This is a genomic window from Neobacillus sp. DY30 (genome assembly GCF_030123065.1).
GTDB lineage: Bacteria > Bacillota > Bacilli > Bacillales > Cytobacillaceae > Neobacillus.
In genome coordinates, this window is the sequence record NZ_CP126093.1 from 4,368,657 (window position 1) to 4,830,029 (window position 461,373).

General features: G+C 38.5%; 457 protein-coding genes, 1 tRNA gene, 1 other RNA gene, 4 pseudogenes, 2 riboswitches and 8 other annotated features (2 of these 473 running past the window's edge). Of the genes and pseudogenes, 66 read left to right on the forward strand and 397 right to left on the reverse strand.

Features of this window, described 5'->3' with window-relative positions; genetic code table 11:
• From QNH29_RS21570 to QNH29_RS21615, 10 genes are all read right to left on the reverse strand, one after another.
• Window positions 1-943 carry the 5' portion of a D-alanyl-D-alanine carboxypeptidase family protein gene (locus QNH29_RS21570; RefSeq protein ID WP_283861364.1) on the reverse strand. It extends 227 nt beyond the left edge of the window, so the window shows 943 of its 1,170 coding nt (coding positions 1-943); its start codon is at window positions 941-943; the stop codon falls past the left edge of the window.
• Window positions 944-1,067: 124 nt separating this feature from the next.
• Entirely contained in the window at window positions 1,068-2,372 is a 1,305-nt protein-coding gene (locus QNH29_RS21575; protein ID WP_283861365.1) for a pyrimidine-nucleoside phosphorylase, read from the reverse strand.
• A 32-nt stretch (window positions 2,373-2,404) separates the two neighbouring features.
• Window positions 2,405-3,226 (reverse strand): purine-nucleoside phosphorylase, encoded by an 822-nt coding sequence (locus tag QNH29_RS21580; protein WP_283861366.1) that lies wholly within the window; start codon window positions 3,224-3,226, stop codon window positions 2,405-2,407.
• A 13-nt stretch (window positions 3,227-3,239) separates the two neighbouring features.
• Window positions 3,240-4,424 (reverse strand): phosphopentomutase, encoded by a 1,185-nt coding sequence (deoB, locus tag QNH29_RS21585; protein WP_283861367.1) that lies wholly within the window; start codon window positions 4,422-4,424, stop codon window positions 3,240-3,242.
• 212 nt (window positions 4,425-4,636) lie between these two features.
• Entirely contained in the window at window positions 4,637-5,533 is an 897-nt protein-coding gene (xerD, locus tag QNH29_RS21590) for a site-specific tyrosine recombinase XerD (protein WP_283861368.1), read from the reverse strand.
• A gap of 5 nt (window positions 5,534-5,538) precedes the next feature.
• Entirely contained in the window at window positions 5,539-5,766 is a 228-nt protein-coding gene (locus QNH29_RS21595; protein WP_283861369.1) for a YqzK family protein, read from the reverse strand.
• A 144-nt stretch (window positions 5,767-5,910) separates the two neighbouring features.
• Window positions 5,911-6,375: a ferric iron uptake transcriptional regulator gene (gene fur, locus QNH29_RS21600; protein ID WP_179596540.1), complete on the reverse strand. Its 465-nt coding sequence runs from the start codon at window positions 6,373-6,375 to the stop codon at window positions 5,911-5,913.
• Window positions 6,376-6,485: 110 nt separating this feature from the next.
• On the reverse strand, window positions 6,486-7,130 hold the full coding sequence (spoIIM, locus tag QNH29_RS21605; RefSeq protein ID WP_283861370.1) for a stage II sporulation protein M: 645 nt from the start codon (window positions 7,128-7,130) through the stop codon (window positions 6,486-6,488).
• Between the two features lie 202 nt (window positions 7,131-7,332).
• On the reverse strand, window positions 7,333-8,493 hold the full coding sequence (locus QNH29_RS21610) for an endonuclease Q family protein (protein ID WP_283861371.1): 1,161 nt from the start codon (window positions 8,491-8,493) through the stop codon (window positions 7,333-7,335).
• Window positions 8,490-9,044, reverse strand: coding sequence for an NUDIX hydrolase (locus QNH29_RS21615; RefSeq protein WP_283861372.1), 555 nt, complete (start codon window positions 9,042-9,044; stop codon window positions 8,490-8,492). The genes QNH29_RS21610 and QNH29_RS21615 overlap by 4 nt, the downstream gene beginning before the upstream one ends.
• Window positions 9,045-9,117: 73 nt before the next feature.
• On the opposite strand from QNH29_RS21615, the gene mciZ reads away from it, so the two are divergent.
• Both mciZ and QNH29_RS21625 read left to right on the forward strand, forming a co-directional pair.
• Window positions 9,118-9,249: a Z-ring formation inhibitor MciZ gene (gene mciZ, locus QNH29_RS21620; RefSeq protein ID WP_283861373.1), complete on the forward strand. Its 132-nt coding sequence runs from the start codon at window positions 9,118-9,120 to the stop codon at window positions 9,247-9,249.
• Window positions 9,250-9,310: 61 nt separating this feature from the next.
• Window positions 9,311-10,222, forward strand: coding sequence for an aldo/keto reductase (locus tag QNH29_RS21625; RefSeq protein ID WP_283861374.1), 912 nt, complete (start codon window positions 9,311-9,313; stop codon window positions 10,220-10,222).
• Window positions 10,223-10,243: 21 nt separating this feature from the next.
• On the opposite strand, the gene QNH29_RS21630 is transcribed toward QNH29_RS21625, so the two are convergent.
• The 4 genes from QNH29_RS21630 to QNH29_RS21645 form a co-directional block, all read right to left on the reverse strand.
• Window positions 10,244-10,498 carry a YqkE family protein gene (locus tag QNH29_RS21630; RefSeq protein WP_283861375.1) on the reverse strand — a complete coding sequence of 85 codons (255 nt, stop codon included), beginning with the start codon at window positions 10,496-10,498 and terminating at the stop codon, window positions 10,244-10,246.
• A gap of 95 nt (window positions 10,499-10,593) precedes the next feature.
• The gene (locus tag QNH29_RS21635) at window positions 10,594-11,250 is read right to left on the reverse strand and encodes a 3-oxoacid CoA-transferase subunit B (RefSeq protein WP_283861376.1); all 657 of its coding nucleotides are present in this window, start codon (window positions 11,248-11,250) and stop codon (window positions 10,594-10,596) included.
• Window positions 11,251-11,273: 23 nt separating this feature from the next.
• The gene (locus QNH29_RS21640) at window positions 11,274-11,963 is read right to left on the reverse strand and encodes a CoA transferase subunit A (RefSeq protein ID WP_283861377.1); all 690 of its coding nucleotides are present in this window, start codon (window positions 11,961-11,963) and stop codon (window positions 11,274-11,276) included.
• A gap of 31 nt (window positions 11,964-11,994) precedes the next feature.
• Window positions 11,995-13,182, reverse strand: coding sequence for an acetyl-CoA C-acetyltransferase (locus tag QNH29_RS21645; RefSeq protein ID WP_283861378.1), 1,188 nt, complete (start codon window positions 13,180-13,182; stop codon window positions 11,995-11,997).
• Between the two features lie 218 nt (window positions 13,183-13,400).
• Between QNH29_RS21645 and QNH29_RS21650 the strand changes: the two genes are divergently transcribed.
• The 3 genes from QNH29_RS21650 (at window position 13,401) to QNH29_RS21660 (ending at window position 14,850) form a co-directional block, all read left to right on the forward strand.
• Window positions 13,401-13,541, forward strand: coding sequence for a hypothetical protein (locus QNH29_RS21650; protein WP_283861379.1), 141 nt, complete (start codon window positions 13,401-13,403; stop codon window positions 13,539-13,541).
• A 105-nt stretch (window positions 13,542-13,646) separates the two neighbouring features.
• Window positions 13,647-14,558, forward strand: a complete 912-nt coding sequence (locus QNH29_RS21655; protein ID WP_283861380.1) for an alpha/beta hydrolase — start codon at window positions 13,647-13,649, stop codon at window positions 14,556-14,558.
• Window positions 14,559-14,643: 85 nt separating this feature from the next.
• Entirely contained in the window at window positions 14,644-14,850 is a 207-nt protein-coding gene (locus QNH29_RS21660) for a CDGSH iron-sulfur domain-containing protein (protein WP_283861381.1), read from the forward strand.
• A gap of 58 nt (window positions 14,851-14,908) precedes the next feature.
• Here QNH29_RS21660 and QNH29_RS21665 read toward each other — a convergent pair whose 3' ends face one another.
• Together QNH29_RS21665 and QNH29_RS21670 are read right to left on the reverse strand one after the other, a co-directional pair.
• The gene (locus tag QNH29_RS21665; RefSeq protein WP_283861382.1) at window positions 14,909-15,403 is read right to left on the reverse strand and encodes a DinB family protein; all 495 of its coding nucleotides are present in this window, start codon (window positions 15,401-15,403) and stop codon (window positions 14,909-14,911) included.
• 75 nt (window positions 15,404-15,478) lie between these two features.
• Window positions 15,479-16,672: an FAD-dependent monooxygenase gene (locus tag QNH29_RS21670; RefSeq protein WP_283861383.1), complete on the reverse strand. Its 1,194-nt coding sequence runs from the start codon at window positions 16,670-16,672 to the stop codon at window positions 15,479-15,481.
• 178 nt (window positions 16,673-16,850) lie between these two features.
• Between QNH29_RS21670 and QNH29_RS21675 the strand changes: the two genes are divergently transcribed.
• From QNH29_RS21675 to QNH29_RS21685, 3 genes are all read left to right on the forward strand, one after another.
• Window positions 16,851-17,438, forward strand: coding sequence for an IclR family transcriptional regulator (locus QNH29_RS21675; protein WP_283861384.1), 588 nt, complete (start codon window positions 16,851-16,853; stop codon window positions 17,436-17,438).
• 280 nt (window positions 17,439-17,718) lie between these two features.
• Window positions 17,719-18,669 carry a fumarylacetoacetate hydrolase family protein gene (locus tag QNH29_RS21680; protein WP_283861385.1) on the forward strand — a complete coding sequence of 317 codons (951 nt, stop codon included), beginning with the start codon at window positions 17,719-17,721 and terminating at the stop codon, window positions 18,667-18,669.
• An 81-nt stretch (window positions 18,670-18,750) separates the two neighbouring features.
• Window positions 18,751-19,875, forward strand: coding sequence for a cupin domain-containing protein (locus QNH29_RS21685; RefSeq protein WP_283861386.1), 1,125 nt, complete (start codon window positions 18,751-18,753; stop codon window positions 19,873-19,875).
• Window positions 19,876-19,952: 77 nt separating this feature from the next.
• On the opposite strand, the gene QNH29_RS21690 is transcribed toward QNH29_RS21685, so the two are convergent.
• Together QNH29_RS21690 and QNH29_RS21695 are read right to left on the reverse strand one after the other, a co-directional pair.
• Complete coding sequence (locus QNH29_RS21690; RefSeq protein ID WP_283861387.1) at window positions 19,953-20,282, reverse strand: YolD-like family protein; 330 nt, start codon at window positions 20,280-20,282, stop codon at window positions 19,953-19,955.
• Window positions 20,283-20,309: 27 nt separating this feature from the next.
• Window positions 20,310-21,569: a Y-family DNA polymerase gene (locus tag QNH29_RS21695; protein WP_283865707.1), complete on the reverse strand. Its 1,260-nt coding sequence runs from the start codon at window positions 21,567-21,569 to the stop codon at window positions 20,310-20,312.
• Between the two features lie 290 nt (window positions 21,570-21,859).
• On the opposite strand from QNH29_RS21695, the gene QNH29_RS21700 reads away from it, so the two are divergent.
• On the forward strand, window positions 21,860-22,054 hold the full coding sequence (locus QNH29_RS21700; protein ID WP_283861388.1) for a YqzH family protein: 195 nt from the start codon (window positions 21,860-21,862) through the stop codon (window positions 22,052-22,054).
• A gap of 37 nt (window positions 22,055-22,091) precedes the next feature.
• On the opposite strand, the gene QNH29_RS21705 is transcribed toward QNH29_RS21700, so the two are convergent.
• Window positions 22,092-22,889 carry an SDR family NAD(P)-dependent oxidoreductase gene (locus tag QNH29_RS21705; RefSeq protein WP_283861389.1) on the reverse strand — a complete coding sequence of 266 codons (798 nt, stop codon included), beginning with the start codon at window positions 22,887-22,889 and terminating at the stop codon, window positions 22,092-22,094.
• A 9-nt stretch (window positions 22,890-22,898) separates the two neighbouring features.
• Entirely contained in the window at window positions 22,899-23,861 is a 963-nt protein-coding gene (locus QNH29_RS21710; RefSeq protein WP_283861390.1) for an MBL fold metallo-hydrolase, read from the reverse strand.
• Window positions 23,862-24,057: 196 nt separating this feature from the next.
• Window positions 24,058-24,277, forward strand: a binding site (T-box leader).
• A 48-nt stretch (window positions 24,278-24,325) separates the two neighbouring features.
• Between QNH29_RS21710 and proC the strand changes: the two genes are divergently transcribed.
• Window positions 24,326-25,171: a pyrroline-5-carboxylate reductase gene (gene proC, locus QNH29_RS21715; RefSeq protein WP_283861391.1), complete on the forward strand. Its 846-nt coding sequence runs from the start codon at window positions 24,326-24,328 to the stop codon at window positions 25,169-25,171.
• A gap of 51 nt (window positions 25,172-25,222) precedes the next feature.
• Complete coding sequence (locus tag QNH29_RS21720; protein ID WP_283861392.1) at window positions 25,223-26,362, forward strand: glycosyltransferase family 2 protein; 1,140 nt, start codon at window positions 25,223-25,225, stop codon at window positions 26,360-26,362.
• 93 nt (window positions 26,363-26,455) lie between these two features.
• Here QNH29_RS21720 and rnz read toward each other — a convergent pair whose 3' ends face one another.
• Entirely contained in the window at window positions 26,456-27,379 is a 924-nt protein-coding gene (rnz, locus tag QNH29_RS21725; protein ID WP_283861393.1) for a ribonuclease Z, read from the reverse strand.
• A gap of 194 nt (window positions 27,380-27,573) precedes the next feature.
• On the opposite strand from rnz, the gene zwf reads away from it, so the two are divergent.
• Entirely contained in the window at window positions 27,574-29,043 is a 1,470-nt protein-coding gene (gene zwf / locus QNH29_RS21730) for a glucose-6-phosphate dehydrogenase (RefSeq protein WP_283865708.1), read from the forward strand.
• A 44-nt stretch (window positions 29,044-29,087) separates the two neighbouring features.
• Here the strand turns inward: zwf and QNH29_RS21735 are convergent, their stop codons facing one another.
• The 24 genes from QNH29_RS21735 to mce form a co-directional block, all read right to left on the reverse strand.
• Window positions 29,088-30,365 (reverse strand): DNA polymerase IV, encoded by a 1,278-nt coding sequence (locus QNH29_RS21735; RefSeq protein ID WP_283865709.1) that lies wholly within the window; start codon window positions 30,363-30,365, stop codon window positions 29,088-29,090.
• Window positions 30,366-30,500: 135 nt separating this feature from the next.
• A complete protein-coding gene (locus tag QNH29_RS21740) occupies window positions 30,501-32,045 on the reverse strand; it encodes a response regulator (protein ID WP_283861394.1) in 1,545 nt (514 codons plus the stop codon).
• A gap of 13 nt (window positions 32,046-32,058) precedes the next feature.
• Window positions 32,059-33,807, reverse strand: a complete 1,749-nt coding sequence (locus QNH29_RS21745) for a cache domain-containing sensor histidine kinase (RefSeq protein ID WP_283861395.1) — start codon at window positions 33,805-33,807, stop codon at window positions 32,059-32,061.
• Between the two features lie 59 nt (window positions 33,808-33,866).
• A complete protein-coding gene (locus QNH29_RS21750; protein WP_283861396.1) occupies window positions 33,867-35,210 on the reverse strand; it encodes a NosD domain-containing protein in 1,344 nt (447 codons plus the stop codon).
• Between the two features lie 79 nt (window positions 35,211-35,289).
• Entirely contained in the window at window positions 35,290-36,177 is an 888-nt protein-coding gene (locus QNH29_RS21755) for a carbohydrate ABC transporter permease (RefSeq protein ID WP_257029170.1), read from the reverse strand.
• Window positions 36,178-36,200: 23 nt separating this feature from the next.
• Entirely contained in the window at window positions 36,201-37,088 is an 888-nt protein-coding gene (locus QNH29_RS21760; RefSeq protein WP_283861397.1) for a carbohydrate ABC transporter permease, read from the reverse strand.
• A gap of 93 nt (window positions 37,089-37,181) precedes the next feature.
• Window positions 37,182-38,516 carry an ABC transporter substrate-binding protein gene (locus tag QNH29_RS21765; protein ID WP_283861398.1) on the reverse strand — a complete coding sequence of 445 codons (1,335 nt, stop codon included), beginning with the start codon at window positions 38,514-38,516 and terminating at the stop codon, window positions 37,182-37,184.
• Window positions 38,517-39,456: 940 nt separating this feature from the next.
• Window positions 39,457-39,591, reverse strand: coding sequence for an aspartyl-phosphate phosphatase Spo0E family protein (locus tag QNH29_RS21770; RefSeq protein WP_349654865.1), 135 nt, complete (start codon window positions 39,589-39,591; stop codon window positions 39,457-39,459).
• A gap of 182 nt (window positions 39,592-39,773) precedes the next feature.
• Entirely contained in the window at window positions 39,774-45,179 is a 5,406-nt protein-coding gene (locus tag QNH29_RS21775) for a GH32 C-terminal domain-containing protein (protein ID WP_283861399.1), read from the reverse strand.
• A 60-nt stretch (window positions 45,180-45,239) separates the two neighbouring features.
• Window positions 45,240-45,857 (reverse strand): YesL family protein, encoded by a 618-nt coding sequence (locus QNH29_RS21780; protein ID WP_283861400.1) that lies wholly within the window; start codon window positions 45,855-45,857, stop codon window positions 45,240-45,242.
• A 31-nt stretch (window positions 45,858-45,888) separates the two neighbouring features.
• Window positions 45,889-47,376, reverse strand: a complete 1,488-nt coding sequence (locus tag QNH29_RS21785; protein ID WP_283861401.1) for a glycoside hydrolase family 32 protein — start codon at window positions 47,374-47,376, stop codon at window positions 45,889-45,891.
• A gap of 21 nt (window positions 47,377-47,397) precedes the next feature.
• Complete coding sequence (locus QNH29_RS21790; protein WP_283861402.1) at window positions 47,398-48,384, reverse strand: PfkB family carbohydrate kinase; 987 nt, start codon at window positions 48,382-48,384, stop codon at window positions 47,398-47,400.
• Between the two features lie 68 nt (window positions 48,385-48,452).
• Window positions 48,453-50,090 carry an ABC transporter substrate-binding protein gene (locus QNH29_RS21795; RefSeq protein ID WP_283861403.1) on the reverse strand — a complete coding sequence of 546 codons (1,638 nt, stop codon included), beginning with the start codon at window positions 50,088-50,090 and terminating at the stop codon, window positions 48,453-48,455.
• A 33-nt stretch (window positions 50,091-50,123) separates the two neighbouring features.
• Window positions 50,124-51,038: a carbohydrate ABC transporter permease gene (locus QNH29_RS21800; protein ID WP_179596606.1), complete on the reverse strand. Its 915-nt coding sequence runs from the start codon at window positions 51,036-51,038 to the stop codon at window positions 50,124-50,126.
• A gap of 15 nt (window positions 51,039-51,053) precedes the next feature.
• Window positions 51,054-52,004 carry an ABC transporter permease gene (locus QNH29_RS21805; protein WP_283865711.1) on the reverse strand — a complete coding sequence of 317 codons (951 nt, stop codon included), beginning with the start codon at window positions 52,002-52,004 and terminating at the stop codon, window positions 51,054-51,056.
• 190 nt (window positions 52,005-52,194) lie between these two features.
• On the reverse strand, window positions 52,195-53,169 hold the full coding sequence (locus tag QNH29_RS21810) for a LacI family DNA-binding transcriptional regulator (protein ID WP_283861404.1): 975 nt from the start codon (window positions 53,167-53,169) through the stop codon (window positions 52,195-52,197).
• A 132-nt stretch (window positions 53,170-53,301) separates the two neighbouring features.
• Entirely contained in the window at window positions 53,302-54,114 is an 813-nt protein-coding gene (locus tag QNH29_RS21815) for a Cof-type HAD-IIB family hydrolase (RefSeq protein ID WP_283861405.1), read from the reverse strand.
• A gap of 203 nt (window positions 54,115-54,317) precedes the next feature.
• Complete coding sequence (locus QNH29_RS21820) at window positions 54,318-55,295, reverse strand: ABC transporter permease (protein ID WP_283865712.1); 978 nt, start codon at window positions 55,293-55,295, stop codon at window positions 54,318-54,320.
• Window positions 55,295-56,854, reverse strand: a complete 1,560-nt coding sequence (locus QNH29_RS21825; RefSeq protein WP_283861406.1) for a sugar ABC transporter ATP-binding protein — start codon at window positions 56,852-56,854, stop codon at window positions 55,295-55,297. Before QNH29_RS21825 ends, QNH29_RS21820 begins: the two co-directional genes overlap by 1 nt.
• 102 nt (window positions 56,855-56,956) lie before the next feature.
• The gene (locus QNH29_RS21830) at window positions 56,957-57,925 is read right to left on the reverse strand and encodes an ABC transporter substrate-binding protein (RefSeq protein ID WP_283861407.1); all 969 of its coding nucleotides are present in this window, start codon (window positions 57,923-57,925) and stop codon (window positions 56,957-56,959) included.
• 309 nt (window positions 57,926-58,234) lie between these two features.
• Window positions 58,235-58,996, reverse strand: a complete 762-nt coding sequence (locus QNH29_RS21835) for a DeoR/GlpR family DNA-binding transcription regulator (RefSeq protein WP_283861408.1) — start codon at window positions 58,994-58,996, stop codon at window positions 58,235-58,237.
• A 385-nt stretch (window positions 58,997-59,381) separates the two neighbouring features.
• The gene (locus QNH29_RS21840) at window positions 59,382-60,503 is read right to left on the reverse strand and encodes a tripeptidase T (protein WP_283861409.1); all 1,122 of its coding nucleotides are present in this window, start codon (window positions 60,501-60,503) and stop codon (window positions 59,382-59,384) included.
• Window positions 60,504-60,576: 73 nt separating this feature from the next.
• Entirely contained in the window at window positions 60,577-62,127 is a 1,551-nt protein-coding gene (locus QNH29_RS21845; protein ID WP_283861410.1) for an acyl-CoA carboxylase subunit beta, read from the reverse strand.
• 7 nt (window positions 62,128-62,134) lie between these two features.
• Window positions 62,135-62,539, reverse strand: coding sequence for a methylmalonyl-CoA epimerase (gene mce, locus QNH29_RS21850; protein ID WP_283861411.1), 405 nt, complete (start codon window positions 62,537-62,539; stop codon window positions 62,135-62,137).
• Between the two features lie 162 nt (window positions 62,540-62,701).
• On the opposite strand from mce, the gene prli42 reads away from it, so the two are divergent.
• On the forward strand, window positions 62,702-62,797 hold the full coding sequence (gene prli42 / locus QNH29_RS21855; protein WP_283861412.1) for a stressosome-associated protein Prli42: 96 nt from the start codon (window positions 62,702-62,704) through the stop codon (window positions 62,795-62,797).
• Window positions 62,798-62,846: 49 nt separating this feature from the next.
• Here the strand turns inward: prli42 and QNH29_RS21860 are convergent, their stop codons facing one another.
• The 17 genes from QNH29_RS21860 to QNH29_RS21940 form a co-directional block, all read right to left on the reverse strand.
• Window positions 62,847-63,359: a L,D-transpeptidase gene (locus QNH29_RS21860; protein ID WP_283861413.1), complete on the reverse strand. Its 513-nt coding sequence runs from the start codon at window positions 63,357-63,359 to the stop codon at window positions 62,847-62,849.
• Window positions 63,360-63,382: 23 nt separating this feature from the next.
• Entirely contained in the window at window positions 63,383-64,366 is a 984-nt protein-coding gene (locus QNH29_RS21865) for an aromatic acid exporter family protein (RefSeq protein ID WP_283861414.1), read from the reverse strand.
• Window positions 64,367-64,429: 63 nt separating this feature from the next.
• Window positions 64,430-65,152, reverse strand: coding sequence for an amino acid ABC transporter ATP-binding protein (locus QNH29_RS21870; protein WP_283861415.1), 723 nt, complete (start codon window positions 65,150-65,152; stop codon window positions 64,430-64,432).
• Window positions 65,145-65,804, reverse strand: a complete 660-nt coding sequence (locus tag QNH29_RS21875; RefSeq protein WP_283861416.1) for an amino acid ABC transporter permease — start codon at window positions 65,802-65,804, stop codon at window positions 65,145-65,147. The genes QNH29_RS21870 and QNH29_RS21875 overlap by 8 nt, the downstream gene beginning before the upstream one ends.
• 74 nt (window positions 65,805-65,878) lie before the next feature.
• Complete coding sequence (locus QNH29_RS21880; RefSeq protein ID WP_283861417.1) at window positions 65,879-66,655, reverse strand: transporter substrate-binding domain-containing protein; 777 nt, start codon at window positions 66,653-66,655, stop codon at window positions 65,879-65,881.
• A 209-nt stretch (window positions 66,656-66,864) separates the two neighbouring features.
• Window positions 66,865-67,302 (reverse strand): BrxA/BrxB family bacilliredoxin, encoded by a 438-nt coding sequence (locus QNH29_RS21885; RefSeq protein ID WP_283861418.1) that lies wholly within the window; start codon window positions 67,300-67,302, stop codon window positions 66,865-66,867.
• 71 nt (window positions 67,303-67,373) lie between these two features.
• A complete protein-coding gene (gene meaB / locus QNH29_RS21890; RefSeq protein WP_283861419.1) occupies window positions 67,374-68,498 on the reverse strand; it encodes a methylmalonyl Co-A mutase-associated GTPase MeaB in 1,125 nt (374 codons plus the stop codon).
• The gene (gene scpA / locus QNH29_RS21895) at window positions 68,499-70,697 is read right to left on the reverse strand and encodes a methylmalonyl-CoA mutase (RefSeq protein WP_283861420.1); all 2,199 of its coding nucleotides are present in this window, start codon (window positions 70,695-70,697) and stop codon (window positions 68,499-68,501) included.
• Window positions 70,678-72,564 (reverse strand): methylmalonyl-CoA mutase subunit beta, encoded by a 1,887-nt coding sequence (locus tag QNH29_RS21900; RefSeq protein ID WP_283861421.1) that lies wholly within the window; start codon window positions 72,562-72,564, stop codon window positions 70,678-70,680. Before QNH29_RS21900 ends, scpA begins: the two co-directional genes overlap by 20 nt.
• 310 nt (window positions 72,565-72,874) lie before the next feature.
• Entirely contained in the window at window positions 72,875-74,188 is a 1,314-nt protein-coding gene (locus QNH29_RS21905) for a dihydrolipoamide acetyltransferase family protein (RefSeq protein ID WP_283861422.1), read from the reverse strand.
• 12 nt (window positions 74,189-74,200) lie between these two features.
• Window positions 74,201-75,184: an alpha-ketoacid dehydrogenase subunit beta gene (locus QNH29_RS21910; RefSeq protein ID WP_283861423.1), complete on the reverse strand. Its 984-nt coding sequence runs from the start codon at window positions 75,182-75,184 to the stop codon at window positions 74,201-74,203.
• A 12-nt stretch (window positions 75,185-75,196) separates the two neighbouring features.
• The gene (locus QNH29_RS21915; protein WP_283861424.1) at window positions 75,197-76,192 is read right to left on the reverse strand and encodes a thiamine pyrophosphate-dependent dehydrogenase E1 component subunit alpha; all 996 of its coding nucleotides are present in this window, start codon (window positions 76,190-76,192) and stop codon (window positions 75,197-75,199) included.
• Window positions 76,193-76,229: 37 nt separating this feature from the next.
• Window positions 76,230-77,651: a dihydrolipoyl dehydrogenase gene (gene lpdA / locus QNH29_RS21920; protein ID WP_283861425.1), complete on the reverse strand. Its 1,422-nt coding sequence runs from the start codon at window positions 77,649-77,651 to the stop codon at window positions 76,230-76,232.
• A gap of 21 nt (window positions 77,652-77,672) precedes the next feature.
• Complete coding sequence (gene buk, locus QNH29_RS21925; protein ID WP_481858750.1) at window positions 77,673-78,791, reverse strand: butyrate kinase; 1,119 nt, start codon at window positions 78,789-78,791, stop codon at window positions 77,673-77,675.
• Window positions 78,792-78,864: 73 nt separating this feature from the next.
• Window positions 78,865-79,959 (reverse strand): branched-chain amino acid dehydrogenase, encoded by a 1,095-nt coding sequence (bcd, locus tag QNH29_RS21930; protein ID WP_283861427.1) that lies wholly within the window; start codon window positions 79,957-79,959, stop codon window positions 78,865-78,867.
• Between the two features lie 30 nt (window positions 79,960-79,989).
• Window positions 79,990-80,898 carry a phosphate butyryltransferase gene (gene yqiS, locus QNH29_RS21935; protein ID WP_481858844.1) on the reverse strand — a complete coding sequence of 303 codons (909 nt, stop codon included), beginning with the start codon at window positions 80,896-80,898 and terminating at the stop codon, window positions 79,990-79,992.
• 126 nt (window positions 80,899-81,024) lie between these two features.
• Window positions 81,025-83,100 carry a sigma-54 interaction domain-containing protein gene (locus QNH29_RS21940; protein ID WP_283861429.1) on the reverse strand — a complete coding sequence of 692 codons (2,076 nt, stop codon included), beginning with the start codon at window positions 83,098-83,100 and terminating at the stop codon, window positions 81,025-81,027.
• Window positions 83,101-83,286: 186 nt separating this feature from the next.
• On the opposite strand from QNH29_RS21940, the gene QNH29_RS21945 reads away from it, so the two are divergent.
• A complete protein-coding gene (locus tag QNH29_RS21945; RefSeq protein WP_283861430.1) occupies window positions 83,287-83,529 on the forward strand; it encodes a DUF2627 domain-containing protein in 243 nt (80 codons plus the stop codon).
• A 9-nt stretch (window positions 83,530-83,538) separates the two neighbouring features.
• Here QNH29_RS21945 and QNH29_RS21950 read toward each other — a convergent pair whose 3' ends face one another.
• Window positions 83,539-84,267 (reverse strand): glycerophosphodiester phosphodiesterase, encoded by a 729-nt coding sequence (locus QNH29_RS21950; RefSeq protein WP_283861431.1) that lies wholly within the window; start codon window positions 84,265-84,267, stop codon window positions 83,539-83,541.
• 41 nt (window positions 84,268-84,308) lie between these two features.
• Here QNH29_RS21950 and QNH29_RS21955 point away from each other — a divergent pair, with 41 nt between their 5' ends.
• Complete coding sequence (locus QNH29_RS21955; protein ID WP_283861432.1) at window positions 84,309-84,446, forward strand: YycC family protein; 138 nt, start codon at window positions 84,309-84,311, stop codon at window positions 84,444-84,446.
• A 65-nt stretch (window positions 84,447-84,511) separates the two neighbouring features.
• On the opposite strand, the gene spo0A is transcribed toward QNH29_RS21955, so the two are convergent.
• The 22 genes from spo0A to spoIIIAA form a co-directional block, all read right to left on the reverse strand.
• A complete protein-coding gene (gene spo0A / locus QNH29_RS21960; RefSeq protein WP_283861433.1) occupies window positions 84,512-85,303 on the reverse strand; it encodes a sporulation transcription factor Spo0A in 792 nt (263 codons plus the stop codon).
• A 279-nt stretch (window positions 85,304-85,582) separates the two neighbouring features.
• Window positions 85,583-86,881, reverse strand: a complete 1,299-nt coding sequence (spoIVB, locus tag QNH29_RS21965) for a SpoIVB peptidase (RefSeq protein WP_481858751.1) — start codon at window positions 86,879-86,881, stop codon at window positions 85,583-85,585.
• Window positions 86,882-86,976: 95 nt separating this feature from the next.
• Window positions 86,977-88,677: a DNA repair protein RecN gene (gene recN, locus QNH29_RS21970; protein WP_283861435.1), complete on the reverse strand. Its 1,701-nt coding sequence runs from the start codon at window positions 88,675-88,677 to the stop codon at window positions 86,977-86,979.
• 15 nt (window positions 88,678-88,692) lie between these two features.
• Window positions 88,693-89,142, reverse strand: coding sequence for a transcriptional regulator AhrC/ArgR (gene ahrC / locus QNH29_RS21975; RefSeq protein ID WP_283861436.1), 450 nt, complete (start codon window positions 89,140-89,142; stop codon window positions 88,693-88,695).
• A 149-nt stretch (window positions 89,143-89,291) separates the two neighbouring features.
• Complete coding sequence (locus QNH29_RS21980) at window positions 89,292-90,131, reverse strand: TlyA family RNA methyltransferase (RefSeq protein WP_283861437.1); 840 nt, start codon at window positions 90,129-90,131, stop codon at window positions 89,292-89,294.
• 3 nt (window positions 90,132-90,134) lie between these two features.
• Complete coding sequence (dxs, locus tag QNH29_RS21985) at window positions 90,135-92,027, reverse strand: 1-deoxy-D-xylulose-5-phosphate synthase (protein ID WP_283861438.1); 1,893 nt, start codon at window positions 92,025-92,027, stop codon at window positions 90,135-90,137.
• A gap of 148 nt (window positions 92,028-92,175) precedes the next feature.
• Complete coding sequence (locus QNH29_RS21990) at window positions 92,176-93,069, reverse strand: polyprenyl synthetase family protein (protein WP_283861439.1); 894 nt, start codon at window positions 93,067-93,069, stop codon at window positions 92,176-92,178.
• A 3-nt stretch (window positions 93,070-93,072) separates the two neighbouring features.
• The gene (locus QNH29_RS21995; RefSeq protein WP_283861440.1) at window positions 93,073-93,306 is read right to left on the reverse strand and encodes an exodeoxyribonuclease VII small subunit; all 234 of its coding nucleotides are present in this window, start codon (window positions 93,304-93,306) and stop codon (window positions 93,073-93,075) included.
• On the reverse strand, window positions 93,296-94,654 hold the full coding sequence (gene xseA, locus QNH29_RS22000) for an exodeoxyribonuclease VII large subunit (protein ID WP_283861441.1): 1,359 nt from the start codon (window positions 94,652-94,654) through the stop codon (window positions 93,296-93,298). Before xseA ends, QNH29_RS21995 begins: the two co-directional genes overlap by 11 nt.
• A gap of 13 nt (window positions 94,655-94,667) precedes the next feature.
• Complete coding sequence (gene folD, locus QNH29_RS22005) at window positions 94,668-95,522, reverse strand: bifunctional methylenetetrahydrofolate dehydrogenase/methenyltetrahydrofolate cyclohydrolase FolD (RefSeq protein ID WP_283861442.1); 855 nt, start codon at window positions 95,520-95,522, stop codon at window positions 94,668-94,670.
• Window positions 95,523-95,556: 34 nt separating this feature from the next.
• Window positions 95,557-95,946, reverse strand: a complete 390-nt coding sequence (nusB, locus tag QNH29_RS22010) for a transcription antitermination factor NusB (protein ID WP_283861443.1) — start codon at window positions 95,944-95,946, stop codon at window positions 95,557-95,559.
• A gap of 198 nt (window positions 95,947-96,144) precedes the next feature.
• Window positions 96,145-96,552, reverse strand: coding sequence for an Asp23/Gls24 family envelope stress response protein (locus QNH29_RS22015; RefSeq protein WP_283861444.1), 408 nt, complete (start codon window positions 96,550-96,552; stop codon window positions 96,145-96,147).
• 18 nt (window positions 96,553-96,570) lie between these two features.
• Entirely contained in the window at window positions 96,571-97,926 is a 1,356-nt protein-coding gene (gene accC, locus QNH29_RS22020; RefSeq protein WP_283861445.1) for an acetyl-CoA carboxylase biotin carboxylase subunit, read from the reverse strand.
• Window positions 97,927-97,940: 14 nt separating this feature from the next.
• Entirely contained in the window at window positions 97,941-98,456 is a 516-nt protein-coding gene (accB, locus tag QNH29_RS22025; RefSeq protein WP_283861446.1) for an acetyl-CoA carboxylase biotin carboxyl carrier protein, read from the reverse strand.
• A 133-nt stretch (window positions 98,457-98,589) separates the two neighbouring features.
• Complete coding sequence (locus tag QNH29_RS22030) at window positions 98,590-99,150, reverse strand: SpoIIIAH-like family protein (protein WP_283861447.1); 561 nt, start codon at window positions 99,148-99,150, stop codon at window positions 98,590-98,592.
• Window positions 99,151-99,165: 15 nt separating this feature from the next.
• Window positions 99,166-99,819: a stage III sporulation protein AG gene (gene spoIIIAG, locus QNH29_RS22035; RefSeq protein WP_283861448.1), complete on the reverse strand. Its 654-nt coding sequence runs from the start codon at window positions 99,817-99,819 to the stop codon at window positions 99,166-99,168.
• Window position 99,820: 1 nt separating this feature from the next.
• Window positions 99,821-100,441 (reverse strand): stage III sporulation protein AF, encoded by a 621-nt coding sequence (gene spoIIIAF / locus QNH29_RS22040; RefSeq protein ID WP_283861449.1) that lies wholly within the window; start codon window positions 100,439-100,441, stop codon window positions 99,821-99,823.
• Window positions 100,442-100,452: 11 nt separating this feature from the next.
• The gene (gene spoIIIAE, locus QNH29_RS22045) at window positions 100,453-101,652 is read right to left on the reverse strand and encodes a stage III sporulation protein AE (protein ID WP_283865713.1); all 1,200 of its coding nucleotides are present in this window, start codon (window positions 101,650-101,652) and stop codon (window positions 100,453-100,455) included.
• Window positions 101,653-101,689: 37 nt separating this feature from the next.
• Entirely contained in the window at window positions 101,690-102,079 is a 390-nt protein-coding gene (spoIIIAD, locus tag QNH29_RS22050; protein ID WP_174524393.1) for a stage III sporulation protein AD, read from the reverse strand.
• Between the two features lie 16 nt (window positions 102,080-102,095).
• Entirely contained in the window at window positions 102,096-102,299 is a 204-nt protein-coding gene (gene spoIIIAC, locus QNH29_RS22055) for a stage III sporulation protein AC (protein ID WP_007084610.1), read from the reverse strand.
• 11 nt (window positions 102,300-102,310) lie between these two features.
• Window positions 102,311-102,826 carry a stage III sporulation protein SpoIIIAB gene (gene spoIIIAB, locus QNH29_RS22060; RefSeq protein ID WP_283861450.1) on the reverse strand — a complete coding sequence of 172 codons (516 nt, stop codon included), beginning with the start codon at window positions 102,824-102,826 and terminating at the stop codon, window positions 102,311-102,313.
• Window positions 102,827-103,750, reverse strand: coding sequence for a stage III sporulation protein AA (gene spoIIIAA / locus QNH29_RS22065; RefSeq protein WP_283861451.1), 924 nt, complete (start codon window positions 103,748-103,750; stop codon window positions 102,827-102,829). It lies immediately after the preceding gene.
• A 195-nt stretch (window positions 103,751-103,945) separates the two neighbouring features.
• On the opposite strand from spoIIIAA, the gene QNH29_RS22070 reads away from it, so the two are divergent.
• Entirely contained in the window at window positions 103,946-104,620 is a 675-nt protein-coding gene (locus tag QNH29_RS22070; protein WP_283861452.1) for an SIMPL domain-containing protein, read from the forward strand.
• Window positions 104,621-104,664: 44 nt separating this feature from the next.
• On the opposite strand, the gene QNH29_RS22075 is transcribed toward QNH29_RS22070, so the two are convergent.
• From QNH29_RS22075 to QNH29_RS22150, 16 genes are all read right to left on the reverse strand, one after another.
• A complete protein-coding gene (locus QNH29_RS22075; RefSeq protein ID WP_283861453.1) occupies window positions 104,665-105,174 on the reverse strand; it encodes a TlpA family protein disulfide reductase in 510 nt (169 codons plus the stop codon).
• A 76-nt stretch (window positions 105,175-105,250) separates the two neighbouring features.
• On the reverse strand, window positions 105,251-105,376 hold the full coding sequence (locus QNH29_RS22080) for a CcmD family protein (protein WP_082799345.1): 126 nt from the start codon (window positions 105,374-105,376) through the stop codon (window positions 105,251-105,253).
• Window positions 105,377-105,388: 12 nt separating this feature from the next.
• A complete protein-coding gene (locus tag QNH29_RS22085) occupies window positions 105,389-106,150 on the reverse strand; it encodes a cytochrome c biogenesis protein (RefSeq protein WP_283861454.1) in 762 nt (253 codons plus the stop codon).
• Window positions 106,151-106,153: 3 nt separating this feature from the next.
• Entirely contained in the window at window positions 106,154-106,828 is a 675-nt protein-coding gene (locus QNH29_RS22090; RefSeq protein ID WP_283861455.1) for a heme exporter protein CcmB, read from the reverse strand.
• Window positions 106,828-107,532 (reverse strand): ABC transporter ATP-binding protein, encoded by a 705-nt coding sequence (locus tag QNH29_RS22095; protein WP_283861456.1) that lies wholly within the window; start codon window positions 107,530-107,532, stop codon window positions 106,828-106,830. The genes QNH29_RS22090 and QNH29_RS22095 overlap by 1 nt, the downstream gene beginning before the upstream one ends.
• 24 nt (window positions 107,533-107,556) lie before the next feature.
• A complete protein-coding gene (locus tag QNH29_RS22100; RefSeq protein ID WP_283861457.1) occupies window positions 107,557-108,552 on the reverse strand; it encodes a hypothetical protein in 996 nt (331 codons plus the stop codon).
• Window positions 108,549-108,926, reverse strand: coding sequence for a hypothetical protein (locus tag QNH29_RS22105; RefSeq protein WP_283861458.1), 378 nt, complete (start codon window positions 108,924-108,926; stop codon window positions 108,549-108,551). The genes QNH29_RS22100 and QNH29_RS22105 overlap by 4 nt, the downstream gene beginning before the upstream one ends.
• A gap of 12 nt (window positions 108,927-108,938) precedes the next feature.
• Entirely contained in the window at window positions 108,939-109,442 is a 504-nt protein-coding gene (locus QNH29_RS22110) for a cytochrome c-type biogenesis protein (protein WP_283861459.1), read from the reverse strand.
• Window position 109,443: 1 nt separating this feature from the next.
• Window positions 109,444-111,426, reverse strand: a complete 1,983-nt coding sequence (locus QNH29_RS22115) for a heme lyase CcmF/NrfE family subunit (protein WP_283861460.1) — start codon at window positions 111,424-111,426, stop codon at window positions 109,444-109,446.
• A 12-nt stretch (window positions 111,427-111,438) separates the two neighbouring features.
• Window positions 111,439-111,906, reverse strand: coding sequence for a cytochrome c maturation protein CcmE (locus QNH29_RS22120; RefSeq protein WP_283861461.1), 468 nt, complete (start codon window positions 111,904-111,906; stop codon window positions 111,439-111,441).
• Window positions 111,907-111,919: 13 nt separating this feature from the next.
• Window positions 111,920-112,993, reverse strand: a complete 1,074-nt coding sequence (locus tag QNH29_RS22125; protein WP_283861462.1) for a hypothetical protein — start codon at window positions 112,991-112,993, stop codon at window positions 111,920-111,922.
• Window positions 112,994-113,328: 335 nt separating this feature from the next.
• Window positions 113,329-114,012, reverse strand: a complete 684-nt coding sequence (locus tag QNH29_RS22130) for a c-type cytochrome (RefSeq protein WP_283861463.1) — start codon at window positions 114,010-114,012, stop codon at window positions 113,329-113,331.
• Between the two features lie 10 nt (window positions 114,013-114,022).
• A complete protein-coding gene (locus tag QNH29_RS30350; RefSeq protein ID WP_349654866.1) occupies window positions 114,023-114,472 on the reverse strand; it encodes a PCYCGC motif-containing (lipo)protein in 450 nt (149 codons plus the stop codon).
• Window positions 114,473-114,658: 186 nt separating this feature from the next.
• Complete coding sequence (efp, locus tag QNH29_RS22140) at window positions 114,659-115,216, reverse strand: elongation factor P (RefSeq protein ID WP_283861464.1); 558 nt, start codon at window positions 115,214-115,216, stop codon at window positions 114,659-114,661.
• Between the two features lie 20 nt (window positions 115,217-115,236).
• Entirely contained in the window at window positions 115,237-116,298 is a 1,062-nt protein-coding gene (locus QNH29_RS22145) for a M24 family metallopeptidase (RefSeq protein WP_283861465.1), read from the reverse strand.
• A 106-nt stretch (window positions 116,299-116,404) separates the two neighbouring features.
• Window positions 116,405-116,902 carry a YqhR family membrane protein gene (locus tag QNH29_RS22150; protein WP_283861466.1) on the reverse strand — a complete coding sequence of 166 codons (498 nt, stop codon included), beginning with the start codon at window positions 116,900-116,902 and terminating at the stop codon, window positions 116,405-116,407.
• A gap of 339 nt (window positions 116,903-117,241) precedes the next feature.
• Between QNH29_RS22150 and QNH29_RS22155 the strand changes: the two genes are divergently transcribed.
• Window positions 117,242-117,631, forward strand: coding sequence for an SA1362 family protein (locus QNH29_RS22155; RefSeq protein WP_283861467.1), 390 nt, complete (start codon window positions 117,242-117,244; stop codon window positions 117,629-117,631).
• A 27-nt stretch (window positions 117,632-117,658) separates the two neighbouring features.
• On the opposite strand, the gene QNH29_RS22160 is transcribed toward QNH29_RS22155, so the two are convergent.
• Both QNH29_RS22160 and splB read right to left on the reverse strand, forming a co-directional pair.
• On the reverse strand, window positions 117,659-118,543 hold the full coding sequence (locus tag QNH29_RS22160; RefSeq protein WP_283865715.1) for a patatin-like phospholipase family protein: 885 nt from the start codon (window positions 118,541-118,543) through the stop codon (window positions 117,659-117,661).
• An 86-nt stretch (window positions 118,544-118,629) separates the two neighbouring features.
• Window positions 118,630-119,655, reverse strand: coding sequence for a spore photoproduct lyase (splB, locus tag QNH29_RS22165; protein WP_283861468.1), 1,026 nt, complete (start codon window positions 119,653-119,655; stop codon window positions 118,630-118,632).
• Between the two features lie 194 nt (window positions 119,656-119,849).
• Between splB and QNH29_RS22170 the strand changes: the two genes are divergently transcribed.
• Window positions 119,850-121,640, forward strand: a complete 1,791-nt coding sequence (locus QNH29_RS22170; RefSeq protein WP_283861469.1) for an urease accessory protein UreH domain-containing protein — start codon at window positions 119,850-119,852, stop codon at window positions 121,638-121,640.
• Between the two features lie 50 nt (window positions 121,641-121,690).
• Here QNH29_RS22170 and QNH29_RS22175 read toward each other — a convergent pair whose 3' ends face one another.
• The 6 genes from QNH29_RS22175 to QNH29_RS22200 all read right to left on the reverse strand — a co-directional run bounded on the left by QNH29_RS22175 (window position 121,691) and on the right by QNH29_RS22200 (window position 128,464).
• A complete protein-coding gene (locus QNH29_RS22175; RefSeq protein ID WP_283861470.1) occupies window positions 121,691-123,061 on the reverse strand; it encodes a HAMP domain-containing sensor histidine kinase in 1,371 nt (456 codons plus the stop codon).
• The gene (locus QNH29_RS22180) at window positions 123,062-123,748 is read right to left on the reverse strand and encodes a response regulator transcription factor (RefSeq protein WP_283861471.1); all 687 of its coding nucleotides are present in this window, start codon (window positions 123,746-123,748) and stop codon (window positions 123,062-123,064) included. It abuts the gene before it with no gap.
• 126 nt (window positions 123,749-123,874) lie between these two features.
• On the reverse strand, window positions 123,875-126,289 hold the full coding sequence (locus QNH29_RS22185) for a heavy metal translocating P-type ATPase (RefSeq protein WP_283861472.1): 2,415 nt from the start codon (window positions 126,287-126,289) through the stop codon (window positions 123,875-123,877).
• An 84-nt stretch (window positions 126,290-126,373) separates the two neighbouring features.
• Window positions 126,374-126,580, reverse strand: coding sequence for a copper chaperone CopZ (gene copZ, locus QNH29_RS22190; RefSeq protein WP_283861473.1), 207 nt, complete (start codon window positions 126,578-126,580; stop codon window positions 126,374-126,376).
• 177 nt (window positions 126,581-126,757) lie between these two features.
• Complete coding sequence (locus QNH29_RS22195; RefSeq protein WP_283861474.1) at window positions 126,758-127,492, reverse strand: urease accessory protein UreH domain-containing protein; 735 nt, start codon at window positions 127,490-127,492, stop codon at window positions 126,758-126,760.
• Window positions 127,493-127,645: 153 nt separating this feature from the next.
• Entirely contained in the window at window positions 127,646-128,464 is an 819-nt protein-coding gene (locus tag QNH29_RS22200) for a DUF8832 domain-containing protein (RefSeq protein ID WP_283861475.1), read from the reverse strand.
• A 279-nt stretch (window positions 128,465-128,743) separates the two neighbouring features.
• On the opposite strand from QNH29_RS22200, the gene QNH29_RS22205 reads away from it, so the two are divergent.
• Window positions 128,744-129,928: a chromate transporter gene (locus tag QNH29_RS22205; protein ID WP_283861476.1), complete on the forward strand. Its 1,185-nt coding sequence runs from the start codon at window positions 128,744-128,746 to the stop codon at window positions 129,926-129,928.
• A 49-nt stretch (window positions 129,929-129,977) separates the two neighbouring features.
• On the opposite strand, the gene QNH29_RS22210 is transcribed toward QNH29_RS22205, so the two are convergent.
• Window positions 129,978-132,527, reverse strand: a complete 2,550-nt coding sequence (locus QNH29_RS22210; protein WP_283861477.1) for a vitamin B12-dependent ribonucleotide reductase — start codon at window positions 132,525-132,527, stop codon at window positions 129,978-129,980.
• Between the two features lie 380 nt (window positions 132,528-132,907).
• On the opposite strand from QNH29_RS22210, the gene QNH29_RS22215 reads away from it, so the two are divergent.
• Window positions 132,908-133,387: an SRPBCC family protein gene (locus QNH29_RS22215; RefSeq protein ID WP_283861478.1), complete on the forward strand. Its 480-nt coding sequence runs from the start codon at window positions 132,908-132,910 to the stop codon at window positions 133,385-133,387.
• Between the two features lie 36 nt (window positions 133,388-133,423).
• Here the strand turns inward: QNH29_RS22215 and QNH29_RS22220 are convergent, their stop codons facing one another.
• On the reverse strand, window positions 133,424-134,260 hold the full coding sequence (locus tag QNH29_RS22220; RefSeq protein ID WP_283861479.1) for a lipoate--protein ligase family protein: 837 nt from the start codon (window positions 134,258-134,260) through the stop codon (window positions 133,424-133,426).
• Window positions 134,261-134,440: 180 nt separating this feature from the next.
• On the opposite strand from QNH29_RS22220, the gene QNH29_RS22225 reads away from it, so the two are divergent.
• Window positions 134,441-134,824: a rhodanese-like domain-containing protein gene (locus QNH29_RS22225; protein ID WP_283861480.1), complete on the forward strand. Its 384-nt coding sequence runs from the start codon at window positions 134,441-134,443 to the stop codon at window positions 134,822-134,824.
• On the opposite strand, the gene QNH29_RS22230 is transcribed toward QNH29_RS22225, so the two are convergent.
• From QNH29_RS22230 to gcvT, 4 genes are all read right to left on the reverse strand, one after another.
• Window positions 134,813-135,046, reverse strand: coding sequence for a hypothetical protein (locus QNH29_RS22230; RefSeq protein ID WP_283861481.1), 234 nt, complete (start codon window positions 135,044-135,046; stop codon window positions 134,813-134,815). The two genes, QNH29_RS22225 and QNH29_RS22230, sit on opposite strands and share 12 nt — an antisense overlap.
• A 79-nt stretch (window positions 135,047-135,125) precedes the next feature.
• Complete coding sequence (gene gcvPB / locus QNH29_RS22235; protein ID WP_283861482.1) at window positions 135,126-136,586, reverse strand: aminomethyl-transferring glycine dehydrogenase subunit GcvPB; 1,461 nt, start codon at window positions 136,584-136,586, stop codon at window positions 135,126-135,128.
• A complete protein-coding gene (gene gcvPA / locus QNH29_RS22240) occupies window positions 136,579-137,925 on the reverse strand; it encodes an aminomethyl-transferring glycine dehydrogenase subunit GcvPA (protein ID WP_283861483.1) in 1,347 nt (448 codons plus the stop codon). Before gcvPA ends, gcvPB begins: the two co-directional genes overlap by 8 nt.
• A 21-nt stretch (window positions 137,926-137,946) precedes the next feature.
• The gene (gene gcvT / locus QNH29_RS22245; protein WP_283861484.1) at window positions 137,947-139,050 is read right to left on the reverse strand and encodes a glycine cleavage system aminomethyltransferase GcvT; all 1,104 of its coding nucleotides are present in this window, start codon (window positions 139,048-139,050) and stop codon (window positions 137,947-137,949) included.
• A 195-nt stretch (window positions 139,051-139,245) separates the two neighbouring features.
• Window positions 139,246-139,334, reverse strand: a riboswitch (glycine riboswitch).
• A gap of 156 nt (window positions 139,335-139,490) precedes the next feature.
• On the opposite strand from gcvT, the gene QNH29_RS22250 reads away from it, so the two are divergent.
• Window positions 139,491-141,179, forward strand: coding sequence for a DEAD/DEAH box helicase (locus QNH29_RS22250; protein ID WP_283861485.1), 1,689 nt, complete (start codon window positions 139,491-139,493; stop codon window positions 141,177-141,179).
• The gene (locus QNH29_RS22255) at window positions 141,157-141,948 is read left to right on the forward strand and encodes a YqhG family protein (protein WP_283861486.1); all 792 of its coding nucleotides are present in this window, start codon (window positions 141,157-141,159) and stop codon (window positions 141,946-141,948) included. The genes QNH29_RS22250 and QNH29_RS22255 overlap by 23 nt, the downstream gene beginning before the upstream one ends.
• A gap of 32 nt (window positions 141,949-141,980) precedes the next feature.
• On the opposite strand, the gene QNH29_RS22260 is transcribed toward QNH29_RS22255, so the two are convergent.
• From QNH29_RS22260 to QNH29_RS22295, 8 genes and pseudogenes are all read right to left on the reverse strand, one after another.
• On the reverse strand, window positions 141,981-142,169 hold the full coding sequence (locus QNH29_RS22260) for a YqzE family protein (RefSeq protein WP_283861487.1): 189 nt from the start codon (window positions 142,167-142,169) through the stop codon (window positions 141,981-141,983).
• 68 nt (window positions 142,170-142,237) lie between these two features.
• Entirely contained in the window at window positions 142,238-142,621 is a 384-nt protein-coding gene (gene comGG / locus QNH29_RS22265) for a competence type IV pilus minor pilin ComGG (protein WP_283861488.1), read from the reverse strand.
• Window positions 142,618-143,094 (reverse strand): competence type IV pilus minor pilin ComGF, encoded by a 477-nt coding sequence (gene comGF / locus QNH29_RS22270; protein ID WP_283861489.1) that lies wholly within the window; start codon window positions 143,092-143,094, stop codon window positions 142,618-142,620. The genes comGG and comGF overlap by 4 nt, the downstream gene beginning before the upstream one ends.
• Entirely contained in the window at window positions 143,042-143,380 is a 339-nt protein-coding gene (locus tag QNH29_RS22275; RefSeq protein WP_283861490.1) for a hypothetical protein, read from the reverse strand. Before QNH29_RS22275 ends, comGF begins: the two co-directional genes overlap by 53 nt.
• Window positions 143,364-143,798, reverse strand: coding sequence for a competence type IV pilus minor pilin ComGD (gene comGD / locus QNH29_RS22280; RefSeq protein WP_283861491.1), 435 nt, complete (start codon window positions 143,796-143,798; stop codon window positions 143,364-143,366). Before comGD ends, QNH29_RS22275 begins: the two co-directional genes overlap by 17 nt.
• Window positions 143,799-144,107, reverse strand: coding sequence for a competence type IV pilus major pilin ComGC (gene comGC / locus QNH29_RS22285; RefSeq protein ID WP_283865716.1), 309 nt, complete (start codon window positions 144,105-144,107; stop codon window positions 143,799-143,801).
• Window positions 144,108-144,156: 49 nt separating this feature from the next.
• Entirely contained in the window at window positions 144,157-145,188 is a 1,032-nt protein-coding gene (gene comGB / locus QNH29_RS22290) for a competence type IV pilus assembly protein ComGB (protein WP_283861492.1), read from the reverse strand.
• Window positions 145,175-145,903, reverse strand: a pseudogene (locus QNH29_RS22295) (ATPase, T2SS/T4P/T4SS family); the annotation flags it as partial. The gene comGB and the pseudogene QNH29_RS22295, both read right to left, overlap by 14 nt.
• A 53-nt stretch (window positions 145,904-145,956) precedes the next feature.
• On the opposite strand from QNH29_RS22295, the gene QNH29_RS22300 reads away from it, so the two are divergent.
• Window positions 145,957-147,423: a recombinase family protein gene (locus QNH29_RS22300; protein ID WP_283861493.1), complete on the forward strand. Its 1,467-nt coding sequence runs from the start codon at window positions 145,957-145,959 to the stop codon at window positions 147,421-147,423.
• Between the two features lie 518 nt (window positions 147,424-147,941).
• Here the strand turns inward: QNH29_RS22300 and QNH29_RS22305 are convergent.
• The 6 genes from QNH29_RS22305 to QNH29_RS22330 form a co-directional block, all read right to left on the reverse strand.
• Complete coding sequence (locus QNH29_RS22305) at window positions 147,942-148,130, reverse strand: hypothetical protein (protein ID WP_283861494.1); 189 nt, start codon at window positions 148,128-148,130, stop codon at window positions 147,942-147,944.
• Window positions 148,131-148,149: 19 nt separating this feature from the next.
• Window positions 148,150-148,650 carry a DUF2321 domain-containing protein gene (locus QNH29_RS22310; protein WP_283861495.1) on the reverse strand — a complete coding sequence of 167 codons (501 nt, stop codon included), beginning with the start codon at window positions 148,648-148,650 and terminating at the stop codon, window positions 148,150-148,152.
• Between the two features lie 93 nt (window positions 148,651-148,743).
• The gene (locus QNH29_RS22315) at window positions 148,744-148,938 is read right to left on the reverse strand and encodes a hypothetical protein (RefSeq protein WP_283861496.1); all 195 of its coding nucleotides are present in this window, start codon (window positions 148,936-148,938) and stop codon (window positions 148,744-148,746) included.
• Complete coding sequence (locus tag QNH29_RS22320) at window positions 148,922-149,107, reverse strand: hypothetical protein (RefSeq protein ID WP_283861497.1); 186 nt, start codon at window positions 149,105-149,107, stop codon at window positions 148,922-148,924. Before QNH29_RS22320 ends, QNH29_RS22315 begins: the two co-directional genes overlap by 17 nt.
• A gap of 68 nt (window positions 149,108-149,175) precedes the next feature.
• On the reverse strand, window positions 149,176-149,436 hold the full coding sequence (locus QNH29_RS22325; protein ID WP_283861498.1) for a hypothetical protein: 261 nt from the start codon (window positions 149,434-149,436) through the stop codon (window positions 149,176-149,178).
• A gap of 14 nt (window positions 149,437-149,450) precedes the next feature.
• Window positions 149,451-149,696, reverse strand: coding sequence for a hypothetical protein (locus tag QNH29_RS22330; RefSeq protein WP_283861499.1), 246 nt, complete (start codon window positions 149,694-149,696; stop codon window positions 149,451-149,453).
• A 505-nt stretch (window positions 149,697-150,201) separates the two neighbouring features.
• Between QNH29_RS22330 and QNH29_RS22335 the strand changes: the two genes are divergently transcribed.
• Window positions 150,202-151,074, forward strand: coding sequence for a hypothetical protein (locus tag QNH29_RS22335; protein WP_283861500.1), 873 nt, complete (start codon window positions 150,202-150,204; stop codon window positions 151,072-151,074).
• Window positions 151,075-151,671: 597 nt separating this feature from the next.
• Here the strand turns inward: QNH29_RS22335 and QNH29_RS22340 are convergent.
• A complete protein-coding gene (locus QNH29_RS22340; protein WP_283861501.1) occupies window positions 151,672-152,244 on the reverse strand; it encodes an ATPase, T2SS/T4P/T4SS family in 573 nt (190 codons plus the stop codon).
• Window positions 152,245-152,440: 196 nt separating this feature from the next.
• Between QNH29_RS22340 and QNH29_RS22345 the strand changes: the two genes are divergently transcribed.
• A complete protein-coding gene (locus QNH29_RS22345; protein ID WP_283861502.1) occupies window positions 152,441-153,136 on the forward strand; it encodes a helix-turn-helix transcriptional regulator in 696 nt (231 codons plus the stop codon).
• An 80-nt stretch (window positions 153,137-153,216) separates the two neighbouring features.
• The gene (locus QNH29_RS22350; RefSeq protein WP_283861503.1) at window positions 153,217-153,465 is read left to right on the forward strand and encodes a DUF2626 domain-containing protein; all 249 of its coding nucleotides are present in this window, start codon (window positions 153,217-153,219) and stop codon (window positions 153,463-153,465) included.
• Between the two features lie 46 nt (window positions 153,466-153,511).
• On the opposite strand, the gene QNH29_RS22355 is transcribed toward QNH29_RS22350, so the two are convergent.
• Window positions 153,512-154,603 carry a class I SAM-dependent methyltransferase gene (locus QNH29_RS22355; protein ID WP_283861504.1) on the reverse strand — a complete coding sequence of 364 codons (1,092 nt, stop codon included), beginning with the start codon at window positions 154,601-154,603 and terminating at the stop codon, window positions 153,512-153,514.
• Between the two features lie 208 nt (window positions 154,604-154,811).
• Complete coding sequence (locus QNH29_RS22360) at window positions 154,812-155,447, reverse strand: MBL fold metallo-hydrolase (RefSeq protein ID WP_283861505.1); 636 nt, start codon at window positions 155,445-155,447, stop codon at window positions 154,812-154,814.
• Window positions 155,448-155,642: 195 nt separating this feature from the next.
• Here QNH29_RS22360 and QNH29_RS22365 point away from each other — a divergent pair, with 195 nt between their 5' ends.
• Complete coding sequence (locus QNH29_RS22365; protein ID WP_283861506.1) at window positions 155,643-155,819, forward strand: DUF2759 domain-containing protein; 177 nt, start codon at window positions 155,643-155,645, stop codon at window positions 155,817-155,819.
• Between the two features lie 38 nt (window positions 155,820-155,857).
• On the opposite strand, the gene QNH29_RS22370 is transcribed toward QNH29_RS22365, so the two are convergent.
• The 4 genes from QNH29_RS22370 to QNH29_RS22385 form a co-directional block, all read right to left on the reverse strand.
• Entirely contained in the window at window positions 155,858-157,000 is a 1,143-nt protein-coding gene (locus tag QNH29_RS22370) for a YqgU-like beta propeller domain-containing protein (RefSeq protein WP_283861507.1), read from the reverse strand.
• Between the two features lie 193 nt (window positions 157,001-157,193).
• On the reverse strand, window positions 157,194-158,381 hold the full coding sequence (locus QNH29_RS22375; RefSeq protein ID WP_283861508.1) for a M14 family metallopeptidase: 1,188 nt from the start codon (window positions 158,379-158,381) through the stop codon (window positions 157,194-157,196).
• A gap of 98 nt (window positions 158,382-158,479) precedes the next feature.
• Complete coding sequence (locus QNH29_RS22380) at window positions 158,480-159,454, reverse strand: ROK family glucokinase (protein WP_283861509.1); 975 nt, start codon at window positions 159,452-159,454, stop codon at window positions 158,480-158,482.
• 5 nt (window positions 159,455-159,459) lie between these two features.
• Window positions 159,460-159,672 carry a YqgQ family protein gene (locus QNH29_RS22385; protein ID WP_283861510.1) on the reverse strand — a complete coding sequence of 71 codons (213 nt, stop codon included), beginning with the start codon at window positions 159,670-159,672 and terminating at the stop codon, window positions 159,460-159,462.
• Between the two features lie 190 nt (window positions 159,673-159,862).
• On the opposite strand from QNH29_RS22385, the gene QNH29_RS22390 reads away from it, so the two are divergent.
• Window positions 159,863-160,696 carry a hypothetical protein gene (locus tag QNH29_RS22390; protein ID WP_283861511.1) on the forward strand — a complete coding sequence of 278 codons (834 nt, stop codon included), beginning with the start codon at window positions 159,863-159,865 and terminating at the stop codon, window positions 160,694-160,696.
• Here the strand turns inward: QNH29_RS22390 and QNH29_RS22395 are convergent.
• From QNH29_RS22395 to QNH29_RS22470, 16 genes are all read right to left on the reverse strand, one after another.
• Window positions 160,659-162,227, reverse strand: a complete 1,569-nt coding sequence (locus QNH29_RS22395) for a rhomboid family intramembrane serine protease (RefSeq protein WP_349654867.1) — start codon at window positions 162,225-162,227, stop codon at window positions 160,659-160,661. The two genes, QNH29_RS22390 and QNH29_RS22395, sit on opposite strands and share 38 nt — an antisense overlap.
• A 130-nt stretch (window positions 162,228-162,357) precedes the next feature.
• Window positions 162,358-162,564 (reverse strand): hypothetical protein, encoded by a 207-nt coding sequence (locus tag QNH29_RS22400; RefSeq protein ID WP_283861513.1) that lies wholly within the window; start codon window positions 162,562-162,564, stop codon window positions 162,358-162,360.
• A gap of 57 nt (window positions 162,565-162,621) precedes the next feature.
• A complete protein-coding gene (locus tag QNH29_RS22405; protein ID WP_283865717.1) occupies window positions 162,622-163,572 on the reverse strand; it encodes an L-lactate dehydrogenase in 951 nt (316 codons plus the stop codon).
• Between the two features lie 111 nt (window positions 163,573-163,683).
• On the reverse strand, window positions 163,684-164,475 hold the full coding sequence (locus tag QNH29_RS22410) for a DUF92 domain-containing protein (RefSeq protein WP_283861514.1): 792 nt from the start codon (window positions 164,473-164,475) through the stop codon (window positions 163,684-163,686).
• Complete coding sequence (locus QNH29_RS22415; RefSeq protein ID WP_283861515.1) at window positions 164,472-165,038, reverse strand: 5-formyltetrahydrofolate cyclo-ligase; 567 nt, start codon at window positions 165,036-165,038, stop codon at window positions 164,472-164,474. The genes QNH29_RS22410 and QNH29_RS22415 overlap by 4 nt, the downstream gene beginning before the upstream one ends.
• Before the next feature lie 58 nt (window positions 165,039-165,096).
• Window positions 165,097-165,246, reverse strand: coding sequence for a 50S ribosomal protein L33 (gene rpmG, locus QNH29_RS22420; RefSeq protein WP_015594975.1), 150 nt, complete (start codon window positions 165,244-165,246; stop codon window positions 165,097-165,099).
• Window positions 165,247-165,389: 143 nt separating this feature from the next.
• On the reverse strand, window positions 165,390-166,628 hold the full coding sequence (locus QNH29_RS22425; RefSeq protein ID WP_283861516.1) for a glycosyltransferase family 4 protein: 1,239 nt from the start codon (window positions 166,626-166,628) through the stop codon (window positions 165,390-165,392).
• Window positions 166,621-167,466, reverse strand: coding sequence for a DUF4912 domain-containing protein (locus QNH29_RS22430; RefSeq protein WP_283861517.1), 846 nt, complete (start codon window positions 167,464-167,466; stop codon window positions 166,621-166,623). Before QNH29_RS22430 ends, QNH29_RS22425 begins: the two co-directional genes overlap by 8 nt.
• Window positions 167,467-167,518: 52 nt before the next feature.
• The gene (phoU, locus tag QNH29_RS22435) at window positions 167,519-168,178 is read right to left on the reverse strand and encodes a phosphate signaling complex protein PhoU (protein WP_283861518.1); all 660 of its coding nucleotides are present in this window, start codon (window positions 168,176-168,178) and stop codon (window positions 167,519-167,521) included.
• A 12-nt stretch (window positions 168,179-168,190) separates the two neighbouring features.
• Window positions 168,191-168,991 (reverse strand): phosphate ABC transporter ATP-binding protein PstB, encoded by an 801-nt coding sequence (pstB, locus tag QNH29_RS22440; RefSeq protein WP_283861519.1) that lies wholly within the window; start codon window positions 168,989-168,991, stop codon window positions 168,191-168,193.
• Window positions 168,992-169,014: 23 nt separating this feature from the next.
• Entirely contained in the window at window positions 169,015-169,893 is an 879-nt protein-coding gene (gene pstA, locus QNH29_RS22445) for a phosphate ABC transporter permease PstA (protein ID WP_283861520.1), read from the reverse strand.
• Entirely contained in the window at window positions 169,893-170,858 is a 966-nt protein-coding gene (gene pstC / locus QNH29_RS22450) for a phosphate ABC transporter permease subunit PstC (protein ID WP_481858752.1), read from the reverse strand. Before pstC ends, pstA begins: the two co-directional genes overlap by 1 nt.
• Before the next feature lie 57 nt (window positions 170,859-170,915).
• Entirely contained in the window at window positions 170,916-171,878 is a 963-nt protein-coding gene (locus QNH29_RS22455; protein WP_283861521.1) for a PstS family phosphate ABC transporter substrate-binding protein, read from the reverse strand.
• Window positions 171,879-172,117: 239 nt separating this feature from the next.
• Window positions 172,118-174,208 (reverse strand): peptidoglycan D,D-transpeptidase FtsI family protein, encoded by a 2,091-nt coding sequence (locus QNH29_RS22460; protein WP_283865719.1) that lies wholly within the window; start codon window positions 174,206-174,208, stop codon window positions 172,118-172,120.
• A gap of 209 nt (window positions 174,209-174,417) precedes the next feature.
• Window positions 174,418-175,635 carry an MFS transporter gene (locus QNH29_RS22465; RefSeq protein ID WP_283861522.1) on the reverse strand — a complete coding sequence of 406 codons (1,218 nt, stop codon included), beginning with the start codon at window positions 175,633-175,635 and terminating at the stop codon, window positions 174,418-174,420.
• A gap of 103 nt (window positions 175,636-175,738) precedes the next feature.
• Window positions 175,739-176,347, reverse strand: a complete 609-nt coding sequence (locus tag QNH29_RS22470) for a superoxide dismutase (protein ID WP_283861523.1) — start codon at window positions 176,345-176,347, stop codon at window positions 175,739-175,741.
• Window positions 176,348-176,626: 279 nt separating this feature from the next.
• Between QNH29_RS22470 and QNH29_RS22475 the strand changes: the two genes are divergently transcribed.
• A complete protein-coding gene (locus QNH29_RS22475) occupies window positions 176,627-177,322 on the forward strand; it encodes a Crp/Fnr family transcriptional regulator (RefSeq protein ID WP_283861524.1) in 696 nt (231 codons plus the stop codon).
• A 40-nt stretch (window positions 177,323-177,362) separates the two neighbouring features.
• On the opposite strand, the gene QNH29_RS22480 is transcribed toward QNH29_RS22475, so the two are convergent.
• Complete coding sequence (locus tag QNH29_RS22480; protein ID WP_283861525.1) at window positions 177,363-177,845, reverse strand: DUF456 domain-containing protein; 483 nt, start codon at window positions 177,843-177,845, stop codon at window positions 177,363-177,365.
• 141 nt (window positions 177,846-177,986) lie between these two features.
• Between QNH29_RS22480 and QNH29_RS22485 the strand changes: the two genes are divergently transcribed.
• The 3 genes from QNH29_RS22485 to ispG all read left to right on the forward strand — a co-directional run bounded on the left by QNH29_RS22485 (window position 177,987) and on the right by ispG (window position 180,403).
• Complete coding sequence (locus tag QNH29_RS22485) at window positions 177,987-178,766, forward strand: DUF1189 domain-containing protein (protein ID WP_283861526.1); 780 nt, start codon at window positions 177,987-177,989, stop codon at window positions 178,764-178,766.
• Between the two features lie 87 nt (window positions 178,767-178,853).
• The gene (locus QNH29_RS22490; protein WP_283861527.1) at window positions 178,854-179,183 is read left to right on the forward strand and encodes a hypothetical protein; all 330 of its coding nucleotides are present in this window, start codon (window positions 178,854-178,856) and stop codon (window positions 179,181-179,183) included.
• Window positions 179,184-179,299: 116 nt separating this feature from the next.
• Entirely contained in the window at window positions 179,300-180,403 is a 1,104-nt protein-coding gene (ispG, locus tag QNH29_RS22495; protein ID WP_283865720.1) for a flavodoxin-dependent (E)-4-hydroxy-3-methylbut-2-enyl-diphosphate synthase, read from the forward strand.
• A gap of 64 nt (window positions 180,404-180,467) precedes the next feature.
• On the opposite strand, the gene QNH29_RS22500 is transcribed toward ispG, so the two are convergent.
• Complete coding sequence (locus QNH29_RS22500) at window positions 180,468-180,854, reverse strand: DUF4190 domain-containing protein (RefSeq protein WP_283861528.1); 387 nt, start codon at window positions 180,852-180,854, stop codon at window positions 180,468-180,470.
• A gap of 108 nt (window positions 180,855-180,962) precedes the next feature.
• Between QNH29_RS22500 and QNH29_RS22505 the strand changes: the two genes are divergently transcribed.
• Window positions 180,963-181,526: a 5' nucleotidase, NT5C type gene (locus QNH29_RS22505; protein ID WP_283861529.1), complete on the forward strand. Its 564-nt coding sequence runs from the start codon at window positions 180,963-180,965 to the stop codon at window positions 181,524-181,526.
• A 39-nt stretch (window positions 181,527-181,565) separates the two neighbouring features.
• Here QNH29_RS22505 and zur read toward each other — a convergent pair whose 3' ends face one another.
• From zur to QNH29_RS22520, 3 genes are read right to left on the reverse strand one after another with little or no spacing between them, the layout of a single operon-like run.
• Window positions 181,566-181,976, reverse strand: a complete 411-nt coding sequence (gene zur, locus QNH29_RS22510) for a zinc uptake transcriptional repressor Zur (protein WP_283861530.1) — start codon at window positions 181,974-181,976, stop codon at window positions 181,566-181,568.
• Window positions 181,973-182,836: a metal ABC transporter permease gene (locus tag QNH29_RS22515; protein ID WP_283861531.1), complete on the reverse strand. Its 864-nt coding sequence runs from the start codon at window positions 182,834-182,836 to the stop codon at window positions 181,973-181,975. Before QNH29_RS22515 ends, zur begins: the two co-directional genes overlap by 4 nt.
• On the reverse strand, window positions 182,836-183,612 hold the full coding sequence (locus QNH29_RS22520) for a metal ABC transporter ATP-binding protein (protein WP_283861532.1): 777 nt from the start codon (window positions 183,610-183,612) through the stop codon (window positions 182,836-182,838). Before QNH29_RS22520 ends, QNH29_RS22515 begins: the two co-directional genes overlap by 1 nt.
• Before the next feature lie 169 nt (window positions 183,613-183,781).
• Between QNH29_RS22520 and QNH29_RS22525 the strand changes: the two genes are divergently transcribed.
• Window positions 183,782-184,036, forward strand: coding sequence for a DUF2624 domain-containing protein (locus QNH29_RS22525; protein ID WP_283861533.1), 255 nt, complete (start codon window positions 183,782-183,784; stop codon window positions 184,034-184,036).
• Between the two features lie 29 nt (window positions 184,037-184,065).
• On the opposite strand, the gene QNH29_RS22530 is transcribed toward QNH29_RS22525, so the two are convergent.
• Entirely contained in the window at window positions 184,066-184,959 is an 894-nt protein-coding gene (locus tag QNH29_RS22530; protein ID WP_283861534.1) for a deoxyribonuclease IV, read from the reverse strand.
• Between the two features lie 21 nt (window positions 184,960-184,980).
• The gene (locus QNH29_RS22535; protein ID WP_283861535.1) at window positions 184,981-186,291 is read right to left on the reverse strand and encodes a DEAD/DEAH box helicase; all 1,311 of its coding nucleotides are present in this window, start codon (window positions 186,289-186,291) and stop codon (window positions 184,981-184,983) included.
• A gap of 252 nt (window positions 186,292-186,543) precedes the next feature.
• On the opposite strand from QNH29_RS22535, the gene vrrA reads away from it, so the two are divergent.
• Together vrrA and QNH29_RS22545 are read left to right on the forward strand one after the other, a co-directional pair.
• Window positions 186,544-187,206 (forward strand): VrrA/YqfQ family protein, encoded by a 663-nt coding sequence (vrrA, locus tag QNH29_RS22540; protein ID WP_283861536.1) that lies wholly within the window; start codon window positions 186,544-186,546, stop codon window positions 187,204-187,206.
• A gap of 207 nt (window positions 187,207-187,413) precedes the next feature.
• Window positions 187,414-188,352 carry a 4-hydroxy-3-methylbut-2-enyl diphosphate reductase gene (locus QNH29_RS22545; RefSeq protein WP_283861537.1) on the forward strand — a complete coding sequence of 313 codons (939 nt, stop codon included), beginning with the start codon at window positions 187,414-187,416 and terminating at the stop codon, window positions 188,350-188,352.
• A gap of 36 nt (window positions 188,353-188,388) precedes the next feature.
• Here QNH29_RS22545 and QNH29_RS22550 read toward each other — a convergent pair whose 3' ends face one another.
• The 25 genes from QNH29_RS22550 to rpsU form a co-directional block, all read right to left on the reverse strand.
• Window positions 188,389-189,504 carry a Nif3-like dinuclear metal center hexameric protein gene (locus QNH29_RS22550; RefSeq protein WP_283861538.1) on the reverse strand — a complete coding sequence of 372 codons (1,116 nt, stop codon included), beginning with the start codon at window positions 189,502-189,504 and terminating at the stop codon, window positions 188,389-188,391.
• Window positions 189,482-190,213, reverse strand: a complete 732-nt coding sequence (locus QNH29_RS22555; protein WP_283861539.1) for a tRNA (adenine(22)-N(1))-methyltransferase — start codon at window positions 190,211-190,213, stop codon at window positions 189,482-189,484. Before QNH29_RS22555 ends, QNH29_RS22550 begins: the two co-directional genes overlap by 23 nt.
• A 79-nt stretch (window positions 190,214-190,292) precedes the next feature.
• Entirely contained in the window at window positions 190,293-190,652 is a 360-nt protein-coding gene (cccA, locus tag QNH29_RS22560) for a cytochrome c550 (protein WP_283865721.1), read from the reverse strand.
• A gap of 498 nt (window positions 190,653-191,150) precedes the next feature.
• Window positions 191,151-192,278: an RNA polymerase sigma factor RpoD gene (gene rpoD / locus QNH29_RS22565; protein ID WP_283861540.1), complete on the reverse strand. Its 1,128-nt coding sequence runs from the start codon at window positions 192,276-192,278 to the stop codon at window positions 191,151-191,153.
• Between the two features lie 42 nt (window positions 192,279-192,320).
• On the reverse strand, window positions 192,321-194,132 hold the full coding sequence (gene dnaG / locus QNH29_RS22570) for a DNA primase (RefSeq protein WP_283861541.1): 1,812 nt from the start codon (window positions 194,130-194,132) through the stop codon (window positions 192,321-192,323).
• A gap of 182 nt (window positions 194,133-194,314) precedes the next feature.
• A complete protein-coding gene (locus QNH29_RS30355) occupies window positions 194,315-194,422 on the reverse strand; it encodes a PIN domain-containing protein (protein WP_349654868.1) in 108 nt (35 codons plus the stop codon).
• Window positions 194,419-194,589, reverse strand: a complete 171-nt coding sequence (locus tag QNH29_RS22575; protein ID WP_283861542.1) for a hypothetical protein — start codon at window positions 194,587-194,589, stop codon at window positions 194,419-194,421. Before QNH29_RS22575 ends, QNH29_RS30355 begins: the two co-directional genes overlap by 4 nt.
• Before the next feature lie 285 nt (window positions 194,590-194,874).
• A complete protein-coding gene (locus QNH29_RS22580) occupies window positions 194,875-195,684 on the reverse strand; it encodes a pyruvate, water dikinase regulatory protein (protein WP_283861543.1) in 810 nt (269 codons plus the stop codon).
• Window positions 195,685-195,749: 65 nt separating this feature from the next.
• Window positions 195,750-196,385, reverse strand: a complete 636-nt coding sequence (ccpN, locus tag QNH29_RS22585; protein ID WP_283861544.1) for a transcriptional regulator CcpN — start codon at window positions 196,383-196,385, stop codon at window positions 195,750-195,752.
• A gap of 54 nt (window positions 196,386-196,439) precedes the next feature.
• Window positions 196,440-197,822 carry a glycine--tRNA ligase gene (locus QNH29_RS22590; RefSeq protein ID WP_283861545.1) on the reverse strand — a complete coding sequence of 461 codons (1,383 nt, stop codon included), beginning with the start codon at window positions 197,820-197,822 and terminating at the stop codon, window positions 196,440-196,442.
• Window positions 197,823-198,137: 315 nt separating this feature from the next.
• Window positions 198,138-198,320 (reverse strand) — a binding site (T-box leader).
• Window positions 198,321-198,372: 52 nt separating this feature from the next.
• Entirely contained in the window at window positions 198,373-199,125 is a 753-nt protein-coding gene (gene recO, locus QNH29_RS22595) for a DNA repair protein RecO (RefSeq protein ID WP_283865722.1), read from the reverse strand.
• 31 nt (window positions 199,126-199,156) lie between these two features.
• A complete protein-coding gene (locus QNH29_RS22600) occupies window positions 199,157-199,300 on the reverse strand; it encodes a YqzL family protein (RefSeq protein WP_075686228.1) in 144 nt (47 codons plus the stop codon).
• Window positions 199,301-199,461: 161 nt separating this feature from the next.
• Window positions 199,462-200,382 (reverse strand): GTPase Era, encoded by a 921-nt coding sequence (era, locus tag QNH29_RS22605; protein ID WP_283861546.1) that lies wholly within the window; start codon window positions 200,380-200,382, stop codon window positions 199,462-199,464.
• On the reverse strand, window positions 200,372-200,773 hold the full coding sequence (locus QNH29_RS22610; RefSeq protein WP_283861547.1) for a cytidine deaminase: 402 nt from the start codon (window positions 200,771-200,773) through the stop codon (window positions 200,372-200,374). Before QNH29_RS22610 ends, era begins: the two co-directional genes overlap by 11 nt.
• A gap of 179 nt (window positions 200,774-200,952) precedes the next feature.
• On the reverse strand, window positions 200,953-201,336 hold the full coding sequence (locus tag QNH29_RS22615; protein WP_283861548.1) for a diacylglycerol kinase family protein: 384 nt from the start codon (window positions 201,334-201,336) through the stop codon (window positions 200,953-200,955).
• Complete coding sequence (gene ybeY / locus QNH29_RS22620; protein ID WP_283861549.1) at window positions 201,314-201,787, reverse strand: rRNA maturation RNase YbeY; 474 nt, start codon at window positions 201,785-201,787, stop codon at window positions 201,314-201,316. The genes QNH29_RS22615 and ybeY overlap by 23 nt, the downstream gene beginning before the upstream one ends.
• Window positions 201,784-203,952: an HD family phosphohydrolase gene (locus QNH29_RS22625; protein WP_283861550.1), complete on the reverse strand. Its 2,169-nt coding sequence runs from the start codon at window positions 203,950-203,952 to the stop codon at window positions 201,784-201,786. Before QNH29_RS22625 ends, ybeY begins: the two co-directional genes overlap by 4 nt.
• A 189-nt stretch (window positions 203,953-204,141) precedes the next feature.
• Window positions 204,142-205,110, reverse strand: a complete 969-nt coding sequence (locus tag QNH29_RS22630; protein ID WP_283861551.1) for a PhoH family protein — start codon at window positions 205,108-205,110, stop codon at window positions 204,142-204,144.
• Complete coding sequence (gene yqfD, locus QNH29_RS22635; protein WP_283861552.1) at window positions 205,107-206,300, reverse strand: sporulation protein YqfD; 1,194 nt, start codon at window positions 206,298-206,300, stop codon at window positions 205,107-205,109. Before yqfD ends, QNH29_RS22630 begins: the two co-directional genes overlap by 4 nt.
• A complete protein-coding gene (yqfC, locus tag QNH29_RS22640) occupies window positions 206,297-206,599 on the reverse strand; it encodes a sporulation protein YqfC (RefSeq protein WP_283861553.1) in 303 nt (100 codons plus the stop codon). The genes yqfD and yqfC overlap by 4 nt, the downstream gene beginning before the upstream one ends.
• A gap of 94 nt (window positions 206,600-206,693) precedes the next feature.
• Window positions 206,694-207,113, reverse strand: a complete 420-nt coding sequence (locus QNH29_RS22645; RefSeq protein ID WP_283861554.1) for a YqfB family membrane protein — start codon at window positions 207,111-207,113, stop codon at window positions 206,694-206,696.
• Between the two features lie 36 nt (window positions 207,114-207,149).
• Window positions 207,150-208,115 (reverse strand): flotillin-like protein FloA, encoded by a 966-nt coding sequence (gene floA / locus QNH29_RS22650; RefSeq protein ID WP_283865723.1) that lies wholly within the window; start codon window positions 208,113-208,115, stop codon window positions 207,150-207,152.
• A 53-nt stretch (window positions 208,116-208,168) separates the two neighbouring features.
• Window positions 208,169-208,801 carry an NfeD family protein gene (locus QNH29_RS22655; protein WP_283861555.1) on the reverse strand — a complete coding sequence of 211 codons (633 nt, stop codon included), beginning with the start codon at window positions 208,799-208,801 and terminating at the stop codon, window positions 208,169-208,171.
• Window positions 208,802-208,919: 118 nt separating this feature from the next.
• Window positions 208,920-209,366, reverse strand: a complete 447-nt coding sequence (locus QNH29_RS22660) for a GatB/YqeY domain-containing protein (protein ID WP_283861556.1) — start codon at window positions 209,364-209,366, stop codon at window positions 208,920-208,922.
• Window positions 209,367-209,381: 15 nt separating this feature from the next.
• Entirely contained in the window at window positions 209,382-209,555 is a 174-nt protein-coding gene (gene rpsU, locus QNH29_RS22665; protein ID WP_007087607.1) for a 30S ribosomal protein S21, read from the reverse strand.
• Between the two features lie 212 nt (window positions 209,556-209,767).
• On the opposite strand from rpsU, the gene QNH29_RS22670 reads away from it, so the two are divergent.
• Complete coding sequence (locus QNH29_RS22670) at window positions 209,768-210,703, forward strand: Na/Pi symporter (RefSeq protein WP_283861557.1); 936 nt, start codon at window positions 209,768-209,770, stop codon at window positions 210,701-210,703.
• Between the two features lie 21 nt (window positions 210,704-210,724).
• Here QNH29_RS22670 and deoC read toward each other — a convergent pair whose 3' ends face one another.
• The 13 genes from deoC to gpr form a co-directional block, all read right to left on the reverse strand.
• Entirely contained in the window at window positions 210,725-211,399 is a 675-nt protein-coding gene (deoC, locus tag QNH29_RS22675; protein WP_283861558.1) for a deoxyribose-phosphate aldolase, read from the reverse strand.
• 96 nt (window positions 211,400-211,495) lie between these two features.
• Window positions 211,496-212,851, reverse strand: a complete 1,356-nt coding sequence (gene mtaB / locus QNH29_RS22680) for a tRNA (N(6)-L-threonylcarbamoyladenosine(37)-C(2))-methylthiotransferase MtaB (RefSeq protein ID WP_283861559.1) — start codon at window positions 212,849-212,851, stop codon at window positions 211,496-211,498.
• A gap of 5 nt (window positions 212,852-212,856) precedes the next feature.
• The gene (locus QNH29_RS22685) at window positions 212,857-213,609 is read right to left on the reverse strand and encodes a 16S rRNA (uracil(1498)-N(3))-methyltransferase (RefSeq protein WP_283861560.1); all 753 of its coding nucleotides are present in this window, start codon (window positions 213,607-213,609) and stop codon (window positions 212,857-212,859) included.
• Window positions 213,610-213,712: 103 nt separating this feature from the next.
• On the reverse strand, window positions 213,713-214,654 hold the full coding sequence (gene prmA / locus QNH29_RS22690) for a 50S ribosomal protein L11 methyltransferase (RefSeq protein ID WP_283861561.1): 942 nt from the start codon (window positions 214,652-214,654) through the stop codon (window positions 213,713-213,715).
• Window positions 214,655-214,672: 18 nt separating this feature from the next.
• On the reverse strand, window positions 214,673-215,800 hold the full coding sequence (gene dnaJ / locus QNH29_RS22695; RefSeq protein WP_283861562.1) for a molecular chaperone DnaJ: 1,128 nt from the start codon (window positions 215,798-215,800) through the stop codon (window positions 214,673-214,675).
• Window positions 215,801-215,921: 121 nt separating this feature from the next.
• Window positions 215,922-217,754: a molecular chaperone DnaK gene (gene dnaK / locus QNH29_RS22700; RefSeq protein WP_283861563.1), complete on the reverse strand. Its 1,833-nt coding sequence runs from the start codon at window positions 217,752-217,754 to the stop codon at window positions 215,922-215,924.
• Window positions 217,755-217,785: 31 nt separating this feature from the next.
• Complete coding sequence (gene grpE, locus QNH29_RS22705; RefSeq protein WP_283861564.1) at window positions 217,786-218,367, reverse strand: nucleotide exchange factor GrpE; 582 nt, start codon at window positions 218,365-218,367, stop codon at window positions 217,786-217,788.
• A 119-nt stretch (window positions 218,368-218,486) separates the two neighbouring features.
• Window positions 218,487-219,518: a heat-inducible transcriptional repressor HrcA gene (gene hrcA, locus QNH29_RS22710; RefSeq protein ID WP_283861565.1), complete on the reverse strand. Its 1,032-nt coding sequence runs from the start codon at window positions 219,516-219,518 to the stop codon at window positions 218,487-218,489.
• A 124-nt stretch (window positions 219,519-219,642) separates the two neighbouring features.
• Window positions 219,643-220,785, reverse strand: a complete 1,143-nt coding sequence (hemW, locus tag QNH29_RS22715) for a radical SAM family heme chaperone HemW (protein WP_283861566.1) — start codon at window positions 220,783-220,785, stop codon at window positions 219,643-219,645.
• Window positions 220,786-220,867: 82 nt separating this feature from the next.
• Entirely contained in the window at window positions 220,868-222,703 is a 1,836-nt protein-coding gene (gene lepA, locus QNH29_RS22720) for a translation elongation factor 4 (protein ID WP_283861567.1), read from the reverse strand.
• A 142-nt stretch (window positions 222,704-222,845) separates the two neighbouring features.
• Entirely contained in the window at window positions 222,846-223,172 is a 327-nt protein-coding gene (locus QNH29_RS22725) for a DUF3679 domain-containing protein (RefSeq protein WP_283861568.1), read from the reverse strand.
• 19 nt (window positions 223,173-223,191) lie between these two features.
• Window positions 223,192-224,382 carry a stage II sporulation protein P gene (spoIIP, locus tag QNH29_RS22730; protein WP_283861569.1) on the reverse strand — a complete coding sequence of 397 codons (1,191 nt, stop codon included), beginning with the start codon at window positions 224,380-224,382 and terminating at the stop codon, window positions 223,192-223,194.
• Between the two features lie 94 nt (window positions 224,383-224,476).
• Complete coding sequence (gene gpr, locus QNH29_RS22735) at window positions 224,477-225,613, reverse strand: GPR endopeptidase (RefSeq protein ID WP_283861570.1); 1,137 nt, start codon at window positions 225,611-225,613, stop codon at window positions 224,477-224,479.
• Window positions 225,614-225,825: 212 nt separating this feature from the next.
• Between gpr and rpsT the strand changes: the two genes are divergently transcribed.
• Window positions 225,826-226,086, forward strand: coding sequence for a 30S ribosomal protein S20 (gene rpsT / locus QNH29_RS22740; protein ID WP_283861571.1), 261 nt, complete (start codon window positions 225,826-225,828; stop codon window positions 226,084-226,086).
• A 55-nt stretch (window positions 226,087-226,141) separates the two neighbouring features.
• On the opposite strand, the gene holA is transcribed toward rpsT, so the two are convergent.
• Entirely contained in the window at window positions 226,142-227,158 is a 1,017-nt protein-coding gene (gene holA / locus QNH29_RS22745; protein ID WP_283861572.1) for a DNA polymerase III subunit delta, read from the reverse strand.
• A gap of 308 nt (window positions 227,159-227,466) precedes the next feature.
• On the opposite strand from holA, the gene QNH29_RS22750 reads away from it, so the two are divergent.
• Entirely contained in the window at window positions 227,467-227,601 is a 135-nt protein-coding gene (locus tag QNH29_RS22750; RefSeq protein ID WP_045517769.1) for a YqzM family protein, read from the forward strand.
• A gap of 63 nt (window positions 227,602-227,664) precedes the next feature.
• Here QNH29_RS22750 and QNH29_RS22755 read toward each other — a convergent pair whose 3' ends face one another.
• The 3 genes and pseudogenes from QNH29_RS22755 to QNH29_RS22765 form a co-directional block, all read right to left on the reverse strand.
• Complete coding sequence (locus QNH29_RS22755; protein WP_283861573.1) at window positions 227,665-229,998, reverse strand: DNA internalization-related competence protein ComEC/Rec2; 2,334 nt, start codon at window positions 229,996-229,998, stop codon at window positions 227,665-227,667.
• Between the two features lie 75 nt (window positions 229,999-230,073).
• Window positions 230,074-230,520 (reverse strand): annotated as a pseudogene (locus QNH29_RS22760) (ComE operon protein 2); the annotation flags it as partial.
• Between the two features lie 79 nt (window positions 230,521-230,599).
• Window positions 230,600-231,220: a helix-hairpin-helix domain-containing protein gene (locus tag QNH29_RS22765; RefSeq protein ID WP_283861575.1), complete on the reverse strand. Its 621-nt coding sequence runs from the start codon at window positions 231,218-231,220 to the stop codon at window positions 230,600-230,602.
• 99 nt (window positions 231,221-231,319) lie between these two features.
• On the opposite strand from QNH29_RS22765, the gene comER reads away from it, so the two are divergent.
• Window positions 231,320-232,144 carry a late competence protein ComER gene (comER, locus tag QNH29_RS22770; RefSeq protein ID WP_283861576.1) on the forward strand — a complete coding sequence of 275 codons (825 nt, stop codon included), beginning with the start codon at window positions 231,320-231,322 and terminating at the stop codon, window positions 232,142-232,144.
• A 53-nt stretch (window positions 232,145-232,197) separates the two neighbouring features.
• Here comER and QNH29_RS22775 read toward each other — a convergent pair whose 3' ends face one another.
• The 8 genes from QNH29_RS22775 to QNH29_RS22810 are packed head-to-tail and all read right to left on the reverse strand — an operon-like array spanning window position 232,198 to window position 237,231.
• On the reverse strand, window positions 232,198-232,953 hold the full coding sequence (locus tag QNH29_RS22775) for a class I SAM-dependent DNA methyltransferase (protein ID WP_283861577.1): 756 nt from the start codon (window positions 232,951-232,953) through the stop codon (window positions 232,198-232,200).
• The gene (gene rsfS, locus QNH29_RS22780; protein ID WP_283861578.1) at window positions 232,950-233,306 is read right to left on the reverse strand and encodes a ribosome silencing factor; all 357 of its coding nucleotides are present in this window, start codon (window positions 233,304-233,306) and stop codon (window positions 232,950-232,952) included. The genes QNH29_RS22775 and rsfS overlap by 4 nt, the downstream gene beginning before the upstream one ends.
• Window positions 233,307-233,309: 3 nt before the next feature.
• A complete protein-coding gene (yqeK, locus tag QNH29_RS22785) occupies window positions 233,310-233,876 on the reverse strand; it encodes a bis(5'-nucleosyl)-tetraphosphatase (symmetrical) YqeK (protein ID WP_283861579.1) in 567 nt (188 codons plus the stop codon).
• On the reverse strand, window positions 233,866-234,435 hold the full coding sequence (locus QNH29_RS22790; protein ID WP_283861580.1) for a nicotinate-nucleotide adenylyltransferase: 570 nt from the start codon (window positions 234,433-234,435) through the stop codon (window positions 233,866-233,868). Before QNH29_RS22790 ends, yqeK begins: the two co-directional genes overlap by 11 nt.
• Window positions 234,436-234,451: 16 nt before the next feature.
• A complete protein-coding gene (gene yhbY / locus QNH29_RS22795; RefSeq protein WP_283861581.1) occupies window positions 234,452-234,742 on the reverse strand; it encodes a ribosome assembly RNA-binding protein YhbY in 291 nt (96 codons plus the stop codon).
• Between the two features lies 1 nt (window position 234,743).
• Complete coding sequence (gene aroE / locus QNH29_RS22800) at window positions 234,744-235,574, reverse strand: shikimate dehydrogenase (protein WP_283861582.1); 831 nt, start codon at window positions 235,572-235,574, stop codon at window positions 234,744-234,746.
• A gap of 28 nt (window positions 235,575-235,602) precedes the next feature.
• Window positions 235,603-236,685, reverse strand: coding sequence for a ribosome biogenesis GTPase YqeH (gene yqeH, locus QNH29_RS22805; protein WP_283865724.1), 1,083 nt, complete (start codon window positions 236,683-236,685; stop codon window positions 235,603-235,605).
• Window positions 236,686-236,715: 30 nt separating this feature from the next.
• Window positions 236,716-237,231 carry a YqeG family HAD IIIA-type phosphatase gene (locus QNH29_RS22810; protein WP_283861583.1) on the reverse strand — a complete coding sequence of 172 codons (516 nt, stop codon included), beginning with the start codon at window positions 237,229-237,231 and terminating at the stop codon, window positions 236,716-236,718.
• A gap of 423 nt (window positions 237,232-237,654) precedes the next feature.
• Between QNH29_RS22810 and QNH29_RS22815 the strand changes: the two genes are divergently transcribed.
• Window positions 237,655-237,795 carry a sporulation histidine kinase inhibitor Sda gene (locus QNH29_RS22815; RefSeq protein WP_283861584.1) on the forward strand — a complete coding sequence of 47 codons (141 nt, stop codon included), beginning with the start codon at window positions 237,655-237,657 and terminating at the stop codon, window positions 237,793-237,795.
• A gap of 60 nt (window positions 237,796-237,855) precedes the next feature.
• On the opposite strand, the gene QNH29_RS22820 is transcribed toward QNH29_RS22815, so the two are convergent.
• A complete protein-coding gene (locus tag QNH29_RS22820; protein ID WP_283861585.1) occupies window positions 237,856-238,653 on the reverse strand; it encodes a phosphatidylserine decarboxylase in 798 nt (265 codons plus the stop codon).
• A 129-nt stretch (window positions 238,654-238,782) separates the two neighbouring features.
• Here QNH29_RS22820 and pssA point away from each other — a divergent pair, with 129 nt between their 5' ends.
• The gene (pssA, locus tag QNH29_RS22825) at window positions 238,783-239,322 is read left to right on the forward strand and encodes a CDP-diacylglycerol--serine O-phosphatidyltransferase (RefSeq protein WP_283861586.1); all 540 of its coding nucleotides are present in this window, start codon (window positions 238,783-238,785) and stop codon (window positions 239,320-239,322) included.
• A gap of 38 nt (window positions 239,323-239,360) precedes the next feature.
• On the opposite strand, the gene QNH29_RS22830 is transcribed toward pssA, so the two are convergent.
• The 11 genes from QNH29_RS22830 to QNH29_RS22880 all read right to left on the reverse strand — a co-directional run bounded on the left by QNH29_RS22830 (window position 239,361) and on the right by QNH29_RS22880 (window position 247,526).
• Complete coding sequence (locus QNH29_RS22830) at window positions 239,361-241,160, reverse strand: M3 family oligoendopeptidase (RefSeq protein ID WP_283861587.1); 1,800 nt, start codon at window positions 241,158-241,160, stop codon at window positions 239,361-239,363.
• 114 nt (window positions 241,161-241,274) lie between these two features.
• A complete protein-coding gene (locus tag QNH29_RS22835) occupies window positions 241,275-241,436 on the reverse strand; it encodes a hypothetical protein (protein ID WP_283861588.1) in 162 nt (53 codons plus the stop codon).
• Between the two features lie 111 nt (window positions 241,437-241,547).
• Window positions 241,548-242,264 (reverse strand): RNA polymerase sporulation sigma factor SigK, encoded by a 717-nt coding sequence (sigK, locus tag QNH29_RS22840; RefSeq protein WP_045517798.1) that lies wholly within the window; start codon window positions 242,262-242,264, stop codon window positions 241,548-241,550.
• A gap of 552 nt (window positions 242,265-242,816) precedes the next feature.
• Window positions 242,817-242,960 (reverse strand): YrzI family small protein, encoded by a 144-nt coding sequence (locus QNH29_RS22845; protein WP_283861589.1) that lies wholly within the window; start codon window positions 242,958-242,960, stop codon window positions 242,817-242,819.
• Between the two features lie 25 nt (window positions 242,961-242,985).
• Window positions 242,986-243,126 (reverse strand): YrzI family small protein, encoded by a 141-nt coding sequence (locus tag QNH29_RS22850; protein WP_283861590.1) that lies wholly within the window; start codon window positions 243,124-243,126, stop codon window positions 242,986-242,988.
• Window positions 243,127-243,157: 31 nt separating this feature from the next.
• Window positions 243,158-243,358, reverse strand: coding sequence for a YrzI family small protein (locus QNH29_RS22855; RefSeq protein ID WP_283861591.1), 201 nt, complete (start codon window positions 243,356-243,358; stop codon window positions 243,158-243,160).
• Window positions 243,359-243,716: 358 nt separating this feature from the next.
• Window positions 243,717-243,965: a YrhC family protein gene (locus QNH29_RS22860; protein ID WP_283861592.1), complete on the reverse strand. Its 249-nt coding sequence runs from the start codon at window positions 243,963-243,965 to the stop codon at window positions 243,717-243,719.
• 127 nt (window positions 243,966-244,092) lie between these two features.
• The gene (locus QNH29_RS22865; protein ID WP_283861593.1) at window positions 244,093-245,226 is read right to left on the reverse strand and encodes a bifunctional cystathionine gamma-lyase/homocysteine desulfhydrase; all 1,134 of its coding nucleotides are present in this window, start codon (window positions 245,224-245,226) and stop codon (window positions 244,093-244,095) included.
• Window positions 245,227-246,150, reverse strand: coding sequence for a PLP-dependent cysteine synthase family protein (locus QNH29_RS22870; protein ID WP_283861594.1), 924 nt, complete (start codon window positions 246,148-246,150; stop codon window positions 245,227-245,229). It lies immediately after the preceding gene.
• A gap of 26 nt (window positions 246,151-246,176) precedes the next feature.
• Complete coding sequence (gene mtnN, locus QNH29_RS22875) at window positions 246,177-246,872, reverse strand: 5'-methylthioadenosine/S-adenosylhomocysteine nucleosidase (protein WP_283861595.1); 696 nt, start codon at window positions 246,870-246,872, stop codon at window positions 246,177-246,179.
• 15 nt (window positions 246,873-246,887) lie between these two features.
• Complete coding sequence (locus tag QNH29_RS22880; RefSeq protein WP_283861596.1) at window positions 246,888-247,526, reverse strand: class I SAM-dependent DNA methyltransferase; 639 nt, start codon at window positions 247,524-247,526, stop codon at window positions 246,888-246,890.
• 152 nt (window positions 247,527-247,678) lie between these two features.
• Here QNH29_RS22880 and QNH29_RS22885 point away from each other — a divergent pair, with 152 nt between their 5' ends.
• Window positions 247,679-247,885, forward strand: a complete 207-nt coding sequence (locus QNH29_RS22885; RefSeq protein ID WP_283865725.1) for a DUF2536 family protein — start codon at window positions 247,679-247,681, stop codon at window positions 247,883-247,885.
• A gap of 31 nt (window positions 247,886-247,916) precedes the next feature.
• On the opposite strand, the gene QNH29_RS22890 is transcribed toward QNH29_RS22885, so the two are convergent.
• The 21 genes from QNH29_RS22890 to cymR form a co-directional block, all read right to left on the reverse strand.
• The gene (locus tag QNH29_RS22890; RefSeq protein WP_283861597.1) at window positions 247,917-248,582 is read right to left on the reverse strand and encodes a YrrS family protein; all 666 of its coding nucleotides are present in this window, start codon (window positions 248,580-248,582) and stop codon (window positions 247,917-247,919) included.
• A gap of 104 nt (window positions 248,583-248,686) precedes the next feature.
• Complete coding sequence (locus QNH29_RS22895; protein ID WP_283861598.1) at window positions 248,687-250,453, reverse strand: peptidoglycan D,D-transpeptidase FtsI family protein; 1,767 nt, start codon at window positions 250,451-250,453, stop codon at window positions 248,687-248,689.
• 66 nt (window positions 250,454-250,519) lie between these two features.
• The gene (gene greA / locus QNH29_RS22900; RefSeq protein WP_283861599.1) at window positions 250,520-250,996 is read right to left on the reverse strand and encodes a transcription elongation factor GreA; all 477 of its coding nucleotides are present in this window, start codon (window positions 250,994-250,996) and stop codon (window positions 250,520-250,522) included.
• 161 nt (window positions 250,997-251,157) lie between these two features.
• Window positions 251,158-251,793 (reverse strand): uridine kinase, encoded by a 636-nt coding sequence (gene udk / locus QNH29_RS22905; RefSeq protein ID WP_283861600.1) that lies wholly within the window; start codon window positions 251,791-251,793, stop codon window positions 251,158-251,160.
• A 1-nt stretch (window position 251,794) separates the two neighbouring features.
• Window positions 251,795-253,066 (reverse strand): peptidase U32 family protein, encoded by a 1,272-nt coding sequence (locus QNH29_RS22910; protein ID WP_283861601.1) that lies wholly within the window; start codon window positions 253,064-253,066, stop codon window positions 251,795-251,797.
• 17 nt (window positions 253,067-253,083) lie between these two features.
• A complete protein-coding gene (locus QNH29_RS22915) occupies window positions 253,084-254,013 on the reverse strand; it encodes a peptidase U32 family protein (protein WP_283861602.1) in 930 nt (309 codons plus the stop codon).
• A gap of 6 nt (window positions 254,014-254,019) precedes the next feature.
• Window positions 254,020-254,661, reverse strand: coding sequence for an O-methyltransferase (locus QNH29_RS22920; RefSeq protein WP_283861603.1), 642 nt, complete (start codon window positions 254,659-254,661; stop codon window positions 254,020-254,022).
• 161 nt (window positions 254,662-254,822) lie between these two features.
• Window positions 254,823-255,956: an endolytic transglycosylase MltG gene (gene mltG / locus QNH29_RS22925; RefSeq protein WP_283861604.1), complete on the reverse strand. Its 1,134-nt coding sequence runs from the start codon at window positions 255,954-255,956 to the stop codon at window positions 254,823-254,825.
• A 313-nt stretch (window positions 255,957-256,269) separates the two neighbouring features.
• On the reverse strand, window positions 256,270-256,560 hold the full coding sequence (locus tag QNH29_RS22930) for a DUF1292 domain-containing protein (RefSeq protein ID WP_045517819.1): 291 nt from the start codon (window positions 256,558-256,560) through the stop codon (window positions 256,270-256,272).
• A gap of 12 nt (window positions 256,561-256,572) precedes the next feature.
• Window positions 256,573-256,989, reverse strand: coding sequence for a Holliday junction resolvase RuvX (gene ruvX, locus QNH29_RS22935; protein ID WP_283861605.1), 417 nt, complete (start codon window positions 256,987-256,989; stop codon window positions 256,573-256,575).
• 3 nt (window positions 256,990-256,992) lie between these two features.
• Window positions 256,993-257,259: an IreB family regulatory phosphoprotein gene (locus QNH29_RS22940; RefSeq protein WP_063251385.1), complete on the reverse strand. Its 267-nt coding sequence runs from the start codon at window positions 257,257-257,259 to the stop codon at window positions 256,993-256,995.
• A gap of 84 nt (window positions 257,260-257,343) precedes the next feature.
• The gene (alaS, locus tag QNH29_RS22945) at window positions 257,344-259,977 is read right to left on the reverse strand and encodes an alanine--tRNA ligase (protein WP_283861606.1); all 2,634 of its coding nucleotides are present in this window, start codon (window positions 259,975-259,977) and stop codon (window positions 257,344-257,346) included.
• A gap of 54 nt (window positions 259,978-260,031) precedes the next feature.
• Window positions 260,032-260,249: a binding site (T-box leader), on the reverse strand.
• Between the two features lie 45 nt (window positions 260,250-260,294).
• The gene (locus QNH29_RS22950; RefSeq protein WP_283861607.1) at window positions 260,295-261,380 is read right to left on the reverse strand and encodes an AI-2E family transporter; all 1,086 of its coding nucleotides are present in this window, start codon (window positions 261,378-261,380) and stop codon (window positions 260,295-260,297) included.
• Between the two features lie 93 nt (window positions 261,381-261,473).
• Window positions 261,474-261,608: a YrzQ family protein gene (locus QNH29_RS22955; RefSeq protein ID WP_283861608.1), complete on the reverse strand. Its 135-nt coding sequence runs from the start codon at window positions 261,606-261,608 to the stop codon at window positions 261,474-261,476.
• A 77-nt stretch (window positions 261,609-261,685) separates the two neighbouring features.
• Window positions 261,686-261,877 carry a YrzR-like zinc ribbon domain gene (locus QNH29_RS22960; RefSeq protein ID WP_192649969.1) on the reverse strand — a complete coding sequence of 64 codons (192 nt, stop codon included), beginning with the start codon at window positions 261,875-261,877 and terminating at the stop codon, window positions 261,686-261,688.
• 12 nt (window positions 261,878-261,889) lie between these two features.
• A complete protein-coding gene (locus QNH29_RS22965) occupies window positions 261,890-262,405 on the reverse strand; it encodes a PRC-barrel domain-containing protein (protein ID WP_349654869.1) in 516 nt (171 codons plus the stop codon).
• A complete protein-coding gene (gene recD2 / locus QNH29_RS22970) occupies window positions 262,398-264,809 on the reverse strand; it encodes an SF1B family DNA helicase RecD2 (RefSeq protein WP_283861609.1) in 2,412 nt (803 codons plus the stop codon). Before recD2 ends, QNH29_RS22965 begins: the two co-directional genes overlap by 8 nt.
• A gap of 34 nt (window positions 264,810-264,843) precedes the next feature.
• Entirely contained in the window at window positions 264,844-265,497 is a 654-nt protein-coding gene (locus QNH29_RS22975) for a tetratricopeptide repeat protein (protein WP_283861610.1), read from the reverse strand.
• 286 nt (window positions 265,498-265,783) lie between these two features.
• Window positions 265,784-266,902, reverse strand: a complete 1,119-nt coding sequence (gene mnmA / locus QNH29_RS22980) for a tRNA 2-thiouridine(34) synthase MnmA (protein WP_283861611.1) — start codon at window positions 266,900-266,902, stop codon at window positions 265,784-265,786.
• A 36-nt stretch (window positions 266,903-266,938) separates the two neighbouring features.
• Complete coding sequence (locus QNH29_RS22985; protein WP_283861612.1) at window positions 266,939-268,081, reverse strand: cysteine desulfurase family protein; 1,143 nt, start codon at window positions 268,079-268,081, stop codon at window positions 266,939-266,941.
• Between the two features lie 44 nt (window positions 268,082-268,125).
• Window positions 268,126-268,545, reverse strand: a complete 420-nt coding sequence (cymR, locus tag QNH29_RS22990; RefSeq protein ID WP_283861613.1) for a cysteine metabolism transcriptional regulator CymR — start codon at window positions 268,543-268,545, stop codon at window positions 268,126-268,128.
• Between the two features lie 150 nt (window positions 268,546-268,695).
• Here cymR and QNH29_RS22995 point away from each other — a divergent pair, with 150 nt between their 5' ends.
• Window positions 268,696-269,967 (forward strand): replication-associated recombination protein A, encoded by a 1,272-nt coding sequence (locus tag QNH29_RS22995; RefSeq protein ID WP_283861614.1) that lies wholly within the window; start codon window positions 268,696-268,698, stop codon window positions 269,965-269,967.
• A 28-nt stretch (window positions 269,968-269,995) separates the two neighbouring features.
• Here the strand turns inward: QNH29_RS22995 and QNH29_RS23000 are convergent, their stop codons facing one another.
• The 7 genes from QNH29_RS23000 to QNH29_RS23030 form a co-directional block, all read right to left on the reverse strand.
• Complete coding sequence (locus QNH29_RS23000; protein WP_283861615.1) at window positions 269,996-270,946, reverse strand: ABC transporter permease; 951 nt, start codon at window positions 270,944-270,946, stop codon at window positions 269,996-269,998.
• Window positions 270,939-271,865 carry an ABC transporter ATP-binding protein gene (locus QNH29_RS23005; protein WP_283861616.1) on the reverse strand — a complete coding sequence of 309 codons (927 nt, stop codon included), beginning with the start codon at window positions 271,863-271,865 and terminating at the stop codon, window positions 270,939-270,941. Before QNH29_RS23005 ends, QNH29_RS23000 begins: the two co-directional genes overlap by 8 nt.
• A gap of 100 nt (window positions 271,866-271,965) precedes the next feature.
• Window positions 271,966-272,733 (reverse strand): tRNA threonylcarbamoyladenosine dehydratase, encoded by a 768-nt coding sequence (locus QNH29_RS23010; RefSeq protein WP_283861617.1) that lies wholly within the window; start codon window positions 272,731-272,733, stop codon window positions 271,966-271,968.
• Window positions 272,734-273,111: 378 nt separating this feature from the next.
• A non-coding RNA gene (gene ssrS, locus QNH29_RS23015) (6S RNA) lies at window positions 273,112-273,307 on the reverse strand.
• A gap of 61 nt (window positions 273,308-273,368) precedes the next feature.
• The gene (gene aspS, locus QNH29_RS23020) at window positions 273,369-275,147 is read right to left on the reverse strand and encodes an aspartate--tRNA ligase (protein ID WP_283861618.1); all 1,779 of its coding nucleotides are present in this window, start codon (window positions 275,145-275,147) and stop codon (window positions 273,369-273,371) included.
• Window positions 275,148-275,162: 15 nt separating this feature from the next.
• Window positions 275,163-276,434: a histidine--tRNA ligase gene (gene hisS, locus QNH29_RS23025; RefSeq protein WP_283861619.1), complete on the reverse strand. Its 1,272-nt coding sequence runs from the start codon at window positions 276,432-276,434 to the stop codon at window positions 275,163-275,165.
• A 268-nt stretch (window positions 276,435-276,702) separates the two neighbouring features.
• Window positions 276,703-276,972, reverse strand: a binding site (T-box leader).
• Between the two features lie 58 nt (window positions 276,973-277,030).
• Window positions 277,031-277,210 (reverse strand): hypothetical protein, encoded by a 180-nt coding sequence (locus QNH29_RS23030; RefSeq protein ID WP_283865788.1) that lies wholly within the window; start codon window positions 277,208-277,210, stop codon window positions 277,031-277,033.
• A gap of 160 nt (window positions 277,211-277,370) precedes the next feature.
• Here QNH29_RS23030 and QNH29_RS23035 point away from each other — a divergent pair, with 160 nt between their 5' ends.
• Entirely contained in the window at window positions 277,371-279,110 is a 1,740-nt protein-coding gene (locus QNH29_RS23035) for an N-acetylmuramoyl-L-alanine amidase family protein (RefSeq protein WP_283861620.1), read from the forward strand.
• A 37-nt stretch (window positions 279,111-279,147) separates the two neighbouring features.
• Here the strand turns inward: QNH29_RS23035 and dtd are convergent, their stop codons facing one another.
• From dtd to QNH29_RS23065, 6 genes are all read right to left on the reverse strand, one after another.
• A complete protein-coding gene (gene dtd, locus QNH29_RS23040; RefSeq protein ID WP_283861621.1) occupies window positions 279,148-279,591 on the reverse strand; it encodes a D-aminoacyl-tRNA deacylase in 444 nt (147 codons plus the stop codon).
• Between the two features lie 13 nt (window positions 279,592-279,604).
• Window positions 279,605-281,800, reverse strand: coding sequence for a RelA/SpoT family protein (locus QNH29_RS23045; RefSeq protein ID WP_283861622.1), 2,196 nt, complete (start codon window positions 281,798-281,800; stop codon window positions 279,605-279,607).
• Between the two features lie 233 nt (window positions 281,801-282,033).
• The gene (locus QNH29_RS23050) at window positions 282,034-282,546 is read right to left on the reverse strand and encodes an adenine phosphoribosyltransferase (protein WP_283861623.1); all 513 of its coding nucleotides are present in this window, start codon (window positions 282,544-282,546) and stop codon (window positions 282,034-282,036) included.
• Complete coding sequence (gene recJ / locus QNH29_RS23055; protein ID WP_283861624.1) at window positions 282,546-284,900, reverse strand: single-stranded-DNA-specific exonuclease RecJ; 2,355 nt, start codon at window positions 284,898-284,900, stop codon at window positions 282,546-282,548. Before recJ ends, QNH29_RS23050 begins: the two co-directional genes overlap by 1 nt.
• 104 nt (window positions 284,901-285,004) lie before the next feature.
• Window positions 285,005-287,269: a protein translocase subunit SecDF gene (secDF, locus tag QNH29_RS23060; RefSeq protein WP_283861625.1), complete on the reverse strand. Its 2,265-nt coding sequence runs from the start codon at window positions 287,267-287,269 to the stop codon at window positions 285,005-285,007.
• A gap of 122 nt (window positions 287,270-287,391) precedes the next feature.
• On the reverse strand, window positions 287,392-287,688 hold the full coding sequence (locus QNH29_RS23065; protein ID WP_283861626.1) for a post-transcriptional regulator: 297 nt from the start codon (window positions 287,686-287,688) through the stop codon (window positions 287,392-287,394).
• Window positions 287,689-287,814: 126 nt separating this feature from the next.
• Between QNH29_RS23065 and spoVB the strand changes: the two genes are divergently transcribed.
• Complete coding sequence (gene spoVB / locus QNH29_RS23070) at window positions 287,815-289,365, forward strand: stage V sporulation protein B (RefSeq protein WP_283861627.1); 1,551 nt, start codon at window positions 287,815-287,817, stop codon at window positions 289,363-289,365.
• A 38-nt stretch (window positions 289,366-289,403) separates the two neighbouring features.
• Here the strand turns inward: spoVB and QNH29_RS23075 are convergent, their stop codons facing one another.
• Window positions 289,404-290,066 carry a DUF421 domain-containing protein gene (locus tag QNH29_RS23075; protein WP_283861628.1) on the reverse strand — a complete coding sequence of 221 codons (663 nt, stop codon included), beginning with the start codon at window positions 290,064-290,066 and terminating at the stop codon, window positions 289,404-289,406.
• Window positions 290,067-290,269: 203 nt separating this feature from the next.
• Between QNH29_RS23075 and QNH29_RS23080 the strand changes: the two genes are divergently transcribed.
• Window positions 290,270-290,629, forward strand: coding sequence for a TIGR04086 family membrane protein (locus QNH29_RS23080; protein ID WP_283861629.1), 360 nt, complete (start codon window positions 290,270-290,272; stop codon window positions 290,627-290,629).
• A 35-nt stretch (window positions 290,630-290,664) separates the two neighbouring features.
• Here QNH29_RS23080 and yajC read toward each other — a convergent pair whose 3' ends face one another.
• The 13 genes from yajC to QNH29_RS23145 form a co-directional block, all read right to left on the reverse strand.
• Window positions 290,665-290,964, reverse strand: coding sequence for a preprotein translocase subunit YajC (gene yajC / locus QNH29_RS23085; protein ID WP_283861630.1), 300 nt, complete (start codon window positions 290,962-290,964; stop codon window positions 290,665-290,667).
• A 29-nt stretch (window positions 290,965-290,993) separates the two neighbouring features.
• Window positions 290,994-292,133 carry a tRNA guanosine(34) transglycosylase Tgt gene (gene tgt / locus QNH29_RS23090; protein WP_283861631.1) on the reverse strand — a complete coding sequence of 380 codons (1,140 nt, stop codon included), beginning with the start codon at window positions 292,131-292,133 and terminating at the stop codon, window positions 290,994-290,996.
• A gap of 28 nt (window positions 292,134-292,161) precedes the next feature.
• Window positions 292,162-293,190: a tRNA preQ1(34) S-adenosylmethionine ribosyltransferase-isomerase QueA gene (gene queA / locus QNH29_RS23095; RefSeq protein WP_283861632.1), complete on the reverse strand. Its 1,029-nt coding sequence runs from the start codon at window positions 293,188-293,190 to the stop codon at window positions 292,162-292,164.
• 24 nt (window positions 293,191-293,214) lie between these two features.
• Window positions 293,215-294,216: a Holliday junction branch migration DNA helicase RuvB gene (gene ruvB, locus QNH29_RS23100; protein ID WP_283861633.1), complete on the reverse strand. Its 1,002-nt coding sequence runs from the start codon at window positions 294,214-294,216 to the stop codon at window positions 293,215-293,217.
• An 11-nt stretch (window positions 294,217-294,227) separates the two neighbouring features.
• The gene (gene ruvA / locus QNH29_RS23105; protein ID WP_283861634.1) at window positions 294,228-294,839 is read right to left on the reverse strand and encodes a Holliday junction branch migration protein RuvA; all 612 of its coding nucleotides are present in this window, start codon (window positions 294,837-294,839) and stop codon (window positions 294,228-294,230) included.
• Window positions 294,840-294,972: 133 nt separating this feature from the next.
• Window positions 294,973-295,608, reverse strand: a complete 636-nt coding sequence (locus QNH29_RS23110; RefSeq protein ID WP_283861635.1) for a response regulator — start codon at window positions 295,606-295,608, stop codon at window positions 294,973-294,975.
• Window positions 295,609-295,619: 11 nt separating this feature from the next.
• Entirely contained in the window at window positions 295,620-296,729 is a 1,110-nt protein-coding gene (locus tag QNH29_RS23115; RefSeq protein ID WP_283861636.1) for a GAF domain-containing sensor histidine kinase, read from the reverse strand.
• Window positions 296,730-296,822: 93 nt separating this feature from the next.
• On the reverse strand, window positions 296,823-297,185 hold the full coding sequence (locus QNH29_RS23120) for a VOC family protein (protein WP_283861637.1): 363 nt from the start codon (window positions 297,183-297,185) through the stop codon (window positions 296,823-296,825).
• A 12-nt stretch (window positions 297,186-297,197) separates the two neighbouring features.
• Window positions 297,198-298,229, reverse strand: coding sequence for an S-adenosylmethionine:tRNA ribosyltransferase-isomerase (locus QNH29_RS23125; protein ID WP_283861638.1), 1,032 nt, complete (start codon window positions 298,227-298,229; stop codon window positions 297,198-297,200).
• Window positions 298,226-298,945, reverse strand: a complete 720-nt coding sequence (locus tag QNH29_RS23130; protein ID WP_283861639.1) for an SDR family NAD(P)-dependent oxidoreductase — start codon at window positions 298,943-298,945, stop codon at window positions 298,226-298,228. Before QNH29_RS23130 ends, QNH29_RS23125 begins: the two co-directional genes overlap by 4 nt.
• A 453-nt stretch (window positions 298,946-299,398) precedes the next feature.
• Window positions 299,399-299,950, reverse strand: coding sequence for an intercompartmental signaling factor BofC (locus QNH29_RS23135; protein ID WP_283861640.1), 552 nt, complete (start codon window positions 299,948-299,950; stop codon window positions 299,399-299,401).
• A gap of 128 nt (window positions 299,951-300,078) precedes the next feature.
• Window positions 300,079-300,786, reverse strand: coding sequence for a YhcN/YlaJ family sporulation lipoprotein (locus tag QNH29_RS23140; RefSeq protein WP_283861641.1), 708 nt, complete (start codon window positions 300,784-300,786; stop codon window positions 300,079-300,081).
• 101 nt (window positions 300,787-300,887) lie between these two features.
• Entirely contained in the window at window positions 300,888-301,883 is a 996-nt protein-coding gene (locus tag QNH29_RS23145) for a phosphotransferase (RefSeq protein WP_283861642.1), read from the reverse strand.
• A 1,865-nt stretch (window positions 301,884-303,748) separates the two neighbouring features.
• Between QNH29_RS23145 and QNH29_RS30500 the strand changes: the two are divergent.
• Window positions 303,749-304,030 (forward strand): annotated as a pseudogene (locus QNH29_RS30500) (pentapeptide repeat-containing protein); the annotation flags it as partial.
• Window positions 304,031-304,275: 245 nt separating this feature from the next.
• On the opposite strand, the pseudogene QNH29_RS30505 reads toward QNH29_RS30500, so the two are convergent.
• From QNH29_RS30505 to nadB, 4 genes and pseudogenes are all read right to left on the reverse strand, one after another.
• Window positions 304,276-304,425: pseudogene (locus tag QNH29_RS30505) on the reverse strand (LysM peptidoglycan-binding domain-containing protein); the annotation flags it as partial.
• A gap of 98 nt (window positions 304,426-304,523) precedes the next feature.
• Window positions 304,524-305,621, reverse strand: coding sequence for a quinolinate synthase NadA (gene nadA, locus QNH29_RS23155; protein ID WP_283861644.1), 1,098 nt, complete (start codon window positions 305,619-305,621; stop codon window positions 304,524-304,526).
• The gene (gene nadC / locus QNH29_RS23160) at window positions 305,618-306,472 is read right to left on the reverse strand and encodes a carboxylating nicotinate-nucleotide diphosphorylase (RefSeq protein WP_283861645.1); all 855 of its coding nucleotides are present in this window, start codon (window positions 306,470-306,472) and stop codon (window positions 305,618-305,620) included. Before nadC ends, nadA begins: the two co-directional genes overlap by 4 nt.
• Window positions 306,441-308,018, reverse strand: coding sequence for an L-aspartate oxidase (gene nadB, locus QNH29_RS23165; RefSeq protein WP_283861646.1), 1,578 nt, complete (start codon window positions 308,016-308,018; stop codon window positions 306,441-306,443). The genes nadC and nadB overlap by 32 nt, the downstream gene beginning before the upstream one ends.
• A gap of 252 nt (window positions 308,019-308,270) precedes the next feature.
• On the opposite strand from nadB, the gene QNH29_RS23170 reads away from it, so the two are divergent.
• Together QNH29_RS23170 and QNH29_RS23175 are read left to right on the forward strand one after the other, a co-directional pair.
• Window positions 308,271-309,401: an IscS subfamily cysteine desulfurase gene (locus QNH29_RS23170; protein ID WP_283861647.1), complete on the forward strand. Its 1,131-nt coding sequence runs from the start codon at window positions 308,271-308,273 to the stop codon at window positions 309,399-309,401.
• 39 nt (window positions 309,402-309,440) lie between these two features.
• A complete protein-coding gene (locus QNH29_RS23175; RefSeq protein WP_283861648.1) occupies window positions 309,441-309,980 on the forward strand; it encodes a transcription repressor NadR in 540 nt (179 codons plus the stop codon).
• A 566-nt stretch (window positions 309,981-310,546) separates the two neighbouring features.
• On the opposite strand, the gene pheA is transcribed toward QNH29_RS23175, so the two are convergent.
• The 10 genes from pheA to QNH29_RS23225 form a co-directional block, all read right to left on the reverse strand.
• Window positions 310,547-311,395, reverse strand: a complete 849-nt coding sequence (gene pheA, locus QNH29_RS23180) for a prephenate dehydratase (protein ID WP_283861649.1) — start codon at window positions 311,393-311,395, stop codon at window positions 310,547-310,549.
• Window positions 311,396-311,445: 50 nt separating this feature from the next.
• Window positions 311,446-311,901 carry an ACT domain-containing protein gene (locus QNH29_RS23185; protein ID WP_034674960.1) on the reverse strand — a complete coding sequence of 152 codons (456 nt, stop codon included), beginning with the start codon at window positions 311,899-311,901 and terminating at the stop codon, window positions 311,446-311,448.
• 89 nt (window positions 311,902-311,990) lie between these two features.
• Complete coding sequence (gene obgE / locus QNH29_RS23190) at window positions 311,991-313,280, reverse strand: GTPase ObgE (RefSeq protein ID WP_283861650.1); 1,290 nt, start codon at window positions 313,278-313,280, stop codon at window positions 311,991-311,993.
• Window positions 313,281-313,326: 46 nt separating this feature from the next.
• Complete coding sequence (locus tag QNH29_RS23195; protein ID WP_283861651.1) at window positions 313,327-313,857, reverse strand: sporulation initiation phosphotransferase B; 531 nt, start codon at window positions 313,855-313,857, stop codon at window positions 313,327-313,329.
• A gap of 212 nt (window positions 313,858-314,069) precedes the next feature.
• Window positions 314,070-314,363 carry a 50S ribosomal protein L27 gene (rpmA, locus tag QNH29_RS23200; RefSeq protein WP_034674968.1) on the reverse strand — a complete coding sequence of 98 codons (294 nt, stop codon included), beginning with the start codon at window positions 314,361-314,363 and terminating at the stop codon, window positions 314,070-314,072.
• 12 nt (window positions 314,364-314,375) lie between these two features.
• Window positions 314,376-314,705 carry a ribosomal-processing cysteine protease Prp gene (locus QNH29_RS23205; RefSeq protein ID WP_283861652.1) on the reverse strand — a complete coding sequence of 110 codons (330 nt, stop codon included), beginning with the start codon at window positions 314,703-314,705 and terminating at the stop codon, window positions 314,376-314,378.
• A gap of 15 nt (window positions 314,706-314,720) precedes the next feature.
• The gene (gene rplU, locus QNH29_RS23210) at window positions 314,721-315,029 is read right to left on the reverse strand and encodes a 50S ribosomal protein L21 (RefSeq protein ID WP_283861653.1); all 309 of its coding nucleotides are present in this window, start codon (window positions 315,027-315,029) and stop codon (window positions 314,721-314,723) included.
• A gap of 12 nt (window positions 315,030-315,041) precedes the next feature.
• Window positions 315,042-315,123 (reverse strand) — a sequence feature (ribosomal protein L21 leader region).
• Window positions 315,124-315,171: 48 nt separating this feature from the next.
• The gene (locus QNH29_RS23215) at window positions 315,172-316,632 is read right to left on the reverse strand and encodes an Rne/Rng family ribonuclease (protein ID WP_283861654.1); all 1,461 of its coding nucleotides are present in this window, start codon (window positions 316,630-316,632) and stop codon (window positions 315,172-315,174) included.
• A gap of 43 nt (window positions 316,633-316,675) precedes the next feature.
• Window positions 316,676-317,542 (reverse strand): M50 family metallopeptidase, encoded by an 867-nt coding sequence (locus QNH29_RS23220; RefSeq protein ID WP_283861655.1) that lies wholly within the window; start codon window positions 317,540-317,542, stop codon window positions 316,676-316,678.
• Entirely contained in the window at window positions 317,535-318,320 is a 786-nt protein-coding gene (locus tag QNH29_RS23225) for a M23 family metallopeptidase (RefSeq protein WP_283861656.1), read from the reverse strand. Before QNH29_RS23225 ends, QNH29_RS23220 begins: the two co-directional genes overlap by 8 nt.
• Window positions 318,321-318,678: 358 nt before the next feature.
• Here QNH29_RS23225 and QNH29_RS23230 point away from each other — a divergent pair, with 358 nt between their 5' ends.
• The 4 genes from QNH29_RS23230 to QNH29_RS23245 all read left to right on the forward strand — a co-directional run bounded on the left by QNH29_RS23230 (window position 318,679) and on the right by QNH29_RS23245 (window position 322,678).
• Window positions 318,679-319,644, forward strand: a complete 966-nt coding sequence (locus tag QNH29_RS23230) for an SMP-30/gluconolactonase/LRE family protein (protein WP_283861657.1) — start codon at window positions 318,679-318,681, stop codon at window positions 319,642-319,644.
• 257 nt (window positions 319,645-319,901) lie between these two features.
• Window positions 319,902-321,674 (forward strand): spermine/spermidine synthase domain-containing protein, encoded by a 1,773-nt coding sequence (locus QNH29_RS23235; RefSeq protein ID WP_283861658.1) that lies wholly within the window; start codon window positions 319,902-319,904, stop codon window positions 321,672-321,674.
• A 150-nt stretch (window positions 321,675-321,824) separates the two neighbouring features.
• Window positions 321,825-322,205 carry an adenosylmethionine decarboxylase gene (speD, locus tag QNH29_RS23240; protein WP_283861659.1) on the forward strand — a complete coding sequence of 127 codons (381 nt, stop codon included), beginning with the start codon at window positions 321,825-321,827 and terminating at the stop codon, window positions 322,203-322,205.
• A 29-nt stretch (window positions 322,206-322,234) separates the two neighbouring features.
• Entirely contained in the window at window positions 322,235-322,678 is a 444-nt protein-coding gene (locus QNH29_RS23245) for a hypothetical protein (RefSeq protein ID WP_283861660.1), read from the forward strand.
• A gap of 45 nt (window positions 322,679-322,723) precedes the next feature.
• Here QNH29_RS23245 and minD read toward each other — a convergent pair whose 3' ends face one another.
• The 25 genes from minD to QNH29_RS23370 form a co-directional block, all read right to left on the reverse strand.
• Entirely contained in the window at window positions 322,724-323,527 is an 804-nt protein-coding gene (gene minD / locus QNH29_RS23250) for a septum site-determining protein MinD (RefSeq protein WP_283861661.1), read from the reverse strand.
• A gap of 1 nt (window position 323,528) precedes the next feature.
• Window positions 323,529-324,209 carry a septum site-determining protein MinC gene (minC, locus tag QNH29_RS23255; protein ID WP_283861662.1) on the reverse strand — a complete coding sequence of 227 codons (681 nt, stop codon included), beginning with the start codon at window positions 324,207-324,209 and terminating at the stop codon, window positions 323,529-323,531.
• 138 nt (window positions 324,210-324,347) lie between these two features.
• A complete protein-coding gene (mreD, locus tag QNH29_RS23260; protein WP_283861663.1) occupies window positions 324,348-324,866 on the reverse strand; it encodes a rod shape-determining protein MreD in 519 nt (172 codons plus the stop codon).
• The gene (gene mreC, locus QNH29_RS23265) at window positions 324,863-325,744 is read right to left on the reverse strand and encodes a rod shape-determining protein MreC (protein ID WP_283861664.1); all 882 of its coding nucleotides are present in this window, start codon (window positions 325,742-325,744) and stop codon (window positions 324,863-324,865) included. Before mreC ends, mreD begins: the two co-directional genes overlap by 4 nt.
• A 28-nt stretch (window positions 325,745-325,772) precedes the next feature.
• Window positions 325,773-326,795 (reverse strand): rod shape-determining protein, encoded by a 1,023-nt coding sequence (locus QNH29_RS23270; RefSeq protein ID WP_283861665.1) that lies wholly within the window; start codon window positions 326,793-326,795, stop codon window positions 325,773-325,775.
• A 156-nt stretch (window positions 326,796-326,951) separates the two neighbouring features.
• Window positions 326,952-327,641: a RadC family protein gene (radC, locus tag QNH29_RS23275; protein ID WP_283861666.1), complete on the reverse strand. Its 690-nt coding sequence runs from the start codon at window positions 327,639-327,641 to the stop codon at window positions 326,952-326,954.
• A gap of 44 nt (window positions 327,642-327,685) precedes the next feature.
• On the reverse strand, window positions 327,686-328,255 hold the full coding sequence (locus QNH29_RS23280) for a Maf family protein (RefSeq protein WP_283861667.1): 570 nt from the start codon (window positions 328,253-328,255) through the stop codon (window positions 327,686-327,688).
• Window positions 328,256-328,486: 231 nt separating this feature from the next.
• Window positions 328,487-329,566, reverse strand: coding sequence for an SPOR domain-containing protein (locus QNH29_RS23285; RefSeq protein ID WP_283861668.1), 1,080 nt, complete (start codon window positions 329,564-329,566; stop codon window positions 328,487-328,489).
• A 111-nt stretch (window positions 329,567-329,677) separates the two neighbouring features.
• On the reverse strand, window positions 329,678-330,130 hold the full coding sequence (locus tag QNH29_RS23290; RefSeq protein ID WP_283861669.1) for a type II secretion system protein: 453 nt from the start codon (window positions 330,128-330,130) through the stop codon (window positions 329,678-329,680).
• Between the two features lie 16 nt (window positions 330,131-330,146).
• A complete protein-coding gene (locus QNH29_RS23295) occupies window positions 330,147-330,905 on the reverse strand; it encodes a hypothetical protein (RefSeq protein ID WP_283861670.1) in 759 nt (252 codons plus the stop codon).
• On the reverse strand, window positions 330,902-331,681 hold the full coding sequence (locus QNH29_RS23300; protein ID WP_283861671.1) for a PilN domain-containing protein: 780 nt from the start codon (window positions 331,679-331,681) through the stop codon (window positions 330,902-330,904). The genes QNH29_RS23295 and QNH29_RS23300 overlap by 4 nt, the downstream gene beginning before the upstream one ends.
• A complete protein-coding gene (pilM, locus tag QNH29_RS23305; protein ID WP_283861672.1) occupies window positions 331,681-332,676 on the reverse strand; it encodes a type IV pilus biogenesis protein PilM in 996 nt (331 codons plus the stop codon). Before pilM ends, QNH29_RS23300 begins: the two co-directional genes overlap by 1 nt.
• 16 nt (window positions 332,677-332,692) lie before the next feature.
• Entirely contained in the window at window positions 332,693-333,454 is a 762-nt protein-coding gene (locus QNH29_RS23310) for a prepilin peptidase (RefSeq protein ID WP_283861673.1), read from the reverse strand.
• A gap of 37 nt (window positions 333,455-333,491) precedes the next feature.
• Window positions 333,492-333,998 (reverse strand): type II secretion system protein, encoded by a 507-nt coding sequence (locus tag QNH29_RS23315; protein ID WP_349654870.1) that lies wholly within the window; start codon window positions 333,996-333,998, stop codon window positions 333,492-333,494.
• A gap of 140 nt (window positions 333,999-334,138) precedes the next feature.
• The gene (locus QNH29_RS23320) at window positions 334,139-335,353 is read right to left on the reverse strand and encodes a type II secretion system F family protein (protein ID WP_283861674.1); all 1,215 of its coding nucleotides are present in this window, start codon (window positions 335,351-335,353) and stop codon (window positions 334,139-334,141) included.
• Window positions 335,346-336,395, reverse strand: coding sequence for a type IV pilus twitching motility protein PilT (locus QNH29_RS23325; RefSeq protein WP_283861675.1), 1,050 nt, complete (start codon window positions 336,393-336,395; stop codon window positions 335,346-335,348). Before QNH29_RS23325 ends, QNH29_RS23320 begins: the two co-directional genes overlap by 8 nt.
• A 10-nt stretch (window positions 336,396-336,405) precedes the next feature.
• Entirely contained in the window at window positions 336,406-338,067 is a 1,662-nt protein-coding gene (locus QNH29_RS23330) for a GspE/PulE family protein (protein ID WP_283861676.1), read from the reverse strand.
• Window positions 338,068-338,091: 24 nt separating this feature from the next.
• Complete coding sequence (locus QNH29_RS23335; protein WP_283861677.1) at window positions 338,092-339,390, reverse strand: hypothetical protein; 1,299 nt, start codon at window positions 339,388-339,390, stop codon at window positions 338,092-338,094.
• Window positions 339,391-339,416: 26 nt separating this feature from the next.
• Window positions 339,417-340,379, reverse strand: a complete 963-nt coding sequence (locus tag QNH29_RS23340) for a hypothetical protein (RefSeq protein WP_283861679.1) — start codon at window positions 340,377-340,379, stop codon at window positions 339,417-339,419.
• Window positions 340,380-340,677: 298 nt separating this feature from the next.
• Window positions 340,678-342,069: a DUF7305 domain-containing protein gene (locus QNH29_RS23345; RefSeq protein WP_283861681.1), complete on the reverse strand. Its 1,392-nt coding sequence runs from the start codon at window positions 342,067-342,069 to the stop codon at window positions 340,678-340,680.
• A 12-nt stretch (window positions 342,070-342,081) separates the two neighbouring features.
• On the reverse strand, window positions 342,082-342,492 hold the full coding sequence (locus QNH29_RS23350) for a PilW family protein (protein WP_283861682.1): 411 nt from the start codon (window positions 342,490-342,492) through the stop codon (window positions 342,082-342,084).
• Entirely contained in the window at window positions 342,492-342,950 is a 459-nt protein-coding gene (locus QNH29_RS23355) for a type IV pilus modification PilV family protein (RefSeq protein ID WP_283861683.1), read from the reverse strand. Before QNH29_RS23355 ends, QNH29_RS23350 begins: the two co-directional genes overlap by 1 nt.
• Window positions 342,951-343,138: 188 nt before the next feature.
• Window positions 343,139-344,854 carry a sensor domain-containing diguanylate cyclase gene (locus tag QNH29_RS23360; RefSeq protein ID WP_349654871.1) on the reverse strand — a complete coding sequence of 572 codons (1,716 nt, stop codon included), beginning with the start codon at window positions 344,852-344,854 and terminating at the stop codon, window positions 343,139-343,141.
• 71 nt (window positions 344,855-344,925) lie between these two features.
• A complete protein-coding gene (locus QNH29_RS23365; RefSeq protein WP_283861684.1) occupies window positions 344,926-346,248 on the reverse strand; it encodes a bifunctional folylpolyglutamate synthase/dihydrofolate synthase in 1,323 nt (440 codons plus the stop codon).
• Window positions 346,249-346,322: 74 nt separating this feature from the next.
• Window positions 346,323-348,968 (reverse strand): valine--tRNA ligase, encoded by a 2,646-nt coding sequence (locus QNH29_RS23370; protein WP_283861685.1) that lies wholly within the window; start codon window positions 348,966-348,968, stop codon window positions 346,323-346,325.
• Window positions 348,969-349,037: 69 nt separating this feature from the next.
• Window positions 349,038-349,274, reverse strand: a binding site (T-box leader).
• Between the two features lie 170 nt (window positions 349,275-349,444).
• On the opposite strand from QNH29_RS23370, the gene QNH29_RS23375 reads away from it, so the two are divergent.
• Window positions 349,445-349,642: a hypothetical protein gene (locus QNH29_RS23375; RefSeq protein ID WP_283861686.1), complete on the forward strand. Its 198-nt coding sequence runs from the start codon at window positions 349,445-349,447 to the stop codon at window positions 349,640-349,642.
• A 17-nt stretch (window positions 349,643-349,659) separates the two neighbouring features.
• Here the strand turns inward: QNH29_RS23375 and ysxE are convergent, their stop codons facing one another.
• Both ysxE and spoVID read right to left on the reverse strand, forming a co-directional pair.
• On the reverse strand, window positions 349,660-350,697 hold the full coding sequence (gene ysxE / locus QNH29_RS23380) for a spore coat protein YsxE (RefSeq protein ID WP_283861687.1): 1,038 nt from the start codon (window positions 350,695-350,697) through the stop codon (window positions 349,660-349,662).
• Between the two features lie 85 nt (window positions 350,698-350,782).
• Window positions 350,783-351,883, reverse strand: a complete 1,101-nt coding sequence (spoVID, locus tag QNH29_RS23385; RefSeq protein ID WP_283861688.1) for a stage VI sporulation protein D — start codon at window positions 351,881-351,883, stop codon at window positions 350,783-350,785.
• A 191-nt stretch (window positions 351,884-352,074) separates the two neighbouring features.
• Here spoVID and QNH29_RS23390 point away from each other — a divergent pair.
• Window positions 352,075-353,633, forward strand: a protein-coding gene (locus QNH29_RS23390) for an IS3 family transposase (protein WP_283861689.1) whose coding sequence is annotated in 2 segments (ribosomal slippage) — window positions 352,075-352,717 and window positions 352,717-353,633 — 1,560 coding nt in all. Because the reading frame shifts where the segments join, the coding sequence is not laid out codon by codon here.
• A 67-nt stretch (window positions 353,634-353,700) separates the two neighbouring features.
• On the opposite strand, the gene hemL is transcribed toward QNH29_RS23390, so the two are convergent.
• Genes hemL through hemA form a run of 6 tightly spaced genes read right to left on the reverse strand, consistent with a single transcriptional unit; the run spans window position 353,701 to window position 359,928 of the window.
• The gene (hemL, locus tag QNH29_RS23395) at window positions 353,701-354,987 is read right to left on the reverse strand and encodes a glutamate-1-semialdehyde 2,1-aminomutase (RefSeq protein WP_283861690.1); all 1,287 of its coding nucleotides are present in this window, start codon (window positions 354,985-354,987) and stop codon (window positions 353,701-353,703) included.
• Window positions 354,988-355,013: 26 nt separating this feature from the next.
• A complete protein-coding gene (gene hemB / locus QNH29_RS23400) occupies window positions 355,014-355,994 on the reverse strand; it encodes a porphobilinogen synthase (RefSeq protein WP_283861691.1) in 981 nt (326 codons plus the stop codon).
• Window positions 355,995-356,026: 32 nt separating this feature from the next.
• Entirely contained in the window at window positions 356,027-356,800 is a 774-nt protein-coding gene (locus QNH29_RS23405) for a uroporphyrinogen-III synthase (protein ID WP_283861692.1), read from the reverse strand.
• Window positions 356,794-357,732, reverse strand: coding sequence for a hydroxymethylbilane synthase (hemC, locus tag QNH29_RS23410; RefSeq protein ID WP_283861693.1), 939 nt, complete (start codon window positions 357,730-357,732; stop codon window positions 356,794-356,796). The genes QNH29_RS23405 and hemC overlap by 7 nt, the downstream gene beginning before the upstream one ends.
• Before the next feature lie 9 nt (window positions 357,733-357,741).
• A complete protein-coding gene (locus tag QNH29_RS23415; protein WP_283861694.1) occupies window positions 357,742-358,575 on the reverse strand; it encodes a cytochrome C assembly family protein in 834 nt (277 codons plus the stop codon).
• A 12-nt stretch (window positions 358,576-358,587) separates the two neighbouring features.
• A complete protein-coding gene (gene hemA / locus QNH29_RS23420; protein WP_283861695.1) occupies window positions 358,588-359,928 on the reverse strand; it encodes a glutamyl-tRNA reductase in 1,341 nt (446 codons plus the stop codon).
• Window positions 359,929-360,160: 232 nt separating this feature from the next.
• On the opposite strand from hemA, the gene QNH29_RS23425 reads away from it, so the two are divergent.
• On the forward strand, window positions 360,161-360,649 hold the full coding sequence (locus QNH29_RS23425) for a LiaI-LiaF-like domain-containing protein (RefSeq protein ID WP_283861696.1): 489 nt from the start codon (window positions 360,161-360,163) through the stop codon (window positions 360,647-360,649).
• A gap of 30 nt (window positions 360,650-360,679) precedes the next feature.
• Here QNH29_RS23425 and yihA read toward each other — a convergent pair whose 3' ends face one another.
• The 18 genes from yihA to QNH29_RS23515 form a co-directional block, all read right to left on the reverse strand.
• Entirely contained in the window at window positions 360,680-361,261 is a 582-nt protein-coding gene (yihA, locus tag QNH29_RS23430; RefSeq protein ID WP_283861697.1) for a ribosome biogenesis GTP-binding protein YihA/YsxC, read from the reverse strand.
• Window positions 361,258-363,585 carry an endopeptidase La gene (gene lon / locus QNH29_RS23435; protein WP_283861698.1) on the reverse strand — a complete coding sequence of 776 codons (2,328 nt, stop codon included), beginning with the start codon at window positions 363,583-363,585 and terminating at the stop codon, window positions 361,258-361,260. The genes yihA and lon overlap by 4 nt, the downstream gene beginning before the upstream one ends.
• Window positions 363,586-363,794: 209 nt before the next feature.
• The gene (lonB, locus tag QNH29_RS23440) at window positions 363,795-365,462 is read right to left on the reverse strand and encodes an ATP-dependent protease LonB (protein WP_283861699.1); all 1,668 of its coding nucleotides are present in this window, start codon (window positions 365,460-365,462) and stop codon (window positions 363,795-363,797) included.
• A gap of 158 nt (window positions 365,463-365,620) precedes the next feature.
• Entirely contained in the window at window positions 365,621-366,883 is a 1,263-nt protein-coding gene (gene clpX / locus QNH29_RS23445; RefSeq protein WP_283861700.1) for an ATP-dependent protease ATP-binding subunit ClpX, read from the reverse strand.
• 392 nt (window positions 366,884-367,275) lie between these two features.
• Entirely contained in the window at window positions 367,276-368,553 is a 1,278-nt protein-coding gene (gene tig / locus QNH29_RS23450; RefSeq protein ID WP_283861701.1) for a trigger factor, read from the reverse strand.
• Between the two features lie 150 nt (window positions 368,554-368,703).
• Entirely contained in the window at window positions 368,704-369,729 is a 1,026-nt protein-coding gene (locus tag QNH29_RS23455) for a tetratricopeptide repeat protein (RefSeq protein ID WP_283861702.1), read from the reverse strand.
• A 370-nt stretch (window positions 369,730-370,099) separates the two neighbouring features.
• Window positions 370,100-370,176 (reverse strand) — tRNA-Arg (locus tag QNH29_RS23460).
• Window positions 370,177-370,286: 110 nt separating this feature from the next.
• Window positions 370,287-370,805: a metallophosphoesterase family protein gene (locus QNH29_RS23465; RefSeq protein ID WP_283861703.1), complete on the reverse strand. Its 519-nt coding sequence runs from the start codon at window positions 370,803-370,805 to the stop codon at window positions 370,287-370,289.
• Window positions 370,802-371,413, reverse strand: coding sequence for an XTP/dITP diphosphatase (locus QNH29_RS23470; protein WP_283861704.1), 612 nt, complete (start codon window positions 371,411-371,413; stop codon window positions 370,802-370,804). Before QNH29_RS23470 ends, QNH29_RS23465 begins: the two co-directional genes overlap by 4 nt.
• Before the next feature lie 13 nt (window positions 371,414-371,426).
• Window positions 371,427-372,179: a ribonuclease PH gene (gene rph, locus QNH29_RS23475; RefSeq protein WP_283861705.1), complete on the reverse strand. Its 753-nt coding sequence runs from the start codon at window positions 372,177-372,179 to the stop codon at window positions 371,427-371,429.
• 120 nt (window positions 372,180-372,299) lie between these two features.
• A complete protein-coding gene (locus tag QNH29_RS23480; protein WP_283861706.1) occupies window positions 372,300-373,346 on the reverse strand; it encodes a GerMN domain-containing protein in 1,047 nt (348 codons plus the stop codon).
• 136 nt (window positions 373,347-373,482) lie between these two features.
• Window positions 373,483-374,277: a glutamate racemase gene (gene racE, locus QNH29_RS23485; protein ID WP_283861707.1), complete on the reverse strand. Its 795-nt coding sequence runs from the start codon at window positions 374,275-374,277 to the stop codon at window positions 373,483-373,485.
• 16 nt (window positions 374,278-374,293) lie between these two features.
• On the reverse strand, window positions 374,294-374,743 hold the full coding sequence (locus tag QNH29_RS23490; RefSeq protein ID WP_283861708.1) for a MarR family winged helix-turn-helix transcriptional regulator: 450 nt from the start codon (window positions 374,741-374,743) through the stop codon (window positions 374,294-374,296).
• A 204-nt stretch (window positions 374,744-374,947) separates the two neighbouring features.
• Window positions 374,948-375,172: a spore germination transcription factor GerE gene (gerE, locus tag QNH29_RS23495; RefSeq protein ID WP_009796032.1), complete on the reverse strand. Its 225-nt coding sequence runs from the start codon at window positions 375,170-375,172 to the stop codon at window positions 374,948-374,950.
• Window positions 375,173-375,336: 164 nt separating this feature from the next.
• On the reverse strand, window positions 375,337-375,921 hold the full coding sequence (locus QNH29_RS23500; protein ID WP_283861709.1) for a class D sortase: 585 nt from the start codon (window positions 375,919-375,921) through the stop codon (window positions 375,337-375,339).
• Window positions 375,922-376,055: 134 nt separating this feature from the next.
• Complete coding sequence (gene sdhB / locus QNH29_RS23505; RefSeq protein ID WP_283861710.1) at window positions 376,056-376,817, reverse strand: succinate dehydrogenase iron-sulfur subunit; 762 nt, start codon at window positions 376,815-376,817, stop codon at window positions 376,056-376,058.
• Between the two features lie 6 nt (window positions 376,818-376,823).
• On the reverse strand, window positions 376,824-378,581 hold the full coding sequence (gene sdhA, locus QNH29_RS23510) for a succinate dehydrogenase flavoprotein subunit (protein ID WP_283861711.1): 1,758 nt from the start codon (window positions 378,579-378,581) through the stop codon (window positions 376,824-376,826).
• A 63-nt stretch (window positions 378,582-378,644) separates the two neighbouring features.
• Window positions 378,645-379,253, reverse strand: a complete 609-nt coding sequence (locus QNH29_RS23515; RefSeq protein ID WP_283861712.1) for a succinate dehydrogenase cytochrome b558 subunit — start codon at window positions 379,251-379,253, stop codon at window positions 378,645-378,647.
• A gap of 443 nt (window positions 379,254-379,696) precedes the next feature.
• Here QNH29_RS23515 and QNH29_RS23520 point away from each other — a divergent pair, with 443 nt between their 5' ends.
• Complete coding sequence (locus QNH29_RS23520; RefSeq protein ID WP_283861713.1) at window positions 379,697-380,149, forward strand: YslB family protein; 453 nt, start codon at window positions 379,697-379,699, stop codon at window positions 380,147-380,149.
• A gap of 48 nt (window positions 380,150-380,197) precedes the next feature.
• Here the strand turns inward: QNH29_RS23520 and QNH29_RS23525 are convergent, their stop codons facing one another.
• From QNH29_RS23525 to QNH29_RS23545, 5 genes are all read right to left on the reverse strand, one after another.
• Window positions 380,198-381,421: an aspartate kinase gene (locus QNH29_RS23525; RefSeq protein ID WP_283861714.1), complete on the reverse strand. Its 1,224-nt coding sequence runs from the start codon at window positions 381,419-381,421 to the stop codon at window positions 380,198-380,200.
• A 120-nt stretch (window positions 381,422-381,541) separates the two neighbouring features.
• A riboswitch (Lysine riboswitch) is annotated at window positions 381,542-381,720 on the reverse strand.
• Between the two features lie 69 nt (window positions 381,721-381,789).
• Complete coding sequence (gene uvrC / locus QNH29_RS23530; protein WP_283861715.1) at window positions 381,790-383,562, reverse strand: excinuclease ABC subunit UvrC; 1,773 nt, start codon at window positions 383,560-383,562, stop codon at window positions 381,790-381,792.
• Window positions 383,563-383,706: 144 nt separating this feature from the next.
• Entirely contained in the window at window positions 383,707-386,289 is a 2,583-nt protein-coding gene (locus tag QNH29_RS23535; RefSeq protein WP_283861716.1) for a beta-galactosidase, read from the reverse strand.
• On the reverse strand, window positions 386,270-386,935 hold the full coding sequence (locus tag QNH29_RS23540; RefSeq protein ID WP_283861717.1) for a YesL family protein: 666 nt from the start codon (window positions 386,933-386,935) through the stop codon (window positions 386,270-386,272). Before QNH29_RS23540 ends, QNH29_RS23535 begins: the two co-directional genes overlap by 20 nt.
• 107 nt (window positions 386,936-387,042) lie before the next feature.
• The gene (locus QNH29_RS23545; RefSeq protein ID WP_283861718.1) at window positions 387,043-388,164 is read right to left on the reverse strand and encodes a glycoside hydrolase family 88 protein; all 1,122 of its coding nucleotides are present in this window, start codon (window positions 388,162-388,164) and stop codon (window positions 387,043-387,045) included.
• 392 nt (window positions 388,165-388,556) lie between these two features.
• Between QNH29_RS23545 and QNH29_RS23550 the strand changes: the two genes are divergently transcribed.
• Entirely contained in the window at window positions 388,557-392,054 is a 3,498-nt protein-coding gene (locus QNH29_RS23550; protein WP_283861719.1) for a polysaccharide lyase family 8 super-sandwich domain-containing protein, read from the forward strand.
• 121 nt (window positions 392,055-392,175) lie between these two features.
• Here the strand turns inward: QNH29_RS23550 and QNH29_RS23555 are convergent, their stop codons facing one another.
• The 24 genes from QNH29_RS23555 to zapA form a co-directional block, all read right to left on the reverse strand.
• Window positions 392,176-393,762, reverse strand: a complete 1,587-nt coding sequence (locus QNH29_RS23555) for a response regulator transcription factor (protein ID WP_283861720.1) — start codon at window positions 393,760-393,762, stop codon at window positions 392,176-392,178.
• On the reverse strand, window positions 393,763-395,487 hold the full coding sequence (locus QNH29_RS23560; protein WP_283861721.1) for a sensor histidine kinase: 1,725 nt from the start codon (window positions 395,485-395,487) through the stop codon (window positions 393,763-393,765). It lies immediately after the preceding gene.
• A gap of 161 nt (window positions 395,488-395,648) precedes the next feature.
• On the reverse strand, window positions 395,649-396,989 hold the full coding sequence (locus QNH29_RS23565; RefSeq protein ID WP_283861722.1) for an ABC transporter substrate-binding protein: 1,341 nt from the start codon (window positions 396,987-396,989) through the stop codon (window positions 395,649-395,651).
• Between the two features lie 123 nt (window positions 396,990-397,112).
• Window positions 397,113-397,946, reverse strand: a complete 834-nt coding sequence (locus QNH29_RS23570; RefSeq protein ID WP_283861723.1) for a carbohydrate ABC transporter permease — start codon at window positions 397,944-397,946, stop codon at window positions 397,113-397,115.
• 16 nt (window positions 397,947-397,962) lie between these two features.
• The gene (locus tag QNH29_RS23575; protein WP_283861724.1) at window positions 397,963-398,907 is read right to left on the reverse strand and encodes a carbohydrate ABC transporter permease; all 945 of its coding nucleotides are present in this window, start codon (window positions 398,905-398,907) and stop codon (window positions 397,963-397,965) included.
• Between the two features lie 213 nt (window positions 398,908-399,120).
• The gene (trxA, locus tag QNH29_RS23580) at window positions 399,121-399,435 is read right to left on the reverse strand and encodes a thioredoxin (protein ID WP_283861725.1); all 315 of its coding nucleotides are present in this window, start codon (window positions 399,433-399,435) and stop codon (window positions 399,121-399,123) included.
• A 164-nt stretch (window positions 399,436-399,599) separates the two neighbouring features.
• A complete protein-coding gene (locus QNH29_RS23585; RefSeq protein WP_283861726.1) occupies window positions 399,600-400,577 on the reverse strand; it encodes an electron transfer flavoprotein subunit alpha/FixB family protein in 978 nt (325 codons plus the stop codon).
• Between the two features lie 63 nt (window positions 400,578-400,640).
• Complete coding sequence (locus QNH29_RS23590; RefSeq protein WP_283861727.1) at window positions 400,641-401,414, reverse strand: electron transfer flavoprotein subunit beta/FixA family protein; 774 nt, start codon at window positions 401,412-401,414, stop codon at window positions 400,641-400,643.
• Window positions 401,415-401,512: 98 nt separating this feature from the next.
• Window positions 401,513-402,286, reverse strand: a complete 774-nt coding sequence (locus tag QNH29_RS23595; RefSeq protein WP_283861728.1) for an enoyl-CoA hydratase — start codon at window positions 402,284-402,286, stop codon at window positions 401,513-401,515.
• A 30-nt stretch (window positions 402,287-402,316) separates the two neighbouring features.
• Window positions 402,317-402,901 carry a fatty acid metabolism transcriptional regulator FadR gene (locus tag QNH29_RS23600; RefSeq protein ID WP_283861729.1) on the reverse strand — a complete coding sequence of 195 codons (585 nt, stop codon included), beginning with the start codon at window positions 402,899-402,901 and terminating at the stop codon, window positions 402,317-402,319.
• A gap of 190 nt (window positions 402,902-403,091) precedes the next feature.
• Window positions 403,092-404,795 (reverse strand): long-chain-fatty-acid--CoA ligase, encoded by a 1,704-nt coding sequence (locus QNH29_RS23605; RefSeq protein WP_283861730.1) that lies wholly within the window; start codon window positions 404,793-404,795, stop codon window positions 403,092-403,094.
• Window positions 404,796-404,978: 183 nt separating this feature from the next.
• Window positions 404,979-406,757: an IucA/IucC family protein gene (locus QNH29_RS23610; protein ID WP_283861731.1), complete on the reverse strand. Its 1,779-nt coding sequence runs from the start codon at window positions 406,755-406,757 to the stop codon at window positions 404,979-404,981.
• 11 nt (window positions 406,758-406,768) lie between these two features.
• Entirely contained in the window at window positions 406,769-408,028 is a 1,260-nt protein-coding gene (locus QNH29_RS23615) for a lysine N(6)-hydroxylase/L-ornithine N(5)-oxygenase family protein (protein WP_283865729.1), read from the reverse strand.
• Window positions 408,029-408,065: 37 nt separating this feature from the next.
• The gene (locus tag QNH29_RS23620; RefSeq protein ID WP_283861732.1) at window positions 408,066-408,617 is read right to left on the reverse strand and encodes a GNAT family N-acetyltransferase; all 552 of its coding nucleotides are present in this window, start codon (window positions 408,615-408,617) and stop codon (window positions 408,066-408,068) included.
• The gene (locus QNH29_RS23625; RefSeq protein ID WP_283861733.1) at window positions 408,614-410,395 is read right to left on the reverse strand and encodes an IucA/IucC family protein; all 1,782 of its coding nucleotides are present in this window, start codon (window positions 410,393-410,395) and stop codon (window positions 408,614-408,616) included. The genes QNH29_RS23620 and QNH29_RS23625 overlap by 4 nt, the downstream gene beginning before the upstream one ends.
• Window positions 410,376-411,896, reverse strand: coding sequence for a pyridoxal phosphate-dependent decarboxylase family protein (locus QNH29_RS23630; RefSeq protein ID WP_283861734.1), 1,521 nt, complete (start codon window positions 411,894-411,896; stop codon window positions 410,376-410,378). Before QNH29_RS23630 ends, QNH29_RS23625 begins: the two co-directional genes overlap by 20 nt.
• A 12-nt stretch (window positions 411,897-411,908) precedes the next feature.
• Window positions 411,909-413,261: an aspartate aminotransferase family protein gene (locus QNH29_RS23635; protein ID WP_283861735.1), complete on the reverse strand. Its 1,353-nt coding sequence runs from the start codon at window positions 413,259-413,261 to the stop codon at window positions 411,909-411,911.
• Between the two features lie 6 nt (window positions 413,262-413,267).
• Entirely contained in the window at window positions 413,268-414,266 is a 999-nt protein-coding gene (locus QNH29_RS23640; protein WP_283861736.1) for an alpha/beta hydrolase, read from the reverse strand.
• Window positions 414,244-414,912 (reverse strand): GNAT family N-acetyltransferase, encoded by a 669-nt coding sequence (locus QNH29_RS23645; protein ID WP_283861737.1) that lies wholly within the window; start codon window positions 414,910-414,912, stop codon window positions 414,244-414,246. The genes QNH29_RS23640 and QNH29_RS23645 overlap by 23 nt, the downstream gene beginning before the upstream one ends.
• A 387-nt stretch (window positions 414,913-415,299) precedes the next feature.
• Window positions 415,300-415,707, reverse strand: a complete 408-nt coding sequence (locus QNH29_RS23650) for a DUF350 domain-containing protein (protein ID WP_283861738.1) — start codon at window positions 415,705-415,707, stop codon at window positions 415,300-415,302.
• Window positions 415,708-415,725: 18 nt separating this feature from the next.
• Window positions 415,726-418,083, reverse strand: a complete 2,358-nt coding sequence (locus QNH29_RS23655) for an endonuclease MutS2 (protein WP_283861739.1) — start codon at window positions 418,081-418,083, stop codon at window positions 415,726-415,728.
• A 13-nt stretch (window positions 418,084-418,096) separates the two neighbouring features.
• Window positions 418,097-419,818: a DNA polymerase/3'-5' exonuclease PolX gene (gene polX / locus QNH29_RS23660; protein WP_283865730.1), complete on the reverse strand. Its 1,722-nt coding sequence runs from the start codon at window positions 419,816-419,818 to the stop codon at window positions 418,097-418,099.
• Between the two features lie 81 nt (window positions 419,819-419,899).
• Window positions 419,900-420,454, reverse strand: a complete 555-nt coding sequence (locus QNH29_RS23665) for a CvpA family protein (protein ID WP_283861740.1) — start codon at window positions 420,452-420,454, stop codon at window positions 419,900-419,902.
• A 7-nt stretch (window positions 420,455-420,461) separates the two neighbouring features.
• Window positions 420,462-420,722: a cell division protein ZapA gene (gene zapA, locus QNH29_RS23670; protein ID WP_283861741.1), complete on the reverse strand. Its 261-nt coding sequence runs from the start codon at window positions 420,720-420,722 to the stop codon at window positions 420,462-420,464.
• Window positions 420,723-420,856: 134 nt separating this feature from the next.
• Between zapA and rnhC the strand changes: the two genes are divergently transcribed.
• Window positions 420,857-421,789: a ribonuclease HIII gene (gene rnhC, locus QNH29_RS23675; protein ID WP_283861742.1), complete on the forward strand. Its 933-nt coding sequence runs from the start codon at window positions 420,857-420,859 to the stop codon at window positions 421,787-421,789.
• Window positions 421,790-422,013: 224 nt separating this feature from the next.
• Here the strand turns inward: rnhC and pheT are convergent, their stop codons facing one another.
• The 3 genes from pheT to QNH29_RS23690 form a co-directional block, all read right to left on the reverse strand.
• On the reverse strand, window positions 422,014-424,428 hold the full coding sequence (pheT, locus tag QNH29_RS23680; protein ID WP_283861743.1) for a phenylalanine--tRNA ligase subunit beta: 2,415 nt from the start codon (window positions 424,426-424,428) through the stop codon (window positions 422,014-422,016).
• Between the two features lie 14 nt (window positions 424,429-424,442).
• The gene (gene pheS, locus QNH29_RS23685) at window positions 424,443-425,480 is read right to left on the reverse strand and encodes a phenylalanine--tRNA ligase subunit alpha (RefSeq protein WP_283861744.1); all 1,038 of its coding nucleotides are present in this window, start codon (window positions 425,478-425,480) and stop codon (window positions 424,443-424,445) included.
• A 72-nt stretch (window positions 425,481-425,552) separates the two neighbouring features.
• Window positions 425,553-425,795 (reverse strand) — a binding site (T-box leader).
• A 61-nt stretch (window positions 425,796-425,856) separates the two neighbouring features.
• Window positions 425,857-426,606, reverse strand: coding sequence for a TrmH family RNA methyltransferase (locus QNH29_RS23690; protein ID WP_283861745.1), 750 nt, complete (start codon window positions 426,604-426,606; stop codon window positions 425,857-425,859).
• 110 nt (window positions 426,607-426,716) lie between these two features.
• Between QNH29_RS23690 and sspI the strand changes: the two genes are divergently transcribed.
• Window positions 426,717-426,923 carry a small acid-soluble spore protein SspI gene (gene sspI, locus QNH29_RS23695; RefSeq protein WP_283861746.1) on the forward strand — a complete coding sequence of 69 codons (207 nt, stop codon included), beginning with the start codon at window positions 426,717-426,719 and terminating at the stop codon, window positions 426,921-426,923.
• Window positions 426,924-427,229: 306 nt separating this feature from the next.
• Here the strand turns inward: sspI and QNH29_RS23700 are convergent, their stop codons facing one another.
• Both QNH29_RS23700 and QNH29_RS23705 read right to left on the reverse strand, forming a co-directional pair.
• Window positions 427,230-428,315 (reverse strand): M42 family metallopeptidase, encoded by a 1,086-nt coding sequence (locus tag QNH29_RS23700; RefSeq protein WP_283861747.1) that lies wholly within the window; start codon window positions 428,313-428,315, stop codon window positions 427,230-427,232.
• A 44-nt stretch (window positions 428,316-428,359) separates the two neighbouring features.
• Window positions 428,360-428,851, reverse strand: a complete 492-nt coding sequence (locus QNH29_RS23705) for a dUTP diphosphatase (protein ID WP_283861748.1) — start codon at window positions 428,849-428,851, stop codon at window positions 428,360-428,362.
• A gap of 99 nt (window positions 428,852-428,950) precedes the next feature.
• On the opposite strand from QNH29_RS23705, the gene QNH29_RS23710 reads away from it, so the two are divergent.
• Window positions 428,951-429,331, forward strand: a complete 381-nt coding sequence (locus QNH29_RS23710) for a sigma-w pathway protein ysdB (protein WP_283861749.1) — start codon at window positions 428,951-428,953, stop codon at window positions 429,329-429,331.
• Between the two features lie 4 nt (window positions 429,332-429,335).
• Here QNH29_RS23710 and QNH29_RS23715 read toward each other — a convergent pair whose 3' ends face one another.
• The 13 genes from QNH29_RS23715 to QNH29_RS23775 all read right to left on the reverse strand — a co-directional run bounded on the left by QNH29_RS23715 (window position 429,336) and on the right by QNH29_RS23775 (window position 440,527).
• A complete protein-coding gene (locus QNH29_RS23715; RefSeq protein ID WP_283861750.1) occupies window positions 429,336-429,923 on the reverse strand; it encodes a TVP38/TMEM64 family protein in 588 nt (195 codons plus the stop codon).
• Window positions 429,924-429,990: 67 nt separating this feature from the next.
• Window positions 429,991-430,248: a DUF1294 domain-containing protein gene (locus QNH29_RS23720; protein WP_283861751.1), complete on the reverse strand. Its 258-nt coding sequence runs from the start codon at window positions 430,246-430,248 to the stop codon at window positions 429,991-429,993.
• A gap of 60 nt (window positions 430,249-430,308) precedes the next feature.
• The gene (gene rplT, locus QNH29_RS23725) at window positions 430,309-430,668 is read right to left on the reverse strand and encodes a 50S ribosomal protein L20 (RefSeq protein WP_283861752.1); all 360 of its coding nucleotides are present in this window, start codon (window positions 430,666-430,668) and stop codon (window positions 430,309-430,311) included.
• A 35-nt stretch (window positions 430,669-430,703) separates the two neighbouring features.
• Window positions 430,704-430,904: a 50S ribosomal protein L35 gene (rpmI, locus tag QNH29_RS23730; protein WP_283861753.1), complete on the reverse strand. Its 201-nt coding sequence runs from the start codon at window positions 430,902-430,904 to the stop codon at window positions 430,704-430,706.
• 17 nt (window positions 430,905-430,921) lie between these two features.
• The gene (infC, locus tag QNH29_RS23735) at window positions 430,922-431,425 is read right to left on the reverse strand and encodes a translation initiation factor IF-3 (protein ID WP_283861754.1); all 504 of its coding nucleotides are present in this window, start codon (window positions 431,423-431,425) and stop codon (window positions 430,922-430,924) included.
• 117 nt (window positions 431,426-431,542) lie between these two features.
• Window positions 431,543-431,675: a sequence feature (ribosomal protein L20 leader region), on the reverse strand.
• A 169-nt stretch (window positions 431,676-431,844) separates the two neighbouring features.
• Window positions 431,845-433,782 (reverse strand): threonine--tRNA ligase, encoded by a 1,938-nt coding sequence (gene thrS, locus QNH29_RS23740; protein ID WP_283861755.1) that lies wholly within the window; start codon window positions 433,780-433,782, stop codon window positions 431,845-431,847.
• A gap of 578 nt (window positions 433,783-434,360) precedes the next feature.
• Window positions 434,361-435,233 carry a putative sporulation protein YtxC gene (gene ytxC, locus QNH29_RS23745; protein WP_283861756.1) on the reverse strand — a complete coding sequence of 291 codons (873 nt, stop codon included), beginning with the start codon at window positions 435,231-435,233 and terminating at the stop codon, window positions 434,361-434,363.
• Window positions 435,234-435,383: 150 nt separating this feature from the next.
• Entirely contained in the window at window positions 435,384-436,313 is a 930-nt protein-coding gene (dnaI, locus tag QNH29_RS23750) for a primosomal protein DnaI (protein ID WP_283861757.1), read from the reverse strand.
• A gap of 13 nt (window positions 436,314-436,326) precedes the next feature.
• On the reverse strand, window positions 436,327-437,715 hold the full coding sequence (locus QNH29_RS23755; RefSeq protein WP_283861758.1) for a replication initiation and membrane attachment family protein: 1,389 nt from the start codon (window positions 437,713-437,715) through the stop codon (window positions 436,327-436,329).
• 52 nt (window positions 437,716-437,767) lie between these two features.
• A complete protein-coding gene (gene nrdR, locus QNH29_RS23760; protein ID WP_179601879.1) occupies window positions 437,768-438,229 on the reverse strand; it encodes a transcriptional regulator NrdR in 462 nt (153 codons plus the stop codon).
• 84 nt (window positions 438,230-438,313) lie between these two features.
• Complete coding sequence (locus QNH29_RS23765) at window positions 438,314-438,709, reverse strand: hypothetical protein (protein WP_283861759.1); 396 nt, start codon at window positions 438,707-438,709, stop codon at window positions 438,314-438,316.
• A 105-nt stretch (window positions 438,710-438,814) separates the two neighbouring features.
• On the reverse strand, window positions 438,815-439,189 hold the full coding sequence (gene speD / locus QNH29_RS23770) for an adenosylmethionine decarboxylase (RefSeq protein ID WP_221825921.1): 375 nt from the start codon (window positions 439,187-439,189) through the stop codon (window positions 438,815-438,817).
• A 306-nt stretch (window positions 439,190-439,495) separates the two neighbouring features.
• Window positions 439,496-440,527: a glyceraldehyde-3-phosphate dehydrogenase gene (locus QNH29_RS23775; protein ID WP_283861760.1), complete on the reverse strand. Its 1,032-nt coding sequence runs from the start codon at window positions 440,525-440,527 to the stop codon at window positions 439,496-439,498.
• Between the two features lie 206 nt (window positions 440,528-440,733).
• On the opposite strand from QNH29_RS23775, the gene QNH29_RS23780 reads away from it, so the two are divergent.
• Together QNH29_RS23780 and QNH29_RS23785 are read left to right on the forward strand one after the other, a co-directional pair.
• Window positions 440,734-441,630, forward strand: a complete 897-nt coding sequence (locus tag QNH29_RS23780) for a nuclease-related domain-containing protein (RefSeq protein WP_283861761.1) — start codon at window positions 440,734-440,736, stop codon at window positions 441,628-441,630.
• 118 nt (window positions 441,631-441,748) lie between these two features.
• Window positions 441,749-442,120, forward strand: coding sequence for a hypothetical protein (locus tag QNH29_RS23785; protein ID WP_283861762.1), 372 nt, complete (start codon window positions 441,749-441,751; stop codon window positions 442,118-442,120).
• 33 nt (window positions 442,121-442,153) lie between these two features.
• Here QNH29_RS23785 and coaE read toward each other — a convergent pair whose 3' ends face one another.
• The 11 genes from coaE to QNH29_RS23840 all read right to left on the reverse strand — a co-directional run bounded on the left by coaE (window position 442,154) and on the right by QNH29_RS23840 (window position 454,808).
• The gene (coaE, locus tag QNH29_RS23790) at window positions 442,154-442,756 is read right to left on the reverse strand and encodes a dephospho-CoA kinase (protein ID WP_283861763.1); all 603 of its coding nucleotides are present in this window, start codon (window positions 442,754-442,756) and stop codon (window positions 442,154-442,156) included.
• 24 nt (window positions 442,757-442,780) lie between these two features.
• Window positions 442,781-443,422: a sporulation membrane protein YtaF gene (ytaF, locus tag QNH29_RS23795; protein ID WP_283861764.1), complete on the reverse strand. Its 642-nt coding sequence runs from the start codon at window positions 443,420-443,422 to the stop codon at window positions 442,781-442,783.
• A gap of 89 nt (window positions 443,423-443,511) precedes the next feature.
• Window positions 443,512-444,339 carry a DNA-formamidopyrimidine glycosylase gene (gene mutM, locus QNH29_RS23800; protein WP_283861765.1) on the reverse strand — a complete coding sequence of 276 codons (828 nt, stop codon included), beginning with the start codon at window positions 444,337-444,339 and terminating at the stop codon, window positions 443,512-443,514.
• A 259-nt stretch (window positions 444,340-444,598) separates the two neighbouring features.
• Window positions 444,599-447,232, reverse strand: coding sequence for a DNA polymerase I (gene polA, locus QNH29_RS23805; RefSeq protein ID WP_283861766.1), 2,634 nt, complete (start codon window positions 447,230-447,232; stop codon window positions 444,599-444,601).
• Between the two features lie 18 nt (window positions 447,233-447,250).
• Window positions 447,251-449,014, reverse strand: a complete 1,764-nt coding sequence (gene pnpS / locus QNH29_RS23810; protein ID WP_283861767.1) for a two-component system histidine kinase PnpS — start codon at window positions 449,012-449,014, stop codon at window positions 447,251-447,253.
• The gene (locus QNH29_RS23815; RefSeq protein ID WP_283861768.1) at window positions 449,011-449,727 is read right to left on the reverse strand and encodes a response regulator transcription factor; all 717 of its coding nucleotides are present in this window, start codon (window positions 449,725-449,727) and stop codon (window positions 449,011-449,013) included. The genes pnpS and QNH29_RS23815 overlap by 4 nt, the downstream gene beginning before the upstream one ends.
• A gap of 114 nt (window positions 449,728-449,841) precedes the next feature.
• Window positions 449,842-450,318 carry a MaoC/PaaZ C-terminal domain-containing protein gene (locus tag QNH29_RS23820; RefSeq protein ID WP_283865731.1) on the reverse strand — a complete coding sequence of 159 codons (477 nt, stop codon included), beginning with the start codon at window positions 450,316-450,318 and terminating at the stop codon, window positions 449,842-449,844.
• Between the two features lie 77 nt (window positions 450,319-450,395).
• Window positions 450,396-451,334 (reverse strand): malate dehydrogenase, encoded by a 939-nt coding sequence (mdh, locus tag QNH29_RS23825; RefSeq protein ID WP_283861769.1) that lies wholly within the window; start codon window positions 451,332-451,334, stop codon window positions 450,396-450,398.
• 112 nt (window positions 451,335-451,446) lie between these two features.
• Window positions 451,447-452,715, reverse strand: a complete 1,269-nt coding sequence (gene icd, locus QNH29_RS23830; protein ID WP_283861770.1) for an NADP-dependent isocitrate dehydrogenase — start codon at window positions 452,713-452,715, stop codon at window positions 451,447-451,449.
• Window positions 452,716-452,865: 150 nt separating this feature from the next.
• Window positions 452,866-453,984 carry a citrate synthase gene (gene citZ / locus QNH29_RS23835; protein WP_283861771.1) on the reverse strand — a complete coding sequence of 373 codons (1,119 nt, stop codon included), beginning with the start codon at window positions 453,982-453,984 and terminating at the stop codon, window positions 452,866-452,868.
• 362 nt (window positions 453,985-454,346) lie between these two features.
• Entirely contained in the window at window positions 454,347-454,808 is a 462-nt protein-coding gene (locus tag QNH29_RS23840) for a DUF441 domain-containing protein (RefSeq protein WP_283861772.1), read from the reverse strand.
• Between the two features lie 103 nt (window positions 454,809-454,911).
• Between QNH29_RS23840 and ytvI the strand changes: the two genes are divergently transcribed.
• On the forward strand, window positions 454,912-456,027 hold the full coding sequence (gene ytvI / locus QNH29_RS23845; RefSeq protein ID WP_283861773.1) for a sporulation integral membrane protein YtvI: 1,116 nt from the start codon (window positions 454,912-454,914) through the stop codon (window positions 456,025-456,027).
• Window positions 456,028-456,067: 40 nt separating this feature from the next.
• Here the strand turns inward: ytvI and QNH29_RS23850 are convergent, their stop codons facing one another.
• The 5 genes from QNH29_RS23850 to accD all read right to left on the reverse strand — a co-directional run.
• Window positions 456,068-456,454 (reverse strand): FxsA family protein, encoded by a 387-nt coding sequence (locus tag QNH29_RS23850; protein ID WP_283861774.1) that lies wholly within the window; start codon window positions 456,452-456,454, stop codon window positions 456,068-456,070.
• An 82-nt stretch (window positions 456,455-456,536) separates the two neighbouring features.
• Window positions 456,537-458,297: a pyruvate kinase gene (pyk, locus tag QNH29_RS23855; protein ID WP_283865732.1), complete on the reverse strand. Its 1,761-nt coding sequence runs from the start codon at window positions 458,295-458,297 to the stop codon at window positions 456,537-456,539.
• Between the two features lie 164 nt (window positions 458,298-458,461).
• Window positions 458,462-459,421, reverse strand: a complete 960-nt coding sequence (gene pfkA, locus QNH29_RS23860; protein WP_283861775.1) for a 6-phosphofructokinase — start codon at window positions 459,419-459,421, stop codon at window positions 458,462-458,464.
• 298 nt (window positions 459,422-459,719) lie between these two features.
• Complete coding sequence (accA, locus tag QNH29_RS23865; protein WP_283861776.1) at window positions 459,720-460,694, reverse strand: acetyl-CoA carboxylase carboxyl transferase subunit alpha; 975 nt, start codon at window positions 460,692-460,694, stop codon at window positions 459,720-459,722.
• Window positions 460,688-461,373: the 3' portion of an acetyl-CoA carboxylase, carboxyltransferase subunit beta gene (gene accD, locus QNH29_RS23870; RefSeq protein WP_283861777.1), read on the reverse strand. It continues 190 nt past the right edge of the window; only the last 686 of its 876 coding nucleotides appear in the window; its start codon lies off the right edge, out of view — the gene reads right to left on this strand; it ends in the stop codon at window positions 460,688-460,690. The genes accA and accD overlap by 7 nt, the downstream gene beginning before the upstream one ends.

The following is a 461,373-nucleotide window of genomic DNA, read 5'->3' on the forward strand; positions in this document are numbered from 1 at the left end:
GTAAAGATAGTGGTTCACTTGTTACGGCTTCAACCTTTTTGTCTTTCCCTTTATTGACATGGGCATTGCCAATTACTTGGTTTCGCTTGAACATTGGGTGTGTTTGATACTGGGCGAACGCATAATTAAGCATCTTTGTAACTTGAGCGTTTCTCTCCTTAGAGGTCGGCGCACCAAAGACTACAGCGATGACACGCATACCATCCTTTTGAGCGGTTGCTGTCAGACAGTATTTTGCTTCAGCAGTAAAGCCAGTTTTTAATCCATCTACTCCTGGGTAAAAACGAACTAGTTTATTGGTATTAACCAGCCAGAACTTTTTATCTGTATTTTCACGGAGATATGCTTCGTAAGTTCCCGTAAACTTTGTAATGTCCTCATATTTTAATAATTCCTTGGCCATAATCGCCATATCATGTGCGGAACTATAATGACCGCTTCCTGGAAGACCTGTAGTATTTTTAAAAATTGTATTTTTTAATCCAAGTTCTTTTACTTTGTTATTCATCATGTCAACAAAGGCTTCTTCAGAACCGGCAATTTTTTCTGCCATAGCCACGGAAGCGTCATTCCCTGAACCAATCGCTATGCCTTGGAGCATTTGTTTTACAGTCATTTCTTCTCCTGGTTCAAGGAAAATTTGCGAACCTCCCATTGAAGCAGCATACTCACTGGTTCGAACACTTTCATCCCATTTGAGTTTTCCTTGGTCAATTGCTTCCATAATAAGCAGCATAGTCATAATCTTTGTCATACTCGCAGGTGGAAGCTCTTCATTACTATTTTTCTCATAAAGAATCTGTCCTGTGTCACGCTCAATCAAAATCGCGGATCTTACATTTTCTGTAATATCAGTACTCTGTTTTTCTTCTGCAGATACTGGCGCTATCCATACACTTGCTAATAATAAAGCTATTACCAGTAAAGAGATATATCGTTTCATTCGCATAACCCTCCATTCTTTATATAGATTCCATTTTTACCAAAACCAACAACTTTATACAGTATTTTCCTGTTAGCAAAATAAAAAAGTCCAGGAATTTTTCCTGGACCATGACTTCTAAGTTCTATTCTGTTATTTCTCCGTGAATGAGGATAGGTGCCTCGACTTTTTCAGGAGTTAGAATAATATTTTCATAAAGCTTTTCTTTTACTTCGTTAACATCTTCAAAATTGCTATAAATTGTTACTAATGATTCACCTTTTTTCACTTGGTCGCCGATTTTCTTTCTTAACACAAGCCCTACAGCTAAATCAATCACAGACTCCTTCGTCGCTCTTCCTGCTCCTAAAATCATGGCAGCGGTTCCTACTTCATCCGCAACAATTTCAGAAACATACCCATCTTCTTTCGCTTCTAGCTCAAAAGTAAATTGAGCCTGCGGCAACTTAGAAGGATCGTCCACGATCGATGCATCTCCGCCTTGTGAGCTCAGGAAGACCTTAAACTTTTCAAGCGCCGAACCATCTTTAATGACATTTTCAAGCATCGAACGTGCTTCGGCTAATGAACTAGCCTTTTCTGCTAAATAAACCATGTGACTACCGAGTGTTAAACACAACTCTGTTAAGTCATCTGGACCTTCACCTTTTAAAGTATCAATCGCTTCCTTTACTTCCAGCGCATTTCCAATTGCATACCCAAGCGGCTGACTCATATCCGATATAACGGCCATGGTTCGTCTTCCAACATTGTTTCCGATACTTACCATTGCTTTAGCCAGTTCTTTCGAGTCATCAAGGGTTTTCATGAATGCACCTGCACCCGTTTTTACATCTAGAACAATTGCATCAGCACCAGCAGCTATTTTTTTACTCATGATTGAGCCAGCAATCAGCGGAATACTATTAACCGTTGCTGTTACATCTCTTAAGGCATATAGCTTTTTATCAGCAGGAGTTAAATTACCACTTTGTCCAATGACAGCAATCTTGTTTTTGTTTACCAGTTCGATAAATTCTTCGTTCTCGATTTCAACATGAAATCCTTTTACAGCCTCTAATTTATCAATGGTTCCGCCGGTATGACCTAAACCGCGCCCCGACATTTTAGCTACAGGAACACCCAATGCGGCAACTAACGGACCAAGAACCAGCGTTGTTGTATCTCCTACACCGCCAGTCGAATGCTTATCAACTTTGATTCCTTCGATTTGTGATAAATCGATTTGATCGCCTGATTCAACCATAGCCATTGTCAAATCTGCTCTTTCTTTTTCTGTCATCCCTTGGAAAAAGATTGCCATCGTTAGGGCACTAACCTGATAATCTGGGATGGAACCATCGGTATATCCATTGATAATAAACTTTATTTCTTCAGTAGTCAGTTCTTGCCCATCTCTTTTTGTCTCAATTAAGTCAACCATTCTCATTTTTATCACCACATTTTTAAATTATGTTCAGATTATTTCGCTATGCTTTTTACAATCTCTTTTATATATAATAGAAAATTTGCTTTTACTCTTTCAGTTGTTTCTATTACTTCATCATGTGTTAATGGCTGATCAAGTATTCCTGTTGCCATATTGGAAATACATGAAATACCTAATACCTTCATCCCGCTATGACGTGCAACAATAACTTCAGGAACCGTAGACATACCAACAGCATCACCGCCTAGTGTACGTACCATTCTTACTTCAGCAGGCGTTTCATATACAGGTCCAGGATTTCCAAAATAAACGCCTTCTTTTACATTTAGGTTTATCTGCGAGGCAATTTCTTTCGCAATAGTACGAAGTTCCTTTGAATAGGCTTCTGACATATCAGGGAAGCGAGCTCCAAGTTTAGAATCATTCGGACCAATTAATGGATTAGTGCCCATAAAATTAATATGGTCAGTAATAATCATTAAATCCCCAGCTTCAAAACTTTCATTAACTCCACCTGCTGCATTCGTGACAATAAGCATTCCCACACCTAGTTCCTTCATAACACGGACAGGGAATGTTACCTTATCCATACCGTATCCTTCATAGAAATGGAAACGACCTTGCATTGCTACTACTTCTACTCCATTTAAAACACCAAAAACGAGTTGTCCCGCATGACCTTCAACGGTTGAAATCGGGAAATCAGGTATTTCGTTATATGGAATTTTTACAGGGTTCTCAATTTCATCTGCTAATACTCCAAGTCCGGAACCTAAGATAAGACCGACCTTTGGTGTTGTCGAGTACTTTTCCTTTAAAAAGCCAGCCGCATTTTGGATTTTTTCAATATTCATTTTTTCTCCCCCTTTAATTAAGCTCTTGCAAAAAGCTTTTTCCGAATTTAGGAATTTTTACTTTAAAGTTATCAGCCACGGTTGCCCCAATATCAGCAAATGTTTCTCGAATTGGAAGTTCTTTCCCCACCGCCATTTTTTTGGAATAGACGATAAGCGGAACATATTCGCGTGTGTGGTCTGTTCCCGGAGCCACTGGATCATTTCCGTGGTCAGCTGTGATAATCAATAAATCGTCTTCTTTTAACTTTTCAAGTACTTCCGGAAGGCGGGCATCGTATTCCTGAAGGGCATTCCCATAGCCTTCTGGATCGCGTCGATGGCCGTATAATGCATCAAAATCAACTAAATTTAAGAAACTCATTCCAGTAAAGTCCATATCCAGTGTCTGTACAAGCTTATCCATGCCATCCATATTGGAGACCGTTCTTAGAGATTGAGTAACTCCCTCTCCATCATAAATATCTGAGATTTTTCCGATTGCAATAACGTCTAAGCCAGCGTCTTTCATCTCGTTCATCACCGTTCTATCAAACGGCTTCAGTGCATAGTCATGACGGTTAGCTGTCCGCTTAAAATCTCCCGGTTCACCTAAAAATGGACGAGCAATAACACGGCCCACCATGTATTTTTCATCTAATGTTAACTCACGAGCAATTTTACATATTTTATATTGCTCTTCAATTGGGATAATTTCTTCGTGTGCGGCAATTTGAAGCACTGAATCGGCAGATGTATAGACTATCAATGCTCCTGTTTTCATATGTTCTTCCCCTAATTCATCGAGAATTTCCGTTCCACTAGCAGGTTTATTGCCAATAATTTTTCTGCCTGTGCGTTTTTCTAATTCTGAAAGGAGTTCGTCTGGGAATCCATCAGGGAATACTCGAAAAGGTGTTTGGATATTTAAGCCCATAATCTCCCAGTGACCTGTCATAGTATCCTTACCATTCGATGCTTCCTTCATTTTCGTATAGTAACCCAGCGGTTTTTCCGATTTTTCAATGCCTTTAATTTCACGGATATTGCTTAAACCTAAGTTTCCCATGTTTGGCATGTTTAGACCGTTCATTCTTTCCGCAATATGTCCAAGGGTATCTGCACCTTTATCACCAAACTTTTCGGCGTCTGGTGATTCACCAATTCCAACCGAGTCCATTACGATTAAAAAAACTCGTTTATATGTATTTACTGCCATTCGAGTCTTCCTCCTTCTTCTATTACAAATAAAAATAATAAGTAAAAATAGATTACCCTTATTAAAATAGGATTATTATGCACTTTTAGAAATATAACGTCAGAAGTCTGACCTCTATATTTTACTAAACTATAATAAAATTACAAGAAAAAGCTGCCATAAATTTTGGCAGCTTTTCGACATTTTTAAATTATTATGTATCTAGTATCCTATCAAGCTCTTGGATGGAATTTGGTATAGACATCCTTTAACCTTGTCTTGGTTACCTGGGCATAAATTTGTGTTGTTGAGATATCAGCATGTCCTAGCATTTCTTGGACTGCTTTTAGATCTGCACCGTTTTCCAACAGATGTGTTGCAAACGAATGCCTGAGTGTGTTCGGTGTTAATTCACTCTCAATCCCAGACTCTTGAGCCAGCCTTTTTAAAATCTTCCAAAAACCTTGACGTGTTAATCTTTCTCCATGATGGTTTAAAAATAAGGCACGAGAGTGATTTTCTTTATTAGCAACAAAATTTGTTCTGCCTTTATCAATGTAAGCCTTTAGTGCAGCTGCTGCAGTTTTTCCAATTGGTATAATACGTTCTTTATTACTTTTACCACTGACGGTCACAAAACCCAGCGTTACATTTACATGGTCAACATCGATTTGAATAAGCTCACTGACTCGTATACCGGTAGCATAAAGAAGCTCTAGCATTGCTTTGTCTCTTAAACCAAAATGTCCTTTTCCATTGGGAATATCTAATAGTTTTTCTACTTCCTTTAAACTTAAAACCTTTGGCATTGACCGCTCAGACTTAGGAGGTTCAATAAGAACAGAAGGATCTTGATTAGATACCTGTTCCCGCAACAGAAACTGATGAAAAGCGCGAATAGAAGCAACGTGTCTTGCTAAGGTTTTTGCCGATTTTCCCTTTTCTTTTAAAAAAGAAAGAAAATGGATAATGTGAGCCCGCTGGACCTGATTACATGATTCAATGGCTTCCACGTTTTTTAAGTAATGAAGATAGGTTTTTATATCCCGTTCATACGACAGCAGAGTATTCTTTGCTGCCCTCTTTTCAACGAGCAAAAACTGCATAAATTTTTTTAAATGATCATCCATAAATATTACTCCCCATTTAAGTAAAACAAAATCAACCGATCCAGCCACATAGGGTTCTCATCTTTATTTAATGTTGAAACCTTTAAAGCTGATCCTTGCGGTGAATCATAACGATGATAATTTTGGTATTCCTCATTTACCCACATAATACCATAGTAAAAGAGTATCGTACATCCAGTGAATATGATAAAAACCTTTAAGGTTTGTAGTACTACTTTAATAAAAGAGAGCATTTACCTTCCCCCAAACAGTTTAGCCTAGTAAAAGATATGCCAATTTGTCCAACTTTTATACCTACAGTTACCTTTTTAAAGGAAATAATTTTGTCTATGTTCGCAAAAAGAAAAAAGCCCTTTTCTAAAAAGGACTTTTGGCTATTATTCTGCTGTTTCTTCAGCTTTCACTTTATCTTGGCAGCGATAGCATATACCATGAAACGTCAGACGATGGTCTTTTATCTTGAAATTCCATCTACGTTCAACCACAGCTTCTACATCTTCAAGAAGATCTTCTTGAATTTCATCAACCGCTCCACATTCAATACAAACAAGGTGATGATGAAAATGTGCTGCTCCTTCTTGGCGAAGGTCATAACGTGAGACCCCATCACCAAAGTTAATTTTATCAACAATCTTCAATTCAGTTAGTAATTCAAGGGTACGATATACAGTTGCCAATCCGATTTCAGGCGACTTTTCCTTAACAAGGAGGTATACATCTTCTGCACTTAAATGATCCTCTTCATGCTCTAACAAAACCCGAACGGTTGCTTCACGTTGAGGTGTTAGCTTATAGCTTGATGAATGCAACTGCTTTTTAATTCTCTCAATCCTAGTCTCCATCCCGAAGTCCCTCCCTCGCCGCTGCTATTCTCATTATAACAGATGAGAAAGAGGTGTCAAAATAAAATCATTATAAACAAGAGATTATATTTAATTCTATTTAATAATAATTATAAATTTAGCGACCCCATTACCGATTTCATCAGCCATGGTGATACGTAGGCTTCCACTCCTGAAGCAGCAGAAATAAGAACTACAGCAACAATAAAGATCAGAATATAGTTCTTAAAAAATGGCAAGATTGGCTGTCCATAGGTCTTAAAAAATTGTTTTTTTATCATTCTCAATGAGAAAATAACAGATAATGCAGCCATCAAAATGAAAACGGGAATGATAATCAAATTTTGTGGCAATATGGATACAAATGCAAGCAAAAATCCTTTCAAGCCCAATTGACTAACTAAGAAGCCAACCGTAAAACCCACCACTAAACCTTTTATAAATAGTAGAATTAAGATTACCGGAAGTCCGATGATAGAGATACCTAAAATCCAAATCAGTCCAATGAATTTGCTGTTATGAAGAAAGCTTTGTGCAAATAAATCATTGTTCTCGGCTACTTTCCCGTTTAGTATTTGACCAAAGAATTGTGATAAATAGTAAAAAAGATCTTCTTTCTGGGTGATACTCATGCTGTTCACGACAATGGCTCCAAAAATGACACCCATTAAAAATAAAATGACAATAAATAAAAATATTGAGGAATGCTCACGGAAATAACTGGCGGCATCGTTCTGGTACAATCGTTTCTTCATCTGCAGTCCCTCCTACTTCTCTCGGGTTAAGTTATTACATTTTATGCGGTTCTAGTAATTCTATGACGATAACTTAGTAGATTTAATTTTTAAAAGAGGAAGATGTGGGCCATCGCAGATATATTAATTTTTCGAGTCTATTACGGTTAAAAACCCGGCAGATTTAAGTGACTTTGCCAGGTTTTTAAATAGAAATATGAAATTAATCTGCTATTTTTCCGTATTTTCCACCGCCGCCTGCAGCTAAATTTACTTTTCCTTCTCTAGCTTTCATGATGAGTTCGGCTATTTTCGGTGGAACCACTTCGGTTAATGCTTCAAAAGGTACTTCGTGTAAAATTGCCATTTCCGAACCAAAATGATTGACTAGCTTTTCAAGTAATTTACGTCCTAATCCAGGGATAAATTCAAGCGGGACTTGATGCACATAGATTGGACGACCTTCCGGGCTCTGTTCAGCTGTCTTCAATTCCATGATTCGGTCCGCAACACCTTTAATATTCTTACTGCCGCATTGAATACAGAGTTGATCTTCCCCGCCTGCAGGGTGCAAGCATTTTGCACAGACGGTTTTGTGATATTTTCCAAGGAGCGGATCTAAACCATAATTTGCTATAATCCGCCTGCCATCTTCTTTTTTCAATGCCTTTTCTAATTCTTTAAAAGAAGGTTCCTTCATCAATATAACCTGATATTCACGGGCAATTTTCGCTAAAGAGTGAGCGTCTGAATTGGTGACAAAAGTATAGTTGTGTAATTCTTTTATCTGGTCTGCCATGCTTGTATCAGAACTCAATCCCAGTTCAATCCCATCTATAAGGGTTGGATCTAAAACTTCTGTTAACGATTTATTGACACCTTTTCCATATAGACTTTTAAAAGGTGTAAACACATGGGCTGGAATAAATAATCCGCCTAGTTCTTTTACCTTTCTTTGTAATTCAAGACCCGACGCATAGATTCGCTGCGAACTCAATTGAACATTTTTCAAATGACCAGATAGCCAATTAGAAAACTCTCTCATGATCATGATTGTAGGAAAATAGCACAGGACATGAATCGGTCCGTTGCATTGTTCGTCATAGATTTCTAATTCTGAACCGGGAATAACCGTTAAATCACCGAATGCCAATCCGCCATCTGGATGTTCAAGAACGTCACCGCCAGAAACCAGGCTCTCCATCTCTAGAATTACTTCTGGTGAATGACTATCAATAATTCCAACCATATTCAGACCTTTTTCATGCCGCGCATGCTCAATGATGTTTGTAAACGTTAATGATTTAGCACCTGTTATTTTTACAGGCTTACCTGTCCAGGTTCTTCCGATATGAATATGTAAATCTACATAATAGCGTTTCATTTTTTTGCTAACGCCTCTTGTAATTGCAGATATTGAACAGCATATGCAGTTTTGGCATCATAGATTTTTTGATCCTTAATGTACTGAACTGCTTCATCTAGTGTAATTTCTTCAATATTTACAAACTCATCTTCATCCAGTGCGGCGGCATTTTCTTTCTTTGTTAGTCCTTTAGCAACAAATAGATGAACGATTTCATCCGCAAATCCAGGTGATGTATAAAACGAAACGAGAAGTTCCAGACTTTCGCATTCGTATCCTGTCTCTTCCTCTAATTCTCTGCGGGCACAAAGTACAGGCTCTTCACCTTGTTCCAGCTTTCCTGCTGGGATTTCAACAATCGTTCGATCCAGTGCTTTTCGAAATTGCTCTACCATAACAATTTTATTATTATCAGTAATCGCCAAAATAGCGACTGCACCTGGATGCTTGATGATCTCCCTTTTGGACTGTTTTCCATTTGGAAGTTCAACATCCTGGAGGTGAAGGCTAATTATTCTGCCTGAAAAAATTTCCTCACTATGTATAGTTTTCTCATTAAGGTCACCCATCAATATCAACTCCTGTTCTAATTCACTATGTGCTCTTCATACATTCTACCATACATGATCAGGAGGGGTATGGATGAAGGTATACGTGCATGATAAGGGGATTATTCTTGTTGGGAAGGGATGGGAGATTATTCAAAAGCTAAAAGAATACAATAAAGAATTTTCTACTGTTTCCGAATGGATACAAAATGTTGCATCTAAATAACCTTTCCATTTGTAGTCTGCCCCGTACTTTATTAAAATTATAGAAAAGACGGGGTGATGATTTGAAAAAAAGAAAACTTGGAAACTCGGACTTATGGGTAACAGAGTTAGGCTTAGGCTGTATGTCGATTGGTACTGAGGAAAAAGCTGCCAGGGAGATTATTGAAGCAGCATTGCAAGAAGGAATCAATTATTTTGATACTGCAGATTTGTATGATTTTGGTGAAAATGAAAAAATCGTCGGGGCTGCTTTAAAGGATGTTCGTGACAAGGTCATTATTGCTACAAAAGTAGGAAACCGCTGGTACCCCGATAAAACAGGATGGTCTTGGGATCCGTCCAAGTCGTACATAAAGGAATCAGTCAAACAAAGTTTGAAACGTCTTGGGACAGACTATATCGATTTATACCAGCTTCATGGCGGAACAATTGAAGATAATATTGATGAAACGATAGAAGCTTTTGAGGAATTAAAGACAGAGGGCTATATCCGCTATTATGGAATTTCATCGATTCGCCCAAATGTTATTCGTGAGTATGTAAAGAAATCTCATATTGTTTCTGTCATGATGCAATATAGTATATTAGACCGGCGCCCAGAAGAAGAAGTTTTGCCGAATCTTCATGAGCGTGGAATCAGTATTGTTACCCGCGGTCCTCTAGCGAAAGGGCTGTTAAGTGATAAAATGCTAGAAAAGATTTCTCCAAAGGGATATCCAGACTATAGTCAGGAAGAGCTGCTTGAAGTGTTACCAGTCCTAAAGGACAGACTTGCTGCACAACGCTCTTTTACAGAAATTGCTCTTCAATACAATTTGGCGCACCCTGCCGTGGCTACGGTGGCTGCTGGAGCCAGCAGTCCAGAACAAGTAAGAGACAATGCTAAGGCAGTGAGAAGCCAACACCTGACCCAAGAAGAAATACGATTGATAAAAGAGATTTCAAAAGCCGGGAAATATAAAGAACATCGTTAAAAGGAGAGCCCGTTGGCTCTCCTATTTAAATTCCTTCCAGTTCATGCCGCTTTCATTTAGCAGCTCTTCAAACGATTTATTTTTTTCTTTTAAGCGGCGTTCCTCGCGTTTTCGCTGCTCTTCTTCCGCTCTTTTACGCTCCTCTGCTGCCTTCATCTCTTCCTGCTGTTCTTTTAATTGTTTTATTAGCTCTGGATTAATCATATCTTTCAGCGTTACCGATGCTTCTTCTTTTTTTGGTCTAGATTGAATTTTTTGTTTCGATTTATTTCTCATTCAAAAATCCCCCACAATCATTATTCCATATATATTATAGCATCATTTTTTGATAGAAAAAGCAGGCTGTTATGCTAATCAGCCTGCCATACTTTTTAATAAGCTTCTAGAACCACGTTTTCATCCACTGCCAAGGTCGCTTCTGTTGAGTTTACAACATCTTCGATTGCAAACCCTTTTGCTACTTCAATCAATTTTAGCCCTGTGTCCGTTACATCCATTACAGCACGTTCTGTAATAATTCGGTTAACCACACCTTTACCGGTTAGCGGAAGGGTACATTGTTTTAATATTTTAGATTCACCGCGCTTGTTCACATGCTCCATAATGACAATGATTTTTTGCGCTCCATGGACGAGATCCATCGCTCCGCCCATCCCTTTAATCATTTTCCCTGGAATCATCCAGTTTGCTAGATCTCCTGTTTCAGAAACCTCCATGCCTCCAAGGATGGCAATATTAATATGTCCGCCGCGAATCATCGCAAAAGATTCCGCGCTATCAAAATAGGAGGCGCCGCTAATCGCTGTTACTGTTTCTTTTCCTGCATTGATTAAATCAGGATCAACTTCTTTCTCGGTTGGATAAGGACCGATTCCAAGCAATCCATTTTCTGATTGGAGGACGACCTGCTTATTTTCTGAAATATAGTTAGCGACTAATGTCGGCATCCCAATTCCTAGGTTCACATAAAAACCGTCTTCAATTTCTTTCTCTGCTCTAATTGCTATCCTCTCTCTAACAGAGACCACCGGCGCTCACTCCCTCCACCAATCTACTTTCTAACCGTCATTCTCTCAATCCGTTTTTCCTGCTTACCTTCTATAATCATCTGAACGTAAACGCTTGGAGTATGAATAAAATTCGGATCGAGTTCCCCGATTTCACAGAGTGTCTCCACTTCAGCTATCGTTACTTTACCAGCCGCTGCAATCATAGGGTTAAAGTTTCGTGCGGTTTTGTGGTAGACGAGATTCCCCATCTTGTCACCTTTCCATGCCCTGACAAGACTAAAATCAGCGGTTAATGCTTCTTCTAGCAGATACTCCCGGCCATTAAATACCTTGGTTTCCTTTCCGTCCGCAATAGGTGTTCCCACCCCTGCTGGAGTGTAAAAGGCGGGAATCCCAGCACCACCAGCTCTTATTTTTTCCGCTAAAGTTCCTTGTGGTGTCAATTCTACTTCAAGTTCTCCTGCTAAAACTTGTCTCTCAAACTCTTTATTTTCACCTACATACGAACCTATCATTTTCTTAATCTGTTTATTTTTCAAAAGCGGCCCAAGACCCCAATCATCGATTCCGCAATTATTTGAAATAACGGTTAAATCCTTTACCCCTTTATCAACCAAGGCTGAAATTAGATTTTCAGGAATGCCGCACAAGCCGAAACCGCCGACCATCAACGTCGCTCCGTCTTGAATATCTGCGACAGCCTCTTGAAAGGATGTACTAATTTTCTTCATCGAGATCGTTCTCCCCCTCTTTTGTAAGAGATTATGCTAACTCAACGATCGTTGCTACCCCTTGACCGCCGCCAATACAAAGAGTTGCTAATCCTTTTTTGGCGTTTCTGCGTTTCATTTCATGAATCAGCGTAACGAGAATTCTTGCACCGCTTGCACCGATTGGGTGACCTAGTGCAATCGCCCCGCCATTAACATTTAAGATATCTTTATTAAATTGAAGTTCACGGTCAACGGCTAATGCTTGTGCAGCAAATGCCTCATTTGCTTCAATTAACTCAAGCTCTTCTATAGAAATAGATGTTTTTTCAAGCACTTTCTTTACAGCAGGTACTGGACCAATTCCCATAATGCTTGGATCTACACCGGCACTCGCATTCCCTTTAATCGTGACTATTGGCTTTAATCCTAATTCATCCGCTTTTTTACGGCTCATTACGACTAAAGCTGCTGCACCATCATTGATTCCAGACGCATTACCAGCTGTTACGCTGCCATCTTTTTTGAATGCTGGGCGTAATCCAGAGAGTTTTTCGGCAGTTGTTCCTTTTTTCGGATATTCATCAGTATCAAAAACAATTGGATCTCCTTTACGCTGTGGAATAACGACAGGGACAATTTCATCTTTAAATTTACCTGCTTCAATTGCCTTTACAGCTTTCTCCTGACTCCATGCTGAAAACTGGTCTTGCTCTTCTCTCGTAATCGAATATTTATCAGCTAAGTTTTCAGCTGTATTTCCCATATGATATTGGTTAAAAACACATGTCAGACCATCACTAGTCAAAGTGTCTACTAATTTTTGATCACCCATTTTAAAGCCTTCACGGGCATTTTTTATTAAGTAAGGAGCCTGGCTCATATTCTCCATTCCACCAGCAACAACAATCTCAGCATCTCCTGCTAGAATAGCCTGTGCTGCTAGGTGAACAGCCTTTAATCCTGAGCCGCAAACTTTATTGATTGTCATCGAGGAAACACTTTCAGGAATTCCCGCAGCGATAGCAGCTTGTCTTGCAGGGTTTTGACCAAGACCAGCCTGGAGCACATTTCCTAAAATAACTTCGTCAACTTGTTCCGGTCTCACGCCTGCTTGTTCTAGCGCTCCTTTAATGACCGTCGCTCCTAATACTGGTGCCGATACATTTTTTAAACTCCCGTTAAAATTACCTAATGCGGTACGAACTGCGCTAACAATTACTACTTCTGTTTGACTCATTCTTTTCCTCTCCTTTATGTACTGTTTCAATTTAATAATTCGAGTGCGAGCTCTGAAAGTCCTCTAATTTTGTCAAAATTTCATTTATTCTTCATATTTAGAATACAAATCGTATATTAAATTTATTCCTTCGTCCTAGCTTTCTTTAACATGAATAATCATGCTTCCTTATAAGCACCTTATTAAATGAAACCACTTCGAAGGGAGTCCTGACAGTTATGAGCCAAAAACGTGATAAAGGATACAGCCAAAAAGGTAAAGATTATGCAGAATCTGCCGGTACTGGTAAACGAATTATTGCTGCCGAGGAAATAGAAAAAGCAACTCATCCAACGAAGAGACAAAATGCTGAGCAATAAATTTTTAAGCCGCTAAATGGAGTTAGCGGCTTTTCCTATGTTAAAATAAAGCCACCACCAATTACCAAATAATGACTGCTACTAAAACCTTTTGGAGGTGTAAATGTGAGAAAGGCTTTGCGAGCTCTTTTAATTTCATTCTTGATTACATTTTCTTTAGGTTTTTATTTTACCAATAGGCTTATGTACATGAAAAAGAAGGATGAACAATTTATAGTACAGCGGGAAAAGGAAGCGGGAAGATTTAACCCCGAGCATTTCGAATCACTTCCTAAGCGTGAGGTACTTATTGATTCCCCTTTTGGCTATCCCATTAAAGCGCTGCTGGTAGAACCACATACATCCAATCGCTATGTCATTATTTCACATGGAGTGACGGAAACAAAAATCAATTCGATTAAGTATATGAATCTTTTCTTAGAGCGTGGTTTTAATGCAATGATTTACGACCATCGCCGCCACGGTGAATCTGGTGGAAAAACTACTAGCTTCGGTCATTTTGAAAAATTCGATCTCAAGGCAGTAATTGATTGGTTAAGAAACGAAAAGGGTCCTGCACTTACGCTCGGAATTCATGGAGAATCGATGGGGGCAGCTACCATGCTTCTTTACGCTGGTATGCTAGAGGATGGAGCAGATTTTTATATAGCGGACTGTCCGTTCTCTGACTTAAAAGAACAAGTATCTTACCAGCTAAAAAAAGAACTTAAGAATATTTCAACATTATTAATTCCCATAGCTGATTTTATTTTACGGCTTCGTGAAAAATATTCAATCCGACACGTCTCACCCATATCCGTAATTGAAAATATTCAACATCCTATTTTATTTATTCACAGTGAGAACGATGATTTTATTCTCCCTGCCATGACAAAGGAATTATATGAGAGAAAGCAAGGTCCAAAGATGCTGTATCTTGCCGCAAATGGCCGTCATGCGCAGTCGTTTAATGAGAATCCAGAAGAATATCGCAGAGCCATAGACGAATTTTTAAATAAATACGTTGGGTATGCTTGACCGAGGTTATTTTTGGAGATATACATGATATATCTTCATTAATTTGAATACATCTGTGTAAATTATTTTTAAAAGGGGTGTCAAAATGACAAAGGTACAAATTAAAGTAAATGATAATGGTTCACTGCGGATTACTGGTGAGGTAGAATTGCTTGATGGTGCAGGTAATGTAATGGAAACGAAGCCAGCCTTTTCTCTTTGCCGCTGCGGTCTTTCCAACAACAAACCTTTTTGTGATGGTTCACATAAAGGAAAGTTTGACTCGCAAGTGCGAGTTGCAAAAGAAGAATAATTTCTACAGAAAAAGGACTTCTGATGGAGTCCTTTTTCAAATTAATCTACTTTTTTAATTATCGAATTTTCCCTAAATGACGTACTAGCTGTCCATAATGACCCGTTACATGCTTAACGATTAAATGGTCCACTAAAAATGATAACGGTTTTCCATCAAAATTAGGATTGTAACTTGGAGCTGTTTTTACTAAATCCTCTTCTTTTACTTTTAACAGTGCTCCTTCTACTTTCGGTACTAAATTTTGTAATGCAGTTATAGCATCCTCTTTCTTAATACGTGATACAACAGTTTCATCCACTGCAGCTAAACGACGCACGTGTTCATGATTGCGCCCCCATTTTGCACCGGGAACAACTAGCAGCGCCTCCAAATCTTCAACCCAAAAATTTACCGCCTCTAAAATATGAGAAACAATTTGCATACCGGACCATTCTGGTTCAGAAGGTTTAACATAAAGAGAACCCTCTTCCGTATTTCTCAATACCTCAGCAATATCATCTATACTCTTTTTAAATAATTCCAACTTTTCATTCGGTACTGCCGTTGCCATTGTTACATCCTCCTCCAATTCATTCATACATAAATTTAAAAAATGCGTTAGAGCCAGCTCTAACGCGTTTTTTAATTAACAATTTACACGCTCATAATTTTTCTTGAAATAGCCATATAGGAAATCAACAACATGGTAGTCGGTTGGCTTGTGCTGATCGAAAATATAATTACGGAGTGCAAGTGCTGTTGGATCCTCCGCATGAATAATTTCGCCCCATCTGCGTGCTGATCCTTGTACCATAGCAGAACGAGGAATTCGAATTTCTTGGTATGCATTAAATGCTTCCTCATAGGATTTATGTTCTTTTAATTTCTCACCTAATACAAACGCATCTTCGAGAGCTTGAACGCCGCCTTGTGCTAAATATTGAAGCATTGCATGACCAGAATCTCCTAATAATGTAATGTTGCCATTTGTCCAATTGTCAATTGGTTCACGGTCATACATTTGCCAGCGGAATTGACGGTTAATATAAGTTAAAGCGTTTTCAACCTTTGGATGGCAATTTTCAAAACGACGTGCCATTTCTTCTGGAGTTCCCCAGTCTTCTACAGTCGCGTCATATGATTTAAATACTACTACTTGGTTGTAAAGTTCTCCGCGGCGAACCGGGTATTGAACCATATGCAGGTTTGGTCCAATCCACATAATGACATCATCTAAGTCTAAATTTGCGGCATCAGCCACTTCTTCAATTGGAATCGTTCCACGGTAAGCTACATACGCAGAGTTTACCGGGTTATCATCAACCAACTGCTTCCGCATGTTTGATTTTACCCCATCCGCACCAATAACCGCTTCTGCACTAAATGTTTCACCATTTTGGTTAACAATTGTTACAGTATCACCATTTTGTTCTGCAGTTTGAATACATTGGTTGGTAAAGAATTTAATATTGCAGTTTTTTTGACATGCTTCATAAAGAACTCTGTGTAAGTCGGATCGATGTAATACGATGTATGGCTGGCCAAATTCTTTTTGGAACCCTTCCCCTAAATCAAGGGTTGCTAATTCTTTCGCTGTATAAACATCTTTAAGGACAAGACGTTTTGGTAATACTGCATGCTTTAATATTTCTTCCTTTACACCTAAACGGTCTAATACTTCTAATGCATTGGGTGCTAACTGTATCCCTGCGCCCACTTCTCCAAATTCTGGTGCCTGCTCAAATACGGCTACTGATTTACCTGTTTCTTGGATTGATAGTGCCGCTGCTAAACCACCGATTCCCCCGCCTACTATAATGATGTCGCTTACATTAGTCATTGACATTTCCCCTCCATACGAGTTATTATGTTCCACAAATAGAGAACTTTGTTATCTTATAAGAAAACTTTAAATCATTTTTCATCGATTCGTCAACAAAAACTTTTAAAATTTAGAAATTTCTATTAATCATTTTTTCTACTACAATCCAAAATCAACTGAAAATGGGGTGATCATTATGACAACTGAAACAAAAACAATCGGTATACAATCATTACAACTCGGGTTAAACATATTAGACATTTTAGCAATGGAAAAAAAACCTCTAAAGTTTACTGATATTCAGAACCTAACTGCTATGACGAAAAGTAATTTGTACAAATATTTATCTACACTATCCCAATTTGGATTAATCTATCGTAATCCTCATACAAACGCCTACACGCTTGGACACAAATTAGTACAGTTAGGAAATGTTGCTCTAGGTCAAACTTCTTTAATTGAAGTGGTAATTCCCTATTTCAAAAAAATTACTGAGAAAACCAATCTAACAGCCCTGCTGGCTGTTCCTTCTAAAAAGGGACCACTTGTTTCATATATACTTAGTGCTGATTATGGAATAAATATCGGTGCACAAATAGGAACACACTTACCTGTCTCTTCCTCGACTGGCATTGTTTTTTCTGCATTTGAAAAAGACGTCTTCATGAAAGAATGGGAGGAAGATTTTTATCGAAAATGTTCAATGAGAGTGAACGGCAGCAGTACCAAGCGGAAAAAGAAAAAGCAAGAGGGTTGTTTTTTGCCTCTAAAACCGAACCTCTAATAAAGCATGTTTCTTCTTTTAGTGTCCCTTTATTAAATTTCAACAATGAACTACTTGGTGCGATTACCATCGTAGGTATTACTGAGGAAGTACCAAAATCTGCAGAACATCCGAATGGAAAATACGTTCTCAATGCCGCAAAGGAAATTTCAGCGTATTTTGGTTTCAGAAAATAAATTCTGAAAACAAATAATATTGACAATCCTTTTGAAATATTTTAATATTTTTTTATAAATAGTGAACTAGTTTCATAATTAGTGAAAAAACAAGGAGGCAAATCATGAAACTTATTAATTTTACTGCCGCTGGGCATACACGTGCAGGGGCAATCGTTAATAACCAAGTAATCGACTTAAACTATGCTTACCAAGCACAGTTAAAAGCAGAAGGAAAATACCGATACGAAGCAATTGCAAAAGCCTATGTTCCGGATAATACTGACGAATTATACCAAGGTGGCAAAGAATCACTGATTCTGGCGCAAAATGCAATCGATTTCATTCTCGCCAATCCTGAAAGCTTCGATAAACAAGTGATACACAATCTCGAGGAAGTAAAGGTAGAAGCACCTGTTCAAAACCCAGGTAAAATTATTTGTGTTGGTCACAACTACCGCGAACACATTTTAGAAATGGGTCGTGAAATTCCATCGAACCCAGTTATTTTTGCAAAATTTGCAAATACCATTTTAGGACCTGAGGATGATATTCCACACTACCCAATTTCTGATCAACTTGACTATGAAGCAGAATTTACCTTTGTTGTAGGGAAACAAGCCCGCAATGTTGCAGAAAAAGATGCATTAGACTATGTAGCAGGTTATACCATTACAAATGACGTAACGTATCGTGATATCCAACGACGCACGCTCCAATGGCTTCAAGGAAAATCAGTAGATGGCAGCGCGCCAATGGGACCATATTTGGTAACTTCTGATGAATTACAATATCCATCTGGATTAGATGTTGTTCTAAAAGTAAACGGGGAAGTTCGTCAAAAAACGAATACTGCTAATCTAGTATTCTCTGTTCAAAAATTAGTAGCCTTCCTATCCAATTTAATGACGTTAGAGCCTGGAGATGTTGTATTAACAGGAACTCCTGGAGGCGTTGGAGTTGCGATGAATCCTCCGCAATTCTTAAAAGATGGAGACGTGGTTCGAATTGAAATCGACCAAATCGGTGCACTTGAAAATAAAGTAAAGGCAACGGAAGCGGCAGTTACTGTTTAATAAGACATTGCAAGGGGTCAAGCAGCAATTACGCTGCTCCCCTTTTCTCTATAAAATTAGAAGGGTAAAGGAGAATGTAAAATGGCTGAAGTAAATCCAGAAGTTCAAGAGTTTATGAAAAGTTCACTTGTAACCGATTACACAAGAGATATTCAACAATACAACTTAGGGCCTCTTTGGGAGGCTATTCCTACAATTATGCACAAAACACCAAAGCCTCAAGCCCAAGCTTATCTTTGGAGTGATGAATTGATCAAAAAGAAAATGGCTGAAGCAGCTCAAATCTTTACACCAGAACGGGGCGGCGAACGCCGTGCGATTTATTTCCAAAATCCTGGCCTAACGTATCGTGAACCATGGGGATGGGGATCTACTACTCAAACGATTTATGCAGCTGTACAAATGTTATTGCCAGGTGAAAAAGCTCCATCTCACCGTCACTCACAAAGTGCATTGCGCTTTATTTCTGAAGGTTCCGGTGCATATACGATCGTACAGGGTGAGCGAATCTTTATGGAAGAAGGCGACTTTTTAATTACTCCAAAGGGCTTATGGCACGGGCATGCCCATTTAGGTTCAGAGCCTATGTATTGGATGGATGCTTTAGATATCCCTACTATTTATGCAATCGGAGGTACCTTCTTCGAACCTTATGAAGATGGTTTACAGCAGCCAGATATTCCGGATAATTTTTCAGAGAGACGTTATCGCGGCGGTATGGTTCGCCCTGTTGGTGATGATAAATACACCGTTGCTCCACTTGCAAATTATAAATGGGATCGCACGGTAGAAGGAATTAAGGGATTGATGGAATTCGATCCAGACCCACACCATGGTTTTGCAGTTGAGTACATTAACCCATCTACAGGTAAATCCGCTAACCCGACGCTTGGCACTAGAATGCAGCATTTACCGCATGGTTTCAAAACAAAGGCATTACGCCATACACATTCTACTGTTTACCAAGTACACAAAGGTTCAGGTCACACAATCATTAATGGTATTCGCTTCGATTGGAAAAAAGGCGATTACTTCGTTGTTCCAAACTGGGCTTGGTATGATCACTCTGCTGCAGAAGACTCTTACCTATTCTCAGTAAACGATTTACCAATTATGAATCGATTTGACTTAGAACAACAGCAATTGTTTGAAGAAAATAACGGCCACCAAAAAGTTACTGGTGAATTTAAAGCAGATTTCCGTTAAGGAAAGTTCCAATCACAAATGCATTTCCAACAGAGATTAACATAGAAAAGCGGCCTCTGATGTACGAGGCCGCTTTTCTATGTTAATCGGATATCTGCAATGGCTGTAATCGGTATACGATGTACCTCTTCAAAGTGATCAATAATATGAAGCCTCCCAGTTATCTGTTCCCAACGGTGAATTTTTCCAATGACGATTTCATAATTCCCCTTTCGATAATGGGTAATGGTGACCAATTGGTCAAATTCGATTGCCTCAGATAAGGTCATATTCATAAGTTCGAGCTGCTGCTCATCGATTTCTTTCTGCTCTTCATACTGATCTTCCTTGACCCAGTCTCTAAGCAATTTAATATGCTCAGGAAGCATCATTGAAACCCATTTGATTCTTCCTCGGTCGCGAATCATTTAATTCTCCTCCTTACTCTTATTTCTTTATCCTTTATGTCCCCCAACAAGCGTTGCCCGGTGCTTTGCCGTTCCGGCAGCTGTATAGGAAACAGCCCGCAGCAGGGAACCTGAACCAAAGCGTCTGCGAATAGAATCAACTACATAGCCAAGCTCCCGCCGCTTTACGGCACCCATGTCAAACAGGTCGAGCTGAAACTCATGATCATCGACAATATTTCCGATACTAACTGCAATCTGCCTTACGGTCTTTCCTGTATAATGTTCGTGAAATAATTCGAGACAGACTCGGTAAAGCTCCATCGTTACATTCGTCGGCTGCTTGACAGTTCTTGAGCGATGAAAGCCGCCGCCAAGTTCGTCTTGGCTATAGCCAATGCTAAGACTGATTGTCCTCCCAGCCTTGCGGCGAGATCTCGCTCTCCGGGCTACTTCTTCACATATTTCTAAAATGACATGCTTTATCTCTTCTTCTTCTTTATAATCTCTTAAAAGAATTTGGCTTTTGCCAAAACTGATCTGCCCCTCCACCAGCGGTGCTCCCAACTCTGAAAGGTCTACTCCCCAGGCATGATGATATAGCTGATTGCCCATGATTCCGAATTTCTTTTCCAGTGCTTCTAAATCATATCGAGCCAGCTGACCAACCGTAAAAATGCCCATCCCATTTAAGGTTTTTTCAACACGCCTGCCGATTCCCCACATTTCTCTTAGCGGTGAAACCTTCCAAAGCTTCGTCTTGACGTCCTCATACTTCCATTCGGCAATTCCATGCTTTTTTGCTTCAAGATCGAGGCAAAGCTTCGACAGCAGCATATTAGGACCAATTCCGACTGCACAGGGAAGCTGAAATTCACGTTCAATATCATCCTTTATTTTTGCTGCAATCGTAAAGGCGTCTCCCCACAAATGAAGTGCACCATCCACCTTGATAAAACTTTCATCTACGCTATATGTGTGGATGGCTTCCTTTGGTACATATCGGTTAAACACGCGGGTAATCTCAGTAGAAATGCGCAAATAAGTTGCCATTTTCGGCTCAACCACTTGAATACGCGGATCATCAGGAATTTCAAATAGCCTTGACCCTGTTTTAATTCCAAATTCTTTCTTTAAACGCGGTGATGCCGCAAGCACAACACTTCCCTTCCGTTCTTTGTTACCGGCCACAGCTAGATAGCAAGTCAAGGGATCAAGACCATGCATGACAGCGGAACAGCTGGCATAAAAGCTCTTCATGTCGACGCATAAAATATGATTGTGCGGTAACGTGCTGTAATCCACCATGACTTTTCCTCCAATTCGAAAAGCGTAGGGCGCCCGCTCATCGGCGACAAGCGTAAGACGAGCCGGCATGAAGGTTGCTCTTTAACCTTCTTGACGGATTGGCTTACGCCTCGAGCCGATGGCGCCCGGAGCTAGACATAACAAAGATATCGAACATCTGTTCCTTATATTATATACACATCTTACGCGAATATGCGTTCGTATTCAATGGAAATTTTTTGACACGTTTCATGGTTTTGGTTATTTTTCTGGAAGAAAAAACGGTATAATTACGATTGAGGTGCACACAAATGGAGAAAAAATTGATTATCAAAATGATAAAAAATTGCTTTAAACAATATTATTCCGAGGTGAATTCACTGCCAATGAGCAGTGAAGATTTAGAGGAGCTTGCAGACCGGATTATTCAAATAAAAACAGAACAGCCTGATATAGATTTATACGACGCTGTGAATGATAGCGTCTACGAATTTTTAACAGGGTGAAAGCATTTAATCAAAACAAAAAACCGCTGGCTGCGGTTTACTTTTTGTTAAATGCCTTTTTTCCTAAACGCTCAAAAAGTCTTGGAAAGAGAGCATAAACGACACTACCCATGTTCATCCAACGCGGCAGATTGATTTCTCTCGTTTTTGTCAACATACTGTCAACGACCTTCTGAGCAACATATTCAGGCTGAAGCATAAATTTTTGAACATTTTTAACATAGGTGCCTTTTTCATCGGCAATATTAAAAAAGTTTGTTGCAATCGGTCCTGGATTCACAGACGTTACCAAAACATTATAATCACTAAGCTCCATTCGAAGCGAATTCGTGTAGCCAAGAACGGCATGCTTAGTAGCTGAATACACGCTTGATTTTGGCGTAGCGATTTTTCCCGCCTGGGAGGCAATATTAATAATATGACCGAAACGGCGTTCACGCATTTTTGGAAGCACCATGCTTGTACACGCCATCAATCCGACAACATTGACATTAAACATCCCTTTAATTTCATCCATTGTTGCTGCATGAGCCTCACGGAACACGCCAAATCCGGCGTTATTAACCAGGATATCTATCTCACCAATCTCTGCAAAAATAGCTGTAAAAACTTCCTTCACTTTTTCGGTATCAGAGACATCTAATTGATAAACCTCTACCTTTACGTGATACTTTTGCTGCAATTCCATTTGCAGCTGCTTCAACTTTTCAATGCTTCTTGCAATTAGGACCAGGTTGGCACCACTTTCCGCACAAAGCTTGGCAATTTCAGCACCTATCCCCCCGGATGCACCGGTAATGACTATATTTTTACCCTTAAGTTGCTCCCTAACCATACTCACACCTCATCTAGCTTGATAACGGACTGGCTGATAGTCCTTACTACTACTAATCTCGCCGATTGAGGCTAAATAGTCAAGCTGGCCGACGGTTTCCGATAACGTTAATATCAATTCGCGCTTATAAGCTGCAGGAAAAAGCCGCTTGCAGAGTTCAAATACAGTTAACTGTTCCTCTTTTAGCCAATTATTAACCTTCATCGCCCGTTCGTGTTGATGCGTCAGTCTTTTTTCAATGAGCTCCTTTAATTGGAAAACCTCTTCGCCATGACCGGTGTAAACAAATTGAATTGGATACGATAACAGCTTTTTCATCGAATGATTATGCTGCAGCTGCGGCTTCGGTCTATCGGTTTCACCTGGTGCTGGCATTTCTAAGAGAGGATTCGGTGAGATATGCGCAAGAATCAAATCTCCTCCGATAAGAATTCCATCCCTTTCTCGAAAAAGAGCGATTTGACTCTGGGCATGGCCAGGAGTCTCAATGACTTTCCATTCACTTAGCCCCGGCGGGACCATCCCTTCACCCAGCTCTCCCGTCAATGAACGATTACAGGAATACCTGAATGTTTGTCTTAACTCTAACAGAGCCGTAAAAAATTCTGCAGGGATTCCAAAGTCATCAAATTGTCTAAAGAAAAAAGCCTCTTGTTCTTGAAAAAAAGCCTCCGTCGGTTTAATCCATCGTTCATTCAGCGGGTGCCCATAAACATCCACCTGATCTGATAAAAAATCAAGCATTCCAACATGATCAGCATGATGATGAGTAATCAACACCTGTTCAATATCATCTGGGATTAAGTCTAGTTGAGACAGCTGAGCCTTAAAAGCAATCCATGACTCCTTCGTTTTTACACCGCAATCAACAAGTGTCAGCCGCTCTCCTTTGATTAAGTAAACATTAACGTCCCCGACTGCATAAGGAGTCGGCAAAATTATTTTTGCGATACCGTCTTTCCATTCTGCCATTCAAAAAACTCCTATCGTTATTTTTAAATAGAATGTGAACATTTTTTGACATTTATTATATTGTAAGTGTAACGAATTTCTCTTTCGATTGTCATTATTTTTGCATAATATATTTAAAATAAATAAAAAATTCTGATTTATAACACTTGACAGAAAGGCTGTTATCTTGGATAATCACTAGTAAAATTTCATTCGTACATTCGCGATGATTAAGACTAGTAAATGAAAAAATGGCAAAAGAGAGTGAAGTCCATCGGCTGAAAGTCTTCACAGCCCTCTTTATCATTGAACCTACCTTATGAGCACTTAGGAAAACCTAACGTAATCCGGCGTTATCGGAGTTGAGTGAACCCTGAAATGAATTACTTTGGGTAAATGAAGGTGGTACCACGGAAGCTAGACCTTTCGTCCTTTTCGGATGAGGGGTCTTTTTGTTTTTATAAAGAATTAGAGGGGGCGTATTCATGAAAAAAATAGCATTTATTGGTGCCGGTTCGATGGCTGAAGCCTTTATTTCAGGTATTCTTGAAAATAGTTTGATTGATAGAAAGAATGTATGGGTTACAAATAATTCAAATGAAGAGCGGTTGAAGAAGATAAGTAATACGTATGGCGTCCGTACCACCTATGATTTAAATGAATTGCTTGCAGGAGCCGACATCGTCATTTTATCGATGAAGCCAAAGGACGCCGCAAGCGCCATCCAAAATATTCGTGAATATTTAACCGAAAGCATGCTGGTAGTTTCTGTGTTAGCGGGTGTGTCCATAAGTACGATTGAGACATTGGCGAGATTACCGATTGCCGTTGTTAGGGCAATGCCAAATACATCAGCAGCTGTTGGTAAATCGGCCACTGCTGTTGCTGTAAATGAACGAGTGACCCCTCAGCAAATTGAACTAATGAAAGACCTGTTCGGAACAGTCGGCTTGACTACTTTTGTAGAAGAAGAGCAGCTTGACGCAGTTACAGGACTCTCCGGCAGTGGCCCGGCGTATATCTATTACCTTATAGAAGCAATGGAAAAAAGTGCTGTTGAGGTAGGACTCGATAAGGACATGGCGAGTGAATTAATCGTACAAACGTTAATTGGAGCAGCTGAGATGGTGAAAAACTCCACTAAATCTTCTGAACAGTTACGAAGAGATGTCACAAGCCCAGGCGGTACAACAGAGGCAGGGGTCAAAGTACTCGAGGAACATCAAGTTCAGCAAGCGTTCATTTCTTGTATTAAGGCTGCTACGGCCCAATCGAAAAAAATGGGAGCGGCATTACGTGAACAACTTGAGGTTACTGAACCAACTTCCTAATTTTTGTTTATTGATTTAAACTAGTGTAAAAAAGACTTGGAAGTGTACAAAATGCTAACGGTATTATTTTCAATGGGAATCCTAGTCTGGATTGTTTTTCTTATAGACGTGCTGACAGGTTTACGGAAAATAAACGCTTTAGAAGTTGAGGATTGCTTAGAAAATGGACCTTTGTTATCAGTTATTGTAGCGGCACGCAACGAAGAATATCAAATAAGAGCAAGTATTCTCAGTCAGTTGGCACAAACTTATAGAAACGTTGAATGGATTCTCGTAAATGACCGTTCAACAGATGCCACCGGTCTTGTAATGGAAGAATTTAAAAAAGAGGATCAGCGAATTTCTGTTATACACATAAAAGAGCTGCCTGAGGGATGGCTTGGAAAAAATAACGCCTTATACCAAGGTTTTCTTAAAGCGTCAGGAAAATGGCTATTGTTCACAGATGCGGATGTAAAGTTTGAAAAAGAGACATTTGCAAAGGCGCTTCATTATTTTGAGAAGCATGACCTTGACCATCTAACAGCTGCACCAAACCTGAGCGCGAAAACTTTTTGGTTAAAATCATTTGTTGCTTTTTTCCTATTCGGGTTTTCTTATTTTAAAAGACCTTGGGCAGCCAATAACCCAAAATCAAAAATTGGGACAGGAATTGGCGCCTTTAACCTCGTTTCAAAAGAAGCATATAAAAACTTTGGAACACATGAAATGGTGAAAATGAGGCCAGATGATGATTTGCAGCTTGGAATGAGAATGAAGGAAGCAGGCTATTCTCAGAGAATTGTCACGGCACTTAAGCTGATTGAGGTGGAATGGTACAGAAGTTTGCAGGAAGCATTTATCGGACTCGAAAAAAATACATTTGCCGGGTTACATTACCGGGTAAGTATGGTGTTTTTTGCGATATTCGGCGTTTTTATTACGAATGTCCTGCCCTTCATTACGATATTTTCTTCTAATAAAATAGTCGCTCTATTAAGCTTTGGAATTATATTGTTAAGCGGGATTCATTACGTCTTGGTTATCAAAAAAATGACTGTATTCTCCCCTGCTATGTTTCTAGTATTGCCTGTGACAGCTCTACTGTTTATCTATTCAATCATCCGTGCAAGTTATCTAACCTATAAACGCGGCGGCATTATGTGGAGAGGCACCTTATACAAATTAAGAGAATTAAGAAATAAAGAGTGAATGGTATAGTGACCGAAAGTGAATGTATTAAAAAGTTCGGTCACTATAGGCTCTTTTTGCTTCGATTCTTGACAATCAGTCGCAAAAAATAAATTATTTAGCTGGTAAGTGTATTTCTTTAAAGTCTTCAGCAATATCTGTATCGGCAAAAGTTTCCTGTGCTTCCGCAACTAGTTCAGCCCATTCTTGTCGATCGTAGCGTGAGCTGATGTGGGTCAAACAAAGCTGTTTACTTCCGGATAATTTTGCCACTTCTGCAGCCTGGCGGGTGGTCGAGTGGAAATAGTCATAGGCAAGCTGCTCTTCTCCTTTTGAAAAGGTTGCTTCATGTATTAATAAATCTGCGTCCTTGGCTAAAAGAATGGCGTTGTCACAATATCTTGTATCTCCAAGAATCGTAACAATCCGACCCTTTATATCCGGCCCGAGGAAATCTGCGGGTACAATAATGGTGCCATCATCGAGCGTTACAGTTTCACCATCTTTTATTTTTCGGAAGATCGGTCCTGGCTGTACACCTGCATTGACAAGCTTATCCGCTAATAGAGTCCCTGGCTTATCCTTCTCGATAATTCGATACCCATATGAAGGAATGCCGTGATCTAAAAGTCGAGCTTCGACAGTAAACTGCTTGTCTTCAAAAATAACCCCTTCGTCTATTTCAACGATTTTTAGCGGGTATTTTAAATAGGTTTGGCCGACTGCGAGGCTTATAGTGATATATTCTTTTAGTCCCTTTGGTCCATAAACAATTACTTCAGTCTCTCCGCCTTGAAAAGAACGGCTGGCTAAGAGTCCGGGAATACCATAGATGTGATCTCCATGAAGGTGGGTAATAAATATTTTCTCAATCCTGCGCGGTCTGATCGAAGTATGTAAAATTTGATGCTGGGTCGCTTCACCTGCGTCAAACAGCCAAATCGCTCCTCGTTCTTCGAGTAATTTTAAGGCAATAGAAGTTACGTTCCGAAGCTTAGCTGGAATACCAGCTCCAGTGCCTAAAAACAATATGTCCAATATAAACACGCCTTCCCAATAATAATATAAATAATATAGCATATTGCTTGCACAATTACCCTTTGTGCGTATATTCTCTTTTAAAGAAACAGATTTAAATACATGCTTCAATTGCTTTTTGCGAAATATAAATTGAATACATATAAAGAGAGGTATTTATCGTGGAACAATCTAAGAATATGACTTCATTAATTATGATATTTGGTGCAACTGGAGATTTAGCCGTTCGGAAGCTTTTTCCGTCCCTTTACCGATTGTTTCAAAAAGGGAAATTGGATAAATTTGCCGTTATAGGCGTAGCAAGGCGACCCTTATCTACGGAAGAGTTTCAGAATTCTGTCAAGGACTCGGTAATAACTGCTCTTGGCAATAAGGAAAAAATCGATGAGTTTATCTCTCATTTCTACTATCAGTCACACGATGTAGCTGATTCCAGCTCATACCAAAATCTAAAAAATTTAGCACAGCAAATTGATGATCAATATGATTTAGAAGGTAACCGTATTTTTTATCTTGCTATGGCACCTGAATTTTTTGGCCCAATCGCCCTCCATTTAAAATCTGATGGATTAACGGATGTAAAAGGCTACAAACGTCTTGTAATCGAAAAACCATTCGGACATAACTTAGAATCTGCAAAAGAGTTAAACAGGCAGATTCGTACAGCTTTTTCAGAAGAAGAGGTTTATCGTATCGATCACTATTTAGGGAAAGAAATGGTTAGAAACATTGAAGTTATTCGTTTTGCAAATGCCATTTTTGAACCATTATGGAATAACCGTTATATCTCCAATATCCAAATTACCTCCAGTGAAGTACTTGGAGTAGAGGAACGCGGCCGTTATTATGAAACAAGCGGAGCCCTCCGGGATATGGTTCAAAACCATATGATGCAAATGGTAGCACTGCTTGCAATGGAACCGCCGATAAAGCTGACAACCGATGAGGTTCGTTCTGAAAAGGTACGAGTATTTCGTTCATTAAGAATGATCAAAGGGGAAAATATAAATAAATATTTTGTCCGGGGACAGTATGGTGCCGGTTTAATCGAAGATCAACAGGTACCTGAATATCGCGCAGAACCAATGGTAGACAAAGAGTCTAATACAGAAACTTTTGTAGCCGGAAAAATTATGATTGATAACTTCCGCTGGGCAGGTGTTCCTTTTTATATTCGAACTGGAAAAAGGATGACAACAAAATCAACAAAGATTGTTGTTCAATTTAAAGACATTCCGATGAACCTTTATTATCAGCCGGAAAAACTATTAAACCCGAATCTGCTTGTCATCCATATTCAGCCTGAAGAAGGAATCACCCTTCATCTCAATGCAAAAAAGGCTGGCGGACATCTCGACGCCCAAGAAGTTAAATTAAGTTTTGCTAACACTGGAATACATGCTATGAATACACCTGAAGGGTATGAAAAGCTTCTGTATGATTGCATGCGCGGTGATGCAACCAACTTTACACACTGGGATGAAGTCGCGTATTCTTGGGCCTTTGTTGATAATATTTCTGAAGTATGGGAAAAAACGAAAGCCGAAAACTATCCAAATTATGAATCTGGGTCAATGGGGCCGAAAGAGGCTGATGAGCTGTTAGAAAAAGACGGATTTTTCTGGTGGCCTGTAACCGATTTAGATGTAGATATTTGTAAATAATACAAGAAAGCTCCGCATTTGTTAAGAAAACAACGGCGGAGCTTTTAATCGTCTTCATTCTTTTTTTGTGGAAATGAACGGAGAAAGTCTTTATTAAAGCTCGTTCCGGTACCAACATTATGAGCATTGTTTACTTTACAGGTGCTGGCATTTTCAATGATGTTTTTCCCATATTTATCACGTAAAGTAGACAGTGTTTGCAATAGCGGTTCCTTTTTTGCATCTTTTTCAAATGAGAATAAATCAAGCTGTTTATAGGCTGAATCCTGTTCTACTAAATCATAGCCTGTGATGCCTAATAAACGGACAGGGTCTCCATTCCAAGCTTTAAGAAAAATTTGTTTTGAAAGTGAAGCAATATCTTCTTTGTGCTGAATGGGGTTGGAAAGTTTCTTACTGCGAGTAATGGTTTTTCGATCTTTAAAACGGACGGTAATGCCCAAGGTCGTTGCCATGACATTTTTTCGCTTTAATCTAACTGATACCGTTTCGGCCAATGCTTCTAATACTCGGTACAATTCTTGTTGATTGCTCGTATCCTTTGGCAGCGTGGTGGAATTTCCAATACTTTTAAAATCAGACACTGAATCAGGGTCGACTGGTCGATTATCAAATCCATTTGCACGTTCCTTTATGCGAAGTCCATTAATACCGAGCAGTGATTTAAGCTGTATCTCATTGCCAGCTGCTAAATCACCAATGGTATGAATGCCAATTGTCGTTAACTTTTCAGCTGTTTTTTTACCAACACCATGCATTTCACTCGTGTTTAACGGCCACAAAACGGATGGGATGTCACGCTTCCGAAGTATCGTAATTCCCATTGGTTTTTTCATATCAGAAGCGGTTTTTGCCAAAAACTTATTCGGAGCAATACCAATACTGCAAGGCAAATCAAGCTGTTCAAGGACCCTTTTTTGAATACTTTGTGCGATTTCGATTGGACTGCCAAGTTCAAAGGAATCGGTAATATCCAAATACCCTTCATCAATTGATACTGGTTCCACAAGTTCTGTATAATTCCTAAGAATCTCAAACATGGCGATAGACGCGGTCCGGTAACGTTCAAAATTTGGTTTCCTAATGATTAACTGAGGACAAAGCTTTTTCGCTTCCCACAGCGGCATCGTAGTCTTGACTCCAAACTTTCTAGCTTCATAACTGCAGGTAATAATAATCCCCCTGCGTTCCTCCACGTTTCCGGCAATTGCTACGGGCTTCCCCTTCAATTCTGGTTCATAAGCCATCTCCACGGAGGCGTAAAAACTGTTCATATCTACATGTAGAATAACTCTTCCCTTTTTCGGATACATTTCCTTCACCGTGACACTTCTCCTATAATCAATGGTATCTTTAGTATAGCAAAAAGGAGAACCAGTTGGCTCCCCTCTCACATATCCTTGTTCACTAACAAAATTCACAGGTGGGCTCCCCAACCAATAACACTCGTCCAACACTTACTTAAGTATGTGCTGTGAACGATAGAGACCTGGGGTTGTTCCGATATTTTTCTTGAATACTTGATTAAAGTATTTTTGATTTTCGTAGCCTACCTGTTTGCAAATCTCGAATATCTTTAAATTTGTGGTTCTTAACAGTTTTTTTGCATTATTTAATCTGACCTTTGTAATATATTCAAAGATGGTATTACCGACCGCCTTAGAAAACAAGCTGCAAAGGTAGGCAGGGTTCTTATGGAATAGCCTGCCTAAATCATCTAAAACGATTGGTTCTTTATAATTAGCATGAATGAAACTTTTTATATCAATGATTAATTTTTCATTATATGACACGTGGTTTTCATTTAAAAAAGCAGTTGATTGCTCAATAAATTGTTCAAGCCAAACTCTGATTTCTTCCAAAGACTGAAGTTGATTTAATTCTTGGTAAACTATATATCGTCCGCCGCCGCTTTTCTTTACTTCATATTCACTTTCGATATATTCCAAGAAATGATTAACGATTTTAAAACAGACGAATTTTGATTTTTCCGGGGGCAGGCTGCTCTTTTGGCAATCGAGAAAAACTTTGTCCATGAAAAGATTCATGCCGCTAAGAAGGTCCGGGCCTTTTTCATTAAAAAATGAATCAATTTTTTCAATAATGCGATTATCAAAGGAATGATTGAACACTTCTAATTCTTTATAATAGGTTATTAACTGGTTTGAAAAAATACCATTTTTCAACGCTTCTTTTGCTTCATTATAGGCTTTCTTTATCTCCGGTATCGTTTCATATATATTACTGATTCCAACCATCGGTCTTATTTTCATATCATGATCGATCAACGACAGAAGATCCTGAACCAAGTCATCCCCAAACTCTAAACCAGCGTGTGAAAACATGATGACGATTTCACTATCAATCGTATAGATAAAACTATCTATCTTTCTGTCTTTTAATAGACTTTTTACACGGTCTAAGGAAGCTTGAATTTTTACAGTTGCATTTGAATTTTCCCAAGCAAATCCCTTCAATCCGATGTTAAAAAAAGAAAAACGGTGCAGCTTTTGCTCCTTTTCCGGCGCAACCAATCTTTGGCCTAACATGTAATCAAGAACACGCTTTTCTTCTAAAGCGATTTGATATTCATTAATCCGCTCGGTTGCCTGTTTTTCATTTTTTATTTTTTCTAGTTTTAACATGGCATTTTTAATGGAATGAACAATTTCTTCTACTTCAATAGGTTTGACTAGATAGTCGATTGCCTCGAGTTGAATCGCCCTTTTGGCGTAATCAAATTGTGAATAGCCGCTTATAATGATAAAAACAGTATCTAGATTAAGAGCCTTTGTTTCCTTAATTAAATCCAAACCATTTAATTTAGGCATTCTTATATCTACTAACACAATGTCAGGCTTCTTATTCATAATTTCTTTAAGTGCTTCTTCTCCATCTGTAGCAGATCCTACAATTTCAATCTGATGCTCCTGCCAGTTGACTGCTGATTTTAAGCCTTCAATTACAATTTTTTCATCATCAACAATTAAAAGTTTATACATAATAGAAAACTCCTTAAAAATTGTCATGAGTGATTTCGTCATTCTTTAGGCCAACCTTAAGATAAACAGTAGTTCCCTTTCCTATTTCACTTTCAATCTGTAAACCATATTCTTTTCCATAATAAATCTTCAATCGTTCATTAATATTTTTTAAAGCATAACCATTTTTGTTAATATCTACTACATTCATGTCAAATCCCTTTCCTGTATCACGAATAATGAAAAGTAAACCTTTCTCGACCTTTGTGCCTTCAATCATAATCGTACCGCTTTCCTGATGTTCCAACCCATGGTAAACAGCGTTTTCTACAATGGGCTGTAACAGCAATTTAATGATACTTTCTTCCATGATTTCAGGTTCAATCGTGAATGAGTAGTGGATTTTATGGTCAAAACGAATATTTTGGATATCCAGATAACTTTTAACTTGTTCTATTTCATTCTTTACAGAGGTAATATGATTTCCATCATTTAAGGTAAGTTTAAAGATTTTTGACAAGTTAATCGCAATTTTTGCTATTTGTTTCTCCTTTACTTTCTCTGCCATCCAAAAAATAGTGTTCAGCGTATTATATAAAAAATGCGGATTAATGTGGCTTTGCAAGGCTAATAGTTCTGATTCCTTTTCCTTGATTTGTGATTTATATAACCTTTTTGTTAAATCATTATTCCAATTATAGAGGTGAACAATCTGTTTCCCAATCTCTCCAAGTTCATCCTCATTTTTAAAATCAATACCCACTATTTTCTCTCGTTTTTCCATTTTTTCTGTCACCATGCGCAGCAAACTTAACTGGTTTGTTATTCTCCTCGTTATAAATAAAGCAAAAATTAAGGAGATGATTAACGCAATGACTAATAGTGAAATGGTTACCAATCGAAGCTGGTTAACCTCGCGAACAATATTTTCATAGGGGATCATACTGACGACATCCCAATTTGTTTTCTTGTTTGTATGAACATTAAAGAAATATCGTGTTCCATTGATTACTTTTTTACTTGTTCCACTTTTCTCACGACCTTGAATGATGTCGGATACCTGAGAGGAAGAGAAACGATTGCTGCTTGAAAACAAAATTTTATCATCATCCAATATTAAAATATCGCCTGGAGGATTACTATTTTTAAACATATTTTCAAAATAAGATCGATCCAGATCGATCAGGACAATCCCATTTTGATCCTTCGTTCCAAGATCTCGAATATTTCTTCCATAAAGTAAAGATTGATTACTATCTTTCACAATTTCTAAATTACTGCCATTTAGCCATTCACCCTGCCACTGACTATGGAGTAAACGCGGATAGATATTGGACTTTTTTACCGCTTGATAGATGTCATATTTCATGTTCCGTTCCCCGCGGTTTACTTTCAAAAAACCGTGATTTTCATTCCCAACGTAGATCGCATTGATATAGGGGTTATTTACCACTGTAATATTATTCAAGTTTTCTAGAGATGACGTTTCTAATCTGTATAACTTTGCATCTGTTTTTTTATAGGTTAAATAAGATTGTATTTCATTTGAAAGAAAGATGTCATTCGATAAATTCTCTACATTGCTTGCAAAAGCATCAATATTCCAATCGACAATCGTTAAAAAGTTATCAATCGTGGTAGACACTTTATTTTCTATTACTTTATTAAAATAAATGAACGTTAAAGGACCAATAACAAGTAAAGGGATTAGTGCTGAAAACAGTGCTAATAAGATAATCTTCCGCTTAATGGGAGATTCGATGAGTCTCATTAGATTAGCCATTATGTTTCTCCAGTTTATTAATTTTTGGTAAATTTCCTCTTTTTCAACATTATACCCTATTACTGTCCTGGCGTTGGAGTGGCCCTGAATGCATTTACAGTTTTGTCTATAACAACCTGTGCATCACTTCCCGAATCAAGAATCGTATTTTGTTGCGATTCTTTTTCTACCAATACTGTTGTTACGGTAAGCGGCACTGATGCTTTGGTAGTTAACAAAGCTTCTACTTGAGCAGAGAAACAAGAATCACTGGTCTTGGCATGAACCTCCGTGGCAACAACATGATTATTAGAAATATAATTTCCATTACCCGAAACAATACGTATGATTACAGGTGTTGCACCTTCCGGCTTGATGTGCTGAGTATTAATTACTTCAGAAAAGTGATTAGCCATTACAGAATTATTATTGCCACTGATATAGAGGAGACCATACAAATCATCTAAACCATTGTCTATTCCCAGAAAAGGAGTCCAAGGTTCATGGTCACGTAAAAAGTGATTTGAAGAAACCAAGTTTTCCGAACAATTTTCCCTGAATACCACCATACCTGGATAAAATGAATGAAGTCTATTATTTGTGATACTAGAACGTGTCACACCATCAAAATAGATACTGCTCGCACCCCGTGGAAAAACATTATTCGCTGTAATCAAAAGTCCACCAAAATTTTGAGCGTAAATTGAATATCCTTTAAAACCGGCTCCTATTAAGTTATCGGTTATTTTTGAAGCCTGTCCCCAGCCTCGCAGTTCTATACAGTTCCCACATTCAGCTATGAAATTATCATGTATAGTCAGTGCATCTGCATGATAAATAGTAATTCCATGCTCTAAATACACAAACCCCATGCCTGTAATCCGAAATGAGTCACAAGCACTTGCTACATAAATACCCGTTTTCCCGTTAGTGTATGTGTTTTCCGGATTTGTTTCTCCTGAACCATCTTCAATAAAATGCAAACCATCAATACAAAAGTTAGAAAACTCTACCGAACTTATTCGGGGACTTCCACTTCGTTCAACATAAAATGCGGCTCCTTTATATTCCTCGTCATTTACTTCTAGGGGAATATCTACGAGTATGCGACTTCCTCCCGGCCACAATTCATGCAAATCCGCCCATTCTTTCTCAGAAGTATTAAAACGAATACTCGAAGATGTAAACCCGTGTCCAGAACCCATAATTTTAAGATAACTGATGTCTATAACTACTTGACTGCTAAGATGATAATCTCCCGGAGGAATATAGATAACCGCACCCGGCTTTCCGCCTTTATTTACATCAGTGTCGGTTTGCCTACTTTTAATATCTGCTATCATACTATTGATTACCTCACCAATATCCTCATACGGATTACCGACAGGCCACTCTGTTACGTCGTAATAATTTTTACTAGCCATTAATATATTCTCCTATCAATTTAGTGTGTGTGTTTGTTCATCCGCCATTTGCTTTTTTTCACAGAACAAGATGAAGTCGTTATTCTTTCACTGCTCCTAACGTCATGCCGCTTACAATATAACGCTGTATGAAAAAGGAAAATATCATAACAGGAAGACTAAATGAGATGGCCGCAGCTGTCATTGGACCTAAATCAAGATTATACGCAGTTAAAAATTCTGAAATGCCTACTGTCGCCGTTTTGGCATTCGTACTGGTCATGAGTAACGAGAACAAGAAATCGTTCCAAGCTAACATAAAAGTAAAGATTGCAGTCGTTGCCAGTCCAGGAAGTGACACCGGAAGAATAATTCTGATAAAGGCCCCGATCCAGCTGCATCCATCCACCCTTGCCGCTTCATCAAATTCCTTTGGAACCGAGTCAAAAAAACCGATCATTAACCAAATGGCAAACGGTACATTTAAGCTGGTATACACCAAGATTAGAGCAAAATGGGTATCAATCAAGCCCATACTTTTTATAATCATATACATCGGAATCGCAATACTAATCATTGGTACCATTCTGATCACTAACGTAAATAACAAAAAGTAACTTCCTGTTATGGAAGAAAACCTAGAAATTCCATATGCAGCCATCGCACCAAAGAATACGCTTAAAATGGTGCTTGCGCCGGCCGTAATTAAGCTATTAAAAAAATATTTTCCTATAGGCAAGTAATCTAACATTTTTATATAATTTTCTATCGAAAATCTCGAGGGCCATAAAGTCGGTGGTGCAGTAACTGCCTCGGCGGATGGTTTCAACGATGTTAATAGCAGATAGAGATACGGACCTAAGAATAATAAAGCCAGCAAACAGGTGACCACTAATACCATTAGTGTCCATATTTTATGCTTAAAATGAAAATTAGCAAACCGAACTGGTTTTTCAACGATTGTTTCTTTTATTGGCATGTGGGCCATGATCTATTTCACCTCTCCTATCATTACTCTGTTCTCCTAGGTGACCACATTTTTGTTATGAAGAAGGAACTTAGGACTAATAAAATGATGATAAAGATGACGGCCATGGCACTTGACTGCCCAACTTCTCCATAACGGGTCAATGTCTTATACATATAGGTACTTAGCAGCTCGGAAGAAAAACCTGGTCCTCCTTGCGTTAGCACCCACACAATATCAAATGTTCTTGCAGCATCAATCATACGAATTAATAGGGCTACGGTGGCAACTGGGATAAGAGAAGGAAAAGTAATGTAACGGAACTTATGCCATTTATTGGCCCCATCCATATCAGCAGATTCATATAAACTAATAGGAATTCCTTTAATACCTGCTAATAGAACGAGCATAATGAAAGGAGTTGTTAACCAGATGTCTGCAATAATCGTAGAATAGAGTGCAAAACGTGAGTCTGATAACCAGAGTATTTGATGCGGATCAGATAGTATTCCAAGTTTAAAAAGCCCCCAGTTGATAATGCCGAATTGATCATTAAGCATGAATTTCCAAATTATCCCTGTAACTAAAGGTGCCAGCATAAGCGGGCTTAACAATAGAGTCCGAATAAATTGGCTTCCTTTAAAAGCATTGCTGAGAAGCAAAGCAAGGATAAGCCCTAAGATAAACTCGAAACCCACCGCTACTCCTATATATACCACTGTGTTCCAAAGGGCTTTTAAAAAACGTTCGGAAGTCAACGAGTTTGTATAGTTTGCAAAACCGACAAATTCTCGTAATGAAGGATTAATGATATCAATCTTATAAAAACTGTCTCTAATTAAAAGAAAAATTGGATAGACCAGAAATACCAGCATAAAGATCCCAGCAGGAAAGAAAAAGATCGTCGATAACGCCCCATTTTTGAGTCTCAAGAACACCGCTCCTTTCTATCAAAATGTTATTTTTTAGAACCTTTTCATTGGAAAAAATAGTCCAATGAAAAGGTTCTATTTAAAAATATTATTTTACTGTGGCGGTAATAAATCTTTGATTACATCTGCTGCCCAATCAAGTGCCTCTTGAGGTGTTTTTTCACCTGAAAGTGCATATTGCACGGCTGGAATGAGTGCTTCACTTTCAATTTCTTGCCACTCCTTAATAGCAGGTCGATTTTGTGTTTGTGGTCCGCTTAATGTCGTCATAAGCGGTTTCAAATGTTCATAGCCCTGCTGCGTACTATAACTTTCAAATACAGATTTTCTCGCTGCTACGCCCAATGATTTCATAAATAGTTCATTCTTTTCATATATAAAGTTGAGGTACTCCTTGGCAATCTCCTGTTTTTTGGAAGAACTAGGAATAACCTGATACCATGGGCCTGGGACAGCACCTATTCCTGCTTTGCCGCCAATCATTGGAGCACTTCCAACTTTTCCTGCTACCTTTGATTGTTTAGAGTCATTTGAAGGGACATAAAAGTGACCCCATGCAAGCATCATCGCAGATTTCCCATTCCAAAATAGCTCAGAAGTTTCAGCAGATGCCATTTCAAGTGCACCTGATGGAACCGATTGATCCTTTTTCAAAAGATCAACTAAGAATTGTAAAGAATCAACATACGGTTTCGTATTGACAAGAACTTTACCTTTATCACCAACTACCAATGGTTTCGCACCTGCTTGGGCTGCATGATCAAGCCAGCTGGCTACTGCATCTCCATTGTTCGCACCAAAGACCGTTGTTCCGTACATATCCACTTTTCCATCATTATTGGTATCTTTAGTAAAAAACTTGGCAACATCACTATATTCATCCCATGTTGTTGGCGGATGTAGCTCATATCCATACTTCGCTTGGAAATCAGCTTTGTTCTTTTCATCTTCGAAAAGATCTTTACGGTAGATTAAATTTTTGGCGTTCGTCCATACCGGCATTCCATAAACCTTACTCTGATAACTCCCGCCTTCTACTAATCCTGGGAATAAATCATTTTTAAGGTCATCTGTCATGAGATCTTCTAACGGTAAAAGTCCGCCAGCTAAAGCAGGAAACCAAAGTATATCGATGGTTGCAACATCGAATGCTCCCGCCTGTGAAGCTACCTCAGCCTTAAGTTTGTCATAGACTCCGGTATAGGGAACGGATTCAATTTTAACTGTATAGCCTGTTTCCGCTTTAAATTCCGCAGCGGTTTCTTTTGCTGCCTTAAAGGCCGGGCTTCCTCCTTCAACAAGAACCGTAATCGTTTTGTTATCACCTTTTGCTTCGGAACTTCCTGTTTTTTCTCCCGAACAACCCGATAAAAAGAGAGATGATACTAATAATAATGAAACAATTGATAGGATCCCTTTTTTCTTCACAGCAACAAGCCCCCTTAATTATTAAATAAATGATCTATCCCACAAACCATGTTCAGGCCATCTTCTTGGAAGACGAGATAAGGCTGCTATACATTCATTGATCATTCTCCTCCATTGTTTTTATTCTTTTTAATTATTTGTTAACGGTTACATATTGAAGTAAATATGCTTAAACTTATATTTCTTATTTCCCCCTCTTACGTTTTTGTAAATCTTCTTTACACTTTTATTGTAAGTTCAAATCTATTTTTATAAAATTCTAACTTTTTTAGAAAAGGTTATATATATTTAGAACTTTTTCAAGAGCCCCAGGCTCCCATATCATCTTCTAAAACCGGAAAAAAAGACATATTCTTCTCAAAGGGAAATCAGGCATTCAGACAATAAAACTATAGATCTATTAGTTTTCGTTTGTGATCCAATTGACCGCGATCCAGACTCAGTGGGTGTGTTAAAGTTTGTAAAGAGATTGCAGGAGCAAAATCAAAAAAAGCAATAGAATCCTGTCTCTTGCCTCCCCCTTCGGAATATAAAGTAAAACGCTATCACACGCAGCGTCCTATTTTTATGATTGTTTAGTAGCCTTTTTTTCGCTAACCAGGAGCTGCCAATCACACCTGCACCGATTTTTATTGGAAATAAGGAACGGCCTTTTTATTTATTATAAATATGCTTATTTTGTTTCAAAAACGAAATACTGAGGTTGTCTCTACTCTAGCTAAACTCACCCGTTACTTGATTAAGAAAAGCTATCCTTCGTTTTTGAAGCATCGCCCCAGTTACTTTAAGTGAAAGTTTTCACAATCACTTTTCTTATACTGGGTAAAATCACTATTAAGGCATGCGCGATATATTGTTTAGCTTAAATTTATTTAAATTTGATTATAAAATATTGGGTTTCTCTACGTTTAAATTACGCAGACGTTTTTCTTAGTAATATTCATGTTAAATTTAATAAATTATCAAGCTCTTGACTAAGATTAATGGTTTCTTCAGCAGTAAATCCTTTAGTCATTCCGACTGAAATCATTTTTTTTCTAAGCTTTTCAATGCGTTTAATTAAATCTTTATTCACAAATATACGCCCCTTATCAAAATTAATAAATGATTTTACCAAGTGAAAGCAAATGCAATAAAAAGGTTTTTATTAGAATTTGTCGGCTGCTTGAAATAAAAAGCCTCCAAATATTATTAGTTATTATTTGAAGGCTTTAAAAAATAATAGGTTAATACTGCTTACGTTTTAAAGATTTCTACTTAAGGCTTTTCTTCAATTTGAACTGGAACATTTACATCATCTAAATTAATGTGGCCCCAGCCACCAATATGCTTATCGACTACTTGAATATAGAGGTTTTTACCTTTATATTCTGATGCATCCCAAAAGACACGCCGATAGGCTTCACCATTATGACCAGTGGCTTTCATTAGAATTTCATTTGTTTCTGCATCGACAAGAGCAACATAGAGAAGCTGCTCATCTGCCCCTCCGGAGGTTAAGAAATCAATTTGACCATCCCCCCCAAGCGTAAAGTTTTCAGATTTTAATATACCTGTAGCTGAATCTCCACCCTGATCAGGGTTAAAGCCCCATAGATGGTACCTATTTGGGTCTATCGAAGTTGTTGCCTGCCCGAATGGACCACCCCAGCCCCAATCGATTTTATTTGTAACATGATTATCTGTGAATGTATTTCCTTCCACAATGGTCCAGCCTGACAAATCACCTGTTTGAAAATCATGATTTGTTAATTCACCATGTGGAATTTCTTCCTGTTCGGATTCATCCCCATAATACGCTGGGACAACGTCGTCACTATAAGCTGAGCTCATCTCATTTACTTTCATCGATACAATTTTAGCTGTTCCATTTTGACTCCACAGTTCAATTCCTAAAGCATCCGCTCTCGTTGGATATGCTCTTGTGGTGATGCTTTTTTCGCCATTAGCATAGGCTTCAATCATGGATCTGTCTAGGAAGATATGAAGCTTTAAATTTTCCCCATCTAAAGAAAGGGTTCCGGCACTGCTTGTTTTAGCGATGTCAGGATCTAAACTCATTTTAGAAGCATCTACACCAAATTGTTCGGATGATTCATCAAAATATAAGTTTACTTCTTCTGATGAATCGGACGATTGACGTACTTTAATACCATACTTTTCATCCGAATTCGCTTTAATCTCAAGTGTAATTTCTAGCATATCACCTTTGATTTTCGCTAAACGCTTATTCGCTTTTGATATCGTTGAGTTTTTAATATTAATAATTTTTTCACCACGAAGCGTCTCTAATTCCTTAATCGGTTCAACTCCGAGCTCACCATTATCCAGCAAAGACAATTCTAAAGGTAAACCAGCGTTATGTGCCCATCCGGCATCATAATGCTGCGCATCCGTTCTTCTGTCTTGAGCAATGCTAAAAAGAATAGAACGTCCTTGTTCATCAATCATCCCACTAGGTCCTGTAAAGTGTTCACCATAATCAAATAACTTAGGCTCCTCATGATCCGGGATAAATTTATTGTTTACTTTGTCCCATGAACCAACCCAATGGAATACATATTTTACGTTATGTTCACTATAGCTTTTGAACCAAGGATTGATAAAGAAGGCATACTTCTGTTCGCCATTACCATCTTTGCCAATCGGAAGGAACACCGGCAATTCCCATACATCACCTGTTTTCGGATTCGCCTTGGAATCTCCAGTAAAGAAAGGACCGACATACTCCCAATTTTCCAAGTTCTTTGATTTGTAAAGTAACGCTGTCCCACCAACATTCTCAATACCAGAACCCACTATTTGATACCAAGTATCTCCGTCCTGCCAAACAAACGGATCACGGAATTGACCATACATGACTTTCCCTTCCTCAGCTGGTAAATCAGGCTGTTGGACTGTGACAGGTTTATCTAGCATTTCCCACTTTTTCAGCATTGGATCTGTTACATCAACAGGCTTAGCTAAGCCTGTCATTTGATTCGGAGTCTTGCTATCATCTCCTGCGGTAAAAAATAATGCCGGATCACCATTTTTATCAAAAGTTGCCGAACCTGACCATACACCATCTGGTGAAACACCTGAAGGTGCTAAAGCAACAGGTGCATCTTCCCAATGAACCATGTCATCACTTACGGCGTGACCCCAATGGATCTGGTGCCAATATGGCCCCTGTGGATTATGCTGATAAAAAATATGATATTTTCCATTGAAATAAAATGGAGCATGTGGCTCATTCATCCAATGACCTGGTGAAATAAAATGATATTGTGGTCGATAACGATCTCCATCATACACACTTCGATCGAACGATAAATCTGGACTAGGCAATTGACTATTTTCAAAGCTGTCAATTACTTGAGAATAATTCGTTTTAATTTCTTCATCAGATAATGCTTTATTATAGATTTTTAATTCATCGATCATGCCGTTAAACATATTAGCCGTGAACGCACTTATTACAGCAGCTGTATTGTGTTTTCCGATTAAAAGATCGTTATCAGAAGCGGTAATCGTTGCATTTCGCGGAGTATCCACTTCTCCAGCTAGTTCACCATTTAAAAACAATTTCATCTTTTTCGTGTCTTGATCAAAAGTGGCAGCAATATAAGACCATTGATCTTTTTCAAGGATTTTATCTTCTTTTGCCCACACTTCTTTCCATTCTCCGTTGAGACCTGCTTGAAAGGACCATTTACCATGTCGGCCCATTCCTAAAATAAAGCCTTCCCCGCGTGCTTTGTTATGCTGATTAACAATCGCAGAAAGCTGACCTAAATCTCCCCATTCATAGGAACGCGGTGCCACCCAAGCTTCAATTGTAATGGCCTCACTAGGCTGGGCCGATTTTTTTACAGACTGCTTCATATAGGTAGAATACCCATCAAATAAAAGCGCATTATTGACAACCCCTTTCCTCCAAAGAGGATCGGTAGATGGCTTAAACTTTGCATCATTAAAGACATATTCGACCTTTAAATTTTCATTTTTAACTGTATCAAGAGCGGTATTCCCTTCATTTTCGTCAAATTTCAAATGACTTAGAATTCCACGGCTTTTTACTTGAAAATCATCGAGGTTTAAATGGCCAAATCCTCCAGGATGTTGGTCAACTACTTTAATAAAGACCTGTTCCCCTAAATAGTCTGCAGCATTCCAAGTAACACGATTGTAAGCCTCAGATTCCGGTCCTGTCGCCTTAAATAACTCCTTACCATCCGAGGCACGGACGAGCGCAACATATAAGTCGTATTTTGTTCCGCCATCCATTTCATCACCTCCTCCTAAAAGGAACGAGATTTCTCCATTACCCGATAGAGTAAAGGTGTTGGATGTTAAACTTCCCGTTCTTCTATCTGTTTCTTCAGGGACGGCACCATGAAAGCCCCATAAATGATAATTTCCTTTATGTCCAAACGGAATTTGAGTGTCCCAATAGGTTGATTGATCAGTGACAGTTCCATCAAATGCATTTCCTTCCGCTGACCATCCTGTTAGATCTCCAGTTTCAAATCCTGGGTTTATTAGGTCGTTGGGAACTCTCTCATCTACATTGTAGACATGAAAATCATCGACATTAATATGGCCAAATCCTCCGGAGTGATAGTCGACAACTTTGATATAAAGAGCTTCACCAATAAACTCTGAGGCATCCCAAGTTATTCTGCGATATTTTTCGGTATTTGCCCCCGTTGCCTTCATTAGTTCCTCGCCGGTGGCTGCATGAACAAGGGAAACATACAATGTATTTAGATCTTGTCCTCCTCCGACTAAGAAGTCAATGACTCCGTTCCCCCCAAGGACAAAAGGAGATGACTTCATCATTCCTGTTCGTAAATCAGACTTGTCGTCGCTAGTCGCCCCTCGGAACCCCCACGCATGATAGGTACCTTGGTGCTCAAACGGACCACCCCAAAATTCACTTATATTAGAGACTGGTTCTCTAAACGCGGAGCCTGTAACGGTCCATCCGGATAAATCACCCGTTTCGAAATCAGGATTTTCGATTGTATTCGGAAGGTTATCCACATCTACCTCATCTACATACCTAGTAAAATTTGCTTCTTTCAACGGATAATAGGATAGCGAATTTATCGTTACTTCTCCGTCTTTTGCATATAACTCTATATTTTTACTGAATTCGCTTGGGAAGATTTGATTGGTAAATACGGTTGTACCCTCTTCAGCAAATACCTCGACAGATGAGCGGTCAACGAGAAGTTTCATATTCAAGATCCCATCTTTTACGGACAAGTTCGTCTGCTGGATAGAAGGGAATCCTGGATGAAAATCTGTCTTACCTGACTGTCTTCGGTCTACAGCCAATTTGCCTTCTGCGATATTATAGGAAATCGTCGTAGCTTCATTGTCGCTTTTACGGACATGAAATCCTAATTCTTTTGCTGTTGTTTCATTAAGATTAAATTCCGCCTCAATCTCAAACATTTCAGCTTGAATATCATTTAATAGATTTTCAGAAGTGTATTTTTTATTCTCAATCTTTACTTCATTCGCTGTATCTCGTAAACTCGTTAATTCTTCGATTGGCTGTTGTTTTAAAAGAATCCCTTCCTCTTTCTGAACTAACGATAACGCGCGGGGAATGGTGGCAGAACCACGCCAGGTTGAAGTTGGAATTTGTCCAGCATATTGAGCAGGATTATTCATCCACCCAAGCCATATTCGGCGGCCATCTTCTGGTTGGTTAACGGTATTGCTCCATGTTACAGCCGCGTAAAAATCAGCCCCGAAGTCTGCCCACTTTAATTCGTCTGTGCTTTCATCAGGAGTAAATGTAGTTCCATTGAAATCTCCAACATAGTAGTGCATGCCGGTTCCACCAGTTGGTGTAGGATTGATACTTACCGTTAAAACCCATTTTGAGCCGGTTTGGTTTCCGTTAGCGTCATATACGGGCAGCTCGAATAAATCGGGACATTCCCAAAGACCTTGTTCCGCTGCTTTTGGATCGGAAAATTCACTTACCTTTTTCCAATCTAATAGATTACTAGATGAATAAAAATCAATCCGTTTCCCGCTTGTTATGACAAAGATCCATTGCTTGCTTTGCTCATGCCAAAACACCTTGGGATCACGGAAAACACCTGAACCCCCGCTGCTAGCCTTAAGATCATTAGGCATGGTTAGAACTGGATTTTGAGAAAGTGTTGTCCAAGTTCTGCCATTGTCCACACTATAGGTAGCGCTTACATGTTGGTTATCACCGCCAAGTTCACTAGTATAAAGTGCAACCATTGGTGGATTTTCTTTTGTGCCCAAACCAGAGGTATTTTGATAATCCACTACAGCGCTGCCTGACCAAGCAAAACCATTTTCATCCGGATAAAGGGCAATGGGGTAATGCTCCCAGTTTACTAAATCTTTACTAATGGCATGCCCCCAATACATCGGTCCCCAAACTTTATCAGTGGGATTATGCTGATAAAACAAATGATATTCTCCGTTATAATAGACCATTCCATTTGGGTCATTCATCCAGTTCTTAATGGGTGAGAAATGATAGCCTGGGCGATAGTTTTCGTTATTTTTCACTGGAAGTGCAGCAGCTTTAACACTAGTGAAATACGGTATAAAAGATTGAATCGTCAATATAACAATAATGAACACATGGAGAAGTTTGTTCCCCTTTATGATTTGATACATGCCATCACCTTTTTTTGGAAAATTTTCAATACGTTTTGCTCTTTTCTGATGTGCTGAGTATCACAAATCGCGGTTAAATTTTTTCATGTTAAGGATCTGATTAAACCATATTTGGCAGAGGTAATAAACCGCGTAGGCTGTGAAACTACCGATGAATAAAATCGTAACGGGATAAAGATAGATTAGAGTGAAACACACTCCCACAATGACCAATAAAAGAATGGTTAAGACTGGATTCATAAGGGAGAAGAAAAAGGCATTCCGAATAATGAGTTTCCAGTTTAGTTCAAAATGGACCATAATCGGAAAAAGATAAATGGAAATCGAAAAGAACAACAAAATACCCAAAACTAAGATGATATAAAGAATAAGTTGAATTATTGAGGATTCTGGCTGAATGAGACGATAATCAAATAACAAGAAAATGCCGATCAAAGTCCAAAGGACCGAAAGAATTGAACTTTGTTTGAAATTTTCCTTCAACAGTGCAAAGAAATGTTTAAACATACCGTCCGTCTCGTTTTGTAAAATCCGTTTTCGAACAACACCAAACAAGGCTGCAGTAGCTGGGAAAAAGGTAATTAAGGGAAGCGAAGTAATGAACCATAAGAAATTTAATAGAAATAAGTCTACAACCGTATTCAATGTCTGAAATAATCTGCTATTAAAAATTTTCATTCTTGTATCCCCCAATTACCTTTTCTCTAATTTATCGCCAAATTGATTTTAAAATATATAACTCTAACGAATGCAGCTTAACTTCCCCATTTTTCACAAAGAGTTCCATTTGTTTATCTTCTTCGTTTGGAAAGATGAGGTCGGTGATTACGGACTCTCCGTCGTTTCCAAATAACTCTATCGAAGAACGATCAACAAAGATATGAAATTTTATCATTTTTTGTGATAGTAGAATGCTGGCATGCTTTCCTGCAAAGGAATCGTGGAAAGATGCCTCACCTGATTTTGTTCGATCTACAAAGAAACTATTGTTTTTAACATCATACCCAATAATCGTCTCTTCCCTGCTATTCTTACAAACTTTAAATCCAAATTCTGTTGCAGAGCTCATTCCAAACTCTGCAATGATTTCGAATGTATCACTATTTATATTGGATAAAAGATTTACTCCGGGTACGACTATTTCGTTTTGGAATGAAATAGTTTCAACACGAAGACCTTCTAATTCTCGAATCGGGTTTTGTACAAGACGAACACCTTCTTCGGTTGTCTTTAGTGAAATCACTCTTGGAATCGTCATTGCACTTCGCCATTCTTTTGTGGGGGTGACATTTGCATAGCGCCAGTTACTCATCCAGCCAAGATAAATCCTTCTCCCGTCTTCGGCTGGAACATCAGACCAACTAACCCCCGCATAATTATCACGCCCGTGGTCTATCCATAATACGGTTTCAGGTGATTGTTCATTGACAAAGGATTGACCATCAAATTGACCAATAAAATATTGTGTTCTAGAGCCTTCCTGTAAGCTAGGATCATCACCTATACTGACTAATAACACCCACTTTTGCTGATTATCATCACCATCAACCGGTAGTTGAAATAGGTCGGGACACTCCCATACACCATCATGTGATCCATGTCCTTCACCAAACTCACTGGCAAACTCCCATGAAGTTAAATTTTTTGAAGTATACATTCTAATGGTTTGGCCAGCTGCTAATACCATTACCCAACGATTGGTGTCACGGTGCCAGAACACTTTTGGATCACGAAAGTCTATTATACTTTCCTCTTGAAGAACAGGGTTTCCCACATATTTCGTCCATGTACGTCCATTATCTTTGCTATAGGCAATACTCTGACGTTGTCTTGGACGATTAGAATCTGGATATGTATCCGCATGTGTGAAGATGGCTACTAATCCTGATTTCCCGTCAAAGAAGCCGCTAGTGTCATTCCAATCGACGACAGCACTTCCAGAAAATATCATTCCATGCTCATCCGGTGCCAAACCGATTGGAAGGTGTTCCCAATGAACAAGATCTTTACTTACCGCATGTCCCCAATGCATGGGTCCCCATGTAGTTCCATTTGGATGATATTGATAAAACAGATGATATTCTCCCTTATAGAACACCATCCCATTTGGATCATTCATCCAATTACTCTCAGGTGAGAAATGATATTGCGGGCGATATTTTTCAAGATAATTCTGTTTTTCTATGATATTATTCATATAATTTCGTTCTTCCTTTCATTAATAGTTCTTCCAAAAGGAATAACTATTATTCTCTTTCAAAAAATCAGCCAGTTGTACCCTTGATGGGATACTCGGGATTCCACCTTTCCCTTCTGTTGTAAGTGCTCCCATTGCATTTGCAAACGTAATTATTTCTTCGAAGTCTGCATGATTTAATAAATCTAACGTTTTATTCATTTTAAGTAGTTTATATAATGCACCTCCAACGAAGGCATCTCCTGCTCCCGTTGTATCCACTACATTTGCTTTAAATCCCTCTTTGTTGCCAAAAACAGGCTTGTTTCTATAAAAGCAGCCATTCTGTCCTAAGGTAACAAAGATAACGGATGTACCATACTGTTCCTGTAAAATTTCTGTCCCTTTTATCACATCACGACAACCAGTCAAAAATTCGAGCTCTTCCTCAGACAGTTTCACGATGTCTGCATACTCAAATCCTTTTTTTATTTGCTGCTTAGCCTCTTCAAGAGATCTCCATAACGGTATACGCAAATTAGGGTCATACGAAATCAATACTTTATGTTTTTTTGCAAATTCTAATGCCGTAATAGTTGCTGTCGCTGAGGGCTCATTTGTTAATGATAATGATCCAAAATGAAAAATCCGAGATTGTTTTATCGTCTCCTCATTGATTTCATTTTTATCCAGCAAAATATCCGCTCCAGGATTTCGGTAAAAACTAAAAGATCGGTCACCTTTCTCGTCTAAATGAACAAAGGCTAAGGTTGTATTTACCGTTTCAGAGAATAAGAGATTACTAGTATCAATGTTTTGGTCTCGCAGAACAGCCTTCAAAATGTGACCAAATTGGTCATTGCCCACTTTCCCAATAAACGCCGTTTTCATATTTAATCGGGATAGTGCAACCAATACATTGGCTGGTGCTCCTCCAGGATTTGTTTCAAATAAGATATTTCCCTGATTAGAATGGCCTGTAGGTGTGAAATCAATTAATAATTCTCCTAAAGCCGTAACATCATACATATCAATCATCCTTTTTCTGCTTATTGAAAAGAAAAGCCAGACGGGTAGGAAGTCTGGCTTTATAAGATTTATTGTTTGTTATAACGATCCAAGCCTTTTTGGTAAACATCCATTAATTTTTCAAGTCCCATATCGTTTAATTGCTTAACATACGCATCCCATTCTTTCTCAATTCCACCCTCTATCAACCATTGAGCTTCTTTTTGCTTCACAAAAGTTTTGATTTCTGGCTCAATCGTATTAATAATTTCAAGTTCTTCTGGGCTAAAGAAGATAGATGGATAGTTTTCTTGGACCATATGTGGCTTGTAATACTCATCAAGAATGGCTAACCTCTCTTTTGCTCTTGGCTCCATGTCTACCACACTGCCAAAATGCTCTTTCAAGACTACAAACGGACCGCCTGGGGCAACCTTTTGACGTAATTCACCCATTGCAACACCGGCAGGAAGCTCTTTATTTACTAACATACCATTTGCATCTTCCTCATATATTTCACCGATTGGACCCCAGTTAACTTGGGCAGACATTTTTGGTTCATACAATTCATCCACCCAACGCATTGTTAACTCAGGGTTTTTGTTCGCTGACGTAACAACAAATGCATCTCTGCCATACTCAGAATAATTGGAACGGCCAATGACAATCTTGCCATCTTTACCCTTTAAAGGTGGTAAAACAACGTAATCTTTCACTCGATCTGTTCCCACTACTTCAGTATTTTCCCACCAGATGAAAGAGCCTAACGTTGGATCTTCTGTCTTTCCTTTTGCAAAAATTTGTTCCGTTTTTTGCGTTGCTACTTCAGGGTCAATTAAACCTTCTTTCACCCAGCCATTATAATAATTGATCGCTTCTTTAAATTCTGGCTGTACTGCTGCATAGATTACTTTTCCATCTCTCACGACACGATGATCTGCTTCAAAAGATGAATCTGGCAAGCCAAATAATCCAAGTAGGTCCCCCTCGTTACCGCACCAGCCGTTATACCAGAAAGTTAAACCAATTTCGTCTTGCTTTCCGTTACCGTTCGGATCCTTTTCTTTAAATGCTTTTAACACATCATGGTATTCTTCCAATGTTGTTGGCATGGCAAGACCAAGTTTATCTAACCAAACTTTATTAATAAACATAATGTTAGGCATTCCAACTAAATCCATTTCTTCCGCACGTGGTAAGGAATAAATATGTCCATCTGGTGCGGTTACAACTTTTTTCAAATCCGGTCTTTGCTCAAATAGTTTCTTTAAATTAGGTGCATATTTGTCGATTAAATCTTCTAGCGGTATAATAGTACCATTCTGACCATACTGTATGAGGTCATGATCACTAAATCCTGACGCATAGAACGCATCTGGCAGGTCGCCACTTGCCAGCATTAAATTTTTCTTTTCTTGATATCCATCGCCAGGGATATTATTCCATTTAATCTTAACGTTCGTTGCTTTTTGAAGTCGGTCAAATATGACCATTTCTGAATAATCAGGTGCTAAGGCTGCCTTTGGTGAAACAATGTTTAACGTAACTTGTTTATCAACAATCGGTAAACCTGTTTTATTAAAGGCTACCTTTTCTGCTTTATCTGATCCTGCGGACTCATTGTTCGTACATCCAGTCAAAGCGAGCGATGCCGTTAATCCTAAAACCAAAGCCATTGATACTTTCTTCTTGTTCTTCACCATTCTTTTTTTCATCGATTTAAGCATTTTGTTTCCCCCTCAATTTTATAAGTTTTTTTATTAACCTTTAATTCCGCCAATCATAACACCTTTAACAAAATACTTTTGGACAAAAGGATATACGATTAAGAGCGGAACAGAAGCAACAATAATTACACCATATTTAATCAATTCAGAAACTCTTTGTTTCGCTGCTAACGAATCTAGATCACTAATCATCATGGTTGATGCCTGATTTTGAATTAAGATATTTCGTAATATTAACTGCAGCGGATATAAGTTTTCATTATTCAAGTAGATTAGTGCATCAAAATAGGAATTCCAGTGGCCAACAGCATAGAATAACACCATTACGGCAACAATCGGTTTGGATAGTGGCAGGACAATCTTTGCGAAAAATTTCGCATCGGAGCATCCGTCCATTTTTGCCGCTTCTAATAGTTCATTTGGAATGCTTGTCTCAAAATAGGTTTTGGCTACAATCACATTCCAAACGGCTACTGCCTTTGGTAAGATCAACGCCCACATGGTATTCAGCAAGCCTAAATTTTTTACTACTAAATAAGTAGGAATTAATCCTCCTGAGAAAAACATCGTCATCAGAAATAAGAACATGAACACGTTTCTTCCATATAAATCTTTTCGAGATAAGGCGTAAGCAGCCATTAAAGTGAATGCTACATTTACGAATGTACCAACAACCGTATAGATAATTGAGTTCTTATAACCGAGCCAAATCTTACTGTCTCTGAATATCCGTTCGTATCCTTCGAAAGTGATTTCCTTCGGCAGCAACCATACCTTCCCTTCATAAATCATATTAGGATCACTAAATGAGGCAATGACGATAAAATACAAAGGATACACTACCAATATCAAGATCATCGCTGTTAAGAAAACATTGATGATATCAAAGACCCTGTCTTCCTTCGATCTTCTGGTAATCTTCTTATTCTTCAAAGCTAGTAAACTCATAATCGTTGCACCCCCTTACCATAATCCTGTCCCTGATAATTTTTTCGCGAACTTATTTACCGCTATTAATAAAATTAAGTTTATCACTGCATTAAATAATCCTACTGCAGCAGCGAAGCTATATTGTGCTTGTTGTAACCCCATTTTGTATACATACGTTGGAATGATTTCTGCAGATGGCTGGTTCATAGGTGTTTGTAAAAGGTAGGCCTTCTCAAAGCCGATATTCATAATGCCGCCAACGGACAGGATTAATAAAATAACGGCAGTTGGCATAATGGCTGGTATATCAACATGAAAGATACGCTGCCATTTATTTGCTCCATCCATTACTGCTGCTTCATGTAGTTCGGGGCTGACCCCTGCAAGTGCAGCCAGGTAAATAATCGCGGCCCATCCTGTTTCCTGCCAGACTCCGGATGCTATGTATAATGGTTTAAACCATTCTGGTTTTGCCATAAACGATATCGGATCTCCGCCAAATAACAGAATAATATTATTAATCAAACCGTTATTCGAAAAGAAAACAAAGATCATTCCTGCTAACACTACTACCGAGATAAAATGCGGCGCATATACTACCGTTTGAACAAAACGTTTGTATTTCTCGCTTCTAATTTGATTTAACATAAGCGCAAGGAATATCGGTAGCGGAAAACCAACGATTAATTGGACCACACTAAGTCCGAGTGTATTTTTAATCAGTGTCCAAAATTGAAAGGATTCAAAAAACCTTTCAAAATGTTTAAATCCTACCCACGGACTTCCCATAATCCCTTTTGTGGCTACAAAATCTTTAAATGCAATTAGAATGCCATACATTGGGAGGTAATGAAAAACAATAAAATAAATTAATGCGGGTAATAGAAATAAGTAAAGCTGGTAATTACTAAAGATCTTTTTAAACTTTAATCCTCTTTTTACTTTGGCAGGTGAATCGATAACAGAATTTGCCTTCCTTGCCATTTCCATATCCTTGCCTCACTTTCACGTTTATTTTGTTGTTTCTGCGCCTCTTATCATTTTTGAAACGTTTCCAAATTGATATAAAAAAATTTGGTCTGTAATGTTATTCTCACATTTTATAAAAAGTACTCGCTCAATCTACAATCCTGGCAAATTGAAACGTTTCCATTAAAGACCAAAAAATAAAAACCTACGTCGTTTCTCCTCTTCTATACATGACAGGTATTCGATAAATCTCTTGCTCTAACAATTCACCCTCAATCTTTCTTAAGAGTAGTTTTACAGACATCCTTGCCATTTCTTCGACTGGCTGTCGAATCGTAGATAAAATAGGACGAAACAGCTTATTATCTTGAATACCATCATATCCGATTACCTTAACATCCTCTGGAGTTCGTAATCCATATAGCTTAGCTTTATCAATATATTTAGCAGCAAGTATATCAGTATTAGCAAATATTCCATTTACGTTCTGGTGGTGAGGCAGATTAAAGAAATTTTCAAAGAATGAATCGTCTTCATATACTTCATCATGTTCCTCATAGGTACTAAATTCGATCCCTTGTATCTTTGCCTCATCAATAAAACCTGACTTCCTTAGTACAACTTCACTATAAGCTGAACTGGTTACTCCTAAGTAAGCCACTTTTGTAGCTCCTGCCTTCACCAGCTCCTGTAAAGCAATTCGACCGCCTGTATAGTTATCAGAAGTTACGCAAGTGATTTTTTTTCCAAAATGCCGGTCCAAGCTAATAATGGGAATATCAGTACGGACACTATCTTCTATATCATTATAGGTAATCCCTATAATACCGGCTACTTTATTCTGATTGAGCATATCTAAATAATAAAGCTCCTTGTCAGGCCTGCCGCCACTATTGCAAAGCATCAATTTATAGCCTTCCCGATCCAGCTCATCTTCAATATAAAAGGCAAGTTCCGAGAAAAATGGATGCCATATACTCGGAAGCAATAATGCAACCATTGTTGATTTTTGCATTTTAAAGTTTCTTGCTACTTCGTTTGGAATATAATTTAATTCTTTTATTGCTGCATTTACTTTCTCACGTGTTACGGACTTTACGGCTGGATGGTTGTTAATGACTCGTGAAACAGTGCCAACACCCACACCTGCTAGTTCCGCAACATCTTTTATACTTGGCACTACTATACCTCCATTAATAAAACAATTTTATTTTCTTACTTTGGAAACGTTTCACCATTTCCTTAAACCTATAATATCACCACATTGGAAACGTTTCAACGTTTTTTTCAGAAAAGTTAAATAAAATTCATTTTAGGATAGTAGGTATTTTTTTAAAGCCTCTGCAACACCGTCCTGATCATTAGAAAGTGTGATATCATCCGCAATTTCTTTAACTTGTATTGGTGCATTTCCCATAGCAATGCCAAGTCCAGCGAATTCAATCATATTTGTATCATTAAAGTTGTCGCCTATAGCAATAATCTCGCTTCTTTGGATACCAAATTCTTTGCACAAAAATTCAATGCCAGAAGTCTTAGTTGCGTGTTTGGACATAATTTCCAAATAAGTAGACTTTGAGGGATAAACATTTAAATGAGTAGAAAGATGTTGTTTCAGTTTTGCATCTAATTTTTGTATTCTGTCAAAATCAGCCATGCATAAAATTTTATTTGCTCCCGTATTATTTTGCTCCCAGATTAAAAATAAATTACTAAAATCAGCAATACTCGGAGTAATTTTTGTTATTTCACTCTCTTGTTTGGCCCATTCATCCAATTCTTCTATAAACCACTCATCATCCTTATATAAACTGATATGAATGCCCAATCTTTTAACTATGGTATACACCATCTTTACCTTTGAAACAGGTATTGTAATGCTCAACCGCTGGTCACCATGATTCCAAATAAGAGCACCACTGTAACAAATAATCGGCTGTACAATATTTAGCTTTTTCTGCAAAAACAGAATTCCTTTAGGCATTCTTGCCGAAACTAAGATGACCGGAATTTGTTTTTCATTTACGACTTTACGAATGACTTGTTTTGTGTGCTCCGTAATCTCATGCCTCGAACTCAATAAAGTTCCATCAATATCTAAACATACCATTTTGTAAGTTTTCAAAAGGAAACCTCCTTGATACTAACAGAAAATGTTTAATCGGAATTTAATACCCATGTTTACTAATACTCTATCATTAATCAATATTCTTCAACTCTTTTTCTCATCTCATAAAAACGCCTCTTACATGTGAATCTCTCTCATTTAGTAGAAGTTTTAAGCCAGAAGGATGTCTTCTGGCTATGTGTGTTTGAATTTAATCTAAGTTATGTTCTGCTGCGTAATCTATCAAGTAATACGGCAATAACAATAACTATGCCTTTTACAACTTGTTGCCAGTAAAAATCAACGTTAAGCAAAGTCATTCCATTTGTTAATACGGCAACAATTAAAACCCCAATGATCGTACCTTGTATACGGCCACGGCCACCTACAAAACTAGTGCCCCCTAGAACAACAGCCGCTATCGCGTCCAGCTCAAATGCAATACCTACCATGGGCTGCCCTGAAAACAATCGTCCTGCCATAACAACACCACTTATACCAGCAAGTAAGCCACTAATGGAATAGACATGGATCAATGTGCGCTTAACCTTAATTCCTGTTAGATGCGCTGCTTCCTCATTACCACCAATCGCATAAACATGTCGTCCGAACATTGTGTATTTCAAAACAATAAACATTATGATATAAACAATTAACATGACATAAATAGGGGTAGGTATCCCAAGAATTTTACCTGCTCCAATGAACTTGAATTGCTCTGATGCCAAAACGACAGGATATCCCCCCGTTATAACATAGGCCAAACCTCTCAGGTAGGTCATACTACCGAGTGTCACAATAAAAGATGGCAGTTTGGGGACAGCTGTTAAAAAACCATTTATGGCCCCTGCCACATATCCAACTGCTGCACCTGCTAACATAGCCACAACTGAAGGAATTCCAGCGTTTGAAAGTAATACAGAGATGACACCTGCCAAGGCTAAGGTTGAGCCTACCGACAAATCAATGCCGCCTGTTAATATAACGAGGGTCATCCCAGCTGCTAGAATGGCAGTAATCGAGCTTTGCTTCAAAACGTTCAAGATATTACTTGAATCCATAAAATTTGGTGCAAAAACCATCATAATGAGTATCAATAAAGCAAGAATGATTAACATGCCTAGCTGATTAAAAATCTTTTTTGAACGATCCTTGAACGAAACTACAATTGGTCTAGACGTTTGTATGTTTGTATTCATCATTTAACCTCTCCAGTAGCATAGTACATAATTTTTTCTTGTGTCGCTTCATCACGAGACAATTCAGCTCTAAGTTTCCCCTCATGCATGACTAAAATCCGATCACTTACTCCTAGAACTTCGGGTAATTCAGACGAAATCATTAATACCGCAAGCCCCTGATCGGCTAGTTTACTGATAATTTTATGAATTTCTGTCTTCGCTCCTATGTCTACACCACGTGTCGGTTCGTCGAGGAGCAGCACTCTAGGACCGATAGATAGCCATTTAGCAATGACAACCTTTTGTTGATTTCCACCGCTAAGGCCCATTATGTTTTGTTCCTTTGAGGCGGTTCTTACACCTAATTCTTCAATATATCGATCCGCATCCTGATTCATTTTCTTATACTGCAACAATTTAAATTTCCGATATGTTGGTAATTGTGCCATCAGAATATTTTCTTTTACAGATAAATTCGGTAATAACCCCTGCTCCTTCCTACTCTCAGGAACATGGGCAATGCCAAGTTTCATTGCTTCAATGGGACTTTTTATATGGACCTGCTGGCCATTCATGATGATTTGACCATTTGACAAATCGGATAAGCCAAAGATGGTTCTTATAAGCTCCGTCCTTCCGGCACCGACAAGGCCTGCTAAACCTACAATTTCACCAGGGTATAGTTTCAACGATATATCTTTCACAAACTTTTTGTCAGAGACACCTTTCAACTCAAGCACTGGTTTCCGTTCCTCTGGCCAAACCATACTATTGTTTTTTTCTCTTACAAACAGCTCATTTAACTCTCTTCCTACCATAAGCCTTACTAGGTTCTTGGGATTTGTTTCTGATATCGGACCACTAGTAACCCACTGCCCGTCTCTTAGGACAGTAAAGCGATTGGAAATTTTAAATATTTCATCCATTCGATGTGAAATATATACGATCGCTACGCCTTTTCGCCTTAATTCTTCAATAATACCAAATAGCTTTTCTATTTCTTTATCCGTAAGGGAGGCTGTAGGTTCATCCATAATTAAAATCTCAGAGTTAAGGGATAAGGCACGGGCAATCTCAACCATTTGTTGTTGTGCTACACTTAGGGTAGATACATCCGCTCGAGGATCTAAAGTTGATCCGATTGATTTTAAAACCTGGCCCGCCTTTTCATAGATTTCATTCCAATTGATTAGGCCAAACCTATTTTTCTTAAAGGTTGTACCCATCATAATATTCTCGCCAATGGACAAATTGGGTGATAGGCTTATCTCTTGGTGAATAACACTAATTCCCTTATTTCTAGCCTCCATTGGATTATTCCAATGCACTTCTTGACCTTTATATATAATCATTCCAGCATCAGGCTGATACACACCTGCCATAATCTTCATTAAGGTAGATTTCCCTGCACCATTCTCTCCCATTAGTGCATGAACTTCCCCTTTATAAAGTTCTATATTAACGTTTTGTAACACCTTCACACCGGAAAATTGTTTGTTTACTGCCTTCATACTCATGATAGGTGATCGTGTTTGTGATTGACGATTAGTATGTTCCTGTAATTGAGATACTGCCATTTATTCCACTCCCTAGGTCACTTTTTATGTGTTTTTCTAGGATGTAAATATAGTGCTCTAGAAAGAGCACTATATATTAATACACCACTAAGGGGTATGGATTTACCATCCCTTATAGGAATCAACATTTTCCTGAGTGATAAATTCAGTTGGAATAAGAACCTCTGACTCGACCTTCTCCCCGTCAATGATTTTTAATGCCAAAGCGACACCATCAATCACCATCTGGTTAGGGAATTGTGCGGAAGTACCCGCAAAGCTTCCACCTTTTTTCAAAGCATCCACCGCTGCAGGTGCGCCGTCCACACTTACCACGAAGAATTCATCTTGTCTGTCTGCTTGATCTTGGGCAATTTGTACTCCGGTAGCTTCTTCATCATTGATGGTAAAAACGGCATTGATTTCTTTATTTGCAGTAAGGATACTTTCCATTACCGTTAGTGCCTTTTCACGGTTTCCTTCACCGTTTTGTTTTGCAACAACCTTAATATCCGGATATTTGCTAATCACTTCGTTAAAACCTTTTATTCGGTCTGTTACTGCAGAAACGGGAGGGCCATCAATAATTACAATGTTGCCCTTTCCATCAAGTTGCTTCACAAGGTACTCTGCCGCTAATCTGCCTGCTTGAACGTTATCAGACATAACGACTGTGTCAATGCCACCCTCTGCAAATCCATCAAGAGCCACAACCGGAATGCCTGCTGATTTTGCTTGAGCAACCGCACCTGCGATACCAGCGGAATCAAATGGGCTCAACAAGATTAAATCAACTTTCTTTGTAATGAAATCTTCGATTTGTGCTGTTTGTTTTGCGAGGTCATGATCCGCACTTACCGTGATGACTTCCGCATCATACTTAGAAGCCACTTCTTTAGCACCTTTGGACATCGCTACGAAGAACGGATTACCTAATGTTGGAACAGTTAAACCAATTTTAAGTTTTTTATCAGTATCGTTATTTTTACCTTTATTATCAGAACCAGAAACGTTTTCATTATTGCCACATGCACTTAATAAGAATAAAGTGACAATTACTAGTACAATACTAAAAATTTTCATATTTTTCATAGCGTGCAAACCCCCGAATAATAGTTAGTAAAAGATTTTTAAATAAGTCAATCATTGTAAAAAAATCAATTATGCTCTACTATGAAAATGAGTGCTAAAATTTTATTAATTTTAGCCAAACTCAAGCAAAGGTGTGATTTAGGGCTAAATTCCATTTGGTCGTGGGAGCCTGAATCGCATCTTTTTTTGTGAATTTTTCTCATTATCATACATTATGAAACTATTCCTTTCCTTATCTTTATTGGCCTCACCTCCTAAACTTCAATCAAACCCCTTTAAACCGCTTTCATTTATCTTAGGCCACTATGATTAGACAATATGAACCGTAATACCGGCTTCATTAATGTGATTAACTTCCGTCTTAGGTGCTGCACTATCGGTTATTAAATAATTTATATCATGAATATCCGCAAACTTCGCAAAACTTACCTGGCCTATTTTGGTATGATCGGTGATGAGAATTACCTTTTTCCCGCAAGCGATCATCTTCTTTTTTGTAGCTGCCTCAGTTAAATTTGGGGTGGTTAAACCATTTTCAACATCAACACCATTCGTAGCAATAAAGGTTTTGTCTACACGGATTTGGTCAAAACAAATCTCGGCTAAAGGACCGACTAACGCTAGAGTTTCAGAGCGTAGACTTCCTCCACATAAAACCACTTCTATTCCTGGTACATCCTTTAATTCGTTGGCACAGAGGATTGAATTCGTTACAACACGTAGGCTTGAAAAGTTTCGTAGTTCTTGAGAAAGATAATAAGTAGTGGTACCCGAATCAAGTAAAATGCTTTCTCCGTTTTCAATAAACTTAGCAGCTTCCTTTGCTATAGCCTTTTTCTCTTCCTGAAAAGTCACTTCTTTCTCGTTGTAAGTCGGTTCGAACGTCACACTATGGAAAAGGACAGCACCACCATGTGTTCTTTTTAACAATTGGGCTTCCTCTAGTTCCTTTAAGTCCCTGCGAATGGTTGATTCAGACAAATTAAAGTATTGGCTTAATTCTTGCACATCCACTCTAGAATTTTTGTTAAGTAAATTTAAAATGGCAGATTTTCTTTCTATACCGTACACAAAATCATTTCCCTCCTATTTTTTTAGAATGAATGATTATTTCAGATGATTATTTTGAATGAATTTGATTGATTATGCTCACTTTTGATTATATGTGCATTTTTTCCAAAATACAATATAAATTTGGAAGATTCATAAAAATTCAAAATGTATTTTCACAATTTGAGTGACAATAGATTTTGTAACATGATAATTGAAAAACATCATAGATATAGCTATATTAATTCCGAAGCTGGAGAGCCCTACTAAACGTTGTATTATATATCTATTAAATTTGTATTACCACATAGATTTTGTGTCAAAGATTATAGAATCATGTATAAAAGCAACTGAAAAATCCTCCCCCGAGTAAGGAGAGGATAATGAATTTTGTAAGTGAACATCCTTATTGGTTTGTAACTTCTTCAATAATAGCAATAGTCATTTCTGCCAGCTTATTTAGTTCTTCTATTGGCATACGTTCATTTGTAGTATGAATATCTTCATAACCAACAGCCAGGTTTACGGTTGGAATGTTAAAGCCTGCAATAACGTTGGCATCACTTCCGCCGCCGCTATGCTGCAATTCACAACTGCGGCCAATTTTTGCTGCCGCTTTACGTGCAATCTCAACCACTTGGTCACCTTCGCCAAATTTAAATCCAGGGTACATGATTTGAATATCAACTTCTGCCCTGCCACCCATTTCTGCTGCAACGGTTTCAAAAGCTTCTTTCATTTTGGCCGCTTGTGCTTCCATTTTTTCAGTAATAAGGGAACGGGCTTCTGCAAGAATATCTACACGGTCGCAAACAATATTCGTTTGTGTGCCTCCTTCAAAGCGGCCGATATTTGCAGTTGTTTCTGAGTCAATTCTCCCTAATGGCATTCTCGCAATCGATTTTGCTGCAATGGTGATAGCTGAAACTCCTTTTTCAGGCGCGACACCAGCATGTGCCGTTTTACCATAAATAACGGCTTTAATTTTTGCTTGGGTCGGGGCTGCAACTACGATATTTCCAACTAATCCATCGCTGTCTAATGCATAACCATACTTTGCTTTCAATAATGATGGATCAAGTGCCTTAGCACCTACAAGGCCAGATTCTTCACCGACCGTGATGACAAATTGAATTTGACCATGTGGAATATTTTGTTCTTTTAGGACGCGGATCGTTTCTAGCATGACGGCTAATCCTGTTTTATCATCAGCACCTAAAATCGTAGTTCCATCGGTTACAACATATCCGTCTTTGATAGAGGGTTTAACACCTCTAGCTGGAACGACTGTATCCATATGGGAAGTGAAGTAGATAGGATCAACACCATCCTTAGTCGCAGCAAGTGTACATATTAAATTGCCTGCTCCATGTCCTGTTACAGCAGTTGTATCATCTTCAAACACATCAAGACCTAAATCTGTAAACTTTTGTTTTAAGACTTTTGCAATTTCAGTTTCGTATTTGGTTTCCGAATCGATTTGTACAAGTTCTAAAAATTCATTCAAAAGACGCTCATGATTAATCATCTGAATTACCCTCCGTTTTATGTACTCACTACTCGAGTATACTCCTTCATAATCCTGTCTTCAAATGATTGTATTAAAGCGGGATATTCCCGTGTTTCTTAAACGGTCTTGATTCTTTTTTATTTCGAAGCATCTCTAATGCCTGGACAATTTTTATTCTCGTTTCACGAGGGTCAATAACATCATCAACCATTCCTCTGCTTGCCGCCACATATGGATTGGCAAACTTTTCACGGTATTCTTCGATTTTTTGCTGTCTTACCTGCTCTGGATTATCGCTATTTTGAATTTCCTTTGCAAAAATAATATTGGCAGCCCCCTGCGGCCCCATTACGGCAATTTCCGCATTTGGCCATGCAAAAACTAAATCCGCGCCAATAGATTTACTATTAAGTGCTACGTAAGCGCCTCCATAAGCCTTTCTTAAAATAACAGTCAACTTCGGAACGGTCGCTTCTGAATAGGCATATAGAATCTTTGCACCGTGGCGTATAATACCTCCGTGCTCCTGTTTTACACCTGGAAAAAAGCCTGTTACATCTTCAAATGTGATAATTGGGATATTAAACGAATCACAAGTGCGAATAAACCTTGCCGCTTTATCAGAAGAATCAATGTCAAGCCCGCCTGCCATAACTTTAGGCTGATTACAAACTAGACCTACGGTTTCCCCCTTAACCCGCGCAAAACCAACAACGATGTTTTTTGCAAAGTTTTTTTGAATTTCCATAAAAGTGTCTGCATCGGCTACTTGTTCAATTACTTTACGAACATCATAAGGACGAACAGCGTCGAAGGGAATAACATCCGTTAAGTCTGGACGATAATCATTTTCCTCTACTACCTCAAGTCTAGGAGGCTTTTCTTCGTTGTTTTGAGGCAGATAGCTGAGAAGCTTGCGAACCTGCTCTAAAACTTCCTCCTCACTAGCACCCTCGAAATGCGCATTTCCACTAATACTATTATGAACATGAGCACCACCAAGGTCTTCAGCAGATATCTTCTCACCCGTAACGGTTTCAATTACTTTTGGACCAGTAATAAACATTTGGCTTGTTTTTTCAACCATGAACACGAAATCAGTAATTGCGGGTGAATAGACTGCTCCACCAGCACAAGGTCCCATAATCACCGATATTTGTGGAATTACCCCGGAATAAATCGCATTTCGATAAAAAATATGACCATAACCGTCTAGTGAAACCACGCCTTCTTGAATTCGCGCTCCTCCAGAATCATTCAGGCCGACAAACGGTGTACCGTTTTTAGCAGCTAAATCCATTACATTAGCAATTTTTTTTGCATGCATTTCCCCAAGCGCACCGCCGAATACGGTAAAATCTTGTGAAAATAAGTAGATTGGCCGGCCATTTACTTTTCCGTAACCAGTCACAACACCATCACCAGGACCTTTTTGTTCATCTAAACCGAAATCGTTCGTCCTGTGCTCAATAAATGGACTTAATTCAACGAAGGACCCTTTATCTACCAACAGCTCAATTCGTTCTCTTGCTGTTAATTTCCCCTTCTCATGTTGTTTTTCGATTCTTTCGTCACCGCCGCCAAGCTCGACCTCCCGGCGTTTATCATATAATTCATTTATTTTCTCGTAGATGTCTATCATTTCACCTTCACCCCTTCTTTTCGCATAGCTCGACCAATACACCCGCTGCTGACTTGGGATGCATAAAGGCGATATGTGCTCCTCCGGCACCAGCCCTAGGCACTTCATCAATCATCCGAATCCCATTTTCTTTCATTTCTAGTATTCTTTCTTCAATAGAGTTAACACCCAAGGCGATATGGTGTATCCCCTCACCACGTTTCTTAATAAATTGGGCTATTGTACTTTCCTCTGTTGTTGGTTCTAAGAGCTCCAGTTTCGTTTCCCCTGCATTCAGAAACGCAACTCTAACTTTTTGACTTTCGACATCTTCAATTCCCAATAAAGGAAGCTTGAGGACCTCCGTATAAAAAGGCAGGGCGGTCTCAAGCGATTGAACAGCAATTCCAATATGGTCCACTTTTTTTATCATTTTTACCCCTCTATTTTTCATAATTTAAATAGTTTCGACAAATACCATATTCGCTAAAAAATTCATAATTCCTTCCCAAAATGAGATGTTGTTCCATTGTTCAATTGGGCTTTTCCCTGTAGAATATAAATAAAGCTATTTAATATAAAGGGGGAACCCACTTTGAATAAGAAAAGAACAAGAAAAATAGTCGTATATTTAATGCTATTCGCTATGTTAGCCTCCACTCTCTTAATTGGGATTGCTCAATTTATTTAAATAAGACATAGACAAAGGGACTGTTCCTAGAGACAGTCCCTTTTGATATTTATTGTATAGCTCCATGTTCTTTCGCCAGCTGTTCAAACGATTTAGTCGTTGAAGTGACTAATATTTTTGTACCTAAAGGAATGTAGGGGTACAAGGAAGAAATGACTTCATTCTGTGTGCGAATGCACCCCTGTGAAACATATCTTCCGATGGAGCCAGGCTGATTGGTACCATGAATTCCATAAATTCGTCCATCTGTTTCCTCAGCATTAAAGCCAATCCATCTAGAACCAAGGGGGTTATTTGGATCACCTCCAGGAATATCCTTACGGCGATAGTATGGGTCTTTCGCTTTTACTGTAATCGTAAATAGCCCTTCTGGTGTTAACTCCTTCGTCTTACCAGTACCTACACTTACAACGGTTTGGACTTTATTTTCATCAATCAATGCCAATTCATTTGTTGTTTTATTAACTATAACAAAAGGGTCACCGGGAAGAGGATTGGGCCCAAGCGGCCAAAGCGGGGAAATAAAAAAAGCAAACAGGATTGGCGATAGTATCTTTATCATAAAATCCACCTGCCATTTTTACCTTAGTTTGCTTCTATTTTTCTTAATTTATTCCATCTTGTTGTATAAAAGGTGCTTTTAATAATGAGATATTCATTCATCTCTTTTACTAATTGAAGCAGTGCAGCACGCACCTCAAATTCCTCTCTTGTCTTAGGCAGCTCCATTTCTTCGAATTCCTTTTTCATCTCTTTTAATTTATCAAGATAAATATGCGCCGTATTGCCCGGTTGAATATTTTGTGATAATTCTTGAAGAAATTCAGCAATCCTTTTTCCTTGTGGTAACGTCACAGTAAGTGAAGTTACAATCGGTAAAACCCGTTCTAGTATTTCAAATTGCTTTTCTCTCATTCTGAAGTAATAATAATAATCATTTTCTTCCCTTAACACATGATTTTCTACATCTAGAAATGCAATTGATTTAGCCTCATCCAGCACCAATGCTGTTTCCGTTATTTCTTTACCAGACCAATCACTATCACCAGTTCTAAGAAAATTAACCATTTCACAAAAAATCACTTTAAAATTGCCCTCAATTTTACTTTGATAATCTCTTAACTTTTGATCCACGCTTGGCATATATACATTTATCAAAAGCGCTACACCAATACCAGTGACAATAACACCGAGCTCATTAATAATAAGATCCATTGTAATCTTGTTAGCCAAATAGATATGTAAGATAATGACACTGCTCGTAACCACTCCGTCGGTTGCTTTAAGCATAACCACTGTCGGAATAAAGAATAAAAGCATGACACCAATAACAATCGGATGATAGGCTATTCCTTCAAAAAAGAGGGCAGAAAAAGGCATAACCAATACACAGGCTAGAAATCGGTCCCAAGCTGTTCGTAATGATCTTCTTTTCGTAACTTGTATACAAAGAATCGTTAATATACCTGCAGACGCAAAGTTATCTAAACCAAACTGCTGAGCAATTAGAATGGAAATGGCCGTGCCTGCAGCTGTTTTCAATGTTCTGTAACCAATTCGAAATTTCATAGAAATCTCCCTTAAAATAATAAAAAAAGATGATCCGTATAGACCATCTTTAGATTATCCTTTTTAGAGCATTTTTTGCAAGAAATCTTGTGCACGCTTGCTCTTCGGATTTGTGAAAAATTCTTGCGGGTTTGCGTCTTCTACAAGCACTCCTCCATCAAGAAAGAGCACTCGGTCAGCTACCTCTCGAGCAAAGCCCATTTCATGCGTCACTATAGCCATTGTCATCCCAGTATGTGCAAGGGATTTCATAACCTCTAAAACTTCCTTGACCATTTCCGGATCAAGTGCAGAGGTTGGTTCATCGAAAAGCATAACTTCTGGCTCCATGGCCAGTGCCCTTGCTATTGCGACACGCTGCTTTTGTCCGCCAGATAATCTAGTCGGGTACTCCTTTGCTTTTTCCGCTAATCCGACTCTCTCTAATAGGTTGTAGGCAATCTTCTCTGCTTCTGCTTTTGATAATCCTTTAACCTTGATTGGTGCATAGGTAAGGTTCTCTAAAACAGTTTTATGCGGGAATAGATGAAAATGCTGAAAAACCATCCCAACATTCTGACGCACCTTCATAATATTAGTCTTTTTATCGGTTACATCTTGGTCCCCTACCAAAATCCTTCCGCTTGTTGGGATTTCAAGAAGGTTCATGCAGCGCAGGAAGGTTGACTTCCCCGAACCAGATGGTCCAATAATTGCAACCACTTCTCCAGCATTAATTGTCGTAGTGATGCCTTTTAAAACTTCAAGCTTCCCATAATTTTTATGCAAATTTTCTACCTTAATCACTGCGTCTCATTCTCCTTTCAACCGCTTTTCCTAGGAAGGTTAAGGTAATGACCATTAAGTAATAGATCATTCCGGCAATTAAGAGTGGTTCAAAAAACGAATAATTTTCAGCCCCAACTTGGTAAGAACGACGCATAATATCCATTACTCCAATAGTTGTCACAATGGCAGATTCCTTTGTTAAGGTAATAAATTCGTTCATTAATGCCGGCAGGATATTTTTTAGCGCTTGCGGCAGAATGATATCCCACATCATTTTTGTGTAAGGTACACCAAGGGCCATTGCAGCCTCCTGTTGTCCTTTGTCGATTGCTTGGATCCCTGCTCTAATAATCTCAGATATGTAGGCACCAGAATTTAGAGCAAAAGATAAAATTGCAGCTGTATATGGTTCAATTTGATAACCAATCAATTGTGGTGAGCCATAATAAATCAACATCAACTGTAACACTAATGGAGTACCACGAAAAATCGAGGTATAAGCATCCGCAAACCAACCGAGAAATTTGAATTTGCTAATTTTAAACAATGAAAGAATTATTCCTAAAATAAAGCCTAATACACCTGCCAGTAAGACAATTCTAAGCGTGACGAGTATTCCCTCTAAAATGTATGGCATTGAAGGAATGAATTGTGTGAAATCTAAGTTCATTCAGCTGCCGTCCTCTCTAATTATTGAAATGAGTAAGACGTTCAGAAAACTTTCTGAACGCCTTGGTTGTAAAATTAGTTTTCCCCACCGAACCACTTAACAATCAATTCTTGTAGTTCACCGTTTTCTTTCATTTTTCTAAGCTCTTGGTTAAATTTCTCTGTTAACTCGCTATCCTTTGGAAAAGCGATTGCAGATCCTGCTTCTTCTGGGTCGTCGCTGATTGTGAAGCTAGTTAAATCCGCTTCTTTATCAAGATATCCTTTAGCCACAGTGTCTTCAATAATGATAGCGTCAAAGCGCCCTGCCTTTAATTCTTGAATAAGCTCTGGGATACGATTACGATTTTCTACTGTTATTGCAACAGATTTATTAATTTCATCTGCTTTACCTTCTTGAATGGAACCTAACTGTACACCAACAGTTTTACCCTTCAAATCTTCTACTGTTGAAATTCCATTTTCTTTTTTAGAGATAACCATGTGCTGTGCTGTATAGTAGATATCACTGAAATCTACATTTTTCTTTCTTTTTTCCGTTGGTGTCATTCCCGCTAATACAAAATCTGCTTGTCCAGATTTAAGTGATTGAATCAAACCGCCAAAATCCATATCTTTAATTTCAACTTCATAGCCAAGTTTTCCAGCAATCGCATTAGCTAAATCGACATCAAAGCCAATAATATCGTCACTTTTATCTGATTCAATATATTCAAACGGCGCATAATCTGCTGATGTGGCCATTACAAGTGTCTTTTTGTCACCTGCGTTCTCGTCTTTAGATTCGCCGCAAGCTGCCAGAACACCAACAGCTAAAATCATTATTAAAAATAAACCCATTAACTTTTTCATTTGTTTTCCTCCTATAATTTTCTGAATATTTCTTAATATAACTTTTACTAACTTTATAGAGTTAAACTTTAATATTTATGCAACGTAATGAATTTTAACACGATGGGTAATAATTATGCAAGTATATTTATTAAAATTTATTATTACTTTTTTAATATAAAAAAAAGAGCTAACCTCCTATTAAGGAAATCAGCCCTTTTAACTTCAATCTAAACTTCTTCACAGTTTTCTTCAAATTCTTTTTGCAGTCTTGCTACGACTGCAGCTGGGTCGTGACCTTCTATTTGGTGTCTTTCAACCATTGACACAATTTTTCCATCTTTCAATAAGGCAAAAGATGGTGAGGACGGTGGATAGCCCGTAAAATAGCTGCGCGCTTTCTCTGTTGCTTCTTTGTCCTGTCCTGCAAAAACTGTAACCAGGTGATCTGGACGTTTATCATAATGAAGGGAATGTGCGGCTGCTGGACGTGCAATGCCGCCTGCACAACCACAAACAGAGTTAATCATTACTAAGGTTGTTCCTTTTTGTTCAAGCGCTTCTTCAACCTCTTCAGGTGTTCTTAGTTCTTTATAGCCAGCTGCTGTAATCTCATTACGTGCTTGAGCTACAACATCATTCATGAAAAAATTGAAATCCATGCTCATACTTTTCACTCCTAATTTATGTCGATATAACTACATGATAACAGTTAAAATGTATCTTTTTCAAACAATCGTTACTTTTTATTAGATTGGAATGCGTTAAAAAGGATTTCTACCGCAGTGGCAGCTGTTTTTTCTCCTGCTATTACTTCATTTTCTAATTGAGGAAGTTTGAGCTTCACCTCTGGATGGTGGAAAAAGCTGTAATGGAGGTGATCTGTAATAAGCGAATAAATCCAATCTCGCTGCTGTGCTTTTCGTCTTTCTGCAAACACTCCAGAGGATTTTCCTTTCATCTCAAAATCCTTAATTACATCCCAAACCTCTTTTATACCCTCCCCTGTGACAGAGGAACAGGTATAAGCCTTTGATGCCCATCCCCTAGTAGCCGGCTGCAGAAAATGAAGGATACGGCTATACTCTTTCCTTGTCTGCTCCGCTTTCTCCTTATTGGATCCATCTGCTTTATGAACAAGGACGGCATCGGCAAGTTCCATGATTCCTTTCTTCATCCCTTGCAATTCATCCCCCGCACCTGTTAGGACAAGAAGCATGAAAAAATCAACCATCTCTCTAATAATCACTTCGCTTTGGCCAACTCCGACGGTTTCGATTAAAATCACATCAAAGCCAGCAGCTTCGCAAATTAACATCGCTTCTCTAGTTTTTCGATGTACTCCCCCCAGCTTTCCAGCCGTTGGTGATGGCCGGATAAAAGCCTTTGGATTCCGTGACAGTTTTTCCATTCTGGTTTTATCACCTAGAATGCTCCCACCCGAAAGACTAGAGCTCGGATCGATAGCAAGTACAGCAACTCGAAGACCTAGGTCGCAGAGGTACGTACCAAATGCTTCAATAAACGTACTTTTCCCAGCACCAGGGACACCTGTTATTCCAATTCGGATTGATTTTCCACTATATGAAAGGAGCTTTTGCAGGAGCTCTTGTGCCTTATGGAAATGTTGTTCTGCATTACTTTCAATCAGCGTGATTGCCCTGGCAAGCTGCCCTCTATTACCGGAAAGCACACCATTAATTAACTCTTCAACAGTAGGATCCTTTGATTGACGTTTACGATAAACAATGTTTTTTTCAATTCCTATAGACTGGCCATCCTGCTCTTGTCCTTTTTTGATCATAGTTGAGAATTTCTCAGGTTCATTTAAGTCGCTCCATTCTGGCTTCCTATCCTCAGACATCTATTCTGCCACTTCCTCATAGCCAAGCTGCTTATAGATTTCCTTAATCACCTTTTGGGCCGCAACAGGGATAATGGTTCCTGGACCGAAAATCGCGGCTGCACCATTATCATATAAAAATTGATAGTCCTGTGCTGGGATTACACCGCCGATAATCAATAGTATATCTTCACGGCCGAGCTTTTTTAACTCAGCTGCAAGCTGTGGTAATAACGTCTTGTGACCGGCAGCCAGTGAGCTCATTCCAATGACATGAACATCATTTTCAACCGCCTGCATTGCCGTTTCTTCAGGGGTCTGGAATAATGGACCGATATCAACATCAAACCCTAGGTCCGCAAAGGCGGTAGCAATGACCTTGGCACCGCGGTCATGTCCATCCTGCCCCATTTTTGCAATTAGAATTCTTGGTCTTCTGCCTTCATGCTCGAGGAATTCATCGGTCATCTTTTTCACTTCGCTAATTTCCTCTTCGTTTGAAAATGCTTTGCTGTAAACCCCGCTAATGGAGCGAATCACAGCTTTATGTCTGCTAGAAACCTTTTCAATCGCGTCGGAAATTTCACCCAATGTTGCACGTACTCTTGCAGCTCGAACAGCTAGTTCTAACAGGTTGGTTTCTCCTGATTCAGCCCCCTTTGTTAAAGTTGCTAAAGCTTCCGCAACCTTATTTTCATCACGATGAGCTTTTAAATTTGTTAATTTTTCAATTTGCTTTAATCGAACTGCCGTGTTATCAATATCCAAGATATCAATTGCTTCTTCCTTTTCGAGACGATACTTGTTAACACCGATAATGGTTTCTTTGCCAGAGTCTATTTGTGCTTGTCTTTTAGCAGCTGCTTCTTCGATTCTCATTTTTGGAAGTCCTGTTTCAATGGCTTTTGCCATACCTCCAAGATTTTCGATTTCTTCAATATGTGTCCAAGCTCTTTTTACCAATTCGTCAGTCAGCTTTTCAACGTAATAGGAACCTGCCCAAGGATCTATTACTTTAGTGATACTTGTTTCTTCTTGTAAAAATAATTGTGTATTCCGGGCAATTCGAGCTGAGAAATCTGTTGGCAATGCAATGGCTTCGTCCAAAGCATTAGTATGAAGTGACTGCGTATGCCCCATTGCAGCAGCATGCGCTTCAAGTAAGGTACGAATTACATTATTAAATGGGTCTTGCTCCGTCAAACTCCACCCTGATGTTTGAGAATGAGTTCTGAGTGCCATTGATTTCTCAGATTTCGGTTCAAATGATTTCATCATTTTTGCCCAGATTAAACGAGCAGCCCGCATTTTAGCCACTTCCATAAAATAATTCATCCCGATGGCCCAGAAAAAGGACAATCTTGGTGCAAATTTATCAATGTCGATTCCTGCTTTAAGCCCTGTCCTTACATACTCCAATCCATCTGCCAGGGTGTATGCCAATTCTAAGTCTGCAGGAGCCCCAGCCTCCTGCATATGATAGCCAGAAATACTAATACTATTAAACTTTGGCATGTATTTAGAAGTATACTCAAAGATGTCAGCGATGATTTTCATGGACATCTCAGGTGGATAAATATAAGTGTTACGGACCATATACTCTTTTAAAATATCATTTTGAATCGTTCCGGAAAGCTTATCCTGTGTGACTCCCTGTTCCTCAGCTGTTACAATGAAAAAAGCAAGTATCGGTAAAACTGCACCATTCATCGTCATTGAAACCGACATTTGGTCCAAAGGAATTCCATCAAAAAGTGTCTTCATATCAAGAACCGAATCAATAGCAACCCCTGCTTTACCGACATCTCCAACTACTCGCGGATGGTCAGAATCATAACCGCGGTGTGTGGCTAAGTCAAAGGCAACGGATAAACCTTTTTGACCCATCGCTAGATTACGGCGATAGAATGCGTTGCTCTCCTCAGCCGTGGAAAACCCAGCATATTGTCTAACCGTCCAGGGACGGTTTACATACATGGTTGGGTATGGTCCGCGTGTATACGGCGGGAGTCCGGGCAAATCATCCGAATGGTTTATTCCTTCACGATCTCCTGATGTATAAAGCGGTTTCAGTTGAATTTGTTCATTTGTTTCAAACAGCAAATCTTCTATAGAGGTGTTAAGTTCTTTTTCAACAAGTTCCTTCCATTGCTCTTGTGTGATGAAGTCATGTTCATCAAACAGAGCTATATTTTGAAAATCAGGCTTTTTTGTATTCATTTTGTTCCACCTCCATTTCTGTTAAAATTGTTCTCAAAGTTTCATAACAATTGCTCTTTAGATGAATAAAGTGTTTAACTCCCTCATTTATCCACTGTGACTGATGCTCTTTTTCCGGCAAACCAGCCAGATAAAAAATCCTGTCCGGGAATTCTCTAATTAGGCATTCAAGAATATCGTGACCGGTGGATTCATATTGATTATTGCCTCCACACAAGCAAAAATAAATCGTATCCTGTGATAAAACAAACTGTTTGGCAGATTCTATAGAAGTAATACTACCGCTTTCTACCGCTTCAATACCCCCAGCAACCGCGAATCCCCTCATAAAATCGAATCTTGGTTTATAGTCTTTTAACTCACCTAGGCAAATCATGCCGATTTTTGGTTTTGAACCTGATTTACTTTCAATCACTTCACTAATTTTACGCAGTTCTTCAAATGGTTCAGACAATCTCACATTCTTAATTTTCCTTATGTTGATTGTATTGTTACCATCAATATTTATAAAATTATTACATGGCCGTATTTTAAAGGAATTTGCCACTTCAGCAAGACTAGCATACACATTTGTTCCGACAATACTTTGTTTTCTCGTAAAGACATCCTGCTTTCGTTTTGTCCAAACAAAAGCTACTTCTTCTTGTAACCAACCCGATTTTAATACTTCCAACATACCGCCTTTAGCTTCAATCTGCTGAAAATATTCCCACGCTTTTTCTGCAAGTTCTACTGTCAATGCTTCTACGTACCAGGATCCGCCGGCAGGGTCAACCACTTTCTGCAGATAGGCTTCTTCCTTCAGAATATTTTGTGTGTTTCTTGCAATTCGTTCTGAAAGATGAGAACTGCCAGTTATATCATCAAATGGAGTTATATGAAGATATTGGACTCCTCCCACTACCGCTGCGAACCCCTCATTTCCAGCACGAAGAAGATTAACATACGGGTCATAAACTGTTTTGGTAAACGATGAAGTTTCTGCTGAAATATGCATTCCCCGATCCTTAGCATTTGCCCCATAAACTTGGGTAATTTTATTCCATAGAATACGTGCTGCACGTATCTTGGCTAGCTCCATGAAGAAATTGCTGCCAATCGAGAATTGAAAGATCATTTTTCCTAATACATTTTCCACCTTCATACCACTTTCTAATAGCTTTTGAAGATAGAATGTACCGGACGATGCTGCTATTCCCAGCTCTTGAACCGCATTTGCTCCGCCTTGGTGGTAGGTTGAGGTATTTATTAATATTGTCCGTAATTTTGGTAATTTTTCATTTGCAAGCTTTATATCATCCATCCAGCTCTTGATAAAGTCTTCGTGAATGTATCCTTCCTCCGCAAATAAAGAAAGTGGATCGCTAGCAACATAGCCATTAACTTCATTAGTGCAAGCCTCACCTTCTATTAATGCTGCTAAGAATGCTGATTGCAGGTCTCGCCCATTAATGGCAAAAGGATATTTAGAAGGTAATTCTCCCAATATGTCATTTATCATTTTTTTTGGTTCAAAAAGAGCCTCTGTAACCTCAAACGCTAGAGCGGTTTGTCCTTTTTCAATGCTGCCATGGAGCTTTTCTTTTAATTCGTCAACAGAATGATATACAATCCGCTGTGCTGCCTTCCAATCATTTGTTATGTATCCTAAAGGATGAATACCTCTGCGAAAATCTGAGCCAGCTGGGTAATCTGGTGCTTTCTGAACGTCTAGCTTAGAATAAAGCGGTTTCAAAATTATATTTTCATATGTACTGCTTTTTAACGTGTCAACACTTTTACCCTTCAAAGATTCTTCTGCCTTGGTTTTCCAGTCTTCTAACGTCTTTAAAGGAAATGATTGATTCTTCAGGTTGTCTAAACTCATAATCTCCCCCCTTAAATACTCAATATTCTTTAAATTCTTATTACTATTTATTTTAGGATACTATTGTCTTTCAAGCAATGAAAATAACCGCCGACCATTCCGGCAGCGGTTATTTATATTAATGGATGTGTTAAATTGGCCTGTTGATTTCCACTCCAGGCACTTCGCTTTCCGCGGGCGTGCCGGGGAGCCTCCTCGGCGCTTAAGCGCCTGTGGGGTCTCCCCAGCCCCGTACTCCCGCAGGAGTCTTCGTGCCTTCCGCTCCAATCAACAGGGTGCAAAATCAACAATTAGCTTTAACACAGCCTTATTAATAAATTGAAGTGGTGGATTTTGATGTGTTTTCTAAAATTTCTTTTACCCTTTGCAAGAATCGACCGCAAATTAGGCCGTCTAAAACTCTATGGTCGAGTGACATGCATAGGTTTACCATATCACGAACGGCAATCATATTGTTGTTCATAACGACTGGGCGTTTGACAATGGATTCAACTTGGAGAATTGCAGCTTGCGGGTAGTTGATAATTCCCATAGATTGAACCGAACCAAATGAACCGGTGTTATTGACAGTAAAAGTACCACCCTGCATATCTTCCGAACGAAGTTTTCCTGTCCTGACTTTTATTGCAAGATCAGAGATTTCACGGGCAATTCCCTTAATGGTTTTCTCATCAGCATGCTTAATAACTGGAACATACAATGCATCATCCGTTGCAACAGCAATCGAAATATTGATGTCTTTCTTCTGGATAATTTTATCCCCAGCCCACATGGAATTAATCTGCGGGAATTCCTTTAATGCCTGCGCTACGGCTTTTACGAAAAAGGCAAAGAATGTTAAATTAAAACCTTCTTGTTTCTTAAATTCATCTTTTAAGGAATTACGGTATTCAACAAGATTTGTTGCATCGACTTCAATCATCGTCCAGGCATGCGGCGCTTCATGCTTGCTGCGGAGCATATTTGCAGCAATCGCTTTACGGATTCCTGTTACCGGTATTTCAATATCTCCTGCAGCAACTGGAATACTCGGAGCAGGAACAGATAGCTTTTGAGTTGCAGCCGGCTGAGTTGAAACAGATGGTACTGTTTCTTGCACTGCAGCAGGTTGACCCTCCTCTGTCTTCTTAGATGCTTCAACCTTTACTCCTGCCGTTGGGATATTGCCAGATTCAATTAATTTTAATAAATCTTTTCGCGTAATACGGCCGCCTGCACCGGTGCCTGTCACCTGTGTTAAATCAATTCCATGTTCTTGGGAAATCTTTAGAACAGCCGGTGAGTATCGGGCTTTGTTTCCTTGTTCTGTTTGTTGAGTAACTACAACAGTTTCAGATACATCCGCAGTTTTCTCAGAAACACTTGCTTCTTCTGCATTGCTGCCCTCGATTTCTATTGTACAGATGATTTCTCCGACTGAGAGTGTGTCCCCATCTTCAGCAACTAGCTCTTTAATCGTACCTGTGAAAGAAGATGGAATTTCTGCATTTACCTTATCTGTCATGACTTCAGCTAATGGATCGTATTTATTTACTTTATCTCCTACGGAAACAAGCCATTTTGAGATTGTCCCTTCGGTTACACTCTCCCCTAGCTGAGGCATTTTAATTTGCTCAATAACCAAGAATACAACCTCCTAATATTCAGCAAGCTCACGCATTGCTTTTTCAACTTTGTCTGGATTAATCATAAAGAATTTCTCCATTGTTGGTGCATATGGCATTGCAGGGACATCTGGTCCTGCAAGACGCATAATTGGCGCATCTAACTCAAATAAGCAATTTTCCGCAATAATGGCAGATACTTCACTAATAATACTGCCTTCTTTATTATCTTCTGTGATAAGTAATACCTTGCCAGTTTTGGCTGCTGCTTCAATAATTGCTTCTTTATCAAGTGGATATACGGTTCTTAGATCCAAAATATGTGCGGAGATTCCATCCTTGGCTAATTTTTCAGCTGCCTGAAGGGCAAAATGAACACAAAGCCCATAAGTAATAACCGTGATATCTTCACCTTCGCGTTTCACATCTGCTTTTCCAATTGGTAATGTATAATCTTCGGCTGGCACTTCACCTTTAATTAACCTGTATGCCCGCTTATGCTCGAAGAATAGAACAGGGTCATTGTCACGAATGGCAGCTTTTAATAACCCCTTCACATCATAAGGTGTTGATGGCATTACAATTTTCAAGCCTGGTGTATTCGCAAAAACTGCCTCAACAGATTGAGAATGATAAAGTGCCCCATGAACACCGCCGCCATATGGAGCACGAATAACCATTGGACAGCTCCAGTCATTATTAGAACGATATCGGATTTTTGCTGCTTCAGAAATAATTTGGTTGACTGCAGGCATAATAAAATCAGCGAATTGCATTTCAGCAATCGGTCTCATACCATACATGGCCGCACCGATTCCCACCCCGGCTATAGCAGATTCAGCAAGCGGTGTATCAATTACACGCTCTTCACCGAATTGTTCGTATAAGCCCTGAGTAGCTTTAAAAACCCCGCCTTTTACCCCTACATCTTCACCAAGTACAAAAACTTTTGGATCACGTTCCATTTCTTCTCGAATGGCCATTGTGACCGCATCTATATAAGAAATAACTGCCATGTTACATCCCCCTTACTTATCACCATAAACGTATTTCAACGCGTGTTCAGGTGCTGCATACGGTGCATTTTCAGCATAATCAGTGGCTTCGTTCACTTGCTTCATCACACGATCGTTAATTTCTTTTTCTAACTCATCACTCATTACACCGGTTTCTTTTAAATAGGCGCCAAAAGTAATAATAGGATCCTTCGTTTTCGCTTTAGCCACTTCATCAGGGGCACGGTACGAACGGTCATCGTCATCAGAAGAGTGTGGTGTCAGTCTGTAAGAGACTGTTTCTATTAGTGAAGGCCCCTCGCCACGGCGGCCGCGATCCGCTGCATCCTTGACCACTTTATAAACTTCTAATGGGTCATTTCCATCAACGGTAAATCCAGGCATACCGTATCCAATTGCACGATCAGATACTTTTTCACAACCTAATTGTTTTTCAATTGGAACTGAAATTGCATATTTATTGTTTTCACACATGAATATGACTGGCAGTTTGTGAACTCCTGCAAAGTTAGCTCCTTCGTGGAAATCACCTTGGTTAGAGGAACCTTCACCAAAGGTTACGAAGGTCACAAGATCCTTCCTCTCCATTTTTCCAGCTAATGCCACCCCTACCGCATGTGGAACCTGAGTTGTCACTGGTGAAGATCCGGTCACAATGCGATTTCTCTTTTGCCCGAAATGTCCAGGCATTTGCCGGCCTCCTGAGTTCGGATCCTCCGCTTTAGCAAATCCAGATAGCATTAATTCCTTTGGTGTCATTCCAAACGTCAAAACTACCCCCATATCACGGTAATATGGCAGCACATAATCTTTTTCTTTATCAAGAGCAAATGCAGCACCTACTTGTGCCGCTTCTTGTCCTTGGCATGAAATTACGAAGGGTATTTTACCCGCACGATTCAATAGCCACATCCGTTCATCAATCCGGCGGGCCAGCAGCATAGTTTCATACATTTCCAAAACCTTTTCATCACTTAAACCTAATGCATGATGACGATTTTCAGCCATTTATTTTATACCTCCTTGTTCATACGTACCTTATTACTTAAGAATGAATAGCTCTTCCATCAACTGCTAGAGCAGCTTCCCCAATCGCTTCTGACAACGTTGGATGAGGATGAATCGTATGAGCAATCTCCCACGGTGTGGCGTCCAATACCATTGCCAATCCTGCCTCTGTTATCATATCCGTCACATGGGGACCAATCATATGCACCCCTAAGATATCATTGGTTTCTTCATCAGCGACAATCTTGACAAAACCATCGGATTCTCCAAATACGAGAGCCTTACCTATTGCTCGGAAAGAAAATTTGCCCACTTTTACTTTATGACCTTTTTCTTTTGCCTGCTCCTCGGTAATCCCCACACTGGAAACCTCAGGATTACTATATATACATCTAGAAACTAGATTGTAATTAAGCTCTGAAGGATCTTTTCCAGCAATATGCTCAACTGCAATGATACCCTCATGGGAGGCAACATGTGCCAGCTGCAAGCCGCCAATGACATCACCAATTGCGTAAATATGAGATTCTTTTGTTTGGTAGAATTCATTGGTAACGATAAAACCCTTTTCAACTTGGATGTCTGTATTTTCCAATCCAATTCCTTCGACATTTGCTTGCCGACCTACTGAGACGAGAAGTTTTTCAGCCCTAAATTCCTTCAAGCCACCCTTCACTTCTGCGGATATGGTAACACCATCACCTTTTACGAGTGTTTCAGGAAGGACCTTTGCACTTGTTACAAGTTTTATTCCCTTTTTCTTCATAAGGCGCTGCATTTCTTTAGAAATCTCTTGATCTTCAGTTGGAATAATGCGATCCGCATACTCAATAACGGTGACTTGGACCCCGAAATCCGATAACATAGACGCCCATTCAATTCCAATTACGCCTCCGCCGACAATAATAATAGATGAAGGTAAGCATGTAAGCTCCAGTGCTTCATCTGAGGTGATGACTAAATCTCCATCAATTTCAAGCCCGGGAAGCGTTCTTGGTCTTGAACCTGTTGCAATGACAACATTTTTCGGAATCAACATTTCATTTTCTTCGCCGTTATTCATTTCAACAGAGATCGTTCCAGGCATTGGTGAAAAAATCGATGGCCCTAATATCCTGCCCATCCCTTCATAAACATCAATTTTCCCTTGTTTCATGAGATGTTGTACGCCTTTATGAAGCTGCTCAATGATTTTATTTTTTCTTTCCTGTACTTTTCCAAAGTTATAAGAAACTTCACTTGTTATCACACCGAAATCTTCGCTATGCTTAGCAGTTGCAAAAACCTCAGCACTTCTTAGAAGAGCTTTACTTGGGATACAACCTTTATGAAGACATGTTCCCCCAAGTTTTCCTTTTTCGACTATCGCTGTTTTTAAGCCAAGTTGAGAGGCACGAATGGCAGCCACATAACCGCCGGTACCACCGCCAAGAATGACTAAATCGTATTCTTGTGACACTGTATTTCCTCCCTAAAATCGTTAGATTTTTGCATTTTTAAATGTGCCAGGATATTCTTTTACCTTTTCCTCACCACGTAATACTCTTAGTGCACCTTCAGCTAATGCTTGAAGTTCATTTTCACCTGGATGGACAATGGTATCTGCAATCCAATTAATTCTATCAGTGATAGATTTTACAAAGCCTTTCCCATAAGCAAGACCGCCAGTTAACACAATAGCATCCACTTTACCGGCTAAGACCGCGCTGGCAGCGCCTATCTCTTTTGCCACTTGGTATGCCATCGCTTCATAAATTAGAGAAGCTTGTTCATCACCCGCTTCAATTCTTTTTTCAACTTCCACCGCATCGTTCGTTCCAAGGTAACCAACCAGCCCACCCTGACCGACAAGTTTCTTCATTATTTCATCACGGTAGTACTGCCCCGAATAGCATAGGGCTACTAAATCTCCTGCTGGAACCGTTCCAGCTCGTTCCGGGCTAAACGGACCATCACCATGGAGGCCATTGTTTACGTCAATGACTTTGCCTTGTTTATGTACCCCAACGGTAATCCCGCCTCCCATATGGGTCACAATTAGATTTAAATCGGTATATTTTTTACCTAATTCTTTCGCAACTCTTCTTGCCACAGCTTTCTGATTTAAAGCATGAAAAATACTTACCCTCTCAATTAAGGAAAAACCAGATATTCTAGCAATTGGTTCTAGTTCGTCCACAACCACCGGGTCGACAATAAATGAAGGAATATTTAAACCAGAAGCAATTTCGTAAGCAATAATACCCCCGAGATTTGAAGCATGCTGCCCAGCATACCCAGTGCGTAAATCCTCAAGCATTCTGTTATTGACCGCATAGGTACCACCTTCGATCGGACGGAGCAAACCGCCGCGTCCACAAACAGCACTCAACTTCGATATATTAATCCCTGCTTGATCCAGCGTTTCGAGGATTGTGTTTTTTCTAAATTCATATTGATCAATTATATTATCAAATGAATTTATCATTTCTGAATGATGTCGGATTGTTTTTTCAAAAATGGAAATTTCATTATCGAAGACCCCGATTTTAGTGGATGTGGAACCTGGATTGATGACGAGTATTCGATATCTAGTATCAGGCAACGTATTGACCTCCATTTTTCTACATTGTACATCTAGTAAAGGGAAAAGACGCTGAATTACATATTCAGCGCTCTGCCCTTTCTGCTTTTTAACGACGGCTTAAAATATGATGACCATTTTGGAGAAATTGACTGCGAGAATTACGCATTCTTTCAATTCTTTCCTCTGCCATGCGGTCAGCTGCTAAATAGGTAGGAATGCCATCGCGTTTAGAAATTTCAATGACTTTCTCAATATTTGCATAGATTGTTTCTACTTTCTTTAATGCTCGATCACGGTTATACCCATAAAGCTCATCTGCTACATTGATAACGCCGCCGGCATTAATAACATAGTCAGGAGCATATATAATACCCATTTCATGAATTAAGTCACCATGGCGAGTATCCTTTAACTGATTATTGGCTGCTCCGGCAATTACTTTAGCTTTTAGCTGTGGAATCGTATCGTCATTTACTGTTGCACCAAGAGCACAAGGAGCATAAATATCACACTCCACACCATAAATTTCATTTGGATCTACAGCACGTGCTCCAAATTCTTCAACTGCTCGCTGGACAGCTTCTTTATTAATATCCGTGACGATTAATTGTGCACCCTCTTCGTGAAGATGACGGCAAAGATTATAAGCAACGTTACCAACACCTTGAACAGCTATTACTTTTCCTTCAAGCGAATCAGAACCAAAGGCAGCTTTAGCAGCGGCTTTCATCCCGCGGTAAACACCATATGCTGTAACAGGTGATGGATTACCGGAAGATCCAAATGCTGGTGAAATACCAGTTACATAGTTTGTTTCTTCATGAATCAAATCCATATCTGCTACGGTTGTTCCAACATCTTCTGCTGTAATGTATCTTCCATTTAACCCCTGAATATAGCGGCCAAAAGCACGGAACATTTCTTCATTTTTATCCTTACGAGGGTCACCAATAATAACAGTTTTACCACCGCCAAGATTTAGCCCTGCAGCTGCGTTTTTATAGGTCATCCCTTTTGCTAACCGTAATGCATCTATGATGGCTGCTTCTTCTGATTCATATGTCCACATACGAGTACCGCCTAGAGCCGGACCTAATGTTGTATCATGTATAGCAATTATTGCTTTTAATCCAGACTGTTTATCCTGGCAAAATACAACTTGCTCATAATCGTATTGTTCTAAGTACGTGAATATTTCCATGGTAAAAAAATCCTCCCTTTAGGTAAAAATCTATTTGGTAACAGAGCAGATAGCTAGTGCAAGTGAATATAGCTTACTTTCCGCAGAATCGGCTCTTGAGGTTAATACAATTGGAGCCTTTGCGCCGGCAATAACAGCTCCTACTTTTGCTTTTGCAAAATAAACTAAGGACTTATATAAGACGTTTCCAACTTCAATGGCAGGAACTAATAGAACATCTGCTCTTCCTGCTACTTCACTATGAATTCCTTTGTGTTCAGCAGCTATCGAAGAAATGGCATTATCTAAAGCTAACGGCCCATCTACAATACAGCCTGTGATTTGCCCGCGTTTATTCATAATCGTTAATGCAGCAGCATCAATAGTTGCTTGCATGGCTGGATTTACCACTTCAACCGCAGCAATAGGAGCAACTTTAGGATATTCTATTCCAATGGCCTTTGCTATGGCCGCAGCATTTCTTATCATTTGCGCCTTTTGCTCCAAATCTGGGGCAATATTCATTCCTGCATCAGTGACGATAGTAAATCGATCGTATTCTGGAATTTCAAAGACAGCTACATGTGATAGAATATTTCCCGTTCTTAAACCGTATTCTTTGTTTAAAACCGCTTTTAAAAGGTCGCTCGTAGGAATATTCCCTTTCATTAACACGGTTGCTTCCCCAGAGGATACAGCCCTAACGGCCATTTCTGCAGCCATCTTATTTGAATCTGCATGAACAACAGTTACACTTTTATTACTCTTCTGCTGGTCTTTTTGATTCACATCCAATATCGTCGTAATTTTTTCATTATCACCAAATAATATAAAATTGGCAAGATTTCGGTTTAACGCCTCACTCACTGCTCCTATGACTTCTTCATCTTCTGCCGCTGCAACAGCTACCGTGACATTATTCAGTTGGGTTGCTTTGTCTATTAATGATTCAAGCAACAAGGTGTCATCAACCCTTTCTCTCTTCAACTCCATATATGTAATATGCAAAATCCGTGCCAAGTTAAAAACTCTGAAAACGCTTTATAAATCAGAATATATAGTGCAATTATTTTCACACTATGAAATTTATTGCATGCTATTATTTTCAATTTTATATTTTTCTAATTTATAATAAAGATTTCTCACGGACAAACCCAATGCTTTAGCGGCAGCCGTCTTATTTCCATTAAAACGTTGCAGCGTTTGCTGGATAATTTCGGTTTCATAATCTTCAACCATCGCAGGCAAAGAACGATCCTGCTGGATTGACTCACCATGGTCGGATATTTGGTGCTCTGAACCTGTTTTTTTAGTCCTTAGTTCAGGGAGATGATGGATATTAATGAATGTTTCATTGTAATTCATAAAAATCATTGCCCGGCCAAGAATATTCTCTAGTTCACGTACATTCCCCGGCCAATCATAATTCATTAATTTTAGAAGCGCTGCCTGAGCAACACCCTCCACATTCCTTCCATAATCTTGATTAATTTTTTGGATAAGCCTTTCACACAATACAGGAATCTCTTCTTTTCGTTTCCGGAGTGGCGGAATATGTATAGGCATACGATTTAAACGATAGTATAAGTCTTCCCTAAAAGAACCTTTCGCAATTCCTTTTTCAAGATTCACGTGGGTTGCAGCAATGATTCTCACATTTATCGGAACAGGCTTTGTGCCGCCAACCCGAATGATTTCATTCTCTTGCAAAACCCTTAATAATTTTGCCTGCGTATTAGCTGATAGTTCACCTATTTCATCAAGAAAGATGCTTCCATTATTCGCTTCTTCAAAAAAGCCCCTTTTTCCGCCTCTTTTTGCTCCTGAAAAGGCTCCCTCTTCATAACCAAATAATTCACTCTCTAACAGGGTCTCTGATATAGCCGCACAATTGACACGAATAAATTTGTTATACTTTCGGTCACTTGCATTATGTATGGCATGTGCAAACAATTCCTTTCCGGTACCGGACTCACCACGTAAAAGGACGGTTGCCGGCGTTTTTGCGCCAAGCTTGGCCTGCTCAATCGCAAGCTTCATTTCCTCAGAACTGCCAATAATATCTTCAAAGGTATACTTCGCTTCAAGTGTACGGATGATTTGACGTGCACGGTTTAATTCCCGGTTTAGAGATTTAATCTCAGACATATCATGTATAACTCCAACACTGCCTTTTAGTTTCCCTTTAACAATGATCGGAGCCACATTAACAATGACCTCCCGTTTATTAGCTCCTACCCGCATAGGAACCCCGCGGACTGCTCTTCTTGTCTGGAGAACCTTCATATGCATACTTTCACCTTCTGATATATCTGCTGTTGCCGGGTGTCCAATTACTTGTTCTTGCGTAAGCCCCGTAAGGCGGGAATACGCCGGATTAATGAGAAGCCCCCTTCCGTTTTCATCAACTACTGAGATTGCATCATCACTAGAGTGGATAATTGCTTGAAGCATTGTTTGAATTTCTTTTAAGTCCGTAATTTCCTCAGCAAGATTGACAACCTCTGTAATATCTTTAAAAACAGCAAATGCACCAATTAACGTTCCGTTCTCTTCAATGATTGGAATACGAGTTGTAATTATTTTTCGTCCGTTCCCCAGATTCATTTCTTGATTGGTCTCTGTTCTTCTCGTTTCCAGGATTAATGGAAGTCTGCTTTCAGGAATTACTTCAATAACCTTTTTCCCAATTGCCTGTTCCCGTGTTACGCCCGTCATCTCTTCGGCTCGACGGTTAAATAAAATTATGTTCCCCTTTGAATCTATAACCAGCATTCCATCATTCGCGGCATTAAAAATTAATTCTTGTTGATAAGAGGCATTCTGATGCTTAACAATTAATTCTTCCTTTTCTTCTAGAAGCTTGGCTAGAAGAAATGCAACACTGCCAGGTATTAAAACGGTTTTCTTGTCCTTTGTGCTTCTTAACTCTTGAAAAACATATTCATTTCCTGTTACCTCAATGATGATGTCTATCTGCTCTGTTAAATATGGCTTCCAGTCTGTCCCAGTCTTTATCCCCTCATTTTGTGCCAATACAATTCCTGGTGCATCAAGATTTCTATCAATGACAACCATCACATTCAGAACTTCTGTTTCATTGAGTAATTTAAGGATCGCCGTACCGCCCTTGCCGGCACCAACAATCATAACATTTTGCATTTTTCCGCCCCTTTATTATATTTGAAAAAGAAAACTTTTTCACACCAACATAATCGAAAACATGCAATATTTTTCATTCTCTATTCTATATTTTTTCACTTGTCTTGACAAATTATATCCTTGTACTAATATTTCTTATGAAGGTATAATTCTTTTGACTTATTAAACAATTGGAAGGATTAAATTATGAGGCGGATTATTGCTCTACTAATATTGGTTATTCCAGGATTTTTAGCTGGCTACGGCATTAAATTAATGCGCGATATGACATTTGGGATTCTGCAAGCACCTATTCCCTTCTTATGGCTGCAATTTCTTTTAGGCCTGATTCTTTTTTTAGGTGGATTAGGGTTCGTCGCTGGCTTTATTTTTCATCGTGACAGAAAGAGAAATAAAGTACAAACAAGGTTTTCAAACACAAAAAAATAAAAGAGGCCGTTACGGTCTCTTTTCAAATTGTTTTTTAATTTTTAATGCCGTTACTGGATCATCTGTGATCAATGCTGTGCAGTTAATTTTTATTAGTCTTTTGATGTCAGACTCTTTATTGACAGTATAGGGTCTAACAGCTACTCCATTTACTAACGCATCTTTAATAATATCATCTGTTATTGACACCAGCTTCGGATGAATGCCTTTTGCACGGATAGATTGTGCATAAATCCACGGCATATAAATTCGCTCATTAAACAGTGGAGCTGTCTCTATTTCAGGTGCTGTCCGATAACTTAAAACGATACTGTAATGATTAAAAGATGATATAATAATCCGATTACTCAGGTTATATTTCCGAACAAGCTGAATGACTTTTTCTTCCATTCCTTGATATGGTAATAGATTATTTTTCAACTCTATGTTACACACTAAATGATTAGATTGCATCCATTCAAGAACCTCAATTAAAGAAGGGATGGGTTCTTTTTTTACACCTTTTTTATTAGCATTAAACTTTCGTATTTCCTGAAAGGTAAAATCCTTAACAAAGCCAGAACCAGTTGTTGTCCGGTCAACTTTTTCATCATGGATGACCACCACTTCACCGTCTTTGGTTAATTGGACATCGAGCTCTAAACCGTCTGAACCCGCCCTTTCTGCTTCAATAAATGCCTTCATAGTATTTTCTGCAAAGACGGCTGAATACCCTCGATGAGCAAAAATTTGTGTCATGCTTCCACTCCCTAACTAAAAAATGAAGGTAGGAATCTAATATGAAACCGTTACAATTATCGCCTGAAACTGCTGTTAAACTAGCCGAAAAATTAAATGTTCCGTTAGAACAACTTATGCATATGCCTCAGCATATACTTATTCAAAAATTAATGGAACTAGAAAATGAAAATAAATAAGATTTAAACCATGGAAAAAGCCTTCATTTTGAAAATGAAGGCTTTTTTTACTATTTTTCATCTCTTCAAGAGGCCTTATGCTCTAACCGAAGTTTATCCGCAACCATAGCGATAAACTCTGAGTTCGTCGGTTTCGCCTTAGACATGCTTACAGTGTATCCGAATAAAGAGGAAATGGAATCAATGTTCCCACGGCTCCATGCTACCTCGATTGCATGGCGTATAGCACGTTCCACACGACTGGCTGTCGTATTATATTTCTTTGCAATATCAGGGTATAAAACCTTCGTAATAGATCCCAGTAATTCAATGTCATTATAAACCATTGAAATTGCCTCGCGTAAGTACAAATATCCCTTAATATGCGCAGGGACACCAATTTCGTGTATAATGCTTGTAATACTTGCATCCAGGTTTCTCGGTTTATGTTCCGTTTGCGGACGGTAATTTCCTGCAGGGATTTTACGGCTAACCTGACTGCTTTTACCACTAACTTGACGGATATGGTTTCCTAAGTTCTCCATATCAAACGGCTTTAAGATAAAATAGGAAGCTCCAAGCTCTACAGCCTTCTTTGTAACGTCTTCCTGACCAAACGCCGTCAGCATAATTACATTAGGAATTGCGCCTTTTTTTAACTCTCTCAAGCGCTCTAGAACAGCTAAACCATCAAGATGAGGCATAATAATATCTAAAACAAGGACATCCGTATCCGTTGATTCTAATAGATCTAAACAATCCTGACCATTATGGGCAATACCTGCAATCTCCATATCATCCTGGGACGAAATATAGTCCTCTAATAACCCCACTAACTCCCTGTTGTCGTCGACGACACATACTTTAATCTTTTTCACCTTATATCCTCCTCAAATCCAAATGGTCATATCTCTATTTTCATTTATCTTTTTATTCTCTTAATTCTATTCTAAATTAGAAATTCGACAATGCAACTAAAATTCCTCTAGTTTTTTTAATATTTCTTAAAATAGTGATAAAATCTTATCTTTTCTTTGTTTTTCTTTGAATTTCGACTAAATTCGCACATATGCCTTTTTATTCCTTTTTTTGTCGAATCATCTTATGTAAAACAAAATAGGCAAAAATCGCCTATTTTGTTTGATCACTCATTCATTTTAACTTGCTTTTTCCTGTGGTTTTTCATATATGTTAATTCCTGCTTCATTTAACATCCATTCAATGTGTACTCCGTAACCAGAGGTTGGATCATTGACAAAGACATGTGTTACGGCACCAATCAGCTTCCCATCCTGGATTATAGGGCTTCCGCTCATACCTTGAACGATTCCCCCAGTTTTTTCTAGGAGCCTTGGATCGGTAACTTTTAATACCATGCCTTTCGTTGCTGGAAATTTCTGCGGGATCGTGCTGACAATTTCAATTTCAAATTCTTCAACTTTGTCATCATTTACTACGGTTAAAATCTTGGCCGGCCCTTCTTTTACTTGATGTGAAAGGGCTATTGGCAACGGTTTATCCATAATACCGTTCTTTAGATCTTTATTTAACACTCCAAAAATGCCGAATGGGCTATTTTTTGTGATGTTTCCGACGATTTCACGATCAGAAGAGAAACGTGCAAGCTTTTCACCAGGGTCCCCATTACTTCCTTTTTCAATAGAAGTAACAGTTGACCGAACGATTTGACCATCTTCCACAACTATTGGCTTCTTCGTGTCCATATCAGATATTACATGCCCTAGGGCACCATATTTTTTAGTTTGTGGATGAACAAAGGTCATGGTTCCAATTCCTGCTGCTGAATCACGAATATATAATCCAAGCTTATAGGAGTTTTCTCCCTTATCCTTAAGTGGAGTAAGTTTCGTTGTAAACTTACCACTTTCCCTGCTAATTACCATATCTAATGCTTTGCCGCTTTGGCCAGCATTTTGTACAAATGGAGCAACATCTGTCATTTTTTCAATTTTGTTGCCATTAATTTCGGTAATGATATCACCAATTTTTATTCCTGCAATTTCTCCAGGTGATTTTTTTCCATCTTCGGTATTAACTAAATGGTGACCTACGACCAATACGCCTACCGTGTTTAATTTAACACCAATGGACTGTCCTCCTGGCTGGACTCTAAAATCCTTTAAAACATTTACATCGACCTTTTTGACGGGAATTCCTGCAAATTCCAATAACATTTCATCATGGCCGTTTTCACTAGCTGTTAGGGAAACTTGTTTTTGATTTTGTTCAAGTGTGATTTTCGGATTGTGAGATACTAATGAGGCTGATACCGGTACAGCCTTTTGGAAAGTATAATCTTGTCCCTCAAAGACTATAATGGTCTTTGGTATGTCAAGGTACTGCTGTAATGGCTGAAAAAATAAAACGCTGATTAATGAAACAAGGAGAATTCCACCAATGATCTTTCTAATTATTTCTAACTTCAAAATCTTCACTCTCCTCGCTTCTGTTTCACTATCTAAATGGCTACATCTTTAATTTTGCCTGCATTTGCACCATTTATAACCGGATACAACATAAAAAAGCTCCCCTAATTGGGAAGCTTTTCAATTTTTTTATTTTCCGCAGCTAAAAACAACAATTCTTCGGCATGTTTTTTAGTTAAATCTGTAATTTCAGCACCGGAAATCATACGGCCGATTTCCTTTATTTTCTCTTCAATACTAAGTGGGTTTACAGATGTTTTTGTGCGTCCGCCTTCAGTAATTTTAGAAATAAATAGATGTGTATCAGCCATTGCAGCTACTTGTGGTAAATGAGAAATACATAACACTTGAGAATCCACAGCCACTTTATAAATTTTTTCAGCAATCGACTGAGCCACTCTGCCGCTTACTCCAGTATCCACCTCATCAAATATAATAGAAGTAACTCCCTGGTGTTTTGAAAAAATACTCTTAAGTGCCAGCATAATTCTTGACAATTCGCCGCCAGAGGCAATTTTAGATAAAGGCTTTAACGGTTCGCCAGGATTAGTGGAGATATAGAACTCCACGTGATCGACTCCATTTTTTGAAAAATGAGGCAATATCGATTCAAAACGAATTTCAAACAGCGTTTTTGCCATATACAGCTCTTTTAATTCGTTATGTATTAAGTTAGTCAGCTTATCAGCCCAGCTTTTCCGGAGCTCAGTTAATTGTTTAGCCTCTAGGGCCAGGTCCTTTTTAATGGATGATAATTGCTTCTCTAATTGGCCAATATGTGTTTCTTTATTTTGTAATGTTTCGATTTCCTCTTCAATTTTAGCACCATATTCTAAAATTTCTTCTATCGTTTTTCCATATTTCCGCTTCAATTGATTAATTTCATTTAATCGTTCTTCAATCTCATTTAGACGCTGCGGGTCATATTCTAACTCGTCTAATTCATTTCTTAATGTACGGGAAGCATCTTCCAGCTGATAAAAGCTGTTCATCACGGATTCATATACTTCTTTATAAGAGGTATCCAAAGCTGCTGCATCTTCAAGCTGTCCCATTACCATACTAATCCAGTCCAGCCCCTTTTGTTCTCCAGTTAAGGCATTATAACTCGATTGAACGGCCTCAAATACTCGCTCAAAATTCGCTAGTTTTCTTTTTTCCTCAAAGAGTTCTTCGTCTTCTTTTAACTTTAATTTTGCATTTTGAATTTCATCAAATTGAAATTGAATCAGATCAAGACGATGTGCGGTTTTTTGCTCATTTTCGTTTAACGATTTTAGCTTTTGGGACGTTTGTTCATAACGGTGAAACACTTCTTGGTATTCCGCCAGTGACTGAGAAATTTCTTCAAGCCCGTATTGATCAAGCAATAGTAAATGTCTGCTCTCATCCATTAAATCTTGATGTTCATGCTGACTATGTATATCTACTAGGGTTGATCCCACTTCACGAAGAGTTGATATGGTCACGAGCTTGCCATTTATCCTGCATACACTTTTTCCTGAACGTGAAATATCTCTTCGTAAGACAATCATTCCTTCTTCAATTTCTATCCCAAATTCCAACGCCTTTGAATAACAAGGATGTTGATCTTCAATTTGAAAAAGTCCTTCGATTTCTGCTTTTTCCTCTCCATGTCTGACAAACTCAGCCGAACCTCTGCCACCTACAAGCAGGTGAATAGCATCAATAATAATGGATTTCCCTGCACCTGTCTCCCCTGTTAAAACGGTCAGCCCCTTGTCAAATGAAATGGAAAGGGCCTCAATGATAGCAAAGTTTTTTATTGATAATTCTGATAACAAGGTATATTCCCCCTATTAAAGCATGTCCAGGAACCGGTTAGTGATTGTCTCTGTATCTTCGGGAGTACGACAAATGATTAAAATCGTATCGTCACCACAGATGGTTCCGAGAACTTCATCCCAATCAAGGTTATCTAACAAAGCACCAATGGCCATAGCATTACCAGGCAGACATTTCATTACCAATAAATGACCTGCGGAATCAATGCGTACAAAGGCATCCATTAACGATCTTTTTAATTTTTGCAATGGATTAAACCGTTGATCGGCCGGAAGGCTATATTTGTATCTCCCATCTAACAACGGTACCTTAACCAAATGTAGTTCTTTAATATCTCGAGAAACTGTTGCTTGAGTCACATTAAACCCAGCACTTTTTAATTCATCCACCAGTTCATCTTGTGTTTCAATATCATTAGCAGTGATAATTTCCCTAATCTTTATATGACGTTGACCCTTATTCAACCTACTCACCCCGTAATCATTAAAACATTTACGTATTTTGTTCAAAAATGTCGCTTATACCCATATGTTAGCCCATTTTGGCAAGGAAGTACAATTATTATTTTGCCGAAAAAATGTACATATCAAAAAAAGAAGGAAAAGCATAAGCTTTATCCTTCCATATCTTGCTTAGATTTAAATTCTTCATGAGCTTCTTTTACAATTTTCACAGGCTCGTCAGGCAATTGATTTTGGCCCGCTTCCTGTTCTCCTATCCATTTTAGGTGAAGGAGAAATTCGATATTTCCGTCCCCGCCAGTAATAGGAGAAAAGGATAAATTAACGACATTAAATCCTTGTTCAAGGGCAAAATCAACTATTTTGTTAACAACTTGTAAATGTACTTTCTCATCACGTACAATCCCTTTTTTTCCAACTTGCTCACGTCCTGCTTCAAATTGTGGCTTAACTAGCGCCACAATATTACTGTTAGGTACAAGCAGGGTTTTCAAGACAGGTAATATTAATTTTAAAGAGATAAAAGAAACATCTATTGTGGCAAAATTCGGCATTTCTCCTGCTAAATCAGCCGGTGTGACATATCGAAAGTTGGTCCTTTCCATAACCACTACTCGTTCATCCTGACGCAGCTTCCAAGCGAGCTGATTGTAACCTACATCCAAAGCGTATGACATTTTTGCACCGTTCTGTAAGGCACAATCAGTAAATCCTCCTGTTGAAGCACCAATATCAAGCATAATCTTATCTTTAACGGAAACATCAAAAACCTTTAGTGCTTTTTCCAGTTTAAGACCCCCACGACTGACGTATGGAAGTACATTTCCCTTAATCATCAGCGGGATATCCACTTTTACCTTCTCACCAGGCTTATCTAACCGTTCTTCGTTGGTGTAAACGAGTCCTGCCATAATAGAACGTTTTGCCTTTTCTCTTGTTTCTGCTAATCCTCTTTCAACTAATAACACATCTAATCGTTCTTTGTTTTTCATGCATTATGCCCTTTGTTGTTTTTTTCGTGCAAGTATGGTCATTCTTTTTACAACCTCTGAAGTAGTCATGCCGATTTCCTCTAGAAGTGATTCTACATCACCATGTTCGATAAATTTGTCAGGTATTCCCATACGGTCTATTGCTTGCTGGTAATATCCTTTCTCATGAGCGTATTCAAGAACATAACTTCCAAAACCTCCCTGCAGCACCGCTTCTTCAATTGTTAGGATAGGAATATTATTTAAGAATAATTCATTAAGCATTTTTTCATCTAAAGGCTTAATGAATCGTGCATTAACTACTTTTACAGAAATACCTTGTTTTTCAAGCGTTTCTGCAGCTTCAATCGCCATTGGTATCGTCGTACCAAAAGTTAAGATTGCTGCATCCTCTCCATCCCTTAGGATTTCCCATGTCCCAATTGGAATGGTCTTGTATGATTCATCCATCGGCACACCCAAACCATTCCCTCTTGGAAATCTCATTGCAATCGGACCATCATCATAGGTCATAGCAGTATAAACCATATGTTGTCCTTCATTTTCATCTTTAGGCATCATCAAAACAATATTAGGGACATGTCTTAAGAATGCAATATCAAATACGCCCTGATGAGTTTCGCCATCAGCACCAACTAATCCGGCTCGATCGATCCCAATAAAAACATTTAAATTTTGGCGACAGATATCATGTACAACTTGGTCATAAGCTCGTTGTAAAAAGGTTGAATAAATCGCTAAAAAGGGTTTCATATTTTGGGTTGCCAATCCAGCAGCAACGGTTGCTGCATGCTGTTCTGCTATTCCGACATCAAACATTCTCTCCGGAAATTCACTTGCAAACCCCTCTAGCTTTGAACCCACTGGCATCGCAGGCGTTATCGCGACTATACGCTCATCATCGCGAGCCAACTTACGAACTGTTTCGCTGACTAAACTGCTCCAAGCAGGAGGAGATTTGTCAGACTTAACGAAGTCACCTGTATCCATCTTATACGGTCCTGTACCATGCCATGTACCTTTTTTATCGCTTTCAGCAGGGTGGAATCCTTTTCCTTTTTTTGTAATTACATGAAGCAGAACTGGACCTTCGGTTTTTTTGGCATAGCGGAAATTTTCAAATAAAGCCTCGAAATCATGCCCGTCAACCGGACCTAAATAGGTAAAGCCCATTTCCTCAAAGAACATTCCCGAAACAAATAAATATTTAAGACTGTCTTTAACACGTTCCGCTGTCGCTGCAAGCTTCCCGCCAACTGCAGGAACCTTTTTCAATAACAATTCTAGCTCGTCTTTCACCCATTGATATTTACCAGCAGTTCGTAATTGACCGAGAATATTATGAAGTGCACCAACGTTTGGTGCGATTGACATTTCATTATCATTCAAAATAACAATCATATTCTTTTTTTCATGACCTATATGGTTTAATGCTTCTAACGCCATTCCACCTGTTAAGGCACCATCGCCAATGATTGGTACAACAAAAGAACTCTCTTTTTTCAAGTCTCTTGCTATAACCATCCCCATAGCAGCTGAGAGGGAGGTTGAGCTATGTCCAGTTTCCCACACATCATGCTCGCTCTCAATTCTTTTTGGGAAGCCGCACAGTCCTTTATATTTTCGTAATGTATCAAATTCACATGCTCTGCCTGTTAGAATTTTATGAACATAGGACTGATGTCCTACATCCCAGATAAATTTATCTTTGGGACTGTCAAAACATTTATGTAAGGCAATGGTTAATTCAACTACACCTAAATTCGGTCCAATATGGCCTCCAGTAACAGACAGTTTCTCAATCAAGAATTGTCGTATCTCTTGACTCAAAACCTCCAATTCTTGATTTGACATCCCTTTTAAAAAGGAAGGGTCTTTTATTGATAATAGATCCATGTTTGGACCACTCACTTTCATACTTTTTCTCTCAATTCACCTAGTAAAAAATAGCCGCTAACACAAAAAAGTGGTAACGGCATTGACAACGTTCTCTACATTGACAACAATTATAACATAATTACGTTGTTGTTCAAATACCAGTTATTTAGTGGTCTCTTGATGCGATGAGGTCAGCGATTTCCTTAAGTAATTGTATGTTAAGTCCTGTCTTCTCTAAGTATTGTTTAGAAAGTTCCAATTGCTGTCTTAACGCTTTTTTTGCACCTTCCATGGACAATAGCTGCGGATAGGTGCTTTTTTCATTCGTCGAATCACTTCCAACAGGTTTACCTAGTATCTCCTGATTTCCTTCCAAGTCGAGAATATCATCTTGTATTTGGAAAGCAAGTCCTAGATGATGGGCAAATGATGACAGGTTTTCTAATTGAGTTTGATTTGCTCCACCTAACAATGCTCCTGCTATGACGCTAAATTTTAACAGCTTCCCTGTTTTATGAATGTGGATATACTCCAGCTCTTCAATGGTAAGAGTTTTCCCCTCTCCTTCCATATCTGCGACCTGACCACCCACCATCCCTTCACTGCCAGCAGCTTTAGCCATTTCCATTACTAATTGAAGTTTGGTTTCACTAGTGGCAAATTCGTTTGGAGTCTGTCCAATGACCTGAAAGCTGTATGTTAATAAAGCATCTCCCGCTAAAATGGCGATGGCCTCACCGAACACTTTATGATTCGTGGGCTTTCCTCTTCTTAGGTCGTCATTGTCCATACTCGGCAAATCATCATGGATTAAAGAGTAGGTATGGATCATTTCAATTGCGGCTGCGGCCATTAAACCGATTTTTGGGTCTTTTTCAAAAGCAGCAAGCGTGGCAAATACTAGTAAAGGACGGATTCTCTTTCCGCCTGCCTCAAGAGAATAATGCATGGCTTCTTTAATAATAGAAGGTGCATCCAGCTTTGACACCAAGGTTCGAAGCTCTGATTCAAGCAGTTGTTTATGTTCTTGTGTAAAAGCAGCTAGAACTTTAGTAGTCAAAGCCTAATCCTCCTCTTCAATGGTAAAGTTTTGTTTGCGTCCGTCCTCCGTAATAATCTGTGTTAATTGTTCTTCAACACTTTTTAGCTTATCATGGCAAAGCTTGGACAACTCCATTCCCTCTTTATAAAAGGCAATGGCCGCTTCGAGTGGGACATCCCCTTCTTCGAGCTTATCGACAATTTGCTCAAGCTTATTCATTGCTTCCTCAAAGGAAATCACTTGTTCATTCGTCACGGTTTTCGCTCTCCTTTATGTTCTGTACATTGCAGAGAAGACTGCCATCTGTTAATTGAATTTGGAGTGGTTCGTTTTCTTTAACTTGTTTAACACTTTTTATTAATACATTGTCTTCTGAATAGACAAGACTGAATCCTCGTTCCATTATTTTTAATGGACTTAATGCTTGAAGTGTTGCGAGAATTCTTTCAAAATCTGTTTGTTTCTTCAAGAGGATTTGTCTCATTGCACGTTGAATATCCTTTTTAGAACGCTCAAATCTAACCTCTGATTCTCGTAATGCTACTTTTGGATGGTTACGAACGAGTCGGTTATGTATGGTTTCATGCTTAGATTTTTTTAATTCAGTTAATCTAGCAGCACCACGTACAAGTGATTCTGTTAATTTATCCACCTGTTCAAGCTTTTGTTCGTATAGACGCTGTGGATAACGAAATGCATAGGACTTTTGGGCACGCTCGAACCGTTGTTTTTCATAGCGGTATCTGCTGTTCATGGATTGAAGCATCCGGGTTTTCCGCTGAAGCAATCTTTCCATTAATTCATCAATATGAGGAACAGCAAGCTCGGCAGCTGCAGTTGGTGTTGGCGCACGCATGTCAGCAACAAAATCAGCAATTGTAAAATCTGTCTCATGGCCAACTGCAGAAATAATAGGGATGCCAGATTTATTAATAGCTCTAGCCACTATCTCCTCATTAAACGCCCACAATTCCTCGATTGATCCGCCTCCACGCCCCACAATAAGTACATCTATCTCATTCATGTTGTTAGCTTTTTCAATAGCCCGTGCGATAGAAGGAGCTGCATTCTCACCTTGTACCAGTGCTGGTAAAACATGGATATTCGCAATCGGATAACGCCTCTTAATTGTGGTGATAATATCCCTTATTGCCGCCCCTGTTGGTGAGGTAATGACTCCTACTGTTTTCGGATAACTTGGAATGGACTTTTTTTGATCGATAGAAAATAAACCTTCAGCTTCAAGTCTTTTTCTTAACTGCTCGTACGCTAAGAATAATTCTCCGATTCCATCTGGCTGCATTTCTTTAATATAAATTTGGTATTGTCCACTTGGTTCATAGACCGAAACATCCCCTTTTACAACCACCTTCATTCCGTTTTCCGGCAGAAACTTCATAACACGTGATTGGCTTGAGAACATAACTGCAAGAATACGAGCTTTTTCATCCTTTAACGTAAAATACATATGTCCGCTAGAATGCTGTTTGAAGTTTGAGATTTCGCCTCTTACATGTACATCCTGTAAATGAGGGTCAACGTCAAATTTCCTTTTTATGTATTTTGTTAATGCTAGTACAGATAAATACTTTTTTTCCTGCATAAGGAACTCCTCTTTAGAACCGCAGTGTATTCTTTGCAGACTTAAGCGTGTTATACATAAGCATGGTAATAGTCATTGGGCCTACTCCTTTTGGAACAGGGGTAATATAACCAGCTTTCTCACTCACTTCATCAAATGCCACATCTCCACAAAGCTTACCAGATTCATTCCGATTGATCCCAACATCAATAACGACAGCACCTTCTTTTACATGCTCAGCTTTGATAAAATTAGCTATACCAACAGCAGCAACAATAATATCAGCCTGGGATGTATGATACTGCAAATCCTTTGTTCGTGAATGACAATAAGTAACGGTTGCATGCTGATTAAGAAATAACTGCCCTACTGGCTTTCCGACAATATTACTTCTGCCTACTACGACTACATGTTTACCCTCTACAGATATACCAGTTTCTTCTAATAGAACCATAATTCCATAAGGAGTGCACGGTAAAAATGCATCTTGCCCTGTCATCATTCTTCCAATATTTATCGGATGAAATCCGTCTACATCCTTTAAAGGAGATATAGATTCAATAACCCTTGTTTCATCGATATGCTTTGGCAGAGGAAGCTGAACCAAAATACCATGAATAGCCGGATCTCCGTTAAGTTCCTCTATTTTTGCAAGTAATTCTTCCTGGTCAGTCGTTTCTGGCAATTCAATCAAAACGGAGTGCATTCCTAGGTCTCGACACGTTTTTTCTTTATTCGTTACATACGTTCTTGATGCATGATTATTACCGACAAGGATAACAGCAAGTCCTGGTGTAATCCCCAATTCCTTCAATTTTTGAACCTCAGATGCAATTTCAACCTTCTTTTTTGCTGCTATTTCTTTCCCATCAATAATTGTTGCTGTCATAATATCTCCCCCTGTTCATGATTATACGTCTTCATTATAGTTTTTCTTTAACCTTCGAAAGAACCCCATTAATAAAACGGCTTGATTGTTCATCTCCGTAAATTTTTGCTATTTCTATCGCTTCATCTAAAATTACATTTTCAGGAATTTCATGACGGAAATATAATAACTCGAATATCGCGATCCTTAATAAATTCCTATCAACTGTTGCCAAACGATCCATCGTCCATTTTTCAAGATTTTCTTTAATGAATGGATCAATTTCATTCTTTTGTTCCACAACTCCTAATACAAGCTTTGTTAAGTAGTCATCACCAGCTTCACCTTCTAAAACATGCTGGATGGCAGCGGCTGGTTCTGTGTTACTCACGTCAATTTGAAAAAGAGCTTGCAACGCTTTTTCCCTTGCTGTTCTTCTTTTCATTATACCTTTAACTCCTTTAGAGATAATAATTAATTTTTGTCAAATTTTATACAACCATGTCACGTTATTTTTGTACATAAAAAGATAATAGCACAACTAAAACTGATTCGCACTGTAAGAACTTATTTTTACCTAGATATGAAATACTAATAACCTTAAAAAGAAAAAACCAAAGGATTTTCTCCTTTGGTCTGTTGATTAAATTTCTTCTTCTACTTCTGGTTCTTGTTTTTGGGTTTCGAAGGAGATACCGACAACGTGTATGTTTACTGCCTCCGCCTCTAATGCAGTCATGTTTAGCAAGGCTTGACGAATGTTATCTTGTATTTTTCCCGCTACTGTAGGAATGGATACTCCAAATTTCATTAAGCAGTATACATCGACAGTAATTCCTTCTTCCGAAAGTTCCACTTTAACACCTTTACCGTGGTTTTTTTTGCCTAACCGTTCAACTACACCAGTAGCAAAATTCCCGCGCATTTGCGCTACTCCTTCGACCTCGGAAGCAGCAATACCCGCAATGACTTCAATGACTTCAGGTGCGATTTCTACTTTACCATGCCCGTTGTTTCCTTGATTCATTTCCAGTACATTATACTCGCTCATAAAGTACACCTCCAGATTTTAGCTAGACTTCATCACATCGTGTAATTCAAGAAACTTTGTATTGAATTGTCCCTCTACGAAATCTTCATGCTCAAGTAATTTTAAATGGAACGGAATGGTGGTATGGATACCCTCGATCACAAATTCGCTGAGAGCACGTTTCATTCGTGAAATTGCTTCTTCTCTGCTGTTACCATATGTGATGACTTTTGCAATCATGGAATCATAATAAGGTGGAATCGTATAACCCGGGTAGGCAGCTGAATCAATACGAACACCTAGGCCGCCTGGAGGCAAATACATATTAATTTTCCCCGCTGAAGGCATGAAGTTCTTTTCCGGGTTTTCTGCATTGATTCGACACTCAATCGCCCATCCGGTAAACGTAACATCCTGCTGATTTATTGTTAATTTTTCCCCGGAAGCCACTCGGATTTGCTCCTTAATTAGATCAATACCTGTGACCATTTCGGTAACTGGGTGCTCCACCTGTATTCTTGTATTCATTTCCATAAAATAAAATTTCCGATTGCGGTAGTCATATATAAATTCTACCGTTCCTGCACCTGAATAATCAACTGCTTTTGCGGCTTTTACTGCTGCATTTCCCATTTCAGCACGAATTTCTCCATCTAAAGCCGGTGAAGGTGTTTCTTCAAGGAGCTTTTGAAGTCTGCGTTGAATTGAACAGTCTCTTTCTCCAAGGTGAATGGTGTTTCCATAGGAATCTGCAAGCACTTGTATCTCAACATGACGGAAATCCTCGATATACTTCTCTATGTATACTCCTGGATTACCAAAAGCAGTCAAAGCCTCCTGCTGTGTAATGTTGATTCCCTTAACCAGCTCTTGTTCATTTTTTGCCACGCGGATCCCTTTACCGCCGCCGCCAGCAGTTGCTTTAATAATCACGGGATAATCAATTCTGCTTACAAGCTCAAGCGCTTCATCAATATCGTTAATGATACCAGTAGAACCAGGTACAATAGGTACCCCTGCTTCTCTCATTGTTTCCCTGGCTATATCCTTTGTTCCCATTTTCGTAATCGCTTCAGGACTTGGTCCTACGAAGGTAATATTACATTCACGGCAAAGTTCGGCGAAATCTGCATTTTCTGCTAAAAATCCATAACCAGGATGTATCGCGTCACACGCAGTCAGCTTCGCTACGCTAATCAAATTTGTAACATTTAAATAGCTTTCTTTTGATAATTTCGGTCCTATACAATAGGCTTCATCTGCAAGTTGTACATGTAGAGCTTCACGGTCTGCCTCGGAAAAAACGGCAACTGTTTCAATTCCCATTTCTCGACAAGCACGAATAATTCTGACCGCTATTTCTCCTCTGTTTGCAATTAACAGTTTCTTTATCATCCTGTTATCGCTCCTTATTCTGGCTTTACTAAAAATAATGGTTGTCCATACTCTACTAATTGTCCGTTCTTAACAAGGACTTCTACAATTTCACCATTTACTTCTGCTTCAATTTCATTAAATAATTTCATAGCTTCTACAATACATACGATAGAATCCTTTGTCACAACAGAACCTGCTTTTACATAAGCATCTGCTTCTGGAGTTGGTGAAGCATAAAAAGTCCCAACCATTGGAGAAGTAATTTTGTGTAAATTTGAAGTATCAGCCTGACCTGCAGCATTACTTACTGCTTCTTCCTGTTTTACTTCTTGTACAGGCGCTGTACTTGTAACTGCAGCTGGTGCTGCCGGCTGAGGGGCAGGAACTGTCTGAACAGCAGCTTGTGGGACCTGTACTGCAGTAACAGTCGTTGTTCCAGTATTCTTTTTCATTTTAATTTTTGAGCCTTCATTCTCATATACAAATTCATCAATACTGGATTGGTCAACTAATTTTATTAATTCACGAATTTCTTGTACTTTTAACAAACTAAACACTCCTTGTCCTGCTAAATTAAGACTAACTACTAATACTATACGCTAATACCTTGTTAAAGTTCAATAATCTTGTCAATGAACAATAAAAAAAGGAGAGCCTGCGCCCTCCTTTAGTACAATTTATCTATTTTGCCGGCTGAAATTCAACTGCAACAAAATTCGTTTCTCCAATTTCTTTCTTAACCATTTGAATAATAGCATTGGCTTCTGATTTAGAAGACTCTTTGCTAGACTTTACAATAATTTTAACTGTCGAACCATCTGCTCTAACAAGGGCGTCCTCATAATCCATTGCTTTAATTAAAGTTTCAAGCATTTCCTCTTTTTGAGCAATTTCATTTAATTTTTTCATTTGGTCTACTGCTTCGCTTCTTTCCCCTGCAGGAAGGTCAGTTGTTGCCACGACAGCATTTAATTGTTCCTTTAATTCGCTGCGCTCATCTTGAAGCTTTAACCGAAGCGCTTCAAATTCCTCATCACCGGCAATGGAAGAAATCACAGTGTCGCCTTCTTTTGCTTCAGTTTTGGGTTTCGTTTCTTTTTCCTTTTGGTCTGCTTTCTCCTCTTGCTTCACTGCAGCAAGTTCGTTGCTTTTTTGTTCTGGTGAAGTGATGTAATAAACGGATAATACAACCACCAAACTTAACATAGTTAATAACCAAACTGTTTGTTTTTTCAATAGCATTTTTAAATCCTCCTTTTATTTTTTAGGCATTACCGCAACGCGATGACTTGGGACATCAAGTGATCTTGTTACTGCCTCAATAATTGATTTTTTAACATGAATGTTGTCAGCACCTTTAGCTACTACGAGTACTCCGCGTATATCAGGTTTGATCTCTCCAACAATAATAGGAACTTCTTTCTCTCCATCACGAATGATCACTACTTGCTGATCTGTGGAGGTGTCTTGGACCCTTCTCTCCCCACCCTCGTTGTCCTTTTCTTCTGTTGTCTGTGTTTTTGTTACCGTATTTTTCTCAAGCACCTTCTTATCCGTAGAATCAATATTCACCACTACCGTTACATCGTCTACTCCCAGCATTTCTTCAAGTGCTTTCGTCAGCTCTTTCTCGAATGATTCTTCGTAACTTGCAATAGACTTATTATTTGAATCTTTTTTAAGACCGAATGTCTCCACATCTTCCGGTTGGACTTGGCTGCCATTGACTGCCTGACTTTCAAGCGGAGTCGAATTATCAGATAAGATGACATTGCCCACAATCATGAAAGCTGCACCGATACAAAGAACCAGAAGCATATATTGATATTTCCCTGCCTTTTTATCGGTGGAGTCTCCCTTTGAAACTATGTTTTTAAGCCATGAAAATGGCCCTTTATTATTATTTTCCATTCTATTTATTCATCCCCCCTTCAACCGAGACTTCAATTGCTTTTTCGGTTACATTCCATTTCTGCGAAAGAAATGCGGCGATTTTTTCTGATTCTTCTGTTGGATCCTTAGATGGAAGAGGTGTCTCTGTCGTAATACTTACTGGTTGTATGGCTTCGACTGTCCTAACCGATGTTTCTGGCTGCTTTAATTGCACTGTAACCATTTCAAGGTTTTCAGGGAATGATTCTTGACTATCATTCTTGGTTGTAAGATCTATTTTTGCTATTTCCAATCCAAATTGTTCCATCAACTCCTCCTCTACTCCCTTTTCAAGCTGGACAGCCATTGTTTCTAAAATATATGCATGATTAGAGGCTTGTATTTCTTTTTTCTGCAAATCTATTAAATTTTCCATATTTTTTTCTCCAGAATTCTGAAACTTCGGGATTTGAGCCATTACAGTTTCAAAGTCTTTAGAGATTAATTTAAATATTGGTGTAAGGATGATAGCAATGAGCAGAAGTCCTGTAACCATTTTTGTATATTTTTGCAGACTAGTATTAGGCAGCAGCATATCAATAACAGTGGCTATAAGAATAAATAGGATGATATTCGTAACCCATTCTATTAAAAACTCCATATCGTTCTCCCCTATCTCATCATCATTGTTAAATTCCCTGCTGCGACAATTACCGTAATACTTAAAAAGAACATAAGTGAGACAATACCTAATGCAGCAAAAACATAAATGACACTTTTGCTGATTATGTCTAAACATTTAATAACTGGCCCCCCGCCTAATGGCTGTAATATTGCGGCGGCAAATTTATAGATGAAGGCGATCATTAAAATTTTAAATGCAGGGAAAGCGACGATGATGAGGAGAATGGCCACTCCTGCAATACCAACTGAATTCTTCAATAATCCAGAAGCACTTACTACTGTATCGGCAGCGTCGGTGAATATTCTTCCAATGACAGGAATAAAGTTGCCGGTGACGAATTTCGCTGTTCTGATGGCTACACCATCGGTTATAGCAGTAGATGCACCTTGAACCGAAATGACTCCTAGAAACACCGTCAAAAATAGTCCCATTAAGCCAATACTCCAGTTTCTTAACAGCTGTGCCAGCTGTGTTACCTTATACTGATCTGACATCGTACTAACGATACTTAAAAGTGTAGCTAAAAAAAGCAGCGGGAGAATAACATATTGCATAAACATTCCGCTGATATTCATTAAAAACAAGATAACAGGATGAAAGAAAGCGGCTGAGATTATACCTCCAGAAGAAGCAATTAAGGCTAACAAAAGCGGAATCAAAGCAAGAACGAATGAAATCATGCTTCCAATTGCCTCGTTGGTATATTCTATAACGATATGAAAACTATTCAGGGCAATAATTACCAGGACCATATAGACGATAGAGTAGGCAACTTTACTGATCGTGCTGCTCTCAAATGCATTTTGCATGGATTGTAGAAACATACTGAATATTGTTAGCAGGATTAATGAGCCTAGCAGTTTACCATTTACGACAAATTCATGAAACAAAAATTTAATTATTCCGTGTGTCCATTCCTTGAAGGAGAATTGCTTGTCCCCTTTTACAAAATCGTACAGACTCCCCTTTTGGCTCTCAGGGAGGAAGCCGCCATATTTAGTCTGTATATCCTCCCAGTATTGCTTAAGTTCTGTTAAATCCATGGTTTTAAGCTGTGTGTCTACTAATTCCTGCGGCGATAGAGGTGGACTGTCAACACTCACTTCTTCGTTAGCATGTACACTCGTTGAAGTAAAAAAGAGAAATAATAGAATCATAATGGGAATAATCTGCAGCCTTTGCTTCATCATTTTTCACCTCATGTTATAAAAAGAAAATGCCTTTCTAGCTTGGAATCAGCTTGATTATAGTCTCAATCATGACCGTTAATATTGGAATTGCCATTGCGAGTATCAGCACCTTTCCAGCAAGTTCAATCTTCGAAGCCACTGCCCCTTGACCTGCGTCCTTGGTAATTTGTGAGGCAAACTCAGCAATATAGGCAATTCCAATGATTTTTAGGATAGTCTCTACGTAAATCAGATTTACATTTGCGTTCACAGCAAGCTTTTCAAGCATATGAATAATTTCATAGATTTTATCGACTAGAAACAGAAAAATGCTGCAGCCAACAAATACAATTAAAAGAAAGGCGAAATTAGGTTTTTGCTCTTTTATTATTAACGCCAGGAAGGTTGCAACAAGAGCCACGCCAACTATTTTAATAATTTCAATGGCAAAGCCCTCCTTTCTATTGAAACAAAAAGACAGATTTTATTTTCTGGAAGAGATCATCCACAATTGACGCGACTTGAAACAAAATGTAAATAAAGCCAAAGAGTGTTACCCACTGTGCATATTCCTTTTTCCCAACCTGATCAAGAACAGTATGCAAAAACGCAACTACTATGCCTACACCGGCTATTTTAAAAATAATGTCCACTTCTAAGCCCATTGCTTTTCCCCCTAAATTAATAAGATGATCAGTAATAATCCTGAAAAGAATCCTAAACTCTTTACCATTTTTTCATATTTTGCTTGGCTTTGAATTGCGTCCGCTTCTTCTCTTTCGAGGTGGGAAAGAGTGAGCATAATATGTTTTTGCTGGGAAAAGCGATCATGCCGACCGAGGGTTTCCCCGAATTGTTTCATGATTTCAAATTCACCTTGTTTAAATGCCGTTTGCTTCCAAATCTCCTTTAAGCTGTCCTCCCAGGCGTCTTTAACAGTTGTTTCAGTATCAGTCAATCTTTTGGCAAAGCCTTCAAAAAAAGATGACAATGGCTTCGATAGTTGTGCTGCTAATCTTCGAGCTGCTTCATGCAAGGGTGTGTGCCCATACATTATTTCTGCTTCAAGTGATTGCAGAGCAGATCTTAACTGTCTCAGTTGTTTCGGCCGCTCACTTAAATGTTTGGCAGCTTCAAACCCTGTCCAAGTGGTAGCGAGAATAATAAAAATGGCTCCAATTAATTTAACCATTTACATCACACTCACTTTTTGACTCAATTCTTTACCGCTTCCATCCAATATATGTGTAATAGTTCCAGGACCTTGGGATCTGCTTAATACAATAAAACGTTGAAATATGTTTTGGTCAATAATGGATCTTAATGAAGGTCTATTTTTTACCTCCTCTAAACTTGATCCATGTGTAGTCATAATTAGCTTTATTCCTGCGTGGACCGCTTCCTGAATAGCCTCTGCATCTTCTTTACGCCCAATTTCATCTACAACTAACACATCCGGACTCATGGAACGAATCATCATCATCATCCCCTCTGCTTTCGGACAGGCATCTAGCACATCTAGACGATGACCGAATGACATTTGTGGGATTCCATTTACACATCCAGCAATTTCAGACCGTTCATCCACAATACCAACCTTATTAGCCTGTACCCCCTTTATATGGTCACCGGTTGAGATAATTCTGGCAATATCACGTAAAAGCGTCGTTTTTCCTGTTTGGGGAGGACCAACAATCATTGTATGCATCCAGGACCCTTTGAATATAAAGGGTGTAATCTTTTCTGCTATCCCTACTTTCTCCTTGGCAATCCGGATGTTAAATGAAGCAATATCCCTTATCGCCTTTACCTTTCCTCCTTCAAGGATCACTTTTCCTGCGAGCCCAATTCGATGACCTCCTGAAACGGTTATATACCCTCGCTTCAACTCTTCCTCAAGTGTATAGATAGAGAATTGGCTGATTTTATTCATTAAATGAAAAGCATCTTCTTGCTGAATAATGTACGAAAGAAATCTTGGAGCTCCTTTTAAGGTAATTTCTATTGGCCGTCCGATGCGAATTCTGATTTCTTCCAATTCTGCTTTTTGATTAGGAGGGATTTTACTGATTAGATCGGCAATGTTTTTTGGTAAGAATTTTAGGATCGTTTCCACATTTCTTCCTCCTTGTGTTGCTTGTCTCATTATTTAAAATGTATGCCCTTTGATAAGCAATATGACCTTGAAAATTGTAATTCTTTTAAAATACTCTTATATTCTATTTTTTTGAGAGAGTTACTAGAACTAGGAATACTTGATTTATAAAAACGTATTTTATATATTAAGGAATATTATTAAGGGGGAAAGACCATGTATATTCAGAACCCTGGAAGCCTTACTGCCATGAGCCAACAGAACAATTTAATAAAAGTAAGAGGAGAAGGAGAGGTCACCGTTCAGCCTGATACAGCCTCTGTTAATCTCGGTGTAGTGACTGACAGTAAAGAATTAATTGAGGCACAGCAGCAAAATTCAATGAATGCAAACAAGGTTATTGATTCGCTTATTAGGTCAGGGGTTAATAGAAATCAGATTCAAACCTTTGATTATCGAATTGAACCGGTATATGACTATGATCAAGGATCGCAAATTTTTCGGGGATATAAAATCACACATATTTTACAGGTGAAAATAGAAGATTTAACGATTATTGGAAAAGTCGTTGATACTGCAGTCCAAAACGGAGCCAACTATGCTGCTAACGTTCAATTTACAACGAGATATAAAGAATCTTATTACCAACAAGCACTCTCCATCGCATTAAATAATGCCAGCAGCAAGGCAAAAACCATTTCCAATACCTTAAGAGTGTCCCTCAATCCCACGCCAATACGCGTGATAGAAGGCGTTGACATAGTTCAGCCCTATGAGATTCAGCAATTTGCACTTGCCAAAGGCATCAGCAATACACCCATTCAACCTGGGGAACTGATCATCAAAGCAAATGTATCAGCAGACTATAACTATCATCCAATGGGTGGATAAAAAAAGGACTGATCACTCAAAAGTGATTCAGTCCTCTTTTATTATTATTGATCATACTTCTTTACCATTGTATATAATTGAGCTGCTGTAACTGGACCATTGTAATGCTCCCTTATAACACCTTTTCTATCAATGACAAAGGTTTCCGGCTGTCCTGTAACATTATATTTTTTAGCAATTTTAGAATTGTAGTCAAAGACATAAACAGCAGGTGTATTGTATTTTTCTAGGAATTTTTTAACTCGGTCCTTTGTTTCACCCTTGTTAATCATGATTAATCGGTATTGATCACCGTAATCTTTTGCAAATGCCTCAAGCTCTGGAGCCTCATCCACACAAGGTTTACACCATGAAGCAAAATAATTCAGGATGATGATTTCACCTTTGTAATCGGAAAGCTTCGTATTTGTTCCATCTAAGTTTGGCAGTTCAAAATTATAGGCTTGGTCCCCGACATCAGTGTTATCACCTTTGCTCGCCAAACTATATCCAAAAAAGCCAAACATTCCAATTAAAAGAAACAACACGAGTAGGTTAATGACTCGTCTGCTCATTCTGGTTCCTCCTGACACCGATAAGTAGTTTTGTAGAAATGGCCTGTTCTGTATAAACAGGCCCTTTTTACTTTTTCTACCTATCTAATTGTTTTAAAAACTCGATGTCTTTTTTAAGGCTATTATGACGTTTTCCAATCAAAAGCATATAACCAAAAATAATTACCCAAACAACTGAATAAGCTGCATACATAAATCCCATGATTAATTCCTCCTAGTTTTCCATTCTTTCACGTAATTTCTCTTTGTAGTGACCAACTTTTATTTTCATATTTTCTAGTGATACTCCCTTATGCAGGAGATACGCATATAGGAAGGTAAATGCGGCAATCGCAACTAATAACGCAACAAGCATACTAGGTGCAATTCCCCCTCCTTGTTGAGAAGGACCTTCTCCAAAAACGATTGGATGGAATTTTGATTGCCACCAGCGAATCGCAAAAAATACAATTGGAACATCTGCAAACCCGATAATCCCGAAAACTGCAGCAAGTCTTGCTTTTTTATCCCAAACCCCATCCATTTGGCGGACCATAAGATAAGCCATATAAAGGAAGAAAAGAATCAAAGTTGTAGTCAATCGTGGTTCCCATGCCCACCATGTATTCCAAGAAGATTTCGCCCAAATTGGACCAGTTGTTAGTACGATAGCTGTAAAAACTACCCCTATTTCGGCAGATACATATGCATAGGTGTCGTATATTCTTTTACGTTTTATTAAAAATAAAATACTAAAAACAAATGTCACGAAGAAGGCTAAGAATGCTACCCATGCTGATGGAACATGCATATAAAATATCTTTTGTACGGCACCCATTGTTTTTTCAATCTCGGCATACATGAAAATAAAGTAGAATGCTGCTAACATTGAAACTACCATACTGCCATATAATAATTTGGTAAGCAAAGGGCTTTTTACCGGGGCCAGTTCTGCCATTGGAAGAGGCGCCTTTTCTCTTTCAAGATTCATACTCATATCTTAAACCTCCAGAACATACTCAATTAGTAAAAAACAAAGAACAAAGAAAATTACATCATAGGCTGCGACCAATTGCATCCAAGAGATAGCAGTCGGTAATTTTTCCATATTGGTTAGAATAATTTTTGTTGCTTGTGTAACACCAATCAACACAGGACTTGTCATAGGGAAAAGCAAAAGCGGTAATAACATTTCACTGCTCTTTGAATTGGATGCAAGTGCTGCTAGGAAAGTTCCAATTGCAATAAATCCAAAACTACCGACGAATAAAACAAATATAAAATAGAGAATGCTGCCAGTGATTTTAAAATCAAATAATAGAAAGAGAAAGGGTATGGATACAATTTCTACTATTAATATCATTGAGAAATTTGCCAAGAATTTACCTAAATAAATGCTAGAAGCATCCATTGGCGCCACGAGTAAGCCATGCATCGTATCATTCCGCTGCTCTGATACTAACGAGCGATTTAGCCCCAATATCCCTGAAAAGACTATGATAATCCAGACAGCACCGGGAATAACTGCTTTTGTTGTATTGTTTGCTGGGTCAAAAGCAAAGCTTAATACTAAGATTACTAAACCAGCAAAAATAATCATTGTCCCCAAAACTTGTTTTGTTCTTAATTCTGAATAAATATCTTTTTTTGCTATCGTGAAGGCTGTTCTTAACATCAAGAAACCCCCTCTACCAAAATCTGATATTTTTCAGAAACTAAACTTAGTGATTTATTATTTATTCTAAAGTCATCAGCAATCTTGCCATTTTTTACTATGATAATACGATCACATATTGCCGCGGCCTGTTTGAAGTCATGAGTTACCATTAAGGTGGTGCACCCTTTCTCTTTCATAGAAAGGACTACATTATTTAAAATAGTAATGGCACCTTGATCCAAACCAGTATGTGGTTCATCTAGCAGCATAATTTTCGGTTCATGAATGATGGCTCGAGCAATCGCAATTCTTTGGATCATCCCGCGTGAAAAATTCTTTACAGGCTCATGGATAAAGAATGACAAGCCTACCTCATTTACAAGTTTTCTGGCTCTGCTTTCAACATCCTTTACACCATATAAGCTGCCAAAAAAAACCAAGTTTTCTAACGGCGTGTAATGATCATATAACAAGCTGGAATGCGGCAAGTAACCAAACATTTTTTTTACTTCAATATGATCCTTTTTTAAATCCAAACCGTTAATCTTTACAAGGCCGGATGTAGGCTTAATTAATGTTGCCAGCACTTTTAGAAGTGTGCTTTTTCCAGCACCATTTGGGCCAAGTATAGCCACAGTTTCGCCTTGAGTAATTGATAGGTCAATACCTCTTAGTATTAACTTATTGTCGGCTTGCTTTGTAAGCTTTTTAATTTCAATCATTAGGTATCCCTCACATTCCGACCGCTACTCTACAAATTGGCGTAAATTCATTTTTACTTGTACTAAATGCTGTTTATACGCAGCCAATTTTGCTTGATAATCCTCTTCTGTCATATTTCCCTCACCGTAGATTTCTTCTAATTCGAGGATTTTATCCAAAATAGCTTTTTGCTTTGCCATAAGGTTTTTAAATGCTGATTCTTCCTTATCCGCTCCAAGCCTCTTTTCTTCTGCCATTGCCTTCATTCTAAAATAGGCAAAATAGGACAATGCTGCGATAATAATTGCACTCATTACAATCAAGAAAACATGCGGATCCCAGCTGCGCAATGGTGATTGTGACCACATTCGCAGGTGACCGGGATTATGGAAAGCTGGTGCTGTTTTGGTTACATTCCCGTCTGTTGCACTTACTCCTTGCATGTTAGAAGTTTGTGTTTCACTTGGAGACGGTTGTTTCCCTTTATCGTAGACCATCGTAAAAGATTGTTGTGCTTGAATCCCTTCAACACTGTAACCTTGATAATTTTGATCATCCATTTTGAACAAACCTTGATTCGTTGCTGTAACATTCTTAAATTCAATGCTTCCCATTCCCTCAGGAACAAGAATTTGTATCATTTGAACAGGGTAGTCAAAGGTTAAACTAATTTCTTTGTCTTTGGCCACTCTATAGCTATATGGTAAAACGACAGTCTGATTGGCCGGAATAGGATCTGTAGTAATAAACCCGCTATCAACTTGTTTTTGAGCAATTTTGTTATCTAAGAAGGTAAATCCTATTGCTCCTTTCGGGATAGTGACATTCAAAATTGCTTCACCCGTGCCGTCACCTTTAAATTCTTCAGCGGTTGTATTGGTATAGTTCACCATGTTCATCAGATTGGTGGAACCATCTTCTGCAGGGCTGACGACGAGATAATGCATATCAACTGATATCGCTGAATCTGCGGCTGCCAATCCATGGATAGGGATGAGCAGCAGCAGCCCGAGAAGGAAAACGGTGATTCTCTTAATCACTTTCCTTCCCCCTTTTTATTCTGATAATTCTTCATTGAAGCTTCAATTTCACTTTCTATTTCAGCCATTAAATCTTTGTCGACTGTCTGAGATAGCATTTGTTCTTCTTCATCCTTCATAATGCTGACAACTTGTGCTTCATATTGTTTCTTGAGATTTTTATAATCTGCGTGGGAGATTTTATCCATTTTGTATTCAAACTCTAACTCATTGAGAGTGGATAAAAGCATTTCTTTGTTTGATGCAGAATCTTGCCCCTTGTTCGCGAAACTTAAATATGAATCCCAAGAAAAGAAAGGAGCTAGAACGAGAAATAAACAAATGAGCACTAGAGCAGCGGTGAATATCATTGAAATGATCGAAATTTCTTGCATTATGTTCACATCCTAAAGATACTTTTTGCGTTCTTCTTCAATCATAGATGAGAGGATTTCCTCTTCCACTTCATCCTTATCGCTTTCGTTGTCTGGGGTTTGTTCTCCTGTTCCCTTTTTCTTCACCCATTTACGAATGATGAAGAATATCGCTATCCCTGCAAGTGCTAATACTACAAATGGAAGTACCCAGGCTACTAAACTGAATCCACTTTTTTCTGGGGCGGTCAAAATTTCTTCTCCGTAAATATTAACGTAGTATTCACGAATTTTGTCCTTATCCCAGCCCTTGTTCATCATTTCAACAATGTCTTCCTTAAAGCCAACTGTTAGATTACAAGTTTTAGGGTCACATTCAAAATGATCCTGTCCACAGCCGCATGTACACATAAATTGAGATGCGGCTGCTTCAAATTCCTTAGATTTATAGTCAAACTCTTTCGCTTGTACTTGGAAGATAGAAGCATGGAAAATAAATGCAATCAAAAGGAGTCCTATATAAATTTTACTTTTCATATTAAGACACCTCTTTGCGTACTCCTGTGTATCGTGGAGTAATATTTTGATATTTTCCGTTCCATACTGCAAATAGCGATCCGATAACAATCATGAAAGATCCAATCCAAAGCCATGCAATCATTGGGTTAACTTTTACGATAAAGGTTGCTTTCCCATCATTTTCCCAATCACTTAAGACAACATATAAATCTTCTTTTAAAGATGAGATGAGGCCAACTTCTGATGATGGCTGATCCCAGTTACCGTAAAATACTTTTTCAGGCATAATATTTCCAATTCGTTTGCCATCTTTAAAAACTATCATTTCTGCATAAACGATATCATTAATCCCTTCTCGTTTTTGATCAAGGCGCTCGTAGTTAATTCGATAATCCTTCACTTCGATGGAATCTCCTAGATTCACAGTCTTCATTGTTTGCACATCATAGTTATGTGAACCAATAATACCCATTGCGATAAAAGCGATCCCAATATGAACAATATACCCCCCATAACGTCGACGGTTTTTGGTCATTAAACGATAAAGAGACAGATAAATTTTTTCGTTTGTCATTTTTCTTCTAGCTTTTACTCCGCGGTAAAACTCTAGGAAGTGTGTAATAAATAGCAGTACAATAACACCGAATCCAATTACTGCCCACGCTTTTTGTATTCCTAGTACAATCATCAAAGCCATTGCAACAACCGCAAGGATTGCTGGTATTAAGAAATTTTTCTTTAAATTCTTTAATGATGACCTTTGCCATGCAAGTAATGGACATACAGCCATTACAAACATCATCGATAATAAAATAGGTGCTTGAACGGTATTAAAGAACGGCATACCTACTGTTACTTTTGTACCTCGTACTGCTTCAGATACTAACGGAAAAACTGTGCCCCAGAATACACCAAAGGCTGCTCCCACTAACAATAGGTTATTTATTAAGAAACTGCTTTCTTTTGAAATGTATGAATTGAATTCTCCAGCACTGCGTTTTAGGAGGTTATATCGACTCATTAACACATATAAGGCACCAATTACTGCTACACCCATGAAAATTAAGAAATATAAACCTAGATTTGAATTGGCAAATGCGTGTACGGATGTAAGGACACCGCTTCGAACAAGGAACGTTCCGAATAATGTTAAGGCATAAGAAGTGATGATTAGACTTATATTCCAAATCTTCAACATGTTTTTCCGTTCTTGGATCATAACCGAGTGCAAGAACGCAGTTGCTGTTAGCCAAGGCATAAAGGAAGCATTTTCTACCGGATCCCAAGCCCAGTAACCGCCCCAGCCCAGCTCTACATATGCCCATTGCCCGCCGAAAATGTTTCCAAGACTTAGAAATAACCAAGCGATGATTGTCCAGCGTCTGGTCATCTTGATCCAAAAATCGTCCACGTTTTTCAATAGAAGTGCCGCCATTGCAAATGCAAATGGGATAGCAAGACCCACATACCCAAGGTAAAGTGTAACTGGATGAATAATCATTCCTGGATTTTGCAGCATTGGGTTTAAACCATGACCTTCAATAGGTACCTCATCCAATAGGACGAACGGTTTCGCAACAAACCCAAGGATTAAGAAGAAAAATACGATATTTCCTAAAAGAATAGCGGAAATATACGGAACCATTGGATTCCCTCTCATTTTTCTAGAGAAGGCAACCATTACGGTGTAAAGGACTAAGAAGAATGTCCATAATAACAAGGAACCGGAATTCCCAGCCCATAAAGCTGTTAGCTTGTAAATAATCGGCAGCTCACTGCTCGTATAATCAGTTACGTATTCATATTGAAATTGAGATGTAGCAAGCAAGTAGAATAAGGAAAGCATGGCCATTGAGGCACAGACTAAGATTCCAATGATCCCGCCCTTACCACTGTTAATTAATCTTTGGTTTTTCGTGCTAATCCCCAATGTGATAATGAGGAGTGAATAGATAGCAAGCGCTAAGCCTACATAGATTGTTGCATTAGCAAATAAGTACATATCGTCACCTTCTTATTGTTTTGCCTCATCGGTTTCTGTTGGTGGCTGATCTAATAATTTTTTATGTGCTTCAGGATCATAGTTTTCAATATCTTCACCCTCGTATTTAGAAGGACATCTTGTTTTTACCGTTTCTGCAACAAATGTATCTTTCTTGGTTGGTGAACCCTGTAAAATAACAATTACACCTTCTGAGAAGTTATCAGGTCTTGTGCCATTATGAATGACATGCATTAAATTACCTTCGTTATCCTTTAAATCAAACTTTAATTCAATTTTATCTGGGTTCCATTTAATAGATTCCTCGATTAGCAGGCCTTCAACAGTTACAAAATCATCTTTATGCTTTTCCTGGTTTGCCAAAAGTTCTTTCATGGTTAATTCAATTCCGCTGGATCCAGGTGTAGCTGCCATAAGCAAGAAAACAATTGCCCCCGCAATTATGAAACCACCTAACATAACAATCGTGTTCTTTTTCATCCCATTCACCCCATTAAATTAATTTTTTCATTTCCTCATCGTACGTTTCTTGGTCAATCTTTCCAGTTAAAAGCTTTTTACGTAATTCCTTCTTCTCATCAACGCTTATTGATTTATTTTCTTTTTTGACATGTTGCTTTTTAGGGTGACTGTTTACAGTTTTAGAACTTGAAGCTTTAGGTGCAGACTGTGATCTTCCCTTTAGTCCTAAGTAAACAAACACACCAGCAATGATGATTGCGATACCAATTACGCTGGCACCGCCAATACCAATTAGTGGTCGATTGCCTTCTGATCCGCCTGATCCGCCTGAGCTATTTGATCCCCCGGTAATTTGGTCTGTTGCAGTTCCATTAACACCTGCATGGTTTTCGTCATTAGGAGGTTGTTTCTCATTAATTGCTTCTAAAGTTGATTTGAAACCATCTTTTTGATAGGCAAAAGAATATGTATAGCTTTCTCCTGCTTTCACATCTTTGTATTGATAGTAGAACAACTCTTCACCATACTCACTCTTTGTATTGTTTGGAGCCTTTGGCTCTAGTGTGATTTTTTTGGCTTCCATTGGGGCATAGAAAATGACGTCCAATGTACCAATTTCAGCAGGGTTACGATATTCAAAAGTAAAGCTTCTATTATCCTTTACTTCTACTGAGCTGGTATAGTACTCGACTACGAATCTATATGAATCACCATTCTTGATTGGCTTGGAAGGTTTCCATGACATCGTTCCCTTATCCTTATCCACATCAAATGGACGTTGAACTTCTGGCTTATTGTCCTCAGGGAATTCTGCAACTAAATAAGCTTGGAATCCTTTTTCATTTGCAGGCACTGCAATTTCAATTTTTCCATCAAAATCCTGCCCGCTTTTGTTTGTAAATGTGCCGTATTGTCCTATAAGTAAAGATGGTGTGTCTTTCGGCCAGTTCTCAGGGTAGTCAAACTCAGGCATAACCTGGATTTGCATTTCCGTATACGGGAATTTTTCTGGTTGAAAGGTAGTCTCGGCATATGCATTTGGAACGATAAAACTTACTAAAAATGACGTGATAATAAATAAAGCCATCAATTTTTCTTTAAACATATTGATCCTCCTTGGACTGCTATAAAAAAACTATTTTCACTATAGCCCTCTTTGAAATAAATATAATATTAATCATCTATGTAGAGTTGATTCACTTTTGAACATTTTGTAAAAGGAGAGTAAACGTTGCCTTTTCGTCAATAAATCACCACACAATGTTCACATTTACCTATCTACCATTGATGCCTCCCTGTTTTTTTATATCCCAACTAGCACTATATACCCTTACCTATTTACCCGGATGGCATGAACATGAACATTTTGTTAATTTAGATCCATTAGGGTATTTTTGAGCTGGATTTCAAAAAAAAGAACCTTGAGACCATTCGCTGGTTTCAAGGTTCAAGATAATTATTTTGAATTTTTTCAGGTTGTTTAATGGTTCGGATATAACTAACAATATCAGTTATTTCATCTTCAGTAAGCTGTCTTACTCCGTCAAGACCTTTTAGTGATGGAGCCATCCTTGTACCCTCACGTCCATAAGCAGTAGCAATCCAAATCTGCTTGTCTGCGGTGTATTTCAAGTACTGTGGATTTGATAGGGCTGTCCCCATTTTTAATTTCCCTGCACCAGCTTCACCATGACAGTTAATACAATATACATTATATAGTTTCTCGCCGTTAACAACATCACCGGCAATTGTCTGTGGAACATCAAACTCAATCTCCTCAGACTGCCAATTCCTTATAAAGGCAACAACATTATTTAAATCCTCATTAGACATTCTCTTTTCGTAGCTAGGCATGCCAGTTCCTTCTCTGCCATATTTAACACTATTGAATATATCTTTATTACTTACAGAATTTAAATAGTTTTGATTATTTATTGCTGTACCGGCATTTTTTCCTTCCCCTTTGCCAGTTTCACCATGACAAATCAGGCACTGCTTGTTATAGATCTTTTCACCGGCAGCAATTGATTCCTTATTTTCATCGTTAAAAATATCACTATTTACAATACAGATAAGAATCCCAATAATGATTATCGTGTAAAGGCCATATAATAGTTTTTTCATTGGTTATCCCTTACTTAGGTTCTGGTGTCGGAGTTGGCTCCCCAAAATCTTGATATTTGGTAGTAATTAAGTCATATATTTTCTTAGGGCTTTTACCGTCAAGATGCATCTCTACCGCCTCCCGGGCGATATCTATACAGACGTCTCAGGATATACTCATTGAATCCCAGCCGGTAACGGCCTTATCATCTCCAAATGAATCAATATAACAATCCAAATTACTTTCATGTCCATCTTGTGCATAACAGCCGCAATAGCAAGGTACACCTGCTACAACCTCTGGATAGTTTGATACCATTGCATATGTTTCTTGAATTAAATCAGAAGAATTTAAAACATAATCTGGCAGTGGCAGATGTTTTTTATCTAAAGTTACATTTATCTCTTTAGAACTGCCGCAGGCTGCAACTAATAGACCGATAGCAGTACAGAGAAACAAGAGAGATAGAATTTTTTTCATTTCTGTGTCACCCCTTTTGTTTATATGTTGTAATTCTACTTTATATTAACAAAAACTAATCATATGAATTGAAAGTAAATATTACTATTTAGTGAAGTTTTCGCAATAGGGAAAGAAAAAACTTTTTTTCATGTTTATAAAAAAAACTAAGACCGTAAAAAAACCGGTCTTAGTTTAATGAGTTAATTATGCACGAGAAACATAGGAAGCTTCTGTAGTATTAATAATTAATTTATCTCCTTGGTTAACGAAGAATGGCACTTGAACATTAAGCCCAGTTTCAAGAGTAGCTGACTTAGTGCCGCCTGATGAAGTATCACCTTTAATTCCTGGCTCTGTTTCAGCAACTTCTAGGACAACAGTGTTTGGCAGTTCCACACCAAGTGTTTCATGTCCGAACATCATGATATGAACTTCCATGTTTTCTTTTAAGAACTTTAATTCATATTCAATATTGCTTGCAGGAAGCTCTACTTGTTCATAAGATTCCATATCCATGAACACATGCTGATCACCGCTGGCATATAGATATTGCATTTTACGGTTATCTATTTGCGCTTTTTCAACTTTTTCACCTGCACGGAATGTTTTCTCCTGGATTGCTCCATTACGAAGGTTACGAAGCTTTGAACGAACAAATGCTGCGCCTTTCCCTGGTTTTACGTGCTGGAAATCAAGAACGCGCCAAAGCCCGCCGTCCACTTCAATTGTTAGACCTGTTTTAAAATCATTAACAGAAATCATGTTTTATCCTCCTATGTCGATTACAAAATAATAAGTTCTTTTGTAGAATGAGTAAAAGCTTCGTTGTGGTCCTTCGTAATGAGAGTATCATCTTCAATTCGAACCCCGCCAAGTCCTGGCAGGTAGATACCTGGTTCAACCGTTACAATCATGCCCGGTTCAAGAACAAGATCGGAACGGAAAGAAAGAGCCGGACCTTCATGGACCTCAAGTCCTATACCGTGACCGGTGGAATGCCCAAAATAATCTCCATAACCTTTTTCTGTTATGTAATCTCTTGTTAGTGCATCTGCTTCTTTTCCTGTGATCCCAGGCTTAATACCAGCCATTCCCCTCAATTGGGCTTCTAGAACGATGTCATATATTTCCTTAAGCTTTGCCTCAGGTTCACCTACTGCCACTGTTCTAGTGATATCTGATACATAGCCGTCATAATAAGCACCAAAGTCTAAGGTTACAAAATCTCCTTTTTCAATCACCTTATCACTTGCAACTCCATGTGGGAGCGCAGAGCGATACCCAGAGGCAACAATAATATCAAAGGAAGAAGAAGTTGCGCCTGCCTTTCTCATAAAGAACTCTAATTCATTGGATACTTCAAGCTCCGTTTTTCCTGGTTGAATAAAATCCAATATATGCTTAAACGCAGCATCGGCAATATCTGCAGCTACCTTTAATATCTTAATCTCTGCTTCTGTCTTAATCAAGCGTAATTTTTCTATAACGCCTGAAACAGGAACAAGTTCTGCTTCGAGTTCTTTTTCATAAGCTTTATAAGTGGAAAATGTTAAATGATCTTCTTCAAAACCAAGTTTCTTTATACCCAGGTTTTTTGCTTGTTTCGCTACTTCTTCCACAAGAGTTCCTGCCATCTTGACAACTTCATACCCTTGACATTGGTTTGATGCTTGTTCAACATAGCGGAAGTCAGTAATAAATTGTGCTTTAGAATCACTAATGAGCACAACTCCCGCCGAACCAGTAAAGTTCGTCATATAGCGGCGGTTAAATTGACTTGTTATTAAAAAACCATCAATGCCAAGTGTAGAAAAACTTGCCCTTAATTTATCTATCCTTTCCATCTTCTCCCACTCTCCCATATGTAATTATCTAACAAAAAATAAATTATCTTTTGAAATTATCAAAAATTATTTTATCACAACTCTGACTATAAAGACTAATATGGGATTATGAAGCGGTCTCATTTTCTTCGGTATGATTGATTTCATACTCATAGTTGATGGAATAGCCTATAAATAATCCATAAACCAAATATAAACAAATTGTTGTAATAACCGTATCACGACTTAAGTCTAGAAATGGCTTTATCCCTGGGAAAATCGGATTTAACACCAAGTACACTAGTAAAAAGAGTACAATCCCAAATCCTAAACCCAACCAAATTCCATTAAACCTTTTTAGTGTCAGGGAATAAAGAAAAGCAGCAGCAACAGAAAGAATCCCAAGTAAAATGATCGAAATAACCGTCCCAAGCCATTCATTTTTCCAGTTTCCCAATGCCCAAGGTCCTAAGATCACATTTGGTCTAATTTCTGTGAAATTAAAGTAGTATGCTAAAAAACCCATTGTCCCCCAAAATAGGCCTCCAAATAATCCCGTCCAGAAAACTACGGCTGTAAAAGACATTGGTTTTGGATAATTTGATTTCTTTGACCCATTAGCCATAATAATCTACCCCCTTAAAAACTTTATTTTACTTCAAAATTTAATCCATAAGAATTCCACCATATTATGCCCATTCATTGCCATTCACTTGCATAGAATTAACTTTTTAATTGGAAATATTATGTCATCCTAGAGGTTTTTTCATGGTTGAAGTAGAATAAAATTAAGTACATATTAATTTTCCAAAGTAAGCTAAAAAGTTTCTCCATATCTCCTGTCTTAATCATAAAGAACAAACGGAGAGTGATGATATAATTGCTTAAAATAGAAGAAATGTCTAAAACCTTATTAATTATGTGTTTAAAAAATTAAAAAAATGCTTATGATGCTCTTAGGGAGGTGGCTTTCTTGAAAAATCGGATTTCCGTTCCTTTGGTTGGCAGTGTAATTGTTTTGGGAATAATTGGCATTATAGGGGCTTTTGCAAACGATCCTATCGGTTTTCTTAAGAATATCGTGGTGTTCGCATTGGTCGGTTTAGCCATTTATTTTGTTTTTAGATTAATTCGTAGATCAAATCCTAGGAATAAAGAACAGCAGGCCTTTATTAAAGCGGCTAAGAAGTCCAAAAAACGATTACAAGCTAAAGGTGGAGAACAATCAATAAAAAGTACATCCTTTGGTCCACTTACTTCATTGAAGAAAAGCAAAACAAAAAAGAAATCCCCTGTTCACTTAACAGTCATCGATGGCAAAAAAGGCAAAAAGAAAAATCGAGCGTCATTATAAACGCTCGACTTTTTTATTTGCTTCCATCTAGTAACACCAAGACTTAAAGAACTTCTTAGCAGCCTCTCTGCCTAATTCAAACAATTCCTGTTTCTTTTCATCTGTCAGATGAAACTCTATTGATAAGGCCCCCTCAGAAGGTACAAAAATGATGTTTTGGGCATGTTTTCTAGATACATACCGCGAATCATGCGCATCCTTCATCGTTTCAAACAGTGCTCCAAATAACTGAATGGCATTTTTGATTTTATGTTTTTCATGCTCGTATTCATCTGCGCTTAATTTAATTCCGATTACCGGCCTTACCTTTTGTATATTTTCCCTGTCAAATAACCACATTGGGAAATTGCTTAATACTCCTCCATCAACAATCACATTTACTCCATCCATCGATTTTAATTTAACAGGCTCAAAAAAATAGGGAATACTGCAGCTCATTCTTACAGCTTTTGCGATTGAAAAGGATTCAGGAGGAATACCATATCTAACTAAATCATCCGGCAGGACCATCAGCCTGCCATTTGAGAGGTCGGACGCGATTATTCTTAAGTTCTGCGGCGGCAAATCCGAGAATGTTCTTACACCTTTTGCTGCTAATTTCTCTTCAAGCCACTTTTCCAGCTCGTTCCCTTTATATAAACCCAACTTCCAATAAACAAAAAGCCATTTAGCCAGTGGAAAAGGAATAATCATTTTTCGAGCATCGAGAAACTTAGTTAAATCCAGGTCATCAAGAACTTGTTCAATCTCATGACTTCCATATCCTGCTGCAATTAAAGCGGCAACAATCGACCCAGCACTCGTTCCAGCAACTCGCTCGAATTGAAAACCTCTTTTTTCAATTTCTTGAATTGCACCAATTAGGGCAAATCCTTTAATGCCTCCTCCAGAAAAAACACCGTCTATTTTCATGGCAGTCACTCCTAAAGGTGTACTCATTGTTACATCTTTAAGCGATTACTCATCAAAATAGTACGGTGTACGAGCAAAAAAATTTTTTATGTGAAATATTCGATGATTGCATTTGGAAAATATTCGTCAATGTACCTGCGAATCGTCGTTTCTAATTCATTCGCCTCTTCTGTTGGATAAACATATTTCCCAATTCCATAACGGCCCCATTTATATTTACGTTTTTCCTCATCCATTTCAAGCTTGGTTTTTGGATATCTTTTTGCAATCACGTTTTTTGCAGGCTTTGTAAAGCGGTGTTGGATAAGTTCAAACGTCAAATCCGGTATTTCTAAGCCTGCCAGTTCCTCACTTAATCGTTCAAAAAGCTCACGATATCCTTCCTTCCAATCTTCATGTAAATATATGGGTGCGACAATAAATCCTAAAGGATAGTTTGCCTTTGCGACCTTTCTAGCTGCTGATAATCGATCTTCGAAGGAAGATGTTCCTGGTTCAAAGTTTTTTATTACGTATCGTGAATTAACACTAAAACGGAACCTTGTTTTTCCATTGTGATTAGCATCTAAAAGATGATCTACATGATGGAACTTTGTTACAAATCGTAGTCTCCCAAATTCGGACTGTCCAATGAACTCAATTGTCTTCTTTAGAGAGTGTGTTAAATGATCTAAACCAACAATGTCAGAGGTACATGCCGCTTCAAATCTTGTTATTTCTGGCTTTCGCTCATCCATGTACTTTTGAGCCTGCGCAAAAATATCCTCTAAGTTTACATAAGTGCGTATATAGGGTTTACTGCCAAGCGTGGTTTGTAAGTAACAATAGTGGCAATGCCCCATGCAGCCTGTAGCCAACGGAATAGCATATTCTGCTGAAGGTTTAGATGTATCAAATTTAAGTGTCTTTCTTAGTCCTACTACGAGGGTTGATTTTGCATTTCGGTATTTCTGATTTTCATTCTCTCCTGGTAAATCACGAATCTGGTTATGTGAGGTAGTTTCTCTGATTTCAAGGTTTAATTTTTCAAATTTGTCTTTCAGTTCTCTTCCAAGCGGGTATTCTAAGGCTCTCGGTTCAAAATACACTAATTGAGGCATAAAAGGTTCCAAATTGATTCCTCTTTTCAATCTTTTTTTATAGTATGAGCAATTATATTATTAACATGGTTCATAATTTGTTTATATTTTGTCTACAAATTGTTCACCTTACTACTCTTTTTCTTCATATCATCAACACAATAATTTCCTATACTTAATCTATTAATTAGTTAATGTTGATTAACGGGTAAAGGCAGGGAACTTTTATGAGCATAAAAAGCGAAAGCATAAAGGTGTATGAGATGACTTGTACAACCTGTGAGAAGCGGGTTGAACGGACAGTAAAGAAATTAGAGGGTGTAGTAAATGTTAAAGCAAGCTTTAGTGGTCAATTTGCGGAGATTGAATATGATGATGAACTATGCAGTTTAAATATAGTAAAAGCAGCCATTCAAAGTGTTGGCTATAGCACAGAAAAGTCTAATGACTATAAGTTTATCGGCATTTTCATCGCGGCGGCAGCCGTCGTCCTGCTTGGAGTTAATTCTGGAACTTATGATATGGAATCACAGCTTATTAATGCCTCATATGCGGTATTATTTGTTGCAGGTGTAATCACTTCTATTCATTGCGTTGGAATGTGCGGCGGGATTATGCTCTCACAAAGTATTGGAAAAGAGAGCAAGAATAAATTTGAAGCGATAAAACCAGCACTTTTGTATAACGCTGGCAGAGTGGCTGCATATACCATTCTAGGCGGCGTGATTGGTGCAATTGGTTCTGTTTTTGCTCTATCCATTAACGCCAAAGCAGGACTACAGTTATTTGCCGGTATATTCATGATAATGATGGGGTTTAATATGGCAGGGTTTAAGGCTTTTAGGAAATTCCACATTAAGCTGCCTAATGTTGCCTGTAGAGCAATGAGTAAACCGAGAGCCCCGTTTTTTGTCGGGCTTCTAAATGGGTTAATGCCATGTGGTCCATTACAAACGATGCAAATATTTGCTCTTGGAACTGGGAGTGCCGCAGCTGGTGCGTTATCAATGTTTATGTTTTCAATCGGTACTGTCCCATTAATGCTGACATTTGGAGCTTTGTCAGGATTATTAAGTAAAGGGTATACAAAGAAAATCCTAAAATTCAGCGGTGTTTTAATTATTATGCTTGGTCTTATTATGAGTAATAGAGGGCTTGCTCTCGCCGGTATGAATTTAAGCCCGATGGCTATTATGGCTAATATTGGTGCCTTTGGTGAGACAAGCGCCTCATCAGACCCATCTAATGCGATTAAAGCAACCATTCAAGATGGTGTTCAGGTTTTGAATATGACTGCGAATGTATATGGCTATACTCCCAAAACTCTTTATGTCCAAAAAGGGATGCCGCTTAAATGGGTTGTAGAAGGCGAAGAAATTACTGGCTGTAATAATACCATTGTAGTTCCTGATATGAATATTCAACAGAAGCTGCAAAGCGGCAATAATCTAATTGAATTCACACCTGGGGAAGAAGATTTAAACTTTAGCTGTTGGATGGGAATGAAACGTGGAGTAATTAAGGTGGTAGATGATCTTGAAGCAATTACAGCTTCAAGCAGTGACGGAGAGGGACTTGATTCAGCTGTAACTGCTCCAGCGGCGGTTCCTGTAAAGCCTAGTATCTACGGAAATGATTTTAGTAAGGTAGCAACGGATCGTTTAGTTAAAAAGGCTGAAGTGACTGCAAACGGGCAGACAATTGCCATTAAAGGAACTGGATACGAGTTTGAGCCGCTTATAATAATAGTGAATAAAGAAATAAATACAAAAATGGCATTAGATTTAACTGCCTTTGATAATGCTGAAGGCTACTTTATGATTTTGAATTCATCAACGAAGCAAATAGTAACAGATTTTACGGGAATTAAAGGAATAAATAATATTGAATTCTCAATTAGTGACAGCGGATCATTCGGTATTTTCTTAAATGAACAAGAATTACTTGGAATCATTGAAGTTGTTGAAGATATTAATACTGTGGATGTTGAAAAGGTTAGAGAGAAATTTATTCAGTAAAAAAAGAGCTTTGGAAATCAATTGATTCCCAAAGCTTTTTTTATCATCTTTTAATTTGTTGTATTAAAATAGACTTTTACTTTCGTTCCTATACCTTCCATACTTTCAACCTCAATCATTGCATTATGGAGCTCTAGTATATTTTTAACGATTGTTAAACCGATGCCATTCCCTTCTATTTGATTCCTGCTTTTATCACCTCTATAAAGCCTTTCAAAAATAAACGGTAAATCCTCTTCCTTAATCCCGATGCCGGTATCTATCACTTCAACAACGATGTGATGCTTATCCTTGTATAGTTTAATACCAACCTTTCCATTAGTATCAGTAAATTTAATAGCATTTGATAATAAATTTATCAATACTTGCTTTATCTTATCTTTATCACCAATAATTTTATATTGTTCATCAGCAGCGATTTCATATTCAAAAGTAATATTCTTATAGTCAGCAGCCTTAAAATAATCATTACTTAAATCAGTAAGTAATCTATCAAGGTGAATCGTTTCATAAATTAGTTTGACGCTTTCTAATTCAAACTCTTTTAAAAGGTTTAAGTCATTTATTAATTTACCAAAGCGGATAACTTCCTCGTTTAAATAATGTAAACCCTCCTTTGAAACTGGTACTACTTCATCCATCATAGCCTCAAGATTATTCTGCAGTACATTTAAAGGCGTTCTAATTTCATGTGTAATATCGGAAACCAGCGTTTTTCTGAGTGTGTCCTGATACTTTAACTTACCTGCAAGGATGTTCACACTCTTTCTTAAATCCTCTAACTCTTTAATATTACTTTTAACATTAGATACTGTATCGAAGTTGCCTTGAGATAAGCTTACAGACATTTTTGCTACTTCCCGAATCGGTGTTGAGAATTGTCTTGAAAAATAAAGACTCAAGCTTACAATGACCATCAGAGTGAGAAATCCGCTAATAATAATACTTTTGTTAATTGATGACTTAAAAGTTAAGTCTTCTTCGGATAAAAGCACAGACGAATATTGTCCAATATCAACAAACCCAACTATCGTACCATCCACTCGAATTTCAAATGTTTTGGTAGTATAAACACCACTATCGTGTCCTGACATTTCTCCAATATGAATTTGGGTTATTAAGTCAGCAGGATCCATTCCCCAGACCGCTTGATTGCTGCTATCTAAAAGGGTCAGACAATAATTCCCCATATTAGCCTCGTGCATTAATTCTACTCCTGTATCTGCGGACCATTTCCCTTCCCTTTTATAGGCTTCCTCAAAATAAGAAACAATTCTTTCATATCTTTTGTTTTGAATATCAATCATGTATTCGTTAAATTTATTAGAAACTGTCAAGTTGACAAAAACGGTAACTAACAGGATAGCTGCCACTGCTGATAGCACCAATAACAAACTCAATCTTCTATTGATGGTTTGCACTTACCTCTCACCGCCAAATTTATAGCCAGCTTTCATTACCGTAACAATATATTTAGGGTTCCTTGTGTCTTTTTCTATCTTTTTACGAATATTTTTTATATGAACATCAATCGTCCGATCATAGCCGCAAAAATCAACACCAAAAACTTTGTCAATCAATTGCTCTCTAGATAATACATTTCCTTTAGCGGTAACGAGGGCACAAATAAGATCAAACTCATTAGGTGTAAACGGAATCTCTTGTGACAATATTCTAACAGACCTTTTATCACAATCTATCACCAAATAGCCATCATCAAAAATCACGTTTGAAGATGGAAACTTTGAGCCAATTCTCCTGAATAAAGCATTGACTCTAGCGGTAAGCTCTCTAGGGCTGAAAGGCTTTACCAAGTATTCATCTGCACCAATATTTAATCCATCAATTTTGTCATTTAAGGAGCCTTTGGCTGTAAGCATAAAGATATGGACATCGGATGTTTGACGAATTATTTTACAAACCTCTTCACCGCTAATATCAGGAAGCATTAAATCTAGTATAATTAAGTTAATATCTTCGGTTTTAAATACATCTAGCCCTTTTAATCCGCTTGTAACACTAGCGACTCTATATCCTTCATTTTCTAAATAGCCTTTAACAACAGTTGATACACTTTGCTCGTCTTCAATTAGTAATATTTGATTCATGCTATTTCACCCAACTTATCAAAATGGATTCCTTATAAAATAAGTATAAGAGTTAAAGATAGTGAAAAATGTGAAAAAGGCTGACAATTATGTGTCAGCCTTTTAGTATTATTATGAATTTCCCATCTATAGTTTTACTTTTTGCAAACGTAAAGCATTAAGAACAACGGATACAGAACTAAATGCCATTGCTGCACCTGCCAGCCATGGGGCTAAGAAGCCTAACGCAGCAAATGGTATGCCAAGTGAATTATAGGCAAGTGCCCAGAATAGATTTTGCTTAATATTCGTGATAGTCTTCTTACTCATAAAGATTGCGTCTGCAATGCTATTTAAATCCCCGCGAATAAGTGTGATATCAGCAGCCTCCATCGCTACATCTGTCCCAGTTCCAATAGCCATCCCAATATCAGCAACTGCCAGGGCCGGGGCATCGTTTATCCCATCCCCAACCATCGCGACTTTCTTTCCTTGTGCCTGTAATTTTTTAATTTCATCTGCCTTGCCCTCTGGAAGAACCTCTGCAATCACATGATCAATTCCAGCTTGTTTTGCGATTGCAAGTGCAGTCTGCTGGTTATCACCAGTTATCATAATGACATCAAGTCCCTTAGTTTTAAGGCGGTTAATCGCACTCTTCGAGGTTTCTTTAATGGTATCAGCCACAGCAACAGTACCTGCGTATTGACCGTTGATAGCGGCAAGCATAGCTGTCTTTCCTGCCTTTTCTAATTCATCCATTTTTTCAAAAGCGGCGGAGGCATCCACATTAAACTTATTCATTAGTTTTCTTGTACCAACTAATAATTCTTTATCATCAACCATTGCTTTAATGCCAAAGCCAGGAATTGCTTCAAATTCAGAAATATCTTTAAAGGTAATTCCTTTATCTTTTATCCCTTGGACAATTGCTTGTGCTAACGGATGCTCCGATTGCTTTTCAGCGGATCCAATCAATGCTAAGAATTCTTCCTCGTTAAACATTTTGTCTGTAATTACATCCGTTAACACAGGTGTACCATTTGTTACTGTCCCGGTTTTATCCAATACAACGGTTGTGATTCGGTGGGTCATTTCCAAATGTTCTCCACCTTTAAAGAGAATTCCAAATTCTGCAGCTCTTCCCGATCCTGCCATTATGGATGTTGGTGTTGCTAATCCTAATGCACATGGGCAGGCAATAACAAGTACAGCGATCATTTTTTCTAATGCCTCTCCAAAGTCACCAGGAGTAATCCACACAAACCAGATAATAAACGTTAAAACGGCGATTCCAACTACGATTGGTACAAATAATCCAGATATTTGATCTGCAAGTCTTTGGATTGGTGCCTTTGAACCTTGTGCATCTTCAACCACTTTAATAATTTGCGCTAGTGCTGTGTCTCTGCCGACCTTTTTTGCCTCAACTTTTAAAAATCCATTTTTGTTAAGAGTGGCTCCAATGACACCGTCGCCAATCGACTTATCAACAGGAACACTTTCTCCGGTAAGCATGGATTCATCAATGGCTGAATTCCCCTCAATGATGATTCCGTCTACAGGTATTTTTTCACCTGGCTTGATGAGGAGAATATCTCCAACAGCAACTTCTTCTAGTGGGATTTCTAGTTCTTGCCCGCCTCTTTCAACAGTGGCAGTTTTGGCTTGAAGACCCATTAATTTTTTGATGGCTTCTGATGAACGACCTTTTGCTTTCGCTTCGAAGAGCTTACCTAAGATAATTAAGGTAATTAATACGGAACTTGTTTCATAATAAAGCTCCATACCATGTGCGTCTTCCGTAAGAGACATGATTGATAAATACAAACTGTAAAAATAGGCTGCGGACGTACCCAAAGCAACTAGTACATCCATATTTGCACTCTTGTTTCTGAGCGCCTTATAGGCTCCGATGTAAAACTGGGCACCAATAATAAACTGAACAGGAGTAGCTAATGCAAGCTGTACCCATGGATTCATAAACGCTTCAGGAACCCAAAAAAAGGATGTAAATGAAAAATGTCCTACCATGGCCCATAACAAGGGAAGGGACAGTATGGCAGCAAAAATAAATTTGCCACTTTGCTTTTTAATTTCTTGTTGGCGATGATCGGTTGATTCCTTTACATCTTCTTTTATATGAGCTCCATAACCAAGCTTTTCAACTTTTTTGATTATGTCACTCGGTGTTAACACAGAACCATTGTATTCAACGGTCGCTTTCTCAAGTGCAAGATTTACATTTGCCTTTACGACACCATCCAACTTATTTAATCCTTTTTCTATTCTTGTTGAACATGCTGCACAGGTCATTCCAGTAATATCGAATTCTGCTTTTTCGGTAACCACATCATAACCCAGGTCTCTTATCTTTTTTTCAATATCTTCTACGTTAAGTTTTTGTGGATCGTATTTAATAGCGGATTTTTCCAACGCTAGATTTACGGTTGCGTTTTCTATACCTTCTAATTTATTTAATCCCTTTTCAATCCTTAAGGCACAAGCTGCACAGGTCATGCCAGAAATTTGTAAATTGGTTTCTTTTAAAGCTTGAGACATAAAAGCCACCCCTTTATACCCTGTATGGGTATAATTAATTTGAAAAAGAACGTGCTATTCAGTTAGCACGTGTTTTCTTCTTTATTACTCTACGTCGTAACCTTGATCATCAATGGTTTCTTTGATTTTATCAAGTGTTACCTCTTGATTGTTATATTCTACATCCACAGTTTTAGCTTTTAAATTAACTTTCACAGAGCTGACTCCGTTAAGTTCACCGACACTGCCTTCAACTGCTTTGACACAATGATCGCAAGACATTCCTTGTACGTTTAAAGTTACTTTTTCCATTATATATACATCCTTTCGTTATAAGTAATTTTGTTTACCTAGATATTCAGGTAAGGTTCTTAATTATATTTAACCATACCCCCCTACCCTATGTAAAGTGATTTTTATATTTTTATCTTATTATTTTTCAACTTTCACATTTTGTTCATATAGCCATATTTTTATCCAAGAAAGCTGCTACAAAGACCAATAGGTAAAGGTGTCAAATATCCCTAATAAAATAATAAATATCCCTGAAACCCTTTGTATGGCGGCACCGAAATTTCTTCCCTTTTTCATTAATAGCCCGCCTCCACCGAGGTACCAAATAATGAAAATAAATAAAATTAACGGGAGCGCAGTACCAAAAGCAAATATGGATGGAAGGATAAAACCATAAGAGCTGGACAATACAACCGGCATTAAGGTAACAAAAAACAGAATAAACATCGTTGGGCAAAAAGCAAGTGAAAAACTGAAACCAAGCATAAAGGAACCAAAGGGGGTTTCGCTGTTGTAATCTTTAGCTCCTTTAAATAAATTGATTGTTCCTTGTAGTTTTATGAATCCTAACATGTACAAACCTACAATAATTAGCAGCGGTCCCATAATTTTACGGTTCCATGGGAAATACGATATTAGACTATCTTGAATTTCTCTTCCTACTAGCCATACCAGCCCGCCTAATAATGTGAAGGCAGCTATCTTCCCTAAAGTGAAGAAGATAATATCCTTCCAAACAATTTTTTGTTGAAAAGATCGGTTACCATATAGTGTCAAGGCACTGATGTTTCCAGTAAGCTGACATGGTGCCAAAGCTCCCACTATTCCTAGAAGTAAGGCAAATAAGATTGGCCAAGATTCCAGATTATTGGCGATGATAAAAAACGGTTTGCTTACAAATGAACTGAATTGACTCATAAGATTGTACATGGATTCACCTAATTTTTCCTTTAATGATAAAAAGGACTTTTCCTAAGTTAATACTATAACAATAGTAGTCAGATATTATGAAGAACATATGAAGAGTTTTTGACAATTCTGAGGCGGTTTTTACCATATGAAAGTACCGGTGCTTTCAATGGTCTATTTAATCTCTACTACATATGGAAATACAAATACTTTGCCGTTAAATTTAAACTCTGCCCATATCTTATATATCCCCGGTTCTGAAAATTTTGTAGAGAATACAGGTTTATTTCCTTCTAGAGGATGAACGTGAACGTAATTTTGACCTTTTTGATCAAGGATTACGACATGTCCTAATGCTCCGAGATACTGCTCTGGGGTATCTCCTCCTAAATCAAATGTAAGTTGGATGTCCTCATTTACTTTTAATGCACTTGGAAACAGTTTAACTGTATGGCCACCAGCTTCCTTTGTTAATTCCGAATCAACCGTTAGAGAATCTTCCTTATGTTCTGTATGATGTTCCCCTACCATGAATGATATAGGTGTTACCTTATACTTCTTGCCTTTTGGTTTAATATCAACAAATGCTTTATACTCGCCTGCTGGTAATAAATGAGGTACTTTGAACACTCCAGGCTCGTAGGTTTGAGGATGTAAATGGTGATACTCCTTCAAATCGGAGCTGACAACAATTAAATGCAGCAGTTTTTCGTGATTTACTTCTAAATCTGATACAGGGTTTCCTTTTAAATCATTTATATTAATAATTAAATCATTATTTAAAACTTGTAAATCTGTAATGACTTCACTTTCACTATCGTGGTTATCTCTGTTTTCTTCATGTTCATGACCTTGAGAAGTCTCTGCCTCTTGTTCGTGTGGTACCGTTGTATCATTATGAGAATCTGTTTCGTCTGTAAAAGAAGCATAAACATAATAACCTCCCACGACAACCAACAGATATACTAATGCAGAAAAAGCCCATTTTTTCATTTGATTTCACTCCTTAATACCTATATAGGGTATATTTTTTCTAAAAATATAGCGTGCTAATTTAAAGCACACGTTTTTTAAAGATTGTCTTTGGTTTAAAACTAATCCAACATGAAAACATTGTAAATCAGCTGATATAGAAATTATATTATACCCTGGTACGGTATGTAAAGAGATTGATTTACATTTTCTTAATAATTTAGGAGGTTGTTTTAGGTGAATAATTGGAAAAATACAGATAAACTTATCTTATAAAACTTGAAATTCAAAGGGGGATTTATGAAACAAACTAAACTTACTTTACTAATAGAAATCTTAATTGTTTCTACCAAACTTGGGCTAACCTCATTTGGCGGTCCAATTGCTCATTTAGGATATTTTCATGAGGAATATGTTCGGAAGAGAAAGTGGCTTGATGACCAGCGATATGCTAATTTAGTGGCTCTTTGTCAATTCTTACCCGGTCCAGCTAGTAGTCAGGTTGGAATAGGGATAGGAGTGATGCGCGGCGGTTTGTTAGGAGGTATTTTAGCTTTTGCTGGTTTTACAATCCCATCAGTCGTCATTCTGATCCTTTTTGCCCTTTTCCTAAATGAATTGGATATTGGAAATGCCGGCTGGATTCACGGGTTAAAAATTGTAGCAGTTGCCGTCGTAGCTCACGCTATTTTAGGGATGGCACAAAAGTTAACTCCTGACCTTTCTCGAAAAGCAATTGCTTTACTCGCTTTAATATGTACCCTGTTATGGCAAACAGCATATACACAGGTAAGTGTAATCCTAATCGCGGCAGTCGCAGGTTTTATTATTTTTAAGGGGCAGAATGAGGATTCTACAGCTGCTATACAGGTCCCGCTTTCTCGGAGATTTGCATTCATTTGTTTAGGTTTATTTTTCGGTTTATTGATTGTCCTTCCTATTGTAAGAGAGCTTACTGCTTCTAGTTGGGTGGCGATGTTTGATAGTTTTTATCGTTCAGGCTCTTTGGTCTTTGGAGGAGGGCATGTTGTTTTACCGTTGCTGGAACGTGAATTTGTTCCAGGTGGGTGGCTCAGTAAAGAAGCGTTTTTAGCAGGATATGGCGCAGCACAGGCTGTACCTGGACCTTTGTTTACTTTTGCTGCCTATATTGGTGCTGTAATGGATGGGTGGGCTGGAGGTTTGCTGGCCACCTTTGCAATCTTTCTCCCAGCGTTTTTACTTGTTTTAGGAACGTTGCCTTTTTGGGAAAGTTTAAGCCGTAATCCAAAAATTAAAGGTGCATTAATGGGTGTAAATGCAGCTGTTGTCGGTATTTTAATTTCTGCTTTTTATACTCCAATTTGGACTAGTTCTATTCTAGATCCAATGGATTTCGCTTTTGCTGCCCTATTGTTTAGTATGCTTGCTTATTGGAAACTGCCGCCTTGGGTGATTGTGGTTACAGGAATTATTGGGGGTTACCTGCTTAGTTTGATTGGATAATTATTGTAGAAAAAGAGGATGCCCATGGGACATCCTCTTTTATTATTTTTTATAAACCACATTTAAGCTGTGTACCACAGTTAGAACATGTATTACAGCCGCCGATTTCTTTAACTTTTCCTTTGCGGCAGACAGGACATGTGTTTCCAACTTCAGAGCCAATCGTTACATCTGTTGAACGAAGGTCACTAATGGTATCAACAAGAACCACGTGCTGCTTCGTTTTTTCTGTGAATGTTGGAATCTCGTTTTCTTCTGCTTTTAGGGTAAGAACTTGTGAATCACGTGAACCATCCACATAGACTGTGCCACCCTTAGCTCCGCCTTTGTAAAGACGTTCGTAAACTTTTTCCACTTGTTCCACACTATATCCTTGAGGGGCATTAACAGTTTTACTGATTGAGCTGTCAATCCATCGCTGAATAACACATTGAACATCTGCATGTGCTTCAGGTGCAAGTTCCATCGCTGAAACAAACCAACTTGGAAGATTATCTGGATCTGCTTCCGGGTGTTTATCAAGGTATTCTTGAACGATATCAGCCTTCACTTCGATAAATTTCCCTAAACGTCCGCTTCGGAAATACGAGAATGAGAAATAAGGTTCAAGGCCTGTGGAAACCCCAACCATTGTACCAGTTGATCCTGTAGGAGCAACAGTTAGCAAATGTGAATTTCTTATTCCATTTTCTAATATAGATTGACGGACATCTTCAGGCATTTTTTTCATATACCCTGTTTCGATAAATGCTTGGCGTAAACGGTGCGTTTCTTCGCGTGTTTCACCGTTTAAGAATGGGAAGCTTCCCTTTTCTTTTGCAAGTTCTACTGATGTCTTATATGCAGTAGTTGCAATTACTTCAAAAACTTGATCAACAAGTTTATTACCTTCTTCTGAGCCATAAACCGTTTCACAATAGATTAGCATATCATGCAAGCCCATTACACCAAGACCTACACGGCGCTCGCCAAGAGCCTGTTTTTTATTTTCTTCAAGGAAGTATGGCGTAGCATTAATAACGTTATCCTGCATTCTAACGCCTACTGCTACAGTCTTCTTTAACTTCTCAAAATCAACTGACTTTGTTTCTTTATCAGCCATTTCTGCAAGATTAACCGCTGCAAGGTTACAAACAGAAAATGGTGCGAGAGGCTGCTCTCCACAAGGATTTGTTGCCACGACTTGCTGTCCATATGCTTTTGCATTTGTCATGTCGTTGGCATTATCGATGAAGAATATTCCTGGTTCAGCAGAATAAGTTGCGCAAATGTTAATAAGGTTCCAAAGCTCTTTCGCTTTGATTTTCTTATAAATTCGTACTTTGTAACCAAGTTTTTCCCACTCGCGTACGTCTCCAACTTTATGCCATTCTTCATTGTAAATCTTCATTTCCTCTTTATTGTAGATTTCCACATGTGGGAAACGAAGCTCATACTCACTATCATTTTCAACAGCTTCCATAAATTCTTTTGTCAAACAGATAGAAATATTTGCACCGGTAAGGAATTCTGGATTGTGAACTGTATAGTTACCGCCAGTTTGAAGCTTTTCTTCAGCCTCAGCAATGATATCTTCACCGAAACCACCTAATCCAGGAATTTGTTTGTAGTTAACAATTCCCTGATACATGGCTTTCTCTTGGGCAGTTAACGGAGTTAATTTTAGTTTGTCCTTAGCATGTTTCTTGATTGTTTCATCGTTTGTATTTTCTATTAAGAACCTTAGAATTCTAGGGTTTTGCATTTTTGAAATAATAAATTCAATTACATCTGGGTGCCAGTCCGCAAGCATGATCATCTGAGCACCCCTGCGGGACCCGCCTTGCTCAACTAAGTGTGTTAATTTAGCAATATCATCCAACCACGAAACCGAACCAGATGATTTACCATTTACGCCTCTTGCCAAGGTGTTTCTAGGACGTAGTGTTGACCCATTTGTTCCAACACCGCCGCCGCGGCTCATGATTTCCATTACTTGTTTACGGTGATCTGAGATACCTTCACGTGAGTCTGGAACAAAAGGCATTACATAACAGTTAAAGAACGTTACATCTGTTTCTGCTCCTGCCCCGTAAAGAACACGGCCCGCTGGAATGAAATTCATTGAAACTAGTTCATTGTAGAACTTTTCAAACCACTCAATTCGCTTATCTTCTGTTTCTTCAACAGAAGCAAGACCGGTTGCGTTTCTTTTAGCAATTTGCTCATAAAACAATTCTAGAGGCTTTTCAATCACATCTAATGAGCGCCAAATCAATCCTGTTGATGATTCCTCTGGGTCATCTAGGACACCTCTAAATTCCTCTTCTACTAAAACCTTTGCTTTTTTACTCTCCCAATCAATCTCCATGATGTATCCAAGACCGCGTGCTGGGAATTTTGGATCTTCTTTTATAGTGAGAACAACAAAGTCGCCATTTGTTAGGGTGATTTTTGCAGTATCTTTGAAGGTATAGCGGTCCAACATGACCAGTCGTGAAACACCCTTATGAGTTATTTTCATATCTGGGGTTACCGGGTGCACTTGGGGGAATAAGTGGATATCCTCATTCAACCTTTCAAAATCAATATTCATTTTTTGTCTAAAAACTACAGACATGAGAACAACTCCTTCAAAAATTCTATATCTTGTATGTGATTCTAGTAAGTTTTGCTATATCTAGCTGACTTGATATAAATAAGTTACCATAGGTAGTTATAACAAATCAACATATAGTACCGAAAATATTTTCGACACCACTACATATTGTGTTTAAGGCAAAAATTATAGACTTTGTCAAACTCAAAATAAACTAAAAATAAGAGAATAGCTAAGATATCTATTAATTTTCGGCATAAAACAGGAAAATTTAACAAATTTCGCAGGTTGCGATTTTTTAATGCACAAAAATTCAACGTTAATTAAGGACATTAGTGTTATCGAGAATATAAAAAAAGGTATACTTATTAAAAAAGTTTATTAAGAGGAGGAAAAAATAGATGATAGCACAGATTGACAAAGTTGAAAAGGGCTATGCTGCCACATATGAACGCCATCTTAACTATTCGGTTGAAGAGGTTTGGTCTTATTTAACCGATAACGACAAACTGCCAAAATGGTTTTCAGAGTTACGCGTAGAGGAATTGCGTAAAGGCGGAGTCATTAAATTTGATATGGGGGATGGATCATATGATGAGCTTGCTATCTTAGACTTAAAGGTAAATTCTTTTTTGGAATTCTCCTGGTGGGAAGATACCGTTCGGTTCGAATTGATTGAAGAATCAAATGGGTGTTTATTGCGCCTAATAGAAAAAATACATACAATTACTGACCATACTCCAAGAGACCTTGCCGGCTGGCATGTATGTTTAGATGTCATTGAAGCGTTACTAGATGGCAGAACCATTGAACGTAAAGAAGAATGGAAAGTCTGGTATGAAAGGTATGTTAAGGAAATAGAAAAAGTAACCACTCAATAAAAAAACAGGCGGACCCAAATGGGTGCGCCTGATCATTTATCTTTTGAAGTTCCACTCATCACTTTCATATCGCTCTTTAGCGATTCTATTGACGTATGCAAGTTCTTCTTCGGATAATTGATAGGATTCTAGCTTGATATTCAGTCCCTCTGCAAAGCCTTTATAGAAAGCTTCTTTTGCTTCCTCTAATGTGATTCTTCTTGGACTAATTTCATTAATCGCAACTGCCTTATTTTTAAAAGCAGATCTCATCCTGTCCTTTACTCTTTCACTAGGATATTTAAATAAACTAAATAGCTTATCCTCATCTAAATCTAATAAAATGGAACCATGCTGAAGGATTACTCCCTTTTGCCTTGTTTGTGCACTTCCGGCCACCTTACGGCCTTCTACCACAAGTTCATACCAGCTTGGCGCATCAAAACATACTGCTGAACGAGGGTTCTTAAGTGCACTTCGTTCTTCATCAGTTCTTGGGACGGCAAAGTAAGCTTCTAATCCCAGCTGATGAAAACCTTTTAAGATCCCTTCCGAAATAACACGATAAGCCTCTGTTACGGTTTTAGGCATTTCTGGGTGTTCTTCTGAAACAATAACACTGTATGTAAGCTCATGTTCATGAAGGACGCCGCGGCCGCCTGTGGGTCTTCTAACGAATCCTAATCCATGGGCTTTTACTGCCTCTAGGTCGATTTCCTTCTCAACTTTTTGGAAATATCCAATTGAGAGAGTGGCTGGTTCCCAGCCATAGAAACGGATAACAGGGGGAATTTTCCCTTCACTATGCCAATCAAGTAATGCCTCATCCAACGCCATGTTAAACGATGGAGAACAATTGCCGGAATCTATAAAACGCCAAACCTCTTTTTGCATATAAAAACCTCATCTTTATGTAATTTACTCGCATTTTAGTCTACCAAAATCTGAATTAAATTCAAAACATCAAGTTTCTGGTACAATCAAATGAAATATTTTGTCGTTTATTCTTTATCTTTACTAAATTCACTTATATAATAAAACATAGTGTAACACCCTTGAAAGGAGCAATAGAAATTGAATTCACTTTATGTCCTATTAATCATCATCGTAGCAATTGCAGCGTATTCCGTTTTTACCTACTTTTATCAAAAAAAGATTGTTAAAACGGTAACGGAAGAGGAATTTCGTGCCGGTTATCGGAAAGCACAATTAATCGATGTTCGTGAACCGAACGAATTCGAAGCAGGTCATATTTTAGGAGCCAGAAATATTCCAATTTCACAAATGAGAATGCGAATGAAGGAACTTCGTCCGGATTTACCTGTTTATTTATATGATCAAAACGGATTGCGCAGCGCCAGGGCGGCACAATTTTTGTACCGTAAGGGTTACAAAGATCTCACCCAGCTTCAAGGCGGATTCAAAAAATGGTCTGGTAAAGTTAAATCAAAGAAATAATTCATGAGGGCTTCCTATAATGGGAAGTCTTTTTATATTACCATTATTGGATTGTTCCCTTATTTTCGTCCTGCATGAATTACCGGCACAATAACCTCTTGATTGTTCCCCTATTTCCGTCCCACGTGATTTATCGGCACAATATCCTCTTAATTGTTCCCCTATTTCCACCCCACTTGATTTATCGGCACAATCCCCTCTTAATTGTTCCCCTATTTCCATCCCACCTAATATACCGGCACAATACCCTTCACCACAAACCAAAGGTCAGATTCATCCACCTGAATCTGACCCAGAATTTTTAAGCCTTCTGATATTTTAAAATAGGTTTACGGGCAGCGGTTGCTTCGTCCATACGTCCTACTACAGTTGTATGCGGCGCTTCTTGAACGATTTCTGGATTCTCCTCTGCCTCTTTGGCAATTTGAATCATGATGTCAATGAATGAATCCAATGTCTCTTTAGATTCTGTTTCAGTTGGCTCAATCATGATACATTCTTCCACATTTAATGGGAAGTAGATGGTTGGCGGGTGATAGCCAAAATCAAGCAGGCGTTTTGCAATATCCAACGTACGAACACCTAATTTTTTCTGTCTTCTTCCGCTTAAAACAAATTCATGTTTGCAATGCCTATCAAATGGAAGATCATAATACTCAGCAAGTCTTCTCATCATATAATTTGCATTTAATACAGCATATTCAGTTACCGCTTTTAAGCCATCAGGACCCATTGAACGGATGTAAGTGTAGGCACGAACATTGATTCCAAAGTTTCCATAGTATGGCTTCACGCGGCCGATTGATTGCGGACGGTCATAATCAAATACATACTCTTCTCCGCGTTTCGTAATCACAGGCTTTGGTAAAAACGGAATAAGGTCTGCTTTTACGCCAACAGGGCCTGAACCAGGTCCTCCGCCGCCATGCGGGCCTGTAAAAGTTTTGTGCAGATTCAAGTGAACCACATCAAATCCCATATCTCCAGGTCTAGCTTTTGATAACACTGCATTTAAGTTTGCACCATCATAATAAAGCTTACCGCCGGCTGCGTGGACAATTTCAGCCATTTCCACAATGTTTTCCTCAAAAAGTCCAAGCGTATTTGGGTTGGTTAACATTAAGGCAGCTGTATCTTCCCCAACGACCCTTCTTAAGTCCTCAAGGTCAACTAGACCATTTTCATTTGATTTAACCGTAATTGTTTCAAGACCTGCAACGGTAGCTGAGGCTGGGTTTGTTCCATGTGCTGAATCTGGAACGATAACCTTTGTACGCTTCAGATCCCCATTTGCTTCATGGTAAGCACGAATCATCATTAACCCCGTCCATTCCCCATGAGCACCAGCAGCTGGCTGTAAAGTTACTTCATCCATTCCGGTAATTTCAATTAAGTGCTCCTGCAAATCATACAAAAGTTCAAGAGCACCTTGGACAGAGCTTTCGTCCTGTAATGGATGAACATGCGCAAATCCATTAAAACGAGCTACGTTTTCATTGATTTTTGGATTGTATTTCATGGTACAAGATCCTAATGGATAAAAACCAGAATCAACACCATGATTTCTTCTTGATAAAGCAGTGTAATGACGCATAATATCAAGCTCTGAAACCTCCGGAAGCTCTGGCTCCTCGCTGCGCAGGTATCCTTCAGGCAGAAGGCTGCTAAGGTCTAATTCAGGAACATCCATTTCAGGGAGGCTGTATCCAATTCTTCCTGGTGTACTAGATTCAAAAATGAGTGCCTGGTCTTGGTTATGCATGCAAATCCCCCAATTCTTTCACTAGAGTATCAATTTCTTCCTTCGTTCTTTGCTCTGTTACAGCAACAAGCATATGGTTGGAAAGCTCCGGATAGTCACGTCCTAAATCATAACCGCCGATAATTCCATTTTGTAACAAGGCTTGATTGATTTCTTTTACTGGTTTGTTTAATTTCACAACAAATTCATTGAAGGAGTGTCCATCATAGACAATATCAAAGCCAGCTTCTTTAAATACAGTTTTTGCGTAGTGTGCCTTTTGCAGGTTAGCTGCAGCCATTTCACGTACGCCTTTTTTACCAAGGGCTGTCATGGCAACCGATGCTGCTAAAGCATTTAACGCTTGGTTGGAACAAATATTTGATGTCGCTTTATCACGACGTATGTGTTGTTCACGAGCTTGTAGTGTTAATACAAATCCACGGCGTCCTTGATCATCTTGAGTCTGACCGACAAGACGTCCTGGTACCTTACGCATTAACTTATTGGTTACCGCAAAATAACCGCAGTGTGGTCCGCCAAATGCTGTTGGGATTCCAAACGGCTGTGCATCCCCAATAACTATATCTGCACCGAACTTCCCTGGAGGTGTTAAAACTCCCAGAGATAGCGGATTGCTTGAAACAACGAATAATGACTTATTAGCATGGATAATTTCTTCAAGTTCTTTTAAAGGTTCAATTCTTCCGAAGAAATTTGGGTACTGAACAATTACAGCTGCAATTTCTTCATTTGCCAATTCCTTTAATGCTTCAATATCTGTAATGCCATTATTAACTGGCACTTCAATCACATCAAGATACTGACCTTTTGCATAAGTTTTTAGGACTTCCTTTGACTCTGGGTGAACAGCTCCGGATACAATAATTTTTTTACGTTTCGTATGACCCGCACTCAACATCGCAGCCTCTGCTAATGCGGTGCCTCCGTCATACATGGAGGAGTTTGCTACATCCATTCCAGTTAACTCACAAATCATCGTCTGGAATTCAAAAATGGCTTGCAGTTCACCTTGAGAGATTTCTGGCTGATAAGGTGTATACGCTGTATAAAATTCAGAACGGGAAATCACATGGTCTACGATTACTGGCATGTAGTGGTCATATATACCTGCTCCCAGAAAGGATACATTTGTTTTTAAATCTGCATTACGAGATGCCATTTGAAAGAGTTCTTTCATCAAAGAAGTCTCAGATTTTGCCGCTTTGATTTTGTATTCACCTTTGAATCTAACTTTTTCAGGAATATCGCTGAATAACTCATCAACGGAGTTAACGCCAATTGTTTCGAGCATTGCCTTTTTATCTTCTTCAGTCATAGGTAAATATCGATGTTTCATAAACCTAATCTCCCCTCGTGTTTACTTTTCTCGTTTATAAAAAGGTGTTGGTACGACTTTTGCCTTTAAACGTTTACCGCGAATCTCAACCTCAACTTCTGAATCAAGACCTGCATATTCATTCTTAATTAGGACAAGTCCAATATTCTTCTTTAATGATGGTGACTGCGTTCCGGTTGTCACTTCACCAATAAGTTCGTCACCTTTAAAGACAGGGTAACCATGACGTGGAATACCACGGTCAATCATTTCAATCCCTGCTAATTTTCTCGCTGCACCCTTTTCCTTTTGCTGCTTAAGAGCTTCTTTACCAATAAAATCTGCTTCTTTATTTAACTTTACAGCAAAGCCAATACCCGCTTCTAATGGGGAGATTTCAGGAGACAATTCTTGACCATAAAGAGCTAAAGTTGCCTCAAAGCGAAGTGTATCCCGAGAACCCAGCCCACATGGAGCAACTCCATCCTCTTCTCCAGCAGATAAAATCGCCTTCCACAGTTCAACCGCGTCGGATGCATTGCAATATATTTCAAAGCCATCCTCACCTGTATAGCCCGTTCGTGAGACTAGAGCATTTTTTCCATTAATTTTTACTTCTTGTTGGAACTTGAAGAATCCAATTGTACTTAAATCGGTATCATCTGCAAGCTTTTGAAGTACTTTTTCAGCAAGCGGACCCTGAAGTGCTAATTGCGCCATTTTTTCAGATAAATTATCGATCGATACATTACCATCTAAATGATCTTCTAACCACTTAAAATCCTTCTCAATATTTGAAGCATTCACAACAAGTAAATAATGATTGTCTTCTATTTTATAAACGAGCAGGTCATCAACGGTACCGCCATTTTCATAGCACATTGCATTGTACTGTGCACCGCCGTTTTTAATTTTTGAAATATCATTGGTTAACATCTTTTGCAAGTAGTTTAAGCTGTCAGGTCCCTTTACCTCGACCTCTCCCATATGAGAAACATCAAAAAGTCCCGCCTTTGTACGGACTGCTTCATGTTCCTCCTTGATGCTTGAGAATTGAACAGGAAGCTCCCAGCCTCCAAAATCAATCGTTTTTCCACCATATTCCTTATATACTTCATATAGCGGTGTGCGTTTTAATTCAGTCATCAATAATCCCCCTTCGACATAAGATGTTGTTCATTCGCTGTTTCCAATTTTTGGACTAAGTGCTGTAAAACAAAAAAAGGACAGAGACCTCCCTTTAACAAAAAAGAAGGTCTCTGTCCTTGCACCTGAAAGTTTACCTAATCTCGGCTTTCCCCTTTGGTGGCTGCTCTTTTTAGTCAGCACTCTCCAGAGCTGCGTCAAACAAGAGTTCTTTTGCCTGAGAGATTCACACATTGTGCTTGCTCCTTCGGCGCTACATTTGTAGTCTCTCCCCTTGTCATCATCCGCATTATAATATTTTCACATTCGGGTCATACTAAAATATACATCTGAAAAAAATTTATTTTATTGAAATAGTTAAAACATTCAAATCTATTACCATCCTACCATTAAAGCATAAGGTGAGCAATAAATTTTTGTGCATTAAGGAGCTGAAAAACATGACTGTTGAAATAGAATTTGATTCCTCCTGGCAGGATGAATTTTTACATAGAATTGAGAACGACGGACCATGGGGAAATTGGGATCTTTTCAAACTGGCAGTTGGCGTTGAAAAACACCTGATTATTCCGGAATTTGAAGGCTTACAAGCACCTAACCATTTACCTAATTTAACACCGCTTCCACACCAGCTCGAAACGGCAAAACAAGTAATAGAGAATATGAATGGAAAGGCCATTCTTGCAGATGAAGTGGGGCTTGGAAAAACAATAGAGGCAGGTCTTATTTTAAAAGAATACATGATTCGTGGACTCGTTAAAAAAGTTCTCATTCTTGTCCCAGCTTCTTTAGTAACTCAATGGGCTTATGAATTGAACAGTAAGTTTTTTATACCTGCTGTTTCTCAAAAGAAAAGCTATGTTTGGGAACAATGTGATGTTGTGGTTTCTTCAATCGATACAGCAAAACGGGATCCGCACCGAGATATTATCTATAAACAGGACTACGATTTAATCATTATTGATGAAGCACATAAACTAAAGAATAATAAGACAAAAAACTATGAATTTGTTCAAAATCTAAAGAAGAAGTTCTGTCTGCTTCTAACTGCTACACCGATACAAAATCGAATCGGGGAAATTTTCAACCTCGTATCCTTATTAAAACCTGGACATTTAGGCAGTGAAACAGCATTCTTTGAAAAGTACAAACGAGACTCGCGCTCCTTAAATGATAATGAGCATTTAAAAGAGCTGGTCAATAAGGTAATGATTCGTAACCGGCGTGCAGATACGGGTATTGAATGGACTAAAAGACATGTGGAAACCATTCCAATTGAATTTACACCACAAGAAAAAGAATTGTACCAAGCTATCACTGATTTAAAAAGCGAAGGTGATTGGGTTCAAACCAGTGCATTTTCCGTTATGACCTTACAGAGGGAAGCTTGCAGCAGCAGAGAGGCAGTTTTCTATACCCTTAAAAACATGCTGCAGAAAAAAGAAAACCCAACGAAAGAATTTGAGGAACAGATTCAAAATTTAATCTCAAAAGTGGAAGCCGTTTCAACCAACTCAAAGGCAGAAAAGGCTTTGGAGTTGATTCAGAAAATAAATGATAAGGTGATTATTTTTACTGAATACAGAGCAACACAAATGTATCTGCAGTGGTATTTAAAGCAAAACGGGATATCATCCGTGCCATTCCGCGGGGGCTTTAAACGAGGTAAAAAAGACTGGATGCGTGAGCTCTTTCAAAAGCATGCACAGGTGCTCATCGCGACTGAAGCTGGCGGCGAGGGAATTAACCTTCAATTCTGTAATCATATTATTAATTTCGATTTACCGTGGAATCCTATGAGATTGGAGCAAAGAATTGGGAGGATCCATCGTCTTGGTCAGGAAAAGGACGTTATGATCTATAATTTTGCAATCCAGAACACAGTGGAAGAACATATATTAAAACTTCTATATGAAAAAATTGAACTATTTGAAAAGGTAATAGGTGACTTAGACGATATTTTAACGAAGTTGGACTTTGGAAATATTGAAGATCATTTAATTGATATATTCGGACAATCTTGCTCCGAGGGTGAAATGAGAATTAAGATGGAAAATCTTACATCAATGATTGATTTGGCTAAAGATATGCAGAAGGAGGATTCACATGCAGCAGCTGGAAATTCATAACTTTCTTATACGCTATTTTCAGGCAAATGAATGTGAAATAACAGAAAATGGCCCAGGCTACTTAACTGTTCAATTAACAATTGAGCTTGATAAGGAATTAATGAATCGTCCTTTTTATTGGCATTATTTAGAAAAAACCGGCGGGATAGCTAATCCAATGAAACTTACTTTTATTACCAACCCACAGATCGCACCGGAACATATTAAGGGAGAAACAGTTCATTTTGGTTCTCCTCGTTTGCACCAAATTTTTCAATCAACCAAAAAGCTGGCCAGCTACATCAGGCTTTATGAGAATCACCGTAATGGCCAACAACAAACTCCATTAATGCCTTGGCTTTGTATGAATGTTAAAATTTCGTATCAATGCGACCGTAAGCGGGACATTTATAAATCAATCGGTCTGCAGCTCATTAATGGACAAATGATTGAGGATTTTCATGAAAGACTACAGAATGTTCAATTGACACCGAAAATACCGGATTATTCGTTTACACTTTCACCACTTGTTAAGCCAAAAAGCGGAATGTCCCGTATCGAAAACTATTTGAAAGCTGTGATTAATGAAGATGATCATGCTTGGGCAGAGGATGCCCGGAAACGCTGGGAGCAAGATTTACGTCTTTTGGATCATTTTTATGAGGATGCAGAAGAAGAAAATGAAAGTTATGAAACGGAGAAAAAGGCATTACAAGACCAATATGAACCTAAAATAAACATTTCATTTATTAATGGAGGATTATTTTATTTAACTGATAATGCTGTATAAAAGAGTAAAGAAGCAGGCTTATGCCTGCTCCTTTACTCTTTTCTTCTTCTGTTCTTAATTTCAATATAAAATATATAGGGAAGAATCCCGAACCAACGATACCAAAAGGACGCTCTTGTTTGTTTACGTTCCTCGCGGAGCCGTTTTCGTTCATCTTTCGGCTGGTCCGCATATTTAACAAGAGTTTGAGTCATATATTTTACATAATCATTCGTTTTCATGGACTCACCTGCCTTTATTCTTCACTAAAAGTATGTCCATGTTTTAATTTTTCAAACAACTTTCCTACTTAATAAATTTCAGTCCACTTTATCATTTTATTTGAAGAGATATCGAAAAAGCCGCGTCCTACTATCGTTACACCTGTATGCATTCTCAGAGTGAAGTTGATTTTTTGAATAGTTCCAACTGGAAGTTCCGCTTGAAATTCCATGCTGCCGTTTAAATAAGAAAAAGTACCTTTGGGTGGAATGACACCACCTGATTTCATGATTTCTTCTACTTTTTTAACCGATGAATGAAAATAATACTCCTCTTGCAAAATTAGGTTTGTTTCATAAGCAAGCTTCCTTTCGGTTAACAGTTGTTCTACACGAAAAGAGAAAAGTAAAAGAAATAGGATTAGCACAGCTAATGTTAATGGGTATGTAAATCCCAGTTCATTATTCTTCATCCGTTTGGAAACCATTGAATATAAGGAAACACCATTACAATATATTCTTTTCCCCAGACATCTTTTACCTTAATCTTCACGGAATTATTTATCCTGGTAAAAGTAACGGATAATACATTTTGCAGCAACGTCTCATGCCCCAAGGAATTCACACGCCTTCTTATGTTACTCCCATATTTCTCGTAGGTAATCGTCTCATTATTATTCGTTAACACCAATCTCCCTGATACCACCTCGGCTTTTGAGCTTATTCGAATTTCTTTTTTAATTTGGCTGCAAAATACATCCCACTCCATCTCCTGAAGCCTTACACTCGAATCTTTGTTGTATAAAACGATTTGAAGAATAGGAATCATGAAAAATACAATGGTTATAAAAATTGAAAAGGCAAAAAGCACTTCAATTAGTGTAAAGGCGTTTTCATTCTGGCACTTTACAAATCTCTGTTTTGGGAAGGAAGGACGTTTCAACAACGGTTACACACACCACCTTCCCTCTATAGCCTGACGAATAATTCCAATTAACCTTATATTCAGTTCCATTATGAAATATAGAATAATTCGAATTTGTTCTATCCTCTGTTAAATTTGCTTGGAGTTCTTCAAATAAAAACTGTTCAGCCATTTTATCCCTAATATGCTGTTGAGGTTGTTTGAATAAATCCATTAATAATGGCATAAAAAACATGCCCATCATAAACCATGCAGAAAGTGATAATAAGAGTTCTAGTAAAAAAAATCCATCACTCTTCCGTAACATAAAACCGTCCCTTTCCAATCAAAAGAGTTAATCGGTAATCCTTTTGTTGTGTCCGAATAAATAATGTGCCGAATCTGTCTACATTCCCATTTGGATTGAATTTGAAGATTAATTGAATCGACCCTTGGGTAACACGAATGGTTGAAGAATGATTTCTCTCCACCAACGAAATACTGCTTGTACCAATTTTGTACTTGTGCTCATGTTCATAGAAGACAACTTTCACTTCCATCTGATTGGCAATAGCGTATTGTTGACCATAATATAAATCTGCTTTTAATTGGGATATAAAGGCCTTATCAGAAGTTGAATAGTATTGAGGCTTTATGCTAAAGACTGTTATCGAGGAGATGATTAGAAAGATGGAGAGAACTATCAACGATTCAATTAGTGTAAATCCCCTTTGATTGTAAAGCATTTACGTTGTTGGTACTGCGGTTACTTTTCCTTCTGAGTCAATTTTCACATTCTTCGTTCCATTTGGACAACCCGTATCTTCGGCAAGATATCCATCTGATAGTAGATTTTCCATTGTTGGCACCTTATTTTTTTCCATAATATATGACTGCACTTGTGCTTGTACCATTTTCACAAAAGCCTCACAGCCTTTGTTGTTTATATTGGTATTATGTCTGGCCACGTTTGGAATTGTAACAATTAATAAAACAGAGATCACCAGCATAACAATCATCATTTCTACGAGTGTAAAACCTTTTTCATTTTTCATCATTATTCTTTCCTCCATTTTAGTATATTTTTTTTCGTGTTTTGGCTGTCTATATTCCATCTAATAATTGGAACATAGGAAGTAGTATTGCCAGGTACATAGATACAACGAGAAACCCAATAAAAAGATAGAGAACAGGCTGTATCATCTTTAAACTCTTTTCGATTCTTTCTTCCATGTTCACCACACAATGCTGGCTAAAAAGTAGTAATTCTTGTTCCAATTTTCCATTTTCTTGTCCATGTTTTATGATCATTGGGAATTCTCGTTCAAAGAACGGAAAGGAAGATAAAATAGACTCCAGTTTCTCACCAGTTAACAGCTTCTGCTTAATGTCCGAGCCCAGCCTGCTATAAAATGGCTGACTATTATTCTTTTCAAATAAAAGTAAGGCTTCTAACACGGAGATTCCACCTGCTAGAAGGAAGCTGAGTTGGACTGCAAAATAATGGGTAAACAATAATCGAAGAATTCTTCCTGCTATTGGTATTTTTACGAGCTGTGAGCGCTGCTGCAGGACGGAGGTTTTTCGAAATACAAAAACATAATAAATTGCTCCTAATGCCAGCAATGTAAGAAATACAAGCATTACGAATGGAAAGTATTCATCAAAGGAATAAAGTACTTTCATAAAGAAATTTGCTTCAAGACCCATAGAGGAAAAGATACCTGTAAATTTAGGCAGCAATGATTGTTGCACAAACAAAAACAAAATGCCTGTAATAGAGAAAAGCAATGCCGGGTACTGCAGTAGTTTTAATAACTTATTCCTATCTTTCTCCTTTACTAATGCCAGATTACTTCCTTCCAAGAGAGCTTCTGCAAAGCTGCCATGCTGTTCCGCAAAATATACGTAACCAATTAAGTCTTTGTGAAACCTTAATTTATCTAGAACATCGTGAAAAGACACCCCATTTCTCAAATCAATTAAACATTGATAAAGCTCCTCCTTTCGATTCTTAGGTAAATGCAAAGATAAGCTTTCAATTGCTTCTGCAATTGGATATCCCCGGGCCAATAATTCTCCAATCCGTTTTAATAAGAGAGCCTGCTCATTAATAGACCATTTAGTGCGCTTCATGCTCGTACACCAAGCGTTCATATTCGGACTCTTTAATATACCCAAGTGCAATCCCTTTTTTGATTACTTCCCTTACGGTCGTGTACCGTGAAATAATATTTTCTCCTCTGGCTTCTTTCATTGCAGCATTAAGGTTTCTCCCTGATAGCAGTTCAAAAACACTCGCTCTTTTCCATCTTCCATAGGAATAACAAAAGGGTGAACATTCTCCTTTACAATAGGGACATGTTAACTCTACTAATCGCTGTGCAGTTACGGCAATTAAAGTCTGTTCTACCTCTAACCAATTTACACCAAACTCACGGAGACGATATACAGCCCCCTTTGCGTCCCTGGTATGCATTGTGGAGAGTACTAAATGCCCCGTCAACGCTGCTCGCACTGCAATTTTCGCTGTTTCCGCGTCACGGATCTCCCCCACCATAATAATGTCGGGATCATGACGAAGAATCGCCTTTAAACCTGCCGCGTATGTCACACCCGCTTTTTCATTCACTTGTATTTGTAAAACAGAATCGTAGTTTTTTTCGATGGGGTCTTCAAGTGTAATCACATTTCGATGGAAAAGATGTGCGGTTTCATTTAAAAGGGAGTATAAAGTGGTTGTTTTGCCTGAGCCAGTTGGACCTGAGTTTAGGGATAACTTCGTCTTATAATCAAAACACATTAAATTTCTAATAAGTTTTTTCGTCCACCCGCTTAACATTTGAATTCTTCACAATATAATACGTGGCGTAGGCGGAAATACAAAAGAGGTGTGTTTTTATTATGAGAGAAATCAAGCACGTTGCAATTTACTTACGATTATCACGAGATGAAGAAAACAGAGGCATTGATGAAATGTTGGCAAGTCACAGGCACACATTAACCGAACTTTGCAAACAAAATAAATGGTCGTTTGAAACCTTTGAAGAAATCGCCTCGAGCAAAACGATTGAAAAACGTCAGAAAATGGTCGAATTGCTTGAACGAATTAAAGATTATCATTATGACGCTGTAGTTGTGATGGACATAGACCGTCTATCAAGAAATGAATATGATTCTTCCGATATTAAAAAAGAATTGTTTATGTCTGGCACCTTTATTGTTACGCCTACAAAAACATATGACCCTTCAAAAGATGAAGATTCATTACTGCTGGGGATACAATCACTCGTGGCATCCCAAGAATACAAACAAATTCTTAAACGTATGCAACGAGGCAAACGATATGCCAGTACACTCGGTCATTGGGTGAACGGTATTCCTCCATTGGGATATGATAAAAATCCAAAAACCAAAAAATTAGAACCGAATGATAAGGCGGAGCATGTACGATTCATATTTAATGCAATCGTCAATGGCAAGACCGTTTCAGACGTGTATCACGAACTTAATGGTATGGGTATTAAAACAAGGAGCGGTCGTAAGTTTCATTTCAATGCTATTGAGAGAATTGTAAACAATTACGCCTACAAAGGTACAATCGTTAATAATCGAATAATTGGACACCATGACGGTGAGCGCCCAAAGAATGAATGGATAATTGTTGAAAATGTTCACCCAGCCATCATTGACGAAGAAATTTGGGAAAAAGCAAATACGATTGTAAACACATATCGGTTTTCTGCACCGAGGAGCAAAAACAAAATATACCCTACGACAAAATTGATATTTTGTGGCAACTGCGGAAAAGTTCAAGGGGCACAATATCACCCACATATTGATAAATATTATTTGAAAATCTGTGGCAATTGTAAAAATCGTGCTTTTCTATATGAACCGATACTAAAGCAAATCAAGGAATGGATAGGAGATAAACGACAGGAAATTCTAGATTCGATTGTAGACGTAGGCGAAAACGATAATAGCAAAGAAATAGAATACAAGAAAAAGCAATTGGAAAAAGAAATCCGCAAAGTTACACAGGCGCTCGATAATATCGAAATCTTATTTGAGGAATCGGAAATCTCCCTTCAGCAATATCGTGAACGTAAAGCAAAACGAATGGAACAACTGGAACAATTAAACCTCGAATTAGCAAAGGTTGAATCGGAATCGCCACAAGACAAATTATCCGATTTATCGGAAATACTAAAGCGTGTTGATTATCTGCTCGGGAAATGGGTATGCCTCGATGGCGAAGGATTGACCGATGAGGAGGTAAACCGAAGTTTGCATTATATTATTGACCGAATTACATGGACATACGGAAAACAGGATTCTGAACCGAAATTAGAAATCAAATGGAAATAATCAGCCAAAAGGGTCTTGCGTTTCGTGAGACCCTTTTATTTTTATATTTTCATAGCAACTCTTGACAATCCCATTTATGCAAAAAGTGAATATGGTATTAGAACATAACTGCGTAAAATATAATCTATATGCAGTTATGTAATATTGAGATGTGAAAGGACCAACGTTTCTAAATTACGAAAAATTATCAATCATACATTCTTTTATACATTGTTGATTCTAATGGGTTTTTGATAATTTCCGCATAATATTTCCTGATATTGATTGCATAAAAAATTTACCGTTATTTTTATTAACGGTAAACAGCATACGAACATTCATTCGTTGAATATTAATATTCAAAAATGAAAGTGTAGTGTAACACTGTTATACTGTTCTAATACACTAATCCCCGCCCGTACCGAAGAAAAAACACATGAAGAAAGAGAGGACCATGTAGGCATCTGTTGGCACACATGTCACCTATTGGGATTTTTTGGACAAAATAAAAGCATTCCCAAAAGAATGCCTTTAAATCATTACAATGCGTCTTTAACTATTTTAACTAAATCTTCCAGTTTTAATGTTGACCGATAATCTTTAAGCATTTCATCTGATTTTTTAATATGTACATACACTCCATTTTTTGTATCGGCACCAACATAAACATCTGGTTTAGCAATAATCGCACTGACAATTTGCGCTACAGCCACATCTTTGTTTTCCATGATATTCACCTCTCAATTCTTATTGACCCCATATTGCTTTTTTAACGGATTCGCTTACAACATCAACCAATATATCTTTAAAACCTGTAGCAATCTCAGGACCTGTCTTACTTAATATTCGTTTAAATCGTGATTGTGCTACAACTGTTCTAGGTCCGTCTTTGACTAAATCATCAAGCGACATTTTTAGTTGTTCCTGCTCCTCAGGGGTTAATTCGTCAAGTAATTCTGTCAATTCCTTTGCTGCATTCAATTTTTCCGCAATCCATGGGTGTGGTTTACCACAGTGATGGCAATAACTTGGGGGATTCCATCTGCCAACCACCGTAACACCAGGTGTGTGCAACTTTCCTTGAATATTTCCGCCACAATCCGTACATTTGGAAATAATGTCTAATCCACACACACTACAAAATTTTTGATTCGGTTTTGGATGTCTAATGGAAGTAGAATTGAATACATGACCGTTTAAACAAACCTGAGCAGTATCATACCAACTTTCTCCACTGCTATAACGCATATTTTCACCTCCCACTACCAATATTCGACATATGGGACTAATTTCCTGCCAATAAAAAAAGGATATAAACAAATGTTCATATCCATTAGTCTGCTATTCTTTTTTCTGCCATTCATGAATTGCTTCCGCACGTTTTTCTGCTTTTTCTTTGATATATGGAATCCATTTTTCAATTTCAGGGTCTTTTGGCAAGGCATGATAGAACACCATAACTGGCATTGAAAACAATAGGATTATCGCACATATCCCAAGCAGTATCGTTTTTACACATTCATATAATCGTTTCATGCTTTTTCTTCTCTAGCATTTTCAAATCTTCAAGCAGCTCGGGAGTTTCTTCAAAAATATAAATTTGATACCCTTCCTTTTGCTTGTTCCGTTTAGTGTGCAAGAAATTATGATGTAGTCGTACCAGTTCAACGAAAATACGTTTCTTGTAAATGACTTTTTCTTTCATTCGATTCCCTCCCCGTGTGGCATGATCGGTTGCTCCGCAACCGAACATGCCCTATTTATATTCAAAATTCAATCGAAATCAGTTGTTCCCCATTTTAAATCAGCAATTTCCTCGGCCATTTCTGTCTTCATTAATTCAAAAATTTTCGGTAAAAGTGCATATGCTTCTTCTTCCTCGATGACTTTTAAAACATGGTCTACGTCATTATACAATCCCACATCAAATTGCAGCCGCATTGACTCCATCGCTAACCATTCGTCTTGTTTTTCTGGATTAAAAAACAATTCATTCAAAATCCTAATACCAGTTCTCGTCATATCAGCACTCATGTAATCCACTCCTGTTAAACAAACTCTAACCACAGTTCTAATTGTTTCACTGCTTCTTCATTAATTGTCTTCATCGGTTCAAGCAGTATTTCACCTCGCTGCCGCTTTATCTCCTTTGCTAAAAGCGGAATATCTTCAAGCAAACCAAAATCAATAAGGTTCTTTAATGTGTTCATACGAAAGTATTCATTTTCAATGGTGTTAATCTCGAAGTGCTCAACTAACATTTCAACCATAATATCCAACGGATATTCTTTCATGTAATCATCTCCCATAATTAACTGTTACATCAACATTATCGTTGACTACAAAATTGCTGACAATATATTTCCAACTTCGGAAAATTGCGAGATTAAACGTGTTTAGTATCAATTCTACATAGGGTCTATGTAATCCTATTAAAAATTAAATATCGTTAAATGCTGATATGATTCCTTGGGTTTGGTGATTGAAATTTTTAAAGGTTATATCAATAAAAAACACACAAACAACCGCAACTGAGCGTAGCGAAGTTAAGGGAGCAAGCAAGTTGCTTGCGACCCATGCCTGAGCGAGTGCCGAGCGAAGTGCCTGCCAGGGGCTTGTCCGTTGTTCATATAATCAAAATATATTAATTTCCTTTTTATGCCATTACCTACGTTTCGGATTTTTCACAATACAATAGATATTATCAAACCGATTAGTGCTGAGTGTGATTACCACTTTATTACTATAATCATATAAGTTGAGCAGTTCAGTCAGCACTAAAAACATATGGAGGATAATATGATACAAGAATACATTGCTGTTGAACTATGTGAACAATTGTTTGGTGGCATTAAAGAAGCAACCTTTAGGCGGAACAAGGAATATTATTTAGGCGAACTTGAAAAAGAACATAATGTACGCTTTGGGAAACGTGGCAGACATATCACATACATCCTTGACCCTAAGGAACAAACGGAACAACAAAAAGCAGATACGGAGTTTTTTGAAATCCTTGGGTGTGACATTGGTGGGAAAAATATCGAACTAATGAAATTCATACTTAAATCCATCATTGAGCAGAAAATTGTACCTGTACAGGACGAAATTGCTTTACAAGCAAACCGCCTCGGATTATGGGGAACGGATTCTCGGGGGACTGTGAAAAACTACATGGCATTCTTGAAGGATAACGGAATCATAGTTGAACCAATGGAAATTCCAATATGGATTGAGAATCCGATAATAAATCGTGATGGCAAGGAAATATGGATTAAACGGAAGTGTGACCCTGATACTGGGGAAATCTTGCCAACGTTTCACAAACGGATTGTTAAACATTATTATTTTGATTGTGTGAAAAACGAAGCAGGTAAAGTAATCCGCAGGGAACGTGTATCAGATACAACCGCAAGAGCAATCGAAATGGCATTCAACAACCTGTGGACTGAAGCGGAACAACGGGAATTATTATCACTGTACGCATTAGGATACACTGCCATGGAAATGAAGAAAGAACGTAGCAAAGTACAAGCAAGAATCATTCGTGAGATTGGCAGAGAGTTTGGAATGTGTGATTGCATACGGAAGGAAGAACCGATAATCAATCCAACAATCAAACGACAACTGAATGATTACTTTAATCAACAGGATAACGGTGCTTGGGTTCAGTAGGTGTGCCTTAATTTGGGTACACCTTTTCTATTTTGAATCAACAGTGATACGAGCAAATGGGTTCAGTGATGTGCTATTTTTACCCCCCTAGGTCTATTTTTAAAAAGACCTCTAGTTCGCAGGACCAAGTCAAGGTAGCCTCTCGAAAATCAAAAATCCCCATTATTCAGATTTTTCGGATTGAATAAACGCTTCAAAATATCATCAAAAATATTCGTGTTTTCACACATAGAAATCATAGGCAAACCTCACTGTTAATGGTTTCCTATTCCCGTAATTCCCTAAAAGTCATTTTTCAGCAATATGTAATTGAAGATGGTTTTCAACTGTAAAATGGTGATTTTATTATGTATTACTACGGAATCAATGGTCTGCCATACAGACCCTAAGTGATGGAAATTATTTCATATGATTTATTTTCTCGGTCTGCTTAACAATCGAAATAACCTTAATATAATAACTTTGAGGTGAGGCGAGATGGAGAAAATAGCACAAATAAAGGTCGTTGAAATCAACAAACCAACGATTGAAGCAATAAAAAAATATGCGGAATATATCGTTAAAATTGCGGTTCAGAAATGAATCGCTATTATTTTTTTATTGGTTATCCCTAATTTCCCTACTAGTTGGACCAGTAAAAATAATTAAGCCATGCGCATGTTTTAGGAGAGCAAGTAATTTTCTGGTCATACCAGGAAAAAGTGAGAGTTGATGAAAGGGAATCTGTTCTTGCTGGGGCAAAAGTCTAATCACGAGACTTTCTCGGTTGTTAGAAGGAAGAGTTGAAAGTCTAAGACCCATTAGTTTTCCGTCCACCTCACAAAAAATAGCACCACTTTGAGGTCGTCTCCGCTCTCCGATATCCATATTTGCTGTAAATTTAAAATGTGAAATTAATCTGTCGCATTCATCTTTTGGAAGTGACAACCGGGGAATAAGTTTGTTTGTTAAGCGGATTTGAATGAGTGTGTCTTTTTTCCTGGGAACAATGTGTATATCTGTTGCTTGGTTTCTAGCTGCATCTGTTATAATCCTATTTGCTAGTATTTCGATAGCACTTACAATAAATAACACCACCTTTTCTTTTGTCTCTGTTCTTATTCGACACCTTTCAAGCTTTTCCTCTATAAACCTTCTTTTTTGAAAAATATTTTTGTTATTTTGATACATAAAACTACCGAAAAACAACTCTTGACAAACAACCTGTATAGGTATTGTTTAATCTTTGTATAACACAAGTTATCTAACCATTTGGTAATTGTGAACATTTTCTAAACATATAGTGTTAACATTGTTAACCTCATTCCCATGTTTAAATAGCTGTATTATAATTGGGTTAAATTATGGGGGTTCGAGGTGAACAGAGATGGAACAAACATTAAAGATAACAAATGTTTTATCAGATCCAACCAGGTACTACATCTATCAATACATTACGAAACGTCATCAAGAAGTAACAGTACAAGAGGTTGCAGAGAATTTTAATATCCATCCGAACGTTGCAAGATTACACTTATCTAAGCTTGAGGATGTTAACATGTTAGCATCAGAAACTAAAAAGACCGGTAAAGGCGGCAGACCAAGCAGGTTATACCGTTTATCAGAAGATGTCATTCAATTGCACTTTCCATTTCGAGATTATATGCTGCTTTCCAAAGTAGCTATCTCTACTATGCTGACACTGGGTGAAGCTGGTAAACAAGCTCTATATTTAACTGGGAAACGGTTTGGTACGGAAGTCATTGAACAAGAAATAGCCAAAAGATCTTTTGGGGAAGAAATAGATTTTGATGAAAAGTTAACAATATTAAAAAGTGCGGCAACATTAGCTGGGTTTTATCCGGAATTTGAAGCTAATGGTGATCATACTAAAATCTACTTCCAAATCTACAATTGTCCTTTTAAAGAGGTAGCAGAGGAACATGAAAGTGTTTGTGCTATGCACCATGAATTTCTAAAAGGAATGTTTGAAGCTTTATTTGAATCAGTGCAGTTAATTGAGAAGGAAAATATTATCTCAGGTTGTGAAACTTGCTCTTACCAAGCACTCGTTACAAACTAATTTGAAACTTTATTTACTTTTGAACTCCTTTTCTTTATAATATTGCATGATGGTACCGTAGGGGAAAAGGAGGGATACATATGGATCGCATGTTCAGAGTTTTGGGTTTCTGGACGGGTATTTTTACTGTGATGTTCTATCTAGGAGATATGGATAAAACCGCAATGCTATTCCTAGCCCAAACTGGATTTTTTGTTTTGTTAAGCTATCTTAAACTTTCGGAACGTATGTATATGTATGTTTTCGGAGCGTATTTGACCGTATTCTTCGCAGGCTTCACTTATTGGACGACATTTATGATGCCGCTTGGTGGACTTGGAGGACATTAAGAAGTTAATCAACAAATAAAAAGCACCGGAGTTCTTCCGGTGTTTTTTATTTTTCTTCTGCAAAAAGATTCGTATCCTGCATGCCTTTTTGTTGAATGATCAGATGAAAAAAAGAACTTATTCCAGATGGCATAATTAAACTCCTGATCGCACGGTTTCGTTTGCTGACCTCTGAAAAAGGATTGGGGTCGTAATGATCCTTTAATTCCTTTAAAATTTCTGCTTTTAATAAAAACTCATCCTGCCGCAGCTTTGAATGAAATTCCAACTCAACTTCTTTCCCCTTTTTAATTAGCCAATCAAAATGGATGTGTGTCGTAATATCCATTTCCCCAGGATGCTCCAAGACATCATCAATCATTTGATGCTGATAATAACCTCTTAAACTTCCCTTTGTTCTTGAAGGATGTTTCCATTCTTCATTGGTATACCCATAATCCGCGGTCAGTACAATTCCCTTCTTTAACACCTTGGAGATATCTTGTATCATCTTTTCCATTGACAAAGGCACTTCTATACGCTGTTTCTCTTTAAGATCCAGCATACTTTCTTCTAAGAAGGAGATGATAGATGGATTGGATAATAAAACTTTCTCTTCGTGTAAGGTTTCATTTTTTATGCCTACCATAACCTCGTATAATTTACCGTTCTCTTTCTCAATGACATGGACCGGCAAAGCGTCAAATAATTCATTGGAAAAAACCATCCCATTAAAACTCCCTAGTTCACACAGGTTGTTTACCTGGATTACATTATGGTGAGAAGGAATGACTTCGTTTTGTAATTTCAAATGATAGGGACTGCTTTCTACAATCATGTACTGGATTGGGGTCCCGATTGAACTCTCCCATTCCTTTAAAAAAGCGTAAGCGAAACGTCCATTCCCAGCACCAATCTCACAAAAATTTGGTTCAAGATTATGCTCCTTACAAACACTTGCAAACCATTTAGCGGTAATTCGACCATAAATATCGGAAATATTACTTGTAGTGATAAAATCCCCTTGTCTGCCAATTTTCTGTTTTGCTTTCATATAGTAACCATATTCAGGATGGTAGAGGACTGCTTCTATGTATTCTGCATAAGAAATTAAATTCGCTGGCGAGTTTGAAATTAAACTCTTTAAGTAAGTAATCATAAAAACTCCTTTAACTGTAACTGAATTTACACCATTGACATAGTGAAAACTTTATTATATTGTAAGCTTAGTAGCTTAACGATATCCCCTCCCAGTTTTTTTATAATGAAAAGAACATCCCAGAAAAACCCTCCTCCATACGAGAAGGGTTTTTCTTATGTATACTATAATTTCTAATTCCAGTGCTTAGGGACTCCCGCTTTTGATATTAGAACCCATTTAAGAATGGATTGCTATCCATTTCTTCCCCTATTGTTGTTATTGGTCCATGACCTGATAAAACGGTAGTTTCTTCTGGTAAAAACAAAAGCTTTTCATGAATACTCTTCATTAGGAGTTTATGGTTACCACCTGGCAGGTCTGTTCTGCCAATGCTATTTTTAAATAACGCGTCCCCTGAAACGACAAATCCTTCTTTCTCAAAGTAATACGACACACTGCCAGGAGAATGGCCAGGAGTCTCATAGATAGAAAACGTGAAATTACCAATGGTTACCGATTCCTCTTTTTTGAGGATGTAGTCAGCTTTCTTCATTTTCATTAACTCTTGCATTTGAAAAAACTTTGAACCATTTAAAGCTGGATCTATCAGCCAATCTTCTTCCTCTTCATGAATATAAACCGGAATTTTATAATAGTCTCTTATTTCATCAACAGCGCCGATATGGTCGAAATGTGCATGTGTTAAAAATATTGCTATTGGATTTAATTCTCTCTTTGATAGCCATTTGATCAGCTTTTTCCCTTCACTCCCTGGATCAAAAATTAAACAGGTTTTGTCAGGACTTTCCACGACGTAACAATTTGTTTGTAATACTCCTAACGGGATTTGGGACCATTTCATTTCTTACATACCTCCAACTATTTTTACATTACTATTATTTTACACTATATAAGCTGTATTGCTAACTTTTTAGCCCTCGACAAATGATTAAAAAGAATATAAAATAAGAAACGAATGTATATAATATTCTTACATAACTCTTAGCATTGTGTTGGGCTGGGAACCAAGTATTATCTAATAAAGGGGGCTTTATTAATGGGATTAGTTATAATTTTTGTTTTAGTAGCATTACTTGCCGCTTATGGTGCATTCACTGCCCTAAAAAATAAAAATTTATTAGGAGCATTTTTTGCAATAGGCACATTGGCTGTTTTTGGCTGGTTTGCAATTATGACCGTTATTGAAAGTGGTTTTCCTACTGGTACACACTAAATTGAAAAATTGAAAGACTGCCAACCGGCAGTCTTTTTTTATTTTACTACAAGCTTTCTTAATTCTTTTGTTTTTAAATCAATGATTACTTCGAATCGATTACCATACAGTACAGCGTTACCCGAAGGGGACAACAGTATTGGTTCATTTTTTAGGTTATCCAATATGACTTTACTGTTGCCGTTATTCATATCAAAGCTTACAAGCTCAAACCCTTCCCTGTAAGCATCCGCCTCTGCGCTTTTAAGCGGCTTAAGGGTAATAAATTCTCTCTTCCCTGCATTTAAGTCATTGTATGGAACCAACCATCCAGAAAACATGGATAAATGAGGTATCGAAAACGAATTTAGTTCCTTTTTATTCTTATCATAAAAACTATAAGAAGCTTGCAACTGTTCTTCATCCTTAATGGAAACAGTCATTAAAATGTCATTATAAGTTGCGAATTGAAGGACATTATTAGCTATTTCCTCCTCCGTGTCAGTACTTAAATTTTTTGAAATAAGTGGTGCAACAAGAGAAGGGCTGTCTTCATTCCAGTTTAAATAGGCAACCTCTTCATTTCCTATCCATTTAATAAATGGCTGCGGAAGTGTGAGTTCCGTTGTTCTTCTTTGTTCTATGTCTAAGAGCAGCATTTGAAATGTCCAATCTTCATTAAAGGATGAGATTAGAATTTGAGACTCGTTAAATGGGTTCCATTCGAAGGCTAATTCATAGGATGGAATCGATTGTGTATAGATGACTGAGCCCTCAGAAGATAGGATGGTAACTTGTCCTTCATACGTAGAAGGAGATGATTGAATAAGTATATTCTTTTTTGATGGACTTGCCTGTATACCGACAATAGGAACTTCACTCTTATAAAGTAATTCACTATTGCCTGTTAGAAGATTATAAAGATACACAGACGAAGATTGTTCTAGATTTGTAATATAAAGTAAATGATGGTCAGAATACCAGCCGCCTACTTTGTAAAATTCACCTTCTGGTATTTCAATTGGCAGTTTCCATGTAACTTCAGGTTGAGATGGAGGGTCATTTTGCTTGTCATGATCTTCAGAAGGACCGGGCTTCGCATCTTCTTGATGGGCACAAGCACTAAAAATGGAGGCAACAACGAGCAAACATAAGATTTGAAACATATTTTTTATGATTATATTACATTTATTAAGGCTCATCTTCCCCCTCCCTCCAATTTTCATCCTATTAATTAGTACGTTAATTTTACAGAAATGTTTCAATAATTACAGAACATTCTAGAAATAAGAAAAAAGTCGTGTATCTACGACTTTTTTCTTATTAACAAATACCAGCACAACAATTTATTTTAATGTCATTGTAATCATTTTACAAGATGTGCAGCTTAACTATTTACAAATAAAGTGAGGCAAGAAATATTCCCTCAACCTTTTTGAGAATGTCATGAAATTGTGAAAGAGGCAATGGGTTTATACCTCTCCCCAATTCAATTGTGAAGCCCGGTCGTTTATATTCCTGGATGTACCAATCCTTAAATCCCGCATGACTATCCACATTTTGAATCGCCTTGTATCCACTCACTCTTTCGAATTCTCTTGCTAAGATTTCAGATTCGGGTGGTTCGAAACCTTCATACCCCCAGTAAAACTCCTCTCCTTGAGTATGAAAGGCCAGAATTCGATCAAATTGATTGTTTTTTATCAACTCAACCATTGCTATTGCTTCTGCTTCTGATAAAGAAGACTTGCCCGGATAATCTCTAGGTGCAGGAAACTTTGGTATCTTCCTTTCCTGCTCAATCTCCCAATTTGCTGGAAACTGATTATTTAAGTCTACTCCTCTTATATTTGCTTTCCAATGAACAAATTCCTCGCATCCTTCATTGATCTTCATTACCTCTTGGCGACTGCTTGTTGGCGGTCCATTCAATACGAGATCTACCCCGTCCGGATTTACCATTGGAACAATGGATAATTCAGTTTCATTATATAGATTATTGGTATACATCCCTCTAAGCGGGCTTCGATTTGTTAAAGAAACTAGGTATTGATTAACAAGATTCATTAAAACCATGGTTGTAATCCATTCATTCGCATGAAAAGAAGCGTTCATATGAACTTTCTTCTTTCCCTTTCCTACTCTTATTTCTTGAATTTGATTACCTAGAACACTAGTCCCGATTGTATTTACACTGATAAACGGATAAAACTTTTTTAATATTTTAATTTGCTTCGTTAATATTCCAGAACCATATGGCAGTTTCGAACTAACATGAAGCTGGGTTATACGTTCAGGTAAATATAGGGTGTCCCCGGGTACTAATTGATTGGGATTTTGCATTTGGTTTAGAATCATCATAGCGTCGATGGATAGATTTTTCGCCTTTCCAATTTTCCATAATGTATCTTCCTCTTTTATGGTGTATGGAACGGAAACATAGCCTGGTATCATTATTTTTGTACCAGCTTTCAGATTAGACGGGTTGATGTGCTCGTTAGAATCGATAATAAGTTCAAGTGGAACCATAAATAATCGTTCATAATACGCAAATGAGTCACCCTCTCGGACTCTAACCTCCATATTTCTTCCTCCTTCCATCATATAAATCATATGACGAAAGACTTTGTAAAATGAGTACAACAAAAACCTGCAATTGTCTGCAGGTTTTAGGATACTTCTTATAAGTTTAATTTATGTTTTATCAGCCATGCTGCACCTATGGCTCCAGCATCATTTCCCAGCGTAGCAAGTGAAAGATTTGTAGAATCTTTAGCCGCTGAAAAAGTAAACTTAGCGAAATTTTCTTTTACCGAGTCTAATAAAATATCACCAGCACGAGAAACTCCTCCGCCGAGAACAATCATTTCAGGGTTCAATGTATTGGCGATATTTGCCAGCGCAAAACCTAAATGAAAAGTGACTTCATCGAGAATTTTTTGAGCCAGTTCATCACCATTACGGGCACTATCAAAAACATCCTTTGCTGTTACCTTTCCATTTTCAGTAAGAATCACAGCAAGCTCTCCCTTTGCTTCGGGCTTGGATAGCTCGTTTTCCGCTAAACGCACAATACCCGTTGCAGAAGCTATGGTTTCGAGACAACCAGTTTTTCCACAGTTACAAAGTGGACCGCCAAAAGGTATTGACGTAATATGACCAATTTCCCCAGCAGCACCGTTAATACCTCGTACGATATTACCATTAGCAATGACACCACCGCCTACCCCTGTTCCGAGTGTCACACATACTAAATCTTTTGCTCCCTTACCAGCGCCATTCCACATTTCTCCTAATGCAGCACAGTTAGCGTCGTTTTCAATAGCAACTGGTAAGCCCGTTAGAGAATGCAAACTCTCTTGTAAAGGAAAATTATCCTGCCAACCCAAATTAACTACATTTAAGACAACACCTGACTCATAATTTATCGGTCCAGGTGCCCCCATTCCAATTCCAATTAATATTGTTTTCTCTTCTTTTAGCTCTTCTAGCTTTTGATTAATAGCATTAGTAATATTTGTAGTTATGTTTTGACCTTCGTTTGAGTTATCTGTTGGAATTTCCCATTTATGAAGGATTTCCCCGTTCAAATTAACAAAAGCCAGCTTGGTTGTTGTCCCGCCTAGATCAACTCCAACTATCCATTGCTTTGACATTGTAATCACCTATCTTTTTCTTCTTTTTCTGTTAAAAGTCTTATTTCATGTCTTAAAATTAACATTGCAGTCGAGTATTCTCTGGGTTCGATTAGCTGAGCTTGATACAACTCTTTTAATTCTGTCTCCATTAATTGAAGGTCAGCTATTCGATCACCAATATAAATAATCGTTCCATATTGCTTTAATAATTGTTGAATATCATAGATTGACTTCATTTCATTTAGCCCTCTTACCTAAAAAATAAGAAACATTACATGTAAAGTATACCTTATGCCCCTCCTACCCTCAAGATGTTCTTCATGTAACTATGTTGATACAAAAAATCTAGCATGTCCAACCAGTTGCACCCATAACATTAATATAACTACTATACTAAATTAATAGTAAAAAAGAAGGTGGAATCAGATGAAAAAAATCTATTTGTTACTAGGAATATCAGTTCTCCTCATTCTAGCTTTTGTATTATATCAGCATTCCAATCCGAAGGCACAGGAAAGTATTACGTACTTTCCCATTGACCCAAAAGTGACCTTCAAAACGGCACAAACCACACTTACACTAATGAATCAGCAATCAAGTACAATCCTTTGGAAAGAACATTCTACTCTCGACCGGAAAGCCTACTTAAGACAGGATGCAGCGCTCTTATATGCCAATGGACGCCTATTAGAAGCATTATGGAGTTGGAAACAAAATACGGCAGAGCTCGAGCAGGAGAAAAGAATCAAGCTTGATAAAAGTACACTTTTACAGGCGATTACTTTTCACCATGCCGAGCTTCATGAAAAGGAAGATCAAATTACCAGCTCACAAGCAATGTCATCAGATCAAATTTACTTCATTACAGCTGCCGCAGATGAAGTAAATACCAAGAAACAGCTGGACCAACAAACTGAGAGAATGCTACAGCTAAGCTGGAACAAGGGACTGCGGCAATTTGCAATAAATTTGAAAAACTATCAGGCTTTTCCCCTAAGCGAATTCAATGAGCTGGCAAAGGGTGTATTACCAGGTTTTACAAAACCAGAGACGGATGCAATTGTTGGTAATCTTTGGGAGGGTTTATATAAAAACTATATTCTAGGTATAAAAAAAGCAGACGGTACTAGGGAAAATCCCAAAGGCAGTACCCTTCCGCTTATTTTAATTTCAACGGATAAAAATCATTTACTAGTATTAACAGAAACTGCCTCGGGAGAACCTATTCTCCTGCGTCAGATGATGGGAGCAGTCGATTAAGTTCCTGGACCAATTCAGTGTATTGTTGTTGATTTGGTCTTAATTCTACTGCCTTTTCAGCATTTTCCTTTGCATTCAATATGTCATTTTCCTCTAAATAAATTAATGCAAGATTGTAGTATGCTTCTGGCAAATCCGGATCCAGTTCTATCACTTTAAGGAGATGAGATTTCGCTTCCTTTAGCTCACCAAGTTTAATTTCAATGAAGGATAACGCAAAATATACCTCAGCAGATGGTTTATTGGATTCTGCATATTTCGTTAACACGTCGTATGCTTGTTCATAATTCTCCTGTTTAATATATTCTTGAGCTAACATCATAGTTGAGCTTTCATTTCCCCCTGTCTCGGATTGCCGAAAGCCATAAAATAGCGAGCCATAGATAATTGCTGCAGAAATCAGCAGAAATAACAGCTGTAAGATTGGTCTTTTTTTCTTAGGGAAATGCACAATTCCTGCAGCAAGAAAACCACCGGCTAGCCCGCCTAGATGTCCAGCATTGTCTACAATCGAGACGGTAAAACCAAATATTAAGTTAAAAACAAGAACGGTAATTACACTTGGTCCCATCGTCCGAAAAAAAAGTTTCGGATATATCATGGCAAAATAAAGCAATGCTCCAAAACAGCCAAAGATTGCGCCACTAGCTCCTGCGGAAATATTTGGACTATAGATAAAACTGGCAATAACTCCTGCTATGCCTGCAAATAGGTAGATAACTAAAAATCGTATATTACCAAAGATTCTTTCCACAGCCGGCCCTAAAAAATAGAGTGCCAGAGTATTCATGGCTAGATGTAAAAAGCCTATGTGCAGAAAAATAGGGGTAATGAACCTCCACCATTCTCCTTCATAAATATATGGATTAAATTTTGCACCAAATTTAATAAGAGTAGAAGTATTTGTACTTCCCCCCTGCAGTTCTAACAATAAAAAAACAGCCACTTGGAAGATCATAAAAACGTATGTAAAAAATGGCTTACCATTCGTAAATATCTCTTTTTCTTTCTTTGCCATTTGTTTCGCAAAATCTATTGTTACTTTCTTTTGAGCGTTAACATCCTGCTCGGAATACTCATCTTGAATGTCGAAGGAGACCTCCATATCTAGTCTAGTTGATAAAGAATTAAGCCCTGACTCAAATTGGCCGTCGGATAATAGTACAGAGCTGACACTTGTTTTATTACTTTGCGGAAAGAAAAAAGGATGTTTCAACCGAAATTCGTACTCATCAACAGGTGGAAATTGACTAACATAGATATTCACAATCGAGAGCTCTCTACGGCCAAGCTGTTTTCGAACCTTTTCACCATTTGCGGCGGTAAATTCTATATCTCTTTGCATGGCGTTACTCCAGTCGAAATCCTTCCTCAATAACCGAACAATTGGAGCTTTTTTATTTTCGAGTTTTTCCAGCCATAATTCTTTCTGATTTTCAAACAATTGGATAATACGATAGCCTTGCTCCGATATGAAGAAAAAGGCTAATCGCCAATAGATGTAATCTTCTTTATGGTTCAATACCTCCACTACTTTCTATTAGGACTGTATTTTTGATTGTTTTCATTTTTCACTAGTTAAGTTCATTATAAACGAAAAACAAGCCTAATACTGACTAAACAAGTTGGCATTTTTCAAACAAAAAAACCATCTGTGGTTTTCACCATTCAGATGGTCTTTCAGTTGGTCTTCCAAAAACAGTCTGCATCATTTTGTTTTTTACGCCTGGAAAGCTCATGATTGAGCCTACCGCAAGTCGGCGCATCCAGCCAGATCGTAACATTAAATTAATGATTCGATACCTAAAGCGGAATGCAAAATAGCCAATTGACCCTATCATAAATATGGATGTCAACATACGAGACATTATTCATCCCTCCTACTCATATTGTGTGAGCAGAAGACTATTTTTATCCTACTCTTTTTAGTACTTACTTAAAACAGGATCCATCGTTTCCTTTAATACCTTTACGGAATTTGAGAATTTTTCCTTTTCCTTTTTATTCAAATCAAGTTCAACGACCTCTCTGATTCCACTGCGATTCACCACTGCTGGTACGCCGATATAAACGTCATTATGCCCGTATTCTCCGTCTAAATAGGCAGAGACAGTTAAAACTGAATTTTCATTTCGTAATATCGCTTTTGTTAACCGTACGAGTCCCATCGCAATACCATAATAGGTGGCACCTTTTCGTTCAATAATATGATACGCCGCATCGCGGACATTAATAAATATATTATCAAGGTCCTCTTGATTCGTTTCATGCTTACTCGTCCATTCGGATATTTTCATTCCAGCAATATCTGCATGACTCCATACTGGAAGTTCTGTGTCTCCATGCTCTCCAATGATATATGCATGAACATTACGTGTATCGACATCATAATATTGCCCCAATAAAAAGCGGAATCGTGCAGTATCTAGGATTGTACCAGATCCAATTACACGTTCCTTTGGAAGCCCAGAAAACTTCCATACAGCATATGTTAAAATATCAACAGGATTTGTAGCTACAAGAAAGATGCCATCAAAACCACTTGCCATTATTTGTTCAACGATTCCTTTAAATATGTTTGTGTTCTTCTCTACAAGGTCAAGACGAGTTTCGCCTGGCTTTTGGTTGGCACCAGCCGTAATTACAACTAGGTCAGCTTGATCACAATCTGCATAACTTCCATACCAAATTTTAGTTCGAGATGGCGCAAATGGCAAACCATGATTTAAATCCATCGCGTCCCCTTCGGCTTTGGCTTCATTCAAGTCCACTAATACTAATTCTTCTGTTATTCCCTGATTTAAAAGCGCAAAAGCGTAGCTTGAGCCAACAAAACCTGTCCCAACAAGTACAACTCTATTTACTTTAACCATGATATTTCCTCCTTTGTGTATAGTGCGTATAGTAATAAATTCGTTACTTATATTGTACATTAGTTAACATATATTTATCAGTTAAATAAAACCCCGAAAACGTTGTCATTATAACTATTTTGTTACAAAATAAAGAACAATCATGGCCAACAGAGCCCCGACAGTACCAGACAAAAAATTCACCATATCATTATCCACTATTTGATACCCTTTTATTCTTTTGGCTGCGATTTGGCAATGGACTTTTTTCTCTGTTGTTATTCCGCATTTATTGCAAATGTAAACCTGCTGATAAAAGGCACCAAATAAAGTATCAATGACATTGCCTAAAAAGCCGAACAGAAAAACGATGAAGAAATCGAATAGCTTCAAGTCAAAAAGCCAAGTACCAGCAAAAGCAATTAGCATGGAACCAAATATGGCAGCTATAGTCCCCAATAAACTGACAGCTCCTGAAGTTCCTTTTTCAACCGGTTTAAATGTACGTATGTATATAGGTTTTCTTTTACTTAAGGTACCAATTTCTGAAGCCCAGGTATCTGAATTCGCACCCGCAAGGCAAACTAGAAATCCAATTAACCAAACCGAGTCCTGCTGAAAATAATATATAATGCTTAGCAGCGCTGCAGAACCGCCATTTGCTGCCACTTGGCCCCAATCTCTAGTTGCTCCTTTAGCTAATTTTTCTTCAATAGCTTTTTTTTCTGAGCTTTTATATTTTGACCATAGGCTGGATGTTATAAAGAAAAGTCCCAGAAGTAGAAGTCCTTTTATTCCAAATCCCCAGTATACAGCAGCCCCTGTTATAACTGCAGCAATGGCTCCATTAGTGGTTAACGACCGTTCTAAATAACCAGCAATGCCGCCTAAAATAAGGATGGTTAGAACAATTATAGTTTGAATCATTTTATTTTAATTACCTCATCATTTGTGATGATTTTCGATACTGGAATATCATGCTTTTCAACAGGAAATTGCGGAATAACCTGAATATGAAATGCAAGAGATATTGTTTTCCCTGGATAATTCTCTAAATAGCGATCATAGTACCCTCCGCCAAAACCAAGACGAAATCCCTCTCTTGTATAAGCTAACCCTGGTACAAATAAAAGATCAATATCCTCTGGCTTTACCTCCGTGGTCTCTTCTATTTTAGGTTCAAGTAACCCATAAAAAACGGATTCAAGCTGCGAAAATTCCGTAATTCTCCAAAAGGATAGAGTCTTCACCTTTGGATCGCACTTCGGAACGACAACCACTTTTCCTGCTTCCCATGCTTTTCGGATAATTTGAAATGTATCGACTTCGGGTTCCTTTGAAATTGTGATCCCGATGATGTTCGCAAGCAGCCAATCTTCATCTTTATAGAGAGTGCTAGCAATTTTATATGAATAATGTTCATAAAAAGGTTTAGTAAGGAGCGCCAGGCTCTCTTTCATTTCTTTACGTATTCGTTTTTTTTCGGACATGTAAATCGTAGTCTCCTTATTTTTTTACAACAAAAAAAGCAGCAGGAAGCCCTACTGCTTATTTTGTTTCACGATGTGCTGTTGTACGCTTTTCTCTTGGGCAATATTTCTTAAGCTCAAGACGATCAGGGTTGTTACGTTTATTTTTTGTTGAAATATAGTTACGATCTCCACACTCAGTGCAAGCTAACGTAATATTTACACGCATGTCAATTTCCCTCCAAACGATTAAGCTAGTTCGTTCATACGACTTTTCTATAATATCATTTTTCAAAAGGAAATGCTAGTGTGTTTTTTAAAAGGTCATTTTCTTGCCCGCATTACACATCACTGGATATTTTTATTGCTAGATTATCTTGATTTTTCGCTCATATTGGCCCTTTTATCTAGGAGCGTATCTTCCATCACATTAACTGTTTGAGCAGCGATTCGCTTCCAGCCATATAAACTCTTAACAATTTTCCTTCCTTTTATACCAATCTCTTTTGCTGTTTGGGGATTCTGCAAAAGGAAGTCGATATTGTTAAGCAGACTTTCTACATCACCCGGAACCATTAGCAAGCCAGTTTGCCTATCCATAACAATTCCTTTTAACCCGCCTGTTTCTGAAACAATGGTTGGTTTAGCTAATATCATTGCTTCCAAAGCGACAATTCCAAAGGGCTCATACAGACTTGGAAAAACAGAAATTTCACTATTCGCTAATAATGCCTTTCTTTCCTCATCTGTAACATAGCCAATAAAAGCAACATAATGATCTAATTGTTTTTCTGTAACCATCTTCCGATATCTTTCCAGCATGGGCCCTTTGCCAGCAATAACAAAATAAATCTCTTGTCCCCTGTCCTTTGCCGCCTGTGCCGCTTCAATTAAGGTTTCAAATCCTTTTTCCTTAACGATTCGGCCAACTGAAAAAATATACTTTCTATTGTTAATAAACGGAAAGACTTTATTTGAATCTACTTCACTATCACTTGGTTCGATACCATTTGGAATAATGGTTATTTTTTTGTCTGAGAGATAGAAGTTTCCTAAAATCTCCTCTCTCATATAATTACTGCATGCAATCACTTGATCTGATTCGGTAATTAGTTGAAGTTCTTTTTCATGGATGAACCTCTGCATGTCTGTATGAATACCATTATTTCTACCATGTTCAGTCGCATGAATCGTAGATAGTAATGGTATTGATAGCACCTCTTTTAACGTAATGGCAGAAGCTCCTACTAGCCAGTCATGAGCATGGATAATATCAAACTTTATATCTTCTGATATTATTTCACCTTTATAGCTCATAGCTAGATTCAGACCAGCAATCCAAGAAAGAAAATGATCGTCCTGGTTGTTAAGAGGCGTCACACGATGGACATGAACACCATTCATGATCTCGTATGCCGAGAGACCTCCATTCCCTGCTGTAATAACATGGACCTGGTGACCTTGCTCGGCCAAATGAATAGAAAGACCATAAACATGCCTTGAAAGGCCGCCTACAACGTTCGGCGGGTATTCCCATGTTAAAATTAAAATTTTTAATTGCCAGTCATAGGAATGTTTTTGGGTCATTTCGGTAACTATTTTGTCATCCATTTTTCTGCTCCATATTTTTTGATTCTCCGTAATAACTGTACGTACTTACATGATCAATCCATTTGGGAGAGTACTGATCAATTTGTTGTTCCTGTATTAAATTATTATAAATTTCACTGCCATTTACATTGCCTAATGGCGGGGTTTGAACAGAATTTGAGCGCAGTACTGGAAAAAAATCATGATCCTTAAATTTTACACCTAATTCAGCCACATAACTCCGGTTAGCTGTGAGGCCTTTAATAAACCAATGCCCCTTATGATAGGGAACAGCGATATCATAGTAATGATGTGCATTTTTGCCGGTGAAAATGATATCCGTAACATCATAAAGTCTTATGATGTGGACCATATCCTCAAATTTTCTGTTATAAAATAAAGAAATGACCTTCTCGGGTATCTTCGACGCTTCCCAATAGACGATGACTTTTCTTGGGGTAACTAGTTTGACTTGGAGTTCACCTTTAATCGGATAATAATCGATTGCTGGCTGATTTAAAACATTGTCTTCCTTTTGCTTTTTATCATCAACAGAATAATCTTCTATTTGATTTTCCTGATTTTCCTGGCTATTAACATATTTATTCCATCTATATTGGACTCTTCCAACCGTAGTATTTAAGTGTGAGGCGATTTTTCGGAACGATAAACCATCCTCTCTTAGTTTAATAATTTCTTCAATCATTGTTCTCCTCCATTCTGCAAATACATATATATGCAAAAGTAATCTAAATATTCTTTCATAGATAATATTAATGGTACCATCGGTAAGCAAACTGTACAATAAACGTATTTTGTCGTATTTTGCTTCAGCATAAAGTGACAATTTTCTCAGCATATAAAAAAAGATGAGACAAATTAAGTTGTCTCATCTAAGGTGGATTATTATTTTACTCATTTAGGTTAAACGTTTTACCTGTTACAAGATAAATTACATTCTCAGCAATATTCGTTGAATGATCAGCAATTCTTTCGATAAATCGGCACACGAAAGAAAGCTGGATAATCTGGTTTGTAGCATTAGGATTGTCAGGTACCATGCCGATTAGCTCATGGACAAGATTACCGAACATTTTATCCACTTCATCATCTTTTTCAGCACATTTTTGTGCCAGCATTACATCTTCGTCTATATATGCCTTAACTGACATCGATACCATTTCAAGGGCGAGGTCCATCATTTTAGGAATATCCAAGATTTCCTTAAAATGTTTTTCATTACCGATATGCAAGGTAGATTTTGCAATATTAACCGCCATATCTGCCATTCTTTCTACTTCCGATGAAACCTTTAAAGCAACATTAAGTGTTCTCAAATCTTTGGCGACAGGCGACTCTCTTGCAATCAAAAGCAAGGCTCTATCATGTATTTCATGTTCCAAGGCGTCTATTTTATCATCGCCATCTATGACCCGATTTGCTTTTTCAATATCGTGATTAATAAGGGCACTTAGGGAATCACGAACCGCCGTCTCTGCTAAACTTTCCATTTCTAAAAGCTTTTCTTTTAAATCCGCTAATTTACTATCAAATTTCGATCTCGTACTCATCCTATCACCTCATCATCCAAATCTTCCTGTAATATAGTCCTCAGTTCTCTTATCTTCTGGAGTCGAGAAGATTTTATTAGTATCAGAAAATTCTATCACTTCTCCATTTAAAAAGAAAGCAGTTTTCTTAGATATACGTGCAGCCTGCTGCATGTTATGTGTAACGATAATGATACTAAATTCTTTCTTCAATTCCTGCACGAGTTCTTCTACTTTTAATGTTGATATAGGATCGAGTGCCGAAGTTGGCTCATCCATTAAAATAACATCTGGTTCAATCGCTAGGCAGCGCGCGATACAGAGACGCTGTTGCTGTCCTCCAGACAACCCATAAGCATTCTGATTGAGACGGTCCTTTACTTCATCCCAAATAGCAGCCCCTCGTAAACTCTTTTCAACAATTTGATCTAAGATTTTTTTATCACGAATGCCATGTATTTTAGGTCCATAAGCGACATTTTCATAAATAGATTTTGGAAATGGATTAGGCTTTTGGAATACCATTCCCACTTTTGTTCTCAATTCTTCTACTTGATAGGATTTATCGAGGATATTTTTCCCTCGATAGAGAATCTCACCAGAGGTTCTTACACCGGGTACTAGTTCAATCATCCGGTTTAATGTCTTAATATATGTTGATTTTCCACACCCTGATGGTCCAATAATAGCCGTAACTTCATTTTCCATAATATCTAGGTTTATTTTCTTTAGCGCTTGATTATCACCATACCATAAATCTAAGTCGCTTGTTTTATATACAATTTGTTTTTCTTGTGGATAAACAACTTTTGCAGTAGCTGTTGATGTTTCCATAATGTTTGCCTCCCTAACTAGCCTTAATATCTTTTCTGGAATTTGTTTCGAATTAAAACAGCGATCGAATTCATGATAATTAACATCACAAGTAGTACAATAATACCTGCTGCAGCTAAAGCATGAAACTCTACTTGAGGACGGCCTGTCCAGTTGTAAATTTGTAAAGGTAATACGGTTATACTATCTAAAAATGTTTTTGGTAAAAATGCAAGGAATAAAGGCATACCAAGGACAACAAGCGGTGCTGTTTCTCCGATTGCACGGGAAAGAGCCAAAATTCCGCCAGTAAGTATTCCTGGAATCGCAGCAGGAAGAACAATGCGAACAATCGTCTGCCATTTAGTAGCCCCTAACCCAAATGAAGCCTCTCTTAATTGATTAGGCACAGCACGAATAGCCTCCTGTGAAGCTACAATAATAACAGGCAAAACAAGTAAACTCATGGTTAACCCTGCAGCCAGCACACTTGTCCCAAATGCTAATGCACGCACAAAGACTGTTAAACCAAGTAATCCAAAAACAATAGACGGAACACCTGCAAGATTGGAGATATTCACTTTAATAAAATTAGTAATTGCATTGTCTTTTGCATATTCTTCAAGATAAATGGCAGTACCTACTCCAAGCAATAAAGAAACAGGAGCAACAACCGCCATAAGCCAAATGGTTCCAATTAACGCAGCATATACCCCTGCATTTTCAGGCTTCCTTGAAGGGAGACTTTGTAAAAATTGTAAATCTAAATAGCCAAATCCTTGAGAGAATATCCGATATAATAATACTCCTAATATTAATAGTACAAACATGGTTAATGCAAAAAATATCCATTTTGAAATAGAATTTTTAGATAATCTTGGTTTCATCTTTTTTACAACAGCTTCGTGATTAATTAAATTCATTAATATTCCTCCCTAAAACGACGGGTGATGTATTGTGCTAATAAATTCATCACTAAAGTAAACACAAATAGCGTCATACCAACTGCATAAATGCTATAGTAGATCGTCGTACCATAACCTACATCCCCTTGGCTAACTTGGACAATATATGCAGTCATCGTTTGAATGGAGCCCGTCAAATTCCACTCAAGATTAGGAGTAGAACCACCCGCAACGGCTACAATCATGGTTTCACCGATTGCACGTGAGATTCCTAATACAATAGAAGCAATAATTCCAGAGACAGCTGCTGGCAGGACAACTTTAATGGCTACTTCAAATTTAGTCGCTCCTAGTGCAAGAGCACCTTCACGCATAGCATTTGGGACCGATGTCATCGCATCTTCTGAAAGAGAAGCAATCATCGGTGTTATCATGATTCCAATTACAATACCAGGACTTAGAGCATTAAAAATTTCAAGGGATGGAATGATTTCACGTAATATAGGAGTAACAAAGGTAAGCGCAAAAAATCCATAAACAATTGTCGGGATTCCAGCTAAAACCTCTAATATCGGTTTAATTATCCTGCGTGCTCGATCGGAAGCATACTCACTCAAATAAATGGCTGAAGCCAATCCTATAGGAACCGCAACAATAGCTCCAATAACAGTTACCTTTAACGTTCCCAAAATTAGCGGCAGAATACCAAATGAACCGTTGGTTTCAGAGAAAGGATACCATACTTTAGCTGTAAAAAATTCTTTAATCGATACCGCATCAAAAAATAAAAATGTTTCAAAAATGAGCGTAAGAACAATGCCAATCGTTGTCAAAACAGAGACAGCGGCCGCTAAGAACAAAATATAAGGCATGATTTTTTCTGTAATTCCACCAGCACTTTTCTTTTTCTTCTTCTCTTGAATCATTTTTTGTACCGAGAAGGAATTAGTGTTTTGAGTAGTCAAATTGAAAACCCCTTTCATTCACATGACAAGAAGAGAAGCACATCTTAGTGCTTCTCACCTATATAATTCTAGATCCTACTTAAGAGTTTCTAGTGTTTCAAGCTGTTTTGTATACTCTTCTTCAGGTAATTTTACATATCCAACATCTTCAGATAATGTCGCAGCATTTTCTAAAAGGAACTTCACGAAATCATATACTTCTTCTTGATCTTTAATAGCAGAGTTTTTCACATAAGTGAATAATGGACGTGAAAGTGGTGCATATTCACCAGATTCAATTGTTTCATTAGTCGGCTCAACAGGTCCTTCTCCGCCATCAATTGGAACCACTTTTAAAGCGTCTTTGTTTTCTGCATAGTAAGCATAACCGAAGTATCCAATTGCATTCTTATCGCCTTTTACACCTTGTACAAGAATATTGTCATCTTCAGAAAGAGTTGCTTTTTGAACAATCGGTTGTTCATCAAGAATTACTTCATCGAAGTAATCAAATGTTCCTGAGTCTGCACCCGGAGAGTATAGCTTGATTTCTTCATCTGGCCATTCCGGACGAATATCAGACCATTTTTTTACAGTTCCGTCTTCAATCCAAATTTTCTTTAATTCATCAATTGTTAAGTGGTCAACCCAGTCATTGTCTTTATTTACGACAACTGAAAGACCGTCAAATGCTAGTTTTACTTCTGTAAAATCTATGCCTTTTTCTTTAAGACTTGCTGCTTCTTCATCTTTAATTGGACGAGAAGCATTACTTAATTCAGTTTCACCTGCGATGAAAGCTTTAAAACCGCCACCAGTTCCCGATGATCCGACGGAAACTTTAACACCTTGCTGTGTCATGCCATATTCTTCAACCACTGCTTCCATAATTGGGAAAACTGTAGATGAACCGTCTATTTTAATTTCACCTTGAAGTTGCTTTGTTTCTTCGCCAGCTTGTTCTTTGTTGCCTTCAGTACCTTGTGCGCCACAAGCTGCAGTGATTGCTAGCACACCAGTCATCATAGCTGTTAGTGCTAATTTCTTAAAGCTTTTCATTACTTAATTCCCCCTACGAAATTTGGTTTGTTTTTATCGTGTTCGTTTTTCTTACAAGTTTAATAATAAACTTCTTCTGTAAAGCTTGTTTTAATGAATTGTAAAGGTTTTGTAAATGTGTGTATGACTTTTGTAAATCATAAATAAAAAGAACTATTTATAACATGTTCTATTATTTTAAAAATATAAAAAAACCTGCCTAATTTTTTTAGACAGGTTGTTTACAACTATCGATTGTTTTATTGAGTATCTGTTGTTTCATTTGAACCTTCAGCATTAAGTGCAGCTTCCTGGTTTTCCGTCGCCGGAGTCTGTTTCTTTAGATTAAAATAGGTATCCATAACCCTTTTGCCAATCATATTAGCAGTAGCTGGACCACTGTTACCTTGGTATGCCCATGGAACCATAACTGCCATTGCAACTTCTGGATTATCATACGGGGCAAAGCTTACAAGACTCAGATTCATCACTTTGGGTGCTTCTTTTCCAAATTTCTTTCGCTCTGGTCCATCATAATAAGCTTGGGCAGTTCCTGTTTTACCTGCAGGATTGTATTCTGCCCCCTTAAAGGTACTCACACCGGTACCATCTCCCACTTGCATAACCATTCTAAAGCCTTCCTTTACCCGATCAATCCATTCATCCTTACCATCGATACGATTTAATATAGTAGGTTCAATTTCTTTAACAATGGGACCTAGTTGGTTGCTCTCAAGAACAGGTTCACGAATTTCCTTAACAATATGAGGCTGGACTCGGTATCCGCCGTTAGCAATCGTTGAAACATATTGCGCTAATTGCATGACCGTATAGGTATCATACTGACCTATCACTAAATCAAGGAGCAAACCAGACCGTTTCACTGGTCCAGTATAACCTGTACTCTCATTTGGAAGGTCAATTCCTGTTTTTGTTCCCAGGCCAAATTGGCTAAAGGATTGTCTTACGGTGTCAAAGGCACTTAAGTCAACCGGGAGCGACTTATTCGGTGAATAGTGCCCTCCAGCCATTTCAATCACTGTTTTCCACATATAGACGTTTGAGGATATTTGCAGAGCTCTTAAGTCATTAATATTTCCAAAGTTCTTCCACGATGCCTTTGGTGGTGTACCTTTTATCAATAAAGGTGAATCATAATGAGTTGAACCAGGCTTAATCGCACCTGTATTATAACCAGTTAAGATCGTAGCCCCTTTGACAACAGATCCAACTTCATAAGAGGTCGTTATATTTCCGAGTGCAAAGTCACTCATTTCTTGTTTATTTGTCTCAGCATTTCTTGAAATTTGCTTCCCGGCCATTGTTAGTATTTCACCGGTATGTGGATTCATTAGAACAACAAAAGCACGGTCTAAAAGAGCCGATTTGGAATTTTGCTTTGCATTCCAAAGTTCTTCTTCAATAATTTTCTCAATTTCTAACTGCAGATTCATATCAATTGTTAAGACAAGGTCTTTTCCACGCTGGCCTTCGGAAACGACTTGAGTTGACAGTATTTTCCCCGCTTTGTCCGTAACATTTTTCACTTTCCCTTTTTGCCCATGCAGGACATCCTCATATTGAAGCTCAATATAGCTTTTACCCACCCGGTCATTTCGGCTATAACCACGGGCAAGGTATTCCTCTAGTTTATCTTTTGGTAAACCTTCATCCGATGATGTTACATTTCCAAGTACGGTTTTAAGTGTGTTTCCAAAAGCATAATATCGTTCCCAATCTGTGGTAGTATCAACACCTGGTAAGTCTTCTAAGTTTTCACTGACTACAGCAAACTCTTCAGGCGTGACATTTTCATTTTTTACAATTTGCTGCGTTAGAGCATAGCCGCTATTAAATTCCCTAAATATTGCAAGCGTCTCTAAATCCTGCAGAGTTAAACTTGCTAGGTCTCTTTCATTAATTCGTTTTAATTGCAGATTATAAATGTCTTTATCATCTAATTCATCTTGTTCGTATTTGTCCCATTCTTCCTCAGTAATCTTAGCTTTTGCTTTCTCAGGATTTTTTAATATCCAAAAGTCCTGTTTATCACGTTCACGAACTTTTGATATATCTTTATTAATTAATTGTGCCAAACGCTCAGCAGTTTTCAGCATTTCTTCTAGGCTTGTATCTTGATATTTTGTATACGTGATGGCATTTAATGGCGTGTTATCTACAATCACTTTTCCATTTCGGTCGTACATTTTTCCACGAGGTACCGGGTTGTTAACGGTAATATCTTCTGTTCTTTCAATTTCACGTTTAAAATCCTCACCATAAACGATTTGAACTAGCCCTAAACGTAAAATAAGAACAGAGAAAAGTATAAATATAACAAAGAAAAGCATGTTTAAACGAAATGTGACATGCTGCTTCTTTTTCTTTTTAATAACCAAGTTATTCACTTCCTTGTCAATTCGACATAATAAGCCTTATTTTAGCGGAAAATCGCTATATTTTCTATGAAAAAGACTTACCAATTGACAACATCCAAACAAATCACGCAAAAAGCATGGAAACAAAAAAACACGACGAGTAAATAGAACTACTCATCGCGTTAAGCTGCAGGCAATTGGACTCTCCTTACAAAGAAATAAATTAATGAGTGCCCGGCACCTAAAAATAAAAGCAGGATTGGAATGCTTTGCTGTTCATTAAACCAAGTAACTGCTGCCAAGAAGGACAGTATCGAAACAATTCTTCCTAAATTAATATAAATTTCACGGACCACTATATACTCTATTCTCATTTCTGCCGCTTTCCATGCCGATCCAATAACATCATATGTTGTGGACATATATGGAACAAGCAAAATTGGATAAGCAACGGCAATCATCGCTGCATAAATTAAAAGTTTTACATAATTAACATCCCAAACGATAATCAAAACAGCTATGTAAAGGATAATACCACCAATAAGTATAGCCTTTTTTCGCTTGTTTTTTTTAATCAACCGGGATGCAGCATAATATGCTATAAAAGAGATTCCGGAATTTATCAATCCAAAGGTTCCAAGTGCCAGCTCACTTCCAGTGGAAATATAAACCAGTACCGAGATAATAAATATAAATGTCCCTTCTCTTAGTCCTTGGAAGAAATTCGCATTTGTGATAAGCCGCCAGTTTTCATTTTTCTTTCTTTCTTCTAATATCCTTCTAAAATCATACTTGCCATTTGCAGGACGAGGCTTTAAGGAAAAACTTAAGATAACAGCAAGGGCAAATAAAGCCAGTGATATCCCAAATACGATGGTATACCCTGTGAATTTTTCAAAACGAGTAATAATAATTCCTGCCGCAATTGGTCCAATCATTCCGCCAGTAGAGGATAAGATTCCTAAGAAGCCATTAAAAAAGTCTCTTGTGTCAGGTTCAGTTATTTCAAACGTTAATACATTATAGGCCAGCCAGTAAAAACCATAACCCACACCTAGCAGGCTTCCCAATAATAAAAGATAGGTGGCAGCGTTTTTTCCAGTAATTAATACCATCAAGTAAAAAAGCGCTAAAAAAGTAACCCCAATCCTTAATACTTTAACCCGATCAATCTTTTTTGCCCATCTTCCAGCTAATATGAAGGTTAAGGGCTGTAAAATAACAATCGAAAGGTTATAAAGCGCAAGGTCTGAAAATTCTCCTGTTTGTTTCCATAAATAAATATTCACAAAAGTATTTGATAGTGCAACACTTAAGGAATACAAACCACCAATGATTAACAGCAAGGATAAATCTTTTGTTAATTGTACGTCACCTAAAAACTTAAATTTTTTCGCCATAGTAACTCCCCTTTGTGATAAAGGTTATTCTTTAACAAGGAGTTGTCCTTTATACGAAAAAATAAAAAGACAGCTGAAAATCAGCTGCCATTACACATTATTCTTATTTTGCTGCAGTATAGCGTTTTGAAACTTCATCCCAGTTTACAACGTTCCAGAAAGAAGAGATGTAGTCAGGACGACGGTTTTGATAGTTAAGGTAATAAGCATGCTCCCAAACATCAAGACCAAGGATAGGTGTTTTACCTTCCATTAAAGGTGAGTCTTGGTTTGGTGTACTTGAAACTTCTAATTCACCGTTGTAAACAGACAGCCAAGCCCAGCCAGAACCAAAACGAGTAGTTGCTGCTTTTGCAAACTCTTCTTTAAAACTTTCAAAGCTGCCGAACTTATTGTTGATTGCATCAGCAAGTTCACCAGATGGTGCACCGCCGCCATTTGGAGCAAGAATTTGCCAGAATAATGAGTGGTTAGCGTGACCGCCGCCATTATTTCGCACAGCTGTACGAGCTGCTTCAGGAACTGCGTCTAGGTTAGCAATAACTTCTTCAACAGACTTTGCTAATAACTCTTCATTGCCTTGCAGCGCGTTATTTAAGTTTGTAACATATGTGTTGTGATGTTTTGTGTGGTGAATATTCATTGTTTCTTTGTCAATGTGAGGCTCAAGCGCATCATAAGCGTAAGGTAATTGTGGTAATTCAAATGCCATTGTTATTTCCTCCTATGTATACAAAAGTTTTTTAGCCTTAGAAATATGTCTAAACTCTGAACGATGTTAGAAAATTCCTAAAGCTTTGTAGCTTAAGATTATCAAAGAAAGTGTTTTCTTTCAAATAAAAAGCTCTGCTCCTAACAAATATACAATTTCCTTCCAGAAAAAGATTTATACATATATTCTTTTAGTTTTCGATAAATTGTCACGTTTCAACTGGTGATAGGTTGTAAATACATGATTAAATCAAGATGAAGGGATAAAGGAGTTGGACATATGATAAAAAGCAATTTTTCAATATATCGTTTATTAGAACAATTTTTTCTAAAACCTGACCATATTCTAAAATTAAAAGCCGGAAGTGTTCTCTTTCAGGAGAAGGATTCAGTTGAATATGTATATTTATTACTCAGCGGAACAGTGGCACTTGGTAGAGTCCATATGCGCGGAAAGGATTTTATATTAAAAATATTAGACAACAGCGAAATGATTGTTGAATATCAATTATTTCAGCATAATCCACATTATCAGTTCTATGGAAAGACTCTGTCAGACAGCGAAATTCTCCCTATTAAAAGAGAGCAATTTGAGGAATTTATAATGAATGATCCCAATGCAATGAATGCTTTTATTTCCTGGTTAAGTACCAGCTATCTCAAAGCACAAATGAAATGTCAGGATCTCATCATGAATGGTAAGAAAGGCGGCCTTTATTCCATACTCATTCGCCTATGTAATACCTACGGAGTAATGACAGAGGATGGTATTCTTATTGATTTACCATTGACACATCAGGAACTTGCCAATTTAACCTTTGGAACTAGGGAGGTTATTCAACGTGCATTAAAAGAATTACGGGAAAAAGATGTTATTTCCTATGATCAGCAAAAATTCACAATAAAAAAAATAAAGTATTTAAAAGAAGAAGTGGACTGCCAAAACTGCCCCTTTGAGATTTGCGGGGTAAATTAAAAAAATCCTCCTCGCTTACATGTGAGGAGGATTTCTTCTATTAAAAAACAACTAATAGGAAGTAAACAATCATGAACGTTTGTATTATTGCTTTTGTAATGACACTGCTGACAAATCCTACAACAGATCCAAAACCGATTTTCAAACTATTTTTGAAATCCCGCTTATTTATAAGAAGCTCTGCTCCCACAGCACCAATAAATGGCCCAATGAGAATGCCCAAAAACGGAATAACGAAAGGTCCAACTAAAAGTCCTATTGTACTGCCCCAAATCCCAGCTTTTGAACCACCATATTTTTGTACCCCAATCATATTCGCGATATAATCCGCAGCAAACAAAAGAATAATAAAAAAACCTTGAATCAGCCAAAAGAACCAGCCAAAGTGTTCAAATGAAAAAAAGACACCATATAATAGATATCCTGCTAATAAAAACAAAACGCTTGGGATGATAGGATACACCAGACCGACAAATCCAATGATAAATAAAATTGAAATGATTGACCAATAAACGATCTCCAAGTTATCTCCATCCTTTTGAAAAAAGTTATTCTTTTTACCTTATACGCATTTCCCTCTAAATAGTTTCATCAATCATCATTCTTGTTTATATCTGCTCCTAAAGATACAATAGAATAGTGAATCTTTTTTAGGGTGGTAATTATGAATATTTTCAAGCAATTTTATAAAAGTATTTATTCTCCAAAGGATATAGCTTCCTTCCGTTTTCAGGGAATTGGAAAAACCATTTTATATGTATTTTTTCTTACCTTCATTTCGATTTTACCAGCGATTTATTACTTAAATACAATGCTTAATGAGGGAATTGAGAGTACGAAATCGGTCATTAACGATGAGATTCCCTCCTTTACGATAGAAAAGGGAACACTTACTGCCGAGACGGATGTACCCATAACAATCGATAAAGGTGAGTTCTCGATAATTGTTGATCCTACCGGTGTTATTACAAATGAAGATGTAGAGGACAAAGACAATACCATTGCTTTGCTGAAGAATGAATTTTCTGTCGCGGCTGGCGGAAGAATTGATTCCTATTCGTACTCGATGCTGGAGGGTTTAACACTTACAAAAGAGGACTTTATCGATATCGTAGATACAATTGATGGTATGAAAAACATCATTATTCCTGTCGTATCGACTATTATGTTTCTTGTTTCAAGTGCCGTAGCCTTTATCGAAGTAACCATTCTTGCTTGGTTCGGTTTATTATTAAAAAATCTTGCTGGCAGAACGATTAGTTACCGCCACTTATGGAGAATGGCTGCCTACAGTGTTACTCTGCCAACCGTTTTTTTTACAATTATGAGCGCCATTAATACACCTGTACCAAATAGTTTTTTGATTAATTGGTTTGTTGAAATAATCATCTTATTTTTAGCGATAAAAGAAATACCAAACGAAAAAACTACTATTGAGAGTTAAACGCACCCATTTGGGTGCGTTTTTTGGTTCTATTAGGATGTGGACAAGCATAGGAATGTACAAACATTCCATTTTGGAGGCTTGTCTATGAAAAGAATTGGTGTTTTACTATTAGGACTTCTTACCATTTATATAATATATATTGATTTAACAGCAGGTACCCTGCCAAAGAATGAAAGTCAAAAAACGGAGCAAACAGTTGCGACAATGACCAACATTACCAATTCTGCAGCTTCATTTGAAGCTGAAGTTGAACCCGGTGAAACCCTTATATCAATCGTAGAAAATCATATTAAAAAACCGTTACCTGTATCAATTGATGAACTAATAGAGGATTTTCAAAGTTTAAACCCAGGATTATCTCCAGAAAAGATTCAAATTGGGTCGACTTATGAGTTTCCTGACTACTCTAAATAGGGAAACAAAAGCGTCAGTCTTGTCAAGATGAGCAAAGGGCTGATAAAATAATAGATGCATGTTTAAACTAACTATTATTCGAATCCATTTTGAAGGAGCGAATTTCCTTGAGTGAAATTACACATCGTACTAAAACCCGTCCCGTTAAGGTTGGTAACTTAACAATTGGCGGGAGTAACGAATTATTTATACAAAGTATGACCACTACTAAAACACATGATGTAGAAGCGACCGTCGCTGAAATCAAACGTCTTGAAGAAGCAGGATGCCAGATTGTTCGTGTTGCATGTCCAGACGAAAGAGCTGCAAATGCAATTCCTGAAATAAAAAAGAGAATTAACATTCCTTTAGTAGTAGATATTCATTTCGATTACAAATTAGCGCTTAAAGCCATTGAGGGCGGCGCTGATAAAATTCGGATTAATCCAGGAAATATCGGAAAAAGAGAAAAAGTGGAAGCTGTTGTTAATGCAGCCAAGAAGCGCGGAATTCCAATCCGAATTGGTGTAAATGCCGGCTCACTAGAAAAAAGAATTCTTGAGAAATACGGTTATCCAACTGCCGATGGAATGGTTGAAAGTGCTCTCCATCATATAAAAATTCTTGAAGATCTGGATTTTCATGACATTATTGTTTCCATGAAGGCTTCAGATGTTAACCTTGCCATTGAAGCCTATGAAAAAGCTTCACAGGCATTTGATTATCCTCTGCACTTAGGTATTACGGAATCAGGGACTTTGTTTGCTGGTACTGTAAAAAGTGCTGCGGGACTAGGAGCGATTATTAGCAAAGGGATTGGTAATACACTTCGTATTTCTTTAAGTGCTGACCCAGTTGAAGAAGTAAAAGTGGCCAGAGAGCTATTAAAAGTATTCGGACTATCATCCAATGCGGCAACGTTAATCTCTTGTCCAACCTGCGGCAGAATTGAAATTGATTTAATCAGTATAGCCAATGAGGTCGAAGATTATATTTCTAAAATAAAGGCGCCAATTAAAGTAGCTGTTTTAGGCTGTGCAGTAAACGGCCCTGGTGAAGCGAGAGAAGCTGACATTGGAATTGCTGGTGCACGTGGTGAGGGGCTGCTCTTCCGCAAGGGTGAAATTGTTCGTAAAGTACCAGAAGATCAGTTAGTCGATGAATTAAAAAAAGAAATCGATCAAATTGCTGAGGAATATTTTCAAAAAAAGGCATTAGAGGAAGCAGAAGTAACTAAATAAAATCATTAAGAAACCCAGCAATCTGCCGGGTTTCTTTTTTTGCCCCTATGTTTGCAAGCTGCTGTTAAAAGAACGGTAGGATAAAGATACCGACGATAATTGAAATGGCACCTATCCCAATTGCCCACGCGCCAAGACTTTCTGCTCCTCGGCGTCTAGCAACGAATCCTAACACAATACCTGCTGCACCAAAAAGAATCGGCATAACAAACAGTGATAAAATAGATAACGCTAACGCAGCCCATCCCATTCCTACACCAGCTTTTGCCCCCGTGCCAGTTCCGGAATCATTTTTTGATTTTTCCTGGAAGGTTGGTCGGGTGATAGAAACAGGTGCTGCAATTTCAGCAGCCGTTTCTTCTCTATATTCTGAAGAGTTGTTTGGGTTATTTTGGTTAGATTTTGGACTTGGGAGATACCCAGCCACTTTCGTGTCTTTTTTATCTTCCATCCGAATCCCTCACTTTCAGTAATAGGAGCATTAATTATTGTTTGTAACTTTCATGATTTTAGTATGGTAAAATAAAGTTAAAAACTTGGCATTTGAAGGTGATTACATATGAGGAAAAGATTTGGGATTGATATTGATGGTACAGTAACATGTCCATCAGCTCTTGTACCGTTTATTAATGAAGGATTTGGATTAAATATTACATTAGAAGACGTTAAAGAATATGACTTAAATAAGGTTGTAAACGTACCTAAGGAAAAGTTTTCAAAGTGGTTTATTGAAAACGAGCCTATTATTTATGAGCAATCTCCGCTAGCAGAAGGAGCAGAAACCGTACTTAGCAACTGGAAAAAGGAACATGAATTATTTTTTATAAGCGCAAGGGGCTCACATCTTTTAGAAAATACAAAAAAATGGTTTAGCAGCAAAGGTTTGTCTTACAATCATATTGAGTTAATTGGTTCTCATGATAAAGTGGCAACCGCAAAACAACATCAAGTTGATATTTTCCTCGAAGATAAACATGACAATGCAGTAATGATTCATGAAGAATGTGATATCCCTGTCCTTTTGTTTAATACACCCTATAACCAGGACCCTATTCCAAAAGGTGTAATACGTGTCAATAACTGGTTTGAAGCAAATAATTGGGTTAAAAATTGGCTTCGATAAAATAGAAAGAACCAGCATGGCCGCCGCCATGCTGGTTTTTTAATGACACTCAGGACAACGTCCATAAATTTCAAATTTGTGTCCCGAAATGTCGTATCCTTTTAAATCTTCACTTAAGCTGTTCATTGGACAAGTGTCAATTTCCTTCGTCTTACCGCAATCCATACAAATGAAATGATGGTGGTGCTGGTGGCGTGAACAGGAAAAACGAAAATGCTTTTCACCCGATAACTCTGTCATTTCAAGAATTCCCATTTTTACAAAAAGAGAAAGATTACGATAAATGGTATCAAAGCTTAATCCTGGATAATCTTCCTTTAACTCATCTAAGACATCCTTTGCTGTTAAGTATTTATCACTGTCTGCAAACAATTGAAGCATGTCTTCCCTTTTTCCAGTTTGCTTAAACCCGTTTTCTTTTAGGAATTGAATGGCTTCATTTACATTCATCCTGCTGCACCCCCTTGTGAAAGCTGACTTTTAATCATTATTTTTTTATAAACGATAGTAAAAACTAATATAGCCACAGCAATCATCACAATCGTTCCACCTGGAGCAAGGTCTAAATAATAAGAACTGAATAGACCCCCAAGAACGGCAATTTCTCCAAAAATAATCGATAAAAAGATTGTTTGTTTAAATCCTTTGGCTATACGGATACTTGCCGCAACTGGTAAAGTCATTAAAGAAGAAACAAGCATGATTCCAACAATTCTCATAGAAGCAGCAATCACAAGTGCGACCATGATAATAAAAATAAAGTGAATGCTTTTTGCTGCTATCCCGGAAGCTTTTGCGTGCTCTTCATCAAAAGATAACAAAAATAGCTCTTTATATAACAAGATGATAGTAATCACAACAAAGATACTGATAACAAAAATAACCCATAAATCTAAGCGACTTACTGCAGAAACACTTCCAAATAAATACCCGTACAAATCTGTATTAAATCCATCAGCAAGTGAAATAAAGATTACCCCAAGTCCGATACCACCTGACAAGATAATTGGGATTGCCAGCTCTTGATAATGTTTATAAACTCCTCGTAATTTTTCTATAAACAACGATCCTCCTACAGAAAAGACCATTCCTAAATAAAGTGGATTTAATCCACTAAGAGCAAGAAAATATTTTTCAAGGAGAAGACTGGCTGCAATTCCTGCCAAGGTTACATGACTCAAAGCATCCGCAATTAATGAAAGTCTCCTCACAACAATAAATACACCTAATAATGGTGCAAGAAAACCTATTAATATTCCTGTTAGAAAGGCATTTTGTAAAAATTCATATTGAAATATCCCTTGAATCATTAAAAAACGCCTCCGTGGTCATGGTGATGAGAAAGTAGGTGGACATCCATTCCATAGAATTCAGACATCCCCTCGCTTTGGTGTGTTTCAAATTCACTTGTATCTCCATGAAAGTGTAAATGCTTATTAAGACAAGCTACGTGTGTAACTTTATCTGATATCGTTCCAACATCATGCGTCACTAATAGGAGTGTAATACCCCGGTTTTGGTTCAGGTCTGCAAGCATTTGATAAAATGCATTCACATTTTCAGCATCCACCCCAACTGTGGGTTCATCTAAAATCAATAGCTTAGGCTCACTGACAAGTGCCCGGGCAATAAATACTCTCTGCTGCTGCCCTCCCGAAAGCTCACCAATATTCCGCTGACTAAACTTACTCATTCCTACAGCTTCCAATGCGTCATAGACTTTTTGGGAATCTTCTTTTTTAAAAAAGCGAAATAATCCGAGTTTCTTTGTTAACCCACTGGAAACTACTTCAAACACAGTAGCAGGAAAACCTGTATTAAATGAATTGGCCTTTTGAGAAACATAACCAATTTGGTGCCATTCTTTAAATTTGTTCATTTCCTGATTAAATAAGCGGATTTCTCCTTTTTGCGGCTTTAATAGACCAAGGATTAATTTTAATAATGTCGATTTTCCTGAGCCATTTGGACCTACAATGGCTAGGAAGGAACCATTAGGTATGGTTAAGTTAATATTTTCTAGTACTGTATCCTTTTCATAGCGATAAGAGAGATTTTTTATTTCAATAACAGATTGTGATTTCATACACTCACACCTTAATTTTAAGAATCATTCCGATTTAACTTAAAGTAGTATACAATAGGAACTTATTAATGTAAAGTCTTTACCTTTACATAGCTCACATAATTGCCGTCATTTTCATTTTGTAACACTCTGATTCCGTCTTCATACATTAGATGAAGGGGTGATGAGTGTGAAGATTTTTGAGAACATCATAAATCATAAGATTAATACCATTACTGGTGATGAACTATTCAAGTATGCTCAACAATTTAATATCCGGGTAAATCGGCAGCAAGCATTTAAGGTTGCTCAATACTTAAAAGGGAAAAATGTAAATATTTTTGATGACCGTGAAAGATCTGCATTGATTAAAGAAATTGCAAAAATTGCAGGACCTGAAGTGGCAAGAGAGGTAAATAAGCTTTTTGTTCAATTTACAAAATGACATTAATAAAGCTGTGCAGAAGCACAGCTTTACCCTTGCATAATTCTATCGAGCAGGTTTTCGTTGAATTTTTGTTGACGCAGCATTTCGATTTCGAATGCATAAGGCGGTTTTTTATTATCTTTGTCTTCACCTACGAATGGTGTCTCCAGAATTTTGGGTATATCTGTCAACTGCGGATGGTGTACGATGTAGTTAAGGGCATTAAAGCCAATATGACCAAATCCAATATTTTCATGACGGTCTTTTCTCATCCCTACAGCGTTTTTACTATCATTGATATGAAGAACTTTTAACTTATTTATGCCAATAATTTTATCGAATTCATTTAGCACTCCATCAAAATCTTCGACAATGTTATATCCCGCGTCGTGTGTATGACAAGTATCAAAACATACTGAAAGGCGATCGCTATAGTGGACGCCATCCATGATCATCGCCAATTCCTCAAACGACTTTCCACATTCAGAGCCCTTTCCGGCCATTGTTTCTAAGGCTATTTGGAGTTGCTCTTTCCCCGTTAATACTTCATTTAAGCCTTCAATGATTTTCTTTATACCAGCCTCCGTGCCGGCACCAACATGAGCACCAGGGTGCAGGACGATTTGCATTGCACCAATGGCCTCTGTTCTTTCAATTTCGGTACGTAAGAATCTTACCCCTAATTCAAACGTATCAGGATTTGTAGTATTCCCAATATTGATAATGTATGGAGCATGGACCACAATTTCAGAAATACCATTCGCCTCCATATGCCTTCTGCCTTCTTCAATGTTCAAATCTTCAATTTTTTTCCTTCTAGTGTTTTGAGGAGCACCAGTGTAAATCATAAACGTATTTGCACCATATGATACAGCTTCCGCGCTCGCCGCGAGTAACATCTTTTTACCGCTCATTGAAACATGAGAACCTATTTTCAACAAACCCTCTCTCTCCCTTCACTACTACTTCTTTTTTAATCTTCTTTGACGTTTTTTTATTTTATCCATTTCCCACTGCATTTTCTTTTTGTAGCCTGGTTTAACTTTTTGTGGTTTTTTAACCATAGATTTAGCAGTCTTTTCTGCTTCATCTTCTTTCTTTACACGTGTCTTTCTTTTATTTCGTTCCTCTATTTCCACGAATTCCTCTTTTTTTAGATCGACGTACTTAAACTGAATCCCCATTTTTTCAAGGCGGTTTAATGCGTCCTCATCAGATATGTCATATATTGTGAGTGCCACTCCTGTATTACCCGCTCTGGCAGTCCTTCCTACACGGTGAACGTAAAAGTCTAAATCCGTAGGTAATTCATAGTTGATAACATGACTGATTCCCTCGATATCAATTCCCCTTGAAGCTAGGTCTGTGGCAACAATATATTGGTACTCTAAATCTTGTATTTGCTTCATCATTTTCTTTCTTTCGCGCGGGTTTAAATCACCATGGACACGAGCAACCTTTAGACCTTTATCCGTCAAAAAGTTGGCGACTTCTTCAGCCATTTTTTTTGTATTGGTAAAAACAATTGCTAAATATGGATTGTACTGAATAAGTGCATCGTGAACGAGCTGCTTTTTATTTCGGTGTCTTGAAGGCAGCAGGTAATGAGTTAAATTTTCTGCCGTTTTTCTCTTCGCGTCAATCTGTATGGTTTTTGGATTCTCCATGTACTTTTTAAGAAATGGTTTAAGCTTTTCTGGAATTGTTGCTGAGAATACAAGCATCTGCAATTTCACAGGCATTTTCGCTGCCACTTGATCTAAATCCTCAATAAAGCCCATATCAAGCATCATATCTGCTTCATCCACGACAAGTACTTCTGAAGTATGAACAAAAAGTGCTTGTTCAACCATCAGGTCTTTTATTCTGCCTGGAGTGCCTACTACAATATGAGGCTGAATCTTTAATTTATCAATGGTTCTTTGCTTATCGGTTCCGCCAATATAACATCTAGTCATAATGGCTTTATCTGGACTGCAATGCTCGGTTACCTTTAGGATTTGATGATAAATTTGAGATGCAAGCTCTCGCGTAGGAGCCGTTATGACAGCTTGTACTTCCTGACGCTCCGGATTTATCCGTTCTAGTATCGGCAGCACAAAAGCCAGTGTTTTCCCCGTTCCAGTTTGTGATTGACCAATTGCACTTTCATTTTTTAAAACTAATGGAATCATTCGTTCTTGAATTTCTGTTGGTTCATAAAAACCTTGTTCCTTTATTGCTTCTATGATAAAAGGCTGAAAATTAAAACGCTCAAAACGATTTTGTTTCATGTTATTGCTCCTTATATATTAATATCTGCCGTTTATGGAGTAAGTTTCTTACTGTAACAAGAGCTTCCTCTTTTATGTCCATCATAACATTATAGTAAAGATTCATAAAAATAACCAGTTATTATCATCTTTTACCTTTGAACAACTTTTAATCATAAAAATTTACAGTTTATCCTAGTGTTAAATCCTAAACCAAAATTACTAAATTGCATACCTTAAATTATAAGGCTTTATTTAAAGGAGGGCATACGTATGTACCAGCCTAGACCAAGATTACCACTGCATGGTCATATGGGAGCTAATATGATGGCCCCAGGACCGTTTGGAGGTCAACAACACATGGTGCCTCCATATGGCGGTTACGGGCCAAGGATAGGATACCAGCAGAATTATCGTACCGGTGGAAGACCTATGATGGGTCAAATGGCGGGAAGAGGCCAAGGAAGAAGAAATGGCGGTGGTTTGCTCTCGAAAATACTTGGCGGGAAAAAGCAGGGCAATCAGTTTAGTGGTCCTAGAGGTATGCAGCCGGCAAACCAGGCTGCACAAAAAGGTTCTAGAGGAGTCGGCTCCATTCTTCAAACCCTGAGCAATCCTGATAGTCTCACAGGATTTCTAAATAACACGCAGCAGGTTTTAAAGACAGCCCAATCGTTTGGTCCTATGATTCAGCAATATGGACCAATCGTAAAGAATCTTCCTATGATGTGGAGATTATATAAAGGATTTAAAGATTTGCCAACCGAGGAAAAATCTGAGCCCACTCAAACGGAGAACCCATTAATGGAGGAGCAATCGATCCCGGTAGAAAAAGAACCAAAAAGAATAACGAAAAGGGATAACAATCTGGAAAACGAGCCCATTGCAGCAAGGAAACCGCACAATGGACCATCTATCCCAAAACTGTATATTTGAAATGAAGGGTGCTGAGATAACAGTACCCTTTTATTTTTCAGTTGGTTGTATTATTGTTTCACAACCCGATTTACTCCCGGATAAGCCAAGATTCACCCTATCATAGCGGAATTTACTTTCCAAAAATGTATCTTTGTATTATTTCTATTAGTTTTATATAATAATTACATAGATTCAAAGTCAATGTTCCATAGGAGGACTTTATATATGCAAATCATTAAGATTTCACCGCGCGGATACTGTTATGGTGTGGTTGACGCCATGGTAGTTGCAAGAAATGCGGCATTAGATAAATCATTACCACGCCCTATCTACATTTTAGGGATGATTGTTCATAATAAACACGTAACTGATGCTTTTGCCGAAGAAGGTATCATTACACTTGATGGTAAGAACCGCAAGGATATTCTAGACAAAGTAGATACTGGTACTGTAATTTTTACAGCACACGGTATTTCTCCTGAAGTTAGAGAGCTTGCGAAGAAGAAAGGCCTTATTACGATTGATGCAACATGTCCAGATGTAACAAAGACACATGATTTAATAGAAGAAAAGACAAAACAAGGATTCCAGGTGATCTATATCGGTAAAAAAGGGCACCCGGAGCCTGAAGGTGCTGTTGGGGTCGCTCCAGGTGCTGTCCATCTGGTTGAGACACCAAGTGATGTGGAAGCCTTAAACATTACAAGTGAAAAACTCATCGTTACGAATCAAACAACCATGAGCCAATGGGATGTTGCCGATACAATGAAAAAGGTGCAGGAGAAATATCCTCATGCGGAAGCTCACAATGAAATCTGTATGGCAACTCAAGTTCGTCAAGAAGCAGTGGCCGGTCAAGCTGGTGAAGCAGATGTAACCATTGTTGTCGGTGATCCAATGAGCAATAACTCTAATAGACTGGCACAGGTCTCTGAAGAAATTGCAGGTACAAAGGCATACCGTATTGCCGATATCTCAGAGTTACAAATTGATTGGATAAAGGATGCCAAGAATGTAGCGGTAACATCCGGTGCCTCCACTCCTACACCAATTACCAAAGAAGTCATTTCATTCTTGGAACAATTTGATCCCAATAACGAAGCTACTTGGGAACGTCGTAAAAATGTTCCGCTAAATAAAATATTACCAAAGGTCAAAAAATAAACCGGTCGCATTGACCGGTTTTTTCTTGCGCTATTTTTATATAAATTTAAATGGATCTGTATTGATTTCTGAAGGGAAGATTTCAACTTCATAGCCAGATTCTTTGCACATTTTTGAAAGTATATTTGTAACTCCTTTTTTCATAACTTTTTCGACATTGTGTCCGGGATCTATCATGTTTAATCCCTGCATCATCGCGTCATGGGCAGTATGGTAATAAATATCACCTGTAATGTAAACATCAGCACCCTTAAACTTGGCACTCATAAAATATTTATTGCCATCTCCGCCCAATACAGCAACCTTCTTGACCCGTGATGATAAATCACCAACAACCCTGACTTTATCAACCTCTAAAGCTTGCTTTACGCTCTCAGCAAATTCTCCGAGAGTCATTTCCTTTACGGTCCCCACCCGGCCAAGACCAAGGACCTCACCTTTATTTTCAACCGGGTAAACATCATAGGCAACCTCTTCATATGGATGTGCCTTTATCATAGCTGTAATCGCCCTTTTTAACAGCTGTTCAGGGACTATTGTTTCAATTCTTACTTCATCAACAACCTCAAGTTGTCCTCGCTGTCCGATATACGGACTGGTGTTTTCCCCTGGTAAAAATCGCCCTGAACCATCTGTTGAAAATGAACAATGACTATAATTGCCAATAAAGCCAGCACCAATCCCTCCCAAGACCCTCCTAATCTCCTCTGCATGGCTTATCGGTGTAAAAACAATTAATTTCTTTAGCTTCGTTTCATATGTAGGTACAAGCACTTCTGGGTTCTCTAAACCTAGAGCCTCCGCTAAGAGGTCGTTTACCCCGCCTTTAGCCACATCAAGATTAGTATGGGCAGCATAAACAGCTATATCATGCTTTAAAAGTTTTTCAATCATTCTTCCCTGTACTGTGTCTGTTATAACATTTTTAAGAGGGCGAAAAATTGGCGGATGATGCGCGATGATGAGCTGTACATTTTTTTCAATGGCTTCATCAATCACTTCTTCAAGAACATCAAGAGCAATCATCACTTTATCTATTTTCTTGTTCAAGCGTCCAATTTGTAAACCTATTTTATCATCTTCCATCGCAAGTCCCTTTGGAGAAAACTTTTCAAAAAGTTGAATAATTTCATGACCATTCGCTTTCTTCATTGTCCAATACCCCCTCTACAAGATTAATTTTTTTGGCGACCTCTTGTTTCTTCTCTTCTGTTTCTACAGAAGGTGCGGCACTTTCAAGCTGTGTGTAAATTCGTTTCCAGTTTTTCGTTTCTAAGACCCATTTCTTTTTGAATGTCTTTTCTTTTCTCTGAAGAAGGAACGGTCCAACTAAAATACCTGTTTCGAATGGGACGTCACGATAGGGTTTTAATGGGTCTCCTTTTTCAGCTGCTAATATTTCGTAAATTTTATTATCCTCTTCAAGGATTTCTTCTGCAATTAATTCCCAATCATTTTCAACCAGCCATTGCCGAATGGCGATGGCATTGATATTTGGCTGCAACACAAGACGCTTAACAGAAGTGAGTTTTTCTTTTCCATTTTCTAAAATAGAGGCAATTAGACTTCCGCCCATTCCCGCAATGGAAATACAATCTACTTCGCCAGGCTGAATTACCTCCAGCCCATTACCCATTCTAACTTTAATCACCTCAGAGAGCCCTTCAGCCATTACATTTTTTTCTGCAGATTGGAATGGGCCCAATGCAACTTCTCCTGCTATCCCAAAGGATATACGTCCCTTCTTAGCAAGGTAACTAGGCAGGTAAGCATGATCAGAACCAATATCTGCTAACCTTGAGTCTAGGGGAACATATTTTGCTACGGTTTCTAACCGAATTGATAATTTTTCTGTATTCAAATCATTCACCACTTTTTATGTATTACTACTAGTATAAAAAAAGTCCTTTACAGAAGCAAAGGACCTTTTCTAAAAGAAATTATTTAATATTTGCTAACCAATCAGCCATTGCATCGGCTTCCTCTGGTTTTACCATACCGCCTGGCATGTTACCTCGGCCATTTGTAATGACGTCTTTAATTTCATCTTTGGATAACCTTTCACCAACACCTGTTAGTGCAGGACCCATTCCCCCTTGGTACTGATCACCGTGACAGCCTACACAAGAACCTGTGTAAATGTCCTCAGGCGCTTTTGCAACCTGTTCTGTTTCAGTTCCGCCTTCCTTTTCCTTAGCTAGCTCATCCATATCCCCGAGGCCTTTGAAAGACAATAAGAACATTAGTCCGATTCCAAAAACAAAAATCAGGATATAAGGAATAACCGGATTTCGATTCATCATATAACCTCCCTTATGTACGTAAAACTGTAAATAAATAGTCTACTACAAACAACTACTATTTTACTTTAAAAACTTCAGAAGGAAAAGCCCTAAACTTACTTTGTCACGATAATATTAAGAAAATATGCAAGTAAAAACCAATATTTTAACAAAGTCCGCCCTTTTATACTTCCCCGTTCTACGTTTTATCAACCCATGAATCCCAGCTATAACGGTTAAAATGGATTAAACATAAAAATTATTTTTAGTTATTTTTAAATATCATTTTCTTATTGGCAACATCTACTGCATAAGGATTGTGTGAAAGATGTACCTTTATTACAAAAGCGATTTGTGATTTTAGAGAAAAAGATTACTTTTACCTATTTGCAAACTGTAAAACAATTCAGTAAAATAAATACAAATGCGCCTAGAGAAAGTGCTTTCATTTCCAGTTTTGAATTACAAAAAAATAGTTTACCTCTTATACAGAAGTAAACTATCTTATTAAAGGGTTTATTCTAAGAAATCTTTTAGGCGTTTGCTTCGACTTGGGTGTCTTAGTTTACGTAGTGCCTTTGCTTCTATTTGTCGAATACGTTCACGGGTTACACCAAAGACTTTTCCAACCTCTTCAAGAGTACGAGTGCGCCCATCATCAAGCCCAAATCGTAAGCGCAGGACGTTTTCTTCCCTGTCTGTTAGTGTATCTAGAACATCTTCAAGCTGCTCTTTTAATAATTCATAGGCGGCATGCTCTGAAGGTGATGTAGCATCTTGGTCTTCAATGAAATCACCGAGGTGTGAATCATCTTCTTCACCAATAGGCGTTTCCAGCGAGACAGGCTCTTGAGCAATTTTCAAGATTTCTCTAACTTTATCCGGAGTTAGGTCCATATCTTCGCCAATTTCTTCTGGAGTTGGTTCGCGTCCAAGATCTTGAAGTAATTGTCTCTGTACACGGATAAGTTTATTAATGGTTTCAACCATATGCACAGGAATACGAATGGTTCTAGCTTGGTCAGCAATCGCTCGAGTGATCGCTTGACGAATCCACCAAGTAGCATACGTACTAAACTTAAATCCTTTACGGTAGTCGAATTTTTCAACGGCTTTGATAAGTCCCATATTTCCTTCTTGAATCAAATCAAGAAAGAGCATACCGCGTCCAACATATCGTTTTGCAATACTAACTACAAGCCGAAGGTTAGCTTCTGCCAAGCGTCGTTTTGCTTCTTCGTCGCCTTCTTCAATACGGTTGGCCAATTTTATTTCTTCTTCAGCGGAAAGCAGGTCTACTCGGCCAATTTCTTTTAAGTACATACGAACAGGATCATTTATCTTTACACCAGGAGGAACGCTAAGGTCATTTAGATCAAACTCATCGTCGTCTCCTTTTGCTAATTGCTTAGGGTTTGGATCTTCATCGTCACTTTCTCCTACTAATTCGATGCCTTGATCACCTAGGAATTCATAAAATTCATCCATCTGATCGGACTCTAAATCAAAATTTGCCATTCTTTCCGCAATATCATCGTAGGCAAGGACTCCGGTTTTTTTACCCAGTACCGTTAACTGATCTTTTACTTGTTCAAAGGTCAATTCATTCTCGGCCTCTTTTGAACGGGCTGATTTTTCAGCCATATGTCCCCCTCCTTCCAGAATCAAAGACATTAAAGATGGAATCTATAGCGATTTACGCAATTGACTGATTTCAGTAGCAATTGCTGCTGCTTTACTATAATCACTTTGTCGCTCTGCTTCTTTAAGTTCCACTTCTTTTTCTTTTATCTTTAACAATTTTTGATAATTCAACACCTGTTTGATATAATCAGTTAATTCTTGATTACTTAACTCATCATTAACCGACATCATTTCAATGTCAGCGACTATTCTTCTAAGATTTTCATCTTGAATATAGGTTAAAAAAGCACTAGAATCAGGATTCATATGTTCTTCGTAAAAACCAATTAGATAAGTTATTATTGCCTGATGTTCATCATGATTAAACATGTTACCCTGCAATAAATCCTGAACCTTATAGGCTGTATCCCGATCTTTTAGCATATGGGCAATTAATCGCCTTTCAGCAGTAAAATGTGCAGGCTTTAATTTATTGTCCTGTTTAGCTATTACATTGGGCTTATTAACAGCTGGCTTACCTTGACCACTTAAATTCCTTTTTTCAGTAAAGAAAACCTGCTTTAGCTGTTGTTGTAAAGCATCTAACGAAATCGAAAACTCTGATGCAAGCTGCCGTAAATAATGATCTCTTTCAACAGCTTTTGTCAATTTACTTATTTCCTTAAGTATTGTTTCGATATAAGCAAGCCGTTCTCCTTCAATTTGAAGATTTTTTCCTCTTCGAAAATAAAGAAATTTAAATGCCATCCATGTAAAACTTGCACCTATGACCTCATTACGAAACTTTTCAGGACCATTTTTTTTTATATATTCATCTGGATCGAGTCCATCTGGCATCATAGCAACTTTAATGGTACAACCGGCATCAATCAGCATATTCCCTGCTCTAAAAGCTGCTTCAATTCCTGCTTTGTCTGAATCATAACAAATCGTAATGGACTGGGTATTTTGCCGTATAAGTGTGATGTGCTCTTCTGTCAAGGAAGTACCCATTGTAGCGATACCATTTTCTACACCAGACTTGTCAGCTGCAATTACATCTGCAAATCCTTCAAATAGAACTGCTTGCTGTAATTTCCGTATACTTGGTTTTGCCAAATGAAAATTATATAAAATTTTGCTTTTATTAAAGATTGCTGTTTCGGGACTATTTAAATACTTGGGCTGATCAGCCCCTAATGATCTCCCTGAAAAAGCAATGCCATTTCCATTTCGGTCAAAAATTGGAAACATAATTCGATCTCTGAATCGATCAAAATAAGTTTCATCTCTTTCTCGTTTGATAATCAACCCGGCTTTTTCCATTAATTCCGGAGAAAATTCCCTCTTGGTCAGGAATTTGTATACAAAGTCCCATGAATTTAAGGAATAACCAATTTGAAATTTATCAATCGATTCTCGGGTAAATCCTCTTTCCAGTAAATACTCTAAAGCATGTTGACCGTCTTTTGTATTTACCAATAAATGATGGTAAAATTTAGTTAACAGCTCATGTGCGTCAAGCATTGACTGAAGTTCCGGAGAAACACTCTTCCCCTTCCCATTTACTGAGAAATTTACTTGTAAGTCAATATTAGCCTTATCAGCTAATTTAATGGCGGCTTCTAGAAATGAGATACCTTCCAGCTCCATTAAAAATGAGAAAACATTTCCTCCCGCTCCACACCCGAAGCAATGGTAAATTTGTTTATCAGATGAAACGGAAAATGATGGGGAGTTTTCTCCATGGAAAGGACATAATCCGAAGTAATTTCGCCCTTGTTTTTTTAGTTGAATATATTCACTGATAACTTCAACAATATCAACAGACTGACGAATTTGGTCAATTTTTTCTTCGGCAATCCGTTCTGCCATGAAAACATCTCCATTGTACTTATTCTACAAAGAAATCTAAACTCCTGCATTTTTCGACAAAATTCCACTAAATAATTTTGAACGATCATCAGAATTCAAAGACTTTGTTTTTTTACCCTATACACCCCTTCTTCTTGCTTTAGCATTAGAAAGCGCAAGACAAGAGCAGTTTGTATCCGGACTCATGAATGATCCTTTTGACGATGGTACATGTACTCTCTAAGGAGTAATCTAGAGGCCAGTCCAATATCCTGTTTAACAGTAATATCCCCCTTTGCAGTATGATTCATGATGAATAAGTCCGCAGCTTCTTTTCAGGAATCAACATATTTCGATATTGCTCACCATATGTAGTCTTATTGTTTCCATGATAATCATAAGAAGCGATAAAAAGAACTTTCACGGAAGAGTAGAAGTAATTTTCGACAATTTCTTCTTTAACCGTCATCAATCGCATCTACAAAATAGTTGGAATGCCTTTTGTATAAGTAATAATTCTACACCATTCCGCATATTCCTTCTTTATGATGCTAACTTTTTAGAAGCAGTTGCAAAAAGATTTATGTCGAATTTTTTTCTGTAGGTTCCCTTGACATCTAACAATAAATAGTTTATTCGTATACATGCAAGTCTAAACCTAAAAGATTCATTTTTATCACAATTTTTTATTATAGTACATTCTTTTATACTTTTCCATAGTTTTTTATGGTTAAATGAAAAACACATAATCTAAGATTATGTGTTACGCCCTTCTTTTATGAAAGTAATTTAGAATAACATTCGCTGTTTCTTCAACTGCCTTATTGGTTACATCAATAACAGGACAATTAATTCTATTTACGATCTTTTCAAAGAAGGTTAATTCATCACGAATTCTCTCAATATTTGCGTAGCTGGCCTGATCATTTAGACCTAAAGAGATTAACCGTTCCCGCCTAATATTATTTAGTTTTTGCGGGCTGATTTTAAGTCCAAAGCACTTCTCTGCAGGAACCTTATACAGTTCCTCAGGCGGGTCAACTTCTGGAACAAGCGGTACATTCGCAACTTTTAAACGTTTTAAAGCTAAATATTGTGACAACGGAGTTTTTGACGTTCTAGATACGCCGATTAAAACGATATCAGCTTTTAGTATTCCTCTTGGGTCGCGTCCATCATCATATTTAACAGCAAACTCAATGGCTTCGACTTTTTTAAAGTAATCTTCATCCAGTTTTCTTACGAGTCCTGGTTCACACAGTGGAGTTTTCCCGCTGAAGATTTGAATTTGGTCCATAATCGGACCTATTAAATCAACTGCATATATTCCTGCTTCGTCTGCCTTTTCCTTCATATACGCACGCATATCTGGTTTGACCAACGTAAAAGCGATCATAGCGTGGTCCATCGTTACAAGTGAAACTACTTCATCAATATGTTCCTTATCCTCAACATAGGGGAATCTTTTCAATGTCATTCCTGACCCATTAAATTGGCTGATTGCTGCTTTTGTAACTAATTCAGCTGTTTCCCCTACCGAATCAGATACTACATATATGACAGGACTAATCATTCTTCCTCAACAGCTCCTCTAGAAAAACTAATATTTTTTCATTTAGGTTTTGGGACGTCAAGTTATTATCCATTTCCCAAGGCAACGAATGCTTTCGTAATATTTGTCTTCGTAATTCTCCCTATTACTTCATAGCCCTTTTCTGACGGTCTTACTATAGGTAAAGCATCAATTTGTTTTTCAATTAATAATTTAGCAACATCGATTAAATTGTCATCCATTTCACACATTGTAATATTTGGCATTCTTGTCATAATGATGTTGATTGGTAGTGCTGTAAGTTCTTGTTTGCCAATACTTGCTCTTAGAAGGTCCTTTCTTGATAACACACCAACCAAAAGAGAGTTTTGGTCGACAACAAATAATGTTCCCACATCTTCAAGAAACATTGTACAAATTGCGTCGTACACCGAAACGTTTTCCTTTACTAAGACCGGAATTGAATTATAATCTCTTACACGTATTTTCTGCAGGTTTTCAGTTAAAAGCTGCGTTCCGGATTTTCCAGTATAAAAATATCCTACACGCGGTCTTGCGTCTAAATATCCAGCCATTGTTAAAATGGATAAATCAGGCCTTAACGTTGCTCGTGTTAAATTAAGTTGTTCTGCAATGTTCTCCCCGGTTATCGGTCCATTATCCTTCACAATCTGAATGATAAGTTCTTGGCGTTTAGTCAGTTCTATTTTTCTCACCACCATCTTTAATCCATTATGTGAGGGGCGGTACAAACCGCACCCCCAGACACTCAAAAATTAAAACATAATCTTTTCTTGTATGAAAGTGACTAATTCCGCGATTGGTACACGTGTTTGTTCCATTGTATCGCGGTCACGGATCGTTACCATGTTGTCTTCTTTGGAATCAAAATCATAGGTGATACAGAATGGTGTACCGATTTCGTCATGTCTTCTATAACGTTTTCCAATTGAACCAGCTTCATCATAGTCAACAGAGAAATGCTTGGCTAAAGTTTGAAACACTTCTCTAGCTTCGTCTGATAGTTTTTTCGACAATGGAAGAACTGCTGCTTTAAATGGAGCCAGTGCAGGATGGAAGTGCATAACTGTTCTAGAAGTTCCATCTTCAAGCTGTTCTTCATCATAGGCATCGATTAAAAATGCTAGTGTTACGCGGTCAGCACCTAGCGAAGGTTCAATACAAAATGGAATATATCTTTCATTTGTCTCTGGATCAATATAGTTGAAGTCCTCGCCAGAGAATTGCATATGCTGCTTCAAATCATAATCAGTTCTTGAGGCTACTCCCCAAAGTTCACCCCAGCCGAACGGGAATTTATATTCAAAATCGGTTGTGGCATTACTGTAATGGGATAGTTCATCCTCTGAATGGTCTCGAAGTCTTATGTTTTCTTTTTTTATTCCTAATGAGTGAAGCCATTGCTCAGCAAAGTTCTTCCAATAATCGAACCAGGTTAACTCTTCACCAGGCTTGCAGAAAAATTCAAGCTCCATTTGTTCGAATTCACGGGTACGGAAAGTGAAATTCCCTGGAGTGATTTCATTTCGGAAACTTTTTCCGATTTGCGCAATTCCAAATGGCAATTTCTTTCTCATTGTGCGCTGTACATTTTTAAAATTAACAAAAATCCCTTGTGCTGTTTCAGGGCGAAGAAAAATTTCATTCGTACTAGACTCTGTAACCCCTTGGAAGGTTTTAAACATTAAATTGAATTGGCGAATGCCGGTGAAATCATGACTTCCACAGTCTGGGCACGCGATGTTGTGTTCTTTCACAAGCTCCTCCATCTTCTCAAACGGAAGTCCATCAACAACCATTTCTATACCCTTTTCCTCAAGAGCATTTTCAATTAGCTTATCAGCACGGTGTCTAGCTTTACAGTTTTTACAATCAATCATTGGGTCATTAAAGTTCCCGATATGACCAGATGCTTCCCAAGTTCTTGGGTTCATTAAAATACTGGCGTCTAAACCGACATTGTAAGGAGACTCTTGCACAAACTTTTTCCACCAGGCTTGTTTGATGTTGTTTTTAAATTCTACTCCAAGTGGACCGTAGTCCCATGTATTTGCAAGTCCTCCATAGATTTCAGATCCCGGAAAGATAAATCCTCTGTGTTTTGCATGAGACACGATTTGCTCCATAGATACTTTCATCTTCATTACTCCTCTTCAATAAATGATATAAGGCTGTGTTAACAATGTCTGTTGATTTGCGCTCCTGGCACTTCGCTTTCCGAGGGCGGTCCGGGGAGCCTCCTCGGCGCTTATGCGCCTGCGGGGTCTCCCCTGCCCCGTCCTCCCGCAGGACATTGAATAAGCTTCCTCGAATAAGCACCGCACGAAGAAAATGCGATAGTATTTTCGAGGATTTTCGTGCCTTCCGCTCCAATAAACAGAGTGCCATAATTTAGACTAGAGTAACACAGCCAATAAAAACCAAAAAACTCCCGTCGCTATGCTTAATATAAGCATAGGGACGAGAGTTACCCGCGGTTCCACCCTATTTGCTGCTAAACAGCAGCCTCTTTTATGTGTGTTGTACACATGATATGCTCAAGAACGCCTTCCTTAGGTCCCCATACCCTAGCTCTCACCATCCTAGGTTCGCTTTTACAGAGATTGCTAAGTACTCTTTTCTATCATAGCAACTATTTATTATTAAGACACATAATATCGAAATCTTAAATAAATGTCAATAAGTCAACTATATTTGATTTCGAAATTTTTCCATGGATTGAAGAAATTTCTTTGTTTTTAAATATAGGCCTGAATATTCCTCATAATATGCAGAAATCACCTGTTTCAGCTCATCTTTTGTTTCTTGTTTTACAGAGATGTTCCCTAATCTTGATAGATCAAAATAATAAAAAAGCCGTAATAATTTTACAGATGATGGCGATAATGGATAATGGTACGGATCATTTTCTATACAACGGTGGCATATAAACCCGCCTTCCCGAATGGAAAACGAAAAAATTCCGTCTGTGCTGCCGCAAACGGAACATTGATTTAGAATTGGATGTAAACCCAATACATTCAGCATTTTCATTTCATAGATATTCATAAGAATATCCGGATCATATCCTTCATTCATAAAGTTAAGGGTTTGAAAAAGTAGTTCGAAATGAAATGGGTTTGGTTTTTTATCATCCGTACATTTATCAGTCAATTCAACCATATAACTAGCATAGGCAGTTAGGAAGATATCTTCTCCAATACCGCGAAAGCTGGTAATCATTTCTCCCTGCTGCAGGCTTCCTAACCCAGTTCCTCTTTGAACTAAATAATAACCGTGGGTAAAGAGCTGGGTAATGGAGGAAAGCCGGCTATTAGGCTTTTTTGCTCCTCTTGCCATAACGCCGACCTTTCCCCATTCCCTTGTATACAACGTAATAATTTTATTGGTTTCACCATAATCTGTAGTTCTAATGACAATGCCTTCACACTTTTGGAGCAATTCTGTCACCATCCCGATACATTTGACAAACTTATGAAACGGGAAAATCCATTTGCGCTAGATCTTCATTCTGATTTCCGGGTATTTCTTGGTTTTCCTTCTCGAGCTCTTTAAAGAGAAGATAAGTGTCAATATTGCCTGTCTGGAGGAATACTTTCCACGTAAAATCCATCATCGAAAACCCCACCTTTCATGATATAGACTAGCCTTTTTAAGAATCCCAAACCTTACAATTATCATAGCCTGCCCAAGCAAAAATCATAAGACGAAAAATTTGTTAATGTTGTCCATGCATAATTTATTGTAATTGTTAATATTTTAGTTAGGGTTTAATAATTAGTATTCATCTTCGTTAAAGCCAAAATCGCGAAGCTGGGACATTTTATTGCGCCAGTCTTTTTGCACCTTTACCCATAGCTCTAAGAAAACTTTTGAGCCTAGAAGATTTTCAATATCCACCCTGGCTCGTTTTCCAATTTCTTTTAGCATACTCCCTTGTTTCCCAATAATAATACCTTTTTGAGAGTCTCTTTCTACAATTACAGTTGCCATCACATGGATAATATCCTTTCCTTTTTGCCGTTCCATTTTATCTAAAACAACGGCAAGAGAATGCGGGATTTCTTCACGTGTTAAGTGCAGCGCTTTCTCTCTTATTAGCTCTGTAATTATAAACCTTTCTGGGTGATCGGTTACCTGATCCGCCGGATAGTACTGTGGTCCTTCAGGTAAATAGACTTTAATTTGTTCTAACAGCCGTTCAACATTATTTCCCTCAAGTGCTGAAATTGGAATAATTTCTTTGAAAGAATACTTTTCCTTATAAGATTCAATTAGTGGCAGTAACTCATCTGGGTGTATTTGGTCAATTTTATTTATCACAAGGAAGATTGGTGTGTTAATTGTTTGAAATTTCTCGAGAATGAACTCCTCACCACGGCCAAAACCTTCCTCAGCATTTACCATAAATAGTATTAAATCAACTTCTTTTAATGTGTTTTGTGCAACTTTCATCATGAAGTCGCCGAGTTTATGCTTTGGCTTATGAATCCCTGGTGTGTCAATAAACACCATTTGGGTATCATCTAATGTCAATACACCCTGAATTTTATTACGGGTTGTCTGAGGTTTGTCGCTCATAATGGCAATTTTTTGTCCTATAACCCGGTTTAAGAATGTTGACTTACCTACATTTGGGCGACCAATAATTGATATAAAACCTGATTTATAACCTTTATTATCATTATTACTCAGCATGCAAATCCTCCGGAGAAAAGGCACCTGGAAGTAACTCTGCTACAGTAATTTCTAAGACGTCACCTTTAAGGTTGGTTAAAACGACCTTCATGTCTTGCGGACAAAGTTCTGAAATTACCTGTCGACATGCTCCACACGGCGAGCATGGCCGATCAGTATCAGCAACAACTGCAAGCATTGTAAAATCCCGATCACCTTCAGAATAAGCTTTAAACAATGCAGTGCGTTCAGCGCAATTGCACATGCTATAAGCGGCATTTTCAATGTTGCATCCATGATATACTTTTCCATCTTTTGTTAATAATGCTGCTCCTACCCCGAATTTAGAATATGGAACATAAGCTTTTTCTCTTGCTTTCTTTGATTCTTCGATTAAGTTCTCGATGTTCAAAGTTCATACTTCCCTTCCAGCAATAATCTGCCGCTTCCTTTATTTTACCCTAAAAATGTCACAAAATCATCATTTGTTGCGAAAAAGTAATATAAAAATTTGAATTTTCATAAAAGTCAGCCAACTTACCAATATGGTACAAAGCTGATAAGTTATTGTACCGAATTTGTAAATCCAATTCAAATTAACCAACTAAAAAAATACGGAAAAAAGATAATACTTCCAATTACAACCGCTGTGACTGCATAGATAAAAACTGCTCCGGCCGCTAAGTCTTTAGCCTGTTTAGCAAGTGGATGGTAATCTTCCGTCACTAAATCAACTACACGCTCGATTGCTGTATTCACCAACTCTAATGAGAAAATACCGCCTATGGCTACAATAACAAATAACCATTCTAGTTTGCTAATTGAAAAGAAAATGGAACATCCAATGACGAGCATAGATACACATAAATGAATGCGCATATTTCTTTCAGACCAAAGAGCTGTCTTAATTCCTGTTAAGGCATAGGAAAATGATTTCCATAAATGAACATGTTTATCTCGTGAGTCCATATTCATCTAAAATTTCCTTTTGTCGAGAGAACATTTTTTCTTCCTCTTCCTTTTCCATATGATCATAGCCTAGAAGATGGAGGAAACCATGAACAGATAAGAAACCAAGTTCACGTATGAAAGAGTGTCCATACTCTTTAGCTTGCTCTTCCGCTTTTGGAATGGAAATAATAATATCTCCTAATACACGAGGAAGTTCCTCCCCTTTCAGTACAATTTCCCCCTCACCAAGCTCTTCCATTGCGAATGAAATTACATCCGTAGGAGCATCCTTAGCTCTATATTCACGGTTAATTTCATGAATTCTTTCATTAGAGACAAATGTAACTGAAACCTCACTGCCTTCCTCTACATTTTCTTGTTCAGCGGCAAAATTCAATAGTTTTTCGATGTCTGCTATTTGCTCGTCTGACAGTTGGTCCGTTTCATCTACTAGATCAATTATCAACTTGTTCATGCTTGAACCACCTTCTTTGTCATTTCTGGATATTCGATTCTAGAATGGAAAATTCCCTTTAAAGTTTCACAAAAAGAGTAGGATACTGTTTCTAGTTCTTTTAAGGTTAAATCACATTCATTTAATTGGCCATCCTGGAGCCGTTCTGCAACAATTTTTTTAACGAGTGTTTCGATTGTTTCCGGTGTGGGCTGGTTCAGGGATCTTACCGCTGCTTCTACACTATCGGCAATACCTACAATCGCAGATTCTTTTGTCTTTGGTTTTGGTCCAGGATATCGGTAATCCTCTTCACTTATATCTTCTCCGCTCTGCTTCGCCTTATGGTAAAAGAACTTCAAAAGCGTCGTACCATGATGTTGTTCAGCAATGTGAATGATTTCCTTAGGCATATTGTACTTTTTTAATATGGCAGACCCGTCTGTTACATGTGAAATAATAATATTAGCACTTTTATCGGGCGGCAAACGATCATGAGGATTTTCAAAATTCATTTGGTTTTCTATGAAAAAGTTTGGCCGTTTTGTTTTACCAATATCATGATAATAACATCCTACCCTTGCAAGTAAACCATTAGCTCCAATTGCTTCACAGGCTGCATCGGCTAGGTTGGCAACCATTACACTATGGTGGTAGGTCCCTGGTGCTTCCATTAGTATTTTTCGTAAAAGAGGATGATTTGGATTAGAAAGCTCAATCAACTTCATTGTGGAGAGAATACCAAAGCTAGTTTCAAGGAGCGGTAATAACCCCATTGTTAGCACAGCTGAACCGACTCCTGAAAAAATGGCTGTTAAAATATAGTACCCATATTCTAATCCGGAAAATTGTCCATTTGGTAAAAACATTAGGGCCCAAATGGTGAATAGATTTACGGCTGCCGCAATTGATCCTGCCTGCAAAATTTTTGCGCGCTGATTCTGTCCGCTTAAAAACAGAACACCAGCTAGTGCACTAAACAATATATATATCCCTACAGAGAAATTAAGAGTACCAGAAACACCTTCATTAAATAAAATGCTTCCGAAAATCGAAAAGATAATAGAGGATAGAATCGCTAATTTCTCCTCAATTAAAATCTTCATGAGCATACCACCCATTGCAGCAGGGAATAAATATCCTATTCCTGAGTAGTTAAAAATTTGCAGCATAGAAATAAGTTTTAAAATGAAAAACGTCAGAATAAAAACAATCCCAAACAGAAGTATATTGGTCTGTCTCTTTTCTGGATTTTCCTTCAACTGGTAGAAATAAAAGTAAACAGAGGTCAGGATAATTGATATAAGTATGACTAAACCAATAAACGGTTTATACGATTGTTTATTATCTAATAGACCAACTAATTCTAGCTGACGAAATTCTTCCTGCCGAATTAATTTACCCTCTTCGATAATAATTTGCCCTTGCAAGATCTTAACTGGTTCAATCGATTCCGCCGCTTGCTTACGCAATTCCTCGGTTGCCTCCGGGTCATAAAATTCATTTTGAATAACAGCATACCTGCCTAACTCTATCGCTGCATTTTTTAAGTCAGCATTTAAGGTGGTGAATTTTAATTCTTCTTCAAGACTTTTTTTGGCATTTTCTACATCATCTGCAGAGATGCGTTTGTTCATTACATTATTAATGGCTGTCACCGTTAAATCTTTTGCGATGGATAATTCATCATTGCTGGCTTGTACCAGTGAAGTAAAGACACGCTCTGAAAGATCTTTTATTACACGTTCTGTTAATTTACCCTTGAGCATTGATACTTCTTCTTGAACAGTTGGGTTGATAACATCAATAGGGTCCTCATCAAGAACATTTTGTTTCTTTATTTCGTTCTGAATCTCATCATTTACCTCTGTAGCGGAGTCAAATATTGATGAAATTAAATCTACTTGATTGGCGGAGTATTCCTTTTTCAATGTATAAACATCCTGAACTTGATCTAATGCCTCTTGACGTTTTTTTTCTGTGCTGATTTTATCTTCGACTGTTGCTGGAGAACGAATGGTTTTATCTGCTACTGTTAGAAGACTTATGTCAAGTTTCTCAGGCTTTACATTTCCATACATAGCTGTAAATAGGATTACTCCTAAAAAAACAAAAACTAACACTCTGAAGAAGGTGTAATCTAGAAGCTTTTTTATTTGAATTAAGTATTGCTGTATTTTTTTCAACGAACTCCCTCCAAAACACCTAAATTACCCTAGTCAAGTATGTACATACGCTTTATGTAAAATGATAACAGTTTTTCCCCGAAGTTTCATCCTCTAATAAAAGTTGAGCCCTTTTTACTCCATGGCAATTGTTTTAATACCATACAAAAGGGATAAACCCCAGGCAGGTTTATCCCTCCAATCATTGCTTTAATTTTGCAGCGGTTTTTTTTCATATGCCTCAATGATTCTGCCTACCAGCGGATGACGAACAACGTCACTTTGTTCTAAGAAAACAAAGGAGATTCCATTAACGCCCAACAAGATTTTTTCGGCCGCGATAAGTCCTGACTTTGCCCCTTTTGGTAAATCTATTTGCGTTTGATCACCTGTAATGACCATTTTCGAACCGAAGCCAAGACGTGTTAAAAACATCTTCATTTGGGCATGTGTTGTGTTTTGAGCTTCATCTAAGATGACAAAGGCATCGTCTAATGTCCGCCCCCTCATATAAGCTAATGGAGCAATTTCAATTGTTCCGCGTTCAATTAATCTTTGTGTATGTTCCGCACCAAGAACGTCATTTAACGCGTCATATAAGGGACGTAAATACGGATCAACCTTTTCTTTTAAGTCACCTGGTAAAAACCCAAGGCTTTCTCCTGCCTCTACCGCAGGCCTTGTTAAAATGATTTTATTTACCTGTCCGTTCTTCAACGCATTGACTGCCATTACAACAGCTAGATACGTTTTTCCTGTACCTGCAGGACCAATTCCAAATACAAGGTCATTTTGTCTTATGGCCATGATATATTGCCTTTGTCCAAGGGTCTTGATGCGAATGCTCTTTCCTTTAACATTCTTAGCAATTTCCTCGTCATAGAGATTATCAAAGTAATCTAGTGTACCTTTTTGCGCCATTTGGATAGCTGACAAGATATCTCTCTGGGAGATGGTTACACCTTTTCTAATGACAAAAATAAGTTTATCAAGAATTTGACTGGCAAGGACTACTCGATCCTCATCACCAGATAAACTGACTGACTCGCCACGAGTAACGATGGATACTTGCAGTTCTTCTTCGATTATTTTTAAATTTGAATCAGCGTTGCCTAAGAGAGCTATCGCTTCTGCTGGATTTTCAAGTTGTAGATTTATTGTTTTCAAGTTAACTGTCATTCAGTAGTCTCCTTAGGTATTGGTTGTGCAACCGCTATATTTTCGATTATCTTAAAATGGATATCTAGGATAACTTTACCATCTTTCAACTCTTTGTGTAAAACTTTTTGGTCTTTAATCATAGCTTCTTCATCTAAACCGCTTTTTATTTTATTTTTTGCCAGTTCAAGGGCATTTATTTCGGCTTCTTTTTCCGTGTAAGTACGGATTGTCTCTTCACGCGCTCTTAATGTTTCATTTCCGATGGAGATAGGCAGCTCCCATTTAAGGAAATGGATCTTCTTCACATTCTTGTCCACTTCGTATTCCTGAAATTCCGGTTCGCCAAATCCCCAAATAGGGATTTCTACATTGCCTAAAATTAAAGAAAACTTTTGCTTTTCTTGACCATTGAATACAAAGAATTTTGTTTTTAAAGGCAATTCTACATGGCTTTTATACCATGTTTCCCCCCAAACCTCTCCAACTGCTGCTACTTGCTCGGTTTGGCCTTCTTTCCCAATTACACCTGATACGAGTAATTGCCCAGCTTCTACATGGTCATGTATATCAACCATTTTTTGCCCTGTTTCAATATACATGGAATCAATAACAGCTTTCTTCTTTGCAACCAAATTTCTTGGTGTAAGTTGTTCCGGCTTTCCAGGTTCCTTCTTCTCGACCACCTGAAGATGGTAGGTTGTCCCCTTTAATTCCACACCGACCCAAGTAAGATTTCCAACATTATTTGTCAGTTTTCTTTGAATCCCTTCTACATTATCCACAAAAAATTGGACTTTACCAATTTTTACTCCCATCTTGTCCAATTCTTTGCGAATCTCATACTCTGTGGCAGGCTTTGCTCCTTTTATTTCAATTCCCCAAATGACATTAGATAAAAACATAATAATCAGGAAAAAGAGAAGAGCACCGCCAACAAAGCCGCTATTTTTTAATAATCGTTTAAATAAAAAAGGCATTCCTGCCCTTTTTAAGAATGTAATCGAGCATTCTCTTTCTTTTGCATAACGTCTAATTTTTAATGCATCCTGAAGTCTCATTGTAAAGGTGATGGTTTCAGTCCCGTGTCGTTTTACATTCCATACTATGAGGCCATTTCTGATTAAAACATTCAAGAATCTTTCTATACCTCTTCCTGATACTTTAACGGTTACCTTGCCAAATATGAATTCGGTCCATTGGTTTTTCATTTGGTTCCTCCTGGATTTTCATTTATATAAATGACCTGGTCAATTTTGCCTTCTAGCAAAATTTCTTCAGGCAATATTGTTTTTATCACGAAGGATTTCCCTCTTATTTGTAATTGACCCTGCTTTAGCAACAGCCGCAATTCTTTATCAGTAAAAGTAATCAACCCTCTATGATTCTCGATGTAAATATGAATTTGCCCAATCATTGTGATTCGCGGCAAATCCATCATGACATCTTGAGGAAGATCCATTTTTTGTGCCATCCAGTTCCGGACACGCAGGCCCCATTTTTTTGCCATAAAAAAAGAACCCCCTTTCATCTCATATTTATGAAATGAAAGAAGGTTCTAGCACATCTTTTTCTATTTATACTAAGGGTTTAAAAACATCTATTCAACGCTTTTCCGAAAAGTACGGTTTTTTGGCTCGTGGTTCACCTAATATTTCCGCCCAAATAATCCCATTAATAATAGTTTTTTCATCAAGTTTTTCAAGTGACACATCTGAATCACCTTCAAATAAATTGGATTTCTGCGGCTGCGTTGTTTGTTTAATTGGAATAACAGGTTTCTCCTTAATTTCTCGGTATTTCTCCTCTAAACTGTGCAGAATAGTTTCTTCTCGCACAGGCTGACCTGTAGAAATTTGACCTGGTTTTTTCGGATTATTCTTCTGTTGTTCACCTTGGAGGCGTCTGTCATTTAACCCTTTTACAGTAAATGGTTTTGCTTGTTTTGGATTACTCCTCCCTTTGGCTTTACCAAAGATTGATGAGAGTATACCAGCGATAATCAAAAATAATATGGTTTCCATGCCCCACCCTCCTTCTGATTAAAATCAATTGGCGGTTTAGCGGTCGTCTTTTTTATCACCTGTCATCTTACCGATTGAGCCTCGCATATCCGTATCAGCAGAAATATTTTTATAATTCATATATTCCATAACGCTGATATTACCAGATTTTAGTGCTTCCGACATTGCCAGCGGCACTTTTGCCTCTGCTTCAACAACTTTTGCTCTCATTTCTTCTACTCGCGCCTTCATTTCCTGTTCCGTAGCCACAGCCATTGCCCTGCGCTCTTCTGCTTTTGCCTGTGCTATCTTCTTATCAGCCTCCGCTTGCTCCGTTTGAAGTTCAGCACCGATGTTTCTACCTAAATCAATATCAGCAATATCAATCGATAAAATTTCAAAAGCTGTACCTGCATCTAATCCTTTAGCCAAGACTGTTTGGGAAATAAGTTCAGGGTTCTCAAGTACTTTACTGTGGTCCGCAGAGGAGCCAATTGTGGAAATGACCCCTTCACCAACACGCGCTACAACAGTATCTTCACCTGCACCTCCGACTAGACGGTCAATATTAGCACGAACAGTAATTCTCGCTTTTGCTTTTACTTCAATACCATTCATAGCAACACCCGCAATAAAAGGTGTTTCAATAACTTTAGGATTAACACTCATTTGTACTGCTTCTAATACATCACGGCCGGCCAAGTCGATTGCAGCGCAGCGCTCAAATGTTAACTCAATGTTTGCACGGTGGGCGGCAATCAAAGCATTGACCACTCTATCCACATTCCCGCCTGCTAGGTAATGACTTTCAAGCTGATTCGTTGTTACGTTTAAACCCGCCTTGTGTGCCTTAATCAGTGGATTTACTACTCTGCTCGGTGTAACCCGTCTAAGTCTCATCCCCACCAATGTAAAGATACTGATTCTAACACCGGCCGCAAGTGCAGAAATCCATAGCATTACCGGTACAAATGATAATAATATTCCAAGAAAAATCAGCGCAACCACAATAATACCAATCATAAATAAACTTCCACTCGTTAATTCCACAGTGTTACCTCCTTGTGTGTCATTTATTAAACTTTCCTAACTACGATACGTACTCCTTCAACCTTTACGACAGTGATTTTTGCATTTTGATCAATGAAATCACCCTCACTTACCACATCAAGTCTTTCATTATTAAACACCGCTGTTCCAGATGGTCTTAAGACCGTTAAGGCGATACCTTCTTTACCTAATAAATCTGTGCGATTTACGTTAGACACATAACCATCTTCTTTTCTAGCTGTATCAAACAGAATCATTCGATTAAATAAAATCAACTTTTTGCCTAAGACCTTAATCATAAAGAATAGGACAGAAATTGAAATACAAATAGCAATGAAAACAGAAATTCCCATACGCACTGGATTTTCTCCTGCCAGAAACAGACTTGCAATTAATGCAGCCAATCCAAGTGTGCCTGAGATAGCTCCTGGAAGAAAAAATTCCAAGAAAATTAACATAATGCCTATGGCAAATAACATGATTGTACCAAAACCTGCAAGACCAGCTTGAAAATGTCCATAAAAGAAAAGTAGCAGTGCAAATAGGCCTATAAATCCTGATATCCCAAACTTTGACGAAAACAACTCATAAACAATAGCAGTCCCTGCAATCGTTAACAACAGTGTTACAACGATTGGGTTTATTAGAAACTCAACCATAATTACCCTCCCTTCAAATCACACTATGTATACGTTTTATAACCAAATAAGTTTCAAATTATCCAGAACGATGAAAAAACCGCAAGCTAAACGCTTGCGGCTTTGGTTGTCAGAATAATTATGAAAGGTGTTGTTGTACAAATTTATTTACAAGTGAACCATCTGCTTTACCTTTTACTTTAGGCATAATCGCAGCCATCACTTTTCCCATATCCGCTTTTGATTTTGCACCGACTTCAGAGATTGTTTCTTTAACAATTTCTGACAACTCTTCTTCGGAAAGCTGTTTCGGTAAATACAGTTCGACGATAGCCAACTCTGCACGCAATTTATCAACAAGGTCTTGACGACCTGCTTTATCAAATTCATGGAGGGATTCTTTGCGTTGCTTTACTTCGCGAGAAAGGATCGTTAACTCATCCTCGGGGGATAGCTCTTTTGTACCAAGCTTAATCGCTTCATTTTGCAATGAAGCTTTTACCATCCGAATTGTTGTGAGTTTGTCTTTTTCCTTATTTTTCATCGCTTGTTTCATGTCATTATTTAAACGCTCGAGAAGACTCATAAATTACACCCTCTCTTAGAACTTACGTTTTCTTGCTGCTTCAGACTTTTTCTTACGCTTAACACTTGGCTTTTCGTAGAATTCGCGCTTTCTTGCCTCTTGCAAAGTACCAGTTTTTGATACTGTACGTTTGAAGCGACGAAGAGCATCTTCAAGCGATTCGTTTTTACGAACGACGGTTTTAGACATTCTCTTTCCCTCCCTCCGAAACACAACACACTTACATTCAATCCATGTACCTTGCAATTATAATATATCATAGAAACAAGGTCAACTGTATTTCTAGTGTTGAAACGAGCTTTTAATATTTTTATTCATATATCCACAATTTTTGAACATCCCATCACAATTCTGGCATGTCCTCCTCCCTCAGGCATAGAATGAAGGGAGGGGGAGAAGACATGCTATACATACTATTATTTATATTATTTATCTTATTATTTATCTTTGGAATGACCATTATAAGGATCGGGTTATTTAACCTATCAGGTAATAAACTAAAAGGCTGGTTAACCAAACTTACAAGTACACCATTAAAAGGTATGGTGACAGGGACGTTTGTTACAGCACTTTTACAGAGCAGTTCAGCAGTCATGGTAATTACAATTGGCTTAATTTCAGCAAAGATCATGACTTTTCCTCAATCCATTGGCATTATCTTAGGCACAAATATTGGAACCACATTTAAAACAGAACTGATAACCTTTAATCTTGATAAATTTTTGGTCCCACTTGCGATTATTGGAGCGTTATTTACTTTTTTTAAACCTATTAAAATCAGAAGCATTGGTATGGTCACCTTTGGAATCGCCTCCGTCTTTACAGCAATGAAAGGTTTTGAGCTTTTGGCAGAGCCATTAACTGCTCTTCCATTTATAAATAACTATATCCTCTCTATCAACGATAATATCCTATTGAGTATTATAACAGGGGCAGTGATTACTGCTATTATCCAATCAAGTACAGCAATGACTGGAATTACTATGGGCTTTCTGACTGCCGGACTTCTTCACCTGGATGCAGGTATTGCTATCGTGTTTGGCGCCAACATCGGAACCTGTATAACTGCACTCATTGCTTCTATTGGAGGAGGGAAAGAATCGAGATTGGCTGCCTTTGCGCATGTTTGGCTGAATGTAGCCGGCGTTCTAATTTTCACTCCGTTTATTCCTTTTTTGTCTGAAAATGCTCATTTATTGGCAGATGAAAGGATGATTCAATTAGCACATATCAGCGTCTTATTTAATGTCGTTTCATCCATTATGGTTTTGCCTTTTGCAACGAGATTTGGAGAAATGATTTTGAGGGTACATGGGGGGAAAACAAACAAAAATTAAAGACGGCTATGGCCGTCTTTTTTAGTAGTCAGAAGTAGCAGTTAATCCTTTTAAAATTGCCACTCCCGCACTTGCACCAATTCTTGTTGCTCCGGCTTGGATCATTTTTTCTGTATCCTCTGTGTTTCTTACACCGCCAGACGCCTTTACACCAATATTTGGTCCTACAGTCTCTCTCATCAGCTTTATATCTTCAACTGTTGCACCACCTGTAGAGAAACCTGTTGATGTTTTAACAAAATCTGTACCTGCCTTAACAGCAAGCTGGCAAGCACGAATTTTTTCTTCCCTTGAGAGCAAACTTGTTTCGATAATAACCTTTGTTAATGCCCTGCCCTTTGCAGCTTCAACAACTGCACGAATATCTTTTTCAACTAGCTCATCATTTTTATCCTTTAAAGCACCGATATTGATGACCATATCCACTTCATCTGCCCCATTTTCTATGGCATTCTTTGTCTCAAAAGCCTTTGTTTCCGGGGTTGTGGCACCCAATGGAAATCCAATAACCGTACACACTTTAACGCCGCTGCCGCTAAGTATATCTCGAGCCACGCTTACCCAAGCAGGGTTTACACACACTGAGAAAAATTTATGTTCCATTGCCTCTTGGCAAAGTGTTTCAATTTGCTGTCGGGTTGCGTCCGCTTTTAACAAGGTATGGTCAATCATTCCAGCAATATTTGTTGCAGCCATTTTACTTGCCCCTTTTCTAATCTATAGTGAAAACAAATTTGATACTACCATTAGAATACCCAAAACATAATAAAAAAAAAGGACCAAAGTAGGTCCTTAAATCGCAGCTTCTTCTTTTGTAAATACTTCCGCTCTTTTATGATCTTCGACAACTCGGACAAATTGACCTTCATTGTATGGATAGCCTGCTTTTGTAATTTTTACTTTTACAAGTTTACCAATCATTTCTTCCGTTGCCGGGAAAACCACTTTAAGATAGTTATCTGTGTATCCTACATACATACCTTCGCTGAATTCTTCTTCTGGGATTACTTCTAGTACATCATTTTCAAATTGCGATGCATATTCTTTTGCTAACTGATCGGAGAGTGTAATCAACCGGTGAACGCGCTCATTTTTAATCTCTTCGTCAACTTGGTCTTCCATCCGGGCAGCAGGTGTTCCTGTACGCTTCGAGTAAGGGAAAACATGCAGTTCAGAAAATTTATGTTCATGAATAAAATTATATGTTTCCATAAATTCTTCTTCCGTTTCACCAGGAAAACCAACAATAACATCAGATGTCACCGCAAGCCCAGGAAGTACTTCTTTAAGACGGTCTAATCTTTCACCAAAGAATTCCATTGTATACTTACGACGCATTCTTTTTAAGACCGTATTAGAACCAGACTGAATTGGAATATGCAAATGACGGACAATGATGTTTGAATGTTTGATTACCTCAATTACTTCATCGGTAATTTGACTTGCTTCGATAGAAGAAATTCTTAGTCTTTCAAGTCCTTTAACTTGGGCTTCTAAATCACGAAGCAGCAAGGCTAGATTGTAATCTTTCATATCCTCACCGTAGCCGCCTGTGTGAATCCCGGTTAAAACAATCTCTTTATAACCTGCATCCACAAGCTGCTGTGCTTGGCGAATAACTTCCTTTGGATCTCGTGATCTCATTAAGCCGCGTGCCCAAGGGATAATACAGAAAGTACAGAAATTGTTACAGCCTTCTTGAATTTTCAACGAAGCACGTGTACGATCGGTAAACGCTGGAACATCAAGCTCTTCGTAAACACGATTTTTCATGATATTTCCTACACCATTTATTGGCTGGCGTTCTGTTTTATACTGTTCAATGTATTCAAGCATTTTCACACGGTCCTGAGTTCCAACTACGATATCAACACCAGGTATCGCCATAATTTCAGCAGGTGATGTTTGAGCATAACATCCAGTCACACAAATTACGGCATCTGGATTTTTACGGACGGCACGTCGAATTACTTGGCGGCTTTTTTTATCGCCAGTATTCGTTACCGTACAAGTATTAATAATATAGACATCAGATATGGATTCAAATTCAACTCGATCATAGCCTTCTTGCTTGAACAATTGCCAGATTGCTTCAGTCTCATAATGATTTACCTTACATCCAAGTGTATGAAAAGCGACTGTTGGCATTGTATTCATCTCCTCATTAATTCAAAATGGTAGGAAATCGCCGCTAGAGCATATAAGGGCGCAGTTTCCGTTCTTAAAATACGCGGACCTAAGCCGCATAGGGAAAAATCGTTCTCCTGTAAAATGTGGATTTCTTCTTCTGCCAGCCCGCCTTCAGGGCCGAATACTAACAGCAGTGACTCTCCCGGTTTCATTTTTTGTAATGTTTCTGAAAAAACAGATGTTTCACCGCTTCTGCTCTCTTCCTCGAAAGCAACTAATTTATAATGAAAGTCTTTGCTTTTCTCTATCAAAGCTTTAAAATTTACTGGGCTTAAAATTTCAGGTACCCTGCCGCGATGGGATTGTTCAGCAGCTTCTTTGGCAATCTTTTGCCATCTTTCTACTTTTTTGCCAGCTTTTTTATCATCCCATTTTACGACAGAACGACGTGCTGCAAATGGGATAAATTCATGAGTACCTAGTTCAGTACCTTTTTGAATAATCCACTCAAGCTTGTCTCCTTTTGGCAGTCCGCTTGCTATCGTAATTGCAATAGGAAGCTCTGACTTCTCATCTTTCCATTGTACAACGTCTGCAACGACTTGTTCATCGGTAATTTTTGCAATTTGACAAACTGCACTTTCCCCATCGGGAGCGACACAAATGATCTTATCTCCGATATCCATGCGCATCACCTTAAGAATATGATGACGGTCATCATTATCAATCACAAACTGATTATCGTTTGCTCGTTTTTTAACAAAGTAGCGTTGCACACGATGCACCCCTCTAAAACATTTTTACTCTTTATTTTACTGCAACAAGTGTTTCATTTAAAGCAGGAAAAGAAAAAAGGGGCATTATCCCCTTTTTTTAGCATTATATCCTTTTCGCAATAATCGCAACCCAATCTTCCATTAAGATGGTTTCAGTAATTTCAAAGCCGGAATTAATCAGTCCTTCTTTTACTTCATCTTTTTTCTGCTGAATGATTCCTGACGCAATAAACGTTCCTCCAGGTTTAACTACACGTGCTACATCATCTGTAAATCGTAAAATAACCTCTGCTAGGATATTGGCAACAATAACGTCAGCATCATTCTCTTCTACACCATCTAATAGATTATTTTGCGAGGTGGTTACTTTGTCGCTGACTTTATTAAGCTTTATGTTGAGTCTGGCTGAAGTTACAGCGACTTCATCCAGATCATATGCACGGACATCTTCTGCACCGAGCATCGCTGCTGCAATACTCAATACACCCGAACCAGTTCCAACATCAATTACCCTATCACCAGGTTGAACCGTTCGTTCAAGAGCTTGAATACACATGACTGTGGTCGGATGCGTTCCGGTTCCGAACGCCATTCCAGGATCCAATTCAATGATTAATTCATCACTGCTGACCGGAGTGTAGATCTCCCAAGTAGGAACGATGGTAAATTTTTCTGAAATTTTAACTGGATGATAATATTTCTTCCAGGCAGTTGCCCATTCTTCCTCGTTTACTTCACTAATGGTAACTTTATTTATTCCAATATCAATATTGTGAATAATAAGGTTATTAATAGATTCTTTTATAGCGTCTACCGTTTCACCTAAAAAGCTGTTGACAGGAAGGTATGCTTTAACGATAACTCCTTCTTCAGGGTAATCATCAGGATTGAGTTGGTAGATTTCCCCGAACTGATCTTGCCTCTCCTTCGTTAGTTCAAAAGGATCTTCAATAACTACACCGCTAGCACCGGCCTCATGTAAAATATGCGATATTGGTTCAATCGCCTCGTTTGTAGTGTGAATGCTAAGTTCAGACCATTTCATTTCTACCAACTCCAATCCTTAGTCGCCCTTAAAGGCACGTTTTACTTTTGAGAAGAACCCTTCTTCATGTTCACCTATTGGCGAGTTCCCACTAAGATCTGCAAACTCACGAAGAAGCTGCTTTTGTTTATCAGTTAATTTTGTAGGTGTAATAATACGGACAATTATGTGTTGATCCCCTACACCATACCCACGAACATTTGGTATCCCTTTACCTTTAAGTCGGAATTTAGTTCCAGTTTGCGTTCCAGCAGGGACCTTTAGTTTTACTTTTCCATGTAAGGTTGGTACCTCAACTTCATCACCAAGTGATGCCTGAACAAAAGTGATCGGCATTTCGCAATAAACATCATCGCCATCTCTTTCAAAAAACTCATGTTCTCTAACATGGAAAACAATATATAAATCCCCAGATGGTCCTCCGTTAATTCCGCCCTCACCCTGTCCGGAAATCCTTAACTGCTGGCCATCATCAATTCCTGCAGGAATTTTAACGTGAATCTTCTTACGTTTTTTCACTTTACCAGTTCCGCCACAGGTTGAACACTTATGTTTAATTTCTTTACCCGTACCGTTACAATGATGACATGTACGTCGATTAACCACTCTGCCAAATGGTGTATTTTGCTCAATATTTATTTGACCTGTTCCATGACAGTGTTGACAGGTTTCAGGTTTTGTTCCCTTTTTTGCACCTGAACCGTCACATGTACCACAAGTTTCTTCACGCGGAATTTCAATATCGGTTTCTTTGCCGAAAGCCGCTTCTTCAAAAGAAATGGTCATCGTATATTGCAGGTCTGCGCCTTGTCTAGGGGCATTTGGATCGCGACGGCGTGAACCACCGCCGCCAAAAAAGGTATTAAAAATATCTTCAAAGCCGCCGAAACCACCGCCGAAATCAGCACCACCGCCAAAGCCTTGATTTGGGTCAGTATGACCAAATTGATCATAATGTGCCTTTTTCTGATCATCGCTTAGAACCTCATAAGCTTCAGCGATTTCTTTAAATTTATCCGCCGCATCGGCCTCTTTGTTAATATCTGGATGATATTGTTTGGAGAGTTTCCGATATGCTTTTTTTATTTCATCCTTAGAAGCGCTTTTGCTAACACCAAGCACCTCATAGTAATCTCGTTTACTCATGATTACCACTCCCGAATCTGTCACATAAAGATTATTCTATCATAATAAAAACACAAATTACAAAGAAAAAGTCAAAGCCGATGCTGACTTTGACTTTTTCTTTGGTTAGTAAGTCTAAATTCTATTTTTCTTCCTTAATCTCTTCAAATTCAGCGTCGACTACATTGTCATCTTTAGGGCCTGTTGCTCCGCCTTCTGCACCTTGTGCTCCTTGTGCGGCTTGAGCAGCTTGTTCATATAGCTTAACAGTTAAAGCTTGAACAATTTCTTGTAATGCATCCTTTTTAGCACGGATTTCGGCTAAGTCATTGCTGTCAATTGCTGCTTTTAAAGCATCTTTAGCTTCATTCGCTTGTGCAACCTCACCAGCATCTACTTTTCCTTCAAGATCTTTTAATGTCTTTTCTGTTGTGAAGACTAATTGATCTGCTTCATTACGAAGCTCCACTTCTTCTTTGCGTTGCTTGTCAGCTTCAGCGTTTTCTTCTGCTTCTCTGACCATTTTTTGAATTTCTTCATCGGAAAGACCAGTTGAAGATTTGATTGTAATTTGTTGCTCTTTATTTGTACCAAGGTCTTTTGCTCTTACATTTACAATACCGTTTTTATCGATATCAAAAGTTACTTCGATCTGAGGGATTCCACGTGGTGCTGGTGGAATATCTGATAATTGGAAGCGTCCTAATGTTTTATTTAGGTTCGCCATTGGGCGTTCCCCTTGAAGTACATGGATATCAACAGCAGTTTGATTATCTGCAGCAGTTGAGAATACTTGTGATTTAGATGTTGGAATTGTTGTATTGCGGTCGATTAACTTTGTAAATACGCCGCCCATTGTTTCAATACCAAGTGAAAGTGGTGTTACGTCAAGTAAAACTACATCCTTAACATCACCAGTGATTACGCCGCCTTGAATAGCAGCACCCATTGCTACTACTTCGTCTGGGTTTACTCCGCGGTGCGGCTCTTTACCTGTTGCTTTCTTAATAGCCTCTTGAACAGCAGGAATACGAGTTGATCCACCTACAAGAATAACCTTATCAAGTTGTGAAGCTGAAAGTCCCGCATCACTTAATGCTTGACGAGTTGGTCCCATTGTACGTTCAACAAGATGAGCAGATAACTCATCAAATTTTGCTCTAGTCATTGTTACTTCTAGATGTAGCGGACCAGCAGCTCCAGCTGTGATAAATGGTAAAGAAATTTGCGTTGAAGCTACTCCGGATAAGTCCTTTTTCGCCTTTTCAGCAGCATCCTTTAAACGTTGTAGTGCCATTTTATCTTGTGATAAGTCAATACCATTTTCTTTTTTGAATTGATCTACTAGGTAGTCAATAATAACCTGGTCAAAGTCGTCGCCGCCAAGACGGTTATCACCAGCAGTTGCTTTGACTTCAAATACACCATCCCCTAGTTCAAGGATAGATACGTCGAATGTACCGCCGCCAAGGTCATAAACAAGAATCGTTTGGTCTTCATCTGTTTTATCTAAACCGTACGCAAGCGCTGCAGCAGTTGGCTCGTTGATAATACGCTCAACTTCTAAACCAGCAATTCTTCCTGCATCCTTTGTTGCTTGACGCTCTGCATCATTAAAGTAAGCAGGTACAGTAATAACCGCTTTTGTAACCGGCTCGCCTAAATAATCTTCAGCATAAGATTTTAAATATTGAAGGATAATAGCTGACATTTCTTGTGGAGTATAGTTTTTACCTTCTACTTCCACTTTATAATCTGTTCCCATATGGCGTTTAATCGACATGATGGTATTTGGGTTCGTAACAGCCTGACGCTTAGCCACTTCCCCAATTTGGCGTTCACTGTTTTTAAATGCTACCACAGATGGTGTTGTACGGTTTCCTTCTGGATTTGGAATAACCTTTGGCTCGCCGCCTTCAAGAACGGCAACACATGAGTTAGTTGTACCAAGGTCAATACCGATAATTTTACTCATAACCTTTTCCTCCTAGATAATAATATGTAATCTATTGGTTTACTTTAACCATTGATGGGCGAATCAAACGATCCTTTAACATGTACCCTTTTTGGAATTCATCAGTCACAATATTTGGACCAAAATTCTCATCTTCCCCTTGCATTACGGCTTGATGAAAGTTCGGATCAAATTCTTTACCAACAGCTTCAATAGGTTCGACACCTTCTTTTTTCAGTGCCTCAACTAAACTGCGATATACCATTTCCATGCCTTGAAGCAATGTCTTGGTTTGCTCGTTATCCGCTTCAATTTTTAAACCTCTTTCAAAGTTATCTAAAACCGGAAGCAATTCAGTGACCAATTTTTGAGCTTTATATTTTTCCCCTGCCTCGATATCTAATCGAGTACGGCGGCGAAAGTTATCAAAATCAGCTTGAAGACGCAAGTAACGGTTATCTGCTTCTTCTAATTTACTAGTGAGGGTTTGAATTTCAGCAGCATAGTCTATATCTGTTGCATCTTCTTTGGAATTTCCTGCTTCATCAAAAACTGTTTCCACTTCCTCATCGGTAAGTTCAACTTGTTCATTCGTTTCTTCTTCGTTAAGAGTATTGTTCTTTTTTTCTGTCAACTTACTCACCTCCTTAAAGCAATGTCCCACATTTATTAAAGTCATAAAAGACGGGTGAAAGAGAGTATTTCATCTAGGTGTAATACGAAGTATTACACCCTTACTCAATATTTCCACTGCTAATATTTTTGATACAGGTTCGTTAATACTGAGGTTAAATCCTTACTTAAAAACTGTAGCAAGCTTATAACACGAGAATACTCCATTCTAGTTGGTCCAAGTATCGCAATAGTCCCTAAGCTTTCTGCGCCAACTGAATAAGTCGCTGTAATAAGGCTGCAATTTTCCATTGCACTGTTGTTATTTTCTCTGCCGATTTTTACATTGATACCGGCTGAGTCATTTTTAATTAACGGGTAAATCCACTCTTCGTGATCAATCATCTGTAAGAGAGTACGTATTTTGCTGATATCATGAAATTCCGGCTGGCTTAACATATTTGTTTTTCCACCGAAGAAGAGTTTTTCATTAACCGGCATTTTAAGTGAATCAGCTATGGTGTGCAGCATGATATCATAATTTCGAATATGCTGTCTTAATAGTGTCGCTACTTCTTTATAGATTTTATCATTTAAATCTTCAAGTGCTACCCCAGTCAACCGTTCGTTTAAAATGTTGACTGTCTTTTCCAAATCGCTCGCGTCAACTGTAGGAGGCAAATAAAATGTTCGGTTTTCAACATGTCCCGAGTCAGTAACGAAGATGGCTACTGCAGATTCCTTGTTTAAAGGTATTATTTGTATTCTCTTAAGTTTATTGAAGCTTGCAGCTGGACCTAAAACGATTGAAGTATAATTGGTTAGCTCAGATAAGATCTTTGCTGATTTTTGAATGATTTTCTCAAACTCAAATATCTTTTCTGCAAAAATTGATTGAATAACCGAAATATCCTGCTTGTTTAATGCTTGAGGCGACAGTAAATGGTCTACATAGTACCGATAGCCTTTTTCAGAAGGAACACGGCCTGAAGAAGTATGAGTTTTTTCTATATAGCCAAGTTCTTCAAGGTCTGCCATTTCATTCCGAATGGTTGCTGAACTAAATGAAATTTCTTCTTTTTTCGACAAACTTCTTGAGCCGACAGGTTGTGCAGACCGAATAAAATCATCAACAATAACCTGAAGAATCAATAATTGACGATCTGTTAACACCTTTCATCACCTCTGTTAGCACTCATTGAAGTCGAGTGCTAAATCTAATAATAAATTATCAAAAATAGGGGGATGGTGTCAATCATTTGATACTAAGAAATTGCAAAGTCACATAGCTGACTTTTTAGTTTGTGACCCCTAAAAATGATTGAAAAACCTCATTTCCAAGCAGACGCCCTGTTTTTGTTAAATATATATTATCGTCTTTCATTTCTACCCACTTTTTCGCAATCAAATCTGCTATTTCTTTTTCAAATAATTGCCTTGGGTCTAGTCCAAATTTATCCATAAAATGCGCGATTGAAACACCAGCTGTTTTACGTAACCCTAAGAACATTTCTTCTTCAATTTGTTCTGCTTTTGAAGTTTGGTGTTCTTGAAAGATAGGGAGATTTCCGTCTGCAATTTGTTCCATATATTTTTTCAATGGTCCTGCATTGGAACGTCTCCAGCCATTCACATAGCTGTGAGCTCCTGCACCAAACCCATAATAGTAATCGTTATTCCAGTAGGTTAGATTGTGTTTACTTTCATAACCTGGTTTTGAGAAATTACTTATTTCATACTGGCTATAACCGTGCTGTTCCATTTCCTCCATTAGCAGCATATACATCGCTGCTTCCGTATCTTCTCCCGGTGTAGGAAGTTTTCCTTTTTGCATAAGATTGTAAAAAACGGTCTTAGGTTCAATAATTAACGAGTAGGCCGAATAATGTTGAATGTCTAGTGTAAAAGCTTGTGTCAATGACTCTTTTAAATCAGTAATGGTTTGGGTCGGCAGACTGAAAATTAAATCAATGCTGATGTTTTCGAAGCCAATAGACTTGGCATTGTCTACCGTTTGGTAAACATCCCTAGCCCGATGTACACGGCCAATACTTTTTAATAATTCATCATTGAAGGTTTGAACTCCAAGACTAAGTCGGTTTACACCTGCATCTTTTAATATTTGTAACTTTCCTTTGGTTAAATCACCTGGATTTGCTTCGAAAGTAAATTCAACATTGTTACCCATTGGTAAGTTTCTGGTTATACTTTCGCAAAACCGTTCTAGCTGTTTTTCATTTAAGGAGGTGGGTGTACCGCCGCCAACAAATATAGTATCCAGTTGATTGGTTGGATATTGGTGTAACGTAAGAATCATTTCCTGTTCGAGTGCCTGTAAATATTCATCAACTGGCTGCCCTTTTAGAAAAACTTTATTAAAATCACAGTAATGGCAAATATGTTCACAAAAGGGGATATGGAGATAGGCAGCTTTTATCATACTTTCACCTTCTTTTCATGTAACCAAAAGGAGGCTGGATTTCGCCTTTTGATAGACTCGTCCTAACCTCCCGTTTTGTTTTTTATTTTTTTGTATTGTTGTCATCCATTTTTAGGACAGCCATGAAGGCTTCTTGTGGTACTTCGACAGAACCAACCTGTTTCATCCGCTTCTTACCTTCTTTTTGTTTCTCGAGCAGCTTACGTTTTCGGGAGATATCTCCCCCATAGCATTTAGCCAATACGTTTTTACCCATGGATTTTATTGTTGAACGAGCAATGATTTTTTGACCAATAGCAGCTTGGACAGGAACTTCGAATTGCTGCCTTGGGATTAATTCCTTCAGCTTCTCAACAATGACTTTGCCACGTTCGTAGGCAAAATCCCTATGAACGATAAAGCTTAAGGCATCCACCTTTTCAGCGTTTAACAATATATCCATCTTAACCAATTTAGATGGTTTGTAGCCAATTAATTCATAATCAAATGATGCATAGCCTCGCGTGCTAGATTTAAGTTGATCAAAGAAATCATAAACAATTTCTGCTAACGGAATCTCATAGATGATGCCTACACGGTTTTCACCTTGGTATTGCATATCAATAAAAATACCACGCTTTTGCTGACACAGTTCCATAATCGCACCGACATATTCATTTGGCGCCATCATCGTTGCTTTTACATACGGCTCTTCGACACGGTCAATTTTCTGTGGATCCGGAAGATTAGAAGGGTTATCCACTTTCATTTGAGTGCCATCTGTCATGTGTACCTCATAGATAACACTTGGAGCTGTTGTAATCAAATCAATTTTGAACTCACGCTCAATCCGCTCTTGAATAATCTCCATATGAAGAAGTCCTAAGAACCCACAGCGGAAACCAAAGCCTAGTGCTTGGGAAGTTTCAGGCTCGAATTGAAGCGCAGAATCATTTAACTGCAACTTTTCGAGTGCTTCACGTAAATCATTAAATTTCGCCGTATCGATTGGGTATAAACCGCAATACACCATTGGATTTAATTTACGGTAACCTGGCAGTGGTTCGGTGGCACCATTTTTTGCATTTGTAATCGTATCACCGACACGAGTATCTCCGACATTTTTAATAGATGCTGAAAGGAACCCAACATCCCCAACCGTTAACTCGTCTAGAAGTGTAGCTTTTGGTGTAAATACCCCTACTTCATTCACTTCAAATTCTGCACCGGTCGCCATCATTTTAATTTTATCGCCCACTTTTACGCTGCCTTCAACAACTCGAATATAGGCCACGACGCCACGATAGGCATCGTAAAGGGAATCAAAAATCAATGCTTTTAATGGAGCTTCAGGGTCACCAGTCGGAGCAGGAACACTTTTCACTACCTGTTCGAGAATTTCCTCAATTCCAATACCAGCTTTAGCAGATGCTAATACTGCTTCAGAAGCGTCAAGTCCAATAACCTCTTCAATTTCATTGCGGACTCTTTCTGGCTCAGCACTTGGTAAATCGATTTTATTAATAACCGGCAGTATTTCTAGATTATTATCTAATGCAAGGTAAACGTTGGCCAAAGTTTGCGCTTCAATACCTTGTGCTGCGTCAACGACTAAAACAGCACCTTCACATGCAGCAAGGGAACGAGAAACCTCATAGGTGAAATCGACGTGTCCCGGTGTATCGATAAGATGGAAGGTATACTCTTCCCCATCTTTAGCTTTGTATTTTAATTGTACAGCATTTAACTTAATGGTAATTCCGCGTTCTCTTTCTAAATCCATAGAATCTAATAGCTGATTCTTCATTTCACGGGATGTTAATGCATTCGTTTTTTCTAATATACGGTCAGCTAAGGTTGATTTCCCATGGTCAATATGGGCAATAATCGAGAAATTTCTTATCTTTGATTGTCTTTTTAATTTATCTTCTCTGTTCATGTATTTCACTCCTACTATAACTCGCACAAGTACACTATTTTTGATTATATCAGTACGGGAAATAAGATTCAATGAAAACTAAAAGAGGGTGGTTTTACAATAAAAAATAGCGGTACCCTATATAGGAACCGCCGGCATTTATTCATTGAGTAATAAGATTAATAAGTTTTTCCGAAGCTGTAGAAACACCTTCGGAAATCTTCTTTCCCATCGAAGAAAAAAAATTAAAGGCACTTATTTCCTCCAGCTTCTTTTTCTTTTCATCTATATCATGACTCGAGATGTCATTTCCCAAGAATGTGGCCTTAACATGGTCACCATTATCATTTAAGGCAACTGCATTTTGAAAATTGGGATCATCATAGCCTTTCATTTTATGAATACCGTCATTTGCTAACTGCATACCTGCTAAAACCGATATGAACATAAGCGCAACGATACAAAAAAATTTCAGCATGAACATTTTCATAGGACATGCTCCTTTACTTCTATTGTTTATCTGTGGATTGATCTACATCATAATTTACTTTCTCTGCCTGCCAGAAATATTCACTAAAAACATCTGCAAGTGCTTCAGCTGAACGGTTTAACTCTTCAAATGTATTATCAACTCCGCCAAATTCAATTAACAACGCATTTTCAGAGAGATTTTGATTGTATACACCGTTAGAGCCGGCGTCCTTTTTCATTAGGACTCCCCAACTAATCCCTTTGTATTTTTCTTGTAATAAGTTATGGAGGTCCGTTGCTAATTTTAAATTTTTTTCATAATTAGGGTTTTTTCCGCCAACAACAAAAACTAACTGTGCATAAGCCTGTCCATTAATAATAGGGGTTGTTTTATCCTTACGTCTGGCATCTCGATGGATGTCAATTAAATAATGAATATCTTTATTTGTTGCCATAGCTTCCCGTACCAATTCACCAGATTTCGAATAGGCACCAGCCATTTTTACAGACCCCATTACATCTGATTTATCAATGGATGTCCCTATCCCTCTCGCCTCTAAACCTGCTTTTAATTGATCTCCTATTTTGGTGACATTCAACTGAGAATGATAAGCAAGGTCTGGGTCGGTGACTCCCTGAAGGTATGGGAGATAGGACTCACGATTATGCGTAAAGTAGAGGTGTACGACCTTTTTATTTCCTGTCGTAAGTGACGGTGATGGTTTATCACCACTGCCGCTGCCTTCATTAATGCCCTCTAAATTTTGCAGGGATGCTTCACGTTCCGCCTTCATTATTTCAATTGGGGGAGCAGATTCCATCGGCATATTTGTATAATTGGAACCTTCTCCAGCCACGATGATTTTCCCATCAAACTGATCAAATCCTGGAAGTTCTCTCCCTAAAAGGCTCCTAGGGTCATTTAAATTAATATTGCTTGAAAGCTTAAAAATTAAGTTGGTTAACTTCGGGCTTGCTGTTAAATCATCCTCTATGGATAAGAAATGATGATTCTCCCAAGCCATTAGTTGATAGAGCATTTTTCCATTTACTTCGTTTGTTGCCGTATTAACAGAATTAGACATCGGCCTAAACTGTGGCTTTAAAGATGTTAATAGCCCGCTAATAGAAAAAACCAATAGCATAAACAAAAGGATAAAAGAGGTTACTTTTATTAGATTTGTCCCTTGCACTGTCAAAAACAATCCAGAATTCCTAGCAGATTTCATGGTTCCACCTCTCAATTTAATTCTAGTAAATACTTATGACATTACTAGAATTGCTAGAACCATTTTTCGCAATTGTGAGGTGGCCCCTTACCAGTTATCTTGTATAGTAACCTGCATTATCTTGATCGATGTTACTGTGGAGTGAAGCATTCAATCCGCTTGCAATCAGATTAGCCATATCCTCAATAAATACATCTACTTCCTTTGGTGTTACCATTAGATTGTGACCTAAAGGAGAAAGGACCTCATATATTAATTTTCTTTTTTCTTCCTCTTCTAAAGTCCCAATCATCCCTAGGAAGGTCTGACGGTGTTTCTCTTCTGGAAGGTCCTCTTCAGTGAGCTTTTTTCGTTTTCCAAACGTCATCCCTGCTGGAGCTAAGGCCCTAGAAGGTCGATTTCCTTCCTTGAGTTCCTTTCCAAAATGCTTCAGGATAAAATCTATCGTGTCACTTGTTATAGAAACAGCATCCACAACGGTCGGAACACCAATTGCAATTACGGGAACTCCTAAGGTTTCTTTACTTAATTCTTTTCTTTTGTTTCCTACTCCAGACCCTGGGTGTATGCCTGTATCTGAGACTTGAATGGTAGAATTAACCCTTTCAATCGATCTTGCCGCTAATGCATCGATGGCAATGACAAAATCAGGTTTGGTTTTCTCCACTACGCCAAAGATGATATCGCTCGTTTCAATGCCTGTTAATCCCATTACTCCAGGAACTAAAGAACTAACTGGACGATACCCTTCCTCCACACTCTCTGGCTGTAATTGGAACAGGTGCCTGGTGATTAAGAGGTTTTCACAGACCATCGGGCCCAATGCGTCCGGAGTAACATTCCAATTTCCCAAGCCTACTACGAGGCACGAAGCATCCTTTTTGATACCAGTTCCTTCTAAGAAGTGCGAAAATTCTTTCGCAAAAATTTCCTCTACCTTTTGTTGTAAAGGAGTGTCCTGCTGCCGAATTCCCTGTACCTCCATGGTTAAATAGCGTCCTGCTTTTTTCCCCAGCTGTTGTGCACCGGCGTCTGTAATCTCTACTAATGATATTTTTATATCATCTACATCTTTTTCTTTAATAATGACTCCCTCAATTTGGGAGATGTTCTCACCTTGCTGAACGGAACCTTCCCTGTCAGCAATAACCATTTCTCTCGCTTCAATCGCTAAATCCGTTCGAATTGAGTACTGGCTTAAGTCAATATCAGTGTTCTGGTTCTCCTGCATTATGTATCGCTCCCATCCTTAAGTTCTAACTAGAAACTATTCCCTATTTTCCCCCCTTTTCCGCTAAAACATTCAAGTTTATTGTGATATGTAAATAAATCAGTATTGCAATATAGACTTTGGTTTGATAAAATATCTCTTGTTCTGAATAATTGTGAATGAAGGTAAAGTCGAGTTCATATAGTCTCGATTCTTTGTAGGAGGTGAAAGTAATGCCTAACATTAAATCTGCTATTAAGCGTGTAAAAACAAGCGAAGCTCGTAATGCTCAAAATACAACTGCGAAGTCTGCAATGCGTACGGCTGTTAAGAAAGCAGAAGCTGCTGTTACTCTAAACGATGCTCCTGCAGCTAAAGAAGCATTCTCTGCTGCTGCTAGCAAATTAGACAAGGCTGCTGCTAAAGGACTTATCCATAAAAATGCTGCTGCCCGTAAAAAATCACGTCTTGCTAAAAAAGCTAACTCTCTATAATAAGAGTGCGATGCAGTAAAAAAAAAACGATTCCCTAGTGGAATCGTTTTTTGTTTTATCTTTTTATTTTAAACAGTAACATTTCAATTAATAATGACTTATTCATCCCGCCAGTTTTCATCTGGTGATCGGCATTTGCAAGCATCGCCATAAGCTTGGTTAATTCTTCATCCGTAAATTGATTGGCTTGTCCTGCTGCAAGCTTTACCCGAAAAGGATGAGTTTTCAAAAAGCCTGCTATTTGCTGTTGTCCATACCCTCTGCGTGAGAGCTCTTTTACCTGATATATTAACCTAAACTGCCCTGCCAGCAAGGCTAAAATTTTTATCGGTTCTTCATTTTGTTTTAACAAATCATAATAAATTCTCAGAGCATCTTCTGGTTTCCGCTGGACAACCTTCTCAATTAATGTAAAAATATTTTGTTCAAGTGACCTTGAAACTAACTTTTCCACCATCGCCGCATCAATCCGTTTTTCCTCTGAGGCGTATAAAGCTAATTTATCGACCTCGCTGGAAATCATAAACATATTGGTTCCAACTAAAGCTAGTAACAAATCAAGTGCGTCGGGGTCAAAGACAATGTCATTGAATTTCGCTCTATCCTTCACCCATTTTTTTAGGTCATGTTCATTAAGTTTTTTAGCCTCTACTGAAACGGCTGACCTCTTTAATTCTTTAGTAACTTTCTTTCGTTCATCCAGCTTCTCATATGGTGCTGAAATCACCAAAACAGTATAGGGTGCCGGGTCTTTAAGATATGCTTCAAGCCGATTGAGATTATGGTCAATTTTATCTTTTGTCTTTTCTGCCGTTAAAAATTTAGGATTATGTAGAAAAATCACTTTCTTCTCACCTAAGAAAGGAAATGTCTCAGCATCTTCTAGTGCTGCTTCAATAGGCGTTTCATCTAGATCATAAGCAGTAAAATTAAAATCCTTCTCTTCTTCAACTAAAACCTGATTAAGCAGCAATTGTTTTGTTTCATTGATTAAAAACGCTTCTGTACCATATAATAAATAAATGGGAGCAATTTCCCGCTGTTTAATTTGTTTCCAAATATCTAATACCATTATCCAAGCTCCCCTTCAATTCTCGTTCCATTATCTATCGTAATGAAGCTTGGACAATTTGACAAGTATTAAAAGGGAAATGACGCTTCCCTGAAAGCGCCAATTCCCGATCTATAATGAACGCCTGCAATCAAAGCCCTAGGATCATTTAATTGCTTGGCGGAGTTCCTTGTGTAAATTTAGTGTCACCGTTTTGAATGAAAGTATTTGTGTCAACTCTTGTCAATAAAGGAAGTAGATATTGAAAGCATACTGGATTTTTTGAATAAAAAAGCTTATACTATTATGTGAAATAGGAGGGGTATACTGTGAATGAATTTGAAAAGAATGTGCAAAGTAAACGCAATGACGCAATTGATTCTGGGGTAGGCTTTATCGTTTCTTTTGGTTTTTTTGCTACAATGTTTATTATTGCGACAGTTATAAAAATTATCGGTTCCTAATGTACGGCTACATAAAATGCTTGGAGGCTGCATTTCGCGGTCTCTTTTATGTTTTTTAATGAGTTATTGCTTTATATTATGTAAAAAGACAGAAAAGGTTCCACTCTCTAGGTAAAACCTATAGGTTATTGCTCCATGCAAGTCTGTCCTAAATATAATTGTATTTGACAGGTGTTTTAAAACTTCATTATCCGGGTGACCATAACGGTTTCTTTCACCGACGGAGATCCAAGTAATAGATGGGGAAGTTCTGTTAATAAATTCCTCACTGCTTGAGGTCTTACTGCCGTGGTGACCAGCCTTTAGGACATCAATATCTAACTCGGGGTATTTCCTTATAATCCTTTCTTCACCCTCTTGATCAAGATCACCTCCAAAAAACCACTTAAGTCCTCCTATGTTTGCGATAATTGCGATAGATCCGCTATTTCGCTCGCCTTTATAATTTTTTTCAGGACTTACTACATAAAATAAGCTTTTTTTATTTTGCCATTGGCTTCCTTCAGCGACCTTTACTACTTGAATACCCTTTTTACTCGCCTCCTTGATAATGGTTACTTCAGATTTTGAAGGTTCCGCAACAGATGGCATTAAGATCTGATTAATTTCTATATCTTTCAGAATAGCTAAAGTTCCGCCAATATGGTCACTGTCCCCATGTGTAAGAATCAGTTTATCTAATTTCTTTATTCCCTTGCCTTTCAAAAATGGGACTACCACATCTCTCCCAACTTCAAATGGTTTTACAGCCTTTTTCCATTCTTCCTCCTCAAATTGAACTGTTCCGCCTGTATCAATTAAGTACGTACCCTGACCATATGGAAAGTGGATTAATATACTATCTCCCTGTCCAACATCAATCATAGTAACTTCCCCAGCTGGATTTGCCCAATTCCAAACGTTTTGAAATGTAAATAAGATAAACGCTAAAAGGATGATTACTTGTTTCCTCTTTGTCTGTAACCCTTCTTCCCATAATTGGAAAATAGTAAGGATAATTAGAATGTAAACGATAAAAATTATCCAATCCGGCCTTCCAGTTACAAGCTGAGCAATAGATACGTCTGCAAGCTGTTCAATTAGACTATTTGCTAACGTAATGATTTTCAAAAACACATTTATGAGAAACATTGGAGTCTGTCCAAAGATAATCTGAATAAAAAATAATAGATATAAACCAGGCAGAAAAACAAACGAAAAGAGTGGTATATAGAGAAGATTCGCCGCAATGCTAATAAAGGAGATTTCGAAAAAGTGGTAAAGTAAGATTGGCAGCGCTGCAAGTTGTGCAATGATGGATGTCATAACCATAGCTGATATTATTTGTTGATACCGAGGCAAAATAATTGAGGCTGATAAGATAATAGCAAAACTGACAGAAAAGGAGAGCTGAAATCCTGCGTCTAGAATAATCAACGGATTGAAAAACACATAAATGGTAAGCGTGAGACTAATCGCATCAATCGGTGACAGTTTTATTTGTTTCTTCCACCGTAAAATTAATAAAACAAGGAAGATCATTATCACCGCTCGAATAACGGATGGGGAAGCACCTGTTAAAACGGCGTAAATCGGTAAAATGAGAAGAAGAAAGTTCATCATAAATTGTCTAGTTAACCCGATTCTAATGCCTGCATAAAAAACCATTCCAATTAACAAGGAAACATGCAGACCAGAAATGGCAAGTAAATGAACAATACCCGTCCTTTGATAGTCCATTAAAGTTTCAGGGTCAAACATACTCCTATCTCCAAAAATTAATGCGGCAGAAAGGGCAGCAATTTCAGATGGAAAATTCTCTTCTAGGCTGTGAATCCCCTTGAAACGTATTTCTTTTATTATGGTTAATGGACTTGATTTAATAGCAGAACAATTACTTAATGGGTGATTTTTTAGTTCGAGAATTTTATAAATTTGTTTACTCGCTAAATATTTACGATAGTTAAATGCATTGTGATTTTTAGCAGCAGATGGTTCTTTCAATTCGCCAGTTACTTGACAGAGACGGCCATAAAAATTGGTGCTTTTTAAGGTCTCTTTCTCTTCTTTCGTTTTAATTTTATAGCGAATCAAAATCTTTTCATTAAATTTTTGTTCAGTTGCTGTAACCTGCAGCACATCACCATAAACTTTTGTGTTCTCAGTGTATTGCAGTTGAAAGGTAGATAAGCTATCTGCCAGTTTGGATGTATTATTTGATTCAGTATGCTCACTGGTTACAAAAAAAATAATGATTAGGCAGATGACAAATATAAGCTGGCGGGTGCTGTATCTCTTTTTTTTGTACAATAAAATGAGGTAAGTAATGGTTATTAGAAGGAAGGGAAGAAAAGAGATGAGTGCGGTTAATACACCTAATAGTGCAGCAATTGCGAAATAAAAATATTTACCATTCATAATATTCTCCAATTTTGAGGATAAGATTTAACGCCGGGGAGACCGGCGCTTTTTTGAGGCTTATTGATTTAATTGACGTAAATCAATAACTGATTCTTTTAATTCAACCTTCTCCGTCTTTACGTTAGCTTGCTGAAATAACTCCACTGCGTGAGGGTGATTTTTATAATCTTCTGCGTAATAGACTGTTTTAATCCCAGCCTGAATAATGGCTTTACAACACTGCAGGCATGGAAAATGAGTGACATAAATTTCTGAGTCAGCTGTAGGAACACCAAATTTAGCACATTGCAGTAGAGCATTCATTTCTGCATGAATCGTTCTTACACAATGATTATCGATCACATAACATCCTTTATCGATACAATGGTCTCCACCAGCAATTGAACCATTATACCCCCCTGCAATAATTCGTTTATCTCTGACAATCGTCGCTCCCACTGTAAGCCTTGTACATGTACTTCTTAAGGCCAGTAAATGGCTTTGTGCCATAAAATATTGATCCCATGAAATGCGCTCCACTTTCTCCAACTCCTCCAAATTTCGATTCTTTCTGCCTTAAGTGTAATATTGGAGGCTTTAAAAGGTCAATAAGTTATCCTTATTGCACGGTAATTAAATCTTTTAGTTTATCAAATGTTTTGTCACCAATACCGCTTATATTTTTTAAATCTTCAATACTTTTAAACAGGCCATTTGTATCCCTGTATTCCCTTATCGCAGCTGCCTTTGAAGGACCAATCCCTGGCAAGTTTTGCAATTCCATTTCATCTGCTTTGTTAATATTAATTTTTCCTTGTTTCGTGCCGCCAGTGTCCGAAGGATTACTAGTCATCCCCTCCGGCATAATCCCTTCCTCTCCCTTAGCAGGAATATAAATCACCATCGCATCCTGCACACGCTCGGCAAAATTTACCTTGTTTTCATCAGCGTACTCCGTTACCCCCCCAGCACGCTGAACTACATCTATAACCCTTTCATCCTGACTGGCTGAATAAACACCGGGCATTTTTACCTGCCCCTTTACATCTACTATTAGTCTTTCTGCTGACTTTATTTGGTTCTCTGTTGGCTGGGTAACCTCCTCCACTTCATTTATCACAGCAGGAACAATTTCTTCTACATTGATTTCTGAAGATGTTTTTCTCTCCTCTAACAAATAATAAACAGTTCCAAAAGCTATGATAACAGCAATAATCAGATAAATTTTATGCTCATACATCCAATTCCTCATAATGAATCCATCCTTTCAATTGGTATATTTCACTATCAATTTTCATATTGTTATTAGAGAATCTGCATGCGAAGGAGGGTCAGGATAATGAAAATTGGTATCATAGGTACCGGTAATATGGGGACAATTTTGATTGAGGCTTTAATTGACGGAAAAGCAGTTTCCCCTTCTTCAATGGTTATTACAAATAGAACAAAAACTAAAGCGACGCTGCTAAAAGATAAATATAAGGGTATAAGGGTTGGAGAAGATGCAGCTGCAGTCGCATCTCAAGCCGATTTGGTGTTCATCTGCGTAAAACCCTTGGATGTTTATAAAATTCTTGATGAGATTAATCCCCACTTGAATAATAGGAAATGTATCATTTCGATCACTAGCCCTATCGATACAAGTCAACTTGCTGCGAAAACGACAAGTTCAGTGATTAGGGTTATTCCGAGTATTACAAACCGTGCATTAGCAGGAGTCTCTCTTATAACGTTTGGAGAACAGTGCAGTGATAGTTGGAAAACAAAAGTGGAGAGTCTTTTCGCGAAGATTTCAGTACCGGTAACCATTGATGAGAAGATAACGAGAGTGGCTTCTGATATTGTCAGCTGTGGTCCAGCATTTTTCAGTTATCTGCTGCAACGGTTTATACTCGCTGCAGTAAAAGAAACTGTGATTGATCAGGAAACAGCGACTGTGATGGCTAGTGAAATGATTGTTGGTCTAGGTGAGTTAATTAAACAAGGTCATTATACATTGCCTTCATTACAAGAAAAAGTTTGTGTTAAGGGTGGTATCACAGGCGAGGGTATTAAAGTATTGGAAGAAGAACTTGGAGAGGTCTTTGAACATCTTTTCCAAGCAACACATTCAAAATTTAATGAAGACTTAGAAAAGGTTAATTTGCAATTTTCTAAGTATTAATTCGCTAAAAAATAACAAAATCCTTTATTTTTTTCAAAAAAAACCATCTTTTTTTAAAAAGATGGCTTTTTTGTCGCAATAAAAAATATTCTTTCTGATTGTTCTTGTGGTTCTTGATTCTCGAAATCTGCACTAACTTCCAGCAATTCAAAACCTGCTTCTGCTAACCAGTCCGAATATTGTTGAACAGGGTATGTTCTTTGATAATGGAGTTCATCAAATCGGTCATACTTGCCTGTTTGTTCATCTAAAACGAAAAAGCTTAATTCATGCTCTACGCTGTTAGGTTCATCACCTTCAAAACTGTTCCAAATATAGGATAGGTGTTCCTCTGCCAATGTAAAGCTTTTGTTTATAAAAACCTGAGAAATTTTATAAATAGAATGGACATCAAAAAAGAATATACCGCCATTCTTTAGGTGATTGAAGACACTGGTAAACGTATGTATAACATCCTCATCAGATTGTAAGTAATTTAACGAATCACAAAAAATACCGATAATATCAAATTCATCGTGTCCTTCTAAACTAGCCATGTCCTGTTCAAAAAAAAGAATTTGCAAACCTGATTCCTGTGATTTTGCCTGTGCAACCGCAAGCATATCGGCAGATAAGTCTACACCTGTAACCGAAAAGCCCTCCTTAGCAAAACGAACGGAGAGCTCTCCCGTACCACAGGCCAAATCAAGCAGGTTTTTACCTCCTGCTTGATACTTAGCCAATTTTTCTTTTACAAATCTTACCCATTCATCATATGGAGCATCTTGCATGAGCTCGTCATAAAGATAGGCAAATTGTTCATAGCTCATGTTGTCAGCTCACTGCGAATATCCTCTAATGGCGCATCGCCCCATAAGCGTTCTAATTTGTAGTAACTTCTTTCATCACGATGGAATACATGCGCTACCACATCCCCAAGGTCAATTAGGATCCATGTAGCCTCATCAAAGCCTTCCATTCTACGCACGCTATATCCGTTTTCTTCAGCTTTTTCCTTTATTTCTCTAGCAATCGCCTGAACTTGTTTATCCGAATTTCCGTGACAAATAATAAAATAATCGGCAATTAGTGAGATCCCCTGCATATTAAGTGCTAAAATATCTTCCGCTCTTTTATCATCTGCCGCTTTTACAGCAATTTTTAATAATTCTTGATTAGACATTAATCAATCCTCCTGTCTCATGACGAGATCATTATATGTTAAAAAGCTATCCGGATAAACCGGTTGATTCTTTTTCATTAAGAAAAGTATGGTATTTTTAACCGCTTGTATTAATGCGGTTTCTAAATTTTCTTTGGATAAGACTCTAACCTCATCCACTCCTGGAAAATGCCGGCCTGGTTCAATATAATCTGCTAAATAGATTATTTTTTCAAGCAGCGTCATTCCTGGTCTTCCAGAAGTATGATAGCGAATCGCGTCCAGTACATCCCTATCCTTTATTCCAACTTCCGTTTCCACCAAGTAGGCCCCAGCAGGAGCATGCCATAGCTCTGCGTGATAATCGAGTAAATCTCGAGGAAAGTTTTGGTCCAGAATAATTTGCTTCATTTCATCCTTAGGACGAAACTTAGCATAGTCATGGAAGATTGCAGCTATTTCTGCTTTTTTTTCATCTGCACCATACTTTTGTGCTAATGCAATGGCAGTTTCCATCACACCTAAAGTATGCTGATATCTATGGTCAGTCAACTGTTCTTTAACTATTTTTAATGCCTTTTCACGTTCCATATAGGTGATTCTCCCTAATAAAGTCGATGACCGAGTCGGGTAATAAATAACGAACCGTCATCCCTTGCTGTACTCTATCTCTTATCATACTTGAAGACACATCGAACGCTGGAACATCAACGTATATGATAGGATATTTTGTTGCAATACTATAATCCGGCCTTTCAACACCAACAAATTTCACCAGCTTCATCAATTCATCTACTCTATGCCATTTAGGCAGGTATTCAATCATATCTGCACCTATAATGAAGAAAAATTCATGATTTGGATATTGTTCATTCAATATTTTCATGGTATCGACAGTGAACGATGGACCCGATCTCTCCAATTCAATTTTTTCAATATTAAATGATGGATTCCCTTTTATAGAAAGCTCAAGCATTTGAAGCCGTTCTATATTCTCAACTGACTCCGATTTCTTTTTATGAGGGGGCTCTTGGTTAGGCATAAACCAAATTTCATCAAGATTTAGTTTGGTGAGTACCTCATTAGCAATTAACAAATGTCCGTAATGAGGCGGGTCAAATGTCCCTCCCAATATCCCAACCTTTGTCATGATGAACCCTCCTTTACTATGGGAGTGAAATTTGTTTCTTTTCTACCGATTCTTTGTAGAGTACAATCGTATTTCCAATAATTTGAACAATTTCTGCACCAGTTCCAGCAGCAAGTTCTTCTGCAACAACATCTTTGTCGTCTTCACAATTCTGCAAAACACTTATTTTAAAAAGCTCTCTTGCCTCTAACGCATCTGCTACTTGCTTTATCATGTTTTCATTTACCCCGCCTTTTCCTACTTGAAAAATCGGGTCTAGATGGTGAGCTTTTGAACGTAAAAATCTTTTCTGTTTACCTGTTAACATTTCACGCCTCCAACTGTCTTAATACATTGTCTCTCATTCTTTTTACATCAGGGAAGATTCCTGTCCATTTCTCAAATGCAAGCGCACCTTGATAAACAAACATTTCAACTCCATTTTGAACGGTTGCACCTTTTTGTCGTGCCTCTAACAAGAATTGTGTCTCTAGTGGGTTGTAAACAATATCACAAACCAAGGCCTGGTTATTTAAATTTTTAAGACTAATGGGTGTTTCCGAAACATTTGGGTACATGCCTATCATTGTTGTTTGAATAACTACATCATATTCATTTAGATGAGCTTCTGCATCTTTTAACGATAATGGCTTAGAGTTTGATTCAAACGGGCATGCTTGGATTAATTCTTTTGCTTTCATTAGCGTTCGATTGGTAATATCAATTGCAAGAGGATTCATTTTTGCCATCGTAAAATAGATGGCCCTGGCAGCTCCTCCTGCTCCAATAACTAACACTTTCTTGTTAGAAAAGGACGAGATGTACGGTTCTAAACCTTTTATAAATCCGTATCCATCCGTATTATAGCCGACTAATTTCCCATTATCATTAACCACAGTATTTACTGCACCAATGCGCAGTGCCAATTCATCAATATCATCTAGAAAAGGAATGATAGCACTTTTATGTGGGATTGTTACATTAAAACCCGCTATTCCAATCGCCTTTAACCCTTTAATTGCTATTTCCAAATCCTCTGGACTTACTTTAAAAGGATGATAATGGGCATCGATATTATTATTGGTTAAAACATCATTAAGCATGATTGGTGACATTGAGTGACCAATTGGGTCTCCCAAAACCGCAAAAAGTTTCTTCACCTGTTTCCCCTCATTTCCCTTTACTAAATTAAATTAAGGATTTTCGTGTCAGGGTTTGAACACCCTTTGGCACATATGCTGCTATCTTTACCCCCGGCTGGTTAACAGTGACCCAGCCAAGTCCAGAAAATACAACATCTGTTTTTGCTTCCTTAATCGTAAATTCTTGTCTCACTAGCTCTGGAAATGAATCCAATTCATCCTTTCGAGGCGGAGCCAGCAGTTCCCCAACATGGTTTCGATATAGTTCATCGGCATTATCTGTTTTGGTGCGATGAATGTTAATTTCATTTGAAACATGACAGACAAAAGAATTCCTTTCACCACTTATAAAATCAAATCGAGCTAATCCTCCAAAAAACAAGGTTTGTCCCGCATTTAATTGAAATACCTTTGGTTTTATCTCTTTTTTCGGAGTAATAATTTTTAAATCGCTTTTATCAACATAGTGTGCCATTTGATGATGATTAATAATTCCAGGTGAATCAATCAAGGCCTTGCCATCCTCAAGCGGGATTTTAATGATGTCTAAAGTGGTGCCTGGAAAGTGTGATGTAGTAATAATATCGTCTTCACCGGTAACCTCTTTAATTATTCTATTTATAAAGGTAGATTTCCCTACATTTGTACATCCTACCACATAAACATCTTTTCCATTCCGCATTTCATCTATGGCAGCTGCCGTTTCTTTGATGAACTTACCTTTCTCAGCACTGACTAAATATACCTCTTCAGGTCTTAGTCCCAGCCCTTTTGATTCCTGTTTCATCCAATTAATCAATTTGTTATGTTTCACCGATTTCGGCAATAAGTCCACCTTGTTACCAACCAGGATAATCTTGTTATTACCGACAAATCGGTGTAATCCAGGCAGCCAACTTCCATTAAAGTCAAAAATATCAACAATCATTACAATTAATGCATCTGTCTGACCAATCCCATTTAAAATTTTCAAGAAGTCATCATCGGTTAAACTGACATCCTGAACCTCATTGTAATGTTTTAGACGAAAACATCGCTGGCAAATAATACTATCCTTTTCGAGTGCTGATGACGGTGCATATCCCAGCTCCGCAGGGTTTTCAGTCTGAACCTTTACACCGCACCCCATACACAAATATTGTTCTTGTTCACTCACACTTTAGTCCTCCCATTGAATCATGCCTTTTTTTCTGAACCAATTCATAATTCTTCGTTCAGCAAAGCGGTTAAATCTTGTAAAAAAACCATCTGTTTTCGCAACAGGAACCACAAGTATTGTATGAAAACCGCTTCGATTTCCACCTAATACATCCGTTAATAATTGGTCCCCAATAACAACAGCTTCTTCCTTTTTAATTCCCATTTGAGATACCGCCTTATTAAATGCGCGGACCAATGGTTTACGTGCTTGAAAGATAAAAGGAATCTTTAATGGGTCGGAGAATTCCTTTACTCGCATTTCATTATTATTAGAAACAATTGTTACAAGTATATTGTGTTGTTTTATTTGTTCAAACCATTTTATGAGCTCAGGTGTGGCATTCGGCCGATCCCATTCCACAAGCGTATTATCCAAATCAGTAATGATACCCTTAATCCCTCTTTTTTTCAGGTCTTCCGGTTTAATATCTAATATGCTTTTTACATGCTCATCAGGTAAAAAAATCTTTAGCACTAAGTTTACACCTCATTAATTCATCTGTTTATCTGTACCATCATAACCAATTTTAACCGTAGTATCAAAATAAAACTATTATATCCGTTATGTTTTATTATTTGTCAAAGTCCGACAATTTTTCAGTATTTATGAACGCTTTTTGTTGTAATTACTAAATATAAAAAATATTTTTCGACAAAATCTTAGCATTTCCACTCCTGTGGATAAAGTTATTAACATTATACCCATTGTTTCAGCCACTTTTATATACTTTATAAACAAATTAGTCACAAGTTATCCACTGCAAATTGTGAATAATTGGAAAGGTTGTCCTATAGAAATTAATTTGGTAGATTTAGGGTACAGCAATTGAACCTACCATTTTATGCTTCAATTATACATTTTAGTACCATATATTTTTTTATGGAGGTGCATTCTGGCTTGCGTAAACTGTCAGATGAATTACTGCTTGAATCCTATTATAAAGCTAGAGAATTAAATTTAAGCCCTGAGTTTATACATCTAATTGAGACGGAAATTCATCGTCGATCTCTATTCAACAAAATGAAAATTTCTTCTTAATAAGATAAACCATATGCCCCTTGAGGGCTTTTTCTTTTTTAGAAAAAAGTACGGCACTGATTAAGTGCCGCGATTTTCGTTTACCAGGACTCCAATTCTTTCACCTATTCGAATATCCTTTGGTGTTTGGATAGAGGAATCTATCTGAAAAATTCCTTTTTCGAATAACAAAACGACAGTAGAACCGAAACTAAAATAAGCCATTTCCTCGCCTTTATTAAGAGTCATCCCTTTATGAGTTTTCTCTATGGAATTTACAAACATCGCTCCTACTTTGACGATTGCAATATGCCCGCTTGGTGTATTTACTTCCGTTATCATTCGATAGTTTTTTGCTAACGTTCGGACCCCATACTTTAAACCCATTTTATTGACAGGATAGGATTTTGAGCCAAGTGTCCACTGTTTTACGATTGTCCCATCTACAGGACTATGAATCCGGTGGTAATGACTAGGGCTTAAATAGAGCACCATATATGTACCATTTAAGTATTTTAAGGCTTCCTTATCATTTCCTAACATTTCTTGAATAGAATATGGCTTACCCTTAACCACCATTTCACTTGCTTCATTAATGGAGCCAATATCCTCAATCACTGCATCCACTGGACTTACTACTGAATTTTCATTTTTATCAACCATTCTCACTTCTCTTTTTAGCGTACGGATAAATAAATCGTGAAGTGTTTGATATTCATGCAGTGCTTTTTCCATTTCATCCTGATTTAATTTATAAATCTTTGCGAATGAAGGCACTACTAATCTGCTTAGCCGGGAGCGTGCAAATCGCCGTAAAATGACTGATGTCCATCTCCCATTAGTTAGCTCTATCATTAAACGATATACTTGCTTTAACATTACATGACCCCCAAAAAGTGTAAAAATACTCTTTACGAAATTGCTTAAAAAGCTTAAGATTAAATAAATAGAGTTAGGAAAATAAATAAAGTTCTCTTCCTGCTTGTTGAAAAGGAGTGGTGGAGCTAAATGTTTTTATTAGATGTTTTTGATTCTACAATCAAGAAACTAAAGTCCCAAACTGCGAACGTTATTACATTAACAAATTTATCTTTTGGTGGTTTTGCGATCATTTTTGCGATGGAAGGGAATTTACGATTAAGCCTGCTTTTAATCTTCATTGCTGCCTTAGCTGATCGTTTTGATGGAATGGTTGCAAGAAGATTCAATATCGAGTCAGACTTAGGCAAACAATTGGATTCCATGAGTGATATTATATCATTTGGAGTGGCGCCAGCACTATTACTATATCAAGGAATTTTACATGAATTTGGCGGACCAGGTTCGTTCTTCACCGTTTTTTATATTGGTTGTGGTGCTTTTAGATTGGCACGCTTTAATATCACTGAAAACAATGGGTATTTTACCGGTTTACCGATTACCGCAGCGGGCTGTTTGGCAACTTTAAGCTTTTTAGCCATTCCTTTTTTACCAGCTCAGACCTTTTTATTCATTATCATCATTTTATCATTCCTTATGGTCAGTCCATTTAAACTTAGGAAAATGTAACAACAAAGCCCAGCAGAGAGTCTGCTGGGCTCTATTTTTTATTTATTTTCTGTTAATTGAAGGAATTCGTCTATATCATCAATACAGATTTTGACCGCCTTTTCCCAGAAATCTTTTTGGACTAAATCGACTTGTAAATGCTTTGCAGCAAGATCTTCAACACTCATGGATGCGGTATCTCTTAATAAAGAAATATACTTTTCTTCGTATCCTGTACCTTCCTCTAGCGCCTGTGCGTAAATTCCAAGAGAGAACAAATAGCCAAATGTATACGGGAAATTATAAAACGGTACGCTCGTGATAAAGAAATGAAGCTTGGATGCCCAGAATAATGGATGATATTCATCTAAAGCTTCACAGTAAGCTTCCTTCTGAGCTTCTTCCATTAAATTATTTAACGTGTCAACCGATACCGGGCCACGCGTTCTTTCCTCATAAAAACGAGTTTCAAATAAAAAGCGTGCATGAATGTTCATCAACAGAGCAACGGTTCGTTGGATTTTATCATCCAGCAAAGCAAGTTTTTCTTCTTCGTCCTTAGCATTTTTTACAGCAGCATCTGCAACAATCATTTCCGCAAAAGTCGATGCCGTTTCAGCAACATTCATCGCATACCCGCGATTCAGATAATGTACACCTTTCATAGCATAGGAATGAAATCCATGTCCCAGCTCGTGAGCCAGTGTTGAAACATTGGAAGGAGTACCTGAATAAGTCATAAAAATACGGGATTCTTCACTTTCAGGAAACCCTGTACAGAAACCACCTGGTGCCTTCCCTGGACGATCCTCTGCTTCAATCCATTGATTTTCAAATGCTTTTTTAGCAAAAGCAGCCATTTTTTCACCGAAAAGAGCAAAATTTTGCTCAATAAATTCTGCGCCTTCTTGGTAAGAAACCTTTGATTCCGTTTTTCCATATGGTGCATCTAAGTCAAACCAACTTAACTTTTCAAGTCCTAAAAGTTTCGCTTTACGATTTAAGTATTCAACAAGAGGCTGTTTATTTTCTGAAATCACAGCCCACATCGTTTCTAACGTTTCTTTCTTCATTCGATTAATACTTAATGGTTCTTTTAATACATCTTTCCAGCCACGTTTTTTATAAACATTTAAACGAAAACCTGAAAGATGATTTAATGTTTTTGACAAATAATCAGCTTGTTCGTTCCAAGACTTTTCCCAACTTTTAAACACATCTTTGCGTACTTCCCTGTTTGAACTTGAAAATCTATTTGCTGCCTGCCCGACTGATAGCTGTTTTACCTCACCGTTTTCCTCAACAGGGACTTTTATTTTACTAACAATAAGATCATACAATTGACCCCAGCTATGATAGCCATCCACACCCAGCGCACTTATTAATGATTCTTCCTCAATTGAAAGCTTTTCTTTTGCCCGCTCGCGCCTTTCTGTTAACGAAAACGTCAACTCTTTTAGGTATTCATCCTCTAACACTTGTGCCCATACCTCATCATTGATTGATGATAATAGATTATCAAATGCACTAAGAGCAGATTGAAATACCGCACTAAGCCCTGTTACTGTTGCTTCAAGTGCATACGCCTTTTTATCTTCTGTATTTTGAGCTTGGAGGCAGCCTACAAATGCTGCAGCTTGGCGAAGCTTTTTACCTGCTAGTTCAAAATCTGATAGTAGCTCCTTTAAATAAACCTTATCTTCTGTTTTATTAAGTGGTGTCCAGTTATGTACTTTTGTTTCAAAGTTTTCAATCAATTCCTTTGTTACCTTTAAGTGGGCTGCAAGTTCCGCTGAATCGCTTCCACCTTTAAAAAACACTTCAAGATTCCAAACATCTAAATATGTAACCGCTGTCATGTTATTCCCCCTTCGTCTATGTACCTTTTCATTATAATATATTTTTTGAATAATTCTATTATTAGTGTTTACATAAAAAATAGCTTGTGCTAAAAGTGCACAAGCATCCTTGTCTTAACAGCAGGTTTTATAATACCACCAGCCGCCAAAGATGAGGACTAGTATTAATAATACGATAAATAGTGCGAACCATCCTCCCCCACCCGTTGTATAAGGAACCGGATAGACTGGATAAGGGGCTGAGCAGCAACAAGAATTTGGGTAACCATATGACATATATATACCCCCTTTTCCTTTTATAATAGGTTATGTCCCGTTTTTGTGCCATGTATAGGCATTAGCCGTTTTAACAAGAAAAAAGAGTCGGAATAATCTCCGGCTCTCATTTTAGTTCTTTTTCTTACGCTCTTTTTCAGCACGATAAAATTCATGAAACATCTTCATTAATGCTCTTTTTTCAATCCTCGAAACATAACTTCTTGAAATGCCTAATTCTTTGGCAATTTCTCGCTGTGTCTTTTCTTTTTGAAGGTCCAGACCAAAACGACCGACGATCACTTCCTTCTCCCTATCATCGAGGACATCAATATATTTCCGAATTTTTTCTAGTTCCATGTTTAACTGGATTGTATCGATAACATCTTCTGATTCCGATTTAAGAACATCAATAAGCGAAATTTCATTCCCCTCTTTATCCTGTCCAATCGGATCATGCAAGGAGACATCCTTTTTTGTCTTCTTTAAAGCTCGCAGATGCATAAGAATCTCGTTTTCAATACATCTTGCTGCATACGTAGCCAGCTTTGTTCCTTTGCCTTCTGAATAACTCTCTATTGCTTTAATTAATCCAATCGTACCTATTGAAATTAAATCCTCTGAATCTTCCCCGGTATTTTCAAATTTTTTAACAATATGAGCTACAAGCCGTAAATTATGTTCAATTAACATATTACGAGCATGTGAGTCCCCTTCTGCCATTAACCGTAAATATTTCCTTTCATCTGCAGCAGATAGGGGCTGCGGAAAAGCATTGTTTTTTACATAAGAGACAAGAAATAAAAATTCCTTAATGAGATAACCTAGTGCTGTGAAAATGCCTGCCATGCACATACACCCCCGTGCTTTTTTGGGCTTTGCCTATAACTAATTCCTATGTAAGAAACAGGCAGAATGTGTCTGTCCAAGACATTTTATTTAAAAATAAAGCCTATTAGCATACACATGAAAAAAGCATTGACCTATTAAAAGATCAATGCCTTTTTTGTTATTCTACGCTTAGTTCTGCTGATATTACACAGCTAATCGCCCCAGTTATGACCAAAGCCATTACGACCATGAACATATTCCCACCCCTTTAGATAGACCCTATTATCTACTTCGAATTTATCATATTTTCACAGTGTCTATCTTTAGGGAATGTGAACATTCTGTTAACATTGTTTAGGACAATCATATACATTCTATATGAAATCATTTTCGATTTTTCTTTTTTGTACTTATAAAAAGAAACAATAAAAAATTGTGTACTGGCATTTTCAGCTACCTCCTTAATAGGCTAACTAGGTGGTATCTTTCATACTCCAAAAGCTTGCTCCACGGTTTTGTAATAGATATATCATAGTAAAACCCACCTTTCTGTTTTTTTATTGTTAAGCCTTAATACATAATGCGATGAACGGATAGTTGACGGTCCTTCGTTTCTTCATATATTTTCTCGATTTTTTCTTGGTGTGCTGCTTCCTCTAAACTCATCTCGCGTTTTTTAATGGTAATGGATAAGAATAAAATATTTAAGGTCATGATTTCACCTCCCTTAACGGGTTTATTACATTAAATGATAAGCCGTAAGTTGACGGTCTTTGTGCTGATCATACAGCTTTTCAATCTGTTCATTCCGAATTGCTTCTTGCAGACTTTCTTCATGTTTCTTAACTGTAATGGAGAAAAATAAAATATTTAGAGTCATTTTTTTACACTTCCTTTAAATGAGGGTTAATTTATAGTAAATGATAATTTGTCAATTGACGTTCTTTGTTTTGCTCATAAAGTTTTTCAATCATTTCATTTCTGGCTGCTTCTTGAAGACTTTCCTTATGTTTTTTAAAAGTTATCGAGATAAAAAATATATTTAGGGTCATTACAATCACCTCACTTTCTTTTATAACCAAATTTGTTAATAATATCCATTTTACAGACACAAAAAGGCCGCAAGAAATTACTCCCTTGCGGCCATTTTTTAGGCACAAAAATACCGCAGGGCAGCATTCTCCCTGCGGCATGGATATGTATAGTAACTAAAATAATTAGTTAAGCAATCCATTCCTGTCGGTCGAATGCAATTTATTTACATATGCAGTTGTCACCCAAATAGCGTTAACAGTGATAGCAGCCTTTAACTTCATCATCATTTTCTTCGACCTCCTTCGGAATTTTTTACTAACTACGGTAATTATATCCACCAATATATCCTTTGTAAACCACTTTTTTGAAATTTTTCAAAAAATAATTAAATTGCCTGGTTTGATGCAAAAAAAATAAACGTCCGAAAGGGAACGTTTATTTTTGGTTGCCGCCTTCCATATCATTAAGTTTTAGCTGGCACTGTTTCGATTGAATAAATAGTAAAATCGACACTGCTAAAAATGACATTGAAGCAATCATCATTATATTTACATCCATCTCACTCTTTGAGTCGGACGGAATAATTACACCTAAAAAGAAAAATACACCGACAGCGAGTAATACGACGGCAAATTGTTTAAAATCAACCATTTTTTCATAAATCTTCTTTGTTTGTTTGTCCACTGTTGGTCACCTGCTTTTCTTAAAATCTACTAAACTACTGTAACACACAAAATAGATTAAAGGTGAATGTAAATTTTAGAAAAACAGAACAAAAATAATCCGGCGTATGAGCCGGATAGGTTTTTTATTATTCTAGTGCCTGGTTTAGATCGTCTATCAAATCATCTACATCTTCAAGTCCTACAGAAATTCTAACTAATCCCTCGGTTATCCCCAATTCTGCTCGTCGTTCTATAGGAATGGAAGCATGAGTCATTCTAGCTGGTACAGAAATCAGACTTTCAACGGCACCTAGACTTTCAGCCAAAGTAAAATAATGAATTTTACTTAAAAGTTTATCTGCATTTTCTGCACTTCCCACATCAAATGAAACCATCCCTCCAAAACCTCTTACCTGTTTTTTTGCAACTATATGATTTGGGTGTGTTTCCAACCCAGGGTAAAATATTTTCATGACTTTAGAGTGTCCTTGTAGGAAATCTACTATAGCAGCCGTATTCTTTTCCGTTTCTTCCATACGAATACCTAATGTCTTAATCCCTCGGATTAGCAGCCAGGAATCTTGTGGCCCGAGTACGCCTCCAGTGGAGTTCTGGACAAAATGAAGCTCTTCCGCAAGCTGCTTACTATTAACTACCGCTAAACCTGCTACGACATCACTATGTCCGCCTAAATACTTCGTAGCACTATGAAGTACAATATCAGCACCAAACTCTATCGGGTTTTGCCAATAAGGTGTTGAGAACGTATTATCAACAATCGTTAACAATCCATGCTCTTTTGCAAGTTTCGCTACTTCTTCAATATCCGTAATCTTTAAAAGTGGATTTGTCGGTGTCTCCAAATGTATTGCCTTGGTATTTGGTTTTATCGCACTACCAATAGCGTCTAGGTTACTGGTATCAACGAAAGTTGAATCAATCCCTAGACGGTTTAATACCTTTGTCATAACACGAAAAGATCCGCCATAGACATCATCTGTTAAAATCACATGGTCTCCACTGTTAAAAAGCATCATAACAGCAGTCATGGCTGCCATTCCCGAACCAAAAGCAAATCCTGCATGACCACCCTCTAGATCCTTAATCAGCTCTTCAAGAGCAAATCGAGTAGGATTACCTGTTCTTGAATACTCATAGCCTTTATGCCCGCCCACTCCTTCTTGCTTATAGGTACTAACTTGATAGATAGGGAAAGAGACTGCACCCGTTGCCGGGTCGGTGCTAATGCCGCCATGAATTAATTTTGTTTTTCTTTTCACCTAAATCCCCCCTTCAAAAATCCTTTTACTTAGATAGCGTTCGCTGCCATCTGGAAAAATAACAACAATATTCGTCTCAGATTTGGCACCTTCTGCTTCCAACAAGGCAGCCTTAAATGCAGCACCAGATGAACTGCCAACTAATAAGCCTTCTTTTGCTGCTAATTCCTTCACGAGCTTAAATGCATCTTCATCCGGGATGGTATGAATAGCGTCAAAATAATTCGGATCCATGTAATCGGGAAGAAATTCCATACCAATTCCCTCAGTTTTATGAGGACCTGACTCACCTCCATTTATTATCGAGCCCTCTGGTTCGACAATAACAGTCTTTAAGTCTTTATTTTGTTCTTTTAAATAACGCGCTGTTCCCATAAAGGTTCCACCGGTACCCGCACCCGCAACAAATATACTTATTTTTCCTTCCATTTGTTCCCACAGCTCAGGTCCTAGCGTTTTATAATACGTTTGGGGATTTGCAGGATTGCCGAATTGCTGCGGACAATAAGAACCTGGAGTTTCTTTAAGGAGTTCTTCAGCCCTGGCGATGGCTCCCTTCATTCCTTTCTCAGTTGGCGTATGAACAATTTTTGCTCCGAGTGCTCTCATTAATTCTTGTTTTTCAATACTGAACTTTTCAGGTACACATAAAATAACCTGCAAGCCTTGGTTTATGGCGGCGAGCGCTAATCCAATCCCTGTATTCCCAGCTGTTGGTTCAATAACCGTTCCACCTTCTTGAAGCTTTCCACACTCAAAAGCCTCCCTCAAAAGCTCTACACCAAGACGATCCTTAACACTGCCGCCAGGATTCATGAATTCCAGCTTAGCAAAAATGCGCACTCCTTTCGGCAGTGCGAACTGAGTAATTTCCACCATAGGTGTGTGACCAATCAATTCATGTACATTTTTGTAAACTTTCACTATCACGCCACCTCTTTCTGAGTTGACTATTTTAAGGCTGCCACGATTTTCATGACCAAAGTAGCTGAATGGGTTGCAGCTTGGTCTATAAATTGATCAAAAGAGATTTCAGATTCCTTTCCAGCGATATCAGATAATGAACGAATAATCACGAAAGGAACTCCGAAACGATGTGCTACTTGTGCAATCGCAGCGGCTTCCATTTCAACAGCCTGTAATTTATCAAACTTTGATCGTACAAACTTAACACGTTCTGGGTCTTCCATAAAGGAGTCTCCTGTTACGATTAAGCCTTTTACGACTTTAAATTTATCTAGTTCTTTCGCTGCATTTACAGCAACTTCAACTAATTTATCATCAGCTAGGAAGGCTGCCGGAAGCTGAGGAACCTGCCCATATTCATAACCGAAGGCTGTTACATCCACATCATGATGACGAACCTCTGTTGAGATTACTGCGTCACCTACATTTAGATCAGGATTAAATCCTCCAGCAGAGCCTGTGTTGATTATGCAATCAGGCTTATATTTTTCAAGTAAAATGGTTGTTGACATTGCTGCATTTACTTTTCCAATTCCAGAACGCAGCAAAATCACATCTGCTCCATTCATTTGTCCAAAGGTAAACTCACAGCCGGCTATTATTTCTTGTGTTTGCCCCTCAATATTATCTCTTAATAATTTCACTTCTTCTTCCATTGCTCCGATGATGGCAATTTTCATGTTTAAACCTCTCTCTTATTGTTTTTCTCCTTCCATTAACCAGACAAATTCATTACAGCGCCTAAATAGAACAGTAAATCCACTTTTATTTAATATAGTTCTTAAAATAGGAATGGTTGTATAATATTCTGTTTCCAAATCTTTTGCCAGGTTATGAAAGCCTTGTTCCCTTGCTTTTACGATTGCATTATTATAATCTTCCACTGTTTCAAACATCGTATCCGCAAACACTATTCTACCACCTTTTGAAAGCAGCTTTCCATATTTGGCAATTGCTTCTTCCTTTTCCTTATCCGTCAAATGATGGAATGCATATGTGGAGACAATGGTATTAACATTCATTATCTTAGGAAAATGAAGAAAATCACCATCAAATATTATTGCATTTAGTCCTAGCTTTGCAGCTGCGATTTCCCTCATTTGAGTTGAGGGCTCAATACCAATGACATTTAAACCATTAACAAGCAATTTTTTTGTCAAATTACCAGTCCCAACACCAAACTCAACCACGTTTCCCATTGATTGAACTGCGACATCTTCTAATATATGCTCATACCCTGCAAACACAGCTTTATATTCACGATTATTTCCGCCAACACTTTCATCATATGAATCAGCCCACTGTTCGAAAATATCCAAGAATTCCAGACCCAAGCATGTAACCTCCTAACATTCTTACAATTCCTATTTGTATACTATGAATTAAACACAAACTTGCTATCATATTTTCCACTGATATTGAAATATTCATTGATTCCAAGGTTAGGAATTACTAAAATATACATAAAGAAGGGATGATTCACATGATGAATTTTAAACTTGATTTTATCGAGGATAAAGTAGAATTTTTTGACGCAACAGATCTTAAAGTTCTAGAAAAAAAAATTGAGGCAAAAATTGAAGAAAACAAAGCGATTCTATTAGGAGTTCATTCAGTCTCCCATCAAATGTATGCCAACGAAAAGGGGCAGACATACTTTACTGCAGTGGTTCACTTCAAACGAAAAAAATAGGATGGAAAGCCCATCCTATTTTTTTACTGTGCTATTGAATTGCAGAGAGCTCTTCGACCTTTACAGGCTTCCATCCTTCACCATCAACCCATTCAAGATAAACGTTGTATTTTTGCGTCTTATCTTTAGAGGCAACAGTACTAAACGATCCAGTACCTGTTGTTTTATCTCGCCCTAACCAATAAACCGTCATATTGCTTTGCTCTAGACCTGTAGCATAAGAAATAGCCTTTAGCATTTCCTGCCAATCCACTGAAGAGCTATCATACACAGGTGTATGTTCACCCGTTTGTACTGTACCTACAGGTTTCCATGCAGGGTTCTCAATGGTTCTAGCTACATTAGAAGAACCATCACCTTCAGTGATTATTGCTTGTGATTCATCTGCTTGTTCAGGTGCAGAGGCTTCTTCACTTTCTTCATCAGCGCTTTCCTCTGAATCAGTGTCTTTCTCTTTATCTTCCACTGCTGTTTTATCTTCAGTATTTTTATCCTCTTTTTCAGAGGCTTTATTAGCTTCTGTTTTTGTTTGTTCCTCTTTAGGAGACGTTTTATCGTCACCTGATAAAAAAATAGTGTAGGCTACAAAGAAAATGAGAGCTAGCACAATAGCAATAAGACTATTCAAGATGAGGTTCGTTTTCTTTCTTTTAGCCCGATAAGTAGAACGTGAGCCGGATTGGAAATCGTTACTCATAAAATATCCCTCCAAATAGAAAAGCGGAAGCGCCGCTAAACAATTAATATGGCTGTGAACATTCTAACATGAATTGAAAATAACTTGAAGGATTTTCACTTAAGTTAATCTTTTTGTCCTTCTTTGTCATGTTCATGTAACATTTTAACCATATCGGCAAAGAGTAAATTAACGCCGCCCTCTGTATCAAGAACATCCAAGTTAACGGTAACAAGTGCGTATTTAGGATTTTGATAAGGGAAATAACCTGCGAACCACTTATTATGAAGTTGTTTATCCCCCTGGTATTTTCCTGTTTCCGCGGTACCCGATTTTCCTGCAACTTCATATGGAAGGTCTTTAAACCATCTTCCGGTCCCGTTTGGATTAACAACTACCTCCCTTAACAACTTCTGTAGTTTCATTGCGGTATAGGGAGAAATAGTGTCACCGGTTAACTCCTTTTCTTCAAAGTTAACCATGGTGGTACCGTTTTTGTACTCTATTTTTGAAGCAGTTCGGACCATCTCTTTTTTCCCTCCCCTTGCAATTGCAGCCATCATATTGGCCACGGCTATTGGGGTGGCACGGACCTCGTGTTGACCTATCCCTGACATGGCAGCAAAGTTAGGGTCTTTTTTTGCCTCATCATTTAAAAATACTCTTCCAATATCCTCATCGACAAGCTGTTTAAAATTATTGGTGTGGTAGACTTCACCCTTCCAGCCAACAGTGCCTGTTAACGACAGTTTCTCAGCATATTCTTCAAGCAGATTCTTATCTTTTTTTTGAAGTTCCTTTGCCAGCTCTCCGAAAGTTCGGTTACAGCTTCTCGCAAAACTGTCAGTGAATGAGAGCATACCATAATTATATTTTAATTCGGGCTCCCCATTTATTTTTATACTGCAATTAAATAACCGAGCCGGGTCATCTAGGTTTTGATCAATGGCCGCTGCAGCAACCACAGTTTTAAAAATTGATCCCATGATTTCCTGCTTCAACATTCGATTTGTAATCCCTGAACCATTATAAGGGTCGTTTGGATCGATAATTGGCCGGGAAACTGATGCCAGAACACTATTGCTTTCGATATCCAGGAGCACTAACCCGCCCTTTTTTATACCGTGCTGCTCTACAAGCTCCTCAGCCTTTTGCTGCAGGTTTTTATCGATCGTTGTTCTAACATTTACTGGATAAAAAGGATTAGCCGGATCAACATATTTTACATTAATCCCAAACAAAGGGGCTCCATCCCCATCTACATGATATACAAGTTTCGATTTTCCTTCAGGAAGCAAAAACTCATCAAAACTCTCTTCCAGACCAGAAACACCGATCAAGGTTTTCTCGGAGAGCTCTTTATTCGGGTAACGCTTTTTTAATTCTTTTGCATTTTCTCCTGTTAAACCAATTAATTGTTCTGCAGGAATTTCAGAACGTTCAAATTTCTTTTCAATGGCAAATACACCTGGAATCTCTAGTTTATTGATTCTTTCCATTTGAGAAGGTGTTAATTCCAAAGGTTGTGGTTCACCATAGGCAAACGGCTTTTTTGCATTTTCCAATGCCTTATTTAAGCTTTCTTCAGATATTCCAGAAATAGTTGAGACCGTTTTACTGTCCCAAGTCATATTTTTTAAAAAAGGAAATAGAACTAGAACCGGTACTTTTTTATGCGTAAGTAAATCACCATTGCGATCAAGAAAATTACCCCGGCCGTTATCGATCACCAATTCTTGTGTTCTTTGTTGAACACTTTCTTCCAATAAATTTACATTATGTTTTGAAAAGGTTTCTGTTTGGACGAGCTGTATTTGGACTAATCGAGCTATAAGAACTAACAGGCCAGCAATACAGAAGATGAGTAAACCTTTAATCCGTCTGCGTATCATAAAAAAACACCTCGTCAAAAGTTTTGACGAGGTGTTCTCATTTCAAACATATCAATAAAAATTTGATTACTTAATGGAAATGATTCTAACGCTCATTTCGCCGCCTGGTGTTTGGACAGATACTTGATCGCCGACCTTTTTACCAATTAAGCTTTTTGCTATAGGTGAATCATTAGAAATTTTACCTTCAAAAGGATCAGCCTCTGCACTGCCAACGATTGTATACGTTTCCTCGTCACCATCAGGAAGTTCAACAAATGTAACAGATCTGCCTAATGTTACAGAATCACTTACCATAACGCCTTCTTCAATAATTTTAGCATTACGAATCATGTTCTCTAAAGTTGTAATACGGCCTTCTACAAATGCTTGTTCTTCTTTTGCGGAATCATATTCAGAGTTTTCAGATAAGTCTCCAAAACTTCTAGCGATTTTAATTCTTTCAACAACTTCTTTACGTTTAACTGATTTTAAATGTTCAAGCTCCTGAATCAGTTTGTCTTTACCTGCCTGTGTCATTGGAAATACTTTTTCGATTGCCAAAACTTCTCACTCCTTCTAGTCTTCACAATCCCCCATAGATTGTGTTGGATAATGTTATGTAGGTATCACGCAAATACATAGGAGCGCGTCCTCTCAAAAGGGCGCGCAACTTGTATTCATCCAATATGGATTCATTTTAAACTAATCTTTACGCTATTGTTTCATAAAAATGACTTTTGTTCAAGAATTGTTTGAATTTTTGTGACCATTAAATCAATCGCCACATGATTTTGCCCGCCTTCAGGGATAATGACATCCGCATATCTCTTAGTCGGCTCAATAAATTGGTTATGCATAGGACGAACAACATTCGTATACTGTTCGATAACAGAGTCCAAGGTGCGTCCACGTTCTTTAATATCGCGTGATAACCTTCGAATGATTCTAATATCCGCATCCGTATCCACATATAGCTTGATGTCCATCAAGTTTCTCAACCGCTCATCCTCAAGAACAAGTATACCTTCTAAAATAATAACATCTTTCGGTTCAACTTCAATAACTTCTTTTGAACGGGTATGAAGTGAATAATCGTAAACAGGTTTATCAATTGGCTCATACTGTAAAAGCTTTTGAAGATGTTCTATAAGCAAATCATTATCAAATGCCAGTGGGTGATCATAATTCGTCTTTAAGCGTTCCTCGAATGGTAAATCACTTTGGTCTTTATAATAAAAATCCTGTTGAATCATCGTAATAGAGTGACCTTTAAAGCTTTCATAGATAGCTTTGGTAACACTCGTTTTCCCAGAGCCGGAACCCCCGGCAACTCCAATAACAACCGGTTTGCGCATCAACCTAGTTCTCCTTTCGCATCATGTTGTTAGGGTAAACCGGTTTGTCCAATTTGAATTGTACAATCTGAAGCGGATGTCTCGCAGCATCCAGTTCGTTACCTTTTTCATCCCAGATTTTATCAATCACATGTGTAAAATTTTGAATTTCCGGACCAAAGAACTCGACTTCCTGACCCGGTTTAAAGTGGTTTCGCTGCTGAAGGGTAACCATTTGGGTTTCTTCGTTATAATCCAACACAAGACCAACAAATTCAAACTTTGTCTTGTTGCTATGATTACCAAACATTTGCTCTTTATACCCAGGAACTCCTTCAAAAAATGCTGGTGCCGTTTCACGATTTGCACATTTGTCTAACTCTTCCAGCCACTCAGTTTTAATAACAAAGTTATCTGGATCTGCACAATAGGCGTCAATCACTTTTCGATATACACTTACCACCGTTGCGATATAGTGAATGGATTTCATACGACCTTCGATTTTTAAACTATCAATGCCAAGCTCAATCATTTGTGGAATCGCTTGGATAAGATTAAGATCTTTTGGGCTCATTGCAAACGGAGCGTCATTATCACTATAAAGCGGCACTTCTGATGTGTTGCCCTCGAGTTGATATAAATCATAATCCCAGCGGCATGACTGACAGCATCCGCCTCGGTTAGAATCTCTTGCGGTCATATGATTACTTAATGTACAACGTCCAGAATAAGCGATACACATTGCACCATGAATAAAGATCTCAATTTCTACATCGACCTTTTCTTTCATTTCTCTAATTTCTTCTGCACTTGCCTCACGTGCTAAAACGACACGTTCCGCACCACTTTCCTTCCAAAACTGAGCGGTTTTCCAGTTTGTTATAGATTGCTGCGTACTAATGTGTATCTCAATTTCCGGAGCAAGTCTGCGGCAAGTTTCAATAATTAATGGATCTGCAACGATGATTCCAGCAATCCCGGTTTCTTTTAACCCAAGGATATACTCTTCTAATCCATCAATATTTTCGTTGTGAGCAAAAATATTCGTTGTAACATATATCCTCGCTCCATATTTTTTAGCAAATTCCACGCCTTCTTTCATTTCTTCAAATGTAAAGTTATCAGCGTTTGAACGTAAACCATATTCCTGACCGCCAATAAATACGGCGTCAGCCCCATATTGAACTGCTATTTTTAATTTTTCGAGATTTCCTGCTGGCGCAAGGAGTTCTGGTTTTTTCACAATCACACGTTTTCCATCGATAACTTCAGAAATCTTATCTTTAACTGTATTCATGAATGAACTCCTCCTTTTTAATAAACTGTTTCCTTGAAGAAGAATCCTGTATCCAGCTTACGGTTTGCTGGCTGAACTTCTTCAATCGCTTCTAATAACTCGTCCTTTTTGTCCTCATATAAATCTGGGTCCTTAAAGTATAAGTCAATGGCTTCACGATATGCCTTTGTTACTGCAATAAGATATTCAGAAGACTTTAAGATTCCATCGATTTTAAACGAATCCACACCTGCTTCAAGCATTTCTTGAAGCTCGTCGATAATACAGATGTCATTCGGACTCATAATATGTGTTCCGTTCTCATCTTCAAAGATTGGATATTTATTTTCTCTTTCTTTATCGTGCAAGAACATATTTTTCTCCATCTTGCGATTTTCAATTTCCATTACTTTCCCTTGGTACTCATAGTAGTTACCTAAAAGGGATCGTTTTGATTGGAACATACAGCTCATTCCATGTACCTGAACTTCTATTTCCACTTCAGCATTTTCTTTTATTTCTACAATTGCGTCCATATTAATTTCGCGAGCAAGAACAGCCCTTTTCGCACCCTTCTTACCCCAATAATTACATGAGAACCAATTGGTCCCAAGTGTTTCAGTACTCCAATGAAGCTTCATAGTTGGAGCCACTTCACGAGCAGTCATTAAGACCGCAGGGTCGCCAAAAATAATCGCATCTGCATTTGAATCTGCAACAAATTTAATATAGTCACTCAATTCATCTATTTTTTCATTATGGAAAATAGCATTGACAGCGACATAGACTTTTTTACCTTGTCCATGTGCTAACTCTATAGCTTGTTTTACCTGTTCACGGTTGAATTCCCCTGCTAAGCGTAATCCATATCTCTGTTCACCGACCACAAATGCGTCAGCGCCCGCTTCAGCTAATGGTAAAATATCATCCACCGATAATGGCGTTACAAGTAATTCGGTTTTTTTCAATTTCACTCACCTCTTCTTTTTACTAATGGCGATCCCATCCCCAACAGGAAGAATGACAGTATGAAAATCAGGGTGATTCATTAGCCATTGGTTGAAACCATCTATTTTCTTAACAAGATTCCGAATCCTTTTTGATTCAATCTCTGATTCTGCTACTAGTCCTTTAAATAAGACATTATCCGTAATAATCATGCCGTTATCACTCAGGTATTTTGAGTACATTTCAAAGAACTTTTGGTATTGACCCTTTGCTGCGTCGACAAAAATGGCATCGTATGGTGCTTGTCCGCTGACAATTTCCTCGACTTCAAGGGCGTCACCTTTAATCAATAAGATCTGCTTGCCATGCTTCGAACGACTCATATATTCTTCAGCACACTGAATTCTTTCCAAATCTCTTTCTATCGTAACAATTGACGCATTTGGCAGAGCCTCAGCCATTCGTAATGCCGAATATCCAATTGCCGTACCTACCTCAAGAATCTTTTTCGAGTCCTGAATTCTTAAAAGTTGCAGCAATGCTTCGATTCCTGCCAGCTCCATAATCGGGACTTTATTTTCTATCGCGTAGTTTTCCATTTCGATAAACAATGGTTCACGATTTGGAATAAGTTTCTCAATATAAGAATGCAGTTTATCATTCAACAAACTGCCATCACCTGCCCTTAAAAAGCATTACCCATAAATGGTTCTTTAGACATGAAAAAATAGCGTTCAAAGAAACGCTATTATTAATTCGTAAAACACTTGAACTATTTTATCACAAATGAGGAGGAAAGAAAACTGTTCCTCCTCGTTATTGGTTTTTATTATTGATTCGTAATATGTTCTGCTTTTGCAGCATTGTGCTCATCTAGTGTGTTGGTAAAAATTACTTCTCCCTTTGCTGTCGCAAGGAAATATAAATGTTTTGTGTCAGCCGGATTTACTGCTGCATCAAGAGAATCTTTACCTGCATTTGCAATTGGACCTGGAGGAAGCCCTTTATGTTTATAAGTATTATAAGGGGAATCCACTTCTAGATCCTCGTATAATACTCTCTCTTTATGTTTTCCTTGTGCATAGAGTACAGTAGGATCTGTTTGTAAAGGCATATCTTGCTCGATTCGATTATAGAAAACACTTGAGATTTTTTTTCGGTCGGCCTTCTGTGTTGCCTCTTCTTCAATTAATGACGACATGGTCAACAATTGGTGTACTGTTAGTTCCTCATTACTAGATTCCTCTAAGTAGGGTGTGATCACTTTCTGGGTTTGGTCCAACATCGTAACTACCATTTCTTCAATGGTTGGATTCGGTTTATAGAATGGATAGGTTGCTGGGAACAGGTATCCTTCTAGTGGATATTTAATGTTTGGATTTAAAATATCTGTCGTTAGTAAAGCTGGATATTTCCCCATTAATGTTTGGATGAATGTTCGATTATTTAATTGATTAAAAACTTCATCTTCCGGCAAGTTTACTGCCTTAGCCATAATTTGTGCTATTTCTTTTAATTGTTTACCTTCTGGAATCGTTAATTGAAATGCAGCCTGCTGCAGTACTTTACCTGTTTTTAAGCGATTAATAATTTCTGGTATCTCCATAGAGGGACTTAGTTCGTATTCCCCCGCCATAAAACCTGCTTCATTTTTAAATTTCACATAGTATTTAAAGACTTTCGCATTTTTAATGATCCCACTAGCTTCTAACCTTTCAGATATACCAGTAACAGATGAGCCAATCGGTATTTCTACCTTTTTTTGAACCTTGCTGTCCTTGTCAACGGGTTCAAGTGCTGACTTGATGTATAGGTAACCCCCGCCGCCTATAAAAATAAGTATTAAAAGGGTCACAATTGTAATTGTTAAAACAATCCTACGAACAATTCTTGCTTCACTTTGATGCTCAAGCATTTTTTTTCGAATTACTTCTTTTTTCGAGTGTGTCTCTTCTGATGACATTTTATTGCCCCTCCCGTAAGCCCGTTAAACATGTATCTTTTAAACTTCTTTTTTAACATTTAGGAATTGCGTATCAGTAATATTTCAGCATATACAGCGAAAAATGTCAATTTTTCACGAAAAGCGGAAGCGCCTTGACCAGGGGCGACAGGCATAAGACAAGCCGGTGGGAAGGTTGCTCTTTAACCTTTCCGGCGGCTTGTCTTATGACCCCGAGCCCCTAGGCGCTGGAGCTAGACAATCCGAAAATCGGAAGCGTTTTCATGAAACAATGAAAAAAGCGACCCTTCGTCAGGATCGCCTTTTTATCATATTATTCTTCGTCTTCTTGTTCATCAAAGAAGGTATTGAGCATTTCTTCTACCATATCCCATTCTTCTTCGGTTTCGATAGGAATTAATTCCCCTTCGCCGTCTTCATCATTAGGATTGAACGCATACGCATGAATTTCAGGACCTTCTTCATCATCTTCTACTCCGCCTACTTGTTGAAACAACACATAAGACTTGCCAAAATCCTCTGATTCAAATGTAAAAAGTACTTCACATAATTGTTCATTACCTTTTTCATCTACAATTGTAATTTGATTTTCACCGTGTTCCATAACTTCACCTCATTAATTTTTGCTATCCAAATAGCCTTGTAGAATCATCGAAGCTGCCATCTTATCAATAACCTTTTTACGCTTTTTACGGCTGACATCCGCTTCAAGCAAGACTCGTTCAGCTGCCATTGTCGTTAAACGCTCGTCCCATAAAATGGTTGAAACTGAAAACTGGTTCTCAATTTCCTCTGCGTATCGCTTGCTGGCTTCACCTCTAGGTCCAATAGTGCCATTCATATTCTTTGGCAAACCGATAACCACTTGACTAATTCCATACTCTTTTATTATTTGACCAATTTCGTCAAAACCAAACTTATTTTTTTCTTCGTCAATTTTTAGGGTTTTGAGGCCCTGTGCAGTCCAGCCCAGTTCATCACTTATAGCAATACCGACTGTCTTAGAGCCTACATCTAATCCCATAATTCGCATGTCTTAACCCTCACGTCGTTGTTTTAAATAGGATTTAACCAATTCTTCAATGATTTCATCCCGCTCGAGTTTACGAATAATATTCCGTGCGTCACGATGACGTGGAATATAAGCAGGGTCTCCGGACAGTAAATATCCGACAATTTGATTAATTGGATTATATCCTTTTTCTTGCAGGGCTTCATGAACTTGAAAAAGAACATCATTTACGTCATGTTCAAAAGGCTCTTCAGGAAAATTAAATCGCATCGTTTTATCAAATGAGCTCATTACACGCACCTCGCATTTATGGTAGAGGAGATACCTACCAATATTACCTATTTTATCTTCATTTTACACTACTTTGACTCATTATCAAATTGATTTTACCCATTCATCCACGAATTGCAGGGCAGATTCGAGTTTTTCAGGGTCTTTACCGCCTGCTTGAGCCATATCCGGGCGGCCTCCCCCTCCTCCACCGCATCTTGTTGCGACTTCTTTAATTAATTTACCGGCATGATATCCTTTGTCAATTAAATCCTTCGTCACAGCTGCAATTAAATTAACTTTCCCTTCATTTACGCTTCCAAGGAGAATAACAGCTGAACCGATTTTTTGTTTCAAATCATCAGCCATATTCCTTAAATTATTCATATCAGAAGCTTGGACTTTTGCAACTAATACGGTAACACCGTCAATTTGCTTTGCCTTGGATACAAGGTTACCTGCTTCAATATTTCCTAACTTTGCTGCAAGTGACTCGTTTTCCCGTTGAAGTTGTTTGATCTCAGACATTAAGACGTCGATACGATTTACTACCTCTTTAGGATTGGTTTTTAATTTTTCCGCTGCGTCCTTTAATAAAGCTACCTGGTCATTCATCAATTGATAAGCTGATTCACCGGTAACGGCTTCAATTCTCCTTGTACCGGCACCAATACCGCCTTCGGAGACGATTTTAAACAGCCCAATAACAGAAGTATTCGGAACGTGACAACCGCCGCATAGCTCTAAGCTATAATCCCCTACTTTAACAACGCGAACGATATCTCCATATTTTTCACCGAAAAGCGCCATAGCACCCATCGACTTTGCTTCAGCGATTGGCTTTAAGCTAATATCCACTTCGATATTCTTCCAGATTTTTTCGTTAACGATTTTTTCAATTTGTTCCAATTCCTCAGGTTTTACTTGACCAAAATGCGAGAAATCAAAACGAAGACGGTCTGGTTCTACAAGTGAACCTGCTTGATTAACATGCGTTCCCAAAACATCTTTTAATGCTTGGTGAAGCAAGTGAGTAGCAGTATGATTTTTTATAATTTGAACTCGATTATCTTGATGAACAGTTGCTGTCACTTTTGCATTGGTCTTTAATATTCCTGAATCAACTACTGCTTGATGAAGATTTTGGCCATTTGGAGCCTTTTGTACATCCTTCACGCTAACCGAAACATCTGCTGCCTGAATGATACCGCGGTCTGCAATTTGCCCGCCGCTTTCTGCATAAAATGGCGTAACATCAAGTATTAACTGTACCTCATCTCCGCTGAATGCCTCGTCAACTAATTCACCATTTCTAATAATTGCCACAACGGTCGAATTCGTTTCAAGCTGATCATAGCCAACAAATTGACTTTCAACAACGATGTCACCAAGTACACCGCCTTGAACCTGCATACTGCCAACATCTTGACGCGCAGAACGAGCACGCTCCCGCTGTAATTCCATTTCTGTTTCAAACCCAGCATGATCTACCTTCATGCCCTCTTCTTCTGCATATTCTTCTGTAAGTTCAACAGGGAAACCATAGGTATCATAAAGACGGAAAACATCGCTTCCAGAGATTATATCGCTTCCTTTTTCCTTCTCTTTCTTAATGACATTACCTAGTATGGATAATCCTTCGTGTAATGTTTCATGGAAACGTTCTTCTTCATTTTTAATGACTTTCTGAATAAATTCCGTTTTGTCTTTTACCTCTGGGTAAAAATCATGCATAATTTCGCCTACTACAGGAACTAGTTCATACATGAACGGGCGGTTGATATTAATTTGTTTTGCATAACGAACCGCACGGCGCAGTAAACGGCGTAATACATACCCACGTCCTTCATTCGAAGGCAGTGCTCCATCACCAACAGCGAAAGCCACTGTACGAATATGGTCAGCAATTACCTTAAATGCTGTATCCTTTTCTTTTTCCACGCCATATTTTACACCCGAAATTTCTTCTGTCGCTCTGATAATTGGAATAAACAAATCTGTATCAAAGTTAGTTGGTACATTTTGAACAACGGAAGCCATTCTTTCTAGACCCATTCCAGTATCAATGTTCTTCTTTGGCAGAGGTGTATAGGTATTATCCGGGTTATGATTAAATTGTGAAAATACTAGATTCCAAACCTCTAGATAACGTTCATTTTCACCGCCTGGATATAATTCCGGATCTGTCGGGTCATCACCGTACTCCGGACCACGGTCATAGAAGATTTCAGTATTAGGTCCGCTTGGTCCTTCACCAATGTCCCAGAAGTTCCCTTCAAGGCGAATAATTCGTTCCTCAGGAATACCGATCTTTTTATTCCAAATTTCGAAAGCTTCATTGTCCTCAGGGTGAATCGTAACGGAGAGCAGTTCAGGGTCCCACCCAATCCATTTTTTATCGGTTAAAAATTCCCATGCCCAATGGATTGCTTCTTCTTTGAAATATTCACCAATGGAGAAGTTCCCAAGCATTTCGAAAAAAGTATGATGTCGTGCTGTTTTGCCTACATTTTCAATATCATTTGTACGGATGGATTTTTGTGCATTTGTAATTCTTGGATTATCAGGAATGACACGTCCATCGAAGTATTTTTTTAATGTAGCAACTCCACTATTAATCCATAACAACGATGGATCATCATGAGGAACAAGCGACGCACTTGGTTCTACAGCATGCCCTTTTTCCTGAAAAAAGTCTAAATACATTTTACGGATTTCAGAACCAGTTAAGAATCTCATATTATTTTTCCCCTCCTATTAATATAAAAAAGAACACAAAAAAGCCCTCATCCCTGCAGGGACGAGAGCTAACTCGCGGTACCACCCTGATTATGAACACAAAACTCACGTGCTCATCTCTCAAATAATGCCTTAACGCGGCAATGACGGCAGTGGTTAGCTGCACTCCAGACTAGCTTTCTGTTATCCTTCATCTAGAGCTTCTCCCAGCCAAGGAAGCTCCTCTCTTAAAGATGGACTATAACATACTTAGGGTCCTTCAACATGTTAATCCAAAATATTCTATAAACGGATTATAGCTACAGAAAAAACGTTTGTCAATCTGATGGTGACGGATTGTTCACTTTTCCTCGGACAAAGTGATTTTTAGCGTGCAGAATGCTTACTTTCAGGACAACCAAAACAGGGACTGCTACAATCATCCCAATGATTCCCCCTATTTCCCCCCCTGCCGTTAATGCAATCATAATCATTAACGGGTGCATATGCAGACTTTTTCCAACAATGTAGGGAGAAAGAATATTCCCTTCTAAGAATTGCAATACAAAAACGATTGCAACTGTAACAATGGCTAACTTAAATGAGCTTGTCGCTGCAATGAATACGGCTGGAATAGCTCCTATTATTGGACCAAAATATGGGATGACGTTTGTGACACCAATAATAATTCCTAACAGTAAAGGATATTTTAAATGAAAAATCCAAAATAGAATTGCCGATAGACTCCCAATAATGAAACAGACAAGAAGCTGGCCTCTAATGTAGCTTCCGAGTGATTCATCGATATCCTTCAAAAATTTCGTTCCTTTTCTGCGCCATTGTTTAGGAGTGATATACCAAACAGCTCTTTTTATGACCGTGAAATCCTTTAACATATAAAATGCAATAAAAGGGATGATCATTATCGCAAATGCAAAATTTAAAATGTTTAACAAGGAATCCACGATAACATTAAGGAGGGAATCTAATTTCTTTTCAAAACCTATGATCCCTTCATTGATTTGTCCTTGAAGTCCATCTGGCCATTCACGTGTATGTGATTGAAGTTCCTTTATCCAGCTTCGGTATTGCTCAGCTAAAATCGGAGCACTTTCTGCTAGGTCCCTTACTTGTGAAATAAAAGCAGGGATCCCTTTGTATATGGCTAAACCAATACCGCCGAAAAATAGAAAATAGATTAAAAAAATTGCCAGTCCCCTGTGCAAACCCTTTTCATGGAGCTTTTCAATGATAGGATGGAGCAAATAGGTGATAAAACCTCCTATAAAGAAAGGGAGGATGATCACAAAAGCTACTCTTACGATCGGCAGCCAGAAAAAACGAATTTTTAAAAATACATAAATAGCGATGAGCAAAAGAAGCAAAAAACCGATTCGATAAAACCATTTAACCCGAATTTCCACCGATACATGCCTCCTTTTCTACTTTATTTTTGGAGTCAAATACCGGATTTATACATACAGCAAAAATCCCCCTCAAGATGAGGGGGATCATATTTAGAATAAAGCACGTTTTACTTTTCTTTGCATTCGTTTCATTTGACGGCCAGAAATCATGTTGTTTCTTTGCGCAATATTATAGGCTGCCATTCCAACACCCAATGCAACAACGGAAGTCATTACTTTATTCATACGTCTCACCTCTTCTGTAGTTTGACAGTGCTTCGTACTTCGAAACTGTCTACCTTCAGTCACTAAGTGCTTCCACTTCAAATGGTGTAACGACGCTCTTCTTCTTCAAACAAGTCATCTAAGGAACTGAGTGTACCATCTTCTTCGACTTGATGGGTATTGATTATGCCTTTGGCAAGAGACAATTCAATAAAACAATTCCAGCAATAATATTGGTTTATTCCAATTTTGCCGATATCCTTGCTCTGACAATTGGGACACTTGAACATGAAAAGAACACCTCACGTATGATTAACGTCTACGATGATGGCATCCTTTCCGATCGCAGGGGGCTTTTCGGATTGTATGATCTGTTTCCCTTCCGTTATATCCGAAAAGAAACCATCCGTAATTTCGTACCCTACGATTGTGCCCAATTCCTCATGAAAATATACATCCTCTAACAATCCTAGTGACTCTCCGCTTTTTGAAATTAGCATTTTTCCATTGAGAGAGTGCTGATGGTTAAGGGTATATTCCGGACTTGTTTTTAAACGCCCCAGTGAATCTTCATCTTCAATCATAACCCCATCCCAGCCGAAAGATGAAACATCTTGAATATCCAGAAAGCAGGTTTGTTTGAAGAACACGCCTTTCTTAACCATTAGGCCTTTGACTACCCCATCATTTGTGATGCATAAGTCTGTAACTTCGCCAATCTTTGAACCCGTTTTCGATTCAAACACAGGCTGCCCTTTTAATAAAGCAAATGTTCGCAGAGTGCCCCACCTCCTATGAACATTTATAGTTTCAGTCATTTACCATAAAATCATAAGGTGTAACGTTTTCCATCCCAATCATTGGGTTAACCTGCATTAATAATTCCTCTGCAGATAATGTTGTTTCGTCAACAGGCAGTTCTTCATCAGGTACTTTGACTGCAATCATTTCTTGGAGTTTTTGAGATAATGTCGTTTGCCTGCTTTGTTCATCAGCTCTTTCAACACCCATCCTAAGTGCGTCCTCTTCGCCACATAAGATTAGTGACTGCTTACTCCTCGTGATCGCTGTATAGATGAGGTTTCTTCTCAACATTCGAAAATAACTTCTTGTAATAGGGAGAATGACGATAGGAAATTCACTGCCCTGAGATTTATGTACGGAGCAGCAATAGGCATGCGTAATTTGATTCAAATCCTGTCGTGTATATTCGACTTCATTGCCTTCGAAGGAAATATAGACCATATCTTGTTTTTCCGTATTTTCTTTTGCATAGATAATTGAAATGATTTCTCCAATATCTCCGTTAAAGACATTGCTTTCCGGCTGGTTTACAAGTTGAAGTACTTTATCACCAATACGGTATTTTACTTCACCAAATGCAAGTTCCTTCCGTGTACCATCAGGATTTGGATTGAAAATTTCTTGTAATAAAACATTTAACCGATCAATCCCCGCTGGACCTCTGTACATTGGTGCTAACACTTGAATATCCTTTGCAGAATAACCTTTACTCTTCGCATTTAGTGCAACCTTTTCAATCACTTGAGGAATCTGAGCGGTTGAACATTTGATAAAGGATCGGTCATCCTGCTTCATAGTAACGTTCGCTGGCAAAAATCCTTTTTTTATATCATGTGCTAATTCAATAATAGAGGAACCTTCTGCCTGACGATAAATATCCGTTAATCTTACCGTCGGGACAACCTCTGATCTCAATAAATCCTTAAGTACTTGACCTGGTCCAACAGACGGGAGCTGATCCTCATCACCGACGAGAATGACTTGAATGGTATCTGGCAGTGCCTTAAACAATTGATTTGCTAACCAAATGTCAAGCATGGATGTCTCATCGACAATGAGAATCTTCCCTTCAAGAGGGCTACCCTCATCGTGATCATATCCTTCTGTCCCGTTTAAGCCTAGTAAGCGATGAATCGTTACAGCAGGTAGTCCGGTTGATTCACTCATCCTTTTTGCTGCTCTTCCTGTTGGGGCTGCAAGCAAAAAAGGAAAGGGTTCACCCTTTTTATGATAATCTTTAGGTTCCAACGAACAGCCGTGCAATTCTGCATAAAGCTCAACAATCCCTTTTATAACGGTTGTTTTACCGGTTCCAGGACCACCTGTAAGAATTAACATGGGAGACATTAACGCTGTTTGTATTGCTTCCCTTTGGGTTGGGGCATATTGTACCTTTAGTCTTTCCTCAAGATTTCCTAACGCCAGCAAAAATTCGGATTCAGGAAATTGATCTTTATATTGGGTTTGTTCTAGTATTTTTTTTATACTTGTTACTAACCCTTTTTCAGCAAAATATAAAGAAGGAAGATAGACGCGCTTTTCTTCCCCAACTATTTTTCCCTCTTCTTCGAGATTCAATATCTCTGTTGAAATATCGCTGAATTCAATTTGATCGCGTTTATTCTCTTCTAGCAAATTTTTAACCTGTATTAACAAATCCTCTGCATGAACATATACATGCCCAGTCTGCATGCTCTCGTTCTCTAGTGTATAAAAGCAGGCTGCTTTTATCCTGTCTGGGTGATTCCCTGAAATTCCAAGTTGATATCCCAGTTCGTCAGCCCGGCCAAATCCAATCCCCTCGATATCCTCTACGAGTTTATAGGGATTCTTTTGGATAATCTCCAGGGTTTCATCCTTATAGGTTTGATACATTCTCATTGAAAGCTGCGGTCCAAATCCATATTGATTTAAGGCAACCATTACCTGCTCCAAACCCTGGTGCTCCATCAAGGTATCATAGAGCATTTTTGCTTTATCCGGAGGAAGCTTCGGGACAGAATCAAGTAAGGAAGGCTGATTTAATATTTTTGAAATCGCATTTTCTCCTAATGTTTCGACTATGTTTTCTGCTGTTTTCTTCCCGATCCCTTTAAACATTTCACTTGATAAATAAGCTGCTACACCTTGCTTTGTTTGAGGAATATCTTTACGGAAGTGCTTTGTTTGAAATTGCATGCCAAACTTTGGATGGTCCTTAAACTCTCCAAAGAATATATAGGTTTCCTGTTCATGAATCTTAGGAAAATAGCCAGTGATCACGGCCTCTTTGTCTTCATATTCATGATTCGTTTCTTCGACACGTATTCTTAATACTGTGTAGAGATTTTGCTCATTATGAAAAATCGTAACAAGGTGTCTGCCTTTTACAAACTTTCCTTGCTCAGCAAATAAATCAAGTGAGCTTTGCTTATCCATGGGTGCTTCCTCCTTTCTATGTTTTGAGATAGGGTTATTTTGCTGATTCGATCAATTTTTTTGCATGTCCTGCTAATAAATGATCTGGTTGAATTTCGAGCGCTTTATTAAACATAGTTAATGCTTTATCTGCGTTTTCTTTAAAGGCATAAGATACTCCTAGGTTATAAAGGGCGTCTGTATGCTCTGGATCTAATAAAATACATTTTTCAAATTGAACAATGGCTTCGTCAATTATCTCTAATTGAGCTAGACATAATCCATATTGAAAGCGCGCTTCTGCATCTTCCTCATTGAGTTCAACACTTCTTTGTAAATAAGGCAGGGCAAATTTCCCTTGATCCATTTGCACAAGGGTCAGTCCTAACATGAAATAGTTATCACTGTTGTGAAGTCCTTTTTGCATCGCTTGTTCAAACATATTTTTAGCTTTGTCAAATTGATCGAGGCTGAAATAAATCGTACCAGCACTATAATAGGCTGCCGCTGTATTTTCATCCAGCTGAATGGCTTTTTCATAAAATTTTAATGCCTTCTCATCATCACCGACAGCTGAAAGTACATTTCCAAAATTTATGTAAGCAATTGGATCGGTCGGGTTTTCTTCGATGATTTCATTAAAGATTTTCGCGGCCTCTTCCCACTTGCCTTCTTGCATGTATTGTACACCTATTTGGTTTTTATCCATATTATCACTCCGTTCTACTTGAGAGTATATCATATTTGGTATTTTTTGATGAGTATTGGCGGGGGACAGCTAAAGATTTTGGTTGTTTAAATTGGAAATATTTGTTTAAATGTACAAAACGCCTTTAAAAGTGTACATAACTCTTGGAAAAATGTACAAAACCTAAAAAAAAAATGTACAAAACCCTCAGAAAATTGTACATAACTTCAGAAGTTTCATAAATGACCTATCAAATCAGCACGTAACAAGCAAAAAAACCCCGATTCCGGATGGAATCAGGGTTAGTTTATCCTACATATGTTAAACGTTGTCCATCTTTGTAAACTTCATCGATGGTCCCGCCGCCAAGACACTCGTCACCATTGTAAAATACAACCGCCTGACCTGGGGTTACTGCACGAAGCGGTTCATCAAAGATTACTTTAACCTTATTGTCGTCCATTAGCTGAACTGTTACTTTATTATCTTCCTGACGATAACGGAATTTTGCTGTACAGGTAAACTCTGCGGGCTTTTCCCGATTTGATACCCAGCTTACGTTATCTGCGATAATTGAGTCTGAATACAGTTTTTCATTATGGAAACCTTGTCCGACATAAAGGACATTTCTTTTTAAATCCTTGCCAATCGCAAACCACGGCTCACCTGATCCGCCAATTCCCAGCCCATGACGCTGGCCAATGGTATGGTACATTAAGCCTTCATGCTTTCCTTTAACTTCCCCATCCATTGTTTCCATGTTACCCGGCTGAGCTGGAAGGTACTGTCCAAGGAACTCTTTAAAGTTACGTTCACCGATAAAACAGATTCCGGTGCTGTCTTTTTTCGTCGCTGTTGCTAGATTAGCTTCCTTAGCAATTTCACGTACTCTAGATTTCTCAAGATTGCCGATTGGAAACATCACTTTGCTTAGCTGCTCTTGATTCAATTGATTCAAGAAATAAGTTTGGTCCTTATTTTCATCTTTACCCCGCAGCATTTTGTACTCGCCGTCACGATATTCTACTTGCGCATAATGACCTGTTGCAAGATAATCTGCACCTAAGTTCACCGCATGCTCAAGAAATGCTTTAAATTTAATTTCTTTATTACACATAACATCAGGATTCGGCGTCCTGCCTGCCTTGTATTCCTCAAGGAAATAAGTAAATACTTTATCCCAATATTGTTTTTCAAAATTAACTGCGTAATAAGGAATACCAATCTGATTGCATACACGAATAACATCATTGTAATCCTCTGTTGCGGTACAAAATCCAGTATCGTCGGTATCATCCCAGTTTTTCATGAAAATCCCGATGACATCATAGCCTTGCTGTTTCAACAACAATGCGGCGACAGAGGAGTCAACGCCACCCGACATACCGACAACCACTCGGATATCTTTTGGTTCTCTTTTTTCCATTGATTTCACCTCGCTTTATTAACAATTGCCGTGCATTTATTTTATCAGACGCGAAACTATTCTTGCCGTTTCTTCCGCTGCCTTAATGATTTGGTCTTCTGTCGTGTTAAAACCAAAGCTGAAGCGGATGGAATTGACCAATCGCTCTGATTCTTTACCAAACATGGCAACCAGGACATGTGAAGGTTCAATTGAACCTGCAGTGCATGCAGAACCACTTGAAACAGCTATACCAGCTAAATCAAGATTCACCAGCATCGCTTCCACGTTTGTTCCTGGAAAGCTTAAGTTTAATACATGGGGCATTGAATGTTCAAGTAATCCGTTTATGGAAAACTCTACATTTTTTTCAGTTAAGTGACCAATAAAGATATTCTTAAATCCTTGATACATTTCCCTTTTCACTAACCGTTCTTCAGAAGCGATTTTTACAGCTTCTTGGAAACCGACAATGGCTGCAACATTTTCCGTACCGGCACGTCTTTTTCGTTCCTGCTCTCCGCCATACGAATGAGGCACCAATTTAACCTTGTCACGAACATAGAGAAATCCTGACCCTTTTGGACCGCTAATTTTATGTGCCGAAACAGATAACAAATCTACATTCAGTTCTTCCACATTTATTTCTTCGATTCCATAGGCTTGGACAGCATCTGTGTGGAACACAGCCTGATGAGTTTTGAGGAACTCGCCAATTTCCTTAATTGGCTGAATGGTTCCAATTTCATTATTTCCATACATAATTGATACAAGGATAGTATCTTTCCTTAGAGCTGTACGGAGGTCATCAAGTGATATTACCCCTGTCTCATCGACAGGCAGGTAAGTTACTTCAAAGCCCAGTTTTTCTAGACGTTGGCAGGCATGGAGCACAGCATGGTGTTCTATTTGAGTGGTAATAATATGCTTACCTTTATGCTGATTTCTTTCAGCTGCACCAAATAGCGCCATATTATCTGCTTCTGTTCCGCCACTTGTAAAAATAATCTCATTTTCCTTAGCGCCAATGCTCCTAGCCAATGTTTCCCGTGCCAAATCTACATAATGCCGTGCTTCCCGTCCAAACGAATGAATGCTGGATGGATTACCAAAATTGTTGTTCATTACTTCCATCATTTTTTCAATTACCCTCGGGTGCATGGGAGTTGTAGCAGCATGGTCGAGATAGATTTTTTCCATCGTTCCACCTTCAATCAAAATAATTCTCTATTCTACTGTTTACATTAAATGTAAAACATATAACCGTCTGTTTCTGTATCGTTGCTATGACTGGCTAGATCTTCTAAGGTTGTATTGTCGAGAACAGATTTTATTGCATCGCGGATCCGAATCCAAAGCTCCCGCTGTGCAGGCTCTTCATCCTCGATTCCTTCCACAAGTGTAATCGGTCCTTCGAGTACACGTATAACATCACCAGCGGTAATTTTTGTTGGAGTATCAGCTAAGATATAACCACCGTAGGCACCGCGGATACTCTTCACTAATCCAGCATTTCTTAACGGAGCGATAAGCTGTTCAAGATAATGCTCGGATAAATCATTCGATTGGGCAATCGTTTTTAATGATGTCGGCCCTTCTCCTTGATTTTTAGCTAATTCAATCATAATTGTTAATCCATAGCGTCCTTTTGTCGAAATTCTCATTTTTCACACCTCTATTATTTTAAATTCAGTATAAATGCATAGTAATTTGATAGGCATTAGCAATTATATCATATTGTTCTTTAATATGCTTTTCGTTGAGAAAATGGTAGAGTTAAATGGAATTCATTTATTTAGTTGGAGAGATGAAGTATGCAGCAAAAGCCGCTGGCATTTCGAATGCGCCCTAGAACAATTGAAGAAATCGTCGGACAGCAGCACCTAGTGGCAGATGATAAAATTATTGCCCGAATGGTGAAAGCGAAACAACTGACATCTATGATTTTATATGGACCGCCTGGCATAGGAAAAACCTCGATTGCCAGTGCGATCGCCGGCAGCACAAAATATGCCTTCCGTACACTAAACGCCGTTACAAACAATAAAAAAGACATGGAAATCGTTGCAGCAGAGGCGAAAATGTCCGGAAAAGTCATTTTGCTCTTAGATGAAGTCCATCGACTTGATAAAGGAAAACAGGATTTTCTATTGCCTTTTTTAGAAAATGGGATGATAACATTAATCGGTGCAACAACGAGTAACCCCTACCACGCGATTAATCCTGCTATCCGCAGCCGCTGTCAAATATTTGAACTAAAACCGTTGTCTCCTGAGGAAATCAAACTAGCATTAATCCGTGCCATCGAGGACGAAGAACGCGGATACGGAAAGTTAAAGATAGATATTGCAGAAGAAGCACTTACTCATTTTGCGACCGCATCAAATGGGGATGTCCGCAGTTCGTTAAATGCACTAGAACTTGCCGTCCTTTCGACCGACAAAGATGAGAAAGAAGTCATCCACATCGATATTAAAACGGCCGAGGAATGCATGCAAAAGAAAAGTTATGGCTCGGATAAAGATGGAGATGGTCATTATGATGTACTCTCCGCATTTCAAAAATCAATTCGCGGAAGTGATGTGAATGCGGCCCTGCATTATCTTGGAAGATTAATAGAAGCGGGCGATCTTCAAAGTATTAGCAGAAGGTTACTTGTCATCGCCTACGAAGATGTTGGACTAGCCAGCCCACAGGCAGGGGCACGTACACTAGCCGCGATTGAAACTTCGGAAAGAATTGGTTTTCCTGAAGCCAGAATTCCTTTGGCTAATGCCGTAATTGAGCTATGTTTATCGCCGAAGTCCAACTCAGCCGTCATAGCCATCAGTGAAGCAATCTCCGATATCCAAAAGGGAAATATTGGTGAGGTCCCTGATCATTTGCGTGACGCTCACTATAAAGGGGCACAAGAGCTGGGAAGAGGAATTGGATATTTATATCCTCACGATTATGAATCCGGATGGGTACCTCAGCAATATCTTCCAAATAAATTAAAGAACAAGAAATATTATCAGCCTAAGAAAACTGGTAAATTTGAGCAGGCACTCGCAAGCGTGTATGAAAAATTAACGCGTAAAAAATAACCTCTAGGGACTTCCCAGAGGTTATTTTTTACGCTGCGACATCTCTCTTTTTAAAAACAAAGAAAGCCAAAAATTGAAATATCACGAAGTAGATGATCAGCATAATGATTGAGAATGTCATTGTCATTCCCTCAAGGAGCGGGGTTCCCTCTATATATTGCATTAAATTGGTGTTAGCAAACAAAATGTATTTTGCCCAATCAAACTTCATTGACAATAGTGCGGTGAATTGACCACCCGTGAACAATAAGAATAAGGATAGCCCGATCGCCAAAGAACTGTTCCGGAAGACAGATGAAATCATAAATGCCATCGTTGTCAGCATAATCATTTCGATTGAAGCTAACCCATAGTAAATGATTAAGTGAATTACGATATGCTGTTCGGTTACTTGGCCATTAAAATAATTTAAATAAGGCAGTCCTTTTTCCGGGAATCCAAAAAGGATAGTGCCAAGCAGAGCTGAAAAACCAAATAGTACTCCTATCATTAATAAAGCAAACAATAGTACAGTTAAATACTTGGATAGTAAAATCTTACTTCGATTGATTGGGCGGATTAACAGAAGTTTAATAGTGCCCCAATTAAATTCACTGGCTACGATTCCGGCAGATATCACAATCGTAAACAGTCCTGCTAATAAGATAAGCTCAGAATTATCTTTTACAAATGACCAGACATTATATTTTTCCCGAAAAGGAATATCATGCTCTAATCTGTATTCATTAATAGCAATTTGTTTTTTATAGTACTCTTGCTCCATTTTAATAGGACTGGATTCTAATTGCTTTTTCAATGCCTCATTTTCCTGTTGTAATACCGGCTTCCACTCCTCTGTCGCATTCGGTTCCTCTTCAACGAGATTATATTTCATAAAGATTCCTGTGACCGAGATAATAATTAATAAAATACCAATCATTACATAGGTTCCAGGTCTTCTAAAAATTTTCATCCATTCGTTACGAAGTAAGTTAATCATGATCGATCCCCTCCTTTTGTGCCGTGACTTCGAGGAAGCGATCTTCTAATGTTTTCGATACTTCTTTAATTCCGAATACCTTAATATCCTCATCCACAAAGCTTTTTACCAATGCCGGTACACTTTCTTTTGGCAGCTCCAGAGTAATCCCGTTTCGGGAAGGAGACACAAGGATCGTTGGAAAGTTCAATTTCACAAGGTTTAATGCTTTATCACTTGGAATGACCTCAAACTCAAAACTCGCATTGTTGCTATGTACAAACTCTTGTACCAATTGTACATCAATGAGCTGCCCATTTTGAATAATCCCAATCCGGTCACACATCATTTCCATTTCAGAAAGGATATGACTTGAGACAATGACAGCCATATTTTTTTCTCTTGCCAATAGACGGATATAGTCACGAATCTCTCTAATCCCTGCAGGATCCAGTCCGTTTGTCGGTTCATCCAAGATTAGAACTTTTGGATCGTGTAAAAGGCACTGTGCCAATCCTAATCTTTGGCGCATCCCGAGTGAATAGGTTTTCACTTTATCATGAACTCTGTCTGATAGGCCGACCAGTTTTACTGTTTCATTGATTTTTTCCTTCGTAATCCCTTTTACCATGCGTGCATAGTGAATTAAATTCTGATAGCCGCTGAGAAATTTATACATTTCCGGATTTTCAACGATCGCTCCGACATGTCTCACCGCATCTTCAAAATTTGTTTTTATACTTTTACCACCTATCAAGATATCCCCAGATGTAATGTCTATGAGACCAACAATCATTCGAATAGTGGTTGTTTTACCAGCTCCATTGGGTCCGAGAAACCCAAATACTTCTCCTTTATTGACCTCAAAGCTGACATTGTCTATAATCGTTCTTCCTTTAATCACTTTGGTAACATCTTTAATAACTACGATTGATTCCAAGAAATGTCCCCCTCTCTTCCTCAAGTTTACCGTATTACAGATAAAATTTCCCAATTTTATATAAAAATTAAACCCCGACCTTTAGGTTCGGGGCTTGTTACTATTTTTCGTCCGCTACACGAGTAATTTTTATATCAGCCAGCAATTGTCTTACTACATAGCTTGCCATGATTAATCCACACGTGGATGGGACGAATGCATTTGATGATGGCGGCATTTGTGCTTTGCGAATTGGCGCGTTGGCATTCCCCACCTCTTTCTTGACATCTTCACGAATCACGATTGGACTTTCATCGGAAAAGACCACTGGGATGCCCTTGTGAATTCTTTCTTTACGAAGCTTCGTACGGATAACTTTAGCGATTGGGTCTGTATGTGTTTTTGAAATATCGGCAATTTGGAAGCGAGTTGGATCCATTTTGTTGGCTGCACCCATACTGGAGATAATCGGGATGTTTCTTTTTAAACATTCTTTCATGAGATGAATTTTATAAATAATCGTATCAGAAGCATCAACGACAAAGTCCAATCCATGACTAAAAAATTCTTCATATGTTTCTTCTGTATAAAACATTTTTAAAGCAATGACTTCACAATCAGGATTTATGTCTTTGATACGTTCCTTCATAAGTTCAGCTTTTGGTTGTCCAACCGTTGATAGCAGTGCGATAAGCTGACGGTTTACATTTGTAATATCAACTGTATCTTTATCAACTAGTATTAGGCGTCCTACTCCAGATCGCGCCAGGGCTTCAGCCGCAAATGAGCCGACACCGCCAATTCCTAACACAGCAACTGTAGCATTCTTCATAATATCTAAACCTTCTTTGCCTATGGCAAGTTCATTACGAGAAAATTGATGCAGCATGTGAATCCTCCAGAAATTTATATTCGACTTATTATTATTTTTTACCCTAAAAAAATATAACATACTCCACTATAAATTCAAGTATTTCTATAGGGATTAAAAAACTCTAAAGAGTTGTTAAGATTGGATACTTCCCCTAATTATTTGGCTCCTGATTTACGGGCACAATCATTCCGGTATTGTTCCCCTATTTCTTCGATTCATCATTTACGGGCACAATCATTCCGGTATTGTTCCCTTATTTCTTCGATTCACCATTTACGGGCACAATCATGCCGGGATTGTTCCCTTATTTCTTCGATTCACCATTTACGGGCACAATCCCATTTTCCCCAAAAATAAAAATAGCCTCCTGCTCATGCAGGAGACTATTTTTATAAGGGTCCCAATGGTGCCGTCGCGCTTAGTTCCTTCTTTTGATCCCGCCACTCTCGCAGGTGGGTGTCTTATTCCAAGTTTTTGTAAGTCCCTTTAACCGTATAGGTTGAGGCTTTTACGCAGCTTGAAAACCCAGACTCCCGAAGAAATAATGTTGGTCAAAAGTTAGGTAATACAACGAACATTTCAGGACACTTATTTGGTTGACTTAATAATATCATAAAGTGATAAACCATTCAAGGTTTTATGAAAGCGTTTTATTCACTTTTATTGTTAACATTTAGTGACAAATGCAGTTCTTTTAATTGGGCCTCGGAAACAGTTCCAGGTGCGTCTGTTAACAAGTCGCTTGCACTAGCCGTTTTTGGGAATGCAATGGTATCTCGCAGGTTAGAACTACCTGCAAGCAGCATTACCAACCGGTCCAAACCAAGAGCGATTCCACCATGCGGCGGTGTACCATATTCGAAGGCATTCAATAAGAAACCAAATTGTTCTTGAGCTTCTTCAGGCGAAAAGCCAAGGACGTTAAACATTTTTTCTTGAACAGAACGCTCAAAAATTCTTAATGAACCACCGCCGAGCTCATACCCATTTAATACAAGGTCATAGGCTTGTGCTCTTACTCTAGCAGGATCTGTATCTAAGTATGGGAGGTCTTCTCTAACCGGCATAGTGAACGGATGGTGGGCAGCATAATAACGGCCTTCTTCCTCACCATATTCAAGTAATGGCCAATCGGTAATCCATAGGAAATTGAACTTGCTTTGGTCAATTAATCCTAATTCTTTACCCAGCTTTAAGCGCAGTGCACCCAAGGCGTCAGCAACCACATTTTTCTTATCAGCTACAAATAAGAGAAGGTCTCCTTCATTCGCCTCCAAAACTGTTCTTAAAGCATTAGCATCTTCATCTGCAAAGAATTTAGCAATCGGACCTTTTAACCCCTCTGCATCTACCTTCAGCCAAGCAAGACCTTTTGCCCCATAAACTCCTACAAATTCTGTTAGTGCGTCAATATCCTTACGAGAATATTTTTCAGCAGCACCTTTTACGTTAATTCCCTTTACTTGCCCGCCATTTGCAACCGCAGCAGCAAATACTTTAAAACCAGATTCCTTAACTACCTCAGAAAGGTCTACCAGTTCGAGTCCAAAACGAGTATCAGGCTTATCTGAACCAAATCGGTTCATTGCTTCATCATAAGTCATTCGTGGAAATGGAGCAGCAATATCGAGTCCTTTGACTTCTTTCATTAATCCAGTCATCATTTTTTCCATTAAGCCCAAGATATCCTCTTGGCCAAGGAAACTAGTTTCAATATCGATTTGTGTAAACTCTGGCTGACGGTCCGCACGTAAATCTTCATCACGGAAACAGCGGGCAATTTGATAGTAACGCTCAACCCCGCCAAGCATTAATAACTGCTTGAATAACTGCGGTGATTGTGGAAGAGCATAGAACTCACCAGGATGAACACGGCTCGGCACTAGATAGTCGCGGGCTCCTTCTGGTGTACTTTTTGTTAAGATTGGTGTTTCAATATCTAAAAATCCTTCAGAATCAAGGAAATCTCTAATATGCTTCGTTACTTGATGACGCATTTTTAACGTTTCAAAAATCACCGGACGACGGAAGTCTAAATAGCGATATTTGAGGCGCACGTCTTCAGATACATCTGTTTTATCAGTAATTGTAAATGGCGGTGTTTTTGCTTCGTTAATGATGGTTACCGTTTCAGCTTGAACTTCAATCTTCCCGGTTTTTAAATTAGGATTTATCGTTCCAGCCTCACGGCTAATTACCTTTCCTTGAATATCCAGCACATACTCACTGCGAATCTTTTCAGCCGTTTCTAGTGCTTCTTTCGAAACATCCGGATTAAAAACAACTTGAACAATACCTGAACGATCACGCAGATCGATAAAGATTAATCCGCCAAGGTCACGGCGTTTTGAGACCCAGCCTTTAAGTGTTACTTTTTCACCAATGGCTGACTCGGGTACATCGCCACAAAAATACGTTCTCCCATACATGAAGATCCTCTCCTCTTATCTCTTAAGTTCTTGAAAATACTCTACAAATCGTGTTAACTCGATTTCCAATTGCTCGCCTGTAGCCATATTTTTAAGATTAATTTTATTATTAGTAAGTTCATCGTCACCGAGAACGGCAACATACTTTGCATTCAATCGGTCAGCTGCTTTAAATTGTGCTTTGATTTTTCGATTTAAATAATCTCTCTCAGCAGAAACACCAGCTAGCCTTAACTTCTGCAGCAGCCCTACTGTATAATCCTTTGCCTCTTCACCTAATGCAGCTAAATAACAATCAATGCCTTGATTAATTTCGAGCTCAACGCCTTCAGCCTTAAGTGCAGCAATGAAGCGTTCAATACTCATCGCAAATCCAATTCCTGGAGTTTCTGGGCCGCCCATTTCTTCGGCTAAACCGTTATAACGTCCGCCGCCGCATAATGTGGTGATCGCTCCAAAGCCCTCTGCATCGCTCATAATTTCAAAAGCTGTGTGATTATAGTAATCCAATCCACGTACAAGATTTGGATCTACAACAAACTCAATCTCTACTTGTGTTAGATACTGCTGTAATTTTTCGAAATAAGACCTAGAATCGTCATTTAGATAATCAATAATCGAAGGAGCAGTTTTCATCAATTCGTGATTATGATCCTGCTTGCAATCAAGAATTCTCAATGGATTTTTTTCAAGACGGTTTTGGCAGTCTTTACAAAATTCTCCGATTCTTGGCTGAAAGTGATTAACTAACGCATTGCGGTGAGCGGTTCTGCTCTCCTTATCTCCAAGACTATTGATGACAAGCTTAAGCTTCTTCAGTCCCATTTCCTTGTATAAATTCATAGCTAGTGAGATAACTTCTGCGTCAATGGCTGGGTCGTTACTGCCTAATGCCTCGATACCAAATTGAACAAATTGACGGAAGCGACCTGCTTGCGGGCGTTCGTATCGGAACATAGGCCCCATATAAAAAAGTTTTACTGGTTGATTTGGATATCCAAACATCTTTTTCTCAACAAACGCTCTTACTACAGCAGCAGTACCTTCTGGTCTAAGTGTGAGACTTCGGCCGCCGCGATCATCAAATGTGTACATTTCTTTTTGTACGATATCAGTGGTATCACCGACACCACGAGCAAATAGATCGGTATGTTCAAAGATTGGAGTCCTAATTTCTTGATATTGATATTTTTCACAAAGTTCTCTTGCTTTTGCTTCAATGAGCTGCCACTTTTCTACCTCTCCAGGCAGAATGTCCTGCGTGCCTCTCGGAATGCTAATCGACATAGCAGAATTCCTCCTTACCATACTTTTTTATGTAAGGCTGTGTTAGATTTGTCTGTTGATTTGCGCTCCAGGCACTTCGCTTTCCGCAGGCGTTGCGGTGAGCCTCCTCGGCGCTAGCGCCTGTGGGGTCTCACCTGCTCCGTACTCCTGCAGGAGTCTTCGTGCCTTCCGCGCAAATCAACAGAGTGCAAATATCATCATTTCGCTTTAACACAGCCTATGTAAAACATTTTATAAAAAACAAAAAACTCCCGTCCCTTGTATAAATACAAGGGACGAGAGTTATATTCCCGCGGTGCCACCCTAGTTGAAGGCATAAACTTTCATGCACTTCCTCTTTTACAGTTAACGCCTGCATACGTTCTATTCCTAATAGAGGCGGATGTTTCCGATTTAAGTCGGACTTCCGTTTCCTTTTTCAGAGAGAAGCCTACGGAGTGTTCATTCATTAAGGTTCATGTAGAAATGCTCTCAGCCTAAGGCATTTCCTCTCTTGTCATGTTTTAGCTTAATTACTATGCTCCATCATTGGTTATTTCCATGTGCTTTTTATTTATATAATATTACGGAGCATTGATTCCATTGTCAAGAAGGATTTATGATCTTTGGAGATGTTTTTTCAACTTTCTAACATCGCCGATCGTTAGTCCAAATTCGGAGGCAAGCTCAAACGTAGTATTATGCTGTTCGCTTTGAATAAAATCATGAAAATCCACACCAAATAGCCTGCTATCCATAGATTGGACGCTATTTCCTTTATCGCTCGATCTCATCACCCATCACCTCGCAAGAATCACTATAATTGTTATTATTTCCAACCATCACAAAAACTTACATGTGATAGTAAATTTCAAAATAGTGGATATTTAACAATTAAGGAATGATTTCCATGCCCTTTTACGATAAAATGAAAGATATTGTGAAGGGAGAGAGTGGATGATAAAGAGATATATACTAATGTTTGTATGTTTCATGGTAGCCTTCGGATTATTCCTTCCACAAGAAATAGGTGTGGCAGCAAACGGTACCCTTACTATAGCTGAAAATACTGTTAATGTCCGCAAGGGTCCAGGCTTAAGCTACCAACTTGTGAAACAAGTTAACAAGGGAGAAAAATTCACTATTATTAAAGAACAGGAAGATTGGATTCAAATTCAACTTTCCGCTGCGAAAACCGGCTGGGTTGCCAATTGGGTTGTAACCAAAACCACAAATGGAACAACAACAAATGGTTTAAACAACTCAAATAACAAGACTGCAGAAGCAAATACCGATCAATTACGTGTACGAACCGGCCCAGGAACTAATTTTCGCATCATTGGATATTTAAATAAAGGACAAGCTGTCAGTGTTATAGATGATAATGAAAACTGGATAAAAATATCAGCCGGATTTGGGGATGGCTGGGTTACAAGAGAATATCTTGACTTCAATACTAAATCTACTACTTCTAAAGACGATAATCATAATAAATCAATAGGGACTGGTAACATTACTGATACATTGAATGTTCGAAATGAACCTTCGACAACAGGAAGAGTGATCGGGAAACTCGAAAAAGGGTCTTCCATAACGATTTATTCAAAAAAGAATGGCTGGGTTGAAATAAAGTACGGTAACCAACGTGCTTGGGTTAGTGCAGATTATGTTCAAACGGGAACTAAAAATAAACCAGCCAATCCTTCAAATGGAACAATTGGGATAGTAACGGCTAGCACTCTTAGTGTCCGCAGCGATACTACCTTAAACTCAAACATTATTGGTTCCATTACAAAGGGGCAGAAGTTCACCATTCTTGAAGAAAAAAATAGTTGGTTCAAAATCGAATACAAACCTGGAAAAATAGGCTGGGCAGCAGGTTGGTACTTCAACACGGATAGAGAAACTACCACAGAGCTTGCTAAAGACAGCAAAGTTACCATACTACATAACGGAACAAATATAAGGAAGGACCCCACCGTTCAATCAAACGTACTTCTACGAGCCAACGAGGGAGAGTCCTTTCCAATAAGCAGTGTTGAGAATGATTGGTACGAGATTATATTGCCAAACGGAACAAAAGGTTTTATTGCCGGATGGCTCGTAACAAACAATGGAACCGGACCCGGAATTGACAAACAAGGGGCAGAAGCTTATTTAAAATCGAAGACCATCGTAATTGACCCTGGGCATGGTGGTATTGATACTGGGGCTACAGGTGCAGGTGGTACTCTTGAAAAAGAATTAACACTGCGTACTGCTTACCTTTTATCTGATAAGTTAAGAGCAGCTGGAGCTAATGTTTTTCTTACAAGAAGCAGTGATTCTTTTCTCCCGCTTCCATCAAGAGTGAGATTAGCAAGTGTCCATCAGTCAGATGCGTTTATCAGCTTACATTATGATAGTAACCTAGATCGAAGTGTCCGTGGGATGACAGGTTTTTACTATCATTCCTATCAAAAAAAGCTCGCTGAATATGTATATAATTCTACGAATGCCCAAACAAGGTTAAAAAGCCGCGGTGTCCGTACAGGTGATTTTCATGTCGTTCGTGAAAATCAAAGGCAGGCGGTGCTAATGGAATTGGGCTACCTAAGTAATTCAGCGGAAGAAATGACACTTACATCAGGGCAATTCCAAGAAAATGCAGCAACTGGTTTGTATAATGGACTCGCCCGATATTTTAAAGATCAATAAAAAAATGCTTGGCAGCTATGAAAGTGCCAAGCATTTTTTAACCTTTACTCTCAACAATTAAAGTGACGGGACCATCATTGATTAATTCAACATCCATCATGGCGCCAAAGACACCTGTTTCAACCTTAATACCTTTTTCACGCAATAAACCATTGAATGTTTCATATAGGGGGTTTGCCTGTTCTGGTCTCGCCGCTTCCATGAAATTGGGTCTCCTGCCTTTACGGCAATCACCATACAAAGTAAATTGAGATACAGAAAGAATTTCACCGCCAACCTCTAATAAGGATAAATTCATCTTTCCGGCGTCATCCTCAAATATCCTTAGGTTTGCAATTTTATCTGCTAGAAAGGCTGCGTCTTCTTCTGTATCCTGATGTGTTACGCCTACAAGAAGGACAAGACCTTTAGAGATCTGTCCCGTTATCTCTCCGTTAACTGTTACCTTTGCATTCTTACTGCGCTGTACAACAACTCGCATTTTTAGTAAACTCCTAATTCATTATCCGGCGGACCGAATAAATATCTGGTATCTGTTTAATCCGGTCAACCACTTTTTGCAAATGGCTGACATTGTGTATAGCAATTGACATAATAATCGTTGCCATTTTATTACGATCAGACCGGCCAGAAACCGCTGAAATATTTGTTTTCGTTTCATTTACTGCCTGCAGAACCTCATTAAGTAAACCACGGCGGTCATAACCACTAATCTCGATATCGACATTATATTCTTTCCGGTCATTTAAAGAGGATTCCCATTCAACAGGAATTAATCTGGTTTGTGCATCATTGGAGTCAATGTTTGTACAATCGGCTCGATGAACGGAAACACCTCGTCCTTTTGTAATAAATCCAACAATTTCGTCACCTGGGACAGGATTACAGCATCGTGATAAGCGAATTAATAAATTATCGATGCCGGCAACACGAACACCAGACTCTCGCTTTTTGGTAGAAGGGAATGCCTTCATATCTGAAATAGCATTTGTGATCGTCGCAGATTGCTCCTGATCCCGTTTTTTACGCCACTTTTCGGTTAAACGATTGGCTACCTGCAGTGCAGTAACACCATTATAGCCGACTGCTGCATACATATCGTCTTCATTGGCAAAGTTAAACTTTTCTGCTACCTTTTTCAAATTGTCAGCTGTTAGAATCTCTTTTAAATCAAATTCCATGGCACGGATTTCTTTCTCAACAAGTTCCCTGCCTTTGTCGACATTTTCATCTCGGCGCTGCTTCTTAAAAAAGGCACGAATTTTGTTTTTGGCCTGCGAAGTTTGTGCAAGTTTTAACCAGTCTTGACTAGGTCCATAGGAGTGCTTTGAGGTAAGAATTTCAATGATATCACCAGTCTTGAGTCGATAATCCAGTGTGACCATCTTACCGTTCACTTTTGCCCCTATCGTCTTATTACCGATCTCAGAGTGAATTCGATAAGCAAAGTCAATAGGTACGGAACCGGATGGCAATTCAATTACATCTCCTTTTGGTGTAAACACAAAAACCATATCAGAGAATAAATCGATTTTTAATGACTCCATAAACTCTTCGGCATTCGCAGTGTCATTTTGAAACTCAAGGATTTCCCTAAACCAAGTTAGTTTTTGTTCATAAGATGTGGAATCACTTAGTGCTTTTCCTTCTTTATAAGCCCAGTGTGCCGCAATCCCGAATTCAGCTATACGGTGCATTTCAGACGTTCTAATTTGAACCTCTAGAGGGTCACCCTTTGGACCAATAACCGTGGTATGAAGAGATTGATACATATTCGGCTTAGGCATGGCAATATAATCTTTAAACCTACCTGGCATAGGCTTCCAGCATGTATGGATGATTCCTAGGACAGCGTAGCAATCCTTAATACTATTTACTACTATTCGAACGGCAAGTAAATCATAGATTTCACTAAACTGTTTATTTTGTTGAACCATTTTTCGATAAATGCTATAAATATGCTTTGGTCTTCCAGAAAGCTCAGCATTTATTGACACTTCATTCATCCGACTGCGAACTTCATCCATTACATCGACTAAGTATTGTTCTCGTTCTGCCCGCTTCTTTTTCATCAGGTTAACAATACGGTAATATTGCTGTGGATTTAAGTATCTTAATGCAGTGTCTTCCAGCTCCCATTTAATCTTAGAAATACCAAGACGATGGGCCAGAGGTGCAAAGATTTCAAGTGTTTCATTTGAGATCCGGCGCTGCTTCTCAACAGGAAGGTGCTTAAGCGTCCTCATATTATGCAAACGATCAGCAAGCTTAATCAAAATAACGCGGATATCCTGAGCCATTGCCACAAACATTTTTCTGTGGTTCTCTGCCTGCTGTTCCTCGTGTGATTTATATTTAATTTTTCCTAGTTTCGTAACCCCGTCGACAAGCATGGCCACTTCGTCGTTAAATTCCGTCTCGATGTCCTTCAAGGTAACATCTGTATCTTCAACAACGTCATGGAGAAAACCAGCGGCAACCGTTGCAGGATCCATCTCCAAATCTGCCAGTATTCCAGCAACTTGAATAGGATGAATAATGTAAGGCTCCCCAGATTTTCTATATTGTTCACGATGAGAGTATTTGGCGAATTCGTATGCTCTTTTTACAAATTCGCAATGTTCCTCATTCAAATAGATTCTCGTCTTGTCGATGACTTGTTCGGCGGTTAACACTTGATCGTTCGCCATAAAATTCACCTTATTTTTCGTATCATTTTTTTATTATTAAATGTTTATATATGTTAACTAGTTACTCATGAATGTTACTAATGATTGTTTCTATTATCGAAAAAAAACGCTAAGAAGTAAAGGGATAGATACTATTTTACTGTATTTTGCGAAAAAAGTGTCGAAATTTAGTGAAAAAATAGCTCTTTTATTATAACAAGAGAGCACTCTTTTACGAGTGCCCTCGGGTACTATTAATAATTCATCAAAGTCATGATGTCGTAGCCTTCGAGTTTCTTGCGTCCCTCGAGGTAAGATAATTCAATTAGGAAGGCAATCCCAGCAACTACACCGCCAAGCTGTTCTACTAATTGAATCGTAGCTTCAATGGTACCGCCTGTTGCTAACAGGTCATCTGTTATCAACACACGCTGTCCAGGTTGAATTGCATCCTTATGGATCGTAAGGACATCACTGCCATATTCTAATCCATAGCTGACTTTTACCGTTTCACGCGGTAATTTTCCTTCCTTACGAACTGGTGCAAAGCCAATTCCAAGTGAATAAGCTACTGGGCAGCCAATGATAAAACCTCTTGCCTCAGGACCAACGATTAAATCAATTTGTTTATCTTTTGCATAAGCAACAATTTGATCTGTTGCATACTTGTAGGCATCTCCATTGTTCATTAATGGGGTAATATCCTTGAATGTAATACCTGGTTTTGGGTAATCTGGTACGATCGCGATAAATTGCTTTAAGTCCATTACGTAATTCCTCCTCGGATAATAACTGATTCTTCAATAATCTCGTCAAACCAGCTCTTTAATTGCTCAAAGGATGAAAATAATAAATCCCTTTCAATTGCATATTGAGCCTGTTTGGTTTGGTACGTAATTGAATCAGTAAGGTCACGCTTTTGTGAATTTTTATTCAAAGTAATAAATCCATTGTTTATTGTAACAAAATCTAGTTCAGAAAACACTTTAGACATAAAGGTTATGGTTTCCGTTGACCAGCCGCGGTGCTTAGCAATCTCATCCCCATAACGCCCCAAATCAATCGGCCCTTTTTTTAACAAAAATGCATAGAACCATTTAAAGTGTTCTCTCGTAGGAATGGTACTAAAGAAATCACTCGATTCTTTATAGAAATATGCATAGATTCGAGCAGGGCGTTTACCGTTAAATAAATGATGCAGCAACTCTTTTGACGGCGGAATGTCAACGAGAACGACATTGGCCTGATAAGAATCGAATGCCTTAGCTTCTGCTTCATCTTTAATAAGGATTGCCTCACCCGCAATAGCTGGGTCGATTTTCTCAAGCTGTTCTCTGTTAAAGATAATATATTTTCGCTTCTCATTAGGTATTGTATGAACCATCGAGTGAATTCGTTTTACCCCGCGATGATCAAATAATTGCCACGATTCAACTGACACATCCTGGATAAAAATTTGTGGTTTACGGATATTATTCCACTCATTAACGGCTAACTCACCAATTAATGAAATTTTTGAAGCTGGTGAAATATGGTCAACTAATTGTCCGAGTCCAAAACCAATTCCGTCTAAATTCGTACCATTATCATTAACCATTACTTTCAAATGATTTTGTTCCGATCCAATTTTTCTCATTGTTGATATTTGGACATTACTGATTAACACCTTCGGCTTAGGATTGTCCATTCCAAATGGAGCAAGGAGATTTAGTTCATCCAGTGAAGATAAATTAACTTCTTCGACTTTGATCTCATGATCCAGTGTGGTAACTGGGATAAAATCCTCCTCTGTTAACTGCTCATTGGCTAAATTATTTAATCTTTGACGCAGGTCAGGTACATCTTCTAACTTTAAAGTCATACCAGCTGCCATAGGATGACCGCCGAAATGAGGGAGAATATCCCGGCATTCCGATAGATTTTTAAACAAATCAAAACCTGCAATACTACGAGCAGAGCCCTTCGCTAGACCCTTTTCCTTATCAAAGCTAAGAACGATTGTCGGCCGGTAAAACTTTTCCACTAATCTAGAAGCAACGATGCCAATTACACCTGCATTCCAACCTTCTTTACCAATAACAAGTACAGAATTTGAATCAATGGGATAATTTCGTTCAACCTCTTCTATGGCTTCAAGGGTAATGGAATTCACGATTGATTGTCTCGTCTTATTTAATTCATCCATTTCCTGTGCTAAAGCTTCCGCTTCGGATGAATCATCAGTAAGCAAAAGTTCTACAGCCATATCAGCATTTTCCAATCTGCCAACTGCATTGATTCTTGGCGCCAGGGAAAAGCCGATTGTTTCCTCGTTAATGCTTTGAATGTCTACACCTGCCACTTTTAATAAAGCTCTTAGACCTTTATTCTTTGTAACTTTCATTTTTTCCAAACCTTTTTTAGCTATGAGGCGATTTTCATCTTTTAACGAAACTAAATCAGCAATAGTGCCAATAACCGCAATTTCTAACAAGTGCTCAGGCAGTTCACCATATAGTGCATGGGCTAGTTTAAAGGCCACACCAACCCCTGCGAGTTCACGAAAGGGGTAAATACTATCATGCAATTTAGGATGAATAATCGCGAGTGCTTCAGGTAAAACAGGACCCGGCTCATGGTGATCGGTAATAATTAAATCGAGACCGAGTTCTTTTGCAATTGCAGCTTCGTTTATGGCAGAAATGCCTGTATCTACAGTGATAATCAGCTTGATTCCCGTTTCAGCTGCACGGCGAAAGGCTGGTTCGTTCGGACCATATCCTTCCGTAAAACGATTTGGAATATAAAATTGAACATTCGCTCCCAAATCCCTAAGGGTAAGCATTAATACCGTTGTACTGCTCACACCATCCGCATCATAATCACCGAATATTAATATAGGTTCTTTCTTTTCAATAGCTTCCCGAATTCTATTAACAGCAATATCCATGCCTTTTAACAAATAGGGGTCATGAAATTGCTCCTTTCCAAATAAAAAATACCGTGCAGAATCAACGGTATCTAATCCTCGGTTGATAAGCAGCGACGCAATAAGCGGCGTAATTTTCAATTCGTTTTCGAGAGTTTTTACTAGTTGTTGATCAGATTTGCGAACAACCCATCTAGTTTTCGACTTTAACATGCGTTCACCCCTCAGACTTATTTATTATACAGGAGTAAACATTTCCTTTCAACGTAAATCTAGAACAGAAAAAACCGCAGAATAACTGCGGTTTTAACATTTGATTATACTTGAGGCTCATCAGAGTATTTTCTTTTTTCCTTGACCGTTTTAATTGTACCCTTCTTTTTCAATTCCTTCGCTTTGAGAACCACCCAAAGATTGGTCGCAACAAAGATGGAAGAATAAACCCCTGCAATCAATCCAACTAGCAAGGCAATGTTAAAATTAAGGATGGATTCACTTCCAAATAAAATCATTGCCACAACAGTCACTAAAACAGTGAAAACGGTATTAACAGAACGAGTTAAGGTTTGACGAACACTCAGATTCACAACATCGGCAATATCTTCAAACGTCTTAAGTCGTTTCTTTTTTTGTAGGTTTTCACGCATTCTGTCGAATGTAACAATTGTATCATTAATAGAGTAACCGATAATGGTTAGAACGGCTGCAATAAAGGTTAAATCCACCTCTAAGCGCGTTATACTGAAAAAAGCAACCATGAAGAACGCATCGTGAAGCAATGAAGCAATTGCCGCAACTGCCATTGCAAACTCAAAACGGACTGTTACATAGATTATGATTCCGATTGAGGCAATAATGAGGGCGATTACCCCATTTTTTGCAAGCTCTTTACCTACCGTCGGGGAGACAGTACTTACACTTGGGTCAGAGCCAAATTCATCATGAAACGCTGTTTTTAGCTTTGCAATTTCATCCTTAGATAATACATCTTTCATTCGTGCTGATGCCATTTCATTGTTATTACCGGAAAGCGTAATGTCATCTACGTCAATATCCTGCTTGTTAAAAGCAGCCTCAACCTGCTCCGTTGTCAATGGTTTATCCGATAAGACTTCCACACGTGTACCATTTGAAAAGTCAATGGAGAGATTTAGACGGAATAAAAGTAAAAGCACTAAGCCTAAAGCAATAAGGGTACCCGAAATCATGAAAAATAATTTTCTAACCTTTACAAAATCATATCGGTCCCATCTAGTTGGCAGATCAAGCGTATCATAATTTTCAGCAATGTCCTTGATGGCAGACTTTTTCACACCAAACCAGCCTGCCTTCTTATTTAAGAAGCCGCTATACACCCATAAACCTAGTAATAGGCGGGAACCAAAAACAGCTGTAATAAAGCTTAACAAAATACTTACCAACAACATGGTGGCAAAACCTTTAATGGAGCTTGTACCAAAATAAAATAGAACCGCCGCTGTTAAGATCGTCGTTAAGTTTGAGTCTAGGATAGAGGTAAAAGACCCTTTACTTCCAGTTTGGAAAGCAGATTTAATTGATTTACCAACCTTAATCTCTTCTCTAATTCGTTCGTAGGTGATAATGTTGGCGTCAACAGCCATACCCACCCCAAGTATAAGGGCCGCAATTCCCGGCAGCGTTAGAACCCCATTCATCCAATCAAAGACTAGCAATACAAGATAAATATAAATGGATAAAGTAATCGTGGCGATAAAGCCCGGAAAACGATAATAAACTAGCATGAATAAATAGATGATAGCTATCCCGATAATACCTGCTAGAATGGTTTTGTTTAATGCCTGTTCACCAAATTTAGCGCCAACAGAGGTTGAATAAACTTCAGTCAGCTTAACAGGAAGTGCACCAGCGTTTAAAAGTGACGCAAGCTCTTGTGCTTCTTCTGCTGTGAAGCTTCCCACAATCGAAACGGTATTTTGATTGAAAATCTCTCTTACCGTAGGTGCAGATAAAAATTTAGGATTTTCTTTTGTAATTTCCGTTTTAAATGAATCTTTTCCTTCTTCAAAATCAAGCCAAATAACTAAATAATTATTCGGTGCCATTTTTACAATTTCTTCTGTAACGTTTTTGAATTTATTTGCACTCTTTAATTTCAATGAAACACTAGGTGCTCCATTTTCATCAAAGGTTTGGCTTGCGCCATTCTCAGCTAAATCAGCACCGTCCATCATAACGCGGTCATTAGCATCACGGAAAGTTAGGTTCGCTTGAGTAGACAGAATTTCTCGTGCTTCATTTTGGTCCGTTACCCCTGCAAGCTGGACACGAATCCGATTTTCACCCTCAATTTGGATATTTGGTTCACTTACCCCGAGAACATTTATCCGTTTATCAAGTGCCTCGGCTGTACTAGCTAAAGTTTCTTTGTCAATTTTTTGACCTTTTTTCGCTGGTGAAACTTCATACAAAACTTCAAATCCGCCTTGAAGGTCCAAACCTAGTTTAATCTCTTTTAAAATGCCTGTAGTGGTAACTCCTATGGTGCTTCCTAATAGTATAACTACTAAAAAGAAAGCGATTATTCTACTGCGCTTAACCATTATGTAATGTTCCTCCTTAGGGCTTAGCCAAAGCACTGCAACGTAAAGCCATATATAAAAAAATCATTGCTTTTATTATGAAATAGTTTATATATGCTGTCAATTTTATCTAAATAGGCAATTTATTTTAGTAACTCTTTCCATTCATTTTCATCTTCTAAATTAAAATCATGATTTTTATATGTCTCAATGGTAGTAAAGCTTATGTAATCACTAACCTTAACAGATAAGATATCGTCAATGATCTCGTAAAGTTTTATCTCAGCTTTAGGTTTTTTCCACTTTTTCCTTGTTAAGAAATCCCAAAGTCCGCTTTCTGATACGTCATGATAACCAAGTAAGCGAAATTCTTCTAATTTGCTGATTAATGCTGGTTTTACATCACTGAAAAAATGATTGTACGCATGACTCTTCTCCATTGAATATCCTCCCTAAATCCCTCTTAATTACCGCAAAATCAAAACACCTTGTCATGCTTTGTCCACCTTAATGCATATAGATTAATTGTATATGAATTCTTCTTTTTTGAGAAGGTGGGAAGTAGTATGTCAAAGTTTTTAAAAGGGACCTTTATCCTATTAATAGCAGGATTAATTACGAGGGTACTCGGATTTATTAACAGAATTGTCATAGCTAGAAGTATTGGTGAAGAAGGTGTCGGCCTCTATATGATGGCTTATCCCACCTTTATCCTTGTTGTGACTCTAACTCAAATGGGACTCCCAGTCGCCATTTCAAAAAATATTGCAGAGGCTGAGGCCAAAGGAAACCATCAGGAAACAAAAAAAATTCTGGTCGTGTCACTGGCAATAACGATTGCGCTGTCACTAATTTTTACACCAGCATTAATCTTGTTAGCACCCATTTTATCTACCACTCTCTTCACTGATCCAAGAACGTTTTATCCATTAGTAGCAATAGCACCTGTAGTACCGATTATAGCCGTTTCTTCCGTTTTAAGGGGTTATTTTCAAGGAAGGCAAAACATGCGCCCCTCTGCTGTCTCGCAAATATTAGAACAGTTGGTACGGATAACTTTAATTGCTGTCATGACAAAGGCTTTCCTACCTTATGGTATTGAATATGCCGCCGCTGCAGCGATGGTTGCAGCCATTATTGGCGAAATAGTATCGTTAATTTACTTAATGACTACCTTTAAATTAAAGAAACGCTTTAGGGTGAGAAAGAATTTTTTCAAATCGGTTCATTCCGGAAAAAAAACATTCAAAGAATTAATGGAAATTGCCTTGCCTACAATGGGCAGCAGAATGATTGGTTCTGTATCTTGGTTTTTCGAGCCAATTGTTGTCGCTCATAGTTTAGCCCTGGCTGGTGTGGCTGCCGTTGCCGCTACTAAGCAATACGGTTCATTAACAGGCTTTGCCATGCCTCTGCTGCTGCTGCCATCGTTTATCACCTACTCTTTAGCAACGTCACTTGTACCAGCTATCAGTGAGGCAAACTCAAAAAATAATCATAAATTGATCGAGCATAGGCTGCAGCAGGCATTAAGATTTGCCTTTTTAACAGGAGGCTTGTCCGTTATTGTCTTGTATGTTTTGGCGGATCCTCTCATGGAGCTTATGTATGGCTCCACGAAGGGCTCTTACTTTATTCGTCTCATGGCTCCGTTCTTCTTATTTTATTATTATCAAGGACCGCTTCAAGCTGTTTTGCAGGCGTTGAATTTAGCTAGAGCGGCCATGATAAATAGTTTAATTGGGGCCGTAGTAAAAACAGCTGTGATATTCTTACTCGCTTCACAGCCTGCATTTGGGATTACAGGTGTGGCGTTAGGAATTATCGTCGGTTTTGTACTTGTAACTGTTCTCCACTTTGCTACGGTATTAAAGAAAATATCATTTAGTTTTTATATATGGGATTATGTAAAAGGGACCATCATCATGGCCATCTCTGCTTACCTTGGCTATTGGCTGTTTGAGCATATTCTCTTGGGGGAAAATTTAGTAGTTAGAGTATTGTCCGCTGCCAGCGGTATGTCACTTATGTACATTATTCTCCTAATAATCGGCGGCTTAATTAAAAAAGAAGATCTAAAAAGAATCCCAATTATACGTAATTTAATTCCGGTATGACCGCAAAGAAGACACGCCCTTATGCATCGCGTGTCTTCTTATTGTTCATCCATGATATCAACAAAAAACTTACCATTTTCATAACTGCAAAATGAAATCTTCCTTACATCACGGTATCCTAATTTTTTTAATTCCTTACGAAGCCAAAAATTCGTTTTATTTATACGCAGAAGATTTTCTTCCTCAATCGCACCGTCAATAATTAACGGAATGGTAATATCCCCTTCCTTAGGCTCACCATTCGGCTTATTCATTTTTTCAATGACTGAAAGGCTCCCCGAAGATTCCAAGATGGCAAACTCAACATCTGCAATACTGCGGATATCCTTTTCCCTTAATTGTGTAAGTAAATCATCAAAATTGTATCGCTGCTTCCTCATTGCATTTTCATCAATTTTCCCCTTGTTGATGATAATCGTTGGCTTCCCGTCGACAAGATCGCGAAATTTTTTACTTTTTAATGAAACAACAGCTAAAGTATATTGAATAATCATTAAAGATATCATTGGAAGTGCTGTGTGAATCCAAGGTTTATTGATTTCGATGATAGAAGCCACGGCCAATTCACCAATCATGATAAAAACTACCAGGTCAAGAATACTTAATTCGCCAATTTCTCTTTTTCCCATTACTCTAAATATTAAGAGGATTAATGCATAAAAAAGGATTGTACGCACAGCAATCGTTATATATACTTCCACTTCATTCCGCCCCTTTTTTCATCCTGATTTATTGTTTGCAAAACCAGGCTTAATCATTACGGAATTGTATTCCAATTTAGAATGAATCTGTAAAATATTTGATTCTACTTTAGACATGCCGTGAATATGCTTGTACTAGGTAAGAATCTGTTTATCCGAAGGGGGAGAGAAAAATCGAATCAAAAAGCTTTGGTACTGCTATTTTGTACGGGTTAATTTTTATTTTCTTATTTGCGATTATCAGCAGCCTGTTATTTTCAATCATACTTAGATTCACTTCTGTGCAAGAAAGCTCACTTCAATACATTGTAACTGCGGTTTCCTTTATTGGTCTATTTGGAGGAGGATTTCTATCTGGAGGAAAGCGTAAACAAAAGGGCTGGCTGATTGGGGGATTAACTGGGTTCATTTATAGCTTCATTATCTTCTTATCACAGTACTTAGGCTATGATAGACTTTTTGATGTGGAACAAGTCATCTATCATATTTGCTATACCTTAATTGCGATGATGGGTGGAATCCTTGGTGTAAACATGGCCTCTAGCAACTCGAGAACAGCATAGAAAAAGGAAGCCAGTAATTCTTGGCTTCCTTTTTCTTATTTGTCTAGAGAAACTTCTGAAGTTGTGGAAGTCTTTGCAGATTCCGTTACTTCACGAATGGCGTTTCGGTCATATGTCAGACGGCTGCCGTCTCCACATTTGATCACGACTTTGTTTTCATCGATTGAATCGATAAATCCATGTAAACCGCCGATCGTGACAATTTTATCACCTTTCTTTAATTCGTTTTGCATTTGTTGTACCGCTTTAGTACGTTTTTGCTGCGGACGAATTAATAGGAAATAAAATAATACAAACATTAATATTAATGGAATGATTGAACCTAATCCTTGCATTTGTTTCCCTCCTTTCCAATATGCATCTATTAGAAATTTTTCGCGTTTGGTTTATTAAAACCATAACGTTCAAAAAACTCTTCGCGGAAATCACCAAGCCGGTCCTCTCGGATAGCTTGTCTGACCTTCTCCATCAATTTTAACAGAAAATAGAGATTATGGTAACTAGTTAATCTAATTCCAAATGTTTCATCACATTTTATTAAGTGACGAATATATGCCCGGCTGTAATTTCTGCATGTGTAGCAGTCACAATCAGGGTCAAGCGGACCGAAATCTTTTGCATATTGAGCATTTTTTACAACTAGACGTCCAGTGCTGGTCATTAATGTACCATTCCTGGCAATCCGTGTTGGCAGTACGCAGTCAAACATATCAATACCACGAATGGCCCCATCAATCAAGGAATCTGGTGAGCCAACCCCCATCAGGTAACGTGGTTTGTTTGTCGGTAATAGCGGCGTAGTAAATTCAAGGACGGTATTCATAACGTCTTTAGGTTCACCAACAGAAAGTCCGCCAACGGCGTATCCAGGGAAATCCAGCGAAACTAAATCTTTAGCACTCTGCTTCCGAAGTTCTTCAAACTCCCCGCCTTGTACGATACCAAAGAGCCCTTGGTCATTCGGTCTTTGGTGAGCATTCAAACAGCGCTCCGCCCAACGAGACGTTCTTTCTACTGACTTTTTCATGTACTCATATGTAGCCGGGTAAGGAGGACACTCATCAAAGGCCATCATAATGTCAGATCCTAGGTCATTTTGAATTTCCATTGCTTTTTCAGGTGACAAAAATAATTTTTCACCACTCATATGATTGCGGAAATGAACGCCTTCTTCTTCAATTTTACGAAATTCACTCAAACTAAATACTTGGAAACCGCCTGAATCCGTTAAAATCGCACGGTCCCAGTTCATAAACTTATGAAGACCGCCGGCTTCCCTGATAATTTCATTCCCAGGACGAAGCCATAAGTGATAGGTATTACTTAAAATAATACCTGCACCCATTTCTTTTAGGTCCTCAGGTGACATCGTTTTTACAGTAGCAAGTGTTCCTACCGGCATAAATGCCGGCGTGTCAAAGGATCCATGAGGAGTATGTACTCTTCCTAAACGGGCACCTGTCTGCTTACAAGTTTTAATAAATTCATATCGAATCGCAGTCAAATTTTCTTTCTCCTTCCTAATCGTGAACCTAGATGATCAGCATCGCGTCGCCAAAGCTAAAAAAGCGATAGCGTTCGGCTACAGCACTATTGTAGGCATGTAAGATATTTTCTCTGCCAGCCAGAGCACTTACAAGCATAATCAGTGTTGATTTCGGCAAATGGAAATTCGTAATCATTCCATCTATTGCCTTAAATTGGTACCCAGGATAAATGAAAATGTTGGTCCATCCGCTGCTTTCAATGAAGGTTCCATTGTTATCAGAAGCAATGGTTTCAAGTGTCCGGGTTGATGTCGTTCCGACTGTTATAATTCTTCCGCCATTTTGGCGTACTTCATTGAGCAAACGTGCTGTTCCTTCGGTAATCATATAATACTCAGAGTGCATATCATGCTCAAGGACATCATCTACACTTACAGGTCTGAACGTTCCAAGCCCTACATGCAGAGTGATAAATGCGACATGAACACCTTTATCTCTGACTTCATTCAACAGTTCTTCTGTAAAATGAAGACCTGCCGTCGGGGCTGCAGCCGATCCCGGTTCACGGGCAAATACTGTTTGATATCGTTCTCTGTCATCGAGCTGCTCTTTAATATATGGAGGTAATGGCATTTCCCCTAACCGATCAAGGACTTCATAGAAAATCCCATCGTATTTAAACTCTAACACTCTTCCACCATGATCGGAGGTACCAGTACAAACAGCTGTTAGGATTCCATCACCGAAGTCTATTTCTGTTCCCTCTTTTACACGCTTTGCAGGCTTAATGAGCGTTTCCCATTGATCCCCTTCTAGCTGCTTTAATAATAATACTTCAATTTTGGCCCCAGTATCTTTCTTCATACCAAAAAGGCGTGCAGGAAGTACCCTTGTATCATTTAATACGAGGCAATCCCCTTCACGCAAATATTCACTAATATTTTTAAAAATATCATGCTTCAATTCGCCTGTTTCCTTATTCACTACCATTAATCTGCTATCAGTCCGATTTTGCAGCGGAACTTGTGCAATTAACTCTTCAGGCAAATGAAAATCAAATAAATCTACCTTCATAAAAACATCCCTACTTATCAAAAATTACTGTTTTGGAGGCTCCATGTTAAAATGGCGATAAACTAAATCGGTTACCATTCTTCCTCTTGGAGTACGCTGTAAAAAGCCAATTTGAAGTAAATATGGTTCATACACGTCCTCAATTGTTTCAGACTCTTCACCAATCGACGCAGCAATCGTATCAAGCCCTACAGGTCCGCCCCGGAATTTTTCAATAATTCCTTTTAACAGCTTGTGATCGATATGATCAAGACCCAGTTTGTCTACCTGTAATAGTTCTAAAGATTCCCTCGCTAACGCAAGATCAATTTCTCCATTGCCCTTTACTTGTGCAAAGTCTCTTACCCTGCGAAGTAATCGGTTAGCAATCCTCGGGGTACCGCGGGCTCTCCTTGCAATCTCAGCAGCTGACTGGTCGTCAATCTTAGTTTCAAATAAATCCGCTGTTCTTAGTACTATATTTTTCAATTGGTCTTCCTTATAATACTCGAGCCGGCTCAAAACTCCAAATCTGTCGCGAAGAGGAGCTGATAAAGATCCTGCCCTTGTTGTAGCGCCAACAAGCGTAAATGGAGGAAGGTCTAGTCGAACAGACCGGGCACTGGGCCCTTTGCCAATGACAATATCGAGACAAAAATCCTCCATTGCCGGATATAGCACCTCTTCAATTTGTCTTGGCAGCCGGTGGATTTCGTCAATAAATAGTACGTCACCTGGTTCGAGTGCGGTAAGAATGGCGGCTAAATCCCCCGGCCTCTCAATTGCCGGACCTGAGGTAGTACGGATATTTACACCCATTTCATTCGCAATGATAACAGCAAGTGTCGTCTTTCCTAATCCAGGCGGTCCGTAAAGAAGAACATGATCCAATGTTTCCTTTCGGAGCCTTGCCGCCTCTATAAATATTTCAAGACTTTTTTTCACTTGGTCCTGACCAATGTATTGCCGTAAGTTCTGAGGCCGGAGGCTTTGCTCTAAGGAGAGTTCGTTCTGGTTTGCTTCACTAGAAATAATTCTCTCATCCATGACTAATCACCTTATTTTAAAAGCCGCTGCAGGGCTTTTTTAATATATTGGTCGGTTGACAGCTGTTCTTTTCTTAACTCAGGTGAAATCTTTTTTACCTCTTTGTCTGAATAGCCAAGTGCCTTTAAGGCTAATACAGCTTCTTCAAAAGCATGATTAGTCGACTGTACGGCAGCTGGAAATGTATCCGCATTAAATAAATTCGGAAAATAATCCGGTACAATATCCTGTAATTTCCCTTTTAAGTCTAGTATCATTTGTCTTGCTGTTTTTTTGCCGACCCCAGGGAACTTTACTAGGAAGCTTTCATCTTCATTTTCAATCGCTGAAACCACCTGCTGTACCTCACCAGAAGCCAAAATCGCTAATGCGCCTTTAGGTCCAATTCCAGAAACATTCAACAACTTCGTAAACAGCTTTTTTTCTTCTCTAGTTTCGAAGCCATATAATGCCATTAAATCTTCTCGAACGTAATGATATGTATAAACAGTAACATTAGTATTCATTTTCCCAGCATAAATAAACGGATTGGGTGTTGAAATTTGATAACCGATCCCGTTATTCTCAATCACAATATATTCAGGACCAACAAATTCAACGGTTCCTTTAACAAATTCGTACAATCGCTTTCTCTCCCTCAGCGTTTCATGTACTCCATTCTATCATACAAACATAAAAGATTTGAAAAAGATCGCTGTGAAGAAAAAGAATAAAAATTTTCTGTAAAAATAACAAAGCGGCCATATTTGGCCGCGGTTACTCTACAAGATGATTCTTTACCGCAAAAAGAGCAGCTTGTGTGCGGTCTGCTAATTCAAGTTTAGCCAGGAGATTGGATACATGTGTTTTTACCGTTTTTTCAGTAATGAACAGGGAAGCAGCGATTTCCTTATTACTTTTGCCTTTGGCAATTTCCCTAAGGACGTCTAGTTCTCTTTTAGTAAGCTCTTCCATTACATTTTTTTCATTATTATTTGATAGGTTAGCAAGCAGCTGGGAGGTGGCTTTTGGATGAAGCTGATTCTCACCACTCATGATTTTCTTAATACAATTGATTAATTCATCAGGCTCAATGTCTTTTAATTGATAGCCTGAAGCACCAGCTTCTAATGCTGGAATCACATGATCTTGGTCAGAGAAACTCGTCAGCATCATGATTTTTACTTCCGGCATTTCAGATTTTATTATTTTAGTAGCCTGAATTCCGTCCATTTCAGGCATGACTAGATCCATTAATATAAGGTCAGGTTTCAATGTTCGTGCAAGATCGACCGCTTCTCGACCGTTACCTGCTTCACCGATAATTTCTATATCCTTTTGTGTTTTTAGAAAAAAAGCCAGTCCCCGTCTGACAACATGATGATCATCTGCAATTAAGATCGTAATCCCCATTGTTTCTCCCCCTAAATTGGAATTTCTAGTTGAATCTCTGTTCCTTTCCCTAGTTCGCTTCTTAAACGGAACGTCCCATTTAATGCCTCTGTTCGTGCTTTCATATTTTTTAATCCGAACGACGGCAGTTCATGCTTTTCATCGAAATAGAAGCCGCAGCCCTTATCTTGGATGGTCATGGTTACGGAATCACTGCTCCTATTTAACGTTAACGACACTTGGGTGGTTTGAGAATGTTTTTTACAATTCCCAAGTGCTTCCTGTCCAATTCTCCATAGTTCTTCCTCGACCTTTTCAGGAAAACTAGAAATTCCAGTTAATTTTGCCTCAATCGTCAGTCCAAGCATTTCCGCATAGCTGCTTAATGCACTAAGAATCCCATTTTCAAGCCCCTTTGGTTTTAGCTGCCAAATCAGCGCCCTCATTTCCCCGAGTGCATCCTGAGCGAGATCCTGGATATAGGAGAAGGTTTGCTTAACCTCTTCATTGTCTGTCATTTCCCTGCCCGCTCTTGCAGTCAGGCTTAGCGAGAAAAGTAATTGATTTACAGAATCATGCAAGTCTCTGGCAAGACGATTCCGCTCTGATATCAGTGCCGTCTCTTGTTCTCTTTGAGTTAATTTTATTCTTTTTAATGCCGTTCCAATTTGAAAAGCAACAGCTTCAAGGAGGGCAAGTTCATCTTTTTGAAAATGAGTCTTGTTAGGCGATCCGACATTTAATAAGCCAAACCGCTCATTTCCAGCCCTCAGAGGGACGGTAGCATGATGGGTCAAACCACCAGTATCTCCTGCGTTATCGAGGATAACATTTTCAATTCGCTGACATTCGATAATGTTTACAGCCTTGTTCAATTTACCGCTATTATATCGGCTGACACACCAGCAATCTCCCTGACACATTCTTTGGTTATGATTTTGTGATAATGGTTCAGGTAACGCAACTTTGGCAGCCAGTTGATGTGCTCCCTTTTCATCTATTAAAAAAATCCAGCCCGTTTGCAGCCCCGTCAGATGTAATAGTTTTGTTAATACCCCAGCTAAAACGGTCTTTGAATCTGTTCCTTCATTCAAGAGTTCGGCGATTTCTTTCAAGATACCGATTTCTTCATTTCTGGACATCCTATCCTCTCCCAATTTTGCATCTATTGATTAAATCATAGTCGTATCACAATCTAGCTGGCAAGTATGAAACAGCCCCAAAAAGCTGACTACTTAATCGTCAGCTTTTGCAGTCTGTAAGAATTCGATTACCTCATTGTCAGGACCTTGATAAAAGACGATATTCCAGCCATTTTTCAGCTTACAGGGTCCCTCTATTGCCGATATCCCATTTTCATTGAAACTACTGATAACCTGTTGGTTTGTGTCAACCTCAAAACAGATATGAACACCTTGGGAAACTTGCTGATGCCCTCCTGAAATGAGTTCAAGCCTGAAATTATTATTTTTTAAAAAGACAATATTTTCTTCGTTAAATTGAAGTCTTCCTTCTTCATGAAGCCCAAGATACTTTTGATAAAATGCAATTGATGTCTCCAAGTCACTTACTTCAATCGCAAAATGGTGAAAGCGCATGGTAAAACTCCTTTATAAGATTAGATTCATATCTCCAAACTCGTGCCACAAGTAACGCTGATTAATGGCCTCTTCATAGGCATTCCATAACAAATTTTGAGGGATAAACGCCGTAAGCATATCCAAATGACTGGCCTTTGGTTCGTGGAGACCTGTAATAATGCCATCGACCATTTTCAACTTAAAATTTTGATTAATATAAAGATTGGTTATCCCATTCAAATTGCCAGTAATCCCTGCACTTTCTAGTGCTCTTACAACCGTAGTTCCAACTGCGATTATCCTGCCGCCTGACACCTTGGTTTTATTAATTTTTTCAATAGTTTTTTCTGAAAGACGATATTCTTCGTAATTATCAGTTGGCGATGTCTCTAACTCGTCATCCAACAAATAGCTAAGCCCCGTATGAAGCTGAATAAAATCGAGCTCAATCCCCTTTTTCTGAAGGTTAAATAACAGTTCCCAGCTGAAAGCTCGGCCAGCGGATGGCATTTCAACGGAGCCTGGATGGCTCGCAAATACGGTTTGGTAATAATCCAGCCCCCATTTGTTATGAATATATTCATAGCGAACCGGCTCTCCGAGAGAATAAATACTATTAAAAAGGTCTGTTCCTTTCTTAGAGAAAAGAATTGTTTTAAGAGGCGAGTTCTCGTTCATAGCAATTATGACTGCAGATAGGTCGGATGAAAATTGCAGGATATCCCCCAGTCTAATGTCATCAGTCACGATTAAGACGTCCCAAGTCTCTTCATTGTGTCGTCTGGCCAGTCTGATTTCAACTTCTTGTTCGATAGGTTTTGTGTGTCTATATAAATCAGCGTTTAAAATGGCGGGTACCGTTCGGCTGTTGTTCATGACCACCAAGTCTCCAGGCTTTAAATAATCAGCAAGGCGAAAGAATTTGTCATGGCTGACAGCCCCAGTTTTCTTGTCTAAAACCATCATCTTAACATGATCTCGTCTAATCCCCCTCCGTTCAGGTGGATGAGAAGCATTTAACTCGGAAGGTAAATAGAAATCAAATGCAGTTGCTCCCATCATAATCCCTCCCCTGTAAACTCTTGAGCTTCAAATCGCTGACCTGTTATTCCGGCCGACTTTTCTGACGCTAGATATAAGAATACGTTAACAACATCCTCTGGTTTTGCTAATGGATAATCACAGTCAGGAACAGCTAATTGGTGCATTTCTGTATCCATTTCCCCTGGATCAACCATATTTACACGTATATTTGTTGAACTTAATTCATCTGCCCAGGTTTCGGTGAGACCTTCAACAGCAAATTTAGAAATACCGTATGCTCCCCAGCCTGCATAGCCCACATTCCCTGCTTCTGAAGTAACATTAATAATAGAGCCTTGGTTTCGCTGCAGCATTCCAGGAATCACTCTTCTTGTTACAAGGAATGGTGAGATTGAATTTACTCGTAATACTTCAGCAAAGTCTTCTTCCGGATAATCGAGCAATAGCGGCATTGGACTTGGTCCGAGAATCGAAGCATTGTTTATGAGAATATCTATTTGACCAAAAGCATCCTCTGTCATGGCAACAAACCTTTCTACATCTCTGGTTAGTGAAATATCTGCCGTTACAGCAAGCACTTCAGCACCTAACGCTTCTGCTTCTTCTTTAACTTTTAATAACCCTTTCGATGTTCTCGAACAAATCGCTAACAGAGCCCCTTCTTTTGCAAATGCTAATGTTAATGCTCTTCCTAAGCCTTTAGAGGCACCTGTAATCATAACTACTTTTTTCATCTTAATCGCTCCTTTAAGGGTTTCACTTGATGTCTTTAGCTTAAAGGATTTTGGAAATACTTCCCTCCGAAAAAAGCTTGAACTTTATCTACAACTTTAGGATGAGAAAAATAGAATGACGTTGAAATACAAGAATTATACGCCAAAAAGGACCTCATGAAGTTTATGAGGTCCGAAATTTTATTGGAAACGGAACTATGGGCTTCATGAAGTGTTTATGAAGCCTAAAATCTTATTGAAAACGGAAAAATGGGCTTCATGAAGCGTTTATGATGCCCGAAATCTTATTGAAAACGGAAAAATGGGCTTCATGAAGCGTTTATGATGCCCGAGATCTTTTGGATACGAATAAATGGGCTTCATGAAGCTTCCATGAAGCCCAAAATTCTTTCGGGTTAACGATATTGGTTCTCATATATCATATTCCAAACTAATTTTTACCTTTTATGAGAATTATTCTTGCATCGAATAAGGTTTAAAGGTTTCTAGTACTTCTACATAACGGTCTCTTGTTTTAATAGGGATACCTTGAATCAGTTCTTCTTGCTTTTTACTTTCGAGTTTTTTTACATCAATCTGAAAAAAAGATTGAATGATTCGGGATGGATCAGGACGGCCATTATAGATAGTCAATACGCCGTCGTCAGTTATTCCAAAATAGCCATTCGCTTTTAGTAATGGAGATATATCATCCACCTGTTTTCTAAAAACCATGGTAGATTCATCAATATCTACTAACTGCCATTGATCATACTTGGCCCAAAAGTTTTCAATAGACCAGTAAGAATCAAGAACAACTTCCTCACTTATTTCTCCATCTAGATAGATTCTTTCCAAAATAATGGTCAGGTGCTGAGGTTCCGACTTTTGCTGATCCTGATGGTTTTCCATTTGTTCGGCGAAACCAGTTATTACTATCCCTGGCACTGTTCCGATAGACATGAAGAGAACAACTGTAACCAAGGCTAACCAAAGCCGATACTGAGCTACCCAATTGAACCTCATGCATAATCACCTCTTATTATTAGAGATCTACTTTGCTTCAGTACTAGTTTAGCCTTTATTTCCCTTTTTATCCTTTATGGTAGAAATGAAAAAGACAAAGCCCGTTTTCAGCTTTGTCTCTTACATTTTTATTTTTGAGGTTTACGACTATTTGGTTCTAATGGCTGCGAATCATTGTTTCTGTTACCTTCACGTCCTAGCGCCCCATCATCAATTATGACCTGAACAGATTTCCCACCGGATAATGGCTGGACAGCGTCTCGGATAGCTCTTTTTGTTTCTTCCGTATGCTTATTGTTTTCTAGCTTAACGGAAACCATAACGTAGTTTCCATATAGAACGGAACGGACTTCTCGGACATTTTCAACGTCTGATACTCTGCTTTTAATTCTTTCGGTTATACGATCCTGAGATTCAGGTTTTGTTGTCGTACCTGTGGTCCCAAGTCTTTGATTTAAATGACCATGATAATTTGCGTCACTCGTACTAAACTGATTATCTCTTTGGAAAAAGTTATGGTCATGGTTTGCGAGCGGTTTTGTTGGGTTCGGTGGATTTCCATTTTCATCTCTGTTGCTAAACCGCTTCCTTCGTTCTTCATTATTTGCTTGGTTTTCTACACCAAGAGTGTGATCCATTAATTCTGTGAATGGACCATCATTGTCCCCTGGCATACCATTGGTGCCATTTTTATGATTTTCATCGGAATAGTAACCCACCGGCTGTCCCATGCCTTTGTTATCTTTGTCCATAGCAGCACGGTTATCATTTCCGCAACCTGACAGCCCAACAGCTAGTAAGGCGGACAGAGGAATTATCCACTGTTTCAAGTTCAAATGAAAAACCCCCTCTAGGATGCATGAGCATAAATAAATATGCTCATGGTTAGGTTGTGAGCTCCTGAGGGGATTTATTCTGCCAGAATAGACCATGTAAATTAGTTTGTTATCACTTTTAATCCTTCAATAAATTTTTTCCGTGAATAAAACTGGCCAATGGTTAATTCCATGATTTGTTTATATTTTTGATGATCTCTATACGAACCTTCACGAATAAGCCTGTTCCATTCCCGAAATATATCTGCAGGGTATGCTAATGCGTATACAAACGCCTTCTTTTTCAAAAGTTCTTCATATTGTGAATATCGAGCGAGCCGTTCAAAAGACCAATCGAGACTGGGAAGAATTCGATTGGCATATTGCAAATAATCTAAGCACGCTGGACCAATACTAATTAAATCAAAATCAATTAGATTCAATACACCATTGGCATCACGCAAGAAGTTATGATGTGCAACATCTCCGTGAAGAATACAAAATGGTTCATTTAGGTACAGAGATCGATTATTATCCATCCCACTTAGGGACCATTTAGCCCAACCGATCATTTCTTCCAATATTTTATCACTAATAAAATATTTCAAAGTAGAGATGTTTGATGTGAACGTTTTACCTCTGTCTCTCCATTTTTCAATAATAGCCCCTTTTGGAATCAGCGTTCGATAACGTGACTCAAAGGATGACGTTACTTGATGAAACTGCTCTAGAAGTTCAAGTCCCTCCTGCCGATTTTTCTGGGATTGAAATGAAAAAGGGATTTTATTTGGGGTAATGTACTCCATACATCCAAAATAGGTCCCCTCAAAAAAGAGTGGTTCTTTTATTTCGGGATGTACAAAAAGATAGGTTTTTAAAAAGCCTTCTTTTCTTAGGGTTGAAGTAAATGCTTCCTGAAGACGAAGCCGTTTATTAGTATGAAACCCTTTAAGCATATACGAACCTTTTTCTGTTCTTATCAAAATTACACTTTTCCGATAGGGCACCATTTCCACAATAGTTTCTCTAAATTGGGAACGCAAATAAGAGAGGAGACGAATGAAATAATCATCGTCTCCTTTTTGATTAAAAGTCATACTCATTGCTTTCATCTTCATCGTACCGCATCATTCCATCCATGGGACCCATTCCATAAGGGTTCATAAATGGCGGCTGTGCTACGTTTGTTGGTCCTGTATATGGTGCGCTATATATCGGAGGTGTGGGCGGAATAAAAGGCTGCTGCGGCATTGCCTGTGGTTTTGGTCCGCCACAGCCACAGTCACCACCTGCTCCTGCTGGCAAGCCTCCCTGAACAGGAAATTGCTGCGGCATTGATGGCATTTGACCGCCTCCATAAGACATTCCCATATCAGGTGACTCAAAGTCTTGAGCTCCCATTACCTGTGGTGCGGGACCCATTTGTGGGTAACCAAAAGGCATTTGTCCATATGGTGCGCCCATTCCTGGCTGACCAAATCCTGCCATTTGGCCTCCCATTCCTGGCTGACCAAATCCTGCCATTTGGCCACCCATTCCCGGCTGGCCGAAGCCTGCTCCCATTTGGCCTCCCATTCCTGGTCCGCCGAAGCCTGCTCCCATTTGGCCTCCCATTCCTGGTCCGCCGAAGCCTGCTCCCATTTGGCCTCCCATTCCTGGTCCACCGAAGCCTGCTCCCATTTGGCCTCCCATTCCTGGTCCGCCGAAGCCTGCTCCCATTTGGCCTCCCATTCCTGGTCCACCGAAGCCTGCTCCCGTTTGACCTCCCATTCCTGGTCCACCGAAGCCTGCTCCCATTTGGCCTCCCATTTCTGGTCCACCGAAGCCTGCTCCCATTTGGCCTCCCATTCCTGGTCCACCGAAGCCTGCTCCCGTTTGACCTCCCATTCCTGGTCCACCGAAGCCTGCTCCCATTTGACCTCCCATTCCTGGTCCACCGAAGCCTGCTCCCATTTGGCCTCCCATTTCTGGTCCACCGAAGCCTGCTCCCATTTGGCCTCCCATTCCTGGTCCACCGAAGCCTGCTCCCATTTGACCTCCCATTCCTGGTCCACCAAAGCCTGCTCCCATTTGACCTCCCATTCCTGGCTTACTTTGATCAAACGATCCTTGATATGTGGCTGCTGGCGAGCCTACTGGCACTTCGGAACTTTCTTCGAAATAAGACATTTGATCCTCTGCGGGCATTTGGCCAAACCCTGCCGGCATCTGGCTACCCATTGGCATTTGACTCATTCCTGGCATCTGGCCGCCCATTGGCATTTGATCCATTCCTGGCATCTGGCCGCCCATTGGCATTTGATCCATTCCTGGCATCTGGCCGCCCATTGGCATTTGATCCATTCCTGGCATCTTGCCGCCCATCGACATTTGACCCATTCCTGGCATTTGGCCGCCCATTGGCATTTGATCCATTCCTGGCATCTGGCCGCCCATCGGCATTTGACCCATTCCTGGCATCTGGCTGCCCATTGGCATTTGACCCATTCCTCCAGGCATTTGACCATAACCTCCATGCATTGGGGTTGTCGTTGGTAATTGCGGCATAAAGGATGAAGATTCATCATCAAATCCATGTGGCATATATCCCGCACCTGCTACGCCTGGCATTTGTCCAGGTTGACTTGGAAACATATTTGGCACCTGTGGCATTGCCACTCCTTGAACTTGAGGATATGGCATAAACGACATAGGTGGACATGGAGGCGGCGGACACCATACCGGCGGCGGCGGGCAAAATCCTGATCCAGGCATTATTGGTGATATAGGTACACAATAATCCTGTGGCATTTGCTGCTGTACAGGAAGCTGGTTCCCCATTGGAGCTTCTTGTACCGGCATGACTGGGTTTTCTTTTATCGGTTCTTTAACGGGTTCTTTAATTTCAGGAAGTATGTTTGCTGGTTTTGGCGGCAGCTGAGGCTGTTTAACCTCCATATTAGTCATGTTGTTTAAATAATAATTGTTAATATCGATTTCTGGGATGATTTGCAGGGGCATTTTTGGAGTAAATGGTGTTTTAGGTACTTCTTTTATTGGTGCTTCTTTTATTGGCGCTTCTTTAATCGGCATTTCTTTTACAGGTTGTTCTTTAATTGGTACAGTTTTGATTGGTACTTCTTTTATTGGCATTTCTTTAATCGGCATTTCTTTTACAGGTTGTTCTTTAACTGGTGCAGTTTTGATTGGTACTTCTTTTATTGGCATTTCTTTAATAGGAGCCTCTTTAATTGGCGCTTCCTTAATAGGCGCTTCTTTTATTGGGGCTTCCTTGATAGGCACTTCTTTTATTGGGACCTCCTTTTTTGGAGCTGGTTTAATCGGCATTTCTTTTGGCTTCTCTTTGGTAAACGGTTGCCCAGCAATCGGCATTTCTTTCTTGGCGCCTAAGTTGATTGTGGCTCCCGGCTTTGTTCCCATCGGCGCTTCTTTTTTTATATTTCCACCTGTGGTTGGGACTTTTATTTTCATACCGGGCATAATCATATCAGGGTTGCTGAGCTGTGAATTCATCTTTTTCAGCTCTTCAAAATTCACGCCGTACTTCTTGGCGATTTTCCAAAGAGTATCCCCTTTCTGTACGATATGGATCTTCACTCTGATTTCCCTCCTATGCATAAGTCCATATATTCTATGTGATGATAGGCAAAGTGCTAACATTCTTCAGAAAAACTTATGCTATTTTTCCCAAAAATATGAATCAACCATTCCTAAAATAAAAATAGATGCAATTTGTGAAATTGCATCTATCCTTATCATTACGCATTTTTTAACATACGTTCAAGGGCTAATTTTGCATTTTCAGCAATATCAGCTGACACTTTAATCGTATTATTTGTTTCTTCTAGTGTATTCAAACTCCATACTAAATGGGGCAGGTCAATACGGTTCATTGTTAAACAAGGACACATTGCAGGGTTTAAAGAAATAATTTTTTTATCAGGGTGATTCTGAATGAGGCGATTAACTAGATTCATTTCTGTTCCGATCGCCCACTCAGAGCCGGGCTCCGCTTTTTCAATCGCATTAATGATATAACTCGTTGAACCAGCCATATCAGATAACCCCACAACTTCACGTCGGCACTCAGGGTGAACAATGATTGTCATGTTAGGATATTGGTTCCTAGTTTCATGGATATTCTGAACCGTAAAGTTCTCATGTACAGAGCAGTGACCCTTCCAAAGGATAACCTTTATTTTTGAAGTATCGCCTTCGTATTCGAGCTTATTCGTAATCGGATTCCAAACGGCCATTTCATCTAAACCTATCCCCAAGTCATAAGCGGTATTTCGACCTAAATGCTGATCAGGTAAAAATAAGATTCTTTCTTTTTGCGTGAATGCCCATTTAACCATAGTTTCTGCATTTGAAGAGGTAACACATGCACCTCCATGAGCCCCAACAAAAGATTTAATTGCTGCAGTAGAATTCACATATGTTAATGGAAGAATAGTGTCACCAAAGATTCCCTGAAGGATTTCCCAGGCCATTTCGGTTTGGTCGAGGTCTGCCATGTCGGCCATTGAACAGCCTGCACGCATGTCTGGGAGAATAACCTTTTGATTATCATTTGTTAGAATATCAGCCGTTTCTGCCATAAAATGAACACCACAGAAAACAATATATTCTGCTTCAGTGTTTTCAGCAGATAATTGTGCCAGTTTTAAGGAATCACCGGTTGCGTCGGCGAACTGAATCACTTCATCTTTTTGATAATGATGACCGGGAATAAAAAGTTTAGAGCCCAATTTGTTTTTCACTTCTATTACTCTAGCCTCTAACTCTTCCTTTGACATTTGTTTATATTTTTCAGGAATCATCTTGTTCTTTTGCATGGCCGCTAAAATGCTCATCTTTGTTCCTCCCCTTCCCTAATTAGAACTTTTACACTTATATCGAGTGCTTTGTATGAATGTGTTAAGAAACCTAGTGAAATATAATCCACACCTGTATCGCGATAACTAGCTAAATTGCTTAATTGTATACCGCCTGAAGCTTCGGTTATAAATCCTGAAGGAACTAATTTAATTAGTTCTTTAATCTCTTCTGGTGTACGATTATCAAACATAATTACATCTGCTCCAGCATTTACGGCTTCTCTCACTTGTTCCTCTGTTTCAACTTCTACCTCTACCTTCACCATATGACCGGCTTTTTTTCGAACACTTTCAACTGCATTTGTAATCGAACCTGCAAACGAAATATGATTATCCTTAATCATGATCCCGTCGTATAAACCGAAACGATGATTAAAGGCTCCCCCAGCAGTAACGGCATATTTTTCAAGCATTCTTAAGCCGGGTGTCGTTTTTCGCGTATCACAGATTTTGGTATGGCCACTGTCCAATGTGGCAACAGCTTTACGTGTAAGGGTCGCTATCCCGCTCATTCTTTGGACCAGGTTAAGGACAACCCTTTCTCCTTTTAGTAAATCCGCTATTTTTCCAGAGGCTGTTGCAAGCTTCTGGCCATATTCAATGTTTTGACCATCGTTCACAAACAGTTCCGTTTGAATCTCATTATTCAAAAGTTTAAAACCCGTTTTAATAATCTCTTCTCCACAGAAAATTCCGTTATCCTTTGAGAGAAAGACGATTTCCCCATTTGTATCATCTGCAAAAATTAAATCGGTGGTAATATCCTGCTCTCCAATATCCTCAATAAAAAATTGCTCAAGTAGCGAGCGCAGTTTCAATGTATTCATGGTTACTCTCCATTCCCCGGCTATTTTTATGATTGATCGTTTTGTTTAACCAATAATGTTCGTCTTCAACAGGATAGTCACTTCTAAAATGACCGCCACGGCTTTCTGTCCGTTTTAACGCAGCTTCGGTAATTAAGTTTGCGTTAATCAGCATAAAAATCTTCGTCATTTCTTCAATAGAATAAAGTTCAAGATTATTTATTTGGCATACGTTAAAGCTATCTAACCATACTTTCTGGTTTCTAAGATTAGCCTCATTTCGTATAATACCAACCCGCTCCATCATCGTATCTTTAATTTCTTGTAAGTCTGGCAGGATTACCTTTTCTTGCGGAGTATATGGACGAGAGAACGCTGTACCCAGGAACTCAACCTGCTGGGTCTGATTCAGCCAATTAGATAATTTTTCTCCCATATAGAGCCCTTCTAATAAAGAGTTACTTGCAAGACGGTTAGCACCATGCAATCCAGTGCAGGCAGCTTCACCAATGGCAAACAGCCCCTTTATTGAAGTCCTGCCAAATAAATCTGTTTTAATTCCCCCCATTAAAAAATGACTGCCGGGGGCAACTGGAATTCTCCCATCTGATAACTGAAGACCGTTATCTTCACAAATAGCTGTGATGGACGGGAATCTTTGCTTAAAGTTTTCTATTTTACTTATATCTAAATATACTTTGTATCCGTTTTTAAGATATTCATAGATTTTTTGCGATACAACATGTCTTGGGCCCAGATCTTTGAGTGGGTGGACGCCTTCCATTATCGGAGTTCCATCTTCAGTAACAAGCACGGCACCTTCGCCGCGCACCGCTTCAGAAATGAGCCCTTTTGTTTCACCGTTTAGGTATAAAAGTGTAGGGTGGAACTGGATAAACTCCATATCGACGACCTCTGCACCTGCTAAATAGGCCATTGCAATCCCATCACCGCTGACGGTCTCAGCATTTGACGTATAGGTGAACAATTGACCGCAGCCGCCTGTCGCTAGGATTGTATTCCTGCTATAGTAGTTCTTTTGTGTACCATCAGGCATTTTAGCTTTTACGCCAATGCAGCGCTTCTCCGAATTCAGTAATAATTCATATGCAAAAACTTCTTCCTCAACGGTGACATTTTCCTTCAGCGTGCCAATAAGGTACTCGACAACATTTTTTCCCGTCGCGTCTCCGCCTCCATGAACAATGCGCTTTTCGCTATGTGCCCCTTCCATTCCAAGCAGCAATTCACCATCTTGATTTTTATCAAAAACAGATCCTTGTTCAGAGATGAACTTAATCAATCTAGGTGCAGCATGAATGATTTGTTCCACAGCCTCTTGATTATTGTGATATCTTCCTGCTTCAAATGTATCAGCAATATGTTTATTTGGGTGATCATGCTCGCCGATAGCCGCGGCAATACCGCCTTGAGCCAGATAAGAATTGGCTGTTCTAATTTTTGCCTTTGTGAGTATCCTCACATTTAAATCCTTATTTAAAAGCGAGGCTAACTGCAGTGCAGCGATCCCACTTCCTAAAATTAACACATCATCATTAATTGTCATCTTGAGTCCTCCTGGATTAACAGGTGTCTTGACATCTATATTTACATAGAATTAAACTAAATACAAGATTTTTTTACGAAAAGCGGAAGCGCCCTGGTCAGCGGCGTATGGCCTGGAGCTCTCCAACTGAGATAAAGGAAACACGAAGAGCTGTTGGCGATTCGATGTTGACTTATCGTAGGGCGGAGAGCGAAGGACACTAGCCGTTAGGGCGCTGGAGCTAGACAAGAATATGAGAATTGGAGATTGCTAATGATATATTTTGATTTCGCAGCCACTACCCCGTTAGATGCAGAAGCAGCAGAGGTTTTCGTTCAGGCTTCAACTGAGTTTTTTGGGAATTCAAGCTCGCTTCATGATATCGGCGGGCAGTCACAGGACTTATTAGAGAATTGCCGGGAAGAGCTGGCAATTCTATTGGGTGTAAATAAAAAAGGTCTGTATTTTACAAGCGGTGGTTCCGAGGGAAATTTTTTAGCCATTGAGGCACTGTTGTCTGCTCCCAAAAAAGCTGGGAGGCACATCATAGCTGGGATGGCCGAGCATTCCTCCATCCACGGTGTCCTCAACCGGTTAGACGGATACAGCATTACTTATTTACCGCTCAATGCTTCTGGTCTCATTGACTTGGAGGTATTGGAACGATCTATTACGCCTGAAACAGTTTTAGTCACTGTACAGCATGTTAATTCTGAAATGGGAACCATTCAGCCAGTTGAAGACATATCTCGTATATGCAAGGAGCATGATATCCATTTTCACAGTGATTTTGTTCAATCATTTGGAAAAATCGACTTAAAAAAGATTGCACCACTCGTAAGCAGCTTCTCTTTTTCTGGTCATAAAATTTATGGCCCTAAAGGGATTGGCGGCGTTTATATAAATCCAGCAATTGCTTGGAAAGCCTTCTTTCCAGGTGGTTCGCATGAAAGAGGATTTAGACCTGGAACGGTGAATGTCCCTGCTATTGCTTCTATGACTGCAGCTGCTCAAAAATTAAATGACCAACTTGTACAAAGCCAAGAACGATTTTTAGAGCTGCGTGCGATTTTGGTGGATTCGCTTAACCCTATTAAGGAGTATGTGCATGTTCATCAAGCTGAAACAGGCTCCCAGCTGCCATCTATTGTTGGCTTAAGGATTTCTGGTATCGAGGGTCAATGGATGATGCTTGAATGTAATCGCTATGGATTCGCGATTTCAACTGGAAGCGCCTGTCAAATTGGCATGCAGTCTCCGGCAAAAGTGACGCAGGCATTAGGGTTAAGCTCCCACGAGGCAAAAGAATTTATCCGTATTTCGTTTGGAAAGACAACCAAGAGGGAAGATGTAGTAAAGCTTGGGGAAACTATTGTAGATATCGTAAAAAAATTTAAACTATAGAACTATGGTAAAATAGGGTAGAACTACGAGGAGGTAAGTATGGCTGAACAAAAAAAAATTCTTGGCGATGAGCGGAGAGCCCTTATCCTGCAGCTTCTAAAAGACAGTCCTGTACCGCTTACAGGAAGCGAGTTAGCAGCACGAACAAACGTAAGCAGGCAGGTGATTGTCGGGGATATTACACTCCTTAAAGCAAAAGAGGAGCCAATCATTGCAACAAGTCAAGGTTATTTATATTTTAAGCAAAACACAGGCGTGCCCACATTCGAACGCATTATCGCCTGCAAACACTCACCAGATGATACGGTAAAGGAACTCAATTTAATGGTGGACCACGGTGTTCTAGTAAAAGATGTTAAAATAGAGCATGCCGTTTATGGGGATTTAACTGCCTCAATTATGGTTTCCAATCGTCAAGAGGTGAAACAGTTCATGGATAACATCCAAAATACAAAGGCATCGTTATTATCGGTATTAACTGGCGGCATTCATCTTCACACGATTGCTGCGTCATCAATGGAAACTCTAGACAAAGCGGAAGGGGCTTTGAAGGAAGCTGGATTTTTGATTGAGGCATAAATGATTCTCCCTCGAATGTAAAGTTTCTTTTACAAAAAATTATGGAATGGATAATGTCGTTATTTCATCGACTTCGCAATTATGGGAAAAATACCCGGGGAATTGTTCCCTTATTTCATCAACTTATGACTTATGGGAACAATAACTTGAGTATTGTTCCCTTATTTTATCCACTCAGGATTTACGGGAACAATAACTAGAGTATTGTTCCCTTATTTCATCCACTCACGATTTACGGGAACAATAACCAGAGTATGGTTCCCTTATTTCATCCACTCACGATTTACGGGAACAATAACCAGAGTATGGTTCCCTTATTTTATCCACTCAGGATTTACGGGAACAATAACCAGAGTATTGTTCCCTTATCTTATCAACTCACGATTTACGGGAACAATAACCAGAGTATTGTTCCCTTATTTTATCGACACACGATTTACGGGAACAATAACCAGAGTATTGTTCCCTTATTTTATCCACTCACGATTTACGGGAACAATAACGGCTCCAGTATCCGTACAGTACAAAAAAAGTACCGAGCTCAGTAAGTGCTGGTACTTTCCATGTTATTTAATCATTTTAGATGGGTAGCTTCCTAACAATGTAACTCCGCATCCTAGTGCTTCGAGCTCGGCCATTGCGCCTGGAATTAACACTTCATCAAGCTTCATTTCCAAATCAATAATAAAGAAATAATTTCCAATTCCTGTTTTCATCGGTCTTGATTCGATTTTGGACAGGTTTATTTTTCGCCAGGCAAAGGCAGAGAGTACCATATGCAATGTCCCGGCCTTATCTGTTGGCAGCGTGACCATCAAGGTCGTCTTATAATGCGATGATCCGCTTAGCTCTTCAAAATCAAGTTCCTTATTTGAAAGAACGAAGAAACGTGTATGATTGTGATCGAAATCATGAATATCCCTTTGTACAATCGACAAACCGTATTCTTCTGCCGCCAATTCATTCGCAATCGCGGCAACACGTAATTCAGGCTGGTCCATTACCATTTTGGCTGCTGCAGCCGTAGAACTGACACTCTCATAAGGAATCCCGTTTAACTGAGTGTGCAGAAACTTATGGCATTGGGCAATTGCATGCGAGTGACTATACACCTTAGTAACATTCTGCCAATTTCCACAATTATCCGGGTGGACCATTAAATGCTGCTTGATTGGGATGGTAATTTCCCCGACAATCGGTAATTGTACCACATGCGTTAAGTAATCAATTGTAATATTAACGGTACCTTCAAGGGTATTTTCAATTGGAACGACCGCTATTTCTACCTTTTCACTTACGGCAGCATCCATGGATTCGGGAATGGTCCGAAATGGTTCAAGCTCAAATCCAGGAAAAACCTTTTTCACCGCTAATTCGGTGAATGTTGCTTTTGGTCCTAAAAAACCAACTCTCATGATTTCATACACTCCCTAACAAAAATCTCTCTCTGCTGTAAAAAATCCAATTATGCTCCTGTTCCAAGTACTTCAACTTTTTCTACGAATTCAAGCTTACGCAGTTCTGAAAGCAGTTCATCTATATCTGTAGAAATCTCGGTGGTATTCAACGAAAGTGTAACGTTTGCTCTTCCTTGCAATGGGATCGTTTGATGAATGGTCAATACATTGCACCCGGAAGAAGCAACTACACTAAGAAGCTTAGACAAAGTGCCTGAACGATCTTCCAGATGAAAAAAGAGCGTGACTAATCGTTCCTTTACAATCGTGGAGAATGGAAATACTGTGTCCCTATACTTATAATAGGCACTTCTGCTTAAGTCTACTTGCTGGACTGCATCCCAAATAGACTCAGCCTTACCCCTTTCGAGCATTTCCTTTACATCGAGTGTTTTCTTCATCGCTTCAGGCAAGACGTCTTCTCTTATCAAGTAAAATTTTTTGTCAAATTTTTCATTCTTCATCTCTCTACCCACCCGATTTGAAAAGCGCAAGCGCCCGTATATTGAAATCGGGGCGCTCTAGCTAGAATTTCTCAAAGACATGTTTGTATCTATTCAACAAATTCAAATTCGAAGTCTAATAATTTAACCGTATCCCCGTCTTTTGCACCTTTTTGTCGTAAGGCCTCGTCCACCCCTAAACCACGAAGCTGTCTGGAAAAACGACGAACCGATTCTTCTGTCTGGAAGTTGGTCATCTTAAATAATTTTTCAACCTTTTCTCCCTGAATAACAAATGAGCCATCTGGTTCTCTTGTAATATAGAATGCCTCAGGATCTGCCTCATGTTTATAAAGAACGCGGTTAATACCTGTTTCTTCTTCTTCATGCTCAAGTGGAAATTCTGGAGTTTCCTCAATTTTATCTGCAATCGCAAATAAAAGCTCTCGCAGACCTTTTCTAGAAATGGCAGAAATCGGGAAAATAGGGAAATCTTCCTGAAGACGGTCTTTAAACCTTTGTAGATTTTCTTCTGCTTCCGGCATGTCCATTTTATTCGCAACAATAATTTGTGGACGCTCTGTTAAGCGAAGGTTATACTCTTCTAGCTCTTTATTGATGGTTAGATAATCCTCATAAGGATCGCGTCCTTCCATCGCAGCCATATCAATTACATGAACGATAACGCGTGTTCGTTCAATATGACGTAAGAATTGATGTCCTAGTCCGACACCTTCACTTGCACCTTCAATCAATCCTGGAAGGTCTGCCATAACGAAGCTTCTGTTATCCTCCGTTTCCACCATCCCAAGGTTTGGTACGATCGTTGTAAAATGGTATTCAGCAATTTTAGGTTTTGCTGAAGAAACGACCGATAATAATGTTGATTTTCCTACACTTGGGAAACCGACTAATCCAACGTCAGCAAGCAGCTTTAACTCAAGAATAACATCACGTTCTTGTCCTGGTTCACCATTTTCAGCCAGCTCTGGCGCCGGATTTGAAGGTGTCGCAAAACGGGAATTTCCTCTTCCTCCACGTCCGCCCTTGGCAATGACTGCACGTTGACCATTCTCAACAAGATCGGCAATAACTTCTTTGGTTTCTGCATCCATAACCACAGTGCCTGGTGGTACCTTAACAATCATGTCTTTTGCGTTTTTCCCGTGCTGATTTTTGGACATGCCATGCTCACCACGGGGAGCTTTCCAATGGCGCTGGTAACGGAAATCCATTAATGTACGCAAGCCCTCATTTACTTCAAAAACAACATCGGCACCCTTACCACCGTCTCCGCCAGCAGGTCCGCCCATTGGAACATATTTTTCACGACGAAAAGCGACCATTCCATTACCGCCGTCTCCGCCTTTTACATAAATCTTGGTTTGATCGACAAACATTTAAATCCTCCTGATTTGACTGATAAACGACGAATTAAAAGCCTGCCTACTGACCTGACATAAAGACTTCTAACCCAAGTTCGTTCTCTGAGAATTCCCTTACTGTAACTTCGATTTCAGAATAGTTCAGGAATTGTTCAATCAGTTCTTTTTTTATTATTATCCCGCTAAAATCGAAAAAGAAACGAACTCCATTTGATTCTGGTTGAATTGTGATTGATAAATGATTTTCTTGAAAGGCCTCAATTGCCTGATCCAAACAAATAAAAAACGATTTTGTCCAATTCGACAGAATACTATCATTTATTTCCACTGCCTCTAAATCGTTTAGAACCTCATATTCAAGCTGAAATAAATGGTTTTCCCAGTTCGATTTTAAAAGCAAGGAGGCAAACATTGGCAAATGAAAATTCGACAGCTTTGCTTCATGCTGTGCCTCAATTACGATTTCATTTATGTATGCTTTTGCCCGGTCAATTCTATTTAAATCTAAGTTGCCTTTGATTAACTGCAGCCTATTCAGCCAATCATGCCGTGAGTGCCGCAGCACTTCAACGATATCCCATTCTTTGTCCATAATCGCACTCCTAGCTTAAGTGTCGAAAAAACTATTTTCTGTTAGTATATCAAAAAAGTTCACATGAGTAAGCAATTTTGCGCGAATGTTTTCCAATTGAGGCAGTATGAGGCTAATTTGGGAGGCCAAAATGGGGTTTCAACTGGATAATTTTTCCTAAATATTCAAAAAAGAAAACCCTAACCAATCAGGTTAGAGTTTTCACTGAAAGCTTACGCTTCTTGAGCTGTTGGATAAACACTTACTTTTTTACGATCACGACCTAAACGTTCGAATTTTACAACGCCGTCGATTTTCGCAAATAGAGTGTCGTCACCGCCACGGCCTACGTTTTCACCTGGATAAATCTTTGTACCGCGTTGACGGTAAAGGATTGAACCACCAGTTACGAATTGACCATCTGCACGCTTAGCACCAAGGCGCTTTGCGATAGAGTCACGTCCGTTCTTTGTAGAACCTACTCCCTTTTTAGATGCAAACAACTGAAGATCTAATTTTAATAACATGTATTCCACCTCCTACTTTTTGAAGGTAATTTTTATGTGTTCTCCGTACTCTTCTTCAATCGTCTTCAATGAAACGATCATACCTTCTAGAAGAAGCTGAACTTTCTCATTTATGTCTTCCGGAAGTTTATCTGGAACAACACAGCGGAGAAAGCCATCTCCTTGTTCTATCTCTGGTGTAACACCGGTTATGGCGTGCACAGCATTGATTGCGCCAACGGATACTGCAGAAGCGCCTGCACAGACGATATCCTTTCCCCGTTCAGCGAAGAATGCATGACCACTTATTATAAATGATTGAATTAAATCGGATTCAGAACGATTAATTGTAATAGATATCATCTATTGCCCAACACCTTACGCGTTGATCGCTTCGATCACAACTTTAGTGTATGGTTGACGATGACCTTGCTTTTTACGGTTGTTTTTCTTCGCTTTGTACTTGAAAACGATGATTTTCTTAGCGCGGCCTTGTTTTTCAACTTTAGCAGTAACAGTAGCGCCTTCAACTAATGGGCTTCCTACTTTTACGTTATCTCCGCCAACGAATAAAACCTTATCAAATGTAACTGTTTCGCCTGCTTCAGCGTTAAGCTTTTCAATGTAGATAGCTTGACCAGCTTCTACTTTCAATTGCTTACCACCTGTTTCGATAATTGCGTACATACTTGCACCTCCTTATAAACTCAGACTCGCCATAGACAGGCGCTTATGCAAAAGCATCAGACTTAATACCTGTTACGTGCGGTTGTAGCACGGGTGCTACAAACATAACATTGAAAAGTTTATCATGTTATGGGCGAAAGTGTCAATAGGATTCTCCAGCTTTTTGCGCGATCTCGTCATGATTCCCAAATTGTTTTATAACATAGTAAGGTACCGCAGATAATTGTATTGAGAAATATACTTTAAACTTCAGCCACTCTTCTATCATTTCAAGATGTGGTACAATCGCTTCTTTTACCTCTGCGGTTGTTTCAACTAATACGGCTTCAGCATCAGAATTTCGATGTTCTAACAATTCCCGCTCCAATCGGAATGCAACACTATCTGCACTTACTATTTTTCCTGTACCATCACAAACATGGCATTTGACTTGAAGCGCCTCTGAAAGCGAAACTTTGGTTTTCTTCCTTGTTAGCTGCAGGATACCGAGTGAGGTAAAACCAATAATTTTTGTTCTGATTTTATCCTTTTGAAACTCTTTCTCTATAGTTTCTTGTATGTAACGCTTGTCCTTTTCGTTTTTCATATCAATAAAATCAATAAGCACAATCCCGCCAATATCACGAAGCTTCAGCTGGCGGGCAATCTCAATTGCCGCTAGGGTATTGGTTTTTACTACTGTATCCTGATAATCATTTTTACCGGAAAACTTCCCTGTATTTACATCAATGATGGTTAAGGCCTCAGTTTCATCAAAAATCAAATAAGCACCTTTGTCGAGCCATACAATACGTTTTAAGGCCTTATCAATTTCATGCTCGATTCGATGAACAGTAAAAATATTTTCTTTCCCATTATAATAGGTAATTTTTAGATTAGAACTTCTTGATTCGATTGCTTTTCTCAATTCCAAATCATCAACAAATACTTCACCAGAACTCATTTCCATTATCGCTTCATTAACCAATTCAATGAATGTATCATTTTGATATAGAATTCCCGGTCTTTTTAACGCTGCCGCTTTCTCGTAAATTTCGGCAAATTGACTTCTTAGAGTACTTAATTCCTTTGTAATTTCCTCTTCCGAAACAGAATTGCTTGAAGTACGAAAAATAAGCCCTTCATCTTCAGTTTTCAGTTTCATCCCTAAACGACGAAGTTGTTCCTTTTCATTCACGATTTTTTTAGAGACCGCGACATAGCGGCCTTGCGGCATATATATAAGGTTGACTCCGTTTATTTCAATAATTCCTGTTACTCTTGCCCCTTTTGGACCGGTTGCATCCTTATCCACTTGGACCATTAATTTTTGGCCTTGGTGGACAAAGGAGGATACACTTTTCTTCTCCTTATCGATAGTCCGCTCTGGTGATAATACATAGGAAACAAGCACATCACGATGTAGATAGGCATTTTTCTCTTCGCCAATATCGATAAAGGCGGCATTCATTCCAGGAAGAACCTTTGTAACAGTCCCATAATAAATATTACCGACCAGAGATCGCTGCTCTGGCCGGTCATGTATAATTTTTTCAACTATATTGTCCCTAACGTAAGCAAATCTTTTTTCCCTTGAAACTGCATTGATAATTAACTTTTCCAAACCAATATCCTCACTTTTAACTAATTAGTACTATTATACCTAATTAGTAAGAAAAGAGAAGGTCGCTGATTTTATCGGTTAATCGTTTTTCTGTAAAATAAGCATGCAGCAGTTCATTCTCATCCAACATCCCTTTTTCTTTGCCGTCACTTTCGACAATAATGGGGTGTTTACAGCCACGCTGGAATTTTTCCAATACGTCAATAAGCAAGTCTTGCTCATTGGCTTGAATCGGCTTCAAGGCTTGGAGTTCGCTTTTTTTACCATAATAGCGCTCGAGAAGGAATCTCATAAAAATATAGCGGCGCTGCTTCCATTCGTGGTAAAGCGAAAATAATAAAAATCCTACGATAATCCAGACATTTAATTGCTCCGGCGCAGATAGAAGGGTGACAAGTGAAAAGATTGCGATGCTGATAAAAGAAATGATTAACGTTAAACGATGTGCGCTTGGAAATGATTTTTTTAAGGAAAGAAACATAAATATTAACTTTCCGCCGTCGAGCGGCCAGACAGGAAACAGATTAAAAATAAAAATCATAACATTGTAGTGGAAAAATAATTGAAACAGATCTTCAGGTATGACATCAAAGGAGAATAGTACAAACGCTATCGCCACCATCCAAATATGCTGAATGGGTCCTGCGAGAACAACAATGGCCTCCTCCTTTAATGGCCGATTCCCATGCTCCTCCATTTCAGCCACTCCTCCAAAAGGGAGCAGGCTGATTTTTTTTATACGCCAAGAAAAAAAAGAAGCCGCAGCAGCATGCCCCATTTCATGGATAAAAATGATGCCGATTAACAGGCATACTTCGAGGAAATGTGCTGTAGCGATTGATATTGCGATGACGCCCCATAACAATGGATGAATATAGACCTGTTGTAATAAATTGATCGCTCTATTCAAAGCGAATCACCTGAATCGGATCGATGAAATCATCGCCTTTTTTGATAGAGAAATAATATCTGCCCTTTGTTTTGTCTTCCCCCGTTGATTCTGAAGCTGTACCAACTACAGTCTCCGTTTCAATAAATTCATATAAACTAACCTTAATTTCATTGAGATTACCGTAGGTAGATTGGGTTTGATCCGCGTGCTGGATAATGACGGTTTTACCCGTATCCTCTTTCACACCAGCAAACATGACATTTCCTTCTTTCATGGCTTCAACAGCAGCACCATTGGCTGTTTCAATCATAATGCCCTGTCCATTTTCCTCAAAGTTTTCGAGGACTTTCCCTGAAAACACAGGTATATCATGGTTTTTTTCGACTACGTTTTTCTCGCTGCCTTTTTCTTCTTCCGTAAAAGGCAATAGAGCTAATGGTTTTCCGAATTGGTCTTCGTACCATTTTGATACTGTGGCAAATTTAAAATCCTGCTCCATAGTTTTCATGACAAACTCTTTTGCTGGAGCAAATGTCGCCGAGTTTTCTCGAAACATAATAGCAATGACTAAAAATAAGACAGCAGATGCTAAAATCTTAAAGATAAAAACTTCCTTTTTAAACAATGGATGGGTCCCATCGTCCTTTCCTGGTTCGTAAGAGGAATAATGATCAAATCCGTATGTTTCATCATCCCCCGGCCATGAAATTTCACGCTGTGGACCTTTTTCTGATGACCCTTTTTCCTTTTTCCGCTTTGCGATTCGTCGCCGTATCTCCTCCGGTGTAGACCGCATTATACTCACCAACCCTTTAGACAGCTTTTTGTACAAGTTTATGAGGTTGTCCTCAAGAGTATGACTTTTAAGATTACTTTAAAAGTTTTTGGTTTTGTACGTGCACCATTTTCAGACGGCCGCTTTAGCAAGTCAGCATTAAGAAATACTAGAATCCGCTTCAAAATACCAGAAAAAAATTACTACTTTTAGTAGAAAATCAAATAGTTTTTACTGTTGTTTACACACTTAGCATAGTGCTATGTTTATGCCTAAGACAGCGCTCTCACAGATAATTGGTGGTTACTTGAAGATTTTCCGAGAGATTAGTAATTTACAAGCTTGAAAGTAAAACAAGTGATAAGGAGGAATTTTTGAAATGAGAAAAAAAATCGTAACATTAACACTACTAATCATAATCTCACTTGTAACAGGAACAATGATTGGTGCCAAATCATTATATCCTTCAAAACCTGTACCTACCAAAGAACGACACTCTATTTCTGAAATTATTCATCCTAGCAGCAAATGGGAAAAAGTAGCCACTGGCAGCGGATTTATGGAAGGAATTAATTTTGACCGTAACGGTCAAATATGGATGGTCAGCCCGGCTACTGGAGAAATTATGAAGGTTGAGGGCGATAAGGTTTCAATTGTTGAAAGGTATAAATTTCCGATTGGGGCAAAGTTTCATAAGGACGGACGCCTTTTTATCACTGATGGTACAGGAGAACTTTATGCTTATAACACCAAAACAGGAGAGCGTACAACCATTGTTAATTCATTCAACGGTTCACCTTTGAAAGGACTTAATGACTTGGTATTTGATGATGCGGGAGGGCTTTACTTTACCGAGCCATTTGGATCAAGTGTAACGAATCCTGCGGGCCGTGTCTTTTATTTGCCGCCAAACAGTACCGAGCCGCAGCTTTTTCAAGAGGGCATTGCTTATCCAAATGGTATAGCCATTTCTGCTGATGGACAGCGTGTGTATATCTCTGAATTTGCCAGCAACCGAATTATCTCCGTTCCAGCGAAGAACGCGAAAGACCAGCGGGAAATGGCATTTGCCTTCGCTCAGTTTGAAGGTGGAATTGGACCAGATGGATTAGCTGTGGATAAAGAGGGCAATCTTTATGTGGCACATTTCCAAGCTGGTGAAATTGTCGTTGTGGATGCGAGTGGATTTAAGTACGGTACGATTCGCCTGCCTGAAGATGCAGGTACATTTACTACTAATCTGACTTTCCATAATGGCTATCTATATGTGACAGAGTCATTGAAAAATGAAGTTTGGCGTATCAAGGTTAAAAAAGAAGGTTTACTGCCTTACGGTTTACAGTAAAAACTGAGCAGGAAATAGTAATCGCTCGCAACATATCTCTCGGATTTAAAAAGGCTGTCACAAAGCAACTGTTTTGTGACAGCCCTTTTTTTGTGTTTTGTACATTTTTTATTGGGTTTTGTACATTTTTCAAATGGTTTTGTACTTTTATACATATATTACCAAATTTACTTTCCAAGTTATTGATGGATAAGCCACACATTTTTATTGCTTATCCATATAATGTCTGTAAGTTAATTAAATAGAGGTGAATAATTTTGTCTACCAGTGACAATCATGATTCTTTTCGTGGTGATGTTTACGATTTAATTGAGTTAGAGCAATTATTAAAAGGTCCTCACCAAGTACTTTTTGAGGGTAAGAGTCCATACCAGGACGTACTCTTATTAGAAACGAAAAATATACGATTATACCGGAATGACCAATTAGTATGGAATAGCTTAGATGAACGAATCTATCATGAAGCTTTAGTCCACCCTGCATTTATTTTATCAGATAAGCACAAACGCGTTTTAATAATCGGGGATGAATGCGGATTGGCACTCCGAGAAGTCCTTAAATATCCGTGTGTATGCCACGTCAGTCAAGTATCCCTCTCTTGTCAAACCCTGGCAGCTGCCCAGCAAACACCTGAAATATCCGAAATAAATGAAGGTTCTTTTTTTGATAAACGCGTTCATTTCGCCCAAGGCACCATAAATGATTTCCTTTTAACGATTCAGCAGCCTTTCGATGTAATCATTGCCAATCTTCCAGATCCGGAAACCAAGCAATCAATCAAATTTTACACAAAAGAATTCTTTAAAAAATTGTCCAAACTCTTAACAGATTGCGGAATCATGGTTATCCAGTCGGCGTCACCTGAAGACGATCCTTTGATATTCTGGAGTATTGATAAAACATTACAGAGTGCCTCCCTGCACACTCTTAACTATCATGTTAATGTTCCTTGGTTTGGTGATTGCGGATTTCATCTTGCTGGAAAGAAAGTTTTAAAATGGAGTGATGAGAAAAAAACTTGTGTACCAAATCATTCTCTCCCTGAAAATCTAAAAACATGGTTTACTTTTTCGCAGCGAGTAAGGTCAGTAAAAAAACTAGCTGTAGTGAATTCTATAAAATCTTTAAATCTAACCAAACATTATTCAGACAAAGAGTATGACCCAGAGGACATGAAAGAACTTCGTCATCTGCTCTCTAACCCTCATCATGTACTATATGAAGGAGGAGCAAGAGGAGATACAGTAAAGGTTTTGGAAACAAGTGATGTACGTCTATATCTAGACAAGCAGCTTCAATTTAGTTCGTTAGATGAACAAATCTATCATGAAGCTCTTGTTCATCCGGCCCTTACCATGGTTAAAAAACGAGGACGTGTTCTGATTGCCGGAGGCGGGGATGGATTTGCGATTCGAGAGGTTCTTAAATACCCTGATGTACAGCATATTGACTTAGTAGACCTCGACCCATTAATGATTCACTTGGCGAGTAATATACCAAAGGTAGCCTCACTAAATCAACATGCACTTCACGATAAACGGGTATCCGTTCATCAAAAAGATATACAAGTATTCCAAAAAGAACAAAAAGTGCCTTATGATGTCATTATTGTCGACTTGCCAGACCCAGGCGATGAAATATTGAGCAGATTGTATACGGTTGAATTCTTTCGTAAATTATCCAATCTTCTAACTGAAGATGGTATACTTGTCTGTCAATCTCATTCACCTGAATATGCTCCCTTTGTTTATTGGAGCATTGGCTTATCGATAAAGGGAACCGGGATGCATGTTAGGAGTTACCATACTGCCGTTCCTTCGTTCGGGGATTGGGGATTTCATCTTGCTTCAAAAAAGCCGCTGTACTTACCAAATAAAAAACCAGCCATCCCCCATCAAACACTCCCTGAAGACCTTTCCACTTTATTTGTCTTTCCGTCAACATTCCGGTCAGTTCAGGAAAATTCACATATGAATACCTTATCGAACTTAAAATTGCATGAAATCTATAAGCAGGAACTTCGCAGGTAGCCTGCCAAAAATGCTCTACTCGAATACGCCGCACAACGAGTAGAGCCTCTTTTAGGATATTATTTTGAGAAAACATGGACAACCGTACAATTTATTTCTACGTAATCCCATACGATAACGTAAAGAAAAAACGGAGGGGAAGATGAGACGTTGACCAAAGAAGGTAAGCATATTATCATTGATGCATTTGAGTGCGAATCTCCACATTTAAATGACATGAAATTTTTAGAAGAAATGTGCACAAAGGCTGCTCTTGACGCAAATATGGAAATTTTGTATTCTTACTTCCACCCATTTGAACCACAAGGTGTAACCGGGGTGCTTGTTTTATCTACTTCGCATTTATCCATTCATACTTGGCCAGAAGAAAAGTATGTATCATTAGATTTTTATACGTGCGGGACGTTAGAACTCACACCTCAAGTGGAATTTCTTATAAAAGAATTGTCTTCCAAAAAGGCAATGGTATACTCCATTTCACGAGGTGTAACTTATCCTCAACTTATTCAATGTGAAGAAATAGGCGGTTAATACCGCCTATTTAACTAAGGTGAAAACATATGAGAACGAAAAATGTAAAGCCGTTTACTTATGGGTCATTATATAAACAAGATTTGCCCGTAGATAAAATTATTCCACTAGGTGCTGGAAATCTTATAAACTTTACAATTGCAGGGCCCTGGCAAAATACTAGACCTGATGTTGCGGCAAATAGAATTACAGTATACAAAACAGGTGTTTATCAAATCACAGCCGATGTTTCTGTCCTATTAGGAGAAGAACAATCAGCAGTATTCAATATCAATCGTCAGCCAGATGGAACCGATCCATTAATTGGTTCTGTATTTAGCGCAAACGGGATCAGTACTGTCACAGGAGTAAACATCCAAGCTTACTTGTATGCTGGTGATGCAATTGGGATCTTTACTGCTGACATCTATGCACCTGGAGAGAAGCTGCCGCGATATAATCGAGCCGCGCTCACTGTACATTTACTTGAATAGTAAAAAGCAAAAGCCTGTCCAAGTTTAAACGGACAGGCTTGTTTATTATCTTACACCAAAGAACTGTTTAATTTTCCCAAATACACTTTTGTTTTTGTCTTCTAGCGGCTGTAATGGAATAGATTCCCCAAGTATTCGTCTAGCAATATTACGGTATGCGATAGATGCTTTACTATTTGGATTTAACGCAATTGGTTCGCCGTGATTAGAAGCTTTAATTACTTCCTCATCATCCGCGACAATACCAATTAATTCAATGGATAGATGTGTCGTAATTTCATCCACATCTAACATATCGCCGCTTTTCATCATATGGTTTCGAATTCTGTTGATCACTAATTTCGGCGACTCAATGGTTTTAGCCTTCTCCAAGAGACCGATTATTCGGTCCGCATCTCGAACAGCGGAAACTTCCGGTGTCGTTACAACAATCGCCCTGTCCGCCCCGGCAACCGCATTTTGGAAACCTTGTTCAATACCTGCAGGACAATCGATAATAATATAATCATAGTCTTGCTTAAGTTCATTAATTAGTTTGTGCATTTGTTCTGGCTTAACAGCTGATTTATCAACTGTTTGCGCTGCTGGAAGCAAATACAATAAATCTTCGAATCTTTTATCTTTTACGAGTGCTTGGTGGATTTTACATCTACCTTCCACTACATCCACAAGATCATAAATAATTCGATTTTCCAGCCCCATTACAACATCTAAATTTCGAAGGCCAATATCAGTATCTACTAAACATACTTTTTTGCCTTGAAGGGCCAACGCTGTACCAATATTAGCAGAAGTCGTGGTTTTTCCGACGCCGCCTTTACCGGATGTAATTACTATTGCCTCTCCCACATTAATGTCCCCCTTCGAATCTATTTAAATTAGGCCTTAAATTTATTAAAACTTGCAATCTATCTACGATGATTTGATGGTTATCGTCGATGTATGCACATTCCATTTCACGTTTTTCATTGTTTTGAGCTCGATCAGGTGCACGATTAATACAATCGTGAATCCTCAGTTGTGCTGGCTGCATACTTGAAGCCGTAATAACTGCTTGATCATTTCCATAAACTCCTGCATGGGCTATACCCTTTAATGACCCCATAATAAATATATTGCCCCCGGCAATAACAGTTCCACCTGGATTTACATCCCCAATAAGCAATAAATCACCAGGAACTTCTAATACCTGTCCAGACCGAATAATGCGAGAAACGGTAACCACTTCGTTCTCCGCTTTAAGCTTGTCCACTTCATCTCTTGTAACGACATTCGATTCAATATCATCGACCACTAAATTCTTCTTTTGGCGGATGAGGTTTTTTATTTCTTCACGTTGAGCGTCATTCAAGTACCTATTGCCAACATCGACCTTTACAGGAGTTAAATGACGCTCTACTTCAGTTGTTTGATTTGCCGAAAGTTTTTCATCTAGCTCCTTCTTCAGTTCCTCATAGGAACAGCTATCATCAAGATGAAGGACAATTCCATCCTTCGTACCTTTAATCGTAACATTTTGCCGCTTTTTCATGGAGAAAACTCACCTCAAATAAATAAGAAACACAGACGTGCGCACGGAAATACTTTCTTTTCTAGCCAGAGACACACTTTTATTATACAATTCGACACGCTTTATGTATTCTCCTTTTTTTAAAAAGAAATACAAACCTCATTCATCTCGTAAGCCTTCTGAAAAACTTTCAAAATGACGCTTTAAAGGATATGCAGCAATTATTAAGAAAGCGGCATTTAAGATCAGGGTAGGATAGAACCGCAGCTTTAGAAAACTCATAAATTCAAGTGTCGTGATATGAATTAGAAAATTCATTTCATAGACACCTAATTCCAATAAAGCAATTCCGACTATAGAAACAAAAAACGCAACAACGATATTCGTCTGGAGTATGTGCATAATTTTTGAAATAAGGTACGTAATAAATGGAAAAAGAAAAAAGTAAATACCAATAATTTCAATCCACACAATATCAAATAAAAGTCCAAAAATGGCTGCATAAATGATTCCATACTTCCTGCCTGCATAAATGGCTAAAAACAAGATACCTCCGAACAAAAAGTGAGGCGCCAAAATGTAATTACGGCCAAAAAACTCAGGCGGTGCATATTGAGCAAACATACTTTCTAATAAGAAAAGGAATAGAAACAAAAGAGGAAGCAGGAATTTCTTCACAAGTCCTCCTCCTCCCCTGCGCCCATCTCACCCTGTGAAGGCTGAGTCATGGTTCTGGTAATCACAATAATATTTTCTAAATCATAAAAGTCTGCACCTGGTTCAACTAAAGCAGTTTGATTGAGTCCGTATTGGTCCGGCTTTACGTCAATGACCTTACCAATTTGCAAGCCCTGCGGGAATACACCGCCAAGACCAGAGGTGATCACATTTTGTCCTTTTTTAATTTCGACTCCTGAAGGAATCGCTTTGATTAATAATGCTTTTTTCTCTTTATCATAGCCCTCAACCAGCCCATTTACATTCGTTTCGCCTTGGACGATGGCGGAAATTCGATTCTTTGGATCCATCGCGCTCAACAATTGAACGGTGGAGCTGAATTGATTGACTGTCTTAACCTTGCCAATTAAGCCATGAGCCGTTACAACGGCCATATTTTTTTTGATTCCGTCTGTTTTCCCTTTATTGATAATAATCATTTCATGCCAACGATCAGGGTTTCTACCTATTACTGTTGCTTGTAAAGGTTCAAAATCTCTCAGGGTCTCTTTTTCACCGAGAATATCACGCAGTTCTTTATTGTCCTTTTCCAGCTCCTGTACCTTCGCTTCAAGGCTGACAAGTTTCTCCATCCGTGATTTTAATTCCTTATTCTCTTCATATGTATTTTGCAAGTCCTGAAGATTTTCAAAGAAACCTGCAACTAAATGAGCAGGCTTTGAAACCAGGGATTGAACCAAGCCGGCAGTATCCTTTAAGAACTGCTCCGGCCAGGATAGTTTACTTCTCTCCCTTAACGAAAACCCAATCAATGCCACGAGAACAATTATGCTAACCAGCAAAACGATCAATCGTTTATTCAAAAAGAACTGTGGCATGATTATACACCTCTAATTTATATACTGTTTATCTAGATTCCTTGGCTTTGTTTTTAAATAGTTGAATATGGTCTAGGGCTTTACCTGTGCCGATTGCTACGCAATCTAATGGATTTTCAGCAATTAGGACTGGCATGTTGGTTTCTTCACTAATGACCTTGTCCAGATTTCGAAGCAAAGCGCCGCCGCCTGTTAAAACGATTCCCCGGTCCATAATATCTGCTGCAAGCTCTGGCGGAGTCTTTTCTAATGTATTTTTCACAGCCTCTACAATCGCATAGACTGTATCTTTTAAAGCCACACCAATTTCCTTCGCAGTGATTTCAATCGTTTTTGGCAAACCAGTTAACAAATCACGTCCGCGAATTTCCATATTATCGATACCTTCAGAGTCACCTGCAGACCCAACTTCCATTTTAATCGCTTCCGCCGTACGTTCACCAATCATAAGGTTGTAATTTTTACGGATATACGTAACAATTGCTTCATCCATTTCATCACCGGCAACGCGAATCGAAATGCTTGTAACAATACCGCCTAAAGAGATAATCGCTACTTCAGTTGTACCGCCGCCGATATCAACGACCATACTGCCAGTTGGCTCCCATACAGGAAGGTTTGCACCGATGGCAGCTGCAAATGGTTCTTCAATAGTATAAGCATCCTTCGCACCGGCTTGACGTGTTGCATCGATAACAGCTCTTTCTTCAACAGCCGTAATACCTGATGGCACACATACCATGACATAAGGCTTACCTGAGAAAATACTCTTACTTTTCATTGCCTGACGAATATGGTGTTTCATCATCGCCGCGGTAATTTCAAAGTCTGCAATAACTCCATCCTTCATTGGTCTCATCGCAACCACATTTCCTGGTGTACGGCCAATCATATTCTTTGCATCATTACCAACCGCAACAATGGATTTTGTGTCTGTCTGCATCGCTACAACTGATGGCTCTCTTAATACAATCCCTTTCCCTTTTGCATAAACAAGGGTATTTGCTGTCCCTAAGTCAATACCAAGGTCTCTAGTCCCAATTCCAAACATACTTGTATCTCCCTTTCTGATACGAAAATAGCTAAAGGTAAGTTAAAATACCTTCTATTCATGTAATTTTTCTAGTAAATTTATATGATTAACACGAAAGATGTCCTAAAAAATCATAAACATTATTATATCCCAACGTTTAAAAAAATCATAGTATTATAAATATCCTTTTTCCTTGAGAGAGACAAATTTATTTTCACCGATGATGAGGTGATCGAGTATGTCGATTCCTATCATTTTCCCGCATTCCACTAGTCTCTTGGTAACCTCGATATCTTCCTTGCTCGGCTCTGGAGATCCCGAGGGATGATTGTGTATCGCAATTATCGAGGCCGCCGATCGTTTTAAAGCCTCTCGGAACACTTCCCTCGGGTGCACGATGCTCGCGTTTAGGCTGCCAATGAAGATAGTTTGTTTGTGAAGCACTTGATTTTTTGTGTTTAGATAAAGACATACGAAGTGCTCCTGAGTGAGAAAACGCATGTCGTGCATTACATAATTAGCCCCATCTTCAGGCGAGCGAATTACATAGCGGTCAGTATAGTTTAAGTTCGTTATCCTCCTGCCAATTTCGACAGCTGCGAGAATTTGAATCGCCTTTGCCTGACCTATTCCTTTAATTTCAGTCATTTCTTCTAAAGTGGCATCTTTTAAAAGACGTAAGCCTTCAAAATTGGTCAGCAGCCGGTTCGATAATTGAAGTACAGATTCATCCTTCGTACCGGTTCTGAGTAATATCGCGATGAGTTCATGGTTCGATAAACTTTGCGGACCATTTTGAATAAATCGCTCTCTCGGTCTTTCGTCTTGAGGAAAATCACGGATCATTAATGAATTGGTTGACATTCTACTTCCTCCCTATAATAGGGAGTTAAAGAACAACATAGCTGTTACGACAATTGGTAGCCCAGCCTCTTTAATTCGCGATACGTTCTAGCGACTGGCAGACCCATAACCGCAAAATAATCTCCATTTATTTTTTTGACAAGCATGCTTCCAAGCTGCTGAATCCCGTACCCACCTGCTTTATCAAGCGGTTCACCACTTTGTACATAGAAATTGATTTCTTCGTCCGTTAACTCCCAAAACCAAACTTCTGTTCTTTCAAAAAAACGGGCCGTTCCATTTGGAGATAATATGGAAACACCTGTGTACACTTCATGCTTTTTATCTGAAAGCTTTTTTAACATCTTTACTGCTTCTGCATTATCGATTGGCTTACCTAATACCTCACCATCAGCAACGACAATCGTGTCGGAACCAATAACATAGGCATGAGGATTTTCTTTAAAAATAACCTTTGCCTTTCGCTCGGCCAGATCCATTACTACATCCTCAGGAGAAAGCGCTGGATCAAAGCTTTCATCAACTTCACTGCTAGAGATCGTGAATGATAATCGGAGGTTTTCTAGAAGTTCTTTCCGCCGTGGAGAAGAAGAGGCTAAAATGAGGTTCTGCATTTCATCACCTTACCTTTTGCATCATTTAGGGAGATACATGTTAATCGTATCAGAATTTGTAAAAGCAAACAATTTTTATATCATTAAAGTTCGAAGAAATTTGTCAATTTATGCAAAATATCTCTTTGGAATAAATTCAAAATTATTTGATATCAACACAAAAAGCCTGCCCAAAAATAGACAGGCTCGTTATTCAAATATAATTTCCCGGAAAATATCAGCTTTTGTCGACTACAGTGAATAATAGATACTTAGATAATTTAATAAGTGCTGTTGTGCCTCAACCAAACTATCTTTATTTTTCTTTTCTTGATATGCTTCCACACTTTTCAAAGCACTGGATAATTCTTTGTTCAAATTAATTACCTTTTCATTTTTCAACTGTTTTGTGGTTTGATTAATTTGTTTTCCCAACCCTGTGATTTCTTTACTACTTTCTGATGCTATACTACCTGCGACAATGGCGTTAGAAGTGACCTTAGATAACTGTTGGTAAATAGCTGGAGCAGCTTCTAAAAAGCCTTTTTCGGCCTCATTTATATTTGATACTGTCTTTTCAGCAACCGGAATTTGTTTTGGCAGTACATCATCAAAGCCATTTGCTTCATAATGACCTTCCATTCGTTTTGCTGTTTCTATTGAGTCTGCCACACCTAAGAACATAAATTCTTTATTATTCATAGTTAGTGTCTGAGCTGGCGCACCTTTCCCTTTTACCTCGTTAGCAGCTCCGGAGGCTGCATCCTTGCTCGAAAAGGCTCCACCTTGGACAATATACATAGTTTGAGCTGCAATCGCAACAGAACTGCTCTTTCCACCGGTTACTTCTGAACCTTTATTGGATCCATTACCTGCGACAACTGGCTCAGTTACAGTTGGTTTACTGTTTTCGGAAATAACTAACTTAAGCATAAGGACCCCGAAACTTGTCCCAATTAAGATAGCAAAAACAGCTGTAACAATAATAGATTTTAATACGCTGCCGTTACGCTTCATTGAGAATGTTGTAAATGAAGGAGTCTTCTTTTTTCCGCCCTTTTTATCCTTTTGGCTGCTGATAACTTTATATTCCTGAATGTCGTTTTCTGCCGATTCTGGAATAATCCAATCAAAACTTTCATCGACTGATTCCTTTGCGGCGGCAGCCTCAAGAAAAACATCCTGATCATTGAAATCTTCGTCGATGTTTATCACTTTAGTAAAAGAATCTTTGCTAGATTCTTGTTCCTTCTTAATCGGCTCTTCTCTGAAAGTCTGGTCTTCTCCATTTAACTTTATTTTGATGGTATTGCCACGATTCGGCTTGTCCACTAACTTGTACTCCTTCCTCTACCAATAGCAATTTCTACCATCCTATCACAAAGACAAAAAAAAATAACAAGACTTTTGTCGTCTTGTTATACAATGCTTTCGTCAATTTTTTTAGTTTCGTATTATCAGGTCTATCGAAAGTTCATCAATTGGTATAGGAGTTTCTACTCCACCTTTCGTACAGAGATTATGAGTATTCCCATAAAAACAAACAGCACTTATCTTATTGCCTGTTATTCTAACATAAGTCTTATCAGTTTCAGGGATAAAACCGCCTGTGTAAGGATCTTCGATTTTATCAAGGTAGTTTAGCTCTAGTAATTCCCTATAGGTTATTTCCAAATGAGGATTGCCTTGTATTTCTTCATCCTTCAAATATAAATGGGCTGCTTCCTTTAATGTAATCGCATTTCCTACAAAAGCTTGATCTTTTGCAACTGCGATTACCTTGGTCATCGAAACAACCCCAATAGAAGAAATAATACCTAAAATTACAATGATTGCCAACAGTTCAACCAAACTATACCCTTTTTGATACTGTTCTTGAGAGTATATTTTTATCATAAATAAAATGTCTCCGTTAATTTCCATCAGCGAAAGTACTTAATGGATTCTTCTTGTTGGCTGGTGACGGTGCATCAAACTTAGGCAAATCAGCAATCAAGTCTTCTAAAGTAGGTAAATAGTATGCTGATATACTCAAACTGTAACTTATTTTTCCAGGAACAGTCACTATGCTGGTAACTTCTTGACCGCCTGAATAATTTATAGACTCGACCACAACAATCCGATTTAAATTTTCAAGTGTACCAATAAACTTTTCTAAGTCCTCATAAGTAGGTGACTCCACGCTAAGACTTATGGACAGCTTTTTTAAACCACTAGATGAAGCAGGTGTTTCTTGCTTATTTGCTGCAGAATCAGCGGTATTTTCAGGTGTAGCTTCAGGAGTTTGTCCTGCTTCAGTATTTGTAGCATCAGTTGGTGTTGTTTCAATTGTCACATCAGCATCTTGTGAGAATCCCATTGATAGTATTTTACTATTTGATACATTTTCAGCTCTTTCTAAATCAAAGATTAATTGTTCCTGCAAGGGTGATACAGGTACCTTTTTCTGTAATTCCTTTGTATCTTCTGTTATTTTTTCTGTATCTTCTTGTTTGTTTTCAGCCATAACATCTAATAGTTTTTGTTCTGATTCTAGTGACTGTTTTTTTGTTACTAGTTCAGATTTTAGCGGACTAAGAAAAATAAATTGACCGATAACTAAGAGCAATATCAACAATAGAGTACCGAAGATCAACATTAACCGATCAAATTTTGAGAGGCGAAGTTTCATGAAGCAGTCACCTCTTTCCCACCAGTTTCCCCTTTATAAAGGACCTTTTTAATAGCTTCTTTACTAAACTTAATTTCATATTGACCAATATATCTTGGCAGATATTTATCTTCTACATTTGCAACAGTATCTGATGATGTTGTAGGTGCTGTTACTACTGTATTAGAGTTAGGGAGTGTTGCTTGTTCAGCTGTAGCTGTTGTTTGATTATTCCTGTCCGGAACAGTTGTACCGGTTGGTTGAGCGCTGTTTACAGAATTAGTTGTTGTACTTGGAGTGGCGGATGCAGATGGATCCACTACAGCTTGCGTATTTAAGCTGCTAAGGGAAACTTTCTCTATCCAATCAGACTTATTCAAACTATTCAAGAAATAGGCTGCTTCTCTAGAGTTATCAAACTGAACAGTAATTGTAACCGTTCCAGTTTCTGTATAACCGAATGATTGAATAAATCCTCTTTCAGGCAACAACGCTGTTAGGTGCTGCAACACTGGAATCGTTTTGATTGGGTACGTATTTGCCCATTCAACCGCATTTTTCAAAACACTCACGGACATTTTAGATTGATCTTGTTGAGCATTTTCAGCTTCTTTAACTGAAATCTCTTTAATAGTTTCAATTTGTTGATCAACCTCTTTGACATTATCCTTTGTAGACTGAATTTGCCAAATATAAAAACTACTAATCATAACGATTAACGAAAGCAGGGTAATTAAGATAATTAGATTAAATTTCCGTGGTTCTTTTTGAGGGAGTAAATTAATTTCGATTAACATTACTGCACCTCTTTTAAAGCAAGCCCTAACGGAAGGAAGAGATTACTTGGCAAGTAACCAGTTTTACCTTTAAGATCATTGTCTAGTGTAATCATCTCTACAGGTATATCATATCTATCTTTCATTTCGTCAATGATGGCCTCTAGCATTGGATGATCTCCATTTACTAAAAACTTCGTGACATCCTGTCCTTCATTCGTCAACGTATAGCGATAAAAGTCAACTAATTTATTAACCTCATTAAAAATATCCTCAATCTGCATGGCAAGTTCTTCGGCATCTCCATTAAATTTGAATTCCAGTGAACCGGCTATACCTATATTATATTCCCATTCGTCAATGTTAAAAGGTAAGGAGAAATGACGCATAACTAAAGGTACATTTTCATTAAAAATACATAGATTAACACTTGTTAAATCAAATTGGACCGTAAACAGAACTTCATTACTACTAGATTTATCTAGATAATGATATAAACGATAAAGTGATAATGGCGAGATATCAGCAGCAATAGGATTAAGCTTAAGGCTCGAAAACAATTCTGAGTATTCCATAACAAACTGTTCTGGTGCTGCAAAAAGAAGTATATCCTTAGTTTTCTGGTTACTTTCTAGCGGATAATAATCAAAGACAGGTTCTTCAAAAGGTAAGTGAATAGTTGAACCTAGTTCTAAATAAAGATAACCTTTTATTTCATCATCCTGGACATCTGCCGGAATGGATACTTTTCGAATAATTACTAACGCATCTGGAATTATAAAACGGACCGAACGCCTTTGAATTTTCCATTCATCAATACATTGCTCCAGAATAGAGGTTAACGAATCAATATCAACTATTTTCCCATCAACAATAATTCCTGGTGGGAGAAAGCGTTCGCTCCATTTTTGTGCAGCAGGGGGGTTCGACTGTTTTAATTCAACATATCGAATGGAGTGGTCATTAAGTACCATATTGATAATTCGATTTTTTGAAGAAAAAAGGGAAAATGCCATAATAATAACCCCTTATTTAAAATCCTTGATTAAAAAATTGTAAATATAAATCAATCAAATCCGATCCCCAATAATAAGCTGTCAAGGTACCAGCTGCAATAAATGGGCCGAAAGGTATCGGCTGCTTTCTTTTCACAATTTTTAATATCATTGCGAGGCCTCCGATAACAGCACCGAATAATGTCGAAAGGAAGAATGATAATAGTACTAGTTTAAAACCTAAAACGAAACCAAGTAACGCATATAATTTCACATCACCACCGCCCATTCCCCCCTTACTGACAAGTGCAATAGTGAGCAGAAGTACAAAACCTGTAACTGCACCAAGGACGCTATCCCACAATGGTGTTAAAGGTAAGAAAATTCGTTCCAATAAAAAAATCCCTGCAAACCAGATTAAAATCTTATCAGGGATGATCATATAGTTTATATCGGAAACAATGATAATAATAAACAATGAAATGAGCGTAAGAGCAATTATAAGCTCACCAGACCATCCAATAACAAGTGGGGCAGTTGCAAACAAAATTCCAGTTAATAACTCCATTACTGGATAGATAGGAGAAATCCGCGACTGACAGCCGCGGCATTTTCCTTTTTGAAATAAAAACGATAAAACCGGTATTAGTTCATATGCTTTTAATTGATGTCCACAGTCCGGGCAGGCTGACCTAGGAGAAATTATCGATTTTGCCAGTGGAATCCGGAGACCCACAACGTTGAAGAAAGAGCCAAATGTACATCCATATAGGAAAAGAAAAGTAAAGACTAACTTCATTTTTCTTCAATTAATCTCCCAACATTATTTATAAAATTTATTGAGGTGTTACAATGCCTCGTGTAATATCTTTCGTTGTAATAATTGCTGCTGTCCCAGCAGTAATAGTAGCATCATCTCTAACAAGTGTAATTGTTCTTGGATTTGATGCTTTATTTGTGATTAAAGTAACACCATAGATCTTACCATTTGCAATCTTGACGTTTGAAACTGTAGCACTGTCAGCAGCAAGAGTAGTTCCTTCAACATACGCTTCTTCTGGACTTACTACCTTGTCAAGGTATTTTTTATCCATTAATTGTTTTAAAGTAAGATAATGTGTACCTGTTTGATAAGTTTCTTCTGAGGCAATTACCATTTTCGCAGCACTGATCATTTGCTGTGCATTTGCCACGTGAGCATCCTTTTTAGTATTATCGATTATCCCTAAAATTGATGGTACTGCAATTGCAGCAATAATTCCTAGAATAACGATAACTGCTAATAATTCAATTAAAGTTAAACCTTTTTGTTCTTTTAGTTTGTTCTTTAACATTTGACGCATTGTACACTCTCCCTTTTATGGTTCTATGAACCTAGTAATATTTTCTCTTGTATTATACAGTAATTTACATTGCGAAAGAAAGAGAAATTTTAATATTTTTGTCACTTCTAGTTATAATTTTAATAGTTTTGTAATGTTTACTAAGCATTTTGTTGAAATGCGTCAAACATACCAAACATTGGCATCATGATAGCTAATACTATAGTGCCAACAAGCCCAGCTAAGACCACAATCATCATAGGTTCAATCAATGATTTTAACTGGTCTGTTGCAGTCTCAACTTCTTTTTCGTAAAACTCAGCGATTTTATTAAGCATTGTATCTAAAGCCCCTGTTCCTTCACCAATAATAATCATTTGGGTGACAAGCGGCGGAAAGGCCCAGTGGTCTTTCATTGGTTCCGTCATTGATTTTCCTTTTTCTAAGGAATCCCGTGAGTCATGAATAACTTTTGCTAGTACACCATTTTCTACTACCTTTTCAACAATTGCCATTGCTTGGAGGATAGGTACGGAACTTGAGAATAAAGAACTTAAAGTTCTCATCATTCTGGCTAGTGCTGCCTTTTGTAGCATTTTTCCAAAAAAAGGAATTTTTAAAGCGATATGATCTAAATAATAACTTGTTTTTTTGTTTTTGCGTAAATAAATAAACAAAATAATAATAAACAGAGTAGTTATTGTCAAAACCCACCAGTAACCCTGCACAAAACCACTTGCAGCTAAAACGAATTTTGTTATCGCAGGAAGTTCTCCGCCAAGATCATCAAACATTGTAACAAAAGTTGGCACTACAGATGTAAGTAGGAAAATAACTACTGCTATAGCAATTACCCCTATTACAATCGGGTATGAAAGAGCAGATTTTATCTTTTGCCTAGTATAGTGTTGCTTTTCAAAATGCTCTGCCAAACGTTCTAGAGTTTCATCCATATTCCCGCTGACTTCACCAGCTTTAATCATGTTAATATACATTGAATTGAAGATTTTCTTATGTTTAGAGACTGCCTCTGAATAGGGATTTCCTTCACGCATCTCTTGTTCTGCCGCCAATAATGCCTTCTTTAAACCTTTGCTTTCTGTCTGTACAGCTAGAATACCAGTTGCATCTACAACGGTTACTCCAGCCTTTAATAGAGTTGCAAATTGTCTTAAATAAATAACAAAATGTTGGAGCTTTACTGGTTCCCCAAATGATAGATCTTTAGTCATCAGGGTTTCAGGAACTTCCTTCATTTCAATAACACGAATACCCTGTTCTTTCAGCTTTTCCATTGCTTCTCGTCTGGAAGCTGCATTTAAGGTCCCTTGACGTTTCCCACGGCGGTCTCGACCTGAATATTTAAATCTAGCCATCAAGCATCATCTTTTCTTGTAGATATTTGGTCGCAGCTTCCGTTTGAATTATTCCTTTGTCAATTAATTCTTTAATACTCATTTCAAGTGTGTGCATACCCTGGGCACGGGAAGTTTGCATGGTGCTTTGAATTTGATGTATTTTTTCACTTCGGATTAAGTTCGCAATTGCCGGATTATTTACCATAATTTCAGTAGCAGCACGACGCCCTTTTCCATCTGTTGTAGGAAATAAACGCTGTGAAATTACTCCTACTAAAACTGAAGCCAACTGAACACGGATTTGTGGCTGCTGTTCTGGTGGAAAAACATCGATAATACGGTTTATAGTTGCAGGAGCACTCGAAGTATGGAGCGTCCCGAAAACAAGGTGCCCTGTTTCCGCAGCAGTGATCGCAATCCCAATTGTTTCAAGGTCACGCATCTCACCGACAAGAATGACATCAGGGTCTTGACGTAATGCACCCTTAAGGCCATTTGCATAGGACTTCGTATCAAAACCAACTTCACGCTGATCTATAATGCAATTGCCATGCTTATGCAGATATTCAATTGGGTCCTCTAATGTAATAATGTGCTTTCGCATGGTCCGGTTCATATAATCAATCATAGAAGCAAGCGTAGTAGATTTCCCGCTCCCCGTTGGACCAGTAACTAAAATTAGCCCCTGTGGTTTTTCACAAAGCTGTGGGATAATTGGCGGCAACTTTAAGTCCTCAATCGTTGGTGTTTTTGATGCAACCACCCTTAGTGCTAGTGATACACTTTTTCTTTGATGATACGCATTGCAACGGAAACGGGATACCCCTGGAACTCCATAGGAATAGTCAAGCTCGCCTTTTTCTTTAAATAAATCATACATACTTTCAGGAATCGTTAATTTTGCTATTTCTTCCGTATCATCTGGAAGTAGAATGTCTTTACCATAGCGTTTAATGTCCCCGTTTATACGGAAAATCGGGGGCACACCAACAGTTAAGTGGATATCCGATGCTTTAAATTCAATCGCTGCACGCAGTATATTATCGATTTTTTCTCTCATATTCTTACTCCTACTCCAAAATCGCTACGCGTAATACTTCTTCCGTAGTGGTTAATCCCTGTTTTACTTTGAGCAACCCATCGTCAATTAGGAAAATTGTTTTATTTTTAATCGCTTGCTCCTTTAACCTTTGAAAAGAATCGTCATTCATGATTATTCTTCTCATGTCGTCATTTAAGACAAGTACTTCATGAAGAGCCACCCTCCCTTTATATCCTGTCATATTGCAGGATGGGCAGCCCTTTCCACGTACGATCTTATCAATTTTTAACCCTCTTCTTGCAAAAATCTCTTTTTCACGCTGCGTTGGTTCTTGCTCTTCTGCACAAACACGACAAACCTTACGGACAAGACGCTGAGCTACAATCCCAGTCAAGGAGGAAGCAATCAAAAATGGTTCTACTCCCATATCAATTAACCTTGTGACTGTTCCTAATGAATCATTGGTATGCAAAGTGCTTAACACTAAATGTCCAGTTAAAGATGCACGAACGGCAATTTCTGCCGTTTCTTTATCACGAATTTCCCCGACCATAATAATATTAGGGTCTTGACGTAATATAGAGCGCAGACCAGCCGCAAATGTCATCCCTACATTCGTATTGACTTGAATTTGATTGATTCCCTCTAATTGATATTCAACTGGATCCTCGATGGTAATGATATTTACTTCCTCGCTATTCAGTTTATTTAGTGCTGCATAAAGCGTTGAAGACTTACCGGAACCTGTAGGACCCGTAATTAACACGATTCCAGTCGGCTGCTCAATCATTTCAGTAAACCGTTTATAATTTAACGTATTAAACCCTATCTTTGCTAAATCATTTAAAGCCGCACCCATATCTAAGATACGCATTACTATTTTTTCACCGTAAACGGTAGGCAAGGTTGAAATCCGGAGATCAATTGGATGAAAATCAAGATTCATTTTTATCCGTCCATCCTGAGGAATGCGGTGCTCGGTTATATCAAGGTTCGACATAATTTTAATTCTTGCAGTCAAAACACTTTGCATATGACGAGGCAAGACACGTTCTACCCTCAACACGCCGTCCACACGGTACCGTACGACAATTTTGGTTTCCTGTGGATCAATGTGGATATCACTCGCCTTTTGAACAACTGCATTGGTTAGTAGTTGATTGACAAGCCTTACAATCGGTGAGTCCAAATTGGTAACATCGTCATCTTGACCAGACTGATTGGTTGGCAGATCGTCAAAAAGCTCCTCTAATCCCTCGTCAACATTGTAATATTTATTAATTGCTCTTATGATATCTTCTCTTGTCGCTATTGCAGTTTCAATTTGAAAACCAGTTGCTAGTCTTAAATCATCAATAACGATAAAGTCCATCGGGTCGACCATAGCAACAAATAATTTATTACCTTCCTTTTTTAAAGGAATGATTAAATTTCGCTTAGCTGTTTCCTTTGAAACTAATGAAAAAAGATTGGTATCAAAAGGATATTGTAAAAGGTTTATATGAGGGATTCCAAGCTGACGTTCTAGGACTTCTGCTAACTGTTGATCCGTTATATAACCTCTTTGTAATAATACATCACCAATCTTTTGGTTAGGGGCCTTTTCATCTAATGCGGACTGCAATTGTTCAGATGTAATGATGCCTGCCTCAATTAATAGGTCTCCAAGTCTTCTTCGAACCTGTCTCATTTTAAATCCCTACTAAGTTTTTCTTTATTTTGGTTGTTCATTTGGCTTCCCCCAAAGGTCATCAGATTGTTGTTGAGTTGTGACAGATGTTGATGGTGTCTGTGTTTGACTTCCAGTTGGATTGGTTCCGGTTGTGCTAGTGGTTGTGCTGGTCTGCCCAGTAGCAGCTGCTCCCCCAGCTAAACCGTGTATTTCTACACGATATACTGGTGGATAATAATCTTCCGCCATAAGTTCGCTATTTAACAGTTGGTTTCCCTGATAAATGTCTCGGAATACTTTAACGATTTTCCCATTAGTTCCTTCTGACTGAACACTAATTTGACCAGGGGTAATCAATGGGCTGTATTGGATAATTGTTTTTGGTTTTAAGACCTGTTCATCCTTTTTACTAATCTTATAGCTGTTAAGAAGCCTGTCTCCTTTTAGTGCAATCTTTAATATATTGTTTTCCAAATGAAGAGTGAATGAGTATTTAACCTTGTTTGGATTTACTATAACTAGGTCCACACCTTCTGCAAAATTAACCTTTGCTTCAAAACCCAATTGAGCATAATTTGGTAATGCCACGCTGATATTTCTAGAGTTTATTGAAAAGTTTGTTGGTAATACCGCTTGATAAATACCTGTTGCTAAGATATTTAATGAAGCTGAATTTTCTAAGCCCTTTTGCTTAGCAAATTCTAATAAAGAGAAGGCCCCCTCCTCACCGACCTGAATTTCTGGATAAGCGGTAATTATAGCAGGTAAATCATTAGGAGTTTCTGTTAAAGAAATTGTTGCTTCACTAAGCTTTACCTCTTGAGATGTTTTATTTAATACAAATTCGTTATTTAAATAGATTTGAATATTCCCTGTTACAAATTGTGAGGATGTTTGATTTAAATGGTTTGTTAGCTTATCTATCGCTATTTCTTCACTATCAATTTCTGGAAAAAGTATTTTAATTTGTTCTTCCACTTCTAACTGATCGACAGAAATAAATGCTGTATTACTTTGTCCCTTCTGAATAGATAAAACTGTTTGGGTGGCATCAAAATCAAATAAACTTAAATTAAAAGGAACTGTTCTTTCACTATACTGTAGTTCTATTTTTGTATTATTTACCCAGTTAACAAAGCTTTCTTCTAGCAATGAAATGGCTTCACTTTCTGACTTACCTGTTAAATCAACTGGTCCTACGGTTGTTCCATCTGCAAATTTTCCATCAACGTTGGCTAATTTACCAAAAGCTTGTAAACCAAAATGAGAAGAACTAAATATAAATGCTGTACTAAAAAATAGAACCACAAACAATTTGACTAATTGCTGATTTTTACCCACAAGTCTGTCCCTCTTCTCTCATCCTATTACTTTTGTAGTTCAGCAAGTTTCTTTTCGGGCCCCCGCTCTTCAACACTCGCTGCCACTTCTTTTGCTGCAAACATAATTTCTAACTCTAAATCTTCTAATTTAGGCTTGTTTTCAAGCATTACGCCTTCATTTTTTTCATCGTTAGCCATTACTTCAGACTCCCAAAGCTCATCAAGCCAGCTTTCTTCAGAAATAGAAACGTTCTCTTCATATTCAATTGTCTGGGGTTCAGAAACTTGACCATAAAACTCTTCTCTTTGAGGTTCATCTAATAAACTTTCAATTTCTGAAAGGTATCCTTCCCCCGTCTCCGAATCATTAAAGTATGGGCGTTCAAAATTTTCATTTACTCCTAACAGATTATAGTCAGAAAGTTCTTCAAGCAAATCTTCTTTATCAGTTTCTGAAATTGAAGAGAGTTCTAAATTCCCTTCGATGTTATCTCCCCTAGCGTGCACATCTAAAATATCCTCATTATTTGTAAAATCTATTTCTTCAAGTTTGAAATCATCTTGTAAAAGTGATTCAGAAACAATCGGTGCTCGCCCTTTTGGGTCTTCCCTCTCAATGGAATCTGAATTCTCTTCAATTTCATTTAGAGTTTTTAGTTCAGTTAATTCATTTTGAAAAATTACTTCTTCTTTTCTATCTTTTTTACCATTCGAAAATGGTTCTTCAAAATTTTGATAGCTTTCTTCCTCAGGAGATATTCTCTCATAATAGATTACCTTTCTCATACGAGAGTCTATTAAATAGGCAGTGAAGAAAGTAATTACGAGCAATAATAAAAAGGTAGACCATAACGGAATCGTTGAAGTGGCAGCCAATCCTCCAATTGATAAAACAAAACCAGCAATACCGACAATCACTTTACCTTTAATTGTAAGTCCAATCGGCAGAAAAGATATAATCCCTAAAAGTACGACCATAGACCCAAAGGCCCAAATAATTGACTGCATTCCATACATCCCCTTAATTTAGTTCGTTTCTCCTATCACTCTACACATTATTACATTTTTTTCTATTTAATAGGTTAATTAGCCTATATCAGACATAATTCTTCTATTTCATATTTTATTACATTATCATTAAATTTTAAAGAAGCTGGAAAACATTTATGAAATATAATACAAATCATGGAAAAAATTTCAAGCATATACCAAATTTTATTAAAGTGAAATAAAAATCACCACTTCAAATCTGGTGAAAATTTACCAGATTTGAAGTGGTGAAAAATGAAAATATTACAGTACCTAACTACTTTTCACGTACTGGCTCAGGATTCAAAGGAAATACCTTAAAATCAGGCAATGGCAAGGTAGCATATCCTGGTAAGAAGGTAATACTTGAACTACCAGTTATATCTAATGAATTTGCAATAAGTGATCCTTGAATTACATTATTACCTGCAATATTTACAATTCCACCAGTAACAAATCGGCCGTGGAATTCCCCACCTGTGAATTGAAATGTTGCATCCTCAGCAAAAATACTAGCGGTAATACCTGTATTACTAGAACTTGCCTTTATAGTTTTAGGTACGGCAGGATCTGATGATTTTTTCAAATATATTATCAGGCTATCCTTCTCTACGTCATCCTGTTTTATAGCTGAATTATCAATTGTGAGATTTCCAGTAACATAAATTGATAATGTACCGGTTCCTTTTATACTTAAAGTACTATTATTATTTAATAATAAATCATTAACAAATAGCTCTATTTTATTAGCACCTATATCCAGTGTCAATGAATTGTTATTATTTAATTTTAAATCATTTAGCTTAATTGTATTAGGTAAATTGTTAAACATTTTATCTGCATTGATTGTTACATTACCATCTGTTGGAACAGCGATATCGCCGAAAGGTGAAGTATATGCACCTGGTGGGGTTGCCTTAAACGGTTTCATATCTAACGATATTTTTTCAGGTAATGCAGTAATGTTTGTAAAGTTTGAAAGATTTACTACCTCTTGCCCGCCACCGGGTCCTACTAAAATTTGCACAGATTTAGTAGGATCAGTTGATTTTATACTACCTGAATCATGCAAAGTAATAGCATTATTTTCAATTGAATTTGTACCAATCGATCCGTTAATTATTGAACCTCCACTGCCTACTGTTATTTTATTATCTACAAATACAGCTGTATGTGGAAAAGCTACACTCCATCTAATATTAAATTTTTGCTCAACTGTTCTGGTCCGGTTATTAATCGTCCCTGTAGAAATGATTTTATATTCCCCATTACTATCATTTGTTGGATATATTTTTTCAACTTTTACCTTTGCAATTGGCTGCTCTCCAAAATTTTGTTCAAAGCTAGTTATCTCACGTTCGTTAGAAAAAGTGGTGTTGGTTAACCTTGATTTCACATCCATATAAAAAGAGGATTGATTTGTAGCGGTATTATATGCAGCCTGTACTTCTTTAGTAACCTCATTCATTATTAAGGTAGCACCAGATTCAGCAATGTAATAAGCTGATTGATTATTTCGTTCCCCAGAGCTCATCTTAACATTTGAAGCAGCTAACCCCATGAGGCTTACTCCTAGGATTGAAACAACTACTATAACTAGTAGAACCATGACTAATGCCATACCTTGTTCATTATTTTGTTTTTCTATACGCCGGAGGAATTTATTCATTTACCTATCCACCTAATCCCTTAGATATAATTTTGTTTGCGGGAGTTTTCCTATTTCTAATAATATTTGGTCGCCATTTCGTTTAACAGTAAATCTTTGAATATCTGAAATTAAAACATCCGTTTCTTTTTTTAATGAAGTTCCGTCTAGATAGTACCTAACATTATTTATTTTCAAGATGTTTTGATCATTTATAACCTCTACAGTAGCAGGATCTGCTTGTCTTATTGCTTTTGTTACCATATTCATCGCTAAACGATCATTGGATTGGTTCTGGATTTCTGCTTTTTGTGAATTCGTTTGCTTTGTACCGAAAAGATTCATAGAACCAGCAAGGAGGATAATAAGTGAAACAAGCGCAAGTGCCGCTAAAACCTCGATTAATGTAAATCCTCTTTCATTGGTTTTCAAATTATCACCCACTATTTTTTCCAAGGTATAAACATCTCCATTTGAGCCTCTTGCTTTGTTTTAGTAGAATCTTTATATACTTTTAATAAAACCTTACCAATTTCAGCAGAATGGGTACTTAATTTCACATCAACATAACGTTTATCTCCAGCTAGAGTTTTACCGTAGCAAAATGTAGAGGTAGAAGTAGTAGTGCACCCACCCCCTATATCATAATATCTTGTATAACTACCAGAGTTTATTAATTTTTGACCTAGCATAGAAATCGAGGTAGTGGATGTTGAGCCTTGGTTATAATTATTTATTTCTTCCATTTGTGTCTGAGCTACATATGTTGAATCCATCATTGTTTTTGATAGATTATTAGAACGGGCGGATTGCACAAAAAATGTTAGAAGTGACACTCCAATTATTGACAGTATAACAATGGAAGCAAGTACCTCAATTAATGTCAAACCTTTTTCATTCATGCTTCATCATCCTTTAGTGTTTTCTAACTTATGTCGTTTTTGTATTTTTTTGTATATTTTTGCTAGTATATATCATTTTCAGTTTAACAGCATGATATTTACTTTTCAATAGAAGAAGACATTGTAAAAAATAAAAAAAGGAGCCCATAAATGTTAGAAAATAACATTTATGAGCTCCTTTTGAGCTATTAACAGGATGAATATTCCGCAACCCGATTTCTCCCAGCCCGCTTCGCCCCTACATATAATGCTCTGTCCGCATGTCGTACCAAAGCAAACGGATCTTCCGCATCCTCAGGTGCTGTCGCAACTCCTATGGATGCTGTAATTTTCACCTGCTGCTTCTTTAGCTCTAATGATTGCTGTAAGATGAATGGCCAATTGGCGATAGATTGTCTAATCATTTCTGCAAGTTGATAGGCTTCTTCTTTGTCTGCCTCTGGGAGTAAAACAACAAATTCTTCCCCGCCGTAACGGGCAACGGTTCCCCTTGAACCGACTATATTACTTAATCTAGCTGCCAATTCACAAAGAATTTCATTTCCGCTCTGGTGCCCATATGTGTCATTGACCGATTTAAAATGGTCGATATCAAGAATGATTAATGATAACACTTTGCGTTCGAAATGAAATAGCTTATCGAATTCCTCCGTTAGAATTTTTTCGAAGTATCGATAATTATATAAATTTGTTAATGCACAGCGCTCGCTTTGTGTTTTCGTTACTTCATAATGCTTAGCATTTTCGATTGCGACTGCAAAATATGAGCACAGTATATCAACGATCATCAACTGAGACTTCTCATAAGCTCTTTTCTGCTTTGAAGCTAGCAATAAGACCCCAATAACCTTTTTATTTCTGACAATTGGTACGGCTAGTACACTTTCTGCATCATCAGGAAGATATCCTTTCGAATAGGGCTTCCAATCTTTTTTCGAGTGATACAAGCAGCCTTTTTGCTTTTTCCAGACATTTCCACTAATTCCCTGATTATTTTTGATTTTAGCATTCTCTATAGTAATTCCAGTCCCACACTGAATGCGGCGGACTAATTGAAGCTCGTCCTCACTGATAACATCAAAAATATAAGCATAGTCAACTGGAAGCATCTCACTAAGCTTTTGAATAAAAAGATCGATAACACCATCAACCTCAAGACGTTCAGCCATTTGATGACCAATTTCGGCAGCTTTTTGTAAATATTCATTGATTTTTTGACTTGAGTAGTACAGCTTAAAAATGATCGATAAACTGGCAAATGGCACCGCTACAATCAATAAAGCTAATAAACCTAACTGGTTATAAGACATATATAAAACAAAACCCAGTGGTAAAGTAATAAATGTAGTGATGGTTTCGACAATGAAATCCTTACCAAAGTAGGATTCCTTTCTTTTATAAATAAAGAATAAATAAAAGGAGATAATGACCTGATTTAAGAAGTAATTAACTAATGCGTAAATTGCGGCAAGCCATATAGCATTTGTGTCGTTTATTAGGCTGGGGCCAGTTTTTCCCCCTAACGAGTAGTACACCACACCACTCACCAAAGATACAAGGAAGAACATTATCAAATTTAATGGTATTCGGAAATATTGTTCCTTTCGAATGCGCAGCTTTAAGAGTAATAAAATAACAGCCGCCTGGGCAAAAACCATTTCAATGAACAAGCCAAAACTTAAAAATGTTGCTAGTGAGACCCACTGAATTAAAAAAATAGGAGTATTATTTATAACCATTGGCATAAATGCCACAACTGATGTTAACGTCAAAAAGGCTATTAAATCTAACCATTCTCCAGAAAAGTGAGGAGGAAATGTTTGAAAGGTAAACCACATTCCTGCTGGAACGAACAATAACCAGACAAGAAAGATTGCTTTTTTCATTCTTGGATGTACTGCCACTTCACTCCCCCTCCACTTACATTATTTTGAAATTGAGATATAACTAATATTATCAAAAATACTTTAGATTGTCATAGTGAAATGGTATTGTTTTTTAAAAATTCACTTAAATATAGCTTAACCTCAGAGATGAAATATAGCGATCCTGTAATGATTAGTACTGAATCCTGCTCTTGATTTTGGATGGATTTGGCAAGATAAGCTTGCCAATTTTCGCTGATACTTTTATGTTTCGAATTACTTAATGAAAACAAATCCATTGCTTCTGCTGCTCGTGGAAAATCAAACGATACAAATGTGATTTCATCTGCAACTTGATCCAATTGAGATATCATTTTATCTAACTTTTTATCCTTTAATGCAGCAAATATAATGTGGATATTATAGTTAGAATAACGATTTGAAAGTTCATGTGTCAGGGCCGAAATCCCCTCATCATTATGAGCGCCGTCGACGACAACTAGTGGACTTTTCGACAGGATTTCAAACCTGCCTGGCCAATATGCTTTCTTCAATCCTGTTTTTATTGCATTTTCAGAGATTGAAAATTCTTCGTGCTGATTGATATATTGTGATGCCATTACAGATAATGCCGCATTTTCTGTTTGATGCTGGCCAATCATATTGATTTCTAATTGTTCAAATACAAAATTAGCACTACTTAAAGTAAACATTTCACCAGTTTCTCGTGAACGATGTGCAGTAATTGAAAAATCTTGATTTAGGATAAAAATTGGAGCATGCTTGTTAGCAGCCTGTTCTTTTATTATCTTTAGGGCATTCTGATTCTTCACAGCAGTGAAAATAGGAATTTGTTCCTTTATAATGCCCGCTTTTTCAAATGCAATATCCTCATACGTATGTCCTAGAATATTCGTGTGATCCAGCCCGATGTTTGTTATCACAGAAGCTATTGGCTGAATAACATTAGTGGAATCAAATCTTCCGCCTAAGCCGACTTCATAAAGAACAATATCCACCTGATTTATGTTGGCAAAATAATAGAAAGACATTGCTGTGATGACTTCAAACTCGGTCGGTCCGCCAAGCTCTGTTTCTTCTAATTCGTCTGCAAGCGGAACAATAACATTGGTCAATTCTAGTATTTCTTTGTCACTAATTGGCTTGCCATTAACGGAAATTCGTTCATTAAATTGTTCGATATATGGTGAGGTAAAGGTACCAACCGAATACCCAGCTGCTTCGAGGATCGAACGCAAGAAGGTTACCGTCGAACCTTTTCCATTTGTACCGCCTATATGGACGGTTTTCATTTTCAATTCGGGGGACCCGAGTTTCTCCATCATCCATTCCATTCTGGCAAGTCCTGGTTTAATGCCGAGTCTTAATCTTCCATGAATCCATTCAAGGGCTTCGTTATAGGTTGTAAACATTTCTGGCACCCCAACTTTATGTTTTCTAAAAGAAGACGAATCCTTAATAAAGGACTCGTCTCATTTTCTTCTTATTATAAACCTTTTAGCTCATTTAAACGAGCCTCGACTAACGCTCTTTTTTCACGATAGTCTTTTTCTTTTGCCCGTTCTTCAGCAACAACACTTTCAGGCGCCTTTTTCATAAAGCCTTCATTGTTTAGTTTCTTTTCCACTCTTTCTACTTCTTTTGACAATTTATCGTATTCTTTAGTTAGCCGGGCAATTTCTTCTTCAATGTTAATCAATCCTTCTAATGGAAGAATGATTTCCAATCCGGTAATGACTGCCGTCATCGCCTTTTCCGGTGTTTCAAGGTCTGTACCCATTTGTAATTCTTCTGGGTTACAGAATTTTTCGATATAGCTGCGGTTCTTTTCAAGTGCCTTTAATACCGCGTCATCTTTCGCCTTAACAAGCATTTTTATTTTCTTGCTCATCGGCGTGTTCACTTCAGCACGGATATTTCGAACGGAACGAATCATTTCCATTAACATCTTCATTTCTTGGGCTGCTTGTTCATCACTATATGCTGGATTTACCTCCGGCCATTTTGCGGTCGTGATTGATTCTCCGCTATGTGGAAGGTTCTGCCAGATTTCCTCGGTAATGAATGGCATAAATGGATGTAACAAACGCATTGTCTGATCAAGAACATATGCAAGAATGGAACGAGTAGTTTTCTTTGCAGCTTCATCCTCACTATACAATGGAAGCTTTGCCATCTCAATATACCAATCACAGAAATCATCCCAGATAAAGTTGTATAGTGCACGGCCTGCTTCTCCGAATTCATAGCGCTCAGAAAGCTTTGTAACTGTTTCAATAGTTTCATTTAGCTGAGTAAGAATCCATTTATCAGCAACTGATTTTTCTCCACTAAAATCAATTTCTTCATAGGTCATGCCATCCATGTTCATTAAGGCAAAACGAGAAGCATTCCAAATTTTATTCGCGAAGTTCCAAGTGGACTCAACTTTTTCAAAGCTAAAGCGTAAATCCTGACCTGGCGAGCTTCCTGTTGATAGGAAATATCTAAGTGCATCGGCACCGTATTTATCGATAACATCCATTGGATCGACACCGTTACCAAGGGATTTACTCATTTTACGACCTTGTTCATCGCGAACTAAGCCATGGATGAGAACATCTTTAAATGGTCGTTCGCCTGTAAACTCAAGGCTTTGGAAAATCATCCGGGATACCCAGAAGAAAATGATATCATAACCCGTTACAAGTACATCAGTTGGGAAGAAACGCTTGAAGTCTTCTGCCTCTACATTTGGCCAGCCCATTGTGGAAAACGGCCATAGTGCAGAACTGAACCATGTATCCAATACGTCTTTATCCTGCTCCCAATTTTCACTATCGGCAGGGGCTTCGTGACCAACAAATACTTCACCTGTTTCCTTATGGTACCAAGCAGGAATTCGGTGACCCCACCAAAGCTGCCTAGAAATACACCAGTCGCGAATATTTTCCATCCAGTGCAGATAGGTTTTTTCAAAGCGGTCTGGAACAAAGTTAACTTTGTTTTCTTTACTTTGAAGTGCGATTGCCTCATCCGCAAGTGGCTGCATTTTAACAAACCATTGTGTTGACAGGTAAGGTTCAACTACTGCTCCGCTGCGCTCCGAATGACCAACGGAGTGCAAATGCTCTTCAATTTTGAAAAGAACGCCTTGTTCTTGAAGGTCTTTAACAATTTGCTTACGGCATTCAAAACGGTCCATACCTTTATACTTTCCAGCTCTGTCATTCATGGTGCCGTCTTCGTTCATAACAAGAACACGCTCAAGATTATGACGGTTGCCGATTTCAAAATCGTTCGGGTCATGTGCTGGAGTAATTTTAACAGCTCCGGAACCGAATTCCATATCAACATAATCATCGCCAACAATCTGAATTTCACGGCCAACAATAGGAAGAATAACGGTTTTACCGATTAGGTGCTTGTAGCGCTCATCTTCAGGATGAACGGCAACTGCTGTATCACCTAACATTGTTTCTGGGCGAGTGGTTGCCACTTCGATATGTCCTGAACCATCTGCTAATGGATATTTCATATGATAGAATGCACCTTGTACATCCTTGTAAATAACTTCAATATCGGATAAAGCGGTTTTTGTTGAAGGGTCCCAGTTTATAATGTATTCGCCGCGGTAAATAAGGCCTTTATTATATAAAGTTACAAATACTTCTCGTACTGCTGCCGATAATCCTTCATCAAGTGTAAAACGTTCACGGCTGTAATCTAATCCTAAACCAAGTTTTGCCCATTGCTGGCGGATATGGGAGGCGTATTCTTCCTTCCATTTCCATGTTTCCTCAACGAACTTTTCCCGTCCTAAATCATAACGGCTTTTGCCTTCACTGCGAAGTTTTTCTTCAACTTTTGCCTGCGTTGCGATACCAGCGTGGTCCATGCCTGGAAGCCAGAGAACATCATAGCCCTGCATCCGCTTCATCCGCGTAACGATATCTTGCAATGTTGTATCCCAAGCATGCCCTAAGTGCAGCTTTCCAGTAACGTTGGGCGGCGGGATTACAATCGTATAAGGCTGCTTGCCCTCATCATTCTGTGCTTCAAAAAACTTTCCTTTCAGCCACCACTCATAGCGGCCTTGCTCAATCGACTGTGGATCATACTTCGTCGGCATCGTAATTTCCTTTGTTTCCATTTGACCATCTCCTTTTTACTTTTTCTGTCTTTTAGTGAAAACTAAACAAACAAAAAACCCCATTCGTCATAAAAGGACGAATGGAGTTTGCTTCGCGGTACCACCTTTTTTCCAATCATAAAAAAACTAATTGGCACTTAAATGGATAACGGATTTGATCCGTCTTCAACTAGTGGGATACATGTATCCGTTCGCTGAAGAAGCTCAAGGGCGACCTTCCGAGTGTCTGCTTAGGAATCCTTTCAGCTAATGGTTCCCTCTCTTTAAGCAGGTTAACGTCGTACTCTTCCCTGTCTATGCTTTTACTTTTTAATTGATATAGTTATACTACCCAAAAAGTTATCTTGACGTCAATAATGATAACCAATTTTTTTATATTATATACGATTTTGTAAAAAACGTTAAGGAAATAGGAGAATTCACTATCAAGGAAGAATATACATAAAAGAAATGCCATTTTAGAGGGGAAGGAAGATATGAAACGGAGGAAATTTATCACCAAATACTCCTATACTCCTTGGTATCGAACCTGCAGGAGAGTATGTGAGCAGTTGATTTTGCCGTTTACGATTTTTCAATTAGTCCGAACACTTTTTATTCCCACTGTGTTCGATGTACTTTTGTTAGCCATATTTATTGCCATTGCTGTATCAATCTATTTTGAAATTGTTTAAGAGCCCAAAAAGCAAAGTTATTGCTGTTGGGCTCCTTCTTTTGCCTGCTTTTCTTGTTCCTCGAGTTCAGTCATCCTCATTACAACATACTCTGAATTCTTTAGGTGCCAGTATTTGCGTTGCAGCATTCGGACAAATTTCAGCTCATTTTTTGGCTGTTCTTTTTTATAATACCGTTCGACTACCTGGATGATCGGGATCGGATAAGCTAAATAACTAAAGAATAGTAGTTTTTCATCCACTTTGAATGGGAAAAATTTATAGTAATGGTAAATCCAATCCACCGCTTCATCATTTCGTGTTGGCTGGGTATTAAAGGAACGGGATAAGTATGGCAATAAATCATGAATCGGTGAGCCATAATGGGTATTTTCAAAGTTAATAAAATAACCGTACCCTCTGTCGTCATAAAGAAAATGCTCGGATGAGATTTTTCCATGTGCAATGACCATTCGTGCTTTTTCTGCTTCCTTTGTTTTTTCATACCATTCTTCGAATTTAGTTTTCGAAAAGCGAAGTGCCTGAGTGATTTCGTTATAGTATAAGCAAAATACCAATTCAAATGGTGACATATACGTCTTTTTTTCACATTCATCGATAAATCCATCCAGAAACTCCTGATTCTTATCGAGCACCTCAATCGTTTTTTCGTAATGCTCTGTCCGCTCCTCTTTATTCACACTGATTTCTTTAGCAGTAATCGTGTGAAGCCTTGCCAATTCACGAAAAAGCTGCTGGTGTTTCTGTGTACGATCTTCCTTTATTTCATTCGACATCCATGGCATTAAGTAGTATAAGGCTTTATCATGGAGAACTGCATATCTCCCGTCCATGGTTGGATAAATAGGGACAATTCGATTGTAGCCCTTTTGGTAAAGAAGATGGACATGACGAATAAAATCGGTTCCAGTTGCCGGGTCAATTTTCTTTAATGCAAATGTCCCTTTATTGGAATAGATTTTCTTAATATTGCCGTGTTCCTCAACATAATTAGGCTGTACTTGGTAGTTATTTAAAATTGGTATCAAGGAATCTACCTGATTTGTGTCCCGCATCGACATTCATCTGCCTTTCAGCCATAGCAAACTGCTTAAAAAGATGTGAGCAGGTTATAAACCCGCTCACCCTGTGTTAGGTTGACTATTTTTTTGCTAATGCAGCAGGAACATATAATACTTGACCCTCAAAGACATCTTGATTGAGCTCAAGATTATTGTAACGCAGCAAATTTGGGACCGATACATGATAACGATCGGCAATACCATCCAGCGTATCGCCCTTTTGAACAATGCAAACTTTTAATCTAGCTTGATCAGAGCTGTCTTCCTTGCGGGCAAAGAACTCCGTTAATGTCATTGTTTTCTTCTTCCCAGCCTTCTTTTTGGCTTGCTTTGGCGGCGCTTCTGGTGAAGACGAACTTTCCTCTAGGACTGGTTCTTTTGCTTCCACAGGCTCTTTAACCTCTTGTTCTGCAATTGGCTGGGCTGGAGCTTCCTCCACGATTTCTTCTATCTTTTGGATCTGCTCATTTGCTTCACTTCTTGCATGTTCATAAACAATAGGCTGCTCGGGCAGTTTAGGCTCTTCCTCTTCTTCAGGCTCTTCATACGTAAAGGTTGGAAACTTCGGAAAAGCTTCAATCTTTTCTTCTTCTGGCTGTTTCCTCGCTTCCGCTTCAAATAAGAACGTATCCTCAAATTGATTCTCTTCTTGTTCAGCTTCTTCTAGCTCTTCTTCTCTAGGAACTTCTACCTGATAGCGATGAAGAACTTCAAACTGTTCTTCTTCAACCGCTTCATCCTCTTGTTGTGTTGAATCATACAGGCCGCTGATGGTTAATTCTGCGGACAATTTAAGACAGCTGCGTTCCGGAATGGAATAATCAAATGACTCCACAATCACGTCAATATCGTAAATGCTTTGTATCCGATTATTCGGAATCGTGATATCGACAGGAAAACGGTGTGAGAACTCACAGATGCCTTCCTCTTGTGGATCCACTCTTTCTACATACTTTTGGTTAGGTACATACTCTTCCTCTTCCACTGTACTCTCTTCGTCATTTCTATATTCGCCTGTTAATTCCAGCGAACCACGTATGGTTACATATTGATCATTTTCCTGGATGGTGATATCCGGGTCTAGAGAAATCGACACAAGTTCAGTTACTTCCTGTCCTTTTCTAAACCACAAAGACTCCTCCAAGGAAAATCGCAGGCACGATTGATTCTCCTGAGACAAAGCGACTCCTCCTTTCGTTTCCTTTTAAGCAAAATCACTATGTCACTTACACTCTATGAACGAATGGTTTTAAATATGATAAAAAAGCCCTTTTATACACGAAAAAACACTCACCAATTTTGATATGCTCCCGGTAAGGTAGACAGATTAAAAAATAAAAATCTGTTTGCCTTAAAGGGTGAGTTTTTTTTATGTCAAAAAGAGTGCATTCTTTAGAGGATAAAATCAGGATAATAAAAGCATTAGAAGAAGGAAGTCATTCCATTTCCGAACTAGAATCTATATATAACGTCCATAAAGTCTCCATTTATGATTGGATATATAAATATAAAAAATACGGAGTTGATGGATTAAAAGAATCCTCTACCTGGAGGAGGTTTTCAAAGGAACTTAAGCAGGACGCAGTAAAGGACTATCTTAGCGGCGAATACTCCATTCGGGAGGTAACTAGAAAGTATGAAATTCCTAGTACTTCCACCCTTCGTTGTTGGATAAAGAAGTATAATAGTCATAGAGAATTAAAGGATACGTCAAAAGAAAGGACGAGCTCTATGACTAAAGGGAGAAAAACTACTTGGGATGAAAGGATTCAAATAGTACTTGATTGTCTAGGGAACGGAAAAGATTATCAAGTAACATCTGAGACCCATAATGTCTCTTATCAACAAGTGTACCAGTGGGTTAAGAAATATGAAGATGGCGGAGAAGAAGCACTCAAAGATAAAAGAGGAAGGAAGAAAGAAGAAGTAGAGCTGACCTCAGAAGAGAAAATGCAGCTTCAAATGAAAAAGTTAGAACGAGAAAATGAGCGGTTACGTGCGGAGAATTTATTCTTAAAAAAGTTAGAGGAGATCGAAAGGAGGCGAAAATAAGCCAAGTCCGATTTGAAGATAAGTACATTGCTATTCAGGAGCTTCATCAGGAAGAGAATTTGAGCATTCTTTTACTTTGTGAAATAGCCGGTATTTCACGCGCTGCTTACTATAAATGGCTTAATCGCATACCTACAGATCGAGAACTCCAGAATAGAAAGATTATAGAAGAAATGAAAGCTCTTCAAGAGAAAGTAGATGGAACTTTTGGTTATCGACAAATGACGTTACATATGAATCGGAAATTTGAAGAGGACATCAATCATAAAAGAATCTATCGATTAATGGGAATCGGAAATTTACGCTCGGTTATTCGGATAAAGAAGAAATATTCATACAAAAGTTCTACCCCTCAGCATGTGGCAGAAAATGTACTAAATCGCGATTTTACAGCAGAAAAGCCTAATGAAAAATGGGTTACGGATGTCACTGAACTTAAATATGGGGCAAAGAAGGCTTATTTAAGCGCCATTCGTGATTTATACGATGGATCGATTGTTAGCTATGTCCTCGGGCATTCCAATAATAATAAACTTGTATTCAAGACACTTGACCAAGCTACAGCACTTTTGAATGGAGAACGCCCTCTTATCCATAGTGATCGTGGATTTCAATATACCTCGAAAGGTTTTAAACGAAGAATAGATGCAGTAAAGATGAAGCAAAGTATGTCCCGAGTGGGCAGATGTATTGATAACGGACCAATGGAATCCTTTTGGGGAACACTTAAATGTGAGAAGTATTATAGGCGTAAGTATAATACATTTGAAGAACTAACTTTAGCGATAAATGAATACATACATTTTTATAATCACGATAGATATCAAAAACGACTAAACGGCCTTAGCCCTATTGAATATAGAGCTAAAGCCGCCTAAATCATTTTTATTATTTCCACTGTCTACTTGACGGGGGGCAGTTCATTTTAGGTGAGTGTAAAAGGTATTATTTAAGTTTTGAAAAAGCGATTTCTACTGCTTTGATTGTTTTTTCGATGTCTTCGTCGGTATGTTCTGTAGACAAGAACAATCCTTCAAATTGTGACGGCGGCAGGAATACTCCTTGTTCAGCCATTTCACGGTAGTACGCAGCAAAATAATCCAGGTTAGAACTTTTTGCTGTTTCATAGTTGATTACAGGTTCATTAGTGAAGAAGAACCCAATCATCGAACCGGCACGGTTGAAGGTAACGGGAATATCATATTTTTCAGCTGCTGCCGTAATCCCTTTTTCAAGTAAATCACCCAAGCGCTTGAATTCTTCGTAATGCTCAGGAGTTAATTGGCTTAATGTTTCATAGCCAGCTGTCATCGCAAGCGGATTTCCAGATAGTGTTCCCGCTTGATAAATTGGACCTGCTGGAGCAATTTGCTGCATGATTTCTGCCTTACCGCCATATGCGCCAACCGGCAGACCGCCGCCAATTACTTTTCCAAGGCAAGTGATATCTGGCATGATATTAAAATATCCTTGCGCACAATTATAGCCAACACGGAATCCCGTCATAACTTCATCAAAAATCAACAAGGCTCCGTTCTGGGAAGTGATCTCGCGAAGACCTTCTAAGAATCCAGGAAGCGGCGGCACAAGCCCCATATTACCCGCAACAGGTTCAACGATAATACAAGCAATATCATCACCGAATTGCTCAAAAGCGTAATTAACTCCTTCAAGGTCGTTATAAGCTACTGTAATCGTATTGCTGGCAACGCCCTCAGGAACACCTGGGCTGTCTGGTAATCCAAGCGTAGCGACACCGGAGCCAGCTTTAATTAACAAGGAATCACCATGTCCATGGTAACAGCCTTCAAATTTTAATATCTTATTACGGCCTGTATAGCCGCGTGCTAAGCGGAGCGCACTCATCGTCGCTTCTGTCCCGGATGAAACCATCCTTACTACTTCAATCGATGGTACCCGTTCAATGACAAGCTTAGCCAATTCATTTTCCATTACTGTCGGTGCACCATAGCTTGTACCAAGCTCAGCGACCTTTTTAATACCTTCAACCACTCTATCATTTGTATGCCCAAGGATCAGCGGTCCCCAAGATAAAACGTAATCGATATATTCGTTCCCATCAATATCATAGATTTTTGAACCTTTTCCTCTTTCCATGAAAATCGGATCCATATTTACAGATTTAAAAGCACGTACCGGGCTGTTAACACCGCCAGGCATTAAGTGTTGAGCTTCTTTAAATGCTTCTACTGATTTTGTATATGAGCGCATTATCTGTTCCTCATTTCAGTTTAAAATTATTTTTCTTCTTTTAACCAGCGGCATGCGTCTTTGGCAGCATACGTGATAATTAGGTCTGCACCTGCACGTTTAAAGGCAATTAACATTTCCATTACCGTTTGTCTCTCATCAATCCAGCCATTTGCAGCTGCAGCTTTAATCATGGAATATTCCCCGCTGACGTTATAAGCAACAACAGGAAGGTTAAAATTATTTTTAACATCGCGAACAATATCAAGATACGGCATACCTGGTTTTACGATTAAGAAATCAGCACCTTCAGCCACATCAGATTCGGCTTCCCTAAATGCCTCCATCCGGTTTGCAGGGTCCATCTGATAGGTTTTGCGGTCACCGAACTGTGGTGCGCCTTCTGCTGCCTCACGGAAAGGTCCGTAAAAAGCAGAAGCATATTTAACGGCATAAGACATGATTGGGGTATCTTTGAACCCAGCTTCATCTAAACCGGCACGAATTGCTGCTACGAAACCATCCATCATATTGGAAGGAGCAATAATATCTGCGCCCGCTTCGGCTTGGGCGATGGCTGTTTTTACAAGTAATTCAAGAGATTCATCGTTTAAGATTTTATCGCCTTCGACCATACCACAGTGCCCGTGGCTGGTATATTCACACAAGCATGTATCTGCAACCACAATGATTTCTGGATAATGTTCTTTAATCCAGCGAGTTGCCACTTGGATAATGCCGTGGTCATGGAATGCTTGAGTGCCGCACTCATCTTTTGTGGTAGGAATACCGAATAATAGAACAGACTTAATACCATGTGCAACGATATCATCCATTTCAGCTTTTAAGTTATCCATTGAAACTTGGAATACACCAGGCATAGAAGAAACTTCTCTGCGAATGTTTTCTCCTTCATAGATGAATAATGGATAGATGAAGTCATCTGGTGTTAGGTGGTTTTCTCTAACGAGTGCACGCATATTAGCACTTGTACGTAATCGGCGGTGACGTGAAAATTGAAGTTCCATTTATATTTACCCCCAAATTCTATTTTTGAATATCATTTTTCTAAAAATTGAATCGTGCTTTTAATCATTTCTTTAACGGTATATTCCTCTGGAGAAACGTGAACTGGCAGTCCATAAGCACGTAATCTCTTCTCTGTGACAGGACCGATGCAGCTTGTTACACATCTTTTTATATGGTTCTCGAGTTTATACGCCTTCACAACACTCATAAAGTGATCAACAGTCGAGGGACTCGTGAACATTAAGATATCAAGCTCATTGTCAAAAAGCATTTGAGCCAGCTTTTCAGTGCTCTCTTCCGGCATATATGTCTCATAGATAACGATTTCATTAACAAGTACACCATGATTACTAAGCGTAGTAGAAATATATTCCCTTGCGAGATTCCCCTTAGGAATCAGTACTTTTGAACCACTCGGTACAATAGGCAAGAACTCGTCCGTAAAAACTTCTGTCACATAGGCAGAGGGTACAAATTCTGCTTTAAATCCTTTTTCCTGCAATACTTCTTCCGTTTTCTTGCCGATTACGGCAATCCTCGGAAAGGAGGAATGATCTTTCTTTTGATAAAAAGAAAAGAACGTTTCGACAGTGACATTGCTAGTAAATACAATCCAGTCATATGTATTAATTTCAGCCAGAACACGTTTCAGCTGTTCTGTAAGTTGAATTGGACGAAATGCAATAAGAGGGATTTCAATTGAAATCCCTCCATACTTTTCGACAAGTTGTGAAAAGGATTTTGCCTGGCCCACTCCACGCGGGACCAAGACCTTTTTGTCTTTCAAACCTAATGGTTTTAGCATTGACCTTCGAGCTCCCGTTTAACCTTCTCAATCAGGTCCTTAGCTCCTTTTTCTATTAATAGGTCAGCAGCGGCGATACCAAGCTCTTCAGCGTTTGTTCCTCTAAGTTCCTCTTTAAAAATTTCTTGACCTTCAGGAGAACCTACTAAAACATTTAGAACAATTTCATCATTATCAGCAATTTGGGCAAAACCAGCAATCGGAACCTGACAGCCGCCTTCCATTTTATGAAGGAAAGCACGTTCTGCTTTAACAGCTTTTTCTGTTTTTTTACAAGTGAATTTTTCAAATAATTCAAGAAGTTCTTGATCAACTTCACGGCACTCAATTGACAATGCACCTTGACCAACTGCCGGAACACAAACATCTGCATCGATAAACTCGGTGATGGTTTCTTTTGCCCAGCCAAGTCGGGAGAGACCTGCTGCAGCTAGGATAATAGCATCATATTCTTCATCTTGGAGCTTTTGTAATCTCGTATCAACATTTCCGCGGATCCATTTAATTTCTAAATCAGGTCGCTTCGCTAAAAGCTGAGCGCTGCGGCGAAGGCTGCTCGTACCGATGATTGCACCAGGTTTTAAGTCCATTAATTTAATATGGTCTCTTGAAATCAATGCATCGCGATGGTCTTCACGGAAAGGAATACAGCCAATTGTAAGACCGTCAGGAAGAATCGCAGGCATATCTTTCATACTATGTACAGCCATATCAATTTCTTTATCCAACATGGCTTGTTCAATTTCCTTAACAAACAAACCTTTTCCGCCTACCTTTGATAGGGTTACATCTTGAATTTTGTCCCCTTTTGTGACAATTTCTTTTACTTCAAATTCAAAGTTGCCGCCAAGCTTTTTAAGCTGTTCTATCACCCAGTTTGTTTGAGTAAGAGCCAATTTGCTGCGTCTTGAACCTACGATAATTTTTCTCATGAGTGCCTCCTATGAGTACCAAAAATGAAATGATGATAATTGACCAAATAAAAAAAAGTTAATTAATACAATTAAAAATGAACCGACGTTCCAAAAGGCTAATTGTCTGCCTGACATATCTTTAACAATACGGAGATACAAATAGATACTGTATCCGGTTAATAAAATAAATGAACCAATGACTTTCATATCATACCACGGCATCCCTGGAACCTTTAAAATGGCCCATTGTAATCCCAGAATCAGGCTTAATAACAGCATCGGAACTCCAATAACTACTAAAATATAAGAGGATCGTTCCAGCTTGCTTAAATCTGCGATTCTCAAAAGTCTGGCTCCCCACTTTTTCCTCTTCAACAAATCATACTGAATCAGATAAAGGAGCGAAAGGACAAATGACAGTGAGAAAGCTCCGTACGATAGGATTGCCATTGTGATATGGATAAGCAAGAGTTCAGACATAAGCTGATTGCTAATGACGTGTGAGTCATATTGAATCGGGGCAAATGTATGAATAGCAATAACAATAAAACCTAATATATTTGTAAAGAAAACGATAAAATCGACTTTTAGCAGCCGATTGATTCCCAGCGAAAGCGTTACTAGTACCCATGCATAAAAATATAAACCTTCAAAGATCGTTAACACTGGAAATCTTCCTGTTTTGACCATATAAGAAGTTAAAAATACAGTTTGTAATATCCATACAAACGCAAGTAACCAGAAGGCTATACGGTTGGCCTTCCGGTTATGGTTGAGAAAATCGAAAAAATATAACAACACACTGAAGGCATATAGGACTACTGTCAATTCGTGCAGCCGCGTCATATGGAAGTCAAACATATTCAGTACCTCTTATGACTGAAAAGAAGCCTGCGGTACTTGAATTACTGCATTATTCGTTTCGGCTGCTTTCGTTTGTTTTTCTACAAGCTCTTCAATATTAAATATTTTTATAAATAAATCCAATGCCTCTTCAGCGTCTGGACGAGCAGCCAATTCTTTTGCTTGTAAGATAGGGTCTTTTAATAGCTGGTTGATAATGCTCTTTGTATGTTTATTTAAAACCTTTCTGTCTCTGTCCGATAAATGAGGCAGCTTGCGCTCAATGCTGACCATGGTTTCGGCTTGAATAGCGACAGCCTTGTCCCTTAGCGCCGAGATAACTGGTACTACTCCCAGCAATCCAAGCCATTGCTTAAAATCAACAATTTCCTTTTCAATCATCAACATAATCACTTGTGCAGCTTTCTTACGCTCCTGCAGGTTCGCCTCAACAATTCCTTCTAAATCATCGATATCATATAAAAATACACTTTCAAGTTCTGCAATTCTCGGATCTAAGTCGCGGGGAACAGCGATATCAACCATAAATAATGGTTTGCCCTTTCGCTTTTTCTCCACTTTTTCCATCATTGATTTTGTAATGACGAAATCCTTCGCTCCTGTTGAACTAATTAGGATATCCGCATCAGCCAATGACTTTTGCAGTTCATCTATTGTTTTGGCCTCACCGGCGAAACGGTTAGCCAGCAATTTAGCCTTTTCAAACGTTCGATTAATCACGGTAACTTTTCTGACACCATTGCCGTGTAAGTTTTGTGCCGCCAGCTCACCCATTTTACCAGCACCAAAAATTAGAACATGCTTATTCTCAAGTGAACCAAAGATTTTCTTAGCTAGTTCAACGGCAGCATAGCTGACTGAGACCGCATTGGCACCGATGTCTGTTTCAGCATGGCCGCGCTTCGCAAGTGTAATCGCCTGTTTAAATAACTGATTAAAGACGGTACCTGTCGTACCTAATTCTTGAGCTAGCATGAAGCTGGTACGAACCTGCCCTAATATTTGTGTTTCACCTAAGACCATTGAGTGAAGACCGCATGCCACTTTGAATAAATGTTCAATCGCTCCGTCTTCTTCGTATACAAATAGGAAAGGTGAAAACTCAGATTGTTCAATTCCGAACCACTCAGATAAAAACTCTTTAATATAATAGCGTCCTGTATGCAGCTGATCCACAACCGCATAAATCTCCGTACGATTACAAGTAGATACAATGATATTTTCAAGGATGCTTTTTTTAGTATTTAATTTCTTTATCGCATCCCCAAGGTCGGCTTCATTAAATGTCAACCGCTCACGAATTTCCACAGGGGCAGTTTTATAGTTTAGACCGATCACTACAATATGCATTTTTTAGAACACCCCCAATAAGTAATACAAAAACTACTAATACATTATTAACTAGTCTGATTATAACACGGGGTTTTTTAACTTTTACCCCGTAAATGTGAACAGAATAAGAAAGAATATGTTAGTATATATAGGAAAAAAGGTTAATTAAAAAAATAAATATATCATCATTATGTACAGTAACAAAAAAATAGACTAGATTCAAGTAAACCTTTCTGGAAGTGGTGTTAAAATGAAGAATCAGCGCATTTTCCCTGGAATTATTCTGATAGGCTTTGGAGCCTTTCTATTCTTACAGCAATCTGGATTTACTGCTCTACAAACATTGTATTCGTGGCCGTCCCTTCTTATTATTATCGGCATTGCATTTTTAGGTCAGGGTTATTCGGCTAATGATCATGAAGCAATCCTGCCAGGTGTCATCATCGCAGGTTTTGGTTTTCATTACCATCTAGCCGGTAAAATCTTAATCTGGCCTAACAACACCATTGGCATGCTTGTGTTGTTTATATCCATCGGCTACTTTCTACGTTTTCAAAAAACAAATAATGGACTATTTCAAGCGTTTCTCTTTTTAGTATTGGCATTATTGTTATTATTTTACGACAAAGTTGCAGAATATCTTGGATTTCTTCAAAACGGACTAAGTATTGCTTGGAAGTTTTGGCCAGCCATTATCATTCTAATCGGAGTCTACTTCCTTTTTAAGAGAAAAAAATAAACGTCAGGCGAAATTGCCTGACGTTTCATTTTACATATAACTCTGTAAAGCGGACCACGCTTTATCTTTTCCTTCACCCGTTTCGGATGAGAAAAGAATGATTTGGTCATTTTCTTCTAAATCGAGTGTTTCCTTGGTAACTTTTAAATGTTTCTGCCATTTCCCTCTTGGGATTTTATCCGCCTTTGTGGCAATGATGACACAAGGTATATCATAATGCTTTAAGAAATCATACATCATGACATCATCCTGTGTTGGCGGGTGTCGTAAGTCCACGATCAAAACCGCTGCTCTTAATTGCTCACGGGAAGTAAAGTACGTTTCAATCATTCTTCCCCATGCAGCACGCTCAGTCTTCGACACTTTCGCATATCCATAACCAGGAACATCCACAAAATGAAGGATTTCATTGATTAAATAAAAGTTTAACGTTTGGGTTTTACCCGGCTTTGACGAGATTCTCGCAAGCCCTTTTCGGTTTAGCATTTTATTGATAAAAGATGACTTCCCCACATTCGAACGGCCAGCTAATGCAAATTCTGGCAGATCTGTTTCGGGGTATTGCTCTGGCCTGACGGCACTGATGACGATATCGGAACTAACTACTTTCATTGTAATCCACCTTCTACTAGTGCATGCCGAAGAACTTCATCGACATGTGAAACAAGAACAAACTCTATTTCACTTCTAACACTTTCTGGAATATCATCAATATCCATTTCATTATCCTTAGGGAGAATGACTTTGGTTAATCCTGCACGATGAGCACTGAGTGTTTTTTCCTTTAAGCCGCCAATCGGAAGCACCCGGCCTCTTAGTGTAATCTCACCTGTCATTCCTACTTCACGGCGAATAGCTTTGCCTGTCAGTGCAGATACAAGTGCCGTTGCCATGGTAATACCAGCAGACGGACCGTCTTTTGGTACCGCACCTTCTGGAACATGAATGTGAACATCATATTTTTCGTGAAAATCTTCTTCAATGCCAAGTTCCCCGGCTTTCGAACGAATATAACTAAAGGCTGCCTGCGCTGATTCTTTCATGACATCCCCTAGTTTTCCGGTTAACACCAGTTTTCCTTTACCTGGCGATAAAGACACTTCGATTTGCAATGTATCTCCGCCAACAGTCGTATAAGCTAGACCGGTCGCAACTCCCACCTGGTCCTCTGTTTCCGCTTGACCGTAACGGAACTTAGGCTTGCCAAGGAATTCCTCAACATTTTTCTCTGTAACAACCACACGTTTTTTCTCCCCTGAGACAACGATCTTAGCGGTCTTACGGCAGATGGTTGCCATTTGTCGTTCCAGGCTCCGGACCCCTGCTTCACGGGTATAGTATCGAACTACCTTCAGAATCGCGTCATCACGTACCTGAAGAATTCCTTTCGTTAATCCATTTTCTTTAATCTGTTTTGGCAGCAGATGGTCTCTGGTAATATGAACTTTTTCAATTTCTGTATAACCAGCGATCGTAATAATTTCCATTCTGTCTAAAAGTGGACCTGGAATGGTGGACAAATTGTTAGCAGTCGCAATAAACATGACTTTTGATAGGTCATACGTTTCTTCAATATAATGATCGCTAAAATTATGGTTTTGTTCCGGATCCAATACCTCAAGCATGGCTGAAGAAGGATCACCACGGAAGTCACTGGACATTTTATCAATCTCGTCTAATAAAAAGACCGGATTAATGGTACCTGCCTTTTTCATTCCCTGAATAATCCGTCCTGGCATTGCCCCTACATAAGTCCTACGATGACCGCGAATTTCAGATTCATCGCGAACACCGCCAAGTGAAATTCGGACAAAATTACGGTTTAATGATGTGGCAATGGAGCGTGCCAAGCTTGTTTTACCTACTCCGGGAGGTCCAGCAAGACAAAGAATGGGGCCTTTTAACGAATTAGTCAGCTTCTGAACAGCTAAAAACTCCAAAACACGTTCCTTTACCTTTTCTAGACCAAAATGGTCCTGATTGAGGATTTTTTCAGCACGAAGAATATCAATATCATCATCCGTCCTCTTCGTCCACGGAACCGTAATCAGCCATTCAATATAATTACGAATAACGGCACTTTCTGCTGAGCTTGATGGCACTTTTTCATAGCGGTCAAGTTCTTTTAAAGCGGTTTGCTGAACATGCTCAGGCATGCCTGCGTTTTTAATTTTTTCCGTTAATTCAGCGATTTCACCAGTTTTGCCTTCTTTATCGCCCAGTTCCTTCTGAATCGCCTTCATTTGTTCGCGCAGGTAATATTCCTTTTGCGTTCTCTCCATTGATCGCTTTACACGCTGGCCGATCTTTTTCTCAAGATTGAGTACTTCTTTTTCATTTTGAATGGTATTAATCACCAAATTCATTCGTTGCTTTACATCAATGGTTTCAAGGATTTCTTGTTTATCCTTCAGTTTGATTGGCAGATGTGAAGCAATGATATCTGCCATTCTCCCCGGTTCTTCAATATCCACCACTGAAGCATAGGTTTCTGCTGAGATTTTTTTGGACAGCTTTATGTATTGCTCAAAATATTCAAGCATTGTTCTCATCAATGCCTGGTCTTCTACATCCTTTGTTACAGTTTCTTCGTATGTCTCAATGCCGACAGAATAATAATCATCTTCATCATGGAATGACTGTATTTTTGCTCTGTTTAGTCCCTCAACCAATACTCGAATGGTTCCATTTGGAAGCTTAAGCATTTGTTTAACTTTCGTCAATGTACCAATCTGGTATAAATCCTCTTCGGATGGATCGTCTATTGCAATGTCCTTTTGTGTTGTTAAAAAAATTAAATGGTCATCTACCATCGCTTTTTCAAGGGCTTCAACTGATCTTTCACGGCCAACATCTAAATGCAGGACCATTGTCGGATATACTAGCAACCCTCGAAGCGGCAGGAGGGGGACGATCAATTCTCTCTCTTTCGCCATTCACTTGCACCTCCACATGCATAAATCAATCTTCCCTGCTGACATTTACAGCAGAAATCGTCTTTGTACAATTCTATCTCATTTGCAAATATGTGTCTAATAATAAGAAAGCCACAATATCTGCTTGTCAATATATATTTTAATTTTCCCAAGTTAGCACATTTTCTTTCATTAAAAACACTTCGGTCAAACAACCGAAGTGTTTTGCGTTAAATGGATTCTTTTTTTGACAGTTCGACGGAAGCTGGTATAACTTGATTATGTGCCAGATTATTGACAAGTGCGATGTCAAAGACTTCACTCAAATGGGTAACCGGAACAATTCGGATTCCCTTAATCTCATTTAATATCGATTGCATATTTTCTTCAGGGATAATAACGGTTGTGGCGCCAGCTTTTAGAGCAGCCTTTACCTTAGGATATACGCCGCCGATTGGCTTTACATTCCCATGAATGCTTATTTCTCCCGTCATTGCCACTTTATTATCAATCGGCACTTTGTAAATGGCTGAATAAATTCCGGTAGCCATTGCAATCCCTGCAGACGGACCATCAATTGGAACCCCGCCTGGGAAATTAACATGAATATCGTAATCACCTGCTGGAACACCCATTGACCGCAGGACGGTAATCACATTTTCAATCGAACCCCGCGCCATACTTTTTCTGCGGATTGATTTCCCTTGTCCGCCAATGCTTTCTTCATCGACAATTCCTGTAATATTAATGGAACCTTTATCCTTGGCAGGGATGACAGTTACTTCGATTTCCAGCAGTGCCCCTGTGTTCGGACCATAAACAGCCAGCCCATTTACAAGACCCACCCGTGAATCGTCATTAATCTTTCTTTCCATTCTTGGTGACAGCTGACTAGAATGGGCAACCCATTCTAAATCTTCGTCTTTAATAAATTTGCGTTCATCGGTGATCGCCAGCCCTGCAGAAATTTGAATCATATTAACAGCTTCGCGCCCATTTCTCGCATATGTAGATAAAATCTCTAATCCGGTTTCACTAATGTCTAATTTTACTTTGTCAGCTGCTTTTTGCCCCACTAGGATAATTTCCTCTTGGGTTAAGTCTCTGAAAAAAACTTCCATACAGCGTGACCGAATCGCAGGCGGTATCTCACTTGGAGTTCGTGTTGTCGCACCAATTAAACGGAAATCCGCCGGCAGTCCATTTTTAAAAATATCATGGATATGTGTGGGTATTTGTGTGTTTTCCTCATGATAATAGGCACTCTCAAGAAATACTTTACGGTCCTCGAGCACCTTTAAAAGCTTGTTCATTTGAATCGGATGCAGCTCACCAATCTCATCAATAAAAAGGACTCCGCCATGAGCATTGGTAACAGCTCCTTGTTTTGGCTGCGGAATACCCGCTTGTCCCATTGCTCCCGCACCTTGATAAATCGGATCATGAACGGATCCAATCAGCGGGTCGGCAATCCCTCTTTCATCAAACCGAGCTGTCGTTGCATCTAATTCAATGAATACAGAGTTTTGTTTAAATGGAGATTTTTGATTTTTTTTCGCTTCTTCTAAAACTAATCGTGCCGCAGCTGTTTTCCCAACCCCAGGCGGTCCATAAATAATCACATGTTGTGGATTGGGTCCGCATAGTGCTGCTTTTAATGACTTTATCCCATCTTCTTGCCCAACAATGTCCTGGAAGCTAGTCGGACGTACTTTTTCAGCTAATGGTTCTGTTAATGAAATCGATCTCATCTTTCGAAGCTGTTCCATTTCCTTACGGGATTCCCGATCAATGGAAACCTTTTGTGTCCGTTGGTTCCTTAACAAATTCCAGAAATACAGCCCAATGATAATTCCAAAAAACAGCTGTATAAATAAGGCAATCCCCGTCCAACTCATAATTTTCCCTCCTGCTACAGTAAACTTAAGTAAGTATTTAAAGTATTTCCTGCATAGAGAGGGAATAAACCACAAATTGTAAGAAACTGTTTTTGTTGGCAGATAATCGCCGAAAAAAAAGAACCCAGTAATTTTACTGGGCTCTTAGACTGCATATATTAAGCAGACTTTTCTTCTACTACAACGGTTCCGTCTTCTAAGACAAGCTTTGGAACACTATTGTTGATAACCGTTTCTTTTGTAATGATACACTTCTGTATATCGTCACGAGAAGGAAGGTCAAACATGACATCAAGCATGATTCCTTCAATGATAGAACGTAATCCACGTGCACCTGTTTTACGTTCGATTGCTTTCTTCGCAATCTCACTTAGTGCACCTTCTTCGAATTCCAATTCTACTTCATCGATTTCAAGCATTTTTTGATATTGTTTAACTAAAGCGTTCTTAGGCTTTGTTAAAATTTCAATCAACGCTGCTTCATCCAACTGCTCCAGACTTGCAATAACTGGAAGACGGCCGATAAATTCAGGAATTAAACCAAAACGAAGTAAGTCTTCAGGTAATACTTTAGAAAGAAGCTCTTTTTGTGTAATTTCCTGTTGCTGCTTAACGTCAGAACCAAAACCAATTACCTTTTGACCTAAACGGCGCTTAATAATAGGTTCAATTCCATCAAACGCACCACCACAAATAAATAAAATATTCGTTGTATCGATTTGAATGAATTCTTGGTGTGGATGTTTACGTCCGCCTTGAGGAGGAACGCTCGCAACCGTACCTTCTAAGATTTTTAATAATGCTTGCTGTACACCTTCACCAGATACATCTCTTGTGATCGATGGATTTTCTGATTTACGGGCAATTTTATCAATTTCATCAATATAAATGATACCCTTTTCAGCCTTTTCCACATCGTAATCAGCAGCTTGAATCAATTTTAAAAGAATATTTTCTACGTCTTCTCCAACATAACCTGCTTCCGTTAGAGACGTTGCGTCAGCAATTGCAAACGGAACATTTAGAATTCGCGCTAATGTTTGAGCTAATAACGTTTTCCCGCTACCAGTCGGTCCAATCATCGCGATGTTGCTCTTAGATAGTTCAACATCATCAATCTTACTGTTAGAATTGATACGCTTGTAATGATTGTACACTGCAACTGATAACGATTTTTTAGCTTGATCCTGACCAATGACGTACTCATCAAGAATTTCACAGATTTCTCTAGGCTTTGGAACGTCTTTGAATTCTACTTCTTCTTCTGTCCCTAACTCTTCTTCAACAATTTCTGTACAAAGCTCGATACACTCGTCACATATATAAACACCTGGTCCAGCGACCAATTTACGAACTTGGTCTTGTGTCTTTCCACAGAAGGAACACTTTAATTGGCCTTTTTCATCATTAAATTTAAACAATTCTTTCACCCCTTGAAAACGTGTTATAACACTATTTAAAGTTGCGTAACACAAACAAAAATCCGTTTCTTTTTCGATACTTTTCAGTGGTATGTATTGCATTGTAACACATGGACCCAGCGGACTGGTAATAAAAAGACTTCTTCAATTATGTTTTTCTGAAAGCGGATTTTTGTTTGGATTAACCTTTAAATGATACGTATGTACCCATTAAGCATAACCACTTTTCAACAATTTAAATCTTTGATAAGCCGGTTTTACTTAATTCGCTATGTAATTCTGTTTTTCCTGCTGCTTGTTAAAAAGGTTTCCCTGTACTTATTATAATATGTAATTGAAAAAATGTATAAAAACAGGCACGATCAAATCGTGCCATGTTTTAACGATCATTATTATTTTTTATTTTCGATTAAAAATTCAACTGCTTTTTGCTTTTGAAGGTCACCTTTGATACCATCAACGCCGCCAAGTGCTGCCTTAATGTTATCAACAGTCATGTTGTACATACCAGCCATTTTTTCAAGCTCAGCATTAACATCTTCGTCAGTTACTTCAATGTTTTCAGCTTTTACAATTGCTTCAAGCGTTAATGCAACGCGAACACGGTTAAGAGCTTCTTCTTTCATTTGCTCACGCAGTGCATTCTCATCTTGACCTGAGAATTGGAAGTAAAGCTCAAGGTTCATACCTTGCATTTGCAGGCGTTGTTCGAATTCTTGAAGCATACGGTTTACTTCGTTTGTTACCATAACTTCTGGAATTTCAACTGTTGCATTTTCAGCAGCTTTTTCAACTAAAGAATCACGTAAGTTGTGCTCAGCTTCGTGCTTCTTGCTGTCTTCTAAACGAGTTTTAATTTTTTCTTTTAATGCGTCTAATGTTTCAACTTCATCATCCACATCTTTCGCAAACTCATCATCTAATGCAGGAAGTTCTTTTCCTTTAATTTCATGAACTGTTACTTTAAATACTGCTGGCTTACCAGCAAGTTCAGCTGCATGGTATTCTTCAGGGAAAGATACTTCAACATCTTTAGATTCGCCAGTAGCTACTCCTACTAACTGCTCTTCAAATCCTGGAATGAATGAACCAGAACCTAATTCAAGTGAATGATTTTCAGCTTTTCCGCCTTCGAACGCTTCGCCATCAACGAATCCTTCGAAATCGATAACCACTGTATCACCAAGTTCAGCAGTGCCTTCTTCTTTCACAACAAGCTCAGCTTGACGGTTTTGAAGAGTTTCTAATTCTTTCGCTACATCTTCGTCTGTTACAGTTGTGTCGAACTCTTCTACTTCTAAACCTTTGTAGTCGCCTAATGTTACTTCAGGCTTAACTTGTACAGTTGCTTTGAAGATAAGCTCTTTGCCTTTTTCCATTTGTTCAATGTCGATATCAGGACGGTCGATTGGCTCGATTCCTGCTTCGTCGATTGCATTTCCATAAGCTTCAGGAAGAAGAATATCTAATGCATCTTGATAAAGAGATTCTACACCAAAACGCTTTTCGAACATTGGACGTGGCATTTTTCCTTTACGGAAGCCAGGTACATTTACTTGCTTAACAACTTTATTAAAAGCTGCAGTTAAGCCTTCATTTACTTTTTCCGCGCTTACTTCAACAGTAAGGACACCGGTGTTTCCTTCAAGCTTTTCCCATTTTACTGTCATACTATTTTCCCTCCAACAATCTATTATCATTTCATTCGTAACGAATTTGGCAGGATAATAAATTACCCTCTATTTTTATGTAAAAGATAGTTTTTACACAATGCAACCCTTACATTATAACACAGGATTATTTTCTTTCAACACAGTTACCTATATATTGGGATAAGAAATTTCTTCTAATTCTTTGATTTTGACGAGTGCCTGCTCTATTGTTATAGGACTAATCTCATACTCAGCTGAAATATCATCCATATCCGGATCTCCACCAAAATAATCTAGTACCAGCAAGTGAAAAGCTGCTGCCCAGGCCGACACGGCTTCAGGCCTAAGTTCAAAAGGATACGCAATAAAGAAGATTCTTTCTACCATCCCTTTCATATTTTCAAATAAAACAGGGTCACTATTTTCTAGTTTTGTTTCTAGTATCTTTTCTATTTCCTTCATTTTCGGCTGTGTTTGAATATCTGGTAGTTCCGTTGGCACAACACTTAAGTCTTCACTAAACTTTTTGACGGAAATTTCCTTATCATATTCCTGCTCTTTTAATAGGGTAAGCAGTATAGTTTTTAAGAATGGGTGGCCTGACTCGGAGTTTAGATACTCCTTGATTTCATCTAAGAAGGGACGTATATTTTTTTCTGCTAAACTTGAAATGGCAAGCATTTGCTCATTTAAAGTTTTTAGTGAAGATAGGTTAAGCTTTTTGAGATGCGTCTCTTCTTTTGCTTCTTCCATTATTTCCTGCTGACTGTTGTCAGCCATTCGTTTGCTAAATTGCAGTATGGTGAGGAAATGATCATGCCTCTCCGGCGGAATCTCTTTTTCGTCAAACAGGGCTTCAATCGTTGAGACGATCTCCTGGTATTCATGAAGCTGTATTAAGATGGTCAGATACAGATCGACCATATGAAAATAATCCCCAATTCCTTTTAGCAGCATTTCATTTGCCAGGTCTCTCGCTTTTATGTAGGCTCCTGCTTCAAAATAAGCGAGCACCAGACCTATTAATATATCACTATTTTCGGGGTCATGTTCCTTTGCTTCCTCAAGCAATGTGATCGCTTCTTGATACCTCTTGTTTTGCAGGCTCTCAAGCCCCTTATCCGTCAATCTCTTTTCGAGTCCGGGAAGGAATATGACATTATCTTTCCGTTTCGCTCGTTCCCGTTTTTTCATACTTCATACCGTCCTCTGCTTCTGTATGGAAAATAGTGTAGCATGAATTGTCTAAAAAACAAAAAACTTACCATTGCAATAGGGTGCTAGATTGTTCCCGTTTTTTTGCGGATTACTATTTACGGGCACTATTCGCACCTAATTGTTCCCGTAATTTTGTTGATTGAAATTTATGGTCACAATTCACCTCTGATTGTCCCCATAATTTTGCTCATCCCAATTTACGGGAACAATCCCCTCTGATTGTTCCCGTAATCTTGCTCATCCCAATTTACCGGCACAATCCCTTCCTGACGTTTCAAGTATCCACTAGAAACAAAAAAACTCACCTTCTAAAAAGGTGAGTAATGTCTTTTGGTATGTAGTTAAATGGCGTCCCAGGAGAGATTCGAACTCCCGACCGTACGCTTAGAAGGCGTATGCTCTATCCGGCTGAGCTACTGGGACGTAATAAGTATTTCAAAGACAAGATTTATTATATAATCCAAATATATGAAAGTCAACAGCATTTTAAAACTTTTTTAAAAATAAAATGAGGGGAAGAAAAAAATCTTCCCTCATCTAGTTGGCAAAGCAAATTCAAACGCTAAATCTTTGAGTTCTCGTCCACTAATGTCGTAAACAGTCATATTGATTTTATCATTTAATAACTCTAAAACGACATATGTTTTTTCCAAACGTCCCCTGGGCATTCGTATGCTGCCAGGGTTCAAAAACAGCGTATCCCCAATCACTTCTGCTCCCAATATATGAGAGTGTCCGAAACAGGCAATATCTGCTCCCACCTCTGCTGCCTTGTATTGTAAGTTCATTAATGATGACTTTACTGAATACTTGTGACCATGAGTAACAAAGAACTTACGTCCAGCAATCTCTGTTGTCGTTTCCAATGGGTAGCTGCCAAAATCGCAATTTCCCTTCACAGTCAAATAACCATTCATCACTTCATCGTCAGGCATCATTTCAGAATCGCCACAATGAATCATTAAATCTACTTCGTTCATGTGCCGCTCTCTTAACATTTTGAGCTCATTCGTTAAACCATGGCTATCACTAACAATGAGAACTTTGCTCATGATTTTTCCGCTCTTTCCATAATAGCATCTAACATACCTTCAAGCTTTTTCAAAGCATTGGCTCGATGACTTATTTTATTCTTTTCGTCTGAAGTTAGTTCTGCCATAGTACGGCTTTTGTCTGGCACATAAAAAACAGGGTCATAGCCAAAGCCATTTGATCCTCGCTCCTCCTCGAGAATTCGCCCTTCACATGTCCCAGACACAGTAACGGTTTTTTTGCTTGGCATAGCTGCTGCCAGGGCACAATAAAATCTTGCCGTACGATCCTCTTCGGAGACTCCCTTTAATTCGGTCAGAACCTTTTCGAGATTTTTCTGATCGTTCTTAGGCTCACCGGCATATCGTGCTGAATAAATACCTGGTCTGCCTTCTAATGCGTCTACGATTAGGCCGGAATCATCGCCAATAACCATTTTATTTAATGTCTTCGATACTGCTTCCGCTTTTAAAATTGCATTCTCTTCAAAGGTAGATCCTGTTTCTTCAACATCTTCAATTTCAGGATAATCTAGAAGTGTTTTAACTGCGATTCCTCTCGGTGCAAAGATATGTTCAAATTCTCTTGCCTTACCTGGATTTTTGGTTGCAATAATTACTTCCATCATACTCCGTATCCCCTTATTTTTTTCGTCTCGCTTCAATTTTAGATGTAATTTCTTCCCCTAACGCATTTTTCTGATGTTCGAATAGCTCCATAAGTCCTTCCTGAGCTGCACCTAAAAGATCCAGAAGCTGCTGGTGCGAGAAAGTAGATTCTTCGCCAGTTCCCTGTAATTCTACGAATTCACCATTCCCAGTCATAACCACATTCATGTCTACTAATGCTTTAGAATCTTCCGCGTAATTTAAATCTAGAACGGTTTCGTTATTTTTTAAGATTCCAACACTTGTAGCAGCTAAGTAATCTGTAATTGGAAATTTCGCACCCTTTTTTTCTCCAAGTCGATGAAGGGCGATTGCCATGGCAACAAAAGCTCCAGTAATAGAAGCGGTCCTTGTTCCTCCGTCTGCTTGAATGACATCACAATCAATCCATACCGTTCTTTCCCCTAGTGCAGATAAGTCGACCACGGCTCTTAAGGCTCGTCCAATTAAACGCTGAATCTCCATCGTTCTTCCAGTGACCTTACCTTTTGAAGATTCCCGAATGTTTCTAGTTTCCGTGGCACGCGGCAGCATGGAATATTCAGCTGTTATCCAGCCTTTGCCTTCACCTCTCATAAAAGGAGGAACTCTCTCCTCAATACTTGCAGTACAAATTACCTTTGTATTACCCACGGAAATAAGAACTGATCCTTCCGGGTGCATTAAATAACCAGTTTCAATATGTATTGGTCTTAATTGCAGTCTTTCTCTACCATCGACACGCACTACCATTTCCTCCTTAATGGCGAGAACATCTTTCCCGCCATAAAAAAATCAAATAAAGAAGAGGAAGCCCGAAAGGCACCCTCTCTGATTGTCACTATATAGTATATCAAAAATCAATTTTTAGAAACTACCTGTATTGACTTTTTCTGGACGAGTAACAGGTTCCGATAATTTTTCACCCTTATCTGTCTCTAACTCTGCCTTACCATCTACCGTAATTGCAACACTTTCAATACCTTTTTGTTCGGTCAATGAAAGAACGAGCGCGTTCAGTAAATGTTCAGAAACAATTTTTTCTTCAAAGCTTCCGTAGATAGATTCATTGAAGTTTAACGTTACCTTTCCATCTTCAATTTTCGGAGCTTCTAAAAGTTCCACATCAGGCATAAACTCTGAAGCCAAATTAGATTTTACATTTGGTCCTTTAACCAGTTCATTGACAACGGCGACGATATTATTCTTTTCGCTTGTGTTAACCCGTTTCGTAACAGGTACATAATAGTAAGATCCTTCTTCACCGCCGATGTAATAGACGGTCACTGGCTTTGTGTTTGTAATATCCGTCACGCCGGCTGTATCATGATTGATACCCGTAGTTCTGGATAGATTCTCACTGATTGGTGTTCCATTAACAGGCATTTCGTTTAAATCATGCCCATTCATTTGAAGCTTTACCTTATTCACTGTATCAAACTGTGTAAGTGTCCAGGTTACCGCTTCAAGAATCTTTCTCTCATCTTCAGGCTGATAGTTCTTAAACTCATTCGAGAAGTCCACTACCGCAACGCCATCTTTAATGTTAACGGAAACCTGAGTATCCTCTGGCAGTACCGCACGGAAATCATTTGGAAGCATATTAGTAACAGGTCCGTTTGCAACTAAGTATTCTAAAGCTTGCTTCGCTACAGAAGCAGTTTTCGGCAATGTTAGTGTTTGAGGCACCACTAACCCGTCTTTATTAATTAAGTATAACTCTGTTTTCACTGTTCCTTCGACTTCTTCACTCTTACCTGTGGTTTCCTTAGTCGGGTTTGTATCGGTTACGGTAACCTCTTTTGGCGGATCCACCTTTTTCTGCACTTCACTTCCGAACAAACCGCACCCCGATAATAGAAGTGTTGAAGCAAAAACGGCTGTAACTAGGGGTTTTACTTTATTTTTAGACATATTTTTTCCCTCCTAAGACAGTTTGTACTAACATGTATACGAGCCTATGAAAATAATTAGACCGTCTTTAGAAAGAAAATTAGGACATTACTTTTATTTTTTTCAAAAAAAATAAGCTCCTTTAATAGGAACTTAATTATAATTTAATCTTTTTGACATTACTTATAGGTACTCCGAGCCACTGAGAGGCAATTTTTGAGAAGATATACCTTGAGCCTGTTGTATAAAATTCATGCAGCGGTTCGACCTCATCGGATTCGAGGATATTGTTATACTGAAGAATGGCACTAATTTCCCTTGCCGTTTCATCTCCAGAGCTGATTACATTCACACCATCACCCATCACTTTTTGAATAAGCGGTTCAAGCAGCGGGTAATGGGTGCACCCGAGGATAAGGGTATCTAGGTTTTGATTTTGCAATGGTTTTAAGGCTTCGATGACGATTCTTTCTGCAATTTCTCCATCATACTCACCACTCTCCACGAGGGGGACGAACTTGGGACAAGCTTGTCCAGTAACAAATAACCGGCTGTTCAGTGCTTTTAAGGCTTTTTCATAAGCACCGCTCTTGATTGTACCTTCTGTACCAATAATCCCTACCCGAAAGTTCTTTGTCCGCTTGATAGCGGTGCGTGCTCCAGGGTAAATTACCCCGATTACTGGTATACTCAGCTCATTTCTAATCTCATCCAGGACAGCCGCCGTAGCAGTATTACAGGCTATGACAAGCATTTTAATCTTTTTTTCTAACAAAAATGTAGTTAGTTCCCAGGTGAATCTTTTAACTTCTTTAAGAGGTCTAGGGCCGTACGGGCATCTTGCCGTGTCTCCTAAGTATATTATTTTTTCATTCGGAAGCTGTCTCATAATCTCTTTGGCAACCGTTAATCCGCCAACTCCGGAATCTATAACACCAATGGGTTGTTTCAAAATTTTCGCCTCATTTTTAACGCATGTCTTGATGCAATTTCATTAAATTGGTTTGAAGTTGTTGAATTTCTTCTACTGAGAAATTAGTCAAAACTTCCTCTAAGTAAACTTGACGTTTCTTTATGACTTCATCTATTATTCTTTCGCCTTCTTCAAGTAAGTGGATTCTGACGACACGGCGGTCCTTAGGATCCTTTACCCTGACGACCAGCTGGTTTTTTTCCATCCGGTCTACAAGGTCAGTTGTCGTACTAAAGGCCAAATACATTTTAGTAGACAACTCTCCAATGGTCATATCACCATCCTCAAAAAGCCACTGCAGTGCTACAAACTGCGGCGGGGTTATTTTATAATGGCTAAGCATTTCTCTGCCTTTCTGCTTAATAATACCTGATATATAACGCAAATCTTTTTCTATTCTAGCGACAATTTCCGCGCTGAGCTTTTGTGTATCTTCCACAGTCATCTCTATAACACTCCTATATTGGCTTCCCTATGCCTAATTTTCGTAGACTTTACCCGTTCTTTCATCTTGCTCTATTTTCTACTTTTTTCGCTAAAATTTCAAGTTGAAACATATCCCACCGCAAACTCATATGTATATATCCAATTTTTGTAAAAAACCCCTTACAAAAACATGAACCGGCCTCCCGCAGGAAGCCGGTCATGATTAAAGTTCTAGCTCTCCCATACGAAGGAGCTCTACAACTGCTTGTGAACGCCCCTTTACACCAAGCTTTTGCATAGCATTGGAAATATGATTTCGAACCGTCTTTTCGCTTATAAATAATTCACCAGCGATTTCCTTAGTAGTTTTATCCTGTACTAAGAGTTCGAATACTTCTCTTTCACGTTTGGTGAGTAACGGCTTGTGAGTATATTCATTCTCCTTCAAGTATTGTGACCCTCCTTGCCTTCGCCAGTTATGAACCGTATGGTGGGTATATATTTAGTCAGGATATCTTATGTGAATAACACACCTAGAGTGACTAGAAATGCTTGAAGGAGAATAATTTTATGAAAAAAATTAATAAAAAAAGTCCTTTTGTTAAAAGGACTTTAAATTGGTTTAGCATATATGATATAGCGTTGTGGAGCGTTTCCAACAAAACGGAATGGATAGCAGGTGATTACGATTAATTCTTCCTTTGTATTTTGTAATGTAATGATTGACCGATCTTCAGCGTCAACAATCTTAGTATTTGTTAATTCATATTTGAATTTCCCGTTTGGCATGTGTACTTCAAAAATATCTCCAGGTTCAAGCTCACCTAAACGGCGAAACACCGTATCACGGTGTCCAGATAACACAATCTGTCCATTTTCACTCGGGAAGTATGAACCTTTATAATGACCGACTCCTTTTTTTAAATCATTCGGGTCGGTACCTTCAACAATTGCTAGTTCAGATTTAATCTTAGGTATGGTTAACAAACCGACCGTATCACCGAATTTAGGCGGATCGATTTTTTTAGGATTCTTAAAAGGTTCTTCTGCATCATAATTAGACTCAGCCTGCGCTACTATTCTTTTAGCTTCTTTTAGTGAAGCGTCGCTCATAAAGTTCGTCTCAACGATTTGCCAAACCCCGATTCCAATTACAACCAGTCCTGCCAATATAATAAGTAACGGTAGCTTCTTCACCCTATATACCATCCTTTTCCCAACTTTGAAAAGATCTTACTATTAGTATACCAAAGGCAGTCTAAAAGTCCTATCCAAAAAGAAAAGAAAACCTTCTTTTCGTAATAGAAAAGAAGGTTTAAAGAATCTTTGTATTATACCTGATCGCTTCCGAAGAAGTTTCTAAATGCTTGGAATGTTGTATCACGGTTTAATGCTGCAATCGATGTGGTTAATGGAATTCCTTTCGGACATGACTGCACGCAGTTCTGTGAGTTACCACAGTTCGCAAGTCCGCCATCCCCCATAATTGCTTCTAAGCGTTCAGCTTTATTCATCTCACCAGTTGGATGAGCATTGAATAAACGTACTTGTGAAAGCGGCTGAGGTCCAATAAAGCTTGAATTGCTGTTTACGTTCGGACAAGCTTCCAGGCACACACCACATGTCATACACTTTGAAAGTTCATAAGCCCATTGACGCTTTTTCTCTGGCATACGTGGACCAGGTCCTAAATCGTATGTTCCATCGATTGGAATCCAAGCTTTTACTTTCTTTAATGCATCGAACATTCTGCTTCGGTCAACCTGAAGGTCACGTACAACTGGGAATGTTCTCATTGGTTCAAGACGGATTGGCTGCTCCAATTGATCAACAAGTGCTGAACATGATTGGCGCGGCTTCCCATTAATCACCATTGAACAAGCACCGCAAACTTCTTCAAGACAGTTACTATCCCAAGTAATCGGAGTAGTAGCTTGTCCTTTTGTATTAACAGGGTTTCTGCGAATTTCCATTAAAGCAGAAATTACGTTCATATTCGGACGATAAGCTAATTCAAACTCTTCATCATAAGGAGCAGAATCAGGACTATCTTGACGGGTAACAATAAATTTTACTGTTTTATTTTCAGACATGTATTCCTACTCCCCTTTCTTTTTTGCATAGTTGCGTTCACGAGGCTTAATTAAGGAAACGTCAATATCCTCGTAATGGAAAGCTGGTGCAGATGTGCTATCAACAAATTTCGCCATAGTTGTTTTTAAGAAGTTTTCGTCATCACGGTTCGGGAATTCAGGCTTATAATGTGCACCGCGGCTTTCATTACGATTGTAAGCACCGATCGTGATAACACGTGCCAGTTGAAGCATGTTTTGTAACTGACGCGTAAAGGTTGCACCTTGATTGCTCCATTTACTTGTATCTTGAATGTTAATATTTTTATAACGTTCTAATAACTCTTGAATCTTTTCATCTGTCTTTAATAGCCTGTCATTGTGACGCACAACGGTCACATTATCCGTCATCCATTCGCCAAGCTCTTTATGAAGAACGTACGCATTTTCCGTACCATTTAATGACATAATGGAAGTCCACTTTTCTTCTTGTTCCTTGACATGACGGTCAAATAAAGTAGAAGAAATAGCATCTGAACTCTTTTCAAGACCTTTGATATATCTAACCGCATTTGGTCCAACAACCATACCGCCATAAATAGCAGATAGTAATGAATTTGCACCTAAACGATTGGCACCGTGCTGTGAATAATCACACTCACCTGCAGCAAAAAGGCCAGGAATGTTCGTCATTTGGTCGTAATCAACCCATAGCCCACCCATTGAATAGTGTACAGCAGGGAAAATTTTCATCGGAACTTTACGCGGATCGTCACCCATGAATTTTTCATAGATTTCAATGATACCGCCAAGTTTAATGTCTAATTCCTTTGGATCCTTGTGTGAAAGATCTAGGTATACCATGTTTTCGCCATTAATACCCAGCTTCTGATCCACACAGACAGAGAAAATTTCACGTGTTGCAATATCACGTGGTACTAAGTTTCCATAAGCAGGGTATTTTTCTTCTAAGAAATACCAAGGTTTTCCGTCTTTATAGGTCCACACACGTCCGCCTTCACCACGTGCTGATTCACTCATTAGGCGTAGCTTGTCATCACCAGGAATGGCAGTTGGGTGGATTTGAATCATTTCACCATTTGCGTAATATGCACCTTGCTGGTACACGATAGATGCAGCTGAACCTGTATTGATTACAGAGTTCGTTGTTTTTCCGAAGATGATTCCAGGGCCGCCTGTTGCCATAATAACTGCATCACCAGCAAAGGATTTAATCTCCATCGATGTAAGGTTTTGAGCAACGATCCCTCGGCAAACTCCATCGTCATCTACAACTGCTCCTAAGAATTCCCAGCCTTCGTACTTGGTTACTAATCCTGCTACTTCATGACGGCGAACCTGCTCGTCCAATGCATAAAGCAGCTGCTGACCTGTGGTTGCACCAGCAAAGGCAGTTCTTGAATGCTGAGTACCACCGAAGCGGCGGAAATCTAATAGTCCTTCCGGAGTACGGTTAAACATAACCCCCATCCGGTCCATTAAGTGAATGATACCAGGTGCTGCCTCACACATAGCCTTAACTGGAGGCTGGTTGGCTAAGAAGTCTCCGCCATATACGGTATCATCAAAGTGAATCCATGGTGAATCCCCTTCACCTTTTGTATTTACTGCTCCATTCATACCACCTTGGGCACAAACGGAGTGGGAACGTTTAACTGGAACAAGTGAAAATAATTCTACGGGTGTTCCTTCTTCTGCAACTTTGATGGTTGCCATTAAGCCGGCTAAGCCGCCACCAACTATGATCACCTTACCCTTACTCATTGTGACTCACTCCCTTAATCCAAAAATCCGATATTTTTCAACACAGTGTATGAAGTTGATTTTTTAAACAAATGCTAAAAGTGTGCTAATTCCCACGATTGATAGGATAATGAAAACACCAATGGTAAAATATGTTGAAATTACTTGTGAACGTGGGGAAACAGTAATACCCCAGCTAACCAAGAATGACCACAAACCATTTGCAAAGTGGAAAATAGTTGAAATGACACCAACTAAATAGAAACCAAACATGAATGGTGAAGAAAGGATATCCGCCATCATGTCATAGTTAACATGTGCACCGAAAGCTGCTGCAACACGAGTTTCCCATACGTGCCATGTAATAAAGATTAACGTAATGACACCAGAAACACGCTGTAATAAGAACATCCAATTTCTGAAATATCCATACTTTCCGGCATTATTTTTTGCAGTAAAAGCAATATAAAGGCCATAGATTGCATGAAATAAAATTGGTAAATAAATAATTACTGTTTCTAGGACAATTCTAAAAGGAAGGTTCCCCATAAAATCTGCCGCATTGTTAAAGGCCTCAGGACCTCTTGTAGCAAAATTGTTGACTACTAAATGCTGCACAAGGAATAAACCTATAGGAATTACTCCTAGTAAAGAATGCAATCTTCGATTCAAAAACTCACGATTCCCCGCCATAATTAACCCCCCTTAAATTTTTAACATGATGTTAAGCCTTCAACTATTTTTCTTGTAAAAATTTCAAACTTACCACCACTGTGACAATTATGTGACATGTCCATTTTACTCCCATCAGGTATTAGCGTCAAGAAAACGGATACACAAAAATTATATAAAAATTAAATTTTTTAAATATATTGATATTATAATAAATTATAAGTTAACCTCTTGCAATTGGAATTATCTTGTATACAATCCAGTAGAATTACAATAAATAATTAAATTATATCCATAGTCTGTTGTCTAAAATGGGAAAGATAATTATCATGAAAGACACGCTATTATATTGCAAAATAACAATCCTTTACCACTCTAACGCTTTACACTACATTTTGTAAAAAGTGTTCTTAACTTAAAGCCGTAATTGTATATAATAGAATGGTAGAAAGAGGGGAAGCAAAATGAATGAAAGCACTGCCGTCGAACTTACTTTACAATTGAATGAACCAAGAAATATTTCACTGTTTGGATATGAATTGATTCGTGAATTCATATTGCCGGAAATCTTAGGAAAAGACACACCAGAAATTCTTTACTGGGCTGGGAAACGATTAGCTCGCAGCCATCCATTAAATAGCCTTGATGAAATCATCGATTTTTTCTCAAAAGCCTCATGGGGGCAGCTCGAAATAAAAAAAGAGCGTAAAGATGAAATTGAATTTGAACTAGTCAGCCCGCTGATCGTTTCGCGGGTAAAATCAAAAGCTGAGCACTATTTTCAAATTGAAGCTGGCTTTCTAGCTCAACAAATCGAACTCCAAAAACAAGTCATCACCGAAACCTTCGAACACCCGGTAAAAAAATCAAATAAAGTCCTATTTACCGTCAAATGGGATCGTAAAGATACTATTTAGTATGCAGAAAAGCTTTCATCAGGGTCTACCGATGAAAGCTTTTTCTTATTATTCGCTGTCTGCTGAAAGACCAAATGCTTGGTGAAGTACTTCTACTGCCTTAAGCATGTGTTTTTCTTCCACTACGGCTGAGACTTTAATTTCTGAAGTGCTGACCATTTTTATTTGGATTTGGTTTTCGGCTAGAACTTCAAACATTTTTGCGGCTACTCCAGGGTTCGAAATCATCCCTGACCCCACGATGGAAACTTTCGCCAGTTGATTTTCTGCATCAAGCTGTTCATAGTTTAGTACATCCTTGTTATTTTCAAGGACATTTAATGTTTCCATAAGATCCTGAGTTTTGATGGAGAAGGCGAGATTTGATGTTTCCGCTTCTGTTGTGCTTTGAACAATAATGTCGACGTTCAAATGATTCTCAGCAAGCGTTGTAAAAATGGTTGATAGGCTTGTTAAAGAATTCGCAAGTCCTAACACACTTACCTTCGTTATTTCATCTTCAAATGCCACTCCACGGACTACAAGGTTTTGTTCCATTGACGCTTCCTCCTCAATTACTGTTCCTTCTACTCTCTCCATACTTGAGCGAACTTCTAGTTTGACTTGATAATTTTTTGCAAATTCTACCGCTCTGGGATGCAGTACCCCAGCACCTAAATTGGCTAGCTCGAGCATTTCATCATAAGATACGGACTGTAATTTACGTGCACTCTTCACATATCTAGGGTCAGTAGTGAATACACCCGTTACATCCGTATAAATATCACATTTATCCGCCTTTAGTGCTGCAGCAAGTGCCACCGCCGTCGTATCAGAGCCGCCTCGACCAAGAGTAGTAATCTCACCATTTTCTGTAATACCTTGGAAACCTGCAACAATGACGACCTTACCTTCATCAAGCTGATTCTTTACAGCCTCTGTATTTATTGTTGTAATGCGGGCATTTCCATGAACAGGCTCAGTGACAATTCCCGCCTGCCAGCCAGTAAACGAAACGGCAGGAAGATTCTGTTCATTGAGTGCCATTGACAATAAGGCAATCGTCACCTGTTCTCCTGTGCTCAACAGCATATCCATATCCCGTTTGTTAGGAACGGCTGAAATTTCTTTTGCAAGATCTACCAGCTGATCCGTGGATTTCCCCATTGCTGAAACGACCACGACTACCTGATTTCCTTGATCACTTTCATCTTTTACTCGTTGTGCTACATTAAGAATTCTTTCCACACTACCAACCGAAGTACCACCAAACTTTTGTACAATTAAACCCATTTTTTCCCCTGCTTTCAGTTATAGGTTTAGCTATCATTATATGTTTCCCCGCAAAAAAAATAAAAAAGCAATGAGAGGGCATCTCATTGCTTGAATACACAAAAAAATTCTGCGTCTACAATGTAAGATAGCTCTCCAAGGCATTAAGCCTTGACAATCCGGCATTTATTCAATACAGGACCAGCAAAGAAAGATATGAGACTTTCTTCACTTCGGCGAACATCCCCTTTCATGATTCATCACTGAAGCTCACTCTTCTCCGAATCACTACTATTGAAGCTCGCACCTCTACCTTCACTTTAGTATTAAAAAGTGATAGTAATATAATTTTCAATTATTATAGCATAGCGGAATTTTTCTGACAATGTCTATGATTGAAGTTTTTTTATTAATTCTTCCGCGACTTGAGCTGGAATGCCGATGGCTCTGAACTCTTCGAATGTAGCTTCTTTCATTTTTTTAACCGAGCCAAATTCCTTTAGCAGCTGCTTTTTACGTTTTTCACCGACACCTGGAATGTCGTCCAACAGCGATTGAAACGCACTTTTTCCACGTGTTTGACGATGAAAAGTAATTGCAAAACGGTGAACCTCGTCCTGAATTCTTTGAAGTAAATAAAATTCTTGGCTGTTTCTCCCAAGAGGGATGATTTCAAGCGGATTCCCATATAAAAGCTGAGATGTTTTGTGCTTATCATCCTTCACTAATCCAGCAAGCGGTATATCTAAACCCAGTTCATTTTCTAAAACGTCCCGGACAGCCTCCACATGTCCTTTTCCGCCGTCAATAATGATGAGGTCCGGAAGCGGCAGTTGCTCTTTTAAAGCCCTAGAATACCTTCTTCTTGTTACTTCACGCATCGATTCATAATCATCAGGTCCCTTAACCGATTTAATCTTATACTTTCGGTATTCACGCTTATTAGGCTTCCCATCAATAAAGACTACCATCGCAGAAACAGGATCTGTCCCTTGAATATTTGAATTATCAAAGGATTCAATTCGATGCGGGGTATAAATCCCCATAAGCTCGCCAAGATTCTCAACAGCCTTGATAGTCCTTACTTCATCCTTTTCAATCAGGGAAAATTTCTCATTTAACGCTATTTTTGCGTTTTTAATGGCCATTTTTATAAGGTCTTTTTTCTGACCACGCTGAGGTTTTAGGACTTTAACTTGAAGAAGCTGTTCAGCGAGATTTAAATCGATTTCATCCTGAATTAGAATTTCCTTTGGCTTAAAATGATTCGATTTTTCATAAAATTGACCTAGAAAGGTTAGTATTTCCTCTTCCGGCTCATTGTAGATAGGAAACATGGAAACGTCACGTTCAATGAGTTTTCCTTGGCGTACAAAGAAGACTTGAACACACATCCATCCTTTATCGACAGCATAGCCAAACACATCACGATCGGTAAAATCAGTCATCGTAATTTTTTGCTTTTCCATAATCGTTTCTATATGAATAATCTTGTCACGGTATTCTTTTGCCCGCTCAAAGTCTAATTCTTCAGAAGCACTGGTCATTTTCTCAGTTAGTTCATTTTTTATTTCTTTAAATCCCCCATTTAGGAAGCGGGTGATTTCGTCCGTCATTTGTTTGTATTGCTCTTCATGTACTTCGTTAACACATGGTGCCAGGCACTGACCTAAATGATAGTACAAACATACCCGGTCTGGAAGGGTAGAGCATTTTCGTAATGGGTAGATTCGGTCTAACAGCTTTTTTGTTTCATTCGCCGCCATGACGTTAGGATACGGACCAAAGTATTTTCCTTTATCCTTTTTGACTTTTCTTGTAATGATTAGTTTCGGATGTCTTTCCGCTGTCAATTTGATGAACGGATAGGTTTTATCATCCTTCAGCATCACATTATATTTGGGGTCATATTTTTTAATTAAATTTAATTCAAGTAATAGGGCCTCAATATTTGATGAGGTAACAATATATTCAAAGTCCTCAATCTCGTTGACGAGTCTCAGTGTTTTACCGTCATGTGACCCGGTAAAATAGGACCGTACACGATTTTTTAGTATTTTAGCTTTTCCTACATATATGATCGTTCCCTGACGGTCCTTCATCAAGTAGCAGCCAGGCTGATCAGGCAGCAGTGTTAATTTTTGTTTGATGGTTTCGTTCATTCAAGCTGCTCCTCTCCGTCTTTATCTATCTTAAAATTTTATAGCAAATTAGCCATAAATTAAAGCGTTGGTATTTGGTAAATAAAAAAAACCGGAAAAAATCCGGTTTTTCAGATGAAGTTAATATAGAAAGAAAATAATTGATTATAACGTATTTATTTTTATTTGCAGCGGTGAACGTCCTTCTTCATCAAAAATGATTAATTCATTTTCCTCTTTTAAGATACTTGCCGGTATTTTATATTCTTCTTGAGGTCCTATTTGCCAATATCGGCCTAAACAAAAACCATTCACCCAGAAAGTCCCTTTCGATAACCCATCTAGACGTATTTTCACTTTTACATCATCTGTAGATTGCAATGTTGTTGTAAAAGTGGTTTTATACCAACATGGTTCCACCTTGTCATTACTTAATTGATTAATCCTTTGCCATTTTTTCGGTTCAGTTAAAAGAGCAGCGCTTTGCATTTTCCAATGATTAATCTGATTTGCTTCCTTATATAAATAAAGCTTTAATTTCGAAATTCCTTTGAGCCCTTGCCCGTCAAATTCAAATTCATTAAAGCCATCATTTAAGAGATGACCTATATCAGCCACGCCATATGGTGCATCGAAACGATTCCAAGCAGTTTCGTTCGATATGAGCATGACTGGCGCACCATCATTCAAGCGCAATCTTTGAAGTCCCTCTCCAACAAGGATGGCTTTATCGAAGCCTTGATCATTGACAAATTCCTTCATAAACGAAATTCTTCCCTCTATTTCCGGAATACTTCTTAATGAATGTGATTTACCGATTCCCTCCACTTTCCAGCCATTTAATAAGTCTACAACAATTCCATCAAGACTAGGTGACTCACTTATTCCCTTCGGTTCCCCCAAAGCTTGTGTGAAATTGTAACGACCCATATTTTGAACCAAGAAGCGGATGCTGTTATTGCCTTTTTCAACAGGAATCTCGATAGAAGCTGCCCCCAAATCATTCACAAGTCCGATATATTGATTGTTAAGGAATACTCTTACTGGATCTTCAATCCTTGGGAAAATTAACGTTTTTTGACCGGTTTCGTTCGATTCAAACTGTGCCGTATACGATAAATACCCACTCCATTGTCCAAATGAACTAAAGTCCAGCGGTGTAACTGATTCCCTTCCTAAAGACTCATCGATTTTTTCTGAGGCCTGGTACCAATCTGTTAATGCAAATGTAACCTCCCCTTTATCAGCAAAGATTTTGTCATTCTCCTCCACCGTCTTTCGATCATTCACGACGATTTCAAAACACTCATTCTTACCATCCATAATGGAAATAACCTGCGGTTTTGACCCATGAAATAATGTAAATTGCAATTTCCCACTGTCTAGCTTTTCGTAACGCTGCGGATAGGGGCAGGAAATCGAAAGTTCATCAACATCTTTTACTTGTAAAACTAGTGAGGATTTCTGCCCAGTTTCATGGTAAACAGTACCAATATTATTTGAAAAACCTGTTGAGTATGCAGTTAGTGCTGAAATCTTCACTGTTTTGCCCGCTAATCTTCCTGCTTTTATATTCTTTACGACAGGTAAAATTCCATCTGGCTCAATTGTAATACTAAGTTCATGTTGTTCCTCTGGGCTATAAAGTTTTTGAATTGCACGCTCCATTTTCGAATTAGCAAGAAACATTATACTTCCAGCTTTACTCTGTACTATTTTACATTGCAGCCCGTCAGGCAGTGCAGTACACTCATCACTATTCAAGGGATTTGTTAATATCGGTTCGACCCAATCAATAAAGCTATGAACTCTTTTTATTGCCTGATACTTCGCTGTTTCCTGCAAGTACTCCGTTAGAGGTGCATCATAATCATAGGATGTAATCATAAATGTATGTTCACCGATCGTACGGCCTCCCCAATGGTCAAAATTGGTACCACCGAAAAACATATAATAATTGATAGCTGTAAAACCTTCCCGCAGCAATTCATATAACGTTTTTTCTAACATACCTGCTGTCTTTTGGTTTGCTCTAGGCCCGCCCCATTGTTCAAACCAACCGACCCAAAATTCAAGAACTCCTTTTGGCTGACCTTCAAATCTTTCATCTAATATTTTTGCATGTTCCTCTGTATGAGACCAAAAGTTCCGAAACTCAACCGCACCTTCAACACCGCCATAACAAGTTACTAATGGAACATTTATTCCTCTTGTAATGAGTCCGTCTCGTAAATATTCCATATACTTTTTATCAGGTTTTCCAAGTGCTTGAAACTCATTTTCAACTTGAACCATAATGACTGTACCTGCATTCGTGATCAAATGAGGAAGGATCCGCGGTACTAACTCGTCAAAATACCGATCTACATAGTGTAAAAATGGTTCATGATAACAGCGGTATTTCATGTTCTCCTTGGAACTCAGCCACCATGGCAGACCACCGAAATCCCATTCCGCACAAATGTATGGTCCTGGCCGCAGAATGACATACAAATTTCTTTCTTCACATTTCTTTAGGAAAGTTCCCAAATCTTTATCGTTTGCAAAATCCCATACACCTTCCGCCTCTTCATGCCAATTCCAAGGAATATAAGTTTCAATACAATTACAGCCCGCTTTTTTTACTTTATCCAGCAGTTCATCCCACTCTGCACGAGGCAGGCGGAAATAGTGAACCGCTGCTGACTTGATGAAAACCCGATTCCCATCAATAATCCAGCTATTTTTATCAAATTGAATACTGGCCATACTGGCTCTCCCCTCCTAATACCTTTTTTTGTTCTTCTACCTGAGCAAATACCTTCAAAGCTGTTTTGGTTACAATAAAACAATACAAGCTACCACTAAAGAAAAATATTGATCCAGGAAGCAGCAATAAGATGAATCCGATGACCACACCGGAAATAAACATGATGACTGTATGGATTGGGTGTGTAAAAATTAATAAGAATGCTGTTTTTATATATTGAGTGAATGATAGGTCATAATGTACATAAAGTGGGATGAAATATAGGACAACGGCTAAAGATACAAGCAGTAACCCGGCAGATAGAACTGACAGAAAGATAAATGGCCATCCATCTAAGGATTGAAATAATATAAGATCCAGTAAAAAAACAGCAATACCAAGTAATAATAGGTATCCGTAGAGATTTGCTTTCACAAATTCTTCCTTATATTTCTTCCAAAACAAGCTAAAAATCGGTACATCTTCCTCTTCCATAATAAGCTTTCTCATGACGGCAAACATAGCAGCCGTTGCGGGCATGAGGCCCACTAAAAGTAAGCCGAGAAATGAAAATATGATCCATAAAATGTTTGTATAAGCAATCAGCATGACTTTCTCTGAGACTCGATAAATCCCTGAAAGCATACCCTTCGTTTCCATCATCATCGCTCCTCTTTTCAGCTAAATCTTTTATTGTATTATTTATGAGATTAGTACGAATGACGGTTTAACATATAAGGTAACTTTGGATCTTTACCATTGTAATCGTCTAATTACTCATACCAGTAACCTTTATGTTTTTTCTCTAAACGCATTAAAGCCTCCAGATAAAAGTAATCTCCCCAAATCATATAATCATCGATTGCAAGATTACCCCGAACATGATAGGAACCATGCTTTAGGAGACCTTCCGCATCTGCTTCATTAATCGTTGAATATTTTTCTACAAGTGATTTCATCATGCTTTGAATCGCCACTTCAAAATATGCTCGGTCAGGATCGTCTTCCTTTAAATGACGGATTATTTCGAGAAGACCACACACAGCAATGGATGCTGCCGAACTATCACGAGGTGTATTTTCATTAATTGGCGCACAAAAGTCCCAATAGGGAACATAATCTTCTGGTAAATGTTCTATAAAATATTTCGCCATTCTTTTTGCTGTTTCTAAATAAGCTAACTTTTTTGTAGAGTGATAGGAAAGGGCAAATCCATAGATTCCCCAAGCCTGGCCACGTGTCCATGTCGACCCATTTGTATATCCTTGGTGGGTTGCTCCACCGATAGGCTCACCTGTTCCTTGGTTAAAGAAAAATGTATGATAAGAACTATCATCACCGCGAACAAGATAGCGCCTGCTTTTTTCCGCTTGAGCTTCAGCAACATCCAGATATTTAGGATCTCCTGTCTGTTCACTCGCCCAATAGAGAATCGGGAGATTAAGAAGACAATCAATAATGATTCTTCCGCCTTCTATTTCATCGTTTTTTAGCCCCCACGCCTGCAGATACTGACCTTTCTCACGCCAACGGCTAAGCAACTTCTCTGCAGCCTGCAAAGTTAGTTCTCTCGCTGACTCGTTTTTTTCAATCATCCATTGGGCTTTAGAAGAAAGCGAATACAAAAAACCGATGTCATGATGATTCAAAACAATATTTTTATTTAGGCGATTTTGAAAGCTATCGACTGTTTGTATAGCCTTTTCTTTAAAAACAGGATCCTTGGAATATTCGTAACAGAGCCATAATAAGCCTGACCAAAAACCATCGGTCCAGTCGTCATTATTGTTCAATTCATATTTACCATTCACGCTGACGTGCGGGAATAACTCACCGAAATGTTCAATATTCTTTCTTGTTTTTTTAACTGCATCTTCAATCGCTAATTTCCACATGAAAACATTCTCCTAACCTCTCAGCCTTAATCTATTCCTAAACTATTTCTACTAGCCATGTATTTAGTCTAAAAGAAAAAGGACGAAGGAAATATGTCTGATTTACAGAAAAATGTGCACAATTTTTACCTTGAAATGTCATTAAGCTCTTACCAACATGTTTGGTGTTCTAAAGAATCTGTCAAAATTCTTCTCTTATGGGTAAAAATTTTCATCCACATGTTGCTAGATTAAGTACTAACATTAGTTATTAACCGGTTACTAGGAGGGGATCATGAAATTTTATTTTCTTTTAGTACCAAAGCTTTTTGCGAAGGAGGAAGATAAAAAAACTGGATGTTACATTGAAAAATGTTGAGAGCAGCATTAATTTTTTTCGAGGAGAGGGAGTAATGAGGAAAATATTAAATTTAGTATTGGTTATCTGTTTAATCGTACCATTATCTATACCACTTATTGAAAACGCTGCCATAGCAAACAGTGAAACATTTTCTAGTCTAGATTCCGATGTCAGCCTTGGCGAACTTTTAATAAATAATGAGTTTGACGACAGTGAAGATGCAGGGACGTTTGCTTATATGTGGGAAAATGGACAAAAGCCAGTCAATTGGGATTTGCGTAATTGGACAAACTCAGGAGGAGCGAATCCGCAAGCAAAACTCATCCAAGACCAGGAAAAAAATATGGTTCAAATTGATCTAAATAAGACCGTAGGTTTTTTCCAATATTATAATTCCATCCCTGTAAATCCAAACAGTATTTATCATTTTAATGCAAAAGTCAAAACAAAGGATATTCAAACACCACATAGCTCGAAAAACGCAGTTACTCTTCGGGTAGAACAATTAAAAGATAGTACCGTTTTGGCAAGAAATGACCTTGCATTTATTAAAAATCACAGCGGGGAATCGGATTGGGTGAACTTATCCGGCTCCATCACGACACGGAGTGATACGAATCATGTCAGAGTGATTCTTATTACGGGACAAGTATCAGCAGGTAATGGCTCAACAGGAACCATTTGGGTTGATTCTTTGAGCATGAAACCTGAAGTTGTTTCGCTCGAAAGTATTACCCTGGCCCCTGAATCTCTCGCCATTCCTAAGGGGGCTACTGCTGAATTAAGCTATACCCTTAATCCTAAGAATGCAACCTTCCAAGATCTTGAATGGTCCTCAAGTAATGAAGCGGTAGCAAGTGTGGAGAATGGAAAGGTTACTGGCCTTTCCGGTGGTGATGTTATAATTTCGGTTAGTTCCAAGAACGATCCAAGCATTAATGCCACATCTACCGTTACAATCTTTGAGGGAGATATCCCTGTGAAAGGAATCTCTTTAAATCACAGTCAGGTTCGTTTAAATGAGGGAAAAGGGACAATTTTAACTCCAACCATATCACCCTCTTATGCAAGCAACCATCAGGTAGTCTGGAGTTCGTCAAATGAAAACATTGTAAAGGTCAATGGTGGAGTAATCCAGGCTTTGCAGCCGGGAAATGCAGTCATCACTGCAACAACAGTGGACGGAAACCATCAAGCCTTCACTGCTATTGTAGTAGATCAGTATGAAGAAGACGAATACGATCAGATGAGAAAGAAATGGGCGAACTATATTATTCAGAATACCTATATTGATTTAGCTAACCCTCTGATAAAACAAAAAATTGACAAACTGTCAGAAGACGCCAAAGTACTATGGGCGAACATGAATAAAAGTGCAGATAGGAAATACATCTGGGAGAATGCGTCCAGTAATACAAATTCTGCAGATGTAACAACCAGTTTTAGAAATTTAAAGACCTTAACAAGTGCCTATGCCACGGAAGGTTCCGAACTGCAAGGTAATCCGGACCTTTTAAAAGATATCATCAAGTCATTGGATTGGATGGTCGAAAACCGTTATAACGGTAACCACTATAACAATTGGTGGGATTGGCAAATTGGTTCGCCACAACTTCTCAATGATATTACAGCCGTATTATATGAATATTTAAGCGATGAACAATTAGTCGAATATATGAATTCCATCAAAACTTATGTTCCAAGACCAACCCATTATTATGGAGTAGGCGGAGCAACCTGGATCGTCGAAGCAACAGGGGCAAATCTCGTTGATTTAACAAAGGTCGCAGCGGTTCAAGGGATTATTTCGAAAGAAAAAGCAAGAGTTATTTCCGGCCGGGATCATTTCCCCATGATTGAAATAAAAAAATCAGGGACGGGGAACGGGCTCTATTCCGATGGATCATTTGTCGATCATAGCAATATCGCCTATACAGGAACATATGGTGTCGTATTGTTAGGATCTATGGTAGATATGATTTATTTGTTGGACAATAGTTCGTTCACATTAAATGAAGAAGATTTAAATAATATATACGACATGATTTTGAATGCATTTCAACCGGTTATTTATCGCGGACTAATGATGGATATGGTAAATGGCCGTGCCATCTCAAGAGGTAATGTCCAAGATATCGGCCATGGCGTAGGGGCAATGGAGAGAATCATTCAGTATATGGAATTTGCACCGAAGGAGTATAAGTCAAAGTTTGAAAGCATGGTGAAATATTGGATATCTTCCAATGATTCCGTAAACATGATTGAACGCTTCAGTCGTATTCCTGTCATTACCATGGCAAATAAGATTATAAATGATTCTAGTATTCAGCCAAGAGGAGAACTGATCGGCCACTATAACTTTGCGAATATGGACAGGGTCGTCCATAGAAGACCGGGATATGTTTTTGGAATTAGTATGTACTCTAACCGGATTGGTGCCTATGAAGGAAATATGAATGGTGAAAACACAAAAGGGTTTTATACTGGTTCAGGCATGACCTACTTATACAATAATGATTTACAGCAATATAGCGGTGATTTCTGGCCGACCGTTGATTCCTATCGTTTGCCAGGTACTACGGTTGATGCAACAAAACAACTGCCAGTAGGCGCAGGTACAGGAAAGACTTCCCCTCAATCCTGGGTTGGCGGCAGTACAATCGAAGGGCTATATGGAACAAATGGAATGTTCCTAGATCAAAGTATTTACGGAGTGACCTTAAAAGGGAAAAAATCATGGTTTATGTTCGATAATGAAATCATTGCACTTGGATCGGGTATTCAGAGTAATGACGGACGTCCAATTGAAACGATTGTCGAAAATAGAAAGTTACTAGACAGTGGAAATAATGCACTGTATGTAGATCATCAAAAAATGTCATCTAACCTTGGCTGGACGGAAGAAAAAATAGGCGTTAACTGGTCACATTTAAGTGGAAATGCAAAAGGAAGCGATATTGGTTATTACTTCCCAGAAAAAACTGAAGTAAAATTCCAAAGAGAAGCTCGAACCGGCTCTTGGAAAGACATTAATACAACTGGCTCCGAACAATTGATCACAAGAAACTATATGAAAATGAGCATCAATCACGGGGTAAATCCTAGTAATGGAAGCTACTCCTACGTAATACTGCCAAACAAATCAAAAGAAGAGACAGCGAAATACTCAGAGAATCCAGACATTAAGATTTTAGCTAATAATGAAAAAGTTCAGGCTGTAAAAGAAAAGAAATTAAATATCATGGGTGTTAACTTTTGGGAAAATGAAAAAATAACCATTGATAAACTTACTAGCTATCAGAAAGCATCAGTCATGTTCAAGGAAATACCAGGTAAAATGATTGAAATAGCGGTAAGTGACCCTACTCATAAGCAGGATTTCATCGAGATAGAATTAGATTATAATATTAAGTCTTCTATCTTTGTAGACCCTAGAATTCAAATACAGAAAATCAGTCCAGCTAAAACCAAGCTGCTGATTGATGTTAAAGGGGCAATGGGTCAAAGTATAACAGCAGAGTTCAGCCTAAATAATAAACCTTTGGACTGATAAGCTACAAGATGAGGCACCTCTCATAAATTTTACTTAACACCCGCAAGCATATTCCACTTGGTTAATCCTGGCAGAAAAAACAGGCAACTTCCTAAAGGGAGTTGCCTGTTTTAATATATTAATAATGTATCCTTGCCCGATATTCCCTCGGTGTCATCTTCGTATACTTTTTAAATACTTTTGAAAAGTAGGTTCGATCTGAATAGCCGCATTTTAAGGCAACCTCTTCTACTGATTCTCCTGTTTGTTCAAGTATTTTTACGGCGACACCGATTTTAAAACGATGAACATAATCGGTAAAGTTTTCGCCCGTCAATCGTTTAAAATAACGGGAGAAGTAACTTGGATTTAAATATAAATGAGCAGCCATATCTGTAGAGGTAACATTTTTAGAGAGATTCTGAACGATGTACTCATCAATCTCCTGTAACTTTGGCTCTCTAGCGCTGGCTCCGTCCAATTTTCCATTCAAATGAATAAGCTGTGTAAGCTTGTTTTCTACAAGATTTACTACATCACTTAGTCTAGAGCATTCCTCAAGAAACGAATAAAACTCTTCATTTCCGGATTCAATATATTGTAATTCAATTAATCGGATTCTCCGTGCTAAAACCTTCTTCAATTCTTCAGGATCAAAATTCTTTTCCGTTGAGGTTTGGGTGATAACTTTTATTATCTCTTTTACTTTTTTACTGTCTTTTTCTTTTACAGCGATAACTAGTTCACCCATCTCTTTGTCTAGAAGACGACTGATCGGGCAAAAAGCGCTTTGTTTCGTCTCCTTATCCCAAATCAAAATCGGTACAGTATTATAAAAAAATCGATAGCGATTGTGAATCATCGGTTTGAAAACAAAACCAACATTTTTTATATCATACGATTGACGGCCATAGATAAAAGAAATCTCCAGACCTAACAATTCAATTATTTTCTGCTGTATCTCCAATAATAAAGATTGAAGGTACTGATGATGATCAAATTTTATATTTTGACGATAATTATAAACAAAAACAATCGATTCTTCCTCATTAAAAAATGTCATACCATGATATTTTTTCGCGATATCACTAGCGATATTATAAAATCCGTATTTAATTACGGACAGATCTTGATAGGAATACTTTTCCATAAACGTTGATATTGATAAGTGGCCTGTTCCTATAATAAACGAGGGATATTGCCAACTAATATCAAGTTTTTTTGCAAACTGGATTAGCATTTCCGGCTCATCTCTTTTTATAAGACGGTCGAATAACGAATGTTTCAGTATTTCAATGTTCCGGTTGAGTATCTCCTTATAGGATAAATCTTCTACACTAACAGACGTTTCTATCATTTTATTAATCGAATTCTTCAAGCTTTCTTCAAGCTGCTCTTTCGTTAACTCATCCTTAATCAAGTAACTATCGGCATTTAGCTGAATGGCTTTTTGTGCATAATGGAAATCCTCATGGCAGGTTAAAAAAATCATTCTAACATCTGGTTTGATTTGTTTAAGTTCCGCAGCAAGTTCAAGACCATTCATTTGTGGTAATCCAATATCTGAAATCACCAAATCAGGTTTATACTGTTTAAACATCTCCAAGGCTTTTACACTTGAAAAGGATGTACCTACTACGTTTAAACCATGTTCCTCCCAATTGATTAGTTGTTGAAGATATTTAATCATTGGTACATCATCATCAACCAGCATAATATTAATCATCTATTTTTCACCTTCCTTACCTGTTCCAAACGGAATTTGAATAACAATCGATATACCGCCCTTTTCATTTTGCTGAAGTTCAATATCTGTATTGGAACCATAATAAAGCTTTAGTCTCTTAGCAATATTCATTAACCCTACTCGATTATAAGATGTTTCTTCAGCGTCAATCTTTAACATTCGGTTTAACTCTATAAGTTGAAGTTCACTCATCCCTTTTCCATTATCACTTATCATTATAGAAATCGATTGATCCACTTTTTTGGCTCGGATGGTTATTTCTCCAGCTGTTTTTTCAGAAAATCCATGAACAATGGCATTTTCTATAAAAGGTTGAAGTAATAATTTCGGTAAGCTACTACCTTTCACTTGATCCTCCACTTCAACTTTCAATTCTACATTCACTTCTGTTCTCATCCTCATGATTTCTATATAATAAAATAACAGTTTGCATTCACTTTCAATTGTAGATGGTTCATCTATTTTCATATAAGCTCTTAATAAACTCATTAAGGCGTTTATTTTTTCAGCATGCTCATTATCATTATTTATAAATAAACTGCATTTGATAGAATTTAAGGTATTAATCAAAAAATGCGGCCGTATTTGAGCGAATAATGCTTGAAGTTCTATGGTCCTTTTTTCTTCTTGTTCTTTTTCAATCTTTTCAATTAACCCTTTTATTTCATCTAACATATGATTAATGGTATTACCCAATTCGTTGATTTCATCTCTGCCATCAGGGATGTACCGGACATCGTGTTTTCCTTGACCAAACTGAGTAGCAACAAAAGACAGTCTCTGAATAGGACGATTAAGTCTTCTAGCAATTAATAGTGAAATGAACAAAAAGATAAAAAAGAAAACAGCAATTAAAATTGAACTTAGTAAAAAGTTTTTGGTAATTTGTCCTGTTACTTCTTCATCCGAGGTCTCATGGATGAGCTTCCATTTTGATATCGGAATGTGAATTTCGTCACGAATTTCTCCGCTTCTCGATTCTCCGCCTTGATAAGATATTGCAGGGTCCCCTTCAATCAACTTTCCATTCTCATCAAATAATGCAAGTTTACCAGTCTTGGCCGATTGAAATAATCGTTTAAAATATCCATTCGAGATGCCTATATTTAACGTCGCTAAAGGTGCACCATTTTGGGGATCTTTTATAACACGACTAAAGTAGTAATAAGAGTCTGCATCTTCATTCATATAATTAACCGAACCCAATGATTGTAAATGACTGGTCTGATTAACATCAATACGGTCTTGCAACCGATTCCAATGTTCTTTCAAAACTGTTAAAGACGCGATTTTACCAGAGATACCATCTGAGTAAGGAACGATAAACTCTTTATTATTAACTAAAAACATATGAATATCCGAATTTAACATTTTAATGGATATATAGTCAAAGGAAGTGACAACCTTCTGATAGTTATCATAGTCCCGATACCTCTCTATTTTCTCGGTATCGCTAAAATCACTAAGATTTCGAATGGTTTCATCGTTTTTCACATAAAAATGAGTAACATAATTTAAATCATCGACTATTTTTGTGATATCTTTGGAGACTAAATTCAATACAGAACGATTGGATAGTTCAATTTTTTCTATTACATTATCCTTTGTTGTTTTATAAGACAATACTGCAATTACCAATACTGGGAGCAAGATTAATATAATAAATGATGACTGTATTTTTTGATAATAGCTTAATTTGTTCATATCATTCCTGCCACCCTTTTTTAGATTGCGTTTTCAACGATTACAATTATTATTTTACTACAAAGATCGTTATAAATTTCATACAGACATTATTAACTTCAAAATCTAGTTTTTTAGATGGAACAAAAGACCCCTCAGCTGAGGCGTCTTTATAAATAGTTTTATTTTTCGTTTTCTTTTATTACTTTATTTGCTTCATCAGCCATCCACTTTTGAACTTCTTTTGCCGATTTATCTTCAAGGATGAACTGGCTAAATCCATCGCCTAAAATTTTATCTAATTCTGCAGCATATGTGATGGAAACATCAGATGCTGGTAAAGCCTCCGTACTGTCGAATAAAGTAGACATTAGTGATGCTACATCATAATATTCTTCTTTATCTGCAATCCATTTTTCAACTAATGGTTTTGCATCTCCTTTTTTCCAACCTGGTAACTCTGTTCTTGCGTCCGTTAAGTTAGTAGAAATAAAGCGGGCAAATTTAAATGCAGCTTCTTTATTTTTAGAACTTTCACCAATTGCTAAATAATTACCGCCCATGAAAATTTCGTTTTTATCACCTTTTGACTGAACTGGTACTGGTGCAAAAGCGGTTTTGAATTCATGCGGAAACTGTTGAGTATTACCGGTATCTGCAATCATCCATGTACCAGTTAGAAGCATGGCTGCGTCGCCATTAAAATATTCGGTCCGGTAGTTTAATTTCGCTCCGATAACATCCGCGTAAGGTTTAATAGATTTATCCGTTTTCTCCATTTGACGTCTTAAGTTAAAGAAATATTCATAGGAAGGATCAGTGAAATTGGTTTTACCATCTTCGGTCATAAATGGATGCTTAAGGTGGACTTGAGCAATTGGATTCGCATATAATCCCCAATTATGGAAGTATGCCCCATATTGTTTTTCAGTGCCTTCACCCTTTGTTAATTTTTTAGCATATTCACTAAATTCATCCCATGTCCAACCTGCTTTAGGGACGTCAAGGCCCGCTTCATCTAAAGCTTTCTTATTAAGTAGGACAAAATTGGTAGAAATATTGTTTAAAATTCCATAATACTTTCCTTTATACTTAGGATTAACATAATATTCTTCTTCTGGATTTAACTTATTTTCTTTATATAGGTCATCAAGTGGTGCAACTACACCTTGCGCCGCTCGTTGGTAAATCGCATCAATGTGTGGAGTCATAAAGACATCAATTGATTCACCTGACGCCATTAGTACATCTAGCTTTTTTAGCGTTTCAAGAGAATTCCCTGGGACAAGTGAAACATGTTCCACATCAATATTGGGGTTTTCTTTTTCAAACTGTTCAATATATTTGTCCGTTGACGCCTGCATTAACTCATTATCCCAGTTGTAATACTTAATGGTTACTTTTTCGTCTTTGTTTTTTTCTCCCGTACTTGAACTTGACTCTGAACTGCCTGAACATGCCGATAGAGACATTGCTAGAAATGCGGTACTTAAAGCTAAAGTGGCTTTCTTTTTTAATCTCATTTGGATCCCCCTCTTTTATAATTAAACCGTTTACATTTCAAATTATACTTCCTGCTCTTTTTACTTTACGTGCACAATTTGATACAGTTTGTGCACTTTTTTTACTAGTTTCATTCTCACTTCTTAACCTTTTACACCGCCAAGAGCAATCCCTTTAATCACTTGCTTTTGCATAATGATAAAGATAATAACAAGTGGAACAATAGCAGATAATGAAGCCATCATCAGAACCGCAAAGTTATCCGCATAGTCGTCCTTAAATAATTGCAGTCCTAGAGTAATAGGATAAAGTTCTTTATTAATTAAGAAAATAAGTGGACCCTGATAGTCATTCCAAATCCAAATAAACTTAATAATACCTGCTGTTGCTAAAATTGGCTTACATAACGGCATTATTAATTTCCAATAAATCGTAAAGTATCCTGCACCATCTAATTTTGCTGCTTCAATATATTCATTAGAAATTCCGAGCATGTATTGCCTCATTAAAAAGGTAAAGTAGATTGAGAATAACCCCATCAAGATTAGACCTTCATGTGTATTATAAAGTCCAAGCCATTTTATCAAAAGAAACCTTGGTACCAATGTCGCTTGTTCCGGTATAATCATGAAACTAAGAACAAGTGCAAAAACGAAATCCCTGCCTTTAAACTGTAGCTTACTAAAGGCAAACGCAGCCATGGAAGAAAAAATTAGTGTCGACAATGTTTGTATGGCAGCTAGTTTTATAGAGTTAAAATAAAACTTATAAAAAGGAATTTCAGCCATCCAAACTGCTTTAAAGTTTTCAACAAGATTCCAATCTTTCGGAATCCACTGAATAGGAAATACCATTACATCTTTTTCAAATTTAAATGCTGCCGACATCATCCAAATTAATGGAACGAGGAAAAAGAATGATAATACTAACATACCAATTGTGAATAAGATCTTACTAAAATCAAGCTTTTTTTTCATTTTAATTCCCCTTCCATCAATAATGTACAAATCGTTTTTGCAGTTTCCAGCTAATTAATGTAATCATTCCTACTATTATAAACAGTAACCATGAAATCGCAGATGCATATCCCATATTGAATTGTTGAAAACCTTCTTCATAGATACGGAAAACGATTACGGTTGAAGAGTTATTTGGCCCACCTTGGGTTAAGAAGGCAATTAAATCAAATACCTTAAACGAACCAATCAATAATGTGATAAATAAAAAGACATTTGTTGGTCCAAGCAATGGAAGTGTAATTTTAAAGAATTGCTGCAGTTGTGAGGCGCCATCGATACTAGCAGCTTCATATAATTCTTCAGGAATACTTGATAATGAAGAAAGGTAGATAATGATTTGATAACCAATTCCCGCCCAAATCGTAATAATGATAATTGAAATTAAAGAAGTCTTCGGACTTGCTAACCACATTGGTGGATTCTCGATCCCTAATCCAGCTAAAAATTGGTTAATAGGGCCAAGGGACGGATGGAATAGTGCACTCCATACAGCACCAATTGCAATAATCGATGAAATATAAGGAATAAAAAACGCAATTTTAAAGTAACTTGACATGTAGACTTTTGTATGAATAATGACGGCTAATATAATCGCAAGAAACATTCCAATCGGAACAGTGAAAATGGTGAATAAAAAATTATTTTTTAATGCCATAATAACTTTTTCATCTTGAAATAATTTTAGGAAATTATCAAATCCAGCAAAGTGTATTGATGACAAGCCTCCAACTAAATTCCATTCAGAAAAGCTGAGAACAAGTGAAAATATAAGTGGAAATAAATATAGTAACAAAATTCCAATAATTTCTGGTAATAGGAACAGCCACCCAAATAAACCTTCTCTTCTCCGGTCTGTCCAAAATATTTTTTTGTGTACATTATTTACAGGTACACCCGTTTCGATGACTTTATTTTCCACTAATGGTACCTCCTTTTATTTTATATTTACACTTTAATAGATAGGCGTCCTTTGACTGATACACGATTCTGACTATAATGTGCACTATTTTTACTTATCTTCTTCACTCAGCCAAAATTTTAGCATGACATAAAAAAAACCAGGTATAAGACACTGATAAAAAGTGTCTTATACCTGGTTTATAGTTACTTGGAGATCCCTAGTAAAATAAGCTTATACGTGCTTTTCTAATACACCTGCTAAAGCGTCTTTTGGCTGAAAGCCGACTACTTTGTCAACTACTTCGCCGTTTTTGAAAACAAGTAATGTAGGGATACTCATAACGCCGTATTTAGCAGCAGTTTCTTGGTTATCGTCTACATCTAATTTAACGATTTTCACTTTGTCGCCCATTTCTGAATCAAGTTCTTCAAGAACTGGAGCGATCATTTTACAAGGTCCACACCATGGAGCCCAGAAATCTGCAAGAACTAGACCAGAGCCTGTTTCAGCAGAGAAATTTGCATCTGTTACGTTTGAAATAGCCATTTGTTTATGCCTCCTAAATAATTACTAATTTCTATCGAAAGTATAGCATTGTTTAAACCATCATGCTAATAATCTGTCTCGGATGTAATATACCCTAAAATACTTTTTGTATTCTCACTAATTATATGTAATAAGGCGAACAGTTTTCACTGCTCGCCATGATATTATGAGTGAACTTTCAATTTTTTAAACTCTTCCGTTAAAAGCGGCACAACTTCAAATAGGTCGCCAACAATACCGTAGTCTGCTACTTTAAAGATATTTGCCTCTGGATCTTTATTGATCGCAACGATTACTTTAGAGTTAGACATACCTGCTAAGTGCTGAATTGCTCCAGAAATACCGCAAGCGATATATAAGTCAGGCGTTACTACTTTACCTGTTTGCCCAATTTGCAGAGAGTAATCACAATAGTCAGCATCACATGCACCACGTGAAGCACCAACTGCGCCGCCAAGTACGTTCGCTAACTCTTTAAGCGGTTCAAAGCCTTCCGCACTCTTAACCCCGCGCCCGCCTGAGATGACAACTTTTGCTTCACTTAAATCTACACCTTCACTTGCTTTTCTGACCACTTCTTTAATAATCGCACGAAGATCTTTGATCTCAACGGATAAAGAAGCCACCTCACCTGTTCTGCTTTCATCTTTGGCAAGTGGTGCGATATTATTTGGTCTTACTGTTGCAAAAATTAACCCGTCCGTTACAATTTTCTTTTCAAACGCCTTACCTGAGTAGATAGGTCTCGTAAAGACAACATTTCCACCGGCAACTTCCACTGCTGTGGCATCAGAAATTAATCCAGAGGATAATTTAGCGGCAATTCTTGGCGAAAGGTCTTTTCCTAGTGATGTATGGCCTAAAACAAGCCCTCCTGGTTTTTCTTGTTCTAGCACTGCTAATAAGGCTTGAGCAAAACCGTCAGATGTATATTGATTCAACTTTTCATCTTCAACCACTACAACGCGGTCAGCACCATATTGAACTAACTCTGTCGATAAAGCGCTAACATTTTGTCCGATTAAAACACCTACAACTTCTCCGCCTTCTGCTACTGTTTTTCCTGCAGCAATTGCTTCGAATGTAACATTACGTAAAGAACCGTCACGTGTTTCCCCTAATACCAATACTTTTCTAGTCATCCCTTTACCTCCTGCAAATCAATTTTTGCTAAACAGATTCTGAAAATTTACGCATAATAACGATTAAACAACTTTTGCTTCTGTATGAAGAAGGTGAACGAGTTCCTTTACCTGATCATTTAATTCACCAGATAAAACTTTGCCCGCTTCCTTTTTAGCTGGCAGGTAAATTTCAATCGTTTTTGTTTTTGCTGCAACATCATCTTCTTCTAGATCTAAATCATCTAATTCTAGGTCATCAAGCGGTTTTTTCTTTGCCTTCATAATTCCTGGTAAAGATGGATAACGAGGCTCGTTTAACCCTTGTTGAGCTGTCACTAGTAACGGCAGGCTCGTTTCAATTACTTCAGAATCACCCTCTACATCACGTGTAACCGTTACATTTGTTCCATCAATTTCAAGCTTTGTAATAGTCGTTACATATGGAATATTCAATAATTCAGCGACACGCGGACCTACCTGGCCAGAACCGCCGTCAATGGCTACATTTCCACCTAAAATAAGATCAGCTTGTTTATCCTTTAAGTATTCAGCAAGTATTTTAGCTGTCGTGAATTGATCGCCATTTTCCACATCGTCTTCAGTATTAATTAACACTGCTTTGTCCGCACCCATCGCAAGGGCTGTACGTAATTGCTTTTCAGATTCTTCAGTACCTACTGAGATAACAGTAACCTCACCGCCATTTGCATCGCGGACTTGGATAGCTTCCTCAACGGCATATTCATCGTAAGGGTTGATGATAAATTCTGCACCATCTTCATTGATTTTTCCGCCGGAAATGGTAATCTTTTCTTCAGTATCGAACGTTCTTTTTAAAAGTACATAAATATTCATGGTTTCCCTCCTATAATGCAAAACATTTTTTCTGTTTCAAAGATTAAGAATATTTATAGCAAAAAAAAATTTATTGGTAACTACTATAAGAAGAGAAGTTATTCACCTTTAAAATGCGGCTCTCTTTTTTCAATAAAGGCCTGAATTCCTTCCTTCGCATCAGAAGTTCCAAATATTTCACCAAATAGCTCTACTTCCTTTTTACAGCCTTCATAAAACTCGTCGGTTTTTGCATAATTTAATAATTGGATCGTTGCTTTTAAAGAACCTGTGCTTTTCTTAGCAATCTTTCCCGCCATTTTTAATGCCTGCTCCAAAACCTCATTTTCCGGATACGCATGGTTTGCCAAACCGAATTGAACCGCTTCCAATCCAGTGATGGGTTCAGAGGTAAGCAGCATTTCGGCTGCCCGTGCTGTACCAACATATTTAGGCAGTCTTTGTGTACCAGCATACCCTGGAATTAATCCGAGCTGAAGTTCTGGAAGACCCAGTTTCGTGTTTTCCCCCACTAACCGGATATGACAGGCCATGGCAAGCTCTAAACCGCCGCCAAGTGCAGCCCCATGAACAGCTGCAATGATCGGTTTAGGGAATTTCTCCATCCGTTCAAACAAATTCTGGCCGTACTTTCCAATATTCGCAAAGCCTTCTGTAGTAAAAACGGTTGTGAATTCTTTAATATCTGCCCCCGCTGAGAAAAATCGCCCTTCCCCATGAATAACAATCACCTTAATGTCACGATTTGGTTCAATTTCGTCTAGAACAGCCGACAGTTCTCTTAATAGTCCTTGCGAGAGGGCATTTGCCGGTGGACGCTCGATGGTGATCGTCGCGATTGAATCTTGATTAGACCATTTTAAGTACTCCAATAATATCCCTCCTCCTCTTGCACAAGAGTATTACTGCCTACTGCAGGCCTTGACCAGCAGCTGATGAACAGGCTTAGCAAGTGCAACTAAATCGTATTTCTCCTCATTTAAAACCCAGGTTGTAACGGTCTCATCCATCGTGCCGAAAATCATTTGTCTGGCAAGACGGACATCGAGGTCGCTTGAAAACTCTCCCGTTTCTATTCCTTCGATGATGATTTTATCAATCACTTTTAAATAGCCTTTTAGAACATTGTTTATACGTAAACGCAATTCTTTATTGGATTGTCGTAATTCAAGCTGGGTTACGATAGCCATGTGATGATCATCAGAAAGGTTTTTAAAATGAGCTTCTATCATCATTAATAACTTCTCCGCCGCGGTCTGTTTTCCTGCTATCATTTCATCTATTTTTTCGATAAAGCTTCCCATTTTTTCTTCAAAGAGTGAGATGAGAATGTCTTCTTTGTTTTTAAAATAAAGATAAATGGTACCATCAGCGACTCCCGCCTGCTTTGCGATTTTCGAAACCTGTGCCTGATGATAACCTACTTCTGCAATCGCTATTACGGCAGCATCAATGATTTGCATGTATTTCGGTTTATTTTTTTTCATACTAATTCTCCCTCCTCCCGAAGAAAGTAAATTTGTAATTTAAAAAAGAAAAAATATGAATGAATAGTCATTCATATTTTTATAATAGAATTTACTTGGAGTTCTGTCAAGAATTCGAAGATAATTTTATATTACTTTACTACTTCAAGGTAGACAAGCACTATTATGCAAAAAAAAGAAGTGCAGGGAGTTAGGCGTGTTTTTTGTTTTCTTCCTCTATTTTTCTCATTTCTTCTTCGACCAGTGTTCGTCTTAGAATTTTGCCTACTGCTGTTTTCGGTAATTCTTCTCTAAATTCGTATAATCTTGGTGCCTTATAGGCGGCTAGATATTTTCTGGCATATTTGTTTAAGTCATCCGAGGTAATCTGTGAGCCTTCTTTTAAGACCACATATGCTTTGACGGTTTCGCCCCGATAAGGGTCTGGAATTCCCGCAGCAACAGCTTCCAACACATCTGGATGTTCATATAATACCTCTTCGATTTCCCTTGGATATATATTAAATCCTCCGGCAATAATCATATCCTTCTTTCTATCTACTACATAAAAATATCCTTTATCATCCATATAGCCCAGGTCACCAGTATAGAGCCAGCCGTCTTTTATCGTTTCCTCCGTAGCTTCAGGGCGGTTCCAATAGCCCTTCATGATTTGAGGGCCTTTTATAATTATTTCTCCTATTTCTCCAACCGGCATGTCTTCGCCATCATCCATTGAAACAATCCTTACTTCGGTATTTGGCCAAGGAACACCAATACTGCCTTTTATCCGTTCTCGGTCCCATAAGAAATTGGCATGGGTGACGGGGGAAGTTTCTGTTAAGCCATACCCCTCAACGAGTTTCCCGCCTGTAAGTGCCTCAAACTCCTCTTGGACTTCAACCGGAAGTGGTGCAGAACCGCTTAAACAGGAATCAATCGATGACAAATCATATTTTTTCAAATCAGGATGATTTAATAGTCCAATATAAATCGTTGGCGCACCTGGAAACAAAGTAGGACGCTGCTTTTGAATGGTCTTTAAGGTGGTCAATGGATCGAACTTAGGTAATATAATCATCTTATAAGCCTGCATAACTGATAAAATCATCACAATTGTCATTCCATAAACATGGAAAAATGGAACAATACCTAATACGGATTCCTCGCCGGGCTTTGCTTTGTAAAGCCATGCCGTACACATGGATGAGTTCGCCACTAGATTTCTATGTGTCAGCATAACCCCTTTCGGAGAGCCTGTTGTACCACCTGTATATTGAAGGAGTGCAACATCCTCTTCAAAATCAAAGTCATATTCCAAGAGTTTTTTAGGCTTTATTTTAACGATTTCCTTAAATAAATGGGTATTGCCTTCATGTTTAACGTTAACGACAATTCCATATTGCTTTTTCTGGATAAATGGGTAAACTAAATTTTTTGGGAATGGCAAGTAGTCTTTGATAGCGGTTACAATAATGTGCTGCAAGGTAGTTTGCGGCATCACCTTAGAAGCGCGAGGATAGAGGATGTCGAGTGTGATGATCGCTTTTGCGCCGGAGTCCTTCATTTGGTATTCAAGTTCACGTTCGGTATATAACGGGTTTGTTTGTACGACAATTCCTCCCGCCATTAGTATACCAAAATAACTTATGACCGCTTGTGGTGTATTGGCAAGCATAATGGCAACGCGGTCACCTCTTGAAATACCAATCTGCTGAAGATAGCTGGCAAAGGATAATGCTTCATCGTATAGTTCTTTATACGTCATTTCCTTGCCCATAAAATGGATGGCAGTTTTTTCTGGAAAGCTTTTTGCTGCATCTACTAAATACTGCTGAACAGGTTCTTTTCGAAATTCCAGTTCTGCAGGAATTTCCCCGGGATAGTGCTGCAGCCAAGGTTTAGAATCGTACATAATACCCCTCCTTTTTATTCTATTGTAAAATTTTTCACTTCCTTATCATTATAATATAGTCAGACTGTTTAAACAATTACAACAACAATATATGCTCACTATATCACGAAATTTTTTTAAAAAATTCAGGTAGGGTTAACAAAAAGAGTGGCAGCATCTATTGAATGCTGTCACCCTATCTTTTTAAACAACTGCAGGCTTTCCAGCAGCCAGCGGGTTTTTTACTCTTCCAAATTCTGAAGCATGAGGCCTGTCATCGCCATCGCCATATCCATATTCAATCATCCTGTTCCGGTTCAGGCAAAGTTTCTTAAAGGATGGTCTCAACAGATCAAACAGCTCAAATCGTTCTTTCAGTTCAGGGAACTGCGCCTGATACGATAGAATCGTCTCTCTTAACATGTTCCAGAAAACAGCTTCATCCAGTTCCCTGCTCCGATGAAGAATGTCTGCGAGATAGCGGAAGTGGCATACGAATAATCCGGTAAAGATAAATTGACAGAGTCCTTCCGGATCCTCGCTTCTCAACACATTTCTTAACTCTGCAGAGATGGTTTCAAGCTCTGACAGCGGCTGATCACTGATGTTCACATCATCCACAAAATCTTTGACTGCGAGACGATGCGGTTTGCTGTCCTTTAAAATGACGACTGTATTCTGCCCGTGAGGTGAAAAAACGGTTCCATATTGATATAAGTAGTGCAGAAGCGGCGGAAGCAGTACATCAAAAAGCTGTTTTGTCCACTCTTCTGTGTTGAGGCCTGCCTTTTTTGCAAGTTTAAGCGCATAGGATTCTCCGTCCTCTCCAACATATAAAAGCGCAGCCAGGGTTATCGCCTGCTCTCCTTCGTCCAGGAACGAATAAATACTTTCTCTCCAGATGACACCAAGCATCTCAAGGAATTGATATGGAGCCCCTTGCAGCTTTGTATAATCTGGATGAGCGTAGTTCATGCTTGCTATTTCTCCAGGTAGTACAACTCTGCATGTATCACGCAAGAATGAGTCACGATCCCGGATTCCCTGAATATGCTGCGTGATTTCTGGTGCTAGCACCACCCGTTCAGACGGCAGGCCGCGAAAAACGAGTGTATTCAAAATGCTCATCGGAAGCTTCACATGATATTTCATTTTATCTTCCATGTTCACGAACGTTCTGATTGATTGCTGTGGCAGGTACACATCCTCTCCTTTTCCAAGATAAACAATGCGCTTTTCAAACAGCTCTTCTGAAAAAAGCGGTACCAATACATGATTCCACTGCCATTCATGAACAGGCATGAAGAAATAATTCTCCGGCTGAAGACCTTCCTCATGCAGAACCTTCTGAAACGTTACCCAAAGGGAAGCACCCAGCTCGCTTTTCAGTAAATCCTCATAATCTAATTCTACAATTGAATGAAAACTCCCCTTCTCTTTTGAAACAGCTATCCAGTCAAGCTTGATCTCCTTCTTCTGTTCCGGCGCATACTGTAGGTAATCCGTATAGGAAAATCCGATTCTTCCTTTGTTATATGTAATCCATGGATGACCGGTCATTTCCCCTTCAAGCTCGGCATAATCGATTTCAAGGAGGGACTCTGTCCGCTGATTTTCCTGTCTGGCCAAGATATGGGCATCTGCAAGCAGCGTCCGCTTATATTCTTCAATCAGATAAGCGGCAGTAAATGGTTTAATGCCGATTTCCTTTTGCAGCTCAAGCAGAAAAGCAACTGCACTTTTAGCATTCGCCCATTCTCCGCCTGTTTTTTTCTGAATGGAGTCAGGGTCTATCCAGTAGCTGTCCATAAGCCGTTCTTCCGCCTGGAATCTGTACATTGTCCCGCCGTCTAATGAAAGGTGATATAGACCATCCGTTTTCTCTGCTGAAATCATGTCTTCATATAAAAACTCTGCAATCATTTTGGCAAGCAGCCGTTTGTTTGCTATTTCCCAATGCCTTTTTTTCACGTTCGTTTCCATTCCATTCACTCCTATACGGTTTGTTTCTTCCGGGCAAGATGCTGGATTCCAAAGTGCTGAAAGACATTTTTTTCCGGAATCTCAAAAATTGTTTTACCGGCAATCGAATTTATGATAACCGCATTCCGATAAGCGCCAAGCCCCAAATCAGGGGCTCCTATCCCATGGGTATGAAGCTCGCCGTTTTGAATAAATACCTTGTGCTCATCTCTTGTCACATTCATTACGGCCTGATAGTTTCTCGAAATAACAGGGCGTCCTGCTTCGTCCCATTTCATTGAATAAGCCAGGCTGCTGAATGCTTTAGGCCAGAGGGTTTGGTATCCTGTTGCAGCGATAACGGTATCTGTTTCAACCTTAAACGATTCACCCTCCTCCCTGTGATAACAGTCAAGCTCCAGACCGCCGCCATATTCAGAAATATCTTTAACCGCCGTTTTGGCAAGAAGCTGTACCTCGGGCTTTTGTCCGGCGATCGTTCTTTCATATAAAAGATCGTAAATGTCTGCAATTGTATCTGAGCTTATACCCTTATACAGGGAATCCTGCTTTGGCACAACTTCATCCTTCAGGCTTTGAGGCAAGCGGTAAAAATAATCCGTGTAATCAGGTGAAAAATGTTCAAGCCCGAGCTTAGAATATTCCATTGGAAAGAAACCGTCTGTTCGTGTCAGCCAATTCAGCTTATAGCCCACGGTTGCCTGCTCTTTTAAAAGCTCAAGGAAAACCTCTGCGGCACTTTGTCCTGAGCCGATTACTGTAACTGTCTCCCCTAATGCTTCATTCCTTCTTTGCAAAAACTCCGAAGAATGATAGAGATTACGGCTGCCTGCCGCAGTCCATTCCGGTAAATTCGGGGCACTTCCCATTCCTAGGACCAGATGCTTTGCGTAATAAGTCTCCACATGTCCTGTCAAAACATCTTCTACACTCACTTCAAAACCATCTGCATGCTCAGCTGCATCAATGACTCTCTTGCTGAACCGGCATGATGACAGCTGCTTTGAGACCCATTGAAGGTAATGGTTATATTCTCTGCGGGGTATATGAAACGATTCCAGAAAATAGAAGTGGTACAGTCTTTTCTGGTGACGCAGATAATTCAAAAAGCTATATTTGCTCGCCGGATTCACCATTGTAACGGCATCCGCCATAAAAGGAACCTGAAGAGTCGTTCCTTCGATTAATAATCCTTCATGCCAGGCAAACTCCGGTTTTTGATCAAAAAACAAAGCGTCTATTCCGCCTGTTTCATCTATCAGGGCTGCCATACCCAGATTAAACGGACCAAGCCCGACACCTATTACGTCATAAATCACTTGTAAGCCTCCTTTCAAAATCTTCTCTTGTGCAAATCATAAACAGGGCTTGTTTATCAGGAAGGGTAAGCTCCTTTTGCGGAACAAACCCACACTTTTTAAACACGTGAATCATTTTAGCGTTGCGGGTGTCAGGTTCCGCAACAATCCTCGCTGTCCTGCTGTCAGAAAACATCTGCTGCATGATGTTCTGAAGCATAGGCTTTGCCAAACCTTTTCCTAAATAAGAGGTGTCTCCAATAAGTAAATGAACACCCTGATCAAATGGTTCTGCATCATAATAGCGGCCGATGATATCGTCTTTTGCCCAATATGTTTCCCAGTAGCTTATCTCTTCCCCGTTCATCATGCCGATCCATAAAGTTTGATGCCTGTCTGTAAGTAAACCCTTTAAGTGCTTTGCATACTGGCTGAACGAAAGGTTCTGGTGCCAAAAAGGAATGACGTGCGGCTCATGGTGCCACTGATGAAGCATAACTGCATCCTTCTCAAAATCAACTTTGCGGAACGTAATCACTGCGTTTGTTTCTTGTTGAATCATAATGAAGCGACGGCCTCCTCTTTTAACAGCGGATTTGGAATATCCACATACACAGACTGAGTTTCAAGTGGACCTACAAGCTCATCTAGATCATGAAATCGTGTCATGAGATTGGCCTTGCAGGGCAGTTTTTCGCGTTCCAAGAAGCTTTTTATAAGCTGAGAAGGATGTCCATCTGGAACAGAATAGGCTTCCAATTCTTCCCGTATGATGTTAAGCAGCATGCGTTCGTCTGCCAGTCCTGCCGTCCCGAATGCATTCACAATACCGAACAAATGATTGAAAAAGAAATAGTAGCGCAGGCGCTCATCTGCTATTGCATCTGAACAGAAGGTTTCGCTTTTCTGTCCCGCTTCAGGAAGAATTGATTTAAGTAAGCTCATCTTTGATTCACAGAAGTAAAAACCTTGGTTATCACGGTAAAAGAATCGATCAGGATATCCGTCTTTCAACTGAACAATGCTGTTTTGCTGATGTGCCTCAAGTGCAATCCCCTTCTCATAATAAAGCCAGAGAATCGGTTTTAAGGAAATCTTCAAGTAACGCTTTAGCCAGTCCGAACTGATTTCGCTTGTGGTGCGGTTTTCTTTATCTGCTATGCCGCGGATTATACTTGAAAGTCTTGATGTTCCTCTTTTCAGTCCATCTTGGCATAAAGAGACGATGGCCGTTGTTTGATTTGCATTTTCCTGATAAAACGGATTTTCGCGAAGAATGACTTCAAACCCGGATTCTTTCCTATCCTCCAGCTTCATGGTGAGAAATGCCGGATCGTGAACAAACCCAAATTGGGGAAACTTATCTGAAATTTCCTTCCCTAGGCCGGCCTCCATCAGTTCTTTTACCTCTGCGCCTCGTTCTAATTCCTTCATTAAATTAGTCCGTACTGAATTCGTAATTTTTATGTTCAATGAAAACTTCAACATAAACGGCACATCAGGATGAAATACTGTTCTCAGTGAGGAGGTGGCAAAGTAAGAACGCCCGTGCTGTCCAAGGTTCTCAATAGCTCCCGCTTCTACAAGACTCTTAATCTCATGATTTTGAAGGACATATTTTGCCTGCCATGGATGCAGCGGAAGCAGCGCGTACGTATCCTCTTTTGCATACTTGTTTTTGAAGTCATTTGTTATGTCTGGATCATCAAGTACCATTTGCTTAATCAGCTGAATGGCTGAATGCGCAAGCAGGGATTTAGAATAAACAAAGTCAGCAGGAACTCTAAAATAATGCAGCGGAAAGGAGCCTTTTAATTCAGGTGAATAGGATTCGATTTCCTTTTGATTCATCCCTTCCCTACTTTTTGCTGCAGGATGAAGCAGGTGTCCGAATAAAAGCGACTGCTCTGCGGCAAGGAAATCAAAGTCTGTGCCATACAATTCTTCTTCATCACCTGAACGGTTTTCAATAAAAGCTGCCATTAGCATGCAGCTCCGGGAAATGCGGGTAAGCAGCTCATTCTTTTTTTCATCATGCCGGCCAGTATTCAAGTCTATTAACGTCACATCAATGCAGTCCATGAAACTCAGTTTTTCGGAACCCCTATAAACTACTGGGCCAACTAAGTGGCGTCCTGTTTCTGAATAATATGCTAAAGGTATGTATAATGCAGATTTACTTTTTAGCAAAAGCTTCATCCACTTGCCTGAATGGACATGTTTAAGCTCTTGTGGAACATCCTCGGTTAAAAAGCCTTTTCCCGTCTCACGGATATAACAATTTAAATAGCTTTGCAGAGTAGCATGCTCTGCACGTTTTCTAGCTTCTTCCCTGTTCATTCTGAAGCCTCCTCCATTCATTTTGTCCGATTTCTTTTATCCTCTTGATCAGTTTCGACAGATCCTCTGCTTCTGCGAGAGGATTTAATAGTGTAAATTTCAGGCAAGCATGTCCTTTTACCTTTGTACGAGCAATAACCGCTTCTCCATTTGCAAGCAATCTGTCCCGAATTCGGTAGTTTAGTAGATTGATGGCGTACTCTGTAAGCATGCCGTCCCCTATGTACCTGAAAACAACCGTGCTCAGCTCTGGTTTATGCATAACCATAAATGAACTGTCATTTTCAAGCATTTTATGGGCATCCTTTGCGAGAGTAAGGGTGCGCCCGATGATTTCTGACCAGTCGCTCCTGCTTATCAGCTGAAAGGACAGGAAGGGTTTTAACGCATCAAATCTTCTTGTTGTCTGCAGGGATTTTCCTACAAGATTCGGTACCTCTTCTTCATCATCTTCCTCTGGGTTGAGGTAATCTGCGTGCCGTTTCATATAAGAAAACGAGCTGCGGTCATTAACCAGAAACGCCCCGCAACTGATTGGCTGGTAAAACATTTTGTGAAAATCAACCGTAATGGAGTCCGCCTTATCAATGCCTTTCAATTTGTATTTGTACTCCTCTGACATCATGAGGCCTCCCCCATACGCCGCGTCCACATGGAACCAAAGATTATATTGTTTAGCGGCCTGACTCATTTCTTCTAGGGGGTCTATAGCTCCAAAATCGGTTGTGCCTGCTGTGGCGATTAGAGCAAAAGGAATCTTTCCATCTTTTTTTAGCTGCTTCAGCTTTTCTTCCAAATCGTTCATGCACATCCTGTGGGCAGCATCTGTATTTACAGGAATGACGGCTTCTTCTCCAAGCCCTAAAACAGAGGCTGCCTGCTGTACGGAAAAATGGGCAGCGTCCGAGCAGAGAATTTTAAGAAGGTGGTGTTTTACAGGGAGACCCTGTTTCTTAATATCCCAGTTCCAAAGCTTTAAAGCTGCATGCTCTCTTGCAAGAAGCAGCCCCATCAAATTGGATTGTGTTCCTCCACTTGTCATGACCCCGTCACCTTCACAAAGGCCGAAAAGGCGGCAAAGCCCATTCATGACCATCTGCTCCACCATGGTTGCAGCCCCGCTTTGATCCCAGGAATCCATTGAAAGATTCAATCCTGAAATCAGTACTTCAGCTGCTAAACCAGTCAGCATCGGCGGACAGTGCAGATGTGCTGCACATAACGGATGTTGGACAAATACGGCATGGTTAGCAACCGCAGATGAGAGCTTGTGAAAAACTTCCCTGGGACTGCCGGCAGTTTCAGGAAGGAACTCAGGAAATTGAGCTTCAAGTCCCTCCTTTAATAGCTGAGGAGAGGAACCGCTGAATGGAGCATTTGCAAGAACGGCTGATTTAAGTGTTTCCATTGCCTGGTTCATTACATGTTGATAGCTTTCGAAGCTTCCTTGTGAATTTGTGAGAAAAAAAGCATCGATTTTTGTTTTTACGCTGGCTGTCATTTTCTTCACCTCCTATACAAAACTTGGCATAAGCGCTTTTTCCGCTGCCATCGCCGCTTCGAAGAACAGATCGCACACCGTTTCAAGCTGCTCTTTTGTGATAATCAGCGGAGGAAGGAATCTGACGGTACTTCCATAGCGGCCGCCAAGCTCCAGGATCAGACCTCGTTTAAAGCATTCCAGCTGAATTTTCTTAGCCAGCTGCGGATTTGCAGGATAACTGCCGAGTGCATCTGCAGGAGCGGTTTTGTCGACGATTTCCGCTCCAACCATAAGACCTAAACCGCGAACGTCACCAATGGATTGGACATCTTGTTTCATTTCCTTTAAGCGCAGCATGAGGAAATCCCCAAGCAGAGCTGCCTGCTCGTCAAGTTTTTCCCGCTTAATAAACTTCATTGTTGCCGTACCTGCTGCCATGGCCAGCTGATTGCCGCGGAAGGTTCCTGCATGAGCGCCAGGCCCCCACTGGTCTAATTCTTTGTGATAGACAACGACCGCAAGAGGCAGAGTACCGCCAATTGCTTTTGATAAAACAACCGCATCAGGAATAATGCCGGCATGCTCAAATGCAAACATTTTTCCCGTGCGCCCGAATCCTGTCTGCACTTCATCCACAATAAGTGGAATCTGTTGTTCAGAAGTAATCCGGCGGACTTGCTTCACCCATTCATCAGGTGCAGGTATGGCGCCTCCCTCACCCTGAACAACTTCCATTACCATTCCCGCAGGCTTTACAATCCCTGATTCCGGATCATTCAAAGTCCGTTCAATGAATGTCGATCCGACTGCTGCTCCTTCTTTTCCTCCGATGCCAAACGGACAGCGGTATGCATATGGATAAGGAAGAAAATGAACATCAGACATCAGATTCGGAATTTTTGTCTTCGGACCAAGATTCCCCATTAGGCTAAGGGATCCATTAGTCATTCCATGGTATCCGCCTTGAAACGAGAGCATCCCCCCCCTTCCAGTTGCCGTTTTCACAAGCTTCATTGCTGCTTCAATCGCATCTGAACCAGATGGGCCGCAAAATTGAATCTTCGCATTTTCTGCAAATGAGGCGGGCAGTGCATCAAACAATTCTTCCACAAACTCCTCTTTCATCGGCGTCGTAAGATCAAGCGTATGTAGCGGGCGTTTCCCTCTAATTACATTTTCCATTGCTTCAATCACAACAGGATGGTTATGGCCAAGTGCAAGTGTACCTGCTCCTGCTAGACAGTCTATGTACGTTTTGTTCTCCACGTCTTTTACATAAATCCCTTCTGCTTCACTAATGGCAATCGGAATTCTGCGCGGATAGGATCTTGCATTCGATTCCCGTTGGTTTTGACTGCTTAGGTAGAATTCATTTGTCAGCAAATATAATCACCTTCCTGATTGAAAATAATTCTCATTCTCAATTAAAAATAAAAAACGTTCTCTTATCATCGTTTTTAAAGTTCCGGCGAGTTCAATCATGGCAATATCTGCCCTTTTGACCTGGCCGATCATATTTGGAAAACTGTGAACGAGCTGCCTGTAATGCAGGTGCTTCACATGAACCCCCTCGTTTTTAAGTTTTTCTGCATATTGGAATCCTTCATCTCTTAACGGATCATATTCCGCTGTTACCAAAAGCAATGAAGGCACATGCTCATGACTTTTAGCATTCAGAGGAGAAGCAAATGGATGGCTTCCCTGCCTCGCATCTGGAACGTAATGTTTCCAAAACCACTCCATTTTTTCTTTCGTCAGATTAAATGCATATCCAGTTTGATAGGAATCCGTTTTAAGCTTATGACAAAGTACTGGAGTAATAAGGACTTGAAGATGAAAAGGACAACTTATGAGTTCCGTCATCCAAAGGACTGCCGCAGCTGCAAGATTCGCTCCAGACGATTCACCCCCAATCGCCATCTGAGCAGGATTTCCGTTCCAGTGCCGGACATTTTGCTGCGCCCATTGTGCCACAACCATGACATCCTGCAGTGCAGATGGAAACGGATGTTCAGGAGCAAGCCTGTAACCAACTGAAATCACTAGACACTCCGCATTCATCGCTAAATACGTGCATAATGAATCAGCACTGTCTAAATCTCCAAAAACCCATCCCCCTCCATGCATAAATAGAAAAACCGGCAGTTCTTCGGCTCCTTTCGGTTGATAAATCCTAACAGGGATATTCCCTTCTCCAACATAGACATTATGTGTTTGAATGTCGTCTGACTCAAACGGCTTGAAAAATGTTCTAGCTTCTTTATAAAAAAATCGCGACTGGTCAGGCGTCAGTTTCTCCAATGGCGGATGATTAAGTTCCATCATTTTTTCACTGATTCGACCAAGCAAGTCTGATAGGTCCTGATCAATTGGATGGTTCCTTTTCACATGGCGCTCCTGCTTTCCAAAAAGTGTTGTCTTCCCGTTTAGGTTCTTTCCTAAATTTAACATCTTTCGTCAATAAATAACGGTAAAAACGATTTCTCTCACCTATCATTAAAGCCGCTTTCTTATGGGGTAAGGTGATGGTGCAAACTCTTTCTCCTCCAATTCTCTTTAAAATCGGTATGACAATTCGATTTCTTACATCAGGCTCACCTATGATGCGTCCGCACTCATATTTTTCCATAAGAAAGGCCGTCATGGCTCTTATGAGCATAAGCCCATCGTCTTTATTTAAGAATTCTCTTGGCCCGATAAGCAAATGCATTCCAAGATCACTACTTTTTGCTTCGTAATACTCTTTTACGGGATCTTGAAAAATGCTGTAAGCCATCAGGTAGGCCACTGGGAGATCGTCTAAATAAACAAGAAAAACCCGTTTATTATCTGCATGAAGCGTCCGGTCCAGATAGCCGGTAAATTGATCTCTACTCACGTTCAGCTTCCAAAAAGGGGCAATGTGTGGAAGCTGCATCCAAGTATGCAATATATCTGTATCTTTTCCAGTCACATGTCTAAATGCGATGGATTTATGATATTCGCTGTCTTGTAAAATTGCTTCAAAATCTTCTTCTCTCTTTATTTCAATCAACTCCTGTCTGTTATAATTTGGATTACATGGAAATATTAATTGAAAATGATTATCATTGTCAATAAGAATTCGGAAAATTAGTTCATCCTGCCCACTAAAGGTTTTCGAGTATGATATTTGTTAGAACATTATCCCTATTCTTAGCTACAAAAAAAAGAAAACAGCAACAATGCTGTTTCCTTTTTCTCTACTAATGTGATCCTATTTCCAGGTTCTAGCTCTAATGTATGCACCCTAAAAAATCCAACCGATTTATAAAAAGTAATTGCACGCATATTTTTTACTACTATGGTGTTAAAAAAATAACAAGTACCCCAAACCAATTAGTAAGAATAAGGCGCATAAACCAAACAATACTTTGGCTAAAGTCTCCACTTTTTTCTCCCCTTACGAAATTCCTGCACCTATCACATAAGATAAGCCAATCGACAAAATCATCGCAATAAATCCAACCGCACGATTATCATTTTTTATTTCTTGATCTATGTTAAATTTAGGTGTTAAGAATTCAAAGATAAAATATCCTATCAGTAATAGCACAAAGCCAAATACTCCCCAGCTTATCATTGTAACCAATGAATCATTTTGTTCAATGGAGAAGCGGAAAATATTAGCAATTCCGAATATTTTCCCTCCGGTTGCCATTGCGACCGCGATATTGCCCTTTTGTATCTCTTCCCAATTTTTATATTTCGTTACCAACTCAAAAATGGCTAAAAAGAGAATCACACATAAGATAACCACACTATAATTGGCAGCACTTTGAATATACACGTTATCCCAAAACTGGTTCATTCCTCTTCTCCCCGGATATTATTTAAATTCAACGACAGTAACGCCAGAACCGCCCTCGCCAGCTTCTCCGAAACGAATCTTCTTAACAGAACGGTGATTCCGTAAATATTCCTGGACTCCCTGTCTTAATGCACCCGTGCCTTTTCCATGAATAATAGAAACACGAGGATAGTTTGATAATAACGCATCGTCTATATATTTTTCCACTCTCATGAGTGCAGCCTCGTACCTTTCCCCACGTAAATCCAACTCTAACTTTACATCTGCGTCCCTGCCTTGGACAATCGCCATTGGTCTCGTTTCTACTGGCTTTGGCGTGCTGATATACTCTAAATCCTTTTCCTTTACCTTCATTTTCAGGATGCCGATTTGTACCTGCCATTCGTTATCGGTGACTCTTTCAAGAAGTGTACCTTTTTGGCCAAATGTTAGAACTTTAACCTCATCACCAGGTGTGAAAGTGTGCTTTTTCGTTTTCTTACTCGCTTGATTCGCAGATTTCTTTATTTCAGGAGTGGCAGCTTCAAGACGGCGCTTTGCGTCAATTAACTCATGTTCTTTAATCTCGGCATGCTTTTCGATTCTCATTTTTCGAAGGTCACGGATAACCTTTTCTGCCTCACTCTTTGCTTCTTCAAGAATCTCGCCAGCTTGTTCAGCCGCTTTTTCTAGCATAGCGTCTTTGTTTTGATAAAATTCGATCATTTGCTTTTGCATATCCTGATGAAGCTTCTCTGCCTGTCTTAAATAATCACGTGCTTCCTCATGCTCGATTTCAGCTTGACGTTTACTCGCCTCGAGTGACGCAATCATCTTATCAATTTGATTTGTATCTTCACTAACATGGGATCTCGCGGCCTCGATAACGCCTTCATTTAACCCTAATCGTTTTGAAATTTCAAAAGCATTGCTTCGTCCTGGTACACCAAGGAGAAGCTTATAGGTTGGGCTTAGCGTTTCAACGTCAAATTCAACACTGGCATTAAGGACACCTTCCCGGTTATAGCCATAGGCCTTTAATTCTGGATAATGAGTAGTAGCAATGACTCTCGCCCCTCGATTATGCACCTCATCTAAAATGGAAATGGCAAGCGCTGCACCTTCCTGAGGGTCGGTTCCTGCACCAAGCTCATCAAATAGGACAAGCGAATTAAAATCGACCTTATTTAAAATGTCTACGATATTTACCATATGGGAAGAAAAAGTACTTAAGCTCTGTTCGATGGATTGCTCATCACCAATATCCGCATAAATCGCATCAAAAACAGCAAGTTCTGAGCCATCATAGGCAGGTACCTGTAAGCCTGCCTGTGCCATTAATGAACATAAACCGAGCGTTTTTAAGGTAACTGTTTTACCACCCGTGTTTGGTCCGGTAATAACAATTGTGGTATAGTCCTTTCCAAGCAAAATATCATTTGCTACCACTTCATCAATTGGAATTAACGGGTGTCTAGCTTTAAATAAGGCAATTCGTCCTTCATTATTCATGCGAGGCATACTGGCCTTCATCTTCCGGCCGTATCTTGCCTTAGCAAAAATAAAATCAAGATTTCCCAGAACCTCAACAATTACCTGCAGATCTGATTCAAATTCAGCAGTCTTTGCAGAAAGCTCTGTCAAAATTCTTTCGATTTCAAGCTGTTCTTTTACTCTAATATCCTGTAATTGATTGTTTAATTGGACAATTACTTGTGGTTCAATAAATAGCGTCTGACCGGATGAACTTTGGTCATGGATGATACCGCCATAATGACCTCGATACTCCTGTTTAACAGGGATAACAAAGCGATCATTTCGAATGGTTATAATCGAATCTGACAGCATTTTTGCTGCATTGGATGAACGAATCATACTCTCTAATTTTTCTCGGACTCGGGCTTCATTCGACCGCAATTGGTGTCTTAACGAACGTAACAAATCACTGGCACTATCAAGAACTTCACCACTTTCATCGATGGCGTGTCTAATTGATTCTTCCAAATTGGCTAGAGGAATAATACGGTCAACCTGTTCCATTAAAATTGGAATTTCGGTTCTTTCTTCCGCAATATCTTCAATAAATCTTTTCATTTGCCGGCTTGCGTGAATGGTACTGGCGACCTGAATCAATTCATGCGAGCTAAGTACGCCTCCAATGACCGAGCGTTTAATATGTGCTCTAATATCATGGATTCCTGATAACGGGACATTTCCTTTAATTCGTAACACGGTCGTTGCCTCATCCGTCTCTGCCTGCAGTTTAACGACCTCTTCATAATCTGTGGATGGTACTAATCTTTTTAGCTTATCTATTCCAAGAGACGACGCTGCATGTTCAATGAGCTGGTCTCTTACTTTTGTAAATTCCAATACCTTTAACGTTCTTTCTTGCATGGAGAGGAACCCCCTATTTTCGATTATGCAAAAATTCAAGTAAATCATTCGGTTCCATTGTGTTGATCACCGATGATTTTTTTATCCAGCCTTTTTTTGCTGTTGAAACCCCAACGCCCATATGTGATAACGTTTCTCTCTTATGGGCATCGGTATTTATAAATATTTTCACTCCGGAATCCTGTGCTTTTCTTAAGTATTCAGCTTTTAAATCCAAACGATTAGGATTGGCATTAAGCTCTAAAGCGGTATTTGTTTCTTTTGCTAACTCGATCAGCAGATCAATATCTACATCATACCCTTCACGTCTGCCAATTTTCCGGCCAGTCGGATGTGCAATTAAATCAACATGTGCGTTTTCTAACGCTGTGCGTAACCGCTCCATGATTTTTTCTCTTGGCTGAGAGAAAGCAGAGTGAATCGAAGCGATGACGAAATCCATTTCAGCAAGCAAATCGTCCTCATAGTCTAATGTGCCGTCTGGAAGGATATCCATCTCAACCCCTGATAAAATTAGTATATCATCGTATTTTTGATTTAATTTTTTTATTTCTTCTTTTTGCTGTAATAACCGCTCACGCGAGAGCCCGTTTGCCACTTTTAAGTATTGTGAGTGGTCTGTGATGGCCATGTACTTATAGCCCTTTGCACGACATGCTTCCACCATTTCCTCGATGGAATGTGCCCCATCACTCCAGGTGGAGTGCATGTGTAAATCGCCCTTAATATCACTAAGTTCGATTAATTCACCTGCGTAAGCCGGAAAATCCTCTACTTCCTTACCATCTTCTCTTATTTCTGGCGGAATTAGGGGAAGATCAAAATGCTTGAAAAACTCTTCCTCTGAAGTAAATGTAAGAATTTCACCAGACTCCACATTTTCTACGCCATACTCACTTATTTTTTCTCCTCGGTCCTTTGCAAGCTGTCTCATTCTGACATTGTGATCCTTGGAACCAGTAAAATGGTGGAGAGTAGTAATAAATTCTTCTGGTTTGACAATGCGAAAATCTACCGATACATCATAATCAAACCAAAAAACAAGGGATACTTTTGTATCTCCTGCACTAATAATCTCTTTTATATTTGGTAATTCCAGCAGAAATTGTTTTACTTTTTCCGGCTGTTCACTTGAAATGATAAAATCAAGGTCTTTAACGGTTTCCCTTACTCTTCGCAAGCTTCCTGCCCGGGAATATTGATGAATCTCGGGAAGTTCAGCAAGTTTTGCTTCAATCAGATCGGCAATTGGCAGCATATAAGCAAGCGGCAGGCGATCTGGTCTAGAGCCTGCATTAGCAATAGCACTTAAGATTTTCTCTTCTGTCTTTTTTCCAAATCCTGCAAGCGCCTGCACTTTTCCTGCTTTACAAGCTTCTTCAAGGGTTGTAACATCTTCGATACCCAATTCTTTATGAAGTTTCGCAATCTTTTTACCGCCAAGGCCAGGCAATTGTAATAACGGAATTAACCCTTTCGGCACCTCTTCCTTTAACTCATTTAGTACCGTGGATGTGCCTTCATTTATGTATTCCTCTATAACAGCCGCAGTGCCTTTGCCAATTCCAGATATTGACGTAAAATCTTCAATATCCGATAAGCTGCGATCATCAAATTCCAGCGCTGACGCGGCCTTTCGGAAGGCAGATACCTTAAAGGGATTTTCACCCTTTAACTCCATGTAAACCGCGATTGTTTCTAACAAACGAATTAAATCTTTTTTATTTACCTCCATCATTTCCACCCACCTTACCAATATTTTAACCTTTTAATAGAAAAACTTCTCTCCTAGAGAGAAGTAAGGGCGTTCTCTCCTTTAGAGAGAGGTTAATGCAGCTGTATACTCTATCCACATATTCTTAATTTGTTCTGATAGAATTGGCGTATGATTAACGAGAAGACTTGCCATTATGGAATCATCCAATGGCTTTTGCAGAGCTTCCATTGGAACTAGCGCAGCAATATATAATAAAATAAAGAGAATTAAGTAGACTTCAGCGAAACCAAGTAATCCGCCTGCCCATACATTTAATTGTTTTAGAATTGGCAAATGGGCAATAAAATCGAGCATCGATCCAATGATTTGCAGTAATATCTTTACCGCAAAGAATATCATAATAAAAGCTATAGCGCGGTAAAAAGCCTCCTCCATATTGCCGTTCTCACTTAATAGTTTTAGAGGAGAAGTGGTACCTAGATTTGGATACGGAACCCATAATGTTAGTCTAGGAGACAAATCGTCATAGTATAAAATTGCGACGATGTATGCAATAATAAAACCTGTTAAATGAACCAACTGCAAGATGAATCCTCTTTTTAACCCGATAAAAAAACCAAAGATAAATAATACAATAATGGCTAAATCCAGCATGACTTATTCAGTCCTTTTCCTTTTGTAGTTCTGATTGCAGCTGCTCTAACTGTTCCTTCATTTTAAGGAAATCATTGACCGCATTGACCGCTGTAAGTACAGCGAGCTTATTTACATCTAGTAACGGATTCCTGGAACCAATTTCGCGCATTTTTTTATCAACTAAGGAAGCGACATGTCGAACATGACTTTGGGTTTCGGTCCCTAAAATAACGTATTGCTGCCCGTATATATCAACGGTTGTTCTGGTTTTATCTATATTTGACAAATTACTGCCTCCATTCGATTCGAAGAAATCCCTAATTTATAATATAACATGAACAGATATGTGTCGAAAAGTAGAACAGTTTGCATTGGTTGAAATTTACTTTTTTTAGAATAATGTCGAGGAGTGTTTTTAAAGTGGGTAATGTCGTAATAAATCTAAGTATGTCTGAAATTAATAAAATGAAAAGCTACTATGAAGGTAAATTGCTAGATAAAACTCCTCCAGGAAGTGTGTTTGCTGCCAAGACTACTGGTTCGATGATTACTGCCTATAAGTCTGGCAAAGTTTTATTTCAAGGAAGCGGCTGTGAAGCAGAGGCCAGCAGGTGGGGCGAGGCCGCAGCAAAGGCACCTGCTAAACCAAAAGCAGCTAAAGGTAATCTGCCTGAAGGTTTTAGCAACTGGTCCGTTATTGGCTCCGATGAAGTCGGTACCGGTGATTTTTTTGGCCCCATAACCGTCGTCGCCGCTTACGTCAGGAAGGAAGATATTCCTTTATTAAAAGAATTAGGGGTTCGAGACTCGAAGGATTTAAATGATGAAAAAATTATCGCTATCGCAAAGGTGATTAAAGATGTAGTACCGTTCAGTTTAATGACACTGAAAAATGAAAAATACAACCAGCTTCAAATGTCAGGGATGTCACAAGGGAAAATGAAGGCGATTCTCCATAATCAAGCCATCCTAAAGGTGCTGGAGAAGATTTCACCGGTTAAACCAGATGGTATTTTAATTGACCAATTCGTTCAAGAGAGTACCTATTTTCAGCATGTGAAAAATCAAAAAGCTGTTGCCAAGGAAAATGTGTATTTTAGTACGAAGGCGGAGGGGATTCATCTTGCGGTAGCAGCAGCTTCGATTCTAGCACGTTATGCTTTTGTACAGTATTTTGATAAGCTAAGTCAATCGGCAGGCTTTAAGATACCAAAAGGAGCAGGTGCGCAGGTCGACGAGGCCGCTGCAAAGCTGATTTTGAAAAAAGGCAGAGAGGTGCTTCCACAATTTGTAAAGCTGCACTTTGCTAATACGGAAAAGGCCATGAATCTTGTGAATAAAAAGAGAAGGTAATAGTAATGGACCTTTCATGAGGACGGTTTTTTCTTGACTCGTACGGTTTTGGGCTTCATGAGCAGTTCATGAGGACCTTTTTTTGTGATTCCTATGATTTTGGGCTTCATGAACCTTTTATGAGGACCACTTTTTCATAATCCAAATGATTTTGGGCTTCATAAAAACCACAACAAAAAAATGACCTAGTTGATTTAATCACTAGGTCATTTTCTTTCTATATATTACCCTCTCAACACTGCTCCTGCTTGAGTCTTCAAGGCTTCAAGTACTTGAGTATGGACTTTTGTTACTTCTTCATCTGTTAATGTACGTTCTGGATCCATGTATTTTAGTGAGTAAGCAATGGATTTCTTTCCTTCTTCCATGCGCTCACCTTCATACAAATCAAAGACGTTAACTTCTTTAAGAAGCTTTCCGCCGGCAGTTTGGATAATATCCCTTAACACGCCAGAAACTGTTTCTTTGTCAACAACAAGTGCGATGTCTCTTGTGATGGATGGGAAACGTGGAATGGCTTCGTATCTTAATGCTGCTGTCGCTTCTTCAAGTACTGCCTTCAATGAAAGCTCGAAAACATAAGTATCTTTCAAATCAAGCTCTTTTTGCATAGTTGGGTGTACTTGGCCAACAAACCCAATTCTTTGTCCATTTAATAAGATTTCTGCTGTACGTCCTGGGTGCATGTTATCCACTTTGGCCTGAACATAAGAAATACTTTCAGTAAGACCAAGCTTCGCAAACAATCCTTCTAAAATACCCTTTAACACATAGAAGTCAACAGCCTTTTTTTCACCCTGCCAAGAATGACTATGCCATAGACCTGTAATCGCACCTGCTAAATGCTCCTGTTCTTCCGGTAGGACTTCGGTTCCATTCGCTAAGAAGACCGCTCCTGTCTCATACACAGCAAGACTGTCGTTTTGACGGGCACTGTTATATTTTACTACTTCTAGCAACTGCGGCATAATGCTTAAGCGCAGGATACTGCGGTCCTCACTCATCGGCATTGCAAGGCGAATGAAGTCGCGTTTCTCAAGTGCAAATTGCGCAGCTTTTTCCTCACTTGTTAACGAATACGTAACCGCTTGGTACAGTCCTGCACCTTCTAAATATTGGCGGACAATTCTGCGCTTATCCTGATAATCAGATAACTTACCTGGAGTAGCGGAACCGATTGGCAATGTTTTTGGAATGTTATCATAGCCATAAAGTCGGGCAACTTCTTCGATTAAGTCTTCTTCTATTTTGATGTCACCACGGCGTGTAGGAGCTGTAACGGTAATCACATTTTCATCTACATTCACCGTAAATTGAAGACGTTCAAAAATCGCTTCGACATCCTGAACAGTCAGGTTCGTACCGATCACATTATTTATTTTTTCTATAGTAATCGAAACGACTGCAGGTTCAACTGTTAGTGTATCAACTTCGGAAGCACCTTCTAACACTTCGCCTCCAGCATATTTTGCAATTAAGTATGCAGCACGCTCACCCGCAGCACGAACACGATTTGGGTCCACACCCTTTTCGAAACGAGCACTTGCTTCACTTCTTAAGCCATGGTCTTTTGAAGCTTTTCTTACAGTACCTCCTGTAAAATAAGCAGCCTCCAGTAATACGGTAGTTGTATCAGATGTTACTTCTGAATTTGCACCACCCATTACACCTGCTAATGCTACCGGTTCTGTTCCATTTGTAATCACTAAATGGTCTGAAGTTAATGTACGTTCAACATCATCTAGAGTTACAAACTTTTCACCATCATGGGCACGACGGACGAGGATTTCTTTTGAACCTAGTCGATCATAGTCAAATGCATGCAGCGGCTGGCCATATTCTAATAAGATGTAGTTGGTAATATCGACAACATTATTATGCGGGCGAATTCCGGCAGACATTAATCTTGTCTGCATCCATAGCGGCGCTGGACCGATTTTTACATTTTTAATGACTTTAGCAGCATATAAAGGATTATCTTCTGCTGCTTCTACTTTAACAGTAATATAATCAGTTGCTTTTTCAGTACCTGGCTGAACATCAATTTCTGGAAGCTTTACGTCTCTGCCAAGAATCGCTGCCACTTCATACGCCACACCAAGCATGCTCAAGCAATCCGCGCGGTTTGGTGTTAAGCCAAGCTCAAGAACTTCATCATCACGGTTTAATAATGCGATGGCGTCAGTACCAACCTCTGCATCCTGAGGAAAAACAAAGATTCCTTCTGAATATTCCTTTGGTACAACCTTTGCTTCCACACCAAGCTCTGTTAAGGAGCAGATCATCCCATTTGATTCTTCACCGCGAAGCTTTGCCCGTTTGATTTTAAAGTTGCCAGGTAAAACTGCCCCAACCGTTGCAACAGCTACTTTTTGTCCTTGTGCGACATTAGGTGCTCCGCAAATAATTTGAACAGGTTCACCCTGACCAATGTCCACCTGGCACTTGCTTAATTTATCAGCGTTAGGGTGTTGTACACGTTCAACCACGTGACCCACGACTACGCCGGTAATTCCTTCGTTAAGGACGTCTACACCCTCAACCTCAATCCCGCTTTTTGTAATTTTTTCAGCTAATTCAACTGCTGACACTCCGGATAAATCAACATAATCCTGGAGCCATTTATATGAAACGAACATTTTATGCTCCTCCTCTATTCATGTTTAGAAAATTGCTTCAAGAACCGTACATCATTTGTATAGAAATGACGAATATCATCAACACCGTATTTCAACATGGCAATTCGCTCTGGTCCCATACCGAAGGCAAAGCCAGTGTATTTTTTAGAATCATAGCCAGCCATTTCAAGAACGTTTGGATGGACCATTCCTGCTCCAAGAATTTCAATCCAGCCTGTTTTCTTACAAACATTACAGCCGTGTCCGCCGCAAATCATACAAGAAATGTCCATTTCAACAGAAGGCTCTGTAAATGGGAAGAAACTTGGACGCAATCTGATTTCACGGTCTTCACCAAACATTTTCTTAGCGAAAACCTCTAAAGTACCTTTTAAGTCACTCATTCGAATGTTCTCTCCGACAACAAGTCCTTCGATTTGCATGAACTGGTGAGAGTGTGTCGCATCATCATTATCACGGCGATATACTTTTCCTGGGCAGATTATTTTGATTGGACCTTTTCCTTGATTCTTTTCCATTGTCCTAGCTTGAACCGGTGATGTGTGAGTACGCAGTAAAATCTCTTCTGTAATATAGAAAGAATCCTGCATATCACGAGCAGGGTGACCCTTCGGCAAATTTAAAGCTTCAAAGTTATAATAATCCTGCTCTACTTCAGGACCTTCAGCAACCTGATATCCCATGCCAATAAATAAATCTTCAATTTCTTCAATAATTCTTGTTAATGGATGGTGGTTTCCTACCTTAACTGGTCTTCCAGGGAGTGTCACATCAATCGATTCGGACGCTAGTTTTTCTAATACGGCAGCTTCCTCTAAATCTTTTTGTTTTGCTTCTAATGTAGTGGCAATAGCCTCACGAACTTCATTTGCAAGTGCTCCCATTACTGGTCGCTCTTCTGCTGAAAGTTTCCCCATTCCACGCAGTACTTCCGTAATCGGACCTTTTTTTCCTAAATACGCAACGCGAATATCATTCAATTCTTTTAAGCTTGATGACTGTTCAATTTTTTGAATAGCTTCCTGTTGCAATTCCTTTAATCGTTCTTGCATCGTATTTCCTCCTTTTAATCGTCAAATTTCGAGCGGGTACTTTCGTCAAAAAACAAAAAAACCCCATCCCTGGAAAGGGACGAGGTTTATAGTCGCGGTACCACCCTTGTAAACACGATATGTATAAAAACATTGTGTTCGCTTCATTCGGATAACGGCTAGGCCGGTGCATCTTTACACATACTTCTGCATGTGGTCCCGATGCCAACTCAGGAGGTGAACTTCTCTTACCATTTCCATAAAAGTGCTTTCAGTCATGGCACTTTCTCCCTAAAAGGTCTTTGATAAGATACTTTTCTCCGTCATCGTTTTTGGTATTTTTCAATAATGTAAATTATTATATAATACTTTACTTAATGATTCAAACTAGTATCGTCTATTTTTTTAAAAAATATAAGAGGATTCCTGTTGCTACTGCAACATTTAAAGATTCACTCTTGCCATATATAGGAATGTAAAGATTGGCATCTGTTTTAGCAAGAAGTTCTTTGCTAACCCCATTCCCTTCATTTCCGACTAATAATGCATAGGAATCACCTGTTGAAATGTCAGTATATGCAGAAGCACCTTCAAGTGCTGTACCGTATACAGAAATATTTTTCTCCTGCAGCTTTTCTATCCATTCATGAAGATCCCCTCTTATGATTGGAAGATGAAAATGACTTCCCTGTGCTGAACGAAGTACTTTTGAGTTGTAAACGTCCACGCTTCCCTTTCCTACCACAACTGTGTCGATGCCTGCAGCATCTGCGGTACGAATCATCGTTCCTAAATTCCCTGGATCTTGTACGGCGTCAATTAGCAGATATGTTTTTGCTTCTGGTACTTCTATTTGAACCTGCTGGCAAACGGCATAAATTCCTTGTGGTGCCTCGGTATCAGATAATGAATTGGAAATCTCCTCGGTTACGATCGTGACTGGTGTTCCTCCAGAATCCCAGCGCGGCGGAAGACCGGTCTTATCGGAAACGATTATCTCGATAACACTATCACTTTGTTTTAGTGCTTCTTCAACTAAATGAAAGCCTTCTACTAAAAATGTCCCGGACTTATCCCGTTCCTTTTTTGTTAATAACTTCTTCCACTGTTTTACTTTTGGATTTTGAATCGATTCAATGTGCTTCAAGTTTGTACTCCTTCAGGTTTTTTTCTCATTATATCCCAAAAAAAATACATAATAAAACATAAATTAGAAAACATATAAGAGTAATACAGGATAAAAAGGAGTGAATTCAAATGAACTTAAATTTGCGAAATGCCATTATTCACAATGTTTCTGGTAACTCTCAAGCAGAATTAGAAGATACAATCGTTGACGCAATCCAAAATGGAGAAGAGAAAATGCTTCCTGGGTTAGGTGTATTATTTGAAGTTATTTGGAAGAATTCTTCTGAGGAAGAAAAGAAGGAAATGCTTGCAACACTTGAAAGTGGATTAAAATAATTTCCAAGCCGCCGAATGAATTCGGCGGTTTTTTTATGGGCAGTAAGTGACTAATAAACCAGGTAAAATGGAGAGTCCTCTTTACGTTCAATTCGTTCGGTCATGTGGAAAGCTCCCTCTTTACCCAATACTCAAAAATGAAATTCGTTCGGTCACGTGGACAGCTCCCTCTTTACCCAAAACTCAAAGTTCAATTCCTTCGGTCACGTGGGAAGCTCCCTCTTTACCCAAAACTCAAAAATCAATTCGTTCGGTCACATAGAGTAAAAAAAAATCCTCGACCATTATGTCGAGGATATAAAAACTTTATTCATACGTAATCTTATCAACGGTCTCACGATCCAAACGCTTGATAACTTCAACAATCAGCTTAACCGCATTATCGTAGTCATCACGATGGAGCATAGCAGCATGTGTATGAATATACCGTGTTGCGATTGTAATAGGGATGGAAGGAACACCATTGTGCGCTGTATGAATAGGACCTGCGTCTGTTCCGCCGCCAGGAATCACATCGTATTGATAAGGGATATTTAATTCTTCAGCAACATTAATAATAAAATCACGCAAGCCTTTATGTGCTACTAGGGTAGCGTCGTAAAGTATAATTTGCGGCCCTTTACCCATCTTGCTCATTGCTTCTTTTTCAGAAATTCCGGGAGTATCCCCAGCGATCCCCACATCTACAGCAAAACCTATATCCGGATTAATTTTTTCCGCAGAAGTACGTGCCCCTCGTGCGCCGATTTCTTCCTGAACTGTTCCAAGACCGTAAACCTCATTCGGATGTTCCGTACCTTTTAATTGCTTCATTACATCAATGGCAATCGCACAGCCAATTCGGTTATCCCATGCTTTTGCTAAAAGCAATTTTTCATTGTTCATTACTGTAAATTCAAAATATGGGACAGCCATATCTCCAGGCAGGACGCCCCATTCTATAGCCTCTTCACGGCTAGAAGCACCGATATCAATAAACATATCTTTTATTTCTACTGGCTTCTTACGAGCTTCCGCCGGTAAAATATGCGGCGGCTTAGAACCGATAACGCCAATGATATCACCTTTATTTGTAACCACAGTGACGCGCTGTGCCAGCATAACCTGTGACCACCAGCCGCCTACTGTTTGAAAACGAAGGAAACCCTTATCATCTATTTGAGTTACCATAAAGCCAACTTCGTCTAAGTGGCCGGCTACGATAATTTTCGGACCGCCCTCTTTGCCAATCTTTTTGGCAATTAAACTGCCAAGTCCATCTGTTGAGACATCATCGGCATATGGTTCTATGTACTTTCTCATGACTTCGCGGACTTGCCTTTCGTTGCCGGGAATCCCATTGGCATCTGTTAAATCCTTAAACATTGTTAACGTTTCATCCATTTTAGCCATTGCTTCGCCCCCTTTTTATGTATGTTAAAACAGAACATCTATAACTAATAATTATTCTGCTGTCTTTGATAATTTACTTCATTTTTTGTAAAATATGCTTTTTCCATTTCCTCATAAGATATTCCGAGCAAGGTACCAAGTTGTAAATACGATGTTAGCAAAGTTTTAAAATCAGAATCATTCTTACTGTCTTTAAATTTATTGACTTTTTCATAAATCGCAAGAAATTGCTCTGTAGTGCTCACTGTCGATGATTCCAATTCAAGCTTATAATCAAGGGTTTGAAATCCACATTCAATTCCCAGCGATAAGATAAAGTGAATACCATCAACATACTCCTCTAAAATAACACTCTTATCTGATGATGGTTTGATACTCCAAAACTTAAAACAGCGTGTTTCATTTGCCAATTCTCCGAGTTCTACGAGCAATGCAAGAACCTTTCTTTCGAATAAATCTTCGTTCTGTAATCCATGCTTTTCTTCAATATGTTGATCCAGACCACGTTGCATTTTAAATAATTTTTCTAGTTGCATTTTATCACTCCCTCTGCAAAATTATATCAAACTATGGAGAGAATGAAACTTTTCTCATTTCGATTCGTATAGTAGGAAAAAGGTCTAGGAGGCAAAACCATGGTTTGGCTGCTGCGCTTACTGTTAGTATTTTTGTTCATTTTTGTTATTTTTCGATTGATTAAATTCCTCCTTAAACCGACCCGCAAATTGGAAGCCGCACGAAAACATAAACGCTTTCTACTTTTAGATAATGAGGAAGTTATAAAAAATTTTCAACTCACCTATAATGGTGTATTGTTTACAGGAGAAAAATACCTGGGTGCCACGAAAAATACGATAGATGTCGTTTCCATCTCTCTCTGGCCGGATCAGACTTCTTCTTTGCATGGTATGACTAAGGAAGACTTTTATTTTATCGAAGAAAAGATACACGAAAGATATCCAGTTGCACAAATCAATTGGAAAAGCCCGATACATGAATTTTTGCAACAAAAATAGCCGCCTAACCAGCGGCTTTTTCTGTTTTTCTTTTAAAGAAATCCTTCCACTTAATTACATTTTGCTTCTCCCTCAATAGAAAAACGAGTCCAGTTAAACCAATAAGAATCATTACTATAACAGAAGGAGTAAAAGTGCTAATATACTCCCCAAAGATGGTAAAGAAAAAAGCGATGGGAATATTCGTTAGTAATGAAGCCTTCATGTACTCTTTAAATTTAGGTTTTCTTTGCTTTAAACAAAAGCTTAAAAGATGGTAATGTACAAATGGAATAAGTCTTAAAATAGCAATCTGACCAACAGTAAGATTCCGGTATTCTCCGAACCAGCGATTTTTTATTTTTATAATACGCTCCTGTGTTTTCGGCATTCTATCAATAAATGCATAAAAGAGGATGCTAACCCCCATTAAACCGATAACGGAATAAACAGTTCCCCACAGTGTTCCAAACATAACGCCGCCAGCGATAATGACAACTGATACAGGAATAAATAAAAACGATCTGAGGAGATGAAAAAGTACGAAAGCAAGTGGAGCAAAAATGCCCCCAGCTTCCACCATGATTAACAGCAAAGACAAGTCCTCATTCATTTACATGCCCCCTGTGCGTTAATCTATCTTGTTAGTTAAGCATATAAAAAGGGGCATGCTGTTATGTCTACAACATCAAAAAATAGCCCAAAAGTATAACCTCTGCTACAGCCAGTATAGGAAAGCCAATTTTAAAGCTTAAATGCTTTGTCTTATGACGAAAAAGCTGCATTCCCGCTGTTGTACCAACGGCTCCACCACATATAGCCACTAGCCACAAAGTGTTTTCACTGACTCGATATTGATGTTTCTTCGCCCGATCTTTATCCACTTTCATCACGATCAAGCCAATCAGGTTCATCATAATATAGGCAGCTAAAATCATTTCCCCGTCTCCCTTATAGAAAAAGCCATCCTCGTTAAGAGAATGGCTTTTATTATAAAATTACTTAGCTTGTTGTTGTTTTGCAACAGTTGCTAATTCAGCAAATGCATTTGCATCGCTTACTGCTAATTCAGCAAGCATTTTGCGGTTTACTTCGATACCAGCAAGCTTTAAGCCATGCATTAAACGGCTGTAAGAAAGACCGTTCATACGAGCTGCTGCGTTGATACGAGTAATCCAAAGTTTACGGAAGTCGCGCTTCTTCTGGCGACGATCGCGGAATGCATACATTAAAGATTTCATAACCTGTTGGTTAGCAACTTTATATAATGTATGTTTTGAACCGTAATAACCTTTTGCTAATTTAATAACTTTTTTACGACGCTTGCGCGTAACTGTACCGCCTTTTACACGTGGCATGTAATTTCCCTCCTATATAAATCGATCGCTCGAATTTACTTGATGTTTGTTAATAAGAAACGGATGCGTTTGAAATCGCCTTTAGAAACTAGTGAACCTTTGCGAAGCTTACGCTTTGCTTTTGTAGATTTGTTTGCAAATAAGTGGCTAGTATAAGCGTGTGAACGCTTCAGTTTACCAGAACCAGTTTTCTTGAAACGCTTTGCAGCGCCACGGTGAGTTTTCATTTTTGGCATTGGGATAGTCCTCCTTATTACTTTTCGATTTTAGGTGCTAGAACGAGGAACATGCTTCGTCCGTCCATTTTTGGATGTGACTCGATGCTTGCAACTTCCTTGCACTCTGAAGCAAAACGGTCTAACACTCGCTGACCGATTTCTTTATGGGTAATTGCCCGGCCCTTGAAGCGGATTGAAGCTTTTACCTTGTCGCCTTTTTCCAAAAACTTAATTGCATTGCGAAGCTTTGTATTAAAGTCATGCTCATCAATTGTTGGGCTCAGACGAACTTCTTTAGTCGTAATGATTTTTTGGTTCTTACGAGCTTCTTTTTCTTTCTTTTGCTGCTCGAATTTAAATTTGCCATAGTCCATAATTCGGGCTACCGGAGGCTTTGCATTTGGTGCAACTAGTACCAAATCAAGATTCACTCGTCCAGCAATCTCCAGCGCTTCAAATTTGGTTTTAATACCTAATTGTTCGCCGTTTTGATCGATCAAGCGAACTTCGCGAGCGCGAATACCCTCATTTAACAACATGTCTTTGCTAATAATTAGCCACCTCCAAGGTTTTCACGAATACAACATTGGGTCAAGATCATCTGTGACGTTCGTTGCATCGGCAAGTAATGAACAACTTTAGATTCTTTGTTTTACACAAATAAAAAAGTGCGGATGAATACACCCACACTTTACGAAACAAAAGTAAATAAACTAAATAGTTCACGTAAAACCTGCCAACTGCCAATCGCGTCAATCAGGTGAGAAGCGGGTGCTTCTTCTTTTCCCAAAACTAGTATTCAATTTTCCTTAGTTACTATAACATAAGCAAAGACGTGATGTCAAACATGCATTTCGTATGACAACGAAATTCATTTTATCAAGAAACGAAAAATTATTCAATAGAAATTTTTTCTTTTCAAAAAAACAAAGGGAGAAAACCTCCCCCTGTTAAATAGTTATCCTCTTTTTACTTCTGCAAGTAAGGATTCAAGGAATTCGCTAAATGGCTTTGTTTCTGATTTTTGTTCGCCGTATTTGCGGACGTTTACGGCATTTTCTTCTACTTCTTTGTCACCGACAACGAGCATGTATGGAATTTTTTGCATTTGTGCTTCACGGATTTTATAGCCGATTTTTTCATTACGCGCATCTAATTCAACACGGAAGCCTTGGTTTTGAAGCTGTTCCTGCACCTGCTTCGCAAAGTCAAAATGCACGTCAGGTGAAACAGGAATGACTTGTACCTGTACGGGAGCAAGCCAAGTTGGGAATGCCCCTTTGTATTCTTCAATTAAGAAGGCTACAAAGCGTTCCATTGTTGAAACAACTCCACGGTGGATAACCACTGGGCGGTGCTGCTTGCCGTCTTCCCCGACATAATTTAAATCAAATCGTTCAGGAAGCAAGAAGTCCAATTGTACAGTAGACAGTGTTTCTTCTTTTCCTAAAGCTGTTTTAACTTGAACATCAAGTTTAGGACCGTAGAAAGCTGCTTCTCCTTCTGCTTCATAATAATCGAGGCCAAGGTCGTCCATTGCTTCCTTCAACATACTTTGTGCTTTTTCCCACATTGCATCATCATTAAAATACTTTTCAGTATCTTGTGGGTCACGGTAGGATAGGCGGAAAGAGTAGTCCTTAATGTTGAAGTCCTTGTATACTTCTAATACAAGATTAACAACACGCTTGAATTCATCTTTGATTTGGTCTGGGCGAACAAATATATGAGCATCATTTAAAGTCATTCCGCGGACACGCTGTAAACCTGATAAAGCACCAGACATTTCATAACGGTGCATCGTTCCAAGCTCAGCAATCCGGATTGGAAGTTCACGATAGCTGTGAATTGCATTTTTGTACACCATCATGTGGTGCGGGCAGTTCATTGGACGAAGAACCAATTGCTCGTTATCCATATCCATTACCGGGAACATATCTTCCTGGTAATGATCCCAGTGACCTGAAGTTTTGTATAATTCTACACTTCCCATTATTGGAGTATACACGTGGTCATACCCAAGACGCTGCTCTTTATCAACAATATATCTTTCAACCACTCGGCGGATGGTTGCACCTTTTGGAAGCCATAATGGCAGCCCTTGTCCAACTAATTGAGAGCTAGTAAACAGGTTTAACTCTTTTCCAATTTTTCGATGATCACGTTCTTTCGCTTCTTCCAGTAAACGAAGGTGCTCTTTCAAATCCTCTTTCTTGAAGAAAGCAGTACCGTAAATACGCTGAAGCATTTTGTTTTTGCTGTCACCGCGCCAGTATGCTCCGGCAATACTCAACAATTTAAATTCTTTAATTTTTCCAGTTGAAGGTACATGGACACCACGGCAAAGGTCAGCAAAATCACCTTGCTCATAAATTGTCACTGTCTCATCATCAGGAATGGCTTCAATTAGTTCAAGCTTGTATGGGTCACCTTCCGCTTTGAAATGCTGTACAGCTTCGGCACGGCTGACTTCTTTACGAACGATTTCGATATTTTCATTAACGATTTTTGCCATTTCTTTTTCAATTCTTGGCAGGTCTTCTGGAGTGATTGATTCCTCAAGGTCGATGTCATAATAGAACCCGCCTTCAATCACTGGTCCAACGCCAAGATTTACTTCTTTGCCATACAGCCTTTTAATCGCTTGAGCCATTAAGTGAGCTGTACTATGGCGCAAAATCTCCAAAGCCTCTTTTGATTCTGGTACAACGATTTCTATGGAACCGTCTTCTACGATTGGACGGCGAAGATCAAATAATTGACCATTCCATTTCCCAGCGATTGCTTTTTTCTTCAGTCCCGGGCTGATGGAAGCGGCAATATCTTCCGTTGTTGTTCCACGAGGAAACTCCTTCACTGCTCCATCTGGAAACGAAATCTTAACAACGTCTGACATGGTAATTCCTCCTTTGAATTTAAAGTCGGTTTCGACTTAGTTTAGTGTCCAGCTACAGCGCCTAGGGGCTCGGGTCATAAGCCAATCCGTCCAGAAGGTTAAAGAACAACCTTCTAGCCGGCTCGTCTTATGCCTGTCGCCCCTGAGCACTAAGGAAAGCTCCTTAGATTAATCCTCGCAGGAACAAGCTGTGCTTGTTCCGAAGGCGCTTCCGCTTTTCTGATAAAAAATAAAAAAACCCGTCCCTGGAAAAGGGACGAGTTTAATAAACACGTGGTTCCACCCAATTTTTCATTTTTAAAAGAAAGCTATAAAAATGACTTTAGGACAGGGTAACGGGCTGTTTCCCGTCAGACGATTACTCACTTCAAAGAAGCGTTCACCGCTGAAGTTTAAAGGTGGTAAGCATTCAATCCGTGATAGGAGGCTTTCAGCCCGTGTCCTCCCTCTCTGGTAACCGTGAAAAAATACTGTTGTCCTTATCATTACTTTTGCTTGATATATTAACTATGTACGTTATTATAATGATTCTATTTTGAAAAATCAATACACCAAGCATACAATTTATTCAACTTTTTTCATGCACCGTTTCCCTTTGCGGAGTTTTTTTGCTGAAGCCATTCTTTTGTATGTCGCAAACCCTTGTATGACTTTATCAATACTCTTTCTTCAAAGATGTTTTTAATGGTTCTTACAAGCGGTTCCTCTGGATTTTTTGTATAGAGGTGAATGTTTTTTGGTGCGATCGATAATAAAGGTGCAATGGAAGCAGAATCTACATAAACCGGATGATTAAATAAAAGCTTCCGGTCAATCATTTTCATCAACTCTCCCCTTTTTATCTCTTCGAACCGCTCATCAAAGAACGTGATTTCCTCATCAAACAAAAGGTGCAGCGTGTCCACTTTAGATTCACGGCCGGCTAAAAAATCCCTTAATGTTTGAATAAACATTTGATATTCTTGCTCCATTTTATATTCGTCAATGGATATTTCTACGTAATTTTCTAACATTTTTAAATAAGGACGCAATCGAAATTTAATAAAGGAATCAAACGAGAATGAGACATGATCCTGAAAGATTTCCTCCACAGCTTCTCTAATTTGTACTTCACCTTCATTTTCCTTTATGAAAACAGCCAGATCCTCCCGTTGACCTTCGAGAACAGAATAAATAATCTCCATAATATGCTCCTGCTCTTCTGGATCCTTGAAAAAATATTGTTCTTGTAGAATAGCCCTAAACCAATCATCACGTTTTATTTTTATAATAAATTCATAGAATGCTCCTTTGACCTCTCCAAACCTTACAATGCTTTCCGAAATTTTTACTATATGTCGATCTTCTAAAAGAAGAATATCTTCATTATTTGGATGATACCGTAAGCACTCCAGCAAGTGATCATAACATCTCTTCGCATCCATCTTGCTTCGGAAGATGATTTCTGCCAACCAAATCCCCCCTCTGTCCCATACTCTGTTTTACATTTATATGGGGGACTTGGCCAAAATAGAAGTTAAGACCGCATTGTTGCACCAATATTGTGAAAAAAAAATAAGGACTACCGAAAAATTTCCGGTAATCCAGTATCACGTACGATTTTAATTGCGGCGATTCGGTCCATCAACAAGAACAGGGTCACTTAAACTTCGAATTCTTTCCATAATTCTCCGGGCTTTCATCTTTTCCTCTTCACCGCGCTGACTGTAGGTTAAATGGTGCTCCAATCCTTGAAAGTCAAAATTAGAAGTAAAGAAGGTTGGGAGCTTTTCAAGCATCCTGAATTGAAGAATTGGCCCTAATACTTCATCCCTTGTCCAGCTTGATACCGCTTCTGCACCAATATCATCAAGCATTAATATCGGTTCCTTTTTCAATGCTTCTATTTTTTCGTTTAAGGTAGAATCCCCAATCGCACTTTTCATTTCGCGCAGAAGCTCTGGAACATAAACAATCATTGTTGGAATTTGCTTTTTAGCGAGCTCATTAGCGATCGCACCTAATAAATAGGATTTACCCACTCCAAATTTTCCATATAGATATAGTCCCTTCGGCTTTAAGCCCGCCTCATAATTCATTAAAAAAGTGGCTGCCCTATCGCCTGCTTCCAGACGGCCCAAATCTCCTTCAAACTCATCAAAGGTAGCTTCCAATATATCTCTAGGTACATATAAACTTTTAATAAGCTTTTGATTTTTCTTTTGCTCATCGGCCATCACTTTTCTTGGACAACGCTTATAAACCACATCAATCGAGTTCCGTACTAGTACTAAATCAGGGTGATACCCTTTCATAAAATTAATACAGCCATCAAGACTCTCGCAGCGATTGCATTCTTTGCTCTGCTGCGTATATTCATAAAGCTTGCTCATACTTTTTTCAATCGTATTCGGATTGAGCTCATTTTCATGTTCTGTTAGAAAAGCATGAATATCAGGATGACTTAACACTTGCTTCCGCTGCTCTTCATAGCGCTTTAGAAAGTTTTCATTCGAGGCTAACCGCTTAATTGTTCGATTTATCCTTTCCAATTCCTTTCACCACCTATTTGCGAAATGCTTTTAGCTTTTCTTCAATTGCACGCTTTTTCGCTTCAAGCTCAGTGTTCTGGTCTTTCGTTTCTGTCTGAACACTTGCTTTTCCGCTATCATCAAACCAATCAGGCAATACTTCTGTCCGAATCGGTTTTTGTTTCGTGGATCTTCCAGTCTTTTTGCTTTCTTGAAAGCCTCGCTCTTCTTTCCTAGCTGCTTCCATTGCTTCTTTAACAGTCTTTATTTTAAGCCGAGCCCAATGGCTAGCAATCGATTCCACAAATCCCTTTGTAAATTTCATATCGGTTTTTCTAAGAACAACCTCAATTAACACATTGACAACACCAGGAGGAAGTTTATATTTAATCATGACCTCCTCTAATATTTTTAAGTTGGCAGCAGAAGGCTCCACTCCACCTGAGAGTTCTTTAAAAATAACGATGGGAGGGGTGGTTTCATAATAACGAATTAATTTTTCTTCCTGTGTTTTCGGTTCCGTTAATTGGACCTGGTGTACAGCAGGCTGTGTTCGATTAATAAGACTCGGCAGATGATCATAATTTTCAAATTGATACCAATCACGTGCACCTTTTCTAAGGTCCTCGATATCAATTTCATCCTTTTCGTTGATAGCCCCTAATATAAAATTTTTCATTTCAATCGGGCTGATTCCGTAAAGAAACGCAAGATTACTGATAACTTCTTTTACCTTTTTGGTCAGTGCTTTTTGCGGTACTAAGGATTCATTTAGTCCTGCCATTAATAGATCAAAGTCGAAGGTATTTGTATCAATTTGAATCGGCTTTTGTTCCTGGCGGCCAATAAATACTTGATTGGATTCCGGTTCCAGGTCTTCTGCATGCTCTTGCATATACTGAAGACTGCCTGGTACAGCCGACGCAAACACATCTTGGAAAGCTCTTGTTACTTCTAAATAATCTTCGTCGGCTGGCCTTTTTGGAATGCTAAAAAAACGTTTTAAGCGCGCAAAGTGATTTTTGCCGATTTTTCGATATAAATAAATATTTAACATTCCATCTAAAAAGAATTGCTCTGGATTCAACGGCGGATAAAGTTCATAAATAAATGAGCGTCCACTTTCATCACTTTTTACGTATGTTTTTAACAGGCCAATACCCTCTAATTGTAACCTGGCTTCATAAATATCCTTTAAGTTGACACTTAACAAATTCATTAACAAATGATGCGTCGAAGATTCAGACCATAGTTTATTTTCTTCAAGCTCTGCCCAAAGCGTCATATATAAACTTAAACAAGTGGAGCCGATTAAGGGCTGATACAAAAATGTCAGTACTTTGCGGTCGTATTCATGCAGCAATCCATTTGACGTAACAAGATAACGGTCAATCGGAATTAATTCCTGCCAATGCTGCGCCATATCATTCACCCTTTAAAAAAGTAATAAAGAGCCAAAGACGTTCTTTAGCTCCCTAGGATTTCTCCTTGTTTATCAGTTCTTTTAATTCTTGAATAAAAACATTTATATCCTTAAATTGACGGTAAACGGAAGCAAAGCGCACATAGGCGACTTCATCTACATGTGCAAGTCTATCCATCACCATTTCACCAATCAATTCACTTTTGATTTCTGATATTCCTTGATTCCGTAATTCTTTTTCTACCCCTTGGGTAATATCCTCTAATTCTTTTAAGGCAACAGGGCGCTTTTCACAAGCTTTAATCAAGCCGCGGAGGATTTTATCCCGGCTGAATTCTTCCCTCGTACCTTCCTTTTTTACGACAATAAGGGGAATCTCTTCAATTTTTTCGAATGTCGTAAAACGGTATCCACATTCTTCACACTCACGTCTTCTTCGAGTTGCACGTCCCTCATCAACCGGCCGGGAATCAAGCACACGTGTACCATAATTTTGACATGAAGGGCACTTCATTTGATCAACTCCCAAATCAATCCATTCATAATTGTAAGTATCTTTTCTTTATCTTATTAGAAAGAAAACGGCAACACAAGATGTTTATCTGCCTTTTCCGACCCTGACAAGATTATGTAGTTTATTGATTTGCTCGTAGTATGAAATGAGCCTTTTTCTTAAAACGGGATACAATCCAATAGGTGAAAACTTTTCAGAAGAAATCTTGAAGTCTACTGCCGTTTCCATTGGTCTCTCCGAAACAACCGTCACAATTAAAAAACAGGGAATTGGTTTGTTAATTTCAACAGCAATTTCGCCATGGTCTTTAGAAACGGTAGTGATTCGACAATCTGCATCCTGTCTAAATAACTCTTCAATAGATTGAAATAACTGATTAAAAGTGGCTTTGTAATAATGAGTAGATAAGGAACTATCTTTTTGCTGGTCGGATGTTTCGATTTGTTTGCTAAAACGAATAAATATATCCCTAAGTGACATGACGGCCTCCAATAAATATCTTTTACCTTAGTTTACAATACTTTTTAAAAAAAATAAAAAGAGGTGTACTATTAAATACACCTCTCGTCGGTTTTTTATTTAAAATTATAGAGCTTTTGCCTGTTTTACTTGAACAGGACCCATTCCACGTGGAATTTCAATATTTTCACGTGTTTGCGCGTTTAGTGCTTCCGCAATATAATCAGCTGCTACGTTTGGATTTAAATCGCCACAAGTATATACATCGATGCTAGCATATCCATGTTCAGGGAAGCTGTGAATCGTTAAGTGAGACTCAGAAATAATGACCACACCGCTTACGCCTTGCGGTGCAAACTTATGAAATGCTACTTCGCGGATCTCCGCACCTGATTTAAGCGCTGCTTCGACAAATGTTTGTTCAATAAAATTCATATCATTCAATTTTTCAAAATCGCATCCCCATAATTCAGAGATCACGTGTCGTCCCATTGTTTCCATATTCATTTTCCCCCTCTAACATTTTTGCTTCGTTCTTGAAACCTTTTGTTGACGGTATCTTGTAATTACCACGGGGGAAAGTTAGTCCAGAGAGGTCCTAACCCTTTAAGTAATTAATCGTTACCAATTTCAAGAAGTTCACGATGACTAGTATACTAAGTTTATATTTTTTTTGCAACCTATCAATCTAAAAATTTTCCAGTGACAGTGCTCAAAAGGCTTATCCCTCAAATGCTATATTATGCACAAAGTGTTTAGAACGCTACAAAAAAAAAATACTGTCAATCGACAGTATTTTTTTGAGAATTATCCAACTTTCACTTGATTAGAATTAGCCATCTGATGCGCGACATATAAGGTAAGATCCACGACGCGCGATGAATAGCCCCATTCGTTATCATACCAAGCTAGTACTTTCACTTTTCTGTTCCCCATTACCATGGTTGATAATCCATCAATGATGGCAGAGTAAGGATTTGTATTAAAATCAACGGATACAAGCGGTTCCATTGTAAAGTCCAAGATACCTTTTAATGGACCATTTTTTGCTTCCAAAAAGGCCTGATTGACATCATCGATCGTAACATCTTGTTTCAAATCGACTACTAAATCGACTAGTGACACATTTGGTGTAGGTACACGAAGTGACATTCCATGCAGCTTCCCTTTTAACTGAGGTAATACTAGTGATAACGCTTTAGCTGCTCCAGTTGTAGTTGGGATGATAGATTGTCCACAAGCTCTTGCTCTTCGCAAATCTTTATGTGGGTTGTCAATGTTTCGCTGATCATTTGTGTACGAGTGAATCGTTGTCATTAAGCCATTCTCAATTCCAAACTTTTCATCCAACACTTTTGCTACTGGTGCCAAACAGTTGGTTGTACAGGACGCATTAGAAATAACATCATGTTTCGTGATGTCTAGTTTGTCCTCGTTTACACCCATCACAATGGTGATATCCTCATCCTTACCCGGTGCAGTAATGATTACCTTTTTTGCCCCTGCATCTAAATGCAGACTGGCTTTATCTCTTGAGTTAAATTTACCAGTTGCCTCAATAACGACATCAATATTTAACTCTTTCCATGGAAGCTGCTCAGGATTCCGATTATTTAATAATTTAACTCGTTTACCGTTTACAATAAGCTCTTCATCTAGCGCAATGATATCCCCTTGAAATGGTCCATGAACCGTATCATATTTTATTAAATGAGCTAATGTTTCCGCAGGATAACTTGCATTTATAGCAATAATATCAAGCGTATTTTCTAGGATCGCTTTTCTAAAAACCATCCTTCCAATTCTCCCAAAACCGTTTATTGCAATTCTCGCCTTCATCACACGGCCCCTTCCGCATTATGTTATACTTATTAACTTGTTTCGATGTAATTAGTATAACATATTTAAATAAAATTGCGATATATAATGTGCGGATTTTTAAAAATGTTTTTAATCCGTATGACTTGTTAACAAATTAGTCATGTTTTATAGGTCGATAGGATGGGATATTCGTATATAGTTAGGGCTATAGAGAGGATGTGGGCATGTTTAAGAAAAGTCGGGCTTTACCTCCTGAAGTGGTGATTTTAAGAATTTTGAATGAAAGGATGGAATTAACCGAAAAGGATAAGCAAAACCTTTGGAATCTAGAAAAAGGGTATGAGGGGGAGGTGAAGTTTGACAAATTAATACAACACCTAGAAACCTTAATACTGAATGATTTGTTACTTGAGGTTAGTGACTCCTTATTCCAAATTGATACCCTAATCATTTTTCAGGGAAAGATATATCTTATTGATATAAAAAATTACGAAGGAGAATATTTTTACGAAGGGGGTGTATTTAAAACCAACACTAAAATCGAAAAGAAGGACCCAATGCTTCAGTTGAAACGCTGCCAACCCTTGCTCCGCCAGTTACTCCAGAAGTATGGATATGCTATTCCTATTGAAGCCTATTTAGTTTTCATTAACCCCGAGTTTACTTTGTTTCAGCCATCTCATAATCCGCAAATAATCTTACCTACTCAAGTGAATTCTTTTATAAAAAAACTGTCTAAACTGCCTCCCTCACTTACCGGTCGGGACCTCAAACTTGCAGACCTGTTAATCTCCTTACATATAACCGAAAATCCTTATACCCGATTACCAAAATACGACTATGACAGTTTACAAAAGGGGTTAAGCTGTGCAAAGTGCCACTCATTTTCCCTTTCAGTCTCCCGAACGATACTAACATGTGAATGCGGATTTAAAGAGCGTGTGGAACCTGCAGTAATGCGAAGTGTGAATGAATTGCATATTCTCTTTCCAGAGATTAAGATAACCACGAATCTTGTAAATGAATGGTGTGGGGCGGTTGCTTCTAAAAAAACGATTAGGCGAATTCTTAAGGAAAATTTTAAAGCAATAGGGAATACGAAGGATACCTATTATGATTAAATGGTGTCCTGGCCAAAAAATGTTACTGTAATTTGAGCAGCCTTGGTTTATCGGCATTATTCTCGCCTAATTGTTACCGTAATTTGAGTAGTCTTAATTTTATCGGCACTATCCTGGTGTGATTGTTACTATAATTTGTGGAGTCTTAAATTATCGGCACTATCCCAATCAGATTGTTACTATAATTTCAGCAGTCTTAATTTATCGGCACTATCCCGCTATTTGTTACCGTGTTTTGGTCAGCACTGGTTTATCGGCACTATCCGGTTGGTTTGTTACCTTATTTTCAGCAGCCATAGTTTATCGGGACTATCCCGGTTGGTTTGTTATCTTATTTTCTGAAATCCTGATTTATCGGTACTATCCTGGACGGATTGTTACCGTAATTTCAGCAACCTTGATTTATCGGCACTATCCCGGTCAGTTTGTTACCATAATTTCAGAAGCCTCTATTTATCGGCACTATCAAGCTGGTATCCAAATTTTTTAGACAAAAAAAGAAGGGGTATCCCCCTTCTTTTTTTTACGTTGTTATCCCCCAACCTCGTAGTACCCCAATGAGCTGTTCTTTCGTTTCGGCGACGGCACCATTATTATTAATCACGGCATCAGCTAATGCTACTTTATCAGCAAGCGGCATTTGAGATTTCACCCTCGCCTCCGCCTCACCTAGTGATAGGTTGTTACGTTCCATTAGGCGCGCAAGCTGGATATCCCGATCAACATAAACAAGGATTGTTTTTTCGACCATATGCGTTAGTTTACTTTCAAACAGCAGTGGAATGTCGAGGACAATGACTTGTTCCCCGCATCCCCTGGCTGCTTCGACTTGATCATTCATCCTTTTTCTCACCTCAGGATGAACAATGCTATTTAAGAGCTGTCGTTTTTCAGCGTTATGAAAAATGATGGAACCGAGTTTTACTCTATCGATCTCCTCCGTATCTAATAAAATATCATCACCAAATTCAGCAACGATTCTTTGATAGGCGGGTTCTCCTTTTTCAACAGCTAGGCGGGCTTCTACGTCTGCATCAATAACAGTGATGTTCATTTCTTTTAACATGTTGGAAACTGTACTTTTTCCACTGGCTATTCCGCCTGTTAGTCCGATTACTAGTGACATGCTCTGTTCCTTTCTGGTGAAAATTCATAATTTTAATATTCCAATGATAATTAATAAGATCCCTGGTATAAAGGTAAACTTTTGGACCCAGTTAAATTTATGAAAAAAAGCACCGCTTTTAATCCCTATGACCAGGAACAAAGAACTCATAACAGCAACACTGGCGGCTAGATAAAAAGGAGAGAATCCAAGCATTGCCGCTCCAATTCCAGCGCCAAATGCATCGATGGATAGGGCAAAGCCCAGCATGAATGCCTCGATTCCAGTGATTTCACCTGAATGGTCGAAGTCAGCTGACATCGGTTTCCTTAGTATATTGATGGCAATTCCTAAGGAACGGATTTCAAAATTAATAATCAGCTTTTCATGTTCGAGCAGTTCTGCGTCCTTTTCTTTCTCCGGCCTGAAAAATTGATATAAAACCCAGGCACCGAGAGCGATTAAAATAATTCCCCCTAGGCTTGCCGTGATTTCAGGAGATAAGATTTTCTCAAGGCCATGGCCGATTGACACAGCAATTATTAAAGAAATTGCTGAACAGGTTGCAATGATGAGCACTGATTTAAGCGGCAGTACCATTTTTCTGAGTCCATACGTAAACCCTACGCTAAAGCTATCAAGACTGAGAGCAAAAGCCAGCAGGAGAAGTGAGAACATTTGAAACATGATGTCTAGGGCTCCTTCCGTCAATCACTACGATAGTATATGGGAGGAGCCTATCCTTTGTTATTAAATTATCATCTTACTTCTTACGCTTAAAGTTTTTGGCATTTAGGACAAAAATGTGTACCTCGTCCGCCTACGGTTGTTTTTTCTAACGGGGTTCCACACTTTTTGCATTCTTCCCCTTTCCGCCCGTATGCATATAATTCAAGCTGAAACATTCCAATTTCGCCTTGGGAGTTTACGTAGGAGCGAATCGTACTTCCTCCTTTTTTAACTGCTTCAGCCAATGTCTTAACAATTTCTTGGTGGAGCAACGTCAATTCTTCCTCACTCAGAGAGTTTGCAATTCTTTCAGGGTGAATACCCGAACGGAACAGAGCCTCATCAACGTAAATATTTCCGAGCCCAACAAACACTTTTTGGTCTAGTAGAGCAGGCTTTATTTTTCTGTTCGTCTTTTTTAGCTTATTCGTTAGATATTCCTTGGTGAAATCCTCTGAAAAAGGCTCTGGTCCAAGGTCAATAAGTGGAGGCTTTTGAAATTCCTCACCCTTTTTATATAAGTGCATGGTGCCAAATTTTCGAACATCTCGATATCTTAATTCACTTCCATCGGTAAAATGAAAGATAACATGTGTATGTTTGTCATACGGTTCCTCTTTTGGAAATAGTCCATATTTCCCTTCCATCCTTAAATGGGAAACAAGGGCAAACGTGGTTGTGTAGATGATTAAAAACTTGCCTCTTCTGCCGACATCCTCAATTGTTTCTCCTTTAAGGGCGTCAATGAATTGTTCAACCTCAACTGGATTTTTAATCATTTTGGCCCAGTGGACGGTTATATTTTCAATTTGTTTATTTGAAACAAGCTTTTTTAACGTCTTTCTTACGGTTTCTACTTCCGGTAGTTCTGGCATAAAGCAACTCCCTTATGGTGTCTAGCTGCAGCGCCTAGGGGTCAGGGTCATAAGCTTGTCTAGTTTCGGCTCCTTGGGACTCGAGGAATAAGCCATCCCATGAAGAAGGCAAAGAGCGCCTTCTTACATGGTTTGTCTTATTCCTTCGTCCCAGAACAGTCGCCTCCACATTTCTGACAATCCGGCGAGAAGGTAAAAACCAACCTTCCCGCCGGCTCGTCTTATGCCTGTCGCCCCTTGTCAAGGCGCTTCCGATTTTCTATTTCGCGTCAAACCATGTTGGGCCATAGGAATAATCAACTTTTAATGGCACTTTTAATTCGAGGGCATTTTCCATTACGTCTGGAACGAGTTTCTTTAGTGTTTCAATTTCTTCCTCTGGTGCTTCAAAGATTAGTTCATCGTGCACTTGAAGCAGCAGTCTTGTTTTTAATCCATAATCCTTCAATGCTTCATCCATATCGATCATGGCTTTTTTAATAATATCTGCTGCACTTCCCTGTATCGGGGTGTTCATTGCCGTTCTTTCAGCGAAACTTCTGATGTTAAAATTACGATGTGAAATCTCCGGGATGTATCTTCTTCTTTGCAGAAGGGTCGTTACATACCCTTTCTGTTTTGCGGAATGAATGATGTCATCCATATAATCCTTTACCCCAGGATAGCTGGCTAGATAGCGGTCGATAAACAGACCTGCCTCTTTACGGGTAATGCCTAAGCTCTGTGAAAGACCATAGTCACTTATTCCATAGACAATACCAAAGTTAACCGCTTTTGCCTGCCTTCTCATATTTGAAGTTACCTCGTCTGCATTAACGTGAAAAACATCCATAGCTGTTTTTGTATGAATATCGAGGTCATCCTTAAAGGCTTGAATTAGTTTTTCATCACCAGCAATGTCTGCTAAAACTCTAAGCTCGATTTGTGAATAATCCGCTGCAAAGATAAGCCATCCTGGTTCCGATGGTACGAATGCTTGCCGGATCTTTCGGCCCTCTTCTAATCGAATCGGAATGTTTTGCAGATTCGGATCAATGGAGCTTAATCTTCCCGTTGCGGTTAAAGTCTGTTGATACCTAGTATGAACTTTACCGGTTTTAGGACTAATTACCTTGAGCAATCCTTCAATATAAGTTGACTGAAGCTTGCCTAACTGTCTGTAATTAAGAATATGCTCTATGATTTCATGGTCATTTGCTAATTTCTCCAAAACATCCGCTGACGTTGAATAGCCCGTTTTCGTTTTCTTTAAGGTTGGAAGATTTAATTTTTCAAATAAAATTACACCTAATTGCTTAGTAGAATTAATATTGAATTTTTCACCGGCTAAATCATAGATGATTCCTTCTATTTCAATCAGTCTGTCATGAATTTCACTGCCCATCCTCTGGAGACGATCGCTATCTACTTTAATACCACACGATTCCATATCTGCTAAAATAAGCGATAGCGGCATTTCAAGGTCAGTAAACAATTCATATTGTTCATTTGTTTTTAACTCATCTTCTAGTTTCTGTTTCAAATCGAACATTGCTAGACTTTTTCGAACCAGATGCTCAGCAAGCAGAGCTGTCTCTGGTATTCTCCTCTTCGCGCCTTTTCCATAAAACGACTCATCCGATTGAATATTAATACCGTATTTTTTGCCAATCGTTGAAAGATCATCAATTGATTCCGATGGATTGATAATATAGGAAGCCATTAATGTATCGAAATGAACCCCTTTTAAATGAATATCATACCTTCTTAAAGAAACCTCGGAGCGCTTTGCATCATAGACTGTTTTCTTTTTTGTTTCATCTTCAGCCCATTTTTTAAAGCTTTCGGACTGTAAGGCTAATTCAGTTGGAAAATAATAGTGCCCATTGTCATTTACAAGTGAAAAACCAATAATATCAGCAAAATGATAGTTATCGTCGAGCATTTCGACATAGAAATAATTATCCTCCGTAAACAGATCATCACTTATTACATCAGGGGTTACAAATTCTATGTCTTCAAGTTCAAGCTGCTCAGTTCCTGATGTGTCTCCACCTAATTTTTCTAATAAGGAATGAAAGCCAAGCTCTTTATAAAGTAAAACAAGTTTATCTCTTTCATATCCGTCATAAGCTACATTTTCTACCGATACTTCGACGGGTGCGTGTCTTTCAATCGTGGCAAGTTGCTTACTCATCACTGCTTGATCCTTAAATTCTTCAAGCTTTTCTTTCAACTTACTTCCAGTCACTTGATCAATGGACTCTAGTAAGTTTTCTAAGGTTGAAAATTCCTTAAGCAGTTTAATTGCAGTTTTTTCACCGACACCTGGTACACCTGGAATATTATCAGAAGGGTCCCCCATTAGCCCCTTCATATCAATAATTTGCTCTGGCGTTAAACCATACTTTTCCATAACATGGGCTGGAGTATATTCCTCAATATCAGTAATCCCTTTACGAGTGATACCAACCGTGATATTTTCAGAGGAAAGCTGAGTTAAGTCTTTATCTCCAGATATAACTTTGATTTCATAACCTTCTTTTTCAGCAGACAATGACAATGTTCCAATAATGTCATCCGCCTCATAATTCTCAAGCTCATATCGCTGGATACCGTATGCATCAAGAAGATCACGAATAAAAGGGAATTGTTCGGATAATTCAGGAGGTGTTTTTTGCCTTCCACCCTTATATTCACCAAACGTAGAATGACGAAAGGTTGTCTTTCCCGCGTCAAATGCCACTAATATATGCGTGGGCTTTTCGTCTTCCATAATCTTATTTAACATCATAGTAAAACCATAAACTGCATTCGTGTGTACGCCCTTATCATTATTAAGCAGGGGCAGTGCAAAGAATGCACGGTAGGCGATACTATTCCCGTCAATTAATACTAGCTTCTTCTTTTCCATCCATTTACCCCTTTCAGGTTAATCCATATATTTATGTAGTTCGATGATAAACTCACTGCCCTCACCAAGGGTGCTTCTCACCGTTATGTTACCATGATGTGCATCAACTAAATGTTTTACAATTGCTAATCCGAGGCCTGTCCCGCCAGAATCCCGGCTTCTTGCACGGTCAACACGATAAAATCGTTCAAAAATACGTGGAATCTCTTCTTGTTTAATTCCTACCCCGGAATCTTTTACATGGATTTTTACCGTTCTTTCGTGATCGAAAAGTGATACTTTTACATATCCTCTTGGCGGAGTATACAAAATGGCATTACTAATCAGATTAATAAATACCTGTTTTAAGCGGTCATGGTCGCCTTGTATATATAATTCTTCCCTCTGAAACTCAAGCTCAAGACGAATATCTTTTGATTCTGCTTTTTTAGTAAGCATGGTGATTACTTCGTTTATTAATTCATAGAGATCAAAGGACTGGATGTTCAACTTAAATTCCTGCTGTTCAATTTTAGAAAAGTCGAGCAAATCTTGAATGAGCGTTTGCATGCGCTCACTTTCTTTATTAATAATCGACAAAAATGCTTCAAGCGTATCTCGATTGTTCATCGCACCATCCAACAGAGTCTCGGAAAAACCTTTTATAGAGGTAACTGGCGTTTTCAATTCATGTGATACATTGGCCACAAAATCTTTTCTCATTACTTCAAGTTTTTTAAGCTCAGTAATATCATGGAAAACGAGCAAAACCCCTTTCCATACATTATTTATCCCAATAATCGGTATTCCATAAACATCAAAGTATCTTCTCTCGATCCCTAATGGAAGAAGGAGATGTTTTCTGATTTTTTGTTCTGTCCGAAAAACATCTGCGATGATATTGCAAATTTCCTCCTGCTCAATAACTTCATAATATAGTTTATTTAAATAATTAGTTGATTCCACATGAAAGATATCAATGTAGCCCTTGTTGATTAGATTAACAAATCCACGGCTGTCCATTAGAAGTAGTCCTGCACCCATATTTTCAATTAGTGCACTTAAGCGATCTTGCTGTATTTCTTGGGCTTTACTCATTTCTTGAAGGTTTTGGGCTAGAACATTGATTGAGGTGCTCAACATACTTGTTTCATTCAATTTATTACTTTCTATTCTAGCCCGGTAATTGCCTTTCGCCAGTTCAATCGCAACATTGGTCGCAGCTTCTATGGGCTTCGTATATCTTGCCGTTATTCTGTATCCAAGATAAATAAAAACAACAAACACTATCAATAAACTAATAGAAAGTATCCACCAAATTTGCCCGTAGGCATGTTTCAGCTCACTTGTTTTTGTAAAAATGAACAAATAACCTTCATTTTCATTTGCATTTAGTATAGGCTTCCAGGAATAATGTAAGTCGTACTCCTCACGTTCAACAATCTCCGTCTTATTTTTTTGCTTTTCCTTTAAGGCCTCATTAATAATTTCTTTTATCCCTTTTATATTAGAAGGGCTCATTTTGCCGCTGTCAAAAAGGATCTTCCCGTTTGTATCTGTGATGGCAAGTCTCACATTTAGTAAATTACTGAGTTCCATAATTTGTTGTTGATTAAAGGAGTTCACTCCACCATTGTTTTCAATATGCAAACTTAGGAGATTACTCTCTTTATCTAAACGTTCATTATATGTATCAAGGTAGTAGCCTTTAAAAAGTTGTCCAAGTAATATTTCAAGTCCGATTAAACCGATTATAAGTAAAGAAATTAGGGCAAGTAGAAGCTTTGTACGAAATTTGGTCATTCACCTTTCGGCTCCTCGAGCTTATATCCGAGTCCGCGGACCGTTTTAATATAAACTGGTTTCTTTGTATCATCTTCGATTTTTTCTCTCAGATGGGAAATGTGAACATCTACAATACGAGTATCGCCAGCAAATTCATAATTCCATACTGCACTTAATAATTGGTCACGCGTTAAAACCCGATTTTTATTCTGAGCCAAATAATGGAGTAATTCGTATTCTTTGAGGGTTAGTTCCAATTGTTGATTTTTAAAGTAGGCTTCGTATTTTTCCGGAATAATTTGAAGGTTTCCAATAATAATATCTGAACCATCCTGTTGGTCACCCTCATTATTGTTGGATTGTATTTGAATCCTTCTTAAAATTGCTTTTACCCGTGCAACCACTTCTCTTGGGCTAAATGGTTTAATCATATAATCATCCGCACCAAGCTCTAGTCCCAATATTTTATCAAACTCATCATCTTTCGCTGTTAACATCAGGATCGGTGTCATAATTTTTTGCTGCCGGAGCTGTTTACACACTTCAATACCATCCATTTTCGGAAGCATAAGATCTAAAACAATAATATTAGGTGCCATACTTTCAGCTAATTGTTTTCCCGTTAAGCCATCCATTGCCGTAATAACTTCAAACCCGGCTTGTTCCAAATTATATTGAAGCAAAGTTACAATTGATTGTTCATCGTCTACAACTAGTACCTTGTTTTTCATAAAAACCTCCGATTGTTTAATCTTTTCCCCACTCTCCTCCATTATAATATAGAAATAAAAAGAATACCCATTATCGACCTTGGAACAAAAAAAAAGGAATGTAAAATACATTCCTTAAAAATTATCTAAGACATTGGCATCCATTTTTCCTAAACGATGAGGAGGACAGACTTTGAGTTTTCCTGTAATCACTACTTCGTCTTTTTCGTTTGTTCCAACAACTGTCATCATCACTGTGTGCTCATCATGATTTATTTCGACAACCTCTAAAAACAACTCAACCGTTGCGTAATGGTAAACGGGTTTTGGAAATTCGATATCTTGACTTACTATATGGCTGCCTGGCCCAGGTAAATACTTTGAAACAGCTGATGTAATCATCCCCGTTAGCATAATACTTGGAACAATGGGTTTTTTATATGGTGTTTGGGATGCGTAATTATGTTGAATAAAGAGTGGGTTCGCGTCATCTGTTAGACCTAAATACAGTAGAATATCTTTATCCTCCACTTTTTCGGTCAATGTTAATTTTTCTCCGACTGACATTTCTTTAATTTCTCTGCCTAATTTTCTCTTTTTTCCTAAAAGCATTCCATCACGCCCTTTTGTAAACGGTTTCATTTTTAGTGAAAAAATCCGGGGATTATAGATCCCCGAATTTATTTTAGTTAAACTAATACTTTCATTACATTTTGAACGGACTCAACTGATTTGTCTAAAGCAGCTTTTTCTTCAGCAGTTAGATCTAGCTCAATAACTTTCTCAATTCCGTTTGCACCGAGGATTGTTGGTACTCCTAGATAAATACCCTCATATCCATATTCTCCTTCAAGGTAAGCAATGGAAGGAAGAACGCGGCGCTGATCTTTTAAGATGGCTTCACACATTTCAACTAGTGATGCTGCTGGAGCATAATAAGCACTGCCATTCCCTAAAAGGTTAACGATTTCACCGCCGCCTTTTCTAGTACGTTCAACAATGGCTTCTAAACGTTCTTTAGGAATTAATGTTTCTAATGGAATACCGCCAGCATAAGAATAACGAACAAGCGGAACCATATCATCTCCATGTCCGCCTAAAACGAACCCAGTAATATCTTTAACAGATACGTTTAATTCCTGAGCCACGAAAGTACGGAAACGAGCTGTATCTAGTACACCTGATTGGCCTATGACGCGGTTTTTAGGGAATCCTGATTCCTTAAATACTGTATATGTCATTGCGTCAACTGGATTTGTTAATACAAGGATTGTACAGTTTGGAGAATACTTCACGATTTCCTGTGTAACACTTTTCATTACCTTTTGGTTTGTCTGCACTAGATCATCACGGCTCATACCAGGCTTACGTGCAATACCAGCAGTAATGACAACGATATCAGAATCACGTGTATCTTCGTAATTGGATGTACCGGTAATGTTTGAATCAAATCCTTGAACTGGGCTTGCTTCAAGCATATCTAATGCCTTCCCTTTTGTTGGGTTTTCCATTTGAGGGATATCGACTAAAACGACATCACCTAATTCTTTTTGTGCAAGTAAGAATGCAGTTGTAGCACCTGTGAAACCGCCGCCAATTACGGAAACCTTTTTACGCTTTAAAGACATTTTAAACTCTCCCCTTTGAAAGTACTATTGTCGTTATTCGAAAAGGGGCTGTTCGAAAACAGCCCTGATTTTCCATGTGAAGTTTCATACTCTAGGTGCACTAGCTTTCAACTTATTCCATGTTCTTAATTAATTCATCACCAAATTCAGATGTTTTAACTTCTGTTGCTCCATCCATTAATCGAGCGAAGTCGTACGTTACTACTTTAGAAGCAATCGTCTTTTCTACTGATTTAATGACCATTTTAGCTGCTTCATTCCAGCCTAAATGTTCAAGTAGTAATACACCTGATAGGATAACAGAAGAGGGATTTACTTTATCAAGGCCTGCATATTTAGGTGCAGTACCATGTGTAGCTTCGAAAATCGCATGTCCTGTTTCATAGTTAATGTTTGCTCCAGGAGCAATTCCGATTCCGCCAACTTGTGCAGCTAGGGCGTCAGAAATATAATCTCCGTTTAAGTTCATTGTTGCAACTACATCAAATTCACGTGGACGAGTTAGGATTTGCTGTAAGAAGATATCCGCAATCGCGTCTTTTACGATGATTTTGCCAGCTGCTTCTGCATCAGCTTGTGCTTTGTTTGCTGCTTCAGTACCTTGCTCAGCTTTAATGCGGTCATATTGAGCCCAAGTAAATACTTTATCGCCGAATTCTTTCTCAGCAAGTTCATAACCCCAGTTTTTGAATGCACCTTCAGTAAATTTCATGATATTACCTTTGTGCACAAGCGTTAATGATTTACGGCCTTCTTTAATTGCATAATTTAGAGCAGCACGTACAAGACGTGTTGTTCCCTCTTCAGAAACAGGCTTAATTCCGATACCAGAAGTCTCTGGGAATCTAATTTTGTTTACACCCATTTCAGTTTTTAAGAAATTGATTAATTTGTTAGCAGCTTCTGAGCCTTTTTCATACTCAATTCCAGCATAAATATCTTCAGTATTTTCACGGAAGATCACCATATCCGTATCTTGCGGACGCTTTACAGGAGAAGGAACACCTTCAAACCATCTTACTGGACGCAAACATACAAATAAATCTAACACTTGGCGAAGCGCAACGTTAAGTGAACGGATACCGCCGCCTACAGGAGTTGTAAGTGGACCTTTAATCGCAATCAAATATTCATTGATTACATCAAGAGTTTCTTGTGGAAGCCATTCGCCAGTTTGGTTAAAAGCTTTTTCTCCAGCTAGAACTTCCTTCCAAACGATTTTACGCTCGCCTTTGTACGCTTTTTCTACCGCTGCATTTAATACTCTCTCGGAAGCTGCCCAGATATCTGGTCCGATACCGTCACCTTCAATAAATGGGATAATTGGATTGTTTGGTACATTTAATACTCCGTTTGTTACTGTGATTTTTTCGCCTTGCATAGTTGTTCTCCCTCCTAGGTATGTATCGATGTTAATAATTATTCGTCCCTTGTGTATTAAAGAGATTGCATCCAAGGTTAAAGGATTTGGCCCTTTAACCTTTTCCTACAATCCTATTAGACCAATTTTTTTGAAAAAAGTAAATATTTATTACCCTCTTTGATTAATTGGTACATATTTCTGTATGCCAGGACCTGTATATTCGGCACGTGGACGAATCAATCGGTTGTTATCATATTGTTCTAAAATGTGTGCAAGCCAGCCTGAAACTCTGCTTACTGCAAAGATTGGTGTAAATAAATCATGGTCAATGCCTAAGCTGTGGTACATTGAGGCTGAGTAGAAGTCAACGTTTGGAGGTAATTTCTTTTCGCCAGTGACGATGCTTTCAATTTTTTCAGACATTTCATACCAGTGAGGCTCGCCTGTCAGTTCCGTTAATTTTTTGGATAAAGCTCGTAAATGCTTGGCACGCGGATCGCCTGAACGATAAACGCGGTGTCCAAATCCCATGATTTTCTCTTTTTTCTCAAGCTTACCACGAACATATGGCTCAACATTTTCAAGTGTACCAATTTCTTTAAGCATTTTCATTACTGCTTCATTTGCACCGCCGTGCAATGGTCCTTTAAGCGCTCCGATTGCTGCAGTTACACCAGAATATACATCTGATAATGTAGCTACACAAACTCTAGCGGTAAAGGTCGAGGCATTAAGTTCATGATCCGCATGTAAAACAAGAGCTTTGTCCATCGCGTTAACTGCGATTTCATCAGGCTCCTGGCCAGTCAACATGTAAAGGAAGTTAGCGGCAAAACTTAAATCGGTTCTAGGTGCAATTGGTTCAAGACCTTTTCTAACGCGAGCAAAAGTGGTCACAATTGCTGGCATTTTTGCTTGAAGACGAATCGCCTTTTGATAATTTGACTCTGTATCCATAGAGTCAGCTTCTTCGTCATAAAGACCTAGTAAAGATACAGCTGAGCGCAGTGCAGCCATAGGATGTACCTTTTCAATCGGATACATCTTAAAATGTTCAATTACCTCCTGAGGAAGTGCTGCACTTTCAGAAAGTTGTTTTTTTAGTTCTGCTAGTTCAGGCTCAGTTGGCAGTCTGCGGTGCCACAATAAATAAATTACTTCTTCAAAGCTTGCATTCTCAGCTAAGTCATCAATGCCATACCCAACATACGTTAACGTATCATCAATAATTGAGCTGATGGAAGAAGTTGTTGCCACTACCCCTTCAAGACCTCGAGTTACTGTCATAGAAAATCTCTCCTTCTCATTTTAATTTCCCCATTACCCGCCATTTGTAAAAAAGAAAGTATTTTTATCAGCTGAAACTTTGAAATTGGTTGCAGCTATGTTGAAAGAAATTCTTCATTTCAAATATGAATACCAGCGCCCTTTTTAAACAAATAGCTAGATTGAGCGCTTGCTCGGGCAAAGACCAAAAAGCGTAATAACTTTTTATTCATAAAAAAAAGTTATTTTACAAGTAATCTAGCATATTTATGTGAATTATGTAAAAAAGGATGCGCTTTCAAGTCCTATTATAAACAATTATCAGATTTTTGTGAACGAAAAGGGGCTGAAAAGTTCAAAAAAAATATTATTTTACAAAATAACTATCTAAAAAAATCAATCATTTTCATTGCTGTATAGGCTATTCCTGCACCAATAAGCGGGCCGACAGCCACTCCTTTGAAAATGGATACGGATAAAATCGTCCCTAAAACAAGTGCGGTTGTAATATGCGGATCATTTTGTAAAAGTGATACTCCACCCTTTGCTAATAATGCGACAGCCATTCCAGAAATAAGTGCTACCCATGCAATTGGTGATTTAAAGGCACTAGACAAATCTTTAAAACCTATTTCGCCCGAGGCTATAGGAGCTAATACTGCTACAGTGATGACCGTAACTCCCCAATTAATCCCTTTACTTTGTATAAAGGTAAACGATTTAGTTTCAAGTCCACTTAATTTTAATATTATTAAAACGACAATTGCAATCAATAATGAGTTATTTTTTGCGATAAGTCCTATGACTAAAAGCAGTAATAGAAACAATAATGGCTGATTAAACATAAAATTTCATCCTTCCTAATCTTCATACAATTGGAAAATCATGCAGTTTTGTACAAGAAATGTTAAACTAGAACTACCTAAATGACGCTAAGGAGGCATGTGATTGGAAAAAAAGTACTTGTATCGAACCTTGAGGTTCTTTTTAGTTATTGGCATTGTGGTTTTCGCACTTCTATCATTTTATTATTTGTCAAAAGTGACGTATCCATTTCTTATCGCCTTAGTAATTGCCTTTTTTATCAACCCAATAGTTTACATTTTTGAAAAAAAACTTCGTATGCCCCGTGGCTTAGCCGTTTTTGTAGCTTTAATCATCATTTTTGCCTTTGTTGCAGGCTTAGTTACACTTTTAGTAGCTGAATTGGTTTCTGGCGCTAATTACCTTGCACGGGTTGTCCCAGAGCATTTGGATACCTTAATAAGCTATATCGAGGAGTATATAACTGCTCAAATTATCCCTCTATATAATCAACTAACAAGTATATTTAATCAATTAGAAGATGGGCAGCAAAACACAATTATATCTAATATTAAAAATGTTGGTACTACTGTTGGAACTAACGTTGGAAACTTTATTCAAAACCTATTTGGCAACATTCCTGTCATCTTATCCTGGTTTCCAAATGCTGCAACGGTCCTGATTTTTTCCTTCTTAGCAACTTTTTTCATTAGTAAGGATTGGTATAGACTTTCACGTATAAGCAGCGCCATTTTACCTGAGAAAGCTAAAACAAGTGGTAAAACCGTATTCGTTGATTTACAGAAAGCTTTATTTGGTTTTCTAAAGGCTCAATTAACCCTGGTCTCCATTACAACCGTTATAATTTTAATTGGACTCCTTGTACTCCGCGTTGATTATGCAATTACCATCGCATTAATAACGGGTGTCGTAGATATTATTCCCTATCTCGGTACCGGTGCAGTTTTTGTACCATGGATTATTTATGAAGTCATAGCAGGGGATATCAGCCTGGCAATAGGGTTAGGTGTCTTGTATTTACTTGTAATTGTACAGAGACAAGTTATGGAGCCAAAAATACTATCATCCAATATTGGTCTTGATCCATTAGCCACCCTAATTGCCTTGTTCGTCGGGTTTAAATTAGTCGGCTTTTTAGGATTAATTTTAGGTCCTGTTACGCTTGTCATTATTAACACACTCTATCGTGCAAATGTTTTTCACGATATTTGGACTTTTATAAAAGGGAAAGAAGTGTAATACGTAAAAACGTCAACCTCCATTCAGGAAGTTGACGTTTTTACTTGATAATTTTAATATTACCTGTTTGGATTTTTCTTTGTAAGGCCTTAATCATCAGGAATTTAAAAGGTTTTCTAGATGGCGGGAATAACAATAAAAATCCAATTAAATCGGTAACAAATCCTGGCGTTAATAACAAGGTAGCCCCAATGAGAATACAGATCCCATCCAAGACAGATTCACCGGGAAGTTGACCATAAGCGAGCTGTTCTTGAGCTCTTTTTATGGTCTGCAACCCTTCCCTCTTGGCCAAATAAGCACCGGCCACTCCAGTTAGAATGATGAAAGCAATGGTTGGCAGGACTCCTATTGTTTTTCCTGATAACAGAAGGAATCCGATATCTATAGCAGGTATGACAATAATTAAAAGTGCTAAATAGCGCATTGTATTATCTCCTTCAAACAAGCTTTAATCTATTATATACCGAATCATTAAAAAAAGAAGGGAATATCCCTTCTCTCTGATTTTATAGTACACTAGCGTGCCCGTTATATATAACTCCTCTTGTTGCGTCTACAGTGATTTCTTGTCCATCTCTAAATAACTCAAGTGCTTTTTCAACACCAACAATTACTGGAATACTTAGGTTAAGACCAACTACTGCCGCATGGCTGGTTAACCCGCCCTCTTGAGTGATTAGAGCAGCACATTTTTCAATCGCTGGCATCATATCACGGTCTGAACCAATCGTAACTAAAATGGAACCTGGCTTTACCTTCTCGATTGCTTCCGCCGCATTAGTAGCAATAACCACTTTACCAAATGCCGACTTACGGCCAATACCTTGAGCTCTGGCAATAATGTCACCGACAACGTGAATTTTCATTAGGTTCGTTGTACCTGCTTCACCAACTGGTACACCCGCAGTGATAACAACTAAGTCGCCGTGTTTAACAATTCCGCTGTTAACACTTTCTTCAACAGCACTGTCCAGCATTTCGTCAGTAGAACTGCACATTCTTCCAAGCTGAGGATATACCCCCCAAACAAGTGCTAAACGGCGGCAAATTTGCTCGTTTGCTGTTACCGCTACAATCGGTGCCTTTGTTCTGTATTTTGATATCATCCTAGCTGTGTGACCACTTTCAGTTGGTGTTACAATTGCATTTACATCGAGATTTAATGCCGTATGAGCTACAGACTGGCCAATGGCATCCGTTAGATTGTGTTCTGTATCTTTACTGCGTGCAGATAATATTTCTTTATGATCTAATGCTTGTTCCGCTCTAGAGGCAATATTATGCATAGTCTGCACAGCTTCAACAGGATAAATTCCTGCCGCTGTTTCACCAGATAACATAATTGCATCTGTACCATCAAATATCGCATTAGCAACATCACTAGCCTCAGCACGTGTTGGGCGAGGATTACGCTGCATAGAATCAAGCATTTGTGTAGCTGTAATAACAGGTTTACCGTGCGCATTACACTTCTTGATTAACATTTTTTGTACTAGAGGTACTTCTTCAGCTGGTATTTCTACACCTAAGTCACCGCGTGCAACCATTAAACCATCAGAAATTTCAAGGATTTCATCAATGTTATCGACGCCTTCTTGGTTTTCAATTTTAGGAATAATGTGGATGTGTGTAGCCTGCTTTTCCTCTAATAACTGACGGATCTCCAATACGTCGCTTGCACGGCGTACAAAGGAAGCAGCAATAAAATCTACACCTTGTTCGATACCGAAAATGATATCATTTGTATCTTTTTCTGTGATACCTGGAAGTTTTACAGATACTCCTGGAACGTTGACACCTTTTTTGTTCTTCAATGTTCCACTGTTAAGGATTTTTGTCAGAATTTCATTTTGTTCTTTATTAATATTAAGGACTTCTAACCCAATTAGTCCATCATCTAATAAGATTTTAGAGCCCACATGAACATCTTCAATTAATCCTGGGTATGTAATGGAAAACTTTTCTGTTGTCCCCTCGACTTCAGTCATCGAAACAATAATGTTATCCCCTGATTTAAGTTCAATAGCTCCATTTACCATATTATTCGTGCGGATTTCTGGACCCTTTGTATCAAGTAGAATCGCAACAGTCTTTCCTGTTAGTTTTGAGGCTTCACGGATATTTTGGATTCGCTGTCCATGCTCTTCATAATCACCATGGGAAAAATTTAAACGAGCCACATTCATGCCTGATTCCATTAATTGGGTTAATTTTTCAACACTTTCACTTGCAGGACCAATCGTACAAACGATTTTTGTTTTACGCAACATCTTATGTTTCCTCCTATATTAAAAAGCGTAGGGCGCCTGTTTATCGGCGACAAGCATAAGCCGAGCCGGCATGAAGGTTGCTTTTTAACCTTCTTGACGGATTGGCTTATGCCTCGAGCCGATGGCGACCGGAGCTAGATTATAATAATTCAAAACACTGGTTAGATAGATAATTCTTTTGAAAGTTTAACAAGGTCTAGGTCTAGCTTATGCTTTCTTTCTAATGCTTCAATGATATCGTAATCGACAACACGATTACTTTCCATCCCTACAGCACGTCCGCCTTTACCTTCAATTAGTAATTCTACTGCTCTGGCACCTAAACGGCTTGCGAGCACTCTGTCGGCTGCAGTAGGCGAACCACCGCGTTGAATATGTCCAAGTACAGATACTCTAGTGTCAAAGTTAGTAGCCTCTTTTAACTGTTTCGCAAATTCATTGCCGCCGCAAACTCCTTCAGCAACAATGATAATGCTATGCTTCTTACCGCGTTCCTGACCTTTTCTGAGCCTTTCAGCAATTTCAGCCATGTCGAAGTTTTCTTCTGGGATAAGGATGGTTTCTGCACCGCCTGCAAGACCAGCATAGAGAGCAATGTCACCAGCGTCCCTGCCCATAACTTCTATCACAAAGGTTCTTTCATGCGATGTAGCCGTATCACGAATTTTGTCCAAGGCATCTATAACTGTATTTAACGCAGTATCAAAACCAATGGTTAATTCGGTTCCTGGAATATCATTATCAATTGTACCAGGTACACCTACACATGGATACCCTTGCTGAGTCAAAGCTCTTGCACCACGGTACGAACCATCACCGCCAATGACCACAAGTCCTTCAATTCCATGGGCTTTTAACTGCTCAATTCCTTTTTGCTGTCCCTCAGGTGTTTTAAATTCTGGGCATCGTGCTGTATGCAGCATGGTTCCTCCACGATGAATGATGTCACCCACAGATCCAAGCTCAAGCTTTTTTATATTTCCAGAAATTAAACCCGTATAACCGCCGTAAATTCCATAAACCTCTACATCGTGATAAATGGCTTTTCGAACTACAGCTCGAATAGCTGGATTCATACCTGGTGAATCTCCACCGCTTGTTAGCACACCAATTTTTTTCATTTTTACCACCTCATGTGATTTACTAAAATATTTATGTATATCTAATAGGAGTTTTCATTTTCTAAGTACTTCATTTATTATCTGCAGAAAATCCAGTAATATTTATAAAATACCATTAAAGAGACCTCTATAACAACTCAATCATATTAGTAAATTTAATAGACGGAATTATCGGTTAACTGAAAACGCTTAACTAAAAAATGGAAACGTAATCATTTACATTTAATGGACAAATGTTGACATAATTGTGAAATGGAAAGTAATCACCAAAAATTAAAACGTGCCTGGAGAGCACGTTTTAAATACTTATATAATCTTTTAAAAAGGAGTATTCGCCAATCGTTCTAAATCGATTATAGCGATCTGCAATAAGTTCCTCGTCAGAGAGTTCTAAAAGTTCCTTTAAAGATTTTTTCAGGAAATTGTCAATCGCTTCTGCTTGACCCTTTACGTCTTTATGTGCACCACCCTTAATTTCTGGAATGATATCATCGATAATACCAAGTTCCTTTAAGTCTGGCGCAGTTATTTTCATGGACTCTGCTGCCTTCTTTGCAAGGGCTGAATCCTTCCATAGTATAGCTGCTGCACCTTCTGGTGATATAACAGAGTAAGTGGAATTTTCGAGCATATACATGCGGTTCCCCACTCCTAAAGCAAGGGCTCCACCGCTTCCTCCCTCACCAATAACGATGCAAATAACTGGCACCTTAAGACCAGCCATTTCAAACAGGTTACGTGCAATGGCCTCACTTTGTCCCCGTTCTTCTGCTGCTTTTCCTGGATAGGCCCCTTTTGTATCAATAAAACAAATAATTGGACGGTTAAATTTATCTGCCTGTTTCATTAAACGCAGTGCTTTTCTATAACCCTCCGGATGAGGCATTCCAAAGTTTCTGCGGATATTCTCTTTCGTATCTTTCCCTCTCTGATGACCAATAACGGTTACCGGAAGCCCTCGAAATTTAGCAATACCGCCTACAATTGCTTCATCGTCGCCAAATGTTCTGTCTCCATGACATTCAAAGAACCCGTCAAATAGATTAGAAATATAATCTAATGTAGTTGGTCTGTTTGGATGCCTCGCTATTTGAACGCGGTCCCACGGCTTGATGTTGTTATAAATATCATTTTCAAGTTTCTCAAGCCTTAATTCTAATTTCTCGATTTCTGATGATAAATCCACATCTGCAGTTTTTGTAAACTCTTTAATTTCCGCAATTTTATTTCTTAATTGCAAAATCGGGCGTTCAAATTCTAATTCGCCTACCATTCGAGCTCACCTCCTGGTTGATGAATTTCAAGTAAGTTTGTAATTTTATCGATCAAGTCAGGACGAGAAATAATCGCGTCCAGCTGACCATGCTTTAATAGAAATTCTGCTGTCTGAAAGTCTTCGGGCAGTTCCTCGCGAATGGACTGTTCAATAACTCTTCGTCCTGCAAAACCGATTAATGCTCCTGGTTCTGCAAAATTGTAATCCCCCAATGATGCAAAGCTTGCAGAAACACCGCCAGTTGTTGGGTGTGTCATCATTGAAATAATAAGTCCGCCATTTTCGCTAAATCGCTTTAAAGCCACACTTGTTTTGGCCATTTGCATTAAGCTGAGGACTCCTTCTTGCATTCTAGCCCCGCCAGAGGCCGTAAAAATAATAAATGGCACTGACATTTCATCTGCTTTTTCAATAGCACGGGTAATTTTTTCACCAACAACAGACCCCATACTGCCCATTCTAAAAGTAGAATCCATGATGGCTACCACAATTTTATTTCCATTAACAGTCCCTGTTCCAGTTACAACAGCCTCATTAATCTTTGTTTTTTGACGGTCCTTTTCCACTTTTTCCAAGTAATCTGGGAAATTTAATGGGTTCTCAGATACCATGTTTTCATCTAGTTGATTAAAGCTGTCTTCATCTAGAAAGCTGGCGATCCGTTCTTTTGCGTTCA

What these genes read in the sequence shown, in the direction of transcription:
- QNH29_RS21575 (WP_283861365.1), bottom strand. Translation starts at nt 2,372, where the DNA reads ATGAGAATGGTTGACTTAATTGAGACAAAAAGAGATGGGCAAGAACTG.
- QNH29_RS21580 (WP_283861366.1), bottom strand. Translation starts at nt 3,226, where the DNA reads ATGAATATTGAAAAAATCCAAAATGCGGCTGGCTTTTTAAAGGAAAAG.
- deoB (WP_283861367.1), bottom strand. Translation starts at nt 4,424, where the DNA reads ATGGCAGTAAATACATATAAACGAGTTTTTTTAATCGTAATGGACTCG.
- xerD (WP_283861368.1), bottom strand. Translation starts at nt 5,533, where the DNA reads ATGGATGATCATTTAAAAAAATTTATGCAGTTTTTGCTCGTTGAAAAG.
- QNH29_RS21595 (WP_283861369.1), bottom strand. Translation starts at nt 5,766, where the DNA reads ATGCTCTCTTTTATTAAAGTAGTACTACAAACCTTAAAGGTTTTTATC.
- fur (WP_179596540.1), bottom strand. Translation starts at nt 6,375, where the DNA reads ATGGAGACTAGGATTGAGAGAATTAAAAAGCAGTTGCATTCATCAAGC.
- spoIIM (WP_283861370.1), bottom strand. Translation starts at nt 7,130, where the DNA reads ATGAAGAAACGATTGTACCAGAACGATGCCGCCAGTTATTTCCGTGAG.
- QNH29_RS21610 (WP_283861371.1), bottom strand. Translation starts at nt 8,493, where the DNA reads ATGAAACGCTATTATGTAGATTTACATATTCATATCGGAAGAACCTGG.
- QNH29_RS21615 (WP_283861372.1), bottom strand. Translation starts at nt 9,044, where the DNA reads ATGGGTGACCTTAATGAGAAAACTATACATAGTGAGGAAATTTTTTCA.
- mciZ (WP_283861373.1), top strand. Translation starts at nt 9,118, where the DNA reads ATGAAGGTATACGTGCATGATAAGGGGATTATTCTTGTTGGGAAGGGA.
- QNH29_RS21630 (WP_283861375.1), bottom strand. Translation starts at nt 10,498, where the DNA reads ATGAGAAATAAATCGAAACAAAAAATTCAATCTAGACCAAAAAAAGAA.
- QNH29_RS21640 (WP_283861377.1), bottom strand. Translation starts at nt 11,963, where the DNA reads ATGAAGAAAATTAGTACATCCTTTCAAGAGGCTGTCGCAGATATTCAA.
- QNH29_RS21645 (WP_283861378.1), bottom strand. Translation starts at nt 13,182, where the DNA reads ATGAGTCAAACAGAAGTAGTAATTGTTAGCGCAGTTCGTACCGCATTA.
- QNH29_RS21650 (WP_283861379.1), top strand. Translation starts at nt 13,401, where the DNA reads ATGAGCCAAAAACGTGATAAAGGATACAGCCAAAAAGGTAAAGATTAT.
- QNH29_RS21660 (WP_283861381.1), top strand. Translation starts at nt 14,644, where the DNA reads ATGACAAAGGTACAAATTAAAGTAAATGATAATGGTTCACTGCGGATT.
- QNH29_RS21665 (WP_283861382.1), bottom strand. Translation starts at nt 15,403, where the DNA reads ATGGCAACGGCAGTACCGAATGAAAAGTTGGAATTATTTAAAAAGAGT.
- QNH29_RS21670 (WP_283861383.1), bottom strand. Translation starts at nt 16,672, where the DNA reads ATGACTAATGTAAGCGACATCATTATAGTAGGCGGGGGAATCGGTGGT.
- QNH29_RS21675 (WP_283861384.1), top strand. Translation starts at nt 16,851, where the DNA reads ATGACAACTGAAACAAAAACAATCGGTATACAATCATTACAACTCGGG.
- QNH29_RS21680 (WP_283861385.1), top strand. Translation starts at nt 17,719, where the DNA reads ATGAAACTTATTAATTTTACTGCCGCTGGGCATACACGTGCAGGGGCA.
- QNH29_RS21685 (WP_283861386.1), top strand. Translation starts at nt 18,751, where the DNA reads ATGGCTGAAGTAAATCCAGAAGTTCAAGAGTTTATGAAAAGTTCACTT.
- QNH29_RS21690 (WP_283861387.1), bottom strand. Translation starts at nt 20,282, where the DNA reads ATGATTCGCGACCGAGGAAGAATCAAATGGGTTTCAATGATGCTTCCT.
- QNH29_RS21695 (WP_283865707.1), bottom strand. Translation starts at nt 21,569, where the DNA reads ATGGTGGATTACAGCACGTTACCGCACAATCATATTTTATGCGTCGAC.
- QNH29_RS21700 (WP_283861388.1), top strand. Translation starts at nt 21,860, where the DNA reads ATGGAGAAAAAATTGATTATCAAAATGATAAAAAATTGCTTTAAACAA.
- QNH29_RS21705 (WP_283861389.1), bottom strand. Translation starts at nt 22,889, where the DNA reads ATGGTTAGGGAGCAACTTAAGGGTAAAAATATAGTCATTACCGGTGCA.
- QNH29_RS21710 (WP_283861390.1), bottom strand. Translation starts at nt 23,861, where the DNA reads ATGGCAGAATGGAAAGACGGTATCGCAAAAATAATTTTGCCGACTCCT.
- proC (WP_283861391.1), top strand. Translation starts at nt 24,326, where the DNA reads ATGAAAAAAATAGCATTTATTGGTGCCGGTTCGATGGCTGAAGCCTTT.
- QNH29_RS21720 (WP_283861392.1), top strand. Translation starts at nt 25,223, where the DNA reads ATGCTAACGGTATTATTTTCAATGGGAATCCTAGTCTGGATTGTTTTT.
- zwf (WP_283865708.1), top strand. Translation starts at nt 27,574, where the DNA reads ATGATATTTGGTGCAACTGGAGATTTAGCCGTTCGGAAGCTTTTTCCG.
- QNH29_RS21740 (WP_283861394.1), bottom strand. Translation starts at nt 32,045, where the DNA reads ATGTATAAACTTTTAATTGTTGATGATGAAAAAATTGTAATTGAAGGC.
- QNH29_RS21745 (WP_283861395.1), bottom strand. Translation starts at nt 33,807, where the DNA reads ATGGCTAATCTAATGAGACTCATCGAATCTCCCATTAAGCGGAAGATT.
- QNH29_RS21750 (WP_283861396.1), bottom strand. Translation starts at nt 35,210, where the DNA reads ATGGCTAGTAAAAATTATTACGACGTAACAGAGTGGCCTGTCGGTAAT.
- QNH29_RS21755 (WP_257029170.1), bottom strand. Translation starts at nt 36,177, where the DNA reads ATGGCCCACATGCCAATAAAAGAAACAATCGTTGAAAAACCAGTTCGG.
- QNH29_RS21775 (WP_283861399.1), bottom strand. Translation starts at nt 45,179, where the DNA reads ATGTATCAAATCATAAAGGGGAACAAACTTCTCCATGTGTTCATTATT.
- QNH29_RS21780 (WP_283861400.1), bottom strand. Translation starts at nt 45,857, where the DNA reads ATGAAAATTTTTAATAGCAGATTATTTCAGACATTGAATACGGTTGTA.
- QNH29_RS21785 (WP_283861401.1), bottom strand. Translation starts at nt 47,376, where the DNA reads ATGAATAATATCATAGAAAAACAGAATTATCTTGAAAAATATCGCCCG.
- QNH29_RS21790 (WP_283861402.1), bottom strand. Translation starts at nt 48,384, where the DNA reads ATGTATGATGTTACGGCTTTAGGAGAATTATTAATTGATTTCACACCT.
- QNH29_RS21795 (WP_283861403.1), bottom strand. Translation starts at nt 50,090, where the DNA reads ATGCTTAAATCGATGAAAAAAAGAATGGTGAAGAACAAGAAGAAAGTA.
- QNH29_RS21800 (WP_179596606.1), bottom strand. Translation starts at nt 51,038, where the DNA reads ATGAGTTTACTAGCTTTGAAGAATAAGAAGATTACCAGAAGATCGAAG.
- QNH29_RS21805 (WP_283865711.1), bottom strand. Translation starts at nt 52,004, where the DNA reads ATGGCAAGGAAGGCAAATTCTGTTATCGATTCACCTGCCAAAGTAAAA.
- QNH29_RS21820 (WP_283865712.1), bottom strand. Translation starts at nt 55,295, where the DNA reads ATGAATACAAACATACAAACGTCTAGACCAATTGTAGTTTCGTTCAAG.
- QNH29_RS21825 (WP_283861406.1), bottom strand. Translation starts at nt 56,854, where the DNA reads ATGGCAGTATCTCAATTACAGGAACATACTAATCGTCAATCACAAACA.
- QNH29_RS21830 (WP_283861407.1), bottom strand. Translation starts at nt 57,925, where the DNA reads ATGAAAAATATGAAAATTTTTAGTATTGTACTAGTAATTGTCACTTTA.
- QNH29_RS21840 (WP_283861409.1), bottom strand. Translation starts at nt 60,503, where the DNA reads ATGATTAATCATGAGCGTCTTTTGAATGAATTTTTAGAACTTGTACAA.
- QNH29_RS21845 (WP_283861410.1), bottom strand. Translation starts at nt 62,127, where the DNA reads ATGATAGACATCTACGAGAAAATAAATGAATTATATGATAAACGCCGG.
- mce (WP_283861411.1), bottom strand. Translation starts at nt 62,539, where the DNA reads ATGATAAAAAAAGTGGACCATATTGGAATTGCTGTTCAATCGCTTGAG.
- QNH29_RS21860 (WP_283861413.1), bottom strand. Translation starts at nt 63,359, where the DNA reads ATGATAAAGATACTATCGCCAATCCTGTTTGCTTTTTTTATTTCCCCG.
- QNH29_RS21865 (WP_283861414.1), bottom strand. Translation starts at nt 64,366, where the DNA reads ATGAAATTTCGAATTGGTTACAGAACATTGAAAACAGCTGCAGGCACG.
- QNH29_RS21875 (WP_283861416.1), bottom strand. Translation starts at nt 65,804, where the DNA reads ATGAACTTAGATTTCACACAATTCATTCCTTCAATGCCATACATTTTA.
- QNH29_RS21880 (WP_283861417.1), bottom strand. Translation starts at nt 66,655, where the DNA reads ATGAAAAAGTTAATGGGTTTATTTTTAATAATGATTTTAGCTGTTGGT.
- QNH29_RS21885 (WP_283861418.1), bottom strand. Translation starts at nt 67,302, where the DNA reads ATGAGCATGGATTTCAATTTTTTCATGAATGATGTTGTAGCTCAAGCA.
- meaB (WP_283861419.1), bottom strand. Translation starts at nt 68,498, where the DNA reads ATGTCTGAGGATAGGAAGCCAGAATGGAGCGACTTAAATGAACCTGAG.
- scpA (WP_283861420.1), bottom strand. Translation starts at nt 70,697, where the DNA reads ATGAATACAAAAAAGCCTGATTTTCAAAATATAGCTCTGTTTGATGAA.
- QNH29_RS21900 (WP_283861421.1), bottom strand. Translation starts at nt 72,564, where the DNA reads ATGAGTTTAGACAACCTGAAGAATCAATCATTTCCTTTAAAGACGTTA.
- QNH29_RS21910 (WP_283861423.1), bottom strand. Translation starts at nt 75,184, where the DNA reads ATGGCAGTTATTTCTTATATAGATGCGGTCACAATGGCCATTCGAGAA.
- QNH29_RS21915 (WP_283861424.1), bottom strand. Translation starts at nt 76,192, where the DNA reads ATGGCTGAAAATCGTCATCATGCATTAGGTTTAAGTGATGAAAAGGTT.
- buk (WP_481858750.1), bottom strand. Translation starts at nt 78,791, where the DNA reads ATGGAGGTCAATACGTTGCCTGATACTAGATATCGAATACTCGTCATC.
- bcd (WP_283861427.1), bottom strand. Translation starts at nt 79,959, where the DNA reads ATGGAAATATTCACGTACTTAGAACAATACGATTATGAGCAAGTTGTA.
- QNH29_RS21940 (WP_283861429.1), bottom strand. Translation starts at nt 83,100, where the DNA reads ATGCAAAATGTTATGATTGTTGGTGCCGGCAAGGGCGGTACGGCGATC.
- QNH29_RS21945 (WP_283861430.1), top strand. Translation starts at nt 83,287, where the DNA reads ATGAGGCGGATTATTGCTCTACTAATATTGGTTATTCCAGGATTTTTA.
- QNH29_RS21950 (WP_283861431.1), bottom strand. Translation starts at nt 84,267, where the DNA reads ATGACACAAATTTTTGCTCATCGAGGGTATTCAGCCGTCTTTGCAGAA.
- QNH29_RS21955 (WP_283861432.1), top strand. Translation starts at nt 84,309, where the DNA reads ATGAAACCGTTACAATTATCGCCTGAAACTGCTGTTAAACTAGCCGAA.
- QNH29_RS21980 (WP_283861437.1), bottom strand. Translation starts at nt 90,131, where the DNA reads ATGAAAAACAAAGAACGATTAGATGTGTTATTAGTTGAAAGAGGATTA.
- dxs (WP_283861438.1), bottom strand. Translation starts at nt 92,027, where the DNA reads ATGGATCTATTATCAATAAAAGACCCTTCCTTTTTAAAAGGGATGTCA.
- xseA (WP_283861441.1), bottom strand. Translation starts at nt 94,654, where the DNA reads ATGCAGGAAAAAAAGTATTTATCTGTACTAGCATTAACAAAATACATA.
- folD (WP_283861442.1), bottom strand. Translation starts at nt 95,522, where the DNA reads ATGACAGCAACAATTATTGATGGGAAAGAAATAGCAGCAAAAAAGAAG.
- nusB (WP_283861443.1), bottom strand. Translation starts at nt 95,946, where the DNA reads ATGAAAAGAAGAACAGCAAGGGAAAAAGCGTTGCAAGCTCTTTTTCAA.
- QNH29_RS22015 (WP_283861444.1), bottom strand. Translation starts at nt 96,552, where the DNA reads ATGAGCGAGTATAATGTACTGGAAATGAATCAAGGAAACAACGGGCAT.
- accC (WP_283861445.1), bottom strand. Translation starts at nt 97,926, where the DNA reads ATGATAAAGAAACTGTTAATTGCAAACAGAGGAGAAATAGCGGTCAGA.
- QNH29_RS22030 (WP_283861447.1), bottom strand. Translation starts at nt 99,150, where the DNA reads ATGCTATTGAAAAAACAAACAGTTTGGTTATTAACTATGTTAAGTTTG.
- spoIIIAG (WP_283861448.1), bottom strand. Translation starts at nt 99,819, where the DNA reads ATGGAAAATAATAATAAAGGGCCATTTTCATGGCTTAAAAACATAGTT.
- spoIIIAF (WP_283861449.1), bottom strand. Translation starts at nt 100,441, where the DNA reads ATGGAGTTTTTAATAGAATGGGTTACGAATATCATCCTATTTATTCTT.
- spoIIIAE (WP_283865713.1), bottom strand. Translation starts at nt 101,652, where the DNA reads ATGAAGCAAAGGCTGCAGATTATTCCCATTATGATTCTATTATTTCTC.
- spoIIIAC (WP_007084610.1), bottom strand. Translation starts at nt 102,299, where the DNA reads ATGGGCTTAGAAGTGGACATTATTTTTAAAATAGCCGGTGTAGGCATA.
- spoIIIAB (WP_283861450.1), bottom strand. Translation starts at nt 102,826, where the DNA reads ATGGTTAAATTAATTGGAGCCATTTTTATTATTCTCGCTACCACTTGG.
- QNH29_RS22070 (WP_283861452.1), top strand. Translation starts at nt 103,946, where the DNA reads ATGTATATTCAGAACCCTGGAAGCCTTACTGCCATGAGCCAACAGAAC.
- QNH29_RS22075 (WP_283861453.1), bottom strand. Translation starts at nt 105,174, where the DNA reads ATGAGCAGACGAGTCATTAACCTACTCGTGTTGTTTCTTTTAATTGGA.
- QNH29_RS22080 (WP_082799345.1), bottom strand. Translation starts at nt 105,376, where the DNA reads ATGGGATTTATGTATGCAGCTTATTCAGTTGTTTGGGTAATTATTTTT.
- QNH29_RS22085 (WP_283861454.1), bottom strand. Translation starts at nt 106,150, where the DNA reads ATGAGTATGAATCTTGAAAGAGAAAAGGCGCCTCTTCCAATGGCAGAA.
- QNH29_RS22090 (WP_283861455.1), bottom strand. Translation starts at nt 106,828, where the DNA reads ATGTTAAGAACAGCCTTCACGATAGCAAAAAAAGATATTTATTCAGAA.
- QNH29_RS22095 (WP_283861456.1), bottom strand. Translation starts at nt 107,532, where the DNA reads ATGATTGAAATTAAAAAGCTTACAAAGCAAGCCGACAATAAGTTAATA.
- QNH29_RS22105 (WP_283861458.1), bottom strand. Translation starts at nt 108,926, where the DNA reads ATGCAAGAAATTTCGATCATTTCAATGATATTCACCGCTGCTCTAGTG.
- QNH29_RS22110 (WP_283861459.1), bottom strand. Translation starts at nt 109,442, where the DNA reads ATGAAAAGTAAAATTTATATAGGACTCCTTTTGATTGCATTTATTTTC.
- QNH29_RS22115 (WP_283861460.1), bottom strand. Translation starts at nt 111,426, where the DNA reads ATGTACTTATTTGCTAATGCAACAATCTATGTAGGCTTAGCGCTTGCT.
- QNH29_RS22120 (WP_283861461.1), bottom strand. Translation starts at nt 111,906, where the DNA reads ATGAAAAAGAACACGATTGTTATGTTAGGTGGTTTCATAATTGCGGGG.
- QNH29_RS22125 (WP_283861462.1), bottom strand. Translation starts at nt 112,993, where the DNA reads ATGTTTAAAGAAAAATTGATGGCTTTATTTATTATCACGTCATTTTTA.
- QNH29_RS22130 (WP_283861463.1), bottom strand. Translation starts at nt 114,012, where the DNA reads ATGAAAAAACTATTATATGGCCTTTACACGATAATCATTATTGGGATT.
- efp (WP_283861464.1), bottom strand. Translation starts at nt 115,216, where the DNA reads ATGATTTCTGTTAATGATTTTAAAACAGGTCTAACAATTGAAGTGGAC.
- QNH29_RS22145 (WP_283861465.1), bottom strand. Translation starts at nt 116,298, where the DNA reads ATGGAAAGGATAGATAAATTAAGGGCAAGTTTTTCTACACTTGGCATT.
- QNH29_RS22150 (WP_283861466.1), bottom strand. Translation starts at nt 116,902, where the DNA reads ATGGCTAATGGGTCAAAGAAATCAAATTATCCAAAACCAATGTCTTTT.
- QNH29_RS22160 (WP_283865715.1), bottom strand. Translation starts at nt 118,543, where the DNA reads ATGAAAATAGACGGTGTTTTTTCTGGAGGAGGCATTAAAGGATTTGCC.
- QNH29_RS22170 (WP_283861469.1), top strand. Translation starts at nt 119,850, where the DNA reads ATGAGCATAAAAAGCGAAAGCATAAAGGTGTATGAGATGACTTGTACA.
- QNH29_RS22180 (WP_283861471.1), bottom strand. Translation starts at nt 123,748, where the DNA reads ATGAATCAAATATTACTAATTGAAGACGAGCAAAGTGTATCAACTGTT.
- QNH29_RS22185 (WP_283861472.1), bottom strand. Translation starts at nt 126,289, where the DNA reads ATGTCTCAAGCTTTAAAAGAAACCAATTTACAAATTTCTGGCATGACC.
- copZ (WP_283861473.1), bottom strand. Translation starts at nt 126,580, where the DNA reads ATGGAAAAAGTAACTTTAAACGTACAAGGAATGTCTTGCGATCATTGT.
- QNH29_RS22195 (WP_283861474.1), bottom strand. Translation starts at nt 127,492, where the DNA reads ATGTACAATCTTATGAGTCAATTCAGTTCATTTGTAAGCAAACCGTTT.
- QNH29_RS22200 (WP_283861475.1), bottom strand. Translation starts at nt 128,464, where the DNA reads ATGAAAAAATGGGCTTTTTCTGCATTAGTATATCTGTTGGTTGTCGTG.
- QNH29_RS22205 (WP_283861476.1), top strand. Translation starts at nt 128,744, where the DNA reads ATGAAACAAACTAAACTTACTTTACTAATAGAAATCTTAATTGTTTCT.
- QNH29_RS22210 (WP_283861477.1), bottom strand. Translation starts at nt 132,527, where the DNA reads ATGTCTGTAGTTTTTAGACAAAAAATGAATATTGATTTTGAAAGGTTG.
- QNH29_RS22215 (WP_283861478.1), top strand. Translation starts at nt 132,908, where the DNA reads ATGATAGCACAGATTGACAAAGTTGAAAAGGGCTATGCTGCCACATAT.
- QNH29_RS22220 (WP_283861479.1), bottom strand. Translation starts at nt 134,260, where the DNA reads ATGCAAAAAGAGGTTTGGCGTTTTATAGATTCCGGCAATTGTTCTCCA.
- QNH29_RS22230 (WP_283861481.1), bottom strand. Translation starts at nt 135,046, where the DNA reads ATGGAAATAGGGGAACAATTAAGAGGGGATTGTGCCGATAAATCAAGT.
- gcvPB (WP_283861482.1), bottom strand. Translation starts at nt 136,586, where the DNA reads ATGCATAACCAAGACCAGGCACTCATTTTTGAATCTAGTACACCAGGA.
- gcvPA (WP_283861483.1), bottom strand. Translation starts at nt 137,925, where the DNA reads ATGAAACATCGATATTTACCTATGACTGAAGAAGATAAAAAGGCAATG.
- gcvT (WP_283861484.1), bottom strand. Translation starts at nt 139,050, where the DNA reads ATGACTGAATTAAAACGCACACCGCTATATGAAGTATATAAGGAATAT.
- QNH29_RS22250 (WP_283861485.1), top strand. Translation starts at nt 139,491, where the DNA reads ATGACTGTTGAAATAGAATTTGATTCCTCCTGGCAGGATGAATTTTTA.
- QNH29_RS22255 (WP_283861486.1), top strand. Translation starts at nt 141,157, where the DNA reads ATGCAGCAGCTGGAAATTCATAACTTTCTTATACGCTATTTTCAGGCA.
- QNH29_RS22260 (WP_283861487.1), bottom strand. Translation starts at nt 142,169, where the DNA reads ATGAAAACGAATGATTATGTAAAATATATGACTCAAACTCTTGTTAAA.
- comGG (WP_283861488.1), bottom strand. Translation starts at nt 142,621, where the DNA reads ATGAAGAATAATGAACTGGGATTTACATACCCATTAACATTAGCTGTG.
- QNH29_RS22275 (WP_283861490.1), bottom strand. Translation starts at nt 143,380, where the DNA reads ATGTTACGGAAGAGTGATGGATTTTTTTTACTAGAACTCTTATTATCA.
- comGD (WP_283861491.1), bottom strand. Translation starts at nt 143,798, where the DNA reads ATGCTTTACAATCAAAGGGGATTTACACTAATTGAATCGTTGATAGTT.
- comGC (WP_283865716.1), bottom strand. Translation starts at nt 144,107, where the DNA reads ATGAAAAATGAAAAAGGTTTTACACTCGTAGAAATGATGATTGTTATG.
- comGB (WP_283861492.1), bottom strand. Translation starts at nt 145,188, where the DNA reads ATGAAGCGCACTAAATGGTCTATTAATGAGCAGGCTCTCTTATTAAAA.
- QNH29_RS22300 (WP_283861493.1), top strand. Translation starts at nt 145,957, where the DNA reads ATGAGAGAAATCAAGCACGTTGCAATTTACTTACGATTATCACGAGAT.
- QNH29_RS22305 (WP_283861494.1), bottom strand. Translation starts at nt 148,130, where the DNA reads ATGGAAAACAAAGATGTGGCTGTAGCGCAAATTGTCAGTGCGATTATT.
- QNH29_RS22310 (WP_283861495.1), bottom strand. Translation starts at nt 148,650, where the DNA reads ATGCGTTATAGCAGTGGAGAAAGTTGGTATGATACTGCTCAGGTTTGT.
- QNH29_RS22315 (WP_283861496.1), bottom strand. Translation starts at nt 148,938, where the DNA reads ATGAAACGATTATATGAATGTGTAAAAACGATACTGCTTGGGATATGT.
- QNH29_RS22320 (WP_283861497.1), bottom strand. Translation starts at nt 149,107, where the DNA reads ATGAAAGAAAAAGTCATTTACAAGAAACGTATTTTCGTTGAACTGGTA.
- QNH29_RS22325 (WP_283861498.1), bottom strand. Translation starts at nt 149,436, where the DNA reads ATGAGTGCTGATATGACGAGAACTGGTATTAGGATTTTGAATGAATTG.
- QNH29_RS22330 (WP_283861499.1), bottom strand. Translation starts at nt 149,696, where the DNA reads ATGAAAGAATATCCGTTGGATATTATGGTTGAAATGTTAGTTGAGCAC.
- QNH29_RS22335 (WP_283861500.1), top strand. Translation starts at nt 150,202, where the DNA reads ATGATACAAGAATACATTGCTGTTGAACTATGTGAACAATTGTTTGGT.
- QNH29_RS22340 (WP_283861501.1), bottom strand. Translation starts at nt 152,244, where the DNA reads ATGTATCAAAATAACAAAAATATTTTTCAAAAAAGAAGGTTTATAGAG.
- QNH29_RS22345 (WP_283861502.1), top strand. Translation starts at nt 152,441, where the DNA reads ATGGAACAAACATTAAAGATAACAAATGTTTTATCAGATCCAACCAGG.
- QNH29_RS22350 (WP_283861503.1), top strand. Translation starts at nt 153,217, where the DNA reads ATGGATCGCATGTTCAGAGTTTTGGGTTTCTGGACGGGTATTTTTACT.
- QNH29_RS22355 (WP_283861504.1), bottom strand. Translation starts at nt 154,603, where the DNA reads ATGATTACTTACTTAAAGAGTTTAATTTCAAACTCGCCAGCGAATTTA.
- QNH29_RS22360 (WP_283861505.1), bottom strand. Translation starts at nt 155,447, where the DNA reads ATGAAATGGTCCCAAATCCCGTTAGGAGTATTACAAACAAATTGTTAC.
- QNH29_RS22365 (WP_283861506.1), top strand. Translation starts at nt 155,643, where the DNA reads ATGGGATTAGTTATAATTTTTGTTTTAGTAGCATTACTTGCCGCTTAT.
- QNH29_RS22370 (WP_283861507.1), bottom strand. Translation starts at nt 157,000, where the DNA reads ATGAGCCTTAATAAATGTAATATAATCATAAAAAATATGTTTCAAATC.
- QNH29_RS22375 (WP_283861508.1), bottom strand. Translation starts at nt 158,381, where the DNA reads ATGGAGGTTAGAGTCCGAGAGGGTGACTCATTTGCGTATTATGAACGA.
- QNH29_RS22380 (WP_283861509.1), bottom strand. Translation starts at nt 159,454, where the DNA reads ATGTCAAAGCAATGGATAGTTGGAGTTGATCTAGGCGGGACAACAACC.
- QNH29_RS22385 (WP_283861510.1), bottom strand. Translation starts at nt 159,672, where the DNA reads ATGAAGTCAATCTATGATATTCAACAATTATTAAAGCAATATGGAACG.
- QNH29_RS22390 (WP_283861511.1), top strand. Translation starts at nt 159,863, where the DNA reads ATGAAAAAAATCTATTTGTTACTAGGAATATCAGTTCTCCTCATTCTA.
- QNH29_RS22400 (WP_283861513.1), bottom strand. Translation starts at nt 162,564, where the DNA reads ATGTCTCGTATGTTGACATCCATATTTATGATAGGGTCAATTGGCTAT.
- QNH29_RS22410 (WP_283861514.1), bottom strand. Translation starts at nt 164,475, where the DNA reads ATGATTCAAACTATAATTGTTCTAACCATCCTTATTTTAGGCGGCATT.
- QNH29_RS22415 (WP_283861515.1), bottom strand. Translation starts at nt 165,038, where the DNA reads ATGTCCGAAAAAAAACGAATACGTAAAGAAATGAAAGAGAGCCTGGCG.
- rpmG (WP_015594975.1), bottom strand. Translation starts at nt 165,246, where the DNA reads ATGCGTGTAAATATTACGTTAGCTTGCACTGAGTGTGGAGATCGTAAC.
- QNH29_RS22425 (WP_283861516.1), bottom strand. Translation starts at nt 166,628, where the DNA reads ATGGATGACAAAATAGTTACCGAAATGACCCAAAAACATTCCTATGAC.
- QNH29_RS22430 (WP_283861517.1), bottom strand. Translation starts at nt 167,466, where the DNA reads ATGCTGAGAAAATTGTCACTTTATGCTGAAGCAAAATACGACAAAATA.
- phoU (WP_283861518.1), bottom strand. Translation starts at nt 168,178, where the DNA reads ATGAGTACGAGATCGAAATTTGATAGTAAATTAGCGGATTTAAAAGAA.
- pstB (WP_283861519.1), bottom strand. Translation starts at nt 168,991, where the DNA reads ATGGAAACATCAACAGCTACTGCAAAAGTTGTTTATCCACAAGAAAAA.
- pstA (WP_283861520.1), bottom strand. Translation starts at nt 169,893, where the DNA reads ATGAATTTAATTAATCACGAAGCTGTTGTAAAAAAGATGAAACCAAGA.
- pstC (WP_481858752.1), bottom strand. Translation starts at nt 170,858, where the DNA reads ATGAAAGGGGTTTTCAATTTGACTACTCAAAACACTAATTCCTTCTCG.
- QNH29_RS22455 (WP_283861521.1), bottom strand. Translation starts at nt 171,878, where the DNA reads ATGAAAAGCTTTAAGAAATTAGCACTAACAGCTATGATGACTGGTGTG.
- QNH29_RS22460 (WP_283865719.1), bottom strand. Translation starts at nt 174,208, where the DNA reads ATGCTTTTCTTTGTTATATTTATACTTTTCTCTGTTCTTATTTTACGT.
- QNH29_RS22465 (WP_283861522.1), bottom strand. Translation starts at nt 175,635, where the DNA reads ATGGCGAAAAAATTTAAGTTTTTAGGTGACGTACAATTAACAAAAGAT.
- QNH29_RS22470 (WP_283861523.1), bottom strand. Translation starts at nt 176,347, where the DNA reads ATGGCATTTGAATTACCACAATTACCTTACGCTTATGATGCGCTTGAG.
- QNH29_RS22475 (WP_283861524.1), top strand. Translation starts at nt 176,627, where the DNA reads ATGATAAAAAGCAATTTTTCAATATATCGTTTATTAGAACAATTTTTT.
- QNH29_RS22485 (WP_283861526.1), top strand. Translation starts at nt 177,987, where the DNA reads ATGAATATTTTCAAGCAATTTTATAAAAGTATTTATTCTCCAAAGGAT.
- QNH29_RS22490 (WP_283861527.1), top strand. Translation starts at nt 178,854, where the DNA reads ATGAAAAGAATTGGTGTTTTACTATTAGGACTTCTTACCATTTATATA.
- QNH29_RS22500 (WP_283861528.1), bottom strand. Translation starts at nt 180,854, where the DNA reads ATGGAAGATAAAAAAGACACGAAAGTGGCTGGGTATCTCCCAAGTCCA.
- QNH29_RS22505 (WP_283861529.1), top strand. Translation starts at nt 180,963, where the DNA reads ATGAGGAAAAGATTTGGGATTGATATTGATGGTACAGTAACATGTCCA.
- zur (WP_283861530.1), bottom strand. Translation starts at nt 181,976, where the DNA reads ATGAATGTAAATGAAGCCATTCAATTCCTAAAAGAAAACGGGTTTAAG.
- QNH29_RS22515 (WP_283861531.1), bottom strand. Translation starts at nt 182,836, where the DNA reads ATGATTCAAGGGATATTTCAATATGAATTTTTACAAAATGCCTTTCTA.
- QNH29_RS22520 (WP_283861532.1), bottom strand. Translation starts at nt 183,612, where the DNA reads ATGAAATCACAATCTGTTATTGAAATAAAAAATCTCTCTTATCGCTAT.
- QNH29_RS22535 (WP_283861535.1), bottom strand. Translation starts at nt 186,291, where the DNA reads ATGAAACAAAATCGTTTTGAGCGTTTTAATTTTCAGCCTTTTATCATA.
- vrrA (WP_283861536.1), top strand. Translation starts at nt 186,544, where the DNA reads ATGTACCAGCCTAGACCAAGATTACCACTGCATGGTCATATGGGAGCT.
- QNH29_RS22545 (WP_283861537.1), top strand. Translation starts at nt 187,414, where the DNA reads ATGCAAATCATTAAGATTTCACCGCGCGGATACTGTTATGGTGTGGTT.
- QNH29_RS22550 (WP_283861538.1), bottom strand. Translation starts at nt 189,504, where the DNA reads ATGAAGAAAGCGAATGGTCATGAAATTATTCAACTTTTTGAAAAGTTT.
- cccA (WP_283865721.1), bottom strand. Translation starts at nt 190,652, where the DNA reads ATGAATCGAAATCCGGTTATTCCTTATATCCTGATTTTTGTTTTTGGA.
- rpoD (WP_283861540.1), bottom strand. Translation starts at nt 192,278, where the DNA reads ATGGCTGAAAAATCAGCCCGTTCAAAAGAGGCCGAGAATGAATTGACC.
- dnaG (WP_283861541.1), bottom strand. Translation starts at nt 194,132, where the DNA reads ATGGCAGAACGGATTGCCGAAGAAAAAATTGACCAAATTCGTCAGTCT.
- QNH29_RS30355 (WP_349654868.1), bottom strand. Translation starts at nt 194,422, where the DNA reads ATGAATCATACTGCAAAGGGGGATATTACTGTTAAACAGGATATTGGA.
- QNH29_RS22575 (WP_283861542.1), bottom strand. Translation starts at nt 194,589, where the DNA reads ATGCGATTGATGACGGTTAAAGAAGAAATTGTCGAAAATTACTTCTAC.
- QNH29_RS22580 (WP_283861543.1), bottom strand. Translation starts at nt 195,684, where the DNA reads ATGATTAGTCCTGTCATATATGTAGTATCTGATTCGGTAGGGGAAACA.
- ccpN (WP_283861544.1), bottom strand. Translation starts at nt 196,385, where the DNA reads ATGGTGGTGAGAAAAATAGAACTGACTAAACGCCAAGAACTTATCATT.
- QNH29_RS22590 (WP_283861545.1), bottom strand. Translation starts at nt 197,822, where the DNA reads ATGAAAGTATCTATGGAGCAAATCGTGTCTCATGCAAAACACAGAGGA.
- QNH29_RS22600 (WP_075686228.1), bottom strand. Translation starts at nt 199,300, where the DNA reads ATGATGGATTTTACGTGGAAAGTATTCCTCCAGACAGGCAATATTGAC.
- era (WP_283861546.1), bottom strand. Translation starts at nt 200,382, where the DNA reads ATGCTGAGTAATAATGATAATAAAGGTTATAAATCAGGTTTTATATCA.
- QNH29_RS22615 (WP_283861548.1), bottom strand. Translation starts at nt 201,336, where the DNA reads ATGAATATGGACTCACGAGATAAACATGTTCATTTATGGAAATCATTT.
- ybeY (WP_283861549.1), bottom strand. Translation starts at nt 201,787, where the DNA reads ATGAACAAGTTGATAATTGATCTAGTAGATGAAACGGACCAACTGTCA.
- QNH29_RS22630 (WP_283861551.1), bottom strand. Translation starts at nt 205,110, where the DNA reads ATGACAGTTAACTTGAAAACAATAAATCTACAACTTGAAAATCCAGCA.
- yqfD (WP_283861552.1), bottom strand. Translation starts at nt 206,300, where the DNA reads ATGAAAAACCAATGGACCGAATTCATATTTGGCAAGGTAACCGTTAAA.
- yqfC (WP_283861553.1), bottom strand. Translation starts at nt 206,599, where the DNA reads ATGGCAAAAAAATGGGGCCTGCGTGTCCGGAACTGGATGGCACAAAAA.
- QNH29_RS22645 (WP_283861554.1), bottom strand. Translation starts at nt 207,113, where the DNA reads ATGGAAACCATATTATTTTTGATTATCGCTGGTATACTCTCATCAATC.
- floA (WP_283865723.1), bottom strand. Translation starts at nt 208,115, where the DNA reads ATGATTGGTATTATTGTGGTTGCGCTGATTTTTCTTGGAATATTATTA.
- QNH29_RS22655 (WP_283861555.1), bottom strand. Translation starts at nt 208,801, where the DNA reads ATGGTTGAGTTTCTAATAAACCCAATCGTTGTAACACTGTTGTTAACG.
- QNH29_RS22660 (WP_283861556.1), bottom strand. Translation starts at nt 209,366, where the DNA reads ATGAGTCTTCTCGAGCGTTTAAATAATGACATGAAACAAGCGATGAAA.
- rpsU (WP_007087607.1), bottom strand. Translation starts at nt 209,555, where the DNA reads ATGTCTAAAACCGTCGTTCGTAAAAACGAATCGCTTGAAGATGCTCTT.
- QNH29_RS22670 (WP_283861557.1), top strand. Translation starts at nt 209,768, where the DNA reads ATGCTATACATACTATTATTTATATTATTTATCTTATTATTTATCTTT.
- deoC (WP_283861558.1), bottom strand. Translation starts at nt 211,399, where the DNA reads ATGGCTGCAACAAATATTGCTGGAATGATTGACCATACCTTGTTAAAA.
- mtaB (WP_283861559.1), bottom strand. Translation starts at nt 212,851, where the DNA reads ATGCCAACAGTCGCTTTTCATACACTTGGATGTAAGGTAAATCATTAT.
- prmA (WP_283861561.1), bottom strand. Translation starts at nt 214,654, where the DNA reads ATGAAATGGTCTGAACTTAGCATTCACACTACAAACGAGGCGATTGAA.
- dnaJ (WP_283861562.1), bottom strand. Translation starts at nt 215,800, where the DNA reads ATGAGTAAACGAGATTACTATGAGGTGCTTGGTGTTAGCAAAAGCGCT.
- dnaK (WP_283861563.1), bottom strand. Translation starts at nt 217,754, where the DNA reads ATGAGTAAAATTATCGGTATTGACCTTGGTACAACTAACTCATGTGTT.
- hemW (WP_283861566.1), bottom strand. Translation starts at nt 220,785, where the DNA reads ATGATAAAAGCTGCCTATCTCCATATCCCCTTTTGTGAACATATTTGC.
- lepA (WP_283861567.1), bottom strand. Translation starts at nt 222,703, where the DNA reads ATGAACAGAGAAGATAAATTAAAAAGACAATCAAAGATAAGAAATTTC.
- QNH29_RS22725 (WP_283861568.1), bottom strand. Translation starts at nt 223,172, where the DNA reads ATGAAAATGTTCATGCTGAAATTTTTTTGTATCGTTGCGCTTATGTTC.
- spoIIP (WP_283861569.1), bottom strand. Translation starts at nt 224,382, where the DNA reads ATGAAATCTGCTAGGAATTCTGGATTGTTTTTGACAGTGCAAGGGACA.
- gpr (WP_283861570.1), bottom strand. Translation starts at nt 225,613, where the DNA reads ATGCAGGAGAACCAGAACACTGATATTGACTTAAGCCAGTACTCAATT.
- rpsT (WP_283861571.1), top strand. Translation starts at nt 225,826, where the DNA reads ATGCCTAACATTAAATCTGCTATTAAGCGTGTAAAAACAAGCGAAGCT.
- holA (WP_283861572.1), bottom strand. Translation starts at nt 227,158, where the DNA reads ATGGTATTAGATATTTGGAAACAAATTAAACAGCGGGAAATTGCTCCC.
- QNH29_RS22755 (WP_283861573.1), bottom strand. Translation starts at nt 229,998, where the DNA reads ATGAATGGTAAATATTTTTATTTCGCAATTGCTGCACTATTAGGTGTA.
- QNH29_RS22765 (WP_283861575.1), bottom strand. Translation starts at nt 231,220, where the DNA reads ATGTATGAGCATAAAATTTATCTGATTATTGCTGTTATCATAGCTTTT.
- comER (WP_283861576.1), top strand. Translation starts at nt 231,320, where the DNA reads ATGAAAATTGGTATCATAGGTACCGGTAATATGGGGACAATTTTGATT.
- QNH29_RS22775 (WP_283861577.1), bottom strand. Translation starts at nt 232,953, where the DNA reads ATGAGCTATGAACAATTTGCCTATCTTTATGACGAGCTCATGCAAGAT.
- rsfS (WP_283861578.1), bottom strand. Translation starts at nt 233,306, where the DNA reads ATGTCTAATCAAGAATTATTAAAAATTGCTGTAAAAGCGGCAGATGAT.
- yqeK (WP_283861579.1), bottom strand. Translation starts at nt 233,876, where the DNA reads ATGGAACGTGAAAAGGCATTAAAAATAGTTAAAGAACAGTTGACTGAC.
- QNH29_RS22790 (WP_283861580.1), bottom strand. Translation starts at nt 234,435, where the DNA reads ATGACAAAGGTTGGGATATTGGGAGGGACATTTGACCCGCCTCATTAC.
- yhbY (WP_283861581.1), bottom strand. Translation starts at nt 234,742, where the DNA reads ATGTTAACAGGTAAACAGAAAAGATTTTTACGTTCAAAAGCTCACCAT.
- yqeH (WP_283865724.1), bottom strand. Translation starts at nt 236,685, where the DNA reads ATGGGGTGCGGTGTAAAGGTTCAGACTGAAAACCCTGCGGAGCTGGGA.
- QNH29_RS22820 (WP_283861585.1), bottom strand. Translation starts at nt 238,653, where the DNA reads ATGTTAAAGCAAGTATATCGTTTAATGATAGAGCTAACTAATGGGAGA.
- pssA (WP_283861586.1), top strand. Translation starts at nt 238,783, where the DNA reads ATGTTTTTATTAGATGTTTTTGATTCTACAATCAAGAAACTAAAGTCC.
- QNH29_RS22830 (WP_283861587.1), bottom strand. Translation starts at nt 241,160, where the DNA reads ATGACAGCGGTTACATATTTAGATGTTTGGAATCTTGAAGTGTTTTTT.
- QNH29_RS22835 (WP_283861588.1), bottom strand. Translation starts at nt 241,436, where the DNA reads ATGTCATATGGTTACCCAAATTCTTGTTGCTGCTCAGCCCCTTATCCA.
- sigK (WP_045517798.1), bottom strand. Translation starts at nt 242,264, where the DNA reads ATGGCAGGCATTTTCACAGCACTAGGTTATCTCATTAAGGAATTTTTA.
- QNH29_RS22845 (WP_283861589.1), bottom strand. Translation starts at nt 242,960, where the DNA reads ATGACCTTAAATATTTTATTCTTATCCATTACCATTAAAAAACGCGAG.
- QNH29_RS22850 (WP_283861590.1), bottom strand. Translation starts at nt 243,126, where the DNA reads ATGACTCTAAATATTTTATTTTTCTCCATTACAGTTAAGAAACATGAA.
- mtnN (WP_283861595.1), bottom strand. Translation starts at nt 246,872, where the DNA reads ATGAAAATTGCCATCATCGGAGCAATGGAAGAAGAAGTGAAATTATTA.
- QNH29_RS22885 (WP_283865725.1), top strand. Translation starts at nt 247,679, where the DNA reads ATGAATTTTAAACTTGATTTTATCGAGGATAAAGTAGAATTTTTTGAC.
- QNH29_RS22890 (WP_283861597.1), bottom strand. Translation starts at nt 248,582, where the DNA reads ATGAGTAACGATTTCCAATCCGGCTCACGTTCTACTTATCGGGCTAAA.
- QNH29_RS22895 (WP_283861598.1), bottom strand. Translation starts at nt 250,453, where the DNA reads ATGATACGCAGACGGATTAAAGGTTTACTCATCTTCTGTATTGCTGGC.
- QNH29_RS22910 (WP_283861601.1), bottom strand. Translation starts at nt 253,066, where the DNA reads ATGAATACAGTTAAAGATAAGATTTCTGAAGTTATCGATGGAAAACGT.
- mltG (WP_283861604.1), bottom strand. Translation starts at nt 255,956, where the DNA reads ATGTCATCAGAAGAGACACACTCGAAAAAAGAAGTAATTCGAAAAAAA.
- QNH29_RS22930 (WP_045517819.1), bottom strand. Translation starts at nt 256,560, where the DNA reads ATGGAACACGGTGAAAATCAAATTACAATTGTAGATGAAAAAGGTAAT.
- ruvX (WP_283861605.1), bottom strand. Translation starts at nt 256,989, where the DNA reads ATGCGAATTATGGGATTAGATGTAGGCTCTAAGACAGTCGGTATTGCT.
- QNH29_RS22940 (WP_063251385.1), bottom strand. Translation starts at nt 257,259, where the DNA reads ATGAGCTCATTTGATAAAACGATGCGATTTAATTTTCCTGAAGAGCCT.
- alaS (WP_283861606.1), bottom strand. Translation starts at nt 259,977, where the DNA reads ATGAGATTCTTAACTGGTTCTGAAATCCGTAAAATGTATTTAGACTTT.
- QNH29_RS22955 (WP_283861608.1), bottom strand. Translation starts at nt 261,608, where the DNA reads ATGAATAAAGTAATGACTTCCGTTGTTGCATTGGGTGTTGGAATGGCA.
- QNH29_RS22960 (WP_192649969.1), bottom strand. Translation starts at nt 261,877, where the DNA reads ATGTTCAAGTGTCCCAATTGTCAGAGCAAGGATATCGGCAAAATTGGA.
- QNH29_RS22965 (WP_349654869.1), bottom strand. Translation starts at nt 262,405, where the DNA reads ATGACTGAAACTATAAATGTTCATAGGAGGTGGGGCACTCTGCGAACA.
- recD2 (WP_283861609.1), bottom strand. Translation starts at nt 264,809, where the DNA reads ATGGATAAGCAAAGCTCACTTGATTTATTTGCTGAGCAAGGAAAGTTT.
- QNH29_RS22975 (WP_283861610.1), bottom strand. Translation starts at nt 265,497, where the DNA reads ATGGATAAAAACCAAATAGGTGTACAATACATGCAAGAAGGCAAGTGG.
- mnmA (WP_283861611.1), bottom strand. Translation starts at nt 266,902, where the DNA reads ATGGAAAAAAGAGAACCAAAAGATATCCGAGTGGTTGTCGGTATGTCG.
- QNH29_RS22985 (WP_283861612.1), bottom strand. Translation starts at nt 268,081, where the DNA reads ATGGAAAAAATCTATCTCGACCATGCTGCTACAACTCCCATGCACCCG.
- cymR (WP_283861613.1), bottom strand. Translation starts at nt 268,545, where the DNA reads ATGAGAATTTCGACAAAAGGACGCTATGGATTAACAATTATGATTGAA.
- QNH29_RS22995 (WP_283861614.1), top strand. Translation starts at nt 268,696, where the DNA reads ATGCAGCAAAAGCCGCTGGCATTTCGAATGCGCCCTAGAACAATTGAA.
- QNH29_RS23000 (WP_283861615.1), bottom strand. Translation starts at nt 270,946, where the DNA reads ATGATTAACTTACTTCGTAACGAATGGATGAAAATTTTTAGAAGACCT.
- QNH29_RS23010 (WP_283861617.1), bottom strand. Translation starts at nt 272,733, where the DNA reads ATGCTGCATCAATTTTCTCGTAATGAACTTGCCATAGGCAAAGAAGGT.
- aspS (WP_283861618.1), bottom strand. Translation starts at nt 275,147, where the DNA reads ATGTATGGGAGAACGTATTTTTGTGGCGATGTACCCGAGTCAGCCATT.
- hisS (WP_283861619.1), bottom strand. Translation starts at nt 276,434, where the DNA reads ATGTCGATTAGCATTCCGAGAGGCACGCAGGACATTCTGCCTGGAGAG.
- QNH29_RS23035 (WP_283861620.1), top strand. Translation starts at nt 277,371, where the DNA reads ATGATAAAGAGATATATACTAATGTTTGTATGTTTCATGGTAGCCTTC.
- dtd (WP_283861621.1), bottom strand. Translation starts at nt 279,591, where the DNA reads ATGCGAGTTGTTGTACAGCGCAGTAAGAATGCAAAGGTAACAGTTAAC.
- QNH29_RS23045 (WP_283861622.1), bottom strand. Translation starts at nt 281,800, where the DNA reads ATGGCGAACGATCAAGTGTTAACCGCCGAACAAGTCATCGACAAGACG.
- QNH29_RS23050 (WP_283861623.1), bottom strand. Translation starts at nt 282,546, where the DNA reads ATGGACTTAAAGCAATTTATCGCGATCGTACCAGATTACCCAAAACCA.
- recJ (WP_283861624.1), bottom strand. Translation starts at nt 284,900, where the DNA reads ATGTTAAAGTCGAAAACTAGATGGGTTGTTCGCAAATCTGATCAACAA.
- secDF (WP_283861625.1), bottom strand. Translation starts at nt 287,269, where the DNA reads ATGGTTAAGCGCAGTAGAATAATCGCTTTCTTTTTAGTAGTTATACTA.
- QNH29_RS23065 (WP_283861626.1), bottom strand. Translation starts at nt 287,688, where the DNA reads ATGGAGAAGAGTCATGCGTACAATCATTTTTTCAGTGATGTAAAACCA.
- spoVB (WP_283861627.1), top strand. Translation starts at nt 287,815, where the DNA reads ATGTCAAAGTTTTTAAAAGGGACCTTTATCCTATTAATAGCAGGATTA.
- yajC (WP_283861630.1), bottom strand. Translation starts at nt 290,964, where the DNA reads ATGCAAGGATTAGGTTCAATCATTCCATTAATATTAATGTTTGTATTA.
- queA (WP_283861632.1), bottom strand. Translation starts at nt 293,190, where the DNA reads ATGAAGGTAGATTTATTTGATTTTCATTTGCCTGAAGAGTTAATTGCA.
- ruvB (WP_283861633.1), bottom strand. Translation starts at nt 294,216, where the DNA reads ATGGATGAGAGAATTATTTCTAGTGAAGCAAACCAGAACGAACTCTCC.
- QNH29_RS23110 (WP_283861635.1), bottom strand. Translation starts at nt 295,608, where the DNA reads ATGGGGATTACGATCTTAATTGCAGATGATCATCATGTTGTCAGACGG.
- QNH29_RS23115 (WP_283861636.1), bottom strand. Translation starts at nt 296,729, where the DNA reads ATGTCCAGAAATGAAGAAATCGGTATCTTGAAAGAAATCGCCGAACTC.
- QNH29_RS23120 (WP_283861637.1), bottom strand. Translation starts at nt 297,185, where the DNA reads ATGCGCTTTCACCATTTTGCGATTGAAGTAAGTGACTTGGAGACATCA.
- QNH29_RS23125 (WP_283861638.1), bottom strand. Translation starts at nt 298,229, where the DNA reads ATGATGGGAGCAACTGCATTTGATTTCTATTTACCTTCCGAGTTAAAT.
- QNH29_RS23130 (WP_283861639.1), bottom strand. Translation starts at nt 298,945, where the DNA reads ATGAAAAAAGTAGTTATGATTACAGGTGCCTCTAAAGGCTTAGGAAGA.
- QNH29_RS23135 (WP_283861640.1), bottom strand. Translation starts at nt 299,950, where the DNA reads ATGAGGTTCAATTGGGTAGCTCAGTATCGGCTTTGGTTAGCCTTGGTT.
- QNH29_RS23145 (WP_283861642.1), bottom strand. Translation starts at nt 301,883, where the DNA reads ATGAAGATGAAAGCAATGAGTATGACTTTTAATCAAAAAGGAGACGAT.
- nadA (WP_283861644.1), bottom strand. Translation starts at nt 305,621, where the DNA reads ATGAGCATTTTAGCGGCCATGCAAAAGAACAAGATGATTCCTGAAAAA.
- nadC (WP_283861645.1), bottom strand. Translation starts at nt 306,472, where the DNA reads ATGAATACATTGAAACTGCGCTCGCTACTTGAGCAATTTTTTATTGAG.
- nadB (WP_283861646.1), bottom strand. Translation starts at nt 308,018, where the DNA reads ATGACAATTAATGATGATGTGTTAATTTTAGGAAGTGGGATCGCTGCA.
- QNH29_RS23170 (WP_283861647.1), top strand. Translation starts at nt 308,271, where the DNA reads ATGATATATTTTGATTTCGCAGCCACTACCCCGTTAGATGCAGAAGCA.
- QNH29_RS23175 (WP_283861648.1), top strand. Translation starts at nt 309,441, where the DNA reads ATGGCTGAACAAAAAAAAATTCTTGGCGATGAGCGGAGAGCCCTTATC.
- pheA (WP_283861649.1), bottom strand. Translation starts at nt 311,395, where the DNA reads ATGAGAGTTGGTTTTTTAGGACCAAAAGCAACATTCACCGAATTAGCG.
- QNH29_RS23185 (WP_034674960.1), bottom strand. Translation starts at nt 311,901, where the DNA reads ATGAAGAATGAAAAATTTGACAAAAAATTTTACTTGATAAGAGAAGAC.
- obgE (WP_283861650.1), bottom strand. Translation starts at nt 313,280, where the DNA reads ATGTTTGTCGATCAAACCAAGATTTATGTAAAAGGCGGAGACGGCGGT.
- QNH29_RS23195 (WP_283861651.1), bottom strand. Translation starts at nt 313,857, where the DNA reads ATGGACAAAGAATGGGATATCGTTGAAGTGCTGCGGCACTCACGGCAT.
- rpmA (WP_034674968.1), bottom strand. Translation starts at nt 314,363, where the DNA reads ATGTTATTAAAATTAGATCTTCAGTTGTTTGCATCTAAAAAGGGAGTA.
- QNH29_RS23205 (WP_283861652.1), bottom strand. Translation starts at nt 314,705, where the DNA reads ATGATATCTATTACAATTAATCGTTCTGAATCCGATTTAATTCAATCA.
- rplU (WP_283861653.1), bottom strand. Translation starts at nt 315,029, where the DNA reads ATGTACGCAATTATCGAAACAGGTGGTAAGCAATTGAAAGTAGAAGCT.
- QNH29_RS23225 (WP_283861656.1), bottom strand. Translation starts at nt 318,320, where the DNA reads ATGCGGTCTACACCGGAGGAGATACGGCGACGAATCGCAAAGCGGAAA.
- QNH29_RS23230 (WP_283861657.1), top strand. Translation starts at nt 318,679, where the DNA reads ATGAGAAAAAAAATCGTAACATTAACACTACTAATCATAATCTCACTT.
- QNH29_RS23245 (WP_283861660.1), top strand. Translation starts at nt 322,235, where the DNA reads ATGAGAACGAAAAATGTAAAGCCGTTTACTTATGGGTCATTATATAAA.
- minC (WP_283861662.1), bottom strand. Translation starts at nt 324,209, where the DNA reads ATGAAAAAGCGGCAAAATGTTACGATTAAAGGTACGAAGGATGGAATT.
- mreC (WP_283861664.1), bottom strand. Translation starts at nt 325,744, where the DNA reads ATGCCACAGTTCTTTTTGAATAAACGATTGATCGTTTTGCTGGTTAGC.
- QNH29_RS23270 (WP_283861665.1), bottom strand. Translation starts at nt 326,795, where the DNA reads ATGTTTGGAATTGGGACTAGAGACCTTGGTATTGACTTAGGGACAGCA.
- radC (WP_283861666.1), bottom strand. Translation starts at nt 327,641, where the DNA reads ATGTCAACCAATTCATTAATGATCCGTGATTTTCCTCAAGACGAAAGA.
- QNH29_RS23280 (WP_283861667.1), bottom strand. Translation starts at nt 328,255, where the DNA reads ATGCAGAACCTCATTTTAGCCTCTTCTTCTCCACGGCGGAAAGAACTT.
- QNH29_RS23290 (WP_283861669.1), bottom strand. Translation starts at nt 330,130, where the DNA reads ATGATAAAAATATACTCTCAAGAACAGTATCAAAAAGGGTATAGTTTG.
- QNH29_RS23295 (WP_283861670.1), bottom strand. Translation starts at nt 330,905, where the DNA reads ATGAAACTTCGCCTCTCAAAATTTGATCGGTTAATGTTGATCTTCGGT.
- QNH29_RS23300 (WP_283861671.1), bottom strand. Translation starts at nt 331,681, where the DNA reads ATGTTAATCGAAATTAATTTACTCCCTCAAAAAGAACCACGGAAATTT.
- pilM (WP_283861672.1), bottom strand. Translation starts at nt 332,676, where the DNA reads ATGGCATTTTCCCTTTTTTCTTCAAAAAATCGAATTATCAATATGGTA.
- QNH29_RS23310 (WP_283861673.1), bottom strand. Translation starts at nt 333,454, where the DNA reads ATGAAGTTAGTCTTTACTTTTCTTTTCCTATATGGATGTACATTTGGC.
- QNH29_RS23315 (WP_349654870.1), bottom strand. Translation starts at nt 333,998, where the DNA reads ATGCGTCAAATGTTAAAGAACAAACTAAAAGAACAAAAAGGTTTAACT.
- QNH29_RS23320 (WP_283861674.1), bottom strand. Translation starts at nt 335,353, where the DNA reads ATGGCTAGATTTAAATATTCAGGTCGAGACCGCCGTGGGAAACGTCAA.
- QNH29_RS23325 (WP_283861675.1), bottom strand. Translation starts at nt 336,395, where the DNA reads ATGAGAGAAAAAATCGATAATATACTGCGTGCAGCGATTGAATTTAAA.
- QNH29_RS23330 (WP_283861676.1), bottom strand. Translation starts at nt 338,067, where the DNA reads ATGAGACAGGTTCGAAGAAGACTTGGAGACCTATTAATTGAGGCAGGC.
- QNH29_RS23340 (WP_283861679.1), bottom strand. Translation starts at nt 340,379, where the DNA reads ATGCAGTCAATTATTTGGGCCTTTGGGTCTATGGTCGTACTTTTAGGG.
- QNH29_RS23345 (WP_283861681.1), bottom strand. Translation starts at nt 342,069, where the DNA reads ATGAATAAATTCCTCCGGCGTATAGAAAAACAAAATAATGAACAAGGT.
- QNH29_RS23355 (WP_283861683.1), bottom strand. Translation starts at nt 342,950, where the DNA reads ATGAATGAAAAAGGTTTGACATTAATTGAGGTACTTGCTTCCATTGTT.
- QNH29_RS23365 (WP_283861684.1), bottom strand. Translation starts at nt 346,248, where the DNA reads ATGTTTACAACCTATAACGAAGCCCTTGAATGGATTCATGGAAGATTA.
- QNH29_RS23370 (WP_283861685.1), bottom strand. Translation starts at nt 348,968, where the DNA reads ATGGAAACAAAGGAAATTACGATGCCGACGAAGTATGATCCACAGTCG.
- QNH29_RS23375 (WP_283861686.1), top strand. Translation starts at nt 349,445, where the DNA reads ATGAAACGGAGGAAATTTATCACCAAATACTCCTATACTCCTTGGTAT.
- ysxE (WP_283861687.1), bottom strand. Translation starts at nt 350,697, where the DNA reads ATGCGGGACACAAATCAGGTAGATTCCTTGATACCAATTTTAAATAAC.
- hemL (WP_283861690.1), bottom strand. Translation starts at nt 354,987, where the DNA reads ATGCGCTCATATACAAAATCAGTAGAAGCATTTAAAGAAGCTCAACAC.
- hemB (WP_283861691.1), bottom strand. Translation starts at nt 355,994, where the DNA reads ATGGAACTTCAATTTTCACGTCACCGCCGATTACGTACAAGTGCTAAT.
- QNH29_RS23405 (WP_283861692.1), bottom strand. Translation starts at nt 356,800, where the DNA reads ATGCTAAAACCATTAGGTTTGAAAGACAAAAAGGTCTTGGTCCCGCGT.
- hemC (WP_283861693.1), bottom strand. Translation starts at nt 357,732, where the DNA reads ATGAGAAAAATTATCGTAGGTTCAAGACGCAGCAAATTGGCTCTTACT.
- QNH29_RS23415 (WP_283861694.1), bottom strand. Translation starts at nt 358,575, where the DNA reads ATGTTTGACTTCCATATGACGCGGCTGCACGAATTGACAGTAGTCCTA.
- hemA (WP_283861695.1), bottom strand. Translation starts at nt 359,928, where the DNA reads ATGCATATTGTAGTGATCGGTCTAAACTATAAAACTGCCCCTGTGGAA.
- QNH29_RS23425 (WP_283861696.1), top strand. Translation starts at nt 360,161, where the DNA reads ATGAAGAATCAGCGCATTTTCCCTGGAATTATTCTGATAGGCTTTGGA.
- yihA (WP_283861697.1), bottom strand. Translation starts at nt 361,261, where the DNA reads ATGAAAGTAGTTAGTTCCGATATCGTCATCAGTGCCGTCAGGCCAGAG.
- lon (WP_283861698.1), bottom strand. Translation starts at nt 363,585, where the DNA reads ATGGCGAAAGAGAGAGAATTGATCGTCCCCCTCCTGCCGCTTCGAGGG.
- lonB (WP_283861699.1), bottom strand. Translation starts at nt 365,462, where the DNA reads ATGAGTTGGACGGGGATTGCCTTATTTATACAGCTGTTTTTTGGAATT.
- tig (WP_283861701.1), bottom strand. Translation starts at nt 368,553, where the DNA reads ATGACAGTAAAATGGGAAAAGCTTGAAGGAAACACCGGTGTCCTTACT.
- QNH29_RS23455 (WP_283861702.1), bottom strand. Translation starts at nt 369,729, where the DNA reads ATGAAAAAACGGGAACGAGCGAAACGGAAAGATAATGTCATATTCCTT.
- QNH29_RS23465 (WP_283861703.1), bottom strand. Translation starts at nt 370,805, where the DNA reads ATGAGCAAAGTTCTCATTGTTAGTGATAGCCATGGTTTAACGAATGAG.
- QNH29_RS23470 (WP_283861704.1), bottom strand. Translation starts at nt 371,413, where the DNA reads ATGATGGAAGTAATTATTGCAACCAAAAATCCAGGTAAGGCAAGAGAA.
- QNH29_RS23480 (WP_283861706.1), bottom strand. Translation starts at nt 373,346, where the DNA reads ATGTCTAAAAATAAAGTAAAACCCCTAGTTACAGCCGTTTTTGCTTCA.
- QNH29_RS23490 (WP_283861708.1), bottom strand. Translation starts at nt 374,743, where the DNA reads ATGACTGTGGAAGATACACAAAAGCTCAGCGCGGAAATTGTCGCTAGA.
- sdhB (WP_283861710.1), bottom strand. Translation starts at nt 376,817, where the DNA reads ATGTCTGAAAATAAAACAGTAAAATTTATTGTTACCCGTCAAGATAGT.
- sdhA (WP_283861711.1), bottom strand. Translation starts at nt 378,581, where the DNA reads ATGAGTAAGGGTAAGGTGATCATAGTTGGTGGCGGCTTAGCCGGCTTA.
- QNH29_RS23515 (WP_283861712.1), bottom strand. Translation starts at nt 379,253, where the DNA reads ATGGCGGGGAATCGTGAGTTTTTGAATCGAAGATTGCATTCTTTACTA.
- QNH29_RS23520 (WP_283861713.1), top strand. Translation starts at nt 379,697, where the DNA reads ATGAATGAAAGCACTGCCGTCGAACTTACTTTACAATTGAATGAACCA.
- QNH29_RS23525 (WP_283861714.1), bottom strand. Translation starts at nt 381,421, where the DNA reads ATGGGTTTAATTGTACAAAAGTTTGGTGGTACTTCGGTTGGTAGTGTG.
- uvrC (WP_283861715.1), bottom strand. Translation starts at nt 383,562, where the DNA reads ATGAACGAAACCATCAAACAAAAATTAACACTGCTGCCTGATCAGCCT.
- QNH29_RS23535 (WP_283861716.1), bottom strand. Translation starts at nt 386,289, where the DNA reads ATGGCCAGTATTCAATTTGATAAAAATAGCTGGATTATTGATGGGAAT.
- QNH29_RS23540 (WP_283861717.1), bottom strand. Translation starts at nt 386,935, where the DNA reads ATGATGATGGAAACGAAGGGTATGCTTTCAGGGATTTATCGAGTCTCA.
- QNH29_RS23545 (WP_283861718.1), bottom strand. Translation starts at nt 388,164, where the DNA reads ATGTGGAAATTAGCGATTGAAGATGCAGTTAAAAAAACAAGAAAGAAT.
- QNH29_RS23550 (WP_283861719.1), top strand. Translation starts at nt 388,557, where the DNA reads ATGAGGAAAATATTAAATTTAGTATTGGTTATCTGTTTAATCGTACCA.
- QNH29_RS23555 (WP_283861720.1), bottom strand. Translation starts at nt 393,762, where the DNA reads ATGATTAATATTATGCTGGTTGATGATGATGTACCAATGATTAAATAT.
- QNH29_RS23560 (WP_283861721.1), bottom strand. Translation starts at nt 395,487, where the DNA reads ATGAACAAATTAAGCTATTATCAAAAAATACAGTCATCATTTATTATA.
- QNH29_RS23565 (WP_283861722.1), bottom strand. Translation starts at nt 396,989, where the DNA reads ATGAGATTAAAAAAGAAAGCCACTTTAGCTTTAAGTACCGCATTTCTA.
- QNH29_RS23570 (WP_283861723.1), bottom strand. Translation starts at nt 397,946, where the DNA reads ATGAAAAAAAAGCTTGATTTTAGTAAGATCTTATTCACAATTGGTATG.
- trxA (WP_283861725.1), bottom strand. Translation starts at nt 399,435, where the DNA reads ATGGCTATTTCAAACGTAACAGATGCAAATTTCTCTGCTGAAACAGGC.
- QNH29_RS23585 (WP_283861726.1), bottom strand. Translation starts at nt 400,577, where the DNA reads ATGACTAGAAAAGTATTGGTATTAGGGGAAACACGTGACGGTTCTTTA.
- QNH29_RS23590 (WP_283861727.1), bottom strand. Translation starts at nt 401,414, where the DNA reads ATGAATATTTATGTACTTTTAAAAAGAACGTTCGATACTGAAGAAAAG.
- QNH29_RS23600 (WP_283861729.1), bottom strand. Translation starts at nt 402,901, where the DNA reads ATGAAAAAAAATAAACCGAAATACATGCAAATCATTGATGCTGCCGTA.
- QNH29_RS23605 (WP_283861730.1), bottom strand. Translation starts at nt 404,795, where the DNA reads ATGTACGATTCTAAACCTTGGCTGCAGCACTATCCCGGGGAAATTCCT.
- QNH29_RS23610 (WP_283861731.1), bottom strand. Translation starts at nt 406,757, where the DNA reads ATGGAAACGAACGTGAAAAAAAGGCATTGGGAAATAGCAAACAAACGG.
- QNH29_RS23615 (WP_283865729.1), bottom strand. Translation starts at nt 408,028, where the DNA reads ATGGCAGCCCTGATAGATGAAACAGGCGGAATAGACGCTTTGTTTTTT.
- QNH29_RS23620 (WP_283861732.1), bottom strand. Translation starts at nt 408,617, where the DNA reads ATGATTCAACAAGAAACAAACGCAGTGATTACGTTCCGCAAAGTTGAT.
- QNH29_RS23625 (WP_283861733.1), bottom strand. Translation starts at nt 410,395, where the DNA reads ATGAACAGGGAAGAAGCTAGAAAACGTGCAGAGCATGCTACTCTGCAA.
- QNH29_RS23630 (WP_283861734.1), bottom strand. Translation starts at nt 411,896, where the DNA reads ATGACAGCCAGCGTAAAAACAAAAATCGATGCTTTTTTTCTCACAAAT.
- QNH29_RS23650 (WP_283861738.1), bottom strand. Translation starts at nt 415,707, where the DNA reads ATGAACCAGTTTTGGGATAACGTGTATATTCAAAGTGCTGCCAATTAT.
- QNH29_RS23655 (WP_283861739.1), bottom strand. Translation starts at nt 418,083, where the DNA reads ATGCAAGAAAGAACGTTAAAGGTATTGGAATTTACAAAAGTAAGAGAC.
- polX (WP_283865730.1), bottom strand. Translation starts at nt 419,818, where the DNA reads ATGGAGGTAAATAAAAAAGATTTAATTCGTTTGTTAGAAACAATCGCG.
- QNH29_RS23665 (WP_283861740.1), bottom strand. Translation starts at nt 420,454, where the DNA reads ATGCTGGATTTAGCCATTATTGTATTATTTATCTTTGGTTTTTTTATC.
- pheT (WP_283861743.1), bottom strand. Translation starts at nt 424,428, where the DNA reads ATGTTCGTTTCATATAAATGGCTCCAGGATTATGTTGATTTATCCGGA.
- pheS (WP_283861744.1), bottom strand. Translation starts at nt 425,480, where the DNA reads ATGCAAGAACGATTAAAGGAATTGCAACAGGAAGCTATTCAAAAAATT.
- sspI (WP_283861746.1), top strand. Translation starts at nt 426,717, where the DNA reads ATGAACTTAAATTTGCGAAATGCCATTATTCACAATGTTTCTGGTAAC.
- QNH29_RS23700 (WP_283861747.1), bottom strand. Translation starts at nt 428,315, where the DNA reads ATGGCTAAAATGGATGAAACGTTAACAATGTTTAAGGATTTAACAGAT.
- QNH29_RS23705 (WP_283861748.1), bottom strand. Translation starts at nt 428,851, where the DNA reads ATGCAACTAGAAAAATTATTTAAAATGCAACGTGGTCTGGATCAACAT.
- QNH29_RS23710 (WP_283861749.1), top strand. Translation starts at nt 428,951, where the DNA reads ATGGTTTGGCTGCTGCGCTTACTGTTAGTATTTTTGTTCATTTTTGTT.
- QNH29_RS23715 (WP_283861750.1), bottom strand. Translation starts at nt 429,923, where the DNA reads ATGAATGAGGACTTGTCTTTGCTGTTAATCATGGTGGAAGCTGGGGGC.
- QNH29_RS23720 (WP_283861751.1), bottom strand. Translation starts at nt 430,248, where the DNA reads ATGATTTTAGCTGCCTATATTATGATGAACCTGATTGGCTTGATCGTG.
- rplT (WP_283861752.1), bottom strand. Translation starts at nt 430,668, where the DNA reads ATGCCACGTGTAAAAGGCGGTACAGTTACGCGCAAGCGTCGTAAAAAA.
- rpmI (WP_283861753.1), bottom strand. Translation starts at nt 430,904, where the DNA reads ATGCCAAAAATGAAAACTCACCGTGGCGCTGCAAAGCGTTTCAAGAAA.
- infC (WP_283861754.1), bottom strand. Translation starts at nt 431,425, where the DNA reads ATGTTGTTAAATGAGGGTATTCGCGCTCGCGAAGTTCGCTTGATCGAT.
- thrS (WP_283861755.1), bottom strand. Translation starts at nt 433,782, where the DNA reads ATGTCAGACGTTGTTAAGATTTCGTTTCCAGATGGAGCAGTGAAGGAG.
- QNH29_RS23755 (WP_283861758.1), bottom strand. Translation starts at nt 437,715, where the DNA reads ATGGCGCAGCATTGGCAGGAATTAATTCCGATTGACCGTTATCTTGTT.
- nrdR (WP_179601879.1), bottom strand. Translation starts at nt 438,229, where the DNA reads ATGAAGTGCCCTTCATGTCAAAATTATGGTACACGTGTGCTTGATTCC.
- QNH29_RS23765 (WP_283861759.1), bottom strand. Translation starts at nt 438,709, where the DNA reads ATGTCACTTAGGGATATATTTATTCGTTTTAGCAAACAAATCGAAACA.
- speD (WP_221825921.1), bottom strand. Translation starts at nt 439,189, where the DNA reads ATGGAAACAATGGGACGACACGTGATCTCTGAATTATGGGGATGCGAT.
- QNH29_RS23775 (WP_283861760.1), bottom strand. Translation starts at nt 440,527, where the DNA reads ATGAAGGCGAGAATTGCAATAAACGGTTTTGGGAGAATTGGAAGGATG.
- QNH29_RS23780 (WP_283861761.1), top strand. Translation starts at nt 440,734, where the DNA reads ATGTTTAAGAAAAGTCGGGCTTTACCTCCTGAAGTGGTGATTTTAAGA.
- coaE (WP_283861763.1), bottom strand. Translation starts at nt 442,756, where the DNA reads ATGTCACTAGTAATCGGACTAACAGGCGGAATAGCCAGTGGAAAAAGT.
- ytaF (WP_283861764.1), bottom strand. Translation starts at nt 443,422, where the DNA reads ATGTTTCAAATGTTCTCACTTCTCCTGCTGGCTTTTGCTCTCAGTCTT.
- mutM (WP_283861765.1), bottom strand. Translation starts at nt 444,339, where the DNA reads ATGCCAGAACTACCGGAAGTAGAAACCGTAAGAAAGACGTTAAAAAAG.
- polA (WP_283861766.1), bottom strand. Translation starts at nt 447,232, where the DNA reads ATGGAAAAGAAGAAGCTAGTATTAATTGACGGGAATAGTATCGCCTAC.
- pnpS (WP_283861767.1), bottom strand. Translation starts at nt 449,014, where the DNA reads ATGACCAAATTTCGTACAAAGCTTCTACTTGCCCTAATTTCTTTACTT.
- QNH29_RS23815 (WP_283861768.1), bottom strand. Translation starts at nt 449,727, where the DNA reads ATGAAAAACAAGGTACTAGTTGTAGACGATGAACAATCAATTGTAACT.
- QNH29_RS23820 (WP_283865731.1), bottom strand. Translation starts at nt 450,318, where the DNA reads ATGCTTTTAGGAAAAAAGAGAAAATTAGGCAGAGAAATTAAAGAAATG.
- mdh (WP_283861769.1), bottom strand. Translation starts at nt 451,334, where the DNA reads ATGTCTTTAAAGCGTAAAAAGGTTTCCGTAATTGGCGGCGGTTTCACA.
- icd (WP_283861770.1), bottom strand. Translation starts at nt 452,715, where the DNA reads ATGCAAGGCGAAAAAATCACAGTAACAAACGGAGTATTAAATGTACCA.
- citZ (WP_283861771.1), bottom strand. Translation starts at nt 453,984, where the DNA reads ATGACAGTAACTCGAGGTCTTGAAGGGGTAGTGGCAACAACTTCTTCC.
- QNH29_RS23840 (WP_283861772.1), bottom strand. Translation starts at nt 454,808, where the DNA reads ATGTTTAATCAGCCATTATTGTTTCTATTACTGCTTTTAGTCATAGGA.
- QNH29_RS23850 (WP_283861774.1), bottom strand. Translation starts at nt 456,454, where the DNA reads ATGCGCTATTTAGCACTTTTAATTATTGTCATACCTGCTATAGATATC.
- pfkA (WP_283861775.1), bottom strand. Translation starts at nt 459,421, where the DNA reads ATGAAAAAAATTGGTGTGCTAACAAGCGGTGGAGATTCACCAGGTATG.
- accA (WP_283861776.1), bottom strand. Translation starts at nt 460,694, where the DNA reads ATGGTAGGCGAATTAGAATTTGAACGCCCGATTTTGCAATTAAGAAAT.